This window comes from Serratia sarumanii (genome assembly GCF_029962605.1).
GTDB lineage: Bacteria > Pseudomonadota > Gammaproteobacteria > Enterobacterales > Enterobacteriaceae > Serratia > Serratia sarumanii.
Window position 1 is genome coordinate 458871 of the sequence record NZ_CP124750.1, and the last position, 461373, is coordinate 920243.

The 461373-nt window shown below is 60.3% G+C and carries 409 protein-coding genes, 12 tRNA genes, 3 rRNA genes, 1 pseudogene, 1 riboswitch and 2 other annotated features (2 of these 428 running past the window's edge); of the genes and pseudogenes, 262 read left to right on the top strand and 163 right to left on the bottom strand.

Features of this window, described 5'->3' with window-relative positions:
- The 3 genes from treC to treR all read right to left on the bottom strand — a co-directional run.
- A protein-coding gene (gene treC / locus SSARUM_RS02145; protein ID WP_060430751.1) for an alpha,alpha-phosphotrehalase crosses the window boundary here: on the bottom strand, positions 1-1193 show its 5' portion. 472 nt of this gene lie to the left of the window's left edge; 1193 of the gene's 1665 nt are visible here — the first part of the coding sequence; the start codon lies at positions 1191-1193; its stop codon lies off the left edge, out of view.
- Between the two features lie 197 nt (positions 1194-1390).
- Complete coding sequence (treB, locus tag SSARUM_RS02150; RefSeq protein WP_033636857.1) at positions 1391-2806, bottom strand: PTS trehalose transporter subunit IIBC; 1416 nt, start codon at positions 2804-2806, stop codon at positions 1391-1393.
- Positions 2807-2935: 129 nt separating this feature from the next.
- Positions 2936-3883 (bottom strand): trehalose operon repressor TreR, encoded by a 948-nt coding sequence (gene treR / locus SSARUM_RS02155; protein ID WP_033636858.1) that lies wholly within the window; start codon positions 3881-3883, stop codon positions 2936-2938.
- Between the two features lie 423 nt (positions 3884-4306).
- Between treR and mgtA the strand changes: the two genes are divergently transcribed.
- Together mgtA and SSARUM_RS02165 are read left to right on the top strand one after the other, a co-directional pair.
- Complete coding sequence (mgtA, locus tag SSARUM_RS02160; RefSeq protein ID WP_060430753.1) at positions 4307-7015, top strand: magnesium-translocating P-type ATPase; 2709 nt, start codon at positions 4307-4309, stop codon at positions 7013-7015.
- A 211-nt stretch (positions 7016-7226) separates the two neighbouring features.
- Positions 7227-9617, top strand: coding sequence for a family 20 glycosylhydrolase (locus SSARUM_RS02165; RefSeq protein ID WP_060430754.1), 2391 nt, complete (start codon positions 7227-7229; stop codon positions 9615-9617).
- Positions 9618-9646: 29 nt separating this feature from the next.
- On the opposite strand, the gene SSARUM_RS02170 is transcribed toward SSARUM_RS02165, so the two are convergent.
- From SSARUM_RS02170 to argF, 9 genes are all read right to left on the bottom strand, one after another.
- Positions 9647-10375 carry a proteasome-type protease gene (locus tag SSARUM_RS02170; protein ID WP_015376453.1) on the bottom strand — a complete coding sequence of 243 codons (729 nt, stop codon included), beginning with the start codon at positions 10373-10375 and terminating at the stop codon, positions 9647-9649.
- A 75-nt stretch (positions 10376-10450) separates the two neighbouring features.
- The gene (locus tag SSARUM_RS02175; RefSeq protein ID WP_004933384.1) at positions 10451-11245 is read right to left on the bottom strand and encodes a transglutaminase family protein; all 795 of its coding nucleotides are present in this window, start codon (positions 11243-11245) and stop codon (positions 10451-10453) included.
- Complete coding sequence (locus SSARUM_RS02180) at positions 11242-12168, bottom strand: alpha-E domain-containing protein (RefSeq protein WP_004933382.1); 927 nt, start codon at positions 12166-12168, stop codon at positions 11242-11244. The genes SSARUM_RS02175 and SSARUM_RS02180 overlap by 4 nt, the downstream gene beginning before the upstream one ends.
- Complete coding sequence (locus SSARUM_RS02185) at positions 12162-13598, bottom strand: circularly permuted type 2 ATP-grasp protein (protein ID WP_033636861.1); 1437 nt, start codon at positions 13596-13598, stop codon at positions 12162-12164. Before SSARUM_RS02185 ends, SSARUM_RS02180 begins: the two co-directional genes overlap by 7 nt.
- A gap of 260 nt (positions 13599-13858) precedes the next feature.
- Complete coding sequence (gene ridA / locus SSARUM_RS02190) at positions 13859-14245, bottom strand: 2-iminobutanoate/2-iminopropanoate deaminase (RefSeq protein WP_004933379.1); 387 nt, start codon at positions 14243-14245, stop codon at positions 13859-13861.
- Positions 14246-14402: 157 nt separating this feature from the next.
- Positions 14403-14867, bottom strand: a complete 465-nt coding sequence (gene pyrI / locus SSARUM_RS02195; protein ID WP_033636863.1) for an aspartate carbamoyltransferase regulatory subunit — start codon at positions 14865-14867, stop codon at positions 14403-14405.
- A gap of 12 nt (positions 14868-14879) precedes the next feature.
- Positions 14880-15815 carry an aspartate carbamoyltransferase gene (gene pyrB / locus SSARUM_RS02200; protein WP_049204480.1) on the bottom strand — a complete coding sequence of 312 codons (936 nt, stop codon included), beginning with the start codon at positions 15813-15815 and terminating at the stop codon, positions 14880-14882.
- A gap of 298 nt (positions 15816-16113) precedes the next feature.
- A complete protein-coding gene (locus SSARUM_RS02205; protein ID WP_039567698.1) occupies positions 16114-17682 on the bottom strand; it encodes an ABC transporter substrate-binding protein in 1569 nt (522 codons plus the stop codon).
- 195 nt (positions 17683-17877) lie between these two features.
- On the bottom strand, positions 17878-18897 hold the full coding sequence (gene argF / locus SSARUM_RS02210) for an ornithine carbamoyltransferase (RefSeq protein WP_060423000.1): 1020 nt from the start codon (positions 18895-18897) through the stop codon (positions 17878-17880).
- A 162-nt stretch (positions 18898-19059) separates the two neighbouring features.
- On the opposite strand from argF, the gene rraB reads away from it, so the two are divergent.
- Complete coding sequence (gene rraB, locus SSARUM_RS02215; RefSeq protein WP_025305115.1) at positions 19060-19485, top strand: ribonuclease E inhibitor RraB; 426 nt, start codon at positions 19060-19062, stop codon at positions 19483-19485.
- Positions 19486-19537: 52 nt separating this feature from the next.
- Complete coding sequence (miaE, locus tag SSARUM_RS02220; RefSeq protein ID WP_015376459.1) at positions 19538-20302, top strand: tRNA isopentenyl-2-thiomethyl-A-37 hydroxylase MiaE; 765 nt, start codon at positions 19538-19540, stop codon at positions 20300-20302.
- 15 nt (positions 20303-20317) lie between these two features.
- Here miaE and SSARUM_RS02225 read toward each other — a convergent pair whose 3' ends face one another.
- The 5 genes from SSARUM_RS02225 to pepA all read right to left on the bottom strand — a co-directional run bounded on the left by SSARUM_RS02225 (position 20318) and on the right by pepA (position 27789).
- A complete protein-coding gene (locus tag SSARUM_RS02225; RefSeq protein ID WP_060430756.1) occupies positions 20318-21925 on the bottom strand; it encodes a GMC family oxidoreductase in 1608 nt (535 codons plus the stop codon).
- 225 nt (positions 21926-22150) lie between these two features.
- Entirely contained in the window at positions 22151-22654 is a 504-nt protein-coding gene (locus SSARUM_RS02230; protein ID WP_060430758.1) for a GNAT family N-acetyltransferase, read from the bottom strand.
- A 200-nt stretch (positions 22655-22854) separates the two neighbouring features.
- On the bottom strand, positions 22855-25731 hold the full coding sequence (locus SSARUM_RS02235; protein ID WP_060430760.1) for a valine--tRNA ligase: 2877 nt from the start codon (positions 25729-25731) through the stop codon (positions 22855-22857).
- Between the two features lie 12 nt (positions 25732-25743).
- Positions 25744-26193, bottom strand: coding sequence for a DNA polymerase III subunit chi (locus tag SSARUM_RS02240; protein WP_033631663.1), 450 nt, complete (start codon positions 26191-26193; stop codon positions 25744-25746).
- 84 nt (positions 26194-26277) lie between these two features.
- Positions 26278-27789, bottom strand: a complete 1512-nt coding sequence (gene pepA, locus SSARUM_RS02245; protein WP_033636874.1) for a leucyl aminopeptidase — start codon at positions 27787-27789, stop codon at positions 26278-26280.
- A gap of 282 nt (positions 27790-28071) precedes the next feature.
- Here pepA and lptF point away from each other — a divergent pair, with 282 nt between their 5' ends.
- Entirely contained in the window at positions 28072-29166 is a 1095-nt protein-coding gene (gene lptF / locus SSARUM_RS02250; RefSeq protein ID WP_033636875.1) for an LPS export ABC transporter permease LptF, read from the top strand.
- The gene (gene lptG, locus SSARUM_RS02255) at positions 29166-30236 is read left to right on the top strand and encodes an LPS export ABC transporter permease LptG (protein ID WP_060430762.1); all 1071 of its coding nucleotides are present in this window, start codon (positions 29166-29168) and stop codon (positions 30234-30236) included. The genes lptF and lptG overlap by 1 nt, the downstream gene beginning before the upstream one ends.
- A gap of 61 nt (positions 30237-30297) precedes the next feature.
- Here the strand turns inward: lptG and SSARUM_RS02260 are convergent, their stop codons facing one another.
- Positions 30298-31056: a DeoR/GlpR family DNA-binding transcription regulator gene (locus tag SSARUM_RS02260; protein ID WP_060430764.1), complete on the bottom strand. Its 759-nt coding sequence runs from the start codon at positions 31054-31056 to the stop codon at positions 30298-30300.
- Positions 31057-31257: 201 nt separating this feature from the next.
- Here SSARUM_RS02260 and SSARUM_RS02265 point away from each other — a divergent pair, with 201 nt between their 5' ends.
- Positions 31258-31974, top strand: a complete 717-nt coding sequence (locus SSARUM_RS02265) for a LuxR family transcriptional regulator (RefSeq protein ID WP_060426756.1) — start codon at positions 31258-31260, stop codon at positions 31972-31974.
- 842 nt (positions 31975-32816) lie between these two features.
- Here the strand turns inward: SSARUM_RS02265 and SSARUM_RS02270 are convergent.
- The 8 genes from SSARUM_RS02270 to SSARUM_RS02305 form a co-directional block, all read right to left on the bottom strand.
- Positions 32817-33209 carry a VOC family protein gene (locus SSARUM_RS02270; RefSeq protein WP_060426758.1) on the bottom strand — a complete coding sequence of 131 codons (393 nt, stop codon included), beginning with the start codon at positions 33207-33209 and terminating at the stop codon, positions 32817-32819.
- 1 nt (position 33210) lies between these two features.
- A complete protein-coding gene (gene fucP, locus SSARUM_RS02275) occupies positions 33211-34542 on the bottom strand; it encodes an L-fucose:H+ symporter permease (protein WP_060430765.1) in 1332 nt (443 codons plus the stop codon).
- Positions 34539-36068, bottom strand: a complete 1530-nt coding sequence (locus tag SSARUM_RS02280; protein ID WP_060430767.1) for a xylulokinase — start codon at positions 36066-36068, stop codon at positions 34539-34541. Before SSARUM_RS02280 ends, fucP (SSARUM_RS02275) begins: the two co-directional genes overlap by 4 nt.
- Positions 36069-36134: 66 nt before the next feature.
- Positions 36135-36848, bottom strand: a complete 714-nt coding sequence (deoC, locus tag SSARUM_RS02285) for a deoxyribose-phosphate aldolase (RefSeq protein WP_209008074.1) — start codon at positions 36846-36848, stop codon at positions 36135-36137.
- Between the two features lie 190 nt (positions 36849-37038).
- Positions 37039-38424, bottom strand: a complete 1386-nt coding sequence (locus SSARUM_RS02290) for a GntP family permease (protein WP_089185441.1) — start codon at positions 38422-38424, stop codon at positions 37039-37041.
- Positions 38424-39389 (bottom strand): D-erythronate dehydrogenase, encoded by a 966-nt coding sequence (denD, locus tag SSARUM_RS02295; RefSeq protein WP_060430776.1) that lies wholly within the window; start codon positions 39387-39389, stop codon positions 38424-38426. The genes SSARUM_RS02290 and denD overlap by 1 nt, the downstream gene beginning before the upstream one ends.
- A gap of 30 nt (positions 39390-39419) precedes the next feature.
- Positions 39420-40187 carry a DeoR/GlpR family DNA-binding transcription regulator gene (locus SSARUM_RS02300; protein ID WP_041037671.1) on the bottom strand — a complete coding sequence of 256 codons (768 nt, stop codon included), beginning with the start codon at positions 40185-40187 and terminating at the stop codon, positions 39420-39422.
- Between the two features lie 55 nt (positions 40188-40242).
- Positions 40243-40497: a hypothetical protein gene (locus SSARUM_RS02305; RefSeq protein ID WP_140926549.1), complete on the bottom strand. Its 255-nt coding sequence runs from the start codon at positions 40495-40497 to the stop codon at positions 40243-40245.
- Positions 40498-40579: 82 nt separating this feature from the next.
- Here SSARUM_RS02305 and SSARUM_RS02310 point away from each other — a divergent pair.
- From SSARUM_RS02310 to SSARUM_RS02325, 4 genes are all read left to right on the top strand, one after another.
- Positions 40580-40664: transfer RNA gene (locus tag SSARUM_RS02310), tRNA-Leu, on the top strand.
- Positions 40665-41155: 491 nt separating this feature from the next.
- Positions 41156-41452, top strand: coding sequence for a helix-turn-helix domain-containing protein (locus SSARUM_RS02315; RefSeq protein WP_072264934.1), 297 nt, complete (start codon positions 41156-41158; stop codon positions 41450-41452).
- A 4-nt stretch (positions 41453-41456) separates the two neighbouring features.
- A complete protein-coding gene (locus SSARUM_RS02320) occupies positions 41457-42779 on the top strand; it encodes a type II toxin-antitoxin system HipA family toxin (protein WP_060430778.1) in 1323 nt (440 codons plus the stop codon).
- Between the two features lie 210 nt (positions 42780-42989).
- Positions 42990-43535: a hypothetical protein gene (locus tag SSARUM_RS02325; RefSeq protein ID WP_060430779.1), complete on the top strand. Its 546-nt coding sequence runs from the start codon at positions 42990-42992 to the stop codon at positions 43533-43535.
- 257 nt (positions 43536-43792) lie between these two features.
- Here the strand turns inward: SSARUM_RS02325 and zorE are convergent, their stop codons facing one another.
- The 3 genes from zorE to zorA2 are packed head-to-tail and all read right to left on the bottom strand — an operon-like array spanning position 43793 to position 47256.
- On the bottom strand, positions 43793-44884 hold the full coding sequence (gene zorE, locus SSARUM_RS02330) for a type II Zorya anti-phage system protein ZorE (protein WP_060430781.1): 1092 nt from the start codon (positions 44882-44884) through the stop codon (positions 43793-43795).
- Positions 44885-44889: 5 nt separating this feature from the next.
- A complete protein-coding gene (gene zorB2, locus SSARUM_RS02335; protein ID WP_060430783.1) occupies positions 44890-45597 on the bottom strand; it encodes a type II Zorya anti-phage system protein ZorB2 in 708 nt (235 codons plus the stop codon).
- A gap of 6 nt (positions 45598-45603) precedes the next feature.
- Positions 45604-47256 carry a type II Zorya anti-phage system protein ZorA2 gene (gene zorA2, locus SSARUM_RS02340; RefSeq protein WP_060430784.1) on the bottom strand — a complete coding sequence of 551 codons (1653 nt, stop codon included), beginning with the start codon at positions 47254-47256 and terminating at the stop codon, positions 45604-45606.
- A 452-nt stretch (positions 47257-47708) separates the two neighbouring features.
- Between zorA2 and SSARUM_RS02345 the strand changes: the two genes are divergently transcribed.
- From SSARUM_RS02345 to SSARUM_RS02365, 5 genes are all read left to right on the top strand, one after another.
- Positions 47709-50072 carry a type I restriction-modification system subunit M gene (locus SSARUM_RS02345; RefSeq protein ID WP_060430787.1) on the top strand — a complete coding sequence of 788 codons (2364 nt, stop codon included), beginning with the start codon at positions 47709-47711 and terminating at the stop codon, positions 50070-50072.
- Positions 50072-51463, top strand: a complete 1392-nt coding sequence (locus SSARUM_RS02350; RefSeq protein ID WP_060430789.1) for a restriction endonuclease subunit S — start codon at positions 50072-50074, stop codon at positions 51461-51463. The genes SSARUM_RS02345 and SSARUM_RS02350 overlap by 1 nt, the downstream gene beginning before the upstream one ends.
- Positions 51460-54708, top strand: coding sequence for a type I restriction endonuclease subunit R (locus SSARUM_RS02355; protein WP_060430792.1), 3249 nt, complete (start codon positions 51460-51462; stop codon positions 54706-54708). Before SSARUM_RS02350 ends, SSARUM_RS02355 begins: the two co-directional genes overlap by 4 nt.
- Before the next feature lie 72 nt (positions 54709-54780).
- Positions 54781-56847 carry an McrB family protein gene (locus SSARUM_RS02360; protein ID WP_060430794.1) on the top strand — a complete coding sequence of 689 codons (2067 nt, stop codon included), beginning with the start codon at positions 54781-54783 and terminating at the stop codon, positions 56845-56847.
- On the top strand, positions 56840-58126 hold the full coding sequence (locus SSARUM_RS02365; RefSeq protein ID WP_060430796.1) for an McrC family protein: 1287 nt from the start codon (positions 56840-56842) through the stop codon (positions 58124-58126). The genes SSARUM_RS02360 and SSARUM_RS02365 overlap by 8 nt, the downstream gene beginning before the upstream one ends.
- Before the next feature lie 61 nt (positions 58127-58187).
- On the opposite strand, the gene SSARUM_RS02370 is transcribed toward SSARUM_RS02365, so the two are convergent.
- Both SSARUM_RS02370 and SSARUM_RS02375 read right to left on the bottom strand, forming a co-directional pair.
- Entirely contained in the window at positions 58188-59306 is a 1119-nt protein-coding gene (locus SSARUM_RS02370) for an HNH endonuclease (protein WP_060430798.1), read from the bottom strand.
- 236 nt (positions 59307-59542) lie between these two features.
- Complete coding sequence (locus SSARUM_RS02375) at positions 59543-59860, bottom strand: hypothetical protein (RefSeq protein ID WP_060430800.1); 318 nt, start codon at positions 59858-59860, stop codon at positions 59543-59545.
- Between the two features lie 536 nt (positions 59861-60396).
- On the opposite strand from SSARUM_RS02375, the gene SSARUM_RS02380 reads away from it, so the two are divergent.
- Genes SSARUM_RS02380 through SSARUM_RS02390 form a run of 3 tightly spaced genes read left to right on the top strand, consistent with a single transcriptional unit; the run spans position 60397 to position 61799 of the window.
- On the top strand, positions 60397-60930 hold the full coding sequence (locus SSARUM_RS02380) for a hypothetical protein (RefSeq protein ID WP_060430802.1): 534 nt from the start codon (positions 60397-60399) through the stop codon (positions 60928-60930).
- 11 nt (positions 60931-60941) lie between these two features.
- Positions 60942-61367 (top strand): putative T6SS immunity periplasmic lipoprotein, encoded by a 426-nt coding sequence (locus tag SSARUM_RS02385; RefSeq protein WP_060441729.1) that lies wholly within the window; start codon positions 60942-60944, stop codon positions 61365-61367.
- Between the two features lie 12 nt (positions 61368-61379).
- The gene (locus SSARUM_RS02390) at positions 61380-61799 is read left to right on the top strand and encodes a putative T6SS immunity periplasmic lipoprotein (RefSeq protein WP_060441728.1); all 420 of its coding nucleotides are present in this window, start codon (positions 61380-61382) and stop codon (positions 61797-61799) included.
- 14 nt (positions 61800-61813) lie between these two features.
- Here the strand turns inward: SSARUM_RS02390 and SSARUM_RS02395 are convergent, their stop codons facing one another.
- On the bottom strand, positions 61814-63244 hold the full coding sequence (locus SSARUM_RS02395) for a 6-phospho-beta-glucosidase (RefSeq protein ID WP_060430808.1): 1431 nt from the start codon (positions 63242-63244) through the stop codon (positions 61814-61816).
- Between the two features lie 16 nt (positions 63245-63260).
- A complete protein-coding gene (gene ascF / locus SSARUM_RS02400) occupies positions 63261-64703 on the bottom strand; it encodes a PTS cellobiose/arbutin/salicin transporter subunit IIBC (protein ID WP_060430810.1) in 1443 nt (480 codons plus the stop codon).
- A gap of 284 nt (positions 64704-64987) precedes the next feature.
- On the opposite strand from ascF, the gene SSARUM_RS02405 reads away from it, so the two are divergent.
- From SSARUM_RS02405 to SSARUM_RS02440, 8 genes are all read left to right on the top strand, one after another.
- On the top strand, positions 64988-66010 hold the full coding sequence (locus SSARUM_RS02405; RefSeq protein ID WP_139291240.1) for a LacI family DNA-binding transcriptional regulator: 1023 nt from the start codon (positions 64988-64990) through the stop codon (positions 66008-66010).
- A gap of 111 nt (positions 66011-66121) precedes the next feature.
- Positions 66122-67000, top strand: a complete 879-nt coding sequence (locus SSARUM_RS02410; RefSeq protein ID WP_047569528.1) for a helix-turn-helix transcriptional regulator — start codon at positions 66122-66124, stop codon at positions 66998-67000.
- A gap of 100 nt (positions 67001-67100) precedes the next feature.
- The gene (locus SSARUM_RS02415; RefSeq protein WP_060419562.1) at positions 67101-68777 is read left to right on the top strand and encodes an ATP-binding cassette domain-containing protein; all 1677 of its coding nucleotides are present in this window, start codon (positions 67101-67103) and stop codon (positions 68775-68777) included.
- Positions 68767-70404 carry an ATP-binding cassette domain-containing protein gene (locus SSARUM_RS02420; RefSeq protein ID WP_060430811.1) on the top strand — a complete coding sequence of 546 codons (1638 nt, stop codon included), beginning with the start codon at positions 68767-68769 and terminating at the stop codon, positions 70402-70404. Before SSARUM_RS02415 ends, SSARUM_RS02420 begins: the two co-directional genes overlap by 11 nt.
- An 87-nt stretch (positions 70405-70491) precedes the next feature.
- On the top strand, positions 70492-72630 hold the full coding sequence (locus tag SSARUM_RS02425; RefSeq protein ID WP_181404992.1) for a TonB-dependent siderophore receptor: 2139 nt from the start codon (positions 70492-70494) through the stop codon (positions 72628-72630).
- On the top strand, positions 72630-72878 hold the full coding sequence (locus SSARUM_RS02430; RefSeq protein ID WP_033652804.1) for a hypothetical protein: 249 nt from the start codon (positions 72630-72632) through the stop codon (positions 72876-72878). Before SSARUM_RS02425 ends, SSARUM_RS02430 begins: the two co-directional genes overlap by 1 nt.
- Positions 72875-74296, top strand: a complete 1422-nt coding sequence (locus SSARUM_RS02435; protein WP_060419557.1) for a PepSY-associated TM helix domain-containing protein — start codon at positions 72875-72877, stop codon at positions 74294-74296. The genes SSARUM_RS02430 and SSARUM_RS02435 overlap by 4 nt, the downstream gene beginning before the upstream one ends.
- Before the next feature lie 3 nt (positions 74297-74299).
- A complete protein-coding gene (locus SSARUM_RS02440) occupies positions 74300-75526 on the top strand; it encodes a RhtX/FptX family siderophore transporter (protein WP_060419555.1) in 1227 nt (408 codons plus the stop codon).
- A gap of 157 nt (positions 75527-75683) precedes the next feature.
- On the opposite strand, the gene SSARUM_RS02445 is transcribed toward SSARUM_RS02440, so the two are convergent.
- From SSARUM_RS02445 to SSARUM_RS02505, 13 genes are all read right to left on the bottom strand, one after another.
- Positions 75684-76106, bottom strand: coding sequence for a hypothetical protein (locus SSARUM_RS02445; protein WP_060430813.1), 423 nt, complete (start codon positions 76104-76106; stop codon positions 75684-75686).
- Between the two features lie 56 nt (positions 76107-76162).
- A complete protein-coding gene (gene yjiA / locus SSARUM_RS02450) occupies positions 76163-77125 on the bottom strand; it encodes a GTPase (RefSeq protein WP_060430815.1) in 963 nt (320 codons plus the stop codon).
- Between the two features lie 21 nt (positions 77126-77146).
- Positions 77147-77350 (bottom strand): YbdD/YjiX family protein, encoded by a 204-nt coding sequence (locus SSARUM_RS02455; RefSeq protein ID WP_004953088.1) that lies wholly within the window; start codon positions 77348-77350, stop codon positions 77147-77149.
- Between the two features lie 288 nt (positions 77351-77638).
- Positions 77639-79819, bottom strand: coding sequence for a carbon starvation CstA family protein (locus tag SSARUM_RS02460; protein ID WP_060430817.1), 2181 nt, complete (start codon positions 79817-79819; stop codon positions 77639-77641).
- 261 nt (positions 79820-80080) lie between these two features.
- Positions 80081-80965 (bottom strand): LysR family transcriptional regulator, encoded by an 885-nt coding sequence (locus SSARUM_RS02465; RefSeq protein WP_039567600.1) that lies wholly within the window; start codon positions 80963-80965, stop codon positions 80081-80083.
- A gap of 27 nt (positions 80966-80992) precedes the next feature.
- Positions 80993-81685, bottom strand: coding sequence for an MgtC/SapB family protein (locus SSARUM_RS02470; protein ID WP_282494157.1), 693 nt, complete (start codon positions 81683-81685; stop codon positions 80993-80995).
- Positions 81686-81797: 112 nt separating this feature from the next.
- A complete protein-coding gene (locus SSARUM_RS02475; RefSeq protein WP_060430820.1) occupies positions 81798-82577 on the bottom strand; it encodes an ABC transporter ATP-binding protein in 780 nt (259 codons plus the stop codon).
- A 585-nt stretch (positions 82578-83162) separates the two neighbouring features.
- Positions 83163-84245: a porin gene (locus tag SSARUM_RS02480; RefSeq protein WP_060430822.1), complete on the bottom strand. Its 1083-nt coding sequence runs from the start codon at positions 84243-84245 to the stop codon at positions 83163-83165.
- 32 nt (positions 84246-84277) lie between these two features.
- Entirely contained in the window at positions 84278-85069 is a 792-nt protein-coding gene (locus SSARUM_RS02485) for an ABC transporter ATP-binding protein (protein ID WP_060430824.1), read from the bottom strand.
- A gap of 15 nt (positions 85070-85084) precedes the next feature.
- The gene (locus SSARUM_RS02490) at positions 85085-86611 is read right to left on the bottom strand and encodes an ABC transporter permease subunit (RefSeq protein ID WP_086556823.1); all 1527 of its coding nucleotides are present in this window, start codon (positions 86609-86611) and stop codon (positions 85085-85087) included.
- 679 nt (positions 86612-87290) lie between these two features.
- The gene (locus SSARUM_RS02495; protein ID WP_060430826.1) at positions 87291-87980 is read right to left on the bottom strand and encodes a trehalose-6-phosphate synthase; all 690 of its coding nucleotides are present in this window, start codon (positions 87978-87980) and stop codon (positions 87291-87293) included.
- Between the two features lie 12 nt (positions 87981-87992).
- Positions 87993-88403 (bottom strand): GNAT family N-acetyltransferase, encoded by a 411-nt coding sequence (locus SSARUM_RS02500; RefSeq protein ID WP_060430828.1) that lies wholly within the window; start codon positions 88401-88403, stop codon positions 87993-87995.
- 28 nt (positions 88404-88431) lie between these two features.
- The gene (locus SSARUM_RS02505; RefSeq protein ID WP_041037742.1) at positions 88432-89802 is read right to left on the bottom strand and encodes a glutamine synthetase family protein; all 1371 of its coding nucleotides are present in this window, start codon (positions 89800-89802) and stop codon (positions 88432-88434) included.
- Positions 89803-90047: 245 nt separating this feature from the next.
- Here SSARUM_RS02505 and SSARUM_RS02510 point away from each other — a divergent pair, with 245 nt between their 5' ends.
- Positions 90048-90365 (top strand): hypothetical protein, encoded by a 318-nt coding sequence (locus SSARUM_RS02510; RefSeq protein ID WP_041037744.1) that lies wholly within the window; start codon positions 90048-90050, stop codon positions 90363-90365.
- Here the strand turns inward: SSARUM_RS02510 and SSARUM_RS02515 are convergent.
- Together SSARUM_RS02515 and SSARUM_RS02520 are read right to left on the bottom strand one after the other, a co-directional pair.
- Complete coding sequence (locus SSARUM_RS02515; RefSeq protein ID WP_369819448.1) at positions 90356-90754, bottom strand: hypothetical protein; 399 nt, start codon at positions 90752-90754, stop codon at positions 90356-90358. The two genes, SSARUM_RS02510 and SSARUM_RS02515, sit on opposite strands and share 10 nt — an antisense overlap.
- Positions 90751-91755, bottom strand: a complete 1005-nt coding sequence (locus tag SSARUM_RS02520) for a hypothetical protein (RefSeq protein WP_060430832.1) — start codon at positions 91753-91755, stop codon at positions 90751-90753. Before SSARUM_RS02520 ends, SSARUM_RS02515 begins: the two co-directional genes overlap by 4 nt.
- 270 nt (positions 91756-92025) lie before the next feature.
- Here SSARUM_RS02520 and SSARUM_RS02525 point away from each other — a divergent pair, with 270 nt between their 5' ends.
- Both SSARUM_RS02525 and SSARUM_RS02530 read left to right on the top strand, forming a co-directional pair.
- The gene (locus tag SSARUM_RS02525; RefSeq protein WP_060430834.1) at positions 92026-92376 is read left to right on the top strand and encodes a type II toxin-antitoxin system RelE/ParE family toxin; all 351 of its coding nucleotides are present in this window, start codon (positions 92026-92028) and stop codon (positions 92374-92376) included.
- Between the two features lie 3 nt (positions 92377-92379).
- On the top strand, positions 92380-92679 hold the full coding sequence (locus SSARUM_RS02530) for a helix-turn-helix domain-containing protein (protein ID WP_019453270.1): 300 nt from the start codon (positions 92380-92382) through the stop codon (positions 92677-92679).
- Here the strand turns inward: SSARUM_RS02530 and SSARUM_RS02535 are convergent.
- Positions 92669-93586 carry a LysR family transcriptional regulator gene (locus SSARUM_RS02535; protein WP_060430836.1) on the bottom strand — a complete coding sequence of 306 codons (918 nt, stop codon included), beginning with the start codon at positions 93584-93586 and terminating at the stop codon, positions 92669-92671. The genes SSARUM_RS02530 and SSARUM_RS02535 overlap by 11 nt on opposite strands.
- A 168-nt stretch (positions 93587-93754) precedes the next feature.
- Here SSARUM_RS02535 and SSARUM_RS02540 point away from each other — a divergent pair, with 168 nt between their 5' ends.
- The 7 genes from SSARUM_RS02540 (at position 93755) to SSARUM_RS02570 (ending at position 101110) form a co-directional block, all read left to right on the top strand.
- A complete protein-coding gene (locus SSARUM_RS02540) occupies positions 93755-94453 on the top strand; it encodes a CoA transferase subunit A (RefSeq protein ID WP_060430838.1) in 699 nt (232 codons plus the stop codon).
- A gap of 11 nt (positions 94454-94464) precedes the next feature.
- Positions 94465-95118 (top strand): CoA transferase subunit B, encoded by a 654-nt coding sequence (locus SSARUM_RS02545; protein ID WP_060430840.1) that lies wholly within the window; start codon positions 94465-94467, stop codon positions 95116-95118.
- Positions 95119-95131: 13 nt separating this feature from the next.
- Positions 95132-96316 (top strand): acetyl-CoA C-acetyltransferase, encoded by a 1185-nt coding sequence (locus tag SSARUM_RS02550; RefSeq protein WP_060430842.1) that lies wholly within the window; start codon positions 95132-95134, stop codon positions 96314-96316.
- Between the two features lie 18 nt (positions 96317-96334).
- A complete protein-coding gene (locus SSARUM_RS02555; protein ID WP_039567560.1) occupies positions 96335-97258 on the top strand; it encodes a 3-hydroxyacyl-CoA dehydrogenase family protein in 924 nt (307 codons plus the stop codon).
- A gap of 168 nt (positions 97259-97426) precedes the next feature.
- The gene (locus SSARUM_RS02560; RefSeq protein ID WP_033636935.1) at positions 97427-98818 is read left to right on the top strand and encodes a GntP family permease; all 1392 of its coding nucleotides are present in this window, start codon (positions 97427-97429) and stop codon (positions 98816-98818) included.
- A 12-nt stretch (positions 98819-98830) separates the two neighbouring features.
- Positions 98831-99601, top strand: a complete 771-nt coding sequence (locus SSARUM_RS02565; protein WP_033648562.1) for a 3-hydroxybutyrate dehydrogenase — start codon at positions 98831-98833, stop codon at positions 99599-99601.
- Between the two features lie 372 nt (positions 99602-99973).
- Entirely contained in the window at positions 99974-101110 is a 1137-nt protein-coding gene (locus tag SSARUM_RS02570) for a porin (RefSeq protein WP_060430843.1), read from the top strand.
- A gap of 38 nt (positions 101111-101148) precedes the next feature.
- On the opposite strand, the gene SSARUM_RS02575 is transcribed toward SSARUM_RS02570, so the two are convergent.
- Positions 101149-101970, bottom strand: a complete 822-nt coding sequence (locus tag SSARUM_RS02575) for an AraC family transcriptional regulator (RefSeq protein WP_019453262.1) — start codon at positions 101968-101970, stop codon at positions 101149-101151.
- A 120-nt stretch (positions 101971-102090) separates the two neighbouring features.
- On the opposite strand from SSARUM_RS02575, the gene SSARUM_RS02580 reads away from it, so the two are divergent.
- The 10 genes from SSARUM_RS02580 (at position 102091) to SSARUM_RS02625 (ending at position 111042) form a co-directional block, all read left to right on the top strand.
- Positions 102091-102468 (top strand): hypothetical protein, encoded by a 378-nt coding sequence (locus SSARUM_RS02580; protein WP_049202336.1) that lies wholly within the window; start codon positions 102091-102093, stop codon positions 102466-102468.
- A gap of 10 nt (positions 102469-102478) precedes the next feature.
- The gene (locus tag SSARUM_RS02585; RefSeq protein ID WP_060430845.1) at positions 102479-103354 is read left to right on the top strand and encodes a helix-turn-helix domain-containing protein; all 876 of its coding nucleotides are present in this window, start codon (positions 102479-102481) and stop codon (positions 103352-103354) included.
- A 231-nt stretch (positions 103355-103585) separates the two neighbouring features.
- Positions 103586-104506: a L,D-transpeptidase family protein gene (locus tag SSARUM_RS02590; protein WP_039567931.1), complete on the top strand. Its 921-nt coding sequence runs from the start codon at positions 103586-103588 to the stop codon at positions 104504-104506.
- Positions 104507-104761: 255 nt separating this feature from the next.
- Positions 104762-105142 carry a type II toxin-antitoxin system RelE/ParE family toxin gene (locus SSARUM_RS02595; protein ID WP_071883888.1) on the top strand — a complete coding sequence of 127 codons (381 nt, stop codon included), beginning with the start codon at positions 104762-104764 and terminating at the stop codon, positions 105140-105142.
- Positions 105105-105428 carry a helix-turn-helix domain-containing protein gene (locus SSARUM_RS02600; protein ID WP_047569482.1) on the top strand — a complete coding sequence of 108 codons (324 nt, stop codon included), beginning with the start codon at positions 105105-105107 and terminating at the stop codon, positions 105426-105428. The genes SSARUM_RS02595 and SSARUM_RS02600 overlap by 38 nt, the downstream gene beginning before the upstream one ends.
- A 244-nt stretch (positions 105429-105672) precedes the next feature.
- Positions 105673-106080, top strand: a complete 408-nt coding sequence (locus SSARUM_RS02605; protein ID WP_004933244.1) for an ExbD/TolR family protein — start codon at positions 105673-105675, stop codon at positions 106078-106080.
- A 1-nt stretch (position 106081) separates the two neighbouring features.
- Positions 106082-106819 carry an energy transducer TonB family protein gene (locus SSARUM_RS02610; RefSeq protein WP_060430849.1) on the top strand — a complete coding sequence of 246 codons (738 nt, stop codon included), beginning with the start codon at positions 106082-106084 and terminating at the stop codon, positions 106817-106819.
- A 39-nt stretch (positions 106820-106858) separates the two neighbouring features.
- Positions 106859-109102, top strand: coding sequence for a TonB-dependent receptor family protein (locus tag SSARUM_RS02615; protein WP_033636947.1), 2244 nt, complete (start codon positions 106859-106861; stop codon positions 109100-109102).
- 46 nt (positions 109103-109148) lie between these two features.
- Positions 109149-109799 carry a MotA/TolQ/ExbB proton channel family protein gene (locus tag SSARUM_RS02620; RefSeq protein ID WP_033636949.1) on the top strand — a complete coding sequence of 217 codons (651 nt, stop codon included), beginning with the start codon at positions 109149-109151 and terminating at the stop codon, positions 109797-109799.
- Complete coding sequence (locus tag SSARUM_RS02625) at positions 109792-111042, top strand: phospholipase D-like domain-containing protein (RefSeq protein WP_060426402.1); 1251 nt, start codon at positions 109792-109794, stop codon at positions 111040-111042. The genes SSARUM_RS02620 and SSARUM_RS02625 overlap by 8 nt, the downstream gene beginning before the upstream one ends.
- A 37-nt stretch (positions 111043-111079) precedes the next feature.
- Here SSARUM_RS02625 and SSARUM_RS02630 read toward each other — a convergent pair whose 3' ends face one another.
- From SSARUM_RS02630 to aptA, 4 genes are all read right to left on the bottom strand, one after another.
- Positions 111080-112189 (bottom strand): DmpA family aminopeptidase, encoded by a 1110-nt coding sequence (locus tag SSARUM_RS02630; protein WP_039567544.1) that lies wholly within the window; start codon positions 112187-112189, stop codon positions 111080-111082.
- A gap of 2 nt (positions 112190-112191) precedes the next feature.
- On the bottom strand, positions 112192-113568 hold the full coding sequence (locus SSARUM_RS02635) for an APC family permease (RefSeq protein ID WP_043148196.1): 1377 nt from the start codon (positions 113566-113568) through the stop codon (positions 112192-112194).
- 224 nt (positions 113569-113792) lie between these two features.
- Positions 113793-115295 (bottom strand): CoA-acylating methylmalonate-semialdehyde dehydrogenase, encoded by a 1503-nt coding sequence (locus tag SSARUM_RS02640; protein ID WP_060430851.1) that lies wholly within the window; start codon positions 115293-115295, stop codon positions 113793-113795.
- A gap of 10 nt (positions 115296-115305) precedes the next feature.
- Positions 115306-116646 carry an omega-aminotransferase AptA gene (gene aptA, locus SSARUM_RS02645; RefSeq protein ID WP_049194531.1) on the bottom strand — a complete coding sequence of 447 codons (1341 nt, stop codon included), beginning with the start codon at positions 116644-116646 and terminating at the stop codon, positions 115306-115308.
- A gap of 135 nt (positions 116647-116781) precedes the next feature.
- On the opposite strand from aptA, the gene SSARUM_RS02650 reads away from it, so the two are divergent.
- The gene (locus SSARUM_RS02650; RefSeq protein WP_033648549.1) at positions 116782-117711 is read left to right on the top strand and encodes a LysR family transcriptional regulator; all 930 of its coding nucleotides are present in this window, start codon (positions 116782-116784) and stop codon (positions 117709-117711) included.
- A 257-nt stretch (positions 117712-117968) separates the two neighbouring features.
- Here SSARUM_RS02650 and SSARUM_RS02655 read toward each other — a convergent pair whose 3' ends face one another.
- Positions 117969-119096: an iron-containing alcohol dehydrogenase gene (locus SSARUM_RS02655; protein ID WP_060430853.1), complete on the bottom strand. Its 1128-nt coding sequence runs from the start codon at positions 119094-119096 to the stop codon at positions 117969-117971.
- Between the two features lie 229 nt (positions 119097-119325).
- Here SSARUM_RS02655 and SSARUM_RS02660 point away from each other — a divergent pair, with 229 nt between their 5' ends.
- The 3 genes from SSARUM_RS02660 to SSARUM_RS02670 all read left to right on the top strand — a co-directional run bounded on the left by SSARUM_RS02660 (position 119326) and on the right by SSARUM_RS02670 (position 121990).
- Positions 119326-120084, top strand: coding sequence for a helix-turn-helix transcriptional regulator (locus SSARUM_RS02660; protein WP_039567527.1), 759 nt, complete (start codon positions 119326-119328; stop codon positions 120082-120084).
- A gap of 220 nt (positions 120085-120304) precedes the next feature.
- Positions 120305-121606, top strand: coding sequence for an NAD(P)/FAD-dependent oxidoreductase (locus SSARUM_RS02665; protein WP_039567525.1), 1302 nt, complete (start codon positions 120305-120307; stop codon positions 121604-121606).
- An 18-nt stretch (positions 121607-121624) separates the two neighbouring features.
- Positions 121625-121990 (top strand): cupin domain-containing protein, encoded by a 366-nt coding sequence (locus tag SSARUM_RS02670; protein WP_015376517.1) that lies wholly within the window; start codon positions 121625-121627, stop codon positions 121988-121990.
- Positions 121991-122028: 38 nt separating this feature from the next.
- Here SSARUM_RS02670 and SSARUM_RS02675 read toward each other — a convergent pair whose 3' ends face one another.
- From SSARUM_RS02675 to SSARUM_RS02690, 4 genes are all read right to left on the bottom strand, one after another.
- Positions 122029-122835 (bottom strand): alpha/beta hydrolase, encoded by an 807-nt coding sequence (locus SSARUM_RS02675; RefSeq protein WP_039567521.1) that lies wholly within the window; start codon positions 122833-122835, stop codon positions 122029-122031.
- Positions 122836-122929: 94 nt separating this feature from the next.
- Entirely contained in the window at positions 122930-124042 is a 1113-nt protein-coding gene (locus SSARUM_RS02680) for a class II histone deacetylase (RefSeq protein WP_060430855.1), read from the bottom strand.
- Positions 124039-125226 (bottom strand): MFS transporter, encoded by a 1188-nt coding sequence (locus tag SSARUM_RS02685; RefSeq protein ID WP_060430857.1) that lies wholly within the window; start codon positions 125224-125226, stop codon positions 124039-124041. Before SSARUM_RS02685 ends, SSARUM_RS02680 begins: the two co-directional genes overlap by 4 nt.
- 140 nt (positions 125227-125366) lie before the next feature.
- Positions 125367-126014 carry a helix-turn-helix transcriptional regulator gene (locus SSARUM_RS02690; RefSeq protein WP_033636963.1) on the bottom strand — a complete coding sequence of 216 codons (648 nt, stop codon included), beginning with the start codon at positions 126012-126014 and terminating at the stop codon, positions 125367-125369.
- 482 nt (positions 126015-126496) lie between these two features.
- Here SSARUM_RS02690 and SSARUM_RS02695 point away from each other — a divergent pair, with 482 nt between their 5' ends.
- The 7 genes from SSARUM_RS02695 to SSARUM_RS02725 all read left to right on the top strand — a co-directional run bounded on the left by SSARUM_RS02695 (position 126497) and on the right by SSARUM_RS02725 (position 133958).
- On the top strand, positions 126497-128209 hold the full coding sequence (locus tag SSARUM_RS02695) for an arylsulfatase (protein ID WP_039567515.1): 1713 nt from the start codon (positions 126497-126499) through the stop codon (positions 128207-128209).
- Positions 128206-129390, top strand: a complete 1185-nt coding sequence (locus SSARUM_RS02700; RefSeq protein ID WP_039567513.1) for an anaerobic sulfatase maturase — start codon at positions 128206-128208, stop codon at positions 129388-129390. The genes SSARUM_RS02695 and SSARUM_RS02700 overlap by 4 nt, the downstream gene beginning before the upstream one ends.
- A gap of 129 nt (positions 129391-129519) precedes the next feature.
- A complete protein-coding gene (locus SSARUM_RS02705) occupies positions 129520-131013 on the top strand; it encodes an APC family permease (RefSeq protein ID WP_033648536.1) in 1494 nt (497 codons plus the stop codon).
- Positions 130988-131578, top strand: coding sequence for a DUF3156 family protein (locus tag SSARUM_RS02710; protein WP_060430859.1), 591 nt, complete (start codon positions 130988-130990; stop codon positions 131576-131578). The genes SSARUM_RS02705 and SSARUM_RS02710 overlap by 26 nt, the downstream gene beginning before the upstream one ends.
- Entirely contained in the window at positions 131571-132353 is a 783-nt protein-coding gene (locus SSARUM_RS02715) for an SDR family NAD(P)-dependent oxidoreductase (RefSeq protein ID WP_033648535.1), read from the top strand. The genes SSARUM_RS02710 and SSARUM_RS02715 overlap by 8 nt, the downstream gene beginning before the upstream one ends.
- Before the next feature lie 11 nt (positions 132354-132364).
- On the top strand, positions 132365-133162 hold the full coding sequence (locus SSARUM_RS02720; protein ID WP_060430860.1) for a molybdenum cofactor biosynthesis F family protein: 798 nt from the start codon (positions 132365-132367) through the stop codon (positions 133160-133162).
- 4 nt (positions 133163-133166) lie between these two features.
- The gene (locus tag SSARUM_RS02725) at positions 133167-133958 is read left to right on the top strand and encodes an SDR family oxidoreductase (RefSeq protein ID WP_060430861.1); all 792 of its coding nucleotides are present in this window, start codon (positions 133167-133169) and stop codon (positions 133956-133958) included.
- A 56-nt stretch (positions 133959-134014) separates the two neighbouring features.
- Here the strand turns inward: SSARUM_RS02725 and hpaR are convergent, their stop codons facing one another.
- On the bottom strand, positions 134015-134467 hold the full coding sequence (gene hpaR / locus SSARUM_RS02730) for a homoprotocatechuate degradation operon regulator HpaR (RefSeq protein ID WP_033652850.1): 453 nt from the start codon (positions 134465-134467) through the stop codon (positions 134015-134017).
- 327 nt (positions 134468-134794) lie between these two features.
- On the opposite strand from hpaR, the gene SSARUM_RS02735 reads away from it, so the two are divergent.
- Entirely contained in the window at positions 134795-135427 is a 633-nt protein-coding gene (locus tag SSARUM_RS02735; protein WP_033636979.1) for a fumarylacetoacetate hydrolase family protein, read from the top strand.
- A complete protein-coding gene (locus SSARUM_RS02740; protein WP_033648528.1) occupies positions 135424-136188 on the top strand; it encodes a fumarylacetoacetate hydrolase family protein in 765 nt (254 codons plus the stop codon). The genes SSARUM_RS02735 and SSARUM_RS02740 overlap by 4 nt, the downstream gene beginning before the upstream one ends.
- Before the next feature lie 58 nt (positions 136189-136246).
- Here the strand turns inward: SSARUM_RS02740 and SSARUM_RS02745 are convergent, their stop codons facing one another.
- Entirely contained in the window at positions 136247-137368 is a 1122-nt protein-coding gene (locus tag SSARUM_RS02745) for an RNA-guided endonuclease InsQ/TnpB family protein (protein ID WP_072264931.1), read from the bottom strand.
- A gap of 108 nt (positions 137369-137476) precedes the next feature.
- Between SSARUM_RS02745 and hpaE the strand changes: the two genes are divergently transcribed.
- From hpaE to hpaC, 9 genes are all read left to right on the top strand, one after another.
- The gene (gene hpaE / locus SSARUM_RS02750; RefSeq protein ID WP_039567503.1) at positions 137477-138931 is read left to right on the top strand and encodes a 5-carboxymethyl-2-hydroxymuconate semialdehyde dehydrogenase; all 1455 of its coding nucleotides are present in this window, start codon (positions 137477-137479) and stop codon (positions 138929-138931) included.
- Positions 138932-138968: 37 nt separating this feature from the next.
- Entirely contained in the window at positions 138969-140042 is a 1074-nt protein-coding gene (hpaD, locus tag SSARUM_RS02755; protein WP_004933173.1) for a 3,4-dihydroxyphenylacetate 2,3-dioxygenase, read from the top strand.
- Positions 140043-140092: 50 nt separating this feature from the next.
- The gene (locus SSARUM_RS02760; RefSeq protein ID WP_004933172.1) at positions 140093-140479 is read left to right on the top strand and encodes a 5-carboxymethyl-2-hydroxymuconate Delta-isomerase; all 387 of its coding nucleotides are present in this window, start codon (positions 140093-140095) and stop codon (positions 140477-140479) included.
- Positions 140480-140493: 14 nt separating this feature from the next.
- Positions 140494-141297 (top strand): 2-oxo-hept-4-ene-1,7-dioate hydratase, encoded by an 804-nt coding sequence (gene hpaH, locus SSARUM_RS02765; protein WP_033636984.1) that lies wholly within the window; start codon positions 140494-140496, stop codon positions 141295-141297.
- Positions 141298-141373: 76 nt separating this feature from the next.
- Positions 141374-142168 carry a 4-hydroxy-2-oxoheptanedioate aldolase gene (hpaI, locus tag SSARUM_RS02770; protein ID WP_033636985.1) on the top strand — a complete coding sequence of 265 codons (795 nt, stop codon included), beginning with the start codon at positions 141374-141376 and terminating at the stop codon, positions 142166-142168.
- A 3-nt stretch (positions 142169-142171) separates the two neighbouring features.
- A complete protein-coding gene (hpaX, locus tag SSARUM_RS02775) occupies positions 142172-143542 on the top strand; it encodes a 4-hydroxyphenylacetate permease (RefSeq protein WP_033636986.1) in 1371 nt (456 codons plus the stop codon).
- A gap of 34 nt (positions 143543-143576) precedes the next feature.
- On the top strand, positions 143577-144473 hold the full coding sequence (gene hpaA / locus SSARUM_RS02780; RefSeq protein WP_033636987.1) for a 4-hydroxyphenylacetate catabolism regulatory protein HpaA: 897 nt from the start codon (positions 143577-143579) through the stop codon (positions 144471-144473).
- 178 nt (positions 144474-144651) lie between these two features.
- On the top strand, positions 144652-146214 hold the full coding sequence (gene hpaB, locus SSARUM_RS02785) for a 4-hydroxyphenylacetate 3-monooxygenase, oxygenase component (RefSeq protein WP_033636988.1): 1563 nt from the start codon (positions 144652-144654) through the stop codon (positions 146212-146214).
- A 16-nt stretch (positions 146215-146230) separates the two neighbouring features.
- On the top strand, positions 146231-146746 hold the full coding sequence (gene hpaC / locus SSARUM_RS02790) for a 4-hydroxyphenylacetate 3-monooxygenase, reductase component (protein WP_033648527.1): 516 nt from the start codon (positions 146231-146233) through the stop codon (positions 146744-146746).
- Between the two features lie 33 nt (positions 146747-146779).
- Here the strand turns inward: hpaC and ampH are convergent, their stop codons facing one another.
- Both ampH and SSARUM_RS02800 read right to left on the bottom strand, forming a co-directional pair.
- Positions 146780-147922: a D-alanyl-D-alanine-carboxypeptidase/endopeptidase AmpH gene (gene ampH, locus SSARUM_RS02795; protein WP_047569437.1), complete on the bottom strand. Its 1143-nt coding sequence runs from the start codon at positions 147920-147922 to the stop codon at positions 146780-146782.
- A 126-nt stretch (positions 147923-148048) separates the two neighbouring features.
- Positions 148049-148807, bottom strand: coding sequence for a FadR/GntR family transcriptional regulator (locus SSARUM_RS02800; RefSeq protein ID WP_033636991.1), 759 nt, complete (start codon positions 148805-148807; stop codon positions 148049-148051).
- A gap of 235 nt (positions 148808-149042) precedes the next feature.
- On the opposite strand from SSARUM_RS02800, the gene SSARUM_RS02805 reads away from it, so the two are divergent.
- The 7 genes from SSARUM_RS02805 to fucP (SSARUM_RS02835) are packed head-to-tail and all read left to right on the top strand — an operon-like array spanning position 149043 to position 155204.
- Positions 149043-149783 (top strand): SDR family oxidoreductase, encoded by a 741-nt coding sequence (locus tag SSARUM_RS02805; RefSeq protein WP_049194555.1) that lies wholly within the window; start codon positions 149043-149045, stop codon positions 149781-149783.
- A 25-nt stretch (positions 149784-149808) separates the two neighbouring features.
- Positions 149809-150654: a fumarylacetoacetate hydrolase family protein gene (locus tag SSARUM_RS02810; RefSeq protein ID WP_033648523.1), complete on the top strand. Its 846-nt coding sequence runs from the start codon at positions 149809-149811 to the stop codon at positions 150652-150654.
- Positions 150655-150668: 14 nt separating this feature from the next.
- Positions 150669-151946: an L-fuconate dehydratase gene (locus SSARUM_RS02815; RefSeq protein ID WP_060430863.1), complete on the top strand. Its 1278-nt coding sequence runs from the start codon at positions 150669-150671 to the stop codon at positions 151944-151946.
- A 14-nt stretch (positions 151947-151960) separates the two neighbouring features.
- Positions 151961-152824, top strand: a complete 864-nt coding sequence (locus tag SSARUM_RS02820) for an amidohydrolase family protein (RefSeq protein WP_060430865.1) — start codon at positions 151961-151963, stop codon at positions 152822-152824.
- Entirely contained in the window at positions 152802-153578 is a 777-nt protein-coding gene (locus SSARUM_RS02825) for an L-fucose dehydrogenase (RefSeq protein WP_060430867.1), read from the top strand. Before SSARUM_RS02820 ends, SSARUM_RS02825 begins: the two co-directional genes overlap by 23 nt.
- On the top strand, positions 153575-153934 hold the full coding sequence (locus SSARUM_RS02830; RefSeq protein ID WP_060430869.1) for an L-rhamnose mutarotase: 360 nt from the start codon (positions 153575-153577) through the stop codon (positions 153932-153934). Before SSARUM_RS02825 ends, SSARUM_RS02830 begins: the two co-directional genes overlap by 4 nt.
- 40 nt (positions 153935-153974) lie before the next feature.
- The gene (gene fucP, locus SSARUM_RS02835) at positions 153975-155204 is read left to right on the top strand and encodes an L-fucose:H+ symporter permease (protein ID WP_033641777.1); all 1230 of its coding nucleotides are present in this window, start codon (positions 153975-153977) and stop codon (positions 155202-155204) included.
- Between the two features lies 1 nt (position 155205).
- Here the strand turns inward: fucP (SSARUM_RS02835) and SSARUM_RS02840 are convergent, their stop codons facing one another.
- On the bottom strand, positions 155206-156405 hold the full coding sequence (locus tag SSARUM_RS02840; protein ID WP_060430871.1) for an MFS transporter: 1200 nt from the start codon (positions 156403-156405) through the stop codon (positions 155206-155208).
- Between the two features lie 108 nt (positions 156406-156513).
- Between SSARUM_RS02840 and SSARUM_RS02845 the strand changes: the two genes are divergently transcribed.
- On the top strand, positions 156514-157425 hold the full coding sequence (locus SSARUM_RS02845; protein WP_033637002.1) for a LysR family transcriptional regulator: 912 nt from the start codon (positions 156514-156516) through the stop codon (positions 157423-157425).
- Positions 157426-157435: 10 nt separating this feature from the next.
- Here SSARUM_RS02845 and SSARUM_RS02850 read toward each other — a convergent pair whose 3' ends face one another.
- Positions 157436-158632: an MFS transporter gene (locus SSARUM_RS02850; RefSeq protein ID WP_033637003.1), complete on the bottom strand. Its 1197-nt coding sequence runs from the start codon at positions 158630-158632 to the stop codon at positions 157436-157438.
- A gap of 137 nt (positions 158633-158769) precedes the next feature.
- Between SSARUM_RS02850 and SSARUM_RS02855 the strand changes: the two genes are divergently transcribed.
- A complete protein-coding gene (locus SSARUM_RS02855; RefSeq protein WP_060430873.1) occupies positions 158770-159366 on the top strand; it encodes a TetR/AcrR family transcriptional regulator in 597 nt (198 codons plus the stop codon).
- 13 nt (positions 159367-159379) lie between these two features.
- Here SSARUM_RS02855 and SSARUM_RS02860 read toward each other — a convergent pair whose 3' ends face one another.
- Positions 159380-160282, bottom strand: coding sequence for a GGDEF domain-containing protein (locus SSARUM_RS02860; RefSeq protein WP_369819453.1), 903 nt, complete (start codon positions 160280-160282; stop codon positions 159380-159382).
- Between the two features lie 442 nt (positions 160283-160724).
- On the opposite strand from SSARUM_RS02860, the gene SSARUM_RS02865 reads away from it, so the two are divergent.
- Positions 160725-161009, top strand: a complete 285-nt coding sequence (locus SSARUM_RS02865) for a DUF1435 domain-containing protein (protein ID WP_060426865.1) — start codon at positions 160725-160727, stop codon at positions 161007-161009.
- A gap of 89 nt (positions 161010-161098) precedes the next feature.
- Here SSARUM_RS02865 and SSARUM_RS02870 read toward each other — a convergent pair.
- The 4 genes from SSARUM_RS02870 to SSARUM_RS02885 all read right to left on the bottom strand — a co-directional run bounded on the left by SSARUM_RS02870 (position 161099) and on the right by SSARUM_RS02885 (position 162454).
- Positions 161099-161185: transfer RNA gene (locus tag SSARUM_RS02870), tRNA-Leu, on the bottom strand.
- A gap of 42 nt (positions 161186-161227) precedes the next feature.
- Positions 161228-161314: transfer RNA gene (locus SSARUM_RS02875), tRNA-Leu, on the bottom strand.
- A gap of 36 nt (positions 161315-161350) precedes the next feature.
- Positions 161351-161437 (bottom strand) — tRNA-Leu (locus SSARUM_RS02880).
- Between the two features lie 72 nt (positions 161438-161509).
- Entirely contained in the window at positions 161510-162454 is a 945-nt protein-coding gene (locus tag SSARUM_RS02885; protein ID WP_041037819.1) for a LysR family transcriptional regulator, read from the bottom strand.
- Between the two features lie 118 nt (positions 162455-162572).
- Here SSARUM_RS02885 and SSARUM_RS02890 point away from each other — a divergent pair, with 118 nt between their 5' ends.
- On the top strand, positions 162573-163565 hold the full coding sequence (locus SSARUM_RS02890; RefSeq protein ID WP_033649117.1) for an aldo/keto reductase: 993 nt from the start codon (positions 162573-162575) through the stop codon (positions 163563-163565).
- Positions 163566-163615: 50 nt separating this feature from the next.
- Here the strand turns inward: SSARUM_RS02890 and rsmC are convergent, their stop codons facing one another.
- Entirely contained in the window at positions 163616-164656 is a 1041-nt protein-coding gene (gene rsmC, locus SSARUM_RS02895; RefSeq protein WP_033649118.1) for a 16S rRNA (guanine(1207)-N(2))-methyltransferase RsmC, read from the bottom strand.
- Positions 164657-164802: 146 nt separating this feature from the next.
- Between rsmC and SSARUM_RS02900 the strand changes: the two genes are divergently transcribed.
- The 14 genes from SSARUM_RS02900 (at position 164803) to yjjJ (ending at position 178658) form a co-directional block, all read left to right on the top strand.
- Entirely contained in the window at positions 164803-165240 is a 438-nt protein-coding gene (locus SSARUM_RS02900; protein ID WP_033637012.1) for a DNA polymerase III subunit psi, read from the top strand.
- Entirely contained in the window at positions 165185-165628 is a 444-nt protein-coding gene (gene rimI / locus SSARUM_RS02905) for a ribosomal protein S18-alanine N-acetyltransferase (RefSeq protein WP_033649119.1), read from the top strand. The genes SSARUM_RS02900 and rimI overlap by 56 nt, the downstream gene beginning before the upstream one ends.
- Before the next feature lie 151 nt (positions 165629-165779).
- Complete coding sequence (prfC, locus tag SSARUM_RS02910; RefSeq protein WP_004933094.1) at positions 165780-167369, top strand: peptide chain release factor 3; 1590 nt, start codon at positions 165780-165782, stop codon at positions 167367-167369.
- A gap of 516 nt (positions 167370-167885) precedes the next feature.
- Positions 167886-168500, top strand: a complete 615-nt coding sequence (osmY, locus tag SSARUM_RS02915) for a molecular chaperone OsmY (protein ID WP_033637016.1) — start codon at positions 167886-167888, stop codon at positions 168498-168500.
- 161 nt (positions 168501-168661) lie between these two features.
- A complete protein-coding gene (locus SSARUM_RS02920) occupies positions 168662-168823 on the top strand; it encodes a DUF1328 domain-containing protein (RefSeq protein ID WP_004857650.1) in 162 nt (53 codons plus the stop codon).
- Between the two features lie 68 nt (positions 168824-168891).
- Positions 168892-169077, top strand: a complete 186-nt coding sequence (locus SSARUM_RS02925) for a CsbD family protein (RefSeq protein WP_033649120.1) — start codon at positions 168892-168894, stop codon at positions 169075-169077.
- 10 nt (positions 169078-169087) lie between these two features.
- A complete protein-coding gene (locus tag SSARUM_RS02930) occupies positions 169088-170206 on the top strand; it encodes a patatin-like phospholipase family protein (RefSeq protein ID WP_033649121.1) in 1119 nt (372 codons plus the stop codon).
- Positions 170203-170985, top strand: a complete 783-nt coding sequence (locus tag SSARUM_RS02935; protein WP_033649122.1) for a TatD family hydrolase — start codon at positions 170203-170205, stop codon at positions 170983-170985. Before SSARUM_RS02930 ends, SSARUM_RS02935 begins: the two co-directional genes overlap by 4 nt.
- A gap of 183 nt (positions 170986-171168) precedes the next feature.
- Complete coding sequence (locus tag SSARUM_RS02940; RefSeq protein WP_033637021.1) at positions 171169-172446, top strand: NupC/NupG family nucleoside CNT transporter; 1278 nt, start codon at positions 171169-171171, stop codon at positions 172444-172446.
- A gap of 370 nt (positions 172447-172816) precedes the next feature.
- Positions 172817-173596 (top strand): deoxyribose-phosphate aldolase, encoded by a 780-nt coding sequence (deoC, locus tag SSARUM_RS02945; RefSeq protein ID WP_033641793.1) that lies wholly within the window; start codon positions 172817-172819, stop codon positions 173594-173596.
- Between the two features lie 66 nt (positions 173597-173662).
- Entirely contained in the window at positions 173663-174985 is a 1323-nt protein-coding gene (deoA, locus tag SSARUM_RS02950) for a thymidine phosphorylase (protein WP_060426362.1), read from the top strand.
- A 70-nt stretch (positions 174986-175055) separates the two neighbouring features.
- On the top strand, positions 175056-176279 hold the full coding sequence (gene deoB / locus SSARUM_RS02955) for a phosphopentomutase (protein ID WP_033649124.1): 1224 nt from the start codon (positions 175056-175058) through the stop codon (positions 176277-176279).
- 166 nt (positions 176280-176445) lie between these two features.
- Positions 176446-177177, top strand: a complete 732-nt coding sequence (gene deoD, locus SSARUM_RS02960) for a purine-nucleoside phosphorylase (RefSeq protein ID WP_033652875.1) — start codon at positions 176446-176448, stop codon at positions 177175-177177.
- Positions 177178-177314: 137 nt separating this feature from the next.
- On the top strand, positions 177315-178658 hold the full coding sequence (yjjJ, locus tag SSARUM_RS02965; RefSeq protein WP_033649126.1) for a type II toxin-antitoxin system HipA family toxin YjjJ: 1344 nt from the start codon (positions 177315-177317) through the stop codon (positions 178656-178658).
- A gap of 1 nt (position 178659) precedes the next feature.
- On the opposite strand, the gene SSARUM_RS02970 is transcribed toward yjjJ, so the two are convergent.
- Positions 178660-179343 carry a YtjB family periplasmic protein gene (locus SSARUM_RS02970; protein WP_033637029.1) on the bottom strand — a complete coding sequence of 228 codons (684 nt, stop codon included), beginning with the start codon at positions 179341-179343 and terminating at the stop codon, positions 178660-178662.
- Between the two features lie 110 nt (positions 179344-179453).
- Between SSARUM_RS02970 and serB the strand changes: the two genes are divergently transcribed.
- The 4 genes from serB (at position 179454) to SSARUM_RS02990 (ending at position 184735) form a co-directional block, all read left to right on the top strand.
- Positions 179454-180431, top strand: coding sequence for a phosphoserine phosphatase (serB, locus tag SSARUM_RS02975; protein ID WP_016929162.1), 978 nt, complete (start codon positions 179454-179456; stop codon positions 180429-180431).
- A 19-nt stretch (positions 180432-180450) separates the two neighbouring features.
- Positions 180451-181836 (top strand): DNA repair protein RadA, encoded by a 1386-nt coding sequence (radA, locus tag SSARUM_RS02980; protein ID WP_025159617.1) that lies wholly within the window; start codon positions 180451-180453, stop codon positions 181834-181836.
- Between the two features lie 58 nt (positions 181837-181894).
- Positions 181895-183169: a multifunctional transcriptional regulator/nicotinamide-nucleotide adenylyltransferase/ribosylnicotinamide kinase NadR gene (gene nadR / locus SSARUM_RS02985; RefSeq protein WP_033649128.1), complete on the top strand. Its 1275-nt coding sequence runs from the start codon at positions 181895-181897 to the stop codon at positions 183167-183169.
- A gap of 132 nt (positions 183170-183301) precedes the next feature.
- A complete protein-coding gene (locus SSARUM_RS02990; protein WP_033649129.1) occupies positions 183302-184735 on the top strand; it encodes a glycosyltransferase family 39 protein in 1434 nt (477 codons plus the stop codon).
- A gap of 31 nt (positions 184736-184766) precedes the next feature.
- Here the strand turns inward: SSARUM_RS02990 and SSARUM_RS02995 are convergent, their stop codons facing one another.
- Complete coding sequence (locus SSARUM_RS02995; protein WP_060388146.1) at positions 184767-185768, bottom strand: zinc-binding alcohol dehydrogenase family protein; 1002 nt, start codon at positions 185766-185768, stop codon at positions 184767-184769.
- Between the two features lie 97 nt (positions 185769-185865).
- Here SSARUM_RS02995 and SSARUM_RS03000 point away from each other — a divergent pair, with 97 nt between their 5' ends.
- A complete protein-coding gene (locus SSARUM_RS03000) occupies positions 185866-186777 on the top strand; it encodes a LysR family transcriptional regulator (RefSeq protein ID WP_033637033.1) in 912 nt (303 codons plus the stop codon).
- Positions 186778-186818: 41 nt separating this feature from the next.
- Here the strand turns inward: SSARUM_RS03000 and SSARUM_RS03005 are convergent, their stop codons facing one another.
- Both SSARUM_RS03005 and SSARUM_RS03010 read right to left on the bottom strand, forming a co-directional pair.
- Positions 186819-187814 (bottom strand): NADP-dependent oxidoreductase, encoded by a 996-nt coding sequence (locus SSARUM_RS03005; RefSeq protein WP_060388145.1) that lies wholly within the window; start codon positions 187812-187814, stop codon positions 186819-186821.
- A 13-nt stretch (positions 187815-187827) separates the two neighbouring features.
- Positions 187828-188796: an SDR family NAD(P)-dependent oxidoreductase gene (locus SSARUM_RS03010; protein WP_060388144.1), complete on the bottom strand. Its 969-nt coding sequence runs from the start codon at positions 188794-188796 to the stop codon at positions 187828-187830.
- A gap of 163 nt (positions 188797-188959) precedes the next feature.
- On the opposite strand from SSARUM_RS03010, the gene SSARUM_RS03015 reads away from it, so the two are divergent.
- On the top strand, positions 188960-189865 hold the full coding sequence (locus SSARUM_RS03015) for an AraC family transcriptional regulator (protein ID WP_033652884.1): 906 nt from the start codon (positions 188960-188962) through the stop codon (positions 189863-189865).
- Positions 189866-189894: 29 nt separating this feature from the next.
- Here SSARUM_RS03015 and ettA read toward each other — a convergent pair whose 3' ends face one another.
- From ettA to SSARUM_RS03035, 4 genes are all read right to left on the bottom strand, one after another.
- Positions 189895-191562: an energy-dependent translational throttle protein EttA gene (gene ettA / locus SSARUM_RS03020; protein ID WP_025159620.1), complete on the bottom strand. Its 1668-nt coding sequence runs from the start codon at positions 191560-191562 to the stop codon at positions 189895-189897.
- A gap of 142 nt (positions 191563-191704) precedes the next feature.
- Positions 191705-192202, bottom strand: a complete 498-nt coding sequence (locus tag SSARUM_RS03025) for an OmpA family protein (RefSeq protein ID WP_033649136.1) — start codon at positions 192200-192202, stop codon at positions 191705-191707.
- Positions 192203-192240: 38 nt separating this feature from the next.
- The gene (locus tag SSARUM_RS03030; protein ID WP_033649137.1) at positions 192241-193488 is read right to left on the bottom strand and encodes a diguanylate cyclase domain-containing protein; all 1248 of its coding nucleotides are present in this window, start codon (positions 193486-193488) and stop codon (positions 192241-192243) included.
- The gene (locus SSARUM_RS03035; protein WP_369783288.1) at positions 193485-194096 is read right to left on the bottom strand and encodes a YfiR family protein; all 612 of its coding nucleotides are present in this window, start codon (positions 194094-194096) and stop codon (positions 193485-193487) included. The genes SSARUM_RS03030 and SSARUM_RS03035 overlap by 4 nt, the downstream gene beginning before the upstream one ends.
- Positions 194097-194729: 633 nt before the next feature.
- On the opposite strand from SSARUM_RS03035, the gene sltY reads away from it, so the two are divergent.
- Positions 194730-196658 (top strand): murein transglycosylase, encoded by a 1929-nt coding sequence (sltY, locus tag SSARUM_RS03040; RefSeq protein ID WP_060430875.1) that lies wholly within the window; start codon positions 194730-194732, stop codon positions 196656-196658.
- Between the two features lie 54 nt (positions 196659-196712).
- Positions 196713-197042 (top strand): trp operon repressor, encoded by a 330-nt coding sequence (trpR, locus tag SSARUM_RS03045; protein WP_004933017.1) that lies wholly within the window; start codon positions 196713-196715, stop codon positions 197040-197042.
- Positions 197043-197053: 11 nt separating this feature from the next.
- Here the strand turns inward: trpR and yjjX are convergent, their stop codons facing one another.
- On the bottom strand, positions 197054-197572 hold the full coding sequence (yjjX, locus tag SSARUM_RS03050; RefSeq protein ID WP_033637040.1) for an inosine/xanthosine triphosphatase: 519 nt from the start codon (positions 197570-197572) through the stop codon (positions 197054-197056).
- Between the two features lie 101 nt (positions 197573-197673).
- On the opposite strand from yjjX, the gene gpmB reads away from it, so the two are divergent.
- Complete coding sequence (gpmB, locus tag SSARUM_RS03055) at positions 197674-198321, top strand: 2,3-diphosphoglycerate-dependent phosphoglycerate mutase GpmB (RefSeq protein WP_025305227.1); 648 nt, start codon at positions 197674-197676, stop codon at positions 198319-198321.
- Here the strand turns inward: gpmB and robA are convergent.
- Positions 198318-199187: an MDR efflux pump AcrAB transcriptional activator RobA gene (gene robA / locus SSARUM_RS03060; RefSeq protein ID WP_033637041.1), complete on the bottom strand. Its 870-nt coding sequence runs from the start codon at positions 199185-199187 to the stop codon at positions 198318-198320. The genes gpmB and robA overlap by 4 nt on opposite strands.
- Positions 199188-199529: 342 nt before the next feature.
- Here robA and creA point away from each other — a divergent pair, with 342 nt between their 5' ends.
- Positions 199530-200009: a protein CreA gene (gene creA, locus SSARUM_RS03065; protein ID WP_033637043.1), complete on the top strand. Its 480-nt coding sequence runs from the start codon at positions 199530-199532 to the stop codon at positions 200007-200009.
- A gap of 51 nt (positions 200010-200060) precedes the next feature.
- On the opposite strand, the gene arcA is transcribed toward creA, so the two are convergent.
- Positions 200061-200777 carry a two-component system response regulator ArcA gene (gene arcA, locus SSARUM_RS03070; protein WP_004933003.1) on the bottom strand — a complete coding sequence of 239 codons (717 nt, stop codon included), beginning with the start codon at positions 200775-200777 and terminating at the stop codon, positions 200061-200063.
- A gap of 629 nt (positions 200778-201406) precedes the next feature.
- Between arcA and SSARUM_RS03075 the strand changes: the two genes are divergently transcribed.
- The 5 genes from SSARUM_RS03075 (at position 201407) to thrC (ending at position 207138) form a co-directional block, all read left to right on the top strand.
- On the top strand, positions 201407-202093 hold the full coding sequence (locus tag SSARUM_RS03075) for a tRNA/rRNA methyltransferase (RefSeq protein WP_043148163.1): 687 nt from the start codon (positions 201407-201409) through the stop codon (positions 202091-202093).
- A 212-nt stretch (positions 202094-202305) separates the two neighbouring features.
- A complete protein-coding gene (gene thrL, locus SSARUM_RS03080; protein WP_086581142.1) occupies positions 202306-202374 on the top strand; it encodes a thr operon leader peptide in 69 nt (22 codons plus the stop codon).
- Positions 202313-202430 (top strand) — a sequence feature (Thr leader region). Its footprint overlaps the gene before it by 62 nt.
- A gap of 24 nt (positions 202431-202454) precedes the next feature.
- Positions 202455-204914: a bifunctional aspartate kinase/homoserine dehydrogenase I gene (thrA, locus tag SSARUM_RS03085; RefSeq protein ID WP_033649141.1), complete on the top strand. Its 2460-nt coding sequence runs from the start codon at positions 202455-202457 to the stop codon at positions 204912-204914.
- A 1-nt stretch (position 204915) separates the two neighbouring features.
- Positions 204916-205845 carry a homoserine kinase gene (gene thrB, locus SSARUM_RS03090; protein ID WP_047569370.1) on the top strand — a complete coding sequence of 310 codons (930 nt, stop codon included), beginning with the start codon at positions 204916-204918 and terminating at the stop codon, positions 205843-205845.
- A gap of 3 nt (positions 205846-205848) precedes the next feature.
- Positions 205849-207138, top strand: a complete 1290-nt coding sequence (gene thrC / locus SSARUM_RS03095) for a threonine synthase (protein ID WP_033637047.1) — start codon at positions 205849-205851, stop codon at positions 207136-207138.
- 46 nt (positions 207139-207184) lie between these two features.
- Here the strand turns inward: thrC and yaaA are convergent, their stop codons facing one another.
- Complete coding sequence (gene yaaA / locus SSARUM_RS03100; RefSeq protein WP_033638662.1) at positions 207185-207961, bottom strand: peroxide stress protein YaaA; 777 nt, start codon at positions 207959-207961, stop codon at positions 207185-207187.
- 106 nt (positions 207962-208067) lie between these two features.
- On the bottom strand, positions 208068-209504 hold the full coding sequence (locus tag SSARUM_RS03105) for an alanine/glycine:cation symporter family protein (protein ID WP_033637048.1): 1437 nt from the start codon (positions 209502-209504) through the stop codon (positions 208068-208070).
- 383 nt (positions 209505-209887) lie between these two features.
- On the opposite strand from SSARUM_RS03105, the gene tal reads away from it, so the two are divergent.
- From tal to SSARUM_RS03120, 3 genes are all read left to right on the top strand, one after another.
- Complete coding sequence (gene tal / locus SSARUM_RS03110) at positions 209888-210841, top strand: transaldolase (RefSeq protein ID WP_033637049.1); 954 nt, start codon at positions 209888-209890, stop codon at positions 210839-210841.
- A 150-nt stretch (positions 210842-210991) separates the two neighbouring features.
- Positions 210992-211579, top strand: a complete 588-nt coding sequence (gene mog, locus SSARUM_RS03115; RefSeq protein WP_004932980.1) for a molybdopterin adenylyltransferase — start codon at positions 210992-210994, stop codon at positions 211577-211579.
- 124 nt (positions 211580-211703) lie between these two features.
- A complete protein-coding gene (locus SSARUM_RS03120; RefSeq protein ID WP_060430877.1) occupies positions 211704-213011 on the top strand; it encodes an MFS transporter in 1308 nt (435 codons plus the stop codon).
- A 44-nt stretch (positions 213012-213055) separates the two neighbouring features.
- Here SSARUM_RS03120 and satP read toward each other — a convergent pair whose 3' ends face one another.
- Entirely contained in the window at positions 213056-213655 is a 600-nt protein-coding gene (gene satP, locus SSARUM_RS03125) for an acetate uptake transporter (protein WP_039568957.1), read from the bottom strand.
- A gap of 325 nt (positions 213656-213980) precedes the next feature.
- Here satP and dnaK point away from each other — a divergent pair, with 325 nt between their 5' ends.
- The 4 genes from dnaK to nhaR all read left to right on the top strand — a co-directional run bounded on the left by dnaK (position 213981) and on the right by nhaR (position 219620).
- A complete protein-coding gene (dnaK, locus tag SSARUM_RS03130) occupies positions 213981-215894 on the top strand; it encodes a molecular chaperone DnaK (RefSeq protein ID WP_004932972.1) in 1914 nt (637 codons plus the stop codon).
- 106 nt (positions 215895-216000) lie between these two features.
- Positions 216001-217125, top strand: coding sequence for a molecular chaperone DnaJ (gene dnaJ, locus SSARUM_RS03135; protein WP_033637051.1), 1125 nt, complete (start codon positions 216001-216003; stop codon positions 217123-217125).
- Between the two features lie 236 nt (positions 217126-217361).
- On the top strand, positions 217362-218528 hold the full coding sequence (gene nhaA, locus SSARUM_RS03140) for a Na+/H+ antiporter NhaA (RefSeq protein WP_033649145.1): 1167 nt from the start codon (positions 217362-217364) through the stop codon (positions 218526-218528).
- A 192-nt stretch (positions 218529-218720) separates the two neighbouring features.
- On the top strand, positions 218721-219620 hold the full coding sequence (nhaR, locus tag SSARUM_RS03145; protein WP_004932962.1) for a transcriptional activator NhaR: 900 nt from the start codon (positions 218721-218723) through the stop codon (positions 219618-219620).
- Between the two features lie 71 nt (positions 219621-219691).
- Here the strand turns inward: nhaR and rpsT are convergent, their stop codons facing one another.
- Positions 219692-219955, bottom strand: coding sequence for a 30S ribosomal protein S20 (gene rpsT / locus SSARUM_RS03150; RefSeq protein ID WP_004932960.1), 264 nt, complete (start codon positions 219953-219955; stop codon positions 219692-219694).
- A 390-nt stretch (positions 219956-220345) separates the two neighbouring features.
- Here rpsT and ribF point away from each other — a divergent pair, with 390 nt between their 5' ends.
- From ribF to ispH, 5 genes are read left to right on the top strand one after another with little or no spacing between them, the layout of a single operon-like run.
- The gene (gene ribF / locus SSARUM_RS03155; RefSeq protein WP_282494244.1) at positions 220346-221284 is read left to right on the top strand and encodes a bifunctional riboflavin kinase/FAD synthetase; all 939 of its coding nucleotides are present in this window, start codon (positions 220346-220348) and stop codon (positions 221282-221284) included.
- Between the two features lie 32 nt (positions 221285-221316).
- Positions 221317-224133 (top strand): isoleucine--tRNA ligase, encoded by a 2817-nt coding sequence (gene ileS / locus SSARUM_RS03160; protein WP_033649149.1) that lies wholly within the window; start codon positions 221317-221319, stop codon positions 224131-224133.
- A gap of 13 nt (positions 224134-224146) precedes the next feature.
- Positions 224147-224656: a signal peptidase II gene (gene lspA / locus SSARUM_RS03165; protein WP_041033196.1), complete on the top strand. Its 510-nt coding sequence runs from the start codon at positions 224147-224149 to the stop codon at positions 224654-224656.
- 1 nt (position 224657) lies between these two features.
- Positions 224658-225128 carry an FKBP-type peptidyl-prolyl cis-trans isomerase gene (fkpB, locus tag SSARUM_RS03170; RefSeq protein ID WP_033637057.1) on the top strand — a complete coding sequence of 157 codons (471 nt, stop codon included), beginning with the start codon at positions 224658-224660 and terminating at the stop codon, positions 225126-225128.
- Complete coding sequence (gene ispH, locus SSARUM_RS03175) at positions 225109-226062, top strand: 4-hydroxy-3-methylbut-2-enyl diphosphate reductase (protein ID WP_033637058.1); 954 nt, start codon at positions 225109-225111, stop codon at positions 226060-226062. Before fkpB ends, ispH begins: the two co-directional genes overlap by 20 nt.
- A 274-nt stretch (positions 226063-226336) precedes the next feature.
- On the opposite strand, the gene SSARUM_RS03180 is transcribed toward ispH, so the two are convergent.
- On the bottom strand, positions 226337-227263 hold the full coding sequence (locus tag SSARUM_RS03180; RefSeq protein ID WP_033649150.1) for a LysR family transcriptional regulator: 927 nt from the start codon (positions 227261-227263) through the stop codon (positions 226337-226339).
- 190 nt (positions 227264-227453) lie between these two features.
- Here SSARUM_RS03180 and pvcA point away from each other — a divergent pair, with 190 nt between their 5' ends.
- The 8 genes from pvcA to kefC all read left to right on the top strand — a co-directional run bounded on the left by pvcA (position 227454) and on the right by kefC (position 239189).
- A complete protein-coding gene (gene pvcA, locus SSARUM_RS03185; RefSeq protein ID WP_033637062.1) occupies positions 227454-228419 on the top strand; it encodes an L-tyrosine isonitrile synthase in 966 nt (321 codons plus the stop codon).
- A gap of 96 nt (positions 228420-228515) precedes the next feature.
- The gene (locus tag SSARUM_RS03190) at positions 228516-229379 is read left to right on the top strand and encodes a TauD/TfdA dioxygenase family protein (protein ID WP_060388141.1); all 864 of its coding nucleotides are present in this window, start codon (positions 228516-228518) and stop codon (positions 229377-229379) included.
- Positions 229380-229403: 24 nt separating this feature from the next.
- Positions 229404-230663, top strand: coding sequence for a glycosyltransferase (locus SSARUM_RS03195; protein ID WP_033649155.1), 1260 nt, complete (start codon positions 229404-229406; stop codon positions 230661-230663).
- Positions 230664-230926: 263 nt separating this feature from the next.
- Positions 230927-231748, top strand: a complete 822-nt coding sequence (gene dapB, locus SSARUM_RS03200; RefSeq protein WP_033649157.1) for a 4-hydroxy-tetrahydrodipicolinate reductase — start codon at positions 230927-230929, stop codon at positions 231746-231748.
- A gap of 470 nt (positions 231749-232218) precedes the next feature.
- A complete protein-coding gene (carA, locus tag SSARUM_RS03205; protein WP_071883765.1) occupies positions 232219-233367 on the top strand; it encodes a glutamine-hydrolyzing carbamoyl-phosphate synthase small subunit in 1149 nt (382 codons plus the stop codon).
- A gap of 17 nt (positions 233368-233384) precedes the next feature.
- Positions 233385-236609, top strand: coding sequence for a carbamoyl-phosphate synthase large subunit (gene carB, locus SSARUM_RS03210; protein ID WP_060428667.1), 3225 nt, complete (start codon positions 233385-233387; stop codon positions 236607-236609).
- A gap of 176 nt (positions 236610-236785) precedes the next feature.
- On the top strand, positions 236786-237343 hold the full coding sequence (gene kefF, locus SSARUM_RS03215; RefSeq protein WP_033637069.1) for a glutathione-regulated potassium-efflux system oxidoreductase KefF: 558 nt from the start codon (positions 236786-236788) through the stop codon (positions 237341-237343).
- On the top strand, positions 237336-239189 hold the full coding sequence (gene kefC / locus SSARUM_RS03220) for a glutathione-regulated potassium-efflux system protein KefC (protein WP_060430880.1): 1854 nt from the start codon (positions 237336-237338) through the stop codon (positions 239187-239189). Before kefF ends, kefC begins: the two co-directional genes overlap by 8 nt.
- A 35-nt stretch (positions 239190-239224) precedes the next feature.
- Here the strand turns inward: kefC and SSARUM_RS03225 are convergent, their stop codons facing one another.
- Positions 239225-239839 (bottom strand): LysE family translocator, encoded by a 615-nt coding sequence (locus SSARUM_RS03225; RefSeq protein WP_015376619.1) that lies wholly within the window; start codon positions 239837-239839, stop codon positions 239225-239227.
- 127 nt (positions 239840-239966) lie between these two features.
- Here SSARUM_RS03225 and SSARUM_RS03230 point away from each other — a divergent pair, with 127 nt between their 5' ends.
- The 4 genes from SSARUM_RS03230 (at position 239967) to SSARUM_RS03245 (ending at position 243924) form a co-directional block, all read left to right on the top strand.
- A complete protein-coding gene (locus tag SSARUM_RS03230; protein ID WP_049196024.1) occupies positions 239967-240767 on the top strand; it encodes a threonine/serine exporter family protein in 801 nt (266 codons plus the stop codon).
- Entirely contained in the window at positions 240764-241228 is a 465-nt protein-coding gene (locus SSARUM_RS03235; protein WP_033637072.1) for a threonine/serine exporter, read from the top strand. Before SSARUM_RS03230 ends, SSARUM_RS03235 begins: the two co-directional genes overlap by 4 nt.
- 143 nt (positions 241229-241371) lie before the next feature.
- On the top strand, positions 241372-241854 hold the full coding sequence (gene folA / locus SSARUM_RS03240; RefSeq protein WP_033637073.1) for a type 3 dihydrofolate reductase: 483 nt from the start codon (positions 241372-241374) through the stop codon (positions 241852-241854).
- Positions 241855-242034: 180 nt separating this feature from the next.
- Positions 242035-243924, top strand: a complete 1890-nt coding sequence (locus SSARUM_RS03245) for a PhoX family protein (RefSeq protein ID WP_033637074.1) — start codon at positions 242035-242037, stop codon at positions 243922-243924.
- Positions 243925-243968: 44 nt separating this feature from the next.
- On the opposite strand, the gene apaH is transcribed toward SSARUM_RS03245, so the two are convergent.
- The 6 genes from apaH to lptD all read right to left on the bottom strand — a co-directional run bounded on the left by apaH (position 243969) and on the right by lptD (position 250730).
- Complete coding sequence (apaH, locus tag SSARUM_RS03250; protein WP_033637075.1) at positions 243969-244820, bottom strand: bis(5'-nucleosyl)-tetraphosphatase (symmetrical) ApaH; 852 nt, start codon at positions 244818-244820, stop codon at positions 243969-243971.
- Positions 244821-244822: 2 nt separating this feature from the next.
- Positions 244823-245200, bottom strand: a complete 378-nt coding sequence (gene apaG / locus SSARUM_RS03255) for a Co2+/Mg2+ efflux protein ApaG (protein WP_016929119.1) — start codon at positions 245198-245200, stop codon at positions 244823-244825.
- 12 nt (positions 245201-245212) lie between these two features.
- Positions 245213-246031: a 16S rRNA (adenine(1518)-N(6)/adenine(1519)-N(6))-dimethyltransferase RsmA gene (gene rsmA, locus SSARUM_RS03260; RefSeq protein WP_033637076.1), complete on the bottom strand. Its 819-nt coding sequence runs from the start codon at positions 246029-246031 to the stop codon at positions 245213-245215.
- Complete coding sequence (gene pdxA / locus SSARUM_RS03265; RefSeq protein WP_039568960.1) at positions 246024-247016, bottom strand: 4-hydroxythreonine-4-phosphate dehydrogenase PdxA; 993 nt, start codon at positions 247014-247016, stop codon at positions 246024-246026. The genes rsmA and pdxA overlap by 8 nt, the downstream gene beginning before the upstream one ends.
- The gene (surA, locus tag SSARUM_RS03270) at positions 247003-248304 is read right to left on the bottom strand and encodes a peptidylprolyl isomerase SurA (RefSeq protein ID WP_033637077.1); all 1302 of its coding nucleotides are present in this window, start codon (positions 248302-248304) and stop codon (positions 247003-247005) included. Before surA ends, pdxA begins: the two co-directional genes overlap by 14 nt.
- 65 nt (positions 248305-248369) lie before the next feature.
- The gene (gene lptD, locus SSARUM_RS03275; RefSeq protein WP_033649173.1) at positions 248370-250730 is read right to left on the bottom strand and encodes an LPS assembly protein LptD; all 2361 of its coding nucleotides are present in this window, start codon (positions 250728-250730) and stop codon (positions 248370-248372) included.
- A 227-nt stretch (positions 250731-250957) separates the two neighbouring features.
- Here lptD and djlA point away from each other — a divergent pair, with 227 nt between their 5' ends.
- Positions 250958-251779 carry a co-chaperone DjlA gene (djlA, locus tag SSARUM_RS03280; protein ID WP_033637079.1) on the top strand — a complete coding sequence of 274 codons (822 nt, stop codon included), beginning with the start codon at positions 250958-250960 and terminating at the stop codon, positions 251777-251779.
- 192 nt (positions 251780-251971) lie between these two features.
- Here djlA and rluA read toward each other — a convergent pair whose 3' ends face one another.
- The 3 genes from rluA to SSARUM_RS03295 all read right to left on the bottom strand — a co-directional run bounded on the left by rluA (position 251972) and on the right by SSARUM_RS03295 (position 258199).
- Positions 251972-252622, bottom strand: coding sequence for a bifunctional tRNA pseudouridine(32) synthase/23S rRNA pseudouridine(746) synthase RluA (gene rluA / locus SSARUM_RS03285; RefSeq protein ID WP_033637080.1), 651 nt, complete (start codon positions 252620-252622; stop codon positions 251972-251974).
- 57 nt (positions 252623-252679) lie between these two features.
- The gene (gene rapA / locus SSARUM_RS03290; protein WP_060428665.1) at positions 252680-255586 is read right to left on the bottom strand and encodes an RNA polymerase-associated protein RapA; all 2907 of its coding nucleotides are present in this window, start codon (positions 255584-255586) and stop codon (positions 252680-252682) included.
- Positions 255587-255832: 246 nt separating this feature from the next.
- The gene (locus tag SSARUM_RS03295; protein WP_048321277.1) at positions 255833-258199 is read right to left on the bottom strand and encodes a DNA polymerase II; all 2367 of its coding nucleotides are present in this window, start codon (positions 258197-258199) and stop codon (positions 255833-255835) included.
- A 214-nt stretch (positions 258200-258413) separates the two neighbouring features.
- Here SSARUM_RS03295 and SSARUM_RS03300 point away from each other — a divergent pair, with 214 nt between their 5' ends.
- Positions 258414-259184 (top strand): DedA family protein, encoded by a 771-nt coding sequence (locus SSARUM_RS03300; protein ID WP_039568785.1) that lies wholly within the window; start codon positions 258414-258416, stop codon positions 259182-259184.
- A gap of 26 nt (positions 259185-259210) precedes the next feature.
- On the opposite strand, the gene ilvN (SSARUM_RS03305) is transcribed toward SSARUM_RS03300, so the two are convergent.
- The 7 genes from ilvN (SSARUM_RS03305) to sgrR all read right to left on the bottom strand — a co-directional run bounded on the left by ilvN (SSARUM_RS03305) (position 259211) and on the right by sgrR (position 266651).
- Entirely contained in the window at positions 259211-259504 is a 294-nt protein-coding gene (gene ilvN, locus SSARUM_RS03305) for an acetolactate synthase small subunit (protein WP_016929110.1), read from the bottom strand.
- Between the two features lie 3 nt (positions 259505-259507).
- Positions 259508-261202, bottom strand: a complete 1695-nt coding sequence (gene ilvB, locus SSARUM_RS03310) for an acetolactate synthase large subunit (protein ID WP_033649181.1) — start codon at positions 261200-261202, stop codon at positions 259508-259510.
- A gap of 111 nt (positions 261203-261313) precedes the next feature.
- The gene (ivbL, locus tag SSARUM_RS03315; protein WP_413788531.1) at positions 261314-261427 is read right to left on the bottom strand and encodes an ilvB operon leader peptide IvbL; all 114 of its coding nucleotides are present in this window, start codon (positions 261425-261427) and stop codon (positions 261314-261316) included.
- A gap of 88 nt (positions 261428-261515) precedes the next feature.
- Complete coding sequence (thiQ, locus tag SSARUM_RS03320; protein ID WP_060388214.1) at positions 261516-262220, bottom strand: thiamine ABC transporter ATP-binding protein ThiQ; 705 nt, start codon at positions 262218-262220, stop codon at positions 261516-261518.
- The gene (gene thiP, locus SSARUM_RS03325; protein ID WP_060426329.1) at positions 262207-263814 is read right to left on the bottom strand and encodes a thiamine/thiamine pyrophosphate ABC transporter permease ThiP; all 1608 of its coding nucleotides are present in this window, start codon (positions 263812-263814) and stop codon (positions 262207-262209) included. Before thiP ends, thiQ begins: the two co-directional genes overlap by 14 nt.
- Complete coding sequence (gene thiB, locus SSARUM_RS03330) at positions 263790-264776, bottom strand: thiamine ABC transporter substrate binding subunit (RefSeq protein WP_060430882.1); 987 nt, start codon at positions 264774-264776, stop codon at positions 263790-263792. The genes thiP and thiB overlap by 25 nt, the downstream gene beginning before the upstream one ends.
- Positions 264777-264833: 57 nt before the next feature.
- A riboswitch (TPP riboswitch) is annotated at positions 264834-264952 on the bottom strand.
- 37 nt (positions 264953-264989) lie between these two features.
- A complete protein-coding gene (gene sgrR, locus SSARUM_RS03335; RefSeq protein ID WP_047569343.1) occupies positions 264990-266651 on the bottom strand; it encodes an HTH-type transcriptional regulator SgrR in 1662 nt (553 codons plus the stop codon).
- An 88-nt stretch (positions 266652-266739) separates the two neighbouring features.
- On the opposite strand from sgrR, the gene sgrT reads away from it, so the two are divergent.
- The 3 genes from sgrT to SSARUM_RS03350 all read left to right on the top strand — a co-directional run bounded on the left by sgrT (position 266740) and on the right by SSARUM_RS03350 (position 269884).
- Positions 266740-266916 (top strand): glucose uptake inhibitor SgrT, encoded by a 177-nt coding sequence (sgrT, locus tag SSARUM_RS03340; RefSeq protein ID WP_170310358.1) that lies wholly within the window; start codon positions 266740-266742, stop codon positions 266914-266916.
- A 154-nt stretch (positions 266917-267070) separates the two neighbouring features.
- Entirely contained in the window at positions 267071-268267 is a 1197-nt protein-coding gene (locus SSARUM_RS03345) for a sugar efflux transporter (protein WP_033652907.1), read from the top strand.
- Positions 268268-268411: 144 nt separating this feature from the next.
- Positions 268412-269884: a DASS family sodium-coupled anion symporter gene (locus tag SSARUM_RS03350; protein ID WP_060426320.1), complete on the top strand. Its 1473-nt coding sequence runs from the start codon at positions 268412-268414 to the stop codon at positions 269882-269884.
- Positions 269885-269922: 38 nt separating this feature from the next.
- Here the strand turns inward: SSARUM_RS03350 and leuD are convergent, their stop codons facing one another.
- Genes leuD through leuA form a run of 4 tightly spaced genes read right to left on the bottom strand, consistent with a single transcriptional unit; the run spans position 269923 to position 274605 of the window.
- Positions 269923-270525, bottom strand: a complete 603-nt coding sequence (leuD, locus tag SSARUM_RS03355; protein WP_025159634.1) for a 3-isopropylmalate dehydratase small subunit — start codon at positions 270523-270525, stop codon at positions 269923-269925.
- A 9-nt stretch (positions 270526-270534) separates the two neighbouring features.
- On the bottom strand, positions 270535-271935 hold the full coding sequence (gene leuC, locus SSARUM_RS03360; RefSeq protein ID WP_041033249.1) for a 3-isopropylmalate dehydratase large subunit: 1401 nt from the start codon (positions 271933-271935) through the stop codon (positions 270535-270537).
- Position 271936: 1 nt separating this feature from the next.
- Positions 271937-273028 carry a 3-isopropylmalate dehydrogenase gene (gene leuB / locus SSARUM_RS03365; protein WP_033649192.1) on the bottom strand — a complete coding sequence of 364 codons (1092 nt, stop codon included), beginning with the start codon at positions 273026-273028 and terminating at the stop codon, positions 271937-271939.
- Positions 273029-273030: 2 nt separating this feature from the next.
- Positions 273031-274605: a 2-isopropylmalate synthase gene (gene leuA, locus SSARUM_RS03370; protein ID WP_004932820.1), complete on the bottom strand. Its 1575-nt coding sequence runs from the start codon at positions 274603-274605 to the stop codon at positions 273031-273033.
- An 872-nt stretch (positions 274606-275477) separates the two neighbouring features.
- Between leuA and leuO the strand changes: the two genes are divergently transcribed.
- The 5 genes from leuO (at position 275478) to cra (ending at position 282452) form a co-directional block, all read left to right on the top strand.
- Positions 275478-276425, top strand: a complete 948-nt coding sequence (gene leuO / locus SSARUM_RS03375) for a transcriptional regulator LeuO (RefSeq protein ID WP_033649194.1) — start codon at positions 275478-275480, stop codon at positions 276423-276425.
- 466 nt (positions 276426-276891) lie between these two features.
- Positions 276892-278700 carry an AMP-dependent synthetase/ligase gene (locus SSARUM_RS03380; protein ID WP_033637096.1) on the top strand — a complete coding sequence of 603 codons (1809 nt, stop codon included), beginning with the start codon at positions 276892-276894 and terminating at the stop codon, positions 278698-278700.
- Between the two features lie 316 nt (positions 278701-279016).
- A complete protein-coding gene (ilvI, locus tag SSARUM_RS03385; protein ID WP_043148148.1) occupies positions 279017-280735 on the top strand; it encodes an acetolactate synthase 3 large subunit in 1719 nt (572 codons plus the stop codon).
- A 2-nt stretch (positions 280736-280737) separates the two neighbouring features.
- A complete protein-coding gene (gene ilvN, locus SSARUM_RS03390; protein ID WP_004932806.1) occupies positions 280738-281229 on the top strand; it encodes an acetolactate synthase small subunit in 492 nt (163 codons plus the stop codon).
- Positions 281230-281447: 218 nt separating this feature from the next.
- Positions 281448-282452, top strand: coding sequence for a catabolite repressor/activator (gene cra / locus SSARUM_RS03395; protein WP_004932801.1), 1005 nt, complete (start codon positions 281448-281450; stop codon positions 282450-282452).
- 37 nt (positions 282453-282489) lie between these two features.
- Here cra and SSARUM_RS03400 read toward each other — a convergent pair whose 3' ends face one another.
- The gene (locus SSARUM_RS03400; protein WP_043148147.1) at positions 282490-282930 is read right to left on the bottom strand and encodes an L-alanine exporter AlaE; all 441 of its coding nucleotides are present in this window, start codon (positions 282928-282930) and stop codon (positions 282490-282492) included.
- Positions 282931-283793: 863 nt separating this feature from the next.
- On the opposite strand from SSARUM_RS03400, the gene mraZ reads away from it, so the two are divergent.
- The 16 genes from mraZ to lpxC all read left to right on the top strand — a co-directional run bounded on the left by mraZ (position 283794) and on the right by lpxC (position 301645).
- Positions 283794-284252 (top strand): division/cell wall cluster transcriptional repressor MraZ, encoded by a 459-nt coding sequence (gene mraZ, locus SSARUM_RS03405; RefSeq protein ID WP_025159638.1) that lies wholly within the window; start codon positions 283794-283796, stop codon positions 284250-284252.
- A 2-nt stretch (positions 284253-284254) separates the two neighbouring features.
- Entirely contained in the window at positions 284255-285196 is a 942-nt protein-coding gene (gene rsmH / locus SSARUM_RS03410) for a 16S rRNA (cytosine(1402)-N(4))-methyltransferase RsmH (RefSeq protein ID WP_049200285.1), read from the top strand.
- The gene (gene ftsL / locus SSARUM_RS03415; RefSeq protein WP_012005204.1) at positions 285193-285513 is read left to right on the top strand and encodes a cell division protein FtsL; all 321 of its coding nucleotides are present in this window, start codon (positions 285193-285195) and stop codon (positions 285511-285513) included. Before rsmH ends, ftsL begins: the two co-directional genes overlap by 4 nt.
- 42 nt (positions 285514-285555) lie before the next feature.
- Complete coding sequence (locus tag SSARUM_RS03420) at positions 285556-287319, top strand: peptidoglycan glycosyltransferase FtsI (protein WP_004932790.1); 1764 nt, start codon at positions 285556-285558, stop codon at positions 287317-287319.
- Entirely contained in the window at positions 287306-288793 is a 1488-nt protein-coding gene (gene murE / locus SSARUM_RS03425; RefSeq protein ID WP_060388130.1) for a UDP-N-acetylmuramoyl-L-alanyl-D-glutamate--2,6-diaminopimelate ligase, read from the top strand. Before SSARUM_RS03420 ends, murE begins: the two co-directional genes overlap by 14 nt.
- Positions 288790-290151: a UDP-N-acetylmuramoyl-tripeptide--D-alanyl-D-alanine ligase gene (gene murF, locus SSARUM_RS03430; protein ID WP_060388129.1), complete on the top strand. Its 1362-nt coding sequence runs from the start codon at positions 288790-288792 to the stop codon at positions 290149-290151. The genes murE and murF overlap by 4 nt, the downstream gene beginning before the upstream one ends.
- Positions 290145-291227 carry a phospho-N-acetylmuramoyl-pentapeptide-transferase gene (gene mraY, locus SSARUM_RS03435; RefSeq protein WP_004932782.1) on the top strand — a complete coding sequence of 361 codons (1083 nt, stop codon included), beginning with the start codon at positions 290145-290147 and terminating at the stop codon, positions 291225-291227. Before murF ends, mraY begins: the two co-directional genes overlap by 7 nt.
- A gap of 2 nt (positions 291228-291229) precedes the next feature.
- The gene (gene murD / locus SSARUM_RS03440; RefSeq protein ID WP_060388128.1) at positions 291230-292549 is read left to right on the top strand and encodes a UDP-N-acetylmuramoyl-L-alanine--D-glutamate ligase; all 1320 of its coding nucleotides are present in this window, start codon (positions 291230-291232) and stop codon (positions 292547-292549) included.
- Positions 292546-293748, top strand: a complete 1203-nt coding sequence (gene ftsW / locus SSARUM_RS03445) for a cell division protein FtsW (RefSeq protein ID WP_004932776.1) — start codon at positions 292546-292548, stop codon at positions 293746-293748. Before murD ends, ftsW begins: the two co-directional genes overlap by 4 nt.
- A gap of 3 nt (positions 293749-293751) precedes the next feature.
- Positions 293752-294816 (top strand): undecaprenyldiphospho-muramoylpentapeptide beta-N-acetylglucosaminyltransferase, encoded by a 1065-nt coding sequence (gene murG / locus SSARUM_RS03450; protein ID WP_004932773.1) that lies wholly within the window; start codon positions 293752-293754, stop codon positions 294814-294816.
- A gap of 84 nt (positions 294817-294900) precedes the next feature.
- Entirely contained in the window at positions 294901-296376 is a 1476-nt protein-coding gene (gene murC / locus SSARUM_RS03455; protein ID WP_025301571.1) for a UDP-N-acetylmuramate--L-alanine ligase, read from the top strand.
- Entirely contained in the window at positions 296369-297289 is a 921-nt protein-coding gene (locus tag SSARUM_RS03460) for a D-alanine--D-alanine ligase (protein ID WP_033641257.1), read from the top strand. Before murC ends, SSARUM_RS03460 begins: the two co-directional genes overlap by 8 nt.
- A 1-nt stretch (position 297290) precedes the next feature.
- Complete coding sequence (ftsQ, locus tag SSARUM_RS03465; protein ID WP_033637108.1) at positions 297291-298142, top strand: cell division protein FtsQ; 852 nt, start codon at positions 297291-297293, stop codon at positions 298140-298142.
- On the top strand, positions 298139-299395 hold the full coding sequence (gene ftsA / locus SSARUM_RS03470) for a cell division protein FtsA (RefSeq protein WP_004932758.1): 1257 nt from the start codon (positions 298139-298141) through the stop codon (positions 299393-299395). The genes ftsQ and ftsA overlap by 4 nt, the downstream gene beginning before the upstream one ends.
- A 74-nt stretch (positions 299396-299469) precedes the next feature.
- On the top strand, positions 299470-300624 hold the full coding sequence (ftsZ, locus tag SSARUM_RS03475) for a cell division protein FtsZ (RefSeq protein WP_004932757.1): 1155 nt from the start codon (positions 299470-299472) through the stop codon (positions 300622-300624).
- A 103-nt stretch (positions 300625-300727) separates the two neighbouring features.
- Complete coding sequence (gene lpxC, locus SSARUM_RS03480; RefSeq protein ID WP_025159644.1) at positions 300728-301645, top strand: UDP-3-O-acyl-N-acetylglucosamine deacetylase; 918 nt, start codon at positions 300728-300730, stop codon at positions 301643-301645.
- A gap of 104 nt (positions 301646-301749) precedes the next feature.
- On the opposite strand, the gene SSARUM_RS03485 is transcribed toward lpxC, so the two are convergent.
- Positions 301750-302265 carry a DUF721 domain-containing protein gene (locus SSARUM_RS03485; protein ID WP_033637110.1) on the bottom strand — a complete coding sequence of 172 codons (516 nt, stop codon included), beginning with the start codon at positions 302263-302265 and terminating at the stop codon, positions 301750-301752.
- A gap of 26 nt (positions 302266-302291) precedes the next feature.
- Between SSARUM_RS03485 and secM the strand changes: the two genes are divergently transcribed.
- The 3 genes from secM to mutT all read left to right on the top strand — a co-directional run bounded on the left by secM (position 302292) and on the right by mutT (position 306097).
- Complete coding sequence (gene secM / locus SSARUM_RS03490) at positions 302292-302822, top strand: secA translation cis-regulator SecM (protein ID WP_033649205.1); 531 nt, start codon at positions 302292-302294, stop codon at positions 302820-302822.
- Between the two features lie 82 nt (positions 302823-302904).
- Positions 302905-305613, top strand: coding sequence for a preprotein translocase subunit SecA (gene secA, locus SSARUM_RS03495; RefSeq protein ID WP_060430888.1), 2709 nt, complete (start codon positions 302905-302907; stop codon positions 305611-305613).
- Between the two features lie 79 nt (positions 305614-305692).
- Positions 305693-306097: an 8-oxo-dGTP diphosphatase MutT gene (gene mutT, locus SSARUM_RS03500; protein WP_033652916.1), complete on the top strand. Its 405-nt coding sequence runs from the start codon at positions 305693-305695 to the stop codon at positions 306095-306097.
- A 39-nt stretch (positions 306098-306136) separates the two neighbouring features.
- Here the strand turns inward: mutT and yacG are convergent, their stop codons facing one another.
- Genes yacG through coaE form a run of 3 tightly spaced genes read right to left on the bottom strand, consistent with a single transcriptional unit; the run spans position 306137 to position 307752 of the window.
- Positions 306137-306328: a DNA gyrase inhibitor YacG gene (gene yacG / locus SSARUM_RS03505; RefSeq protein WP_004932737.1), complete on the bottom strand. Its 192-nt coding sequence runs from the start codon at positions 306326-306328 to the stop codon at positions 306137-306139.
- A 51-nt stretch (positions 306329-306379) separates the two neighbouring features.
- Positions 306380-307132: a cell division protein ZapD gene (gene zapD / locus SSARUM_RS03510; RefSeq protein WP_033652917.1), complete on the bottom strand. Its 753-nt coding sequence runs from the start codon at positions 307130-307132 to the stop codon at positions 306380-306382.
- A 5-nt stretch (positions 307133-307137) separates the two neighbouring features.
- Complete coding sequence (gene coaE / locus SSARUM_RS03515; RefSeq protein WP_033637119.1) at positions 307138-307752, bottom strand: dephospho-CoA kinase; 615 nt, start codon at positions 307750-307752, stop codon at positions 307138-307140.
- Positions 307753-308114: 362 nt separating this feature from the next.
- Between coaE and SSARUM_RS03520 the strand changes: the two genes are divergently transcribed.
- On the top strand, positions 308115-309158 hold the full coding sequence (locus SSARUM_RS03520; RefSeq protein WP_015376656.1) for a GMP reductase: 1044 nt from the start codon (positions 308115-308117) through the stop codon (positions 309156-309158).
- Positions 309159-309210: 52 nt separating this feature from the next.
- Here the strand turns inward: SSARUM_RS03520 and hofC are convergent, their stop codons facing one another.
- The 4 genes from hofC to nadC all read right to left on the bottom strand — a co-directional run bounded on the left by hofC (position 309211) and on the right by nadC (position 313372).
- On the bottom strand, positions 309211-310410 hold the full coding sequence (hofC, locus tag SSARUM_RS03525) for a protein transport protein HofC (protein WP_043148138.1): 1200 nt from the start codon (positions 310408-310410) through the stop codon (positions 309211-309213).
- Complete coding sequence (gspE, locus tag SSARUM_RS03530) at positions 310407-311849, bottom strand: type II secretion system protein GspE (protein WP_060430890.1); 1443 nt, start codon at positions 311847-311849, stop codon at positions 310407-310409. The genes hofC and gspE overlap by 4 nt, the downstream gene beginning before the upstream one ends.
- Before the next feature lie 5 nt (positions 311850-311854).
- Complete coding sequence (gene ppdD / locus SSARUM_RS03535; RefSeq protein WP_033649215.1) at positions 311855-312292, bottom strand: prepilin peptidase-dependent pilin; 438 nt, start codon at positions 312290-312292, stop codon at positions 311855-311857.
- A 189-nt stretch (positions 312293-312481) separates the two neighbouring features.
- Entirely contained in the window at positions 312482-313372 is an 891-nt protein-coding gene (nadC, locus tag SSARUM_RS03540) for a carboxylating nicotinate-nucleotide diphosphorylase (protein WP_019455086.1), read from the bottom strand.
- A gap of 84 nt (positions 313373-313456) precedes the next feature.
- Here nadC and ampD point away from each other — a divergent pair, with 84 nt between their 5' ends.
- Together ampD and ampE are read left to right on the top strand one after the other, a co-directional pair.
- Complete coding sequence (ampD, locus tag SSARUM_RS03545; RefSeq protein ID WP_282494273.1) at positions 313457-314053, top strand: 1,6-anhydro-N-acetylmuramyl-L-alanine amidase AmpD; 597 nt, start codon at positions 313457-313459, stop codon at positions 314051-314053.
- Positions 314053-314907, top strand: a complete 855-nt coding sequence (gene ampE, locus SSARUM_RS03550) for a beta-lactamase regulator AmpE (RefSeq protein ID WP_033631795.1) — start codon at positions 314053-314055, stop codon at positions 314905-314907. Before ampD ends, ampE begins: the two co-directional genes overlap by 1 nt.
- A gap of 60 nt (positions 314908-314967) precedes the next feature.
- Here ampE and hemL read toward each other — a convergent pair whose 3' ends face one another.
- Complete coding sequence (hemL, locus tag SSARUM_RS03555) at positions 314968-316257, bottom strand: glutamate-1-semialdehyde 2,1-aminomutase (protein ID WP_039568850.1); 1290 nt, start codon at positions 316255-316257, stop codon at positions 314968-314970.
- Positions 316258-316431: 174 nt separating this feature from the next.
- Here hemL and clcA point away from each other — a divergent pair, with 174 nt between their 5' ends.
- Both clcA and erpA read left to right on the top strand, forming a co-directional pair.
- Complete coding sequence (gene clcA, locus SSARUM_RS03560) at positions 316432-317871, top strand: H(+)/Cl(-) exchange transporter ClcA (protein ID WP_043148134.1); 1440 nt, start codon at positions 316432-316434, stop codon at positions 317869-317871.
- Between the two features lie 89 nt (positions 317872-317960).
- Positions 317961-318305 carry an iron-sulfur cluster insertion protein ErpA gene (gene erpA, locus SSARUM_RS03565; protein WP_033649222.1) on the top strand — a complete coding sequence of 115 codons (345 nt, stop codon included), beginning with the start codon at positions 317961-317963 and terminating at the stop codon, positions 318303-318305.
- Between the two features lie 56 nt (positions 318306-318361).
- On the opposite strand, the gene SSARUM_RS03570 is transcribed toward erpA, so the two are convergent.
- The 4 genes from SSARUM_RS03570 to mtnN all read right to left on the bottom strand — a co-directional run bounded on the left by SSARUM_RS03570 (position 318362) and on the right by mtnN (position 320931).
- Positions 318362-318592 (bottom strand): hypothetical protein, encoded by a 231-nt coding sequence (locus SSARUM_RS03570; protein ID WP_050438977.1) that lies wholly within the window; start codon positions 318590-318592, stop codon positions 318362-318364.
- Between the two features lie 215 nt (positions 318593-318807).
- Positions 318808-319422, bottom strand: a complete 615-nt coding sequence (locus tag SSARUM_RS03575) for a TRIC cation channel family protein (protein WP_033637131.1) — start codon at positions 319420-319422, stop codon at positions 318808-318810.
- Complete coding sequence (gene btuF / locus SSARUM_RS03580) at positions 319422-320207, bottom strand: vitamin B12 ABC transporter substrate-binding protein BtuF (RefSeq protein WP_033649279.1); 786 nt, start codon at positions 320205-320207, stop codon at positions 319422-319424. The genes SSARUM_RS03575 and btuF overlap by 1 nt, the downstream gene beginning before the upstream one ends.
- Before the next feature lie 22 nt (positions 320208-320229).
- Positions 320230-320931, bottom strand: a complete 702-nt coding sequence (gene mtnN, locus SSARUM_RS03585) for a 5'-methylthioadenosine/S-adenosylhomocysteine nucleosidase (RefSeq protein ID WP_033637132.1) — start codon at positions 320929-320931, stop codon at positions 320230-320232.
- A gap of 129 nt (positions 320932-321060) precedes the next feature.
- Between mtnN and dgt the strand changes: the two genes are divergently transcribed.
- Positions 321061-322578, top strand: coding sequence for a dGTPase (gene dgt / locus SSARUM_RS03590; protein ID WP_033649226.1), 1518 nt, complete (start codon positions 321061-321063; stop codon positions 322576-322578).
- 180 nt (positions 322579-322758) lie between these two features.
- On the top strand, positions 322759-324198 hold the full coding sequence (degP, locus tag SSARUM_RS03595; protein WP_033649228.1) for a serine endoprotease DegP: 1440 nt from the start codon (positions 322759-322761) through the stop codon (positions 324196-324198).
- Between the two features lie 65 nt (positions 324199-324263).
- Here degP and barA read toward each other — a convergent pair whose 3' ends face one another.
- Entirely contained in the window at positions 324264-326990 is a 2727-nt protein-coding gene (gene barA, locus SSARUM_RS03600) for a two-component sensor histidine kinase BarA (protein ID WP_060430893.1), read from the bottom strand.
- A gap of 66 nt (positions 326991-327056) precedes the next feature.
- Here barA and rlmD point away from each other — a divergent pair, with 66 nt between their 5' ends.
- From rlmD to SSARUM_RS03640, 8 genes and pseudogenes are all read left to right on the top strand, one after another.
- Positions 327057-328406 carry a 23S rRNA (uracil(1939)-C(5))-methyltransferase RlmD gene (gene rlmD, locus SSARUM_RS03605; protein ID WP_033649231.1) on the top strand — a complete coding sequence of 450 codons (1350 nt, stop codon included), beginning with the start codon at positions 327057-327059 and terminating at the stop codon, positions 328404-328406.
- A 9-nt stretch (positions 328407-328415) separates the two neighbouring features.
- A complete protein-coding gene (gene relA, locus SSARUM_RS03610; protein WP_033637137.1) occupies positions 328416-330647 on the top strand; it encodes a GTP diphosphokinase in 2232 nt (743 codons plus the stop codon).
- Positions 330648-330749: 102 nt separating this feature from the next.
- Positions 330750-331544 (top strand): nucleoside triphosphate pyrophosphohydrolase, encoded by a 795-nt coding sequence (mazG, locus tag SSARUM_RS03615; protein WP_033649234.1) that lies wholly within the window; start codon positions 330750-330752, stop codon positions 331542-331544.
- Positions 331545-331892: 348 nt separating this feature from the next.
- Positions 331893-333530 carry a glutamine hydrolyzing CTP synthase gene (gene pyrG / locus SSARUM_RS03620; RefSeq protein WP_033637139.1) on the top strand — a complete coding sequence of 546 codons (1638 nt, stop codon included), beginning with the start codon at positions 331893-331895 and terminating at the stop codon, positions 333528-333530.
- An 81-nt stretch (positions 333531-333611) separates the two neighbouring features.
- On the top strand, positions 333612-334907 hold the full coding sequence (eno, locus tag SSARUM_RS03625) for a phosphopyruvate hydratase (RefSeq protein ID WP_033637140.1): 1296 nt from the start codon (positions 333612-333614) through the stop codon (positions 334905-334907).
- A gap of 298 nt (positions 334908-335205) precedes the next feature.
- On the top strand, positions 335206-336396 hold the full coding sequence (locus SSARUM_RS03630) for an NAD(P)/FAD-dependent oxidoreductase (protein ID WP_060426308.1): 1191 nt from the start codon (positions 335206-335208) through the stop codon (positions 336394-336396).
- Positions 336393-336788: a helical membrane plugin domain-containing protein gene (locus SSARUM_RS03635; RefSeq protein ID WP_080430350.1), complete on the top strand. Its 396-nt coding sequence runs from the start codon at positions 336393-336395 to the stop codon at positions 336786-336788. The genes SSARUM_RS03630 and SSARUM_RS03635 overlap by 4 nt, the downstream gene beginning before the upstream one ends.
- A 36-nt stretch (positions 336789-336824) precedes the next feature.
- Positions 336825-338019: pseudogene (locus tag SSARUM_RS03640) on the top strand (methionine gamma-lyase).
- A 36-nt stretch (positions 338020-338055) separates the two neighbouring features.
- Here SSARUM_RS03640 and SSARUM_RS03645 read toward each other — a convergent pair.
- The 4 genes from SSARUM_RS03645 to SSARUM_RS03660 form a co-directional block, all read right to left on the bottom strand.
- Positions 338056-339450 (bottom strand): amino acid permease, encoded by a 1395-nt coding sequence (locus SSARUM_RS03645; RefSeq protein WP_033652933.1) that lies wholly within the window; start codon positions 339448-339450, stop codon positions 338056-338058.
- A 102-nt stretch (positions 339451-339552) separates the two neighbouring features.
- Positions 339553-341088, bottom strand: a complete 1536-nt coding sequence (gene hutH, locus SSARUM_RS03650; RefSeq protein WP_033637148.1) for a histidine ammonia-lyase — start codon at positions 341086-341088, stop codon at positions 339553-339555.
- Complete coding sequence (gene hutU, locus SSARUM_RS03655; RefSeq protein WP_060430895.1) at positions 341085-342776, bottom strand: urocanate hydratase; 1692 nt, start codon at positions 342774-342776, stop codon at positions 341085-341087. Before hutU ends, hutH begins: the two co-directional genes overlap by 4 nt.
- A gap of 380 nt (positions 342777-343156) precedes the next feature.
- Positions 343157-344497: an MFS transporter gene (locus tag SSARUM_RS03660; protein ID WP_049213101.1), complete on the bottom strand. Its 1341-nt coding sequence runs from the start codon at positions 344495-344497 to the stop codon at positions 343157-343159.
- A gap of 326 nt (positions 344498-344823) precedes the next feature.
- Between SSARUM_RS03660 and queE the strand changes: the two genes are divergently transcribed.
- Positions 344824-345495 (top strand): 7-carboxy-7-deazaguanine synthase QueE, encoded by a 672-nt coding sequence (queE, locus tag SSARUM_RS03665; RefSeq protein ID WP_043148130.1) that lies wholly within the window; start codon positions 344824-344826, stop codon positions 345493-345495.
- A 29-nt stretch (positions 345496-345524) separates the two neighbouring features.
- Here queE and queD read toward each other — a convergent pair whose 3' ends face one another.
- The gene (gene queD / locus SSARUM_RS03670) at positions 345525-345884 is read right to left on the bottom strand and encodes a 6-carboxytetrahydropterin synthase QueD (protein ID WP_004932638.1); all 360 of its coding nucleotides are present in this window, start codon (positions 345882-345884) and stop codon (positions 345525-345527) included.
- A gap of 436 nt (positions 345885-346320) precedes the next feature.
- Here queD and cysJ point away from each other — a divergent pair, with 436 nt between their 5' ends.
- The 3 genes from cysJ to SSARUM_RS03685 all read left to right on the top strand — a co-directional run bounded on the left by cysJ (position 346321) and on the right by SSARUM_RS03685 (position 350635).
- Positions 346321-348123, top strand: a complete 1803-nt coding sequence (cysJ, locus tag SSARUM_RS03675) for an NADPH-dependent assimilatory sulfite reductase flavoprotein subunit (RefSeq protein WP_060430897.1) — start codon at positions 346321-346323, stop codon at positions 348121-348123.
- Positions 348123-349838 carry an assimilatory sulfite reductase (NADPH) hemoprotein subunit gene (cysI, locus tag SSARUM_RS03680; RefSeq protein ID WP_060430899.1) on the top strand — a complete coding sequence of 572 codons (1716 nt, stop codon included), beginning with the start codon at positions 348123-348125 and terminating at the stop codon, positions 349836-349838. The genes cysJ and cysI overlap by 1 nt, the downstream gene beginning before the upstream one ends.
- A gap of 62 nt (positions 349839-349900) precedes the next feature.
- Complete coding sequence (locus SSARUM_RS03685) at positions 349901-350635, top strand: phosphoadenylyl-sulfate reductase (protein WP_016929052.1); 735 nt, start codon at positions 349901-349903, stop codon at positions 350633-350635.
- Positions 350636-350692: 57 nt separating this feature from the next.
- Here SSARUM_RS03685 and SSARUM_RS03690 read toward each other — a convergent pair whose 3' ends face one another.
- Positions 350693-351763: an aminopeptidase gene (locus SSARUM_RS03690; protein WP_033649282.1), complete on the bottom strand. Its 1071-nt coding sequence runs from the start codon at positions 351761-351763 to the stop codon at positions 350693-350695.
- Between the two features lie 261 nt (positions 351764-352024).
- On the opposite strand from SSARUM_RS03690, the gene cysG reads away from it, so the two are divergent.
- From cysG to SSARUM_RS03715, 5 genes are all read left to right on the top strand, one after another.
- Positions 352025-353455, top strand: coding sequence for a siroheme synthase CysG (gene cysG, locus SSARUM_RS03695; RefSeq protein WP_060422416.1), 1431 nt, complete (start codon positions 352025-352027; stop codon positions 353453-353455).
- A gap of 22 nt (positions 353456-353477) precedes the next feature.
- A complete protein-coding gene (cysD, locus tag SSARUM_RS03700) occupies positions 353478-354386 on the top strand; it encodes a sulfate adenylyltransferase subunit CysD (RefSeq protein WP_004932620.1) in 909 nt (302 codons plus the stop codon).
- An 11-nt stretch (positions 354387-354397) separates the two neighbouring features.
- On the top strand, positions 354398-355825 hold the full coding sequence (gene cysN / locus SSARUM_RS03705; protein WP_033652939.1) for a sulfate adenylyltransferase subunit CysN: 1428 nt from the start codon (positions 354398-354400) through the stop codon (positions 355823-355825).
- Positions 355764-356453 (top strand): adenylyl-sulfate kinase, encoded by a 690-nt coding sequence (gene cysC, locus SSARUM_RS03710; RefSeq protein WP_077791443.1) that lies wholly within the window; start codon positions 355764-355766, stop codon positions 356451-356453. The genes cysN and cysC overlap by 62 nt, the downstream gene beginning before the upstream one ends.
- Positions 356454-356537: 84 nt before the next feature.
- Positions 356538-356864 carry a DUF3561 family protein gene (locus tag SSARUM_RS03715; protein ID WP_004932611.1) on the top strand — a complete coding sequence of 109 codons (327 nt, stop codon included), beginning with the start codon at positions 356538-356540 and terminating at the stop codon, positions 356862-356864.
- A gap of 52 nt (positions 356865-356916) precedes the next feature.
- Here SSARUM_RS03715 and SSARUM_RS03720 read toward each other — a convergent pair whose 3' ends face one another.
- The 3 genes from SSARUM_RS03720 to SSARUM_RS03730 all read right to left on the bottom strand — a co-directional run bounded on the left by SSARUM_RS03720 (position 356917) and on the right by SSARUM_RS03730 (position 359341).
- Positions 356917-357639 (bottom strand): amino acid ABC transporter ATP-binding protein, encoded by a 723-nt coding sequence (locus tag SSARUM_RS03720; protein WP_049234102.1) that lies wholly within the window; start codon positions 357637-357639, stop codon positions 356917-356919.
- On the bottom strand, positions 357623-358390 hold the full coding sequence (locus SSARUM_RS03725; RefSeq protein ID WP_086556831.1) for an amino acid ABC transporter permease: 768 nt from the start codon (positions 358388-358390) through the stop codon (positions 357623-357625). Before SSARUM_RS03725 ends, SSARUM_RS03720 begins: the two co-directional genes overlap by 17 nt.
- A gap of 180 nt (positions 358391-358570) precedes the next feature.
- Entirely contained in the window at positions 358571-359341 is a 771-nt protein-coding gene (locus SSARUM_RS03730) for a basic amino acid ABC transporter substrate-binding protein (RefSeq protein WP_033637160.1), read from the bottom strand.
- 403 nt (positions 359342-359744) lie between these two features.
- On the opposite strand from SSARUM_RS03730, the gene ftsB reads away from it, so the two are divergent.
- From ftsB to rpoS, 8 genes are all read left to right on the top strand, one after another.
- On the top strand, positions 359745-360065 hold the full coding sequence (gene ftsB / locus SSARUM_RS03735; RefSeq protein ID WP_016929043.1) for a cell division protein FtsB: 321 nt from the start codon (positions 359745-359747) through the stop codon (positions 360063-360065).
- Positions 360066-360068: 3 nt separating this feature from the next.
- On the top strand, positions 360069-360776 hold the full coding sequence (ispD, locus tag SSARUM_RS03740; RefSeq protein WP_033649254.1) for a 2-C-methyl-D-erythritol 4-phosphate cytidylyltransferase: 708 nt from the start codon (positions 360069-360071) through the stop codon (positions 360774-360776).
- Positions 360777-360786: 10 nt separating this feature from the next.
- Entirely contained in the window at positions 360787-361260 is a 474-nt protein-coding gene (gene ispF, locus SSARUM_RS03745) for a 2-C-methyl-D-erythritol 2,4-cyclodiphosphate synthase (protein WP_060430901.1), read from the top strand.
- 4 nt (positions 361261-361264) lie between these two features.
- Positions 361265-362311 (top strand): tRNA pseudouridine(13) synthase TruD, encoded by a 1047-nt coding sequence (truD, locus tag SSARUM_RS03750; protein ID WP_060430903.1) that lies wholly within the window; start codon positions 361265-361267, stop codon positions 362309-362311.
- Positions 362292-363053: a 5'/3'-nucleotidase SurE gene (surE, locus tag SSARUM_RS03755; RefSeq protein ID WP_033637163.1), complete on the top strand. Its 762-nt coding sequence runs from the start codon at positions 362292-362294 to the stop codon at positions 363051-363053. The genes truD and surE overlap by 20 nt, the downstream gene beginning before the upstream one ends.
- Positions 363047-363673 carry a protein-L-isoaspartate(D-aspartate) O-methyltransferase gene (locus SSARUM_RS03760; protein WP_033637164.1) on the top strand — a complete coding sequence of 209 codons (627 nt, stop codon included), beginning with the start codon at positions 363047-363049 and terminating at the stop codon, positions 363671-363673. The genes surE and SSARUM_RS03760 overlap by 7 nt, the downstream gene beginning before the upstream one ends.
- A gap of 325 nt (positions 363674-363998) precedes the next feature.
- Positions 363999-364997, top strand: a complete 999-nt coding sequence (nlpD, locus tag SSARUM_RS03765) for a murein hydrolase activator NlpD (protein WP_033649258.1) — start codon at positions 363999-364001, stop codon at positions 364995-364997.
- A gap of 54 nt (positions 364998-365051) precedes the next feature.
- Complete coding sequence (rpoS, locus tag SSARUM_RS03770) at positions 365052-366050, top strand: RNA polymerase sigma factor RpoS (protein ID WP_004932578.1); 999 nt, start codon at positions 365052-365054, stop codon at positions 366048-366050.
- A 79-nt stretch (positions 366051-366129) separates the two neighbouring features.
- Here rpoS and mutS read toward each other — a convergent pair whose 3' ends face one another.
- Positions 366130-368685 carry a DNA mismatch repair protein MutS gene (gene mutS / locus SSARUM_RS03775; RefSeq protein WP_060422784.1) on the bottom strand — a complete coding sequence of 852 codons (2556 nt, stop codon included), beginning with the start codon at positions 368683-368685 and terminating at the stop codon, positions 366130-366132.
- Between the two features lie 392 nt (positions 368686-369077).
- Between mutS and SSARUM_RS03780 the strand changes: the two genes are divergently transcribed.
- The gene (locus SSARUM_RS03780; protein ID WP_162846236.1) at positions 369078-369245 is read left to right on the top strand and encodes a hypothetical protein; all 168 of its coding nucleotides are present in this window, start codon (positions 369078-369080) and stop codon (positions 369243-369245) included.
- Here the strand turns inward: SSARUM_RS03780 and SSARUM_RS03785 are convergent.
- The 4 genes from SSARUM_RS03785 to SSARUM_RS03800 all read right to left on the bottom strand — a co-directional run bounded on the left by SSARUM_RS03785 (position 369242) and on the right by SSARUM_RS03800 (position 372799).
- On the bottom strand, positions 369242-369859 hold the full coding sequence (locus tag SSARUM_RS03785) for a Fic/DOC family protein (RefSeq protein WP_033649260.1): 618 nt from the start codon (positions 369857-369859) through the stop codon (positions 369242-369244). The two genes, SSARUM_RS03780 and SSARUM_RS03785, sit on opposite strands and share 4 nt — an antisense overlap.
- Before the next feature lie 196 nt (positions 369860-370055).
- A complete protein-coding gene (locus tag SSARUM_RS03790) occupies positions 370056-371048 on the bottom strand; it encodes a Vgb family protein (protein ID WP_048321285.1) in 993 nt (330 codons plus the stop codon).
- A gap of 29 nt (positions 371049-371077) precedes the next feature.
- The gene (locus SSARUM_RS03795) at positions 371078-372049 is read right to left on the bottom strand and encodes an aldo/keto reductase (protein ID WP_039568911.1); all 972 of its coding nucleotides are present in this window, start codon (positions 372047-372049) and stop codon (positions 371078-371080) included.
- A 12-nt stretch (positions 372050-372061) separates the two neighbouring features.
- Positions 372062-372799 carry an SDR family NAD(P)-dependent oxidoreductase gene (locus tag SSARUM_RS03800; protein WP_242454843.1) on the bottom strand — a complete coding sequence of 246 codons (738 nt, stop codon included), beginning with the start codon at positions 372797-372799 and terminating at the stop codon, positions 372062-372064.
- Positions 372800-372968: 169 nt separating this feature from the next.
- Between SSARUM_RS03800 and SSARUM_RS03805 the strand changes: the two genes are divergently transcribed.
- The 6 genes from SSARUM_RS03805 (at position 372969) to chbG (ending at position 379173) form a co-directional block, all read left to right on the top strand.
- Positions 372969-373862 carry a LysR family transcriptional regulator gene (locus SSARUM_RS03805; RefSeq protein WP_047569268.1) on the top strand — a complete coding sequence of 298 codons (894 nt, stop codon included), beginning with the start codon at positions 372969-372971 and terminating at the stop codon, positions 373860-373862.
- Positions 373863-374278: 416 nt separating this feature from the next.
- A complete protein-coding gene (locus SSARUM_RS03810; RefSeq protein ID WP_004932561.1) occupies positions 374279-374596 on the top strand; it encodes a PTS sugar transporter subunit IIB in 318 nt (105 codons plus the stop codon).
- A 12-nt stretch (positions 374597-374608) separates the two neighbouring features.
- Positions 374609-375970, top strand: coding sequence for a PTS N,N'-diacetylchitobiose transporter subunit IIC (gene chbC, locus SSARUM_RS03815; protein ID WP_060430904.1), 1362 nt, complete (start codon positions 374609-374611; stop codon positions 375968-375970).
- A gap of 43 nt (positions 375971-376013) precedes the next feature.
- Complete coding sequence (locus SSARUM_RS03820) at positions 376014-377399, top strand: glycoside hydrolase family 1 protein (RefSeq protein ID WP_060419449.1); 1386 nt, start codon at positions 376014-376016, stop codon at positions 377397-377399.
- Between the two features lie 15 nt (positions 377400-377414).
- Entirely contained in the window at positions 377415-378263 is an 849-nt protein-coding gene (gene chbR, locus SSARUM_RS03825; protein WP_033637170.1) for a transcriptional regulator ChbR, read from the top strand.
- Positions 378264-378411: 148 nt separating this feature from the next.
- A complete protein-coding gene (gene chbG, locus SSARUM_RS03830; RefSeq protein ID WP_043148122.1) occupies positions 378412-379173 on the top strand; it encodes a chitin disaccharide deacetylase in 762 nt (253 codons plus the stop codon).
- A gap of 11 nt (positions 379174-379184) precedes the next feature.
- Here the strand turns inward: chbG and SSARUM_RS03835 are convergent, their stop codons facing one another.
- Positions 379185-380564, bottom strand: coding sequence for an MFS transporter (locus SSARUM_RS03835; protein ID WP_033649269.1), 1380 nt, complete (start codon positions 380562-380564; stop codon positions 379185-379187).
- A gap of 243 nt (positions 380565-380807) precedes the next feature.
- Here SSARUM_RS03835 and pncC point away from each other — a divergent pair, with 243 nt between their 5' ends.
- The 13 genes from pncC (at position 380808) to luxS (ending at position 390489) form a co-directional block, all read left to right on the top strand.
- Positions 380808-381296 (top strand): nicotinamide-nucleotide amidase, encoded by a 489-nt coding sequence (pncC, locus tag SSARUM_RS03840; protein WP_033649270.1) that lies wholly within the window; start codon positions 380808-380810, stop codon positions 381294-381296.
- 111 nt (positions 381297-381407) lie between these two features.
- On the top strand, positions 381408-382472 hold the full coding sequence (gene recA, locus SSARUM_RS03845) for a recombinase RecA (RefSeq protein WP_004932541.1): 1065 nt from the start codon (positions 381408-381410) through the stop codon (positions 382470-382472).
- 60 nt (positions 382473-382532) lie between these two features.
- A complete protein-coding gene (recX, locus tag SSARUM_RS03850; RefSeq protein ID WP_033649272.1) occupies positions 382533-383045 on the top strand; it encodes a recombination regulator RecX in 513 nt (170 codons plus the stop codon).
- 133 nt (positions 383046-383178) lie between these two features.
- A complete protein-coding gene (alaS, locus tag SSARUM_RS03855) occupies positions 383179-385806 on the top strand; it encodes an alanine--tRNA ligase (RefSeq protein ID WP_060388115.1) in 2628 nt (875 codons plus the stop codon).
- A 252-nt stretch (positions 385807-386058) separates the two neighbouring features.
- A complete protein-coding gene (gene csrA / locus SSARUM_RS03860; RefSeq protein ID WP_004091602.1) occupies positions 386059-386244 on the top strand; it encodes a carbon storage regulator CsrA in 186 nt (61 codons plus the stop codon).
- 311 nt (positions 386245-386555) lie between these two features.
- Positions 386556-386648, top strand: a tRNA-Ser gene (locus tag SSARUM_RS03865).
- Positions 386649-386651: 3 nt separating this feature from the next.
- Positions 386652-386728: transfer RNA gene (locus tag SSARUM_RS03870), tRNA-Arg, on the top strand.
- Between the two features lie 58 nt (positions 386729-386786).
- A tRNA-Arg gene (locus SSARUM_RS03875) sits at positions 386787-386863 on the top strand.
- Positions 386864-386915: 52 nt separating this feature from the next.
- A tRNA-Arg gene (locus tag SSARUM_RS03880) sits at positions 386916-386992 on the top strand.
- A 178-nt stretch (positions 386993-387170) separates the two neighbouring features.
- Positions 387171-387737: a fructose-1-phosphate/6-phosphogluconate phosphatase gene (gene yqaB, locus SSARUM_RS03885; protein WP_033650025.1), complete on the top strand. Its 567-nt coding sequence runs from the start codon at positions 387171-387173 to the stop codon at positions 387735-387737.
- On the top strand, positions 387734-388162 hold the full coding sequence (locus SSARUM_RS03890; RefSeq protein ID WP_004932520.1) for a YqaA family protein: 429 nt from the start codon (positions 387734-387736) through the stop codon (positions 388160-388162). The genes yqaB and SSARUM_RS03890 overlap by 4 nt, the downstream gene beginning before the upstream one ends.
- Before the next feature lie 82 nt (positions 388163-388244).
- Positions 388245-389807: a glutamate--cysteine ligase gene (gene gshA, locus SSARUM_RS03895; protein WP_060419447.1), complete on the top strand. Its 1563-nt coding sequence runs from the start codon at positions 388245-388247 to the stop codon at positions 389805-389807.
- 166 nt (positions 389808-389973) lie between these two features.
- Positions 389974-390489, top strand: coding sequence for an S-ribosylhomocysteine lyase (luxS, locus tag SSARUM_RS03900; RefSeq protein ID WP_019455133.1), 516 nt, complete (start codon positions 389974-389976; stop codon positions 390487-390489).
- Positions 390490-390552: 63 nt separating this feature from the next.
- On the opposite strand, the gene SSARUM_RS03905 is transcribed toward luxS, so the two are convergent.
- Positions 390553-391842 carry an HlyC/CorC family transporter gene (locus tag SSARUM_RS03905; protein ID WP_033637180.1) on the bottom strand — a complete coding sequence of 430 codons (1290 nt, stop codon included), beginning with the start codon at positions 391840-391842 and terminating at the stop codon, positions 390553-390555.
- Between the two features lie 41 nt (positions 391843-391883).
- Entirely contained in the window at positions 391884-392675 is a 792-nt protein-coding gene (locus SSARUM_RS03910; protein ID WP_033637181.1) for a cytochrome C assembly family protein, read from the bottom strand.
- 169 nt (positions 392676-392844) lie between these two features.
- On the opposite strand from SSARUM_RS03910, the gene ffh reads away from it, so the two are divergent.
- The 5 genes from ffh (at position 392845) to rplS (ending at position 396461) form a co-directional block, all read left to right on the top strand.
- Positions 392845-394206: a signal recognition particle protein gene (gene ffh, locus SSARUM_RS03915; RefSeq protein WP_004932504.1), complete on the top strand. Its 1362-nt coding sequence runs from the start codon at positions 392845-392847 to the stop codon at positions 394204-394206.
- Positions 394207-394420: 214 nt separating this feature from the next.
- On the top strand, positions 394421-394669 hold the full coding sequence (rpsP, locus tag SSARUM_RS03920) for a 30S ribosomal protein S16 (protein WP_004932501.1): 249 nt from the start codon (positions 394421-394423) through the stop codon (positions 394667-394669).
- An 18-nt stretch (positions 394670-394687) separates the two neighbouring features.
- The gene (gene rimM, locus SSARUM_RS03925) at positions 394688-395236 is read left to right on the top strand and encodes a ribosome maturation factor RimM (RefSeq protein WP_019455135.1); all 549 of its coding nucleotides are present in this window, start codon (positions 394688-394690) and stop codon (positions 395234-395236) included.
- A gap of 52 nt (positions 395237-395288) precedes the next feature.
- Complete coding sequence (gene trmD, locus SSARUM_RS03930; RefSeq protein ID WP_004932485.1) at positions 395289-396056, top strand: tRNA (guanosine(37)-N1)-methyltransferase TrmD; 768 nt, start codon at positions 395289-395291, stop codon at positions 396054-396056.
- A 48-nt stretch (positions 396057-396104) separates the two neighbouring features.
- Positions 396105-396461, top strand: coding sequence for a 50S ribosomal protein L19 (gene rplS, locus SSARUM_RS03935; protein WP_025301638.1), 357 nt, complete (start codon positions 396105-396107; stop codon positions 396459-396461).
- 143 nt (positions 396462-396604) lie between these two features.
- On the opposite strand, the gene SSARUM_RS03940 is transcribed toward rplS, so the two are convergent.
- From SSARUM_RS03940 to SSARUM_RS03955, 4 genes are all read right to left on the bottom strand, one after another.
- Positions 396605-396832, bottom strand: a complete 228-nt coding sequence (locus SSARUM_RS03940) for an ogr/Delta-like zinc finger family protein (RefSeq protein ID WP_033637183.1) — start codon at positions 396830-396832, stop codon at positions 396605-396607.
- Positions 396833-396895: 63 nt separating this feature from the next.
- Complete coding sequence (locus SSARUM_RS03945; protein WP_039568943.1) at positions 396896-397411, bottom strand: lysozyme; 516 nt, start codon at positions 397409-397411, stop codon at positions 396896-396898.
- On the bottom strand, positions 397395-397616 hold the full coding sequence (locus SSARUM_RS03950; protein WP_025301641.1) for an HP1 family phage holin: 222 nt from the start codon (positions 397614-397616) through the stop codon (positions 397395-397397). Before SSARUM_RS03950 ends, SSARUM_RS03945 begins: the two co-directional genes overlap by 17 nt.
- Positions 397617-397865: 249 nt before the next feature.
- Complete coding sequence (locus SSARUM_RS03955; RefSeq protein WP_004932469.1) at positions 397866-398630, bottom strand: DUF481 domain-containing protein; 765 nt, start codon at positions 398628-398630, stop codon at positions 397866-397868.
- A gap of 506 nt (positions 398631-399136) precedes the next feature.
- Between SSARUM_RS03955 and SSARUM_RS03960 the strand changes: the two genes are divergently transcribed.
- Both SSARUM_RS03960 and tyrA read left to right on the top strand, forming a co-directional pair.
- A complete protein-coding gene (locus tag SSARUM_RS03960; RefSeq protein ID WP_033650022.1) occupies positions 399137-400213 on the top strand; it encodes a 3-deoxy-7-phosphoheptulonate synthase in 1077 nt (358 codons plus the stop codon).
- Between the two features lie 3 nt (positions 400214-400216).
- Positions 400217-401338, top strand: coding sequence for a bifunctional chorismate mutase/prephenate dehydrogenase (tyrA, locus tag SSARUM_RS03965; RefSeq protein WP_033637185.1), 1122 nt, complete (start codon positions 400217-400219; stop codon positions 401336-401338).
- A 58-nt stretch (positions 401339-401396) separates the two neighbouring features.
- On the opposite strand, the gene pheA is transcribed toward tyrA, so the two are convergent.
- From pheA to bamD, 4 genes are all read right to left on the bottom strand, one after another.
- Complete coding sequence (pheA, locus tag SSARUM_RS03970; protein ID WP_033650020.1) at positions 401397-402554, bottom strand: bifunctional chorismate mutase/prephenate dehydratase; 1158 nt, start codon at positions 402552-402554, stop codon at positions 401397-401399.
- A gap of 42 nt (positions 402555-402596) precedes the next feature.
- Positions 402597-402723: a sequence feature (Phe leader region), on the bottom strand.
- On the bottom strand, positions 402675-402722 hold the full coding sequence (locus tag SSARUM_RS03975) for a hypothetical protein (RefSeq protein ID WP_101428074.1): 48 nt from the start codon (positions 402720-402722) through the stop codon (positions 402675-402677). It overlaps the preceding feature by 48 nt.
- A gap of 122 nt (positions 402724-402845) precedes the next feature.
- Entirely contained in the window at positions 402846-403187 is a 342-nt protein-coding gene (gene raiA, locus SSARUM_RS03980; protein WP_004932457.1) for a ribosome-associated translation inhibitor RaiA, read from the bottom strand.
- Between the two features lie 312 nt (positions 403188-403499).
- On the bottom strand, positions 403500-404231 hold the full coding sequence (bamD, locus tag SSARUM_RS03985; protein ID WP_004932456.1) for an outer membrane protein assembly factor BamD: 732 nt from the start codon (positions 404229-404231) through the stop codon (positions 403500-403502).
- A 131-nt stretch (positions 404232-404362) separates the two neighbouring features.
- On the opposite strand from bamD, the gene rluD reads away from it, so the two are divergent.
- From rluD to dkgB, 9 genes are all read left to right on the top strand, one after another.
- Positions 404363-405340, top strand: coding sequence for a 23S rRNA pseudouridine(1911/1915/1917) synthase RluD (rluD, locus tag SSARUM_RS03990; protein WP_004932452.1), 978 nt, complete (start codon positions 404363-404365; stop codon positions 405338-405340).
- Positions 405340-406071, top strand: coding sequence for a purine nucleoside phosphorylase YfiH (gene yfiH, locus SSARUM_RS03995; RefSeq protein ID WP_039568951.1), 732 nt, complete (start codon positions 405340-405342; stop codon positions 406069-406071). The genes rluD and yfiH overlap by 1 nt, the downstream gene beginning before the upstream one ends.
- Before the next feature lie 130 nt (positions 406072-406201).
- Positions 406202-408775, top strand: coding sequence for an ATP-dependent chaperone ClpB (gene clpB / locus SSARUM_RS04000; RefSeq protein WP_060430906.1), 2574 nt, complete (start codon positions 406202-406204; stop codon positions 408773-408775).
- 511 nt (positions 408776-409286) lie between these two features.
- Positions 409287-410828 (top strand): 16S ribosomal RNA (locus tag SSARUM_RS04005).
- A gap of 88 nt (positions 410829-410916) precedes the next feature.
- A tRNA-Glu gene (locus tag SSARUM_RS04010) sits at positions 410917-410992 on the top strand.
- 239 nt (positions 410993-411231) lie between these two features.
- Positions 411232-414139: ribosomal RNA gene (locus SSARUM_RS04015) — 23S ribosomal RNA — on the top strand.
- Positions 414140-414242: 103 nt separating this feature from the next.
- Positions 414243-414358: ribosomal RNA gene (rrf, locus tag SSARUM_RS04020) — 5S ribosomal RNA — on the top strand.
- Together the 16S, 23S and 5S rRNA genes with 2 tRNA genes alongside form the textbook arrangement of a ribosomal RNA operon.
- 94 nt (positions 414359-414452) lie before the next feature.
- Positions 414453-414529 (top strand) — tRNA-Asp (locus SSARUM_RS04025).
- A gap of 212 nt (positions 414530-414741) precedes the next feature.
- Positions 414742-415545: a 2,5-didehydrogluconate reductase DkgB gene (gene dkgB, locus SSARUM_RS04030; protein WP_033649906.1), complete on the top strand. Its 804-nt coding sequence runs from the start codon at positions 414742-414744 to the stop codon at positions 415543-415545.
- A 43-nt stretch (positions 415546-415588) separates the two neighbouring features.
- Here dkgB and yafC read toward each other — a convergent pair whose 3' ends face one another.
- Complete coding sequence (gene yafC / locus SSARUM_RS04035; RefSeq protein ID WP_033649907.1) at positions 415589-416476, bottom strand: DNA-binding transcriptional regulator YafC; 888 nt, start codon at positions 416474-416476, stop codon at positions 415589-415591.
- Positions 416477-416828: 352 nt separating this feature from the next.
- Here yafC and SSARUM_RS04040 point away from each other — a divergent pair, with 352 nt between their 5' ends.
- Positions 416829-417602 (top strand): endonuclease/exonuclease/phosphatase family protein, encoded by a 774-nt coding sequence (locus tag SSARUM_RS04040; protein WP_033649908.1) that lies wholly within the window; start codon positions 416829-416831, stop codon positions 417600-417602.
- A gap of 52 nt (positions 417603-417654) precedes the next feature.
- Here SSARUM_RS04040 and mltD read toward each other — a convergent pair whose 3' ends face one another.
- Positions 417655-419040 carry a murein transglycosylase D gene (gene mltD, locus SSARUM_RS04045; RefSeq protein ID WP_033653353.1) on the bottom strand — a complete coding sequence of 462 codons (1386 nt, stop codon included), beginning with the start codon at positions 419038-419040 and terminating at the stop codon, positions 417655-417657.
- A 71-nt stretch (positions 419041-419111) separates the two neighbouring features.
- Complete coding sequence (gene gloB, locus SSARUM_RS04050) at positions 419112-419867, bottom strand: hydroxyacylglutathione hydrolase (RefSeq protein ID WP_060387313.1); 756 nt, start codon at positions 419865-419867, stop codon at positions 419112-419114.
- 44 nt (positions 419868-419911) lie between these two features.
- Between gloB and SSARUM_RS04055 the strand changes: the two genes are divergently transcribed.
- On the top strand, positions 419912-420631 hold the full coding sequence (locus tag SSARUM_RS04055; RefSeq protein WP_033637192.1) for a class I SAM-dependent methyltransferase: 720 nt from the start codon (positions 419912-419914) through the stop codon (positions 420629-420631).
- Here the strand turns inward: SSARUM_RS04055 and rnhA are convergent.
- Positions 420628-421095, bottom strand: coding sequence for a ribonuclease HI (gene rnhA / locus SSARUM_RS04060; protein ID WP_033649910.1), 468 nt, complete (start codon positions 421093-421095; stop codon positions 420628-420630). The genes SSARUM_RS04055 and rnhA overlap by 4 nt on opposite strands.
- 72 nt (positions 421096-421167) lie before the next feature.
- On the opposite strand from rnhA, the gene dnaQ reads away from it, so the two are divergent.
- A complete protein-coding gene (gene dnaQ, locus SSARUM_RS04065) occupies positions 421168-421911 on the top strand; it encodes a DNA polymerase III subunit epsilon (RefSeq protein WP_004930195.1) in 744 nt (247 codons plus the stop codon).
- Positions 421912-422055: 144 nt separating this feature from the next.
- Positions 422056-422132, top strand: a tRNA-Asp gene (locus SSARUM_RS04070).
- 105 nt (positions 422133-422237) lie between these two features.
- Here the strand turns inward: SSARUM_RS04070 and SSARUM_RS04075 are convergent.
- Positions 422238-424478: a TonB-dependent siderophore receptor gene (locus SSARUM_RS04075; RefSeq protein WP_060431287.1), complete on the bottom strand. Its 2241-nt coding sequence runs from the start codon at positions 424476-424478 to the stop codon at positions 422238-422240.
- 229 nt (positions 424479-424707) lie between these two features.
- Here SSARUM_RS04075 and SSARUM_RS04080 point away from each other — a divergent pair, with 229 nt between their 5' ends.
- The 4 genes from SSARUM_RS04080 to hpxK all read left to right on the top strand — a co-directional run bounded on the left by SSARUM_RS04080 (position 424708) and on the right by hpxK (position 429265).
- Positions 424708-425586, top strand: a complete 879-nt coding sequence (locus tag SSARUM_RS04080) for a siderophore-interacting protein (protein ID WP_041033385.1) — start codon at positions 424708-424710, stop codon at positions 425584-425586.
- A gap of 136 nt (positions 425587-425722) precedes the next feature.
- Positions 425723-426562 carry a MurR/RpiR family transcriptional regulator gene (locus SSARUM_RS04085; RefSeq protein WP_039567065.1) on the top strand — a complete coding sequence of 280 codons (840 nt, stop codon included), beginning with the start codon at positions 425723-425725 and terminating at the stop codon, positions 426560-426562.
- A 208-nt stretch (positions 426563-426770) separates the two neighbouring features.
- Complete coding sequence (locus SSARUM_RS04090; RefSeq protein WP_060431289.1) at positions 426771-428015, top strand: pyridoxal-phosphate-dependent aminotransferase family protein; 1245 nt, start codon at positions 426771-426773, stop codon at positions 428013-428015.
- Positions 428012-429265, top strand: a complete 1254-nt coding sequence (gene hpxK / locus SSARUM_RS04095) for an allantoate amidohydrolase (RefSeq protein WP_049196508.1) — start codon at positions 428012-428014, stop codon at positions 429263-429265. Before SSARUM_RS04090 ends, hpxK begins: the two co-directional genes overlap by 4 nt.
- On the opposite strand, the gene SSARUM_RS04100 is transcribed toward hpxK, so the two are convergent.
- Positions 429257-430030: an amidohydrolase gene (locus tag SSARUM_RS04100; protein WP_060431291.1), complete on the bottom strand. Its 774-nt coding sequence runs from the start codon at positions 430028-430030 to the stop codon at positions 429257-429259. The two genes, hpxK and SSARUM_RS04100, sit on opposite strands and share 9 nt — an antisense overlap.
- On the bottom strand, positions 430018-431178 hold the full coding sequence (locus SSARUM_RS04105; protein WP_060431293.1) for a pyridoxal phosphate-dependent aminotransferase: 1161 nt from the start codon (positions 431176-431178) through the stop codon (positions 430018-430020). The genes SSARUM_RS04100 and SSARUM_RS04105 overlap by 13 nt, the downstream gene beginning before the upstream one ends.
- Positions 431179-431342: 164 nt before the next feature.
- Between SSARUM_RS04105 and SSARUM_RS04110 the strand changes: the two genes are divergently transcribed.
- The 3 genes from SSARUM_RS04110 to SSARUM_RS04120 are packed head-to-tail and all read left to right on the top strand — an operon-like array spanning position 431343 to position 433182.
- Positions 431343-431957, top strand: coding sequence for a methylthioribulose 1-phosphate dehydratase (locus SSARUM_RS04110; RefSeq protein ID WP_048321291.1), 615 nt, complete (start codon positions 431343-431345; stop codon positions 431955-431957).
- Positions 431954-432643, top strand: a complete 690-nt coding sequence (gene mtnC / locus SSARUM_RS04115) for an acireductone synthase (RefSeq protein ID WP_033649919.1) — start codon at positions 431954-431956, stop codon at positions 432641-432643. Before SSARUM_RS04110 ends, mtnC begins: the two co-directional genes overlap by 4 nt.
- Positions 432640-433182 carry a 1,2-dihydroxy-3-keto-5-methylthiopentene dioxygenase gene (locus SSARUM_RS04120; RefSeq protein WP_033649920.1) on the top strand — a complete coding sequence of 181 codons (543 nt, stop codon included), beginning with the start codon at positions 432640-432642 and terminating at the stop codon, positions 433180-433182. The genes mtnC and SSARUM_RS04120 overlap by 4 nt, the downstream gene beginning before the upstream one ends.
- A 17-nt stretch (positions 433183-433199) precedes the next feature.
- On the opposite strand, the gene mtnA is transcribed toward SSARUM_RS04120, so the two are convergent.
- Positions 433200-434228 (bottom strand): S-methyl-5-thioribose-1-phosphate isomerase, encoded by a 1029-nt coding sequence (gene mtnA / locus SSARUM_RS04125; RefSeq protein ID WP_033649921.1) that lies wholly within the window; start codon positions 434226-434228, stop codon positions 433200-433202.
- 146 nt (positions 434229-434374) lie between these two features.
- Here mtnA and mtnK point away from each other — a divergent pair, with 146 nt between their 5' ends.
- Positions 434375-435574: an S-methyl-5-thioribose kinase gene (gene mtnK / locus SSARUM_RS04130; protein WP_033649922.1), complete on the top strand. Its 1200-nt coding sequence runs from the start codon at positions 434375-434377 to the stop codon at positions 435572-435574.
- A 73-nt stretch (positions 435575-435647) separates the two neighbouring features.
- Here mtnK and SSARUM_RS04135 read toward each other — a convergent pair whose 3' ends face one another.
- Positions 435648-435800 (bottom strand): Hok/Gef family protein, encoded by a 153-nt coding sequence (locus tag SSARUM_RS04135; protein ID WP_004930217.1) that lies wholly within the window; start codon positions 435798-435800, stop codon positions 435648-435650.
- A 290-nt stretch (positions 435801-436090) separates the two neighbouring features.
- Positions 436091-438547, bottom strand: a complete 2457-nt coding sequence (fadE, locus tag SSARUM_RS04140) for an acyl-CoA dehydrogenase FadE (RefSeq protein WP_033649924.1) — start codon at positions 438545-438547, stop codon at positions 436091-436093.
- A 246-nt stretch (positions 438548-438793) separates the two neighbouring features.
- Here fadE and lpcA point away from each other — a divergent pair, with 246 nt between their 5' ends.
- Positions 438794-439375, top strand: coding sequence for a D-sedoheptulose 7-phosphate isomerase (lpcA, locus tag SSARUM_RS04145; RefSeq protein WP_004930220.1), 582 nt, complete (start codon positions 438794-438796; stop codon positions 439373-439375).
- 97 nt (positions 439376-439472) lie between these two features.
- Complete coding sequence (locus tag SSARUM_RS04150; protein WP_060431295.1) at positions 439473-440276, top strand: class II glutamine amidotransferase; 804 nt, start codon at positions 439473-439475, stop codon at positions 440274-440276.
- On the opposite strand, the gene dpaA is transcribed toward SSARUM_RS04150, so the two are convergent.
- Positions 440211-440981 carry a peptidoglycan meso-diaminopimelic acid protein amidase gene (gene dpaA, locus SSARUM_RS04155; RefSeq protein WP_033637205.1) on the bottom strand — a complete coding sequence of 257 codons (771 nt, stop codon included), beginning with the start codon at positions 440979-440981 and terminating at the stop codon, positions 440211-440213. The two genes, SSARUM_RS04150 and dpaA, sit on opposite strands and share 66 nt — an antisense overlap.
- Positions 440982-441533: 552 nt before the next feature.
- On the opposite strand from dpaA, the gene SSARUM_RS04160 reads away from it, so the two are divergent.
- The 8 genes from SSARUM_RS04160 to nqrM are packed head-to-tail and all read left to right on the top strand — an operon-like array spanning position 441534 to position 448643.
- Positions 441534-442883: a Na(+)-translocating NADH-quinone reductase subunit A gene (locus SSARUM_RS04160; RefSeq protein WP_060431297.1), complete on the top strand. Its 1350-nt coding sequence runs from the start codon at positions 441534-441536 to the stop codon at positions 442881-442883.
- Positions 442884-442886: 3 nt separating this feature from the next.
- Entirely contained in the window at positions 442887-444128 is a 1242-nt protein-coding gene (locus SSARUM_RS04165) for an NADH:ubiquinone reductase (Na(+)-transporting) subunit B (RefSeq protein WP_033637208.1), read from the top strand.
- The gene (locus tag SSARUM_RS04170) at positions 444118-444912 is read left to right on the top strand and encodes a Na(+)-translocating NADH-quinone reductase subunit C (protein WP_015376731.1); all 795 of its coding nucleotides are present in this window, start codon (positions 444118-444120) and stop codon (positions 444910-444912) included. The genes SSARUM_RS04165 and SSARUM_RS04170 overlap by 11 nt, the downstream gene beginning before the upstream one ends.
- On the top strand, positions 444905-445534 hold the full coding sequence (locus SSARUM_RS04175; protein ID WP_033653338.1) for an NADH:ubiquinone reductase (Na(+)-transporting) subunit D: 630 nt from the start codon (positions 444905-444907) through the stop codon (positions 445532-445534). Before SSARUM_RS04170 ends, SSARUM_RS04175 begins: the two co-directional genes overlap by 8 nt.
- 6 nt (positions 445535-445540) lie before the next feature.
- Positions 445541-446137: an NADH:ubiquinone reductase (Na(+)-transporting) subunit E gene (gene nqrE / locus SSARUM_RS04180; protein ID WP_004930235.1), complete on the top strand. Its 597-nt coding sequence runs from the start codon at positions 445541-445543 to the stop codon at positions 446135-446137.
- Between the two features lie 15 nt (positions 446138-446152).
- The gene (gene nqrF, locus SSARUM_RS04185) at positions 446153-447376 is read left to right on the top strand and encodes an NADH:ubiquinone reductase (Na(+)-transporting) subunit F (protein ID WP_039567058.1); all 1224 of its coding nucleotides are present in this window, start codon (positions 446153-446155) and stop codon (positions 447374-447376) included.
- Complete coding sequence (locus SSARUM_RS04190; RefSeq protein WP_060426278.1) at positions 447377-448408, top strand: FAD:protein FMN transferase; 1032 nt, start codon at positions 447377-447379, stop codon at positions 448406-448408. It begins immediately after the preceding gene.
- Between the two features lie 7 nt (positions 448409-448415).
- The gene (gene nqrM, locus SSARUM_RS04195; RefSeq protein ID WP_004930244.1) at positions 448416-448643 is read left to right on the top strand and encodes a (Na+)-NQR maturation NqrM; all 228 of its coding nucleotides are present in this window, start codon (positions 448416-448418) and stop codon (positions 448641-448643) included.
- Between the two features lie 51 nt (positions 448644-448694).
- On the opposite strand, the gene SSARUM_RS04200 is transcribed toward nqrM, so the two are convergent.
- Positions 448695-448898 carry a hypothetical protein gene (locus tag SSARUM_RS04200; RefSeq protein WP_060431299.1) on the bottom strand — a complete coding sequence of 68 codons (204 nt, stop codon included), beginning with the start codon at positions 448896-448898 and terminating at the stop codon, positions 448695-448697.
- A 216-nt stretch (positions 448899-449114) separates the two neighbouring features.
- Here SSARUM_RS04200 and SSARUM_RS04205 point away from each other — a divergent pair, with 216 nt between their 5' ends.
- Positions 449115-449648: a hypothetical protein gene (locus SSARUM_RS04205; protein ID WP_033649931.1), complete on the top strand. Its 534-nt coding sequence runs from the start codon at positions 449115-449117 to the stop codon at positions 449646-449648.
- 4 nt (positions 449649-449652) lie between these two features.
- Positions 449653-450072, top strand: a complete 420-nt coding sequence (locus SSARUM_RS04210) for a putative T6SS immunity periplasmic lipoprotein (RefSeq protein ID WP_033649932.1) — start codon at positions 449653-449655, stop codon at positions 450070-450072.
- A 65-nt stretch (positions 450073-450137) separates the two neighbouring features.
- Here SSARUM_RS04210 and SSARUM_RS04215 read toward each other — a convergent pair whose 3' ends face one another.
- Complete coding sequence (locus tag SSARUM_RS04215) at positions 450138-451034, bottom strand: glycerophosphodiester phosphodiesterase family protein (protein ID WP_041033490.1); 897 nt, start codon at positions 451032-451034, stop codon at positions 450138-450140.
- A gap of 183 nt (positions 451035-451217) precedes the next feature.
- Here SSARUM_RS04215 and dinB point away from each other — a divergent pair, with 183 nt between their 5' ends.
- Positions 451218-452279, top strand: a complete 1062-nt coding sequence (dinB, locus tag SSARUM_RS04220) for a DNA polymerase IV (RefSeq protein ID WP_033653334.1) — start codon at positions 451218-451220, stop codon at positions 452277-452279.
- 42 nt (positions 452280-452321) lie between these two features.
- Here the strand turns inward: dinB and pepD are convergent, their stop codons facing one another.
- Entirely contained in the window at positions 452322-453782 is a 1461-nt protein-coding gene (gene pepD, locus SSARUM_RS04225) for a beta-Ala-His dipeptidase (RefSeq protein ID WP_060431301.1), read from the bottom strand.
- A 339-nt stretch (positions 453783-454121) separates the two neighbouring features.
- Between pepD and gpt the strand changes: the two genes are divergently transcribed.
- The 7 genes from gpt (at position 454122) to SSARUM_RS04260 (ending at position 460507) form a co-directional block, all read left to right on the top strand.
- Complete coding sequence (gene gpt, locus SSARUM_RS04230; protein WP_033637215.1) at positions 454122-454580, top strand: xanthine phosphoribosyltransferase; 459 nt, start codon at positions 454122-454124, stop codon at positions 454578-454580.
- Between the two features lie 141 nt (positions 454581-454721).
- On the top strand, positions 454722-455969 hold the full coding sequence (gene frsA, locus SSARUM_RS04235) for an esterase FrsA (protein WP_060431304.1): 1248 nt from the start codon (positions 454722-454724) through the stop codon (positions 455967-455969).
- A gap of 60 nt (positions 455970-456029) precedes the next feature.
- Entirely contained in the window at positions 456030-456431 is a 402-nt protein-coding gene (gene crl / locus SSARUM_RS04240; protein WP_004930258.1) for a sigma factor-binding protein Crl, read from the top strand.
- Positions 456432-456547: 116 nt separating this feature from the next.
- Entirely contained in the window at positions 456548-457651 is a 1104-nt protein-coding gene (gene proB / locus SSARUM_RS04245) for a glutamate 5-kinase (RefSeq protein ID WP_033637217.1), read from the top strand.
- Positions 457652-457660: 9 nt separating this feature from the next.
- Positions 457661-458914, top strand: a complete 1254-nt coding sequence (gene proA, locus SSARUM_RS04250; RefSeq protein WP_015376739.1) for a glutamate-5-semialdehyde dehydrogenase — start codon at positions 457661-457663, stop codon at positions 458912-458914.
- A 180-nt stretch (positions 458915-459094) separates the two neighbouring features.
- Positions 459095-459170 (top strand) — tRNA-Thr (locus tag SSARUM_RS04255).
- Positions 459171-459334: 164 nt separating this feature from the next.
- A complete protein-coding gene (locus tag SSARUM_RS04260) occupies positions 459335-460507 on the top strand; it encodes a tyrosine-type recombinase/integrase (protein WP_060431307.1) in 1173 nt (390 codons plus the stop codon).
- Positions 460508-460637: 130 nt separating this feature from the next.
- Here SSARUM_RS04260 and SSARUM_RS04265 read toward each other — a convergent pair whose 3' ends face one another.
- A protein-coding gene (locus SSARUM_RS04265) for a P-loop NTPase (RefSeq protein WP_072264975.1) crosses the window boundary here: on the bottom strand, positions 460638-461373 show its 3' end. It continues 2369 nt past the right edge of the window; 736 of the gene's 3105 nt are visible here — the last part of the coding sequence; its start codon lies off the right edge, out of view — the gene reads right to left on this strand; the stop codon is at positions 460638-460640.

Genomic DNA, 461373 nt, shown 5'->3' on the forward strand with positions numbered 1-461373 from the left:
TCGCCGCGGCCCTGGGCGCTCAGTTCGGCGTACATGTTCAGGCTTTCCACGTCGCGGTACTGCTCGATGGCGCGGAAGCCGGGGTTGGTCATGCCGATCTCTTCACCCTGGTAGATATAAGGCGTGCCCTGCATGCCGTGCAGCACCATCGCCAGCATTTTGGCGGCCGGCACCCGCAGTGCGCCTTCATCGCCGAAGCGTGACACGATGCGCGGCTGATCGTGGTTACACCAGAACAGCGCGTTCCAGGCGCGGTTATGCATCCCTTGCTGCCAGTGGCGGAAGATCTGCTTTAACTCCACGTAATCCGGCGCCGCCCGCGTCCATTTTTCGCCGTTGGCGTAGTCCACTTTCAGGTGGTGGAAGTTGAAGGTCATCGACAGCTCTTCGCCGCTCTGTGCCGCGTACTGCTGGCAATGCTCAAGCGTGGTGGAAGACATCTCGCCCACCGTCATCAGGCCGCGCGGCTGAAACACGTCGCGGCTCATTTCCTGCAGGAACTCGTGAATGCGCGGGCCGTCGGTGTAGAAGCAGCGGCCGTCACCCTGGCTGTCGGACGGGAAGTCCTGCTGCTTGGACACCAGGTTGATCACGTCGAGACGCAGGCCGTCGACGCCTTTGTCCGCCCAGAACTGACACACTTTCTTCAGCTCTTCGCGCACCGGCGGGTGTTCCCAGTTGAGATCCGCCTGCTCGGCGGCAAACAGGTGCAGATAGTACTGGCCGCTGTCTGCGTGCCACTGCCAGGCGTTGCCGCCGAACTTGGAGCGCCAGTTGTTCGGCGGCGTATCCCCCTCGCCGTCGCGCCAGACGTAGAACTGACGATACGGGCTGTGGCGATCCTGCGCGGCCTTGAACCACGGATGCTCGGTCGAGGTGTGGTTGAACACCATGTCCATCACGATGCGGATGCCGCGCCGGTGGGCGGCGGCGACCAGCTGCTCGAAGTCCGCCATGGTGCCGTAAGCCGGATCGATGGCGCAGTAGTCCGCCACGTCATAGCCGTTGTCCACCTGGGGGGAGACGTAGACCGGCGTCAGCCAGATGGCGTCGACGCCCAGCTCCTGCAGATAGTCCAGCCGCCGGGTCACGCCGGCCAAATCGCCGTAGCCGTTGCCGGTGCTGTCCTGAAAACTCTTCGGATAAATTTGGTAGATGACGCCGTTCTGCCACCAGGGGGTTGGGTTGCTCATAGCTGTATACCTTTGAATCGTGACAACGGGCCCGTACCCTTCATCTTTCAAACTGCAGCGTTGTTGGCTGCTGGCGCTGCACCCCAGTCACTTACTTGAGTAAGCTCCTGGGGATTTGCACCCTTGCCGCCTAGCTGCAGCTCGAAAGCTATAGGGTATTTCTAGCCCCTACATTCATGTTGCGTATTTTGCGTCAATCAAACCGGCAGCTCGCCGCGGGCGGCCTTGCGCTTGTAGACCATGATGGTCAGCACCAGCGGGATGACGATCGCCACCAGAATCGCCAGCGAGTAAATCAGCCAGAACTGCGGCTTGATAGACAGGATGCCCGGCAGGCCGCCGACGCCGATACCGTTGGCCATCACGCCGTCCAGGCCGCAGATAAGGCCTGCGATCGCGGAGCCGATCATCGCGCACAGCATCGGGAAACGGTATTTGAGGTTGATGCCGTACATCGCCGGTTCGGTCACGCCGAGGTAGGCGGAGATCGCCGCCGGCACCGAGATTTCACGCTCGTTGGCCTTGCGGCTGATGATGATGATGCCGAGCACCGCCGAGGCCTGCGCGATGTTGGACAGCGCAATCAGCGGCCACACCGGGGTGCCGCCCATGCTCTGGATCATCTGCATGTCGATGGCCAGCGTGGTCTGGTGCACGCCGGTGATCACCAGCGGCGCATACAGGAAGCCGAACAGCGCGGCGCCCACCGGGGCGAAGCTGCCGGTCATCACCGCTTTCACCGCCCAGGCAACCCCGTCGCCGATCATGCGGCCGAACGGCCCGATCAGCGCGTGCGCCAGGAACACCGCCAGCAGCAGCGAAACCACCGGCACCACCACCAGATAGAGGTAGTCGGGGACGATCTTTTTCAGCCGGGTTTCGATCCAGCCCAGCGCCATGCCCGCCAGGATCGACGGGATCACCTGCGCCTGATAGCCGACTTTCTGGATCACGAACCAGCCGAAGTTCCACACTTCCGGCGTTTGCTGGCCGAGCAGGTAGGAGTTCATCAGCTGCGGCGACACCAGGGTGACGCCCAGCACGATGCCGAGTACCGGGGTGCCGCCCATCTTTTTCACCGTCGACCAGCAGATGGCCACCGGCAGGAACATGAAGATCGCTTCACCGAGCAACCACAGGAAGTCGTAAATGGTTTTCCACGCCGGGTGCATCTGCGCCAGCGTTTGGCCGCCGGACATCGGGATGTCGCCGATCACGTTGCGGAAGCCGAGGATCAGACCGCCGCTGATCAGCGCCGGCAGCAGCGGGAAGAAGATCTCGGCGAAGTGGGAGATGGTGCGCTCGGTCCAGGTCATGTTCTGGCGCGCGGCCACCTTGGCCTGTTCTTTGTCGGCCTCGTTGACGCCGGTGCTGGCGATCAGCGCCTGATAGTAGTCGCCGACGTCGGTGCCGATCACCACCTGGAACTGCCCGGCGTTGGTGAAGCAACCTTTGACCATCGGCAGCTCTTCGATTTCTTTGGGGCTGGCCTTGCTGGGGTCATTGAGGACGAAACGCAACCGGGTAATGCAATGGCTGACGGTGGCGATGTTTTCGCGGCCGCCGACCAAAACAATCAGGCGATCAATATCCTGCTGTTTTACTTTGCTCATTATGGGATACCTGCAGAGGTGTTGGCTGAGTAATGATCAAAGCTTAGTCACTCGAATTTTTTTATGGAATGGGAACGTTCCCGGTTTGGGGCGAGGATCACAAAATGACAAAAAATGGTCGTCTTTTAATCAGGAAAGTTTGCTGGGCACCACCAGGCGGCGGATCCCCTGTTCGCCGTTGAGCTGCGCCAGCAGCTGTTGCGCCGCCAGCAGGCCGGCGCTGCCGTAGCCGAACTCCACCGACAGAGTATCGGGGAACAGGAAGCTGAGCAGCGGGGTGTTGCCGATGGCGCATACCTGAATGGCGCGCGCCGGCTGCTGCTGCAGGTACTTAATCGCCCCCAGGGCGATGCTGTCGGAGGCGCAGATCAGTGCGCTGGTGTGTGTATCAATCACTTCGGCGGCGTGCTGGAAACCGCTCTGGTAGCTCAGCTCGCCCAGCGTGGCGCGCGGCGTGAGCTTGAGGCGCTCGCAGGCGTCGAGATAGGCCTGGTAGCGGCGCTGGCCGGTGGTGGCGTCGCTGAGCTGCACCCCCAGATAGCCGATGTGCCGGTGCCCTTGCCGATACAGGCGATCCATCAGCAGGTTCACCGCGCCGGCGTCGTCGTAGCAGACGGACGAAAAGCCGTCGTATTCGCGCACCATCACCACCATTTTTTCCTGCCACGGTTTGAGCATCGCCGCGGTCAGCCCGGTAAAGCCGAACAGGATCACGCCGTCGACGTTGCGCTGGCGCAGCACGTGCAGGTGCTCCTGCACCAGGCGGGTTTCGAACTGGCTCTCCATCACGATAGGATCGAAACCCTGCTGATACAGCAGCGGCAGCATGGTGCGCACCGCCTGGTTTTCCGACGGTGAATCGAGACGGGAAACGATGATGCCCACCACTTTGTCGCTCTGGCCGCGCATGGCGCGCGCCGACTTGGAGGGGGTAAACCCTTGCTGACGGATCACCGCTTCCACCCGTTCGCGGGTCTGCGGGCTCACGCTGCCTTCGTTGTTCAGCACCCGTGAGACGGTGGATTTGCCTACGCCGCTCAGGCGTGCGATGTCCTTGATGGTCAGCCGGTTTTGCATGGTTTACTTTTCGTTGAGGTGGACAGGCGTAACATAATGGCCTGTAAAACAATGCCCGTCAGCATAGCTCATTTTCCCACGCGGATCTTGAGGCAATACGGGATTGTTGCACTGCGCTGAACGGCCGCTCCTGCCGCTCTGTTTTTCCCTTTACCGGAGGTGATTCCCCATATGGACCCCGACCCGACCGCTTTAGACACTCACTCGGTTCACCGGTAAAACCTTTCCGCCTGGCGCTGCTGTTTTACCGGTGAAGTACATCACGGTAACCGGTGGCGCGCGTTTCGTCGTTCGCTCCTGCTGCTGAAAAAAGAATAAGGATCTGCGTTGGCAGAGGCTTTTTGGCGCACCCGCCATCCGCCCGGCCGATGACGATCCCCGTTTACCCGCTGCCGTGAGGCACCGGGCGACGAGGTGCGAACCATGAAACTGAAAAAACTCCCCCGTCAGCTGCTGGGCCTGTTCGCCCGCGGCCTTCCGCGCCGTTTGGTGCGCCGCGACAGCCTGCTGGACGGCGTCGGCGGCGCTGCGCACGATATGCCGGCCGGCCTGGCGCAACAGCGGCTGGAATGCGCCGCCGCAGAGACGATGCAGCTGTTTGAGCGTTTCCACAGCCACCCGGAAGGCATCACCGCCCATGAGGCGGAGCAGGTGCGCCGGCGCTGCGGTGAGAACGTCATCGACGATCAGCAGAAAGAGGCCTGGTGGCAACACCTCTGGCACTGCTACCGCAACCCGTTCAACCTGCTGCTGACCGCGCTCGGCATGATCTCGTACGCCACCGAGGATCTCACCGGCGCGCTGGTGATCGCGCTGATGGTGCTGATCTCCACGCTGCTGAACTTCATCCAGGAGGCGCGCTCCAACCGGGCGGCCGATGCGCTGAAAGCGATGGTGAGCAACACCGCCACGGTGATCCGCAGCGATGCGCTCACCGGCAAGAGCGAACACGTGGAGCTGCCGATCGCGCAATTGGTGCCGGGCGATATCGTCAAGCTGGCGGCCGGCGACATGATCCCGGCGGATCTGCGCCTGCTGTCGGCCAAGGATCTGTTCATCAGCCAGGCGGCGCTGACCGGCGAATCGCTGCCGGTGGAAAAATCCGCGGCGCCGCAGGCGCTGGCGGCCGATCCGCTCGACTGCCAGAACCTGTGCTTCATGGGCACCAACGTGGTCAGCGGCACCGCGCTGGCGATGGTGATCGGTACCGGCGGCGGCACCTATTTCGGCCAGCTGGCGCAGCGCGTCACCAGCCAGGAGCAGCAGCCGAACGCCTTCCAGAGCGGCATCAGCAAGGTCAGCTGGCTGCTGATCCGCTTTATGCTGGTGATGACGCCGATCGTGCTGCTGATCAACGGCTACACCAAGGGCGACTGGTGGGAAGCGGCGCTGTTCGCGCTGTCGGTGGCGGTCGGGCTGACGCCGGAAATGCTGCCGATGATCGTCACCTCAACGCTGGCCAAAGGGGCGGTGAAGCTGTCGCGCCAGAAGGTGATCGTCAAACGCCTGGACGCCATCCAGAACTTCGGCGCCATGGACATTCTGTGCACCGACAAGACCGGCACCCTGACTCAGGACAAGATCGTGCTGGAGCGCCACACCGATGCGTTCGGCGCCGGCAGCGAGCGGGTGCTGCGCTACGCCTGGCTGAACAGCTTCTACCAGACCGGGCTGAAAAACCTGCTCGACGTGGCGGTGCTGAGCTGCGCGGAGCAGAATCGGCAGCCGGCGGCGTTGCAAAACTACCGCAAGGTGGATGAGATCCCGTTCGATTTCGTGCGTCGCCGCATGTCGGTGGTGGTGGCGAAAGACAACGAGTATCACGAGCTGGTGTGCAAGGGCGCGCTGGAAGAGATGCTGGCGATTTGCAGCCACGTGCGCCACGAAGACGAGGTGATCCCGCTCAGCGAGGCGCTGCTGGCGCGCATTCGCCGCATCACCGACGATCTCAACCAGCAGGGGCTGCGGGTGGTGGCAGTGGCCAACAAGATCCTGCCGGCGCAAACCCACGAATACGGCGTGGCGGACGAGTCGGATCTGATCCTCGAAGGCTACGTCGCCTTCCTCGATCCGCCGAAGGAGAGCACCGCGCCGGCGCTGGCGGCGCTGAAACAGAACGGCGTCACGGTGAAGATCCTCACCGGCGACAACGAGCTGGTGGCCGCCAAAGTGTGCCGGGACGTCGGGCTGGCGGCCGAGCACCTGCTGCGCGGCAGCGAGATCGAGCAGATGGACGACGAGCAGCTGGCCCAGGCGGCGGCGCGCACCACGGTGTTCGCCAAGCTGACGCCGCTGCACAAAGAGCGCATCGTCAAACTGCTGCGCCGCCAGGGGCACGTGGTGGGCTTTATGGGCGACGGTATCAACGACGCGCCGGCGCTGCGTGCGGCCGATATCGGCATCTCCGTCGATTCGGCGGTGGACATCGCCAAGGAGGCGGCGGACATCATCCTGCTGGAAAAAAGCCTGATGGTGCTGGAGCAGGGGGTGATCGAAGGGCGCCGTACCTTCGCCAACATGCTGAAATACATCAAGATGACCGCCAGCTCCAACTTCGGTAACGTGTTCAGCGTGCTGATCGCCAGCGCCTTCCTGCCGTTCCTGCCGATGCTGCCGCTGCACCTGTTGATTCAGAACCTGATGTACGACATCTCGCAGATCGCCATCCCGTTCGATAACGTCGACGACGATCAGATCACCCAGCCGCAGCGCTGGAACTCCGCCGATCTGGGGCGGTTTATGGTGTTCTTTGGGCCGATCAGCTCGATCTTCGACGTGCTGACCTTCAGCCTGATGTGGTGGGTATTCAAGGCCAATACGCCGGAAATGCAGACGCTGTTCCAGTCCGGCTGGTTCGTGGAAGGGCTGCTGTCGCAAACGCTGATCGTGCACATGATCCGCACGCGCAAAATTCCGTTTATCCAGAGCCGCCCGTCCTGGCCGCTGTGCATCATGACGCTGGCGGTGATCGCCACCGGCATCGGCCTGGTGTTCTCGCCGCTGGCCGGCTTCCTGCAGTTGCAGGCGCTGCCGCTCGGTTACTTCCCGTGGCTGGTGCTGATCCTCGCCGGTTACATGGTGCTGACCCAGTGCGTGAAAGGCTGGTTCGTGCGCCGCTACGGCTGGCAATAACCCGTTCGCCCCCTCCGGCGGGGAGGGGGCAACTGTGATCCCGCCCGCTTTTTCACCGCAATGGTTGGACATCTGTTCTGGGCTGAGTCTTTATCTACAGCGTTGGCTGTTTTCCCCTGCGCCTTTCAAACCAACGCGTTGTTGTTTATCGCCTAGCGGTGGTTTGAAATTCATTGGGGATATTTTGTTTTTTTCCTCTGAGGAATTTCCGATGCACAGACCTTTCCGTTATACGCTACTGGCTTCATCGTTATGGTTTTCCTGCGGCGCGCTGGCGCAGCCGGCCGGCGATCTGCCGCTGATGCCCTGGCCGCAGCAGGTGGAAGTGACGCAACCGGCGGGCAAGCTGGTGCTGGATCACCGTTTGTCTCTGACGCTGCAGGGCGACGATCTGGGCGACGCGCTGCCGCGCTGGCGCCAGCGCATCGAACTGCAGACCGGCTGGACGCTGGCGCCGATGGAAGAAGCGAACGGCGCGGCGATCAAGGTGGTGATCAAGGACCGGGTGGCGGCGCAGCCGCTGCCGGGCAGCGATGAGAGTTACCGGCTGGCGGTCACGCCGCAGGGCGCCACGCTGACCGCCAACACGCGTTTCGGCGCGCTGCGCGGCATGGAGACCCTACTGCAGCTGCTGCAGACCGACGGGCAAAATACCTTCCTGCCGCTGGTGGATATCCGCGACGTGCCGCGTTTTCCGTGGCGCGGCGTGCTGCTGGATTCGGCGCGTCATTTCCTGCCGCTGCCGGACATTCTGCGCCAGCTCGACGGCATGGCGGCGGCCAAGCTTAACGTGTTCCACTGGCACCTGACCGACGATCAGGGCTGGCGCTTTGCCTCCGAGCATTATCCCAAGCTGCAACAGCAGGCCAGCGACGGCCAGTTCTATACCCGCGAGCAGATGCGGCAGGTGGTGGCTTACGCCACGGCGCGCGGCATTCGCGTGGTGCCGGAGATCGACATGCCGGGGCACGCCTCCAGCATTGCGGTAGCCTATCCCGACCTGATGAGCGCGCCGGGGCCGTATCGGATGGAGCGCGAGTGGGGCGTGCATAAGCCGACGCTCGATCCGACCCGCGACGAGGTGTATCAGTTTGTTGACACGATCGTCGGCGAGCTGGCGGCGATCTTCCCCGATCCTTATCTGCATATCGGCGGCGACGAGGTGGACGCCAGCCAGTGGCGGGCGTCGCCGTCGATTCAGGCGTTTATGCAGAAGAACGGGCTGGCGGATACCCATGCGCTGCAGGCCTACTTCAACCAGAAGCTGGAAAAGATCCTCGAGAAGCACCAGCGGCAGATGGTCGGCTGGGACGAGATCTATCATCCGTCGCTGCCGCGCTCGATCGTCATTCAGTCCTGGCAGGGGCAAGACTCGCTGGGCGCCAGCGCGCAGGACGGCTATCAGGGCATTCTCTCCACCGGTTTCTACCTCGATCAGCCGCAAAGCACCGCCTATCACTACCGCGATGAAATTCTGCCGCAGCCGCTGGGGGTCGAGACGGCGGTGCAGCCCGGCGAGCAGGCGCAAAGCTGGCGTTTCAGCATGCCGCGCCTGAAGGGCAGCGCGGTGGAAGGCAGCTTCACGCTGATCGAGGGCAAGCAGGGCTGGCGCGGCTTTATCGATTTCAACGGCAAGTCGCGCCGCGCGGTGCACGACATCGTCTGGCGCACGCCGCAGCAGGTGACGTTCCGCGTCGATACCTGGATGGGCGACACGCGGCCGGTGTTCACGCTGCAGCAGGACAAGCTCAGCGGCTATACGTTAGTCGGCAACGTGCGTTACCCCACCCGCGGCGACAAGCTGGCGGCGGTGCCGGCGGGCAAGATGCCGGTGGTGCCGGACGAGAAAGGGCAGGCCAACATTCTCGGCGGTGAAGCGGCGCTGTGGGCGGAAAACGTGCGCGCGCCGCTTCTCGATCTCAAGCTGTGGCCGCGCGCCTTCGCGGTGGCGGAGCGGCTGTGGTCGGCGCAGGACGTCACCGACGAAAACAACATGTACCGGCGGCTGGCGGCGATCGACGCCTGGTCGGTGGTGTCGGTCGGCCTACAGCAGCACGCGGAAACGGCGCGCGAATTCACCCGATTGAGCAACAGCGTGCAGATCGTGCCGCTGCAGATCCTGGCCGAGGCGGTGGAGCCGGCGCAGTATTACACCCGCCAGCACCTGAAGTTCCAGGCCGGCAACTATCACCAGTTCGAACCGCTGAACCGCTTTGCCGATGCGCTGCCGCCGGAGAGCGGCGCGGTACGTGAGATGCATGCCCAGGTCGCGGCCTTGTTGAAGGATAAGCGCGATAAGGCGGCGGCGCAGGCGCTGCGCGAACGGCTGCAGCGCTGGCAGGCGAACGCCGCGGCGCTGCAGACGGCGATCGCGGGCAACCGCACGCTGCGCGATCTGGCCCCGGTGGCGCAGGACGTCGATGCCTTGGCTACGCTGGGCTTAATGCTGCTGGATCGCCATCAGCAGGACAAACCGCTGAACCGGGCCGAGGCCGAACAAGCGCAGCGCCAGCTGGATGCGGCGGCGCAGACGCGCGACGAGGTGGTGATTGCGGCGGTGTACCCGCTGGAGGCGCTGCTGCGGGGGTTGCAGGAGCAATGAGGCGGACGGGCTCGTGTGAGCCCGGATCCCTACAGCTGCAGCGGCGGCAACTGGGTGAAAATGCTGACCAGCCCTTCGCCCCAGCCCTTGCGGATGGCGCTGAAGTACGGATGGTCTTCGGTAATGCGGTATTGCCGGGCATGGCTGAAGCTGTCGCGCGGGTAGATCATCACGTCGAGCGGCAGCCCGACGGACAGGTTGCTGCGCAGGGTCGAATCCAGTGAAATCAGCGCGCATTGCATCGCTTGTTCCAGCGGCGTGTCGTAGTGCAGCACCCGGTCGATGATCGGTTTGCCGTATTTGCTTTCGCCTATCTGAAAATAGGGCGTGTCGCGGGTGGCTTCGATAAAGTTGCCTTGCGGGTAGATATGGAACAGCCGCATCTCTTCCCCGCTAATTTGGCCTCCGAGCAGCAGGTTACAGCTGAAGTCGGTGGTGCTGCCGCTTTGCTGCGCCTCGCTGTCGCGCTGGATCACCTCGCGCACCGTTTCCCCCACCAGCGTGGCGGCGTCGTAGAGGCTGGGAGCGTTGAGCAGGTTGGGGCGTTCGGCGTCCTTGCTGCGGTGCAACAGCAAACTGATGATGCTCTGGGTGGTCGCCAGGTTGCCGGCGCTTTGCAGCACCAGCGTGCGATCGCCGTCCTGTTGGAACACGTGCAGTTTGCGGAAGGTGGAAATATGGTCCACCCCGGCGTTGGTGCGCGAATCGGACGCAAAGACCAGCCCGGACGACAAACGCATGGCCACACAGTAGGTCATACTACAATCCCTCAAAACAAGACCGGCACGCCGCCAACGCGCAGCGTGCCCGAAACATTTTCCATCGGCAAGCGGCTACTGGCCGGTTGGCATCATTTGTACGGCGGCGATGGCGCTCATGTCTTCGCAGCCGCCGCCCAATCGCATGCCGCGCACCGGGCAGGCGTCCAGATAATCGATGCCGACCGCCAGCTTAAGGTGCTGATTCGGCATGCGCGTATTGTTGGTCACGTCGAAGCTGTGCCAGCGTTCCTCCACCCACACTTCCGCCCAAGCATGGGTGGCGACATGGGTCGAGTCTTCGCTGTACAGGTAGCCGCTGACGTAGCGCGCCGGGATGTTCAGGCTGCGGCAGCAGCTCAGGAAGACATGCGTATGATCCTGACACACGCCGCTGCCGGCGGCGAAAGCCTCGGCGGCGCTGTCGGTCACGCGCGTGGAGCCAGGGCTGTAAGGCATTTTCAGCAGCAGTTCGCCCATCAGATGTTCCAGGCCGCTCAGCACCGCCTGCGGTTGATGATAACGCAGGGCGAAGGCCTGAATGGCGTCATCGGGTTGAGTCAGCGGGCTATGGCGCAGAAATACCAGCGGCGACAGATGCCCGAGCGCCCGATCTTCGACGCCGTCTTCAATCTCCACTTCCCCGAGCACCCGAATGGTGATGGCCTGATGCGGTTCATCAAGCGTCAGCACGTGCAGTACGTTGCCGAAGGCGTCGGTGGTGCGCACCGCGTCATCCGGCAACGACAGTTGCCAGGAGAGGATGCGCTGATGGGGCGAATCCTGCGGCGTCAACCGCAGATATTGGGTGCTGCGCTGCACCGGCTGGGCGTAGCGATAATGGGTGTTGTGCTCAATATTCAGTTTCATTGCGCCTCCAGATAAGTGTGATGGATGCTTTCGGCGATGCCGTTCACCTGGCCGAGAAAGGCGCTCAACCACTCGCCCAGGCCGATCTTGTTCAGGTCCTTCATGCTGCTGAAGCGCAGCTCGGCATGCAGGGTGTGCGCCAGACGTCGCGGTTGGTTGGCGCCGCCGCCGATCAGTTCCAATTGCTGCACCATGTCGCCGACGCAGGCCAGCAGTGAACGCGGGATTTCATTGCGCAGAATCATCAGTTCGGCGATGGTCTCGCGGCTCAACGGCTGCTTGTAGATGCTGTGGTAGGCTTCGCGCGCGCTCACCGCCCGCAGCAGCGTGTCCATGCGGTAATATTCGCGCACCGGGTCGCCGTCGATGTCCATCAGCGTGTTCTTCACCTCCAGCAGACGGGCGGTGCCGTCGGCCCGCTCCAGCAGGGTGCCGAGACGGATAAAGCGCATGGCGTCGCTGCGCAGCAGCGTGCCGAACATGGCGCCGCGAAACAGATGGGCGCGCTCCTTCACCCAGTCGAAGAAGGCATCGGCGCCCACCGAGCCGATGCCCTGGCGGCGGATCAGTTTCATCTCTATCCAGGTGGCGTTGATGCACTCCCAGACTTCGGATGACAGGCTGCCGCGCACCGCGTGGGCGTTGTTCCAGCCCATTTGCAGGCAGCTGAAGATGCTGCTGTGGTTACGGTTGTCGAGCGCGAAGAAACTGACCAGATTGGGCATCGTCAATTCCGGGTAGGCGGCGGCATACAGCTGGCCGGTGCCGGTCAGGTTGAGCGGCACCTGCAGATCCTGATCGCCGCCGTCGCGGATCGGCATCATCGACAGCTTGTTGGTGACGTCCAGCACCCGGGCGATGCTTTCCGCCCGCTCCAGATAGCGGGCCATCCAATAGAGTTCACTGGCGGTGCGGCTCAGCATAGGTCGTCCTCCAATACCCAGGTGTCCTTGGTGCCGCCGCCCTGCGACGAGTTCACCACCAGCGAACCTTCCGCCAACGCCACCCGGGTCAGGCCGCCGGGCACCAGGCGGATCTCCGCGCCGCTGAGGGCGAACGGCCGCAGATCGATATGCCGCGGCGCCAGACCATCGTTGACGAAGGTCGGGCAGGTGGACAGCGCCAGCGTGTTTTGCGCAATGTAATTCTGCGGGCGAGACAGCAGCAGAGCGCGGAAGCGGGCGAGCTCGTCCTTGCTCGCCGTGGGGCCGATCAACATGCCGTAGCCGCCGGCGCCGTGCACCTCTTTCACGACCATCTGTTCGAGGTTGGCCAGCACATACGACAGTTCGTTTTTATGTCGGCACTGCCAGGTTGGCACGTTGTTGAGGATCGGTTCCTCTTGCAGGTAGAAGCGCACCATATCCGGCACGTAGGGGTAGATCGATTTGTCGTCGGCCACGCCGGTGCCGATGGCGTTGGCCAGCACCACATTGCCGGCGCGATACACCGACAGCAGCCCCGGTACGCCGAGCATCGAGTCCGGCCGAAACGCCAGCGGATCGAGGAAGGCGTCGTCCACCCGACGATAGATCACGTCCACTTTGCACGGCCCGGCGGTGGTGCGCATGAAGACCGCGCCGTCCTTGACGAACAGATCGGCGCTTTCGACCAGCTCCACCCCCATCTGCTGCGCCAGGAAACTGTGCTCAAAATAGGCGCTGTTGAAGCGGCCCGGCGTCAGCACCACCACGGTGGGATCGTTGATGGGCGAGCTTTCGCGCAGCGTTTGCAGCAGGTGCGACGGGTAGCGCTCCACCGGCGCGATGCGTTGCCGGGCGAACAGTTCCGGATAGAGACGCATCATCATTTTGCGGTTTTCCAGCATGTAAGAGACGCCGGACGGGGTGCGCAAGTTATCTTCCAGCACGTAGTATTGGCCGTCGCTGTTGCGGACCATGTCCACGCCGACGATATGCGCATAGATATCGCGATGCAGATCAACGCCTTGCATACAGGGTTGATACTGATCGTTGGCCAGCACCTGCTCCGCCGGAATGAGGCCGGCCTTCAGAATATGCTGCTGGTGGTAAATGTCATGCAGGAAGGCATTGAGCGCCTGTACGCGCTGGCGAATGCCGCGATCGAGCATCGCCCATTCGACGGCCGGAATAATGCGCGGCACGCTGTCGAACGGGATCAACCGCTCAGCGCCGTCATCGTCGCCGTAGACGTTGAAGGTGATGCCCACCCGGTGAAACAGCAGCGCAGCCTCTTCCCGCTTGCGTTGCACGGCCTGGTGATCGGCCTGCTGCAGCCATTGCCAGTAGGCGTCGTAGTGGCCACGGTGTTTTCCCTCAGCCAGAAGCATCTCATCAAAAAACGGTGAAGCGGAAAGATTGATATTCAGCATCGTCACCTCGTCGACATTGCAGGCTGTCAATCAATCGAGCATAAAACGTGCCAAGGCGATAACGGGCGAAAATGGCGCAGAGCGAGGCTGCCGCGGCGAAAAACGCCCGTTCGCGGTGCAGGTTTGGCGTGACGACGCCTTAATATAGGGCGAAAAGGCGGCGGCGGTGAGCGCTAAAGGCGCAGGGACGGCAGGCTGTCGGGGCAGAGCAGAAATAAAAACGGCCAGTCTGCACTGGCCGTGATGCGCGTGACCGTCGATTAACGACGCACGGCGATGGCTTCGATTTCGATCTTCACGTCTTTCGGCAGACGCGCCACTTCCACGCAGGAGCGGGCCGGGAACGGCGCGCTGTGCTCGGTGAAGAAGGCTTCGTACGCGGCGTTGACGGTGGCGAAGTCGTTCAGATCTTTCACGAACACGGTGGTTTTCACGATGTCGGCAACGATCAGGCCGGCGGCTTCGACGATCGCTTTGACGTTTTCCAGCGACTGGCGCGCCTGAGCGGCCACGTCGTCGGCGACGGCGCCGGTTTTCGGATCGACCGGGATCTGGCCGGAAGTGATGATCATGCTGCCCAGATCAACGCCCTGCACGTAAGGACCAATGGCTGCCGGGGCGAGTTCAGTGCTGATATTACGTGACATGTTTTCTCCTGATAGACCCGTTGTCTTTCACGCCGCTGCGCGGTCGGCCGCAGCTTGAAATTCGGTGGGTAGCAACGTGGGTAGAGTTATTTTCAGGCACCCATTATAGGGAGTGACGCGCAGATTAACAGCGCCGCTCCCGCTAAAAGGGCAGAATTCAGTCGGCCTGCAACACCACCTGATGCTCGAACTCTTTCTCGCAATAGCGGCACTTCAGGTGCACTTCGCCGTCGCGCGGCTTCACGCTGAAGCTCGACGCCACCGGCTCGCTGCGGCTGATGCAGTTGCTGTTCGGGCAGGTCAGCACCCCGTCGATGTGGTCAGGCAGGCTGAGGGTCAGCTTGCGCACCACTTCGTAGTTATCGATGCGGTTTACCGTGGCCTTCGGCGCGTACATCGCCAGCTGGTTGGCCTGCTGCTCGGTCAGGAAGGTGTTCTCGATCTTGATCAGATCCTTGCGGCCCAGCGCGTTGGAGGGCAAGTTCAGGCCAATGGTGATGCGCTGGTCGGTGGCGGTCAGTTTGAACAGCGTCAGCAGTTTGAAACCGATCTGCGCCGGAATGTGGTCGATCACCGTGCCGCATTTGATCGCTTCGACCTGCAGTTTGTTGTCGTGAGTCATGGCGGTTCCCCCTTAAAGAGCCAAATCTGCGTTAAGCACCAGCGCCAGCAGCGCCTGGCGGGCGAAGATGCCGTTGCCCGCCTGCTGGAAGTAGTAGGCATGCGGCGTTTTATCCACGTCGGTGGCGATCTCGTCGATGCGCGGCAGCGGGTGCAGCACCTTGAGGTTGGCGCGCGCGCCGGCCAGATCCGCGGCGCGCAGCACGAACTGCGCTTTCACGTTGGCGTACTCGGAAGGATCGAGGCGCTCTTTCTGTACCCGGGTCATGTAGAGAATATCCAGTTCCGGCACCACTTCTTCAATGCTGCTGTGCAGGCTGTACTCGATGCCTTTCTCTTCCAGCATTTTCAGGATGTAGGCCGGCATCGCCAGCGCGTCCGGGGCGATGAAGTAGAAACGGTTGCCTTCGAACTTGGCCAGCGCCTGGGTGAGCGAGTGCACGGTGCGGCCGTACTTCAGGTCGCCGACCATGGCGATGCTGAGGTTGCTCAGGCGACCCTGGGTTTCCTGGATGGTGAACAGATCCAGCAGGGTCTGGGTCGGGTGCTGGTTGGCGCCGTCGCCGGCGTTGAGCACCGGCACGTTGCCGGAGAACTCCGAGGCCATGCGCGCCGCGCCTTCCTGCGGGTGGCGCATCACGATGGCGTCCACGTAGGTGCTGATCACCGAGATGGTGTCGGCCAGGGTTTCGCCTTTCTTGCCGAGCGAGGTGTTGCTGCCGTCGGCGAAACCGACTACCGAGGCGCCGAGGCGGTGCATCGAGGTCTCGAACGACAGGCGGGTACGGGTCGAGGCTTCGAAGAAGCAGCTGGCGATCACCTTGTGTTTCAACAGTTCCGGCTGCGGGTTGGCTTTCAGACCGGCGGCGGTGCGCAGCACCAGCTCCAGATCCTCGCGGCTGAGATCGTTAATAGAGATGATGTGTTTGTGATACAGCGGGTTGGCCATTTTTCACTCCTCCTCGACGCGTGCCCGTGGCGCGGGACTTTGGGATATTCTCAAGGCAAAAAAAAGCCCCTCAATGAGGGGCTTGAAACGATCGGTTTAGCAACAGGAGAAACAACGGCAGCTGGCCGCCGATAGGCAGTCGGTTTTGTCGATTGCGGCTAACAAAACAAACGTCGTTTTTCATGCTTTCTCCTGGCAAATTGTGGCGCATTATACTCGCGCTTTTCGCCACTGCAAGCGTTAAAACGCCGTTTTTTGCCGCCCCGCAATCGATTGGCCGGCGATGGCCGCCCGCCGGCTATTTGCTGACGCGATCGTAGTAGACCATGTCGGCGTTCAGCCCCTGCTGGTAGCCTTTGACGTTGTCGCGCAGCACCACTTCGGTTTTGGCCTGATCGATAAACACGTACGGCGAACTGCGCTGCAGTTCCTGCTGCATGGCGGTATACAGCGCGCGGCGCTTGGCCGGATCGGCTTCGGCCAGCGCCGCCAGAGTCTGCTGGTTCAACTGCGGGATCTGCCAGCCGTTCAGCCCGGCCACCGTGCTGCTTTTGCCGTCGTTGTAGGCGAAGGCGCTGGCGTTGGAGTGGGCGTCGAAGTAATCCGGGATCCACAGGCGGATCGCCGCCTGATGCTGCCTGGCGCGCACGCGGGAGTAAACCTGGCTGCCCGCAGCCGGCAGCAGCTCGACCTTCACGCCAGCGGCGGCGAAGCTGCCCTGCAGAGCCTGCGCGATGGTGATGAACGGCGGTTTGTTCTCTACGTCCAGCGTAAAGGTGGCGTGGGTGATGCCTGCCTTGGCCAGGATGGCTTTCGCCTTGGCCGGATCGTAGCTGAACGGGTTGGTCTCCAGCGCGCCCGGCAGCCCGACCGGCAGGAAGCTCTGGTGCACGAAGTATTGGCCCTTCAGCAGATCCTTCGTGATGCCCTGATAATCCACCAGATAGCGCGCCGCTTCCCAGAAGGCCGGGTTGTTCAGCAGCGGATTGGCGCCGTTGCCGGTGTTGAACACCAGGTAGTTTTGTTCGGCGGACGGGATCTCCAGCACCTTGACGCCCGGTTGGTTTTTCAGCGTGTCGGTCTGATCGGCGCCCAGTTCGCGGGCGATATCGGCGTCGCCCTGCTGGATCAGCAGGCGGCGGGTGGCCGGATCCGGCACGTTTTTAATGATGATGTTTTTCAGCTGCGGCTTGTCGCCCGGCGTGGTGGGGTTGGCGTCCAGCACGATCGCCTGATGCGGCTGATAGACGCGCATCTTGAACGGGCCGCTGCCGGCGGAGTGCATTTTCAGCCAGGCGTTGCCGAAGTCGCCGTCTTTGACGTTGGCCAGCGCCGCCTTGCTGTCGACGATCGAGGCGATCGGCGTCGAAAGAATATTCAGCGCCACCGCCGGGCTGACGTCCGCCGTCCAGCGCAGCTGCACCGTATGTTCGTCGATCTTCTTCAGCTGCGCGTCGATGTTGTCCGGCTGCCAGCCGAGCACGTTGAGGATGAACGCCGGCGACTTGTTCATCTTGACCGCGCGGCTGTAGGAAAAGATCACGTCGTCGGCGGTCAGCGGGTTGCCGGAGGCGAACGCCGCCTGCGGCCGCAGTTTCACCGTCAGCGTTTTGGCCGCCGCATCGCTCTGCCAGCTTTCCGCCAGCACCGGCGCTACCTTGGCCGGATCGTCGCGATCCGCCTGCACCAGCCGCTGATACAGGCTGGGCACCGTCTGGATGCTGGAGAGTTCGTTGGCTTCCGCCGGATCGAGGCTGACGATGTCATCCAGCGATTGCACCACCACCAGCGTATTCGGCGGCGTGGCGGCTAACGCGGCGGCGGGCAGGGCGGTGAGCAGGAACAGCGGCAAGAGTTTGGCTTTCATCGGTGTGTATCCCCTGAAGGCGCCGCAGGGCGACGCTGAGAACGGTTTGTTATCGTTGGTTTTTACGGCGCGGGCGCCGTCGGCCTGTCACGGTAGAGCCTTTGCCGGCGGTGAGCAAAGGTCAATCCGCTATTTGATATTCCTGGAATATATTAGCCGCCCTGGCCGGGGGCGCCAGGGCGGAGGGGAGGGCGGTCAGAGGGTTTCGCTCAGGGTGGCGACCAGCACCGCCTTGATGGTGTGCAGCCGGTTTTCCGCCTGATCGAACACCACGCTGTGCGCCGACTCGAACACTTCGTCGGTCACTTCCATGCCGCCGTGCAGATCGTACTGCTGCGCCATCTGCTTGCCGAGCGTGGTTTGATCGTCGTGGAACGCCGGCAGGCAGTGCAGAAACTTCACGTTCGGGTTGCCGGTCAGCTTCAGCATCGCCATGTTGACCTGATACGGCCGCAGCAGCGCGATACGCTCCTGCCAGGTCTCTTTCGGTTCACCCATCGACACCCACACGTCGGTGTAGAGGAAGTCGGCGTCTTGCACCCCTTCGGCGATGTCTTCGGTCAGGGTGAGTTTCGCGCCGGTTTGCTGCGCCAGCGCCTGGCATTCGGCCACCAGCTCCGGCTGTGGCCAGCAGGCCTTCGGCGCCACCAGCCGCAGATCCATGCCCGCCAGCGCGGCGGCTTCCAGCAGCGTGTTGCCCATGTTGTTGCGCGCGTCGCCGACGTACGCCAGCTTCACTTCACTCAGCGCCTTGCCCGGCAGGTGTTCCTGCACGGTGAGCAGGTCCGCCAGCAATTGGGTAGGGTGAAACTCGTCGGTTAGGCCGTTCCACACTGGCACGCCGGCGTGCTGCGCCAGGGTTTCCACCAGCGCCTGGCCGTAGCCGCGATACTGAATACCGTCGTACAGGCGGCCCAGCACCCGGGCGGTGTCTTTCATCGACTCCTTATGGCCGATCTGGCTGCCGCTCGGGCCGAGGTAAGTGACCTGCGCGCCCTGATCGAATGCGGCAACTTCGAAAGAGCATCGCGTGCGGGTCGAGTCTTTTTCGAAGATGAGCGCAATGTTTTTGCCCTGCAGCCGGCGCTGTTCCTGCCCCTGCTTCTTGGCCTGCTTCAGATCGGCCGCCAGTTTCAGCAGCGCCTGCAGCTCGGCGGGGGTGAAATCCATTAACCTCAGAAAGTGACGTTGGTAGAACGCATTGCCGGTGCTCATAGTCCGATTCCCTGATTGCTTAATTGAATTAAAATTCACTTTATATGTATGAATATTCAAATTCAACCCCGGCGAGGAAATCTTTCACGTTTATCGTGGAAGCAACGTCGGCGGTGTGTGAAAATAGAAGGAATGAAGGCCATTTGACTTGAGGATATAGGCATGGCAAACCGCGAATTGCTGGAAGAACAACGTGAAGAGACCCGCCTGATCATCGAAGAACTGCTGGAAGACGGCAGCGATCCGGACGCGCTCTACACCATCGAGCACCATCTGTCCGCCGAGAAATTTGAGGTTCTGGAGCAGGCCGCCGTTGAGGCCTTCAAGCTGGGCTACGAAGTGACCGACGCCGAAGAGCTGGAAGTGGAAGACGGTTCGATGGTGATGTGCTGCGACGTGATCAGCGAAGTCGGCCTGAACGCCGAGCTGATCGACGCCCAGGTCGAGCAGCTGGTGGCGCTGGCGGAACGCTGCGGCGTCAACTACGACGGCTGGGGCACCTACTTCGAAGATCCGAACGGTGAAGACGGTGAGGATGACGAAGACGGCGACTACATCGACGAAGACGACGACGGCAAACGCCACTGATTAACCCCGCTTATTCACTTGGGCCGGTTCTCGCCGGCCCCTGATAAACGCCATGACATACCAATCCCTGTTAGCCCCGATTTTAAGCTTCCTGCACTGTGAAACCCCCGACGCCTGGATCGACGCCGCGCGCCGTCCGGAAAACCTGCAGCTGTTGCTGACCGACCACCTGGTGTGCGAGCTGAAAGCCGCGCAGACCGGCATGTGGCTGATCCGCCGTTACGTGGCGGACAAAGAGAGCGGTGACGCGCTGTTGGCGCTGCTGCGCCCTTACGAGGCGTTTCTGCACGAAGCGCAGGGCGCGCCGGACACGCTGTTTCGTCAGGGCCAGTTCACCCGCAAGATCCTGCCGAAAAACGGCTCGGCCTACGGCCAGGATCTGGCGGATCGCATGGTGCTGTTGATCAAGGAAGAGTTGCATCACTTCTCGCAGGTGCTGGAGATCATGCAGGCGCGTGGGATCCCGTATCGCAAGATCACCGCCAGCCGCTACGCCAAGGGCATGATCCGCGAGATCCGCACCCACGATCCGGCGACGCTGATCGACAAACTGATCTGCGGCGCCTACATCGAAGCGCGATCCTGCGAACGCTTCGCCAAACTGGCGCCGCACCTGGACGACGAGCTGAACCGCTTTTACGTCTCGCTGCTGCGATCCGAAGCGCGCCACTATCAGGACTACCTGACGCTGGCCGAGCAGATCGCCGGCGGTGACATCAGCGAACGGGTGGCGCATTTCGGCCGCCTCGAGGCTGAGCTGATCCTGTCGCCGGACAGCGAACTGCGCTTTCACAGCGGCGTGCCCGCCGCCGCCTGACGTTGAGGCGCGCCCTTACTGCGGCGCGCCCAGCAACAGATCCACCGCCTTTTCCGCCAGCATGATGGTCGGTGCATTGGTGTTGCCGCTGGTGAGCTGCGGCATCACCGAGCAGTCGATCACCCGCAGCTGCTCAAATCCGTGCACCCGCAGCTGCGGATCGGTCACCGCGTCCTGGGGCGACGGCCCCATGCGGCAGCTGCCCACCGGGTGATACACCGTCTTGCAGAAGTTGCGTACGAACTCTTCCAGCTGCGCTTCGTCGCGCGTCCACTCCGGCTGCGGCATCAGCAGATTTTTGATCAGCGGCTTCAGCGCCGCGGTTTGCAGGAAATCCAGGCCGAACTTCACCGCGCGCACGCTGCCGGCCAGATCGTCCGGGTGGCCGAGGTAGTTGGCGTGCAGCTTGACCGGATCGCGCGGGTTGCTGCTGCGCAGCAGCACTTCGCCGCGCGCCTTCGGCTGCAGGTAGCCGACCTTGAGCGTGAAGCCGTGAATGTTCGGCAGCGGCTCGCCGGGCACGTCGTCCCAGCTGTCCAGCAGCGGCAGGAAGTGGATCTGCACGTCCGGCCGGCCGTCGCCCTGGCTGTCGGTGAAGGCGGCGCCTTCCAGCACGTTGGATGAGAGCACGCCGCTGCGAAACGCCAGCCACTGCGCGCCGTGGCTCAGCGCCTGCAGGCCGCGATCGGCGCCGAACAGGCTGATCGGCTCGCGGGTGCTGACGTTGATCGACATGTGCAGGTGGTCGTGGAAGTTTTTGCCCACCGGCAGATCCGCCCGCACCTCAATGCCCAGCTGTTGCAGGTGGTCGCGCGGGCCGATGCCGGACAGCATCAGCAGCTTCGGCGAACCGACCGCGCCGGCGCTGACGATCACCTCTTTGGTGGCGCGCGCGGTGACTTCCGCGCCGCCGTTCTGGCTGTAGACCACGCCGGTGGCGACGTTGCCCTCGAAGGTCAGCCGGTGCGCCAGGGCGTTCAGTTTCACCACCAGCCGCCGTTCGTCGCGCACCGCCTTCAGGTAGGTGCGGGCAGTGCTGGCGCGTTCGCCGTTGTGGGTGGTGGTTTGGTAGAAACCGACCCCGTGCTGGCTGTCGCCGTTGAAGTCGTTGCGGTAGGGCAGGTTCAGCTCCTGGCCGGCGCGGATAAACGCCATGCTGAGCGGGTGGCGGTAGCGGTTTTCGCTGACCGGCAGCAGCCCGTCGGCGCCGTGGTAGTCGTCCGACAGGCTTTCATTGGCCTCGGCGCGTTTGAAGTAGGGCAGCACCTCGCGGTAGCTCCAGCCGGTGCAGCCGTAGCGTTCGGCCCAGTCGTCGTAGTCCTGCGGCTGGCCGCGCAGGTAGATCATGCCGTTGACCGAGCTGCTGCCGCCCAGCACCTTGCCCTGTGCGATCTGCATGCGGCGGTTGTTGGCGTGCGGTTCCGGCTCTGTCTCGTAGGGCCAGCTCTTTTTGGCGATGATCTTGGCCACCCCGGCCGGCATCTTGATGAACAGGTTATTGTCGTCGCCGCCGGCTTCCAGCAGCAGCACCCGCGCCGGGGTGCGGCGGATCAGCTGCGCCGCCAGCACGCAGCCGGCGGAACCGGCGCCGACGATGATGTAATCAAAGGTATTTTCCGACATGACAGCTCTCCGTGCGCGATTGGGATACTGGCAGAGTAACGCGGGGGAAAAAGCGGTCAATTTGCGATCGTTAATTTATTAACGAACTTCACATTAAATTTACATCGTGGTTTTTAACGTCAGTTTATCTGCTTGAAAAACGGCGTTATAGCGAATTTTACTGATTGATTGCGATATTAATAAAATGGCGCAGCAAGCTGCGCCATGATAGAGAGGCGGGGGCGATTACAGCGTTTTCAGCATGGTGACTTCGCAATCGACGTGGCCGGTAGCGCCCATCGCGTGGTCGATGTGTTCGAAGCCCAGGTGTTCGTACAGCGCAACGGCCTGCGTCAGGCTGGCGGTGGTCTCGAGGTAACAACAGCGGAAGCCGTGCTGGCGGGCGAAATCCAGCGCCTGCAGCGCCAGGCGTTTCGCCAATCCCTTGCCGCGCAACACCGGCAGGAAATACATCTTCTGCAATTCGCAAATATCGTCTGCGCCGCCCTGCAGCGGCGCGATGCCGCCGCCGCCGGCGACCTGGCCGTCCACCTCGATCACCCAGTAAGCGCTGCGCGGCAGGCTGTAGAGCTGATACAGGGCGTCCAGATTGGGATCGGAGACGGTATAGCCTTTATCCGCCGTCAGGCCGTGCTCGGCGGAGACTTCGCGAATGACGTGAGCAATGGCGGTATTGTCTTCCGCCGTGATGGAGCGCACCAGCAGGCGCGCCGGGGTTGCTGTTGTCATGTTTACACTCGCCATTGAAAGAGACCACGTTCGTTTTTCGTTTTTATCGCAGCACGAAACGCGCCGGGGGTTATTTCCCGGCGGCGTCCCTGCAGCAGTAATATCTTGTAATAACATCTAACCCGGCCCGGATGCAACGGCGATAAAAAAACAGCGGGGAAGACCCCGCTGTTTTTCAGGCGTTGGCGTGAGCCGGTGGATTACAGCGCGGCGATGGTCGCCTGCTGTTCCTGCAGCTTCACTTTGCCTTCTTTGCAGGCCGCCAGACGATCGCGCTCTTTGGCGACCACCGCTTCCGGCGCGCGCGCCACGAAGCCTTCGTTCGCCAGCTTGCCTTCGATCGAAGCGATTTCCGCATCCAGTTTGCCCATCTCTTTCGCCAGACGCGCGATCTCGGCGTCTTTGTCGATGAAACCGGCCATCGGGATCAGCAGCTCGGCGCCGTCCACCAGCTTGGTGACGGAGACCGGGCCTTTCTCACCGGCCGGCAGCAGCGCGATGGATCCCAGGCGCGCCAGACGGGCGATAAAGCTTTGGTTCTCCTGCACGCGGCGCTGGGCGTCGGCGCTGCAGTTGCGCAGCAGCACGTCGAGCGCTTTGCTTGGCGCGATGTTCATCTCGGCGCGGATGTTGCGCACGGCGATGATGGTTTGCTTGATCCACTCCAGATCGTTCAGCGCCTGCTCGTCTTCCAGCGCGGCGTCGTAGGCCGGGAACGGCTGCAGCATGATGGTGTCTGCGGTCGTGCCGGTCAGCGGCTTCACGCGCTGCCAGATGGTTTCGGTGATGAACGGAATGATCGGGTGCGCCAGGCGCAGCAGCGCTTCCAGCACGGTGATCAGCGTGTGGCGGGTGCCGCGCTGTTCCGCTTCGCTGCCGTTGCTCACCACCGGCTTGGTCAGCTCCAGATACCAGTCGCAGAACTGGTTCCAGGTGAATTCGTACAGGATGTTGGCCGCCAGATCGAAGCGGTAGGTATCCAGCGCTTCGCGGTAGGCTTTCACCGTGCGGTTGAATTCGGCCAGGATCCAGCGATCCGCCAGCGACAGCACTTTCTCGCCGCCGTTGAAGCCGCAGTCGTGCGCTTCGGTGTTCATCAGCACGAAGCGGCTGGCGTTCCACAGCTTGTTACAGAAGTTGCGGTAGCCTTCCAGGCGCTTCATGTCCCAGTTGATGTCGCGGCCGGTCGAGGCCAGCGCCGCCAGGGTGAAGCGCAGGGCGTCGGTGCCGTGCGGCTCGATGCCGTTCGGGAACTGCTTCTCGGTGCGCTTGCGGATTTTCTCCGCCAGCTGCGGCTGCATCATGTTGCCGGTGCGTTTTTCCAGCAGATCTTCCAGCGAGATGCCGTCGACCATGTCCAGCGGATCGATCACGTTGCCTTTTGACTTGGACATCTTCTGGCCTTCGTCGTCGCGGATAAGACCGGTCATGTAGACGGTCTTGAACGGCACCTGCGGCTTGCCGTTTTCATCCTTGATGAAGTGCATGGTCAGCATGATCATGCGCGCGATCCAGAAGAAGATGATGTCGAAGCCGCTGACCATCACGCTGGTCGGGTGGAAGGTTTTCAGCGCCTCGGTCTGCTCCGGCCAGCCCAGGGTAGAGAAGGTCCACAGGCCGGACGAGAACCAGGTGTCCAGCACGTCTTCGTCCTGGGTCAGCACCACATCGGCGCCCAGGTTGTTCTCGCTGCGCACTTCTTCTTCGCTGCGGCCCACGTAGACTTTGCCGTTCACGTCATACCAGGCCGGGATGCGGTGGCCCCACCACAGCTGGCGCGAGATGCACCAGTCCTGAATGTCGCGCATCCAGCTGAAGTACATGTTTTCGTACTGCTTCGGCACGAACTGGATTTCGCCCTGTTCGACCGCTTCCACCGCCACTTTGGCCAGCGGCGCGGTGCGCACGTACCATTGGTCGGTCAGCATCGGCTCGATCACCACGCCGCCGCGGTCGCCGTAAGGCACCGTCAGGTCGTGCGGTTTGATCTCGTCCAGCAGGCCTAACTGATCGAAGGCGGCAACCACCGCTTTACGCGCCGCGAAGCGCTCCAGGCCGCGGAACTCGGCCGGGATTTCGTTGCAGTAGTCGGTGCAGACTTCGCCCAGGGTGTTGAACACTTCCGCTTCCTGACGGATGTCGCCGTCGAAGGTCAGAATGTTGATCATCGGCAGGCCGTGGCGTTTGCCGACTTCGTAGTCGTTGAAATCGTGCGCCGGGGTAATCTTCACGCAGCCGGTGCCTTTTTCCATATCGGCGTGTTCGTCGCCGACGATGCGGATGCGGCGGCCGACCAGCGGCAGAATGATCTCTTTGCCGATCAGGTCTTTATAGCGCGGATCTTCCGGGTTGACCGCCACGCCGGTATCGCCCAGCACGGTTTCCGGACGGGTGGTGGCGACCACCAGGTAGTCTTTGCCCTCGGCGGTTTTCGCGCCGTCGGCCAGCGGGTAGCGCAGGTGCCACATGGAACCTTTGGATTCGCGGTTTTCCACTTCCAGATCGGAGATGGCGGTGCGCAGCTTCGGATCCCAGTTCACCAGGCGCTTGCCGCGGTAGATCAGATCTTCTTTGTGCAGACGGACAAACACTTCGCGCACCGCGTTCGACAGGCCTTCGTCCATGGTGAAGCGCTCGCGCTCCCAGTCCACGGAGTTGCCCAGACGGCGCATCTGGCGGGTGATGGTGCCGCCGGACTCTGCCTTCCACTGCCAGATCTTGTCGATAAACGCGTCACGGCCGTAGTCGTGGCGGGTTTTGCCTTCTTCCGCGGCGATCTTGCGCTCCACCACCATCTGGGTGGCGATGCCGGCGTGGTCGGTGCCCGCCTGCCACAGGGTATTTTTACCCTGCATGCGCTGATAGCGAATCATGGTATCCATGATGGTCTGCTGGAACGCGTGGCCCATGTGCAGGCTGCCGGTGACGTTCGGCGGCGGGATCATGATGCAGAAGCTATCCTGGCTGGTGTCGCCGTTCGGCTTGAAGTAACCCTGATTCTCCCAGTGATCGTACAGCTTCTGTTCGATCTGCTTTGGGTCGTATGCGGTGTCGAGCTGACTGTTTGTCTTTTCCATTCTTTATCGTATTCAGTGAGTTGGCGGCGTAGCCGTGGTCAAATGGAAGCCGACGCTGCGATAGGCCTTGTAACGGTCGCGCGCCAACTGTTTCAGAGTGTCTTCGTAAGGAACGAAGTCTACCACTTCATGGAAAGCGGTAGCAAAATCGGCAAACTGCGGCAGCAGGGCGATCAGCAGATCGCGCGGGGCATTGCCGCGCTTGCCGGGCCAGCACAGCTCCACCGGCGCGCCATAGTGCGGCCCTTCGCCGGCCAGGTTGTGCGGCACGAATTCATGCGGCTCGCGCTGCCATAGCGCTTCGTCCAGCCGCTGGGCCTGCTCCTGGCTCTCGCAGGCGATCAGCACCCGTTTGCCGGAACGGAAGCCGTTGGCGGCAACGGCGCAGGCCACGGCCTCATGGGCGCTGAGCGCACCAGACGGTTCCGCGTTGTCGAGCAAATAAAACGTCGCCTGTTTCATTAAGGATCCACCGCTGCCGATAAAAAAATGTAGGGGCACAGCATGCTGTGCCCCTTGGGATTATACCTGAATTACCGCTCAGATTTAATCGTCGCCGTTCAGGCCCGCGCGGTTCAATAGGAACTGCGACAGCAGCGCCACCGGGCGGCCGGTCGCGCCCTTGGCTTTACCGGAGCGCCAGGCGGTGCCGGCGATATCCAGGTGCGCCCAGGTGTACTTGCGGGTGAAGCGCGACAGGAAGCAGGCGGCGGTGATGGCGCCGCCAGGGCGGCCACCGATGTTCGCCATGTCGGCGAAGTTGGAGTCCAGCTGCTCGTAGTACTCGTCGGCCATCGGCAGGCGCCAGGCGCGGTCGCCGGCCTGCTCGGAAGCGCCCAGCAGCTCGTGCGCCAGCGGGTTGTGGTTCGACATCAGGCCGGTGATGTGGTGGCCCAAGGCGATCACGCAGGCGCCGGTCAGGGTGGCGATGTCGATCACCAGCTCCGGCTCGAAGCGCTCGACGTAGGTCAGGGTGTCGCACAGCACCAGGCGGCCTTCGGCGTCGGTGTTCAGCACCTCGACGGTCTGGCCGGACATGGTAGTCAGCACGTCGCCCGGACGGTAAGCCCGGCCGCCCGGCATGTTTTCACAGCCGGCCAGCACGCCGATCACGTTCAGCGGCAGGTTCAGCTCCGCCACCACGCGCATCACGCCGTACACGGTCGCCGCGCCGCACATGTCGTATTTCATCTCGTCCATGCCGTCGGCCGGTTTGATCGAGATGCCACCGGAGTCGAAGGTCAGCCCTTTGCCTACCAGCACGATCGGCTTAGCGTCCGGATTTGGGTTGCCCTTATATTCCATCACCGACATCAACGACTCGTTTTGCGAACCGGCACCGACCGCCAGATAGGCGTTCATGCCCAGCTCTTTCATCTGCTGTTCACCGATGACGCGGGTGGTGATGTGGGTGCTGAAGGCGTCCGCCAGCTGGCGGGCCTGCGAGGCCAGGTAGCCGGCGTTACAGATGTTCGGCGGCATGTTGCCGAGATCTTTGGCCGCCTTGATGCCGGAAGCCACCGCCAGGCCGTGCTGAATAGCGCGCTCGCCGCTGGTGAGCTCACGGCGGGTCGGCACGTTGAACACCATTTTGCGCAGCGGACGGCGCGGCTCCACCTTGTTGCTTTTCAGCTGATCGAAGGTGTAGAGCGTCTCTTTGGCGGTTTCCACCGCCTGACGCACTTTCCAGTAGGTATTGCGGCCTTTCACGTGCAGCTCGGTCAGGAAGCAGACCGCTTCCATTGAGCCGGTGTCGTTGAGGGTATTGATGGTTTTCTGGATCACCTGCTTGTATTGGCGCTCATCGAGCTCGCGCTCTTTGCCGCAGCCGATCAGCAGGATGCGCTCGGAGAGAATGTTGGGCACATGGTGCAGTAGCAGCGTCTGCCCGACCTTGCCTTCCAGTTCGCCACGGCGCAGCAATGCGCTGATATAACCATCACTGATTTTGTCGAGTTGTTCTGCGATAGGGGACAGGCGGCGCGGTTCGAAAACGCCGACTACAATACAGGCACTGCGCTGTTTTTCCGGGCTACCGCTTTTTACACTGAACTCCATGCACTCTCCTGAATCTTAAAGACAAAGGCGGACGCTACGGCTAGAATAACCGACTCCGTAACGATCTCCCGCCATTTGAGTTAACGGATTATGTTAACCTGAACGGCGTAAATTGCTCTGTTTTGGCGACTATAAGCAAGTTCCTATAGGACACCCAAACGGCTTGATGTTGTAATACTATTTTAGCTGTGAAGGTTGCCATATGATGAGAATAAATGGCGGATTAGCGATGAAATTATCGATTTTCCTGCAAAAAGACAAGTTTTCACAGGCGTAATAAGCGTGATCATCATAAGATATCTGGTACGGGAAACGCTCAAGAGCCAAATCGCCATCCTGTTCATCCTGCTTCTGATCTTCTTTTGTCAGAACCTGGTCAGGGTGTTGGGCGATGCGGTGGACGGCAATATCCCGACAAACTTAGTCCTCTCCCTGCTGGCGCTGGGCGTGCCGAAAATGGCGCAGCTCATCCTGCCGTTGAGCCTGTTTCTCGGCTTGCTGATGACGCTTGGGCGGTTGTATACCGAGAGCGAAATCACCGTTATGCACGCCTGCGGGCTGGGCAAACGCACCCTGATTATCGCCGCCATGATTCTGGCGCTGTTCACCTCTGCGATCGCGGCGGTGAACGTGTTTTGGGCCGGCCCCTGGGCCTCGCGCTATCAGGACGTGGTGGTGAACGAAGCCAAGGCCAACCCGAGCATCGCCGGGCTGGCGGAAGGGCAGTTCAAACCCTCGCAGGACGGCAACGCGGTGTTGTTTATCGGCAACGTGAAGGGCAGCACCTTCAACGACGTGTTCCTGGCGCAGCTGCGGCCGAACGGCAACCAACGCCCGTCGGTGGTGGTGGCCGAGCACGGCAACATCGTGCAGCAGAAAGACGGCTCGCAGGTGGTGACGCTCGACAAGGGCACCCGCTTTGAAGGCACCGCGCTGCTGCGCGATTTCCGCATTACCGACTTCAACGACTACAAGGCGGTGATTGGCCACCGCACCGTGGCGGCGGACAACACCGAATCCGAACAGATGTCGATGCAGACGCTGTGGGAGTCCGACGATCCGGACGCGCGCGCCGAGTTCCACTGGCGCCTGACGCTGGTGGTGTCGGTGGCGCTGATGGCGCTGCTGGTGGTGCCGCTCAGCGTGGTGAACCCGCGCCAGGGCCGCGTGCTGAGCATGCTGCCGGCCATCCTGCTGTATCTGATCTTCTTCCTGCTGCAGACCTCGCTGCGCTCCAACGCCGGCAAGGGCAAGCTGGATCCGATGCTGTGGCTGTGGCTGGTTAACGGCGTTTACTTCGCAATCGCGCTGGCGCTGAACCTGTGGGATACCGTGCCGATGCGCAAGCTGCGCGCACGCCTGAGAGGAGCGGCCTGATGTTTGGCGTATTAGACCGGTATATCGGTAAAACGATTTTCAACACCATCATCATGACGCTGTTCATGCTGGTGTCGCTGTCCGGCATCATCAAGTTCGTCGATCAGCTGCGCAAGGTCGGCCAGGGCGAATACACCGCGCTGAGCGCCGGCATGTACACCCTGCTGAGCGTGCCGAAAGACATCGAGATCTTCTTCCCGATGGCGGCGCTGCTCGGCGCGCTGCTCGGCCTGGGCCAACTGGCGACGCGCAGCGAACTGGTGGTGATGCAGGCTTCCGGCTTCACCCGCCTGCAGATCGCCGGCTCGGTGATGAAAACCGCCATTCCGCTGGTGCTGCTGACCATGGCGATCGGCGAGTGGGTGGCGCCGCAGGGCGAGCAGATGGCGCGCAACTACCGCGCCCAGCAGATGTACGGCGGCTCGCTGCTCTCCACCAAGAGCGGGCTGTGGGCGAAGGACGGCAACGACTTCATCTACATCGAGCGCGTCTCCGGCGATAAAGAACTCTCCGGCGTGAACATCTACCACTTCAACGACCAGCGTCGCCTGGAAACGGTGCGCTATGCCGCCACCGCCAGCTTCGAGAACGGGGTGTGGCAGCTTTCGCAGGTGGACACCTCGGATCTGACCGACCCGAAACAGGTGACCGGCACCCAGACGCTGACCGGCGAATGGAAAACCAACCTGACCCCGGACAAGCTGGGCGTGGTGGCGCTGGATCCGGATTCGCTCTCCATCAGCGGGCTGCGCAACTACGTGAAGTACCTGAAGCAGAGCGGACAGGAATCCAATCGTTACCAGCTCAACATGTGGAGCAAAATCTTCTCGCCGCTGTCGGTGGCGGTGATGATGCTGATGGCGCTGTCGTTCATCTTCGGCCCGCTGCGCAGCGTGCCGATGGGCATCCGCGTGGTGACCGGCATCAGCTTCGGCTTCCTGTTCTACGTGCTGGATCAGATCTTCGGCCCGCTGAGCCTGGTGTACAGCATGCCGCCGGTGCTGGGCGCGCTGCTGCCGAGCATGCTGTTCCTGCTGATCAGCGTGTATATGCTGCTCAAACGCAAGTAGCGGGGCGAGCGGTAGTGAAGAAAGGCGTGGCCGTGGGGCCGCGCCTTTTTTGTTGGGGGGGTTAGCTGACGCTCAGCAGCGCGATGCCGGCATCCTGATAGGCCTGCGCGTCTTCCGGCAGGCGATCCAGCACCAGGGTGTCGATCTGGGCAGGGGAGGCGAACTGCGCCAGCGAGGTGTTGCTCAGCTTGGAGTGATCGCACACCACGATCACCTGATTGGCATGCTCCACCATCGCGCGCTTGGTTTCGGCCAGCATGATGTCGGCCACGCAGGCGCCCTGTTTCAGCGACAATGCGTTGGTACCCATAAACGCCTTGTCGATGTTCAGCGTATCCAGCAGCGAACGGCCGTTGATGGCGACCGCGCAGTGATAACCCTTTTTGACGATGCCGCCCAGCAGGATGATCTGGATAGATTCGACGTCTTCCAGACTCTTGGCGATCATGAAATCGTTGGTGACCACGGTCAGGTTGCGGCGCTGGCGTAGATGGCGGGCGATCTGCAGGGTGGTGGTGCCGGTGTCCAATACGATGATGTCGCCGTCTTCCACCAGGCCGGCGGCCAGTTGACCGATTTGCTCCTTGGCGCTGAGGTTCACCTCTTCACGCTGATCGGAACCGACCTCGAAGCTGGCGCGGGTGCGCAGAATGGCGCCGCCGTGGGTACGCGTCAGCATGCCGGCGTCTTCCAGAATGCGCAGATCGGTGCGGATGGTGGCGCCGGAGACGTTAAAGTGCGAGCTCATTTCCCCCACGGAGAGCTTGCGCTTCTCCTTGAGAATGGCGAGGAGTTTTTCCTGGCGCTCTTCTGCGAACATGCTCACTCATTCACTCCTGACAGGCACAATGGACGTGCGGCTAATATACCCCGCGCATCGGCGGCAGGCAAAGCGCTTGCCGGCCGCCGCTGGCAATATTCCAGCGGGCATTATCCGTGCGAGATGCGAAGGTTATGGCGCACCGATCCTTTTTGGTATAGTCAGTTCAGCGGTAGGTTGGGCAGAGGGAGCACGCAGCCAATGGAAGACGAATACAATCTCAGCAATATCATCGGCAAGCGACTGGAGGCGGCGTTGGGAGAGTTGGGCGATCTCCTGTGGGCGTATGTGGTGTTATCCAAAAAAGACATTGCCTGCATCTTTGGCGTCACCAACTACCCGAGTGAATGGGTAAAAAAGTATCAAGAGCAGGGGTTGCAGTATATTGATCCGGTGGTGCTTACCGCCCGCAACCGCCTGACCCCGTTCGCCTGGGACGAGCAAATCATGGCTGACGCAGGGCTGCACTTTCCCGAGTTGTTCGAACAGGCCCGCGAGTTTGGCGTAACGCACGGCTATACCTTCGTGCTGCACGATTACAACGACAATCTCGTCACGCTTTCCTTTGCCTTCAACGTTGAGCAGAGAGCGGAAGCCATCCAGGCGCTCACCGATCGTAAAGGTGCAATCTCGGTATTGCTGGCCTCAATCCATGAGTCGTATCTGGCACTATCCCCACTTTCAGAAAAAAACGCCGTAGCCCTGGAGAGAAATGCCCGCTTTACCGACAGGGAAAACGAGATCCTTTATTGGGCCAGCGTGGGTAAAACCTACCAGGAAACGGCGATGATCCTGGGCATAAAAACCGGCACCATCAAGTTTCATATGTCCAATGTCGTCAAAAAGTTGGGGGTAACGAATGCCCGACATGCCGTGCGCCTGGGGATGGAGCTTCGGTTGATTAAACCGGTGGAGTGACTGGCTCGCTAGCCCGCGGCTAGCGTACCCGTGGAATACGGAGGCACGGCTGCGCATAAATCATCAGCCGGGATACGTCTGAAGGGAGAAAATATCGGCTGGCGAACAGCGTTTTTCGATTCAAGAAATGATGGGCGTCAATCGGTATTGATTTGGTCGCGTGTCGGTTCACGTTGGGGACGTAATATAGAGTACCTGCCCCGATCTCTGCGATATGAAATAATCACCTGCATGAACTGATAAAGGTCTAGTAAGGGACTGTACTTTAGTCTAACTGGTTTCACAGCCTTCAAGGCGATAGACTTCCCCATGTAATGTTTTAATAAAAAATACAAAAAAAACCTGACCGCGTAGGGTCAGGTTGCCAATATTGGCCAACACCAGGGAAAATTTTCTTACATCATCTTAAAGCTATTAACTCCGCAGAGGCAAGTGTTCTCTGCTGGTTTTTAAGCGTTAAACCACCATTTTGTTACGTGTGTATGCTATTTTTATGGTGATTTAAGATAAAACTCATCTAATGGAATTACTCTTTCGCCTTTGCGAACGCCATTACGATTTTTTATTTCCCGCCTGATTTTCACCAATGAAAAAATAGTGTTCTCGGAATGTTAAGCAAACTCACTCTTTATTGGCTGACACATGGGTATGCAATTATTTGCAGTATTGCCATTGCGGCTGGGGATTATTTGGCGCTGCTTGGTAGGGTGATTAAGGAAATGTAGGCGATGGCCGATAAGGTGCATGGCTATGGCGGTAAAGGCTCGTGAGCTGACAAAAATGCGGATGAGGCCCGATGGCTTATAACCGCCATCGGGCCTTGTGCTATGTGGGAAGAAACATTACAGCGGCTGGCTGAACTCCACCCGCTCACCGTCCGGCCCGGCGATCATCAGATAACGCACGCCGTTGGCACCGCTGGGCTGCAGCGTCGGCCCTTCAATCACCGGATAGCCCAGATCCGCCAGCCAACGCTGCGTGGCCGCCAGATCGGTGACCCGCAAAGCGATATGGTCGATACCATAGGCGCTGGCGGGGCGAGTCAGCCCTTCGTCAGGTAACTGGTATAACTCCAGCGTTAGCTCACCCAACTGCAAAAACTGTACGGCGACGGGGCCGCCGAGCGCCAGCGTTTGTCGGGGTTCGAAACCGAGTGAACGATAGAAGCCGGCGGCTCGTTCGATATCGGCGCAGCGCAGACCGACGTGCATCAACCCGTTAATCCGGTGTGCCATATCAAATCCCCTTGCGCGCGCAGTAGAAACCATAGAAGGCGACGTAGGCGAAGCAGACCAGCGGTACTGCGAAGGCGATCTGCATATCGCCGCCGTTGAGATCGGAGATGATGCCCATGATTAACGGCACCACCGCGCCGCCGATGATCGACATCACCACGATCGAACCGGCCACCTGAGTTTCTTCGCCCAGCCCTTTGATCGTCAGGCCAAAGTTGGTTGGCCAGCACAGCGCCATGCAGAAGTTGACGCCCATGATCGCCACCACCGCCAGCAGGCTTTGAATGTTGACGGCCAGCAGCAACAGCAGCACGCATACCGAACAGAACACGCCGAGCAACCGCGCCGGGCTGAACTTTTTCATCAGCGCGGTGGTGACCACCTTGCCGGCCGAGTAACAGACCAGCGTGGCCAGCAGCCAGTAGGTGGCCGAATGCTCGGTTGCGCCCTGTTCAATCATTTGCACAAAACGAATGGTGAAACTCCACAGCCCTACCTGCGCGCCGACATACAGGAACTGCGACAGCACCCCCAATCGGAAGCGCGGCAGTGCCAGCAGGATCTTCAGCGATTGCATCAGCGGCTTGCCCGCTCCCTGGTGCGAGCGTTGGGTTTTGCAGGCGGGGAATTTCACCGCCACGAAGATCAGTGCCAACACGATCAGCACGCTGCCGATGATCAGATAAGGTGTGACCACCTGCGACACCATCTGGGTGCGTGCCGCTTCGGCCGCCGCCGGTGGCATTTGCAGCAGCTGGGCGTGGCTGGGATCGTTTTTGCCGAACACCAGCTGCTGGCCGATCAATACGCCAAAAATGATCCCCAGCGAGTTGAAGATCTGCGAAAAGTTGATGCGCTGGGTGGAGGTTTCCAGCGGCCCCAGCAGGCTGGAGTAAGTATTGGCTGAGGTTTCCAGGAACGACAGCCCGGTAGCGATCACCCCCAGGCAGGCCAGGAAGGCACCGTAGGTCATGATCTGCGCTGCCGGGATAAACAGGAAGCAGCCGAGCGCGTACAGGCACAGGCCGATTACGATCGCCACCTTGTACGAGTAGCGTTTGATCACCGCTGCGGCGGGCAGCGCCATCACGAAGTAGCCGAGGAAGAAGATCGACTGCACCAGTGCGGTTTGGGTATCCGACAGATCGAACCCCTTCTTGAACTGGGCGATCAGAATATCGTTCAGGTTGCCGGCCATGCCCCACAGGGCGAACAGGCAGCAGACCAGCATCAGCTGCAGCCAGGGCGTAGCGGGCAGATAGGCGCTGCGGTCGATACTTTCGGCCGCGGCGTGCTGCGCGATGTCGCCCTTGTTAATCAGAGAGTCGCTCATTGCGGTGTTCCTTCATCCGGAGAAAAAGAGAACGAGCTAATAACGTCAAGCTGTTCGTAGAGGGGCTGCGCCTGGCGGTAGAGCTGTTCGAACAGCTCGAAGCAGCGCAGGTAGTGCTCGTGCTGGCACGGATCGGGGGTAAATTCGCGCTCGATGCTGACGGTGCGACTCACCCCCTGGGCAAAACTGCTGAACAGCCCGACGCCGACCCCGGCGACGATCGCGCAGCCGGTGGTGCCGTTCTCCTGATTGCGCGTCTGCAGCAGCGGCAGGTTGTAGACCGAGGCTTTGATCTGCAGCCACAGCGGGCTGCGTGCGCCGCCGCCCGAAGCGATCATTGCCTCCGGCTCCTGTGCGTGGCGCCTGAGCTGCTGGAGATTACGCAGGGAGGCCAGCGCTACGCCTTCCAGCACCGCGCGGTAGAGATGCGGCTGCCTATGCTTGCGCTGCAGGCCGAAGAACTGCGCGCGCGAGTTGGTGTGTTCCGCCAGCCGCTCGCCGGTCAGGTAGGGCAGGAACAGCAGCCCCTCGGCACCCGGCGGCACCTCGGCCGCCATATTAAGCATCTGTTGATGGCTGAGTTGGCCGGCGCTCAGCGCCGAACGCGCCCAGCGCATGGCGTCGCCACCGGCATCGAGCAGGGTAAAACCGCCCCAGGCCGAGTTGGCCAGGTGCAGGTTGTTGACGCTGGCGGAGAGCAGCGGGTGTTCCGAGACCACGGTGAGCAGCGTCGAGGTGCCGGTGCTGTCGGAGGCGATGCCGGCCTGATAGACGCCGGAGCCGAGCAGGGTAGCGGCCATATCCGCCGTGCCCGCCACCACTGGCACCCCCGGCGGCAGACCGGTAACGCTTGCCGCTGCGGGCGTAATGTGGCCAATCACCTCGCTGGAGAGATGGATGGCGGGCAGCTGATCGGCGCGCAGCCCGAACTGCCGCAGCGCCTCTGGCGACCACTGCAGCGTGGCGCTGTCCATCAGGTAATAGCAGGAGGCTTCGCTGTAGTCGGTGGCGCGTACGCCGCAGAGCCGGAAATTGACGTAATCCTTCGGCATCAACACCGTAGCGATGCGCTCCCACTGCGATGGGTGATGCTCGCGCAGCCAGGCCAGCTTGAACGCCGGCCAGGCGGCGGTAGGGGGATTGTTCAACAGTTCAAGCCAGGGCTGCGGCGGCTGTTGGTGGCTAAAGCGCGCCACCTGCGGCTGCGCGCGTTTGTCGTTCCACAGCATGGCGCGATCGACGACCAGCTCGCCGTCGGCATCGAGCAAGACCGTGCCGTGCATTTGCCCGCAGGCGCCGACGGCGGCGATACGCGGCCAGTATTCGGCGTAGCGCGCGTACAGCTCCTGCGTACACTGGCAGACACTCTGCCACCACAGCGAAGGCGGTTGTTCCGACCAACCGGCCTGCGGCGTGATCTGCTCGTACTCGCGCTGCGCGAAGCCAAGGATTTCCCCGGTGTTGGTGACCAGCCCGGCGCGGGTGCTGCCGGTGCCGATATCAAGGGTAAGAAGTAAATCTTTCATTGTTATCACTCCCGTGGCGGATGGCGCGGGCCACCCGCAGAAGCGTGCGCTGGGATCGCGCAGGATTTAGTTATCGTTCAGTTCCGGGAACAGGCCTGGATCCTGTTCGAGTTGCTCCAGTACGCGCTGGGTGGCCGCCGCGCTCATGCCAAAGCGGCGTACGCCCAGCCGATACAACGCGCGCACCGTGTCCAGATCGCGAATGCCGCCGGCCCCTTTGATCTGGATGCGGCCACGCAACTGATCGGCGATGATCGCCACTTTCTCCACCGTGGCGCCGGTCGGTGCCCAGCCGGTGGAGGTTTTCACCCAGGCCATGCCGACTTCGACGGCGATATCGCACACCCGACGGATCTGCTGCTCGTTCAGATAGTGCGTCTCCAGAATGACTTTGGCCGGCACCGGCGCGGCGGCCTCGGCTACCCGGCGCAGATCTTCGCGCACATAGTCGTAATCCCCCGACAGCACCTTGCCGATGTTCACCACCATATCGACCTCGCGCGCGCCCTCGGCGATCAGCTGGCGCACCTCCTGCACCTTGAGATCGGTGGTCTGCCCGCCGCCGGGAAAGCCGACCGGCCCGCCAATCATCACGTCCGCCTGGCCGCGCTCCGGCAGCAGGGTGCTGAGGAAACGCGTCCAGCACGGCAGCACGTGTACCGAGATGATGCGATAGCGGCTGGCCAGCGCGGCGCAGTGGCGCACGTCTTCCTCGGTATTGGTGGCCTGCACCGCGCTTAGATCGATTAACCTGGCCATGCGTCTGGTTGTTTCATTCATTGCGTTTATCCTTCTTTTATTTTCATTTGATTTTATTTATTCACCTTATTCTCTTTCATATGGCTTTAAAATCAGCATTTGGTGAAATTGTGATCGGATCTGCGGTTTTGTGGTGAGGGGCGTGAAAGGGAGAAGAAAAAAGGGCGCGATCTAACAGATCGCGCCCTGGGGTTGGCGTTGGGGGGAAGCGTTACAGCAGCCAGTCCAGCAATACCACGCCGCACAGGCTGATAGCCCAGGCGATAGTGGTGGGTACCGACCACACCATCATCTGTTGGCGCACGTCCTTGATGCCCATCATGCGGTTGACCACCCAGAACATGCTGTCGTTGAAGTAGCTGAAGAACAGCGCGCCCAGGGTGGCCGCCTGCGCCGCCGCCAGCATATTGACGCCGGGCAGCAGGCTGACGATCGGTGCCGAGATAGAGGCGGCGGTGATCATCGCCACCGTGCCGGAGCCCTGTATCACCCGCACCAGCGTGGCGATGACGAACGGGATCAGCACCGGCGAGATCGGCAGCCCGGCGACCTGTTCCGCCAGCTGCGTGCCGGCGCCGCTCTCGCGCAGCACCGCCCCCAACGCGCCGCCTGCGCCGGTAACCAGCAGGATGATGCCGGCGGTCTGCAGGCCTTCTTCCAGCCGCTCCAGCGTGTCGTGCTTGTTGGCGTGCGGCATCAGGGTGTACACCGCCAGCAGCACGCTGATCGCCAGCGCGATCATCGGCGAGCCGAGAAACGCGAAGCTTTGGCCCCACAGGCTCTCCGCCAGCCAGCCCATGCCCTCGCGCTTGGCCAGCATATTGTTGACCGCGTTGACGAAGATCAGCCCGATCGGCGTCAGGATCGGTAGCAGCGACAACATCAGGCTCGGCAGCGTCTTACCCTCTTTCTCCGCCAGATACTGCTGATGCGCGGCGCGCAGATCCTGCGGCGCTTCCTCTTCCTGCGGCATAAAGTCCGGGTAGCGCGCGCCCAGCCAGCGCGCATACAGTACGATGCCGATCACGCAGGGAATGGCCAGCACCAGCCCGGCCAGCATCATGGCACCGATATCCACGCCGAAGATGCCCGCCACGCCCAGCGGCCCCGGCGTCGGCGGCACCGCGTGGTGGGTGAGGATTAGCCCGCCGGCCAGCGCGACGCCGAGCGTCAGCAGGTTGCGCTTGCCCTTTTTCGCCAGCGCCTTGACCAGCGGATAAAGGATGACGAACGCCGAATCGACGAAGATCGGGATGCTGACGATATAGCCGGTGATGGCCAGCGCCCACTCCTCGCGCCTTTTGCCCAGCCATTTGATAAAGCTGTAGGCGATTTGCTCGGCGGCGCCGGAGACCTCCAGCACCCGGCCCATCATCACCCCCAGCCCGATGACGATACCGATGCTGCCGAGCGTAGAGCCGAAGCCCTTGGTGATGGCGTCGACGGTTTGCGTGGCGCCCATGCCGCCGGTAATGCCGGCGATGGAGGCGGCGATCAGCATGGCGATCAACGCATGCACGCGGGTGCGCAGCACCAGGAAAATCAGCGCAAATACCGCCACCGCCAGCCCGATGATTGGGGTATACATCGCCATGATCAGCCCCCGCCTTGCGGCATGTCGTCGCGGATAAAGGCGCGGATAGCCTGCTCGAAGCTTTCATCGGCGATAAAGCCCAACTGCTGCGCCCGCCGGGTGTCGAACTCGCCCGGCCAACCGGCGACGATGCGGTTGATGGCGGCGTCCGGCTCGAATCGCACCCGTGCGGCGACGGCGTCACCGGCCACCGCGCGCAGCGCTTCGAGCATCTCCCGCACGCGCACGCTGATGCCGGGCAGGTTGAGCGTGCGCAGCGCGCCGAACGCCGAAGAGGGCAGCGTGGCGGCGTGGATGAAGTTGCTCACCACCGCGGCCGGGCTGGAGAGCCACAGCGCCAGCTCGGCGTCTACCGGGCACACCGCCTGCTCGCCGTGCAGCGGCTCGCGGATGATGCCGCTGGCGAACGACGAGGCCGCCTTGTTCGGCTTGCCCGGGCGCACGCTGATGGTGGGCAGGCGCAGCACGCGGCCATCGACGAAGCCTTTGCGCGCATAGTCGTTGATCAGCAGCTCGCACATCGCCTTCTGCGCGCCGTAGGAGGATTGCGGGGTGACCGCGCAGCGATCGTCGATCACCGGCGGCAGCTCGCCGCCGAACACCGCCAGCGAACTGGTGAAGATAAATTTCATGCCCGGCGCCCGGTGGCGCGCCGCTTCCAGCAGTTGGCGGGTGGCGTCGAAATTGACCTGCATGCCGAGATCGAAATCGCTCTCCGCATGGCTGCTGACGATGGCCGCCAGGTGGAACAGCACGCCGCAGTCGGCGTCGATCAGCCGCTCCGCCGCGCCGGGCTGCGCCAGATCGAGCGCCAGACACTGCAGGCGCGCATCCGGCAGCGGGGCGGGCGGCGGCGTGATGTCCGCCAGGATCAGCGTGTCGAAGGCCAGCGGGCAACGGCCGTGCAGCAGCGCTTTCGCCAGCCGCTGGCCGAGAAAACCGGCGCCGCCGGTGATGACGATGTTCATATGGTGCTCCTTTCCCTAGCGTTGTTGTTATCAGAGTTGGACGTTGTGCAGTTGCAGACCGCGCTCGCGCAGCAGCTGCTGCGCCTCCGGCGGCAGCGCGGCGTCGCAGATGATGTCGCTCAGCGCCTCCAGCGGGCAGACGCGGAACATGCCGTATTTGCCGTACTTGCTGCTGTCGGAGACCAGCACCCGGCGGCGGGCGACCTCCAGCAGCGCCTGCTTGACCAGCACCTTCTCCTCGTGCGGCGTGGAGAGGCCGTGTTCCAGATCCCACGAGCTGGTGCTGATGAAGGCCACGTCGATATTCAGGCTGCGCAACAGCATGGCGGCGCTGTTGCCGACGCAGGAGTAGTTGCGCTGATCCACTTGGCCGCCGGTGTGGAACAGGCTGAGCTGCGGGCGATTCATCAGGTGCTGGATGATGGAGAAATCGTTGGTGACGATCGTTAGATTGAAGCGCTCCGCCAGACTGCGGGCGATCTCGAAGGTGGTGGTGCCGGCGTCTAGATAGACCACCTGGCCGTCTTCCACCAAGCCGGCGGCGTATTTGCCGATCTCGCGCTTGTGGCGATGGTGCAGCTGCGCCTTCTCGCAATAGGCCAGCTCCTGGCGCAGCGCCTCGCTCAGGCGCACGCCGCCGCTGACGCTGACCACCTTGCCTTGCTCTTCCAGCACGCGGATATCGCGCCGCACCGTCATGTGGGAGACGCTCATCAGCTCCGACAGCGCGCTGATGCTCGCCAGCTGATATTCATGCACATAGCGATAGATGTAATCGCGGCGTTCAGACGGGATCATGTTCGCTCCTGTGGCCCCGGCGGCGGCAGGGGCGCCGCGAAGCTGTTATTTTTTGTTATGGAGGAACATCTTCAACCATCGCGATTAACAAGTAAGCGACAGTTATCACAAATGCCGGCGTGGGGGACGGGGCGTTTTTGTTATTTAACTTTATGATTAATTGTTTGTTATTGGATTTTCTCGGCGTTTTGTCGTGCAACACCATGTTGTGATAATTAATGTGACGCGCCACAAGGTTTGTGAAGCGGTCGGGGCGGGAAAGCGGCGAGGAAGGGCAGGCAAACGTGCGCTGCGGCGCTTTTTTCGACACTTAACTCATTGAACAACGGATAAGTGTTGCGTGACGATCGCGGGAAGGTATAATGCACCCGTTTTCCGCATACTACTTCAGTGCCGAAGTGGCGAAATCGGTAGACGCAGTTGATTCAAAATCAACCGTAGAGATACGTGCCGGTTCGAGTCCGGCCTTCGGCACCATTAAGTACCGCGCGAACAAGAAGCCACCGAAAGGTGGTTTTTTTGTGCTTGGAATCTGCCTGCCGCAATTACCTACCCACTTTACTCTGTATTGACGTATTTCCCATTTCAGTAAAAACCGGATCTTCCTGATGTTTTATGACATCTATCTATTTGATATTAAATATTAAAATTGCATTTTATTGGGATCTGCTGGATCAAGGCATTCCAGGATGGAGGTATGGATCGCGCGGGTATTAACGCGATCTGCGCTGATGAGCACCAGAGAAGACCGTCGATGCTCGGAGTAAACTTTGCCAGGGCTATCGCATACGGTGTAAACGTCCGCACTCCGTTCCACAGCTAGTTTGCTCTTCAAATTCACAGCTTATTATCTGTATTGATAATAAAACACCCTATAAGCTGTATTTTGCATTTACACCCTGTAAGGTGTAACGTGGGCAAAACAGCCTATAATCTGTACACAGTGATAAGCCAGCGAGCCGCTATCTATGAATACCGTCTATCCGTTAAAAACACTGAGCCAGTTACGCCCCTTGCTGGTGGGGTTTCGTAAAGCAAAAGGTCTGACGCAAAAAGACGTTTCGGAGAGGTTGGGCGTCACTCAGCAGACCTATGCGCGCCTGGAGTCAAACCCTGCATCAGCCAGTCTGGATCGCCTTTTTAGGGTGTTCAATGTGCTGGGGATTGAAATGGTGCTTTCCTCAGAGCTTGCCTCTCCGGGATGTGAAACGGAAGGAACCTCTACAACTCATATAGACTCGCCTGCAAGACGGGAACAGTGGTGACGAGATGCGTCGTTCGCAACAACGGTTAGCTATCTGGATGAACGGTATTCCGGTGGGATATTGGGAAAAGCGTAGAAGTGAAGATCGGCTGGAGTATCTGCCTGAGTGGATTGCAGATAGTCAGGGGAGGCCTTTGTCGCTTTCTTTGCCTTTCACGCCGGGGAATCAGCCTTATCGCGGTAGCGTGGTGCGCGATTATTTCGATAACCTGCTGCCAGATAGCGAGGGGATCCGCCGACGTTTGGCTATACGCTATCATGCCGAAAGTCTGGACCCTTTCGACTTATTGGCCGAACTGGGCCGCGACTGTGTTGGTGCCATACAGCTTCTCGATATCGGTGAGCAACCTGCGGATATATTTTCCATCAGGCAACGCCCGCTGGCAGAGGAGCAAATCGCCGAAATGCTCCGCAATACTGCCACGACGTTACCGGGGCGACAGGGTCAGGATGACGATCTGCGTTTATCCATCGCCGGCGCTCAGGAAAAAACGGCGCTGCTGTGGCATGACAACCAGTGGTGTTTACCTGAAGGAAATACGCCGACCACGCATATTTTCAAATTAGCGCTAGGCATGGTAGGAAACATGCGGGCTGATATGCGCACTTCCATCGAGAATGAATGGCTCTGCTCCCTGATTGTTGAACACTATGGTGTGCCGGTAGCAAGTACCCATATTGCGCAGTTTGAAGATCAAAAGGCACTGATCGTTGAGCGTTTTGACAGAAAACTATCAAGCGATAAACAGTGGTGGATCCGTCTGCCGCAAGAGGATATGTGTCAGGCTCTGGGCGTTTCGCCGCTGAGGAAGTATCAATCAGATGGTGGCCCCGGTATTACCGATATTATGGAAATTCTGAGTCGCTCGGAACAGGCTGAAACAGATCGCAGGCATTTCTTTAAAGCGCAGATTATTTTTTGGCTGCTGGCCGCGACAGATGGCCACGCAAAGAATTTCAGTCTTGCGCATTTACCGCAAAACCGTTACCACCTGACGCCACTGTACGATGTGCTATCGGCCTGGCCGCTGATTGGCCCGGGCAATAACCAGATAGCCTGGCAGAAGTGCAAGCTGGCGATGGCCGTTCGCGGGAACAGTAACCATTACCTGCTTAGCCAGATCCGACGCCGCCACTGGATAAAACACGGTGAAATAACCGGGTTAGGCCAACAGGAGGTTGAATCCATTATTGAAGAGCTGCTGGCGACAACCCCGGGAGTGATTGATCGTGTCATTGGACTGCTACCTAATTCGTTCCCAGCCGAATTAGCGGAATGCATTTTTGATGGTATCAGGCAGCAGTGCGCACGGTTGGTAGGGGGATGATGGTAGGAACTGATCACCTATGACGATCAGGTTGCTCAAAATATCACCCTTTGCCGTGGGTTTTTATTAATAGACAATAGTTTCAGTTCCCACAATGTACGGTTTAAAAAGTAAATAACGTTTACTGCTATAGGTCGTATTCAGCACGTTGTAGTGTCGCGCAGTAACATCGCATTGAAGCAGATAATTTTTCATAAGGAAAAACCGTTTATGCGCTATTTTTTGACAAGATACAGGGATTCGATCCTCGCTTTTACAGGCATAGTCATTGCTAGTATCTCACTTGGGTTTGCTATCTGGCAGGGAAAAGAGCAAATCAAGCACAACCATATTTCTGTAGAGCCGAGGATAAATGCTTATTTTTCCAATGATAGCCGTAAAAAACAGTGGGGAATTTATGTTACCAACAACGGTATGGGCACAGCCTTTGTTAAAGGAATTGCGGTGATAGTAAATGGTAAGCCCGTCGATGCCGTTGACAACAATATCTTCTTCGGCGCTGTTCTGGCGTTAGGACTTCGCGCAGAATGTTTTGCAATTGGTGGTCCGCGTCTTAATGATTCTTTCAAGGTAGGAGAGGAAATATTTCTGGTAGAGGCAAGAGATTCAGATAAAAGCTGTGCGGGTGACCTGTTGAACTTGAAATGGGCTTCACAACAACCACTGCAGCTGGACTTTGTGCTGGATACGGAGTCCATCTATGGCGATCATTTTCGCTATACCTATTCACAGAATCGTCAGGTAAGACTGGATTAACGTCTAGAAACATACAATGTGAGACCACTGGCGCTGGTCCAGGCTCTAATCAAGATGCAAAAAGTGTTTCCGGTGAACCACTCAGTAGGAAAAACTATTTATCAGGTGATAGTGTTCAGTTTATTATTGGGGTGGTGTTCTCCTGAGTGAATGCTATTAATGCGGCAGTTATTATGCAGAGTTATTTATAGACTCCACATAATAATTTAAGATCTCATGATTGATATTTACTAGGCATCAATAATGACTTGAGTGACTCAGAAAACAACTCCGGACTGTATGCTTTTTACGAGCTCACCTACGGTGAATATTTTCCAACCCTCGACTTTTACTTCCGTGAGATTAATTGCGATTTTAAATTTTGGCCAAGCCGCTTCTACGGTTGTAATAGTCTTATGTGTGGAGTTTTGTAAATCAAATCTTAGCACCGGAAGTGGGTATCCTTTATGCTGCATAATATTAATATCACCGTGAATAGATGCATCGGTGAGATCATAAATATCTTTCCAGGAGTCAACCTTTAATAACCCTTGTTGAGATCGCAAGTGTTGAATAGTTTCCATGTCAGCCTGGCTTATAAACATACCTTCATGGAAAGGTTGTTTACGATGACAATCTTTGCAAACAACATGGAGGTTTTCTGCTGAGTTGTCGTATTTAACCCCATTTTTATGATGAACGTCGCAGAGATGGCGTGAGGAAGTTAAATTAACACCGCAATCATTACATTTATAATTTGCATGTTCGCGAATGGAGCGGGAAATATCTTTCCAATTGTCTACATAGCCACTGTTTGCTTTGTCATAAATACCTTTTGGCATATGGCGAAAGCAAGTGCTATAGTGAGAGAAGAAATCATCCAAGGTGAATTGAGTAAATATTTTTTGTCTGGTACGATAATCAATACTTCCTTTATAATTTAATCTTTCTAAACAAAACTTACAGACTTTTAGGTCTGCATCCTGATAGCGTCCAGCACCATCATCTATTTCAAAAAAACCATCAACGCGGTTTGTCGCATGATAACGCTCAAAACGGTTTTTCTGGCGCATCTCATCCAATTTTCTACACCAGGCAATATGAAATCGCTTCCCATTCTCACCATCTTCAATAGCTGCATCATAGCGTCCGGTATGATCCCTGATATATAGAAGGACTTGGCGTCCTTGATAGGAAATTAAACCACTGCCAGGATCTAGGTCGTCAATACTGACTTCTTTACCTGCGGATAATTCAATATCAATAGGGTCGAAGACGACAGGTGCTTCAGCAAGAGAAAATTCAGCGCCGGAAGGAAGCATTTTTTTTCCCAACGCAATCAATTCAGAAAAATCAACAGTTAGCTTCATTTTAACTATTCCTGAATTATGCGACGAATTTGCAACTCGGCATTTGTAATTACTTTAAACGTTACTCGACGTGAGCGGTTTTGGTCTTCTTTGCCCATTGCATTAAGAATTGGATGTGAAGACGAATATCCCACTGCAGAAAACTTACTTTTCACCCACTTTTGGTGTGCAGAAGACTCTTTCAAACTGTGTACGTATTGCAATACAGCTCGGGTTCGTCCTTGAGACAATTCCATATTATTAAAGTAGGCTTCATCTTGATTAGCCGCCCCTGTCCAATCTGTACTGGTATGTCCCTCAATTCTAACCTCAGTGATATGTTCTTTATACTGATCTAGTACCTTCAAGTATCGTGGGAAGAAATTGTTAAGAATCTCTTTAAACTTTGGTTTCAATTCCGAACTACCCAAACCAAAAAGAACATCCGGTGATTTAAATCTTACTTCGAGAGTTTGTTTATCTATTTCTGCATCCCAATCGGGCAAATCCTTTGAGAACTCAACATTTAATGCATTATAAAGTTGTTGCTGGGCCTGTTCATAGGCGACTGCCACTTCCTTTATTTTTTCTTTTTCAATACGGACATAATGCATATAAGCGATGGATATAAACATAAATACCATCATCAGTCCTGCCATTAGATCTGACATTGAAACCCAGTGTTCATTATCCTGATTCTGGCTGGATTTTTGCTTACCAATTATTTTATCCATTAATTATTATCCACGGTGTTGTCTTGAGTTAATTAATGGCTGCAGTTGCCCAAGAACACTTTGATACTCTTTAATCAAATGGTCGTAGTTCTTGACAAATCCTTGGCTGATTGACAGGAGAGCATTCCCTAGAGATTGCATTTCCCTATTCATTTCACGCTCAGTCGCTTGTTCAAAGGCATGTAGCTGTTCGTTAATTGCACCACCAAAGCGTTCAACAGACTCTTTAACCTGTGAGGTTAAACCAGCACTTGCCTTGTCAAAGGACGATTGCATTGTTCCAAACATATTTTCTGCATTACTAGATAATTGTTGATTAAATTTATCGCCAGTTTTACTAAAGAGCTCGATCACATCGGTTGTATTTTTTTCCATATTACGATGCAGTTCTTTAGAATGTGCCTCCAGAGACTTGAGGAAATCATCACCACTTTGTTTCATCTCGGTAATAGTTTCACCCAGTGTTGAGGTTAAAGTTTCAGAAGAGTTACTTACATCATGAGCCATTGATGCAAATGCTTGCTGAGTCTGTGTAACCGACTGCCTGAACCCTTCAGAGCCTTCATCAAGAGCAATCCGCATAGCATTTGCATTGGCGAGTAATTCAGCCCCTGTTTGGTCCAGAGATGAACTGACACTCAATGCCCCTGCTTTAAGCAATTCGCCTACCTCGTCCAATTTTTCATGGATAACAGGAACCGCATCTGTAGCTTTATCACGTAATAAAACAAAGGCATCAAGATGTTGAGATAGCTCGTTGATTTGATGTTGGTTAACTTTTAACACATCGTGTAATGTAGCCATTGCAAGTGGAATTTCTTTACATTCCTCCCAGATACCTGCAACAGCTCCGCGGGTTTCAACTAATGAGTCGACACTTTGTTGATATTGTTCACTCATATTCTCAATTTGGTTCTTGTAATTATCCTGCCAATCGACAAGTTTTTTTACCGAAGCATCAAGAGCTTTAAAATTTTCACCAAACTGTTCGGTTAAATTATTGTTAAAATCGATAATAACTTGTTTAAGTGCATCAATTATCTGTTCTGTTGCACCCTTTGCCATTAAATCAGCAAACTGTTTCAATTGTTCCCAGAGCTTATTGCTAAACTCAGTGTGATGAGAGAGTTGTGCACGAGAAGCATCATTTATTTCATTGCGCAATAGTTTCACCTGAGCAACTAAGGACCCTTCTTCATTGCCACTCAAACCTGAAATCATCTTTTCCAAGTATTGGTTGTTTTCTTTTAATTCGTGATGAATATGTTCAGGCGTTATGGTTTCAGGCACACTCTCTGTTAAATTATCTCGTTTGTTTGCGAAGAAAAAAGCATCAAGTGCGTTAAATAAAATAGCGAAGAACATCCCTATAATACTGGTGATAAATGCTGTTTTTAGACCACCTAATAGAAGTGGGATGCTGGTATCAATACTCTCAGTGTTAAAATTAAGCAATCCAATTATTATGCCAATGAATGTGCCTAATATACCTAATGCTCCCATGAGTGTTGGAGCATACTCCCTAAATTTACTGTGAATGTTTTTGTAGTCACACCACCAGGCAGAAAAAAATATAAATACAACTGCCCAGATAAAAAAATTAGTGACAAACATCGAATCAATAGAACGGAACAGATGTTCAAAAAGTTGCGCTAACATGTGTAATCCTACGTTATTTAATTTTTAATTGTTAAATCTAGTACTTTGCAACACAACGAAATCCTTGTTGTAGTGCTGTCGCTAAACTTGATTTTACGGGCATTGTAACAAAATCAATATAATAATAAATAAAATTAATCGGGCTTTGTCGTGTTTCTGTGGTCCCAGATACTCTGTTGCACTTGTAGCAAGCAATAATCCACTGTGAACTAAACATTGACATAATACCCAATGTGATTTATTCCCATTAGAATAATAAAAACTGTAATGAAATGATCGATGCGATCCTATAAAAGCGTAAAGCGCAAACAGCATATCGGAGCGTGTTTGCATGCTTGTATGGCTTGTACCCTGCTGACAGGTGAAAATCACTACGCACCGATGTCACAGCAAGCAGTATTGATTCATGTATAATCTACCCATCTTTACACGTCCCCTTTCAGGTTATTGATATGGCTAACACAAATTTCTCTCAAACGGCTGCTTTCATCTGGGCGGTTGCCGATCTGCTTCGCGGTGATTTTAAACAATCCCAGTACGGGCGGGTGATCCTGCCGTTTACACTGTTGCGTCGCCTTGAGTGTGTGCTGGCGGGCACCAAAGAAGCGGTGCTGGCAGAGGCGGAGAAACTGAAGGCCAGCCCTCTACCGGAAGAAGGGCGAGAGAAGTTTCTGTTGCGTGCGACCAAAGGGCTGTCTTTCTTCAACACGTCGCCGATGGATCTCGGCAAGATGGGGCAGAACGACATCAAGGCCAACCTAGAGAACTACGTGCAGTCGTTCTCGAAGGATGCACGTGAAATCTTTGAACACTTTAAATTCAGTGAGTTTGTTGGCCTGCTGGAAGATGCCAACTTGCTTTACAAAGTCGTTAAGAAATTTGCCACCACCGACCTGAGCCCTAAAGCGATTTCTAACCATGATATGGGCTTGGTGTTTGAGGAGTTAATCCGTCGTTTTGCGGAGAGCTCTAACGAGACGGCAGGGGAGCACTTTACCCCACGCGATATCGTGCGTTTAACCACTTCGTTGGTATTCATGGAAGATGATGAGGCACTCTCTAAAGAGGGCATTATCCGCACCATTTACGACCCTACCGCCGGCACGGGGGGCTTCCTCTCATCGGGTATGGAATACGTGCACGAACTGAATCCCAAAGCCGTGATGCGTGCCTTTGGCCAGGAACTGAACCCCGAATCCTACGCTATCTGTAAAGCCGACATGCTGATCAAAGGGCAGGATGTCAGCCGTATCAAGTTGGGCAATACGCTTTCTAACGATCAGCTTCCGCAGGAGCAGTTCGACTATATGCTTTCTAACCCCCCCTTTGGCGTGGATTGGAAAAAGATTGAAGGTGAGATTAACGACGAACATCAGCAGAAAGGTTTTAACGGGCGTTTTGGCCCAGGCCTACCGCGTGTCTCTGATGGTTCGCTACTGTTTCTGATGCACCTGATCAGCAAAATGCGCGACAGTCATAATGTGGATGGTAGCGTAAACAATGGTGGGCGTATCGGGATCATCCTCAACGGTTCACCGCTATTTACCGGCGGGGCAGGCAGTGGTGAGAGTGAGATTCGCCGCTATATTCTGGAAGCCGATTTGCTAGAAGGTATCGTCGCATTGCCTACCGATATGTTCTACAACACCGGCATTGCGACCTACGTCTGGATTTTGTCGAACAAGAAAGCGCGGGCGCGTAAAGGTAAAGTGCAGCTGATTGATGGCACTAATCTGTGCGGCAAGATGCGAAAATCGCTGGGTTCTAAACGTAATCTGATGGGCGAGGACGATATCAAGCTTATCACCCGTACCTTTGGTGATTTTGAGGCGGTGGATGCCACCCCGCTTGAAGAACTTGGGATGGAAAAAGCGGCAGAACAAAAATCCAACCGTGGGCGCCAATCTACCAGCTCTAAAACCGAAGGGCCGAAAACCTTCGCCAGCAAAATCTTTAACAGCACCGATTTTGGTTATCGTCGCCTGACCATTGAGCGCCCTTTGCGCTTATCTGCACAGGTCACCGATGAAGCGATTGCCACGCTGCGCTTTGCACCGAAGCCGTTTAACGCTCCCATGGAGCGTTTGTACGAAGAGTTTTCGGCACAGTGGCATGACGGAAACTATGGCGATTTCTCCGATATCGAAGCAGAAGCCCGAACGATTATCAAAGCAGAATTTGCCGAGCTGAAGGAGAAGCAGATTAAAGATCTGCTCGACAGCAAGCTGTGGTTGGCACAACGCGCATTGATGGCTAAAGCTCAGCAAATCCAGACAGCGTTAGGAGCTCAGGCAGGTGGAAAAACGCTGGTGAGCAACGATTTCAATCAGTTCCAGCTCACGCTAAAAGGGGCCATCAAAACGGCTGGCGTGAAGCTGGATGCGAAAGAGAACAAGCAGTTTATCGATGCCATCACCACCAAAAACCCGGATGCCGAGCCGGTGGTGAAGAAGGCGCTGAAAGAAGCCGCTCAGCCGCTGTACGGTGCGTTTGAATACAAAGGCAAAGTAGTGGAGTTCGAGCAGGATGGTGACCTACGTGACAACGAGAACGTACCGTTAAATCCCGCCGTTTCCACCAGTGAATTGATTGAGAGCTACTTCACAGCAGAAGTGTTGCCGCACGTGGCCGATGCCTGGATTAATGCCGATAAGCGTGATGCGAAAGACGGTGAAATTGGTATTGTCGGTTATGAAATTCCGTTTAACCGCCATTTCTACGTTTATCAACCGCCGCGTCCGTTGGAGGAGATTGACGCCGATCTGGACGTCGTTAGCGCCGAGATTATGAAGCTGCTGCAGGAGGTTCATTCCTGATGACTAAGTATAAGACATATCCGGAGTATAAGGATTCTGGGGTTGAATGGTTGGGTAAAGTCCCAAAAGATTGGGACGTTATTAATATTAAATACCTCAGCCAAGTAAAAAGAGGCTCTTCACCAAGACCGATTGATGATCCAAAATTTTTCGACGAGGATGGAGATTATGCTTGGGTACGCATCGCAGATGTGACGGCTTCGGATACTTATTTATTCGAAACGACGCAAAAAATGTCGGTATTGGGGAGCTCTTTAAGTGTAAAGCTTGAACCTAATCAGCTTTTCTTAAGTATTGCTGGCACAGTAGGGAAACCATGTATCACTGCAATTAAATCATGTATACATGATGGGTTCGTATATTTCCCTTATTTGAAAGTACCGAGCAAATTCCTTTTCTATGTTTTTGCTGGAGAGCAAGCATATAAGGGATTGGGAAAAATGGGCACTCAGTTAAACCTTAATACTGATACGGTAGGTGGTATTAAAGTCGCATTGCCATCGAATAATGATTTTATTTCTAACATTGTAAATTTCCTCGATCACGAAACTGCAAAAATCGATAAACTGATCGAGAAGCAACAACAACTGATTGAGCTGCTGAAGGAAAAACGTCAGGCAGTGATTAGCCATGCCGTCACCAAAGGGCTAAACCCTGATGTGCCGATGAAAGACTCTGGTGTTGAGTGGTTGGGGGAAGTGCCGGAGCATTGGAGAAGATCAACTCCAATTAAATATTTATCATCTCTTAAAGGTCGTTTGGGGTGGCAGGGCCTTAAAGCTGACGAATATAGAGATGAAGGCCCATATGTAGTCAGTAGTGCTCATTTTAATAACTATGAAATTGATTGGAATAGCTGTCCGCGGGTTTCATTAGAAAGGTATAAATTAGACTCAAATATCCAGCTTGATATAGGCGATATTTTGCTGATGAAAGATGGCGCGGCAATGGGTAAGCTTTCATATGTTGACAAATTGCCTGGTGAAGCTTGTCTTAATAGTCACCTTTTGTTATTTAGACCATTAATGGGAGGCGATGAAAAAACATATTATACTAAGTTCATGTTTTATCTTATGCAGACGAATCATTTCCAGTCTTTTATAAAAAATAATGGTACCGGCTCAACATTTTTAGGTATTTCTCAGCAGGCTATAGGCAATCACTCTTTATGTCTTCCTCCTTTTAATGAGCAAGTGGACATATCTGATTATCTCGATGATGAGCTTAGTAAAATTGTTAGATTAGAAACTATGCAATTGGAGATGAAAAATCTTCTAACTGAACGCCGAACCGCCCTAATCTCCGCTGCCGTCACCGGTAAAATCGACGTACGCGACTGGGTTGCACCTGATATGCAAGACGCTGAGGAGCCGCAGGAGACCACCGTATGAGTATGGATACCACCAAAGAGCTGATTTTCCAAAATGAAATGATTGCTCAGATGGTCGAAACGGGTTGGATTGTTGGCAAAGGCGACGGCTACGACCGCGAACGTGCGCTATATTCGCAGGATGCATTGACCTTTGTGCAAACCACGCAGCCGCAGGAGTGGGAAAAGTTTTCAAAGATTTATCCTACCGATACCGAACGTCATTTCCTCGATGCGCTAGTCGCTCAGCTGAGAAAAGCGGATATCAACGCTACCGATATGCTGTCGCGTACTTACGGCACTCTCGGTGTGCTGCGGCACGGGATAAAAAGCCATAACGCCCGGTTTTCCCTGTGTCAGTTTAAGCCGGAGCATAGCCTCAATCCTGAAACGCTCGCGCGTTATCAGCAGAATATCTGCCGTATTGTGCCGGAACTGGTGTATAGCCCACACGCTGCGAAAGCGGCATTTGAAGAAGCGGGTACAAAAGCGAAAAAATGGCGTATCGATCTGGTGTTGTTCGTCAACGGTTTGCCGGTGGCAACGTTGGAGCTGAAGTCTGAGTTTAAGCAGGCAGTGCAAAACGCCATTACGCAATATAAGAAAACGCGTTTGCCAAAGGATCCCGTTACCAACAAGCCGGAACCGCTGCTTACTTTCAAACGCGGGGCACTCGTGCACTTTGCCGTCAGTCAGTACGAAGTATTTATGGCGACCAAACTCGACGGTGATAAAACCTTCTTCCTGCCATTTAACAAAGGTACTCATGACGGCGGTGCGGGGAACGACATCCCGGAAGATGCCAACGAATACGCCACCAGCTACCTGTGGAATGAGGTACTGCTCCCGGACAATCTGCTGAAAATTCTTGCTAGTTTTGTGCATCTACAAATCGAAGAGAAAGAAGAGTGGAATGGCCTTAAGGGCAAGAAAGAGAGCCTGATCTTCCCGCGTTATCATCAGTGGGATGTCGTGAACAAACTGATTATCGCTGCGGCGGTAGAAGGCACTGGCAATAAGTATCTCATTCAGCACAGCGCGGGCTCCGGTAAATCTAACTCCATTGCCTGGACCGCCCACCAACTTTCTCGGCTGCATGATGAGCAAGGCGAGAAGCAATTCCACTCGGTGATCGTGGTGACGGACCGTACCGTGCTGGATGACCAGCTCCAGGACACCATCTACCAGTTTGAGCATCAAGATGGGGTGGTCGGCCGTATCAACAATAAAGAAGGTGACGGCTCAAAGTCAGAGAAGCTGGCTAGCGCGCTGGAAAACTCGCAGCCAATTATTATCGTTACCATCCAAACCTTCCCGCATGTGCTGAAGGCGATTGAAAGCAGCGTCAGCCTTAAGCAGCGTAAGTATGCGGTGATTGCTGATGAAGCGCACTCTTCTCAGAGCGGTTCCACGGCGCGTCAGCTGAAAGAAGTACTGATGACGGAGGAGACGGATGACGATGCGGTGATGACCTCGGAAGATATTCTCGATGCCACCGTCGCCGCACGTAAAGGCAGCAACAATCTCAACTACTATGCTTTTACCGCCACGCCAAAAGCCAAAACGTTAGAGCTGTTTGGCCGTCGTCCTAACCCATTTGAACCTGCCTCAAAAACCAATAAGCCGGAAGCATTTCACGTTTACTCCATGCGTCAGGCGATTGAAGAGGGCTTCATTCTCGATGTCCTGAAGAATTACACCAACTATAAGGTGGCCTATAAGCTTCTGCAGAAGCTGGACGATCCCGATCGGGAAGTCGACAGCAATAAGGCGAAGGTCAAACTGAATCAGTGGGTTGCGTTGCATGAGCATAATGTTTCGCAGAAGGTAAAGGTGATTGTTGAGCACTACCGTAAGCATGTGATGCATCTGTTGGGGGGGCAGGCTAAGGCGATGGTAGTCACCAGCTCTCGTAAAGCCGCGGTGCGTTACAAATTGGCCTTTGATAAATACATCGCTGAAAACAACTATCCGAAGATCAATGCCATGGTGGCATTTTCCGGTGAAGTGGAATTCTATGAAAGTGACCACAATAGCCTTGCGTTGCTGAACCAGAAGTTTACTGAAATCAACATGAACCCTGGGTTGAAAGGCCGGGACATGCGCAAAGCGTTTGAGACTGATGATTACCAGGTGATGTTGGTCGCGAATAAGTTCCAGACCGGTTTTGACCAACCCAAGCTATGCGCCATGTATGTGGATAAAGCGCTGGGCGGCGTGGAATGCGTCCAGACACTTTCACGGCTCAACCGCACTTATCCAGGGAAAAAGGAATCGGGAACCTTTGTACTCGATTTCTATAATGAGCCGGATGACATTCTGGCGGCATTTCAGCCTTACTACCAAACGGCAGAACTGACTGATGTCAGCGATCCGCAGTTAGTCTTTGAGTTGTTCGAGAAACTTCGCACTAGCGGCATTTTCCTGTGGAACGAAGTGGAGCAATTCTGCGAGGCGTTCTTCACCAAGAACAAATCCAATGCTGCAATAAGCAATATCTGCAAGCCGGCGGTTGAACGCTGGAAGCACCGTTATACCTCAGCGATTGATGCCTATGTGTTGGCTAAAGAGATGTTTGAACGCACCAAGAAGACCGGCGATGTGGTGCTGATAACTAATGCAGAAAACAGCTTTAAGACGTGCAAACAGGAAAAAGACAAGCTGGATATCTTCAAAAAAGATCTCGGTAGCTTTGTTCGTTTTTATGAGTTTATGTCGCAGATCGTAGATTACGATGACAAGAGCCTTGAGAAGCTGAGCCTATTTGCTCGGCATCTTCGCCCGTTGCTGCATGAACAGCGTATTGAAGACGATGAGATTGATTTAAGTAATGTGGATATGAGCCATTACCGCTTATCGAAGCTTCATGAACAACATCTGAAGCTGCAGGAAGATGCGGAAGAATACCAAATCACACCGGGTAACGATATGGGTACCGCGAAGCCAAAAGACAAGAAAGAAGAGTTTCTGTCCAATATTCTGGCGCGCCTGAATGATCTGTTTGTTACGGATAATCTTAGTGATAAAGACATGATCAACTACGCCTTTACCGTGCGTGACAAACTATCGGAAAACCAGGCGGTGATGACGCAGATCGCTAACAATACGCGTGAACAGGCGATGCTGGGGGATTTCCCGAAAGCGATCGATGATGCCGTGATGGACAGCAATGAAGCCCAGCATGAGATGATGGTGCAGTATCTGTCCAACCCTGAACTTGCCAGGGGATTCGCCCGCGTGGTGTTTGATATGCTCAAAGGTGCTTAAAACGGGAGCCGCTTTGGCTTTATTGTTATAGGGGGGCTTCCTCCTAAAATGTCACAGTATAGGAATTTCGTGATGGATATCGTTGCCGATATTGAAGCAGGTAAGCTGACTCTCGATGAAGTGATCGGTTCTCTGGCCGAATATAAAGACTATTCGCATTCAGAGTGGGATCGTCGTTACCGTGAATTCACGGCGTCACTTCAGCAAACGCCAACATTTTCTGAGCCCGAAACGGATGATCTGGTTAAACGGCTTTGGTACGAGCGTGACAACGGTATTGCCAGTATCCGGCAGGGCGTTCCATCGCTGGCTGAATTCCAACAAAGCCTGCCGTTATTCAGAGAGCTGACTGAGCGCATTCGTCGCCAGCCTGATGAACAAACTTACCAATATGTAGAAGCCGCTTTGCAGCAAGCTAAGGAGAGCGGGCTGCTAAAGCGCATGTATTGGAGCTTGCGGAATCGTGTCTTTGCGGCGTTTACGCCGGCAACCTGCACCAGCACGGTGGACGAGAATGCATTTACCAAAGCGGCGACGTTTCTAAATAATCGATTTTCCCTGGCGCTCACGCTTACCGGAAATTGGCTGCAAAAAAACCATGAACTGAAGAATGCGATTAACGCACGGTTACCAGATGCGGACCCTTACTATGTCAACATGGCAATCTGGCATCTTTACGAATTGCTGCGTGAGCGCGATGGCGAGCAGAAGCAACAGGAAGTGGCTAACCATATTGCCGTAGAAAGCCATAAAGTTGTGAGCCCGCAGATACCGCAGCACTCACCTGTTAACGCTATCTACTTTGGTCCACCGGGCACCGGGAAGACTTTCGTCTTGCAGCAAAAGATGAAGGAGTACACCACCCAAGCGGCCTCCGCTGACTATGATGCTTGGTTAGATTCTCGTCTCGAAACGCTGAACTGGATGCAGGTGACTGCGTTAGTTTTGTTAGATCTTAATAGAAAGGCCAAAGTTCGTTTGCTGATTGAGCACCCTTGGTTCCAGCGTAAAGCTCTACTGAATGGCCGCAGCAGTAATCTATCGCAAACTGCGTGGGCAACGCTGCAATCCTTCACCGTGCCAGAGTCCACTACGGTTGAATATAAAGACCGCCGTGAGCCCGCGATTTTCAATAAAACGGCAGAGAGTGAGTGGTTCCTGGTTAAGCCGCAGCTAGAACAAGTGGAAGACCTTATCTCGCTTTATGATGAGTTAAAGCGAGGCCCACAAACCGCAGAGGCGATTCAGCGATTTGCCGCAGTCACCTTCCACCAATCCTATGGTTATGAAGAGTTTATTGAAGGGATGCGAGCCCGTGCAGATGACAATGGGAATATTTCTTACCCCATAGAGCCGGGTATTTTCATGCGGCTATGCCAGCGGGCCAAGGCCGATCCGGCGCATCGCTATGCCATTTTTATTGATGAGATCAATCGTGGCAATATCTCCAAAATTTTCGGCGAGCTGATTTCTCTTATAGAAATCGACAAGCGCGCTGGGATGAGCAATGCAATGAGTTTGCAGCTGTCTTATAGCGGCCAAGTATTCAGCGTTCCTGGCAACGTAGACATTATTGGTGCAATGAACACTGCGGACCGTTCGTTAGCGCTGATGGATACCGCATTGCGTCGCCGATTCGACTTTGTTGAGATGATGCCGGATCTTTCATTGCTCAGCGGGGCGAGAGTAAAGGGCATTGAGCTTGAGTCTTTGTTAGAGAAGATTAATAGCCGAATTGAGGCGCTCTACGATCGTGAGCATACCTTAGGGCATGCCTTCTTTATGCCAGTTAAAAAAGCCTGTGATGCGAAGGATGAAGACTTGGCATTTAAACAGCTGAAAGCGGTCTTCCAGAAGAAGATCATCCCCTTATTGCAGGAATACTTCTTTGACGACTGGAACAAAATCCGTTTGGTATTGGCGGATAATCAGAAACAAAACGACAGCCTCCAATTCGTGATGGAGCAAAGCGACGATCTGGAGATTCTTTTTGGCGCCGATCATGGTTTACGGCGCCACGATCAGCAATCAACCGCCTACGAACTGAAAGCGTTTGAGCATGAAGTCTGGGATTTGCCACAGGCTTACCGTGCGATCTATCAACCTGAAGAAGCCACCCAGGCTGTACAAAATGGGTAAGGTGATCTCTGTTTTTGAGTATGACCTGTTAGGCGTTGAAAAAGAGTCGCCGGTTGGCGCTGTTCCTCTTCCTCCTGAGGTTTTTGACTATTTAGAATCGCTTAGCCTAACCAGTGAGGAAGGAAGCCAGCTGCTTAAACTCACCTCACGTTCTGGGCGCCGATTGCTACAGGTACAGAATTACGCAGGGATACTCTATACCCCCTATGGCCTGCAACTGGAGATCCTGCCAAAGATAGGCAAAAACCTTACGTTGGGGCAAGCGCGCGAAACGCTACTGATTATGCTAAGTCATCTGTCTGGATTTAGGCATATTCAAACCCAGCAGGCTTCAGTTCATGCGCAACGAATGCCTTTACTGGAGATCTTTATCAACCAGTTTTTGCATAGCGTTAGCCAGCTACTTAAGCAGGGACTGCGGTCAGATTACGTGAAAGAACAGGCTAACTTGCCCTTTATGAAAGGCAAGTTGATGCTGTCAGCGCAGTTACGCCATAACGCAGTGAACCGTCATAAATTCTATCTTGATTACGATGATTATTTACCTGATTGTGCGGCCAATAGGCTATTACGTTCTGCACTTTATCAGTTGGGTAACCTGAGCCTGTCCTCAGATAATCAACGTTGGTTACAGGAATTACGCTTTGCTTTTGATGGTATCCCGTCGAGTAGAGATATAAAAGGTGACATATCGAGTTTGCGTTTGGAACGCGGTATGGCTCATTACCATGAGCCTTTGGCGTGGGCGCAGTTGATATTGCAGGGTATGAGCCCCAGCGCTCTACAGGGCGATGCTAAAGCGTTGTCACTCTTGTTCCCGATGGAGGCGGTATTTGAGTCCTTTGTCGCGTCAACGCTTGCTGACGAATTGCCGGATGGTTTCAAGGTGAAGTCGCAGGCTGCAAGCTATTCGTTGGTTAAACATGGTGAGAGGGACTGTTTTAAGCTGCGCCCAGATTTGTTGATTCAATCACGGCATCCGGTCAGTACCAAAATGGTGCTAGATACCAAATGGAAGCTGATTAATAACAACTCGCAGGAAAAACCTCTCTATGGCATTGCACAATCCGATCTCTACCAAATGTTTGCCTATGGCCTAAAGTATCTTGGTGGCTCAGGAGATATGTATTTAATTTATCCTGCGCATGATGATTTCAATCACCCAGTACGCCAGCATTTCGCATTTTCAGACACACTCAGGTTATGGGTTGTCCCTTATCAAATCTCCGCAAAGCGTGGGCAGAGAATGATGTGGGGAAAAGATAATCCCTTTATCTAGGATTATCTTTTCGAAAGGCAACACGGGGTGTTTCGATCTAGAGGCACTGTAATAAAACTGGCTATTTATATGCAGCCTCTTTCAACTCCAGCTTCACCATCAGCTGCTTATTCACCTCTTTCCCATCCACCCCGCTATGAATCCGCCGATGGCAAGTTGGGCAAATGGCGCCCACCCACTGCGGGTGATCGGGGCCTTCGTCGGCTAAGCGTTTAGTGTGATGGGGTTCGAGGTAGGGATCGCCGTTCCTTTTCTTGAACGGTGCCGGCTGGTCGCAGGCTTCACAGATGCCGTTGGCGCGCTTCAGCACGTATTTTTTCACGTCTTCGCTGCGTTTGAACCAGGATTTTTTGCTGTCACTCTGTTGGCGCTGGCCTGATTGCTTTGAGGACTGTAGTGCCTTCTTGCGCAACTGCTCGAGCGTCTCTGTCTGTGTATCGGCTTCATCGGTGTCTGCATCTTCTTCAACCGCATGCAGTGACGAGACTTTGAAAAGGTTAAAGGTAATGCCTTGCCGCATATTATTTTCGAAGTCTAAGCACTGAATGTGATCCCAAGAATCGCACTCGAACATGCCAAGATAGCGGACGCCTTTTTCTTTCTTGTTGTCCTCAAACAGGAAGATGTCTTTGCCATCGTCCTTATGGTCACGGATGGCCTTATTACCTCTAGTAAAGGTCATTGGCCCCTTTTGGCCTTCTCCCGTATAGGCATAGCGTCCATCCTCTAGCTGACCATCTTTATAGCCGTAGGTTTCGCCGCTTTCTCCGGTGAAGATAAAGATCACCGGAAATTCCCGTGGGGTCCAGATACCGCCTTGCAGCTGCCCGCCGTAGAGCTCGATAAGCGCTTTGCGTGTGTACAGTTTGCCTTCGGTTAAATAGTCAAAAGGATGCAGTGTTTCGACGATCTCAAAACCGAGGTCTTTGAGAAATTGGATGGCTTTTTCCGTGCCGCTATCGGCATTGATTCCTTTAAACGGATAGCCATGCTGCTCACGGTATGCTCTAGCGGCAATGCCTCGGATGTCGTACTTCTCGCCATTATAATGAAGGGTGTATTTTTTAAATCGTTTTATTTCATGTTGTTTTAAGAATTCATCTCGGCCAAGTTTTTTATATTCTTCGATGGCTTTTAAAACGGATTCTTTTGAAGATAACGCCTCTATCGCAGTTGCCAAAACCACTCCCTCATATTACCGAGTAGGCTCTGGGCAATGTGCTTGCTGACGAGTGCAGTATGCATCAATACCCAGCAGTTAACTCATCGATTTACCGAATGCGTTAACTATGCCAGGTAGGGGAGGAAATGCCTACCTTGATGAATGCTTTTGTTGTGATATGTCAGTCAGATCTATTGGAAAAGCGTGATTGGGAAGGGCGACGAGTACAGGCATCGCCCTGATTGTCGCTTACATTAGTTGCAGGCTTCGATCTCACGCAGAGCCCGCCCATACAGGTTACACAGCGCAGGAACCAGATGCGCCGTAGCGTTGAGATAGCGATTTAGTTGCTCCCAGTCTTCGATATCCAGCTGCGGGTGCTTTTGCAGCAAATGGCCGAACAGCATCAGGCCGTGGCACAGACCTTCCGCCTGTTCGGCAGAGAGTGCGGCCAGGTCTAAGAGTTCTGAGGGATTGAAAGCGCTGAGATCGAGGTGGTTAAACAGTTGGCGGTAGAGGGTTAGGGTGTTGGGGATGGTTTCAGAAGCGTTGGGTAAGTTTGTGTTTTCCATATCGGCTATTTCCATTGGGAGAGAAATACCGCTACCAGAAGAGACGCTAAACTCGGGTGGTAGCTCGAACGGCGTTAGCGTACCGGCCCCAACGGATACCGGCCTTCCCGGAGGAAGCACCGCCCGAGCCACCATTGTTTGGGTGTGCATCGGCATGCTCGAATTTATACCATATTCGAACAGGGTTGGGGGATTCGGAACGCTAACTCCGGCTGTGGGTTTTGCCGCAGCGGAAAAACTATAACGTTATCAGTAAAAGGAAAAAATAAGCTGTATGGAATTACAGGTTGTTTACTCATGAGATTGGAATGCCGATCGCAGTTTTTAATTTGTAATTCAGACCAATCAATTTGGATAATTCATTTTCTAATTGAATTATTAAATGCGTGAATTTAGTTATCATGAAACACATTGAAGTGAATGAATGTAAAAAATATGGTGGGGTATTTATCCTGCGTGCCTAGGGTGCTATTATCAACCTCTTTGTTAATGCTTGCGGTAGTGAGTTTTTTAAATAATGACAGGGATGCACCACGATGGAAAAGAAAGAGGGCGCTTTAAGACTATTAACCTCCGGGGAGATCGGCCTTGCGAAGTCGGTATTTGGTGGTTCAATTATTTATGGGAAAGTCTGGGTTCATCACGATAGCTATTTCCCCTTTGGCTTACAAAATCGAAATACTGCGATGTCACCCAATGGTGAGCTGTATTTTAGAGACTGGTACGTGCCCGATTTCTCAAAGGAAGGGTATAGTCATAAACATCTTTTCATCCATGAAATGGTTCATGTTTGGCAATACCAGCGTGGTATGTGGGTTAAGACCCGAGGCCTCTACAGTTGGTTGGCAAATTACAGTTATGAACTGGATGGCTCCAAACTCCTAAAGAACTACGCTATGGAGCAACAGGCTCAGATCGTTGCTGATTATCATTTGTTGACCTCTTCAGGTTATGCTGTTTGGAGAAATCGCTTCGGCAAGGAAGTGACTTACAGCGGTAATGACTATGCCGATGTGAGAAAAGTAAAAGAAAAATATGAGAAAGTGTTAGTCGGTTTTCCTTACAAGTAAGAGGATTGATTATGAAGGCGAGATTGTTCTGTGCCGTTGTTGGTGTGTCCTTGCTAAGCGCCTGTGTAGGCGATCGTCTCGATCAGCGCTATGCGCCGGATATCCCTATCACCGCCCATGCTAAAGCGAATGGCGATATTTGCATTTCTCCGTCGCCAAAGGAAAATGAAAGGCAAGATACGCTCTATCTCAGCGGTGATACGGATGAGAAATTGATTGAGGTGGGGAATCAGGATCTTAAAAAGGGCATTTGCGCTACCCAAGAAGATTACCCGTTTCAGGAAAATCATATCTATAGCATGAGGCTAAATTTTGTACCGATTGAGAAGCGCAGAAATCTGCAGGATGTTTCCGGCAGGGCCTTTATTGCTCACTTCAAAGTGAAAAAGCTCAACGGCGCTTATGAAATTGAAAATATCACGCAGGGCAGCAGATAACGCAGAGACAAAATGAAACGGATTTTCCCCCTCGCATTCCCCTTCCTGCTCGCCGGCTGTCCGTCGATAGGCGATCGTATCCCCGTAGACTATCCCGCTACCGCCAGCCTGCGTGAGGGCAAAGTATGCATCACCGTCCAGCCGCAGGGAGACGAAAAGCTCGCGGGCATCTCGATCTACCGATTGGATGAGGCGCAGAGCCGCACGTTCAAATTCTTCGATCCGCTGCGGGATGTCGCCCCCAATCAGTGCGTCCCTGATGAGGGCTACGCATTTACACAGGGGCAGCAATACCATTTCTCCGCGAAGCTGGTCTCCCACAAGAAACAGCGGGCGGGTGAGTTTCCCTCTGCGCGTGAATTCGTCGCAGAATTCGTTGTGCATCAGGAAGGTAATCAACTTAGGTTGGAAGCCCTCCGCACCCCACGCTAGCCCCAGCCCTAAACCTACCCCAAATCCCCCCCATTACTTGCGATCACCTTCTTATACCACCAGAACGATTTCTTGCGGGTGCGGGCGAGGGTGCCGTTGCCCTGGTCGTCGCGGTCGACGTAGACAAAGCCGTAGCGCTTGCTCATTTCGCCGGTCGAAGCAGCCACCAGGTCGATGCAACCCCAGGTGGTGTAACCCAGCACCGGCACGCCGTCGGCGATGGCGTCGGCCATGGCGCGGATGTGTTCGCGCAGGTAGCTGATGCGGTAGTCGTCCTCAATCTCGCCTGCTGCATTGAACTCGTCGTGCGCGCCCAGGCCGTTTTCCACCAGGAACAGCGGCTTTTGGTAGCGGTCGTACATCATGTTCATGGTGATGCGCAGCCCCAGCGGATCGATGCCCCAGCCCCAGTCGCTGCGCGGCACGTGCGGGTTCGCCAGCGATTTCACCACGTTGGCGGCGCTGCTGTTGTTGTCGTTCATGTCGGCGGAGGCGCAGCGCGAGGCGTAGTAGCTGAAGGAGACGAAGTCGACGGTGTGCTTCAGGATGTCGGCGTCTTCCGGTGCCATCGCGACGCTCACGCCTTTCTCGCGGAAGACGCGGGCGGCGTAGGAGGGGTAAGCGCCGCGCGCCTGCACGTCGATAAAGAACAGGTTCTCGCGGTCTTTCTCCAGCGCGGCCCACACGTCTTCCGGCTTGCTGGACCACGGATAGAAGTTGCCGCCGGCCAGCATGCAGCCCACCTGGTTGGCGGGGTTCACTTCGTGGGCGATGCGCGTCGCCAGTGCGCTGGCCACCAGTTCGTGGTGCGCGGCCTGGTATTTCACCTGTTCGGGGTTTTCGTCCGCTTCAAACACCAACCCCGCGCCGGAGAATGGGCTGTGCAGCAGGATGTTGATCTCGTTGAAGGTCAGCCAGTATTTCACCAGCCCGTCGAAGGCTTCGAAGCAGGTGCGGGCGTAGCGGGTGAAAAACTCCACCATCCTGCGGTTGCGCCAGGAGCCGTATTCGGTCACCAGGTGCATCGGCACGTCGAAATGGCACAGGGTCACCAGCGGCTCGATGCCGTATTGGCGGCACTCTTCGAACAGGCTGCGGTAGAAGGCGATGCCTTCGGCGTTGGGCGTCAGCTCGTCGCCGTTGGGGTAAATCCGGCTCCAGGCGATGGAGGTGCGGAACACGGTAAAGCCCATCTCCGCCATCAGCGCGATGTCGTCGCGGTAGCGGTGGTAGAAATCGATGGCGTCGTGGCTGGGGTAAAACTCGTCGTCGCGCAGGCTAAAGCGCTTCTCCAGCCCGAGTTTGACCGCCATGCGGTGCGGGCCGTGCGGGATCATATCGACGGTGGTCAGCCCTTTGCCGCCCTCGCGATAGCCGCCTTCCGCCTGGTTGGCGGCTAAAGCGCCGCCCCATAAAAACCCTTTAGGGAATGTTGAGTCAGACATGCAATCCTCTGGTGTCTCAATGCGTTGCGCTGGCGGCGTTCGCCGCCGGTGCGGTTTGGCCGGGCGCGGCGGCGTTTTCCGGCAGATCCTCGAAGCCCAGCATCAGCGTGAGCGCGAACGACAGCACTACCGAGAGCGCCATCACCGCCACCACCCACACGATGCTCATCGGGTTGGCCGGATCGAAGAACTGCACGCTGGTGAACAGCCCGGGCGAGGCCATCGAATGGCTGGCCAGCCCGCCGATGCCGGCGACCGCGCCGCAGACGAAGCCGCTGATCAGGCTGGCGACCAGCGGCCGCTTCAGGCGCACCGCCACGCCGTACAGCGCCGGTTCGGAAATCCCCGCCACGATGGCGGAGGCGGCGGCGGCCAGCGCGGTCTGGCGCAGCTCGCGGTTCTTGGTTTTCAGCGCCACCGCCAGCGAAGCGCCGCCCAGCGACAGGTTAGCGCCGATCTCCGAAGGCATCACCATGCCTTCTTTGCCGGTCTCGGCGATGGTCTGGATGATGGTCGGGGTGAACACCCGGTGCATGCCGGTGATCACCAGCAGCGGCCAAATCGCCCCCATGATGGCCACGGAGAGCCAGCCCAAATAGCCGTGCACGGTGTAGACCAGCGCAGAGATGCCGCTGCCGATCCAGATGCCGAGCGGCCCGATAAGCAGAATGGCGATCGGCGCGGCGATCAGCACGATCAGCATCGGTTTGAGGAAGTTCTTGGTCACCGCCGGGGTGATGCGATCCACCCCGCGTTCGATGTGCGACAGGATCCAGGTCATCACCAGCGCCGGGATCACCGTGTAGGTGTATTTCACCGCCGTCACCGGGATGAAGGCGAATTCCACCGCCTGGCCCTGTGCCGCCTTGGCCATCAGATCGATAAAGTTGGGATGCACCAGCACCCCGGCGATGGCGATCGCCAACGACATGTTGGTTTTGAACTTCAGCGCCGCCGAGGCGGCGACCATCACCGGCAGGAAGAAGAATGCGCCGTCGCCGATTACGTTGAGGATGACGAGGGTCGAGGAGCCTTTATCGAATACCCCGGCCATATCCAGGATCATCGCCAGCAGCTTCACCATCGAGCCGCCGATGATGGCGGGGATCAGGGGCGACATGGTGCCCACCAGCGCGTCGAGAATGCCGGCGCCGATACCCTTCAGGGTGAGCTGGCGTTTCACCGGGGCAGCGGGGGCCGCCGCACCCGGCATGCCGAGCGCCAGCACCGCCTGATAAGCCTTGGCCACCTCGTTGCCGATGATCACCTGGCACTGCTCGCCGCTGTGCACCACGCCCAGCACGCCGTCGATGGCCTTCAGCGCCGGGGTGTCGATCCGCGCTTTGTCTTTCACCACGAATCTCAGGCGGGTCATGCAGTGGGTCACGGCCTCGATATTGCCCGCGCCGCCCAGGGCGGCCACGATGGCGTGCGAGATCTCTGCGTAGTTCTTCGGCATGGCGTGTCGTCTCTCAGATAGCAATTCGGATAGCCCAAAGGCGCATGTTTACTGCCTGGGCGATCCGTTGTTCCATCCGTATGAAACGCCCACAAGAAACCGGTTTCATAAAATCATGTATTGGTGTTTTGTTGTTGGCAAGAACTATGATTTTTGGCGTTTCGTTTTCGTGATCTGGATCGTCAGAGGTAAGTGCGCACCGACGCGCTGGGGGGCGAAAGCGTTCCAAACGCCGGGCGTCTTGGGTAGACTGCGCTGAACCCATGGATTTTGGCGGCGCACAGATGGCAACGATACTCGAGGTGGCGAAAAAGGCCGGCGTTTCAAAGGCGACGGTGTCACGCGTTTTGTCCGGCAGCGGCTATGTCAGCGAGGAGAAACGCGCGTTGGTGGCTAAAGCCATCGCGGAAACCGGCTATCGGCCCAACCTGCTGGCGCGCAGCCTGGCGACCAACACCACCCAAACCCTCGGCCTGGTGGTCACCAACACCCTCTACAGCGGCAACTATTTCAGCGAACTGATGGCGCAGTCGGCGCGCATCATGGAGGCGAACGGCCGCCAACTGATCCTGGTGGACGGCAAGCACACCGCCGAAGAGGAGCGGGCCGCCATTCAGTTTTTGCTGGATCTGCGCTGCGACGGGGTGATCATCTATCCGCGTTTTCTGTCGATTGCGGAAATGGACGAGATCGTCTCCCAACACCGCCAGCCGATTCTGGTGATCAACCGGCGGCTACGGCTGAACGACAGCTACTGCATCTTCAGCGATCAGCACGCCGCCGGCGCGGCGGCGGTGGCGCACCTGATCGCGCGTGGGCATCGCGACATCGCCTTTATCACCGGCTCGCTTGATTCCCCCACCGGGCTGGAGCGGCTTTCCGGCTACAAATCCGCGCTGGCTCAGCAGGGCATCGCGGTTAACGAGGCGTTGATCGTCGAGGGGAAATGGCACGCGCAAAGCGGCGTGGCGGCGGTCGATGCGCTGCTGGCCGGCGGGCAGCCGTTCAGCGCCATCGTCGCCGGCAACGACGAGATGGCCATCGGCGCGATGAAGCGGCTGGCGGAGCGCGGCGTGGCGGTGCCGGAGGCGGTATCGGTCATCGGCTTCGACGACATCCCATTGGCGCCCTATACCGTGCCGTCGCTGTCGAGCATGAAGATGCCGGTCACCGAGATGATCCAGGAGACCATCAACCGCCTGCTGTCGATGCTGGACGGCGGCGAGCTGAGCAAGCGCCCCAGCTTCCCGGCCTGCCTGATCGAGCGCGAGTCGGTGGCGGCGGGGCCGTATTGGGGTGGTAACTGATCCATCCGCGCCTCAATAGACAAACCCGACGGCCGGCCTTATATTGCTAATGAGAATCACTATCAAAAACCTCGCCGACGGTCGGCGTCATCATTCACAGGCAGGGCGAACATGTCTACGTCCCCCCAGCGGTTACTGCAGGAATATCATCAGCAAGCGCAGGACTATGCGCTGTCGGACATGCTGCGTGCGCGGCGCGGCGTGTTGGCCGCCGATGTCGACATCGAGCTGGATGAACCCCACCGCGCGGGGCTGAAGATCGTGGTGATCCGCCGCGGGCGTCTGCGCTGTGAAAGCGGAACGGGGCCGCAGGTGGAGCTGAACGGCCCTTCGCTGTTGCTGGCCGCCGGGCGGGACGACTTCGTGTTGAACAACCTGTTCCAGGCCGGCGAACCGCTCGATTATACCCTGCTGCAGTTCTCCGCCGCCTGGCTGGAGCAGAACGATGTCCGCCTGCCGCCCGGCCTCGATGGGCGGCGGCATGCGCAGTTGGTGCCGCTGGCGGCGCCGGCAGCGCTGATCGGCCAGGCCCGGCAACTGTTCGCCTGCCCGCTGCACGAGTCGCAGCGCGGGCTGTGGTTCAGCGCCAGGGCCAACGAGCTGGCGGCGCATTGCCTGCATCAATGCTGGAACCGCAGCGCTGCCGCGCCGTCTGTTGGCGTGCACCTGGCCGCGCGCGATGTGGCGCGCCTGCAGCTGGCGCGCGAAATCCTGTTGGCGGAGATGGAGCAGCCGCCGAGCCTGGATCAACTGGCTCAGCGCGCCGGGTTGAACACCCGCAAACTCACGCAAGGGTTCCGCCAGCTGTTTGGCGCCAGCGTATTCGGCCTGCTGCAGGAGCACCGGCTGCAAACCGCTTGGCGCTTGCTGAGCGAGCAGGATCTGCACGTTTCCACCGTCGCCTGGCAGGTGGGTTATACGCCGGCGCACTTCTCCGTCGCCTTCCGCAAGCGTTTCGGCGTCATGCCCTGCGACGTCAAAAAGCGTTAGCCACGCAATCGAAAGAAAAAGTCTCGCCGGCGAAAGCCTTTACGGATGAGGACGTCCGCCGCTTTTGGCTACAGTAAGCGCCTTTGCCGTGGAGGATCTCATGCTGAGTGACCTGCGGGCGCTGACGCGTCCTTTCCGCATCATGCTGTATTCCGCGCTGGCGCTGCAGGCGCTGGCCGGCGTCAGTTCGCTGTTTCCATGGCTGGCGATAGCCCGGCTGGTGGACGCCGATCCGGCGGCCTATCCCTTCTGGCTTGGCGTCGCCGCCGGTGGCCTGGCGCTGTGGCTGTTCGCCCAAACGCTGGCGCTGCACCTCACTCATCTGCTCGACGCGCGTTTGTGTCATCGGCTGCGCAGCCAATTGGCCGCCAAGCTGGTGCGTCTGCCGCTGAACTGGTTTGTGCGGCAGGGCGAGAGCGGCGCCGCCCGGGCGCTGTCGCAGGACATTCAGGCGCTGCATCAGCTGGTGGCCCATGCGCCGGCGGAGTTGGTGCAGCTGGCCGTGGTACCCGGCTGCGCGCTGGCGCTGCTGGCGGCGGTGCAGTGGCCGCTGCTGCTGTTCGCGCTGATACCTTTGCTGGCGGCCGCGCTGCTGTTTCACGTCATCCGTTCGCCGCACCTGCGGCCGGCGTTTGAACAACGCGATCGGGCGTTTCGGCAGTTGAACGACGATTATCGGCAGCTGGCGGCGCATCCGCTGTTGGCGCGCCAGTTTCCCGGTGCGGGCATCGAAGCGCGTGCGCGGCAGAGCCTGCGGGGCTTTCTCGCCGCCTTTCACCGTTGGCTGCGGCGTATCGGCGCGCTCGGCGCCGTGACCCAATTACTGCTCAGCGCCGCGCTGTCGGCCGGTTGGCTGTTGCTCGGCGCCCGCTGGCTGGTGCCCAATCTCACGCTGGCGGAGCTGGCGCTGTTCGTGTTGCTGTTGCGCAGCGTGGCGCAACCGGTGATGGCGATGGGGCACGGCGGCGATGCATTGCGTGCGGCGACGCTGGCCGCCGGCCGCATTCGGGCGCTGCTGGCGCATCCCGAAATACGCTGGGGAGGGCGCTCGACGATCGCTTCGGCGCCGCAGGGGGCGGCGCTGCAGCTGAGCGATCTCGGTTGCCGGCACGACGAACGCTGGTTGCTGCAGGGCGTCAATCTGGCCGTCGAACCGGGAGAATGGCTGGCGATTGTCGGGGCGTCGGGCAGCGGTAAAAGCACGCTGCTGCGGTTGATCGCCCGTTATAGCGAGCCGGATAGCGGAACGGTATCGCTCGACGGCGTGCTCGCCGACGCGTTCTCGGCGCAGGCATTCAATCAGATGGTGGCCGTGGTGCCGCAGGAGAATACGCCGCCGGCGATGTCGCTGCGCGACAACCTGACGCTGTTCGTCGGCGGGGCCGACGATGCGCAGCTGCGGCGCGTGCTGGCCGTGCTGGGGCTGGCGGCGCGTTTGCAGGATAGGTTGGACGATACGCCTTCGCTTTCCGGCGGGGAGGCGCAGCGTCTCGCCATCGCCCGGGCGTTGCTGGCGCGGCGGCCGCTGCTGTTGGCCGACGAACCGACTTCGGCGCAGGATCGGCAAAATCGCGAACGCATTCTGACGGCGCTGGCGCAGCTGCCCGCCACCCGGCTGGTGGCAACGCACGACGCGGAACTGTGCCGCCGCGCCGATCGGGTGGCGGTGCTGGCGGAGGGGCGGTTGCTGGCGGTCGGCACGCCCGCCGAGCTGGCGGATCATCCGGCATTGTTGGCGGCGTTGGCCGAGCGCCAGGAGGCGGACGATGAAGTTTGAGTTGGTGAAAGCGTTGGCCCCGGCGCTGTTGCTGATGGCGCTGGCCGCCGCGTTGGATGGCGTCTGCGCCTTGCTGCTGGCGGCAGCGGTGGCGAACTGGCAGCAAAATCCCGGCCATTGGCTAGGGCTGCTGGCGCTGGCTACGCCTCTCTTGCTGGCGGTGCAGTATGCGGCGGCCTCCCGCGGTTTCTTCGCCGGCGGCGCGGTGATGAGCGCGTTGCTGCGGGCGCTGTTCCGCCGTCTGCCGCGCGCGCTGTCGCCGCAGGAGCAGGCACCGGGTCTGTTGGCCGGGGCCATCGGTCAGACGATGTCGGCACCCGCGCACCTGCTGGCGCCGTTGGTTGGCGCGGTCGTCACGCCGCTGGCGCTGATCGCCGGGCTGGCCTGCCTGAGCCCGGGAGTGGCGCTGATGCTGCTGGCGGCCTGCGTGCTGTTGATGCTGGTGTTGCGCGGTTCGGCGGCCCGGCTGCACCGGCGAGAGCGAGAGCTTGGGGAGGCCAATCAGAGTATTGAAGGGGCGCTGATGCAGTTTGCCCGTCATCAGGCATTGCTGCGCTTCGGCTACGGGCAGGCGGCCGCCGCCGAGGCGTTGACGCAACGGTTGGATGACCATCATCGGGCGCACGCCGCGCTGCTGCGCCAAAGCTTGCCATATCACCTGTTGTTCAGCGCCGGGCTGCAGCTGACGCTGTTGGCGGCATTGTGGTTCGGTGCCCATGAGGTGCTGGCGCAGCGCCTGAACGTCGCCCAATGGCTGGCGCTGATGATTGTCCTGGCCCGCTTGTTGGAGCCGTTGCTTCAGCTTTCTCACCTCGATCAGGCGCTGCGTCAGTTGAAGAGCGCGTGGGCGCAACTGCGGCAGGCGCTGGCGTCGCCCACGTTGCCGCTGCCGGAACGGGACGGCGCCGCGCCGCAGGACGACGGCATCGCGCTTGAGGCGCTGAGCCTGGCGGCGGCGCACGGCGGCTGGCGGCTGCGGGAAATAGGCGGAGCCTGCGCCGCCGGAGAGATGTTGGCGATCGTCGGCCCTTCGGGCGCCGGCAAAAGCAGCCTGCTGAGCCTGATGGCGCGCACGCAGGATCCGACGGCGGGGCGGGTGTTCTACGGCGGCCGTGACGTGCGCGCGTTGTCGGCGCGGCAATTGGCGGGCGGTCGCGGCGTGATGTGGCAAGACAATCGCCTGCTGCGCGGCAGCGTGCGCTGGAATCTGACCCAGGGGCGAACGGATATCGGCGATGAGCGTCTGCTGGCGCTGTTGGCGGCGCTGGATCTGCCGCCCGACGTGCTGGAAGAAGAGGTCGGCAGCGACGGCGATCGTTTCTCCGGCGGGCAGAAGCAACGGCTGTGCCTGGCGCGCACGCTGCTGCAGGGGGCGCCACGATTGTTGTTGGACGAACCGGGCGCCAGTCTGGATCTGCGCAACGCCGAGCGCGTGGCGGCCCTGCTGGCCGGCTGGCCCGGCACGCGGGTCGTCGTCACCCACGATCCCGCGTTGGCCTGTCGGGCGGATCGAGTGTGGGTGCTGGAAGGCGGGCGGCTGACGGCGGCGGGCAGCCCGGATGCGCTGCGCGAGGCGGGGGGCTGGTTCGCCCGTTTCTGCCAGGCGAAAATGACCGGCGATCGATAGAGAAACTCCGGCAATCGAAAAAGTCGCGGCGGCCGTTTTGTTAGATTGATAACGATTATCATTTAACAATAACAACCAGGGAAAAACATGCGACTCATTCACCTCTCACCAGTGGCGGCCGCGATGCGCCACGGCGCGTTGCTGTGCGCGCTGTGCGGCACCGGGGCGCTGGCGCAGGATGCGCCGGCCAAAACGGACGTAAAAGAAGATACCCTCACCGTGACCGCCGGCGCGGCGGCGCGGGATGACTATGTGGCTCCCGGCGTCACCACGCTGGGGAAAATCCCGCTGAAACCGCGTGAAGTGGCCCAGTCGGTCAGCGTGATCGATCGACAGCAGATGGAGCAGCAGAATCTCACATCGCTGGATGCGGTGATGACGCGCGCCACCGGCGTCACCAGCGCCCCCTTCGTGTTGCTGACCACCGCGTGGTATGCGCGCGGCTTCAAGATCGATTCGTTCGAACTGGACGGCGTGCCGACGCTGCTGGGCAATACCGCCAGCTCGCCGCAGGACATGGCGGTGTATGAGCGGGTGGAGATCCTGCGCGGCTCCAACGGCCTGCTGCACGGGCTCGGCAACCCGGCGGCCACGGTCAACATGGTGCGCAAGCACGGACTGGCGCAAAACCGCGCGCAGTTTACCGCCAGCGCCGGGAGCTGGAATCAGTATCGCGGCGAAGCGGACGTGGGCGGCCCGCTGAACGCGTCGGGCAGCGTGCGCGGCCGTGCGGTGATGGCATGGGAAGATCGCGATTATTTCTATCGCGTCTCGGATCAGAAAACCCGTTTGCTGTATGCCACCGTCGACGCCGATCTGACGCCGGATACCCTGCTGCGTGTCGGCGCGCAGTACCAAACCATCGATTCCGTCACCAATATGGCCGGGGTGCCGATGGGGAAAGACGGCAGCGATCTGCACCTGCCGCGCAGCACCTATCTGGACGTGGACTGGGATCGCTTCAAATGGGACACCACGCGGCTGTTCGCTGCGGTGGAGCATCGGCTGAACGACGACTGGCAGGTCAAGCTGAGCGGCGACTATCTGCACGCCAAGTCTCGCCTGCTGTATGCCGGCGCCTGGGGCAACGTCGATCCGGCCACCGGCGACGGCGCGGCGCTGATGGGCGGCGCCTATCGTTTTCGCAATCAGCAGCTGGGGCTGGACGCCAGCCTGAACGGCAAGATCGACGCCTGGGGGTTGCGGCACGAGCTGGTCGTCGGCGCCAGCTACACCCATGCCGAAGAAGAACAGTTCACTGCACGGTTTGATTCTGTGTTTCAGGTGCCGGTGAACGTCTACCGCTGGGATCCGCACGGCGTGCCGAAGCCAGCGATCGGCGCTTACAGCTCGCCGGGGTCGACCAAAACCGTTCAGCGCGGGGTGTACGGCATGGGCCGCATTAAACTGGCGGAGCCGCTGACGCTGGTGGCCGGCGCGCGCGAAAGCTGGTGGCAACTGCGTTCGCCCAGCGACACTCTGGAAGAGAACGCGCGTCTGACCCCCTACGGCGGCCTGATCTGGGATTTCGCCAAAGACTGGTCGTGGTATGCCAGCTACGCCACGGTGTTTCAGCCGCAGAGCGGCAAAACCTGGAGCGGGCAGATGCTTAAGCCGGTGGAGGGCCGCACGCTGGAAAGCGGGGTGAAGGCGTCGCTGATGAATGGCGCGCTCAACCTCTCGGCCGCGGCGTTCCGCATCGATCTGGAGAACAACCCGCAGGTGGATCCCGATCACCCGGGCGGCGGTTTCGATACCTGGTATATCAGCGGCGGCAAGGCTCGCAGTGAAGGCTTCGAGCTGGAAGGGCGCGGATACCTCACGCCATGGTGGGACGTCACGCTCGGCTACACCTATACCGACACGCGCTACACCCGCGACGCCGGCAACCAGGGGCGCGCCTACAACAGCCTGACGCCGCGTCATATGCTGCGGCTGTGGAGCGATTACGACCTGCCGTGGGATCAGCGCAAGTGGAGCATCGGCGGCGGCATCCAGGCGCAGAGCGCGTTCAGCAGCGCCAATGGCGCGACGACGCTGCGCCAGGGCGGCTATGCGCTGGTCAACGCACGGCTGGGGTATCGCATCGACGAGACCTGGTCGGCGGCGCTCAACGTCAACAATCTGTTCGATCGCCGCTACTACGCAGGGCTTTTCTCGCCGCAGTGGAACAACCGTTACGGTGAACCGCGCAACCTGATGTTCACCGTCAAGGCCGAGTTTTGATGAATATGCGCGTATGGGCGGCGTGCCTCGGCAGCGCCATGGGGGGCGTTACCCTGGCGCTGCTTTTGGCGCGCGGCTATCCCTCGGCCGACCCGCTCGATCGGCTTTACGGCGCGCTGTTTCTGGCGTTGTTCGGCGGCATCGCGTTGCTGACGTATAGCCTGCTGGCGCCGGACTGGCGTCGCACGCTGCTGCGCGCCTGGTTGTGGTGGCCGCTGCCGCTGGCGCTGCTGGAGGCGTGGCGATGAACGCCGTCGCGCGACGGGCTTTGGCGGCGCTGCATCGGGGCTGCGGCGCGTTGTTCGGCTGCGCGCTGTTCGTGGTCCTGTTCACCGGCTGCTGGAGCCTGGCCGGCGACAGTTTCACGCTGTGGTGGAACGGCGTGACGATGAGCGGCGAGCAACGGCCGTTGGCGCAGCTGCTGGACGACGCGAAAGCCTACGGTGAAGACGGCGCGGCGCCTTACGTCATGCTGCCGAGCGCGCGTTATCCGGTGATTCGCTTTTGCCGCGCCCCGGACGACTGCGCCCTCGCGTTGAGCGCCGTCAGCGGGCGGCTGGTCAGCCTGACGGCGCCGACCACGCTGTTGGTGACGCTGCACAAGAACCTGTTTCTCGGCTTTCCCGGTCGGGTGTTTCTCAGTTTGTTCGGCATCGCGTTCGCTTTGCTGCTGATCAGCGGGATTGCGCTGCATGGTCGACGGCTGCGCCAGCTGTTGCAGCTGCGGCGGCGTCAGGGGCTGCGGGTGCTGCTGTTCGATCTGCACAATCTGTTGGGGCTTTGGTGCTATCCGTGGCTGGTGATGTTCGCTTTGACCGGCGCGTTATCCGGCCTCGGCGCGCTCGGTACTGTGCTGCTGGCCGACCGCGTCAGCCCCGGTGCGCCGCAGCGGGTGATGGCGCAGCTGATGGGCGGTGCGCAACCTGCACCGCCCTTGCCTGACGCCGGGCGTACTCTTGCGCAGACGATGGCGGCGCTGCGGCGCCAGGCACCGGAATTTACGCCGCAAACCCTGCAGCGCGCGCCGGATGGTGCATTGCTGGCGGTGGGCGGCGTCACTCGCGGTATTCCCAGCAGCGCGCTGTTCGAGCAATTTCGTTTCGGCAGCGGCGAGCAGCCGGCGCTGATGCGGCGCAGCGCCGCTCATCAGGGGCCATGGACGCGCGCGTTCATCGCCGTTCAGCCGCTGCACTATGGCCAATACGCCTGGTTGCCGCGGGCGGCGGCGGCGGTGAGCGCGCTGCATTTTTTGGCCGGGTTCGGCGCGGCGACGCTGGCGCTGAGCGGGCTGGGATTGTGGTGCCTACGGCAGCCGCAGCGCCGTGCCGCGCGCTTTATCACCGGCGTCTGCTGTGGTCTGACGGTGGCGGGAAGTCTGCTGTTGGCCGCCCGGCCGCTGGCGGCGTTCCCTGCCGCCTGGCTGTTTTGGGGAATGTGGGGCGCGGTGGCGCTGTTGGCGTGGCGAGTTTGGCCGGGGTGGTTATTGTTCCTCAGCGGAATGGCCAGCGGTACGGCGCTGCTGGTGGCGGCGCTCGGCCATATGCTCAGCGCCGGCCCCGGCCTGTACTGGCTGGACAGCGCTTTACTGTTAGTCAGCGCGGCTCTGTTCGCCGCCGGCTCCTTGTTATGGCAATCGCGCGGCGCCTGGCCGCGCCAATTGGAGTAAAACATGCGACAACTATTGCAACATCGGCATCTGGTGCTGACCCTGGGGCTGCTCTATTTTAGTCAGGGCATCCCGATCGGCATCGCCATGGATGCGTTGCCGACCCTGCTGCGCCATGACGGCGCCAGCCTGCAGGCGCTGGCGTTTTTGCCGCTGGTGGGGTTGCCCTGGGTGGTGAAGTTTCTTTGGGCGCCGCTGGTGGATAATCACTGGTCGCCACGCTTCGGACGCCGCCGCAGTTGGATTATTCCGCTGCAGTGCGTGGTGACGCTGTGCCTGATCCTGCTCAGCGCGGTCGGCATTTCCGCGGCGGCGGCAGGGCTGTGCGTCGCGCTGCTGGCCGTCGCGTCGCTGGCCAGCGCTACGCAGGATATCGCCACTGATGGCATGGCGGCGGAACACGTCAGCGGTGAGTTGCTGTCGCGCGTCAATGCCATTCAAATCGCCGGGGTGATGAGCGGCTTCTTCGTCGGCGGGGCGGGCATGATGATGCTGAGTGCCCGGGTAGGCGTGCAGGGTGCGCTGCTGGCGATGGCGATCTTCCCTGCCGTCAGCCTGCTGGCGATTGGCCGCTTCCGACAACACGCCGATCTGCCGCCCGAACGCGCCGATTCGCGTCCGGCCAGCCTGCTGCGCACGCTGCGCCGTCGCGGCGCGGCGCGGTTGCTGACGCTCACGCTGCTGTCGGCGGTGACCGCGGTATCCGGCTTCGGGTTGGCCAAGCTGTTTTTAACCGATCACGGTTGGACGCCGGCGCAGGTCGGCCAGATCGGCATGGCCGGCGGCATGGTGACGCTGGTGCTCGGGTGCGGTGGCGGCGCCTGGCTGGTGAGCCTGCTCGGGGTGTGGAAGGCGTTCGCGGTTGGCCTGGGTTGTGCGCTGTGCGCCTCGCTGTGCTGGCTGGCGATGGCCAACTGGGGTCTGCAATCCGGCGGCGTGATCGCCGCGGTGATGGGAGGCGCGCTGGCTTCCGGAGTGACCTCGGTCGCTATCATGACTGCCGGCATGCAGTTCGCTGCGCAGGGCGATCAGGCGGGCACAGACATGACCATGGTGCAAAGCTCGCGCGATATCGGGGAAATGGTCAGCAATATGCTGATGGTGGGGATGACCGCCAGCCTGGGCTACCGTTTTTCCTTCGCGTTGGCGGCCGCGCTGGCCGTGCTGCTGCTGGGCATCAATCTGGCCAGCAACCGGCACCCTGCGGCGGTGCGGCGGCAAGAAGAGTAGAGGAGATAGTTGGGGCCGGTTAAACCAGCTATCGATGTTTAACCGCGGCGAGCTGAGCAAGCGCCCCAGCTTCCCGGCCAGCCTGATCGAGCGCGAGTCGGTGGCGGCGGGGCCGTATTGGGGAAAGACATAATCGCGTACCCGCCTTTTTCAGGTGCTACAACGCTTGAACCCGTCTCTTCGACAAAGCAAAAATCCCCAGCGCGCTGCCCAACGCCAGGGCGCTGGCGGCTGCCGTGGATAGCGCGAACTCGCGCGTGTAGGGCAACAGCAGGCCAGCCGCAGAGATGCTGCCCAGCAGCAGGCTAAAGAACAGCGCTTTTTTACGATAGGGCGCCTTTAGGTTGAGATAGGCGGCGACGGCGCAGACGATAAGTGTTCCGCCGACGACGACCAACAGCGGCAGGATAATGAATGCCCCGGCGAGGAGATTGGACAGCCCAACGTCCCCCACGCCGGCGTAAGAGACAATAAGGAACATGATGCCGATGGCTAATACCGTGCTCAGTTTGATGACGATATAAGTGCTCGCGCACAGGTTAAGCGCCTTTAATGCTACTAGCATCACGTTGTTTGCCATCGTTCATCCTTGAGTTTGTCGGATAGGGGCCGCGTTGGTCTGGGGAATGGTTTATCTTACCCCAACCCCCCAATCCTTCCACGAATCTCCTCCTCCGGCAGATCCACACCAATAAATACCAAAGTGCTCCGACGTTCCTCACCAGGCAGCCACTCCCGATCCCAGTCGGCGTTATACAGCCGCTGCACGCCCTGGAACAGCAGGCGGCGCGGCTCGTCTTCGATGGACAGAATGCCTTTGTAGCGCAGCAGGTTGTCGGCGTATTCCAGCAGCAGGCCTTCCATCACTTCGGAGATTTGCATCAGCGGCAGCGGCCGTTCCAGCGTCACCACGATCGAGCGGATGTCGCTCTGCGGCTGCGGGATGCGGTGGAACAGCGGGGCGGGCGGCGTCAGATTCAGCTTGTCGTTCAGCGTAAAGCCTTCGATGTCGAACAGCACGCTCAGATCGATATCGCCGTGCGTCACCTGGTAGAGCGGCGCGCGGGCGTTCATCCGCTGCAGCCGTTGGATCAGCGCCTCGCAGTCCGGCGCCACGTCGGTTTTGGTCAACAGGATGCGGTCGGCGTAGCCCACCTGCGCCTGGGCGATGCTGAACTGGCTCAGCTGCTGCTCGGCGTGCGCCGCGTCCACCAGGGTGATGATGCCGTCCAGCAGGAAGCGCTCGCACAGGATCTCGTGCGAGAAAAAGGTCTGGGTAATCGGGCCGGGATCGGCCATGCCGGTGCATTCGATGATCAGCCGATCGAACGTCAGCTGGCCGCTGTCGACGCCGTCCAGCAGATCCAGCAGCGCGTCCGCCAATTCGTTGGACTTGCTGCAGCAGATGCAGCCGTTGCTCAACGTGGTGATGCGGCTGGCGCGATCGCCGATCAGCGCGTCGTCGATCGGCACTTCGCCGAACTCGTTCTCGATGACCGCGATTTTATAGCCGTGTTCGGCGTTCAGGATGTGGCGCAGTAGGGTGGTTTTGCCGGCGCCCAAAAAGCCGGTCAGGATGGTGACTGCAATGGGTTTCATACGGGTCCTTGTGACTGCGGGTTAACAGCAGCGCATGCCGCCTTTGCCGTCGCCGCCGTAGCGCGCTTGCTGGCGCTCGCGGAAAAATTCTTTATAGGTCATCACCGGCTTGTCCGGGTGGTTGTCTTTCATGTGCTGGACGTAGGTATCGTAGTCAGGCACGCCCACCAACATGCGCGCCGCCTGCCCGAGGTACTTTCCCGCCTGGCCAAGATTTCCGAACATAGTTTCTTACTCCCAAATACCCTGCTTACCCTTCGTCTTTCGAACCGCAGCGGTGTTGGCTGCACTCCCGAACCCCAGTCACTTACTTGAGTAAGCTCCTGGGGATTAATGAGCCTCATCCCTGAGGCTCACCCTTTGGGCCAGCGTAAACGCTGTTCAAATCGGTTCCCTACCGATTTGTCGCTCACTTGCCGCCTTGCTGCGGCCCGAAATCCTTTGGGTACCGGTTAACTTTCATGTCGGTACTGCATAACTGATTTTATTATGCAGGGTATCCGTTAAATCACATCAATGCTGGGTCGAAACTTTGACCTCCCCCTCAGTTACGCCGTCGGCGGGCGCGGCCTGCGGCACCGGCACGTAAGGCGTTTCCTGGTCGGTGCGTTTCGGGTTCTTGTGCGCCGCCATCGCGGTTTTCACCCCGTAGAAGATGATGCTGTACACCACCAGCAGGAACAGAATGCTCAGCCCGGCGTTGGTGTAGTTGTTCACCACGATGTGGTTCATGTTGGCGATCTGCTGGGCGCTCAGCTCGGCGCCGCCTTCGGCGATTTTGCGTTTGTATTCGCCGGCCAGGAAGAAGAAGCCTTCCAGCTGCGGGTTGTCGCTGAACAGCTTCAGGCCCAGCGCGTAGGTGGTGCAGATCAGCAGCCACACCGCCGGCAGCACGGTCACCCAGATGTATTGGGTGCGCTTCATCTTAATCAGCACCACGGTGCCCAGCACCAGCGCCACGGCGGCCAGCATCTGGTTGGAGATGCCGAACAGCGGCCACAGGCTCTTCACGCCGCCGAGCGGATCCACCACGCCCTGATACAGCAGGTAGCCCCACAGCCCAACGCAGCCGGCGGTGCCGACGATGCCGGCCACCAGCGAGTCGGTTTTCTTCAGGAACGGCACGAAGTTGCCCAGCAGATCCTGCAGCATAAAGCGGCCGGAACGGGTGCCGGCGTCGAGCGCGGTCAGGATGAACAGCGCCTCGAACAGAATGCCGAAGTGATACCAGAAGCCCATGTTGGCGCCCGGAATGATCTGGTGGAACACGTGGGCGATGCCCACCGCCAGCGTTGGCGCGCCGCCGGCGCGGTTCAGCACCGAAGGTTCGCCGATGTCGGTGGCGGTCTGCAGGATCTGTTCCGGGCTGATGACGAAGCCCCAGGAGCTGACCGCCGCCGCCGCGTGCACGGTGACGTCTTTCAGCGAAGCCATGATCATCGGCGCGTCTTCGGTGCCCAGGCGGTGCAGATCCGGCATGGTGATGCCCAGCGCCGCCGGCGGGGTGTTCATGGCGAAGTACAGGCCCGGCTCGATGATAGAAGCCGCCACCAGCGCCATGATGGCGACGAAGGACTCCATCAGCATCGCGCCGTAGCCGATAAAGCGCGCGTCGGTCTCATTGGCCAACAGCTTCGGCGTGGTGCCGGAGGCGATCAGCGCATGGAAGCCGGAGACCGCGCCGCAGGCGATGGTGATGAACAGGAACGGGAACAGGGTACCTTTCCACACCGGGCCGGTGCCGTCGACGAACTGGGTGACCGCCGGCATTTTCAGCTCAGGGTTGAGGATTACGATGCCGATCGCCAGCCCGACGATCACGCCGATTTTCAGGAAGGTGGCCAAGTAGTCGCGCGGCGCCAGAATCAGCCACACCGGCAGCAGGGCGGAGACAAAGGCGTAGCCGATCAGCGTGAAGGTGATGGTGGTGTCTTTAAAGGTCAGCGCCGGGCCCCAGTACGGGTCGTGCGCCACCACGCCGCCGAACCAGATGGCGGCCACCAGCAGCACGATGCCGATGACTGACACTTCACCCACGCGGCCGGGGCGCAGGTAGCGCATGTAGATGCCCATAAACAGCGCGATTGGCACGGTGGAGCAGACGGTGAACACGCCCCACGGGCTTTCCGCCAGCGCTTTCACCACGATCAGCGCCAGCACCGCCAGGATGATGATCATGATCAGGAAGCAGCCGAACAGCGCGATGGTGCCCGGTATCGGCCCCATCTCTTTTTTGATGATCTCACCGAGCGAGGCGCCGTTGCGGCGCGAGGAGATGAACAGCACCATAAAGTCCTGCACCGCCCCCGCCAGCACCACGCCGCCCAGCAGCCACAGCGTGCCGGGCAGGTAGCCGACCTGCGCGGCCAGCACCGGCCCCACCAACGGCCCGGCGCCGGCGATGGCGGCGAAGTGGTGGCCGAACAGCACGTTCTTGTTGGTCGGCACGTAGTTCAGGCCGTCGTTGTTGACTACCGCCGGGGTGGCGCGGCCGGCGTCCAGCTTCATCACCTTGGTGGCGATGTACAGGCTGTAGTAGCGGTAGGCCACCAGATACACCGCCACCGAAGCGACGACGATCCACAGCGCGCTGATGTGTTCACCGCGGCGCAGCGCCACCACGCCGAGGCAGGCTGCGCCGAGTATCCCCAGCAGCATCCACGGAATGTGCTTTAAAATCCCCTCTCGTTTCATGAGGTATCCTTAATTCCAGTCTGCAAAATATGAATGAACTCATCCGCTTGTAAGAGATGTCAGAGTGGCGCGGTGAGCCGTAGCGTCTTTCCCGAGGTAAGGCGGGTTTAGGAACAGCTCATCATCGCCGGGGGTAAGGGGGGAAGACAGGCGTATTTCGGTCAGCGGTCAGATCCGCCGGGTGAACGGTTGGATTGGCGGGGTAAGCGGTTGGCGGCCTGGAGAAGAGATTCGGCCGCCGGCGGGCGACGGCCTGTCTCCTCAGGCCGTCTGCATGGCCTGCAGCAGGTGGATAAACGCGGCGCTGAGCGGCGGCGTCGCCGGCTCATGGCGGGTAAAGACGTAAAAGCGCGCGCTGATGTCGATCTCTTGCGTCGGGATTTTCTGCAGGTGCAGCTGCGGGGCGTAATGTGCGACCACCCGATCGCTCAGCAGCGCGATATAGCCCTGCTGCCTGACCAGGCACCAGGTCGCCAGAAAGGAGTCGGTCTCGACGATCTGGCCGTGCGGCGTGTAGCGTTCGGCGATCTCGCGGATGGCGGCATGCCCCACCGAGCAGGAGCGCGGCACCACCCATTTGGCCTCGGCCGGCGGCTGCCCGGCTGCGGTAAGATCGCCTCCCTGATAGAGCGAGAAGCGCTCGCTTTTCAGCGCCTGCATGGCCAGATCGGCGCCGCCCGCCGCGCCGTTCAGGCTGCTGACCGCCAAATCCAGCTCGCAGTTTCGCAGCCGGGCCAGCAGGCCTTCCGGGCCGTCCTCCACCACCGTCACCCGGGTATGCGGGTAGCGGCGGTTGAAGCCTTCGAGCACCTGAGGCAGATAGCAAAGCAGCGGATCGACGCTCATCCCCACCCGCAGGCGCTTCTCGCCGTCAGCGCTCAGGCCGCGCAGTTCGTCAAACGCGTTGAGCAACTGATTGGTGGCGGCGTCTATCCGCCGGTAAAACAGCTCGCCGACCGCCGTCAGGCGCACGCCGCGGTTGCTGCGCTCCAGCAGCCGCGCACCGATGGTCATTTCCAGCTCTTTCAGCACCCGGCTGAGCGTCGGCTGCGAGATGGCCAGCTTTTTCGCGGCCTCGTGCAAGCTTCCACAGTGGACAATGTCCTTGAACATCGTCAGATGCGCCAGCTTTGGCATGGTTTTCATGGTTGATCTCCCTGGAAGTGAAAGGCATCAGCCGGAGCCGGCGATGCGGCTGTAATAGGCCTGCTTCATCATGCTGTCGTTCAGCAATTTATTGATGGTCTGGTCGAGCACCGGCGTGGTGACGGAGGCCGGCATCAGCGTGGCGGTGATCTCCACGTCGTCGTCGCCGAAGGGTTCGATATCCAGATGCGAGATAAAGCAGTTTTCCCCTTGCAGCACCTGTTTGAATTTGGCCAGCGCCTCACGCTGCTCATGCTCGAAGGCAATGACGCAAATCTGGTAGGTAGACTCGCCGTTAACGTCATTGAAGGGCTGTTTGTTGACCATATTGACCAGCGGGCGCAACAGGGTGTTGGCGGCGAGCACAAACAGCGTGGCAGCCAGCGCATCACCGTACAGGCCGCAGCCGGCGCAGGCGCCGACCGCTGCGGAGCCCCAGAGCGTGGCGGCGGTATTCAGGCCGCGGATGTTCATCCCTTCCTTCATGATGGCCCCAGCGCCGAGAAAGCCGACGCCGGAGACCACGTAGGAGATGACGCGCACCGCGCCGCCGCTGCCGTCGATGGTCATGGCCAGATGGACGAAGATCGCCGCGCTGGTGGCCACCAGCGTGTTGGTGCACAGCCCGGCGGTGCGCTGGCGGAACTGTCTTTCGTAGCCGATGGCGGCGCCCAGGACGGACGCGGTCAGCAGCGTCAGCAGTGTATGAATGAAATGCATGATAATAACTCGATGTATTATCCGCTTATCATGAGCCACCCGTGGCGGGGTAACTCTTGATAAACAGGTAGTTAAGTTGGCGGGGTTCCGTCCCGCCAGGCCAGGGCGGCGCTCAGTGCGCGGCGGCGATCTGCCGGCTGAGCGTCTCGCTGATTTTGTCCGTCAGCGGCTGCATCCCCTCGCGGGTGCGCGCCTCGCGGCGCTGCGTGATGTGATAGCAGCCGTCGAGGGTGCCGGCGCCCAGCAGGAGGATGCGGTCAGACATCATCACCGCCTCCTCTACGCTGTGGGTGACCAGCACGATGGAGCGGGTTTTGATTTGGCGCGTGCTCCAGATGCGCAGCAGATCGCTGCGCAGGTGTTCGCCGGTATAGACGTCCAGCGCGGAAAAGGGCTCGTCCAGCAACAGCAGCATCGGTTCTACCGCCAGCGCGCGCGCGAAGCCGACCCGCTGGCGCATGCCGCCGGAAAGCTCGCGCGGGTAAGCGTCGCGGTAGGGCGTGAGCCCGACCAGATCGAGCATTTTCAGCGTCTGGGCTTCGACCACCTGAGGCGGCAGATCCTGCGCCTGCAGCCCGAAGGCGATATTTTGGTAAACGTTCAGCCACGGGAAAATGGCGAAGGTCTGGAACACCATGTTGATCTGCGGATTCGGCCCCGAGACTTTTTTATCCCCCAGCATCACGGTGCCCAGATCCGGCGCGATCAGGCCGGAAAGCATGCGCAGCAGGGTGGATTTACCCGAGCCGGACTGCCCCAAAATGCTGACGACCTCGTTGTCGTAAAGGCGCAAATTGATTTCATTCAGCAACAGACGTTTTTCTTTACCGGTAGGCTGAACGCTTTTGCTGACGTTATTGACCGTCAGCAGCGTGGTTTTTTTTACCAACATGATCTGTCTCCACCCAATTAAAAATATGAGCATGGAAAAAGGGCCGATATTTATCGCCGGACAGGCGTAAAATAAATGCGGGTGCAAATAAGCCTGACCGTTATCGGACTGTTAATACGCTTATGCTGGAGGGGTTAGCCCATCGGGCGTGCCGGTGCGGCATGCGCGCAGGCCAGAGGCTGAAGGGTAAAGCGAAGGGATGCTATAACTGACTCATATCCTGACACTTTCAGGATGCAATGGGATGACTATTGCTCCTGTGACCTCAGCGATTCCAACAATAAAATAAACAACCAACTGTCGCCGTCCATATCATTCTCCCGTTATTTTTCGTGTGGCCATAATACGCGTGCCATAGCCTGTTATTCAATGTGGTTACGCCGAATTATGGCGGCAAAATGTAATTTAATATGAATGCGGGAAAGATTTTCTTTATTCATTAAACGGGGCGTAAACGGAAGGCGCGAGAATGAATATAGGCATCATTTTATGGAAATATAAACCTGAATTAAACGAGAGAATAAGAGGCCAGCGGAAAGTCACATAATAAACCGGCCGGAGAGCGCCCTCCGGCCGGGATGAGGATCAGAACTGATACATGATGCCGGTTTCGACGATGTCGTCGGCGCCGGCGCCGACGGCGTTCTGCCGTTGCAGCAGGTTGAGTTTGTACTCTACGTAGGTCGACATGTTGGCGTTGAAGCTGTAATTCAGCGCCAGATCCAGGTATTTGACCAGATCGGCGTTGCCAATGCCGGGCAGGTTGCGGCCGCGCGTTTGCAGGTAGGCCACCGAGGGCGTGACGCCGGAATCGAAGTGATACTGCGCGACCGCCTCAATAGCGTCCGCGCGGGGGGCGAAGCCGGCGTAGCGATCGCCGTCGACGTAGGTCATGTTCTCGGTGCGCGCGTAGCTTGCCGCCAGGTAGAGGTTGTCCTGGTCGTATTTCAGCCCCAGCGTCCAGGCCCGGGCGCGATCGCCGTCAGCCAGGCCGAAGCGCTGTTGCGCCAGCGTGCGCGCAGAGTTGGCGTAAGCGGCGCCAACGTTGAGCCCCACGCCGGTGTCGTAGGTGGCGGAAAAGGCGTAGCCATCGCCGTTTTGCGTCTGGATATCCTTCGCCCGTTGAGCGTCGTCCCCCCGATTCTTCCCCTGATATTGCAGGCCGAGATCCAGGCCGTCGACCAGACCACCCAGGCTGCGGCTGTGGTAGGTCAGCAGGCCGTTGGCGCGGCCGGTCATAAAGTTGTCGGCCGCTTCGTAGCTGTCGTTGCCGAATTCAGGCAGCACGTCCGTCCAGCCGGCCACGTCATACAGCAGGCCGTAGTTGCGGCCGTAATCCAGGCTGCCCCAGTGGCCGAACGTCAATCCGGCGAAGCCCAGGCGGGTATAGCTGTCGCCCGGCCCGGCGCTTTCCGGCTGATTAAGCCCTGCCTGATATTCCCATTGGCCATACCCCGTCAGCGCGTCGCCGATCTGCGTCTCGCCTTTGAAACCGAAGCGGGTATAGGAGCGGTCGCCGTTATTGCCGGCGTCGCTGCTGAAGTAATGCACGCCGTTCAGTTGGCCGTACAGATCCAGTTTATTGCCGTCTTTATTGACGATTTCCGCGCCGGTGGCGGCCGCCGGCAGCAGGATGACCAGCGTCATCAGCACGCTTTTATGGTTCATTTCAGTTCCCCAAGTGGATGAAAACAGGGCCGTTAACCGGCCGATTGCGCTTGCGCGATTTTTTTGTACAGGCAGCTGCGGATCCGATCGGTGAGGTGCCGCAGGCTGTCCCGGCTGCGCGCCGCACGCGGGATATTGACGCTGAACTCGTCGTCGATCCGTTTGCTGGTCGCGTCCAGGATCAGCACCCGATCGGACATCAGCACCGCTTCTTCGACGTCGTGTGTCACCATCACCATGGCGCGCGTGCGCAGCCGGTTGTCTCCCCACAGCGCCAGCAGGTCGCCCCGCAGTTTTTGCGCGGTAAAGATATCGAGGGCGGAGAAGGGTTCGTCCAGCAGCAAGAGATCGGGCTCTACCGCCAACGCCCGGGCGAAGCCCACCCGTTGACGCATGCCGCCCGAGAGCTCGCGCGGCCAGGCGTGCTCATAGCCGGTCAGGCCCACCAGGCGCAGCAGCGCTCCCAGCCGCTCGGCGATCGTCTGCGGCGGCAGCCGTTGCGCCAGCAGGCCGAAGGCGATGTTGTCGTACACCGTTAGCCAGGGATAGAGCGCGTAGGACTGAAACACCATGCCGACGTTGGCGCTCGGGCCGTCGACCGGTTTGCCCGCCAGCGTGAGCGTGCCGCTGTCCGGTGGGATCAGCCCGGCCAGCATGCGCAGCAGCGTGGACTTGCCCGAGCCGGATTGCCCCAGAATGGTGACGAACTCGCCGGCGTGCACGGTCAGCGTCACGTCGCGCAGCACGGGTTTGGGGCGCTTGTTTTCGCCGATAAACGTCTTGTTCAGCCGGCTGGCGCTGATAATTACCTCTTGAGTCAGCATGTTGTTCCCCCTTGCTCAGTCATATTTGAATTTGGTTTCCGCGATGCGATACAGCGGTTGCCAGACGAAGATGATGCACAGCGCCACCAGCGCGCACATGGCGGCGCAGCCCAGCGCGGACTCCGGGTTCTTGCCGGCGTCGGTGACGACGGAAATAAACGCGCCCAGCCCGGTGGCGCTGAGGGTGGTGCTGCCCCACTGGATCACCTCGGCGGCGATGGCGCTGTTCCAGGCGCCGCCGGCGGCGGAGATGATGCCCGTCACGATGTAGGGGAAAATCGCCGGCAGCATGTAGTAGCGCCACCAGCGGAAGCGGCGCAGCCCGAAGGTTTCGCTGACCTCGGTGATCTGCGTTGGAATGGCGGATACGCCGGCGATCACGTTAAACAACACGTACCACTGGGTGCCCAGCATGATCATCGGGATGGCCCACCAGCCGAGATCCTGATGATAAATGGCGATGAAGGCGGCGATCAGCGGGTAGAAAATGTTGGGCGGAATGGCCGCCAGGATCTGGATGATCGGCTGGAAGATCTTCACCAGCCGCGGATTCATGCCGATCCACACCCCCAGCGGCGTGAAGATCGCCACGCTGAGCAGCATGGCCGCGGCCACGCGCGCGGTGGTGAGCAGCATCCATTCCGGCAGCATGGCGAAGTACTGTTTGGGGAAGTATTCCCACAGCCGGTAACCGAACCAGACGCAGGCCAGCACCACGCCGAGATACCACAGGCTGCGCCACAGCCAGTTCCCCTTGGCGGCGAGCCTGAACAGGCGGTGCAGGCCGAGGGCGTACCACAGCCGCGGCAGCTTGAACAGCCACAGGTCAGCCAGCGCGCGCAGCGTGTGGCCCAGCGCCGCGCCGACGTGCGAAAAGGCCAGACTGTTGTAGAACCACGGATTGCCGAGCGGCCGGCTGGCGGTGACGTCTTCGTATTTGAAGCGCGCGGTATAGCGCACCAGCGGGCGGAAAACCAGCTGATCGAGCAGCACGATGTTCGCGGCCAGCGCGACGATCGCATACAGGATCGCCGGCACGTTCTGCTGCGCCAGCGCTTCGGCGATGTAGGAGCCGACGCCGGGCAGTTCGACCGAGCGATCGCCGACCGGAATGGCTTCGGAGGCCACCAGGGCGAACCAGGCGGCGGATTGCGACACCATGGCGTTCCACAGCAGGCCCGGCACCGAATAGATGAACTCCAGCCGCCAGAAGCGTTGCCACGGGTTGTAATTGAAGCTGCGGGCGGCTTCATCCAGCTCCTTGGGCACGATGCGCAGCGTCTGATACAGCGTCAGCATCATGTTCCAGGCCTGGCCGGTAAACACCGCGAAGATGGCGGTGCACTCCAGCCCCATCACGCTGTGCGGGTAGAGGTTGAGAAAATACACGGTCGTGAAGGTCAGGAACCCTACCAGCGGCACCGACTCCATAAAGTTGACGAAGGGCAGGATCACCCGGCGCAGTGGCGTATAGCGTGCGGCCAGCACGGCGAATACTACAGAAAACAGCAGCGACCAGGCCATGCCGAGGAGAAAGCGCATGCTGGTTCTGAGCGAATAATAAAGCAGGTTCCAGGCATCAAGACTAATGGCAGAGACGTTTTGTTCATTGAAGTCACCGTGCATGTCACCCCAGGCACGAATAAAAAAGGCAATGAAAAAAACACCGATGGCGATAACGATAAAGTCATTTAAATAAGACTTTCTGAAAACAGATGTACCCCGGTTATTTTGCATAACGCAATACCTTATTTTTCCCATAAGAAATCCGTCGGCGCTCGGGGAATATGCCCGGCGACACCAGATAAATACCGCCGTAGCGGTTGAGACAGACGTTGTTTTCGCAGCGGGGCGATGGGTGGGCCGGCAGAGTGGGAAAGGCCGTCAGAAGGGGAGCGGTTGCCGCATTCCGTGTCTTTCAGAATGCAACCTGGATGGCATTACTGAAAGACGCCCAATAGCATTAGCGTAAAACTAAAACTTTCATCGCCCATGGGGCCCTCCTCGGTTTAAATATGGCAGGGAAAGGGTAATGTTTTTCGCCAATAAAAAGCAATTGGCGCCGCGCGGTTTTTACGGTTGATGTGTAACAGGATAAATATTCATTTTTTAATCGCTATATCCGGAAAATAAAATAACGCATTGTGGTGGCGATAAAGACGGAAAAAATAAATCGCGGCGAAATAAAACGGCGCGCCTGAAGGGTGCGCGCCGCCGTAAATCAATAAACCTGCCTGCCGTTGATGCCGGCGGGGAAAATGCCGGTGGCGAAAATATGCCCGTTGGCCTGGATCTGGTCGTCGGGCAGCATCTCCAGCGGGAACTCGCCCGCCAGGCAGTTGAGAAAGGCATTGCGATCGTCGGTGGTGGTAAAGCCAATCAGATCGTAGAACAGCAGCGACGCGATCAGCTGGCGATGTTCCGGGATGCGCCGCAGCAGCGCCGCCGACGGGAACGGCAGGTGGAAGAAAAACGCGCAGGCGTTAAGCAGCCCTTGCTCCTTCAGCGCCTGGGCGCAGGGCAGCAGCTGGTAGTCGTCGATGCAGACGATGTCGCCGGGGCACAGGTGCTCGCAGGCGATATCGGCAAACCGGCGGTTCAGCTGCCGATAGGCGCGGTAGTTTTCCGGCGTGAAGTGCGCCTTCTCCGGCTGGTTGTGGAACACCGGCCACAGGCCGTCGTGGTAATAGCCCTGATAGTGGCGGCGAAACTCCTCGATCGACAGCGGAAAGGTCACCTGATCGTAACCGGCGCGCTGCCGGCAGCTGATCGGGCGCTGCGCGAAATTCTGCACGTCGCCGTTCCAGCCGAGCCACAGCCCCGGTTCGGCATCGGTCGCCAGCGTCTGGCCGGCGCAGGCCAGATCCTTACCGTCGCACTGCTTGTTGGAAATCAGCACTAAACGAGACATGGGGTCTCCTCATCAGTGAAGGGCGCGCAGGGCGTGTGCCGAACTATCGGCGCGCCAGGGTGCTTGCAGGGCGGGCAGCGTGACGCGCAGGCCGCGCAAGGCCGGATGCGCCAGGCAGCAGCGCGTCAGCCAGCTTCCCAACCCGACGCCGCGGTATTCGGCGCTGACGAACAGTTCGCTCACCGAGGCGAAGGTGGCGTAATCGGTCACCATGCGGGCGAAGCCGAGCAGGTGGCGCTTGCGGTACAGGCCAAAGCACAGGCCGTGGTGCACCAGGCGCTCGGCCGCCGCCCGATCCGGCAAGCTGAGAAAACGTTGGATCGCATCGATATCCAACAACTGCCGATCGGTGCTGATATGAAAAACGCCTTTGCGCCAGCAGAGCAGCGGCTGCACGGGCGCCCGTTGCGGTTGCATATTCATGATTATCCTTAGGTTAATGAACCGGGGGTTACAGCATCCAGCCGAGTTCGGCGGCGGTGACCTGTTCCTCGAAGCGGCGCAGTTCGGCGCTTTTGCAGGTGTGCCATAGGGTGCAGAACGCCGGGCCGAGCAGCTCACGCAGCGGATCGCTGTGGCGGAACAGCGCCAGCGCCTCCTGCTGGCCGAGCGGCAAGGGCGCGGCGTTGTCGCTCTCGCAGCCGTTGGCGGCGGGCGGCAGCGGCAGCGGGTGTTCCAGCCCGTGCAGCAGGCCGCCGAGCATCACCGCCAGCGCCAGATAAGGGTTGGCGTCGGCGCCGGCCAGGCGGTATTCGATGCGCTGGTTGGCGCTGTCGGCGCAGGGCAGGCGCAGCGCCACCGTGCGGTTGTTGTGGCCCCAGGAGGCGCGCAGCGGCACGTGCATGCCGGGGCGGAAACGGCGAAACGCGTTGATGTTGGGCGCCAGGATCGCCATCGACGCCGGCATCAGCGCCAGCATGCCCGCCATCGCCTGCTGCATGTTGTCGCTCAGTTCGCCCGGCGCGCCGGTCAGCAGGTTCTCGCCGTGCTCGTTCTGCAGGCTGATGTGAAAGTGCAGCCCGCTGCCGGCGGCGTGGGCGCAGGGCTTGGCCATAAAGCAGGCGTGCTGGTGATGTTGCTCGGCAATCTGCCGCGTCAGGCGTTTCAGCGCCATGATCTGGTCGCAGGCTTCCAGCACGCGCCGGCTGTGATGCAGATTCAGCTCATATTGGCCGGAGGCGGCTTCGGCCACCACGCCGGTCAACGGCAGGTTTTGCAGGCGGGCGTGCCGTTCGATGTCGCTCAGCAGCGCATGGTGGCGCTCGGGCGCATCCACCGCGAAGCTCTGCGTCGGGCAGGCTTCCGCCTCGGCGGGGTGCTGCGGATCCTGCAGGTAGAACTCCAGTTCGGCCGCCACCACCGGGAAGCAGTTGCGCTCGTGCAGGCGCTTCAGCACCCGTTGCAGCACCACGCGCGGCTCCAGCTCGCAGGCGCCGCCGTCGGCATTTTGCATCGTCAGCAGCAGCTGGGCGTGGCGTTCGGGATCGCGCGCGCAGGGGCGCAGCGTGCCGGGCACCGGCAGGCACAGACGGTCCGGCTCGCCCGCCCGCTGCCCCAGCCCGCTTTCTTCAATCACCCGGCCGTGCAGATCCAGGGCGTAGATCGACAGCGGGAAGTAGCAGCCTTTCTCCAGCCCAAAGGCTTCGGCGATCGGCAGCCGCTTGCCGCGCAGCTGGCCGTTCAGATCGTGCAGATAAATATCCAGCTGTTCGGTCTGCGGATAGCGCTGCAGGTAGTGTTCCAGCTCTTTGTGGAAGGCGCGCGTTGGCGAAGCGGGCAGCTCCGCCAGCAGCGGATTGAAGCCGATGATATTAGAATGCATGGCGTGCTCCAGAACGACGACCGGTCACGGCCAGAGGCAGGGATAAACGCATGGGACAACTCTCTTGTGAGGCCATAGCGGCGATGTGAAAAGGGTATCTGCGGCGGCAAAAACTGTCTGTAAAAACGCCGTAACGTTAACGGGGCGCGGAATAAAAATGCCGTAAAGAGCGTGGCGGCGTTGGCGGGTTGGCCGCGCCGGCACGGTCTATACTGGCGAGACGGGCCGTTGAAGGAGAGATAACGATGAAGAGAATAGGGCTGCTTATCGCCGCGCTGGCCGCGTTCAACGCCACCGCGTCTTCCCCACAGGCGTGGGCCGAGAGCGAAAGGGCGATGCGAGCCGCCTGCCTGAAAGCCAGCGGGCTAAAAAACGCCAGGGTGGAAGGGGCGATCGTTCACTACGGTGATGACGTCGGCTATTCGGCGCTGTTTATCGGCGGGCGCTACCCGCAGCCGTTTATGAAAAACAAGCCGGGCAGGGAGCTGTGCTTATATCAGCGCGCCACGCAGAAGGCGGCGGTGCAGGCGGTGGAGGGGAGCAACGCGTCTGCTCAACCTTGATGCTTGATGAGGTAAATAAAAATACAGCCCACGGTGGTAATAATGGCCTCTACGAGTAAAAGTATAAAATCCATCGCCAGCCATTTCTGTAGCTCAGGAGAGGCGGTTTTTTGCACGAAATCATAGGTTTTCGCATCGAGCCAAACCTGACCCCTAATCTTGATTTTTTTCCTCTTCAGGATCCAAAGAAACCACTGTGCCTTCAATGAGGTACCTAGCATGCCGAGGCTATCGGCAAAGGCGACGTAGGGCGGAATAAAATGTCCGCTGCCGGCGTAACGTTGATAGAAAGCATCAAACTCTTTTTTATAGCGACGGTAACCAATGAATTGGATGAAGGCGCTTAAAACCAGCAATATCAAACACGATATGACGATAAATTTCATCATTCACCTACCACTAACGTCGTCAAATAATCGGAACCCATGCCACCCAGTGTGGATCCTGCGGCGCCTCCTATAGCGGCTCCAGCGATACCACAAACGATCACTCCTGTTCCTGCTGTTGCTGCACCTAACACAATTGAACAGGCTGCAATCGCAAGACCTGCACCTGCATTTCCCACCCAAATCCCCGCCGCAGTACTTGCCGCAAAATGACTGTATCCCTTCACCGCGATCTTGGCGCACTCCTGTTCACGGCCGGTGGTGCAGGCGTTGTAGACGTCGTTGGTGGTGTTCAGCCCACTCAATCCGATGCCTATCCAGCCGCCGGCTTTCATAAACTTGGCCGCACGGCTGGCGCTGTCGACGTAGTTCGAATAGCCCTTGATGGCACCGACGCCGGCGGTGCTCCATTCATGCACCAGCGATTTACTGGAGAGCCCCAGCGCGTGTTTGATTTGCGCATATTCTTTCATATTGAGTTGAGCACGAGTAAGGCGATTCAGTAACGGTTTTAATGTACCGAACAGCCGCGCTCGTTCCACCTGAAACTGCGTGCCAATCAAAGCGCCACTCGTGCGGAACTGATTTTGGTAGGTTTTTTCAATCTCGACCAGGATATTTTTGATCTGGCTGAAGTAGCGTTCTCCGGCATCCGAAGCCAGCCCGACGACCGTTTCCCCATAGCTGGTGAAGGCGGCGATAGCGGCGTAATTGCGGTGCAAGAAGGTGGAGAAATCGCTGTCACCGGCTTTCACCGCTTTGCTGGTGCGGCTCTTGGCCTGCATCAGGGCGGCGATCGGCGTAGATTGATGATGATTGCGCGGATCGGCGACGATCAGCATTTGCCCCGGTTGAACCAGAGGCGTATCGGCATTGAGCTGCATAAAAAAGCGTGCCGCTTCCGATGGCTTGCCACCGAACAGGTAGTTGGCGTGGAAGGCGAGCGGGCCGGTTTGTTGGGCGATGCAATAACCCGGTGCGATGTTGCTGGACTTCTGTTCCATGTCGAAAGCCTCCTTATTTTTAGGAAACTTAACATTTTCTACAGGGTGGTAACAGGTTCTGGCTCACGCTCTCGATCGGAGAATCATCTGAAAACATCGACATTTCGCTAAATTTGCCTCTCCTTTCCTTATTTGGTTGAACTGATAGGCGATGGTCCTATCGGTTACTTTTTCGAGCTGCCAGGCAAAACGCCAATGGCGGTCTGGAGAAAATTATACATTCCGGTCTATCGTCTTGTCATAGATTGTACTCTATAATCAGGAGATGCCATGTGGACGGTAATGACAACGGAAGAGTTTGATCGGTGGCTCTGTGAACAGGATGAATCGACGCAGGAAAAGGTGTTGGCCGCGCTGGTGATGCTCGAGCGTGCAGGGCCTTCTCTTCGGCGGCCTTTTGTCGACGTGCTGAAAGGCTCGTTGCATTCCAACATGAAAGAGCTGCGTATTCAGCACAAAGGGCGGCCGATTCGCGCTTTTTTCGCCTTTGATCCGGCGCGGCAGGCGATTGTGCTGTGTGCGGGCGACAAAACGGGTAATGAGAAGCGGTTTTATAAAGTGATGCTGTCCATCGCGGATGCGCAGTTCACCCAATATTTGATGTGTTATTTCAAGGAGTAACCCATGAGCACCTTAAAGCAACTGCTGGCCTCCCGCACCCCGGAGAGCCGCCGGCGCATCGAGGAAATGGCCGAAGAGATGCTGTTTGAAGCGCACCTGCACCAGCTGCGGGAAGCGCTGAATATTTCCCAACAGGAACTGGCGAAAACGCTGGGTATTTCCCAGCCTTCTGTCGCGGCCATTGAAGGGCGCGGCAATGAGCTGAAGATTTCGACCCTGAAACGCTACGTGGAAGCGATGGGCGGCACGCTGCGCCTGGACGTTGAGCTGCCGGGCGGCAAGCACGTCGGGTTTACGGTTTAAGTGCAGGCTGTGCGCCACTCCCCGCCATTTCCCGTTCGATCACCGTCGCCAGCGCCTGCGCGGCGGAAGAGAGTTGGTGCTGCGCCAGGCGGATCAGGCCCACGCGCCGTTCGATGATCGGGCCGATCAGCGGCACGCAGATCGCCCCCAGCTCATCCATCTGTTTCTCGCACAGCGCCGGCACCGCGCTGGCGCCGAGGCCGTTGGCCACCATGCGCCCGACCGTCACCAGCTGGTGGCTTTCAAACGCCACCTCCAGCGTTCGCCCGCTGCGGGCCAGCTCCTGCTCCAGCAGCAGCCGCACCGCCGATGGCCGCTGCAGGGTGATGAAATCCAGCGTCAGCAGCTCCTTCCAGCTTACCTGCGCCTTGCGCGCCAGCGCCGAATCCTTCGGCACCACCGCCAGAAAGCGATCGCGGCACAGCGGGGTGAAGTGCAGGGTGTCGCTCGGCTCCGGCTCGAAGGCGATGCCCATCTCCACCCGCCCTTCGCGGATCATTTCAAACACCTGCTCGTTGATGACGTCGTGCACCGCCACGTTGATGCCGGCGTAGCGATCGCGAAACGCCTTGAGGATCGGCGGCAGCGGGTTGCCGGCGAACGACGGCATGGCGGCGATCGCCACCTTGCCCATCTGCAGGGTGAAGCGCTGGCGCATTGCCTCTTCTGCGTTGTCCCAGTCCGCCAGCAGCTGGCGCGCCATCGGAAAGAAGGTTTCCCCCTCCGGCGTCAGCGTCACCCGGCGGGTGGTGCGCAGCAGCAGCGGCCCGCCCAGCGCGTCTTCCAGCCCACGGATCGCCAGGCTGAGCGCCGGCTGAGAAATATTCAGCCGCTCGCTGGCCTGGGCGAAGTTCAGAGTGTGAGCTACCGCTAAAAACGCGCGTAACTGTTTGATGCTCATTTTCATTTTGGCTGGCGTTAACTCTTTGTTAATTTTCGGTTAACGAATGATTGATAAAAATTCTAAATGAATGCGGCATAAAAACAAAATTAACAAATCATTTTTGTGACCTGAAGATGCCCTCACGCAAGCCAGGGCATTTCGCCCTGCGCCGCAACATGCAGGGGCAACGATATGGCAGGGCTCGACAAACGCGTCGGCAGCTACCAGGAAGCGCTGGCAGGCCTGACGGACAACATGACGGTGCTGGCGGGCGGCTTTGGCCTGTGCGGCATCCCGGAAAATCTGATCGAAGAGATCCGCTGGCGCGGCGTGCGCGGATTGACGGTGGTCTCCAACAACTGCGGCGTCGATGGGTTCGGCCTCGGGCGGCTGCTGGAAACCCATCAGATCCGCAAGGTGGTGGGATCTTACGTCGGCGAAAACGCGCTGTTCGAGCAGCAGGCGCTCAGCGGCGAGCTGGAGGTGGATCTCACGCCGCAGGGCACGCTGGCGGAGAAGATCCGCGCCGGCGGCGCCGGTATCCCGGCGTTCTTCACCGCCACCGGTTACGGCACGCCGATCGCCGAAGGCAAAGAGGTGCGCGAGTTCAACGGCCGCCCTTACATCATGGAAACCGCCATCACCGGCGATTTCGCCATCGTTAAAGGCTGGAAGGCCGATCACTTCGGTAACGTCATCTACCGCCACACCGCACAGAACTTCAATCCGCTGATGGCGACTGCCGGGCGCATCACGGTGGTGGAAGTGGAAGAGATCGTGGCGCCGGGCGAGCTGGATCCGGCGGCGATCCACACCCCCGGCATCTACGTCGATCGGCTGATCCAGGGCACCTTCGAGAAGCGTATCGAACAACGCACCCTGCGGGCATAAGGAGAATTCGCATGCTTACCCGTGAACAAATGGCGCAGCGCGTGGCGCAAGAGCTGAGGGACGGTTACTACGTCAACCTGGGCATCGGCATCCCGACGCTGGTGGCCAACTACGTGCCGGCGGGCATGGACGTGATGCTGCAGTCGGAAAACGGCCTGCTGGGGATGGGCGAGTTCCCGACCGAGCAGCAGCTGGACGCCGACATGATCAACGCCGGCAAGCAGACGGTCACCGCGCGCCTCGGCGCGTCGATCTTCGATTCGGCGCAGTCGTTCGCCATGATCCGCGGCGGCCACGTCGATCTGACCGTGCTGGGGGCGTTTGAAGTGGACGTCGAGGGCAACATCGCCTCGTGGATGATCCCCGGCAAGATGGTCAAGGGTATGGGCGGCGCGATGGATCTGGTGGCGGGGGCGGAGAACATCATCGTGGTGATGACCCACGCCTCGAAGGGCGGCGAGTCCAAGCTGCTGCCGCGCTGCACGCTGCCGCTGACCGGCGCCAACTGCATCCGCAAGGTATTGACCGATCTGGCCTACCTGGAAATTGAAGACGGCGCCTTCGTGCTGCGCGAACGCGCGCCCGGCGTCAGCGTGGCGGAGATTGTCGCCAAAACCGCCGGCCAGCTGATCGTGCCGGATCAAGTACCGGAAATGCGTTTCTGAGACGGAGGTGAATGTGCAACAACGTGAAGTGGTGATCGTGGCGGCGACGCGCACGCCGGTCGGCAGTTTTCACGGCGCGCTGGCGCCGTTGACGGCGGTGGAACTGGGCACGGTGGCGGTGCAAAGGCTGCTGGCGCAAAGCGGCGTGGCGCCGCAGCAGATTGATGAAGTGATCCTCGGCCAGGTGCTGACCGCCGGCTGCGGGCAGAATCCGGCGCGCCAGACCGCGCTGAATGCCGGGCTGCCCGTTACGACGCCGGCGCTGACCATCAACAAGGTGTGCGGCTCTGGTTTGAAGGCGGTGCATCTGGCGGTGCAGGCGATCCGCAGCGGCGACGCCGACGCGGTGATCGCCGGCGGCCAGGAGAGCATGAGCCAGTCGCCTTACCTGATGGCCGGCGCGCGCGCCGGTCTGCGCCTCGGCCACGCGCAGATGGTGGACAGCGTGATCCACGATGGCCTGTGGGACGCGTTCAACGACTACCACATGGGCATCACCGCCGAGAACCTGGCGGAGAGATACGCCATCAGCCGTGCCGAGCAGGACAGCTTTGCGCTGCGCTCGCAGCAGAAGGCGCAGGCGGCGCAGCAGGCCGGGCGTTTCGCGCAGGAGATCACGCCGGTGACGGTGCCGAAGCCGAAGGGCGAAGCGTTGCTTGTTAAGCACGACGAACAGCCGCGCGACACCAGCCTGGAGGCGCTGGCGCGGCTGCGCCCGGCGTTTCGCAAGGAGGGCACGGTGACCGCCGGCAACGCCTCTTCGCTCAACGACGGCGCCGCCGTGGTGTTGCTGATGAGCGCGGAAAAAGCCGCTGAATTGCGTTTGCCGGTGCTGGCGCGCATTGCCGGTTACGCCTCGTCGGGCGTCGATCCGGCGATCATGGGCATCGGCCCGGTGCCGGCCGCGCGCCGCTGCCTGGAGAAAGCCGGCTGGCGGCTGGAGGAAGTCGATCTGATCGAAGCCAACGAAGCCTTTGCAGCGCAGGCGCTGGCGGTGGGCAAAGAACTGGGCTGGGAGGCGGAGCGGGTCAACGTCAACGGCGGGGCGATCGCGCTGGGGCATCCGATCGGCGCGTCCGGCTGCCGCATTTTGGTGTCGTTGCTGTTCGAAATGCAGCGCCGCGGGGTGAACAAGGGGCTGGCGATGCTGTGCATCGGCGGCGGGCAGGGCGTGGCGCTGGCGGTAGAGCGCCCGTAAACAACCGAGGAGGGCACGATGCAGTCATCTGACTATGCGGTACTGGGCGCCGGATTGATGGGGGTGGGCATCGCCACCCACTTTATTCGCCACGGCCATGAGGTGCTGCTGTACGACCCGGATCCGCAGCGCCTGGCGGAAGCGCCGGCGGTGGCGAGCGGCATTTTGGCCGAGCTGAGCAGCGTCGGGCAGTTTGATAACGATGAGCGCGACGCGGCGCTGGCGCGGCTGCGCGTGACCGGCGATCTGAACGACGTGGCGCGCGCCCGGCTGCTTATCGAGGCGATCCCGGAACGGCTCGAGCTGAAGCATGCGCTGTATGAGCAGTTGGAAGGGCTGATCGCCGACGACGCGGTGATTGCCAGCAACACCAGCGGCCTGCCGCCGGACGAGCTGGCGGCGCGCATGACCCACCCGCAGCGCCTGCTGATCGCCCACTTCTGGCACCCGCCGCACCTGATCCCGCTGGTGGAGATCGTGCCCGGTCGCGCCACCGATCCGCGCCATCTGGCGGCGGTGCAGGCGCTGCTCGGCGGGATGGCGCTGGAGGCTGTGCTGCTGGAGCGCGCCGCGCCGGGGTTTGTCGGCAACCGGCTGCAGTTTGCGGTGCTGCGCGAGGCGCTGCACATCGTCCACAGCGGCATCGCCAGCGCCGAGGTGGTGGATCAGGTGATGCGCGCTTCGCTCGGGCGGCGCTACGCCATGGTCGGCCCGCTGGAGGCCGCCGACATGACCGGGCTGCCGACGGTGGCGGACATCGCTCGCCACCTGTTCCCGGAACTGGCGACCGGCGACGAAATGATGGCGCTGGTGGAACAGCGGCTGCAGCGCGGCGATACCGGCCAGCGCAGCGGCCGGGGATTTTATCTTTGGGATGACGCACGCAGGGAACGCATTCAACGGCGACGGGCGCATCAGCTGCGCTTTGCGCTGAAACCGTAATTTCGCACTCCGTACCTGACAATAACAACAACCACCCCAATGGATTTCGGGTTGCAGCCAGGCGGCAAGCGCGTGAATTCCCAGGCGCTTACTTAAGTAAGTGACTGGGGAGAACGCACGCGGGCAACAACGCTGCGGCACGAAAGACGCAGGGGAAAGAGGTGACCGATGAGCGTTTTGATTGCCCTGGCAGCACTGGGATTACTGATGCTGGCCGCCTACCGCGGCTACAGCGTGATTTTGTTCGCCCCGATCGCCGCGCTGGGCGCGGTGCTGTTGACCGATCCCGGCGCGGTGGCGCCGACCTTCACCGGGCTGTTTATGGAGAAGATGGTCGGCTTCGTGAAGCTCTACTTCCCGGTGTTCCTGCTGGGGGCGGTGTTCGGCAAGCTGATCGAGCTGTCCGGCTTCTCCCGTTCGATCGTCGCGGCGGCGATCCGCATTCTCGGCCGGCGTCACGCCATTCCGGTGATCGTGCTGGTGTGCGCGCTGCTGACCTACGGCGGGGTGTCGCTGTTCGTGGTGGCGTTCGCGGTCTATCCGTTCGCCGCCGAGCTGTTCCGCCAGAGCGGTATCCCCAAGCGGCTGATCCCGGCCACCGTGGCGCTCGGCGCTTTCTCCTTCACCATGGACGCCCTGCCGGGCACGCCGCAGATCCAAAACATCATCCCGACCAGCTTCTTCGGCACCAATGCCTGGGCCGCGCCCTGGCTGGGGCTGATCGGCTCGCTGTTCATCATCGCGGTCGGTCTGCTGTATCTTGAACGCCAGCGGCGCAAGGCGCAGCTGAAGGGAGAAGGGTACGGCACCGATCTGCTGAACGAGCCGGAAACCCCGGACGACATCAACCTGCCAAACCCGCTGATCGCCATCCTGCCGCTGATTTTGGTCGGGGTATTCAACCTTGGCTTCACCCATTGGATCCCGCAGTGGTACGGCGCCAGCCACGAGCTGACGCTGCCGGGGCTGGCCAAGCCGATCGCCACCGACGTGGCGAAGATCACCGCCATCTGGGCGGTGGAAGCGGCGCTGGTGTCGGGTATTCTGCTGGTGGTGGTGTTCGGTTTTCGCAATATTCGTGGCCGGCTGGCGGAAGGCAGCAAGACGGCGGTCGGCGGGGCGATTCTGGCGGCGATGAACACCGCCTCCGAATACGGCTTCGGCGCGGTGATCGCCGCGCTGCCGGGCTTTTTGGTGCTGTCGCAGGCGCTGTCGGCGATCCCCAATCCGCTGCTGAACGAAGCGATCAGCGTCACCCTGCTGGCCGGCATCACCGGATCGGCCTCCGGCGGCATGAGCATCGCGCTGGCGGCGATGGCCGATAATTTCGTGGCCGCCGCCCACGCCGCGCATATCCCGCTGGAAGTGCTGCACCGCGTGGCCTCGATGGCCAGCGGCGGCATGGACACCTTGCCGCACAACGGCGCGGTGATCACCCTACTGGCGATCACCGGCCTCAGCCACCGGCAGGCCTATGGCGGCATCTTCGCCATCACCCTGATCAAGAGCGCCGCGGTGCTGTTCGTGATCGGCGTGTTCTACCTGACCGGCATTGTTTAAAGGAGCGATACCATGAGTGTACAAGGCAAAACCGCGCTGGTGACCGGCTCGACCAGCGGCATCGGCCTCGGGATAGCGTCCGTGTTGGCCGCCGCCGGCGCGCGCGTGATCCTCAACGGCTTCGGCGACGTGGCGCAGGCGCAAGCGCAGGTCGCGCAGCTGGGCGCCGCGCCGGGCTATCACGGCGCCGATCTCGGCGATGCGGCCCAGATAGCGGACATGATGCAGTATGCCGAAAGCGAGTTCGGCGGCGTGGACATTCTGGTGAACAACGCCGGCATTCAGCACGTGGCGCCGCTGGATCAGTTCCCGGTGGAGAAATGGAACGCCATCCTCGCCATCAACCTGTCGGCGGTGTTCCACACCTGCCGATTGGCGCTGCCGGGGATGCGCGAGCGCAACTGGGGGCGCATCATCAACGTGGCGTCGGTGCACGGGCTGGTGGCGTCGAAAGACAAGTCGGCCTATGTGGCGGCCAAGCACGGCGTGGTGGGGCTGACCAAGACGCTGGCGCTGGAGACCGCGCGCACGCCCGTCACCTGCAACGCCATTTGCCCCGGCTGGGTGCTGACGCCGCTGGTGCAACAGCAGATCGACAAGCGCATTGCCGCCGGGACCGACCCGCAGCGGGCGCGCGATGAGCTGTTGGCGGAGAAGCAGCCTTCGCAAGAGTTCGTCACGCCAGAGCAGCTCGGCGAGCTGGCGCTGTTCCTGTGCAGCGATGCGGCGGCGCAGGTGCGCGGCGCCGCCTGGAACATGGACGGCGGCTGGCTGGCGCAGTAGTGAATTCTTTTTCCCGGAGCGCGCAACGCGCTCCGTCGTTATTTCCCGCCATGAGTTAATTCCCCTGCGTGACGGTTTACCTGCGGCAATAATATTTATTTGTTATTTGCTATCTTTATTCCCAGATAATCACGCCGGTTTATTTTGGGTGAAACGTGCGGATTGGTTTATTTTGTGCTGCGGTTATTACATTATTTTTCTCTGCGTTACAGATGAACACGTTTTTGCTGAAATTAAATTCAACCTGAAATAATGGCAGGTTATGGCGTGAATTTTTATATCTTGCGTGCGCTGTTCACATCGGGTAATTATTTCCGCGTGGCTTAAGACCACCGTGTTTATAACAATAATTTTTTTCGGGCAGGGGTAATAATGAGAAAAAATACAACGCCAATATTCATTGGCGGCGTCTTGCTGTCGGCGTTATCCGCCGGCGCACAGGCCGAGATCACCATTCTGGATAAAAACCCGCAGAGCAATGTGTTGCTGGCGCCGCTCAGTTTAAAGGTGGGCGGCAGCATTCGCCCCGAGTGGATCTTCAATAACGGCCCGGAGCCGGGCTATGACAAAAACGGCCACGACGGCGGCACGCGTTTTCGCTTCAGCGGCGACTATGCGCTGACGCAGAACACCTCGATCATCGGCTATTACGAGTGGGGCGTCGATCTGGCGCACGCGCTCAGCTGGGACGGGCACTATAACGAAGACGGCAAGCGCGACTATCAGCGCCAGCTGTACGCCGGTTTCAAAGACGATCGTTACGGCACCCTGACCTACGGCCATCAATACGGCATCTATTATTCGGTGGTCGGCATCAAAAGCGACGTCTGGGATAACGATGGCCACGCGGGCGGCACCGGCATCGGTATTTCCGGCGACTACGACGGCGGCAATAAACCGAAAAACAGCATCAAGTACACCAATGATTTCGGGCCGGTAACGCTGTACGCCAACTATTTATTGCCGGAAGACGATCTGCACACCGCGGATAACCTGATTTATCGCCGCAAGGGCGGGGGCGGGCTGGGCTTCGATTACAAGGTGACGAAGGATTTAACCTTCAGCGCGGCCTACAGTTATACCGAAGCGAAGATCAAAGACAATCTGTACAACGAAAAGGATTATCACCAGCAGCTGTCCGGCACCGCGTTGACCTGGCAGCCGAACAACTGGTACATCGTCGGCACCGCCAGCTACTATAAAGACTATGTGCCGAGCACCCGCCAGCGCACGCTGTCGCACTTCTTCGCCGGTGACGGCTACGGGTTGGAAGGCTTCGTCGGTTACACCTTCAATATCGACAAGCCGTTCCTCAAATCGATCCAGCCTTACGTGGCGGCGGACTCGCTGCGGCTGAAGGGGGACGAGGCGTATCACGCCAACCACGTTTACCTCGGCGCGGGCACCACCATCGGTTACGGTCTGTCGGTGTATGTGGAACGCACGCTGGCCAACAGCAGCGACAACGAGCCGGACTCCACCTGGATTACGGTGTTCTACGACTTCTGATTTTCACCTGCTCCAAGCCGGCGCCTGCGCCGGCTTTTTCACATGGTAATTGCGCCGCCCAGGGTTTCTCCAGAGGCGTTGCGCTCCGCCAGGTAGCGCGCCGGCGGTTTGCCTACCGCCTTTCTGAACATGGTGACGAAGCCGCTGGCGCTCTCGTAGCCCAGATCCAGCGCCACCGTCTGTACGCTCTCGCCCTGCGTCAGGCGCTGCAGCGCCAGCATCACGTGCAGTTGGCGCCGCCAGTGGCCGAAGCTCATGCCCATCTGCTGTTGCAAGGTGCGGCTGAGGGAACGCTCGCTCATGCCGATGCGCTGCGCCCACTGCCCTAGCGTGGATTTGTCCGCCGGGCTGCTCAGCATGCCTTCGGTCAACTGCCGAATGCGCGCGTCGTCGGACACCGGCAAGTGCAGATTCTCGATCGGCGCGGCCGCCAGCTGGTCCAGCAGTACCGCCGTCAGGCGCCCCTCGGCGCCCTGTTCATCGTAGAGCGGCTCGAAGGTGCTGGCCTGCAGCAGCAGCTCGCGCAGCAGCGGCGAGACCGACAGCGTGCAGCAGTTTTGCGGCAGACCGGCGGCGGCATGTTGATCGACGAACAGGCAGTAGGCTTCGGTGGAGCCGGCGCCCTGGGCGTTGTGCAACACGTTGCCCGGCATCCACAGCGCGCACTGCGGCGGCACCAGCCACAGCCCGTTTTCCACTTCGCAGCGGATCATGCCGCGTACCGTATAGATCAGCTGCGCCTTCTGGTGGCGGTGTGGCTCGACTTCCCAATCCTGCTCAAGGGTCGAACCTTGCAGGGCAAACAGCGGACGCGGCACCTGATCGATATCCAGACAGTGACGGGGGATCTGTACTTTCATGAGAACAATTCTCAATTTGGCGGAATTGAAAAGTATTATGTCCTGATTGCGCAATGTGGTCTAGCGCCGGTGCCGATAAAGTAAGCGCCAGTCCTAAACCATTTCGTGAGGAAACTGATTATGTCATTGGATACCGCCGATTTTCCGCTGGTATGGATGCGCCAAAACGGGCGCGATACCCAGGCCGAGCTGGCCGAGTTCAGCGCGCTGCTGGCGCGCGCCGAACCCTTTGTCCTGATGACCGACCGCAGCGTCGGCGATGAAGAACAAGAACATGACCGCGATGCCCGCACCCAGGTCGCGCTGTGGAAGCGCGATAACCGCGAGGCGCTGAAGCTGTGGGTGAAAGGTATGATCATGCTGGAACCGGACGACGCCAAACGCGCGGCGGCGGAAGAATTCGCCGAATACGGCGCCAAGTTCTGGGGCTATCCGGTGCTGGTGGCCGCCGATGAAGCCGCAGGGCGGGTATTGGCGCAGACGTTATTGTTAAAATAAGGGGAATACCATGCACCAGCAACAGGTGATTGAACAGCTGCTGGCCTGGATCGAGCAGAGCCTGGATCAGCCGCTGACGCTGGACGACATTGCCGCCAAGTCCGGCTACTCCAAGTGGCATTTGCAGCGGATGTTCAAGCAGCATACCGGCCATATTCTCGGCACGTACGCGCGCCGCAGAAGGCTGACCGCCGCCGCGCGCGAACTGCGCCTGACCGGCACCAGCGTGGCCTGCATCGCCGACACTTACCAGTTCGATTCGCAGCAGACCTTCACCCGTTGCTTCCGCAAGCAGTTCGGTTTGCCGCCGGCCAGCTATCGCCGCAGCCAGGATTGGTCGAGCTATGGCCTGCAGCCGCCGCTGCGGCTGACCGAAACGCCGTTGCCGCAGGCCGATATCGTGACGCTGCCCGCCATGCAGCTGGTGGGCCATACCCAGCGCCGCAGCTTTACGCTGGGGCAGCTGGCGGCCTCCAAGTGCGAGCTGCGCCGCCACGCCTGGCGGCAGCTGCTGCCGCCGCAGGCGCTGCCGGAGGTGGTATACGGCCTCACCAGCCTGGAGGTCGATCGGCAACGCCGGGGTAACCCGCGCATGGCCTACACCGCCGCTCTGCCGGACGAAGGGGCGATGGGGGAGCGGGTGACTATCGAACAGGGCGAGTATGCCCGCTTCACCTATCAAGGGCAGGAGGAAGGGTTACAAAACTTTATCGCGCGGCTGTATGACACCGCGATGCCGCAGATGAACGCCATCCGTCGGCCGGGGCAGGATATCGAGCTTTTCTACCCGGCGCAGGAGGGCCGCTGCCCGCTCGGCGGCGCGGCGATCCGCTGCGAATATCTGATCCCGATCCGGCGGGTAGAAGCGTTGGCCGCCGCCAGTTAGGCGGCGGTTCTCGCAAAAAATCGCCTTCGTGGCGCTTCAGGTTACAAAAAATTGCGATATTACATCGGTAATGGTTCACACTTTGATTGATGTGCACATATAATGCGCATCCGGTCAAATCCCCCCTGTATTTCAGGCCGCAGCGCTTGGCTGCCGGCTGAAACCCATCGGGGTAAAAGTGGCCGTAGAAACCGATCCCCCTAATCGCCAGTGGCCTTGACCAACACGAAGATGAAAATGAGCATTCGCGCGTTATTAACCCTGTTTACGGCACTGGTTGCATTCAGCCAGGCTGCCTTCGCCGTCGTTTACCCGCTGCCGCCAAAAGACAGCCGTTTGGTGGGCGAAAATATCCAAATCACCGTACCGGAAGACAGCAAACTGCCGCTGGAAAGCTTCGCCGCCCAGTATCAGATGGGGCTGAGCAACATGCTGGAGGCCAACCCGGGCGTGGATCCGTTCCTGCCGAAGGCCGGCAGCACCCTGACCATCCCGCAGCAGCTGATCCTGCCGGACGCGCCGCGTGAAGGCATCATCATCAACAGCGCCGAGATGCGTCTGTACTACTACCCGAAAGGCTCCAAAACCGTGGTGGTGCTGCCGATCGGTATCGGCCAGCTGGGCAAAGACACCCCGCTGAACTGGACCACCACCGTGCAGCGCAAGAAAGACGGCCCGACCTGGACGCCGACCGCCAAGATGCGCGCCGAATACGCGGCCGACGGCGAGATCCTGCCTGCGGTGTTCCCGGCCGGCCCGGACAACCCGATGGGGCTGTATGCGCTGTATGTTGGCCGCCTGTACGCCATCCACGGCACCAACGCCAACTTCGGCATCGGCCTGCGCGTGAGCCACGGCTGCGTGCGTCTGCGCGCCGACGACATCAAGTACCTGTTCGAGAACGTGCCGGTCGGCACCCGCGTGCAGTTCATCAACGAACCGATGAAAGCCACCGTCGAACCGGACGGCTCGCGCTACGTGGAAGTGCACAACCCGCTGTCGGCCAACGAAGAGCAGCTGCAATCGAAAGATCCGGTGCCGCTGACCATCTCCGCCCCGGTCGGCAAAGTGCTGATGGACGCCGGCGTCAACCAGAGCGAAGTGGACGCGGCGATCAAGGCCCGTTCCGGTATGCCGGTGAAAGTGAACTGATTGCCTTCCGGCCTCAGTGAAAATGCCAAGAAGACGCCTACGGGCGTCTTTTTTTATGCCCGTAAAACATGCTGTTGCGTGTGCGTGCGCAATGATGCCCTCAACGTTGCACTGAAAGAAGTCATTATGCGCGTCATCATGCAAATCGGGTTTCTCATGGTGGTCGTCATCAATGTTTAAAGCGATGCTGGCGGGGAGGAATGCACTGGAAAAGTGTCTCACTAAGTGCTACGTTTTTACGGGAAGCCCATCGCAATGCGTACATTTAAAACTTGTTGGTTTAGCAGGAAAGCTCGTGCTCACGGCATCACCGATAAGGCGTTGTGTCGGGCAGTAAAAGACGTGCAACGGGGTTTGGCTACAGATTTAGGCGGTGGCGTATTTAAAAAACGTCTTAATCATAATCGCGACCGCGCGTTGGTATTAGCGAAAAATGGTCGGCACTGGGTGTTTGTTTTTTTGTTTGCCAAGCAGGCCCAGACCAATATTACAGGGGCAGAATTACACGCTTTTCGCAAGTTAGCCATGCAGTTTGGCGCGTTGAGCGACGACCAGGTCGAGTCCCTGGTTGTGAAAAAAGAATGGATGGAGATTTGCCATGAAGCAGGAAAAAACGTTTCGGAGTCAGGCCTTTGAGGCGATTCACAGCGCCGCTGAAGGATTGCATCGTGCTGGCGCCATTTCTCTGGAAACCCTACGCAGTTTTGATGAGTCTTGCCTTGCGCCGGTCGAGATGTTGCAGCCCCAGGAGATCAAAGCGTTGCGCGAGCAGTTACGTTTAAGCCAACCGGTTTTTGCCCGTTATCTGAATACCAGCGTGTCGACCATACAGAAATGGGAGACGGGGGTGAAACGGCCGGGCGGCGTGTCGCTTAAGCTGCTTTCGATCGTACGCAAGCACGGGCTTGAGGTCTTGTTGTAGTGACCGTCTGGGCTGTCACTATTATCACATTATCCCCTCTGGCTTTGGTTCTCTGAAATGCCCACCTCGCAATTATTCCAATAAAAACTATCGCTAATTAATAAGTTATATCTCTCTCGTTATCCCATGCCATTGAAAAAATTCTCGCAAAAAATCCACACTGTGAAAATAAGATCACACAAGCGTAACAAAAGGTAAACAAACCCCTCCTATATTGGCTGCTTCGCTTTTGGGAGGGAGTGTCATGCGTAACTGGAACGAACCGAAAAAGAACAAAGCGCACATCGAACTGATCCCGATGATCGACGTGATGATGTTTTTATTGGTGTTTTTCGTCTTGATTAGCCTGAACGTCATTCCTGCGCTCGGGTTGAAAACGCAGCTGCCGTCCGCTGGCAGCGCGCAGCAACTGAAACCGCAGAAGAAAGCGATCATCACGCTGGGGGCCGACGAACAGCTGCAGCTGGATGGCCAGCCGATCGCGCTCGACGCGCTGGTCAACACGCTGAAGCAACAGCAGCAGGCCAACCAGACCACCACCATCATCGTCAACAGTGACAAGGGCGTGGCGGTCGAGCGGCTGGTGGCGGTGATGGACAACCTGCGCCAGGGCGGTTTCTTCTCCGTCTCCATCGCGACACGGAAGCTGTGACATGTATCTGCTCTATCGCTCACGTCATCTTTTCAGCTGGTTGCCGGCGCTGATTGTCGCCGGTTGCCTGCTGTTCGCCAGCCAGCAGGCGGCGCTGAAGATCCAGCCGCGCTACGACGAAACCGCCATCGAACTGGTGCTGGTGGAGCCTGAACCGGCGCCTGAACCTCAACCGGAAACGCCGCCGGAGCCTCAGCCAGAACCGCCGCCGCCCGAGCCGGAGCCGATCCCCGAACCGGTAGTGCCGGCGCCGGAACCGATCGTGGAAGCCAAGCCGGTGCCAAAACCGCAGCCGAAGCCCAAACCCAAACCGGTGAAAGAGAAAGCCAAACCGGCAGAGAAGCCTAAACCGACGCCGGCGCCCGCCGCCCCGCGCGCGCTGGTCAGCAAACCGGCGGCGCAGCCCGCACCGGCCGCGCCGAAGGTGAATGCGCAGGCGATCGAAAACGGCTATCTGCTGGCCTTGCGCCGCGAGCTGGAACAGCGCAAGCGCTACCCAAGCGGGCGCCAGGCCTCGCTCGAGCGCCCGCAGGGCAACGTCGAAGTGTGGCTGGAGGTCGATCGCAGCGGGCGGGTGCTCTCTTCCGGCATCGCCAACAAAGCCGCCAGCATGTTGCTGAACCGCGCGGCGATGAGCAGCCTGCAAAGCATCAGTTCAGTAAAGCCGTTCCCGAGCGAGGCGTTCGCCGGGCAAACAACCAAAAGATTTACCGCGACGTTCAATTATCAGGCGCCTTAGCGCAAGGGTTAATCGTTTGATTTTTATGGGATGCACACAATGAAATCGTTTAATCGTTCTGGGATCTATCTGGCGGTGATGTCGGCGATGCTGCCGGGCGCCGCGCTGGCGGCCGACGCCACCGATGTCGGCACCATCAGCGTCAAGGGGCAGTCGCTCGGCGGCGGCATGATGGTGCAGGATGACAGCGCCAAGGCGCGCTCCACCGTCACCAAAGAAGCGATGGACAAAATGCCGTCGGCGGCCAACGCCATCGATAAGCTGAAATACACTCCGGGCCTGAACGTCAACAGCAACGACGCCAGCGGCCTGAGCGGCGTGGACTACACCATGCGCGGCATGAACTCGGATCAGATCGGCCTGTCGATGGACGGCATCCCGATCAACGACTCCGGCAACTACGCGGTATACCCGAACCTGCTGGGCGATGCGGAGAACCTGGAAGAGGTGTTCGTCACCCAGGGCTCCTCCGAAGCGGACGGCCCGCACATCGGCTCGAGCGGCGGCAACATCGGCCTGGTGACGCGCCGCCCGGCGAAAGACTTCGGCGGTTTCCTCAAACAGACGCTGGGCAGCAATAACCTGAGCAAAACCTTCGCCCGTCTGGAGACCGGCGAATACAACGGTTTCAGCAACTGGATATCTTATTCGCACACCGAGGCGAAGAAGTGGCGCGGCGAAGGGCGCCTGTACTCCGACAAGTTCGAGATGAACTCGCTGTATGAAGACGGCAACGGCAACAGCAGCAATCTGGTGATGAAGTACAACCGCCAGAACAACACCAACTACAACACCCTGAGCAAGGCGCAGTTCCAAAACGATGGGCGTGGTACCGATTACGCCACCACGCCGGAGTACAACAGCAAAGGGCAGTTGAACAAGTATTACAAGATCGAACGCAACCCGTTCGAGAACTTCACGCTATCGTTCACCCAGAAACTGCAGCTGCGCGACGACCTGTCGCTGACCCTGCAGCCGTATTACTACTGGGGCAACGGCGGCAGTTTCAACGGCCAGACGGCCTCGGTATTGTCCAGCACGTCGGACAGAGCCGGGCAGTATGACCTCAGCAACCTGCAGTCCAACACCTATTACCGCCCGTCGTGGACCCAAACCTGGCGGCCGGGCATCACCACCAAGCTGAAGTGGGACATCAACGAGCAGCACAGCCTGGATATCGGCTACTGGTATGAGCGTGCGCGCCAGCTGCAAACCCAGCCGTTCATCAGCATCAAGGACGACGGCAACCCGGCGCAGATTTGGGGAAAACCTGGCGGCTCCGATCAGGTGAAGGACGCCAACGGCAATACGGTGCAGGGGCGCAACCAGTACACCATCACCCCGGCGCAGAAGGTGTGGTTGCAGGATACCTGGTTCGCCACGCCGGACTGGACCTTCGTCGGTGGCCTGGCCTATCAGTATGTGGAGCGCAAAGGGGACAACCGCGGCAGCCTGTACAATGTGCCGGAGAAGCGCAAAGCCACCTATCATGAATTCCTGCCGAACTTCAGCGCCAGCTATAAGGTGAATCAGGAAAACCAAGTGTTCTACAACCTGACGCGCAACATGCGCACGCCGCCCAACTACGTGCTGTACAACGTCGGCGACTCGCTCAGCACCAAGCCTGAGCTAAGCTGGAACCACGAATTGGGCTGGCGTTTCCAACAAGAGGACATGCTGCTGAGCGCCACGCTGTTCTACATGCGCTACAGCGATCGCCAGATCTCCACCACCAACGCGGCCGGCGACTACGAGATGATGAACATCGGTAACGTGGAGAACAAAGGGCTGGAGCTGGAGTGGAGCGGCCAGTTGCCGCATAACTTCAACTACTACACCTCGTATACCTACACCGAATCGAAGCAGAAGAACGACATCGTCAGCAACGGCGGGCTGCCGCTGCCGACCTCCGGCAAAGAGGTGCCGAACGTGCCGAAAAACCTGCTGAACATGACGCTGGGTTATGACGACGGGCTGTATTACGGCAGCGTCAGCGGCAAGTACGTCAGTGCGTTCTACGGCGATCTGACCAACGACGAGAAGATCGGTGGCCGCACGGTGTTCGATCTGGCGGCGGGCGTGCATCTGCCGGTGGACAAGAAAATCGTCAAAAGCGCCGCGCTGCGCTTTGGCATCAGCAACCTGTTTGACAAGGAATACCTGACCTCGGTGCGCACCACCACCTTCAACGCGGCGCCTTACGGCGGCGTGAGGGCCAGCACGCCGTATTACAACGTCGGCGAAGAACGCACCTTCAGCGTCTCGCTGGAAGCCACCTTTTAACTGAATGCCCCGCCGCCTGCCGGGCGGCGGGGAAGAGGACCCCTGTATGGACGCCAATCTGTTGCACGACATTATTTTCTACGTGATGTACGCCGCGCTGGCGATCGCGCTGGTGATCATCATCGAACGCACGCTGTACTTCGCCTACACCCAGCGCCAGGCGCGCCGGCTGGAGCAGGCGCTGACGCCGGACGTGCGCCGCGCCGCCGATCTGCCGGACGAGTTGACCCAGCGCAACAGCCTGCCGATGACGGTGATCGCGCCGGTATTGGCGCAGAAACACCGCGCCGGCGACCGCGAGGCGATCGGCGATCTGATCGACGCCCAGTACCTGCTGAGCAAGCCGCCGATGGCGCGCGGCCTGTGGCTGCTGGAAACCGTGGTCACCGCCGCGCCGCTGCTGGGGCTGCTGGGCACGGTGATGGGGATCATCGAAACCTTCAAGGCGCTGGCCGCCTCGGGGGTGTCCGAGCCGAGCCTGGTGTCGGCCGGGATGGGCACCGCGCTGTACGCCACCGGCCTCGGCATCGCCATCGCGCTGCTGTGCCTGGTGGCCAACAACTTCCTGCAGAGCCGCATGGAGCGCATCAACGAACTGCTGAAGGTGCTGCTGATCCGCGCCGGCCAACCGGCCAGCCGCCCGGAGAGCGGCAGCGGCGAACAATGGGTTGACAGCGGGGCGCCGCGCTATGCCTAATGGCCATCCAGTACGGCGGCCGCGCGGCCGCCTTTATACGGCATTGTGGGGCGGTTGTTTGTTGATGTTGAGCCAGAGCGCCGCGGCGCGTTTTGCTATTCCCGGCTATGAGCTGGTGTACACCGCACCGGTGGAAACCGCGCTGCAGGCCGACGATCTGCGTAACACCGCCGAGGTGTGGCGCGAGATGTTCGACGCGGCGAAAACCCGCATCGATCTGGGGCAGTTCTACGTGGCGAATCAGGACGGTTCGCTGCTGGACGGCGTGCTGCAGCACCTGAAGGCGGCAGGCGAACGCGGGGTGAAAATCCGCTTTTTGCTGGAAGAGAAGGGCCTTCGCATGTCTACCGCCGAGACGCTGGAACAGCTGAAGGCGATCCCCAATCTGGAGCTGCGCATCATTCCTTACCAGAAGCTGAGCGGCGGCATTCTGCACGCCAAATATCTGCTGGTGGACGGCGAGCAGGCGTTCGTCGGCAGCCAGAACTTCGACTGGCGTGCGCTGGAACACATTCACGAAACCGGGCTGCGCATCAGCGACGCCAAGGTGGTGGGGCAGATCCAGGCGATCTTCGAACAGGACTGGCAGGCGCAGGCGCTGTTGGCGCAGGATAAGCCGGTGCCGGCGCTGCCCGATTCGCCGCCGACGGCGCAGCCGCAGGGCAACTATCTGGCGGCCAGCCCGCGCGCCTACAACCCGGCGGGGGTGATTGATTCGCAGGCCGAGCTGCCGCGCCTGCTGGCCGGCGCCAAGCGGCGGGTGCGGGTGCAGGTGATGGACTACGCGCCGCTGTCGTTCGGCCCGGAACGCAGCCGCCCCTTCTATGCGGTGATCGACAACGCGCTGCGCAGCGCGGCGGCGCGTGGGGTGCAGATCGAGCTGATGGTGGCAAACTGGAACACCAAAAAGCCGGATATTGCCTGGCTGAAGAGCCTGGCGCTGGTGCCGAATGTGCAGATCAAGGTGGTGACCATTCCGCCGGCCAGCAGCGGCTTCATTCCGTTCGCCCGCGTCATCCACAGCAAGCTGATGACCATCGACGATGAGATTGCCTGGGTGGGCACCAGCAACTGGACCGGCGGCTATCTGGACAACTCGCGCAATCTGGAGCTGGTGATGCACAGCGCGGCGATGAGCGGGCGGTTGGACAAGTTGTACCAACAGCTGTGGAACAGCGTCTACGCCGAACCGTTGCGGCTGGATTACGACTACCCGCCGCCCAAGCTGGGCGGCGAATCCTGATGAGCAGGGCGCGGTTCACCTCCGCGCCCTGTGTTTTTTAGCGCCGCCAGCCGGCCTTCTCCAGCGCCGTCACCAGCTGCTCGGCGCTCAACCCTTCCGCCCGGTGGCCGTTGCCGCTGACGGTATTGGCCGCCAGCAACGCATTGACGATCGCTTCTTCCACCGCTTCCGCCGCGGCGGCGAACAGCGCCGAAATATAGTCGTTGTTCACCATGCGCAGCGGCGTGGTGAAGGCGCCTTTGTTGGCGTAGTCGGCGGGCGGCAGGCCGTCGTTGCCGGTAGCGAAGGCGATGAAAATGTCGCCGCTCGAATCCTCGGTGCCGCCGCCGGTGCGGGCGATGCCGATGCTGGCGCGCTGCGCCAGCCGCGCACACTGGTGCGGCAGCAGCGGCGCGTCGGTCGCCAGCGCCACCACGATGGAGCCCATGCCGGGATGCGGCAACTGCGGCGTGAACGGCGAGGGGAGATGCCCCAGATGCCGGCCTACCGGGTAACCGCCGACCAGCAGCGACTCGCGCTTGCCGTGGTTGGCCTGCACGATGGCGCCCACCGTCCAGCCGCCCTGATCGGCGGGCAAGCGTCGCGACGCGGTGCCGCTGCCGCCTTTGAATTCATGGCAGATCATGCCGCTGCCGCCGCCGACCGCGCCTTCCTGCGGCAAGCCGCCCCGGGCCGCCTGCTGCGCCTGGCGCACGTGCTCGGCCTTGACGTGAAAGCCGTTGATGTCGTTGAGCAGGCCGTCGAAGGTTTCCATCACCACCGGCATATTCCAATACACCGCGTTGTCGCCTGCGGGCAGCGTTTCACGCTCCAGCGCGATCAGCGCATCGCGCACCACGCCCACGCTGTGGGTGTTGGTGAAGGCGATCGGGCTGGTCAGCAGGCCCGCTTCGCGCACCCATTCCAGACCGGTGGCGTCGCCGTTGCCGTTCAACACGTGCACCCCGGCGAAGCAGGGCGCGTGGCGCGCGGAGCCGGGGCGCGGTTCGATCACCGTCACGCCGGTGCGCACGCTGCGCCCGTCCGCCAAATCGGCATGGATGCTGGTATGGCCGACGCGCACGCCGGGCACGTCGGTGATGGCGTTCAGCGGGCCGGGCGTGCCCTGTCCGATGATAATGCCCAGATCCTGAGCGCGCTGCGTCATGGTTATTCTCCTTCTATTGAGGGGGCGGCGAGGGGCGCCGGTTGGCGGCCGCGCAGATGGTTCAGCGCCAGCCCGAAGCCGATGATGCCGGCAATGATAATAAAGTCTTTCAGGCTGCTGGCGATCAAAATCGTCCACAGCACGTACAGGCAGCACAGCAGCGCCACCACCACCGGCAGCGGCCATAGCGGCATCAGGTACGGGTGGTGGAAGTGGCGGCGACGGCGGCTGATCAGCGCCGCCACCGCCATGATGATGTACACCAGCAGCAGCAGGATCACGGTGAACGAGGTCAGCGATTCGAGATCGGAGCAAAACGCCAGCAGCGCCGACGGCACGCCGAACAGCAGGGTGGCGATCCAGGGGGTGCCGAAGCGCGGGTGGATGATTTTCAGCGCCCGGTTAAACGTCGGCAGCCAGAAGCCGTCGCGCCCGCTGGCGAACATCATGCGGCTGAACTGCGCCACGATGGCGATGATGGCGTTGAACACCGACAGATAAATCGCGCCGCTTACCACCCGCGCCAACGTCGGGCCGCCGAGCTCGGTGACCACATAGCCGACCGGATCGGCCTGTTTGGCCATCTCCGTCAACGACGGCGAGCCGATCAGCAGGGCGGTGAACGGCACCAGTTCCACCAGCACCACGATAGCCAGCGTCAGCATGATCGCGATCGCCATCGGCCTGCCCTGTTCGCGCATGTCTTCCGCCATGTACACCGCCGCGCCGTAGCCGTTGTAGGAGAACAGCGCGACCCCGACCATGGCGACGATCAGCGGCAGCGACACCGGCGCCAGGCTGCCCTGCGCGTCCAGCATCACCGGCGCGGTGAGGATCTCCGTGCTCTGATGCGGGTGGCTGAAGCCGAGCCAGGCGATCAGCGCCAGCACCGCCACTTCCACCACCAGAAAGGCGCCGGTCAGCAGGGCGTTGGCCTTGATGTTGAAAATGGCACAGATGCCGCCGACCAGCACGGTGAGCATGCCGGCGGTCGAGGCGTCGAACTGGGTGCCCAGCGCGGTGTTCAGGTAGGGCACCGCGCCGGTGGCCAGCACCGCCGGCACGAACAGCGAGGCGCTGAGGATAAACAGATAGGTCTGCAACCCGCACAGGGTGCCGAACAGGCGCTTGATGATGCTGTATTCGCCGCCGGCGCTGGGGTGTGCGGCGCCGAGTTCGGCATAGCACAGCGCGATGGCGGCGGCGACGCAGGCGGCGATCAGAAACGACAGAAAGGCGCCGCTGCCGGCGTTGGCGATCGCCAGCGGGGCGATGACGAAGATCGAACTGGCCGGCGTCACGCCGGACGCGGTGATCATCACCACGTCGAGGACGCTGAGATTGCCTTTGAAGGTGTGTTCAGGGGCGGACTCTTTCATGGGATAACGACTCCATTAACGTGTGAGTGAATTATTGTTTTGCTGCACAGGCTGTACGCAGGAATCAAATGGAGCGCGCGGAAAATCCCCTGCGCCTTTCAAGCCGCAGCGTTGTTGGCCGCAGATCATTCGCACCAGTCACTTACTTAAGTAAGCTCCTGGAGACGAATGACTTTGCCGCCTGGCTGCAACTTGAAATTCGTTGGGGGATAAGTTTGTTATTTTTATCCCGATGGGAAGCTGAAGCTGGCGCGCCGGGCATCGCCGGAGGACGGCCAGCGCTGGGTCACGGTCTTGCGTTTGGTGTAGAACCTGACGGCGTCCGGGCCGTAGGCGTGAAGATCGCCGAACAGCGAGCGCTTCCAGCCGCCGAACGAGTGGTAGGCCACCGGCACTGGCAGCGCCACGTTGATCCCCACCATGCCGACCTGAATGCGGCTGGAGAAGTAGCGCGCCGCCTCGCCGTCGCGGGTGAACAGACAGGTGCCGTTGCCGTATTCGTGGGCGTCGATCAAGGCCATCGCCTCCGGCAGCGACACCGCGCGCACCACGCCGAGCACCGGGCCGAAGATCTCCTCCTGATAAATGCGCATGTCGGGCGTCACGCGATCGAACAGCGTCGGGCCGAGGAAATAGCCCTGGCTGGGGCGGCCGTCCGCGCCGGTCACGCGCAGTTCGCGGCCGTCCACCAGCAGCTCGGCGCCTTCGGCCACGCCCTGATCGATATAGCCTTTCACCTTCTGATAATGCTGTTGGGTCACCAGCGGCCCCATGTCGTTGCGGTTGTCGCTGCCGGGGCCGACGCGCATGGCGGCCATCTGTTGCCGCAGCCCGGCGATCAGCGCTTCGGCGGTGCCGTCGCCCACCGCCACCACCAGCGGGATGGCCATGCAGCGCTGGCCGCAGGAGCCGAAGGCCGCGCCCATCAGCGCGCCGACCGCACCAGGGATATCGGCGTCCGGCAGCACCACCGCGTGGTTCTTGGCGCCGCCCAACGCCTGCACCCGTTTGTTCTGCGCGCAGCCGGTGTGATAGATGTGCTCCGCCACCGGCGTCGAACCGACGAAACTGATCGCCTTCACGCGCCCGTCATGCAGCAGCGTCTCCACCGCTTCGCGATCGCCGTTGACCACGTTGAGCACCCCCGGCGGCAGCCCGGCCTCCGTCGCCAGCCGCGCGATATACAGCGCGGCAGAAGGCACGCGCTCGGAAGGCTTCAGCACGAAGGTGTTGCCGCAGGCGACCGCCATCGGCCACATCCACAGCGGCACCATCGCCGGGAAGTTGAACGGCGTGATGCCCGCCACCACCCCCAGCGGCTGAAACTCGCTCCAGCTGTCGATGCCCGGGCCGGCCTCTTTACTGTGTTCGCCCTTCAGCAGTTCCGGCACATAGCCGGCGTATTCGATATTCTCGATGCCGCGCTGCAGTTCGCCCAGGGCGTCGCTGAGCACCTTGCCGTGCTCGGCGGTGATCAGTTGGCAGATGGCATCGGCGTGCTGCTCCAGCAGATCCTTGAGCTTCATCATGATGCGCGCGCGCTTCAGCGGCGGGGTGTCGCGCCAGGCGGGATAGGCCTGTTCGGCGGCGGCGATGGCGCGCTCCACCGTGGCGCGGTCGGCCAGCTGCACCTCCTGCGCCGATTGGCCGGTGGCCGGGTCGTAAACCGGCTGGCTGCGTTCGCCGCCAGCGGCGGGCTCGCCGTTGATCCAATGGGTAATGGTCATGGCTCTCTCCTTATTCGGTGGCGTTGAGGGCGTCGCCCACGGCGTTGATCAGCGCATCGATCTGCGCTTCGCTGCTGATGAACGGCGGCGCCAGCTGCAGGGTGTCGCCGCCGTAGCGCACGTAAAATCCGCTTTCCCAGCAACGCATCGCCGCCTCGAAGGGGCGCCGCGCCGGTTCGCCCGGCCGCGCCGCCAGCGTAATGCCGGCCGCCAGGCCGATGTTGCGAATGTCGGCGACGTGTTTGGCTCCCTGCAGGCTGTGCACCGCGCGCTCGAAGTAGGGCGCCAGCGCCTGTACGCGCTCCACCATCTGTTCGCGCTGCAGGATGTCCAGCGTCGCCAGCGCGACCGCGCAGCTGACCGGGTGGGCGGAGTAGGTGTAGCCGTGCGGGAATTCGAGCTGGTAGTCCGGCTCGCCGCCGTTCATGAAGGTTTGGTAGATCTCCGGCCGCACCACCACTGCGCCCATCGGCTGCGCGCCGTTGGTCACCTGTTTGGCGATGTTCATGATGTCCGGCGTGACGCCGAACGCCTCGGCGCCGGTCATCGCGCCACAGCGGCCGAAGGCGGTGATCACTTCGTCGAAGATCAGCAGGATGTCATGCTGGGTACAGATTTCGCGCAGGCGCTGCAGGTAGCCGACCGGCGGCACGATCACCCCGGCGGAGCCGGAGAAGGGTTCGACGATCACCGCGGCGATCGTTGAGGCGTCGCGCAGCGCGATGATGCGGTTGAGCTCTTCCGCCAGCTCCGCCCCCTGTTGCGGCATGCCGCGCGAAAAGGCGTTGCCGGCCAGCAGGGTATGCGGCAGGTGGTCCGCCTCGGCGCCGGCGCCGAACGTTTTGCGGTTGCCGGCGATGCCGCCGACCGAGATGCCGCCGAAGTTAACGCCGTGATAGCCCTTTTCCCGGCCGATAAAGCAGGTTTTGCCCGCCTGGCCTTTGGCGCGCCAGTAAGCGCGCGCCATTTTCAGCGAGGTGTCCGCCGCTTCCGATCCGGAGCCGGTGAAGAATACGTAATCCAGCCCCGCCGGCGTCAGTGCCTTGATCTTGTTGGCCAGTTCGAACGACAGCGGGTGGCCGAACTGAAACGCCGGCGAGTAATCCAGCGTCGCCAGCTGGCGCTGGGCGGCGTCGGTGATTTCCTGCCGGCCGTGCCCCAATCCGCAACACCATAATCCGGACAGGCCGTCGAAAATCTTTCTGCCGTCATGGCTGGTGTAATACGTCCCCGCGGCTTGAGTAATGATGCGCGGCTGCGCTTTAAAATTACGGTTGCCGGTAAAAGGCATCCAATGGGCCTCTAACCCTTCGGCATCGAGACTATTTAGCGGGTGATTTTCAGCGGCCATGTTTTCCTCCGAACAGGAAAATAAGAGCGATTAATGAAATAAACCGAGTTGTTAACGAATTGTTGTGCGAAATTGACTATGTACCGCTTGTTCTCTACTGTGAATAATCATATGTCGAAACTTACTTAAGGTTTTATGCAAGTAAAAAAGCGCGCGCTGTTAGGGCAATTGTCGGATATGGATCTGCGTTTGCTGCGGGTATTCAAGGCCGTGGTCGACTGCGGCGGCATGAGCGCCGCCGAACTGGAGCTGAACATCAGCCTGTCGACCATCAGCAAACACATCAAGGATCTGGAGCAGCGGCTGGGCCTGACGCTGTGCCAGCGCGGGCGCGAGGGCTTTGCGGTCACCGACGAGGGGCTGCTTATCTACCAGGAAACCGTCAACCTGCTGGCGGCCACCGAGGCGTTCCGGCGCGGGGTGGACGAGGTACACCAGCGCCTGGGCGGGCAGCTGCACGTGGCGATATTCGACCATACGGTCAGCAATCCGCAGGCGCAGATCGGCCGAGCCATCGCGTTATTCAGCGAGCGCGCGCCGGAGGTTTCTTTGCAAATGTACGTGGAGCCGATTAATACCATTGAACGCGGCGTAATTGACGGGCAATTTCAGGTTGGCGTTATTCCCATGCACCGCAGCGCGGAAAGTTTATCTTATCATTCGTTATTCAGTGAGAGGATGTTCTTATATTGCGGCGCGCAGCATGAATTATTTTCCGCCCCCCATGAAACATTAAATTGGGATCTGCTGCACAATTATGCCTTCGCTGGATTAGGCTACCATTCGCCGAATATGGAACTGAGCCTGCAGCAACATTTGCATCGCAAGGCGACGGGGTTCGCGCAGGAGTCGATCGCCACGCTGATCCTCTCCGGCAAATACGTCGGCTTTTTGCCGGATCACTACGCGGCGTTTTTCGTGGCGCAGAACCTGATGCGGGCGATCAAACCGGCGCTGTTCCGCTATCACTGCGAATACTCCAGCGTGCTGCGCCGCTCGCCGGTGCCGCAGCGGGTGGTGAAGCTGTTCCATGAGTGCCTGCTGGCGGCCCACGGAACAGCGTGACGCTTACTGCTCTTTCTTCTTGCCGAAGATTTTGATCAGCGCGCCGACCAGGATGCCGACCGCGATGCCGGCGAAGATCCAGCCGATGATGCCCATTTCCTTACTCCTGCTAGTGCGTTGATCTGATTATACCCGTCATACTTGAAACTGCATCTGTGTTGGCTGCGAGTGCGTACGCCAGTCACTGACTTGAGTAAGCTCTGGCGAGCCGCCTCTTGCCGCCGGGATGCCGCTCCAACTATTTAGGGTAGAAATAGTCATTCGACGCGAAACGCCTCTTCGATCATCCGTTGCCGCTGCGCCGGCGCATAGTCGATCCAGGAATTCTTGCTGTTGGATTTCTCCAGCGCCACCGCCAGTTCCTGGCCGGAAATCGGCAAATCGTCCCGCCAGAACGGCGCGATGGCGTGGCGGGTGATGAAATCGGTCAGGTAGCTCTCCGGGCTGCCCTGCCAGTGCGGATACAGGCGCGCGGCCAGCTCGGCCATCAGCGCGCGTTGCTGCGGCTGTTCGCTGCTTTCCAACAGGGCGAGGAACGGCAGCAGCAGACGGCCGCAGACCTGGCCGTGGTGGTAGTCGCGCAGCGCGCCAATCTCGCCGGCGATGCCGTGGATCACCCCCAGCCCGGCGGCGCTCAGCGTCAGCCCCCCGAGGTAGGAAGCCTGCATAATCGCTTCGCGCGCCGCATCGCTGCGGTTGAGCGCCGGCCAGGCCGCAAGGAAGTGGCGGATGCCGCTCAGCGACATGTCGCGCGTCATGGCGCCGGCGGTTTTCGACAGATAGGCCTCGAACAGGTGGGTGAAGGCGTCGATGGCGCAGTAGGCCAGCACCTTGTCCGGCGCGCCCGCCAGCAGCTGCGGATCGAGAATGGCGGTGTGCGGCACGAAGTTATTGTGGCGCAGCGAGGCCTTCACTTTGCTGACCTGGGTGTCGGTGATCACCGCGTTCTGCGTCACCTCGCTGCCGGTGCCGGCGGTGGTGGGAATGGCGATCAGCGGCAGGGTGGCGCCGCTGATTTTGCTGTCGCCCACCTTTTCCATATAGCGCAGCGTCGGCAGCGGATGCTCCACCAGCGCGGAGAACGCCTTGGCGGCGTCCAGCACGCTGCCGCCGCCGATGGCCACCACGCGCCGCGCCTGGCCGCGCCAGCGCGCCACCCAGGCGTCAATTTCCTGCGGTGACGCCTCGTGGCTGACGATCTCGGTGCCGATGAACAGTGGCGCCAGCGATTCGCGCAGGCCGGCGTACACCGGGCCGTTGAGAAAAGATCGGCAGCTGAACAGCAGCGTTGGCTGCGGATCGGCAAGCAGCAGCGGCGGCAGTTGCCGGATGCTGCCGTGGCCGAACCAGGTCTGGCGGTTGGCGATGATGTGGTTGACGGACATGAGGTCTCCTTGACGGCGTTGCAGGGCGCGATGCCACAGCATAAGCCAGCGGGCGCAGAGCGGCCACCGCTTTCCCCGCTGCGGCAACTTGTGAGTTGTTTAACATGTAAACGATCGCGTTCTTGCATTTCGGCGCGCCTGATGCTTTTTTTAACAGTACCGGCCGTCATTCGGCCAACCCCATCCGAAATCGGTAGATTGTTAATGTATTAATAATGGCGAGGCGGGTATGGATATTCAGGTTGAACGCTTGTCTGCGGTGATCGATGCGGTGGCCAGCCCGCGCTTTTATCCCAGCCTGTTGAACTGGCTGGAAGGGTTTTTCGCCTTCGACAACGCCATCGTTTATGCCTTCGAACGCGGCCGGCCGCCGCGCTGCCTGATCAAAACCGAGCGGGAAAACAGCGATGCGGTCAACCAGATCTACCAACAGGGCGCCTATCTGCAGGATCCGTTTTACCGTGCGCTGAACGACGGCGGCGCAGGCGAGGTGCTCACGCTGCGCCAGCTGGCGCCCTGCGGGTTTTATCACAGCGACTATTACCGTAATTTTTATCGCAAGACCGGTTGGCACGACGAGGCTGGCGTGCTGCTGCAGCTGACGCCGGAGCGCGGGCTGGGAGTGTTCTTCGGCTCGGCGCGCCGCACGGTGGCGGTGCGCTACCCGCAGCGGGCGGATCTGCGCAGCGCGCTGACGCTGGTGAAAAGCGTGGCGCGGCTGCACGGCGAAGTGGTAGCGGCACCGGCCGAGGCCGACACGGGGAACGACGATGGCGCGCAGGCGCGCTATCTGCTGACGCCGCGCGAGCGCGAGATTGTCGATCTGATCCTCGCCGGCTGCGGTTCGCAGCAGATTGCCGACCGGCTGTTCATCAGCCTCGGCACGGTAAAAAATCACCGCAAGAACATCTACGGCAAGCTGAACATCGGCTCGCAGGCCGAACTGTTCAGCCTGCTGCTGACCGCCCCGCAGCGCCGCAGCGCGTGAATGTATCGATCTATCCCCTATAGCTTTCAAGCTACAGCTAGGCGGCCAGGACGAGCGTCCCCAGGAGCTTACTTAGGTAAGTGACTGGGGTGAACGTCAGCAGCCAACAACGCTGTAGTTTGAAAGATGAAGGGGACGAATGTCCCTAAGGGGACATAGCGGCACGGCTGCCGCTTCCCGATAATCCGATGTCATGGCATAGGCAATCGGGAGTGCGGCAGTGAACAACGAAATCGAGTCCTTAACCTACTACGCGGCGACCAAAAAATACGATCTGCGCTTCCCGACGCTGGAAGAGGATCTGGACGTCGACGTGGTGATCATCGGCGGCGGCTTCTCCGGCATCAACACCGCGCTGGAGCTGGCGGAGAAGGGCATCACCAACATCGCCATTCTCGAAGGCCGCTATCTGGGTTACGGCGGCACCGGGCGCAACGGCGGCCAGGTGATGGCCGGCATCGGCCACGATCTGGAGAAGATCAAGCGCCACGTTGGCCCGGCCGGGCTGGAAACCATCTTCAAAATCAGCAACCTCGGCGCCGGCATCATCCGCGAACGCATCAAGAAATATGACATCGACGCCGACTTCTGCTTCGGCTACGGCTATCTCGGCAGCAATGCGCGCCAGGAGAAGACCCTGCGCGGCTGGCTGAAGGAGTTCAGGGCGGTAGCGCCGCAGGAGGAGATTGAGCTCTACACCGGGGCGGAGGTGAAGCAGGTGGTGGGCTCCGACGCCTACACCTGCGCGCTGAAACACATGGGCGGCGGCCACGTGCATTCGCTCAACCTGCTGCTGGGCGAGGCCAAGGCGCTGAGCGGCTACGGGGTGAAAATCTTCGAGAACAGCAGCGTGCTCAACGTGGAGTATGGGTCGCGCATCACGGTGCGCACCGCCATGGGCTCGGTGCGCGCCAACAAGATGCTGTGGGCCTGCAACGGCTTCCTCAACGGCATGGAGCCGCAGATTTATCGCAAGACCATCAATACCTACGCCTTCCAGCTGGCCACCGAGCCGCTGTCTGACGATCTGATCCGCCAGATCAGCCCGATCCGCGGCGCCTACAGCGACATCCGCCCGGTGATCGACTATTACCGGGTGACCAACGAAAACCGGCTGCTGTTCGGCAGCGCCACCCGCCTGATCGAATACTTCCCGTCGGATCTCAAGGCCTGGAACCGCAACCTGATGCTGAAAGTGTTCCCGTACCTGAAAGACGTGAAGATCGATCTGGCCTGGGGCGGCCCGCTGTGCTGCAGCGCCAACCTGTTCCCGCAGATCGGCACGCTGCCGGATCGCGACAACGTGTTTTACGTGCAGGGCTACTCCGGCTTCGGCGTGACGCCGAGCCACATCGTGTGCAAGGTGCTGGCGGAAGGCATGAGCGAAGGATCCGATCGCTACGATCTGATGAGCTCGATCCCGCACGTCAACATCTTCGGCAAGGACAAGCTGCGGCGGGTGATGACCACCGCCGGTAAGGTTTGGCACCAGACATCCGGCTACTGGAAAGGCCGCCGTTAACCCTCAGAGGAGAATGACATGAAACCGTTACTGCTTAAACAACCGCTGCCGGAACTGCTGGAGATCGGCAGCGTCAGCAACCTGGGCGCCACGGTGATCGCCGGCACGCCAAACGTCGGCGTGGCCAGCATCTTCGGCGAACCGACCGACAACCTGAACTGCGGCGTGTTCAGCTGCACCCGCGGCAGCTTCGTGATGGAGTACCCGTTCGCCGAGCACGCCACGGTGTGGGAAGGCAGCGCGACCCTGACCAACGAACGCACCGGCGAATCGGTGCAGTATCAGGCCGGCGACTCCTGGTTCGTCGAGAAGGGCACCCCGGTGCGCTGGGACATCACCTCGGACCGCTTCGTCAAACACTACCTCGCCATCGTCGAGGGATGACGCTTTTATGCCCCCTCAGCATGCTGAGGGGGAACGCCTTAGCCCAGCGCCCGCGCAATAAAATCGGTCACCCGCTTGAGGATCCGATCCTTATTGGTTTCGTTAAAGCTCTCGTGCCGCCCGCCCGCATTGATCATCTGTTCGAAATTGTCGCCGCGCAGACGATCGAGCTCGGTTTGCGTTTCGCTCATCAGCACCAGCCGATCGTCGTCGCCGTGGATCCACAGCGTGGGCAGCGCGCCGAAGCCCGGCCCGGCGTTGATGGCGGCGAGGATCCGCTGCATGGCGCGCAGGGTGGGGCGCTTGAACGGCCCGTGCCACACCAGCGGATCTTCCTGATACGCCGCGCCAACCGCCGGATCGCGCGCCAGGGTAGCGGTATCCAGCGGCGCGTCGGGGATCGTCGGCAGTTCGGCCAGATCGGAGATCGCCGTTCTGTCGCCAAGCAGCGGGCCGGAAAGCACCAGCGCGCGCACCTCCTCGCCATAGCGCTGCACGTAGCGGGTAGCGATCATACCGCCCATCGAGTGGCCGATCACCACCAGCGGCAAGGTGGGGTATTGCTGCCGGAAATGGCTGACCACGTGCTGCACGTCGTCGACCACGGCGTCATAATCCTCGATCAGCACGCGTTCGCCCTGCGACAGGCCGTGGCCGAGATGGTCGGGGCCAAACACCCGCGCGCCCTGCGCCTGTAGCGTGCGCGCCACGTATTGGTAACGGCCGAGATGCTCGCCGTAGCCGTGCACCAGCAGCGCCAGATAGCGCGGCTGGTCATTTCCCCAATCATGCACGGCGATGTCGCCGTGACGGCCTTTGATAAAGCTGACGGTTTGTTCGGGCATGTTATTGTTCTCATGGTGGTAGGGTTGCCCTTCAGCGTAGCGGCTGGCGGCGAGGTTGTCAGGGGCGCCGGGTGCGGCGCCCGCAGAGAGGGGGTTACAGGCCGAACTGGCGCGCCAGCTCGTCGAGCGCTTCGCGCTGGAAGCGGTTGAAGGCGTCGCGCGGCTGCTGTTGCTGGATAAACGCCAGCAGCGGATCCTGCACTTCAGTGCGCACGCCGCTCAGCTGTTCCATCACCGCCAGCCCGCAGAACGGCACGTAGGATTCGGCATAGCCGCCTTCGTGCACCATCACCAGCTTGCCGCCGCACAGCCGGTCGGCGGCGTCCTGCACCAGCGCGGTCATGGCGCGGAAGCTGTCGCTGTGCAGCTGCATGCGCGCCAGCGGATCGAGGGCGTTGGCATCGTAACCGCAGGCGACGATGATCAGCTCCGGCTCGAATTTTTCCAGCGCCGGGATAATGATGCGCCGCATGGCGTGCAGGTAGCCGTCGTCGCCGGCGCCGGCCAGCATCGGCACGTTAACGTTGCAGCCCGCCCCGTCGCCTTCGCCGCGATCCCGTTCGCCGGAGTAGCCCGCCGGGAAGCAGCCGTCCTGATGCAGCGACAGCGTCAGCACGTCGCCGCGTTGCCAATAGATGTTCTGGGTGCCGTTGCCGTGGTGCACGTCCCAGTCGAGTACCGCCACCTTGCCGAGGCCATGGCGGGCCTTGGCGCGCTCGATGGCGATGGGAATATTGGCCAGGAAGCAGAAGCCCATCGATTGATCCGGCAGGCAGTGGTGGCCCGGCGGGCGCGACAGCGCATAGGCGTTATCCAGCTCGCCCTGCAGCACCGCCTCCACCGCCGTGCAGGCCAGCCCGGCGGAGAGCTTGGCGATTTCATAGCTGCCCGGCCCCAGCGGCGCTTCCTCTCCCAGCAGGCCGCCGCCGCTGTCGCTCACCTGTTTGAAACGCTGCAGGTAGTGGGCGGGGTGAATGCGCAGCAGGTCTTCTTCCGTCGCCGGTTCGGCGCTCAGCAGGGTGAGCTGGCGCGACAGGCCGGATACGTCCATCAGGTTCTTCATGCGCCGTTTGGTTTCCGGCGACTCGGCGTGGCCGGCGCCCGAAGGCGGTTGCACCCAGCCGCCGACCGGCAGGGTAGTGGCGTGCAGGCCGGTGCTGTGCCAGAAACAGCGTTCATCAAACAAGAAACCGGTTGTTCTTTTCACCTTTCTCCTCCTGTTATACGGCGCGGTGCGCGCGGTGAAGCCAGCGAAATCAACAGCAGCGACAGCAGCGCGCAGCCCAGCGCGCCGAACAGCAAAGCGTTGAAACCGCCGAAAGATTCGATCAGAGAGCCGGCCAGCGTCGGGCCGATGGCCATGCCGCCGCCGATCACCAGGTTGATGCCGTTCATCAGCTTGCCGTCGTTATCCAACCCGGCGACCCGCGCCAGAATGAACGGCAGCACGAAGGTCCAGGTGAATTTGAACAGTAGAGCGGCCAGGGCGAAGCGCAGCAGCAGGGGCTGGCCCGTCAGCAGCGCCACGCTGGCCAGCAGCAGGGCGTACCCCAGCACGATCAGGCGTCCGCCGCCGAAGCGCGCGCCGATCAGCGCTGCTGCCCCCGCGCCGACGATGCCGAGTAAGGTGGCGACGGCCAGCACCTGGCCGCTGTGGGCCGGCGACAGCCCGGCGCCGGCGGCGATGCCGCCGATAAAGGTCCAGACCGCGCTCAGGCTGATGTAAAAGGTCAGCACCGCCAGCACGGCACACAGCTTGCGCGCCAGCGAGGCGGCGGGGCCGCTGCGGGCGGCGCGGGCGGCGGTGAAACTGTTGGGGAATGCCGGGATGAGCGGCAGGCAGCACAGCATGATGGCCGCCAGAATCAGGTAGACCGCCATCAGGCCGAAGTGCGCGAACAGCGGCGGCAGCACCAGCAGCCCGACCGCGCCCAGCACCAGCTGGCCGAGCACCCAGAAGGCATAGACCCGGCTGGGATTGGCGGTGCCGGCGGCGCAGGTGATGCACAGGATCATCAGGGTGCCGCCCGCCAGCGAGGCGATAAAGCGCAGCGGCAGCAGCAGGGTAAAATCCTGCGCCAGCGCCGAAGCCAGGTTGCCGGCGATAAACACCAGCGCCGACAGCGTAGCGACCCGCCGCCAGTTGATGCGCCCGATCCACCACCACGCCGGCAGCGTGGCCAGGCTCATGGCGCCGAGTTCGGTGGAGAACAGGTGGCCGATCTGCGCCGGGCCGAGCTGCCACTGCGCGGCGAGCTGGGCGGCCACGGCGGGGGCGGTCATCAGAATGCCCGGCGCGATGGCGGCGAAGACGATAATGGCGGTCAGCAGCCGCGGCGGGCAGGGGAGCGCCGCCGAGGCGGCGGGCGCGGAAACCGAATCACTGGACATAAACCTTATTCCCCAAGCGTTAAGTGACGATGAAATATCCCGCCCGGCCCGATTGCGGGCAGGGGGAGGCCGCGCCATAAATGGCGAATACGTTTTGGCGTTATTTTCCGGCCGTCGGCAGCGGCGGCCGTTATCGGGCGTTAACCGTGGGCGAGAAAGCCGCCGGCGACCAGTTCGGTGCGGTTCACCACGTCGGTTTTGGCGAAAATATTGCGCATATGGGTTTTCACCGTGGACAGCGAAATACCCAGCTTCAGGGCGATGCGCTTATTGCTGGCGCCTTCGCGCACCAGGTTGACGATCTCTTGCTCTTTGGCGGTCAGCATCTGCGCCTCGCCGTCGGGCAGCAGATCGCGCGTCGCCAGCTCGATCAGCGGCAGCACCGCGCGCAGGCGGCCGCGCTCCACTTCGGTAAACGGCGTATCGCGGATCAGCGATACCCCGGCGACGATGCGCTTGCGCTGGCGGATGAAGATCTCCGTCATGTCGCGCATGTCGTTCGGCAGCATAAAGTCGTGGTAATAGCGGCGGTTGCCGGCGATCGCCGCCGGGCTCATGCCGACCATGGTGATGTCCTGGCGATGGAAATTGGCCGGTTGCAGCGGGTCTATCTGTTGGAAGTGGTTCAGATACTGCTGATGCGTTTTATCGGGCATGCCGTACAGGATGTAATGATCCGGCCGCAGGTCGCGATCGACCAGATAAAACACCCCGGCGGACACCGGGATCAGGTGCGTAATGGTCGCCAAACAACTGTTGATAAAGGCATCGGATGCTGTGCTGTGCATGATTCGTGTTCCTCCCTTTATCGTTCAATCTGGAGAAGGTTGGCGGTCAATATATGAACGATACAAGCATAGTTGTAGCAATTTGGCAACACAATAAAAACATATTAACAACGTGAGGCCGATTGCAATAAAACACATAAATAACAAGATGACACTGCGTTAATCAGGGCTTTTCGGTTCGGATTTATCGCGATTTTCATTAATAGGTTAATGAAATAATTCACCGCTTTTCCCGCTGAATTTACAGCGCTTTTCAATGTTTGCCCGGACGAAGCCCTCGCCGCCCTGCGCGTGCTACAGCCGATGCCGTCGCCGTCGTCCCTCGTTCTTAAGAACGATAGCCAGGCTTTTCCGCCGCTTCCTACACTGCGAATTGAAGATAGCGCCAGGCGGCGCCAAACGTATAAGACGAAAAAATGATGACCTTTCTCGGGCTGAGGCGTCGGGTTGTTCAGTCCGCATGACCATACGGGGAACAAACGATGCAGAAAAAAACGTTGGCGGTGGCGTTGAGCGGCGCCTTATCGGGTCTGGCACAGGGGGCGGACGCCGATCGCCCCAATGTGCTGATCATTCTGGTGGACGACATGGGCTACTCCGACATCAGCCCGTTCGGCGGCGAGATACCGACGCCCAACCTGCAGGCGTTGGCCGAACGGGGCGTGCGCATGAGCCAGTACTACACCTCGCCGATGTCGGCGCCGGCACGGTCGATGCTGATGACCGGCAACACCAATCAGCAGGCCGGCATGGGCGGCATGTGGTGGTATGAGAGCACCGCCGCGCAGCCGGGCTATGAAATGCGCCTGACCGACCGCGTGACCACGCTGCCGGAGCGTTTTCGCGACGCGGGTTACGCCACCATGATGGCGGGCAAATGGCACCTGGGCTATGTCGACGGCGCCAAACCGACCGATCGCGGCTTCGAGCGCGCCTTCGCCTTTATGGGCGGCGGCACCAGCCATTTCGACGATGCGAAACCGCTGGGCACCGTGGAGGCGTTCCACACCTTCTACACTCTGAACGGCAAACGCGTGTCGTTGCCCAAAGATTTCTATTCCAGCAAGGCCTATGCCGATCAGCTGGAACAGTGGATCCGCGATACGCCGCAAAATAAGCCCGTCTTCGCCTATCTGGCCTTCACCGCGCCGCACGATCCATTGCAGGCGCCGGATGACTGGATCGCAAAATTCGACGGCAAATACGACGCCGGTTACCAGCAGGTCTATCAGCAGCGCATTCAGCGCCTGAAAGCGCTGGGGCTGATTTCCGAGCGTACGCCGATGCCGACGCTGGCGCTGGATAAGGCCTGGAACGCGCTGACGCCCGAGCAGCAAAAATATGAAGCCAAGACCATGCAGGTGTACGCGGCGATGATCGCTTACATGGACGATCAGGTCGGCGCGGTGCTGAACACCCTGAAGCAGACCGGCCGCGACCAAAATACGGTGATCGTGTTCGCCACCGACAACGGCGCCAACCCCGCCAGCGGCTTCTACTACGGCTCGAAGCCGGAGTATTGGCGGCAGTTCGACAACAGCTACGCCAACCTCGGCCGCAAGGGCTCGTTCATCTCCTACGGGCCGCACTGGGCCAACGTCAGCAACGCGCCGTACGCCAATTACCACAAAACCACCAGCGCGCAGGGCGGCATCAATACCGATTTCATCATCTCCGCGCCGCGGCTGAAGGGGCGCGGCGGCATCGACCGCACGCCGATGGCGGTGTATGACATCGCCCCGACGCTGTATGACTATGCCGGCATCGACGCCAACAAACCGCTGAAGGCCAAACCGACCCTGCCGATGGTCGGCGTCAGCTTCAAACGCTATTTCAGCGGCGAGGCCGACGGCGTGCCGCGCGCGACCTACGGCGTGGAGCTGCATAACCAGGCCGCCTATGTGGACGGCGTCTGGAAGCTGCGGCGGTTGGTGAAGGCCGGGCCGACGGCGCAGATGGCGCCGTGGGGGCTGTTCAACCTGCATGACGATCCGCTGGAAACGCGCGATCTGGCCGCCGCCAACCCGGAGCGAGTCAAACGGCTGAGCGAGGCGTATCGCCGCTTTGCGCAGCAGGGCATGGTCATTGAAGCCAAAGGCGCAGCGATCGACTACCTCGGCGTCGACGCCAGCACCGGCGACTACATCGGCCTGGATCCGTTGACTCACAAACCGTTGCCGCAGGCGGCGCCATGAACCTGGTCCAGCTGCGCGCGCAGCAGATCCCGGTAGAGAGCGAACCGCGCGCGGCGGCGCCTTTTCATCTGTTGGTGAAGCCGATCGGCGCCGGCTGCAACCTGGGCTGCCGCTACTGCTACTATCCGCAGCGCCAGCAGGAGCGGACGCGCAAGATGGACGACGACCTGCTGGCGGAATTTATCCGCGGCTACATCGCCGCCCAGCCGCGTTACAGCCGCGAGATCAACTTCGTCTGGCAGGGCGGTGAGCCGCTGCTGGCGGGGATCGGTTTTTACAAGCGGGCGCTGGCGTTGCAACGCCGCTACGCGCCGTCGGGCGTGCGGATCAGCAACAGCCTGCAGACTAACGGTACCCTGCTGAACGACGCCTGGTGCCGGCTGTTCCGGCAGCATCACTTTATCCTCGGCGTCAGCCTGGACGGCGATCGCGAGGTGCAGGACGCCCACCGGCCGGACAAGCGCGGCGGTGCCAGCTATGACGCCGCGCTGCGCGGCATTGCGCTGTTGCAGCGCCATCAGATCGATTTCAACCTGCTGATGGTGGTGCACGACGGCGTCGCGGATCGCGCCGAGGCGATCTACGATCATGCGGTGGCGATCGGGGCGCGCTATCTGCAGTTCCAGCCGCTGATGCTGGAAGGGGATGCGCCCACCGCCGGCTATGGGCTAAGCGCCGCCAACTGGGGGCGCTTCATGCTGGCGGTGTACCGCCGCTGGCGCAGCCGCGGGCACGTCGGCCAGGTGTTTGTGATGAACATCGAACAGGTCTACGCGCAGTATTTCACCCACGTCAGCCCCAGCTGCGTACACGCCGAACGCTGCGGCGGCAATCTGGTGATGGAGCCGGACGGGCGGCTTTACGCCTGCGATCATCTGATCAACGCGCAGCACCTGCTCGGCCATGCCGATCGCCACACGCCGCTCGCCACCCTGGCGGCAAGGGCGGCGGAGATGCCGTTCGGTAAAAACAAGAGCCTGCGCCGCGAGTGCCAACGCTGCAGCGTGAAAAGCGTCTGCCAGGGCGGCTGCCCGGCGCATGTGGGCGAAGATCGCTACAACCGGCTGTGCGCCGGCTATTACGCCTTCTTTTCCGCGCTGCTGGCGCCGCTGCGCGCCTACCCGCGCAGCCCGCAGGGGGCGATGCAGTGGCGCGCCGCCGTGAGCGCGGCCGCAGGTTGAAACCGTCTCGTCCTTAAGGACGATAGTCAGCATTTTCCTTTCCTCTCTATAGTGAGATTACCGCCGCTGGCGGTGAAAAACCTGCAAGCACCTGCATGCATCAGGCCAAAACTATAAGAGGAAATAACCATGAACCTGTCGTCGCGGTTGCACGCCCACCTGGCTCGAGGCAAGGTCGGCTTTCCCACCACCCTGGCCAGTTCGGTCGGGGTGATCATGGCCAGCCCGGTGATCCTGACGGTCACCAGCGGCTTCGGCATCGGCGGCGACACCTTCGCGCTGGCGATGCTGATCGCCTTCATCATGATGCAGGCGCAGCTCACCACCTTCTCCGAAGCGGCGGCGCTGCTGCCGACCTCCGGTTCGGTTTACGACTACATCTCCTGCGGCATGGGGCGCTTTTTCGCCATCACCGGCGCGCTGTCGGCCTACCTGATCGTGCACATCTTCGCTGGCACTGCCGAGACCATTCTCTCCGGCATCATGGCGCTGGTGAACTTCGAGCACCTCAACACCCTGATGGAAAGCCACAACGCCTCCTGGATGGTCGGCGTCGGGCTGGTCATCGTGTTCGGCCTGCTCAACGCGTTCGGCATCGAGGCCTTCGGCAAGGCGGAGATCGTGCTGACCTTCGCCATGTGGAGCACGCTGGTGATTTTCGGCATCGTCGGGCTGCTGTCGCCGCATGCGGTGCCGCTCGAGGGCTGGTTCGGCAGCACGCTGAGCCTGAACGATCCCTTCGCGGTGTTCAGCCTGATCGGCATGGCGATGTTCATGTTCGTCGGCTGTGAGCTGGTGACGCCGATGGCGCCGGAGATCAAACGTTGCGATCGGGTGATCCCGCGCGCGATGGCGCTGGGGTTGTGCGGCGTGGCGGTATGCATGGCGCTGTATGGCGCGGCGCTCAGCCACCAGGTGGAAAACGTGGTGATCGACGCCGCCAGCGGCACGCGTCTGCTGGAAACGCCGATGGCCATCCCGGCGTTCGCCGGCCAGGTAATGGGCCAGTTCGGCAAATACTGGCTCGGCGTCGGCCTGTTGTTGGCCGGCGCCGCGACCATCAACACGCTGATGGCGGCGGTGCCGCGCATTCTGTACGGCATGGCGCTGGACGGCGCGCTGCCGCGCATGTTCGCCTATCTGCACCCGCGCTTTAAAACGCCGGTGGTCGGCATTCTGGTGGCGGTATTGATCCCCTGCGTACACGCCTTCGCCATTCAGGGCAACCTCGACAGGATCATTCCGCTGGTGCTGGCGGCGGTGTGCGCCTGGGGCGTGGCCTACCTGCTGGTGACCTGCTCGGTGGTGATCCTGCGCGTACGCCGCCCCGATCTGCCGCGCGCCTATAAATCGCCGTGGTTCCCGCTGCCGCAGATCGTTTCCAGCGTCGGCATCGTGCTGGCCATCGTTTACATCACGCCGCCGGGAATGAACCCGAGCGACATCTACATTCCCTTTGGCTGGATGATCGGCCTGACCGCCGCCTATGCGCTGTTCTGGACGCTGTGCGTGCAGAAAGTGAATCCGTTCAAGCCGGTGCCGGTCGAGCAGGTGCTGGAGAACGCGTTCGCCAAAGGTGAAAACGAGGAGGCGCAGTTTGATCGGCTTACTTCCCTCACTTAATCGCGCCTGGCGGCGAGCGCCGTCGGGCTATCGGCCGGGCGCCGCGCTGGATCGTCTGGCGCGCAACCTGGAGCCCTATGCGTGCGAACGCCTGGCACCGGGCCTGCTGCGGCTGACGCTGCCGCAGGGGCTGCAGATCGAGATCGGCGAACAGGTCCAGGGGCTGTTTATGGCGCATATCGTCAGCCACCGCTTTCGGTTGCAGGGCGCGTGCGCGGCGCAGCCCCCGCTGACGCTGGACGTGGTGACCGGCGGCTGGCTGCGGCGGCGCGGGGTGCGTTATCTGCTGCGCCAGCGCCACGCGGCCGCGCAGCGGGTGCTGGACGGCCTGCAGCGCTACCCGCAGATCGGCGAGACGCTGGCGCAGCTGGATTTTCGCCGCGTGCGGCTGACGGTGAACGACGGGCGTTGGCAGGTGGAGATTGAGCATTTTGCCGCGTCGGAGGTAGTCAGCCGTTTGCCGGCCGGCCGCCGCTACCTGCGGCTGGATGCCGAACAGCGGCGGCTGCTGTTGAGCAGCCTGCTGATGATCGGCCAACTGATGGAGAAGCTGAATCATGAATAGAGTGGTTGTGATTACCGGCGGCGGCACCGGCGTCGGCGCCGCCTGCGCCCGTCTGCTGGCGGCGCAGGGCGATCGGGTGTTCATCATCGGCCGCCGCCCGGAACCGCTGGCGGCGCTGGCGCAAGAGATCGGCGCGCAGGCGCTGGTGGGCGATGCCGCCAGTGGCGAGAGCTGGAACCATGCGCTGCTGCCGGCTATTCTGCGCGAAGCCGGGCGCATCGACTGCCTGATCGGCAGCGCCGGCGGCATGGGCTTCAAGCGCATCACCGAGATGACCGACGCGCAGTGGCAAGGGGCGATGGACAGCAACCTCAACAGCGCCTTCGCCAGCGCGCGCGCCTGCCTGCCGGAGCTGATTAAAAGCGGCGGCAACCTGCTGTTTGTCGCGTCGATCGCCTCGCTGGCCGCCGGGCCGGAGGTCTGCGGCTACGTCACCGCCAAGCACGCGCTGATCGGGCTGATGCGCTCCATCGCCCGCGACTATGGCCCGCTGGGCGTGCGCGCCAACGCGGTGTGCCCCGGCTGGGTGACCACGCCGATGGCGGACGAAGAGATGCAACTGCTGATGGACGCCCATCAGATTTCGCTGGAGCAGGCTTACCAGATGGTCTGCCGCGACGTGCCGCTGCGCCGCCCGGCCAGCGCCGAGGAGATCGCCCGCGTCTGCCGTTTCCTGTGTTCCAGCGAAGCTTCAATCATTACCGGCGCGGCGCTGGTGGCCGACGGCGGCTCCACCATCGTTGACGTGCCGACCCTGGCTTTCACTTCCCTGTAAGGAGCATTTCCATGAGTTCAGAAGCGGTATTCATTCAGGTTGGCGCGTTGGCGGAAGGCTTTGCGCCGCACAGCAATACGCTGGAACGGCAGCACGGGCTGGCGGGCAGCACGCTGACGCTGCGCTTTAGCGACGGCGCGACGCAGCGCTGCCGGTTTACCGACGAGCAGACGCTGGAGTGGGGCGAACGGTGCGGCGTCGCCTATCGCGCCACCAGCATTCGCCCCGGCGTGCTGTTTATCGATTTTCTCGATCCCGCCCGCGCCAACGCCAGCATTACGCTGGTATGCGACCGCAATCAGGGCAACTTCACTGCGGTATACGGCCAACTGCCGGACGAAGCGCAGGCGCGGCTCGATGCCTTCAGCCGGGTGGAACAGGGGCTGCCGCTGACCGCGGTCGAGGCCGAGTTCCGCTTCGGCACGCTGGATGACGCCGACGTGGCGCCGCCGGGCTTTACCGATGAGCTGATCGGCATGCGCAATATGTACACCTACAGCCCGACCGAGCGGTACGAGCACATCTACCTGAACGATAACTTCTACGCCTGGCAGTGTCTGGACGGGGTGGAGAAAGGGCTGGCGGACGTCGATCGCTGCCACTACGTGAAGGTGGCGGAGCAGCTTTATCTGTTCGTCTGGCGCGAGAAGATCATCCCGACGCTGGGCGTGGTGATGATCGATCTGCAGGGCATGCGCACCGACGGCAAGATCCTCGGTTATCAGGGCAGCGATTTCAGCGCGCTGAGCAACTTTGCGGTCGGCGCCCATGCGCAGGTGCTGAACACCACGCGCCACCCGCGAGGATAGGGCGATGAGCGCAACCTATGCGGCCGACGCCTTCGCGGGGCAGGCGGTGCTGGTGACCGGCGGCGCGCAGGGCATTGGGCTGGCGATCGTCAGCGCCTTTGCCCGGTTGGGCGCCGAGGTGACGATCGCGGACGTGCAGCTGCCGCAGGCGCAGGCGGCGGCGCAGGCGCTGCGGGACGAAGGGCTGAGCGTGCAGGCGCTGGCCTGCGATCTGGCCGAACCGGGGCAGATCGCCGAGCTGGTGACGGCGGTAGGTGAGCGGCATCAACGGCTGGACGTGGTGATCCACAACGCCGCTTACTTTCCGCTGACGCCGTTCGCCGCCATCGACGCGGCCCTGCTGCAACGCACGCTGAGCGTCAATCTGATGGCGCCGTTCTTTCTGGCGCAGGCGGCGCTGCCGTGGATGCGCCGCCGGGGCGGCGGCTGCCTTCTGGTGACCTCGTCGGTGACCGGCCCGCGGGTAGCCTACCCGGGGCTGGCGCACTACGCCGCCTCCAAGGCCGGGGTGAACGGGTTTATTCGCGCGGCGGCGCTGGAGCTGGCGGCGGAGAAAATTCGCGTCAACGGCGTGGAACCGGGGATGATCCGCACGCCGGCGATGGCCAACCTGGGCGGCGCACAGGTGAATCAGGCGATCGCCGCCTCGGTGCCGCTAGGGCGGCTGGGGGAACCGGAAGACATCGCCGCGGCGATGGTGTTTCTCGCTTCGCCGGCGGCGGCCTACATCACCGGCCAGACGCTGGTGGTGGACGGCGGCGCGCTGTTGCCGGAAACGAATTCTCTGCTTACTTGACGCTGCAGCGTTGTTTGCTGCAACGCCAATTAATTTGAGAATTCCGGTTGGTTAAATCACTTCTTAGTGGGATGCGCGGTGACGTTGGCGGGCAGGCTGTCGCCCAGGGTGATCAGCTCGTCCAGCAGCGTCATCAGCTGGTCCATTTTCTGCCGCGAGAAAGCGGCTTCAATCTCGGCGTAGCCCTGTTCCACCTGGTGGCGCGCCACTTCATACAGATCCTGGCCCTGCTGGGTCAGCGACACGTACAGCTTGCGCTGATCGTTGACCGGCTTGAGGCGGAAGATCAGCTTGTCACGCTCCATGCGCGACAGAATGCCGGTCAGGCTGGGGCGCAGGATGCAGGTTTCCGCCGCCAGCTCGTGGAATTCGATCGAGCGGTTGTTGGCCAGCACGCGGATGATGCGCCACTGCTGTTCGGTCAAATTGTGGCTTTTCAGGATCGGGCGGAAGAACCCCATGGCGGTTTCACGCGCCTGCAGCAGGGCGATGGTTAACGATTCATGCATAAGTTTGGCCTTAGCTATCAAGGTGTTCGTTGTTACGGCGCTCGTTATGGGGGCGCCCGCCCCGCAAAGCCCGATTTTGTTAATAACTTAATAGTAGCCAAAGTTACCCGTAGGGATAAAGCAAAAATGCGTGCCGCAGCGAAAAATGGCGAGAAAAATGATTAATACGTTGAATAATCACGCTAATGTTCGTTATTTGTGAATATTTTGTTATCACGATCACAAATCACTCCAAGCGCGTTGCGTAAAAGCTGCACAGCGTATAAAAGTAATCATTAATATATTAATGAACGCCGGTTGTCATGTTTTGCCATTGGAGGAGTTCGCATGAAAGGCACCGTATTTTCCGTTGCGCTGAACCACCGCAGCCAACTGGACGCCTGGGATCAGGCGTTTCACCAGCCACCGTATCAGACCCCGCCCAAAACCCCGGTGTGGTTTATCAAACCGCGCAACACCCACCTCGCCAACGGCGGGGCGATCCCGTTTCCGGCCGGTGAAACCGTGCAGAGCGGCGGCACGCTGGCGGTGATCATCGGCGATACCGCGCGCAAGGTGCCGGTTGAGCAGGTGAGCCGTTATCTGGCCGGCTACGCGTTGGCCAACGACGTCAGCCTGCCGGAAAGCAGCTTCTATCGCCCGGCGATCAAGGCCAAATGCCGCGACGGGTTCTGCCCGCTGGGGGAGATCGGCCAGCTGGAGGCCGCCGATCGGCTGGAGATCGTCACCGAGATCAACGGCGTGGAGCAGGATCGCTGGTCCACCGCCGATCTGGTGCGCTCGGTGCCGGAGCTGATCGCCGCCATCAGCGATTTCATCACCCTGCAGCCGGGCGATGCGGTGCTGATCGGCACCCCGCACCAGCGGGTGGAGATCAAACCGGGGGATGAGGTGACGGTGCGCGCCGCCGGCCTGCCCACGCTGACCAACCGCGTCACCCAAGCAGGAGCCGCATCATGAAACATGCCCGTATTCGCCATCATGGCCAGGCCGTCAACGTCCAGGTGGACGACCAGCTGCGCGTCACGCTGCCGAACGGCGAGGTGCTGCAGGAGCGCGAAGTGGAATGGCTGCCGCCGGCGCAGGGCACGGTGTTCGCCCTCGGGCTGAACTATGCCGACCACGCCAGCGAGCTGGAATTCAAGGCGCCGGAGGAACCGCTGGTGTTCCTCAAGGCGCCGAACACCCTGACCGGGCACCGCCAGGTGTCGGTGCGCCCGGCCGGCGTGGAGTACATGCATTACGAAGCCGAGCTGGTGGCGGTGATCGGCAAGACCGCGCGCAACGTCAGCCGCGAGCACGCCATGGAGTACGTGGCGGGTTACACCCTGTGCAACGACTACGCCATCCGCGATTACCTGGAGAACTACTACCGGCCGAATCTGCGGGTGAAGAGCCGCGACACCCTGACGCCGATCGGGCCGTACATCGTCGATCGCGACGACGTCGCCGATCCGCACCGGCTGGCGCTCAGCACCTACGTCAACGGCGAGCTGCGCCAGCGCGGCAGCACCGCCGACATGATTTTCGACATTCCGTTCCTGGTCGCCTACCTGAGTGAATTCATGACGCTGCAGCCGGGCGACATGATCGCCACCGGCACGCCGAAAGGGCTGGCCGACGTGCAGCCAGGCGACGAAGTGGTGGTGGAGATCGAGGGCATCGGCCGTCTGGTTAACCACATTATCAGTGAAAAAGATTACGAGGAGAGCCTGCGTTGACTTCCCTGGCTTCAAAGAAACAAGGGTTCCCATTTCAGTGCAACGAACCAAGGCCGCATCACGCGACTTGAGGATTTACCGTCGCTCCATGGGCTAACACTGTCAGCCCGGCAGCTTTGATATTTCGGGCCGCGTTGATATCGCGGTCATGGTGACTCTGACATTTGGGGCACAGCCAAAAGCGAATATTCAGGGGTAAAACTTGCATGGTGTATCCGCAGCAGGAACAGCGCTTAGATGATGGGAAGAATGGGTCGACCGCGATGAGACGACGGCCAGCCCACTCACTTTTATACCTGAGCTGTCGGATGAGTTCCGACCAGCCTGCATCAGCAATGCTTTTTGCCAACTGTGGATTACGCATCATGTTTTTCACGCTTAGCGACTCGACGCACACAACTTGGTTTTCGTTAATGAGTGTGCGGGACAACTTATGCAGGTTGTCCAGGCGGCAATCCGCAATTTTTGCATGCAACCGGGCAACTTTTTGGCGAGCTTTAGTGCGGTTTTTTGAACCCAGTTGTTTCCTGCTTAATCGGCGCTGTAGCAATGCAAGCCGCTTGGCATTCTTGGCTGTATTGCGTGGGTTGTCAGCTTTAAATCCGCTGTCCGTGACCAATAGACGAGTTAGACCAACATCTATTCCCACTATTGATGACGTAACAGGTAATGGCTCCGGCTGGACTTCGCATAGACAGCTGACGAAGTATCGACCTGCAGAGTCCTTGCTCACAGTGACTGTCGAAGGGGACGACGGCAGTTTACGCGACCAGCGGATGTTCAGAGGCGTTTTGCTTTTCGCTATGTATAGATGTCCTTCTCGATACCTAAAAGCACTGGCGGTTAACTCAGCGACTTGCTTGTGGCGTTTAGATTTAAAGGCCGGATATGAAGTTCGACCTTCAAAGAAGTTTTTAAAAGCAGTCTGTTGGTGGCGTAAGCATTGCTGGAGTGGGACGCATGAAACGTCATTTAACCAAGCGAATTCAGGTGTTCTCTTGAGGATGGTTAATCGTGCGCTAGCTTGGGCATAACTGACTTTTTCTTTCCGTTGACGAAAGGCATCGGTGCGCCAATTCAGGATGAAGTTATAAACGAAACGTACGCAGCCAAATGTATGAGCTAAAAGTTGAATTTGCTCAGTTGAGGGATAGAACCGGAACTTATAGGCACGTTTCATGGCGTAACAAATTACAGAGAGATGTGGACAGATGCAAAGAGATTTTAGGTTAAAAATTACTCAGTCCCTTTTTTGGCTTTCACGCCAAAAGTTGCAGGAGAAGTGCTAATGAAAACCATCAACCATTGGATCAACGGCAAGAATGTCACCAGCAAAGAGTATTTCACCACCACCAACCCGGCGAACGGCGAGGTGCTGGCGGAAGTGGCCTCCGGCGGCCAGCTGGAGATAGACCAGGCGGTGGCGGCGGCGAAAGAGGCGTTTCCCAAGTGGGCCAACACGCCGATGAAAGAGCGCGCGCGCCTGATGCGTCGCCTGGGCGAGCTGATCGACCAGAACGTGCCGCAGATCGCCGAACTGGAAACCGCCGACACCGGCCTGCCGATCCACCAGACCAAAAACGTGCTGATCCCGCGCGCCTCGCACAACTTCGAGTTCTTCGCCGAGGTGTGCCAGCAGATGAACGGCAAGACCTACCCGGTGGACGACAAGATGCTCAACTACACGCTGGTGCAGCCGGTGGGGGTATGCGCGCTGGTGTCGCCGTGGAACGTGCCGTTCATGACCGCCACCTGGAAAACCGCGCCTTGCCTGGCGCTGGGCAACACCGCGGTGCTGAAGATGTCCGAACTGTCGCCGCTGACCGCCGATCGCCTGGGCGAGCTGGCGCTGGAGGCCGGCATTCCGGCCGGGGTGCTGAACGTGGTGCAGGGCTACGGCGCCACCGCCGGCGACGCATTGGTGCGCCATAAAGACGTGCGCGCGGTCTCCTTCACCGGCGGCACCGCCACCGGCCGCCGCATCATCGAAAGCGCCGGGCTGAAGAAATTCTCCATGGAACTGGGCGGCAAGTCGCCGGTGCTGATCTTTGAAGACGCCGACATCGAGCGGGCGCTCGACGCCGCGCTGTTCACCATCTTCTCGATCAACGGCGAGCGCTGCACCGCCGGTTCGCGCATCTTCATTCAGGAGAGCATCTACCCGGAATTCGTCAAACGTTTCGCCGAGCGCGCCAACCGTCTGCGCGTGGGCGATCCGCAAGATCCCAATACCCAGGTGGGGGCGCTGATCAGCCCGCAGCACTGGGAAAAAGTCTCCGGCTATATCCGCCTCGGGGTGGAAGAAGGGGCGACCCTGTTGGCCGGCGGTCCGGACAAACCTGCCGGTTTGAGCCACGGCAACTTCCTGCGCCCGACGGTGCTGGCGGATGTCGACAACCGGATGCGCGTGGCGCAGGAAGAGATCTTCGGGCCGGTGGCCTGCCTGCTGCCGTTCAAGTCGGAAGAAGACGGCCTGCGCATGGCCAACGACGTGGAATACGGCCTGGCGTCGTACATCTGGACGCAGGATGTGAGCAAGGTTCTGCGCCTGGCCCGCGGTATCGAAGCGGGCATGGTTTTCGTCAACACCCAAAACGTACGCGATCTGCGCCAACCGTTCGGCGGTGTGAAAGCCTCCGGCACCGGCCGCGAAGGCGGCGAATACAGCTTCGAAGTGTTCGCCGAAATGAAGAACGTGTGCATTTCCATGGGCGACCACCCGATCCCGAAATGGGGCGTCTAAGCCTCGGGCCACAATAATAACGAAAGAGATGAGAACAATGACGACAAAACTTACCACTAATGCTGTCCCTGCTCCCGACGTCGTGCGCTGTGCCTACATGGAAATTCAGGTCACGAACCTTAAAGCCGCACGCGAATTTTACGTCGATATCCTCGGCCTGGTCGTGACCGCCGAGGATGACAAAACCCTCTACCTGCGTTCGATGGAGGAGTTCATTCACCATAACCTGGTGCTGCGCGAAGGCCCGGTCGCCGCCGTTGCGGCGTTTGCTTTCCGCGTGCGCACGCCGGAAGACGTCGATCGCGCCGAAGCGTATTTCAAGGCGCTTGGCTGTCGCACCGAGCGTCGGGTGAACGGGTTCGCCAAAGGCATCGGCGATGCGGTGCGGGTCGAGGATCCGCTCGGCTTCCCGTATGAGTTTTTCTACGACGTGCAGCACGTCGAGCGTCTGGCCTGGCGCTACGATCTGTATACGCCGGGCGCGCTGGTGCGCCTCGATCACTTTAACCAAATCACCCCTGACGTGCCGCGCGCCGTGGAATACATCCAGGGGCTGGGCTTTCGCGTAACGGAAGACATCCGCGATGAAGACGGCGTGGTTTACGCCGCCTGGATGCGCCGCAAGGCGACGGTGCACGATACCGCGATGACCGGCGGCGCCGGGCCGCGCATGCATCACATCGCCTTCGCCACCCATGAAAAGCACAATATTTTGGCCATCTGCGACAAGCTCGGCGCGCTGCGCAAATCCGATTTGATCGAACGCGGCCCCGGCCGTCACGGCGTCTCCAACGCGTTCTACCTCTACCTGCGCGATCCCGATGGTCACCGCGTGGAGATCTACACGCAGGATTACTACACCGGCGATCCGGACAACCCGACCGTGACCTGGGACGTGCATGACAACCAGCGCCGCGACTGGTGGGGCAATCCGGTGGTGCCGAGCTGGTATACCGAAGGATCGCTGGTGCTGGATCTCGATGGGCAGCCACAGCCGGTCATCGAGCGCAGCGCGCCCAGCGAAATGGCCGTCACCATCGGCGCAGACGGTTTTTCCTACACCCGTGAGGGCGATACGGAAAAAGGTTTCAAACTTGGCAATACGCTGTAAATGCCGCTGCGCGGGCTGCGCCCGCGCCTATGCGCCGTCTGGAGAACGCTATGCCCCATTTTTACGCTGAATGTACCGACAACATCCGCCGCGAGGCGGATTTGCCCACCCTGTTCGCCAAGGTCAACGAGGCGCTGGCGGCGACCGGCATCTTTCCGCTGGCCGGCGTACGCAGCCGCGCCATCTGGCTCGACACCTGGCAGATGGCCGACGGCAAGCAGGACTACGCCTTCGTGCACATGACGCTGAAGATCGGCCACGGCCGCAGTCTGGAAAGCCGGCAGCAGGTGGGCGAGATGCTGTTTGCGCTGATCAAGGAACACTTCGCCGCGCTGATGGCGCAGCGTTACCTGGCGCTCTCTTTCACTATGGAAGAGCTGGATCCGGTGCTGAATTACAAACAGAACAATGTCCACGCGCTGTTCAACAAGGCGTGAATAAGGGGTCGTAAATGCTGGATAAAGAGCAGGTTAACCGCGCCGTACAGCGCCTGCATCAGGCGGAAAAGAGTCGTGAACAGATCCGCGCGCTGTCGCTCGATCATCCCGAGATCACCATCGAGGACGCCTACGCCATTCAGCGGCAGTGGGTGGAGCTGAAGATCGCCGAGGGGCGCACGCTCAAGGGCCACAAGATCGGCCTGACCTCGCGCGCCATGCAGGTGAGCTCGCAGATCACTGAGCCGGACTACGGCGCGCTGCTGGACGACATGTTCTTCAACGACGGCAGCGACATTCCGATCGATCGCTTTATCGTGCCGCGGGTGGAGGTGGAGCTGGCGTTCGTGCTGGCCAAGCCGCTGCGCGGGCCGAACTGCACGCTGTTCGACGTCTACAACGCCACCGACTACGTCATTCCGGCGCTGGAGATCATCGACGCGCGCAGCCACAACGTCGATCCCGAGACGCAGCGGCCGCGCAAGGTGTTCGACACCATCTCCGACAACGCCGCCAACGCTGGGGTGGTAATGGGCGGGCGGCCGATCAAGCCGGATGCGCTGGACCTGCGCTGGATAGCTGCGCTGCTGTACCGCAACGGCGTGATTGAAGAGTCCGGCGTGGCGGCGGCGGTGCTCAACCACCCGGCCAACGGCGTGGCCTGGCTGGCCAACAAGCTGGCGCCGTATGAGGTGGAGCTGGAAGCGGGGCAGGTGATCCTCGGCGGCTCCTTCACCCGGCCGGTGCCGGCGCGGCGCGGCGACACCTTCCACGTCGACTACGGCCCGATGGGCTGCATCAGCTGCCGCTTTGTCTAATGCAGGCTCGGCGAACCGGGCCGCAATAAACCGGGCGGGGAGCCATGCGCTACGCCCGCTTGTCAGGGAGAATGCGATGTTAACCAACCACTTCAAGCGTGCGCTGCAGGAAAAACGCCCGCAGATCGGGCTGTGGCTCGGGCTGTGCAGCAGCTACAGCGCCGAGCTGCTGGCCGGCGCCGGTTTCGACTGGCTGCTGATCGACGGCGAACATGCGCCCAACAACGTGCAGACGGTGCTGGGGCAGCTGCAGGCGGTCGCGCCTTACCCGAGCCGGCCGGTGGTGCGGCCGCCGTGGAACGACGCGGTGATCATCAAGCAACTGCTGGACGTCGGCGCGCAAACCTTGCTTATCCCGATGATTCAAAACGCCGAACAGGCGCGCGATGCGGTGCGCGCCACGCGCTATCCGCCGCACGGCGTGCGCGGCGTCGGCAGCGCCCTGGCGCGCGCTTCGCGCTGGAACCGGGTGCCCGATTACCTGCAGCAGGCCGACGAGCAGATGTGCGTGCTGGTGCAGATTGAAACCCGCGAAGCGGTAAAAAACCTCGACGCCATTTTGCAGGTGGAAGGGGTGGACGGCGTGTTTATCGGCCCGGCGGATCTCAGCGCCGATATGGGCTTCGCCGGCAATCCGCAGCACCCGGAGGTGCAGCGCACCATCGACGACGCGATTGCCCGCATCCGCGCCGCCGGCAAGGCGCCCGGCATTTTGATGGCCAACAAGGCACTGGCGCAGCGCTATCTGGAAGCCGGCGCGCTGTTCGTCGCGGTGGGGGTGGACACCACCCTGCTGGCGCGGGCGGCGGAAGCCCTGGCTGACGAGTTCAAACAGGGCGGGGTGCAAGCGCCTTCATCGGGAGTTTACTGAACCATGAACCACGTCGATTCGCTGCCGCCGGCCAACCCGGCGCAGCAACATAAAGCGTTAACCGCCGCCGAGCAATCGGTGATTAAAAAGTTGTTTCGGCGCCTGATCATTTTCCTGTTCGTGTTGTTTGTTTTCTCTTTCCTCGACCGTATCAACATCGGCTTCGCCGGGCTGACGATGGGCAAAGATCTCGGCCTCAGCTCGACCATGTTCGGGCTGGCGGCGACGTTGTTCTATGTCACCTACGTGATCTTCGGCATTCCGAGCAACATGATGCTGAGCCGGGTCGGCGCGCGGCGCTGGATCGCCACCATCATGGTGCTGTGGGGCATCGCCTCCACCTGCACCATGTTCGCCACCGGGCCGACCAGCCTGTACGTGCTGCGCATGATCGTCGGCATCACCGAGGCCGGTTTCCTGCCGGGCATTCTGGTGTACCTCACCTACTGGTTCCCGGCGTTCTACCGCGCCCGCGCCAACGCCTTGTTCATGATCGCCATGCCGGTGACCATGGCGATCGGCTCGCTGGTCTCCGGCTATATCCTGGCGCTGGACGGGGTGATGAACCTGAAGGGCTGGCAGTGGCTGTTTCTGCTGGAAGGCATTCCGTCGGTGCTGCTGGGCGTGGTGGTGTGGTTTTACCTCGACGATACGCCGGCCAAGGCCAAGTGGCTGACCGACGAGGAAAAATCCAGCCTGCAGGCGATGATGGAGGCCGATAAGCTGCAGCTGGTGCAGCCCAACGGGCCGAGCAGCCACCGCGCGCTGCAGCAACGCAGCCTGTGGCGCGAAATTTTCACGCCGATCGTGCTGATGTACACGCTGGCCTATTTCTGCCTGACCAACACCCTGAGCGCGATCAACATCTGGACGCCGCAGATCCTGCAAAGCTTCAACCAGGGCAGCAGCAACGTGACGATCGGCATTCTGGCGGCGATCCCGCAGATCTGCACCATCGCCGGCATGGTGTGGTGGAGCAAACGATCCGACAGGCTGCAGGAGCGCAAGCATCACACCGCGCTGCCGTATCTGTTCGCCGCCGCCGGCTGGCTGCTGGCGTCTGCCACCGATCACAGCCTGATCCAGCTGCTGGGGATCGTGATGGCCTCGGTCGGCTCCTTTACCGCCATGGCGATCTTCTGGACCACGCCGGATCAGTCGATCAGCCTGGAAGCGCGCGCGGTGGGGATCGCGGTGATCAACGCCACCGGCAATATCGGATCGGCGCTCAGCCCGCTGTTGATCGGCTGGTTCAAGGATCTGACCGGCAGCTTCAACTCCGGGCTGTATTTCGTCTCGGCGCTGCTGATCGTCGGCGCCGTGCTGGTGTGGCGCATCCCGATGAAGGATTCGCGCCCGAGGGCGACGCCTTGATGCGCAAGTGGGCATGATTGCAGGAGGTCATGAGGTGCGGAAAAGTACCGGCTTTATCGCCAACATCGATATTTGCAAAGAGTATGACGCGCGCTACGCCGCCGACGAGGTGCACTACGAAACCTTCGCCGGGCTGGCGGCATTCTTCGGCCGTGACATGCAGGTGCACTGGCACGACTGCTTCTTCCAGGTGCATTTCCTGGAAACCGGCAAGATAGAGCTGCAGCTCGACGATCAGCACTATTCGGTGCAGGCGCCGCTGTTCATCCTTACGCCGCCGTCGGTGCCGCATGCGTTCTTCACCGAACCGGACAGCGACGGCCATGTGCTGACGGTGCGCCAGGAGCTGATTTGGCCGCTGCTGGAGCGCCTGTATCCCGGCAGCAACCTGGCGCTGGACATGCCGGGCATCTGCCTGTCGCTGGCCGATGCGCCGCAGGAGCTGACGGCGCTCAGCCACTACTGGGCGCTGATCCGCCGCGAGTTCGGCCAGAACCTGGCCGGGCGCGAACAGACGCTGGCGCTGCTGGCGCAGGCGGTGTTCACGCTGCTGCTGCGCAACACCGCGCTGGAAGACAACGCCAACAGCGGCGTGCGCGGCGAACTGCAGCTGTTTCAGCGGTTCAACAAGATGGTGGACGAGCGTTTTCGCGAGCACCTGCCGGTGCCGGAGTATGCGCAGGCGCTGGGAGTGACCGAATCGCGGCTCAACGATCTGTGCCGGCGCTTCGCCAACCGGCCGCCCAAGCGGCTGATCTTCGATCGGCTGCTGCGCGAGGCCAAACGCATGCTGCTGTTCAGCGCCTGCACGGTGCATGAAACCGCCTACAGCCTCGGCTTCAAGGATCCGGCCTATTTCGCCCGTTTTTTCAATCGGCTGGAAGGCTGTTCCCCCTCGACCTACCGCGCGGCGCAACACGCCCTTTCGTAACCGCGATCACAGTTTGCCGCGAAAGCGGCAAACTGACCTGAAAAGTACCGGCGATTGCCGCAAAAGTCTCTTCTCGAAACCGGCTTTGGCAGCTTCAATTAAGCAACCAAAAGAAAACATTATTTTAACAAATGGCCGGATCCACGGCCTGAAAAATGCCGATGACGAGGAAGACCCGATGAAACCAGAAGACTTTCGTGCCGACAGCAAACGCCCGTTTACCGGCGCCGAATACCTGAAAAGTTTGCAGGACAGCCGCGAAATCTACATTTACGGCGAGCGCGTGAAAGACGTCACCACCCACCCGGCGTTCCGCAACGCGGCGGCGTCTGTCGGCCAGCTGTATGACGCGCTGCACGATCCGGCCAGCCAGGATCGCCTGTGCTGGAATACCGACACCGGCAACGGCGGCTATACCCACAAATTTTTCCGCTACGCCCGCAGCCCGGAAGAGATGCGCCAGCAGCGCGATGCCATCGCCGACTGGTCGCGTCAAAGCTACGGCTGGATGGGGCGCACGCCGGACTACAAGGCGGCCTTCGGCTGCGCGCTGGGCGCTTATCCGGAGTTCTACGGCCAGTTCGCCGACAACGCGCGCCACTGGTACAAACGCATTCAGGAAACCGGGCTCTATTTCAACCACGCCATCGTCAACCCGCCGATCGACCGCCACAAGCCGGTCAACGAGGTGAAGGACGTTTACATTCAGGTGGAGAAAGAGACCGACGCCGGCATCGTGGTCAGCGGCGCCAAAGTGGTGGCCACCAACTCGGCGTTGACCCACTACAACTTCATCGGCTTCGGTTCGGCGCAGGTGATGGGCGATAACCCGGACTTCGCGCTGATGTTCGTGGCGCCGATGGACGCCGAAGGGGTGAAGCTGATTTCGCGCGCCTCCTACGAACTGGTGGCCGGCGCCACCGGATCGCCGTTCGACTACCCGCTCTCCAGCCGCTTCGACGAGAACGACGCGATCCTGATTATGGATCATGTGCTGATCCCGTGGGAAAACGTGCTGATCTACCGCGATTTCGACCGCTGCCGGCGCTGGAGCACCCAGGGCGGTTTCGCTCGGCTGTTCCCGCTGCAGGCCTGCGTGCGCCTGGCGGTGAAGATGGACTTCATCACCGCGCTGCTGCAAAAGAGCCTCTCGTGCACCGGCGTGCTGGAGTTCCGCGGCGTGCAGGCCGATCTGGGCGAAGTGGTGGCCTGGCGCAACCTGTTCTGGTCGCTGAGCGACGCGATGTGCGCCGAAGCCACAAAATGGGAAAACGGCGCCTACCTGCCGGATTCCGCCGCGCTGCAAACCTACCGCGTGATGGCGCCGATGGCCTACACCAAGGTGAAACACATCATCGAGAAGAACGTCACCAGCGGCCTGATCTACCTGCCGTCCAGCGTGCGCGACATGAACAACCCGGAGATCGACAAGTACCTGGCGCGCTACGTGCGCGGATCGGACGGTATGGATCACGTCGAACGCATCAAGATCCTCAAGCTGATGTGGGATGCGATCGGCAGCGAATTCGGCGGCCGTCACGAGCTGTATGAGATCAACTACGCCGGCAGCCAGGATGAGATCCGCCTGCAGTGCCTGCGCCACGCGCAGGGATCCGGCAACATGGATCGCATGATGCAGATGGTCGACAAGTGCCTGGCCGATTACGATCAGCACGGCTGGAAGGTGCCGCACCTGCGGAACAATGACGATATTAATCAGTTGGATAATCTGCTGAAGTAATTCAGGAGGAGGTTGTATGTCTCAGGAAAATGAACAGCGCCTGCGCTTTCGCGACGCCATGGCCAGCCTGTCGGCGGCGGTGAATATCGTCACCACCGACGGCCCGGCGGGGCGCTGCGGCATCACCGCCACGGCGGTGTGCTCGGTAACCGATACGCCGCCGACGCTGCTGGTGTGCATCAACCGCAACAGCGCGATGAACCCGGTGTTTCAGGAAAACCGCAGGCTGTGCGTCAACGTACTCAACCACGAGCAGGAGCTGATGGCGCGCCACTTCGCCGGCATGACCGGCGTCAGCATGGAAGATCGTTTCCGGCTGAAAGAGTGGCAACTCGGTGCGCTGGGGCAGCCGGTGCTGCGCAATACCCTGGCCAGCCTGGAAGGGGAGATCGAGCAGATCCAGAGCATCGGCACCCACCAGATGTACCTGGTGCAGATCAAGCAGATCGCACTGAGCGAAGCCGGCAACGGGTTGATCTACTTCAAGCGCAATTTCCATTCGGTGATCCACCCGATGGCGGTGCCGGCCTGAGGCGTTGGGGCGCAGCCCGCTGCGCCCCGCATATCAACTCTTGTTGGCCGCCAGATCGCTCACCAGGCGGTTGACCGGATCGCTCATGTTGGTGAACTTGCTCAGTTCCGAGCGGGTCACCACCACGAACACCCCGACGTTTTTCGCCGGGATCATCGCCATGTAGGTAATGAACCCGCCGCCGCCGCCGGTCTTCTGAATGATGCCCGGCAGCCCGTCCTTCGGCGCCATATACACCCAGCCCAACCCTAGCGCATCCGCTTGCCCCGGCACGTCCATGCCCTTCAGCGACACCAGATCGTGACGCTGGAAGTACATGGTTTGCTCGCTGGCGGCGGTGGCTTTGCGCGGGCCGCTGGCGCTGGAGGAGAGGAACTGTTGCATCCAGCGCTGCATGTCGCGCGGGGTGGAGTAGACGCCGCCGCTGCCGGCCGCGGCGGTGGTGTCGCGGCAGGCGCTCGGGCCGGCCGCCGCCACCATCAGGCGCGAGCACTGTTCGGGGCTCGGTGTCAGCGTGGTGTCGACCATGCCGAGCGGCGCGGTGATTTTCTCTTTCAGCAGCGCGTTGTAAGGCTTGCCTGCGGCGCGCGACAGCGCGTCGGCCAGCAGGTCATACGCCAGGTTGGAGTAGGCGGCGCGTACGCCCGGCGGCACCGTAACGTTGGCATGCGCCAGCCACTGCCAGCGCTGGGCCTTGGTCGGCCAGGTGAACACCGGCGTCTTCGGCGGCTTCTTGCCCGGCTGCTCGCGCGGCAGCGCGCTGGTGTGCGTCGCCAGGTTCAGCAGGGTGATCGGCTGCCCGGCGTTGTAAGCCGGCACATAGGCGCCTTTGGGGGCGTACTTGCGCAGCGGGTCAGTCAGTTTGACCTGGCCTGCCGCCGCCATTTTCACCATCACTTCGCTGGTCATCAGCTTGGTGATCGAAGCGATGCGGATCAGCGAATCCGGGCGCGGGCGCAGGTTGTTGCCGGGTTTGGTATCGCCAAAGCTGCGGTTAACCACCTGATTGCCGTCGATCACCACCAGCGCCATGCCGGTGGCGCCGCTGTTGTAGAAAATATGTTCGGCATACTGGTCGACGATTTGCGAAGCCAGCTGCGGGGGGGCGGCCAGCGCGGCCAGCGGCGCGGCGCACAGGCCCAGCGCCAGCAATAAAGCGGAGACAGAGTTCTTCAACGGTCGTTATCCATTTAACAATGCAGCGGGGAAAGGGCTTATTCGTCGCCCAGTGTAATGCGCTCAGGCCCCGGCTGCATGTAGAAAAAAGAGCGGTGGCGATAAAATTTTTTGACCGCTGGCGGCCTACTGCGCGCGGGCGAAAATGGCGATCACTTCATCGAGGTGCGCCTTCATCGCCTTGCGGGCGCCGCGCACGTCGCGCGCTTCGATCGCCGCCAGGATCGCCCGGTGTTCCAGCTCGGAACGGTGCGGCATGTCGTCCGGCGTATAGTGGCGCTGCAGCACGCGAAACATGCTACCGTAACGGTGGCCGAGCAGGTGGCCGATAATGAACGCATAGGCCGGGTTGCCGCTGGCCTGGGCGATGCGGATGTGGAACAGCCGATCGCCGGGGTGAGTGGCGGAGCCGGCGCGGTTATCGCGGCAGTTCTGCTCGTAGGCGGCGCGGATGCCCGCCAGCTCTTCGTCGGTGGCGTGGCGCGCGGCCAGCGCGGCGGTCTCCGGTTCGATCAACAGGCGGGTTTGCAGCAGTGAAAACGGCGGCAGCTCGGCGTTGAAATCCAGTTCGATATTCAGTTCGTCGTCGATCTCCGCCCACTGGTTGCGGCCGGCCTGCGCCATCACCGGCTCCTGCGACGGCGCCAGCGGCGTTTGCGAGCGCACGATCACCCCGTTGCCGACCTTGACGTCCACCAGGCCGATCACTTCCAGCGCGATCAGCGCTTCGCGCACCGACGCGCGGCTGACCTGCAACTGCTGGGCGAGATCGCGCTCCGAGGGCAGGCGGCTGCCCGGCGGAAATTCGTTATTTTCGATCAGACGTTTGAGCTGGTCTGCTATCTGTCTGTAAATTCTTGGGTTTTCCAGTCGGGTAATCGGCATTTTTGACCTTTGACGATTCGGCGTTCAGTGATTTGGCGCACAATTATGCGACAAGGCGCTTGAGTAATCGTTATTCAAGTGTAAAAAAATGGTTAATTGAAATGCGGTTTCAAGGCTGTTTTATTAACTTCTTCCCCCAACGATAACGCGTAAAGCGTCTTTTGTCATGTTAGAGGCCTGACCTTTAACCGCCTTTAGTGGCCTGACCATTAGACCTTTAGGCCGAGGAGTCAAGATGGATTTAACCGGGAAACGCGTACTGATCACCGCCGCCGGGCAAGGGATCGGTTTTACCACCGCCAGGCTGTTCGCCGCCGCCGGTGCCGAGGTGATCGCCAGCGACATCAACCTCGAGCGCCTGCAGGGCTGCGCCGGGATCCGAGCACTGACGCTGAACGTCACCGATCCGGCCGCCATCGCGGCGGCGGCGGAAGCGATCGGCCCGATCGACGTGCTGTTCAACTGCGCCGGCGTGGTGCACAGCGGATCGATCCTCGATTGCAGCGAAGATCAGTGGGCGTTCGCGCTCGATCTCAACGTTACCGCGATGTTCCGCATGATCCGCGCCTTCCTGCCGGGCATGTTGGCGCGCGGCAAAGGCTCGATCATCAACATGTCCTCGGTGGCCTCGAGCGTGAAAGGGGTGCCGACCCGCTTCGCTTACAGCGCCAGCAAGGCGGCGGTGATCGGCCTGACGCGCTCGGTGGCGGCGGACTACGTCACGCAGGGCATCCGCTGCAACGCCATCTGCCCCGGCACGGTGGAGTCGCCGTCGCTGCGCCAGCGCATTGCCGAGCAGGCGCGCGAGCAGGGGCGCAGCGAGCAAGAGGTGTATCAGGCGTTCGTCGCCCGTCAGCCGATCGGGCGCATCGGCACCACCGAGGAAATCGCCCAACTGGCGCTGTATCTGGCCTCCGACGCCAGTTCGTACACCACCGGCACGGTGCAGATCATCGACGGCGGCTGGAGCAACTGAGCCGCCATTTTTGAGAGAGGAACGCATGAAACTTTTACGTTACGGGCAACCCGGGCAAGAGCGCCCCGGCATGTTGGATGCGCAGGGCCGCCTGCGCGATCTGTCGCAGCATATCGCCGACGTGGGGGGCGCCGCGTTATTGCCGGCGTCGCTCGCCAAACTGCGCGCTCTGGACAGCGCCGCGCTGCCGCTGGTCGAAGGGCAGCCGCGCCTCGGCGCCTGCGTCGGCGGCATCGGCAAGTTTATCTGCATCGGCCTGAACTATGCCGATCACGCGGCGGAAACCGGCGCGGCCATTCCTGAGGAACCGGTGGTATTCAACAAATGGACCAGCGCGGTGGTCGGCCCCTATGACCAGGTGGAGATCCCGCGCGGCTCGCAGAAAACCGACTGGGAAGTGGAGCTGGGCGTGGTGATCGGCCAGGGCGGGCGCTACATCAGCGAAGCGGACGCCATGCGCCACGTCGCCGGCTACTGCGTGATCAACGACGTTTCAGAACGCGAATATCAAATTGAACGCGGCGGCACCTGGGACAAGGGCAAAGGCTGCGACACCTTCGGGCCGATCGGCCCCTGGCTGGTCACCGCCGACGAGATCGCCGATCCGCACAGCCTGAACCTGTGGCTGGAGGTGGACGGCAAGCGCTATCAGGACGGCAACACCAGCACCATGATCTTCCGCATTCCGCAGATCGTCAGCTACCTCAGCCGCTTTATGAGCCTGCAGCCGGGCGACGTGATCTCCACCGGCACGCCGCCGGGCGTCGGCATGGGGCAGAAACCGCAGCCCATCTACCTGCGGGCGGGCCAGACGATGCGTCTGGGCATCGAAGGGCTGGGCGAACAGCGCCAGCAAACCGTACAGGCCTAACCGGGAGCGCCGCCATGACCACCATTACCGCACTGCGGGTTGAAGACATTCGTTTCCCCACGTCGCTGGGGCTGGACGGATCCGACGCCATGAATCCGGATCCCGACTATTCCGCCGCCTACGTGATCCTGGAGACCGATCGCGCGGATCTCAGCGGCCACGGGCTGACGTTCACCATCGGCCGCGGCAACGAGATCTGCTGCGCGGCTATCCGCGCGCTGGAACATCAGATCGTCGGCGAGCGGCTGGAGGATATCGCCGCCGACATGGGCGCCTTCTGGCGGCGCTTCACCAGCGACAGCCAGCTGCGCTGGATCGGGCCGGACAAGGGCGCCATTCACCTGGCGACCGGTGCGGTGGTCAACGCGGTGTGGGATCTGTGGGCCAAATCGGTCGGCAAGCCGGTGTGGCGGCTGGTGGCGGAGATGACGCCGGAGGAGCTGGTGCGCTGCATCGACTTCCGTTACATCACCGACTGCATCACGCCGCAGGAAGCGCTGGCGCTGCTGAAACAGCGTGCCGAGGGCAAAGAAGAGCGCCTGGCGCGGCTGCTGCAGGAGGGGTATCCCTGCTACACCACCTCCGCCGGCTGGCTGGGTTATCCGGACGACAAGCTGCGTCGCCTGTGCCAGGAAGCGGTCGACGCCGGTTTCTCCTACCTGAAGCTGAAGGTCGGGCGCGATCTGGAAGATGACATCCGCCGGGTGCGCATCGCCCGCGAGGTGATCGGCCCGGATCGGCGGCTGATGATCGACGCCAACCAGGTGTGGGAGGTGGACGAAGCCATTCCGTGGGTGAAGCATCTGGCGTTCGCCAAACCCTGGTTTATCGAAGAGCCGACCAGCCCGGATGACGTGGAAGGGCACCGCCGCATCCGCGAAGGGGTGGCGCCGGTCAAGGTGGCCACCGGCGAGATGTGTCAGAACCGCATCATGTTCAAGCAGTTCATCATGCGCGGCGCGGTCGACGTGGTGCAGATTGACGCCTGCCGCCTCGGCGGCGTCAACGAAGTGCTGGCGGTGATGTTGATGGCGGCCAAATACCAGCTGCCGGTCTGCCCGCACGCCGGCGGCGTCGGGCTGTGCGAGTACGTGCAGCACCTGTCGATGATCGACTACCTGTGCATTGCCGGCACCCACGAAGGCCGGGTGATCGAGTATGTCGATCATTTGCATGAACACTTTGTCGATCCCTGCGTGATCAACGGCGCGGCCTACATGCCGCCGAGCCGTCCCGGCTATTCGATCGAGATGCATCCGTCGTCGATCGCGCAGTATCGGTTCCGTGGGTGAGGCGGGAGGATCGCATGCCGCGCATCGACGCTCATCAGCACTTCTGGCGCTATCAGCCACGGCACTACCCGTGGATCGACGAGCGGATGCGCGTGCTGCGGCAGGATTTCGATCCGCCCCGGCTGCGGCCGCTGTTGCAGGAACAGGGTTTCGACGGCGCGCTGGCGGTGCAGGCGCGCCCCAGCGAGGACGAGACGCTGGCCCTGCTGGCGCTGGCTGAGCAGGGCGAGGGCGTATGCGGCGTGGTGGGCTGGCTGGATATCGCCGCGCCGCAGCTGGCGCAGCGTCTGGAGGTTTTGCGGCCGCGTACCGCGCTGCGCGGGGTGCGCCATCAGGTGCAGGACGAAGCGGATCCGGCGGCCTGGCTGGCGCGGCCGGAGGTGGAACGCGGCATGCAAACGCTGCAGCGCGCCGGGTATGTGTACGAGATCCTGGTGACGCACCGGCATCTGGCGGCCGCGGCGGCGTTCGCCGCCCGCCACGATGAGCACTGGTTGGTGTTGGATCATCTCGGCAAGCCGGATATCGCGCGCGGCGCGCGGCACTGGGCGCAGCAAATCCGGCCGCTGGCGGCGCTGCCGCACGTGGCCTGCAAGCTGTCGGGGCTGATCACCGAGGCGCCGGGTGGACGGTGGCGGGCGGAAGAACTGCTGCCGTTCTTCGACGCCGCGCTGGAGGCGTTTGGCCCGCAGCGGCTGATGTTCGGCTCCGACTGGCCGGTGTGCCTGCTGGCCGGCGATTACCGCCAGGTGGTGCAACTGTGCGAACGGGCGCTGTCGACGCTGGGGGCCGCCGAGCAGGCGGCGATTTGGGGCGACACCGCCTGGCGAATTTACGGTTTAACGGAGTCTGGTTATGGATCTGTATCTGCAAGATAAGGTGGTGCTGGTCACCGGCGGCGGTGCCGGCATCGGCGCGGCGATTGCTCATGTGCTGGCCGAAGAAGGCGCGATCCCGGTGCTGGTCACCAACGCCGCGCCGGAGGCGGCGCTGCTGGCCGATTTGCAGCGGCTGCAGCCGCGTACCGAGGTGATCCTCACCGAACTGTGCGACGAGGCGGCCTGCCGCCGCGCGGTCAGCCAGACGCTGGCGGCCCTCGGCCGCATCGACGGGCTGGTGAACAACGCCGGGGTCAACGACGGCGTCGGGCTGGAGGCGGGGCGCGAAGCCTTCGTCGGCTCGTTGGAAAAGAACCTGGTGCACTACTACCTGATGGCGCACCTGTGCCAGGCGGCGCTGCAGGAGAACCGGGGCGCCATCGTCAATATCGCCTCCAAGACCGCGCTCAGCGGCCAGGGCGGCACCAGCGGCTACACCGCCGCCAAGGGCGCGGTGCTGGCGCTGACGCGTGAATGGGCGGTGTCGCTGCGCCATGACGGCGTGCGGGTGAACGCGGTGGTGCCGGCGGAGGTGATCACCCCGCAGTACCAGCGCTGGCTCAACACCTTCGCCGAGCCGCAGCGGCAGATGGCGAAAATCACCGCGCGCATTCCGCTCGGGCAGCGCATGACCACGCCGCAGGAGATCGCCGATACCGTGGCGTTTCTGCTGTCGTCGCGGTCGTCGCACACCACCGGGCAGTGGCTGTCGGTGGACGGCGGCTACCTGCATCTCGATCGGGCGCTGACGTGAGCGGCGCGGCGGCAGGGCGGCGCTGTTTCTGCCAGGCGCTCGATCTGATTGACTCACCGGCGCTGATTGCGGAGTACCTGCAGCATCATCAGCGCATCTGGCCGGGCATCGCCGCGCATTTGCGCGAGCACGGCATTCTGGACATGGAGATTTACCGGTTGGGCACCCGGCTGTTCATGATCGTGGAGGTCAGCGCCGATTTCGACGCTGCGCGCTTTGACGCCGCCAGCCTGAACAACCCCGAAGTACAGCGATGGGAAGCGCTGATGTGGCACTACCAGGCCGCCACCCCCTGGACGCCGCAGGGCGAAAAATGGGTGGAAATGGCGCGGATATTTTCTCTGCAACAGCAATAACGCCAACATCATCATCGCCAGACGATACGAGGGTATCACCATGCTTGCTGAAAAAAGTGCGGCCTCCGCGCAGCCGGGCGTCGCCGTGACCGCCAATCTGCGCTGGGCCTTTATCCTGGTCACCAGCCTGTTCTTCATGTGGGGGCTGTCCTATGGCCTGCTGGACGTATTAAACAAACATTTTCAGGAGACGTTGCACGTCACCAAGGCGCAGTCGGGGCTATTGCAGGCGGCCTATTTCGGCGCCTATTTCCTGGTGGCGCTGCCCGCCGGGTACTTTATGGACCGCAAGGGCTATAAGGCGGGCATTCTGGTCGGGCTTTGCCTGTATGCGCTGGGAGCGCTGCTGTTCGTGCCGGCGGCATCGGCCAACAGCTTCGGCGTGTTCCTGTTCGCGCTGTTCGTTATCGCCAGCGGCCTGGGCTGCCTGGAAACGGCCGCCAACCCGTACGCCACGGTGCTGGGCGACGCGCAGGGCGCCGAACGGCGGCTCAACCTGGCCCAGTCGTTCAACGGCCTCGGGCAGTTTATCGGCCCGCTGATCGGTGGCACGCTGTTCTTCTCCGCCAGTCAGTCCGCCGGCGGCGGCGATCAGAGCGCGGTGAAGATGACCTATGTGGCGATCGCCGTGCTGGTGCTGCTGATCGCGCTGTTGTTCAGCCGCACCCGGCTGCCGGCGATCCGCGAAGAGGAAAAACCGGTGCACGGCGTGATAGCGCAGGGATTATGGCAGCATCCGCATTTCGTCGGCGGGGTGATCACGCAGTTCTTCTACGTGGCGGCGCAGGTGGGCGTGGGGGCGTTCTTCATCAACTACGCCACCGAGCATTGGCGCGAGGTGTCTAACCAGAGCGCCTCTTACCTGCTGTCGATCGCCATGATCTGCTTTATGGTCGGGCGCTTCTTCAGCACCTGGCTGATGGGGCGAGTCAAGCCGGCGACGCTGTTGGCGGCCTATGCGCTGATCAACATCGCGCTGTGCGGCGTGGTGATGCTGAGCGTTGACGGCGTGTCGGTGGTGGCACTGATCGCGGTGTTCTTCTTTATGTCGATCATGTTCCCGACCATTTTCGCCCTGGGGGTGAAAAACCTGGGTAAACACACCAAGCGCGCCAGCTCCTTTATGATCATGGCGATCGTCGGCGGCGCCATCATGCCGTACTTTATGGGGGCGCTGGCTGACCGTTACAGCACCGCGCTCTCTTATCTGCTGCCGCTGCTGTGCTTCGCGGTGGTGCTGGTTTACGGCCTGCGGCAGCGCCGCGCCTGATTCAACCCGGCGGCGAATCGGCCTTCGCCGCCGTTGTCAGCGCCTGCGGGCGGGTTCGCATCAGGATCGCCAACGCCAGCAGCAGCACGATGCCGGACAGCACGCCGTTTATCGTCAATCCCCCTGCATCCACCACCAGCCCGCCCGCCAGTGAACCGCAGGAAATCGCCAGATTAAACAGCGCGATATACAGCGAAGAGGCGACCTCGACCGCGTCGGGGGCCGCCTTGAGCATCCATGCCATCAGCGACACGGAAACGCCGCCGTAGGCGATGCCCCACAGCAGGAGGAAAGCGCCGCCGCTCAGCGGCGCGCGGCCCAGCAGCGGCAGCAGCAGGACGGCGAGCGCCAGCCCGAAGGCGATCAGCGCCAGGGTACGGCGCAGCCGTGTGGCGGCGGCCTGGCCGGCGATGAAATTCCCGACGATACCGGCGACGCCGTAGGCGAACAGCAGCGGCCCCACCCAGCGGCTCTCGATGCCGGCGACCGTCTGCAGCAGCGGGCGGACAAAGGTGTAGGCCATAAAGTGGCCGGCGACCAGCAGAAACGTCAGCAGCAGCCCGAGGAGCAACCGGCGATTCGCGCGCTGCGCGGTGAACGACCGCCAGCTCACCGCCTGCGTGACCGGCAGCGGCGGCAGCACGCACAGCAGCAGGAGCAGGGTCAGCGCCGCCAGAACGGCGACGGCCAGAAACGCCATGCGCCAGCCCAGCGCTTCGCCGAGGAACACCCCGAGCGGCACGCCGAGCACCGAGGCCGCCGCTACGCCGCCGAAGATGACGGACAGCGCCAATCCGACGGAGGCCGGCGGCACCAGACGTTCCGCCAATCCGCCGGCGATGGCCCAGATACCGCCGATGCAAAAGCCCAGCAGGATGCGCGCAGCGAACAGCAGCGCCATGGAGGTAGCGGCGGCGGCCAGCAGGTTGGCGGCGATCAGCAGTAGCAGAAAGACGATCAGCAGGCTGCGGCGATCTGTGCGCCGGGCGCCCAGCACCACCAGCGGGGCGAACAGCGCGGCGAACAGGGCAGGCAGGGAAATCAGCAGCCCGGCGCGGCCTATCGATGCGTTCAAGGTGCTGACTATCGGGGTCAGCAGCCCGACGGGCAGCATTTCTGCCGTGACGACGGTAAAGGTGGATAGGCCGATGGCGAAGGTCGCCAGCCAGGGTTTTGCGCCGCCGGCTTGTAAGGCAATCATAATGACTCTCCCAACAGATGAAGAGCCTCAGTGTATCCGCGCCAAAATGGCTGATAAACTGGCCTGAATGCGCAACATTGGGGACAAATCGTGGCTAATTTACCGTCTATGCCGTTGGATAACCTGACCGACCTGCTGGTGTTCATTCGCGTCGCCGACGCCTGCAGCTTCACGCTGGCGGCCGAGAGGCTGGGCATCTCCCGCTCGGCGGCGGGCAAATGCGTGATCCGATTGGAGGAGCGATTGGCCACCCGGTTGCTGCAGCGCACCACGCGCAGCGTCAGCCTGACCGAAGACGGCGCGGTGTTTTACGAGTATGCGCAGCGCATCCTGTCGCAGGCCGAAGAGGCGGAAACGGCGCTCAATACGCGGCGGCAAACCCCACGCGGGCGGCTGCGGCTGGATCTGCCGGTCTCGTTGGGGCGGTTGCATATCCTGCCGATTCTGCGGGAGTTTTTGGCGCAGTGGCCGGAGGTGGACGCCGACGTCAGCTTCTCCGACGATTACAGCGATCTGGTGCGCGACGGCATCGACGTGGCTGTCCGCGTCGGCGGCAACGACGACAGCCGGCTGGTGCGGCGGGTGCTCGCGCCACATCGCCTGATCACCTGCGCGGCGCCGGATTATCTGGCGCGGCACGGCACGCCTGCAAAACCGGAGGCGTTGGGCGATCACGAGACGCTGGTCTTCAGCCATCAGGGGCTGCCGGCGCCCTGGCGCTATTTGGTCAACGGCCAACTGCACGAACAGCCGGTGCGCGGCCGGATGCGTTTCAACAACGTCGAGGCCTTGCGGGATGCGGCCGTCGCCGGAGCCGGCCTGTGCCAGGTGGGGGCGTTTCTGGTCGGCGAGCAGATTGCGGCCGGCACGCTGGTGCCGGTGCTGGAGCGCTATTGCCGCCCGGGGCCGCCGATCTGCGCCGTCTATCCCAGCCGGCGCCATCTTTCCCCCAAGGTGAAACTGTTCCTGGCGGCGATCGAACGGCGCTGGCAGGGCAAGGCGATTTGGGAAACCGCTTAGCGCGAGCGATTCACGCCGCTTTCAAGGCCAGCGTTCGCCGCATTAAGCGGTAGCCGCCGGCCGCCACCAGCAGCACGATCAGCCCGGCGGTGAGCGTGACGCCGAAGCCGGCCGCTATCCCGGCGGCATCGATCGCCAGGCCCGCCAATGCGGCGCCGAGCGCCACCCCTATCCCCAGACCGGTGACCATCCAGGTCAACCCCTCCGTCAGCCGGGAGGGCGGCACGATGTTTTCAACCAGCCCCATGGCAATGATCATGGTCGGCGCAAAAAACAGTCCGGCGACAAACATCGCCGCCGCCAGCGTCAAGACATCGTGTACCCACAGCAGCGGCAGGGTGGTGAAGGCGGTGGCGAACGCTGCGTATAAGAACAGGCGAGGCAAGGGGACGGGGATCTTCATTGCGCCGAAAATCAGCCCAGCCAGGCAGGAGCCGAACGCGTAAACCGACAGCACGATGCTGGCGGCGGCCGGCTGTCCTTGCTGCTCGGCGAAAGCCACGCTGATGACGTCCACGGTGCCGACGATGGTGCCCAGGGCGATCAGCGCCAGCAGCAGGATCTGCATTGACGGCATGGCCAGGATGGCGCGCTGCCGCTGGTTATTGCGGGTGTAGACCGGGGGCTGAGTGCTTTTTTGCGAGGCGAATGCCGCAACGCCCGCCACCAGAAGCAGCGCGGCCACCAGAGGGCCGGCTTCTGGGAAGAGTGAAACGCTAAGCCCCACGGCGATCGGTGGGCCGACGATAAAGGCCACTTCATCTAACACGGACTCGAATGAAAATGCCGTGTGCAGCTGTGGCGTGCCGCGATAAATTTCGCTCCAGCGGGCTCTGACCATCGCGGAGATGCTGGGCATGCCGCCCGCGAGCGCGGCGAAGACGAACAGCGTCCAGTCCGGCGCCCGATAGTGGGTGCAGAGCAACAGCAGTAGCAGGGCGAGCGTGCTGATCCCGGTGGCATACGGCAGCACGCGGCTTTGGCCGTGACGATCCGCCGCGCGCGCGATTTGCGGCGCAAGCAGCGCCATGGAAAAGGCGAACGTCGCCGCCACCGCGCCCGCCAACCAATAAGAGCCGCGTACCTGTGAGAGCATGGTGATGATGCCGATACCGGTCATCGAGACCGGCAGGCGCGCGATCAGCCCGGCAGAGGAAAACGCCTTGCTGCCCGGGGCGTTGAACAGGTTGAAATAAGGATTTGCCATGGAAAGGGCTCCAGAAGTTGGCGGCTCAGTATTCGCTCAATGGCCATCATTGACATACGCCACGTATGTTACGTTAATTGACATACATGGTGTATGTCAATTATAACGTTCATCAATAACGAGGTGGGAGTGGACCCATGGCACGTAAAGCGCGCGCAGAAATGATTGAAGAAACCCGACAAAAACTGGTGGCGGCCGCCCGTCAGCAGTTCGGCAGCGTGGGGTATGCCGAGACGGTGATGGATGAACTCACCGCGCAAGCCGGCATGACGCGCGGTGCGCTCTATCACCATTTTGGCGATAAAAAGGGGTTGTTCCTGGCGGTTGTGAAGGCGATTGATGCTGAAATGGATGCGCGTCTTGCCGACATTACCGCGCGTACGGCGGATGACTGGGAGGCGTTTGCGGCGCGTTGTCGCGGTTATTTGATCATGATGACGGAGCCGCAAGCGCAACGCATTTTGTTGCGCGATTCACCTTCGGTGCTGGGGGCTGAATATTTGCAGGCCAGTAAGCTGCAATGCATTGTCTGGATGACGGGCGCATTGCAGGCGTTGATGGCGCAGGGGCGCATCGCCGTCGCCGAGCCGGAATCGCTGGCGCATTTGATCAACGGCGGCCTGATGGATGCCGCGCTTTGGATCGCGCACCAGCCGGATGAGAAAACCGCTTTGGAGCAGGCGTTGGCCGGTTTGTCGCTGTTGCTGAACGGCTTGCGGCCAATGGCCGCTTAACCGGGCAGGGTATTTACTCCTGCGGCAGCAGCAGGGCGGGCTGGACGTTTTGCGCCAGCTGAATATTGTTGCGGCCGCTGTGCTTCGCCAGATAGAGCGCGGCGTCGGCCGCGCCGATCGCCGATTCGACGTCCAGTTTTTCCAATGCCGAGATGCCGGCGCTGAGCGTCAGCGTACCGCTGTGCTGCGGGCTGGCGCCGTGCGGGATATTCAGTTCCGCCACCCGTTGGCGCACCCGTTCGGCCAGCTGCGCCGCGTAGCCTTCGTGCACGTTGGTCAGCAGCACCAAAAACTCTTCCCCGCCGTAGCGCACCACGATGTCGCGCGAACGCACCGCATCGCGGATGGCGATCGCCACCTGCACCAGCGCCCGGTCGCCCATGGCGTGGCCGTAGCTGTCGTTGTAGACCTTGAAGTGGTCGATATCCAGCAGCAGCACGTAGTGGCGGCCGGTTTGCGGTTCCAGCAGCATGTTGATCTTATTCTCCAGCCCGCGGCGGTTATAAAGGCCGGTCAGGGGATCGAGCATGCTCAAATTATTGAATTTGTCCCGCTCGTTATACAGGTTGGCCACCAGCGCGTGGGTAAAGATTTCACTGCGTTTCAACATCAGGTGATGAATGGAGAAAGCGATAATAGGCAATAGCGTGGTGAATAATATCCGCGAGGTATTATGCATACCGTCTAAAGCCAGGATCATCATTGCGGAAGGCACAGCGTGTAAACAAAATGCGGTAAAGTTGTCCGTCAGAGAAATAGCGCTGATAAAAAAGATGCTGAACAAACTAATTAATAAAAAATCTTGGTTATTCGGCAGGCAATATTGACTTTTAACGTAGATATGCGCAGCCCACAGCAGGCCGAGCACGCTGGCGAACAGGTTGAGTTTGTACAGGTATTGCCGCGGCGTATGCAGAGAAAATAGCGCCGCCGCCAGACAAAATAACGGGATGCATAATAAAGGCAGAGTAAAAGAAGGGACATCCCTAAAAGGGAACAATAACGTAAATATGGAAGAGGCGGCATTCATCATTAGAAAAAGAAATAATGCCAGGCGCTGCTTGCTGTTCAGTAATTCCTGATAAGAACGGGCGTTCATACGGAGGTCACTCTTTGCAAAGTCGTACTGTCGAATAATTAAGGTTGAGAAGCATTCCCTTGGCGCGAAATATCCACTTGAATTGCATGGTTGACCGTTGTGATTATTATCATGCAAACAGGACTAGGAATTTTCTTATGTCAAATTATCATTTTTTCCTGCTGGTGTCATCTGGGTTTGGTCATCGCAGCGAAAATGATGCGGCGGCCAAAAAAGTGTTATATGATATTGGTTATCATTATCACTTGAGGGGGTTGTCATGCTCACTGCCATGATTGCCGCATGCGGGCTGTGGGGCGTCAGCTGGTGCCTCGGCGATCGCCTGGCCAGCGCCTGGGGCGTTTTGCTGCCATGCGCGCTGATGCCGCTGCTGGCCTTGATCGATCTCGATATGATGCAGCTGCGCAGCCTGATCGTGATAGCGATGTTGGCGACGCTGGTGATGCTGTTCAACAGCCGGCTGCGTCATTATCTGCTGCTGCCTTCCTGCATGGCGCTGGCGGGCGGCCTGGCGGCGGTCAGCCTCAACTTCAACTTCGGGTAAAACGCCGGAAACGGCAAAACCACGCTTAGGCGTGTTTTTCATCAATGCGTTGGGATTTTTTCGAAGGAACTACCGGAGAGATCATCAATTGGTGCGAAGAGAGGGACTTGAACCCTCACGTCCGTAAGGACACTAACACCTGAAGCTAGCGCGTCTACCAATTCCGCCACCTTCGCACAGTCGATGTTGTTGCTTTGATTTATATTACGTCGCCAGCGTGGTGCGAAGAGAGGGACTTGAACCCTCACGTCCGTAAGAACACTAACACCTGAAGCTAGCGCGTCTACCAATTCCGCCACCTTCGCATCGATGCTGAGTGCAATATAAATCATGTGGTTATTTGGTGCGAAGAGAGGGACTTGAACCCTCACGTCCGTAAGGACACTAACACCTGAAGCTAGCGCGTCTACCAATTCCGCCACCTTCGCGTACCAGAAACATTACCGGAGTAACGTTACCACGGAGGCGAATTCTAGAGATTTTGGCGGGCACGTCAACAGTTATTTCCCCGCATTGCGGGCGTTTGCTGGAAAAACAGCCATATCGCCGCTTTTCCGCTGGTCAAACAGCCAAATCAGCCAATCAATCAACACCCTGACCCGTGGCGCCAGGAAACGGCCGGGCGGATACATGATGTAAATCGGCATCGGCGGCGGCGGCGTGTCCGCCAGCACTTCCACCAGTTCGCCCCGTTCCAGCCAGGGGGCAAGCGAATAGCGCGCCGCCTGAATCAACCCCATGCCGGCCCGCGCGCCGGCGATGTAGGCGTCGGCGCCGCTGACGCTCAGCCGGGCGGGCAGCTCGCGCAGTTCCACTTTGCCGCCGCGGCAGAATTCCAGCGGGTAATCGCGGTTGCTGGCCAGGGAAAAATACCCTACCGCGCGGTGCGGCTCCAGGCTATCAATGTCGCGTGGCATGCCGCAGGCCTGCAGGTAAGCGGGAGAAGCGCAGGTGACCTGTGGCAGCTGGGCGATGCGCCGCGCCACCAGGCTGTCGTCTTCGGTTTCCCAGGCGCGCAGCACGCAGTCCACGCCTTCGCGCAACAGATCGACGTGGGTGTCGTTGGCGCCCAGCGCCAGCGTGATGTCGGGATAGCGGCGGTAAAAGTCGTCCAGTGCCGGAATGACAATCTGGCGCGCCAGCGAATGGGGCATATCGATGCGCACTTTGCCGGACGGCTGCAGCTTATGGTGGCTGAACAGCGTGTCCGCCTCCTCAAGCGCCCCCAGCAACTGTACGCAGCGTTGATAGTAGAGGCTGCCTTCGCTGGTCACCTGCACCTGGCGGGTGGTGCGGATCAGCAGGCGCACGCCCAGCCGCTGCTCCAGCCGTTTCAACGCGTTGCTGACCGTGGCGCGCGGCAGCTGCAGGCGCTCGGCCGCCCGGCTGAAGCTGCCCAGTTCGACGATGCGGGTAAAAATGCGCATGGCTTGAACCTGATCCATGTCCACTCCGGATTGTTGGTGATTTTTGAACAGTGATGTGCAATCTGCATTATTTATCTTTGTAGCGTAAACAACCAGACTTTGCTTCGTTATCCGTTCATCGCATGAGGGCAGCACAATGCAACAACGTAAACTGGGTTCTCACGGCCCCCTCGTCTCCGCCTTGGGGCTGGGATGCATGGGCATGAGCGACTTCTACTCCACCGGCGCCGATCGGCAGGAAGCCATCGCCACGCTGCACCGGGCGCTGGAGCTGGGTGTCACGCTGCTCGACACCGCCGACATGTATGGCCCGCACACCAACGAGGAGTTGGTGGGGGAAGCGATCAAGGGCAAACGGCAACAGGTGTTCCTGGCCACCAAGTTCGGCATCCTGCGCGATCCGGCGGATCCTTCGGCGCGCGGCGTCAGCAGCCGGCCCGAGTATATCCGGCGCTCGGTGGAAGGCAGCCTGCGGCGCTTGGGCGTAGAAGAGATCGATCTTTATTATCAGCATCGGGTCGATCCGCAGGTGCCGATCGAAGACGTCGTGGGCACGATGGCGGATCTGATCCGCGAAGGCAAGATCCGCCATATCGGCCTGAGCGAGGCGTCGGTCGCCACGCTGGAGCGGGCGCACAAGGTGCATCCGATCACCGCGCTGCAGACCGAGTATTCGCTGTGGACGCGCGATGCCGAACAGGGCGTGCTGGCGGCCTGTGAGCGCCTCGGCATCGGCTTTGTGCCTTACAGCCCGTTAGGGCGCGGTTTCCTCACCGGCGCTATCCGGCGGCCGGAGGATCTGGCCGAGGACGATTTCCGCCGCGGCAACCCGCGCTTCCAGGGGGAAAACTTCGCCCGCAACCTGGCGCTGGTGGAGAAGGTGGGTGAGCTGGCGGCACAGAAGGGCGTCAAGCCTTCACAGCTGGCGCTGGCCTGGGTGTTGGCGCAGGGCGAGCACATCGTGCCGATCCCCGGCACCAAACGCCGTCGCTATCTGGAAGAGAACGTCGCGGCGGCGGAGATAACGCTGAGCGCGGCCGAGCTGGCGGCGATAGACGCGGTGTTTCCGCTGAGTGCGGCGGCCGGCGATCGCTACGGCGCGGAGTCGATGACCTATATCAACGGCTAAAAAAAAGCGCGGCCTCAGGCCGCGCTCTGTCGTTTTCCGCCAACGGCGAATTATTTCTTCTTCGGCGCGCGCGGCGGGCGGCCGACGGTGGCCTGATACACCTTGAAGCGGCCGTTCTGCGCCAGCACTTCGTGGCTGCCGAAGGTGGCGTCCAGAATGTCCGGGTACGGCAGGAAGGCGTTGGCGACGATGCGCAGCCGGCCGCCGATCGGCAGGTGTTTCACCGCGCCGCGGATCAGGGTTTCGGCGGCGGTCAGGCTGGTCTGCAGCCCGTCGTGGAACGGCGGGTTGGAGATGATCATGTCGAAACGGCCGGTGATGTCGGAGTAAACGTTGCTGACGATCACTTCGCCTTCGATGCCGTTGGCGGCCAGCGTCGCGCGGCTGGATTCCACCGCGGCGGCGTTGACGTCGCTGAGGGTAAGTTTCACCTTCGGCGACAGCTTGGCCATCACCGAGGCCATCACGCCGGCGCCGCAGCCGATGTCCAGCACCTTGCCTTTCATGTGTTTTTCCAGCGTCGACAGCAGCAGCGAGCTGCCGACGTCCAGGCCGTCGCGGCTGAACACGCCCGGCAGCGTTTTCACTTCCAGATCGTGCAGCTGATAGCTGTCCCACCAGTCGTCCAGGCCGAACTCGGTCTGTGCGTCCAGGCGGCCGTGATACAGGCCGCAGCGGCGCGCGCTGTCGATTTTCACCAGCGCAACGTGGCCTTCCAGCGTTGGCTCGGCGCTGCGCACGCCGCTGCGATTTTCACCGACCACGAACACGTCTACGCCCACCGGCAGCAGCGCCAGGATGTTGCACAGCTGGAATTGCGCTTCCTGCTTACTCTTCGGCCAGTAGTAAACCAGCGTGTCGCAGTCGGCGACGAAAGCGGGATCGACGGTCAAACCGAACTGCACGTTATCGCCCATCGTCCGGTTCAGTAACTGCCAGTGATGGTATTGCTGAGTGTGGACGCGCACGTCCGCGGCCTCGAATTGGGCCGGCAGGCTGTCCTGCAGGTCGCCGGCAAACAGCACGCGGCGTTCGATAAATTCATCACTGTGGCGCAGCATGACTTCACTGGCGGGGGTTAATGCAGACATCAGATATTGGCTCCTGGAAATGAGACCGGGGATTATAGAGCTTTGTGGCGATATGTTCGACGGGTTTGTTGGCGCGGGCTGCGCGGGTTTGTTAGCATAGCGCGGCGCATGGCAGGCATGGCGCACCACAACGGGTAGGAATCGGCATGGCATCAAAACGCGACTGGCTGTTACAACAACTGGGTATTACGCAGTGGACATTGCGCCGCCCGGGCGTGTTGCAGGGCGAAGTGGCGGTCAGTCTGCCGCCCGAGGCGCGCCTGCTGGTGGTGGCGCAGACGCTGCCCGCACCGGACGATCCGCTGTTTTGCGACGTGCTGCGCAGCCTGGGGCTGACGCCGGCGCAAACCTACAGCCTGACGCCGGAACAGGCGGCGATGCTGCCTGAAGAGACCGCATGCAACAGTTGGCGGCTGGGCGTGGCGGAACCGCTTGCGGTCGCCGGTGCGCAGCTACACAGCCCGGCGCTGGCCGAGCTTTCCCAAGACGCGGGGGCCAAACGCGCCCTCTGGCAGCAGATTTGTCATCATGAACACGATTTCTACCCTGACGGCGGCCGACCTGGCCACGGCCTTCACCATTGAGCAAGCCAGCCACGCTTTCCCCTGGACGGAAACCACCTTCGCCAGCAATCAGGGCGATCGCTATCTTAACCTGAAGCTGAGCGCCGACGGGGAGATGGCGGGGTTCGCCATCACGCAGATCGTGCTGGACGAAGCCACGCTGTTCAACATCGCCATTCATCCGCAGTACCAGCGCCGTGGCTTTGGCCGCCTGTTGCTCAACGCGTTGATTGAACGGCTGGAGAGCCGCGGCGTGGTCACGCTGTGGCTGGAAGTGCGCGCCTCCAACCAGGCGGCGATCGCGCTGTATGAAGATCTCGGTTTCAACGAGGTCACCGTGCGCCGCAATTATTACCCGAGCGCCCACGGCCGCGAAGACGCGATCGTGATGGCGCTGCCGCTGGCGTAATCCGCCCGGCCGGTAAAAGCATTGATTGTCACCGGTTGGCAAATCGGCGAAAATGCCCGGCTGTTATCTTTTATTCACCGCTTTGCCCGGCGCCGCGATCGGCGCGTTCTGATGATGTCGCAGGGCGGACTAACCGTAGAACCTGAAAACCATGTCTCCTAGTGAATTTGCCCGCGAAGTCTCCAAAAGAAGAACTTTCGCCATCATCTCGCACCCCGATGCCGGTAAAACCACCATTACCGAAAAAGTACTGCTGTTCGGACAGGCGATCCAGACCGCCGGTACGGTAAAAGGCCGCGGCTCCAGCCAGCACGCCAAATCCGACTGGATGGAAATGGAAAAGCAGCGTGGGATCTCGATCACCACCTCGGTGATGCAGTTCCCGTACCGCGACAGCCTGGTCAACCTGCTGGATACCCCGGGGCACGAAGACTTCTCCGAAGATACTTACCGTACTCTGACCGCCGTCGACTGCTGTCTGATGGTGATCGACGCCGCCAAGGGCGTTGAGGATCGCACCCGCAAGCTGATGGAGGTTACCCGTCTGCGCGACACGCCGATCCTGACCTTCATGAACAAACTGGACCGCGATATCCGCGATCCGATGGAAGTGATGGATGAAGTCGAGCGCGAACTGAAGATCGCCTGCTCGCCCATCACCTGGCCGATCGGCTGTGGCAAGCTGTTCAAGGGTGTTTACCACCTGTACAAGGATGAAACCTACCTGTACCAGACCGGTAAAGGCCACACCATTCAGGAAGTGCGCATCGTCAAAGGCCTGAACAACCCGGAGCTGGATGCGGCGGTGGGTGAAGATCTGGCGGCGCAGTTGCGCGATGAGCTGGAGCTGGTGCAGGGCGCTTCCCACGAGTTCGATCAGGAGGCTTTCCTGAGCGGCGAGCTGACCCCGGTGTTCTTCGGTACCGCATTGGGCAACTTCGGCGTGGATCACATGCTGGACGGCCTGGTGGCCTGGGCGCCGGCGCCGATGCCGCGCAAAACCGACACCCGCGAAGTGACGGCGGCGGAAGAGAAATTCACCGGCTTCGTGTTCAAGATCCAGGCCAATATGGATCCGAAACACCGCGACCGCGTGGCCTTTATGCGCGTGGTTTCCGGCCGCTACGAGAAGGGCATGAAGCTGCGCCAGGTGCGCACCGGCAAAGACGTGGTGATCTCCGACGCGCTGACCTTTATGGCCGGCGACCGTTCGCACGTGGAAGAAGCCTATCCGGGCGACATCATCGGCCTGCACAACCACGGCACCATTCAGATCGGCGATACCTTCACCCAGGGTGAAGACATGAAGTTCACCGGCATCCCGAACTTCGCGCCGGAACTGTTCCGCCGCATTCGCCTGCGCGATCCGCTGAAGCAGAAACAGCTGCTGAAGGGGCTGGTGCAGCTGTCCGAAGAGGGCGCGGTGCAGGTGTTCCGTCCGATCGCCAACAACGATCTGATCGTCGGTGCGGTCGGTGTGCTGCAGTTCGACGTGGTGGTAGCGCGCTTGAAGAGCGAGTACAACGTGGAAGCGCTGTACGAGTCGGTCAACGTGTCGACCGCGCGCTGGGTCGAGTGCGACGACGTGAAGAAGTTCGAAGAGTTCAAGCGCAAGAACGAGATCAACCTGGCGCTGGACGGCGGGGACAACCTGTCCTATATCGCGCCGACCATGGTGAACCTCAACCTGACGCAGGAACGTTATCCTGATGTGACCTTCCGCAAGACGCGCGAACACTGATCAATCGGCAGGGCGCCCAGTGCGCCCTGCACGCCTCTCCTATTCCCGCTGCGCTAATTAATAAACCTCCCTCATATTTTTCCTGCGAACCTAGGTCACCAGGCGATGTTCGTTCGGCCTGCATTTTCCGTCTAATGGTCTATCTTTAACGGGATGTCCGCACATTGCTTGAGAGTAAATCACTGCAATACGCTATTTGTTTGGTGAGTTATTCTGATGTGTTGCCGATAGGAGACAGTCAGTGTCTTTAAATATCAATGAGATAGCTATATTTCAGTTTTGTGTGACTTAGCCTGTCGTCAATAGGCGACAGTTTTTTGGCTAAAAATCCAACGTCTGATTTATTTTCCTTGATTTTTAAGGGTTTTTTTGAGTTGGCACGGCCGTTGCAATATTCCTGTCGTGAACGCTTAATCGTATAGCGATGATGAAGTATTTACCGAGAAGGCCGCGTGAAGGTGGCCGCAGGGTTCCGGCGCTCTGGCGTTGTGAGCCCCCAACAAAAGGAAGAGATCGATGAAAAAGACCAAATTTGCACACTCGCTGATGGCTGTTGTATTGGGTTCTGTGTTGGTCAGCGGCAGTGCGCTGGCCGAAGAGAGTCTGCTCAACAAGGCGTCTAACGCCGCGGACAGTGCTGGTGCCAAAATCGATAGCTCCATGAAAAAAGTTGACGGTTACATGGATGACAGCGCGATAACGGCTAAAGTTAAAAGTGCGTTGGTGGAAGATAAAACCATCAAAAGTTCCGACATTTCGGTGAAAACCGAAAAAGGCGCCGTGACCCTGAGCGGGTTCGTCGGCAGCCAGGCGCAGGCGGAGCATGCGGTCGCTGTCGCCGGCAAGGTGGAAGGCGTCAAGACCGTCAGCGACAAGCTGCACGTGAAAGATGAAGCCAACCAGTCGATCAAATCGTATGCCGGCGACACCGCCACCACCAGCGAGCTGAAAGCCAAGCTGCTGGCCGATGACATCGTGCCGTCGCGCAATGTGAAAGTGGAAACCACCGATGGCGTGGTGCAGCTTTCCGGTGAGGTGAAAACGCAGGCGCAGTCTGAGCGTGCGGAAAGCATCGCCAAGGCCATCGACGGCGTGAAAAGCGTGAAAAACGACCTGGTGGTCAAGCCGTAATCCCGCCAGGCGCCCGTAACAAGTAACAACAAGCCGCATCGGTCGGGCCGTGAAGGCGGCCCGACATGTACCACCAAAAAAAGAAACTGATTTGCCGTCGACGTCCCGTTGTCGGGGCGGTAGACGGCAGCGAATTTTTTCACAATGGTAAGGAGAAGCTTATGTTTCGTTGGGGCATTATCTTTTTAGTCATCGCGCTTATCGCTGCGGCACTGGGGTTCGGTTCGCTGGCGGGCACCGCCGCCTGGGCGGCTAAAATCGTGTTTGTCGTCGGCATTATCCTGTTCCTGGTCAGCCTGTTCACCGGCCGCCGGCGCCCTTAGCCGGCCGGTATTTTCCTGCAAACTGTAACAAAGCTTAATTCCTTTTCTCACGTCGGGGAGGGCCGGCCATGAACAGCGACATCATCGTCGGGCGCTGGAAACAGCTGAAAGGCCAGGTATGGCAGGCATTGGCCGAATGGTCCGGCAGCGATTGTGTCTGGCTGGCCGGCAGTAATGATTTCCTCGCCGGCGTGCTGCAAGAGGATTACGGAAGAGAGCGAGACGCGGTATCCTCGGAGAAAACGTCTCACTGAGGATGCCAAGTTGGGATACAGAATACCCATCACGCTCGGCAATATAGAACCGCTGGCGTCTAAGCCCTTTCGGCCAGGCAAGATGGCGCTGGTCTGCGAAGGCGGCGGCCAGCGCGGCATTTTCACCGCCGGCGTGCTGGACGAGTTTCAGCGCGCGGGCTTTAACCCTTTCGACCTGCTGATCGGCACGTCGGCCGGCGCCCAGAATCTGTCCGCCTACATTTGCGGGCAGGTGGGCTACGCGCGCCGGGTGATCACCCGTTACACCACCTCGGCTCAATTCTTCAATCCGCTGCGCTTCGTGCGCGGCGGGCATCTGATCGATCTCGATTGGCTGGTTGATACGGCGGCGGCGCAGATGCCGCTGGCGATGGACGTAGCGGAACGGCACTTTACCGACGGGCGCGAGTTTCTGCTGTGCGCCTGCCGCAGCGACGATTTCGAACCGACCTATCTGCCGGCGCAGCGCGAGCGCTGGCTGCCGGCCATCAAGGCGTCCAGCGCCATTCCCGGCTTCTATCGCCAGGGCGTGGAGCTGGACGGCATCAGCTATCAGGACGGCGGCATCAGCGATGCGATCCCGGTGGAAGAGGCCTATCGCCGCGGCGCCGACACCATCGTGGTGATCCGCACCGTGCCTTCGCAGATGTACTACACCCCGCAGTGGATGAAGCGCATGGAACACTGGCTGAGCGACAGCAGCCTGCAGCAGATGGTGCGCATCCTGCAGCATCACGAGCAAAGCTATCACCGCATCCAGCGCTTTATCGAGAAGCCGCCGGGCAAGCTGCGCATCTTCGAGATCTTCCCGCCGAAGCCGCTGGCCAGCAATGCACTGGGCAGCCGACTGGGGTCGCTCAATCAGGATTATCACCTGGGGCGCCGCTGCGGCCGCTATTTCCTGGCCACCGTCGGCCAGTGGATGGCGCAGCCGGAGCCGGACGGCATGAAGGTGAAAAAAGCGCTGTCGCGCCGCCTGATCCAGCCGGAGAACGTCAGAATGCCTTCGCCGATCGTGACCGACATCGTCATGCCGTCCGATCTTGGCGCGCAGCCGGAGGCCGCGGTGGTGGCGCCGAAGATCATTCTGCCGGGCGATCTGCCGCCGGGTGAAGGGGGCGCGCTGTGAGCTATGCCTTTACCGACACCCACTGTCATTTCGATTTCCCGCCCTTTACCGGGCATGAGGGCGAGAGCCTGGTGCGAGCGGCAAGCGCCGGCGTCACGCGCATCATCGTCCCGACGGTCACCGCCGATCGCTTCGCGCGGGTGCTGCGGCTGGCGCAGGATCACGCGCCGCTGTTCGCCGCGCTGGGGCTGCATCCGCTGTATATCGCGCAGCATCATGAGCCGCAGTTGGAGCAACTGGCGGCGCTGCTGGCTGAACGGCCGCGCAAGCTGGTAGCGGTGGGGGAGGTCGGGCTCGATCTGTATATGGACAACCCGCAGTTCGAGCGCCAGCAAAGCGTGCTGCTGGCCCAGCTGCGGCTGGCGAAACAGCATGACCTGCCGGTGATCCTCCATTCGCGCCGCACCCACGATCAGCTGGCTGCGGCCCTGCGGCGCGTGCAGCTGCCGCGCCGCGGCGTGGTGCATGGCTTCGCCGGCAGCCTGTCGCAGGCGCAGGCGTTTATCCGCCTCGGCTATTACATCGGCGTGGGCGGCACCATCACCTATGAGCGGGCGCAGAAAACGCGCGGCGTGATGGCGCAGCTGCCGCTCGAGGCGCTGTTGCTGGAGACCGATGCGCCGGACATGCCGCTGGCGGGCTATCAGGGGCAGCCGAATCGCCCCGAACGCGCCGCCGAGGTGTTTCAAACGCTGTGCGAGCTGCGGCCGGAACCGGCCGACGAGATCGCCGCCCATCTGCAGCGCAATGCTCAGGCGCTGTTTGCCATGCCGGATTGATGAGGTGATAACGTGACCTGCGTCACGTTATAAGATTTTCATTTGCGTCTCGTTGTATGCATTTGTGACATAAATCGGTGCGAGAGGGACCTCGCTCAGTATAATCCCCCCGAAACTCTCCAATAGCAGACCTCTCTTTATGAGCAGGGATGTATTTTATTTTTTGCAACAGGGAAACTTTGCATGCAACTCATCATGAGCCTAGTCGGCATGGCGGTGCTGATCGCCATTGCGGTGCTGCTCTCCAGCAACCGCCGGGCCATCAAACTGCGCACCGTCGCGTGGGCGTTCATCATTCAGGTCGGCATCGGCGCGCTGGTGCTGTATGTGCCGCTGGGCCGCAGCATCCTCGGCAGTATGTCGAACGGCGTGGCAAACGTTATCGCCTACGGCAATCAGGGCATTTCGTTCATTTTCGGCGGGCTGGTGTCCGACAAGATGTTCGAGGTGTTCGGCGGCGGCGGCTTCGTGTTCGCGCTGCGCGTCCTGCCGGTGATCGTGTTCTTCTCCTCGCTGATTGCGGTGCTGTACTACCTCGGCATCATGCAGTTGGTGATCCGCGTGCTGGGCGGCGGGCTGCAAAAGCTGTTGGGCACCTCGCGCACCGAATCGCTGTCGGCGACCGCCAACATTTTCGTTGGTCAGACCGAAGCGCCGCTGGTGGTGCGTCCGTATATCGCCACCATGAGCCAATCAGAACTGTTCGCGGTGATGTGCGGCGGCCTGGCCTCGGTGGCCGGTTCGGTGCTGGCAGGGTACGCGCAGATGGGCGTGCCGCTGGAATACCTGATCGCCGCGTCCTTCATGGCCGCGCCGGGCGGGCTGCTGTTCGCCAAGCTGATGGTGCCGGAAACCGAGCAGACCCACGATAAAGACGATGCGATGAAGCTGATCGCCGAAGAGGATCGTCCGGCCAACGTGATCGACGCGGCGGCTTCCGGCGCGGCCTCCGGCATGCAGTTGGCGCTGAACGTCGGTGCGATGTTGCTGGCGTTTATCGCGTTGATCGCCTTGCTTAACGGCATTCTCGGCGGTATCGGCGGCTGGTTCGATTATCCGCAGCTGTCGCTTGAACTGATCCTCGGCTGGGTGTTCTCGCCGATCGCCTTCCTGATCGGCGTGCCGTGGAGCGAGGCGATGACCGCCGGTTCGTTCATCGGCCAGAAGATCATCGTCAACGAGTTCGTCGCCTACATGAACTTCGGCGCCTATCTGCGTCCGGACGACGTAGTGGCGGCGGAAGGCCTGCAGGTGCTGTCGGCCCATACCAAGGCGATCATCTCCTTCGCGCTGTGCGGCTTCGCCAACCTTTCCTCGGTGGCGATCCTGCTGGGCGGTCTGGGCAGCATGGCGCCCAATCGTCGCCACGACATCGCGCGCTTCGGTCTGAAGGCCGTGGCGGCGGGCACGCTGTCCAATCTGATGAGCGCCACCATCGCCGGCTTCTTCCTGGCGCTGTAAGCCATCCCGAGGCCCGCGACGGCGCGACCGATCGCGGGACTCCGCCTATACTCTAAGCAACGCGGGTGCGTGCCGCACCCGCGATCTTCAGCCGCTTCTTTAGCGAATTTGTGAACGATATCGCGTTATTTTGTGATGTTCTTCACATATAATTCCGGTCTGTTACAGTGCTATTTCATATAGTGTGACGATGAACGCGAATCGCCTCCGGCATTCGTGTTCAAATAGCTATTACTGGCCGGCCGCAAGGCGGGTGGCCATGTGCGGTGAGAAGGATCTCAGTTGCCGCCGCGGGAACGCCGTTCCCCAGCGCTATCTTCATGGAACCAAGTCCGCTCGCCAACACCCAGGTACTCAGTTGGAGAGTTTTATGACCGAATTAACCGCAGCAGCGCAACGTGCGCTGAATTTGATGGATTTAACCACGCTGAATGATGATGACACCGACGAGAAAGTGATCGCGCTCTGTCGTCAGGCCAACAGCCCGGCCGGCCACACGGCGGCCATCTGCATCTACCCGCGTTTTATCCCGGTGGCGCGCAAGGCGCTGCGCGAGCAAGGCACGCCGGATATCCGCATCGCCACCGTGACCAACTTCCCGCATGGCAACGATGATATCGACATCGCGCTGGCGGAAACCCGCGCGGCCATCGCCTATGGCGCGGATGAAGTGGACGTGGTGTTCCCTTACCGCGCGCTGATCGCCGGCAACGAACAGGTCGGCTTCGAGCTGGTGAAACAGTGCAAGCAGGCTTGCCAGGCGGCCAACGTGCTGCTGAAAGTGATCATCGAAACCGGTGAGCTGAAGCAGGCCGATCTGATCCGCAAGGCGTCCGAGATCGCCATCAAGGCCGGGGCGGACTTTATCAAGACCTCCACCGGCAAGGTGCCGGTCAACGCCACGCTGGAAAGCGCCGAGCTGATGATGTCGGTGATCCGCGATATGGGCGTGGCGAAGACGGTGGGCTTCAAGCCGGCCGGCGGCGTGCGCACCGCGGAAGACGCGCTGCATTATCTGCAGCTTGCCGATCGTATTCTGGGCGAAGGCTGGGCCGATGCGCGGCATTTCCGCTTTGGCGCTTCCAGCCTGCTGGCCAGCTTGCTGGCCGCGCTGGGCCACCAGACCCAGACCGCCGGCGGCGGCTACTGATCGATTTCGTTGGCGGGCGCCAGGCGCGCCCGTCTGCACCGACTCTCGGCGACACAGGGGGATGCCTTGTTCCTGGCTCAAGAAATTATTCGTAAGAAACGCGACGGCCAGCCGTTAAGCGAAGCGGAAATCCGCTTTTTCATCAACGGCATTCGCGACAACGTGGTGTCGGAAGGGCAGATCGCCGCGCTGGCGATGACCATTTATTTCCATGACATGAGCATGCCGGAGCGCGTGGCGCTCACCATGGCGATGCGCGATTCCGGCACCGTGCTGGACTGGAAAAGCCTGGCGCTGAACGGCCCGATCGTCGACAAGCATTCGACCGGCGGCGTGGGCGACGTGACCTCGCTGATGCTCGGCCCGATGGTGGCGGCCTGCGGCGGCTATGTGCCGATGATCTCCGGCCGCGGCCTGGGGCATACCGGCGGCACGCTGGACAAGCTGGAAGCCATTCCGGGCTTCAATATTTTCCCGGACGATAACGCCTTCCGCAAAATCATTCAGGACGTCGGCGTGGCGATCATCGGCCAGACCAGCTCGTTGGCGCCGGCGGACAAACGTTTTTACGCCACCCGCGACATCACCGCCACCGTGGATTCGATCCCGCTGATCACCGCCTCCATTCTGGCCAAGAAGCTGGCGGAAGGGCTGGATGCGCTGGTGATGGACGTGAAGGTCGGCTCCGGCGCCTTTATGCCGACCTATGCGCTGTCACAAGATTTGGCGCAGGCGATCGTCGGCGTGGCCAACGGCGCGGGCTGCAAGACCACCGCGCTGCTGACCGACATGAACCAGGTATTGGCCTCCAGCGCCGGCAACGCGGTGGAAGTGCGTGAAGCGGTGCGCTTCCTGACCGGCGAATACCGCAACCCGCGCCTGCTGGAAGTGACGCTGGCGCTGTGCGTGGAAATGCTGCTTTCCGGCGGCCTGGCGCAAGACGAGGCCGACGCGCGCGCCAAACTGCAGGCGGTGCTGGACAACGGCAAGGCGGCGGAGGTGTTTGGCCGCATGGTGGCGGCGCAGCAGGGGCCGATAGACTTCGTCGAACGCTACGATAGCTATCTGCCGGCGGCAACGCTGAGCAAGCCGGTGTATGCTGAAAAGCCGGGCATCGTCAGCGCCATTGATACCCGCGCGCTGGGCATGGCGGTGGTTGCGCTGGGCGGCGGCCGTCGCCGGGCGAGCGACGCCATCGATTACAGCGTTGGCCTGACCGAGGTGGCGCGCCTGGGCGAGAAAGTGGATGCCCAGCAGCCGCTGGCGATGATCCACGCCAACGATGAAGAGAGCTGGCAGCAGGCGGCCGATGCGGTGCGCAGCGCGATGATGCTGAGCGACAAGGCGCCGGAAGCGACGCCGGTGGTGTATAAGCGCATCACGGAATAACCCAAGAATCAGGAACGGTCGCGGCTTTTTCGCGGCCGTCCAAAGCGTGAGAACACGCAGGAGAGCACAGATGAAACGCACATTTATTATGGTATTGGACTCCTTCGGCATCGGCGCCAGCGAAGACGCCGAACGTTTTGGCGATCAGGGTTCCGACACCCTGGGCCACATCGCCGAGGTTTGCGCGCGCGGTGAGGCCAACGTGGGCCGCCAGGGCCCGCTGACGCTGCCTAACCTGAGCCGTCTGGGCCTCGGCAAAGCGGCGGAAGAGTCCACCGGCAACTTCCCGCAGGGGTTGGATCGCAACGCCGACATCATCGGCGCTTACGCTTACGCCAGCGAACTCTCTTCCGGTAAAGACACGCCGTCGGGCCACTGGGAAATCGCCGGCGTGCCGGTGCTGTTCGACTGGGGCTATTTCAAGGACGAGCACAACAGCTTCCCGCAGGCACTGCTGGACAAACTGGTCGAACGCGCCAAGCTGCCGGGCTACCTGGGCAACTGCCACTCATCCGGCACCGTGATCCTCGATCAGCTGGGTGAAGAGCACATGAAAACCGGCAAGCCGATTTTCTACACCTCCGCCGACTCGGTATTCCAGATCGCCTGCCATGAAGAAACCTTCGGCCTGGATCGCCTGTACGAGCTGTGCGAAATCGCGCGTGAAGAGCTGACCGAAGGCGGGTATAACATCGGCCGCGTGATCGCGCGTCCGTTCGTCGGCGACAAGCCGGGCAACTTCCAGCGCACCGGCAACCGTCACGATCTGGCGGTAGAGCCGCCGGCGCCGACCGTGCTGAAAAAGCTGGTGGACGAGAAGGGCGGCGAAGTGGTGTCGATCGGTAAAATCGCCGACATCTACGCCAACGTCGGCATCACCAAGAAGGTGAAGGCGACCGGCATCGACGCGCTGTTCGACGCAACCCTGATCGAAATGGAAAAGGCCGGCGACAACACCATCGTGTTCACCAACTTCGTGGACTTCGATTCCTCTTACGGCCACCGCCGCGACGTGGCGGGCTACGCCGCCGCGCTGGAGCTGTTCGATCGCCGCCTGCCGGAGCTGCTGAAGCTGGTGAAAGACGAAGACATCATCATCTTCACCGCCGACCACGGCTGCGACCCGACCTGGCCGGGCACCGACCACACCCGCGAGCACATCCCGGTGCTGGTTTACGGCCCGAAAGTGAAACCGGGCTCGCTGGGCCACCGCGAGACCTTCGCCGACATCGGCCAGACCGTCGCCAATTACTTTGGCCTGTCGCCGATGGATTACGGTAAGAGCATGTTCTAAGCCCTGTCTTTCAAGCCGCAGCGTTGTTAGCTTCACGCGTGAACCCCAGTCACTTACTCAAGTAAGCTCCTGGGGATTCACCCGCTAGCTGCCTAGCTGCAACTCGAAATTCAAGGCTTAGATGTTTGACGTTTTTATTAAATAAGATTTCTAAAGGAAGAAAATTATGGCTACGCCGCACATTAATGCTGAGATGGGTGATTTCGCTGACGTAGTACTGATGCCGGGCGATCCGCTGCGTGCAAAATACATCGCCGAAACCTTCCTGGAAGGCGCGGTGGAAGTGAACAACGTGCGCGGCATGTTGGGCTTCACCGGCACCTACAAAGGCCGCCGCATCTCCGTAATGGGCCACGGCATGGGCATCCCGTCCTGCTCCATCTATGCGCGCGAGCTGATCGCAGAATTCGGCGTGAAGAAGATCATTCGCGTGGGCTCCTGCGGCGCGGTGCGTGACGATATCAAACTGCGTGACGTGGTGATCGGCATGGGCGCGTGCACCGACTCCAAGGTGAACCGTCTGCGCTTCAAGGACAACGACTACGCGGCGATCGCCGACTTCGACATGGTGCGCAACGCGGTCGACGCAGCGGCGGCGCAGGGCATCCCGGCGCGCGTGGGCAACATCTTCTCCGCCGATCTGTTCTACACCCCGGATCCGGACATGTTCCAGGTGATGAAGAAGTACGGCATCCTGGGCGTGGAAATGGAAGCGGCCGGCATCTACGGCGTGGCGGCAGAGCTGTACGAAGAGTTCGGCTGCAAGGCGCTGACCATCTGCACCGTGTCCGACCACATCCTGCGTCACGAAGCGACCACGGCGGCGGAACGTCAGACCACCTTTAACGACATGATCGTTATCGCGCTGGAATCCGTGCTGCTGGGCGACAAAGCGTAATACCCCGGCGGGCGTCATCCTGGCGCCCGCCCGTCAATCTATTCATTCCGCTTGGCCAGTTTTGGCTAACGCTTTACCTTTCTGCCATTTAACGCTATTACTTCCTTTATCAATCTATTCACCAATCTATTCATCCGATGCTCACCGTTGAACAAGTTTTGCGTCATGGGCCGGCTACGGCTCGTCAACTGACAGAAGCGTTAGGCATCAGCCAGCCGACGCTATCGCGCCGTCTCCGTGAACTGGCGGGCGCCGTATTGATCCTCGGTAAAGGTAAGGCGACGCGCTATGCGTTGCGGCGCGGGATCGGCGGTGAGAGGCAGTTTCCGCTATATCGGGTTGATGAACGGGGTAAGGCGCACCTGTTTGCCACGCTTTGCCCGCTGTATCCTGCCGATAACAGTGCGGTGTGCGATGAGCGCAGCGGAGAGTGGCAGCTCTATGACGGCATGCCATGGTATTTGAACGACCTACGGCCGATTGGCTTTCTCGGGCGAGCCTGGGGAAAAGCAGCGGCGCGCGAGTTGAATTTGCCGGAGGATGTGCGGCGATGGGATGAAGGTCAACGCTTGTTGGCGCTCTGCCGTTATGGCGAAGACATGACCGGCGATCTGTTGCCTGGTGCCGACAGCTATCAGCGTTGGTTAATGCGGGATACTGCCGTCGCCATCACGGTGGAAGATAAAACCGAGCGTTACGCCGCATTGTCTGTCCAGGCGCTAGCCGGGGAGCTGGTAGGCTCTTCCGCCGGTGGCGAGCAACCCAAATTTGCCGCCTATGCTGAGCTGGCGCCTGGGCGCCGTGCGCATGTTTTGGTGAAGTTCAGCCTGGCGCCGACGCATGTCATTGCACAGCGCTGGAGCGATTTGCTGATCGCCGAGTCGCTGGCATTGCAGACGGTCGCCGCTGCGGGATTGCCTGCCGCATCGGCGCAAATCCTGTTCGGTGCTGACCGACAATGCTTTTTAGAGATCGAGCGCTTTGATCGCATCGGTGAAGAAGGGCGGGTAGCGATGGTGTCGCTGGAGGCGCTGGATGCCGAGTTCAGCGGCAGCGGCCACGCCAACTGGGTCGTGGCCGCCGAGCGGTTATTGCAGCAAGGGGTGATCGATCACTCAGTCTACCAACGGGTTGCCCTGTATTGGGCCTTTGGCCGGTTGATCGCCAACAGCGATATGCACCAAGGCAACCTGTCGTTCTTGCGGATAACCCAGCGGCCGGTCATGTTGGCGCCTTTGTATGATATGTTGCCGATGGCTTTTGCCCCGGCAAGCAGCGGTAATCTGCGCCACGACGCGCTGGAGATCCGTTTGAGCAACGAGGTGAGCGGCGCCGTCTGGCGGCAAGCGGAGCTATTGGCTCTCGAGTTCTGGCGGCGAACGGCGCAACATGACGACATCAGCGAGGCGTTCCGGGCGATTGCCGAGCAAATGTTGGTGCAACTGCAGAAGCTGCACGATCACATTCAGCGCCTGGCCTGAGTTACCCCTTCTTCGGCGCTTCCTGTTTTGCCTCAGGCGCATCCTCTTCGTCGTCTTCCACCGTATTGCCTTCTGCCAACGGCGTGTTGGCGGTCAACAGGTACGGCGACTGCTGCCAGCGGCTGCGGCGGTGTTGCAATAGGGTGCGCGCCAGAATGATGCCGATCGCCAACGCCAGCAGGATCATCAGGCGCAGCAGGTTGGTGGTGTTGTCCACCTGCTTGGATTCGGTCGCCAGCACGTGGGTGTCGAGGGTGATGCGGATAAAGCCGATCGGGCCGTCTTTGCCCTGAATGGATTCGACCAACTGGTGGTTGAAGTAGCTGCCAGCGCGCTTGCCGTCGAGCGACAGCCGATCGCGTATACTTATCTGCTCCCCGGCGTGGGAGACCAGCGTGCCGTCCAGCTGATACACGCTGACGTCGAGAATGCGGCTGTGATCGGTGAGCTGCTTGAGGATGGCGTCGATGCGCGGGTTGTTGCCGTCGTCGTCCAGCAGCGGCGCCAGGCTGTAGGCGACCTGTTTGGTCAGCGTCTGCGCCAGCTCTTCGACCTGTTCGGATCGCGCCATTTGGTGACTCAGGCTAAAATAAGAGGCACCCTGCATCAGGAGCACCAGCAAAGCCAGGCAAATCAGGATAATAGCGGTACGGTGCAGGCGAAATTTCAGTTTAGCGCGAGCCATGCAGGTTCCTTGGGCATCGGGGACACTTTATGTTGCCAGAACCGCTGGCGATAGGATAGCTTGATGCGTCGTTTTATCATGCAGCGTTTTTGTCCATTCAGGAGTCAATGATGTCAAACAGTCTGACCTATTGCGATCTTCCGGCGGAGATCTCTCAATGGCCGGGTCTTCCCCTTTCGCTCAGCGGCGACGAAGTGATGCCGCTGGACTACCGGGCGGGCAATACCGGGTGGCTGTTATACGGCAGAAAGCTGGACAAGGCGCGCATTACACAATTCCAACGCAAGCTGGGCGCGGCGATGGTGATCGTCACCGCCTGGGGCGTGGACGACTATCAGGTGGTGCGCCTGGCAGGCACCTTGACGCCGCGCGCCAAGCTGCTGGCGGCAGAGAGCGGGCTGGACGTGGCGCCGCTCGGCAAGATCCCGCACCTGCGCACGCCGGGGCTGCTGGTGATGGACATGGATTCGACGGCGATCGAGATCGAGTGCATCGACGAGATCGCCAAGCTGGCGGGCGTCGGCGAACAGGTGGCGGAAGTCACCGAACGCGCGATGCGCGGCGAGCTGGACTTTACCGCCAGCCTGCGCCAGCGCGTCGGCACGCTGAAAGGGGCCGACGCCAACATCCTCAAGCAGGTGCGCGACGAGCTGCCGCTGATGCCGGGGCTGACCAGTCTGGTGGGCAAGCTGCAGGCGATGGGCTGGCATGTGGCGATCGCCTCCGGCGGCTTCACCTACTACGCCGAATACCTGCGCAACCGGCTGCGGCTGGTGGCGGCGGCGGCCAATGAGCTGGAGATCCGCGACGGCAAGCTGACCGGCGAAGTGCTGGGGCCGGTGGTGGACGCGCAGTTCAAAGCCGATACGCTGCTGCGACTGGCAGAGAAGCTGGAGATCCCGCTGGCGCAGACCGTAGCCATCGGCGACGGCGCCAACGATTTGAAAATGATGCAGGCGGCGGGGTTGGGCATCGCCTACCACGCCAAGCCGAAAGTGTATGAAAAAGCGCAGGTGGCGATCCGGCATGCGGATCTGATGGGCGTGCTGTGCATTCTCACCGGCAGCCTGAAACACGAAGTGCGATAACGAAAGATTGAGGTAAGACGTGGCAAAAGCGGCAAAACGGGCATTTGTGTGCAATGAGTGCGGGGCGGACTATCCGCGTTGGCAGGGGCAGTGCAGCGCCTGTCATGCCTGGAACACCATCACGGAAGTGCGTTTGGCCGCGTCGCCCGCAGCGGCGCGCAACGATCGCCTCAGCGGCTATGCCGGCGACGCCGGCGTCAGCAAGGTGCAGAAGCTGTCGGAAATCAGCCTTGAGGCGCTGCCGCGCTTCACCACCGGCTTTCTCGAGTTCGATCGCGTGCTGGGCGGCGGCGTGGTGCCCGGCAGCGCCATTCTGATCGGCGGCAACCCCGGCGCCGGCAAGAGCACCCTGTTGCTGCAGGTGCTGTGCAAACTGTCCGAGCAGATGAAAACCCTGTACGTCACCGGCGAGGAGTCGCTGCAGCAGGTGGCGATGCGCGCTCATCGGCTGGGGCTGCCGACCGGCGGCCTGAACATGCTGTCGGAAACCAGCATCGAGCAGATCTGCCTGATCGCCGAGCAGGAACAGCCGAAGCTGATGGTGATCGACTCGATCCAGGTGATGCACATGGCGGACATTCAGTCTTCGCCGGGCAGCGTGGCCCAGGTGCGCGAAACCGCCGCCTACCTGACGCGCTTCGCCAAGACGCGCGGCGTGGCGATCGTCATGGTCGGCCACGTCACCAAAGACGGCTCGCTGGCCGGGCCGAAAGTGCTGGAACACTGCATCGACTGTTCGGTGCTGCTGGACGGCGACGCCGATTCCCGCTTCCGCACCCTGCGCAGCCACAAGAACCGCTTCGGCGCGGTCAACGAGCTGGGAGTGTTCGCCATGACCGAACAGGGGCTGCGCGAAGTCAGCAACCCTTCGGCGATCTTTCTCAGCCGCGGCGATGAAGTCACCTCCGGCAGCTCGGTGATGGTGGTGTGGGAAGGCACCCGGCCGCTGCTGGTGGAGATCCAGGCGCTGGTGGATCACTCGATGATGTCCAACCCGCGCCGCGTGGCGGTGGGCCTGGAGCAGAACCGGTTGGCGATCCTGCTGGCGGTGCTGCACCGGCACGGCGGGCTGCAGATGTCGGATCAGGACGTGTTCGTCAACGTGGTCGGCGGGGTGAAGGTCAGCGAGACCAGCGCCGATCTGGCGCTGCTGATGTCGCTGGTGTCGAGCCTGCGCGATCGGCCGCTGCCGAACGATCTGGTGGTGTTCGGCGAAGTGGGGTTGGCGGGAGAAATCCGTCCGGTGCCGAGCGGCCAGGAGCGCATCTCCGAAGCGGCCAAGCACGGTTTCAAGCGCGCCATCGTGCCGCACGGCAACATGCCGAAGAAGCCGCCGGCCAACATGCAGGTGTTTGGGGTCAAGAAGCTGGCGGACGCGCTCGACGTGCTGGAAGAGTTTTATTAATGTCGCCGACGGCGAGTAAGATATGCTATTTTGTTTAGCATACTAAACGGAGGTGGCCATGCCGCAATTTGATTACCTGAAGACGTCCATTAAGCAAAAAGGCTGTACTTTGCAGCAGGTGGCGGATGCCAGCGGCATGACCAAGGGCTATCTGAGCCAGCTTTTGAACGACAAAATCAAAAGCCCGAGCGCGCAAAAGCTCGAGGCGCTGCACCGTTTTCTCGGGCTGGAGTTCCCGCGTAAAGAGGTCAAAGTCGGCGTGGTGTTTGGTAAATTTTACCCGCTGCACACCGGCCACATCTATCTGATCCAGCGCGCCTGCAGCCAGGTGGACGAACTTCACGTTATCTTGTGCCACGATGAACCGCGCGACCGCGAGCTGTTCGAGAACAGTTCGATGTCGCAACAGCCAACGGTCAGCGATCGCCTGCGCTGGCTGCTGCAGACCTTCAAGTACCAGAAAAACATCCATATCCACTCGTTCGACGAGCAGGGCATCGAACCCTATCCGCACGGCTGGAACGTGTGGAGCGACGGCATGAAGGCCTTTATGGAACAGAAGGGCATCGTGCCGAGCTTCATCTATTCCAGCGAAGCGCAGGATGCGCCGCGCTACCGCGAGCATCTGGGCATCGAAACCATCTTGGTCGATCCCGAGCGTTCGTTCATGAACATCAGCGGCAATCAGATCCGCCAGGATCCGTTCCGCTATTGGGACTACATCCCTACCGAGGTGAAGCCGTTTTTCGTACGCACCGTGGCGATCCTCGGCGGCGAGTCGAGCGGCAAATCGACGCTGGTCAACAAGCTGGCCAACATCTTCAACACCACCAGCGCCTGGGAATATGGCCGTGATTACGTGTTTTCGCACCTGGGCGGCGACGAGATGGCGCTGCAGTACTCCGACTACGACAAAATCGCTCTCGGGCAAGCGCAATACGTGGATTTCGCGGTCAAGTACGCCAACAAGGTGGCGTTTATCGATACCGATTTCGTTACCACCCAGGCGTTTTGCAAAAAGTACGAGGGGCGTGAACACCCCTTCGTGCAGGCGCTGATCGACGAATACCGTTTCGATCTGGTGATCCTGTTGGAAAACAACACGCCGTGGGTGGCGGACGGCCTGCGCAGCCTTGGCAGCGCCGCCGATCGCCTGGCGTTCCAGCACCTGCTGGAGGAGATGTTGCGCGCCAACAACATCGAGTACGTGCACGTTGAATCCAGCGATTACGAAGAGCGTTTCCTGCGCTGCGTCGAGCTGGTGCAGCAGCTGCTGGCGGCGGACGCTGGCCGGTTGGCGAATGCGCCCGCCCATTGCCACGCCGCAGGCTGAGAAAATTAGCGGAATGTGCGGTCGCGGCGGCAGAAACGCCTCTGTGGCGCACATTTAACGGCTTGTTTAAACATGGTTCATTCGGTAGCGACTAGGTTAAGATTTTCTTTACAATAACGCTCAGAAGAAGACATGTCTTATCGCTTACTCGTTCTCTGGTTGATCTGCTATGCCGCAGCCTGGACGCTGCTGACCGTTCATCTCGATCCCACTCTGCCTTACGACGCCGTCGAGGCGCTCAACTGGGGCCTCAACGCCGAGTGGGGCTCACCGAAAAATCCTTGGCTGGTCGGTGCGGCGATGCAGCCGGCGATCTGGCTCCCGTGGCTGCCGCTGAACCTGTACTGGTATGGCGGGCACTTCATCGCCATCGCCATCGGCATGTTGGGCGTCTGGCTATTGGCGCGCCGCCTGAGCGGCAGCACCTCGCTGGCCTGGATGGCGCTGCTGACGCTCAACCTGTCCGGCATCATCAATTTCGACATCATTCCCTACAACGACAATTACCTGTTGGTGATGCTGTGGCCGTGGATGGCGCTGTTCTTCCACCTGGCGATCTCGCGTTCGGCCAACTGGTGGCCGGCTTTCGCATTGGTGGCCGGTCTGGCGATGATGGCGAAATACTCGACCTTCGCCTTCGTCTATTTCGCGGCGCTGTCGACGCTGTTCGTACCGCAGATCCGCCGCTGCTATCGCCAGCCGCAGTTCTATCTGGCGGTGGCGATCTGGTTGGCGCTGGTGCTGCCGAACCTGTTCTGGCTGTGGAACCATGACTTCGCCGCCTTCAAGTGGGTGGATTCGCAGATCAAGATGCAGCTCAACCTCGATATGCTGCAGTCGCTGCTGCTGGTGTTCTATCCGTCGCTGGCGCTGTGGGTGATCCTGCGGCGCAGCGGGGCAGTGCTGGCCTGGCCAGCGGCGTTGCCGATGCGGGTGTTGCTGTGGGTCTACCTGTTGCCGCTCGGCATCATTACCTTCTGGTTCTCTTTCAACGTCGGCGGCCGGCTGACCGAGTGGCTGCAGCCGTTCTTCATGCTGGCGCCCGCGCTGCTGGTCGGCTGCGTGCGCCAGCCGCCGGTGCGTTCGCTGCGCGCGGCGACCATCGGGCTGATGTGCGCGGCGCTGGCGGTCTATCTGGGGTATGCCGCGGTGATGCTGGGCAACGTGCGCAACGCCGGCCAGAAAATGGTGGGTATCAAGGCGTTCAGCGTCGGAGTGGAGCGGCTGTGGCAGGAGCGGTATGGCGTCAGCCTGCGCTACGTCGGCGGCGAATACCTGTCGCAGTGGATGACGGTGTACGCCGGCTCCCGGCCGCAGACCATTACGCGCTGGTCCAATCATACGCGCCCGAATATCTACAACGTCAACATCAGCTATCCGCAGATTGCGCAGCACGGCGTCGCTCTGTTCGGGCGGTTGGGTGAAGACTGCGCGCACAGCGACTTCGGCGGCGAGCTGGCCCACTGGCCGAAGATGCGCCTCGATTGGCAGCAGACGCTGACGTTCCGCGCCGATCCGCATGCCGACGAGCAAGCGCTGTGCGTCGGCTTCGTTCGTCCGCAGTAACGGCGGCGCAAAACGCCGCCGCGATTCAGGCTTAGTAAGCGATAACCAGCTTGCCTTGCATATGGCCGCCGAGCAGCCGTTGATGCGCGGCGGTCAGCGTTTCTACCGACAGCCCGTGCAGGGTTTCGCTCAGCGTGGTGCTCAGCTTGCCTTCGTCCAGCAACTGCGCCATCTGCAGCAGGATCTTGCCTTGCTGCGCGATGTCCGGGGTGGTGAACATGCTGCGGGTGAACATGAATTCCCAGTGCAGCGCGGCGCTTTTCAGCTTCAGCGCGTTTTGATCCAACGGCTGCGCGTTCTCGACGATGGTGCAGATATGGCCCAGCGGCGCGACCAGCTCGGCCATCGCCGGCCAGTGGCCGTCGGTATCGTTCAGACAGAGGATGTAATCCACCTGCTCGATGCCGTGCTGCGCCAGGTTGCCCTTCAGATCGCGGTAGTCCACCACCAGATCGGCGCCGCGTTCATGGCACCAGGCGGCGGATTCCGGCCTTGAGGCGGTGGCAATCACTTTCACCTTGCTGCGCAGCGCGGCCAGCGGAATGGCCAGCGAGCCGACGCCGCCGGCGCCGCCGATGATCAGCAGTGTCTTGTGCTCCGGCGCATCCTGAATGTTCAGGTGTTCGAACAGCGCTTCCCAGGCGGTGAGGGCGGTGAGCGGCAGGGCGGCGGACTCGGCCCAGTTCAGGCTGCGCGGCTTGTGCGCGGCGATGCGTGAGTCGATCAGCTGGTGGCTGCTGTTGCTGCCGGGGCGGGTGATGTCGCCGGCGTACCACACTTCATCGCCGGGCTTGAAGCCGCTGACGCCGCTGCCCACCTCTACCACCACGCCGCTGGCGTCCCAGCCGAGGATGCGCGGCTGCTGCAGGCCGCTCTTTTGCAGACCGGCGTGCACTTTGGTGTCCACCGGGTTGACCGACGCCGCTTTCACTGCCACCAGCAGATCGTACTGGCCGGGAACCGGCATCTCCGGTGAGATTTCGATGAAACCGGCGGGGTTCTGCGGGTCTACGGCAATGGCTTTTATCGACATGATTGTGCTCCTTTTAAATGATGTCCCCAGTGTAGACCCGCGGCAGTGGGGTGATAAGATGGACAATATCTAACGGAGTGTTCGTTTAAGGTGAACAATGGAATTCAAACAGCTGCAGGACATGGCGCTGTTCGCGCTGGTGGCGGAGTGCGGCAGCTTCACCGCCGCCGCGCAGCGCGTCGGGTTGCCGAAGTCCAGCGTCAGCCAGCGCATCAGCCAGCTCGAACAGACGCTGGGGCTGCGCTTGCTCAATCGCACCACGCGCCAGCTGAACCTGACCTTCGCCGGTGAGCGCTATCTGGAACATTGTCAGGCGATGATGTCCGCCGCGGAACGCGCCGATCTGGCGTTGCAGCGGCTGCGCGATAACCCGAGCGGCCGCCTGCGCATTTCAACGCCCGCCGGGCTGGGGGCGACCCTGGTGGCGCGGCTGGCGGCGGATTTTCAGCGCCAATACCCGGACGTTTCGCTGGAGGTGTCGGTGTCCGACGCCATGGTGGATCTGGTGCAGGAAGGCTTCGACGCTGCGCTGCGCACCGGCAAGCCGCAGGATTCTTCGCTGATCGGTCGCCGTCTCGGGTATGCGCCGCGCTATCTGTTGGCCGCGCCGTCCTATCTGGCGCAGCATCCGCCGATCGAACACCCGCAACAACTGCAACAGCATCGCTGCATTGCCCACCGCGCCTGGACGGCCTGGAACCTGCGCTGCGGCGACGACTACTACCGTTGGCAGCTGCCGCTGGCGCACACCACCGACAACCTGCTGTATGCGCGTGAATGCGCTATCGCCGGCGCGGGGATCACGCTGTTGCCGGCGTTTCTCAGCCGCGAGGTGGTGGCGCAGAAGCTGTTGGTGGAAGTCTTGCCGGCGTGGCGCGCGGAGGGCAACGAGCTGTATCTGGTTTACCCGAGCCGCAAGCTGAACTCCCCGGCGCTGGCCTGCTTCATCGATGTGGTGCTGCAGCATCCGGCGTTCGACGACTATGCCCGCGAGCTGCCGCGGGAATAAGAACCAAGGAAGCCCAGGCCGCTCCTGGGTTAAACAAGATATTACGTCACTTGCACGATGCGCTTTCCTGTGTTCTCCCCCGCCAGCAGGCCAACCAAGGCCGCGGGCAGCAGCTCAAAACCGGCGATCAGATCTTCGATGACCGCTAATTTCTTCTCCGCGACCCAGGCCGTGAGCGCCGTCAGCGCCTGTTCTTGTCGGTGAAGGAAGTCGGCCACCAGGAACCCCCGCATCGTCAAGCTGTTGACGATCAGCAAACCGGGGATCCCGGCCGGCGCGGCCGGTGGGGAGGCCGTATCGTACTGCGACACCGCGCCGCAGCAAACAATGCGCCCCTGTTTCGCCATGTGCGGCAGGCAGGCCGCCAAAATATCGCCGCCGACGTTGTCGAACAGCACGTCAATGCCGTTGGGGCACGAGCGGCGCAGGCCGTCATGCAGATTCCCCGCCTTATAATCTATCGCCGCGTCGAAACCCAGCCTGTCCGTCAGCAGAGCCGTTTTGGCGGCGCCGCCGGCAATGCCCACCGTGCGGCAGCCGTGGAGCCGGGCGATTTGTCCGGCGAACATGCCTACCGCCCCTGCGGCGGCAGAAATGACGACGGTTTCACCGGCCTTGGGGCGTCCGCATTCCAGCAGGCCGAAGTAAGCGGTGAGTCCGGGCACGCCGTAAACGCTGAGCAAGTGCGTATGCGGAACGATGTCCGGCTGTTTGAGCGCCTCAGCCGCCGGCAGGGCCGTGAAGGTTTGCCAGCCGGTTTCCGCCAACACGATATCGCCGGCGGCCAGCAGGGAAGAGCGCGACGTGACGACTTCGGCCAGCGTCGTCGCGGCCATGATGTCTCCTGGCTGCAATCCGGAACGATAGGTGACGCCCTGCATCCAGGCTCTGCTGGCCGCATCCAAAGGCACGTAAAGCGTGCGCAACAGAACCTCTCCGGGGCCGGGGATCGGCATCGGGGTCTCGCGAGTCTGAAAACAATCGACGGTCAGCTTTCCCTGTGGGAGTTTACCGAGGATGATTTGGCGATTCTGCATAGGGGGCTCCTGTTTAAATCTTGCCGAAGATGTCGATGCCGGTGAGTTGCGCCGACAATTCCCACAGGCGTTGGGCCTGTTCAGGATCGACGGCGTAGCTTTTTACGCCGCTGAAGGAAAGGCCCTCGTCATCGTTGCGCCGGGCGATATCGCAGTCTTCGCAATACAATCCGCCAAGGCCATTGAGTTGAGGCGATGTCGCCGCCCACACCTGGGTTGCCGCACCCTGTTGCGGCGTTTTCAGCATTTCCGGGTGTGCGGGTTTGCCGTCGGCGTCGATCCAGTCCAATGCGAACATCTCTTCCTGCGAGAGGTAACGCTGCAGTGGCGTGGGGATCATGCCGGGATGCAGCGTGAAGGCGCGTACACCGGCGGCTCGTCCTCGTTTGTCGAGGTGCACGGCGAATAACGCATTAGCGGTTTTCGACTGGCCGTAGGCCCGCCACTTGTCATAGCCGCTGTGAAACTGCACGTCATTCCAGCGTATGGCGCTGGCATGGTGGCCGGAAGAGGAGATGACGACAACGCGGGCGCCGCCCGCCAATGCCGGCCAGAGATGGTTCACCAGCGCGTAATGCCCCAGGTGGTTGATCGCGAATTGTGCCTCCCAGCCTGGGCCGATGCGGGTTTCTGGACAGGCCATGATGCCGGCACCGCAGATCACCATATCGAGGTGGACGCCGGACGCCAGAAGATGTTGCGTGAACTCTCTGATGTTGTTCAGATCGGCCAAATCAAGCTCATAAATGTCGACGTTGCTGATACCGGCGAGGGCCAGACGAGTGCGGGCGATGACGGGATCGCGGGCGGCGACAATCACCTGTGCTCCCGCCTGCGTCAATGCGCGAGTCGTTTCCAACCCCAGGCCGGAATGGCCGCCGGTGACTAGCGCCGTCATGCCGGCCAGTTGACGATCTTTGAGCACGTCGGCGGCGGTGGTGGTGGCGTTGAAGCCAGAGCCGATGGGCGTTTGTTTGTTCATTGGGGATTCCTCGCTGTGGTTGGCTGTGACACAGGGAGTGTAAATCGGCGCTATCCGGCGGATGAATGCAACAAAAACCTAATTTCTGTCGCCATCGTCCTAAAGTCTTCGACCAGCGCATCGCGCGGGTTATGCTCTTGCAAGATCTTTATGGGGAGAGGATATGGATCCTTTATCGGAAGTGCTGGCGCCACTGAACAGCCAGAATGCGTTTTTCGGCGGCCTGAAGGCCGGCGGCGACTGGGCCGTTCATTTTCCCGCTCCGCAAGGCGGGAAGTTCAACGCGGTGGTGCGCGGCGGCTGTTGGTTGGCGGCGGAAGGGCTGGCAGAACCGCTGTGGCTGGCGGCCGGCGACTGTTTACTGCTGACTCGCAGCCTGCCGCTGACCGTCGGCAGCGACTTGTCTCTTCCGGCGCTCGACGCCGACGCGCTTTATCTGCAGGCGCAAAACGGCGTGGCGAGCTGCGGCGAGGGGGAAACGTGCCTGTTTATCGGCGGCCGTTTTAGCTTTGGCGAGGAGGTGGAGCGGCTGTTCGGCAGCCTGCCCGCGTTGATGGTGATCCGCGGGGGCACGGAAGAGGCAGCCGTGCTGCAATGGGCGCTGCAGCGGCTGGCGGATGAGCTGGTGAGGCCTTCGCCGGGCAGTACGTTGATGGCGCATCATCTGGGGCAAATCATGTTGACCCAGGCGCTGCGGATTTACCTGATGGGGGAGGAGAGTGCGGCGTCCGGCTGGCTACCCGCTTTGTTCGATCCGCGCATCGGCGCCGCGATGCAGGCGGTACATGCCGATCCGGCCCGGCGCTGGACGGTGGCGGCGTTGGCCGACGCGGCGAGCGTTTCCCGTTCGACGTTGGCGCTGCGCTTCAAGCAGAAAGCCGGCATGGCGCCGCTCGAGTACGTGTCGCGCTGGCGCATGCTGCTGGCGGCGCGGGCGCTGCGTACCGGCGGCGAACCGGTCTCCGCTATCGCGCAGCGTTTGGGGTACGATTCCGACAGCGCTTTCAGCCACGCGTTCAAACGCGTGATGGCGTGCTCACCGCGCGACTATCGCCGGGCGCAGGCGTAAAAAAGGCGCCGCATGCGGCGCCTCGGGCATTACTTGGCGATCTTCTTGTACTTGATGCGGTGCGGCTCGAGCGCGTCGGCGCCCAGCGTACGCTTTTTGTACTCTTCGTACTCGGTGAAGTTGCCTTCGAAGAATTCCACCTTGCCTTCATCCTGGTAGTCCAGAATGTGGGTGGCGATACGGTCGAGGAACCAACGGTCGTGCGAGATCACCATGGCGCAGCCAGGGAATTCCAGCAGGGCGTTTTCCAGCGCGCGCAGGGTTTCGATATCCAGGTCGTTGGTCGGTTCATCGAGCAGCAGCACGTTGCCGCCAACCTGCAGCAGCTTGGCCAGGTGCAGACGGCCACGCTCACCGCCGGACAGCTCGCCCACGCGTTTGCCCTGATCGACGCCCTTGAAGTTGAAGCGGCCGACATAGGCGCGGCTCGGCATCTCGGTGTTGCCGATGCGCATGATGTCCTGCCCGCCGGAGACTTCTTCCCACACGGTTTTCGAACCGTCCATGCTGTCGCGGAACTGATCGACGGACGCCAGCTTGACGGTGTCGCCCAGCACGATGCTGCCGGAATCAGGCTGTTCCTGGCCGGACATCATGCGGAACAGCGTGGATTTACCCGCGCCGTTCGGACCGATGATGCCGACGATTGCCCCTTTCGGCACCGAGAACGACAGGTCGTCGATCAGCAGGCGGTCGCCGTAGGACTTGCGCAGGTTGCTGACTTCGACCACTTTGTCGCCCAGGCGTGCGCCAGGTGGAATGAACAGTTCGTTGGTTTCGTTACGTTTCTGGTATTCGGTGTTGTTCAGCTCTTCGAAGCGGGCCAAACGGGCCTTGCCTTTGGACTGGCGGCCTTTGGCGCCCTGACGCACCCACTCCAGCTCTTTCTCGATCGACTTGCGGCGAGCGGCTTCGGCGGACGCTTCCTGCGCCAGACGCGCGTCTTTCTGCTCCAGCCAGGAAGAGTAGTTGCCTTCCCATGGAATGCCCTCGCCGCGGTCCAGTTCGAGGATCCAGCCGGCCACGTTATCCAGGAAGTAACGGTCGTGGGTGATCGCCACCACGGTGCCTTCGAAGTCGTGCAGGAAGCGTTCCAACCAGGCCACGGACTCGGCGTCCAGGTGGTTGGTCGGTTCGTCCAGCAGCAGCATGTCCGGTTTTTCCAGCAGCAGGCGGCACAGCGCGACGCGGCGGCGTTCACCCCCGGACAGGTGGGCGATTTTGGCGTCCCAGTCCGGCAGGCGCAGCGCGTCGGCGGCGCGTTCCAGTTGGGCGTTGAGGTTGTGACCGTCGTGCGCCTGAATGATCTCTTCCAGGCGACCCTGTTCGGCGGCCAGCTTGTCGAAGTCTGCACCTTCTTCGGCGTACAGCGCGTACACTTCGTCCAGGCGCTTCAGCGCGCCGACCACTTCCGCCAGCGCTTCTTCCACCGACTCACGCACGGTGTGTTCGAGGTTAAGCTGCGGCTCCTGCGGCAGGTAACCGATCTTGATGCCCGGCTGCGGGCGCGCTTCCCCTTCGATATCGGTATCGATGCCGGCCATGATGCGCAGCAGGGTGGACTTACCGGCGCCGTTCAGGCCCAGTACGCCGATTTTGGCCCCGGGGAAGAAGCTCAGGGAGATGTTTTTCAAAATATGACGCTTCGGCGGTACCACCTTGCCGACGCGGTGCATGGTATAGACGTATTGAGCCACGTTGCTCTAAGCCTCTCTATATCAGTATTTATAGGATGTCTGGCGGCATGAGTGTAGCCCGTTTCGATCTCGGATCCCAGACATCGCTCAGCGATCGCTAAGTATAACCGTTTATGCGCCGATAAAGGCGCATATTGGTGGCTTATGGCGTGACGACGATCGCGACGCGGCGGTTTTCCGCGCGGCCGCTGGAGGTGCGGTTGTCGGCAACGGGATCGCGCTTGCCCATGCCGCGGGTTTCGATATTGGCGCGCGGAATGCCGACGCTGGCCAGCAGATCGGCCACCGCATCGGCGCGGCGCAGAGAGAGCTGGTCGTTATAGCTGTCTTCACCGTAGTTGTCGGTATGACCGTCCAGGCGGAACTTGGTGATGCCGACGCTCAGCAGCGCGCGGCCCATCTTCTGCACCGTCTCGGTGCTTTCCGGGTTCAGCTTGCCGATGTTGTTGCCGAACAGCACTTTATCCGACAGGCCGAACTCCCAGCCGTTATCGGTCAGTTTGAAGCCCTGCGATTGCAGCAGCGCGATCTGCTCGGGCGTCAGGCCCTGCGGTTTGCTCTGGCAGCCGGCGAGCGCCAGCAGGGCGACGAACACCATCGTCAGCAGTGAAAAACGACCTTTAAACAGTTGCTGTATCATAGTCAAAATCCCTAGTTCAAGTGTTATAGCCGGGGCTCTTATTTATGTATAGCCAGCCGCCAGCCTCCGTTATAACGATGCTTTGCCTGATACATCGCATCGTCAGCTTCGTGCAAAAGACCCTGAGGCGTCGACGCGTGATCAGGGTACAGCGCAATACCGATACTCAGAGAGGTAATGACCGCCTCGTCGTTCGGCAAAATGACCGGTTGCGTCATGCAATCGATGATGTTGTCAGCGATCTGCAGGACATCTTCCGTGCCGTGTACCGGCGCCAGCAGCACGGCAAATTCATCCCCGCCCAGACGCGCGACCAGATCGGTCTCGCGCAGCTGCGCGCGAATGCGCCCGGCAATGGTGGTCAGCACCGCATCGCCTGCGGCGTGGCCATAACTGTCGTTCACCTCCTTGAAGCGATCGCCGTCGATAAACAGCACCGCCAATTTCGCCGGCGGTTCGATATCGCCCAGCGCCCGGCTCAGCCGCCCTTCGAAGAAGGCGCGGTTCGGCAATCCGGTCAGGCTGTCGTGCGTCGCCCGGTGAGCCAGCGAGTCGTTCTCCTGCTTCAGATGGGCCTGCCAGGCCTCCAGCTCGTCGAGCAAGCCGTTGAAATCGTTGCTGAGCTCATGCAGCTCGGCGATCGGCGCCGACGGCACCCGCAGGCCGAAGGTGCGATCGCGGCGCACCGCGTGCGCCACGTTGGCGATGTCGTCCAGCGAACTGACGATGCCGACCAGCATACGGCGCGACAACACCAGAGCGCACAGGGTGCTGAGCACCATGCAGGCGATCATGCCGACCAGGCCGCGCAACAGGAAACGCAACAGGCTGCCGCCGTTGCCGCTCAACCAGACCTGGCCGACCTGTTTGCCCCCGTGAGAAATAGGCAGGATGACCGGCTCGGGCAGCGCCCAGTGCGCAACCATCTGCTCCAGACCGTGCAGCGGGCTGTCGGAGGGATGGCGCCAGCTGGCCAGCATCTTGCCTTTATTATCCAGAATGCGCGCCTCCAGGATCTCTTCGTTGGAGGCGATCAGCATCAGCGCCTCACGCGCGGCGGCGCCGTCTTCAAACACCACGGCGGCCTCGACGGTATAGCTGATGGAGCGCGCGATCAGGTGCAGGTTGTGGTCGGCATAGGCGCGCAGCGCAAACAGCGCCACCAGCGTCAAAAAGATGCCGGCGGTGCCGACGGCGATCAGCGCCAGCCCAAGATGCACCCGCTGCAGCACTCGGCCCAGCGTCGGACGCGCATTGCCGGCGCGGTTTCTGTGCAACAGCCTCATAGCGGCGGCGCCTGTTTGCGTGCCAGCTGCAGCACGTTGGGGTGAACGCGCACGCCGCTGCGCGCCAGAGCGTCCAGGTTGACCTTGAAACTGGCCTGGTCCCCATCGATCTGCAGGCAAAATGCGCTGCCGGCGGAGCATTCGCTATCGTTCTCGCTGATGCTGAGAATGGAGTTGCCGGAAATGCGCTGCATGAAATTTTGTCTCTGCGCGGCGGTGATGTTCCCTAAGTAGATGACATCGCAGCCGGTACTCAGCGTTGGGCTGTCGAACGGCACACGCTCGGCTTTAATCGGACGCGGGGCGCTCAGCAGGATCGGATCGAACAGCCCTTCGGCATACTGGGTGGGTGCGGTCACGCACAAGCGGATCGGATTGGGTTCACGCGACCAGCGGGCGTAGCTGATGATGCCTACCACCACGGTCGTCACGGCGTGCGTGCGTTTTTGATAGGGATCATCGGCGGCGCGCGCAGGCCCGGACAACGTCAGCAGCACCAACAACACGATCAGCAGCAGGCGACCGATATTCAGACGTGCGCCAAGGAAGCCCGGCACGGGGCTTTTTGCGCAACGCATCGCTATCGCGGTCTTATTCGCCATCTTCACCCGCCATTCCGGCCTGATCCACCGCCCGCAGGCCGTGGCCTGACAAGGAAAAGTTCGGCCCGCTTGAAGGGACAATCGTTTTGCTGAAAGCTGTCAGTCGCACTGCCTAATGAACACTATCTCACCCATAATTGGCGCGGATTGTATTATAAGATGTCTTCGTTGGGCGCTTTATGTGCTGTTTTCTCGGAATTATCCTACTTATTTTTGATAGTATAAAAATGCCTACCCGGGTTTGCCACCGCTTTTCTGCAAAGTTGGCGCGTTTGGCCAGCTGTCAGGCGATTTGCGCAACGGCGGCGTCATCTCACAAATGCAATAATGTCATAGCTAATAATTAAAAATTATTTTACTTCTCTTATAAATGCCGGGGTGGCTAATAAAAATCCGGTGGCTGGAAATATCCCGTCGGCCTGATTTGTCAGCCAAAGTAAACGTTTTTTACCTGGCTCCCGTCATGGCGATACACTTCTTCTTCTACAGTATTGAATGGATGAGCGATTGCGCTGTCTATGGTAGATATCTGCGTCCGGGCCGTGCGCCCGGCTTTATTTTGTCCCGCTGCGCCGTGGCGCGGCGGTCACCGGGGAGCTGGGCGGCTCCTGCGGTCCAACCAGTGAGGAAAGAGCGAGGATGGTCAAGGTGGACAAGCGACGGCTGTTGGCAATGGGCCTGTGCCTGACGGCGTTTTCAGGCGCGGCGCTGGCGGATTCTCTGGATGCGCAACGTCAGCGCTACCAGCAGATCAAACAGGCGTGGGACGGCAATCAGATGGGCGTGGTGGCGCAGCTGATGCCGACGCTGCGCGATTATCCGCTTTATCCTTACCTGGAATACCGCGAGCTGACACAGGATCTGAGCCAGGCGGGGTTCTCCGAGGTGAACGACTTTATCAAACGCAACCCGACGCTGCCGCCGGCGAAATCACTGGCCCCGCGCTTCGTCAATGAGCTGGCGCGGCGCGAAGACTGGCGCACCCTGTTGGCCTTCAGCCCGCAGCCGCCCAAACCGGTGGCGGCGCGCTGCAACTATTACTACGCCAAGTGGGCCACCGGCGATCAGCAGGCGGCCTGGAGCGGCGCCGACGAACTGTGGCTGAACGGCAAAACGCTGCCGGGCGCCTGCGATCGGCTGTTCAGCGTCTGGCGCGGCGCAGGCAAGCAGACGCCGCTGGATATTCTGGCGCGCATGAAGCTGGCGTTGAAGGAGGGCAACAGTTCGCTGGTCAGCAACCTCTACAGCCAGCTGCCGGCCGACTACCAGACCATGGGCAACGCCCTGGTGCGTTTGCAAAACGATCCGACCACCGTGGAAGCCTTCGCCCGCAGCGTGGGGCCGACCGACTTTACCCGCGCCGCCACCGGCATCGCCTTTGAGCGCCTGGCGCGGCAGGATGTGGAAAACGCGCGGGCGATGATCCCGACGCTCGCGCGGCTGCAGAAAATGAGCGACGACGAGCGGCTGGGGCTGGAAGAGGCGGTGGCCTGGCGCCTGATGGGCAGCGATGCCACCTATGAACAGGCGCAGTGGCGCGATCGGGTGATTCTGCGCAGCCGTTCGCCTTCGCTGCTGGAGCGCCGGGTGCGCATGGCGTTGGGCAACGGCGATCGGCAGGGCGTGGCGACCTGGCTGGCCCGCCTGCCGGAAGCGTCGCGCAACAAGGATGAGTGGCGCTACTGGCGCGCCAGTCAGTTGATGGACGAAGGCAAACGCGCCGAAGGCGAGGAGATATTGCGTAACCTGATGACCGAACGCGGCTTCTATCCGATGGCGGCGGCGCAGAAGCTGAACGCCACTTACCCGGTGATGGTGGCGGTGGCGGCCAAGCCGCGCGCGTCGCTGGTCGACGGGCCGGAGGTTGCCCGGGTGCGCGAGCTGATGTACTGGAACATGGACAACCTGGCCCGCAGCGAGTGGGGCTCCTACGTCGCCAGCCGCAGCCGACCGGAACAAGAGGCGCTGGCGCGCTACGCCTTTGAGCAAAAATGGGCCGATCTGAGCGTGCAGGCGACCATCGTCGGCAAGCTGTGGGATCACCTGGAGGAACGCTTCCCGGTCGCCTGGCCGCAGGAGTTCCGCCGCGCCACCGATAACAAGGGGATCACCACCAGCTATGCGATGGCGATAGCGCGCCAGGAGAGCGCCTGGAATCCGAAGGCGCAGTCGCCGGTTGGCGCTTCCGGCCTGATGCAGGTGATGCCGCGCACCGCGCAGCATACGGTGCAGATGTTCAATATTCCCGGCTACGTCGGCCCGAGCCAGCTGTTCGATCCGCAGACCAACATCACCATCGGCACCAGCTATCTGGAGTCGGTCTATCAGCAGTTCGGCCGCAACCGGATCCTGTCGAGCGCCGCCTATAACGCCGGCCCGTCACGGGTGAACACCTGGCTGGGCAACAGCGCGGGGCGTATCGATCCGGTGGCGTTCATCGAAAGCATTCCGTTCTCGGAAACCCGCGGCTACGTCAAGAATGTGCTGGCCTACGATGCGTTTTACCGCTATCTGACGCACCGGCCGGCCAAGGTGCTGACCGACGCCGAGTGGCAGAGACGTTATTGATTTTGACGGCCCTATGGTATGCTGCTGTACTAGTTAAATAGTATGGTGGCTGCCATGACGCAATTATCGTTAAACGACCCCGCTCTTTCAGAACAAGGCAATGAGGATTGGCTGCGCTTCGTCGCGCTGCTGCAGAATTCGTTTGCGCAAGAGCTGCATCAACCGCTGCTGCAGCTGATGCTGACGCCGGACGAGCGCACCGCGCTGGGCACCCGGGTGCGGATCATTCAGGAACTGATGCGCGGCGAGATGAGCCAGCGCGAGCTGAAAAATGAACTGGGCGCGGGGATCGCCACCATCACCCGCGGCTCGAACAGCCTGAAAGCGGCTTCACCCGAGCTGAAACAGTGGCTTGAGCAGCAGCTGTTGCACGACGCGCCCTAGCGGGATCGGTGCTATTGCTGATAGATGGCGTTGTGAAACGGCACCAGCGCCAGCAGCAGCGCCTGGTGGTAAACGCTGGTGCGGCTCAGCCGGCCGTCGGTGAAGACGCCGATGGCGCCGCCCTGGCGCTTCACCTCGGCATTGCCGGTGATCGCCGCCATTTCGCTGCCCAATTCGCGACCGGCGCGAATACCTTGTAAGATGACTTCCGGCAGCATCAGGCTCGCCGAGCGGGATTCGCCGCGGATGTGCGGGTTCTCGATGGTCATCCAGGCGAAGGTCATATTCTCTTCAATCCCGGCTTCCACGCCGACCCAAAAATCGGCCTCGGGTCTGACCTGGCGCGCTTCCATGACGCGTTGACGCGAACCGGTGCGGGTTTCGTGGTTGCCTATCGGCTGCAGCGAGACGCCGCTGGCGACGTCAACGGATTCAATGCGGTATTGGTTCGCGCCAAAGACGTCATCGAAGGCCAGTTGAATAGCCTTGATCTTTGCCGGGTTGGTAGTTGCAGCGACAACATGGTACATAACGGGTTTGATATCCTTCTGGCCGATACACCGGGCAGCGGCAAAAGCGCCGCCGGGCCGGGGATAAACGCAAATTTCACGCAGTATAACGGAAAACAAAAATGTTACAGGTATACCTCGTTCGCCATGGCGAAACGGAATGGAACGCGGCTCGCCGCATCCAGGGTCAGTCCGACAGCCCGTTAACCGCCATGGGTGAACACCAGGCCCGTCTGGTCGCCAGGCGCGTCAGTAAGGAAGGCATTACGCACATCATTACCAGCGATCTGGGGCGCACGCGCCGCACCGCGCAGATCATCGCCGAAGCCTGTGGCTGCGAAGTGATAGGCGATCCGCGTTTGCGTGAGCTGCACATGGGGGTTCTGGAAGAACGCCTGATCGACAGTTTGACGCCGCAGGAAGAGCAGTGGCGCAAACAGATGGTCGATGGTACTCCTGACGGCCGTATCCCTCAAGGCGAATCCATGGAGGAGCTGGGCGAGCGCATGCGCGCCGCGCTGGAGAGCTGCCTGATGCTGCCTGAAGGCAGCAAGCCGCTGCTCGTCAGCCATGGCATCGCGTTGGGGTGTTTGATCAGTACGGTGCTGGGGTTGCCGGCCTATGCGGAACGCCGTTTGCGCTTGCGCAACTGTTCACTGTCGCGCGTCGATCACCAGCAGAGCCCGTGGCTGGCTTCCGGCTGGATCGTGGAGACGGCGGGCGATGTCACGCATCTGGACATGCCCGCGTTGGACGAACTGCAGCGTTAACGCCGAATCGGGATCAGGTAATCGCACTTGATCTCGATAGGTGCCTGATGCGGACGGCGCTCGCCTTTCGGGTAGAAGCGTTCGATGTCGTGCCCTTTGCGGCGCGTCAGCTGGAGCGCCGGCAGGCAGGTGCCGTAGACCGTCAGAATAAAGTCTTGCAGGCCCTCAGTGGGCCCTTCGTAGCTGAACATCGCAAACTCACCGCCCGGCAACACCAGCGGCTGGCCTTCCTGCGCCTTGTCAGGCACCTGATCCGGCTCCAGCGCCGTGGTGTACAGCACTTCCTGTTCGTCGTCCTTCTCCTGGCTCGGCCGCGAGTGGTGCAGCCCGTACAGCACCGGCGGCAGGGTTTCGACGTCACCGAGGAACTGACGCCAGAACTGCGAGCGCAGCTCGGTGCGCACGGTGGTGATCTGTTCCAGCGTACACGAGTAGCTTTGGGTCAGGCCGACCAGGCGCTTGTCCGGCAGCGAGACGAATTCCGGCTGCGGCAGGGTGAAAGCCCCCAGACGGATCGGCGGGCAGATGCCGAATGCGTTCCAGTCCTCGGCGCGGCGGTACAGCGCCGGCGTTTGCGCAAACTGTTTTTTGAAGGCGCGGGTGAAGGTCTGCTGCGAGTCGAAGCGATACTGCAGGGCGATATCCAAAATCGGCCGGCTGGTCAAACGCAGCGCGACGGCGGCTTTGGACAGCCTCCTTGCCCGGATGTAAGCACCGATGGCGTTACCGGTAATATCTTTGAACATCCGTTGCAGGTGCCATTTGGAATAGCCGGCCTTGGCCGCCACGTTATCCAGCGACAAGGGTTGGTCCAAATGGCTTTCCAGCCAGCTAAGCAGATCACGAATGATACCGGCTTGATCCATAGATCTTCCTCGTAAAGCTTGGGGGTAGGAACCCGAACTGTTGATTCGTCACGCTGGTGCTGCGCTATCAGACCGATCCATGAGCCATTATGCGTTGCACTCTTTGCCTCTGCTGCGCTTGCCGCGCCAGAGTTGGATTGGGGTACACCGTAGTGGGCGCAAAGAAATAACGACGCCGCATCATAGCAATTTTTTTACTCCGCGACTCTCAAAGATTTTTGTCACGCTCTGTGCTAAAACGGACGGTGCGGACCCGTAAAAAACCGATTCCGTGAGCTTAGACATAAATAATGGCGATCGCCGAACCTATTTTTGCGGCAAGGTTATATCGGAGTTAAGTAAATGAAAAAAGGCTGGATATTTTTATTCGGTTTGGTTTGCGCAACCGTTGGCAGCGCGCAGGCGGAGCAGGTGGGCTCCGTTGATACCGTGTTTAAATTGTTGGGGCCGGACCACAAAATCGTGGTGGAAGCATTCGACGATCCGGATGTTAAAAATGTAACTTGTTATATCAGCCGCGCCAAAACCGGCGGCATCAAAGGTGGTCTGGGGCTGGCGGAAGACACCGCCGACGCGGCCATTTCCTGCCAGCAGGTGGGTCCTATCGAGCTGAGCGACAAGATCAAAAACGGCAAGTCGGAAGGCGAGGTGGTATTCCAGAAACGCACCTCGCTGGTGTTCAAGAAGCTGCAGGTGGTGCGCTTCTACGACGCCAAGCGCAATTCGCTGATTTACCTGAGCTACTCCGACAAGGTGATCGACGGTTCGCCGAAGAACGCGCTGAGCGCGGTGCCGATCATGCCGTGGGCTGAGACGAAATAAAAAAACGGGGTTCAGCATGCTGAACCCCGTTTTCATGACGGCAGGCCGGAATTACTCTTCCAGATCGCCGCAGAAGCGGTAGCCTTCGCCGTGAATGGTGGCGATGATTTCCGGCGTGTCCGGCGTCGATTCGAAGTGTTTGCGAATGCGACGGATGGTGACGTCCACGGTGCGGTCATGCGGCTTCAGCTCGCGGCCGGTCATTTTCTTCAGCAGTTCGCCGCGGGACTGGATCTTGCCCGGGTTTTCGCAGAAGTGCAGCATGGCGCGGAATTCGCTGCGCGGCAGCTTGTACTGTTCGCCGGCCGGGCTGATCAGCGAGCGGCTGTTGATGTCCAGCTCCCAACCGTTGAACTTGTAGCTCTCGACCAGGCGGCGCTCTTCGCCGAGGCTGCCCAGGTTCATGGTGCGCGACAGCAGGTTGCGCGCGCGGATGGTCAGCTCACGCGGGTTGAACGGCTTGGTGATGTAATCGTCGGCGCCGATTTCCAGGCCGAGGATTTTGTCCACTTCGTTATCGCGACCGGTCAGGAACATCAAGGCGACGCTGGCCTGTTCACGCAGTTCGCGCGCCAACAGCAGGCCGTTTTTGCCTGGCAGGTTGATGTCCATGATGACCAGATTGATATCATTTTCAGACAGGATATTGTGCATCTCTGCACCATCATTGGCTTCATGAACAATGTAGCCTTCCGCCTCGAAAATGCTCTTCAGGGTGTTACGAGTGACTAACTCGTCTTCGACAATCAGAATGTGCGGGGTCTGCATATTTGCTACCTAAAATTGCCAACAAAATAGAAAATCGGAAGTACAGAAGTCTTTGTTTTCTTAGAGGAGGGCAGAGATAGCGCCACGTTCCCTCTCAGCAAATGACTAAAGTACGTAAACTCGTTCTTGATGCACTTTCCATCTCATGTCAACAAGATCGCTAGCCTGGTGGGGATGCTGTTCCCTACAACCCCTGGGGTGCCAAATTGGCGCATATCCTAACCCCATTAACAGCAATATAACAGCGTGTGCCGAATTCATCACCCAACAAAACTACGCTTTGTTGACATATATCAAATTCAATTGTAGCACGTTAACAGATTTGTGAAAAACACTTACAGAAATGCCAGTTTAAGTCACAGAACCTCAAATTCTGTGAACGATTCAGCATTATCCGGCCCGATAGGATACAATTATTCGCTTATTGATCATCGCCTTGTTTTAACTTATTGATAAATAAATGCAGTAAAACATAAGCACGAATAATGACTATTACGACGGGTTTATTAGCTCAACGAGCCGTTTAATCTTGTTTGTTGCTATTAACGCGTTTATTGTTACGCAATTGTAAATATAAGCGGGCGCTGCGCCATCGTCAAAAGCGCAGGCCTGCCTTCGGTGGAAGAGTGATGCAGCTTCATATTGTTTTAGTGGCTCCGGCGCGGCCGGAAAATGTCGGCGCGGCGGCGCGCGCGATGAAAACCATGGGCTTCACGTCGTTGCGCATCGTCGACAGCGAGGCGCACCTGCAGCCGGCGGCGCGCTGGGTGGCGCACGGAGCCGGCGAGATCCTCGACGGCGTGCAAACGTTCACCACGCTGGAACAGGCGCTGGCGGACGTGGATTTCACCGTCGCCACCACCGCCCGCAGCCGCGCGCGTTTTCACTATTACTGCACGCCGCCCGAGCTGCTGGAACAGCTGAGCGAGCGCAAGCAGTGGGTCGGCCAGGCCGCGCTGGTGTTCGGCCGCGAAGATTCCGGCCTGACCAACGAAGAGCTGGCGCTGGCGGATTTGCTGACCGGCGTGCCGATGCAGGCGGACTATCCGTCGCTTAACCTGGGCCAGGCGGTGATGGTTTACTGCTACCAGCTGGCGAGCCTGATGGGCGTCAGCACGCCGCAGGAAACGGCGGCGTCGGAAGGGCAGCTCAAGGCGCTGCGCCACCGCGCCGATGCCTTGTTGAACGCATTGGATGTCGGCGATGACCAAAAATTGCGCGACTGGCTGCACCAGCGGCTCGGCGCGCTGCAACAGCGCGATACGGCGATGTTGCATACGCTGCTGCACGACATCGAAAAAAAACTCGCCAAGTGATAGCGGCTCCATCAGACGGTTACCCAGCGTGATCCACTGGTAAATCGGCTTTAAGTTGTTTTTTTGTTCTGTCGTTTTGCTTTTCACCTGTTGCATCGCGCATTACCGTCGCTGAACGGAAAATAAGCAAAAAAAAGAAATCGTTTGACTTGGGATAGCGATTGCTTTAACCAATAGAGGGGACAGAGTATTTCATGAGACAGACAGACAACATGCGCAACATCAGCCTGAAAACCACAATTATTACCACCACCGATACCACAGGTAACGGGGCGGGCTGACGCGCACAGGAAACACAGAAAAAAGCCCGCACCTAATCAGTGCGGGCTTTTTTTTCGGCTTAAATTCGGAGAGATTACACATGCGAGTGCTGAAATTTGGCGGAACCTCGGTGGCGAATGCAGAACGTTTTCTGCGCGTTGCCGACATCATGGAGAGTAATGCGCGTCAGGGACAGGTAGCCACGGTCTTGTCCGCCCCCGCAAAGATCACCAACCATCTGGTGGCGATGATCGACAAAACGGTGGCGGGCCAGGACATTCTGCCAAATATCAGCGACGCCGAGCGGATCTTTGCCGATCTGCTGAGCGGCCTGGCGCAGGCGCTGCCGGGCTTTGAATACGATCGCTTGAAAGGCGTGGTCGATCAGGAGTTCGCGCAGCTCAAACAGGTGCTGCACGGCGTTTCGCTGCTGGGGCAGTGCCCGGACAGCGTGAACGCGGCGATCATCTGCCGCGGCGAAAAGCTCTCCATCGCCATCATGGAAGGGGTGTTCCGCGCCAAGGGCTACCCGGTCACGGTGATCAACCCGGTGGAGAAACTGCTGGCGCAGGGCCACTACCTGGAGTCCACGGTGGACATCGCCGAGTCCACGCTACGCATCGCCGCGGCGGCGATCCCGGCCGACCACATCGTGCTGATGGCCGGTTTCACCGCCGGTAACGACAAGGGTGAACTGGTGGTGCTGGGCCGCAACGGCTCCGACTATTCCGCCGCGGTGCTGGCCGCCTGCCTGCGCGCCGACTGTTGCGAGATCTGGACCGACGTCGACGGCGTGTATACCTGCGATCCGCGCACCGTACCGGACGCCAGGCTGCTGAAGTCGATGTCGTATCAGGAGGCGATGGAACTCTCCTATTTCGGCGCCAAAGTGCTGCACCCTCGCACCATCACGCCGATTGCCCAATTCCAAATCCCTTGCCTGATTAAAAACACCTCCAACCCGCAGGCCCCCGGCACGCTGATCGGCAAAGACAGCACCGATGACGCGATGCCGGTGAAAGGCATCACCAACCTGAACAACATGGCGATGATCAACGTCTCCGGCCCGGGCATGAAAGGCATGGTCGGCATGGCCGCGCGAGTGTTCGCCGTGATGTCGCGCGCCGGCATTTCGGTGGTGCTGATCACCCAATCCTCTTCCGAATACAGCATCAGCTTCTGCGTGCCGCAGGGCGAACTGCTGCGCGCGCGCCGCGCGCTGGAGGAGGAGTTCTATCTGGAGTTGAAAGACGGCGTGCTGGATCCGCTGGACGTGATGGAACGCCTGGCGATCATCTCGGTAGTCGGCGACGGCATGCGCACCCTGCGCGGCATCTCCGCGCGCTTCTTCTCCGCGCTGGCGCGCGCCAACATCAATATCGTCGCCATCGCCCAGGGCTCTTCCGAGCGTTCAATCTCGGTGGTGGTCAGCAATGAATCCGCCACCACCGGCGTGCGCGTCAGTCACCAGATGCTGTTCAACACCGATCAGGTGATCGAAGTGTTCGTCATCGGCGTCGGCGGCGTTGGCGGAGCGCTGATCGAGCAGATCTACCGCCAGCAGCCGTGGCTGAAGCAAAAGCATATCGACCTGCGGGTGTGCGGCATCGCCAATTCACGCGTGATGCTGACCAACGTGCACGGCATCGCGCTGGACAGCTGGCGCGACGAGCTGGCCGGCGCGCAGGAGCCGTTCAATCTCGGCCGCCTGATCCGGCTGGTGAAGGAGTATCACCTGCTGAACCCGGTGATCGTCGACTGCACTTCCAGCCAGGCGGTGGCCGATCAGTATGTGGACTTCCTGGCGGACGGTTTCCACGTGGTGACGCCGAACAAAAAGGCCAACACCTCGTCGATGAACTATTATCAGCAACTGCGCGCGGCGGCCGCCGGTTCGCACCGCAAGTTCCTCTACGACACCAACGTCGGCGCCGGTTTGCCGGTGATTGAGAACCTGCAAAACCTGCTGAACGCCGGCGATGAGCTGGTGCGCTTCTCCGGCATCCTGTCCGGCTCGCTGTCCTTTATCTTCGGCAAGCTGGACGAAGGGCTGTCGCTGTCGGCGGCGACCCTGCAGGCCCGGGCCAACGGCTACACCGAGCCGGATCCGCGCGACGATCTGTCCGGTATGGACGTGGCGCGCAAGCTGCTGATCCTGGCGCGTGAGGCCGGTTACAAGCTGGAGCTGAGCGATATCGAGGTCGAGTCGGTGCTGCCGCCGTCCTTCGACGCGTCGGGCGACGTGGATCAGTTCCTGGCGCGCCTGCCGGAGCTGGATAAAGAGTTCGCGCGCAACGTGGCCAACGCCGCCGAGCAAGGCAAGGTGCTGCGCTATGTCGGCCTGATCGACGAAGGCCGCTGCAAGGTGCGCATCGAGGCGGTGGACGGCAACGATCCGTTGTATAAAGTGAAGAACGGCGAGAACGCGCTGGCCTTCTACAGCCGCTACTATCAGCCGCTGCCGCTGGTGCTGCGCGGCTACGGCGCCGGTAACGATGTGACCGCAGCGGGCGTGTTCGCCGATCTGCTGCGCACACTGTCATGGAAGTTGGGAGTTTAATATGGTTAAGGTGTATGCACCGGCCTCGATCGGTAACGTCAGCGTCGGTTTCGATGTGCTGGGCGCGGCGGTTTCGCCGATCGACGGCACGCTGCTGGGCGACTGCGTCAGCGTAGAAGCCGCCGAGACGTTCAGTTTGCAGAATGCCGGGCGCTTCGTCAGCAAGCTGCCGGCCGAGCCGAAAGAGAACATCGTTTATCAATGCTGGGAGCGCTTCTGCCAAGAGATCGGCCGCGAAGTGCCGGTGGCGATGCGGTTGGAAAAGAACATGCCGATCGGATCGGGGCTGGGCTCCAGCGCCTGTTCGGTGGTGGCCGGGCTGATGGCGATGAACGAATTCTGCGATCGGCCGCTGGATGAGACGACGCTGCTCGGCCTGATGGGCGAGCTGGAAGGCCGCATTTCCGGCAGCGTGCATTACGATAACGTGGCGCCTTGCTACCTTGGCGGCCTGCAGCTGATGCTGGAAGAAGAAGGCATCATCAGCCAGGAGGTGCCGTGCTTCGACGATTGGCTGTGGGTCATGGCCTATCCGGGCATCAAGGTCTCCACCGCCGAAGCGCGCGCCATTTTACCCGCGCAATACCGTCGTCAGGATTGCATCAGCCACGGTCGCTATCTGGCCGGCTTTATCCATGCCTGCCACACCCGTCAGCCGCAGCTGGCCGCCAAATTGATGCAGGACGTGATCGCCGAACCGTACCGCACCCGGCTGCTGCCGGGCTTCGCCGAAGCGCGCAAGGCGGCGCAGGACATCGGCGCGCTGGCCTGCGGCATCTCCGGCTCCGGCCCGACGCTGTTCGCCGTCTGCAACGACGGCGCCACCGCGCAGCGCATGGCCGCCTGGCTGCAACAACACTATCTGCAAAACGACGAAGGTTTTGTTCATATTTGCCGTCTGGATACCGCAGGCGCTCGACTACTGGGATAACGCATGAAACTGTACAACCTTAAGGATCACAACGAGCAGGTCAGCTTCGCGCAGGCGATAAAACAAGGCCTGGGCAAGCAGCAGGGGCTGTTCTTCCCGCTGGAGCTGCCGGAGTTCGAACTGACCGAGATAGACCAGCTGCTGGAGCAGGACTTTGTCACCCGCAGCAGCCGCATTCTGTCGGCCTTTATCGGCGAAGAGGTGCCGGAAGCGGCGCTGAAGAAACGCGTGCAGGCCGCTTTTGAGTTCCCGGCGCCGGTGGCGAAAGTGACCGAAGACGTCTCCTGCCTGGAGCTGTTCCACGGCCCGACGCTGGCGTTCAAAGACTTCGGCGGCCGCTTTATGGCGCAGATGCTGGCGGAAGTGGCCGGCGATCAGCCGGTGACCATTTTGACCGCCACCTCCGGCGACACCGGCGCCGCCGTGGCGCACGCCTTCTACGGCCTGAAAAACGTCCGGGTGGTGATCCTCTATCCGCAGGGCAAAATCAGTCCGCTGCAGGAGAAGCTGTTCTGTACTCTGGGCGGCAACATTCACACCGTAGCGATCGACGGCGACTTCGATGCTTGCCAGGCGCTGGTGAAGCAGGCGTTCGACGATCGGGAATTGAAGGACGCGCTGCACCTGAACTCGGCTAACTCGATCAACATCAGCCGCTTGCTGGCGCAGATCTGCTACTACTTCGAAGCGGTGGCGCAGCTGCCGCAGGAAGCGCGCAATCAGCTGGTGATTTCGGTGCCGAGCGGCAACTTCGGCGATCTGACCGCCGGGCTGCTGGCCAAGTCGCTGGGCCTGCCGGTGAAGCGCTTTATTGCCGCCACCAACGCCAACGACACCGTGCCGCGCTTCCTGACCAGCGGCCAGTGGCAGCCGCACGCCACGGTCGCGACGCTGTCCAACGCCATGGACGTCAGCCAGCCGAACAACTGGCCGCGCGTGGAAGAGCTGTTCCGTCGTAAGGTCTGGCAGCTGAAAGAGCTGGGCCACGCGGCGGTCAGCGATGAGACCACCCGGGAAACGATGCGTGAACTGGCCGAGCTGGGTTATATCTCCGAACCGCACGCGGCCATTGCCTATCGCGCGCTGCGCGATCGGCTGCAGGAAGGGGAGTTCGGTCTGTTCCTCGGCACCGCGCACCCGGCCAAGTTTAAAGAGAGCGTAGAAGCGATCCTCGGCCAGGAGCTGCCGTTGCCGAAAGCGCTGGCGCTGCGGGCCGATCTGCCGCTGCTGTCGCACACGCTGCCGGCCGGCTTTGCCGAGCTGCGCAAGTTCCTGATGGCGCTGCCGGCCTGAGGTTCGGCAGGCTAGAATGCGAAAAGCCGTCTTGCGACGGCTTTTTTTATGCCTGCTCCGGGCGTTTGAACACCAGTTCATTGCCCTGCGAGGCGGCTTCGTCGAAGGCGTAGCCTTCCAGGTTGAAGTCCACCAGCTGCTCGCTGCGCGTCAGGCGATTTTTGATGATAAAGCGGCTCATCAACCCGCGCGCTTTCTTGGCGTAGAAGCTGATGACCTTGTACTTGCCGTTCTTCTCGTCGAGGAACACCGGTTTGATCAGCGCGCCGTGCAGTTTGGCCGGCTTCACCGCCTTGAAATACTCGTCGGACGCCAGGTTGACCACCACGTCGTCGCCCTGCTGCTCCAGCGCTTCGTTGAGTTTTTGGGTGATTTTATCGCCCCAGAAGCTGTACAGGTCTTTGCCTTTCGGGTTTTCAAGCCTGATGCCCATCTCCAGCCGGTACGGCATCATCAGATCGAGCGGGCGCAGCACGCCATACAGGCCGGACAGCATGCGCAGATGCTGCTGGGCGAAGTCGAAATCGGCTTCGCTGAAATCCTGCGCCTGCAGGCCGGTGTAAACGTCGCCCTTGAACGCCAGCAGCGCCTGACGGGCATTGTCTGGGGTAAATTTCGGCTGCCACTCGCTAAAGCGCGCGGCGTTCAGCCCGGCCAGCTTGTCGCTGATGCTCATCAGGCTGGCGATTTGCGCCGGTGTCAGCTCGCGGCAAATTTTGATCAGCTGTTTCGACTTGTCCAGCATTTCGGGCTGCGTGAATCGTTCTGTCGCCAGCGGGCTGTCGTAATCGAGAGTTTTTGCAGGGGAAATAATAACGAGCATGGCCAGATCCTGTTTATCCAAGTGCGGATACTGTAGCAAAAAGCGCGGGAAAAAGGGGCAATCGGTCCAATAGGCAGGGGCGCGCACCGCACGCGCCCCGGAAAACTCAGCGCGGCGGCTTTTGGTCGTCCCACACGCCCGGCTCCAGCTGCGACTTCAGCTCCGGATAACGGTTGGCGTCAAAGGTCGGCAGCTTGCCCAGACGGCGTTGGCGATGGTAGTCATCGGCCAGCTTAAGCGCCACCCGCGACAGCAACAGGATGGCCGTCAGGTTGGTGATGGCCATCAGCGCCATGGAGGTATCCGCCATTTTCCACACCAGCGGCAGCTCCGCCAGCGCGCCGAACATCACCATGCCCAACGCCACGCAGCGGAAAATCAGCAGGCCGCCCGGATGGTTGTGCTCGAGGAACACCAGGTTGCTCTCGGCATAGGCGTAGTTGGCGATGATCGAGGTGAAGGCGAAGAAGAAAATGGCGATGGCGACGAACGGCGCCCCCCAGCTGCCGACGGCGGTCGACAGCGCGCGCTGGGTCAGATCGATGCCGCTGATGCTGTCGGTCGGCTGATCGAGAATGCCGGAGGAGAGGATGATCGCCGCGGTGGCGCTGCAGATGACGATGGTATCGATAAACACCCCGAGCATTTGCACATAGCCCTGTGAGGCCGGATGCGGCGGATAAGGTGAAGCGGACGCCGCCGCGTTGGGCGCCGAGCCCATGCCGGCTTCGTTGGAGAACAGGCCGCGCTGCACGCCCTGGGTCATCGCTTGGGAGATGCCGTAACCGACGGCGCCGGCCGCGGCTTCCTGCAGGCCGAAGGCGCTTTTGAAGATCAGCGTCAGGATCGCCGGCATGTGTTCGATGTTATGGCCAATCACCCAGAGGGCCAGCAACAGGTAGGCGCCGGCCATCAGCGGCACCACCAGCTCGGCCACTTTGGCGATGGAGCGGATGCCGCCGAAGATCACCACGCCGCTCAGCAGCACCAGGCCGATGCCGACGTGCAGCGGCTGCAAATGGAAGGCGACGGCGGAGGCCTGCGCGATGGAGTTGGCCTGCACGGCGTTGAACACCAGGCCGAAAGCGATGATCAGGAAGATGGAGAACAGCACGCCCATCCAGCGCATGCCGAGGCCCTTTTCCATGTAGTAGGCCGGGCCGCCGCGGTAGTTGCCGTTATCGTCTTTGGTTTTGTAGAGCTGCGCCAGCGAGCTTTCCACAAATGAGGTGGCCATGCCGATAAACGCCACCACCCACATCCAGAAGATGGCGCCGGGGCCGCCGGCGGTCAGGGCGATGGCGACGCCGGTCAGGTTGCCGGTGCCGACGCGCGCCGCCAGCGTGGTGCACAGCGCCTGGAAAGAGGAGATGCCGGCGCTGTCGCTCTTATTGCTGTTTTTCAACACCGAGAACATGTGGCTGAAGTGGCGGAGCTGGATAAAGCGGGTGCGCAACGTGAAGTAGATGCCGGTGCCGAGCAGCAGATAAATCAGCACCGACCCCCACAAAATGTTGTTTATAAAATTCATCAGGTCCGTCAAGGGATCCCTCCTTTTATCGAAATTTAATGCGCACCTTGCAGCATCCACCGCAGGTGAAAAACATTGGCCTATTTTTTACAAGAGCTTAGCTGGAATCTGTCCGGCGTCAGTCGATTAAGATTTTTCGCAGATTAGCGGACGAATTGCATCAATTTTTTCGAATTTAACATAATTTATTCGGACAATAGCACGTTATTGCCTTTCCATCCGCTCGGTAATGGCGAAAGATATCGGCGTAAACGGTTGCTCGCCCAAGGATAAAACAGATGCCTGCGCGCCGCGGTTTTCCAGCCTTGCACCGGGCTTGGCGCATGTTATTATCAGGGCAGGGCATGGTTGAACAATGCCAAAAGTTCATGCACAAACGATGAGATAATGCCAACATGACCGACAAATTAACTTCCCTGCGCCAACTGACCACGGTGGTTGCAGATACGGGTGATATCGCGGCAATGAAGCTGTATCAACCGCAGGACGCCACAACCAACCCTTCGCTGATCCTCAATGCAGCCCAAATTCCTGAATACCGTAAACTGATTGACGAAGCCATCGCCTGGGCGCGCGGCCAGAGCAGCGATCGCGAGCAGCAGATCGCCGACGCCGCCGACAAGCTGGCGGTCAATATCGGTCTGGAGATCCTCAAACTGGTTCCGGGCCGCATCTCCACCGAAGTGGATGCACGCCTGTCTTACGACACCGATGCCAGCGTGGCCAAGGCCAAGCGCCTGATCAAGCTGTACAACGAAGCCGGCATCAGCAACGATCGCATTCTGATCAAACTGGCCTCGACCTGGCAGGGCATCCGCGCGGCGGAGCAGTTGGAGAAAGAAGGCATCAACTGTAACCTGACGCTGCTGTTCTCCTTCGCTCAGGCTCGCGCCTGTGCCGAAGCCGGCGTTTACCTGATCTCGCCGTTCGTCGGCCGTATCCTCGACTGGTACAAAGCCAACGGCGACAAGAAAGAGTTCGCCCCGCATGAAGATCCGGGCGTGATCTCCGTGACCGAGATTTACCAGTACTACAAACAGCACGGTTACAACACCGTGGTGATGGGCGCCAGCTTCCGTAACGTCGGCGAAATCATCGAACTGGCCGGCTGCGACCGTCTGACCATCGCCCCTGCGCTGCTGAAAGAGCTGGCGGAGAGCGAAGGCGCGCTGGAGCGCAAACTGTCTTACACCGGTGAAGTGAAGGCGCGTCCTGCCGCACTGACCGAACCTGAGTTCTACTGGCAGCACAACCAGGATCCGATGGCGGTTGAGAAACTGACCGACGGCATCCGCAAGTTCGCCGTAGACCAGGGCAAACTGGAAAAAATGATCGCCGACCTGCTGTAATTCCGGCAGATCGCGCAGTAAAAAGGTGGCTCAGGCCACCTTTTTTTATGCCCGACGCTCCCGCCGGCGGGGGAAGCCCTTATACTCTCGGCAATGACAACAGAACGGGGACGAACCCGTTCGGACCCCATCAGGCTGTAGAGGTTACGCATGGATATTTTACGTATTGGTTTGGTTTCCGTTTCCGACCGCGCTTCCGGCGGCGTTTATCAGGATAAAGGCATTCCGGCGCTGGAGGAATGGCTGAGCGGCGCGCTGGCGACGCCGTTCAAGCTGGAAACCCGGCTGATCCCCGATGAGCAGACGCAAATTGAACAGACGCTGTGCGAGCTGGTGGACGAAATGGGTTGCCATCTGGTGCTGACCACCGGCGGCACCGGGCCGGCGCGCCGCGACGTCACCCCCGACGCCACGCTGGCGATCGCCGATCGCGTGATGCCTGGCTTCGGCGAGCAAATGCGTCAGATCAGCCTACACTATGTGCCAACGGCAATTCTTTCTCGCCAGGTGGGGGCGATCCGCAAGCAGGCGCTGATCATCAACCTGCCCGGCCAGCCGAAGTCGATCAAGGAAACGCTGGAAGGGGTAAAAGATGAGCAGGGCAATGCGGTGGTGCACGGCATCTTCGCCAGCGTGCCTTATTGCATTCAACTGCTCGACGGGCCTTACGTCGAAACGCACGCCGCGGTGGTAGCAGCATTTCGGCCAAAGAGCGCGCGTCGCGAGATAAACCTCTAAATTTCAGCGTTCTGCGAGATCGGCTTCAGCCCGTCTGGTGTGAAAATAATTTGCCGCTATAGTAAGGATTCTTTTACAGAAAGCCTGCGGCTTTTATTTTTACAGCCTTTACCGACGGTGCCCTATGCCTCACGACAATAATCGCCGGCTGAACCGGCAAGACTACAAAACGCTGACGTTGGCCGCGTTGGGCGGCGCGCTGGAGTTTTACGACTTCATCATCTTCGTGTTCTTCGCCGCCGTGGTCGGCGATCTGTTCTTCCCGGCGGACATGCCGGAATGGCTGCGGCTGGTGCAAACCTTCGGCATCTTCGCCGCCGGCTATCTGGCCCGTCCGCTGGGCGGTATCGTGATGGCGCACTTTGGCGATCTGGTCGGCCGCAAAAAGATGTTTACCCTGAGCATTCTGCTGATGGCGTTGCCGACGCTGGCGATGGGCCTGCTGCCGACCTACGCCAGCATCGGCATCGCTGCGCCGCTGCTGCTGTTGTTGATGCGCGTGCTGCAGGGGGCGGCGATCGGCGGTGAGGTGCCGGGCGCCTGGGTCTTCGTCGCCGAACACGTGCCGCGCCGGCGCATCGGCTTCGCCTGCGGCACGCTGACCGCTGGGCTGACGGTGGGCATCCTGCTGGGCTCGGTGGTGGCGACGGTGATCAACACCACGCTCAGCCCGCAGAGCATTGCCGGCGGCGGCTGGCGCATTCCTTTCCTGTTGGGCGGTATGTTCGGCCTGGTGGCGATGTACCTGCGCCGCTGGCTGCAGGAAACGCCGATCTTCATCGAGATGCAGGCGCGTAAAGCGCTGGCCGAAGAGCTGCCGCTGAAGTCGGTGGTGCTCAACCACAAACGGGAGGTGGCGGTATCGATGCTGCTGACCTGGCTGCTCTCCGCCGGCATCGTGGTGGTGATCCTGATGACCCCGACCTATCTGCAAAAGCAGTTCGGCATCGCGCCGGCCTTGACGCTGCAGGCCAACAGCATCGCCACCATCATGCTGATCGCCGGCTGCATCGTCGCCGGTTTGTCGGCCGATCGCTTCGGCGCCAGCAAAACGCTGGTGGTCGGCAGCGTGCTGCTGGCCGGCTGCAGTTGGCTGTTCTATCAAACGGTGGGCGTGCGCCCGGAAATGCTGTTCGCCTGCTATGCCCTGGTGGGGTTCAGCGTAGGCGTGGTGGGGGCCGTGCCGTACGTGATGGTGCGGGCTTTCCCGGCGGAAGTGCGGTTTACCGGTATCTCGTTCTCATATAACGTCTCGTACGCTATTTTTGGCGGTCTAACCCCTATTTTTGTGACGCTGATCATGAAATTAACCCCGTTAGCACCCGCTTACTACGTGTTGGCGCTGTCGCTCATCGGGCTGCTGCTCGGCGTCTACCTGCATCGCGACCTGAACAGCGAAGCCGGGGAGCGGCGAGCCGATTCCTACAGCTAAAAAAAAGCCCTGCAATGCAGGGCTTTTTCGTCAGGGAAGGGCGATTATGCGGTGACCGGTGAGGTCGCGACGCAGGCCGGGGCCGGTTCGCCAATCGGCAGCACGGTGCGGCCGTATTGCTCGTTGAGCACTTCGGCCATCGCCAGGTAAATGGCGCTGGCGCCGCAGATGATGCCTTCATAACCGGCGAAGGTCAGCAGCGCGTGGTTGCCGGTGATGTTGCCGACGGCCAGCAGGGCGAACAGCAGCGTCAGGCTGGCGAACACGAACTGCAGTACGCGGTTGGCGCCCAGGGTGCCGAAGAACATGAACAGGGTGAATACGCCCCACAGCGCCAGGTAGATGCCCAGCACGTGCGCCTCGGTGGCCTCAGCCAGGCCCAGACGCGGCAGCAGCAGCAGGCCGACCAGGCTCAGCCAGAAGCTGCCGTAGGCGGTGAAGGCGGTCATGCCGAAGGTGTTGCCCTTCTTGTATTCCAGCAGACCGGCCAGGATCTGGGCCAGGCCACCGAAGAAAATCCCCATGCTGATGATGGCGGAGTTCAGTGGGAAAAAGCCCGCGTTGTGCAGGTTCAGCAAGACGGTGGTCATCCCGAAGCCCATCAGGCCGAGAGGGCCGGGATTCGCCAACTTGTTGGTGTGCATAAGTCCTCTGCGATAACAGAAAATTAACGGAAACAGCGAAGTAAAATAATAAATGGTCTGAATGGCCAAAAAATCGAAGTTTTCCACCAGAGCGCGCGCATCATAATGATCCCCGCAGCCGGAAACAATGATCTGAATGACGATAAAAAAAAGAAATTTTTTTCGCCTTGCCCCTTGATGCCGGATTGGATGGCCCCATCTTATTTGCAACCGCAGTTGCTAACCGCGGGTCGCACTGAGATATCGGGCAGTTGAAAAGCAAAAAATCGCCCGCATATAGGTTAGCAACCTGACTGATTATGAATTTTTTAGTGGAGACGTTTAGATGGGCAAAATTATTGGTATCGACCTGGGTACTACCAACTCTTGCGTAGCAATTATGGATGGTGCCAAGGCACGCGTGCTGGAAAACGCCGAGGGCGACCGCACCACTCCTTCTATTATCGCATATACCCAGGACGGTGAAACTCTGGTTGGCCAGCCGGCTAAGCGTCAGGCAGTGACCAACCCTGAAAACACCCTGTTCGCGATCAAGCGCCTGATCGGTCGCCGCTTCCAGGATGAAGAAGCGCAGCGCGACAAAGCGATCATGCCGTACAAAATCGTCGAAGCCGACAACGGCGACGCCTGGCTGGAAGTGAAAGGCCAGAAAATGGCTCCGCCGCAGATCTCTGCGGAAGTGCTGAAAAAAATGAAGAAAACGGCGGAAGATTACCTGGGCGAACCGGTAACTGAAGCGGTTATCACCGTACCGGCTTACTTCAACGACGCCCAGCGTCAGGCGACCAAAGACGCCGGCCGCATCGCGGGTCTGGAAGTAAAACGCATCATCAACGAACCGACCGCTGCGGCCCTGGCCTACGGCCTGGACAAAGAAGTCGGCAACCGCACCATCGCGGTTTATGACCTGGGCGGTGGTACTTTCGATATCTCCATCATCGAAATCGACGACGTTGACGGCGAAAAAACCTTCGAAGTGCTGGCGACCAACGGTGACACCCACCTGGGTGGCGAAGACTTCGACAGCCGTCTGATCAACTACCTGGTGGAAGAGTTCAAGAAAGATCAGGGTATCGATCTGCGCAACGATCCGCTGGCGATGCAGCGCCTGAAAGAAGCCGCTGAGAAAGCGAAGATCGAACTGTCTTCCGCTCAGCAGACCGACGTTAACCTGCCGTACATCACTGCAGACGCGACCGGTCCAAAACACATGAACATCAAAGTGACTCGCGCCAAACTCGAGTCGCTGGTTGAAGATCTGGTTGCGCGCTCTATCGAGCCGCTGAAAGTGGCGCTGAAAGACGCAGGCCTGTCGGTTTCCGACATTCAGGACGTGATCCTGGTGGGCGGCCAGACCCGTATGCCAATGGTGCAGAAGAAAGTCGCAGACTTCTTCGGCAAAGAACCGCGTAAAGACGTGAACCCGGACGAAGCGGTTGCCGTGGGCGCGGCGGTACAGGGCGGCGTGTTGGCCGGTGATGTGAAGGACGTTCTGCTGCTGGACGTAACCCCGCTGTCGCTGGGTATCGAAACCATGGGCAGCGTGATGACGCCGCTGATCACCAAAAACACCACGATCCCGACCAAGCACAGCCAGGTGTTCTCTACCGCTGAAGACAACCAGTCTGCGGTAACCATCCATGTGCTGCAGGGTGAGCGTAAGCGCGCCAGCGATAACAAATCTCTGGGCCAGTTCAACCTGGACGGCATCCAGGCGGCACCGCGCGGCATGGCGCAGATCGAAGTGACCTTCGATATCGATGCCGACGGCATCCTGCACGTGTCTGCCAAAGACAAGAACACCGGCCGTGAGCAGAAGATCACCATCAAGGCATCTTCTGGCCTGAACGAAGACGAAATCCAGAAAATGGTGCGCGACGCCGAGCTGAACGCTGAAGCCGACCGCAAGTTCGAAGAGCTGGTGCAGACGCGTAACCAGGCGGATCACCTGATCCACGGCACGCGCAAGCAGCTGGAAGAAGCGGGCGACAAACTGCCGGCGGAAGACAAAACGGCGATCGAAGCGGCGCTGAAAGATCTGGAAGCGGCGGTGAAAGGCGAAGACAAAGCCGAGATCGAAGCGAAGACTCAGGCTCTGGTGCAGGTTTCCGGCAAACTGCTGGAAATGGCTCAGGCGCAGCAGGCTCAGCAGGGTGCTGACGCCGGCGCGGACAACGCGGCGCAGAAAGACGACGACGTGGTTGACGCCGAGTTCGAAGAAGTTAAAGACAAAAAATAATCGCCCTTAAGCGGGCACGGGGCGGCCGAGGTGCCGTTCCCGGAAACCAGCACGGGCGTCGAGGCAACTCTGCGCCCGTGCACGCATGTTAAGGGTAAGCAAAAGAATGGCGAAGAAAGACTATTACGAGATTCTCGGCGTCAGCAAGACGGCGGATGAACGTGAGATCAAAAAGGCGTACAAACGCCTGGCGATGAAATACCATCCTGACCGCAACCAGGAACAAGACGCCGAAATCAAGTTTAAAGAAGTTAAAGAAGCTTACGAAGTCCTGACCGACGACCAGAAACGCGCGGCCTACGACCAGTATGGGCACGCGGCCTTTGAACAGGGCGGCATGGGCGGCGGCGGCTTTGGCGGCGGTGCCGACTTCAGCGATATCTTTGGCGACGTGTTTGGCGACATCTTCGGCGGAGGCCGCCGTCAGCGCGCCAGCCGCGGTTCCGATCTGCGCTATAACATGGAGCTGACCCTCGAGGAAGCGGTACGTGGCGTCACCAAAGAGATCCGCATCCCGACGCTGGAAGAGTGCGACGTCTGCCACGGCAGCGGCGCCAAGCCGGGCAGCTCGCCGGTGACCTGCCCAACCTGTCACGGCCAGGGCCAGGTGCAGATGCGCCAGGGCTTCTTCACCGTACAGCAGGCGTGTCCGCACTGCCATGGCCGCGGTCAGATCATCAAAGATCCGTGCAACAAGTGCCACGGCCACGGCCGGGTAGAGAAATCCAAAACGCTGTCGGTGAAAATTCCGGCCGGCGTCGATACCGGCGACCGCATCCGCCTGGCGGGTGAAGGCGAAGCCGGCGAGCACGGCGCACCGGCGGGCGATCTGTACGTTCAGGTGCAGGTGAAGGCGCACCCGATCTTCGAGCGTGAAGGCAATAACCTGTACTGTGAAGTGCCGATCAACTTCGCCATGGCGGCGCTGGGCGGCGAGATTGAAGTGCCGACGCTGGACGGCCGGGTGAAACTGAAGGTGCCTTCGGAGACCCAAACCGGCAAGCTGTTCCGCATGCGCGGCAAGGGTGTGAAATCGGTGCGTGGCGGCAGCCAGGGCGACCTGCTGTGCCGCGTGGTGGTGGAAACCCCGGTCAATCTGAACGACAAGCAGAAGCAGCTGCTGCGTGAGCTGGAAGAGAGCCTGGGTGGCCCGTCCGGCGACAAGAACAGCCCGCGTTCGAAGAGCTTCTTCGACGGGGTGAAAAAGTTCTTTGACGATCTGACTCGCTAACCTGCTGTTTCTGTTGGTTTATGTTCTAACCCCGGGCGTTTGTCCCGGGGTTTTTATTTGCACGCCATGCCCCTAATTCCCTATAAATAATGTGACTTATTCGTGCTTTTGATCGGTTTTATCGAGCTATTTAGCATTTATAAACTTATTTTTTCGAACTAAAACGCCCTCTATACTCACTTCATGACTGTGGTTTGCAGGGCGCTACGCCCTGCACAGATTTGGAGAGACGTACTGTGACCAATATCATTCGTCAATTTTTACGTCAGGAAGCTGCGGGCGGCATCATTCTGATCGCGGCGGCAATCGTCGCCCTGATCATGGCCAACACCCCGGCGCAGGGGATCTATCAGGCATTCCTTAACCTGCCGGTGATGGTGAAGATCGCTTCGCTGGAGATCGCCAAGCCGCTGCTGCTGTGGATCAACGATGGCCTGATGGCCATCTTCTTCCTGGTGGTGGGGCTGGAGGTCAAGCGCGAGTTGATGCAAGGCTCGCTGTCCGGGCGCGACAAGGCGGTGTTTCCGGCGATCGCCGCGCTGGGGGGCATGCTGGCGCCGGCGCTGATTTACCTGCTGTTCAACGGCGCGGATGAAGTCACCCGCCAGGGCTGGGCGATCCCGGCCGCGACCGATATCGCCTTCGCGCTGGGCGTAATGGCGCTGCTGGGCAACCGGGTGCCGACCAGCCTGAAAGTGTTCCTGCTGGCGTTGGCGATCATCGATGACCTGGGCGTGATTATCATCATCGCGCTGTTCTACACCCACGAAGTGTCGATGGTGGCGCTGGGCGTGGCGGCGGCGGCGACGGTGCTATTGGCGGTAATGAACTGGCGTGGCGTGGGTAAAACCTCGCTGTATATGATGGTCGGCCTGGTGTTGTGGGTAGCGATCCTCAAGTCCGGGGTGCATGCGACGCTGGCCGGGGTGATCGTCGGCTTTATGATCCCGCTGAACGTGAAGAAGGGGCCGTCGCCGTCGGAAACGCTGGAACATGAGCTGCACCCCTGGGTTGCGTTTATGATCCTGCCGCTGTTCGCTTTCGCCAACGCCGGGGTTTCTTTGCAGGGCGTATCGCTGGAAGGATTGACGTCGCTGCTGCCGGTTGGGATTGCGGCCGGCCTGTTTATCGGTAAGCCGCTGGGGATTTTCCTCTTCAGCCTGCTGGCGGTGAAAATGGGCATCGCCCGTTTGCCTGAAGGCATCGGCTTCAAACAGGTGTTTGCCGTTTCGGTGCTCTGCGGCATTGGTTTCACCATGTCGATTTTTATCGCCTCGCTGGCGTTCGGCGATGCGGATGCGGCGCTCAGCACCTATTCCCGCCTGGGGATCTTGTTGGGCTCCACCGCTGCGGCGGTGGTAGGGTATGGATTGCTGCGTCTGGCGTTGCCGCGCGTACGTTAATCCTGAATGTGCCCGGTAAGGGCACATAATAAAATGGCTGGTCGGAGCTGCACGGTATAAAATATGTGCAGCTTCGGCCGTTGTTCGTTGGGACTAATGGGGCTATACGTTGTCTGAAGCAGGGAAAGGAAGTTTGTCGCTCGTCACGGCACACCGTTTGCCGCTGCGAAACGTTGTTAAGGAGAGCCGCTCGTGAGGATGTCGCATATCAACTTTAATCACCTTTACTATTTCTGGCAGGTCTGCAAGGCCGGTTCCGTGGTCGGTGCCGCCGAAGCGTTGTTTCTGACGCCGCAGACCATCACCGGCCAGATCAAAGCGCTGGAAGAGCGGTTGGACGGCAAGCTGTTCAAACGCCAGGGGCGCGGGTTGGTGCCTTCGGAGCTGGGGCAACTGGTGTTTCGTTATGCCGACAAGATGTTTATGCTCAGCCAGGAAATGCTGGATATCGTCAACTACCGCAAAGAGTCGAATCTGCTGTTCGACGTCGGCGTGGCCGATGCGCTGTCGAAGCGCCTGGTCAGCCAGGTATTGGAAACGGCGGTGGTGGTGGACAACGAACAGATCCACCTGCGTTGCTTTGAATCGACGCACGAGATGCTGCTGGAGCAGCTCAGCCAGCACAAGCTGGATATGATCCTGTCGGATTGTCCGGTGGACTCCAGCCAGCAGGAAGGGCTGTTCTCGCTGAAGCTGGGCGAGTGCGGCATCAGCTTCTTCTGCCGCCAGCCGGCGCCGGAGCTGCCGTTCCCGGCTTGTCTGGAGCAGCGCAAACTGCTGATCCCCGGCCGCCGCTCGATGCTGGGGCGCAAGCTGCTCAACTGGTTCAATACGCAGGGCATTCAGGTGGAGATCCTGGGCGAGTTCGACGATGCGGCGCTGATGAAGGCCTTCGGCATGTATCACAATGCGATTTTCGTGGCGCCGACGTTGTATGCGCAGGATACCTACAACGATGACAACGTGGTGGAGATTGGGCGCATCGACAGCGTGCAGGAGGAGTATTACATCATCTTCGCCGAGCGCATGATCCAGCATCCGGCGGTGCAGCGCGTGTGCAACAAAGATTTTTCTGCGCTGTTTTCCTGCTAGCGGTTCACTGAACGCAGGACGTAAAAAAACCGGCCTGAGCCGGTTTTTTTATCAAGCAGATAACGAAATGCTTATTGCATTGCGTTGATGCGTGCAGTCAGGTTTGACTTATGACGCGCTGCTTTGTTTTTGTGGATCAGGCCTTTAGCTGCCTGACGGTCCACCAGGGGCTGCATTACCAGGAATGCATTTTGTGCTGCTTCTTTGTCGCCAGCTGCGATAGCTGCGTCTACCTTCTTGATGAAGGTACGCACCATTGAGCGACGGCTTGCGTTATGCTTGCGGCGTTTCTCAGACTGTACGGCGCGTTTCTTAGCTGATTTGATATTAGCCAAGGTCCAACTCCCAAATATATTCTATTGAGGACAATTCAAAGGCCGAGGAATATGCCCTTTTAGCCTTCGTTTGTCAATGGATTTGTGCAAATAAGCGCCGTTTGTACAGGCGGCACTCGCTACGTTGTGATGGCGCAGGATTTTACCAGCTTCGCTCTTGGGAATACAGTGTTTCGCGAGAAAATTCGCCAATGTTTTGCCGCGGCGGGCGCAAGCCGTTGGCTGCGGTCGAGAATCGGCCCGGCGGCGCCGGATAAACTGCGGCGAAGCCGTTTCACGCGCAGATTATCTCCGGTATGGTGTGTCTATTACATAAAGGCACCAATCGCGGGTTAACCTTACCGGCTGTACAAGGTATAATCCGCCGATTTCCACTGTTTTGAGCCAGCTATGGAGCTAATTCGCGGCATTCACAATATCCGGGCGCGCCACCATGGTTGCGTGCTCACCATCGGCAACTTTGACGGCGTGCATCGCGGTCATCAGGCGTTGCTGGAGCAGTTGAAGCAACAAGGGCAACGCCTCGGGCTGCCGGTGATGGTCATGATCTTTGAGCCGCAGCCGCTGGAGATGTTCGCCGCAGACAAGGCGCCGGCCCGCTTGACGCGCCTGCGCGACAAGGCCAACTACCTGGCGCAGGCGGGCGTCGATTACCTGCTCTGCGTCAAGTTCGATCCGCGTTTTGCCGCCAACACCGCGCAGGCGTTCGTCGCCGAGCTGCTGGTGGAAAAGCTGGGCGTCAAATTCCTGATGGTGGGGGATGATTTTCGCTTTGGCGCCGGGCGCCAGGGCGATTTTCCGCTATTGCAGCAGGCCGAAAAAGAGTACGGCTTCGAGGTGGTCAGCACCCCGACCTTCCGCGAAGGCGATCGGCGCATCAGCAGCACCGCGATCCGCACCGCGCTGAGCGAGGACGATCTGCCGCTGGCGGAGACCCTGCTGGGCCACCCGTACAGCATCTCCGGGCGCGTGGTGCATGGCGACGAGCTGGGCCGCACCATCGGCTTCCCGACCGCCAACCTGCCGCTCAAGCGCCTGGTGGCGCCGGTGAAAGGGGTGTATGCGGTGGAAGTGTACGGCCTGGGGCCGCAGCCGCTGCCGGGCGTGGCCAATATCGGTACGCGCCCGACCGTCGCCGGCGTGCGCCAGCAGCTGGAAGTGCATCTGCTGGATGTCACAATGGATCTTTACGGGCGCCATATTGAGGTGGTGCTCCGCGCAAAATTGCGCAATGAACAGCGGTTTGCTTCGCTCGATGCCCTGAAGCAGCAAATCGCCAATGATGTGGTGACGGCCCGGAAGTTCTTCGGGCTACAGACACCGGTTTAATCTCTATAGCCGAAAACGGAACCGAGAATCTAATGAGTGACTACAAGAATACCCTGAACTTGCCGGAAACAGGGTTCCCGATGCGCGGCGATCTCGCCAAGCGCGAACCTGGCATGCTGCAACGTTGGTATGAACAGGATCTGTACGGGATTATTCGTACTGCCAAAAAGGGCAAAAAAACCTTCATTTTGCATGACGGCCCTCCGTATGCGAACGGCAGCATTCACATTGGTCACTCGGTTAACAAGATTCTCAAAGACATTATCATCAAGTCGAAAGGGATGGCCGGCTTCGACTCGCCTTATGTGCCGGGTTGGGACTGCCACGGCCTGCCGATCGAACTGAAGGTTGAACAGCTGTACGGCAAGCCGGGCGAGAAGCTGACGGCGGCCGAGTTCCGCCAGAAGTGCCGCGAGTACGCGGCCGAACAGGTTGAAGGCCAGAAAAAGGACTTCATCCGCCTGGGCGTGCTGGGCGACTGGGATCGTCCGTACCTGACCATGGACTTCAAAACCGAAGCCAACATCATCCGCGCGCTGGGCAAGATCATCAGCAACGGCCACCTGCTGAAAGGCGCCAAGCCGGTTCACTGGTGCACCGACTGCGGATCGTCGCTGGCGGAAGCGGAAGTGGAGTATTACGACAAGACTTCGCCGTCGATCGACGTGACTTTCCATGCGGCCGACGCGGCTGCCGTGGCGGCCAAGTTCGGCGTGAGCAACTTCAGCGGCGCCATCTCCCTGGTTATCTGGACCACCACCCCGTGGACACTGCCGGCCAACCGCGCGATCTCGCTGCACCCGGACTTCACCTATCAGCTGGTGCAGGTTGACGGCCAGTGCCTGATCCTGGCGGCCGAATTGGTGGAAAGCGTGATGAAACGCGCCGGCATCACCGAATGGACGGTGCTGGGCAGCTGCAAAGGCGCCGATCTGGAGCTGCTGCGCTTCAAACACCCGTTTATGGGCTTCGACGTGCCGGCCATTATGGGCGAGCACGTGACGCTGGACGCCGGTACCGGTGCGGTGCATACCGCAGGTGGCCACGGTCCGGATGACTTCGTCATCAGCCAAAAATACGGTCTGGAGATCGCCAACCCGGTAGGGCCGAACGGCTGCTACCTGACCGGTACCCATCCGCTGCTGGACGGCAAGTTCGTCTTCAAGGCCAACGATCTGATCGTCGACCTGCTGCGTGAGAAAGGTGCGCTGCTGCACGTCGAGAAGTTCCTGCACAGCTACCCGTGCTGCTGGCGCCACAAGACGCCGATCATCTTCCGCGCCACGCCGCAATGGTTCATCAGCATGGATCAGAAAGGCCTGCGTCAGCAGTCGCTGGAAGAGATCAAAGGCGTGCAGTGGATCCCGGATTGGGGCCAGGCGCGCATCGAAATGATGGTGGCCAACCGCCCGGACTGGTGCATCTCGCGTCAGCGCACCTGGGGCGTGCCGATGTCGCTGTTCGTGCATAAAGAAACCGAGCAGCTGCACCCGCGCAGCGTTGAGCTGATGGAAGAAGTGGCCAAGCGCGTCGAGCAAGACGGCATTCAGGCCTGGTGGGATCTGGACGCGGCCGACATCCTCGGCGCGGACGCCGCCGACTACGTGAAAGTGCCGGATACGCTGGACGTGTGGTTCGACTCCGGTTCCACCCACGCTTCGGTGGTCGACGTGCGTCCTGAGTTCCACGGCCACAGCGCCGACATGTATCTGGAAGGCTCCGACCAACACCGCGGCTGGTTCATGTCATCGCTGATGATCTCCACCGCGATGAAAGGCAAGGCGCCTTATAAAGAAGTGCTGACCCACGGCTTCACCGTTGACGGCCAGGGCCGCAAGATGTCCAAGTCGATCGGCAACACCGTCAGCCCGCAGGACGTGATGAACAAGCTGGGCGGCGACATTCTGCGTCTGTGGGTGGCGTCGACCGATTACACCGGCGAGATTGCGGTGTCCGACGAGATCCTCAAGCGTTCCGCCGACTCTTATCGCCGCATCCGCAACACCGCGCGCTTCCTGCTGGCCAACCTGAACGGGTTCGAGCCGAGCACCGATTGCGTGGCGCCGGAAGACATGGTGGTGCTGGATCGCTGGGCGGTCGGCCGTGCGCTGGCGGCGCAGCAGGATATCGAGCAGGCTTACGCCAACTACGATTTCCATGAAGTGGTGCAGCGTCTGATGCAGTTCTGCTCGGTCGAGATGGGCTCCTTCTACCTGGATATCATCAAGGATCGTCAGTACACCGCGAAGAGCGACAGCGTCGCCCGCCGCAGCTGCCAGACCGCGCTGTATCACATCGTGGAAGCGCTGGTGCGCTGGATGGCGCCGATCATGTCGTTCACTGCGGACGAGATCTGGGGCTTCATGCCGGGCAAGCGCGCGCAGTACGTGTTCACCGAAGAGTGGTACGACGGCCTGTTCGGGCTGGCGGAAGGCGAGCCGATGAACGACGCTTTCTGGGCGGAGCTGCTGAAAGTGCGCGGCGAAGTGAACAAGGTGCTGGAGCAGGCGCGTGCCGACAAACGCCTCGGCGGTTCGCTGGAAGCGGCGGTAACGCTGTATGCCGACAGCGAGCTGGCGGCGCGCCTGAACAGCCTGCAGGATGAGCTGCGCTTCGTGCTGCTGACCTCTGCGGCAAGCGTGGCGCCATTGGCGGAGGCGCCGGCCGACGCGCAGGCTTCCGAGCTGCTGAAAGGGCTGAAGATCGCCTTCAGCACGGCACCGGGTGAGAAGTGCCCGCGCTGCTGGCATTACACCACCGATATCGGCCTGGTGGCGGAGCACGCAGACATCTGCGGCCGCTGTGTGAGCAACGTCGCCGGTGACGGCGAGAAGCGTAACTTTGCCTGAGAACTCGCGCCTGATGAGTAAATCAATTTGTTCGACCGGCCTGCGTTGGCTGTGGGTTGTGGTGGCGGTGCTGGCGCTGGATTTCGGCAGCAAGCAGTGGATCCTCGCTAACTTTACGCTGGGGCAGTCCCAGCCGTTGATCCCGTCGTTCAACCTGTTTTACGCGCGCAACTACGGCGCCGCGTTCAGCTTCCTCGCCGATCACGGCGGCTGGCAGCGCTGGTTCTTCGCCGGCATCGCCATCGCCATCGTTGCGGTGCTGCTGGTGATGATGTACCGCAGTGCGGCGCAGCAGAAGCTGAACAACATCGCCTACGCCTTTATCATCGGCGGGGCGCTGGGCAATCTGTTCGACCGCCTGTGGCACGGTTTCGTGGTCGATTTCATCGACTTCTACGTCGGTGACTGGCACTACCCGACCTTCAATCTGGCGGACAGCTTTATCTGCGTGGGCGCGGCGATGATCGTGCTGGAAGGTTTCCTGTCGCCGGCGAACAAAAGCGCAAAGAGTAAAGGTGAGTAATATGACGGCTCAGGTTATCAGTGACAGCGCGGTGCTGGTTCACTTTACGCTGAAACTGGAAGACGGTTCGACCGCCGAATCCACCCGCAGCAGCGGCAAGCCGGCGCTGTTCCGCCTCGGGGACGGCAGCCTGTCGGCACCGCTGGAAGCGCAGCTGCTTGGCCTGCGCGCGGGCGACAAATGCGCCTTTACCCTGCAGCCGGAAGCGGCGTTCGGCGCGGAGAACCCGGATCTGGTTCAGTTCTTCTCGCGCCGCGACTTCGCGGAAACCGGCGTGCCGGACGTGGGCACCATCATGCTGTTTACCGCCATCGACGGCAGTGAAATGCCGGGCGTGGTGCGCGCGGTGGCGGAAGATTCGATCACCGTCGATTTCAACCATCCGCTGGCGGGCCATCCGGTGACCTTCGATATCGAAGTGCTGGAGATCGATCCGCAGCAGGAGGAGATGCATGCAAATATTGCTGGCTAACCCGCGCGGCTTCTGCGCCGGGGTTGATCGTGCGATCAGCATCGTGGAACGCGCGCTGGAGCTGTATGGCGCGCCGATCTACGTGCGGCATGAAGTGGTGCACAACCGCTACGTGGTCGACAGCCTGCGTGAGCGCGGCGCGGTGTTTATCGAAGAGATCGCGGAAGTGCCGGACGGCTCTATCCTGATCTTCTCGGCGCACGGCGTTTCTCAGGCGGTGCGTGCCGAAGCCAAGGCGCGCGATCTGACCATGCTGTTCGACGCCACTTGCCCGCTGGTGACCAAGGTGCATATGGAAGTAGCGCGCGCCAGCCGCCGCGGCACCGAAGCGATCCTGATCGGCCACGCCGGGCACCCGGAGGTGGAAGGCACCATGGGCCAGTACAGCAACCCGCAGGGTGGCATGTACCTGGTCGAATCGCCGGAAGACGTGTGGAAGCTGCAGGTGAAAGACGAAAACAACCTGTGCTTCATGACGCAGACCACGCTGTCGGTGGATGATACCTCGGACGTGATCGACGCCTTGCGTCAGCGTTTCCCGAAAATTATCGGGCCACGTAAGGATGATATCTGCTACGCCACCACCAACCGTCAGGAAGCGGTGCGCAACCTGGCCGGCGATGCGGACGTGGTGCTGGTGGTGGGGTCGAAGAACTCCTCCAACTCCAACCGTCTGGCGGAACTGGCGCAGCGCGTCGGCAAACCGGCTTATCTGATCGACTCGGCGGCGGATATTCAGGAAAGCTGGCTGAGCGAAGCGCGCAATATCGGCGTTACCGCCGGCGCCTCGGCACCGGACGTGCTGGTGCAGGAGGTGATCTCTCGCCTGAAAGCGCTGGGTGGCCTGGACGTGCATGAAATCAGCGGGCGTGAAGAGAACATCGTGTTTGAAGTGCCTAAAGAGCTGCGCGTGGACGTTCGTCAGATCGACTGACATGCGCCGGCGGATGACAACGGGGAGCTTAGGCTTCCCGTTTTTTTTGGAAAGCGCGCCGCGTAAAAAAATAATATTCCATGCATATTCAAATTTTCTGCTAACTAAAGTCAAATTTATTCTGAGTATTTGAAATAACGTCGATGTGATTAATTATATAGGCTGGCGAAAAGTCATTAATAAAAATATCATTAGGCTGCAATCTAAATGGGGCCCGGTGTTGGCAAGGTGATTACAATAATTACAATAATAGATGTTGCAGATGTTTCTTATTTTATTCCTGCCGAATATGTTCTACGGGGCTTAATCCCTTCTCCTGCAAATAGAGTTTCATATGTTCAAGCAATCGTCTGACTTTTAATGGCTGGATCTCCCTGCGCGGCATAATGGCATAGCAATTAATTTCCGGTAACCGCCAATCGGGCAATATTTCAATCAGCTCGCCGCTGCGCAATTCACGTTCAACGTTGGCGAAGAAATTGCGAATGATACCCTTGCCGGTCAGCGCCAACTCCTTCATCGCCATACCGCTGTTGGTGAACAAGCGCCCGGTCATACGCATGCGGTGTTCACCGCCGTTGCGATGGATCAGGCGGACAAACTGCGGGTTGCCGAGCGGCGTAAAGGTGACCCATTGGTGGTGCGTCAGCGCCTGTGGCGAATCCGGCACGCCGTGATGCGCCAGGTAGGCCGGCGAGGCGCACAGCACTTCGCGGCAGCGCGCCAGCCGCGTGGAAACGTAGCTGGAGTCGGCCAGCACGCCGCCGCGTATCGCCAGATCGATGCGCTGCGTGATGAGATCTATCTTCTCATCGTGAATTTCCAGCCGCAGCGTGAGACGGGGATGTTCGTCGAGAAAACTTTGCAGCGCCGGCACCAGATAGTGAGTGGCGAATTCGGTGGAGGTGGCGACGCGCAGCTCACCGACCAGTTCGCCGCGCAGTGCGGCGATCCGTTGTTGGCCACGTTCGGCGGCGTGGATCATCAGCAGGCAATCTTCATAAAAGCACAATCCGGCTTCGGTCAGACTCAATGAGCGCGTCGAGCGCAGCAGTAATTGAATGCCCAGATGTTCTTCCAACTGGCGAATATGCTGGCTGACGGCGGAAGTCGTCATGCCCAATTCTTTTGCCGCCATGCTGAATGCGCCGCAATCGACCACTTTTGAGAAAATGGCCATGCGTTTTAAAATATTGCTCATAGTTTGTTAAGCACAACTTAACCAAGATTGTGAATTATACGGGCTAATAATATAGCACTATCTCTTCTATATTGCCTGGAGCACATAAACGCCGGGCTGATTATTATTTCGCAGAGTTTTTTCTCTTTTTGATAAATCTTATTGCGCTTATCAATAATGCACCCGCGCCACATCGCAACAGGAGCTCATTGTGGACAGCGCTCAGAAAGAAGAAATATCGTTAAAAATCCTACGTGAATTATTGCAATACCGCCGCCGCTTCCCCGGCGACGATACCTCGATTGCCGAAGAAGAACGGCGGGTCACTCAGGTGCAATTGCCGCGCATTCGGGCATTCATTGAAAACGAGCAACGTATCGAATTCGTGCTGCCGGCCTTTCCCACCAAGTCGCCCAACACCAACAAGGTGATCGGCGCGGTGCCGGACATGGCGGAGCGGCTGTCGCTGATCTTCCTCAACTCGCTGTGCCAGCGCATTCAACTCTATTACCCGCCGGGGGCGCATATCGTTATCTGCTCCGACGGCCACGTGTTCGGCGATCTGATCCGCGTCAGCGATGAAGCGATCAACCACTATCAGCGTGAGATTGAAAGCCTGCTGCATGAAGTGGGCGCGACGCACCTGAGCGTGTTCAACCTCGGCGACGTCAAAGGCCTGGCGGAACATACCGATGATTACGATCTGCTGCGCCGGCTGTTGGTGGAGGGCTATGCCGAATCGGAAGAGGCGATCAAGCAACAGCTGATGCAGGACGAACAGGGCCTCTTGCTGTACCGCGCCATCACGCGCTTCCTGTATGAAGACAGCCAGCTGCCGGGCTACAGCGGTTCCAACGCCGCGCTGCAGAAAGACGCCAAACAACGTGCCTGCGGCGTGATCCAGCGCAGCTGGGCCTGGGGCAACCTGCTGGCGCAGCATTTTCCGGCGGCGATCCGCCTGTCGATTCACCCGCAGCCGGCCGACAGCCTGAAAATGGGCATCCACATGATGCCGACCAAAGACGACTGGCTGACGCCGTGGCACGGCGTGGCGGCCAACGTGAACGGCCAGTTCGTGCTGATGAAGCGTAAAGACGCGCAGAGCCTGGACGGCGAACTGGTGGAGATCCGCGGCACGCCGAGCCATTACCTGATCGAACAACCGCAGATGGCCTGAGGCCGTGGCGGGCTTTTGCGCCCGAAATCCTGGCGGGCGCGTTTTTGACGGCACGTTGCCGTGTGAGCAGCACATTCGATGCAAGGAGAATCACCGATGAACAACCAACCGCTTAATTGCCATATTCAACCGAATACCCCGTTTGGCGCGATCCTGACGCCGCAGCATCCGGGGCAAAAGATCGGCGAGCTGCCGGTGGCGGCGCTGCGGGCGCTGGCGCAGGAACACCACTTGCTGGTGCTGCGCGGATTCGACTCGGGTTTCAGCGAGGCGGAAGTTCTGACTCGCTACGCTGAGCAGTGGGGCGAGATCATGATGTGGCCGTTCGGCGCGGTGCTGGACGTGAAGGAGCATCCGGACGCCAAGGATCATATCTTCGACAGCAGCTACGTCCCGCTGCACTGGGATGGCATGTATAAGCCGACCATCCCCGAGTTCCAGCTGTTCCACTGCGTGGCGGCGCCGTCGCCGGACGAAGGCGGATGCACCACCTTCGTCGACACCACGCGGCTGTTGGCCAATGCGGACGAAGCGCTGCTGGATCAGTGGCTGTCGATCTCGATCACCTACCGCATCAAGCAAGTGGTGCATTACGGCGGCGAAGTCTGTTCGCCGCTGGTGGTGCAGCACCCGAACGGCAGGGGCTTAATCATGCGCTACAATGAACCGCCGACGGAAGGAAAAAAATTCCTCAATCAACATGCGCTGGAATACCACGGCGTGCCGGAACACCAGCAGGAACAGTTCCACCACACTCTGCAGCAGCACCTGTACGATCCGCGTCACTATTATGCCCACCAATGGCAACAGGGCGACGTGGTGGTGGCGGACAACTTCTCGCTGCTGCATGGCCGTGAGGGCTTTACCGCCCGTTCCGCGCGTCATTTGCAGCGCGTGCATATTCAGAGCAACCCGGTGTGTGCCAATCTGGCGCTGAAGCCGGCCAACGCAGAAGCGTAAAGGAGCATTATGGCAAGGATACTGATGGCGGCGGTCGCCACTCCGGGGCACGTCTACCCGATGTTAGCCATCGCTCGCCACCTGATTGCCCAAGGGCATCAGGTGCGGGTGATGACCGGCGCGCTGTTTCGCGAACGCGCCGAGGCGGCGGGCGCGAGCTTCGTGCCGTTCGACGCGCAGGTGGATTTCGATTACCGCCACCTGGAAGAGCACTTCCCCGAGCGCGCCGCGCTGCCGCCGGGCAATGCGCAGATGGCGCTGGCGCTGAAGGATTTCTTCGCCGCGCCGATCCCGTTGCTGGATCGGCAGCTGCGTGCGGCCATCGCCGCCGAAAAGACCGATCTGCTGATGGTGGAGAACTGCTTCTACGGCGTGCTGCCGCTGCTGCAGTCCGCTGAGCGGCCGCCGGTCTTCGGTATCGGCGTTACGCCGCTGTCGTATTCTTCGCGCGATGCTATTTTTTATGGCCCGCGTATCCCGCCGGCGCTGCTGCCGCAGGCGTTGACCCGTGAGCAACTGGTGGATGAGGAAACGCGCGTGCTGATCGATGACGTGCAGCAGAGCTTCGATGCGGCGCTGCTGCAGGCGGGCGGGCGGGCGCTGGATCGCCCGTTCACCGACGCGCTGATCGGCGGCTGCGAGCGTTTCCTGCAGCTGGCTACCACGGCGCTGGAATATGAGCGTGACGATCTGCCGAGCGGCGTGCGATTCGTCGGCCCGCTGCGCAGCGGCGGCCAGCCAGCGGCGGAAGAGACGCTGTGGGAGGCGGACGATCGTCGGCCGCTGGTGATCGTGTCTCAGGGCACGCTGGCCAATGTCGATCTGCATCAGCTGATCGTGCCGACGCTGCAAGCGCTGGCGCATCTGCCGGTGCGGGTGCTGGCCACCACCGGCGGACGGGCGACGGAAGGGCTGATGGACGCGCTGCCGGGCAATGCCAGAGTGCGGGAGTTTATCTCCTTCGAACGCTGGCTGCCGGAGACGGCGCTGCTGATCACCAACGGCGGTTACGGCTCGATCAACTATGCGCTGGACAGCGGCGTGCCGCTGATCGTCGCCGGCACCGGCGAGGACAAGCTGGAGGCGGCCGCGCGCGTGGTGGCCGCTGGCTGCGGCATCAGCCTGCACACCAGCACGCCAAGCGCCGAACAGATCCTGGCGGCGGCGACGCGCATTCTGCAGCAGCCGATCTATCGGCAACGTGCGGCGCTGGTGCGTGAGGACTATGCCCGCCACGACGGGCTGACGGCGATCGCCAACGAAGTGGCCGCCATTACCGCCTGACCTCGCCGTTCTTCCTTCCCCAGGCGCCGTTTTCGGCGCCTTTTTTCCGCATTTTTTTGCCATGGAAACTGCATGATTATGTACAATCGTCGCAGGCCGCCAAATCGGTTGAATGTTAATCTCACGACAGCGCCGCTGATGAAAGCGGGGGAATATCATAATTTTCTAATTATGAAATGAATCCTCTGGCGACGCTGAAGCGGGGCGGTTACCCTGAATCGATAGCCTAATAGGACAGGCGTCAAATCAAGAAGAGAGCAAGCATGAGTGATACACAAATCCGCATTGCGATTGCGGGCGCCGGCGGCCGGATGGGCCGTCAGTTGATCCAGGCGGTGCAGCAGGCGGAAGGCGTGGTATTGGGGGCGGCGCTGTCGCGCCCGGGTTCCAGCCTGATCGGCGTCGACGCCGGTGAGCTGGCGGGCATTGGCGCGCTGGGCGTCAAGGTGAGCGACAGTCTGGAGAAGGTGGCGAACGAGTTCGATATTTTGATCGACTTCACCCGCCCGGAAAGCACCCGGGGCTACCTGGATTTTTGCGTGGCGCACCACAAGGCGATGGTGATTGGCACTACCGGCTTCGATGACGCCGGCAAGCAGGCGATCCGCGATGCGGCGCAGCATATCGGCATCGTGTTCGCCGCCAACTTCAGCGTCGGCGTCAACCTGGTGCTGAAACTGCTGGAGAAGGCCGCGCAGGTGATGGGCGACTATACCGATATCGAAATCGTTGAGGCGCACCACCGCCACAAAGTGGATGCGCCGTCGGGCACGGCGTTGGCCATGGGCGAAGCGATCGCCGGCGCGCTGGGGCGCGATCTGAAAAGCTGCGCGGTCTATGCGCGCGAAGGCCATACCGGCGAGCGCGATCCGAAAAGCATCGGCTTTGCCACCATTCGCGCCGGCGACATCGTTGGCGAGCACACCGCGATGTTCGCCGACATCGGTGAACGGGTGGAAATCACCCATAAAGCCTCTAGCCGTATGACTTTTGCCAGCGGCGCGGTGCGCGCGGCTTCCTGGTTACATAACCGTGATAAAGGTCTGTTTGATATGCGCGACGTGTTGAATTTGGACCAATTATAATTGATTTGCATACCATCGTGATGTGGTTGTATTGATCATAATGCTATGATAATCGGACAATAAATTTATTGTCCTTTTTTTTAACATGAAAAATGAAGTGTTGGTGTGTTTTTGTTGTCGTGATTGTTATTTATCGATGATTATCTCGCTAATCACTCCGTTTTCATCCACCAGATCCCATTTCAGCGTCTTTTTAAGCCCATTCTGGCGCCATTTTCCGTCATTCAGCTTCGCAACCGTTTTCTAGCCTCGGTTTTCTGTGTTTTTATCGACGCTCAAGCCTCATGAGCGCCGAGAACTGCAAAAATAAAACAAAAAACGGCAGTTTGGGTAGACAAGCCGGGCACTCATCATTAAAATGCGCCCAATTTGCCAAAAATTGGCCTCGCGGACGGTTTTTGCATTGATTTAGATCGCGATATCTGAATTAATATGCAAATATTGTGATTGATTATTCCTCGGAGGATGTTTTGATAAAGTCAGCGCTATTGGTTCTGGAAGACGGAACCCAATTCCACGGTCGGGCCATCGGGGCAGAGGGAACGGCAGTGGGGGAAGTGGTCTTCAATACGTCGATGACCGGTTATCAAGAAATCCTCACTGATCCTTCCTATTCCCGCCAGATCGTTACTCTTACTTATCCTCATATCGGCAATGTCGGCACCAATGCTTCCGACGAAGAATCCTCCGCAGTACACGCCCAAGGCCTCGTCATTCGTGACCTCCCGCTGATCGCCAGCAACTACCGCAACGAAGAAAGCCTGTCCGACTACCTCAAGCGTCACAACATCGTGGCGATCGCCGATATCGATACCCGTAAATTAACCCGCCTGCTGCGCGAGAAGGGCGCCCAGAACGGCTGCATCATCGCCGCCGACTCGCCGGACGCCGCGCTGGCCCTGGCCAAGGCGCAAGGTTTCCCGGGGTTGAAGGGCATGGATCTGGCGAAAGAGGTCACCACCCAAGAGGCTTACAGCTGGCAGCAAGGCAGCTGGACGCTTGAAGGCGACCTGCCCGAAGCCAAAACCGCCGCGGAGTTGCCGTTCCACGTGGTGGCTTACGACTACGGCGCCAAGCGCAACATCCTGCGCATGCTGGTGGATCGCGGCTGCCGCCTGACCGTGGTGCCGGCGCAGACCCCGGCCGACGACGTGCTGAAAATGAATCCGGACGGCATCTTCCTGTCCAACGGCCCGGGCGACCCGGAGCCGTGCGACTACGCCATCGCCGCCATCAAACAGTTCCTGGAAACCGACATCCCGGTGTTCGGCATCTGCCTGGGCCACCAGCTGCTGGCGCTGGCCAGCGGGGCGAAAACCATGAAGATGAAGCTCGGCCACCACGGCGGCAACCACCCGGTGAAGGATCTGGACAACAACACCGTGATGATCACCGCGCAGAACCACGGCTTCGCCGTCGATGAAAACAACCTGCCGGCGAACCTGCGCGTCACGCACAAATCGCTGTTCGACCACACGGTGCAGGGCATTCACCGCACCGACAAGGCGGCGTTCAGCTTCCAGGGTCACCCGGAAGCCAGCCCAGGCCCGCACGATGCCGCGCCGCTGTTCGATCACTTTATCGAACTGATTGAGACTTACCGTTCTAACGCCAAATAATCAGGAGCAGTAAAAAAATGCCAAAACGTACAGACATAAAAAGCATCCTGATCCTCGGCGCTGGCCCGATCGTTATCGGCCAGGCGTGTGAGTTCGACTACTCGGGTGCCCAGGCGTGTAAAGCGCTGCGCGAAGAGGGTTACCGCGTCATTCTGGTCAACTCCAACCCGGCGACCATCATGACCGACCCGGAAATGGCCGACGCGACCTACATCGAGCCGATCCACTGGGAAGTGGTGCGCAAGATCATCGAAAAAGAGCGCCCGGATGCGGTGCTGCCGACCATGGGCGGCCAGACGGCGCTGAACTGCGCGCTGGAGCTGGAGCGTCAGGGCGTGCTGGCCGAGTTCGGCGTGACCATGATCGGCGCCACCGCCGATGCGATCGACAAGGCCGAAGACCGTCGCCGTTTCGACGTGGCGATGAAGAAAATCGGTCTGGATACCGCGCGTTCCGGCATTGCGCACACCATGGAAGAAGCGCTGGCGGTCGCCGCTGACGTCGGCTTCCCGTGCATCATCCGCCCTTCCTTTACCATGGGCGGCACCGGCGGCGGCATCGCCTACAACCGCGAAGAGTTCGAAGAGATCTGCGAACGTGGCCTGGATCTGTCGCCGACCAACGAGCTGCTGATCGATGAATCGCTGATCGGTTGGAAAGAGTACGAGATGGAGGTAGTGCGCGATAAGAACGACAACTGCATCATCGTCTGCTCCATCGAAAACTTCGACGCCATGGGCATCCACACCGGCGACTCGATCACCGTCGCACCGGCGCAGACCCTGACCGACAAGGAATACCAAATCATGCGCAACGCCTCGATGGCGGTGCTGCGTGAGATCGGCGTGGAAACCGGCGGCTCCAACGTGCAGTTCTCGGTCAACCCGAAAACCGGCCGCCTGATCGTTATCGAAATGAACCCGCGCGTGTCGCGCTCTTCGGCGCTGGCGTCGAAAGCCACCGGCTTCCCTATCGCCAAGATCGCCGCCAAGCTGGCGGTGGGTTACACCCTCGATGAGCTGATGAACGACATCACCGGCGGCCGCACCCCGGCATCGTTCGAACCGTCCATCGACTACGTCGTGACCAAGATCCCGCGCTTCAACTTCGAGAAGTTCGCCGGCGCCAACGACCGTCTGACCACCCAGATGAAATCGGTCGGCGAAGTGATGGCCATCGGCCGCACCCAGCAGGAGTCGCTGCAAAAAGCGCTGCGCGGCCTGGAAGTGGGCGCCACCGGCTTCGACCCGAAAGTGAGCCTGGACGATCCGGAAGCGCTGACCAAAATCCGCCGCGAGCTGAAAGACGCCGGCTCTGACCGCATCTGGTACATCGCCGACGCCTTCCGCGCCGGTCTGTCGGTTGACGGCGTCTTCAACCTGACCAACATCGACCGCTGGTTCCTGGTGCAGATTGAAGAGCTGGTGCGCCTGGAAGAGCAGGTGGCCGACGCGGGCATCAACGGCCTGAACAAAGCGTTCCTGCGTACCCTGAAGCGCAAGGGCTTCGCCGACGCGCGTCTGGCCAAGCTGGCCGGCGTCGCCGAGAGCGAAATTCGCAAGCTGCGCCACAGCCACGGCCTGCATCCGGTGTACAAGCGCGTGGATACCTGCGCGGCGGAATTCGCCACCGACACCGCCTACATGTACTCCACCTATGAAGAAGAGTGCGAGTCCAACCCGACCAACGACCGGCCGAAAGTGATGGTGCTGGGCGGCGGGCCGAACCGTATCGGCCAGGGCATCGAGTTCGACTACTGCTGCGTGCACGCCTCGCTGGCGCTGCGCGAAGACGGCTACGAGACCATCATGGTCAACTGCAACCCGGAAACCGTCTCCACCGACTACGACACCTCCGACCGTCTGTATTTCGAGCCGGTAACGCTGGAAGACGTGCTGGAAATCGTGCGCATCGAGAAGCCGAAGGGCGTGATCGTGCAGTACGGCGGCCAGACCCCGCTGAAGCTGGCGCGTGAGCTGGAAGCCGCGGGCGTGCCGATCATCGGCACCAGCCCGGACGCCATCGACCGCGCCGAAGACCGCGAGCGCTTCCAGCAGGCGGTTAACCGTCTGGGCCTGAAGCAGCCGGCCAACGCCACCGTCACCGCCATCGAGCAGGCGGTGGAGAAGGCGGCGGGCATCGGCTATCCGCTGGTGGTACGCCCTTCCTACGTGCTGGGCGGCCGGGCGATGGAAATCGTCTATGACGAAACCGACCTGCGCCGTTACTTCCAGACTGCGGTCAGCGTGTCCAACGATGCGCCGGTGCTGCTGGACCGCTTCCTGGACGACGCGGTGGAAGTGGACGTCGACGCCATCTGCGACGGCGAGCGCGTGCTGATTGGCGGCATCATGGAGCACATCGAGCAGGCGGGCGTGCACTCCGGCGACTCCGCGTGTTCGCTGCCGGCGTACACCCTGAGCCAGGAAATTCAGGACGTGATGCGTCGCCAGGTGGAAAAACTGGCGTTCGAGCTGCAGGTACGCGGCCTGATGAACGTGCAGTTCGCGGTGAAAGACAACGAAGTCTACCTGATTGAAGTCAACCCGCGCGCCGCGCGCACCGTGCCGTTCGTCTCCAAAGCGACCGGCGTGCCGTTGGCCAAGGTGGCCGCGCGCGTAATGGCGGGCAAAACGCTGGTCGAGCAGGGCGTGACCGAAGAAATTATCCCGCCGTACTACTCGGTGAAAGAAGTGGTGCTGCCGTTCAACAAATTCCCGGGCGTCGACCCGATTCTGGGGCCGGAAATGCGCTCTACCGGGGAAGTGATGGGCGTGGGCCGCACCTTTGCGGAAGCCTTCTCCAAAGCGATGCTGGGCAGCAACTCGGGCATGAAGAAGCAGGGCCGCGCGCTGCTGTCGGTGCGTGAAGGCGACAAGGCTCGCGTGGTCGATTTGGCCGCCAGCCTGCTGAAGCAAGGCTTCGAGCTGGACGCCACCCACGGCACCGCGGTGGTGCTGGGCGAAGCGGGCATCAACCCGCGCTTGGTCAACAAGGTGCACGAAGGGCGTCCGCACATTCAGGATCGTATCAAGAACGGTGAGTACACCTACATCGTCAACACCACGGCCGGTCGTCAGGCGATTGAGGACTCCAAGCTGATTCGCCGCAGCGCCCTGCAGTACAAGGTGCACTACGACACCACGTTGAACGGCGGCTTCGCCACCGCGATGGCGCTGAAAGCGGATCCGACCGAGCAGGTGACGTCGGTGCAGGAAATGCACGCGCGCATCGGCAAGTAACCGCGCGATAACGCTACGCCAGGGGCGCTGCAGTTCAATGCAGCGCCCTTTTTTTATTCAGCGAATTTGTCGGCAGGCGTTAAAAATTTCCGCTATCAATCAGTGGGCAAACTGTCACCCTGTGTGATTGGTATATGCTTGGTGTATTGGCAAGGAACGAAGGAACGACGATAACAATGATTCTGATAATTTACGCTCACCCGTATCCCCGGCATTCGCATGCCAATCAGCGCCTGCTGCAGGCGGTGAGGGATCTCCCCGAGGTAGAGGTGCGCTCGCTGTATGAGCTGTACCCCGATTTCAATATCGATATCAACGCCGAGCAGCGGGCGCTGGAGCGCGCCGACCTGGTGGTGCTGCAGCATCCGATGCAGTGGTACAGCTTCCCGCCGCTGTTGAAGCTGTGGATCGACAAAGTGCTGGAGCACGGCTGGGCCTACGGCCACGACGGCAACGCGCTGGTGGGTAAAGACTGCCTGTGGGCGGTGACCAGCGGCGGCGACGAGCACCACTTCGAGCTGGGCGACTTTCCCAACTTTGCTGCGCTGGCGCAGCCGCTGCAGGCCACGGCGATCTACTGCGGCATGAACTGGCAACCCTATTTTGCCGTACATAATACTTTTACCTGCAACGAACCGGCGCTGCTCGCCGCCGGCGAAGCCTACCGGCAGCGGTTGGTCGACTATCTGATGGAACATGCCGAAGCGGAAACTCGGGAGGCCAGCCATGGATAATCACCACATGATGATCGAGGGGCTGATCTACCTCGGCTCCGCCGCGCTGTTCGTGCCGATCGCGGTGCGTCTGGGGCTGGGCTCGGTGCTCGGCTACCTGATCGCCGGCTGCATCATTGGCCCCTGGGGGCTGAAGCTGGTGTCGGACGCCGAATCGATCCTGACCTTCGCCGAGATCGGCGTGGTGCTGATGCTGTTTATCATCGGCCTGGAGCTGGATCCCAAGCGGCTGTGGACGCTGCGCGCCTCGGTGTTCGGCGGCGGCAGCATTCAGATGGTGGGCTGCGGCCTGGTGTTGAGCGCCTTCTGTTACTTCCTCGGCCTCAACTGGAAGGTGGCGCTGCTGATCGGCCTGACGCTGGCCCTCTCATCCACCGCCATTGCCATGCAGGCGATGAGCGAACGCAATTTGACGCCGTCGCCGATCGGCCGCAGCGCGTTTGCGGTGCTGCTGTTCCAGGATATCGCGGCGATCCCGCTGGTGGCGATGATCCCGCTGCTGGCCAGCAGCGGCGCCACCACCACGCTGGGCGCTTTCGTGCTGTCGGCGGCCAAGGTGGTGGGCGCGTTGACGATGGTGGTGCTGCTCGGCCGCTACGTCACCCGCCCGCTGCTGCACTTCGTCGCCCGTTCGGGCATGCGCGAGGTGTTCAGCGCCGTGGCGCTGTTCCTGGTGTTCGGCTTCGGCATCCTGCTGGAGATGGCCGGGCTGTCGATGGCGATGGGGGCGTTCCTCGCCGGGGTGCTGCTGGCGAGCTCGGAATACCGCCACGCGCTGGAGAGCGATATTCAGCCGTTCAAAGGGCTGCTGCTGGGGCTGTTCTTTATCGGCGTCGGCATGTCGATCGACTTCGGCACGCTGTTCCATCACCCGCTGCTGATCGCCTCGCTGTTGCTGGGCTTTATGCTGATCAAGGCAGCGCTGCTGTGGCTGATTGGGCCGCTGCTCGGCGTGCCGAAGCGCCAGCGCGGCCTGTTTGCCATTCTGCTGGGGCAGGGCAGTGAATTCGCCTTCGTGATCTTCAGCGCCGCGCAGCTGGCCGGCGTACTGCCGGTCGAATGGGCCAAGTCGCTGACGCTGGCGGTGGCGCTGTCGATGGCGGCCACGCCGCTGCTGTTGGTGATCGCCGCGCAGCTGGAGAAAAATGCGCCGAAAGAGGAGCGCCCGGCGGACGTCATCGACGACGAAAATGCCAGCGTGATCATCGCCGGCTTCGGCCGTTTCGGCCAGATCGCCGGCCGCTTGCTGCTGGCCAACGGCGTACACACCGTGGTGCTGGATCACGATCCGGACCATATCGAAACGCTGCGCAAATTCGACACCAAGGTGTTCTACGGCGACGCCACGCGCGCCGATCTGCTGGAGGCCGCTGGCGCCGCCCACGCCAAGGTGCTGATCAACGCCATCGATGACGTGGAAGACAGCCTGGCGCTAGCCGAGCTGGCCAGGCAGCACTTCCCGCATCTGAAGGTGGTGGCACGGGCGCGCGACGTCGATCACTGGTATCAGCTGCGGCAGCTAGGGGTGGAAAAACCGGAGCGCGAAACCTTCGAAAGCTCGCTGCGCGTCGGCCGTGAAACGCTGGAGCTGCTGGGGCTGGACGCCTATGAGGCGCGCGAGAAGGCGGACACGTTCCGCCGCTATAACCTGAAGATGCTGGAAGACACGCTGGAGAATTATCAGGACACCGAGTTCCGCATCGCCAGCCTGCAGCGGGCCAAGGAGATGCTCAGCGCGGCCATCGAGCAGGATCAGAATCGGCTGGCGCGGGTGCAGCAGACCGGCTGGCGCGGCAGTATCGACGGCAAGGCGCCGGAGGACGAGGTGGTGGAAGCCAAAGGATAAGAGTAGGGGCACCAGATCGGCGCCCCTTCTTTTGCTTAGCTCAGCGCGACCTTGATGCCCAAGGCGATCAGCATGCCGCCCAGCAGCTTGTCGACGATCTTCTGGGTCTTTTCCAACCCGCGGCGCACCGGCCCGCTCTGGATCAGGAACACCAGCAGCGGCCACCAGATAACCGACAGGCCGAGAATAATCCCCGCGTACCACAGCTTGTCGCCCAGACCGGAATCGATCTGCAGCACCTGGGTGAACACCGCCAGGAAGAACAGGGTGGCCTTCGGGTTCAGCAGGTTGCACAGGTAGCCTTGCGCAAAGGCGCTCTTCAGGCTGACCTGCTGCTGCGGCAGATTGCTGACGTTCATCTTGCCGCCGCCGCGCGAAAGCAGCGCCTGGATGCCGATCCACACCAGATAGACCGCCCCGGCGTATTTCAGCAGGTTAAACAGCCACGGCGTGGTGGTGATCACCACCGCCAGCCCGGCGACGCAGTAGGACATGTGGGTGGCGACGCCGCAGATCACGCCGAAGGCGGTCATCATGGCGGCCAGCCGCGGATAGCGGGCGGCGTTTTTGATCACCAGGAAAAAATCCGGGCCGGGGGAGAGCATGCCGAGGGCGGCAATGCCGGCGACGAACAGCGAAGTTTCAAGCATGGGAGCGTCTCGCGCAAAAGACAGAGTTCTGGCGATAATAACGCCGCTTCCTCTGATGCGCATCAACCCAATGAGGTATTGTTAGGCTCTATGATAATAATTCATCTACCGCCAGCAACGGAGCACCATGCAGCAGACTAACGCCACAGACCGGCCGGAGCCGCACCGGCAACAGCGTGAAATTACCCGCCTGTGCATTCAATGCGCGCTGCTACTGTTGCAGCACGGCGCCGAGAGTACGGTGGTGGAACAGCTGTCGACCCGCCTGGGGCTGGCGCTGGGGATGGACAGCGTGGAAAGCTCGATCTCCGCCAATGCGGTGGTGTTGACCACCCTCAGCCAAGGCGCCTGTCTGACCACCACCCGCAAGAACGTCGATCGCGGCATCAATATGCAGGTGGTGACCGAAGTGCAGCATATCGTGATCCTCGCCGAGCATCGCCTGGCGGATGCGCACGACGTGGCGCGCCGCTTTGACAGGATCCGGCCGCTGCGTTACCCGCGCTGGCTGGTGGTGCTGATGGTGGGGTTGTCCTGCGGGTGTTTCAGCATGCTCAACGGCGGCGGCGGCGATGCTTTCCTGGTGACCTTTATCGCCAGCGGCGCGGCGATGCTGGTGCGCCAAATCCTCACCGCCCGCCATATGAATCCGCTGATCAATTTTTGCCTGACGGCGTTTGTCGCTACGTCGATCTCCGGACTGCTGCTGCGCCTGCCGGCGTTTAAAGACACCTCGAGCGTGGCGATGGCCGCCAGCGTGCTGTTGCTGGTGCCGGGCTTCCCGCTGATCAACGCGGTGGCAGACATGTTCAAGGGGCACGTCAATACCGGGCTGGCGCGTTGGGCGATGGCCAGCCTGCTGACGCTGGCGACCTGCATCGGGGTGGTGATGGCGATGTCGCTGTGGGATCTGCGGGGGTGGTCATGAGTCTGCTGTGGGCCTTGTTGCAGGAGATGCTGTTGGCGGCGGTGCCGGCGCTGGGCTTCGCCATGGTGTTCAACGTGCCGCTGCGCGCGCTGCGCTATTGCGCGTTGCTCGGGGCTATCGGGCGCGGCTCGCGCATGCTGATGATGCACGGCGGCATGAACATCGAGTGGGCCTCGCTGCTAGCGGCGATCCTGATCGGTATCATCGGCATCTACTGGTCGCGCTGGCTGCTGGCGCATCCGAAGGTGTTCACCGTGGCGGCGGTGATCCCGATGTTCCCCGGCATTTCCGCCTATACCGCGATGATAACGGTGGTGGAGATCTCGCATCTGGGCTACAGCGAAGCCCTGATGGAGACCATGATCACCAACTTCCTCAAGGCCAGTTTTATCGTTGGCGCATTGTCGATCGGCCTGTCGTTGCCGGGCCTGTGGCTGTACCGCAAACGCCCCGGCGTGTGAAATGACCTGGCGGGAGATCGTTGGTTATTAGATATACTGATAAGAGCTATCTTATATATTCATCTTGCTTGATTAGCCTATCGACGGCACTCAGGCCTTTACGTATAGTGTCACCAATTTTGCTGCCTACACAGGGTTAAACAATGATTATCAGCCTGATCGCTGCCTTGGCGGCGGATCGCGTTATTGGCATGGAAAACGCCATGCCGTGGCACCTGCCGGCGGACCTTGCGTGGTTTAAACGCAACACGTTGAATAAGCCGGTTATTATGGGCCGCAAGACCTTCGAGTCCATCGGCCGCCCGCTGCCGGGCCGCCACAATATCGTTTTGAGCAGCCGCCCGGGCAATGCCGCCGGGGTGACCTGGGTGACCTCGCTGGATGAAGCGCTGGCCGCCGCGGGCGAGGTGGAAGAAGTGATGGTGATCGGCGGTGGGCGCATCTATACCCAGCTGCTGCCGCGCGCCGATCGCCTGTACCTGACGCACATCGACGCCGAAGTCGGCGGCGATACCCACTTCCCGGATTACGAGCCGGACGAGTGGGAAACCACGTTCAGCGAATTCCACGACGCCGACGATCTGAACTCGCACAGCTACTGCTTCGAAATCCTGCAGCGCCGCTGATTTAAGCGCGTTAACCAACTCTCCCCGGGGGCGCAAGCAATTGCGCCCCCGGCCTTTTTGCGCCCGTCGTTTGTAACCTTTCCGTCACATTACCTGATTAGTATGAAGCCCAACTCCGAGCGCCACGGCAACTCTGGTGAATCTTGACCGCGGCGCCATAACTAAAAAGGTAACCACGCTATGACCAAGCAAATTGAGCAATTAGACGCCGACCGCCTGATCGATCCCACTCGCCGCAAACTGCTGCTCGGCAGCGCCGGCGCCGTCGGCCTGGCCGGTTTTCTCGGCGGCGGCATCTGGTCGGTCTCCAGTGAGGCGTTGGCCGAGGATCTGCCGCCGAACAAGCTGTTGGGTTTTCAGGGCATCGCCGCGTCTACCGCCGATGAGGTGACCATCGCGCCGGGCTACCGCGCCGAGGTGCTGATCTCCTGGGGCGAGCCGCTGGTAGACGGCGCGCCGGCCTTCGATCCGCAGGGCAACAACAGCGCCGCCGATCAGGAAAAACAGTTCGGCGACAATAACGACGGCATGAGCTTCTTCCCGATCGATGACAATCACGGCGTGATGGCCATCAATAACGAATACGTTAACGAGCAGTACCTGTTCGCTCACGGCGGCGCCAAGGCCACCAGCCTGGAAGAGGTGCGTAAATCGCAGGCGGCGCACGGCGTCTCCATCGTGGCGGTAAAGCGCGTCGGCGACGGCCAGCGCTGGGAGGTGGAGCGCCCGTCGCGCTATAACCGCCGCATCACCGCCAATACCGAAATGCAGTTCAGCGGCCCGGCCGCCGGGCACCCGCTGCTGCAGACCGCCGCCGATCCGAGCGGGCGCAAGGTGCTGGGCACTTTCGGCAACTGCGCCAACGGCAAGACGCCGTGGGGCACCTACCTGACCTGCGAAGAAAACTTCGATACCTACTTTGGCACTCATCAGGCTGATTACAAAACCACGCCGGAACAGAAGCGCTACACGCTGAAGGTCAGCGAACCGGAGCGCAACTGGCCGGACTATGACGAGCGCTTCGACGTGGCGAAGAACCCCAACGAATTCAACCGCCACGGCTGGATCGTCGAGATTGACCCGCTGAATCCGACCTCGACGCCCATCAAGCACACCGCGCTGGGCCGCTTCAAGCACGAGAACGCGGCGGTGACCGTGGCCAAAGATGGCCGTTTGGTGGTGTACATGGGTGACGACGAACGCGGCGAACATATCTATAAGTACGTTTCCAAAGGCGTGGTCGACGCCGCCAATCCGGCCAACAATCGCACGCTGCTGGACGAAGGGACGCTGTACGTGGCGCAGTTCGACGGCGATGAGGCCGGCACGCCGCTGAAGGGCAAAGGGCGCTGGATTGCGCTCGAGTTCGGCAAGAACGGCCTGACGCCGGAGAACGGCTTCCGCGATGAGGCCGAAGTGCTGATCTTCGCCCGCAAGGCGGCGCAGCAGGTCGGCGCCACCAAAATGGATCGCCCGGAGTGGATCGCGGTGAACCCGCATGACGGCCGCGCGTACTGCACGTTGACCAACAACAGCAAGCGCGGCGAGGAAGGGATGCCGCTGAACGCCGCCAACCCGCGGCCGAACAATATCTATGGCCAGATCATTCGCTGGGACGAGGGCGGCGACGCCACCGCCGGCACCTTCGCCTGGGACATCTATGCGCTGTGCGGCAATCCGATCGCCCATCCGGAAGGCGTCAACCGCGGCACGCCGAACATCACGGCGGAAAATACCTTCAACAGCCCGGATGGGCTGGGCTTCGATCGCGCCGGCCGCCTGTGGATCCTCACCGACGGCAAGTACAGCAACAAGGGCGATTACGCCGGGCAGGGCAACAACCAGATGCTGGTGGGCGATCCGATCAGCGGCGAAATTCGCCGTTTCATGGTGGGGCCGAAGTCCTGCGAACTGACCGGCATCACCTTCACCCCGGACTACAAGACGATGTTCGTCAACGTGCAGCATCCGGGAGAAGAGGGCGATTCGCACTTCCCAAACAACAGCCCGCGCCCGCGTTCATCGGTGTTGATGATCACGCGTGAAGATGGCGGGGTGATTGGGGCGTAAGGCGCTAAAGAGAGCAAAGGCGGCCTGGGGCCGCCTTGATGTTTTCAGAACGCGGCCAGCCTGCCGGCGTGGTCGGGCGCCTCGCCGCGATTAGCGGGCTGCGTGAAGTAACGGCGGTCTTCCCAGCGCAGCATCGTCAGATCGCCGCCCCAGCAGCAGCCTGTGTCCAGCCCGATCACGCCTTCCGGCGTGCCCTTGCCTTCCAGCGAGGCCCAGTGGCCGAAGACGATGGTGTATTCCGGATCCACCAGGCGCGGCAGCTCGAACCACGGTTTCAGCGGCGCGGGTGCGGTGCCCGGCGCATCTTTGCAGATCATGTCGAGCTGGCCGTTGGGGAAGCAATAACGCATGCGCGTCAGCGCATTGGTGCTGAAACGCAGGCGCGCCAGGCCGCTCAGCTCCGGCGTCCAGTTGTTCGGCATATCGCCGTACATGGCGTCGAGGAACAGCGGGTAGCTGTCGCTGCTTAATACCGCTTCCACTTCGCGCGCGCACATTTTCGCGGTGTCGATATCCCACTGCGGGGTGATGCCAGCGTGCGCCATCACCAGCTTTTGCTCATCATCCACCTGCAGCACCGGTTGGCGGCGCAGCCAGTTGATCAGCTCGTCGGCGTCCGGCGCCTCCAACAGCGGGGTGATGCGATCTTTGGGTTTGTTGCGGCTGATGCCGGCGTAAACCGCCAGCAGGTGCAGATCGTGGTTGCCCAGCACCATGCGCACCGCCGGGCCGAGCGAGCGCACGAAGCGCAGCACGTCCAGCGAGGCGGGGCCGCGCGCCACCAGATCGCCGGTCAGCCACAGTTGATCGCGCTCGGGATCGAACGCAACCTGAGCCAGCAGCGACTTCAGTTCATCGAAACAGCCGTGAACGTCGCCGATAAGGTATGTCGACATAATTAATGGATCAGCGTTGGAATGGCTAAGCGAAACACGGGAATAGCGGTGCGGAACGGCTGACCCTGGTGGTCAACCATTTCGTAATGGCCTTCCATGGTGCCCAGCGGCGTTTCCAGAATGGCGCCGCTGGTGTACTGAAACTCTCCGCCGGGCGGAATGACGGGCTGTTCGCCGATCACGCCTTCGCCCTGAACTTCGGTTTGGCGGCCGTTGCTGTTGGTGATCAGCCAGTAACGGCCCAGCAGTTGCACGTCGGTCCGCCCCAGATTGCGGATGGTGATGGTATAGGCGAAGACGTAACGCTCTTCTTCAGGGATCGACTGTGATTCCACATAGATGCTCTGAACCTGAATACACACGCGGGGCGAATCAATCATGACAACAACTCCTTATTGCTGCGGCGCCGGATTGGCTGACAGCCAGTTCGCCAGCTTGCAGTACTGCGCCACAGAAATATTTTCTGCTCTGAGCGAAGGATCGACGCCCAGCTCCGTCAGCTGCTCCGGCGTGAACAGGTCGCCCAGGCTGTTGCGGATGGTTTTCCGCCGCTGGTTGAACGCCTGCGTGGTGATGCGGCTCAGCATGCGCACGTCGCCCACCGGATTCGGCAGCACGCTGTGCGGCACCAGACGCACCACGGCGGAATCGACCTTCGGCGGCGGCGCGAACGCGGTCGGCGGCACTTCCAGCACCGGAATGACGTTGCAGTAGTACTGCGCCATCACGGTCAAACGCCCGTAGGCCTTGCTGTTCGGGCCGGCCACCAGACGGTTGACCACCTCTTTTTGCAACATAAAGTGCATGTCGCGGATTGCCTGAGTATAGCTGAAAAGGTGGAACATCAGCGGCGTCGAAATATTGTACGGCAGGTTACCAAATACGCGCAGCGGTTGGCCAGCTTCCTCGGCCAGTTCGGCGAAATTCACCGTCATGGCGTCCTGCTGGTGGATGGTCAGCTTGTCTTTCAGCCGCGGGTGGTTTTCCAGCCGGGTGGCCAGATCGCGGTCCAGTTCGATCACCGTCATGCGGTCCATGCGCGCGCCGACCGGCTCGGTCAAGGCGCCGAGGCCGGGGCCGATCTCGACCACCGCTTCGCCCGGCTGCGGGTGAATGGCGGAGACAATGCTATCGATGACAAACTGATCGGTTAAAAAGTTTTGTCCAAAGCGTTTGCGGGCAAAGTGCCCTTGGTGGACTCTGTTATTCATTACAATTAATTATCATTTTAATGGCGAGATTCAGGGCCGTTTGGAAACTGCCGACATCGGCGGTGCCGGTGCCGGCCAGTTCCAGAGCGGTACCGTGGTCGACCGAGGTGCGTATGAAAGGCAAACCGAGGGTGATATTCACCGCGCGGCCGAACCCTTGGTATTTTAGCACCGGCAGCCCCTGATCGTGATACATCGCCAGCACCGCATCGGCATCTTGCAGATATTTGGGCTGGAATAGGGTGTCCGCCGGCAGCGGGCCGACAAGATGGATGCCCTCAGCGCGCAGCGCGTCGAGCGCAGGGATGATGGTGTCTATCTCTTCGTGCCCCATATGGCCGCCTTCCCCGGCGTGGGGGTTCAGGCCGCAGACGTAAATGTGCGGCCGGGCGATGCCAAATTTGGTTTTCAGATCGTGGTCGAGGATGCGGATGACTTCGAACAGGCTCTGTTGCGTGATGGCGCCCGGCACCGCCAGCAGCGGCAGGTGGGTGGTCGCCAGCGCCACGCGCAGCTCTTCGGTCGCGAGCATCATCACCACGCGATCGCAGCGGCTGCGATCGGCAAAGAATTCGGTATGGCCGATAAACGGCACGCCGGCGTCGTTGATCACGCCCTTGTTCACCGGGCCGGTGATCAGCGCGGCGAATTCGCCGTTGAGGCAGCCGTCGCAGGCGCGCGCCAGGGTTTCCACCACGTAGGCACTGTTGCTGACGTTCAGCTCCCCGGCGGTGACCGGGTGAGCGAGCGGCACCGGCAGCACGGTCAGCGTGCCGGCGCGTTGCGCTTCGGCCGGTTGCTGCGGCTGGTAGTCGCGCAGCGTCAGCGGCAGGCCCAAACGCTTGGCGCGTTCAAGCAGCAGGGCCGGATCGGCGCACACCACCAGCTCAACAGGCCAATCCTGTTGCGCCAGCGCTGCCACCAAATCCGGCCCTACCCCGGCGGGTTCGCCGGGGGTAATGACGACGCGTTTATTGCTGTGCATCGCTGCCATCGAGGATCTTCACGTAAGCCTGGGCGCGCTGTTCCTGCATCCAGGTCTGCGCTTCTTCGGCGAATTTACGGTTGAACAGCATGCGGTAAGCGCGATCTTTCTGCGCGGCGTCGGTCTTATCCACCTGACGAGTGTCCAGCAGCTGAATCAGGTGCCAGCCGAAGGAAGAGTGGACCGGCGCGCTGATTTCACCCTTGCTCAGCTTCAGCAACGCATCGCGGAAGGCCGGATCGTAGATGTCCGGGGAAGCCCAGCCCAGATCGCCGCCCTGCATGGCAGAACCCGGATCCTGCGACAGCTGTTTGGCTTCGTCGGCAAACTTGGCGCGGCCGCTCTTGATCGCTTCCGCCACGGATTGCAGCTTGGCGCGCGCCTGATCGTCGGTCAGCACCACCGAAGGTTTCAGCAGGATGTGACGGGCGTGCACTTCGGTGACCGACACCGACTGGCTGGCGCCGCGGATGTCGTTCACTTTCAGGATGTGGAAGCCGACGCCGGAACGGATTGGGCCGACGACGTCGCCTTTCTTGGCGCTCACCAGACGTTCCGCGAACAGGGTCGGGATCTCTTGCAGCTTGCCCCAGCCCATGTTGCCGCCTTTCAGCGCCTGAGAATCGGCGGAGTAGGTGATCGCCAGCTTGCCGAAGTCGGCGCCGCTGTTGATCTCACCCACCAGGCGTTTGGCCAGCTCTTCGGCTTTGTCGACCTGCTGCTGCGACGGATTCTCCGGCAGCGGGATCAGGATGTGGCTGATGTTCATTTCGGTGTCGCTGCCGTTCTGCGCGCCCACCTGCTTGGCCAGCGCGTCCACTTCCTGCGGCAGGATGGTGACGCGACGGCGCACTTCGTTGTTACGCACTTCGGAGATCAGCATCTCTTTGCGGATCTGCGAACGGTAGGTGTTGTAGTTCAACCCTTCGTACGACAGGCGGCTGCGCAGCTGATCGACGCTCATCTTGTTTTGCGCGGCGATGTTGGCGATCGCCTTGTCCAGATCGGCGTCGGACACGGTGATGCCCATTTTCTTGGCCATCTGCAGCTGGATGTTATCCATGATCAGGCGTTCGATGATCTGATGGCGCAGCGTCTTGTCGTCCGGCAATTGCTGGCCGGCCTGCTGGGCGTTGAGCTTCACGGACTGCAACAGACCGTTGACGTCGCTTTCGAGTACCACGCCGTTATCCACGACGGCGGCGACTTTATCCACTTCTTGGGGTGCTGCGAACGCGGCATTGGCGCAAACTACCAATCCGAGAATAAGCGTTCTCCAGTTCTTCATACATTTCCCATTATGTAATCCGCAAATGCGGGTGAAAGTTCTCGTTTTCAAAGTGTTGCAAAGCGTCAGAATGCGCGCTGATACGGCAGAATGCCGGAGCGCAGCATTTCTGCGGAGCCGAGACTATGATCGCTGCTCAGGCCGCGCAGTTCGACGTTGAACGAAACTCTGTTGTCGTAAACGCTGGTATTGTTGCTGTTGTTCCAATCGGTGATCTTGCGCTCATAGCCCAGGGTCACCGCCCAGCAGCAGGTGTTGTACTTCAGCCCCACCAGCTGATCGGCGGATTGCTTGGCGCGGGTGTCGTAGTAATACGCCCCGACCACCGCCCAACGATCGGCGATCGGCCAGCTGCCGGTGATGCCCACCTGCGAGATGCCGTCCTGGAAGGCCGGAACCGTTTTGGTGTTCAACGCCGTCTGGATGTATTCCGGCGTGGCGTAACGGTAGTTCAACTGCACCACGCGCTCGGCGTCCTGGCGGTATTCCACCACGCCGTTGCCCAGCGAGACGCTGTTCAGGCGGGTGTCGTACTGCAGGCCGCCGCGCAGGCCCCAACGATCGTCGATTTTCCAATAGGTATCGCCGGCCCAGGCCACGCTGCCGGTATCGTCGTTGTTGTCGTACCCTGTTACCTGATCGCCGGTGCGCGAACGGCTGAAGTAGTAGATTTGACCCACGGAAGCGTTAAAACGTTCAACCAGCGCGTCATCATAAATGCGGGTGGTCAAACCGGTGGAGACGCGGTTCTGCGAAGCGATGCGATCCAGGCCGCTGTAGGTGCGGTCGCGGAACAGGCCGGAGTAGTCGGTCTGCAGCAGCGTGGTGTCGTAGGTGTAGATGTTACTCTGGTCGCGGTACGGCACGTACAGGTACTGTACGCGCGGCTCCAGCGTCTGGGTGGCGCCTTCGGCCCAGATCATCGGGCGTTCGAACACCAGCTTGCCGTCGACCTTGAACTGCGGCAATACGCGGTTGACCGAATCATCAAGCTCCGGTGCAACGGCGCCTTTGCGGCTCTGGTAGTTGGCGGCGAAACCGTCAGGAATATCCTGCTGGTAGTGGGTCGCCATCACCTTGGCTTCGGTGTTCAGGCTGGCCCAGCCGTTGGTCAGCGGCAGGCTCAGCGTCGGCTCCATATGCAGACGGGTGGCGTCCGGGCTGTACGGGTTGACGCTGGTGAACTTGGCCGCCTGGCCGTAAATATGGAAGTCGAACGGGCCGAGGTCGTTTTTGTAGTAGTTCAGATCCAGCTGCGGCTGAACTTTATACGATTCCGACTGCGAGCGATCGGTATCGTCGTAAATCTGGAACTGCTTGGAACTCAGCGTGGCGTTCCAGTTCTCGTTGGCGTAGCCGAGGCTGAATTTCTGCGTGGCGTAGCCGTCGGTGGTGGAACCGTACTTGGAGTCCAGATCGGTGAAGTATTTGGAATCGCTGACCTTGGTGTAGTCGACGTTGAAGCGCCACACCTGATCCATGACGCCGTTGTGGTTCCAGTAGAACAGCCAGCGCTTGCTGTCGTCATGATCTTTGCCGTATTCCTTGTCGTCCGGCAACCAGTCGAACTCCATCAGGCCGAGGCCCGGCTGCACCAGATAGCGGAACTCGGTCTGCCACTGCAGGCCGCGCTTGGACATATAGTGCGGCGTGATGGTGGCGTCGTAGTTCGGCGCGATGTTCCAGTAGTACGGCAACATGAACTCGAAGCCGTTGTTGCTGCCGTACTTGGCGTTCGGGATCAGGAAGCCGGAACGGCGCTTGTCGCCGACCGGCAATTGCAGGTACGGGCTGTAGAACACCGGCACGCCGCCGATGCGGAAGCGGGCGTTCCACACTTCCGCCACCTGCTCTTCGCGATCGTGGATCACTTCGGAGCCGACCACGCTCCAGCTGTCGTCGCCCGGCAGACAGGAGGTAAAGGTGCCGTTTTCCAGAATGGTGTAACGGTTGGCGCCGCGCATTTTCATCTTGTCGGCGTCGCCACGCCCCTGACGGCCTACCATTTGGTAGTCGCCTTCATAGACGTCGGTATCTTTGGTGTTCAGGTTCGACCAGGCCTTCGGGCCTTTCAGTTTGATCTGATTGTCGCTGTAGTGCACGTCGCCGGTGGCGGTGACGGTGCGCACCGGCTCCGCCTGGCCAGGGTTTTGCGTCTGGTTCAGCTCGACTTCTTTGGCGGTCAGGGTGCTGTTGCCCTGCTCGATATGCACGTTGCCGCTGAACAGGGCGCTTTTCGGATAGTCGGCGCGCGAGTCATCGGCATTGATGGTGACCGGCAGGCTGTTCGGATCGCCGCTGACCAAAGGTTTGTCGTAAACGGGAACGCCAAGCATGCATTGCTCGGCCAGATCAGCCAGCGCGTGCTGACTGTAGAGTGCCGTCCAAATCATCGTGGCCAGCAGTGTTGGGAAACTTTTTTTCATACGCGGTTTTGGTGTTCCGTCATCAGAGGCGTCATGTCCGGCAAACGGTCAGAGACTATATTACTCATCTGCGTTGCGCTAGTGCTAAATCCAGCCGTTTACTTGCGTCGTCGTTAGGCGCAAAGATAAATGACAGGTATGATAATCCAAATTCTGGGAAAAATCGCCTGCGCCCTTTCCTGAAGCGAAGGGGGCGGGCGGCTTTCGGCATGATAATTGAGGAGTATATGCAGTATTGGGGAAAACTGCTCGGCGTCATCGTCGCCATTTGGTCTGGCGCGGGATTCTGGGGTGTAGTTCTGGGGCTGATTATCGGTCATATGATCGATACGGCGCGCAGCAATAAGCGCAGCCGGGGTTTCTTCACCGACCAGCAAACGCGGCAAACGCTGTTTTTCCGCACCACTTTTCAGGTGATGGGCCACCTGACCAAATCCAAAGGACGCGTTACCGAGGCAGATATCCAGATCGCCAGCCTGTTCATGGATCGCCTGCAGCTGCACGGCGAAGCGCGCACCGCGGCGCAGCAGGCGTTCCGCGAGGGGAAACAGAGCCAGTTCCCGCTGCGTGAGACGCTGCAGCAGTTCCGCAGCATCTGTTTTGGCCGCTTCGATTTGATTCGGATGTTTCTGGAAATTCAGATTCAGGCGGCGTTCGCCGACGGCTCGCTGCACCCGAATGAACGCCAGGTGCTGTATGTCATCGCCGAAGAGCTGGGCATTTCGCATGCGCAGTTCGATCAGTTTCTCAGCATGATGGAGGGCGGGCGTCAGTTCGGCGGCGGTCAGCAGGGCGGGTATTCGCAGGGCGGCTATCAGCAGGCTCAGCGCGGCCCGACGCTCGACGATGCGTGCAAGGTGCTCGGCGTGCGCAGCAGCGACGATGCCGCCACCATCAAACGCGCCTACCGCAAATTGATGAGCGAACACCATCCGGATAAGCTGGTGGCGAAGGGCTTGCCGCCGCAGATGATGGAAATGGCCAAGCAGAAAGCGCAGGAAATTCAGGCGGCGTACGATCTGATCAAACGCGAGAAAGGCTTCAAATAACCTTCCCCGTCATACTTGGCGCTGCCTCTTTGTTGGCTGTACCTGCTCACCCCGGTCACATAGTTGCCTATGCTCCCGGGAATTTGCAGGCTTGCCGCCGCGATGCAACCCCAATTATTTAGGGGAAAGAGCGTAAGTATTTCGGGGGGAGTCCCCAGGGGCCCGGCATGCTGGGCCCGTTTAACAGGCGATTCAGAAATCCGGTTCGGCGCGAAAGTGCATCGGCGTCTGGAAGGCGGGGTGGGTGATACGCAGCTCTTGCGCATGCAGCTGCAGCCGCGGCGCCATCGCCTTGGCCTCCGGCGGGGCGTAGAAACCGTCGCCGAGGATCGGATGCCCCAGCGCCAGCATGTGCACCCGCAGCTGGTGCGAGCGGCCGGTGATCGGCGTCAGCTTCACGCGCGTGCTGCCGTCGGCGTCGCGCGACAGCACCTGATACTCCGTCTGCGCCGCTTTGCCGGTGTCAAAACACACCTTTTGTAGCGGCCGGTTCGGCCAGTCGCAGATCAGCGGCAAGTCCACCAACCCTTCGTCATGCGCCATATGCCCCCAAACGCGGGCGATATAGGATTTCTTCGGTTCGCGTTCGCGGAACTGACGCTTCAGCTCGCGCTCGGCGGCCTTGTTGAGCGCCACCACGATCACCCCGCTGGTGGCCATATCCAGCCGGTGCACCGATTCGGCGGCCGGATGATCGGCCTGAATGCGGGTCATCAGGCTGTCTTTGTTTTCCGGCGCGCGGCCGGGCACCGACAGCAAGCCGCTGGGCTTGTTGACCACCATGATGTGTTCATCCTGATACAGGATGTGCAGCGGGTCCTGCGGGGGATTGTAGGGTTCCATCTTGGCTCCGCGAAAAGGGCCGAACGGGGAGGCGGTTGCCGCCCCGCGTCGCGCCGGTTACTGGTGGGTGACCACCACCAGACGAATGGCGTCGAGACGCCAGCCGGCTTCATTGAGGTTGGCCAGCACCTGACGGCGGTTGAACTCCAGCGCTTCGACTTCGTCGTCGCGGATGTTCGGGTTGACCGCCTTCAGCGCTTCCAGACGCGCCAGCTCGGCGCTCAGCTTGTCGTCCGCCTCTTGCTTCGCCTGTTCGATAAGCGTGCGCGCCTGCACTTCCACCAGGCTTTCCGCCTGCTGCAGCATGGCGTGCACGTCTTGCTGCACGGCGTTGACCAGCTTGCTGGAGGTGTGGCGGTTGACCGCGTTCAACTGGCGGTTGAAGCTTTCGAACTCGACCTGCGCCGCCAGGTTGGTGCCCTTGCGATCCATCAGCATGCGGATCGGCGTCGGCGGCAGGAAGCGGGTCAGCTGCAGGTGCTTCGGCGCCTGAGCCTCCACCACGTACACCAGCTCAACCAACAGGGTGCCGACCGGCAACGCTTTGTTTTTCAACAGGGACACCGCGCAGCTGCCGGTATCGCCGGACAGGATCAGATCCAGGCCGTTGCGGATGATCGGGTGCTCCCAGCTGACGAACTGCGCGTCTTCGCGCGACAGCGCCCGATCGCGATCGAAGGTGACGGTGCAGCCGTCCTGCGGCAGGCCCGGGAAGTCCGGCACCAGCATATGGTCGGACGGCGTCAGCACGATCAGGTTGTCGCTGCGGTCTTCCTGGTTGATGCCGACGATGTCGAACAGGTTGAGCGCGAAGCCCACCAGATTGACGTCGTTATCCTGCTCGGCGATGGCGGCGGCCAGCGCCTGGGCTTTGTCGCCGCCGTTGGAGTGCATCTCCAGCAGGCGGTCGCGGCCCTGTTCCAGCTGCGCTTTCAACTGATCGTGCTGCTGGCGGCAGGCGTGGATGAATTCGTCAAAGCCTTCCTGTTCGGTCGGCGCGGCCAGATAACCGATCAACTGCTCGTAGCAGCTGTCGTAGATGGTGCGGCCGGTCGGGCAGGTGTGTTCGAAGGCGTCCAGCCCCTCGTGGAACCAGCGACCCAGCACCGCCTGCGCGGTGTGCTCCAGGTAAGGCACCATGATTTGGATATCGTGCATCTGGCCGATACGGTCCAGACGGCCGATACGCTGCTCCAGCAGGTCCGGGTTGAACGGCAGATCGAACATCACCAGCTGGCTGGCGAACTGGAAGTTGCGGCCTTCGGAGCCGATCTCGGAACACAGCAGCACCTGCGCGCCTTCCTCTTCGGAGGCGAAGTAGGCGGCGGCGCGGTCGCGCTCGATAATCGACAGCCCTTCGTGGAACACCGCGGCGCGGATCGCTTCACGCTCGCGCAGCACCTGCTCCAGCTGCAGCGCGGTGTCGGCCTTGGCGCAGATCACCAGCACTTTTTCGTTGCGGTTGGCCAGCAGGTAGTCCAGCAGCCACTCGACGCGCGGGTCGAAGTTCCACCAGGTGGCGTTTTCGCCCTCGAATTCCTGGTAGATCTGCTCCGGGTACAGCATGTCGCGCGCGCGCGCTTCGACGGACTTCTTGGCGCCCATGATGCCGGACACTTTGATCGCAGTCTGATACTGGGTCGGCAACGGCAACTTGATCTGGTGCAGGTTGCGGTGCGGGAAGCCCTTCACGCCGTTACGGGTGTTGCGGAACAGCACGCGGCTGGTGCCGTGGCGATCCATCAGCATGGAAACCAGCTCCTGGCGCGCCTGCTCGGCGTTGTCGCCTTCGCTGTTGGCGGCTTTGAGCAGCGGTTCGATGTCCTGCTCGTCGATCAGCTCGCCCAACAGGTTCAATTTGTCGTCGGCCAGGCGTTTACCGCTCAGCAGCAGGGTGACGGCGTCGGCCACCGGGCGGTATTTCTGCTGCTCGGCGACGAACTCGCCGTAGTCGTGGAAACGGTTTGGATCGAGCAGGCGCAGGCGCGCGAAGTGGCTCTGTTGGCCCAGCTGTTCCGGGGTGGCGGTCAGCAGCAGCACGCCGGGGATATGCTCGGCCAGCTGTTCGATCACCTGATATTCGCGGCTCGGCGCTTCTTCGCTCCAGGCCAGGTGGTGCGCTTCGTCAACCACCAGCAGATCCCACTGGGCGTCCGCCAGCTCTTCCAGGCGCTGCTTGTTGCGGCGCACGAAGTCCAGCGAGCAGATCACCAGCTGTTCGGTTTCGAACGGGTTGCTGCTGTCGAGCTTGGCTTCGGCGTAGCGGCTGTCGTCGAACAGCGAGAAGTAGAGGTTGAAGCGGCGCATCATCTCCACCAGCCACTGGTGCTGCAGCGTTTCCGGCACCACGATCAGCACGCGCTCGGCGCGGCCCGCCAGCAGCTGCTGGTGGATGATCATGCCGGCTTCGATGGTTTTGCCGAGGCCGACTTCGTCCGCCAGCAGCACGCGCGGCGCATGGCGCTGGCCGACTTCATGGGCGATGTGCAACTGGTGCGGGATCAGGCTGGCGCGCATGCCGCGCAGGCCGGCGAACGGCAGGCGATACTGCTCGCTCTGGTACTTGCGCGCGCGAAAACGCAGCGCGAAACGGTCCATGCGGTCAATTTGGCCGGCGAACAGGCGATCCTGCGGCTTGCTGAAGGTCAGCTTGCTGTCCAGCAGGACTTCGCGCATCGCCACGCCGCTCTCCTGGGTGTCCTGGCGGGTGCCGATATAGGTCAACAGACCGTTTTCCTCTTTCACCTCTTCCACCTGCAGCTGCCATCCTTCGTGGCTGCTGACGGTATCGCCCGGGTTGAACATCACGCGGGTGATCGGCGAATCGTTTCTGGCATAGAGGCGGTTTTCACCGGTGGCGGGGAAAAGCAGGGTAATCATGCGCGCGTCCAGCGCCACGACGGTGCCCAGTCCTAATTCGCTTTCCGTGTCGCTGATCCAGCGTTGACCAAGAGTAAAAGGCATATATTGTCGGCTCGATTCTTTGTAAGTAAGTCTTGTTACCGGGCGGGAAGGGCCGCGGCACCTGTACTGAACGTCTGCTATCCCGGTTTGTTTTAAATTTGACGGGCAATAGCCGTTCACGCCATGCAGACGTCGTGAGACGGCAGGGCTAAGCGTGGTTCAGTTTTGGGAAGGGCGCTATGGTAATGGAAGGCGGCGCGTTCGTCACCTGCAAAACCGGATGATTTTTCTTAACCTGGCGCAATCTCAAAACAGCCCCATCTGCCCGGTGACCAGCGTGGTGAAATCGTCGTGCAAGAAAGGGAGTATAGCGTCTGCCACCGGTTGCAGCTGGCGTTCGAGGTAATGCTGATAGTCGATGGGCGAATGGCGCGTTTCCAGCGGTTCCGGCCCGGCGACGGTCATCACGTAGCTGATCCAGCCGCCGTTCTGATACTGCAGCGGCCGCCCCTGGCTGCGGTTGTAGTCGTCGGCGATGCGCGCGGCGCGGGCGTGCGGCGGCACGTTGCGCTGATAGTCGTCGAGTTTCCTGCGCAGGCGCTTGCGGTACACCAGCTGATCGTCGAAGTCGCCGTTCAGGGTTTTGCCGACGTAGTCGCGCACATAGTCCTGGTAGGGCTGCCGTTTGAAGATGCGCTGATAGAGCTGCTGCTGGAACTGCTGCGCCAGCGGCGTCCAGTCGGTGCGCACCGTTTCCAGGCCTTTGTACACCATCTCTTCCTCGCCGCCGCCGCGTGCGATCAGGCCGGCGTAGCGCTTCTTGCTGCCCTGTTCGGCGCCGCGAATGGTCGGCATCAGGAAGCGGGAATAGTGGGTTTCGAACTCCAGCTCCAGCGCGTTCTCCAGCCCGAACTGCTGCTGCAGATGCTGCTGCCACCAGGCGTTGACCCGCTGCACCAGCGTCCGGCCGATCTGCGCCGCCTGCTGCTCGTCATGCGGCTGTTTCAGCCACACGAAGGTGGAGTCGGTATCGCCGTAAATCACCTGATAACCTTCGGCTTCGATCAGCTCGCGGGTTTGACGCATGATCTCGTGGCCGCGCAGGGTGATCGACGACGCCAGCCGCGGATCGAAGAAGCGGCAGCCGCTCGATCCCAGCACGCCGTACAGCGCGTTCATGATGATCTTCAGCGCCTGCGACAGGGGCTTGTTGTGTTGGCGCTTGGCGGCCTCGCGTCCCTGCCAGATCTGCTCGACGATCGCCGGCAGGCAGTGTTTGCTGCGCGAGAAGCGGGCGTTGCGAAAGCCGGGCACCGAATCGGCGTCGTTTGGGTGGCGCATGCCTTCCACCAACCCGACCGGATCGATCAGGAAGGTGCGGATGATCGACGGGTACAGGCTTTTATAGTCCAGCACCAGCACCGAATCGTACAGGCCGGGCCGGGAGTCCATCACGAAGCCGCCGGGGCTGTGTTCCTCCGGCTGTTCGCCGAGGTTGGGGGCGACAAAGCCCAGGCGGTGCATGCGTGGCATATAAAGGTGGCTGAAGGCCGCCACCGATCCGCCGCTGCGATCGGCCGCCAGCCCGGTGACGGTGGCGCGTTCCAGCAGGAAGTTGAGCAAATCGGCCTTGGCGAAGATGCGCGTCACCAGCTCGCAGTCCTTCAGGTTGTAGCGGGCCAGCGCCGGCTTGTCTTCGGCGAAGCGCCGGTCGATCTCCGCCATGCGTTGATAAGGGTTGTCGATCGCCTTGCCTTCACCCAGCAGTTCCTGCGAAACGTATTCCAGGCTGAAGGAGGGAAAGTTCCAGGTGGCGGACTTCAGCGCTTCGATGCCATCGATGATCAGGCGGCCGGCGGCGGCGGCGAAAAAGTGATTCTGCTTGAAGCCGTGCTCGCGCCACTCCAGCAGGTTGCCGCCGCGCCCCAGCCGCAGCGGGATCTGGTAGCGTTCGGCGTGCTTTTGCAGCACCCGCAGATCGAACTGCACCAGGTTCCAGCCGATGATGGCGTCGGGATCGTGGCGCTCCAGCCACGCGTTGAGTCGTTCCAGCAGTTGGGGGCGGCTGGCGCAGTATTCCAGATCGAAATCCAGCGGCGCATCGCCGCCGTTGGCCGGCCCCAGCATGTAGACCTGCCGCTGGCCGCAGCCTTCCAGTGCGATGGAGTAAAGCTCGCCGTGGGCGGTGGTTTCGATATCCAGCGACACCAGCCTGAGCGTCGGGCGGTAGTCCGGCGCCGGCTTCATCTGGCCATTGAGCAACGGCCCGCCGCCGTTGGCCTGGCCGTTGAACCACACCGGCGCGGTGATGAAGCGCTCCATCAGATAGCGTTCGGGCGGGCGAATGTCGGCCTCGTAGACCGTAACGCCGCCTTCCCGCAGCAGTTTTTCCAGCTTGATGAGCTGACGGTGCTGGCGGCAGTACAGCCCCAGCATCGGGCGGTGATGAAAATCCGTCAGTGCCAGCGGTTTCAGTTCCACCTGCCGTTCTTCGCGCAGCAGCAGTTCCGCGCGCGGCTTTTGTTCGGCGGGGATAAACGCCACCGAGGTTTGCGGCGGCAAGCGCAGCTGACGCGGGCCCGCGTCGGTCGCCAGCCAAAATTCGACCTCGGTGCCGGCGGGCGTGTCGCGCCAGTGGCGAGTGAGCAGGAAACCCTGTTGCAGTGCTGTCATAACCCCTTCGTCTTCCGCCGGGCGGCGTGCGCGACATTCAGCGAGATGTCGGTTTTGGCGCTAATATAGATAAATTATAGTATGTGTTTTTATACAGTCATTGTCCATCGGCGTTCGGCGCTGCCAAATACGCATACAATTCATCGATTGACTCGCCAGCGGCGGCGCTGGAAAATCCTTCGCCCCGTTTGGCCGAATAATCCGCAGAGGTGTAATGGAAGCCTATTTACAAGATTTGATCACCCAGTCGCTGGCTTTCACCCTGATGGTCGTCCTGCTGGTCGCTTTTCTCGAGTCGCTGGCGCTGGTGGGGCTGCTGCTGCCCGGCACGGTGATGATGGCCAGCATCGGCGCGCTGATCGGCAGCGGCAAGGTGGACTTCTACTACGCCTGGGCGGCGGGGATCGTCGGCTGCCTGCTCGGCGACTGGATCTCTTATTTCGTCGGCCGCGCCTTCAAAGGGCCCTTGCACCGCTGGTCGTTCCTGAAGAAGAACAAAGCGCTGCTCGACAAAACCGAGCACGCCTTGCACCAGCACAGCATGGCGACCATTCTGATCGGCCGCTTCGTTGGCCCGACGCGCCCGCTGGTGCCGATGGTGGCCGGCATGCTCGATCTGCCGCCGTACAAGTTTGCCTTGCCGAACATCATCGGTTGCCTGACCTGGCCGCCGGTCTATTTCTTCCCCGGTATCCTGGCGGGCGTGGCGATCGACATTCCCGCCGGCGCCAACAGCGCGATGTTCAAGTGGCTGCTGCTCGCCGCGGCGCTCACCCTCTGGCTGGCGGTGTGGCTGAGTTGGCGCTGGTGGCGTGAGGATAAGCGCAGTGCCGATCGGCTGAGCCGTTGGCTGACGCCGCTGCGGCTGCGCGTGGTTTGCGGATTGAGCTGGCTGGCGGCGCTGGCGGTCGGTTATCTGCTGAGCCAGCAGCCCTTGATGCCGGTGTATCGGCACCTGCTGTGGCAGGTACTGTCCGGGCAATGATTGCGGGGGCGTAAGCCCCCTTCGTATTACTGAAAGAACGCTTCCAGCTGTTCAAATACCCGCACGTCTTCGCTGTGGCGCTTCACCTGCAGCACGTCTTCCAGCTTTTCCACCTGGCTGATCATTTGCTCCAGCCGCTGATCGTCGGCGACCAATAGCCAAATGCGGCTCTGCTGGCCGTCCTTCAGCGGCAGACACAGAATGCCTTCGACGTTGAACGCGCGGCGAGCGAACAGCCCACAAACGTGCGACATGACGCCGGGATGGTTGCGCACGGCCAGCTCCAGGATCACCTGGGGTTTATCTTGTGGTTGCAGCATGGCTTATTCTCCAATCATGTCGATGTTGGCGGCGCCCGGCGGCACCATCGGGAACACTTTTTCGTTGATATCGATCAGCGCGTGGATCAGGCAGGGCCCCGGGCGTTGGATCGCTTCGGCCAGCGCCGCCTGCGGATCTTCCGCGGCGTTCAAATCGCAGGTATCCAGCCCGAATCCGGCGGCGATCTTCAGGAAGTCGGTGCGCTTCGGATAGGCGGCGGCGAAGATGCGCTGCTGGTAGAACAGGGTTTGCTGCTGGTGCACCAGCCCCAACGCCTGGTTGTTCATCAAAATGATTTTCACGTCCAGATCGTGTTCGACGGCGGTGGCCATTTCCTGAATGTTCATCATCAGGCTGCCGTCGCCGGAGAAGCACAGCACTTTACGCTCGGGCTCCGCCAGCGCCGCGCCGATCGCCGCCGGCAGACCGAAGCCCATGGTGCCCAGGCCGCCCGACGTCAGCCACTGGCGCGGCCGGCTCAGCGGATAGGCCTGCGCCACCCACATCTGATGCTGGCCCACGTCGGTGGTGATAATGGCGCTGTCGTCCACGCAGCGCGCGGCGGCCAGCACCAGGCCGTAATGGCTCAGCGGATCGTCGGCGTTCGGCATGTTGAACGGGAACTCGCGCTTCAGGTCGTTGACGGTGCTCAGCCACGCGCTGCGCGGCTGCGTGTCGATCTGCGGCAGCAGTTGTTGCAGTACCTGGCCGACGTCGGCATGGATCGCCACGTTGGCCTGTTTGACCTTGCCCAGCTCGGCGCGATCGATATCCACGTGAATGATGGCGGCGTTAGGGCAGAACTGCTCGGTTTTGCCGATTGCCCGATCGTCGAAGCGCGCGCCCAGCACGATCAGCAGATCGGCCTCCTGCAGAATGAAGTTGGTGCTGCGCGCCGCGTGCATGCCCAACATGCCCAGCGACAGCGGGTGTTCCACCGGCATCGCCCCCAGCGCCATCAGCGTCATGGTGGTGGGCAGACCGGCGCGCTCGGCCAGTTCCAGCGCCTGCCGGTGAGCCTCGGCGCAGATGATGCCGCCGCCCAGGTAGAGGATCGGGCGTTTCGCCTGGTTGATCATCGCGGCGGCCTGCGCAACCAGCGCCGGATCGAAGCTCGGGGCGGCGTCCGGCACGGCGATCGGCGGCAGCTCTTCCAGGGTGATGGTGGCGGTTTGTACGTCTTTCGGCACATCGATCCAGACCGGGCCTGGGCGGCCGGATTCGGCGATGCGGAACGCGTCGCCGATCACCTGCGGCAGCTCGCGGATATCGCGCACCAGATGGTTGTGCTTGGTGATCGGGATGGAAATGCCGTAGGTGTCCACCTCCTGGAAGGCGTCGGTGCCGATCATCGAGGAGGGCACCTGACCGGTGATGCACACCAGCGGAATGGAGTCGAGCTTGGCATCGGCGATGGCGGTGACCAGGTTGGTGGCGCCCGGCCCGCTGGAGGCGATGCACACCGCCGCTTTGCCGTTGGCGCGCGCCATGCCCTGCGCCATAAAGCCCGCGCCCTGTTCGTGGCGCGCCAGCACGTGGTGAATACGGGTGCTTTGGCTCAGCGCGTCATACAGCGGCAGCGCGGCGCCGCCGGGGATGCCGGCGACGGTGGTGATACCCTGCCGCTCCAGCAGATGAACGATCAATTGTGCGCCGGTGAAGCTGGTGCCCGGTTGAGGCGTGCCCGAAGTTGCCATGTTCCTGTCCTTTCTCAAGGCCGGTGAGCTTTGCTGGGCAGGGTGCTAAAACAAGAAACCCCGCCCGGTTTGCGCCGGCGGGGTTTGGGAATCGATGCGTTGATTCGGACCCTACGGCGCATTGCCGATGACCACCACCACACGCACGACGACCACCGCGGCTGGTAGCGCGGTAACTAGTAGGGTCGAAGTCAGCGAGGATGCGATCACAGGGAACCTTATCATCAGTAAAAAAAGTCAGGTTTTTATAAAAGCACAGGCGCAAAATTCGCACAACAGGTTTATTGGCGCAGCATAAAAAACGCGCGTCAGATCACGCTTTACCCGAAATGCCCAGCACGCGCGCTTCGGGCGCGCTGCCGTCCAGCAGGGCCTGCGTCGGGCCGTCGTAGTAGATGCGTCCGTCGACCACCAGCAGCGTGCGCGGCGCGATGCGGGCGGCGTCGTCGAGGTTGTGCGACACCATCAGCAGCGTCAGGTTGCGCTGTTCGCACACCGTCTGCAGCAGCTGCAGCATCTCGTTGCGCAGCGCCGGATCGAGCGCCGAGAAGGGCTCGTCGAGCAGCAGGATCGGCCGTTGGCGAATCAAACAGCGCGCCAGCGCGGCGCGCTGACGCTGGCCGCCGGAAAGCTGCGACGGCAGGCGCTCCAGGTGCTCCTCCAGGCCGACCTGACGGGCGATATGCGCCCGCCGTTGGCGCTGCTGTTCAGTCAAGCGCAGACCGGGATCCAACCCCAGCCCGATGTTCTGCGCCACCGTCAGGTGCGCGAACAGGTTGTTCTCCTGAAACAGCATCGACACCGGCCGTTTGGCCGGCGGCGTGGCGGTGTGGTCTTCGTCGTTCAGCAGCAGCCGGCCGCTGGCCGCCGGCAGAAAACCGGCGATCAAACTCAGCAGGGTGCTTTTACCGGCGCCGCTGGGGCCGAGCACCGCGACGCGCTCGCCCGGCTGGATGCGCAGATCAAAGCGCATCGGCAGGTGTTCATACAGATAGGTCAGTTTTTCAAGCGTCAGCATGGCGCCCCGGTAAGCGTTCGATCAGGGTAAACAGCAGGAAACACAACAGCAGCAACAGCAGCGCGGTCACCGCCCCGTCGTTGCTGCGGTAGGCGCCTATCTGCTGATACAGGTAAAAAGGCAGGGTACGGAAATGCTCGTTGCCAAACAAGGCGACCACGCCGAAATCGCCGATCGACAGCACGCAGGCGAAGGCCAGCGCCTGCGCCAGCGGGCGACGCAGCGCGCGCAGTTCGATCAGCCGCAGCCGCTGCCAGCCGTGGATATCCAGCGACAGGCACAGCGGGTTGTAACGTTCGGCGAGGTCGCGCATCGGATTCTCCAACACCTTCAGCGCATAAGGCACCGCCATCAGCGCATTGGTGAGGATCACCAGCGCATAGGGCGACTGCGGCAGCCCGATCGTATCGCTCAGCAGCAGGAAGAAGCCGGTGGCCAGCACGATGCCCGGCATCGCCAGGATCACCATGCCGCTCAGCTCCAGCGCCTGGCCGCCGCGCAGATGCTGCCGCAGCTTCAGTTCGCGGCTGCTCCACAGCAGCATCACCGTGAGCGCCACGCACAGCACCCCGGCGCCGAGGGCGATGCGCAGCGACGTGAACAGCGCCTGCCACAGCACCGGCTGGCGCAGCACGCTGACGACGGCCTGATTGGCGCCGTCGGCGATCACCGCCAGCAGAGGCGGCAGCAGCAGCAGCAGCGCGGCGGCGATCAGCAGAAAATCGCCGACGCGCCGCCACAGGCTGTCTTCCGGGTTGCGCCAGCGCTGGGCGTGGGTATGGCCCACCGGCAGCGCCTGACTCAGCCGCTGGCTGATCAACACCAGCCCCAGACAACAGCTTAACTGGATCAGCGCCAGCATGGCGGCGCGACCCAGATCGTAGTCGTAACTCAGCGCCTGGTAGATCGCCAGTTCGATGGTGGTGGCCTGCGGCCCGCCGCCCAGCGACAGCACGGTGGCGAAGCTGGCGAAGCACAGCATGAAGATCAACGCGCCGCTCGGCAGGATCTGGCGGCGCAGCGCCGGCCATTCGACGAAACGGAACTGCTGCCAGCCGTTCATGCCCAACTGGGCGGCCAGCTGGCGCTGTTCCACCGGGATATTCTCCAGCGCCTGCAGCAACAGGCGGGTGGCCAGCGGCAGGTTAAAGAACAGGTGCGCCAGCAGAATGCCCTGCAGGCCGTAGGGCGAGAAGCCATACTCGATGCCCAGCCAGCCGCACAGCGTCGCCAGCCAGCCTTGGCGCCCATAGACGCTGAGCAGGCCGAACACCGCCACCAGCACCGGCAGCACCAGCGTCATAGCGCACAGCCGCAGCAGCAGCTGCCGGCCGGGGAAACGGCGGCGATAGAGCGCGCGCGCCAGCAGAACGGCGGGCAGCACCGAAATCAGCGCCGACAGCAGCGCCTGCCAGAAGGTGAAGCGCACCACGTGCCACAGGTAGCTGTCCTGCCACAGGCCGCGCCAGTCGCTGTCCGGCGCGTGACGCCACAGCGAGCCCATCGCCAGCGCGGCGACCAGCAGGATCACGCCGGCGGCCAGCAGCCCCGGCCAGAGCCAGCGGGGGATCAGCGGCTGACGGCGGTTTGCCATGCCCGGATCCAACCGCCGCGTTGTTTGGCCACCTCTTCGGCACTGTATTGCAATGCAGTATGCGGCACGTTCATCTGCTCAAAGCCGACGGGCAGTGGGGTGTTGATCACCGGATACATCCAGTTGCCGGTCGGGATGGTATTCTGGAAGGCCGGCGTCACCATGAACTGCATGAAGCGCTCCGCCAGCTCAGGCTGTTTGGCGGCCTTCAGCTTGCCCGCCACTTCCACCTGCAGGTAGTGGCCTTCGCTGAACGTGGCGGCGGCGTAGCTGTCTTTCTTCTCTTCGATAAGATGATAGGCCGGAGAGGTGGTGTAGCTGAGCACCAGATCGCCTTCGCCCTTCAGGAACAGGCCGTAGGCTTCGCTCCAGCCTTTGGTGACGGTGACGGTCTTTTTCGCCAGCTGCTGCCAGGCGGCAGGCGCTTTGTCGTCATAGACTTTTTGCATCCACAGCAGCAGGCCGAGGCCCGGCGTGCTGGTGCGCGGATCTTCGTAGATCACTTTCCAGTTGCGATCGCTGCTGACCAGCTCCTGCAGGCTTTTCGGCGGGTTCTTCAGTTTTTCTTTGTTGTAGACGAAGGCGAAGTAGCCGTAGTCGTAAGGCACGAAGGTCGCGTCCTGCCAGCCGCCCGGCACCGTCAGTTTGGCGGTGTCGACGCCGCTCGGCGCGAACAGGCCGGTTTGCTGCGCCGCCTGCAACAGGTTGTTGTCCAGCCCCAGCACCACGTCGGCGGCGCTGTTCTTGCCTTCCATGCGCAGGCGGTTCAGCAGCGAGACGCCGTCTTCCAGCGCGACGAACTTCAATTCACAGTCGCACTCGGCTTCGAAGGCTTTTTTCACCGCCGGGCCTGGGCCCCAGTCGGCGGCGAAGGAATCGTAGGTGTAAACCGTCAGCGTCGGCTTGGCGAACACCGGCGCGGCGCACAGCAGCAATAAGCAGGGCAGATATTTTTTGACCACGTTGCACTCCTGAAAAATAAGGGGGCAAGGGCATCTGAGGGGGCGAGGCGGCGTCGCCGGTTCGCTGGGCTCAAATCCCTCCGCCGGTATTGACCGGATCAGGTTCGACGGGTGTGCTCTCAGCGGAAAATCGGGCTTATCACGCGGCCCGACTTACCGCACCCCGTTGAGACGGCGCTATTGTAAAGATTAACCGACCCGGGCGAAAGGCGCTTATGCCTCCGGCGGGGCAAACCAGGCGGACTTGAAGTCGAACCAGCCGAGGGTGTTCATCCGCACGCCGCGCATGCTGCGCTGGCCGTGCAGCTGCAGCCAGTGGTGGAACAGCGGATGCAGCTGGTGGTTGCTGACCAGACGCTGGCAGAACTCGGCCAGCGGCAAGCGGTTGGCGCGCCACAGCGCCGCGTCCTGCGCCAGATCTTCGTTCATGCAGTGCTGCACCAGCGGCAGTTCGTACAGCGTGGCGAACAGCGAAAACTCCAGCGGCAGGTAGAAGTTGGCGCTGCCGAGCCACAGATCGCTGCGCGCGTCGCCCTGGTGCCAGGTGGCGTAATCCACGCTTTGCACAATCAGGCGGATGCCGTGCTGCGCCAGCAGCGGTTCGATCGCCTGGCGAATGGCGTGAAACTCCGAATGCTCATTGAAGTGGGTCATCGTCAGTTCGGTCAGGCCCGCGGGCTTGGGCTGCTGCGCCAGTGTGCGGTTGTGGTGCCAGCGCGGCAGCAGTCCGTACGCCGGCGACCAATAGCGCTGGTAGAGCGGCCCGGCATGGCTCAGCAGCGAAATGGGGTTGATCAATTCGCACAGCCAACTGCGAATGGCGGGATCGGCGGCCAGCGGGGAGCGCTGATCGAACAGCAGGAAATAGCAGCCCTCTTCCAGCCGGCTTTCCAGCTCGCTGTTGCCGGTTTCATCGCCCTGCAGCTGCACGCCGGAGTGCACCAGCTCTTCGGAAAACTCCGGCAGCACCCAGATGTTCACCTCGTCGATCAGCGCCCGGTAGCCGAAATAGTCGTCGAAGGCGTGGATCTTCATCTGGCTGGGATGGTTGCGCACCATGCGGTAGGGGCCGGTGCCGACCGGATGGCGGGCGAAATCAGGCAGTTCGCGCCATTCGCGCGGCAGGATCATGGCCTGCACGCTGCCCAGCAGCCAGGGCAGCCAGTGGTCGGGGCTGCGCAGCTGCACGTCGATCACGAACGGCGTCGGCGAGGTGACGCTCTCGATATGCGAGAACAGCGGTTGCGAGGTCAGACGTGAGAGGGAAGTGATGACGTCCGCCATCTCCAGCTCGCGGCCGTGATGAAAATGGATCGCCGGACGCAGGTAAAACCGCCAGTGCAGCGGCGTCAGCGCCTGCCAATGGTGAGACAGATCGGACTCGAGTTCCCCGTTTTCCTCATTTATGCGCGTCAGGCCGTTGAAGATCTGGCGCGCCAAATGGGTTTCCGAACGCCGCAGCGCCGAGCCGGGCAGCAGGTTGTACAGCTGCCGGTAGTAGAGCACCCGCAGGATATGTTTTCCCTGGCGGAAGCTGCGCCCCAACTGCGACAGCAGCATCTGGCGCACCACGTTTTTGTCGCCCACCAGCTGCACCAACTGATCGATGCGGTCCTGTTCCAACAGCTCCTCGGCCCGCTGTTGCTGCAGCGCCAGGCCGGTGTAGTGGAAGGTTAGCCGCGAACGTTTGCCGCGCCCCGACTCCGCCTGCCAGGTGAGCCAGCCCTCTCGCTGCATGGCGCTCAGCAGGGAGCGCACGTGGCGCCGCGAGCAGCTCAGCACCTCCGCCAGATCCTGCAGCGTGGTGTCGGTGGTTTCACCGTGGCAGCGCTGCCACAGACGGATGAACTGCTGCTGCAATCGGGACGTGGACATAAAAGAGGAACGCTCCTGCCTCAACTCGTCAATTTTTCTTTCCCTATATTACGCCGATAATTTTCATCAATGAAAGGGGGAGGGCGTAATGATGAAAGCTTTCTTATCCAGACAGTTCTACCAGCGCTATTTCAGCGCGGTGCGCCGCCAGCGCGCAGACTGGCTGAGCGTGGTGCCCGAGCAGGCGCGGCTGGCGATGCTGGCGCACCTGACGCAATGGGATATCAAAGAGATGACCGATAAGCAGTATCGCGAGCACCTGTAGGGGCTCCGGCAACCAATTTCTGAGTAATGGTGCTGTTTCACCAGCCAGTGGGGCGACCCACTGGTTTTTTTATGCGTGGTCATGGCAATGCGCTTGCATTTTTCTCGCCGTGGCCTAAGGTTCTTTTTTCTGCTTTGAGGTCAGGGAAGACGATATGCAACGCCTGAGCCGGTTGTCACAGCGCATCAATCCCATCTTTGCCGCATTCCTGCTGATTGCTTTTCTTTCTGGCATCGCCGGCGCGTTGCTGACGCCGACGCTCAGCCTGTTTCTGACCACCGAGGTCAAGGTGCGGCCGCTGTGGGTCGGGCTGTTTTACACCGCCAACGCGGTGGCCGGCATCGTCGTCAGTTTTCTGCTGGCCAAACGCTCCGATACTCGCGGCGATCGGCGCAGGCTGATCCTGCTGTGCTGCCTGATGGCGGTCGGCAACTGTCTGCTGTTTGCCTTTAACCGCGACTACCTGACGCTGATCACCGCCGGGGTGCTGATGTCCGCCGTTGCCAACACCGCCATGCCGCAGATTTTCGCGCTGGCGCGGGAATACGCCGACAGCGAGGCGCGTGAAGTGGTGATGTTCAGCTCGGTGATGCGCGCCCAGCTATCGCTGGCGTGGGTGATCGGCCCGCCGCTGTCGTTTGCGCTGGCGCTCAGCTACGGGTTCACCGTGATGTTCCTGATCGCCGCCGCTACCTTCGCGGTCTGCGTGCTGCTGGTAGGATTCATGCTGCCTTCGGTGCCGCGCGCGGCGGATGGCGAAGGGTTGCGGGAAGGCGCTTCCGCGCCGATTGCGCCCGCCAGCGCCTGGCGCAATCGCGATGTGCGGCTGCTGTTCATCGCCTCGATGCTGATGTGGACCTGCAATACCTTGTACATCATCGATATGCCGCTGTATATCACCGCCGATCTCGGCCTGCCGGAAGGGCTGGCCGGGGTGCTGATGGGCACCGCCGCCGGGTTGGAGATCCCGGCGATGCTGTTGGCCGGTTATTACGTCCAACGCTTCGGCAAACGCAACATGATGCTGCTGGCGGTGGCGGCGGGCGTGCTGTTTTATCTTGGGTTGACGGTGCTGGAGAGCAAGCCGGCCCTGATCGCGCTGCAGTTGCTCAACGCGGTGTTTATCGGCATCGTCGCCGGTATAGGCATGCTCTATTTTCAGGATTTGATGCCGGGCCGGCCGGGCGCCGCCACCACGCTGTTCACCAACAGCATCTCTACCGGGGTGATCCTGGCCGGGGTGCTGCAGGGCGCGCTGGTGGAGAATTTCGGTCATGGCTCGGTGTATTGGATGGCGGCGCTGTTGGCGCTGGCGGCGCTCGGGATGAGCGCCAAAGTGCGTGAAGTGTGAGGTCAAACGACGGCATTCTTGATGCAAGTCATTGAGAAGGCTGAACCGGACGCCCAAGCTGAAGACATATGGCGCGCGATCGTTGCGCCCACGCCCATCTCGCTATTGAGATGCCGCCTTGTCGTTTAGAACAGTGGGAACGTTATGGATAAACTCACACCGCTCAAACCGCTTCCTTCCCTGTGCGCCCTTGCCGCCACGCTGATTATCTGGTTCCTCATTCCCGTGCCGGAGGGCGTCGCGCCTAATGCCTGGCAACTGCTGGCGCTGTTTATCGGCACCATCATCGCCATCATCGGCAAGGCGATGCCGATCGGCGCAGTCTCGGTGATCGCCATCGCCCTGGTGGCGGTGACCGGCGTCACCAATCCCGGCAAGCCGGGCGCCGCGCTGGACGACGCGCTCAGCGGCTTTTCCAACCAGCTGATCTGGCTGATCGGTTTTTCGATCATGATCTCCCTCAGCCTGAATAAAACCGGGCTGGGCGCGCGCATAGGCTATTACTTTATTTCGCTGTTCGGCAAAAAAACGCTGGGCATCGCCTATGCGCTGACGCTGGCGGAAACCACGCTGGCGCCGGTGACGCCGAGCAACACCGCGCGCGGCGGCGGCATCATTCACCCGATCATGAAGTCGATCGCCGACAGCTTCGGCTCCAAACCCGAGCTCAATACCTCCGGCAAAATCGGCCGCTACCTGTCGCTGGTGAACTACAACATCAACCCGGTCACCTCGGCGATGTTTATCACCGCTACCGCGCCTAACCCGCTGATTGTCAGCCTGATCGCCAAAGGCACACACGGCAGCTTCGAGCTGTCCTGGTCGATGTGGGCAATCGCCGCTCTGGTGCCGGGACTGTGCTCGCTGATCGTGATGCCGCTGGTCATCTATCTGCTGTATCCGCCGGAGGTGAAAAGTACCCCGGACGCGCCGCGCTTCGCGCGCGAAAAACTGCAGGCGCTGGGGCCGGTAACGCTGCCGGAGAAAATCACCCTCGGGGTGTTCGCGCTGTTGCTGGTGCTGTGGGCCGGCATTCCGGCGATGATCTTCGGCCCGGCGCTGGCGGTCAATCCCACCACCGCGGCGCTGATCGGCCTGGCGGTGCTGCTGGCCACCGGGGTGCTGAGCTGGGAGGATGTGCTCAAGCATAAAGGTGCCTGGGACACCGTGGTGTGGTTCTCGGCGCTGGTGATGATGGCCAGCTTCCTTGGCAAGCTGGGGCTGATCGGCTGGCTGTCGCAAACCGTGGGCAACGGCATCGACCATATGGGCATGAGCTGGGTGGGCGGCACGATCTTGCTGACCCTCATCTATTTGTATTCGCACTATTTCTTCGCCAGCACCACCGCGCACGTGACGGCGATGTTCGCCGCCTTCTTCGCCGCCGGCATCGCGCTCGGCGCGCCACCGGCGCTGCTGGGCCTGATCCTGGCGTTCTCTTCCTCGCTGATGATGTCGCTGACGCATTACGGCACCGGCACCGCGCCGATCGTCTTCGGCTCCGGCTACGTGACGCTGGGGGAATGGTGGAAAGCGGGATGGGTGATGAGCGTGGTTAACTTGCTGATCTGGATAGTGATCGGCGGAGCATGGTGGAAGCTGCTGGGCTACTGGTGAGGAAAAAAAATCACCCGCCGGGCGGCGGGTGAAGGGGATTAATTCAAAAACGCCGGCTGCTGCGCTTCGTAGCGGGAGATGTCCGCTTCGTGCTGCAGCGTCAGGCCGATGCTGTCCAGCCCGTTGATCATGCAGTGGCGGCGGAAGCTGTCGATTTCGAACGGATAGCTTTTGCCGCCGGCGTTGACCGTCTGGTTCTCCAGATCCACCACGAACTCCGTTCCCTCGTTGGCGTCCACCAGCTTGAACAGCTCATCCACCTGCTGTTCGCTCAGCGTCACCGGCAACAGCTGGTTGTTGAACGAGTTGCCGTAAAAGATATCGGCGAAGCTCGGCGCGATCACCACTTTGAATCCGTAATCGGTCAGCGCCCAGGGCGCGTGTTCGCGCGAGGAGCCGCAGCCGAAGTTCTCGCGCGCCAACAGGATGCTGGCGCCTTTATAGCGCGGTTTGTTCAGCACGAATTCCGGGTTCGGCTGCTGGCCGGCGTCGTCGAGGAAGCGCCAGTCGTTGAACAGGTGCTGGCCGAAGCCGGTGCGGGTGACCTTCTGTAAAAACTGCTTGGGAATAATGGCGTCGGTGTCGACGTTGGCCGCATCCAAAGGCACCACTAAGCCGGTATGTTGAGTAAATTTAGCCACGTTAGCCCCTTAGTGAATATCACGGATGTCGGCGAAGTGACCGGCAACGGCGGCCGCGGCGGCCATCGCCGGGCTGACCAGGTGGGTGCGCCCACCGCGGCCCTGACGCCCTTCGAAGTTACGGTTGCTGGTGGACGCGCAGCGTTCGCCCGGATTCAGGCGATCGTTGTTCATCGCCAGACACATCGAGCAGCCCGGCAAACGCCATTCGAAACCGGCTTCGATAAAGATTTTGTCCAACCCTTCGGCTTCCGCCTGGGCCTTCACCGGGCCGGAGCCCGGCACCACGATGGCCTGCACGCCGCTGGCGACCTTGCGCCCCTTGGCGATCGCCGCCGCCGCGCGCAGATCTTCGATACGCGAGTTGGTGCAGGAGCCGATGAACACTTTGTCGATCGGCACGTCGGTCAATTTGATGCCCGGTTTCAAGTCCATGTAGGCCAAGGCTTTTTCCGCGGAGGCGCGCTCGACCGGATCGCTGAACGATTCCGGCGCCGGGATCGCCTGATTGACGGCGATCACCTGGCCGGGGTTGGTGCCCCAGGTGACCTGCGGCGCGATTTCTTCGGCGCGCAGCGTCACCACGGTATCGAATTGGGCTTCGGCATCGGACTTCAGCGTGCGCCAATAGGCGACCGCCTGCTCCCAGTTTTCTCCGGTTGGCGCGAACTGACGCCCCTTCAGGTAGGCGAAGGTGGTGTCGTCCGGCGCGACCAACCCGGCTTTGGCGCCCATTTCGATCGCCATGTTGCACAGGGTCATGCGGCCTTCCATGCTCAACGCTTCGATCGCCTTGCCGCAGAACTCCACCACGTGGCCGGTGCCGCCGGCGCTGCCGGTTTTGCCGATCACCGCCAGCACGATGTCTTTGGCGGTAATACCCTCGGCGGCGTCGCCGGTGACTTCAATCTTCATGGTCTTGGCGCGGCCCTGCTTCAGGGTCTGGGTCGCCAGCACGTGTTCCACTTCGGAGGTGCCGATGCCGAACGCCAGCGAGCCGAAAGCGCCGTGGGTGGCGGTGTGCGAGTCGCCGCAAACGATGGTCATGCCCGGCAGCGTCATGCCTTGCTCAGGCCCGATCACGTGCACGATGCCCTGGAACGGGTGGTTCAGGTCATACAGCGAAACGCCGAATTCCGCGCAGTTCTTGATCAGCTCCTGCATCTGGATGCGCGCCATCTCGCCGCTGGCGTTGATGTCTTTGGTCTGGGTCGACACGTTGTGATCCATGGTGGCGAAGGTTTTGCCGGGCTGGCGCACCTTGCGGCCCATGGCGCGCAGGCCGTCGAACGCCTGCGGCGAAGTGACTTCGTGCACCAGGTGACGGTCGATATACAGCAACGGCGTTTCGTTCGGCGCTTCGTGCACTACGTGGGCGTCGTACAGCTTCTGGTATAAGGTCTTGGCCATGTTATGCCCCCTGAGCTACAAAGCGAGCGATGATGTCGCCCATTTCATCGGTGCTGACGGCTTTGCCGTCACCGGCCAGATCGGCGGTGCGGTAGCCCTGTTCCAACGCCTGGTTGATGGCGCGCTCCACGGCGTCGGCCGCTTCATCGGCGCCCAGGCTGTAACGCAGCAGCAGGGTGGCGGACAGGATCTGCGCAATCGGGTTGGCAATGCCTTTGCCGGCAATATCCGGCGCGGAACCGCCCGCCGGTTCGTACAGGCCGAAGCCTTGCTCGTTCAGGCTGGCGGACGGCAACATGCCCATCGAGCCGGTGATCATCGCGCACTCGTCGGACAGAATGTCGCCGAACAGGTTGGAGCACAGCAGCACGTCGAACTGGGACGGATCCTTGATCAGCTGCATGGTAGCGTTGTCGATATACATGTGCGACAGCGACACGTCCGGGTAATCCTTGGCGACCTGATTGACCACTTCACGCCACAGGATGGAGCTTTGCAGCACGTTGGCCTTGTCGATCGACGTCACCTTGTGGCGGCGCTTGCGGGCGGATTCGAAGGCGATGCGCGCGATGCGTTCAATCTCGAAACGGTGATACACCTCGGTATCGAAAGCGCGCTCCTGCATGCCCTGGCCTTCGCGGCCCTTCGGCTGGCCGAAGTAGATGCCGCCGGTCAGTTCGCGCACGCACAGAATGTCGAAGCCGCGGGCGGCGATGTCGGCGCGCAGCGGGCAGAATGCCTCCAGCCCTTGATACAGGCGTGCCGGGCGCAGGTTGCTGAACAGTTTGAAGTGCTTGCGCAGCGGCAACAGCGCGCCGCGTTCCGGCTGCTCGGCCGGCGGCAGGTGTTCCCATTTCGGGCCGCCTACCGATCCGAACAGGATGGCGTCGGCCTGCTCGCAGCCGGCGACGGTCGCCGGCGGCAGCGGGCTGCCGTGGCGATCGATGGCGATGCCGCCGACGTCGTATTCGGCAGTGGTGATGCGAATGTCAAAGCGTTGACGCACCGCGTCCAACACTTTGCGCGCCTGAGCCATTACTTCCGGGCCGATGCCGTCTCCGGGCAAGACGGCAATGTGATAAGTCTTCGTCATGTTCACACCGTTTCCTGATTATTTTGATGTTTGTTTTGTTGCAGGCGCTGCTTTTCTTTTTCTACCTGCTGTGAGCGCCAAATATTGTTCAACACGTGCACCATCGCCTTGGCGGAAGATTCGACGATGTCGGTCGCCAGACCTACGCCGTGGAAGCGGCGGCCGTTGTAAGAGACCACGATATCCACCTGGCCCAGCGCGTCGCGGCCATGGCCCTTGGCGGTCAGCTGGTATTTCACCAGCTCGATCGGGTAGTCGGTGATGCGGTTGATTGCCTGATAAACCGCATCGACCGGGCCATTGCCGGTGGCGGCCTCGGCTTTCTCTTCGCCGCCGCAGATCAGTTTCACCGAGGCGGTAGCCATGATGCTGCTGCCGGACTGCACGCTGAAGTAGCCCAAGCTGAAGTGCTCCGGCTCTTCCTGCTGTTTATTGATGAAGGCCAGCGCCTCCAGGTCATAGTCGAACACCTGGCCCTTTTTGTCGGCCAGCTTCAGGAAGGCGGCGTACAGGGTATCCAGGTTGTAGTCCTGCTCCTGGTAGCCCATCTCTTCCATGCGGTGTTTCACCGCCGCGCGGCCGGAGCGGGAGGTCAGGTTCAACTGCACATCCTTCAGGCCGATCGACTGCGGGGTCATGATTTCGTAGTTTTCGCGGTTCTTCAGCACGCCGTCCTGGTGAATGCCGGAGGAGTGGGCGAAGGCGTTGGAGCCGACGATCGCCTTGTTGGCCGGGATCGGCATGTTGCACAGCTGGCTGACGATCTGGCTGGTGCGGAAGATTTCCTGATGATTGATGTTGGTGTGCACGTTCATGATGTCCTGGCGCACCTTAATCGCCATGATCACCTCTTCCAGCGAACAGTTGCCGGCGCGCTCACCGATGCCGTTCAGGGTGCCTTCCACCTGACGGGCGCCGGCCTGAACCGCGGCGATGGAGTTGCCGACCGCCATGCCCAAATCGTCGTGGCAGTGCACGGAAATGATGGCTTTGTCGATGTTTGGCACGCGGTCATACAAGGTGGTGATGATGCCGCCGAACTGGTTCGGCGTGGTGTAACCGACGGTGTCCGGAATATTGATGGTGGTGGCGCCGGCGTTGATGGCGGCTTCGACCACGCGGCACAGATTGTCGATCGGCGTGCGGCCGGCGTCTTCACAGGAGAACTCTACGTCGTCAGTGTAGTTGCGGGCGCGTTTGACCGAGCGCACCGCCATCTCCAACACTTCGTCGAACGAGCGTTTCAGCTTCGATTCAATGTGCAGGGTCGAGGTGGCCAGGAATACGTGGATGCGGAACGCTTCGGCGACGCGCAGCGCTTCGGCGGCCACATCGATGTCTTTGTCCACACAGCGGGCCAGGCCGCAGACGCGGCTGTTCTTGATCTGGCGCGCGATGGTTTGCACCGACTCGAAGTCGCCCGGCGAAGAGACCGGGAAGCCGACCTCCATCACGTCGACGCCCATTCTTTCCAGCGCCAGCGCAATCTGAATCTTCTCTTTTACGCTCAGGCTGGCCTGCAACGCCTGTTCGCCATCACGCAGCGTGGTATCGAAAATAATGACTTGTTGGCTCATCGGTGCATTCCTTATCGTGTTGATTTCACGCTAAGCGGGCAAAAAAAAACCCGCGCAGTAGCGCGGGTTTCTTATGGGTGATCGGCTGAGTCAGCTCCGAACTTCGTCCACAGGCATACCGCGCAAACAAGATGCGTTGAGTAGTAGGCCTAGTAGACGATGAGTACGGATCATAAGGGTTCAGCTTCTCTTAAATTGGGTGTCTGCCTAATTTGATACGTGATTGGCCTGGCGATGTCAACACCTGATTGAATGCGGGGACAATGCACCAGCCCATTGGCCAAACAGAGGATCATTCGGCAAAAAAGCGACGCCTTAGAGAAAAAATGGGGCCAGTTTGCGCGCTGCTTAGCATAAACGAATCGAATATATACTGCGCTAATTGCTTCTGGATTTCGTTGCGTTAAGATTTGCGATGAAAAAATAAGAGGGATTAATCACGGGGGGCAACAAAATAACATTTTTTATACAAATGATTTAAATTGAATTCATATGATTAATTGATTATTTTAGTCATAATATAACAAAATAATGTAATTTTACACAAAGTGAGCGGTGTTTTTAGATGGTTTGATTGCTTATGATGTGTTTTTATAGTTTGTCTCATACAGTGCAGCTATGTTGTTTAGTTGTATTAATCATTGTTGATACCTAATTATTAGTACTACCCAGGTGGCATTCTTCCCGCTGACGGGAGAAACTACTGACATGTATTCCATATACGACTTATATCGTGTCGATAACACGAGGTTTTTTATCGGTTGATGACGGTAATGGCAGGATTTGTCGTGCAAAGATATGACAATGCGGCGTTTCATTGTTTGTCGAGCATAAGGATTAGATTATCTACACAGGATTTAGTGGAGTGAAATATGGCTGAATATGATTCCGAAATCACTATGGTCAAAGAGCCGGCGGACATTCATTTGCGCAGCGTCGATCTTAATTTGCTGACGGTGTTTGACGCCGTGATGCAAATGCAAAATATTACGCGAGCCGCTAATTCGCTAGGGATGTCGCAGCCGGCGGTGAGCAACGCGGTAGCGCGCCTGAAGGTGATGTTCAACGACGAACTGTTCGTGCGCTGCGGGCGCGGGATCCAGCCCACCATGCGGGCCAGGCAGCTGTTTGGCCCGGTGCGGCAAGCGTTGCAGCTGGTGCAGAATGAATTGCCGGGCGCCGAGTTCGAGCCGCTGACCAGCACGCGAGCGTTTTCCTTGTCGCTGTGCAGTCCGCTCGACTTGCGCCTGGGCGCCGGGATAATCAATCACGTCAAACAGATCGCGCCGCAGCTTAATCTGCAAATAAAGTCATACATCAACAATAATATCGAACATCAATTGCGTTATCAGGACGTCGAGTTTGTCATCGGCTACAGCCGTTTCGAATCGGCAGAGTTTCGCAGTTTGGCGATGTTCGACGACGAATTAGTGCTGGCGGCCGCGCAGGCGCACCCGAGAATGGGCGAGGAGGCGACGCCGGAGCAAATGCTGGCCGAACAGCACGCGGCGGTATCCCTGGAAAGTTTTGGATCGTTCAGTAAGCCTTTTTATTTAGAGGAACCGATGCTGCGCGCCGTGACGCAGCAGTGCACGGATCTCTACAGCGTGTTGAATATGGTGTCGCAAACGGAGATGGTGGCGATTGCACCCGCCTGGCTGGTGAGACAACAGACGGAGGCGTTGAAAATAAAGGCGGTTCCTTTGTGCGCCAATCACAATAAAGCAACCTGCTATCTTTCTTGGCATGAATCCTCCGAGCGGGATAAAGGGCACCAGTGGATGAAATCCGTCCTGATTGAGGCGGGTAACCCAAAGTAAATCGATAAAAAATGGGAGCCATATAAAGATAATATTCAACTGAGCGTTTTTTTCTCATGATAAAAACTAAGAACTATCTGTGTTTTTATTAAGATGTTTCTTGGTTTTACGGCGATAAAATAACTTATTTTCATAGTGGGTTTGTTCGTTCAGCAAAAATAATTAATATAAATTAATATTCTGATTTTTACTTTCCGGCTAGTATTTTAAACTAACTCGATGCGGCGGCCCGGATGGGCCGCGTTTTATTGCCGCCGGCAAACCTTTTCCTTCCCGTTCTGTCCAACTGATGAAAGTGCGAAAGCCGGCCTGAGTTTTGGCTCACACTTCTACGCTGAAATCGCTTTTCCCCCTGCCTGAGAGTAGGTAGACTGCGCGGAAAAAAGTAAACACGTGTAAGCTGAGATGAGGGCCGCAAGGCGTCGTTCAGGCTTAACTGTATGATTCATTTCAGGCTTAGAGCACTATGATCACTAATCTGCTGCAATACCATCTGATCCATCGTATACAGCATCAAATCACCCACCGAGCCGATCGCACAGCTTTTCGCCAATGGTCGCCCAACGGCGAGTTGCAACTGACCTGGGGAGCGGCCGCCGCCCGCATCGATCGCATCGCCGCCGGGCTGCTGGGGCTGGGCGTCGAAGTGCAAGAACGCATCGGTATTTTCGCCAATAACACGATGGCCTGGTCGTTGACCGATCTCGCGATCCTGCACCTGCGTGGCGTCAGCGTGCCGCTCTATTCCACCAATACGCCGGCGCAGGCGGCGTTTGTCACCAACGACGCCGACATCCGCATACTGTTCGTCGGTGAGCAGGCGCAGCTTGACGCCGCCATCGCGCTGCGCGGCGTCTGCCCACAGCTGCGGCACATTATCGTCTTCGACGAGGGGGCCGATCTGCGCGGCTGCGAGATCGCACAGCATCTGAGCGCCTTCGAGCGCGCTGCCGATCCGGCGGCTTTTGCCGCTCAACGTCGGCAGCGTATTGAAGAGTGCGACCTGCAGGATCTCTTCACCCTGATTTATACCTCGGGTACTACCGGCGAGCCGAAAGGGGTGATGCTGGACTACCGCAACCTGGCGGCGCAGCTCTACCTGCATGATGAAAGGCTGACGGTCGGCGAAGAGGATGTGTCGCTCAGCTTCCTGCCGCTGTCGCACGTGTTCGAGCGGGCCTGGAGCTTCTTTGTGATGCATTCCGGCGCGCAGAACGTCTTCCTGCCGAATACCGACTGGGTGCGGGAAGCGATGGGGCAGGTCCGCCCGACGCTGATGTGTGCGGTGCCGCGTTTCTACGAGAAGATTTTCAGTGCGGTGCATGAAAAAGTGGCGCGCGCCCCTTGGCTGCGCCGTGCGTTGTTCCACTGGGCGATCGTCTGCGGCGAGCGCAAGTTCCTGCAGGAGCGCGCCGGCAAACCGTTGGGCAAAGTGTTCGACTTCACCCACCGCTGGGCCGATAAGCTGGTGTTGAGCAAGCTGCGCGGTATCCTCGGCGGCCGGGTGCGCTTTTTGCCGGCGGCGGGCGCCAAGCTGGACGACAATGTGATCCTGTTTTTCCAGGCGATGGGCGTCAACATCAAGTACGGTTACGGCATGACCGAAACCTGTGCGACCGTCTCCTGCTGGGAAGAGGGGCATTTCCGCTTCGGATCTATCGGCAAACCGCTGCCGGAGGTCGAGGTGCGCATTGGCGAGGAAAATGAAATCCAGGTGCGCGGGCCGATCGTGATGCGCGGCTATTTCAACAAACCGTTGGAAACCGCCGCGACCTTTACCGAGGACGGCTGGCTGAAAACCGGCGACGCCGGGGCGATCGATGAAGAGGGCAACCTGTTCATCACCGAACGCCTGAAGGATTTGATGAAAACCTCCGGCGGCAAATATATCGCGCCGCAGATGCTGGAAGGCACGCTGGCGCAGGATCGCTTTATCGAGCAGGTGGCGATCATCGCCGATGCGCGTAAATTCGTTTCCGCGCTGATCGTGCCGTGCTTTGAGTCGCTGGAAGAGTACGCGAAGTCAGTGAACCTGAAATACCAGGATCGCCTGGAACTGCTGCGCAACGGCGAAATCCTCGAGATGTTCGAAAAGCGCGTGCGCGAGATGCAAAAGGAGCTGGCGCGCTTCGAACAGGTGAAGAAGTTCACGCTGCTGCCGGCGGCCTTTTCGATGGAGCTGGGGGAGTTGACGCCAACGCTGAAGCTGCGCCGCAAAGTGATCCTGCAGCGCTATCAGCGTGAAATCGACTCGATGTACCAGGAACAGGCCTGACGCCGCCGCCGGGCCATGTGCCCGGCGAAAAAAGCGGCATATCCTTCACCTGATTTAGTTCTGTAATTTTCCCTCTGTTCGAAACAATGCCTAGCCTGATAACCCTGCGGCTAGCGCATTGTTTTTATAAAGCCGTGATCTCCAGCCGCTTGGCAATAACCCCGCTACCGTTAAGCCATTTTGCCGTTTGCCTGCCCCATATTCTGACGTTATGTTAATTCGATAGCGACAACCCATAAAAACTTTGGGGCATTGCCCCGCAGCAGGCGCTACGTTCCGGCGCCAGAGAAGAATAAGCAAGCCTGGAGGCAAACCCATGGAGATGTTGTCAGGAGCCGAGATGGTCGTCCGATCGTTGATCGATCAGGGCGTTAAGCATGTATTCGGCTACCCCGGCGGGGCGGTGCTCGATATCTACGACGCCCTGCATACGGTTGGAGGGATCGATCATATTCTGGTGCGCCACGAGCAGGGGGCGGTGCACATGGCCGATGGCTACGCGCGCGCCACCGGTGAAGTGGGCGTGGTGCTGGTGACCTCCGGCCCCGGCGCCACCAACGCCATTACCGGTATCGCCACCGCCTATATGGACTCGATCCCGATGGTGGTGCTGTCGGGGCAGGTGCCCAGCTCGCTGATCGGCTACGACGCCTTCCAGGAGTGCGATATGGTGGGGATTTCTCGCCCGGTGGTGAAGCACAGCTTCCTGGTAAAACGCACCGAAGACATCCCGGCGGTGTTGAAGAAGGCGTTCTACCTGGCTTCCAGCGGCCGCCCCGGCCCGGTGGTGATCGATCTGCCGAAAGATATCGTCGGCCCGGCGGTGCGGATGCCTTATGCCTACCCGCAGGACGTGAGCATGCGTTCTTATAACCCGACGGTGCAGGGCCACCGCGGGCAGATCAAACGCGCGTTACAAACCATTCTGGCGGCCAAAAAGCCGGTGATGTACGTCGGCGGCGGCGCGATCAACGCCGGTTGCGAGGCCGAACTGTTGGCGTTGGCGGAGCAGCTGAACCTGCCGGTGACCAGCAGCCTGATGGGATTGGGCGCTTTCCCAGGCACCCATCGCCAGAGCGTCGGCATGCTCGGCATGCACGGCACCTATGAAGCCAACAAAACCATGCACCATGCCGACGTGATCTTCGCCGTCGGCGTGCGTTTCGACGATCGCACCACCAATAACCTCGCTAAATACTGCCCGGACGCCACCGTGCTGCACATCGATATCGATCCGACTTCGATCTCCAAAACGGTGGACGCCGATATTCCGATCGTCGGCGATGCCAGGCAGGTGTTGGTTCAGATGCTGGAGCTGCTGGCGCAGGACGAGAAAGCGCAGGATCACGACGCGCTGCGCGATTGGTGGCAGTCAATCGAGCAGTGGCGTGCCCGCGACTGCCTGGGTTACGACAAGCACAGCGGCACCATCAAGCCGCAGGCGGTGATCGAAACCCTGCATCGCCTGACCAAAGGCGACGCCTATGTCACCTCGGACGTGGGCCAGCACCAGATGTTCGCCGCGCTCTATTATCCATTCGACAAACCGCGCCGCTGGATCAACTCCGGCGGCCTCGGCACCATGGGCTTCGGTTTGCCGGCGGCATTGGGCGTCAAGCTGGCGCTGCCGGAGGAAACCGTGGTGTGCGTGACCGGCGACGGCAGCATTCAGATGAACATTCAGGAGCTGTCCACCGCGCTGCAATATAACCTGCCGGTGGTGGTGGTGAACCTCAACAACCGCTATCTGGGCATGGTGAAGCAGTGGCAGGACATGATTTATTCCGGCCGTCACTCGCAGTCCTACATGGATTCTCTGCCGGACTTCGTCAAGTTGGCCGAGGCTTACGGCCATGTCGGTATCGCCATCCGCACGCCGGATGAGCTGGAAAGCAAGCTGGCGCAGGCGCTGGCGGAAAAAGAGCGGCTGGTGTTCGTCGACGTGACCGTCGATGAAACCGAACATGTTTACCCGATGCAGATCCGCGGTGGAAGCATGGACGAAATGTGGCTTAGCAAAACGGAGAGGACCTGATCATGCGCCGTATTTTATCTGTCTTGCTGGAAAACGAATCCGGCGCTTTGTCGCGCGTGGTCGGGCTGTTTTCCCAGCGCGGTTATAACATCGAGAGCCTGACGGTGGCACCGACCGACGATCCGACGCTGTCGCGCATGACTATCCAGACCGTCGGCGACGAGAAAGTGCTGGAGCAGATTGAGAAACAGCTGCACAAGCTGGTGGACGTGCTGCGCGTCAGCGAGCTGGTGCAGGGCGCTCACGTCGAGCGCGAGATCATGCTGGTGAAGCTGCAGGCCAGCGGCTACGGCCGTGAAGAGGTGAAGCGCTGCGCCGACATTTTCCGCGGCCAGATCGTGGATGTGACGGCGACGCTGTACACGGTACAGCTGGCCGGCACCAGCGACAAGCTCGACGCCTTCCTGAGCGCAGTGCGTGAAGTGGCGGAGATCGTGGAAGTGGCCCGTTCCGGCGTGGTTGGCGTGTCGCGCGGCGACAAAATCATGCGCTGAGCGCGGTCTGGCGGCGAATAATCGGGGGCGCGGCGTGGCTGCGCCCTTTGTTTTTCGGTATTTTTTGCCCGATTGCTGGCACCTTTCGGCAAAAGCGGTTGCTAGGCAGTGTTTTCTGCTGTTAGATCGCAGAGGCTGGATTGAATAACCGCACGGGATGTCATGGTTAATCCGAGCACAGACTTCACTTCTATTTTCAGCGTCATTAAGGGGTTAATGTGAAACTGGATGAAATCGCGCGTCTCGCGGGCGTTTCGCGCACGACGGCCAGTTACGTCATCAACGGCAAGGCGAAGCAGTATCGTGTCAGCGATAAAACCGTCGAGAAAGTGATGGCCGTGGTCAGGGAGCATAACTATCACCCGAATGCCGTCGCGGCGGGGCTGCGCGCCGGGCGTACCCGTTCTATCGGTCTGGTGATCCCGGATCTGGAAAATACCAGCTATACCCGCATCGCCAACTACCTGGAACGCCAGGCGCGCCAGCGTGGTTACCAATTGCTGATCGCCTGTTCCGAAGATCAGCCGGACAACGAAATGCGCTGTATCGAGCACCTGCTGCAGCGCCAGGTGGACGCCATCATCGTCTCCACCGCCTTGCCGCCGGAGCATCCTTTCTATCAACGCTGGGCCAACGATCCGCTGCCGATCATCGCGCTGGACCGCGCGCTGGATCGCGAGCATTTCATCAGCGTCGTCGGGGCCGATCAGGAAGACGCCTTTGCGCTGGCGCAGGAGCTGCGCACCTTCCCGGCTGAATCGGTGCTGTATCTGGGCGCCTTGCCGGAGCTTTCGGTGAGCTTCCTGCGTGAGCAGGGCTTCCGTCAGGCCTGGCAAGAGGATCCCCGCCACGTCGATTATCTGTACGCCAACAGCTATGAACGCGAAGCCGCCGGCGCGCTGTTTGCCGAATGGCTGAAAACGCACCCGATGCCGCAAGCGCTGTTCACCACCTCGTTCTCGCTGTTGCAGGGCGTGATGGACGTGACGCTGAAGCAACGTGGCCGTTTGCCGACCGATCTGGCGATTGCCACCTTCGGCGACCATGAACTGTTGGATTTCCTCGAGTGTCCGGTGCTCGCGGTGGCGCAGCGCCATCGTGACGTAGCCGAACGCGTGCTGGAGCTGGTGTTGGCCAGCCTGGACGAACCGCGTAAACCCAAACCGGGTTTGACGCGTATCCGCCGCAATCTATTCCGCCGCGGCAGCCTGAGCCGCAAATAGTCCGCTCTACAGGAGCCCGCTATGCCGGGCTCCTGGTTTAGACGTAGCCCGCCACTCGGAACAGCCGCCGGCAATATTCCAGGAAATAGCCATACACCACGCCCATCGCCATGGAGACCAGCGCATTGCTGGTGACCGCCGCCAGCATTTGTTGGCCGTCGGCGCCTACGCTCCACAGAATGGCGGCATAAACCGGCGATTGGAAGCTGACGTAGGCCAGCAGGTCGGCGAGGTTGCGCAGCACGAACTGGCCGCGTGGACAGCGGCGCGCCGTGCGGATAAACAGATCGCGATAGCGACCGTAAGGCCAGGCGATCAGGATGTTGACCGGGATCGACAGCAGGCGCGAAGAGAGGGATTGCTGGAAGCTCATGCCGGAGATCAACACTTCTATCGCCATGCCGGCGATAAAGCAGTACACCACCAGTGCGAACGTATCGGCAGCGGCGCTACGCCAGTGAGCGGCGGGCGAAAGCATGTGTTATCTCCCTTTGGTTAAGGTTCTGTTAAATCATTAATTATTGGTTGTTAAAACTGCTTTTTTGCTTTTTGTATAGTGTACTAATCTGCATTGTGTTTTTTAACTAGATTTATATTTTTATTTTTAACATTTGCTCGGTTTTTGTCCCGCAGAATCGGGAGAGAGGAGAGGGTAGAGAGATTAAAATCGGCGATTTAAAATAAATTCATTAAAAACATATGGTTGCGATTTTTTGTATCGAGTGGGGATTTTTTCCGGCAAAAATTGTGGAAATAAAGGTGTAAGAAAATGAAACCATAATTGTAAACAGGTATTTTGGGAATAATCTTACCAAATTGATTTAAATCGAAATTACTTCTGCTCGTAATATCCGAACCATTTATTTTTATCGCGGCCGCATCACGGCCGTGCAAATTGAAGTAAAATAGCGCCCGGTTTTACGGTGAATAACGATTGAGCGTTATTAACTCAAGGAGTTATGGCCTTATTCCGCGATCGGCTCGCCCAACGCCGAGCCTTGGCGGGCGCGGCTCGCCAGCGGTTACCGCACTGAGATTGCCGAGCTGAAAAATGAGACATGGCTTGCAGAAGGAAGTAATGAGTTAATTAATCGCCAGTTCGTCAGGTTTTTAATCAGATTCTTTCCGCTTAGAAAATTCTCTCCGTTTATCATGGTGTTAATTTTTAATCGTCGAATAATCAGAGTTTCTTTCGCGAGTCAGCTCCCAAAATGACCAGAGAAATATTGCCAAAGCGCTGGCGCTCTGGCTTGACAAGGTTTTCATACCCTCCGTAAACTCCATTGTGTGGGAATTTGTGGGGTAAAGTGGTGAAAACGGTCACTAAGGGGTAGCTCAGGAATGTTCCGTGGAGCGACGATGGTCAACCTCGACAGCAAAGGGCGGCTTGCCGTACCTACCCGATATCGGGAATTGCTCAACGAGGAATCGCAAGGCCAAATGGTCTGTACCATTGACCTCCATCAGCCCTGCCTGCTGCTTTATCCTTTGCCCGAATGGGAAATTATTGAACAAAAATTATCACGTCTGTCGAGCATGAATCCCGCCGAGCGCCGCGTTCAGCGCCTGCTGCTGGGGCATGCCAGTGAGTGTCAGATGGATAGTGCCGGTCGTTTGCTGCTCGCCAATACGCTGCGGCAACACGCCGGGCTCACGAAAGAAGTGATGCTGGTCGGGCAGTTCAACAAGTTTGAACTGTGGGATGAACAGACCTGGTATCAACAAGTCAAGGATGATATTGACGCTGAACAGTCGACTCAGGAACCGTTGTCTGAGCGGCTACAGGACTTGTCGCTATAAGCATGTTGGAAAACTATAAACACACCACCGTCCTGCTGGACGAAGCCGTCAACGGCCTCAACATCCGCAGCAACGGCATATATATCGACGGTACTTTTGGTCGCGGTGGCCATTCTCGTCTGATTCTGTCCCAGCTGGGGCCGGAAGGGCGCTTGCTGGCGATTGACCGTGACCCTCAGGCGATTGCAGCCGCCAAATCTATTGAAGATCCTCGTTTTACCATCGTACACGGCCCATTCTCCGAGTTGTCGCACTACGTGCGGGAACGTGAATTGGTGGGCAAGATCGACGGCGTTCTGCTCGATCTGGGCGTTTCTTCGCCGCAGCTTGACGACGCAGAGCGCGGGTTCTCCTTTATGCGCGACGGTCCGCTGGACATGCGCATGGATCCTTCCACCGGCCTGTCCGCCGCAGAGTGGCTGATGAAGGCCGAAGCGGACGACATCGCCTGGGTGCTGAAAACCTTTGGCGAAGAGCGTTTCGCCAAGCGCATCGCACGCGCCATCGTGGAAAGAAACCGCGTGGAGCCGATGACGCGCACCAAAGAGTTGGCGGATCTGATTGCCGATGCCAGCCCGTTCCGTGAAAAGCACAAGCATCCGGCGACGCGCAGCTTCCAGGCGATTCGTATCTATATCAACAGCGAGCTGGAAGAGATCGAGCGTGCGCTCGACGGCGCGCTGGAAGTGCTGGCCCCACAGGGCCGTTTGTCGATCATCAGCTTCCACTCGCTGGAAGACCGCATCGTCAAACGCTTTATGCGTCACCATAGCCGCGGCGCCCAGGTGCCGGCGGGCATTCCGTTGACCGAAGAGCAACTGCGCAGCATGGGCGGGCGAACGCTGAAAGCGCTGGGCAAAATGATGCCTTCGGAAGCGGAAGTGGCGGACAACCCGCGTGCGCGCAGCTCGGTGCTGCGTATTGCTGAGAGGATGCCCGCGTGATCGGCAACGAACGTCACGGCCTGGTCGGGGTGATTGGCGGCGATCTGCTGCGCAATGCCAAGATCCCCCTGATTTTACTGATTGCGTCACTGGTCTCCGCGGTTTTCGTGGTGACCACCGCGCACCGCACCCGCCTGCTGACCGCCGAGCGCGAACAGCTGGTGCTGGAGCGCGATGCGCTGGATATCGAGTGGCGCAACCTGATTTTAGAAGAGAACGCCCTCGGCGATCACAGCCGGGTTGAACGTATCGCGACAGAAAAACTGCAGATGCAACACGTTGATCCATCGCAGGAAAATATCATCGTTAAACAATGAATGGTTTAACCGGAATAATGACACGGAGTAGAAAGGAAACGCATGAAAGCAGCGCGCCCCGGTAAGTTGAGACGCCAGGAAGATCAGGCCAGCTTTGTCAGCTGGCGTTTTGCGTTGCTGTGCGGCTGCATTTTGCTGGCGATGGTCGGCCTGATGCTGCGCGTCGCGTACCTGCAGGTCATCAACCCCGATCGTCTGGTGAAAGAAGGCGACATGCGTTCGCTACGCGTGCAGGAAGTACCGACCGCGCGCGGCATGATCAGCGATCGCGCCGGCCGGCCGTTGGCGGTCAGCGTGCCGGTCAATGCGGTGTGGGCGGATCCGAAAGAGCTGAACGAGCGCGGCGGCATCACGCTGGACAGCCGTTGGAAAGCGCTTTCCGATGCGCTGAACATCCCGCTGGACCAACTCTCAAACCGCATCAACGCTAACCCGAAAGGGCGCTTCGTTTATCTGGCGCGCCAGGTGAACCCGGCGATCGGCGACTACATCCACAAACTCAAGCTGCCGGGGATCTACCTGCGGCAGGAGTCGCGCCGGTACTACCCGGCGGGGCAGGTGACGTCGCATATCATCGGCGTGACCAATATCGACGGGCAAGGCATCGAAGGCGTCGAGAAGAGCTTCGACCGCTGGCTGACCGGGCAACCGGGCGAGAGAACGGTGCGTAAGGACCGCTTCGGCCGGGTGATCGAAGATATTTCCTCCGTCGACAGCCAGGCGGCGCACAACCTGGTGCTGAGCGTCGATGAACGCCTGCAGGCGCTGGTGTATCGCGAGCTGAACAACGCGGTGGCGTTCAACAAGGCCGAGTCGGGCACCGCGGTGCTGATCGACGTGAACACCGGCGAAGTGCTGGCGATGGCCAACAGCCCGTCTTACAACCCGAACAACATGGCCGGTACGCCGAAAGAGACCATGCGTAACCGTGCTATCACCGATATTTTTGAACCCGGTTCAACCGTGAAGCCGATGGTGGTGATGACCGCGCTGCAAAACGGCGTGGTGAGAGAAAACAGCGTGCTGAACACCATCCCGTACCGCATTCAGGGCCACGAGATCAAAGACGTGGCGCGGTACTCGGAGCTGTCATTGACCGGGATCTTGCAGAAGTCGAGTAACGTCGGTGTTTCAAAGCTGGCGTTAGCGATGCCGTCCTCAGCGTTAGTAGATACTTACTCTCGTTTTGGGCTGGGAAAAGCGACCAATTTGGGGCTGGTCGGAGAAAGCAGTGGCATATACCCAAAAAAACAACGGTGGTCTGACATAGAGAGGGCCACCTTCTCTTTCGGCTACGGGCTGATGGTAACTCCGTTACAGTTGGCGCGAGTCTATGCAACGATCGGCAGCCTGGGCGTATATCGTCCATTGTCGATCACCAAGGTTGACCCTCCGGTCGCCGGCGAACGCGTTTTCCCTGAACCTCTGGTGCGTACCGTGGTGCACATGATGGAAAGCGTGGCCCTGCCGGGCGGCGGCGGCGTGAAAGCCGCCATCAAGGGATACCGTATCGCCATCAAAACCGGTACCGCGAAAAAAGTGGGCCCGGACGGCAAATACGTCAACCGATACATCGCTTATACCGCCGGCGTCGCGCCGGCAAGTAACCCCCGTTTTGCCCTGGTGGTCGTCATCAATGACCCGCAGGGTGGGAAATACTATGGTGGCGCAATCTCCGCGCCGGTGTTCGGCGCCATCATGGGCGGCGTATTGCGCACCATGAACGTCGAGCCTGACGCGTTGCCTACCGGTGACAAAAGCGAATTAGTGATTAACAAGAAAGAGGGTTCAGGTGGCAGATCGTAATTTGCGCGACTTACTCGCCCCGTGGGTGCCGACGGCACCCGGGCGCGCGCTGCGGGAAATGACATTAGACAGCCGTGTGGCGGCTGCCGGGGATCTGTTTGTCGCCGTTGTCGGCCATCAAACGGATGGACGCCGCTATATTCCGCAGGCCATCGCGCAGGGCGTCGCCGCCGTGATCGCCGAAGCTGACGGTCAGGCCGAAGACGGCGCCATCGTTGAAATGCACGGCGTGCCGGTGATCTACCTGAGCCAACTGAACCAGCGCCTTTCCGCGCTGGCCGGGCGTTTTTACCACCAGCCGGGCGAGCGTCTGCGTTTGGTCGGCGTGACCGGCACCAACGGCAAAACCACCACTACGCAGCTGCTGGCGCAGTGGAGCCAACTGCTGGGCGAAACCAGCGCGGTGATGGGCACCGTCGGCAACGGCCTGCTGGGCCAGGTGTGCCCGACCGAGAATACCACCGGTTCTGCGGTGGATGTTCAACACGTATTAAACGAGCTGGCGGAACAGGGCGCGACCTTCGCCGCCATGGAAGTTTCTTCCCACGGTCTGGTGCAACACCGGGTGGCGGCGCTGCCGTTCGCCGCGGCGGTCTTCACCAACCTGAGCCGCGATCACCTGGATTACCACGGTGATATGGCCAATTACGAGGCGGCCAAATGGTCGCTGTTCGCCGCCCACAGCGTGGGGCAGGCGATCATCAACGCCGACGATGAAGTCGGTCAGCGCTGGCTGAGAAAGCTGCCGGATGCGGTGGCGGTGACGATGCAGGGCAACCTGCAGCCGGGCTGCCACGGCCGCTGGCTGAAAACCACGGCGATCGACTATCACGACAACGGCGCCACGGTTCGCTTCAGCTCCAGCTGGGGCGACGGCGAGATCGAAAGCCGCCTGATGGGCGCGTTCAACGTCAGCAACCTGCTGTTGGCCTTGGCGACGCTGCTGTCGCTGGGCTATCCGCTGGAGGCGCTGGTGGAAACCGGCAGCCGTCTGCAGCCGGTCTGCGGCCGCATGGAAGTGTTTAACGCGCCGGGCAAACCGACGGTAGTGGTGGATTACGCCCACACGCCGGATGCGCTGGAGAAAGCGCTGGAAGCCGCGCGCCTGCACTGCCAGGGGCAGCTGTGGTGCGTGTTCGGCTGCGGCGGCGATCGCGACAAGGGCAAGCGTCCGCTGATGGGCGGCATCGCCGAACAGTTCGCCGATCGCGTGGTGATCACCGATGACAACCCGCGTACCGAAGAGCCGCGCGCGATTATCAACGATATCCTGACTGGATTGCTGGACGCCGGGCAGGCGCTGGTGATCCACGGCCGCGCCGAAGCGGTAACCAGCGCCATCATGCAGGCGCAGGAACAGGACGTGGTGTTGGTGGCGGGCAAAGGCCACGAAGATTACCAATTGGTAGGCAACCGCCGCCTGGATTACTCCGACCGCACGACGGTCGCCCGACTGCTGGGGGTGCTGGCATGAGCCCTGTCTCTCTTCAGACACTGGCTGAGGTATTGAGCGCTGAGCTGATTGGCGCCGATTGCCAAATTGTCGAGGTGACGACAGACACCCGCAAGGTGACCGCCGGTTGCCTGTTTGTGGCGCTGAAAGGCGAGCGTTTCGACGCCCACGACTTCGCGGCGGATGCCGTAGCCGCAGGCGCCGGGGCGCTGCTGGTCAGTAAGCGCTTATTGGTGGACGTGCCGCAGCTGGTAGTGCAAGACACCCGTCTGGCGCTGGGGCAGCTTGGCGCCTGGGTGCGTCAGCAGGTGCCGGCGCGCGTGGTGGCGCTGACCGGTTCCTCGGGCAAGACCTCGGTGAAAGAAATGACCGCCGCCATTCTGCGCGAATGCGGCGAAGTGCTATATACCGCCGGCAACTTCAATAACGACATCGGCGTGCCGCTGACGTTGCTGCGTCTGGAACCGCAACATGATTTTGCCGTGATTGAGCTGGGCGCTAACCATATTGGCGAAATCGCTTACACCACCGCATTGACGCGGCCGCAGACCGCTTTGGTGAACAACCTGGCGGCGGCTCACCTGGAAGGCTTTGGCTCGCTGGCCGGCGTCGCCCAGGCGAAAGGTGAAATCTTTACCGGCCTGCCGGCCGACGGCGTGGCGATCATCAACGCCGATAACAACGACTGGCCGCACTGGCAGAACATGCTGGGCGGCAAAACCGTCTGGCGCTTCTCGCCGCAGGCTGCCGAAGGCGTGGACTTCTTCGCGGATAACGTGCGGGTAAACGGCGCGGGCACGCAGTTCACGCTGCACAGCCCGTTCGGCACCGCCGAGATCGCGCTGCCGCTGCCGGGGCGCCACAACGTGGCCAATGCGCTGGCGGCGACGGCGCTGGCGATGTCGGTGGGCGCCACCCTCGAAGCGGTGCGTCAGGGGCTGAAACAGCTGCAGGCGGTGCCGGGGCGTCTGTTCCCGGTGGCGCTGGCCGAAGGCAAGCTGCTGCTGGACGACAGCTATAACGCCAACGTCGGGTCGATGACCGCGGCGGCGCAGGTGCTGGCGGAAATGCCGGGCTACCGCGTAATGGTGGTCGGCGATATGGCCGAGCTGGGTGCGGAAGCGGAAGAGTGTCACCGTCAGGTGGGCGAAGCCGCCCGTCTGGCCGGCGTCGACAAAGTGATCAGCGTCGGCGGTTTGAGCCGCGTGCTGAGCGAAGCGTCCGGCAACGGCGAACATTATCAGGACAAGACTGCAGTGATCGCGCGCGTGGCGGAATTACTGTCGGAACATGCGGTCATTACCGTGTTAATCAAAGGTTCACGTAGTGCCGCAATGGAGCAGGTAGTACGCGCGTTACAGGAGAAAGCACCATGTTAGTTTGGCTGGCCGAGCATTTGGTCAAGTATTACTCAGGCTTCAACGTCTTTTCTTATCTGACGTTCCGAGCCATTGTCAGCCTGCTGACCGCGCTGTTCCTGTCGCTGTGGATGGGCCCGCGGGTGATCAAGCGCCTGCAAGAAATGTCCTTCGGCCAGGTGGTGCGTAACGACGGCCCCGAGTCGCACTTCAGCAAGCGCGGCACGCCGACCATGGGCGGCATCATGATCCTGACCTCCATCACCATTTCGGTGCTGATGTGGGCTTACCCGTCCAACCCGTATGTCTGGTGCGTGCTGTTCGTGCTGGTGGGGTACGGCATCGTCGGCTTCGTCGACGACTACCGCAAGGTGGTGCGTAAGGACACCAAAGGGCTGATCGCCCGCTGGAAGTATTTCTGGCAGTCGGTGATTGCGCTGATTGTCGCATTCGCCATGTACGCCGTAGGAAAAGACACGCCAGCCACCGAGCTGGTTGTGCCGTTCTTTAAGGACGTGATGCCGCAGCTGGGCCTGCTGTATATCCTGCTGGCCTATTTCGTCATCGTCGGCACCAGCAACGCGGTCAACCTGACCGATGGCCTGGACGGCCTGGCGATCATGCCGACGGTATTCGTGGCGGCCGGCTTCGCGCTGGTGGCCTGGGCGACCGGTAACATGAACTTCGCCAACTACCTGCATATTCCGTATCTGCGTCATGCCGGTGAGCTGGTGATCGTGTGTACCGCCATCGTCGGCGCCGGCCTCGGGTTCCTGTGGTTCAACACTTACCCGGCCCAGGTATTTATGGGCGACGTCGGTTCGTTGGCGCTGGGCGGCGCGCTGGGCACCATCGCGGTGCTGCTGCGTCAGGAGTTCTTGTTGGTGATCATGGGCGGCGTATTCGTGGTAGAGACGCTGTCGGTGATCCTGCAGGTGGGATCGTTCAAGCTGCGCGGGCAACGCATTTTCCGCATGGCGCCGATTCACCACCACTATGAATTGAAAGGCTGGCCGGAGCCGCGCGTTATCGTGCGCTTCTGGATCATTTCGCTGATGCTGGTGCTGATTGGCCTGGCAACGCTGAAGGTGCGTTAATCATGGCAGACTATCAGGGTAGAAAAGTCGTCATCATCGGGTTGGGCCTCACTGGCCTGTCCTGTGTCGATTTCTTCATGGCGCGCGGCGTGACGCCGCGCGTGATGGATACCCGTATCGCGCCGCCAGGGTTGGACAAACTGCCTGAAAGCGTGGAGCGCCATCTGGGCGATCTGAATCAGGACTGGCTGCTGGCGGCGGATCTGATCGTCGCCAGTCCGGGCGTCGCGCTGGCGACCCCGGCATTGAGCGCCGCGGCGGACGCCGGCGTGGAAATCGTCGGTGACGTCGAACTGTTCTGCCGTGAAGCGCAGGCGCCGATCGTGGCGATCACCGGCTCTAACGGTAAAAGCACCGTCACCACCCTGGTGGGCGAGATGGCGAAAGCCGCCGGTTGGGCGGTGGGCGTGGGCGGCAATATCGGCCTGCCGGCGCTGAGCCTGCTGCGCCAGGAATGCCAGCTTTACGTGCTGGAGTTGTCCAGCTTCCAGCTGGAAACGACGTATAGCCTGCGGGCGGCGGCGGCGACCATCCTGAACGTGACCGAAGATCATATGGATCGCTATCCGTTCGGCCTGCAGCAGTATCGCGGCGCCAAGCTGCGCGTGTATGAAAACGCCGCGGTGTGCGTGGTGAACGCCGACGATGCGCTGACCATGCCGGTGCGCGGCGCCGACGAGCGCTGCGTCAGCTTCGGCGCCGACGTGGGCGACTATCACCTGAACCGTCAGCAGGGGGAAACTTGGCTGCGGGTGCGCGGTGAGAAAGTGCTGAATACGCGCGAGATGAAACTGACCGGCCGCCACAATTACACCAACGCCCTGGCGGCGCTGGCGTTGGCGGATGCGGTCAATATTCCGCGCGCGTCCAGCCTGAAGGCGCTGACCACCTTCACCGGCCTGGCGCACCGCTTCCAGCTGGCCTGGGAGAACAACGGCGTGCGTTGGATCAACGATTCCAAAGCCACCAACGTCGGCAGCACGGAAGCGGCGCTGAACGGCCTGCAGGTAGACGGCACGCTGCATCTGCTGCTGGGCGGCGACGGCAAGTCCGCCGATTTCTCGCCGCTGGCGCGCTATCTGCAGGGCGACAACGTGCGGCTGTATTGCTTTGGCCGCGATGGCGCCCAGCTGGCACAGCTGCGGCCGGAGGTGGCGACGCTGACCGAGACCATGGAGCAGGCGATGCGCGCCATCGCCGGCCGCGTACAGCCCGGCGATATGGTGTTGCTGTCGCCGGCCTGCGCCAGCCTCGATCAGTTCCGTAATTTTGAAGTGCGCGGCGATGAGTTCGCCCGCCTGGCGCAGGAGCTTGGCGGATGAAACTACGCTTGCCGAACTTCGGGCTGACAGAACGGATGAAAGACTGGGTGACCGGCGCGCGCGACAACGATGCGGTCAACATGGTGCTGTACGATCGCACCCTGCTGTGGCTGACCTTCGGGTTGGCGATCATCGGCTTCGTGATGGTGACCTCGGCGTCGATGCCGATCGGCCAACGCCTGGCGGACGATCCGTTCCTGTTCGCCAAACGTGACGCGCTGTACCTCGGCCTGGCGTTCGGTCTGTCGCTGGTGACGCTGCGTATCCCGATGGAAGTTTGGCAGCGCTACAGCAACGTGATGCTGCTGATGTCGATCGTGATGCTGCTGATCGTGCTGGTGGTGGGGAGCTCGGTAAACGGGGCCTCGCGCTGGATCGCGCTCGGCCCGCTGCGTATTCAGCCGGCGGAGCTGTCCAAGCTGTCGCTGTTCTGCTACCTGGCGAGCTATCTGGTGCGCAAGGTGGAAGAGGTGCGCAGCAACTTCTGGGGCTTCTGCAAGCCGATGGGCGTAATGGTGGTGCTGGCGGTGCTGCTGCTGGCGCAGCCGGACCTCGGTACCGTGGTGGTGCTGTTCATCACCACGCTGGCGATGCTGTTCCTGGCCGGCGCGAAAATGTGGCAGTTCCTGGCGATCATCGGCTCCGGCGTGTTCGCCGTGGTGCTGCTGATCATCGCGGAACCGTACCGTATGCGCCGCGTGACCTCGTTCTGGAACCCGTGGGCCGACCCGTTCGGCAGCGGCTACCAGCTGACCCAGTCGCTGATGGCGTTTGGCCGCGGCGAGTTCTGGGGGCAGGGGCTCGGCAACTCGGTGCAGAAACTCGAGTATTTGCCGGAAGCGCACACCGACTTCATCTTCTCCATTTTGGGTGAAGAACTGGGCTATATCGGTGTGGTTTTAGCCCTGTTAATGGTATTCTTCGTCGCTTTTCGCGCGATGTCCATCGGGCGCCGCGCGCTGGAGATCGACCAACGCTTCTCCGGCTTCCTGGCCTGCGCGATCGGCGTATGGTTCAGCTTCCAGGCGCTGGTTAACGTCGGTGCCGCGGCGGGCATGCTGCCGACCAAAGGTCTGACGCTGCCGCTGATCAGTTACGGCGGTTCAAGTTTGCTGATTATGTCGACGGCCATCGTGCTGTTGCTGCGAATTGATTATGAAACGCGCCTGACCAAGGCTCAGGCGTTTGTGAAGAGGTAAGGGATGAGCGGGAAACCTAAGCGTTTAATGGTGATGGCAGGCGGTACCGGCGGGCACGTGTTCCCGGGGCTGGCGGTCGCGCATCATCTGATGGCGCAGGGCTGGCAGGTGCGCTGGCTCGGAACCGCAGACCGAATGGAAGCCGATCTGGTGCCGAAGCACGGGATCGAGATTGATTTTATCCGCATCTCCGGCCTGCGCGGCAAAGGCCTGAAGGCCCAGCTGACTGCGCCGCTGCGGATCTGGCAGGCGGTGCGCCAGGCGAAAGCCATCATGCGCAGCTATCAGCCGGACGTGGTGCTGGGGATGGGTGGTTACGTTTCCGGCCCCGGCGGCCTGGCGGCCTGGCAGTGCGGCATCCCGGTGGTGCTGCACGAGCAGAACGGCATCGCCGGCTTGACCAACCGCTGGCTGGCGCGCATCGCCGCCAAAGTGATGCAGGCCTTCCCCGGCGCGTTCCCGAACGCCGAGGTGGTGGGCAACCCGGTACGTACCGACGTGTTGGCGCTGCCGTTGCCGGCGGAGCGGTTGCAAGGACGCGAAGGCCCGATCCGCGTGCTGGTGATTGGCGGAAGTCAGGGCGCGCGCGTGCTGAATCAGACAGTTCCTGAAGTCGCGGCGCGTTTGGGCGATAGAATTACGCTCTGGCATCAGGTTGGCAAGGGCGCGCTGGAAACGGTGCTGCGCGACTACGAAAGGGTAGGGCAGACGCAGCACAAGGTGACCGAGTTCATCGACGACATGGCCGCCGCCTACGCCTGGGCCGACGTGGTGGTCTGCCGCTCCGGCGCGTTGACCGTCAGCGAAATCGCGGCGGCGGGGCTGCCGGCGATCTTCGTGCCGTTCATGCATAAGGATCGTCAGCAGTACTGGAACGCGCGCCCGCTGGAAGAAGCCGGCGCGGCGAAGATTATCGAACAGCCGCAGTTCAACGCCGATGTGGTGGCCGAACTGCTGGCGAGCTGGGATCGCAAGACGCTGCTGGCCATGGCCGAGAAAGCGCGCGCGGTCGCCATTCCGGACGCCACCGAGCGCGTGGCGGCGGAGCTGGTGCGGCTCGCCAAGTAACGAGTGCAGGGGTTCGGTGCGCCGAACCTGAATAAAAGCAATGTGATGTAGGGCCGGGGTACCGGATCCGGATTAGAGAGAGTGATGAATACACAACAACTGGCGAAACTACGTACTATCGTGCCCGAGATGCGTCGCGTCCGGCACATTCACTTTGTCGGCATCGGTGGTGCCGGCATGGGTGGTATCGCCGAAGTGTTGGCAAACGAAGGGTATCAGATCAGCGGCTCCGACCTGGCGCCGAATCCGGTCACCCAACAGTTGAGCGCGCTCGGGGCGACGATTTACTTCAATCACCGTCCGGAAAACGTGCTGGATGCGAGCGTGGTAGTGGTGTCTACCGCCATCTCCGCCGACAACCCGGAGATCGTCGCCGCCCGTGAAGCGCGCATCCCGGTGATCCGCCGCGCAGAGATGCTGGCGGAGCTGATGCGTTTTCGCCACGGCATCGCTATCGCCGGCACGCACGGCAAAACCACCACCACGGCGATGGTCTCGAGCATTTACGCCGAAGCCCGCCTGGACCCGACCTTTGTCAACGGCGGGCTGGTGAAGGCGGCGGGCACCCATGCGCGACTGGGGTCCAGCCGTTATCTGATCGCGGAAGCGGATGAGAGCGATGCGTCGTTCCTGCATCTGCAGCCGATGGTGGCCGTGGTCACCAATATCGAAGCCGACCACATGGACACCTACCAGGGCGACTTTGAGAACCTGAAGCAGACGTTTATCAATTTCTTGCACAACCTGCCGTTCTACGGCCGCGCGGTGATGTGCATCGACGATCCGGTAGTGCGCGAGCTGTTGCCGCGCGTGGGTCGCCACATCACCACCTATGGCTTCAGTGAAGATGCCGATGTGCGCATCGAAGACTACCGGCAGATTGGGCCGCAGGGGCACTTTACCCTGAGCCGTCAGGACAAGCCGTTGCTGACGGTGACGCTGAACGCGCCGGGCCGCCACAATGCGTTGAACGCCGCAGCGGCGGTAGCGGTAGCGACCGAAGAAGGCATCGACGACGAAGATATCCTGCGCGCGCTGGCGGGCTTCCAGGGCACCGGGCGCCGCTTCGATTTCCTCGGCGAGTTCCCGCTGGAGCCGGTCAACGGCAAAGCGGGCAGCGCGATGCTGGTGGACGACTACGGCCACCATCCGACCGAAGTGGACGCCACGCTGAAAGCGGCGCGCGCCGGCTGGCCGGACAAGCGTCTGGTGATGATCTTCCAGCCGCACCGTTATACGCGCACCCGCGATCTGTACGACGATTTCGCCAACGTGCTGTCGCAGGTGGATGTGCTGCTGATGCTCGACGTGTACGCCGCCGGCGAAGCGCCGATCCCGGGCGCGGACAGCCGTTCGCTGTGCCGCACCATCCGCAGCCGCGGCAAGCTGGATCCGATCCTGGTTTCCGATGCCGATACCGTGCCGGAAACCCTGGCGCAGCTGCTGCAGGATGAAGACCTGGTGCTGGTGCAAGGCGCCGGCAACGTGGGCAAAATCGCCCGTAAACTGGCCGAGCTGAAGCTGCAGCCGCCGAAGAAAGAGGAGGAGCACCATGGCTGATAAAGTTGCAGTTCTGCTGGGCGGCACCTCCGCTGAACGTGACGTTTCCCTGCAATCCGGCGCCGCGGTGCTGGCCGGGTTGCGCGAAGCCGGTATCGATGCGCACGGCGTCGATACCCGCGATTTCCCGGTGACCCAGCTGAAAGAGCAGGGGTTCACCAAGGTGTTTATCGCGCTGCACGGGCGCGGCGGCGAGGACGGCACCCTGCAGGGGCTGCTGGAGTTCCTCGAACTGCCTTATACCGGCAGCGGCGTGATGGCCTCGGCGCTGACCATGGACAAATGGCGCACCAAGATGGTGTGGCAGTCGATGGGCTTGCCGGTGGCGCCTTACGTGGCGCTGAATCGCCAGCTGTATCTCGGCGCTGAAAAAGCAGCGCTGCTGGCGCGCGTGGCGGATCTCGGCCTGCCGCTGATCGTCAAGCCGAGCCGCGAAGGCTCCAGCGTCGGCATGAGCAAGGTCACCGAGAGCGCCGCGTTGGAAGCCGCGCTGGAAGAGGCCTTCCGTCATGACGACGATGTGCTGGTGGAGAAATGGCTGAGCGGCCCGGAATATACCGTGGCGATGCTAGGCGACCAGGTGCTGCCGTCGATCCGCATCCAGCCGGCCGGCGTGTTTTACGACTACCAGGCCAAGTACATTTCGGACGACACGCAGTACTTCTGCCCGAGCGGTTTGAGCGCCGAGCAGGAAGCCGAGATGGCGGCGTTGGCGCTGCGCGCCTATCGCGGCCTGGACTGCAGCGGCTGGGGCCGCGTCGACGTGATGCAAGACAGCGATGGCAGCTTCTATCTGCTTGAGGTGAATACCTCTCCGGGCATGACCAGTCATAGCCTGGTGCCGATGGCGGCGCGCCAGTTTGGATTAAGCTTCTCGCAGTTGGTGGCGAGAATTTTGGAGTTGGCCGACTGATATGTCGCAAGCTGCCCTGAATGCGCGCGATCGCGAGGTGGATAACGGCCCGCGCCGCAGCAATGGAACCCAGTTGGCGGGAATGATTTTCCTGCTGATGGTGTTGGGAACGGTTGTGTGGAGCGGTTGGGCGGTGCTTGGCTGGATGAAAGACGCCAGTCGCCTGCCGCTCTCAAGGCTGGTGGTGACCGGCGAACGCCACTACACCACCAACGATGATATTCGTCAGGCGATCCTGGCGCTGGGCGCGCCCGGCACCTTTATGACGCAGGATGTGGACGTTATCCAGCAGCAGATCGAGCGTCTGCCGTGGATCAAGCAGGCCAGCGTGCGCAAACAATGGCCGGATGAGCTGAAGATCCATCTGGTGGAGTACGTCCCGGTGGCGCGCTGGAACGATTTGCACATGGTGGACGCCGAAGGTAAAGCGTTCAGCGTGCCGGCGGAGCGGGCGGGCAAGCAGAAGTTGCCGCTGCTCTACGGGCCGGAAGGGAGCGAGCAGGATGTGCTGGAAGGCTATCGGGCGATGAGCGCTTCGTTGGCGGCCAGCAAATATACGCTGAAAATGGCGGCGATGACCGCGCGCCATTCCTGGCAGCTGGCGCTGGACAACGATGTCCGGCTTGAGCTGGGGCGCGATGACCGCAATGGGCGTTTGCAGCGGTTTATCGAGCTTTACCCGGTATTGCAGCAGCAGGGCCAGGCGGAGAGCAAGCGTGTCAGCTATGTCGATCTGCGCTACGAGTCCGGCGCTTCGGTAGGGTGGGCTCCGGTGTTGGTCGATCCGCAGGCGCTTGGCGGTCAGCAAAACAGTAATCAGCAACAGAATCAGGCACAGGCAAAACAACAATGATCAAGTCGACGGACAGAAAACTGGTAGTTGGACTGGAGATCGGTACTGCAAAAGTCTCCGCGTTGGTAGGGGAAGTTCTGCCCGATGGCATGGTCAACATTATCGGGGTGGGCAGCTGCCCGTCTCGCGGTATGGATAAGGGTGGCGTAAACGACCTGGAGTCGGTGGTGAAGTGCGTACAGCGCGCCATCGATCAGGCCGAGCTGATGGCGGACTGCCAGATCTCCTCGGTGTATCTGGCGCTGTCGGGCAAACACATCAGCTGCCAGAACGAAATCGGCATGGTGCCGATTTCGGAAGAGGAAGTGACGCAGGACGACGTGGAGAACGTGGTGCACACCGCCAAATCGGTGCGCGTGCGCGACGAACACCGCATCCTGCACGTGATTCCTCAGGAATACGCCATCGATTATCAGGAAGGCATCAAAAACCCGGTTGGGCTGTCCGGCGTGCGCATGCAGGCCAAGGTGCATCTGATTACCTGCCATAACGATATGGCGAAGAACATCGTCAAGGCCGTGGAACGTTGCGGCCTGAAAGTTGACCAACTTATTTTCGCCGGTCTGGCCGCGAGCTACGCGGTGCTGACCGAAGATGAACGCGAACTCGGCGTTTGCGTGGTGGATATCGGCGGCGGCACCATGGATATGGCGGTGTACACCGGCGGTGCGCTGCGCCACACCAAAGTGATCCCTTATGCCGGGAACGTGGTCACCAGCGATATCGCCTACGCCTTCGGCACGCCGCCGACCGACGCGGAAGCGATTAAAGTTCGACACGGCTGTGCGCTTGGGTCGATTGTTAGCAAGGATGAGAATGTAGAGGTGCCTAGCGTCGGGGGACGTCCTCCGCGCAGTCTGCAAAGACAGACGCTGGCTGAAGTCATTGAGCCACGCTACACCGAACTGTTGAATCTGGTTAACGATGAAATTTTGCAATTGCAGGAGCAACTGCGTCAGCAAGGGGTGAAGCATCATCTGGCGGCAGGTATCGTGCTGACCGGTGGCGCCGCCCAGATTGATGGCCTGGCAGCCTGTGCGCAACGGGTGTTCCACACTCAGGTACGCATCGGCCAACCCTTGAACATCACGGGTCTGACGGATTATGCGCAGGAGCCTTACTACTCGACGGCGGTAGGTCTGCTGCACTATGGAAAAGAGTCTCACCTGAGCGGTGAGACGGAAGTAGAAAAACGCGCCTCGGTGGGCAATTGGTTTAAACGCATCAATAGCTGGCTGAGAAAAGAGTTTTAATGTTTCAACAAAGAGATCATGCTGAGTAATCTTTTTATGATCTCGCAGCGACAGGCACAAAACGGAGAGAAACTATGTTTGAACCAATGGAACTAACCAATGACGCGGTGATTAAAGTCATCGGCGTCGGCGGCGGCGGTGGCAACGCCGTTGAACACATGGTGCGCGAGCGCATCGAAGGTGTTGAATTCTTCGCTGTGAACACGGACGCCCAGGCGCTCCGCAAAACGGCGGTTGGCCAAACCATCCAGATCGGTAGCGGTATTACCAAAGGTCTGGGTGCGGGCGCGAACCCGGAAGTGGGTCGCAATTCAGCGGAAGAAGACCGCGAAGCCCTGCGCGCAGCGCTGGACGGCGCAGACATGGTCTTCATCGCGGCCGGCATGGGTGGCGGTACCGGTACCGGTGCGGCGCCAGTGGTGGCTGAAGTGGCTAAAGATTTGGGTATTCTGACCGTGGCCGTGGTGACCAAGCCTTTCAACTTCGAAGGCAAGAAGCGCATGGCATTCGCGGAGCAGGGTATCGCTGAGCTGTCCAAACACGTGGACTCGCTGATCACCATCCCGAACGACAAATTGCTGAAAGTTCTGGGGCGCGGCATCTCTCTGCTGGACGCGTTCGGCGCGGCCAACGACGTGCTGAAAGGCGCGGTGCAGGGTATCGCCGAGCTGATCACCCGTCCGGGCCTGATGAACGTCGACTTCGCCGACGTGCGCACCGTGATGTCCGAAATGGGCTACGCGATGATGGGTTCCGGCGTGGCTTGCGGTGAAGACCGTGCCGAAGAAGCTGCCGAAATGGCGATCTCCAGCCCACTGCTGGAAGACATCGACCTGTCCGGCGCGCGCGGCGTGCTGGTCAACATTACCGCTGGCTTCGACCTGCGTCTGGATGAGTTCGAAACCGTGGGTAACACCATCCGTGCGTTCGCTTCCGACAACGCGACCGTGGTTATCGGTACCTCGCTGGATCCGGAAATGAACGACGAACTGCGCGTTACCGTGGTTGCAACCGGTATCGGTATGGACAAGCGTCCTGAAATCACCCTGGTGACCAATAAACAGGCCAGCCAGCCGGTGATGGATCACCGTTATCAGCAGCACGGCATGTCGCCTCTGCCGCAGGAAGTGAAACCTGCCGCCAAGGTGGTCAACGACCAAGCTGCGCAGCCGAATAAAGAGCCCGACTATCTTGATATTCCAGCCTTCCTGCGTAAGCAGGCAGACTAAGAATATCCTGAGAATTTGGAATCTCCGCTCTTTGTGCTAAACTGTCCCGCCGGCCATGCTGTATGCTTGGCTGGTAGGATGGATAACATTGCGAGATAAAACGATGATCAAACAAAGGACATTAAAACGTATTGTTCAGGCGACTGGTGTCGGTTTGCATACCGGCAAGAAAGTCACGCTGACAATGCGCCCAGCGCCGGCTAATACCGGGGTCATCTATCGTCGCACTGACTTGAATCCACCGGTTGATTTTCCGGCTGATGCAAAATCCGTGCGTGATACCATGCTCTGTACTTGCCTGGTGAATGAGCATGACGTGCGTATTTCGACCGTTGAGCACCTCAACGCCGCGCTGGCTGGGTTGGGCATCGACAACATCGTTATCGAAGTCGACGCCGCTGAAATCCCAATCATGGACGGCAGCGCCAGTCCGTTCGTGTTCTTGCTGCTGGATGCCGGCATCGAAGAACTGAACTCGGCGAAGAAATTCCTGCGTCTGAAAGAGACCGTGCGTGTTGAAGATGGCGACAAATGGGCTGAGCTGTCCCCGCATAACGGGTTCCGCCTGGACTTCACCATCGACTTCAACCACCCGGCTATCGACGCCAGCTCTCAGCGCTATCGTCTTGATTTCTCGGCTGAGTCGTTCGTGCGTCAAATCAGCCGCGCGCGCACCTTCGGGTTTATGCGCGACATCGAATACCTGCAGTCCCGCGGCCTGGCCCTGGGCGGCAGCTTCGACTGTGCCATCGTGGTGGATGACTACCGCGTGCTGAACGAAGACGGCCTGCGTTTCGAAGACGAATTCGTACGTCACAAAATGCTGGACGCCATCGGCGACCTGTTCATGTGCGGCCACAACATCATTGGCGCGTTTACCGCGTACAAGTCTGGCCACGCGTTGAACAACAAACTGCTGCAGGCCGTGCTGGCCAAGCAGGAAGCGTGGGAATACGTGACCTTCCAGGACGAAGCCGAAATGCCGTTGGCATTCAAGGCACCGTCCACCGTATTGGCGTAAGGTCTGAATTCCTCGCCTGCTGCAAATAATGGCAGGCGCATCCTCTGAGAGCCTGAGCATTCAGGCTCGTGATGCGGTCTGATGTTTTGCAGTTGTGTCGCTGATTACTTATCACGACTGGTTGTGTTGGTACCCTCTCCGGCCAATGCAGCCAGCCGTTCCAATATCTTGCGCAGTTTTTCCGGGCTACGGCTCGCCAATCCTCTCAGTTCTTCCGCACTTTCCAGACTCAAATGCCGCATCGGCACCGGTTTTTCCGGCGCTTTCTCTGCGTTTTGCACCTGGTGGCTGCCTTTCGCCATCAAGGCCGGATTAATCCTGATGTCGATCGACGACAATGATGGTAGAATTTGCGCTCGTAGTGCAGACAGCAAAGCGGGTTGTTCGTAGCGCAAGCGCATCATCCAACTGGCATTTGCCGTTTCGAGCACTAAAATACCCTGTCGGAAATTCGCGACGCGGCACCAGGGATGCAGGGGAGCGGGCAACAGGCCCTTCACTGCACGGTTAAGCTTGAGCAGCGCCACCGCGCGTTGCTGGACGTTATGCAGCGGCCCTTTGCTGCCGGCAGACGCGTCGTCGAACAGGACATCTAATAATTGTGGACGGCTATCGCGCATAATGGGCTCCGGCGGATTATAAACTCGTGATCGGTATTCTAAATCGTTGGCGACAATTTGGCAGACGTTATTTCTGGCCCCATCTCCTGTTAGGGATGGTTGCGGCCACGCTTGGCGCGTCTTCCAGTTTGTCCGGCGCCCCCGATCAGGCCGCACTGCCGAATACGTCGTCCAGCCTTAACCGGCAAAATGCGGCCAATGGCACCTTCAACAGCCTGGCCCTGCTGCAGGACGCGCACCGCCGTCCTACCTTCAGCGTAGATTATTGGCAGCAACATGCGCTGCGCACCGTCATTCGTCACCTTTCTTTCGCGCTGGCGCCGCAGGCGGTTTATGCGCGGGTGCAGGAGAGCGAAGCCGAAGCGGAACCCCCTTTGCAGGTGGCGCAACTGGCGCTGCTGTCCACCCTCAACGCGCTGCTGACGCACGAGCCGAAGCCGCCGACCATCATTCGCCACACCCACCTTGAGGTGCTGCCAACGCTGGCACGGCACCAGACCGGCCTGTGGGTGGCGCAGGTACAGGGCATTCGCGCCGGGCCTGCCGCGCTCGTCTGACTCCGCCCTTCGGGCACAAAAACCATAAATAATAGCAAGTTGACTGCCGTATCAGGCCGTCATGACAGAGATATCAAACATCATGTTAGTGAAATTATTAACCAAAGTTTTTGGCAGCCGTAACGATCGTACCCTGCGCCGCATGCGCAAAGTGGTTGAGCAGATCAACCGCATGGAACCGGACATGGAAAAACTGTCCGATGATGAGCTGAAAGCGAAAACCAACGAATTCCGCGCGCGCCTGGAGAAGGGCGAATCGCTGGAAAGCCTGATCCCGGAAGCCTTCGCCGTAGTGCGTGAGGCGAGCAAACGCGTGTTCGGCATGCGTCATTTCGACGTGCAGCTGCTGGGTGGCATGGTGCTGAACGACCGCTGCATCGCCGAGATGCGCACCGGTGAAGGTAAAACCCTGACCGCCACGCTGCCGGCTTACCTGAACGCCCTGAGCGGCCGCGGGGTGCACGTCGTGACCGTCAACGACTATCTGGCGCAGCGTGACGCCGAAAACAACCGTCCGCTGTTCGAGTTCCTCGGCCTGAGCATCGGCATCAACCTGCCGGGCATGCCGGCGCCGGCCAAGCGCGAAGCTTACGCCGCCGACATCACCTACGGCACCAACAACGAATACGGCTTCGACTACCTGCGCGACAACATGGCGTTCAGCCCGGAAGAGCGCGTGCAGCGCAAACTGCACTATGCGCTGGTGGATGAGGTGGACTCCATCCTGATCGATGAAGCGCGTACGCCGCTGATCATCTCCGGCCCGGCCGAAGACAGCTCTGAGATGTACATCAAGGTCAACAAGCTGATCCCTAAACTGATCCGCCAGGAAAAAGAAGACTCCGACACCTTCAAGGGGGAAGGGCACTTCTCGGTGGATGAGAAGGCGCGCCAGGTCCACCTGACCGAACGCGGCCTGATCCTGATCGAAGAGATGCTGGTGGAAGCCGGCATCATGGATGAGGGCGAGTCGCTGTACTCGCCGACCAACATCATGTTGATGCACCACGTTACCGCCGCGCTGCGCGCCCACGTGCTTTTCACCCGCGACGTTGACTACATCGTGAAAGATGGCGAAGTGATCATCGTCGACGAACACACCGGCCGTACCATGCAGGGCCGCCGTTGGTCCGACGGCCTGCACCAGGCGGTGGAAGCCAAAGAAGGCGTGGAGATCCAGAACGAGAACCAGACGCTGGCTTCGATCACCTTCCAGAACTACTTCCGTCTGTACGAGAAGCTGGCGGGGATGACCGGTACCGCCGATACCGAAGCCTTCGAATTCAGCTCGATCTACAAGCTGGACACCATCGTGGTGCCAACCAACCGTCCGATGATCCGTAAGGATATGCCGGATCTGGTGTACATGACCGAGAAAGAGAAGATCGGCGCCATCATCGAAGACATCCGCGAGCGTACCGCCAAAGGCCAGCCGGTGCTGGTGGGCACCATCTCGATCGAGAAATCTGAAGTGGTTTCCCGCGAACTGACCAAAGCGGGCATCGACCACAAGGTGCTGAACGCCAAGTTCCACGCCATGGAAGCGGACATCGTCGCCCAGGCCGGCCAGAGCGGCGCGGTGACCATCGCCACCAACATGGCGGGCCGTGGTACCGATATCGTGCTGGGCGGCAGCTGGCAGGCCGAAGTGGCGCTGCTGGAAGCGCCGACCGAAGAGCAGATTGAAGCCATCAAAGCCGCCTGGAAAGAACGCCACGACGCGGTGCTGGCGGCGGGCGGCCTGCATATCATCGGCACCGAGCGCCATGAATCGCGCCGTATCGATAACCAGCTGCGCGGCCGTTCCGGTCGTCAGGGCGATGCCGGTTCATCCCGCTTCTACCTGTCGATGGAAGATGCCCTGATGCGTATCTTCGCCTCGGATCGCGTGTCCGGCATGATGCGTAAACTGGGTATGAAAGAAGGCGAAGCGATTGAGCACCCGTGGGTGACCAAGGCGATCGCCAACGCCCAGCGCAAGGTAGAGAGCCGCAACTTCGACATCCGTAAGCAGCTGCTGGAATACGACGACGTCGCCAACGATCAGCGCCGTGCCATCTACAGCCAGCGTAACGAATTGCTGGACGTGTCCGACGTGAGCGAAACCATCGCCAGCATCCGCGAGGACGTGTTCAAGAGCACCATCGACAACTACATCACGCCGCAGTCGCTGGAAGAAGAGTGGGACATTCAGGGGTTGGAAGAGCGCCTGAAGAACGACTTCGATCTGGAGATGCCGATCGCACAATGGCTGGACAAAGAGCCGGAGCTGCACGAAGAGACGCTGCGCGAACGCATTCTGGAGAACGCCAAAGAGCAGTACCAGCGTAAGGAAGACGTGGTCGGCAGCGAAATGATGCGCAACTTCGAGAAGGGCGTGATGCTGCAGACGCTGGACTCCCTGTGGAAAGAGCACCTGGCGGCGATGGACTACCTGCGTCAGGGTATCCACCTGCGCGGCTATGCGCAGAAGGATCCGAAGCAGGAGTACAAGCGTGAATCCTTCAACATGTTCGCCACCATGCTGGAATCGCTGAAATACGAAGTGATCAGCGTGCTGAGCAAGGTTCAGGTGCGGATGCCGGAAGAGGTGGAAGCGCTGGAACAGCAGCGCCGTGAAGAGGCCGAGCGCCTGGCACAGCACCAACAGTTGAGCCACCACGACGAGAACGCGCTGGTGACCGAAGATCCGAACGCGCCGGTGACCGCCGAGCGTAAAGTGGGCCGCAACGATCCATGCCCATGCGGCTCCGGCAAGAAATACAAGCAGTGCCACGGCCGCCTGCAGTAATGCCGGCCGCGGTTAACCGATAACACCAGGGGTTCAGCTTGCTGAGCCCCTGTTTTTTGACACCCATCAGGAGGGTGAGATGAAACATCTGAATATCGCCGTGGGCATCATCCGCAATGCGCAACGGGAGATCTTTATTACCCGCCGCGCCGCCGACGCGCACATGGCCGGGTTCTGGGAGTTTCCCGGCGGCAAGATCGAACAGGGTGAAACGCCGGAACAGGCGCTGAGCCGCGAGCTGCGGGAAGAGACCGGTATCGAAGCCGAACGCGCCGAGCTGCTGGAGGTAGTGGAGCATCGCTTCAGCGATCGCATCGTGACGCTGAATTTTTATCTGGTGGAGGCCTGGGCAGGCGAGCCGTTCGGCCGTGAAGGGCAACCGATGCGCTGGGTAAAACAGGCGGATCTGCGTGAAGACGAATTCCCGGAAGCCAACGTCGGCATCATCCGACTGCTGGTGGCGCAGGCGAACGCCGCGCAATGACAAGCGTGGCCTGGCGCCCGCCAGGCCAACCGTGGGCGATCAGCGATCGTCCATTTCACTCCAGTCTTCGCTTTCCGACAGATCGCTGTTGCTCGGAATGCGCTTCTCTTCATCGGCCCACTCGCCGAGATCGATCAGCTGGCAGCGCTTGCTGCAAAACGGCCGGAACGGGCTGACTTCACCCCAAACCACGCCGGTGCCACAGGTTGGGCATTTTACTACGGTCGTCATAACGGTTCCTTACGCCTTCTGTCAGTGCTGAGAAGGCTTTCTTTCACAAGTTCAACAACAGGCCAGTTCGAACGTCAGGCGTTCAGGCACCACGCCATTTTCGCTGTCCAGCGGCAGGAAACGAATGGCATAACGCGTCTTGTGGCCGGAAATCTGCGGATAAAGCTGTGGCGCCAGATGGAGGCGCAGGCGCAGCAGATCCGCCCCTTCGGCGTTGTCCTGGAAAAAGCCGTTCAGGCTGATTTGATTGCGGAACGGTCCGGACTGGCGGATCAGATCCAGCACCATGGTCAGCGCCTGGTTCAGCGGATCCAGCGACTGCAGCCAGGTGGCGACGTCGGCGTCGCGATCCTGCTGCGGCGCGTGCATCCACATGTGTAGGGTCGGCAGATCGAAGCTGCAGCAGCCGCCGGGAATGTTCAGCCGCTGGCGCACCAGGCCGATCAGCCGGTCTTCGCGCAGCGCCTGGCCGAGGCGCGGCGCCGCCATCAGCGCCGATGAGCGCGACTTCAACTGGCCGCGCAACTGGTCGATCAGCGCCATATCCACGCCCGGTACATCGGCCCAGGCCAACAGTTTCTGCTGCTGGCGCTCCAGCTCTTTGAGCAGTTCGGTGCGCACTTCGCCGCGCTCCAGCACGTCCAGCAAGTCGGAGACGGTGCGAAAGAAGGTGAGGGCGATGGCGGTTTCACTCAGGGCGCGTTGGCCGTGCAGCTGTTGCAGCAGGAATTCGATGCGCAGCCAGGTGCGCATTTTTTCGTTCAGCGGGTGTTCAAAGAGAACGGTTGGGGAAACATCACTCATGCAGTTTAATCCTGTTGGGGCGCTGTTGCCGCCAGTTCAAGGTAGCGACGATGCAGTGCGGCGACCTGTGGCTCTATCCCCTGAGCGGCGCCGCTGTTGTCAATAATGTCATCCGCCACGGCGAGGCGCTGCCGGCGCGTGGCCTGGGCGGCGAGAATGCTTTGCGCCTGCTCACGGCTGACGCCGTCGCGCGCGATGGTGCGAGCCAGCTGGGTTTCGGCGTCGACGTCGATCACCAGCACCCGATCGGCGCGATCCTGCAGGCCGTTTTCCACCAGCAACGGCACCACCCACAGCGCGTACGGGCTGGCGGCCTGCGCCAGTTGGCGCTGGGTTTCACGGTGTATCAGCGGATGCAACAGCTGGTTCAGCCAGGTTTTGTCATCGGGATGGCTGAAGATGCGCTGACGCAGCGCAGCACGGTTCAACGCGCCGTCCGGCAGCAACATTTCATTACCAAATCGTTCGGCGATCGCGGCCAAGGCAGGGGTGCCCGGCTCGACGACCTGACGGGCGATCACGTCGGCATCGACAAGGGTTGCGCCGTGGCGCGCAAAGGCGTTCGCGACGGTCGTCTTGCCGCTGCCTATGCCCCCGGTCAACGCAACAATGTAGGCCATGGTGTTAGGTGCATCCGATGTTCATAAAAAAATAATAGTCGAATCATAAAGCGATCGCGCAGAAGTGCAAGTCGGCAGGCGGCGCTTGCGCGTCGGCACCGTTCGGGCGGCGAGAAAAAGCGCAGCGGCACGGCAAAAATGAGCGGGCAATCACACTGCGATTATGCAGGTAAATTTGTCGGATTGTAGCGTAAATAAAGGCGAATTCGCAGTCTTGTTCGGCGATTATTAGCGCGTATTATAACGTCACTGGAACTGGCATTAATCTCGCCGCCGTCTTTTTGCGCCACTGGAAAGCCGTCGGGCAGAGATTCGAACATCCTCCTTGCGATCCGTCGCCATTAACCAGGAAATCATAAGTCATGCGTATTGAAGAAGATTTGAAGTTGGGCTTTAAAGACGTGTTGATCCGCCCTAAGCGCTCCACGCTGAAAAGCCGTTCCGAGGTTGAACTGGAACGTCAGTTTACCTTCAAGCATTCAGGTTGCAGCTGGTCCGGCGTGCCGATTATCGCCGCCAACATGGACACGGTGGGCACCTTCCGCATGGCAGAGGCCCTGGCTTCTTTCGACGTTCTCACCGCCGTACACAAACATTACAGCGTCGAGCAATGGGCTGACTTCGTGCAGCGCATGCCGGAATCGGTGCTGCGCCACGTGATGGTGTCCACCGGCACCTCCGAAGCCGACTTCGCCAAAATGCAGCAGATCCTGGCTCTGTCTCCGGCGCTGAAATTCATCTGCATCGACGTGGCCAACGGCTACTCTGAACACTTCGTCGCCTTCCTGCAGAAAGCGCGCGAAGCCTGCCCGAATCACGTGATCTGCGCCGGCAACGTAGTGACCGGCGAGATGGTGGAAGAGCTGATCCTCTCCGGCGCCGACATCGTTAAGGTTGGCATCGGCCCGGGCTCAGTCTGTACTACCCGCGTGAAGACCGGCGTGGGCTACCCGCAGCTGTCGGCGGTGATTGAATGCGCCGATGCTGCCCACGGGCTGGGCGGCCAAATCGTCAGCGACGGCGGCTGCTCGGTGCCGGGCGACGTCGCTAAAGCCTTCGGCGGCGGCGCTGACTTCGTGATGCTGGGCGGCATGCTGGCCGGCCACGACGAGTGTGAAGGCACCGTGGTGGAAGAGAACGGCGAAAAGTTCATGCTGTTCTACGGCATGAGCTCCGAGTCGGCGATGAAGCGCCACGTCGGCGGCGTGGCGGAGTATCGCGCGGCCGAAGGCAAAACCGTCAAGCTGCCGCTGCGCGGCGAGGTGGAGTTTACCGTGCGCGATATCCTCGGCGGCCTGCGCTCTGCTTGCACCTACGTTGGCGCCGAGCGCCTGAAAGAGCTGACCAAGCGCACCACCTTTATCCGCGTGGCGGAGCAGGAAAACCGCGTCTTCGGCAGCAAATAAGCCGCACCTTGCATTCGGGCGTCGCGTACCGCGGCGCCCGCTATCCTCTTTTTTATCCCAGCACGCTGCCCAGTTGAAAGATAGGCAGGTACATGGCGATCACCAAAGCGCCGACAATCCCGCCCACCACCAGCATCAGCAGCGGCTCCAGCGTTTGCGCCAGCGTATCGGCCAGCTCGTGCGTCTGCCGTTCATACCACTGCGCCAATTTATCCAGCAAGACGTCCAGCGAGCCCGATTCTTCGCCCACCCGCACCAGCTGCCGGCACAGCGGCGGAAACAGCGGTTGCAGGGCGAGGGCGTGATGAAACGCCTCGCCTTCGGCGAGCTGCCGCTGCACCTGCTCCAGCGCCTGTCGGTACAGCAGATGGTCGGCCGCCAGCGCCGCCGCGTTCAACCCTTCCACCAGCGTCAGCCCCGCGCGTTGGGTCATGGTCAGAATACGAAAGGTTTGGCTCAGCGCGCCGCCGCTCACCAGCCGGGCGATCAGCGGCAGGCGCAGCAAGGCGGCCTGCTCACGTCGGCGCCACGGCGGGCGCGGATGCAGCCAGCGGCAATAGCCGAACAGCAATGCGCCGAGCAGCAGCGCCAAATAGGGGCCAACGGCGATCAGCAGCGCGGACAACCCCAATAACCCTTGGGTAAACCAGGGCAGCGGCGCATCGAACGACTGATAAACCTTGGCGAATTCCGGCAGCACCATCACCAGCATCAGCACGCTGACCAGCAGCGCCACCGCACAGATGAAGAGGGGATAGCGCAGCGCTTTGGTCACTTTGCGGCGCAGCAGCAGCTGGGCTTCCTGCTGTTGCGCCAGCTGCAGGCAGCAGCGATCGAGATTGCCGGTTAGCTCGCCGATGGCGATCAGTTGGCGATAGATAAGTGGAAAAACGCCTGGCTGCGCGGCAAGGGTTTCGGAGAGCGGCTGCCCTTCGCGCACCTGTTCTGCCAACTGGCGCAACAGGCAACGCCAGGCCGCCGAAGGGTGCTCTGCCGCCAGAAGCTGCAGCGTATTGACCAGCGGCAACCCGGCCTGCAGCAGGGTGGCGAGTTGGCGGGTGAAGTGGATCAAAGGTTCTCCGCGCCACTGGCCGGGCGTGACGCGTTTGCCGTGCCCGATCCGCCAGGGTTGCATACCTTGCTCAATCAGTAACCGGCTCACCTGCCGTTTTTCATCGCTCATCAGTTCGCCGCGGCGCAGGGCGCCCTGGGCGTCGAAAGCCTGCCAAAGAAACAGCCGGCGCGCTTTCATGGCGCGGTTACGCCGAGCTGGACGACGTCGATCACGCGGTACAGCTCTTCCAGCGAGGTCGCGCCTTCGCTGGCCAGCGCCAGGCCCGCCTGCAGCAGCGAAAGCTGCCCCTGCTCGCGGGCGACATCCGCCAGCCGGCTGGGCGCGGCGTTCGCCAGCAACGCCGCCTGTATTTCCGGCGTAATGGCCAACAGCTCATACACGCCGATGCGCCCATAGTAGCCGCCGAAGCAATGCTCGCAGCCGTCGGCGCGCCAGGCGGTCAGCGGCTCCGGCCAGACCGAGGCAGGAAAATGCGTCGGCTGGCTGTGCGGGTAGCGGCAGTGGCGACACAGCCTGCGCACCAGCCGCTGTGCGATGACCAGCTTCAGGCAGCCGGCGAGCAGGTAGCCGGGGATACCCATGTGCATCAGGCGCGTCAGGGTTTCGCCGGTGGAGTTGGTATGCAGCGTCGACAGCACCAGGTGGCCGGTTTGCGCGGCCTTGACCGCGATCTCGGCGGTTTCCGCATCGCGGATCTCGCCGATCATGATGACATCCGGATCCTGGCGCAGCAGGGCGCGCAGCACCCGGGCGAAGCTCAGCTCGGTTTTGGCGTTGATCTGGGTTTGATTGACGCCGAACAGCGGTATCTCGACAGGATCTTCGACGCTGCACAGGTTGCTTTGCGCATCGTTCAACTGGCGCAGGCCGCTGTACAGCGTTACCGTCTTGCCGCTGCCGGTCGGGCCGGTCACCAGGATCAAACCTTGCGGGCAGGCCAGCGCCGCCGCGTAGCGCGCCAGATCCGCTCGGCTCATGCCCAGTTGATCCAGCGGCAGCTCCTGCTGTTCGCCCTGCTGAACGCGCAGCACCACCTTTTCGCCGTGCAGCGTCGGCAGAGTGGCGATACGCATGGCATAGCGCGCGCCGTCCAGCGTCAGGCTGAGCTGCCCGTCCTGAGGCTGACGGCGCTCGGTGATATCCAGCTGGCCGAGGATCTTCAGCCGGGCGATGAGGCGTGCGGTCAGCTGGGGTGACGGCGAGGCGAGGGTTTGCAGCACGCCGTCGATGCGCAGGCGAATGCGAAAATGCTGCCGAAAGGGCTCGAAGTGGACGTCCGAGGCGCGACGCTGAATGGCCAGGCGCAGCGTCTGGTTGATGAACTGCACCACCGGCGCGTCGCCGTCGTCGGGGTAGGCGATGTCGGCGCTGTCTTCTTCGGCCGCCAGCGGCGCCGGTAGCGGTTCCTGGCGTTGGTTCAGCGCCTGCTCCAGCCTGGCCGCCGGCCATTGCTCCAGATGGATGCGCTTGCCGGTGGCGAAACGCAGCGCCGCCAGCAGCCCTTGCGGCGCCTCTTCGTTGAGGGCGATCGTCAGGGTGGTCGGATCTTCGTTCAGCGCCAGCGCCTGATAGCGCCGGCACAGGGCGTGAACTTCTTCGCTGATTTGCGCGTTCATCGCCGTTACTCCGCCGCGTTGTCGAAGCGGAAGACTTCCTGGCACACTTCAACCAGCGTTGCGTTTTCGCTGCTGCACAGCCGGCTCCAGCGGGTCAGCCCATCGGCGTTCGCTTTGGGGGTTAATGCCACCGCCAGCCCCTGCAGCGTTTGGGTGCCGGTCAGCGTGATCACGCCTTTGACGACTTTCACCCCGCTGACGTAACGCGACGTGCCGCCGGTGGGAATGCCTTTGCTGCCGGCTTCACAGCCGGTGGGGGCGCCTTCGTCCAGGACACACAGCTCGACCGCCAGTTTGTACGGCGACATGGTTTGCAGCATGTCGGTCATCGCCGCTTTCTGGATGTAGCGCTGGTAGGCGGGAATGCCGATGGCGCTGAGGATGGCGATGATGGCGATCACCACCATCAGTTCTATCAGGGTAAAGCCGCGTTGCGTTTCCATGCGTTGTCTCCTCCATAAGGGTGTGGAAGGCAACGGTAGCGGTTTGCGCGGGGGCACGGCGAGGGGCTTTTGCGCGTTTCTCGGCGCGCTTCCATCAGTAATGACGTTGTTTGCAGCGGTGAATAAAAGGGTGCGAGGGGCTTCGCAATTTTACGGTAACGCCCCCGGCAGCGGCCGGGGGCGAGGGGATCATTTGAAGCGCATCGACAGATCGAGCGCGGTCACATGCTTGGTCAGCGCGCCGACCGAAATGTAATCCACGCCGGTCTCGGCGAAGGTGCGCAGCGTCTCACTGGTGACGTTGCCGGATACTTCCAGCTGGGCGCGGCCCTGGGTTTGGGCGACCGCCTGGCGCATCATCTCGACGCTGAAGTTGTCCAGCATGATGATGTCGGCGCCGGCGTCCAGCGCCTGCTGCAGTTCATCGAGCGATTCGACTTCCACTTCCACCGGCACGTCGGCGTGCAGCCAGAAGGCTTTTTCCACCGCGTTCTTGATAGAGCCGGAGGCGATGATGTGGTTTTCCTTGATCAGGAAGGCGTCGGACAGCCCCAGCCGGTGGTTGCTGCCGCCCCCGCACAGCACGGCGTATTTCAGCGCGGTGCGCAGGCCGGGCAGGGTCTTGCGGGTATCGAGCAGGCGAGTCCGGGTGCCTTCCAGCAGGGCCACGTAGCGGCTGACCTCGGTCGCCACGCCGGAGAGCGTCTGCACGAAGTTCAGCGCGGTGCGCTCGCCGGTCAGCATCACCCGCGCCGGGCCGCGCAGCCGGCAGAGCGGTTGGTTCGGCGTCAGACGGTCGCCGTCCGCCACCAGCCACTCCACCTGCACCTGATTGCCCAACTGAATAAAGACCTCATTCAGCCAGCGGCGGCCACAGAATACGCCGGCTTCGCGGGTGATGACGGTGGCTTCGGCCTGCTTGTCCGCCGGTAACAATTGCGCGGTAATATCGCGCCCGGCGTCGACTTCACCCCCCAGGTCTTCGCGCAGCGCCTGGGCGACGGCATAGGGAATATCACTTTCAATTCGTTCAAGAAGCTCGGTGCGGCGACTGTCGGCACTGTAGCGGCGTGTCGGCATGGAAAACTCCGAAATGGACGGTTAGATCGTAGGGGAACATGCTACTCTGTTGCAGGAATAAGTACCACCGCAGAGAGGTGTCTGATGCAGTTGGAAAATGGCTGGATTATCGGGGTGACGCGAGTGGTCTCGCCGCACTGCGATCGGCGCCCGGATGACGAGCCGCCGTCGCTGCTGGTCATCCACAACATCAGCCTGCCGCCCGGCGAGTTCGGCGGCCCCTATATCGACCAGTTGTTTACCGGCACGCTCGATCCCGCACAGCATCCCTATTTTGCCGAGATCCATCAGCTGCGGGTGTCGGCGCACTGCCTGATCCGCCGCGACTGGGAGATCGTGCAGTACGTGCCCTTCGACCAGCGCGCCTGGCACGCGGGCGTTTCCCTGTATCAGGGGCGCGACCGGTGCAACGATTTCTCCATCGGCATCGAGCTGGAAGGCACCGATCAGTTACCCTACACCGAGGCGCAATACCGCGCGCTGCAGGCGGTCACCGCGCTGCTGGCCGAACATTATCCGCCGCTGGTGGCCAATATCGCCGGGCATTGCGATATCGCCCCCGGCCGCAAGACCGATCCCGGGCCGGCGTTCGATTGGGATCGCTATCTGGCATCTCTGGAACAACGCGGCGCGCCCGCCGACGCTATGCTTGAGACAAGAAAAAGGGAGAGGAATCGCTAATGACGCTGTTTACGCTGTTGCTGGTTTTGGCCTGGGAGCGCCTGTTTAAGCTGGGAGAACACTGGCAGCTGGATCACCGTCTCGAAGTGGTGTTTCAGCGGCTGCATCGGGTTTCGCTGGCGCAGACGCTGGCGATGACCGCCGCCTGGATGGTGATCGTCTGGGGCGTTCTGTGGCTGTCGCACGGGTTGTTCTTCGGCGTGGTGACGCTGCTGCTGTGGATCGTCATCGATCTGCTGTGCGTCGGCGCCGGCATCAAGCGCAAACACTACCGCGCCTACCTGAAAGCGGCGCGGCAGGGCGATACCCACGCCAGCGATCAGATGGCGGAAGAGCTGGCGTTGATCCACGGTTTGCCGGTGGACTGCAGCGAAGAGCTGCGCCTGCGCGAGCTGCAAAACGCGCTGCTGTGGATCAACTTCCGTTATTATCTAGCGCCGCTGTTCTGGTTCGTGGTCTTTGGGCCTTACGGGCCGATCGCGCTGGCGGGATATGCCTTCCTGCGCGCCTATCAAACCTGGCTGGCGCGCCACAATACGCCGCTGGAGCGTTCGCAATCGGGCATCGATCACCTGCTGAACTGGCTGGACTGGATCCCGGTGCGCTTGGCCGGGGTGGCCTATGCGCTGTTCGGCCACGGCGAGCGGGCGCTGCCGGCCTGGTTCGCCTCGCTGGGGGATCGGCATTCATCGTCGTATCAGGTGCTGACGCGGCTGGCGCAGTTCTCGCTGGCGCGCGATCCGCATATGGATCCGGTGCAAACGCCGCGGGCGGCGGTGACGCTGGCGCGCAAGGTGACAATGATCATCGTGGTGGTGGTGGCGCTGTTGACCATTTACGGCACGCTGCTTTAAGCGGCAGCGAAAAGCAAAACGGGCGCCGAGGCGCCCGTTTTTTTGGCCATTCGGCCGGGATTACAGCTTGGCAAAGCAGCGACGCGCGGCGTCGATGGTGCGCTGAATGTCTTCCTTGCTGTGCGCCACGGACATGAAGCCCGCTTCGAAGGCGGACGGCGCCAGATACACCCCTTCTTCCAGCATCAGATGGAAGAAGAGCTTGAAGCGTTCCACGTCGCACTGCATCACGTCCTGGTAGCAGGTGACCGCCGGCGCGTCGGTGAAGAACAGGCCGAACATGCCGCCGACGTTGTTGACCACCAGCGGGATATTCTCTTCCTGCGCCGCGTGCAGCAGGCCAGCGGCCAGCATCTCGGTCAGTTCGGTCAGCGTCTGGTGCACGCCCACCTGCGACACTTCGGTCAGGCAGGCATAGCCCGCCGCCATGGCGATCGGGTTGCCGGACAGGGTGCCCGCCTGGTAGACCGGGCCGGTCGGCGCCAGCGCGTCCATCACGTCGCGGCGGCCGCCGAAGGCGCCCACCGGCATGCCGCCGCCGATAATTTTGCCGAGGCAGGTCAGATCCGGCTCGACGCCGTAATAGGACTGTGCGCCGGCCAGCGCCACGCGGAAGCCGGTCATCACTTCATCGATGATTAAGAGCGCGCCGTACTTGTCGCACAGCGCGCGCAGGCCCGGCAGGAATTCCGGCAGCGGCGGCACGCAGTTCATGTTGCCGGCGACCGGCTCGACGATGATACAGGCGATCTCGGACGGGTACTGCTCGAAGGCGGCCCGCACCGAATCCAGGTCGTTATAGGTGCAGGTCAGGGTGTGCTTGGCGAAATCTGCCGGCACGCCCGGTGAGTTCGGCTGGCCGAGGGTCAGCGCACCGGAACCGGCTTTCACCAGCAGGCAGTCGGCGTGGCCGTGGTAGCAGCCTTCGAACTTGATGATTTTGTCGCGGTTGGTGTAGCCGCGCGCCAGGCGGATGGCGCTCATGGTGGCTTCGGTGCCCGAGTTCACCATGCGCACCATATCCATCGTCGGCACCAGCTCGGTGACCAGCTGCGCCATTTTGACTTCCATCTCGGTCGGCGCGCCGAAGCTCAGGCCGCGCTGCGCCGCTTCGATCACCGCGTCGCGGATCGCCGGGTGGTTGTGCCCCAGCACCATCGGCCCCCAGGAACCGACATAGTCGATATAGGCCTTGCCGTCGGCATCGAACAGATAAGCCCCGTCTGCCCGCTCGATAAACAGCGGCACACCGCCCACGCCGGTGAATGCACGCACCGGAGAGTTCACCCCGCCGGGGATCAACTGTTGCGCCTGGGCGTACAGACTTTCGGACTTGCTGTGTAGGCTCATAAATCGGCTCCTGGATTCTCTTTTGAATGATTTGACCGCGCTATTCTAGAGGAGAGCGCCGCGTTATGAAACGATCACAGTCAGATACCATTAACGGCAGCGCCCGCCGCCGGGTTGGGGTAGAATAACCGCCTTGCCTATTTGTATTACAAATTACCTAACGAATTACTCGCGATGACGGAATCACAATCACAGCCAGTCGGGACGTTGAGCCCGCGTCTTAGCCGCAGCGATGCGGTGCGTCAGTTTATTCGCCGCGATAAAACGCCGGTGGCGATCCTGGTGATGGCCGCGCTGGTGGGGACGCTGGCCGGTTTGCTCGGCGTGGCCTTCGATAAGGCGGTGGAGTGGGTGCAGCAGCAGCGGCTGGCTTCGCTGGCGCAGGTCGCCGACTCCTGGATCCTGGTGTGGCCGCTGGCGTTTATCCTGTCTGCCGCGCTGGCGGCGCTGGGCTATTACCTGGTGCGGCGCTTTGCCCCTGAGGCGGGCGGCTCGGGCATTCCGGAGATCGAAGGCGCGCTGGAGGAGCTGCGGCCGGTGCGCTGGTGGCGCGTGATCCCGGTGAAATTCATCGGCGGCATGGGCACGCTGGGGGCGGGCATGGTGCTGGGGCGCGAAGGGCCCACGGTGCAAATGGGTGGCAACGTCGGGCGCATGGTATTGGACGTGCTGCGCATTCGCGGCGCCGAGGCGCGTCATACGCTGCTGGCGACCGGAGCCGCCGCGGGGCTGTCTGCCGCCTTCAATGCGCCGCTGGCCGGCATCTTGTTCATCATCGAAGAGATGCGGCCGCAGTTCCGCTACAACCTGATCTCGATTAAAGCGGTGTTTATCGGCGTGATCATGTCGAGCGTGGTGTTCCAGCTGTTTAACGGCCAGGGCTCGGTGATCGCGGTCGATAAACTTTCTTCGGCGCCCATTAATACCCTGTGGCTCTATCTGGTGCTGGGGGCGATATTCGGCGCGGTGGGCGTGGGATTCAACGCGCTGATCTTCCGCACTCAGGATATGTTTGCGCGCCTGCACGGCGGCAGAATGCGCAATGTCTTGCTGATGGGCGGGCTGCTCGGCGGCGTGTGCGGCATTCTGGGGCTGATCCAGCCGGAGGCGGCGGGCGGCGGCTTTGGGCTGATCCCGATCGCCGCGGCGGGCAATTACAGCGTCGGCATGTTGATGTTCATCTTTATTACCCGCATCTTCACTACGCTGCTGTGCTTCGGCTCCGGCGCGCCGGGCGGCATCTTCGCGCCTATGCTGGCGCTGGGCACGCTGTTCGGCACCGCCTTCGGGCTGGCGGGGGCGCATCTGTTCCCGCAGTACGGCATCGAGGCGGGCACCTTCGCCATCGCCGGCATGGGGGCGCTGTTCGCCGCCACGGTGCGCGCCCCGCTGACCGGCATCGTGCTGGTGCTGGAAATGACCGACAACTACCAACTCATTTTACCGATGATCATCACCTGCCTCGGCGCCACGGTGGTGGCGCAGCTGCTCGGCGGCAAGCCGCTGTATTCGTCGATCCTGGCCCGCACGCTGCAAAGGCAGGAGGCGCAGCTGGTGCGGGAAGCGGCGGAGAAAACAGGTAAGGAAAATACAACAAATGCGGTGAATACTTGAACGCAACACTCAGGTATCGGATAATCGTTAATATTAATCAGGCAGCCATAGTAGCGATCTGATGCTGAACAATGTTGGGAGTAAAGAGTATGAGTGATCAAACGGCACTGCCCCTGCAATTTACCGAGGCAGCAGCAAGCAAGGTTAAGTTCCTGATTGCTGACGAAGAAAATCCGAACCTTAAGCTGCGGGTTTACATTACCGGCGGCGGCTGCAGCGGATTCCAGTACGGCTTCACTTTTGACGACAAGGTCAACGATGGCGATATGACCATCGAGAAGCAGGGCGTGGCGCTGGTGGTCGATCCGATGAGCCTGCAGTATCTGGTCGGCGGTTCGGTGGACTACACCGAAGGGCTGGAAGGGTCGCGCTTCGTGGTGACCAACCCGAATGCCAAAACCACCTGCGGTTGCGGTTCGTCGTTCAGCATTTGAGTTTGCCTGTCAGAATGTCAACCCGCTCGCCTTACGGCCGGCGGGTTTTTTTATGCCTACCATTCCACGAGGATCACTTCCGCCCCGTTCTCCAGCGCCGGTTGGCGGGTAATGTTCGGCTGCGCCGCCGCATGGCTGCATTCGGCCCGTGGGGCGGCGGCCTCGAGGCGCACGGCGCATTGCGGTTCAATGGTCAGAGTAACGCCGATCCGGCCGTTGACGGCATCGGCATGCGCGGCGCCACTCAGCAGGGCGCCACAGCAGGCAAGCAGGATTTTTTTCATCATTGCGGGAATAGCCATCCGTAAGCAATCTTGTGATGACTTATCGGCAAAAAGTTAAAAAGGTTTAACAGCGCGGGGAGGGGATTAACCTGCGGATAACAGAATTTTACATCGTCACTACGCTATTTATTGGGTGAAAATAATACCACCAAGCCCGTTTTTAGTCTAATGAATCACTAAATGCGGCGTTGCCAAGCGCCGCCCCACAGGGCGACGGCTCAGCGTTCGAGAATAAAGGCGGGCAATTTGAGGTGCCAGCGGATGGCCGCCAACCGAATGGCCAGGGTGATGATCATGCCCAGCATCATGGCCTGTTGCAGCGGCATGCTGAAGGTGTAAAACGCCGTGGCGTGCACGATGCCGCCGATGATGCAGGCGGTGGCGTAAATCTCGGTGCGCAGGATCATCGGGATCTCGCGCGCCAGCACGTCGCGGATAATGCCGCCGCCGACGCCGGTGATCACCCCCATGCAGATTGCCACCAGCGGGCCGGTGCCGGCTGCGAAGGCCTTGTTGACGCCGATGCCGACGAACACCGCCAGTCCGACGGCGTCCAGCACCGGCAGCACCCACTGCGGCAGACGGCGCGGCTGGCGCACCAGCAGCAGCGTCAAGACGCAGGTGATCATCGCCACCACCAGATCGGTGGGATCCTTGACCCAGAACACCGGGCCGTTGGCCAGCGCCATGTCGCGGATGGTGCCGCCGCCGACCGCGGTGACCACGCCCAATACCAGCACGCCGAACGGATCCATGCGCAACTTGCCGGCCAGCAGTACGCCGGAGATGGCGAACACCGCCGTACCGAGAATATCCAACCAGAACACCAGCATCAGCGGATCTCCGCCAGCTGGCGGCACAGCTGCTGCGCCGCCAACAGGATGCGCGGCCCGCCGCGGTTGAACCAGTCTTCGTTCAGCGCGATCACCGGCACCTGCAGCTGCGGCGCCCAGAAGGCTTTCACATTGGCGGCTTCTTTCGCGCCGCCGGTGATGACGATGGCCTGCGGCCGACGCGCCAGCACCTGCTCGCGGCTGATTTGCGGCCAAGGGGTGCGGCTGTCGGCGAAGACGTTCTGCCCGCCGCACAGCGCCAGCACCTGGCTTTGCAATGTGGCGCCGGCGCTGGTGAACAGCGGCTGGGTGCCGAACTGCAGCAGCACGCGCCGTGGCGAGTTAGCGGCGTACTGTTGTTTGAGAGCGGCGAACTGGCGGCGAAGGCCTTCCGCTGCCTGATGCGCCTGCTCCGGGTGCGGGCTGTATTGCGCCAGCTTATCCAGCAAGCCGGCGATCCCTTCGAGATTGTCGGCGTCCGCATAGAAAATTGGGATGCCGAACGCGGCGAGCTGATCCAGCACGCGCTGCGGATTGCCGCCGCGCCAGGCGAGGATCAGGTCCGGCTTGAGCGCCAGCACCCGCTCCAGATTGATGCCCTGCCAGGTGGCCACCTGCTCCAGCCTGGCGGCCTGCGGCGGATAATCGGAATAGGCGCTCGCCGCCACCAGCACATCGCCCATGCCGGCGGCATAGGCGAGTTCGGTGGCGTTGGGCGCCAGGCTGATCACCCGCTGGGCGCCGCCGGCCGGCATGGCCAGCCAGAGCGCCAACAGACAGAGCATCGAGGTAAAGCGCAGCCTCACATCAACCGCGCTTGGCCAGGGTTTGCAGCATGGCGTTGACCATCAGCGTGGACTGTTTGGCCGCTACCACCAGGAACTCGTCAAAGCTCATGTGCGACTCGCTGTCGGCGACGTCGGAAATGGCGCGCACCACCACGAACGGCGTGCCGAACAGATGGCAGACGTGGGCGATCGCCGCGGCTTCCATTTCCACGGCGGCGACGCGCGGGAAGGTGGCGCGAATGCGCGCCAGCGGCTCGGCGCCGTTGATGAAGGCGTCACCGCTGCAGATCAGGCCGCGCACCGCGTGCAGATCCAGCTGTTTGATGCAGCCTTCCGCCAGCGCGATCAGCGCGTCGTCGGCGACGAACGCCGCCGGGCAGCCGGCCATCTGGCCCGGCTCGTAGCCGAAGGCGGTGACGTCGGCGTCGTGGTAGCGCACTTCTTCCGACACCACGATATCGCCCACGCGCAGGGTGCTGGCCAGGCCGCCGGCGGAACCGGTGTTGATCACCAGATCCGGGCTGCAGTGTTCCAGCAGCAGGGTGGTGCCCATGGCCGCAGAAACTTTGCCGATGCCGGATTTCAGCAGGGCCACCTCAACGCCGCCGATCTGGCCGGTGTAGATTTCGCAGCCCGCGCGCTGGATGGTTTGACGGTTTTCGATTTGATCGCGCAGCAGGGTGACTTCCTGCTCCATTGCGCCGATGATGCCTACTTTCATAAATAACACTCGCTGATTGGCCGTGAGAATTGCGGCATAGTCTATCATGGCTGTGTGAGAGAGATAATGCGTTGCATCCGCCGCCGGGAATTGTTATCACGGGGGCAGGGCGCAACGGCGGAGAAACAGATGTCCGGGATCGACTTCAAGCAAAAAATCAGCTTCCAACGGCCTTTCAGCAAACCGATCGAGGCCGAGGAAGAGTACGACATCGTGCGGCAGTTCGAGAGCGATCGCGGGCGCATCGTCAACTCGGCCGCCATTCGCCGTCTGCAGCAAAAAACCCAGGTGTTTCCGCTGGAGCGCAACGCGGCGGTGCGCAGCCGCCTGACGCACTCGATGGAGGTGCAGCAGGTCGGGCGCCACATCGCCAAAGAGATCCTCAACCGCTTCAAACAGGCGGGGAGAATTGATGAGCTCGGCCTCACCCGGCTGCTCGATCCGTTTGAAAGCATCGTGGAAATGGCCTGCCTGATGCACGACATCGGCAACCCGCCGTTCGGTCACTTCGGCGAGTCGGCGATCAACGACTGGTTCGCCCAACGGCTCGATCCCGCCAGCTGCGGCAGCGAGCCGGGCAGCCACGATCGCTGCCAGGTGGCGACGCTGCGCCTGCATGAAGGGGAGAGCGATCTGAACCGGCTGCGCAGCCGGATCCGTCAGGATCTCAGCCACTTCGAGGGCAACGCCCAGGCGATCCGCATGGTGTACAGCCTGCTGAAGCTCAACCTGACCTACGCGCAGGTCGGCTGCATTTTGAAATACACCCGCCCGGCCTACTGGGCGAGCGACATCCCCGCCAGCCACAGCTATCTGATGAAAAAGCCCGGCTACTATCTGGCGGAAGAGGCCTTCGTCGATCGGCTGCGGCGCGAGCTGCACATGGGCGAGTTCGATCGTTTCCCGCTGACCTATATCATGGAGGCCGCCGACGATATCTCGTACTGCGTGGCCGATCTGGAAGACGCGGTGGAGAAGAGCATTTTCACCGTCGAGCAGCTGTATCAGCACCTGATTCAGGAGTGGGGCGAGGTGGCGCCGGGCGATCTGTTCGACAAGACCGTCGCCAGCGCGTTTCGCAAGATCGATCGCGGCGGCGCGCGGCGCAGCGCGGAAGATCAGTTCTTCATGTATCTGCGGGTGTTTACCGTGGCGCGGCTGGTGCCGCATGCGGCGCAGCGCTTTATCGACAATCTGGACGCGGTCTATCAGGGCAGTTTCAATCAGGCGCTGCTGGAGGATTCCAGCCCGGCGTACCGGCTGCTGAAAATATTTAAAAATGTGGCGTTCAAGCACGTGTTCAACCACCCGGAGGTCGAGCAGCTCGAGCTGCAAGGCTACCGGGTGATCAGCGGCCTGCTGGACATTTACAGCCCGCTGCTGGCGATGTCGCTGGCGGACTTCAGCCAGCTGGTGCGCGAGGACAGCCACCGCGCTTACCCGATCGAAACGCGCCTGTTCCATAAGCTGTCCACCAAGCATCGGCTGGCGTATGCGGAGGCGGTAGAGGGGCTGCAGCATTTATCGCCGGAGCAGCAAGCCATTCGGGAATATTATTTCCGCGCCCGTTTATTGCAGGACTATATCAGCGGAATGACCGACCTTTACGCCTATGATGAATATCGTCGATTGATGGCGGCGGAATAATTCAACTGAAGAATAATTGTCAGCAATTCCAACCGGTTGGCTGTCTCGACTTTTGTAAAGACGGACAATATTTGTTTACTATTGCCAATCATCTGTGCCGGAACTTCGGGCTATTAATTAACTCTGAATAAGCACGCAAGACGGCCATTCTTTTTGAACGACTTTATAAGAGACACACAGATGAAAAAAACCGCATTAGTTCTGAGCGCATTGGCATTCAGTATCGGTATGGCGATGGGCCCGGTCACGGCCAGCGCCGCTGAAACCGCCTCTTCCAACACCCAACAGCTGCCGAGCCTGGCGCCGATGCTGGAAAAGGTGATGCCTTCCGTGGTGAGCATTAACGTTGAGGGCAGCACCACGGTCAATACGCCGCGCATGCCGCAGCAGTTCCAACAGTTCTTCGGCGAAGATTCGCCGTTCTGCCAGGATGGTTCGCCATTCCAGGGCTCGCCGATGTGTCAGGGCGGCGAACAGCCAGGGCCGGATGGCCAGCCGCAGGGCACGCAGCAGAAATTCCAGGCGCTGGGCGCCGGGGTGGTCATCGATGCCGCCAAGGGCTATGTGGTGACCAATAACCACGTGGTGGACAACGCCAACAAGATCCAGGTGCAGCTGAGTGACGGCCGCCGTTTCGACGCCAAGGTGATCGGCAAGGATCCGCGTTCCGATATCGCGTTGATCCAGCTGAAAGACTTCAAGAATCTGACGGCGATCAAGATGGCGGATTCCGATCAGCTGCGCGTCGGCGATTACACCGTGGCGATCGGCAACCCGTACGGGCTGGGTGAAACCGCCACTTCGGGCATCGTATCCGCCCTGGGGCGCAGCGGCCTGAACATCGAAAACTATGAAAACTTCATCCAGACCGATGCGGCGATCAACCGCGGTAACTCCGGCGGCGCGCTGGTTAACCTGAACGGCGAGCTGATCGGCATCAACACCGCGATCCTGGCGCCGGACGGCGGCAACATCGGTATCGGCTTCGCCATTCCGAGCAACATGGTGAAAAACCTGACGGCGCAAATGGTCGAATATGGCCAGGTGAAACGCGGCGAGCTGGGCATCATGGGCACCGAGCTGAACTCTGAGCTGGCCAAGGCGATGAAGGTCGACGCGCAGCGCGGGGCCTTCGTCAGCCAGGTGATGCCGAAGTCTTCCGCCGCGAAGGCGGGCATCAAGGCCGGCGACGTGATCGTCACCATGAACGGCAAGGCCATCTCCAGCTTCGCCTCGTTCCGGGCGGAGATCGGCACGCTGCCGGTCGGCAGCAAGATGTCGCTGGGCATTATTCGCGACGGCAAACCGGTGACGATTGACGTCACGCTGGAGCAAAGCGCGCAGACTCAGGTGGCCTCGGGCAATATCTACACCGGCATCGAAGGCGCCGAGCTGAGCAACACCCAGGTCGGCAATGTGAAGGGCGTCAAGGTGGACAGCGTGAAAGCCGGCAGCGCCGCGGCGCGTATCGGCCTGAAAAAGGGCGATGTGATCCTGGGGGTGAACCAGCAGCCGATCCAGAACCTGGGCGAGCTGCGTAAAATCCTCGACAGCAAGCCGTCGGTGCTGGCGTTGAATATCCAGCGCGGCGAGAGCCAGCTGTACCTGCTGGCGCAGTGATAGGCGTCTGGCGTTAAAAAGAAAGGCACGCTGCGGCGTGCCTTTTTGCGTTATGGCCTGAGGACTCAGGCCGGTTGCGTCAGATGCGCGCGCGCCGCGTGGATCACCAGTTCAATCTCATCCAACAGCTCCAGCCACTCCGGCTCCAGCTCGTCGTTGGTGACGCCCTGGCGCAGCTGCCGCTCGAGGTAGAAACACAGCTGCTTGAGGCGCGGCACGCCGCTGTAGCTGCAGCTGCCGTGCAGCTTATGGACCAGATCGAGGATCTCGTCGTCATGCTGGCCGTCGAGCAGCGCTTGCACTCGCTCGCGCACCTGCGGCAGGAAATCGAGCAGCATTTGCAGCAGATCGCGCGCCAGATCCGGTTTATTGGCCGCCTGACGCAGCGCCAGCGGCCAGTCGAGCGACAGCGGCGCGTCGTCGGCGACGGCGTTTTCCACGTCGCCGCTGTGGTAGCGCGACAGCACGCGGGTCAGCATTTTCTCGTCGATCGGCTTGGCCAGATAGTCGTCCATCCCGGCCTGCAGCAGGTGCTCGCGCTCGCCGCTGGCGGCATGGGCGGTAACGGCGACGATCGGCGTGGAGTTGTGATGCGGCAGTTGGCGGATCAGCTCGCTGGCGTGAATGCCGTCCATCTTCGGCATCTGAATGTCCATCAGGATCAGATCCAGCACGTTGTCGCGCGCCAGCGCCAGCGCTTCCTCGCCGCTCTCGCACAGCAGGGTTTTTTCTACCTGTTCCCCCAGCAGCGTGCCGATCAGCTTCAGGTTGGCCGGGTTGTCGTCAACCGCCATCACCGTCAGCGGCAGGCGTTTACGCTCAGGCGGCGCGGTGAGGCGTGTCTGTGTCTCCATCCTGAGCAGCGGGAACAACCGGGTGCTGGTGATCGGCTTGATCAGGCAGCCGAGCGCGCCTTGTTGCTTGAGCAGCTCGGCGTCGATCTGCGCCTGGCACGGCAGCGCCAGAATCACCCGATCGGCCAGCTTCAGCGAGGCCAGCAATTTGTCCTCGTGCTGCGCCATGTTGTCGCGGAACGGGATGGGCACGCCGGCCAGCAGGAAGTCATAGTGGCCTGGCGGCAGCTGGGCCAGCGTCGGCGAGTGGGTGATCACCAGCTGCGTGACGCTGAGCATGTTGAGCGTCGCCTGCGCCGCCGTCGGGTTGGACTCGATATAGGCCAGCGTTTTGCCGTTCAGATCCGGCAGGCTCGGCGCCAGCGACAGCATGCCCTCGTTCAGATCCAGCGTGATGTGGAACCAGAAGGTCGAGCCGCGGTTCAACTGGCTGTGGAAGCAGATATCGCCCCCCATCTCTTTCACCAGTTTTTGCGTGATCACCAGCCCCAGCCCGGTGCCGCCGTGGCGGCGGGAGATGCTGGCGTCTGCCTGACGGAATGCCTGGAACAGCTGCGACTGCTGGCGTTCGGAGATGCCGATGCCGGTGTCGTGGATCTGCACTTCCACTTCCACCCGGCGATCCAGCCGTTTGCGCAGCTCGACGCGAATATCGATATTGCCGGTTTCGGTGAACTTGATGGCGTTGCCCAGCAGGTTGGTGATGATTTGCTGCAGGCGCAGCGAGTCGCCGCTCACCTGCTCCGGCACGTCGTTGTGCACATCCAGCGTCAGTTCCAGCCCCTTATCGTGGGCGCTGGGCGCCAGCAGCACCACCACTTCGTCCAGCGTTTCACGCAGGGCGAACGGAATATGCTCCAGCACCAGCTTGCCGGCCTCCAGCTTGGAGAAGTCCAGCACGTCGTTGATGATGGTCAGCAGGTTGTTGGCCGAGCGTTCGATGGTCTGCAAATAGTCGGTCTGGGTCGCGCTCAAATCGGTTTTCAGCATCTGGCGGGTGAAGCCGATTACGCCGTTGAGCGGGGTGCGCAGCTCGTGCGACATGTTGGCCAGGAATTCGGACTTGATGCGCGCCGCTTCCTGCGCGCGTTTTTTCGCCAGATCCAGCTCGACGTTCTGAATTTCCATTTGCTCCAGCGTTTCACGTAGGTCGGAGGTGGCCTGATCGATGTTCTGCTGCATCTCTTCGTGATAGGCGGTGAGCGACATCGCCATCGAGTTGATGCCGTTCTTCAGCATGTGCAGCTCGCCGAGCATGTAGCCCTCCACGCGGCTGTCGAGCTGGCCGCGGCGGATACGGTCGACGGTATTCACCATATTGCGGATCGGGCCGGTCACGTCGCGCATCAGCCGGTAAGCGAACAGGATGGCGATGCACATGCACAGCAACAGCAGCAGGGTGGAGACGAACACCTCTTTATATTGCTGCAGCCGCACCGACTGCAGATCCAGCTCGATCGCCACATAGCCCAGGTTGTTGTCGGGGTGGCTACCGCCGTCGGCGGTTTCATCCGGATACTGGCTTTCCGACAGGATCGGCGTGCGCAGGATCAGCGAATCGCCGCGTCGGGTGAGCATCAGCTCGGTAGGCAACGGCACGCCTTTCGGCAGCTGCAGCTGAGCGAAGTTGTGGTGATAATTGGAGGTGACGAACAAATTGTTCTGCGCATCGAACACGGTGATCGAACGCACGATGTCCGAATGGCGGCGGTGCAACAGACTGACCAACTGCCTGACCGATTCGCGGCTGCGGAACGTCATGCCGTACTCGCTGGCCACCGCCAGCGGCTCGATGATGCTGGCGCCGGCGTCGACCAGTTGCTCCTGCAGCTCGTTATAGCGGTGCACCACGAAGAAGGTGCTGAGCAGCAAACCAATCAGCAAGGTCGGGGCCAGAATCAGGATCATCATGCGCGCACGCAGGCTGTATTTGGTCATGGGATTCCAATGTGGGAGAATTGACAGCTGACACTAGCTTAATGAACCAGCACACAATCGACAAATATGGCGCAATTCTACTCTCCCAAACGCCGCGTGACGACCCGGCAGAGCTCACAAATCTTCACCGTGACGGTGAGCGATCTCGATCCTTTCGGCCAGGGCGTGGCGCGCCACGACGGCAAAGCGGTGTTCGTGCCGGGCGTATTGCCGGGCGAGCAGGCGGAAATCCAGCTGACCGAAGATAAGCGCCAGTTCGCCAAAGGCAAGCTCAAGCGCCTGCTGAGCCGCAGCCCACAGCGGGTGGCGCCGCGCTGCCCGCATTTCGGCGTGTGCGGCGGCTGCCAGCAGCAGCATGCGGATGAGGCGCTGCAACAGCAGAGCAAGGCGGCGGCGCTGGTGCGCATGATCGCCCGCGAAACCGGGGTGACCCCGCAGCAGGAGCCGGTGATCGCCGGCCCGGAATACGGTTATCGCCGTCGCGCCCGCCTGAGCCTGGCGTGGCAGCCCAAGCTGCAGCGCCTGATGATGGGCTTTCGACAGGCGGCCTCCAGCGAGCTGGTGGCGGTGGAGCACTGCCCGGTGCTGCGGCCGGAGCTGGAACGGCTGCTGGCGCCGGTGCGCGCCTGCCTGAGCGGGCTGCAGGCGGTACGGCGGCTGGGGCATGTAGAGCTGGTGCTGGCGGATAACGGCCCGCTGCTGGTGCTGCGCCATCTCGACGCGCTGAAAGAGGCGGATCGGCAGGCGTTGTTGGCGTTTGGCGAGCGGGAAAACCTCGCCGTTTACCTGGCGCCGGACAGCGATCGCGTGGAAAAACTGTGCGGTGACACGCCGTATTATCAGGTTGACGGGCTACGCTTAGACTTCAGCCCGCGCGACTTTATTCAGGTCAATGACGCCGTAAACCAACAAATGGTGGCGCAGGCCCTTGAATGGCTCGACATTCAACCCAATGATCGGGTGCTGGACCTGTTCTGCGGCATGGGCAATTTTACCCTGCCGCTGGCGCGCCGCGCCGCTGCGGTGGTGGGCATCGAAGGTGTTGCCACGCTGGTAGCGAATGGGCAATATAATGCACATAAGAATAAGCTGAATAATGCATCGTTCTTCCACGAGAATCTGGAGGACGACGTTGCGCGGCAACCTTGGGCAGCACAAGGGTTTGATAAGGTGATGCTGGATCCCGCCCGCGCCGGTGCGGCCGGGGTGATGTCACACATTGTAAAACTGGCGCCGGCGCGGGTGGTGTATGTTTCCTGTAACCCCACCACGCTGGCTCGCGACAGCAAAGTGCTGTTGAGCGCCGGTTATCGTCTTGCGCGCGTGCGGATGTTGGATATGTTTCCGCACACGGGGCATCTTGAATCAATGGCGCTGTTTATCAACGAGCGCGCGCCAGAGGTCGCTGCAAAGTAGGGAGAAGTTATGGTTGCGGTAAGAAGTGCACATCTGAATACGGCGGGTGAGTTCGCTCTCGATGAGTGGATAGCCGGCTTGGGGCTACCTAACCCGCAGTCATGTGAGCGATTGGCCGCAACCTGGCGTTATTGTGAGCAGCAGACCCAGAATCACCCCGACGCCTCGCTGCTGCTGTGGCGTGGTCTGGAGATGGTGGAAATCCTCTCGACGCTGAGCATGGACAACGACAGCATGCGCGCTGCGCTGCTGTTCCCGCTGGTGGACGCCGGCATCGTGCAGGAAGAGACCCTGACCGAAGCGTTCGGCAAGGGCATTGTCGCGCTGGTGCACGGCGTGCGCGACATGGACGCCATTCGCCAACTGAAAGCCACCCAAAACGACTCGATGGCCTCCGAACAGGTCGACAACGTGCGCCGCATGCTGTTGGCGATGGTGGAGGATTTCCGCTGCGTGGTCATCAAGCTGGCGGAGCGCATCGCTCACCTGCGCGAGGTGAAAGACGCGCCGGAAGACGAGCGCGTGCTGGCGGCGAAAGAGTGTTCCAACATCTACGCCCCGCTGGCCAACCGGCTCGGCATCGGCCAGCTGAAGTGGGAACTGGAAGATTTCTGCTTCCGCTACCTGCATCCGGAAGAATACAAGCGCATCGCCAAGCTGTTGCATGAGCGCCGCATCGATCGCGAACAGTTCATCGACGATTTCGTCGCCGGGCTGCGCGCCGAAATGGCCAGCGAAGGCATTCGGGTGGAGATCTACGGCCGGCCGAAACACATCTACAGCATCTGGCGCAAGATGCAGAAAAAGCACCTGGCGTTCGACGAACTGTTCGACGTGCGCGCGGTGCGCATCGTGGCGGAGCGCCTGCAGGATTGCTATGCGGCGTTGGGCATCGTGCATACCCACTTCCGCCATCTGCCGGACGAGTTCGACGACTACGTCGCCAACCCGAAACCCAACGGCTACCAGTCTATCCACACCGTGGTGCTGGGGCCGCGCGGCAAAACCGTCGAGATTCAGATCCGCACCCGGCAAATGCATGAAGACGCCGAGCTGGGCGTAGCCGCGCACTGGAAGTACAAAGAGGGCGCGGGCGTGACCGTGCGCTCCGGCTACGAAGAACGCATCGCCTGGCTGCGCAAGCTCATCGCCTGGCAGGAAGAGATGGCGGACTCCGGCGAGATGCTCGACGAAGTGCGCAGCCAGGTGTTCGACGATCGGGTGTATGTGTTTACGCCGAAAGGCGACGTGGTGGATCTGCCGGCCGGCTCCACGCCGCTCGATTTCGCCTACCACATTCACAGCGACGTCGGCCACCGTTGCATCGGCGCCAAGATCGGCGGCCGCATCGTGCCGTTTACCTATCAGCTGAAGATGGGCGACCAGATTGAGATTATCACCCAGAAGCAGCCGAACCCGAGCCGCGACTGGCTGAACCCGAACCTGGGGTATGTCACCACCAGCCGCGGGCGCTCGAAGATCCACAACTGGTTCCGCAAGCAGGATCGCGACAAGAACATTCTCGCCGGCCGCCAGATGCTGGACAACGAACTGGAACACCTCGGCATCAGCCTGAAAGAGGCCGAGAAGCTGCTGATCCCGCGCTACAACATGAACTCGCTGGACGAGGTGTTGGCGGCGATCGGCGGCGGGGACATTCGCCTGAACCAGATGGTGAATTACCTGCAGGGCAAGTTCAACAAGCCGAGCGCCGAAGAGCAGGATCGCGAGGCGCTGCGCCAGCTGGTGCAGCAGAAAGCGCCGCCGCCGGCCCGCAACAAGGACAACGGCCGAGTGGTGGTGGAAGGCGTGGGCAACCTGATGCACCACATCGCCCGCTGCTGCCAGCCGATCCCGGGCGACGACATCGTCGGCTTTATCACCCAGGGGCGCGGTATTTCGATCCACCGGGCGGACTGCGATCAGCTGGTCGATCTGCAATCGCACGCGCCGGAGCGCATCGTCGACGCGGTATGGGGTGAAAGCTACTCCAGCGGTTATTCGCTGGTGGTGCGCGTGATGGCCAACGATCGCAGCGGGCTGCTGCGCGACATTACCACCATTCTGGCCAACGAAAAGGTCAACGTACTGGGCGTCGCCAGCCGCAGCGACACCAAGAAGCAGTTGGCCACCATCGACATGGATATCGAAATCTACAACCAGCAGGTGCTGAGCCGGGTGCTGGCGAAGCTGAACCAGCTGCCGGACGTGATAGACGCCAAGCGTCTGCACGGCAACTAAGCCCACATCGCCTTTCGGGCCGTATCGATAGCGGATGCGGCCCGAAATCCATGAATTCGGCGGGCGCTCCCCTGCGCCCCCATGCTTTCTCAGAGATTTTTTATGACCCAATCCACTCCGCTGCAGCGTCTGCTGAACATCATGAAAACGCTGCGCGACCCGCAGATCGGTTGCTCGTGGGACCGCAAGCAAACCTTCGCCACCATTGCGCCTTATACGCTGGAAGAGACTTACGAAGTGCTGGACGCCATCGAGCGGCAGGACTATGCCGATCTGCGCGACGAGCTGGGCGACTTGCTGTTTCAGGTGGTGTTTTACGCGCAAATGGGGCAGGAGCAGGGGCTGTTCGATTTCGATGAGGTGTGCACCGCCATCAGCGACAAGCTGGAGCGCCGTCACCCGCACATCTTCGGCGACGCCGAGGGCGGAGACAGCGAAGCCGTGGCGGCGCGCTGGGAGCAGCTGAAGGCCGGTGAGCGCGCCGAAAAAGCGCTGCACTCGGTGCTGGACGATATTCCGCAGGCGCTGCCGGCGTTGATGAAAGCGCACAAGATCCAGAAACGCTGTGCCTCGGTCGGCTTCGACTGGAATACCCTGGGCCCGGTGCTGGACAAAGTGTACGAAGAGATCGACGAAGTGATGCACGAAGCCCGCCAGGCGGTGGTCGACGAGAGCAAGCTGGAAGAGGAGATCGGCGATCTGCTGTTCGCCACGGTGAACCTCTCGCGCCATTTAGGCCACAAGGCCGAGAACGCGCTGCAGGCGGCGAACCGCAAGTTCGAGCGCCGCTTCCGCCAGGTGGAAGAGATTGTCCAGCAAAGCGGGCTGCGGCTTGAAGACGCCACGCTGGAGCAGATGGAAGAGGCCTGGCAGCAGGTGAAACGTCAGGAAAGCTGAATCGCCGCGACAATGTTGATCGCCGACAAGGTTCGCTTGAGCTGAAACGGTTAAGCTTTCGGTCAGGTTAGAGGCGCATGGCTGCCGGCGGCAGCAAAAGGGCAACAAACTGAAATCTAAGGCGTTTTATCGCTCCTGAGGGGCGGTAAAAAGAAATTTTCTCTGCTAACTCTTTGTTTTACCTGGAGGGTTTATGCGGCGCCGGCGGAGTAAACCCTGATGAACACGGGAGGGCGGCCGAGATGATGGACAGCAAAACGATCGTTTGTAGGTCAGGAGAGGTTCGGGTATACTACTTTCCCGTCCTGGTTCTTCCATCGTCTTTAAACCTAAACTCTCAGGTTCAGCATGACAACTAATTATATTTTTGTGACCGGCGGGGTCGTATCCTCTCTGGGTAAAGGCATTGCCGCAGCCTCTCTGGCGGCTATTCTTGAAGCCCGTGGCCTCAACGTTACCATCATGAAACTGGACCCGTACATCAACGTGGATCCGGGCACCATGAGCCCGATTCAGCATGGGGAAGTTTTCGTCACCGAAGACGGCGCAGAAACCGATCTGGATTTGGGTCACTACGAGCGCTTCATCCGCACCAAAATGTCGCGTCGCAACAACTTCACCACCGGCCGCATCTACTCCGACGTGCTGCGTAAAGAACGCCGCGGCGACTATCTGGGTGCGACCGTGCAGGTCATTCCGCACATCACCAACGCGATCAAAGAGCGCATCATCGAAGGTGGCGAAGGCCACGATGTGGTGCTGGTGGAAATCGGCGGCACCGTCGGCGATATCGAATCGCTGCCGTTCCTCGAAGCTATCCGTCAGATGGCGGTGGAAGTGGGCCGCGAGCACACTCTGTATATGCACCTGACGCTGGTGCCGTACATGGCGGCGGCCGGCGAAGTGAAAACCAAGCCGACCCAGCATTCCGTAAAAGAGCTGCTTTCCATCGGTATTCAGCCTGATGTGCTGATTTGCCGTTCCGATCGCGCAGTTCCTGCTAACGAACGCGCTAAAATCGCGCTTTTCTGCAACGTGCCGGAAAAAGCGGTTATCTCTCTGAAAGACGTTGATTCTATTTATAAAATCCCAGGCCTATTGAAATCTCAGGGGCTGGACGATTATATTTGTAAACGATTCAGCTTGAACGCACCGGAAGCCAACCTGGCCGAATGGGAACAGGTGATCTACGAAGAAGCCAATCCGGGCGGCGAAGTGACCATCGGCATGGTCGGCAAATACGTTGAGCTGCCGGACGCCTACAAGTCGGTGATCGAAGCGCTGAAGCACGGCGGGCTGAAAAACCGTCTGACCGTGAACATCAAGCTGATCGACTCGCAGGACGTGGAAACCCGCGGCGTGGAAGTGCTGAAAGGGCTGGACGCGATCCTGATCCCGGGCGGCTTCGGTTACCGCGGCGTGGAAGGCAAAGTGATGACCGCACGCTATGCGCGCGAGAACAACATTCCTTACCTGGGCATTTGCCTGGGCATGCAGGTGGCGTTGATGGAGTTCGCTCGCAACGTGGCGGGCATGGAAAACGCCAACTCCACCGAGTTTATGCCAGACTGTAAGTACCCGGTGGTGGCGTTGATCACCGAATGGCGCGACGAAGACGGCAACGTCGAAGTGCGCAGCGAAGAAAGCGATTTGGGCGGCACGATGCGCGTAGGTGGCCAACAGTGCAACCTGATCGACAACAGCCTGGTGCGTCAGCTGTATGGCGAACCGACCATTGTCGAGCGTCACCGTCACCGTTACGAAGTTAACAACATGCTGTTGAAGCAGATCGAAGCCGCAGGGCTGCGTGTCGCCGGTCGTTCCGCCGACAACAAGCTGGTCGAGATCATTGAACTGCCGAATCACCCGTGGTTTGTAGCCTGTCAGTTCCACCCGGAATTTACGTCTACGCCGCGTGATGGGCATCCGCTGTTCGCCGGCTTCGTGAAAGCCGCAGGCGAGCATCAGAAGCGCCAGGTGAAATAAAATATTTGGTAGGCGGCGCGCGGTGAGAACCGCGCGCTGTTTGTCTGGAGTTTTAGTTTAACTTGTACTGAGGAAAACCTAATGTCCAAAATCGTTAAAGTCATCGGTCGTGAAATCATCGACTCCCGCGGTAACCCGACTGTTGAAGCCGAAGTTCATCTGGAAGGCGGTTTCGTCGGCTTGGCTGCTGCGCCGTCAGGTGCTTCTACCGGTTCCCGCGAAGCGCTGGAACTGCGTGACGGTGACAAGTCTCGTTTCCTGGGTAAAGGCGTACTGAAAGCCGTTGCTGCAGTAAACGGTCCGATTGCTCAGGCAGTACTGGGTAAAGATGCCAAAGACCAGGCGAACATCGACAAGATCATGATCGAGCTGGACGGCACCGAAAACAAATCCAACTTCGGCGCCAACGCCATTCTGGCGGTTTCCCTGGCAGCAGCGAAAGCGGCTGCAGCCTCTAAAGGTATGCCGCTGTACGAGCACATCGCTGAACTGAACGGCACCCCAGGCAAATTCTCCATGCCACTGCCGATGATGAACATCATCAACGGCGGCGAGCACGCTGACAACAACGTCGACATTCAGGAATTCATGATTCAGCCGGTTGGCGCGAAAACCCTGAAAGAAGCGGTGCGCATCGGTTCTGAAGTGTTCCACCACCTGGCGAAAGTTCTGAAAGCCAAAGGCATGAACACCGCCGTGGGCGACGAAGGCGGCTACGCACCAAACCTGGGTTCCAACGCCGAAGCGCTGGCGGTTATCGCTGAAGCGGTAAAAGCGGCGGGCTACGAGCTGGGCAAAGACGTCACTCTGGCGATGGACTGCGCGGCTTCCGAATTCTACAAAGACGGTAAATACGTGCTGGCCGGCGAAGGCAACAAAGCCTTCACTTCCGAAGAGTTCACTCACTTCCTGGAAGATCTGACCAAACAGTACCCAATCGTGTCTATCGAAGACGGCCTGGATGAATCCGACTGGGCGGGCTTCGCTTACCAGACCAAAGTTCTGGGCGACAAAATCCAGCTGGTGGGCGACGATCTGTTCGTTACCAACACCAAGATCCTGAAAGAAGGCATCGAGAAAGGCATCGCTAACTCCATCCTGATCAAATTCAACCAGATCGGTTCTCTGACCGAAACTCTGGCTGCTATCAAGATGGCGAAAGACGCCGGCTACACCGCGGTGATCTCTCACCGTTCCGGTGAAACCGAAGACGCGACCATCGCCGACCTGGCGGTAGGGACTGCGGCTGGCCAGATCAAAACCGGTTCCATGAGCCGTTCTGACCGCGTTGCCAAGTACAACCAACTGATCCGTATCGAAGAAGCGCTGGGTGACCGTGCGCCGTTCAACGGCCTGAAAGAAGTTAAAGGCCAGTAAGTTCGACCGATTCGGTTGCTAAATAAAAACCCGCCGCGGCGGGTTTTTTTATGTTTTAAATTCGTGATGAATGTCAGTCTAATAATAAGTTTTTTATTGAAAACGTGGTCCTATTTAACCCGATAATTTTATTAAAGATAGTGACTGTGTTTATTTTATATTCCATTTTTATTTGCTTTATAATTATTCGTTACTAGACTGCCAATGAGGCAGTTTATTTCTCGCCGTTCTGCCGTAGATCTTCATCCTCACTATGCCTTAATACTGCCGGCTTGCTGGCCGGTTGAGCGAGGGCTTGATGCGACAGCGAATCGTCATTGTCGGCGGCGGAACCGGCGGCACCATCCTGGCCAATGTATTGGCCGAAAAATTGCACCGAGAAATTATTAATAATAAAGTCGAGTTATTAATGATATCGGATTCACCGCTGCATTATTACAAACCGGCGTTTATGTATGTGGCGTTCAATACTTTTTTCAAACAGGAACTCACGCGCTCACAGCGGAGTTTATTGCGCCCTGAAATACAATTCATTGTTGATAAAGCGGAATCTTTCGATTTAACACAGCGAAATATAGCCACGCAAAGCGGTAAAATTTATTCCTATGACTTCCTGGTCTTTGCTACCGGCTGCGTCCCCTGGCCGGAGCGTATCGAAGGGCTGGCGCAGGCGGGCGATCATTTTTACCAGTATCAGGCCGCCAGGCGGTTGGCGCAAAAACTGGCGACTATCGAGAAAGGGCGTATCTTCATCACCGTTTCCTTCCCTGAAACCCCCAACGTGCCCCACCAGTGCGGCATCGCGCCGATCGAAACCACCTTGATGCTGGATGACTACCTGCGGCGGCGCGGCGTGCGTAAGGCGGTGGAGATCGTTTATACCTATCCGACTATTTCCCAATTGCTGCGCAACTGCCTGTTTTTGCAGCGCCCGACCGGCAAAGCGCTGCCCGCCATTTTTGCCGCGCGCGATATCCGTCACCAGCGCGGTTTTACCCTCAGCCGGGTGGACGCACAGCGCAACATCGCCTATTCCGCCGAGGGGGAGGAACAGCCGTTTGACATCCTGATGGCCACGCCGCCGATCCGGGCGGTGGAAGCGGTGCGCAACACCGGCCTGAGCGATATTCAAAACGGCGAGGGGTGGTTGCCGACCGATCACCAAACGCTGCAGGTGTACGGCCAGCAGGGCGTATACGTGATAGGCGATACCGTGGATCTGCCGGTCAGCAAGGCAGGCGGTTCTTGCCACAATCAGGCGCCGGTGATCGCCGACAACATCGTGGCGGAAATACGGCTGGGGCAAACGGTCAGCCATTACGACGGCAAGGTGCAGGCGGTCGCGCAAATGGGGCTGAATGCCGGCATGCCGCTGGTGTACGACTACCGTCACGACGTGCTGCCGACCCCGGCCACCAAGGTGGGCGGCATGCTGCGAAACGGTTTTAACCGCGGTCTGTATTGGGCCACGGTAAGGGGGCTGATATGACGGAAAGCACGGTGCATGGTGATGAACTCCAATCGCTGGCGGGCTTGCTGGAAAAACTGCGGCCGCTGCTGGCCGGCGGGCGGCTGGACAACGTGGTCGATCTGCTATCGTTGCTGTCGGACGTAGTGGATATCGTCGACAACGCGCTGGTGGAAAAACTGGCCGGCGTATTCGAAGGGCTGGTTACGGTCGGTTGGGAGGGAGGGACTGCGTTGAAGATGGCGCACAGCGAGCTGCAATTGAACCCGCCGCCCGCCAATTTTCGTGCGGCTTACGCCTTGCTGAAGCAGCCGGACACCCTGCTGGGCGTCATGCTGCTGCTGCGCACTCTGCAAATTATCGGGCGGCGTACACGGGATGGCGCGTTGCCGCCGGATGCTTCCGATGAATAATTGAATCGGCTTCGTTCACTCAGATAAGGAGTCGTTATGTCCGGCAAACTTGACCATGCCTTCGCTACCCGCGCTATTCATTATGGCTACGATCCTCAGCAGCATCAGGGGGCGCTGAGCCCGCCGGTGTTTATGAGCTCCACTTTTACCTTTCCCACGGCGGAATATGGCGGCGCTTGCTTTGCAGGCACCGAACCGGGGTATTTCTATTCACGTATCGCCAACCCGACGCTGAATCTGCTGGAGCAGCGCATCGCCAACCTCGAAGAGGGGGAAGCGGCGGTGGCGTTCTCTTCCGGCATGGGGGCGATCACCGCCTGTTGCTGGACGTTGCTCAGCCCGGGCGATGAGCTGATCGTCGATGAAACGGTGTATGGGTGCACCTTCAGCTATTTTCATCACGGTCTGGCGCGCTTTGGCGTCAAGATAACCCATGTTGATCTGACCCGGCCGGAGCGGCTGGCCGCCGCGATCGGTAGGCGCACCCGGCTGGTGTATTGCGAAACCCCGGCCAACCCCAACATGCGACTGATCGATATCGCCGCAGTGGCGGAGATTGCACACCGGCATCAGGCGTTGCTGCTGGTGGACAACACCTACTGTACGCCGTACCTGCAGCGGCCAGCTGACGCTGGGCGCCGACATCGTGGTGCACTCGGCCACCAAGTACCTCGGCGGCCACGGCGATCTGCTGGCCGGGCTGGCGGTGACGAGCGAGGCGCTGGCGCAGACGATCCGGCTTGAGGGGCTGAAGGACATGAACGGGGCAGTGCTGTCGGCGCAGGATGCTGCGCTGGTACTGCGCGGTTTGAAAACCTTGCCGCTGCGCATGGATCGTCATTGCGATAACGCGCAGCGTCTGGCGGAGATGTTGGCGGAGCATCCTGCGGTCGAGCGGGTGTATTATCCCGGCCTGGCGAACTTCCCGCAGCATGCGTTGGCGCAGCGGCAAATGGCGCGCCCCGGCGGCATGCTGGCGTTTGAACTGCGGGGCGGCATGAGTGCAGGGATTCGCTTCCTCAATGTGCTGCAGCTCATCTTGCGCGCGGTCAGCCTGGGCGATTGCGAAAGCCTGGCGCAACACCCGGCCAGCATGACGCACTCGGCCTACAGCCCCGAAGAGCGGCGGCGCCATCATATCAGCGAGGGATTGGTGCGGTTGTCCGCCGGGCTGGAGGCGTTTGACGACTTGCAGGCGGATGTCCTGCAAGCATTGGCGCAGGCGCATTAAAAAACCCGCCGCAGCGGGTTTTATCAGAAGCGAGCGTTACATCTGCTGCGTTGCCGCGGTCACCGGCGAACCCCCGCCTTTCTTGCGCACCCACAGCCAGTAAGCCACGGTGAGTAAAGCGATCCACACCAGCCCGACGTACAGCGCGATGCGGCTCTCTTCGAAGTAGCCGAGCAGGCCGATGACGAATGCCATAAAGGCGGTCGCCAATGCCGGCGCCACCGGCCACCACGGCACCGGGAAGCTCAACTGACGAGTTTCTTCCGGCGACAGCGTGCGGCGCATGACGATCTGCGACAGCAGGATCATCAGCCACACCCAGACGGTGGCGAAGGTGGCGATCGAGGCGATGATCATGAAGACCTTCTCCGGGATCAGGTAGTTGAGCACCACCGCCAGCAGCAGGGCGACCGACATCACCAGCACCGTCATCCACGGCACGCCGCTGGCGGTCAGTTTGGTGAAGCTGCGCGGCGCCTGGCCGTCCTGCGCCATGCCGTACATCATGCGGCCGGCGCCGAAGATGTCGCTGTTGATGGCCGAGATGGCGGCGGTGATCACCACCACGTTCAGCACGTTGGCGGCGGAGCTGATGCCGAGGTTGCTGAAGATCTCAACGAATGGGCTGCCGTTCTGGCCGATGCTGTTCCACGGGTAGATCGCCATCAGCACCGTCAGCGTCAGCACGTAAAACAGCAGGATGCGCACCGGCACGGCGTTGATCGCTTTCGGCAGCACTTTGGCGGGGTCTTTCGCCTCGCTGGCGGTAATGCCGATGATCTCGATGCCGCCGAAGGCGAACATCACCACCGCCAATGACGCGACCACGCCGCCGATGCCGTTAGGCATAAAGCCGCCGTGCTGCCACAGGTTACTGATACCGGTAGCGTGCTGGGCTTGGCCGAAGCCGAACAGCATCACCGCCGCGCCGCCGACGATCATCGCCACGATGGCGGCGACCTTGACCAGCGACAGCCAGAACTCCAGCTCACCGAACACCTTGACGCTGCACAAATTGAGCGCGCCGATAAACAGAATGATGCTGAGCACCCAGACCCACTGGGCGACGTCCGGGAACCACAGCCCCATATAAATGCCGAAGGCGGTGACGTCCGCCAGGGCGACGATCACCATTTCGAAGGTGTAGGTCCAACCGGTGAGGAACCCGGCCAGCGGGCCGAGATAGTGGCTGGCGTAGTGGCCGAACGAGCCGGAAACCGGCTGGTGCACCGCCATTTCACCCAGCGCGCGCATCACCATGAACACCGCCGCGCCGCCCACCAGGTAGGCCAGCAGCACGGCCGGGCCGGCCAGCTGGATGGCGCCGGCGGAGCCGTAGAACAGGCCGGTGCCGATCGCCGAGCCGAGAGCCATGAAACGGATGTGCCGCGCGTTTAGTCCGCGTCTGAGTTGTGTTGTTTCGTTACGCATGTTGCTTCCCGTTAAGTGTTTGCCGAACAGGCACGCGCTGCCCGCGCCGGGTGGAACGCACCCGGCGGGGCAGAACAAACTGCGTGATTCAGTGTGTGATGATTATGCCTGGCTAGGCAGCAGCGCCGCAGGCAGCAGCGATGTCAGGTGACCGGCCGCCAAGAGTTGGCTGGCGGCTTCAATGTCGGGGGCGAAGAAACGATCCTTGTCGTAGAAACTGACATGCTCGCGCAGCAGACGGCGCGCCTGCTCCAGACCTTCCGAGGTCTTCAGGCCGTTGCGGAAATCCAGGCCCTGACAGGCGGCCAGCCATTCGACCGCCAGAATGCCGCGCACGTTGTCCGCCATGATCCACAGGCGGCGACCGGCGGCCGGCGCCATGGAAACGTGGTCTTCCTGGTTGGCGGAGGTCGGAATGCTGTCGACGCTCGACGGGTGCGCCAGCGCTTTGTTTTCGCTGGCCAGCGCCGCGGCGGTCACCTGGGCGATCATGAAGCCGGAGTTCACGCCGCCGTTTTCCACCAGGAACGGTGGCAGTTGCGACATGTGCTTGTCCATCATCAGCGAGATGCGGCGCTCGGACAGCGAACCGATTTCGGCGAACGCCAGCGCCAGGTTATCGGCGGCCATCGCCACCGGCTCGGCGTGGAAGTTGCCGCCGGACAGCACGTCGCCCTGTTCGGCGAACACCAGCGGGTTATCCGAGACGGCGTTGGCTTCAATTTCCAGCACCTCGGCGGCCTGGCGGATCTGCGTCAGGCAGGCGCCCATCACCTGCGGCTGGCAGCGCAGGGAGTAAGGATCCTGCACTTTTTCGCAGTTGCGATGCGAGTCGGAGACTTCGCTGCGCGCGCCGAGCAGGTGGCGGTAGGCGAGGGCGGCGTCGATCTGGCCGCGCTGGCCGCGCACCTCGTGGATGCGCGCATCGAACGGGCTGCGAGAGCCCAGCGCCGCTTCCACCGTCAGGCTGCCCGCCACGGTCGCGGCGGCGAACAGATCTTCGGCATCGAACAGGCCGCGCAGCGCGAAGGCGGCGGAGACCTGGGTGCCGTTCAGCAGCGCCAGGCCCTCTTTCGCCGCCAGCGTCAGCGGTTTCAGGCCGGCCTTGGCCAGCGCTTCAGTCGCCGGCAGCCATTGGCCCTGATGGCGCGCCTGGCCTTCGCCCAGCAGCACCAGGCTCATGTGCGCCAGCGGTGCCAGGTCGCCGGAGGCGCCGACGGAGCCTTTCAGCGGAATATGCGGATACACTTCGGCGTTGACCAGCGCGATCAGCGCCTGAATGACTTCCAGACGAATGCCGGAGAAGCCGCGCGACAGGCTGTTGATCTTCAGCACCATGATCAGGCGCACCAGGTTATCGTCGGTCGGCTCGCCCACGCCGGCGGCGTGCGACAGCACGATCGAACGCTGCAGGTTTTCCAGATCGTCGCGGGCGATGCGCGTCGAAGCCAGCAGGCCAAACCCGGTATTGATGCCGTAAGTGGTGCGGTTTTCTTCAACGATGCGTTCCACGCAGGCCACGCTCTGCTGGATTGGCGCGTAGGCGTTGTCGTCCAGCGTCAGCGTCACCGGGTGTTGATAGACGTCGCGTAGCTGGGCCAGCGTCAGTTTGCCCGGGCGAATAGTCAGCGCTTTCATGCTTTTTCTCCTTGGGTCGCGGCAACCATCGGCAGATTCAGGCCTTGCTCGCGGGCGCAGTCGATAGCGATATCGTAACCGGCGTCGGCGTGACGCATGACCCCGGTAGCCGGGTCATTGTGCAGGACGCGGGCGATGCGCTCGGCGGCTTCGTTGGTGCCGTCGCAGACGATCACCATGCCGGAGTGTTGGGAGAAGCCCATGCCGACGCCGCCGCCGTGGTGCAGGGAAACCCAGGTGGCGCCGCTGGCGGTGTTCAGCAGGGCGTTGAGCAACGGCCAGTCGGAAACCGCATCGGAGCCGTCTTTCATCGCTTCGGTTTCACGGTTCGGGCTGGAAACGGAGCCGGAATCCAGGTGGTCGCGGCCGATGACGATCGGGGCGGACAGTTCGCCCCGGCGCACCATTTCGTTGAACGCCAGGCCCAGCTTGGCGCGCTGGCCGAGGCCAACCCAGCAGATGCGCGCCGGCAGACCCTGGAAGCTGATGCGCTCGCGCGCCATGTCCAGCCAGCGGTGCAGGTGTTCGTCATCCGGGATCAGCTCTTTCACCATGGCGTCGGTTTTGTAGATGTCCTGCGGATCGCCGGACAGCGCCGCCCAGCGGAATGGCCCGATGCCGCGGCAGAACAGCGGACGGATGTAGGCTGGCACGAAGCCCGGGAAGTCGAAGGCGTTGTCGACGCCGGTTTCTTTCGCCATCTGGCGAATGTTGTTGCCGTAGTCGAAGGTCGGCACGCCCATCTGCTGGAAGGCCAGCATGGCTTTGACGTGATCGGCCATCGACTGCTTGGCGGCGGCGACCACTTTGGCCGGCTCGGTCTGGGCGCGCTGGCGATATTCCTCCCAGCTCCAGCCTTTCGGCAGGTAGCCGTTCAGCGGATCGTGGGCGCTGGTCTGATCGGTGACCATGTCCGGGCGCACACCGCGGCGAACCAGCTCAGGCAGGATTTCCGCCGCGTTGCCGCACAGGGCGATGGAGATGGCTTTGCCTTCTGAGGTGTATTTCTTGATGCGGGCCAGCGCGTCGTCCAGATCTTTGGCCTGCTCATCGACGTAGCGGGTTTTCAGACGGAAATCGATGCGGCTCTGCTGACATTCGATGTTCAGCGAGCAGGCGCCCGCCAGCGTCGCGGCCAGCGGCTGCGCGCCGCCCATGCCGCCCAGACCGGCGGTCAGCACCCAGCGCCCCTGCAGGCTGCCGTCGTAATGCTGGCGGCCCGCTTCGACGAAGGTCTCATAGGTGCCCTGAACGATGCCCTGGCTGCCGATGTAGATCCAACTGCCGGCGGTCATCTGGCCGTACATGGCCAGGCCTTTGGCGTCCAGCTCGTTGAAGTGTTCCCAGGTTGCCCAGTGGGGCACCAGGTTGGAGTTGGCGATCAGCACGCGCGGTGCGTTGCTGTGGGTTTTGAAGACGCCGACCGGCTTGCCGGACTGCACCAGCAGGGTTTCGTCTTCCTCCAGCGTTTTCAGCGTTTCGACGATCTTGTCGTAGCAATCCCAGTCGCGCGCGGCGCGGCCGATGCCGCCGTACACCACCAGCTCGTGTGGGTTCTCCGCAACTTCAGGATCGAGGTTGTTCATCAGCATGCGTAACGGCGCTTCGGTCAGCCAGCTTTTTGCGTTTAATTGTGTGCCGCGTGGCGCGCGTACATCGACATTGCGAACTTTGTTATTTGTAGTCACAGCAGTTTCCTCAAACAGTATCGGTGCAGATTCCATGCCGCGGTGGGGGATGAGTACCACGGCATAACAATGCGTAGGGTTTATTAACATATACTTGTATGTACAAGCATATGCAACACTGACCAGTTGCCGCTTAAAAGTGGCATAAGAAAAATTTATTTTCTTTTTATATCAGTCTGATATGCGATTTTTTATCGCCGGCTTCATGTATGGAAAGCCGGAGAAAAGTGAGCTGTTCGGCAAAAATGAATTAAAAATGACTCATTTTTGGGCGGCTAGTCACAATATTTTTACAGACTGATTACAGTTGCGGCCAGGGGATAAACAAACCCTATCGCCGCAGGGGAAAAAGCCCGCCGTCGGTGGCGGGCTTGCCAGGGTCAGGCCGCCGGTTGTAGCGTCGGTTTGCGGCTCATTTTGCATACCGTGGCGATGGCGGCGATCAGCGCCGGCACGCACAGGAACATCAGGATGCTCTGCACCTCCCACTGCATCGCCAGCAGTTGGGCGCCCATCATGGTGCCGGCGACGCCGCCGAAGCGGCCGATGCCCTGCATCCAGGCGATGCCGGTGGCGCGGCTGTGGGTGGGGTAGAAGGTGGCCGCCAGCGTTTGCAGCCCGGACTGCGCGCCGTTCATGGTGACGCCCATCAGGAAGATGAAGGCGCCCAGCAGCACGATGTGTTTGTCCTCGGTCGCCATCGCCACGATCAGCAGGGCAGTGGCGACAAAGCCGCTCGAGACCACCTTATGCGCGTTCCAGCGATCCATCAGCCAGCCGGCCACCAGGATGCCGAGCGTGCCGCCGAAGGTGAACAGCGAGGTGAGCATCGCCGATTGCTCCAGCTGGTAACCCAGTCCCTGCATCAGGATCGGCATCCAGCTCAGCAAAACGTAGTAGATCACCAGCCCCATAAAGTAGGTCAGCCACAGCATCAGCGTGCCGAGCAGGTAAGGGCGGCTGAACAGCAGGCCGACGCTGGTCTTGGTGTGCGTAAGCTTCTCTTCGTACAGGTAAAAACGCGTCACGCCGTCCAGGCTCTGGCTGACGAAGCGCTGTGCGATGCGCTTGATCTTCGCCGCATCCTGCCCGCGGTTGACCATGTATTTGACTGATTCCGGCAGCAGCAGGATCAGCAAAACCGTCAACGCCAGCGGCGCAATGGCGCCGAGCAGCAGCACGCTGTGCCAGCCGTAGCTCGGGATCAGCCACGATGAAATGGCGCCGCCGCCGGCCGCGCCCAGCGGGAAACCGCAGTACATGGTGTTGATCGCCAGCGAACGGCAGCGCTGCGGCGCGTATTCGGAGATCAGCGTGATGGCGTTGGGCATCGCCGCTCCCAGCCCGAGGCCGGTGAGGAAACGCCACAGCGTCAGGCTATTGAGCGAGCCGGCGTAGGCGGTGGCCAGGCTCGACAGGCCGAAGAACAGACAGGAAAACACCAGCACGCGCTTGCGGCCGATGCGATCGGAGATTGGCCCGGCGATCAGCGCGCCGAGCGACAGCCCCAGCAGCGCGGCGCTCAGCACCGGCCCCAGATCCTGTTTGATGATGCCCCAGTCTTTGGCGACCGAGGGGGCGATATAGCCCATGGCGGCGGTATCGAAACCGTCGATGGCGAGGATCAGGAATCCGAGAATGATCAGGGTCCAGTGAAACAGCGAAAACTTGCTGTCGTCGATGGCCTGCTGAATGTTCAACTCGCTGGTGGAATGAGTCATGGCACCCTCTAAACGCAGATGTAGTCGTGATGGATGGAACGTGGCCGAAACTGACGCTCGGCTTGTGTTTGCTTGTATATACATCTGCGCGTCGGCGCTTTATGTCAAATATATTTATCTTATGCGTTAAATAAATGTTGTTTTTGCGAAGCAGGTTACACCGTGAATGAAAGGCCAAGGCCCGACTCACAAATTAAATGAACGCCGTGGGTGGTGAGATATGCTGGCGGCGGCGCGGAGAATAAAATTTAATACAATGTTGGCCGTTTGGTCGCCGGGCCGGAATCTGCGATAATCGCTTTTTACTTTTCCAGATTGAGAAACCGATGCAGTACCCGATCAATGAGATGTTCCAAACCTTGCAGGGCGAAGGCTTTTTCACCGGCGTGCCGGCCATTTTTATCCGCTTGCAGGGCTGCCCGGTAGGGTGCAGTTGGTGCGACACCAAACATACCTGGGAAAAGGAAGCCAATCGGGAAGTCGACCTGCAACGGATCCTGGTCAAAACAGAGGAAAGCGACGCCTGGGGCAACGCCAGCGCCGAGCAACTGTTGGCGGTGATGCGCCAACAAGGTTACACCGCGCGCCATGTGGTGATCACCGGCGGCGAACCCTGCATCTACGATCTGACACCGCTGACCGAGCTGTTCGAACAGCATGGCTACGGCTGCCAGATTGAGACCAGCGGCACCCACGAGGTGCGCTGTTCCGCCAACACCTGGGTGACGGTTTCGCCGAAGGTGAATATGCGCGGCGGCATGAAGGTGCTGGATCAGGCGCTGCGGCGCGCCGACGAGGTGAAGCATCCGGTGGCGCGCGAGCGCGACATCGAGGCGCTGGACGCGCTGCTGGCGACGCTGCAGGACGACAAGGCGCGCATTATTGCGCTGCAGCCGATCAGCCAGAAAGAAGAGGCGACCCGCCTGTGCATCGAAACCTGCATCGCGCGCAACTGGCGGCTGTCGATGCAGACCCACAAGTATCTGAACATCGCCTAAAATCAGGGCGCCCTTGGGCGCCCTTTCTTTTAACCTTTATATACGCATCCCGCAGTACAGGTCTCTTTCACCATCACCGCAGTCAGTTCCGGCAACTGGGGCTTGAGCTGCTGCCAAATCCAGGCGGCGAGCACTTCGCTGGTGGGATTTTCCAATCCTGGAATATCGTTCAGATAATGGTGATCCAGCCGCTCCCAGATCGGGGAAAACACAGCCTTGAGCTCGGCGAAATCCATCACCCAACCGGTGTGGGGATCCACTTCACCGGTCACTTCCAGACGCACCATAAACGAATGCCCATGCAGACGGCCGCATTTATGGCCCTCCGGCACGTGCGGCAAGCGGTGTGCGGCTTCAAACTGAAAATCTTTAAACAGCGTGGTTGCCATTATTACGGCCTCATTGACTCAAAAACCGCCGCATAGTACCGGAAAGCGCGTCTGCTTGCCATTTATACCGTTATGGTCTAGCGCCGCGATAACCGCGCCCGGTTAACACTTTTTTTGTTTGGTGTTTGCGGCACCTATCGGCTGGGGTAATGAGCCGAAATGTTGAACGGTGAAAAAACGATGAAAAAAAGCGCTTTAATTTCATCTGGATAAAAAACTTTGTTTAACGGTTTAAGCGTTATCCCTTACCGGAAAAACAGCTTAGTCATTTTGGTTATGATTTATTGCTATCCCTTATTTAATCGTTGCTATTCTGCTCGGTAACCTTACAAACTCTCCTGATCTTTTCCGCACACCCGACGCAGCGAAGAGACAGCGACTGACACTGGCGCGCGCCTGGCAGGAAAGGCGCTAAGTATAGGAAATAAGTACAGCAATGACGACTCAGGCTCCTCCAACATCTTTGCTCCCGCTGACGCCCGAACAGCTGGCGCGCTTGCAGGCGACGATCGGCGACTATTCGCCGACGCAGCTGGCGTGGCTGTCCGGCTATTTTTGGGGCATGGTCAATCAACAGCCCGGAGCCGTGGCCATTGCGCCTGTCGCCCCTGCGGCTGCCGCCGGCATCACCATCATTTCCGCTTCGCAGACCGGCAATGCGCGCCGCCTGGCGGAGCAGCTGCGCGACGATCTGCTGGCCGCCAATCTGAGCGCCACGCTGATCAGCGCCGGCGACTACAAGTTCAAGCAGATAGCCCAAGAGCGCCTGCTGGTGATCGTCGCCTCCACGCAGGGGGAGGGCGAGCCGGCGGAAGAAGCGGTGGCGCTGCATAAATTCCTGTTCTCGAAGAAGGCGCCGAAGCTGAATGATACCGCTTTTGCGGTGTTCGGGCTGGGCGACACCTCTTATGAGAATTTCTGCCAGTCAGGTAAAGATTTCGACGGCAAGCTGGCCGAGCTGGGCGCCGAGCGCCTGGTGGAGCGCGTGGATGCCGACGTGGAGTACCAGGAACTGGCCGCCGCCTGGCGCAAACAGGTGGTGTCGGTGCTGAAGGCGCGCGCGCCGGCGGAAAGCGCCGCGCCGGGCGTGTTGGCCAGCGGCGCGGTCGATCTGCTCGACAGCAGCCCGTACAGCAAGGAACAACCACTTACCGCCCAGCTGGCGGTCAATCAGAAAATTACCGGCCGCGCGTCGGATAAAGACGTGCGCCATATCGAGATCGATCTGGGCGACTCCGGCCTGCGCTATCAGCCGGGCGATGCGCTCGGCGTATGGTTCGACAACGATCCGGCGCTGGTGGACGAACTGGTGCAGCTGTTGTGGCTGAAAGGCGACGAGCCGGTCGAGGTGGAAGGGCAAACCCTGCCGCTGGCGCAGGCGCTGCGCAGCCATTTCGAGCTGACGCAGAACACCACGCCGATCGTCGATAAATACGCCGCGCTGTCGCGCGACGAAACTCTCATCGGCCTGTTGGCGGATAAAGCTGCGCTGCAGCAGTACGCGCACAACACGCCGATCGTCGACATGGTGCGTCAGGCGCCGGCGGATCTGAGCGCCGAACAGCTGGTCGGCCTGCTGCGCCCGCTGACGCCGCGTCTGTACTCCATCGCCTCTTCGCAGGCGGAGAACGAAAGCGAAGTCCACATCACCGTGGGCGTGGTGCGTTACGACATCGACGGGCGCGCCCGCAGCGGCGGCGCCTCCGGCTTCCTGGCGGATCGCCTGGAGGAAGACGGCGACGTGCGGGTGTTTATCGAACACAACGACAACTTCCGCCTGCCGGCCAACCCGGAAACGCCGGTGATCATGATTGGCCCGGGCACCGGCATCGCGCCGTTCCGCGCCTTTATGCAGCAGCGCGACGCCGACGGCGCCGGCGGCAAAAACTGGCTGTTCTTCGGCAACCCGCACTTCACCGAAGATTTCCTGTATCAGGTCGAATGGCAGCGCTACGTGAAAGACGGCCTGCTGACCCGCATCGATCTGGCCTGGTCCCGCGACCAGCAACATAAAATATACGTACAAGACAAACTGCGCGAACAGGGCGCGGAAGTGTGGCGCTGGATTCAGGAAGGCGCGCACATTTACGTCTGCGGCGATGCCAATCGCATGGCGAAAGACGTGGAAAACACATTACTGGAACTGGTGGCCGAGCACGGTGGCATGGATACCGAGCAGGCGGATGAATTTTTAAGTGAGCTGCGCCTTGAGCGCCGTTATCAGCGAGATGTTTACTGATGAGTGATAAACACCCCGGGCCTTTGGTAGTCGAAGGCAAACTGGCCGATGCGGAGCGCATGAAGAAGGAGAGCAACTTCCTGCGCGGCACCATCGCCGAAGATTTGAACGACGGCCTGACCGGCGGCTTCAACGGCGACAACTTCCTGTTGATCCGTTTTCACGGCATGTATCAGCAGGATGACCGCGATATTCGCGCCGAACGCGCCGAGCAGAAGCTGGAGCCGCGCCACGCCATGATGCTGCGCTGCCGCCTGCCGGGCGGCATCATCAGCCCGCAGCAGTGGCTGGGCATCGACAAGTTCGCGCAGGAGAGCACGCTGTACGGCAGCATTCGCATCACCAACCGCCAGACGTTCCAGTTTCACGGCATTCTGAAAGGCAACGTCAAACCGGTGCACCAGCTGCTGAACCGCCTGGGGCTGGACGCGTTGGCGACCGCCAACGACGTCAACCGCAACGTGCTGTGCACCTCCAACCCGGTGGAGTCCGAGCTGCATCAGGAAGCCTACGAGTGGGCGAAGAAGATCTCCGAACACCTGCTGCCGCGCACCCGCGCCTACGCAGAGGTGTGGCTGGATCAGGAGAAGGTGGCCACCACCGACGAAGAGCCGATTCTGGGGCCGACCTACCTGCCGCGCAAATTCAAAACCACGGTGGTGATCCCGCCGCAGAACGACGTCGATCTGCACGCCAACGACATGAACTTCGTGGCGATCGCCGAAAACGGCAAGCTGGTGGGCTTCAACCTGCTGGTGGGCGGCGGGCTGTCCATCGAACACGGCAACAAGAAGACCTACGCGCGGCAGGCCAGCGAATTCGGCTACATTCCGCTCGAGCATACGCTGGCGGTGGCGGAAGCGGTGGTGACCACGCAGCGCGACTGGGGCAACCGCACCGATCGCAAGAACGCCAAAACCAAATACACGCTGGAGCGCGTCGGGGTGGACGTTTTCCGCGCCGAAGTGGAAAAGCGCGCCGGTATCACCTTCGCGCCGATCCGGCCGTATGAATTCACCGGCCGCGGCGATCGCATCGGTTGGGTGAAGGGCATCGACGATCAGTGGCACCTGACGCTGTTTATCGAGAACGGCCGCCTGCTGGACTATCCGGGGCGCCCGCTGAAGACCGGCATGGCGGAGATCGCCAAGATCCATAAAGGCGACTTCCGTCTGACGGCGAACCAAAACGTGATCATCGCCGGCGTGCCGGAAAGCGAGAAGGCGAAGATCGAAGCCCTGGCGCGCGAGCATGGCCTGATCGACGACGAGATCAGTGAGCAACGCAAGAACTCGATGGCCTGCGTATCGTTCCCGACCTGCCCGTTGGCGATGGCGGAGGCCGAGCGCTTCCTGCCGCAGTTCGTCACCAAGGTGGAAGGGATCATGCATCGGCACGGGGTGGGCGACGAGCATATCGTGCTGCGCATCACCGGCTGCCCGAACGGCTGCGGCCGCGCGCTGCTGGCGGAGCTGGGGCTGGTGGGCAAGGCGGTCGGCCGCTATAACTTGCATTTGGGCGGCAACCGCGAAGGCACGCGCATTCCGCGTATGTACCGCGAGAACATCAACGAAGACGAGATCCTGAGCGAGATCGACCTGCTGGTGGGGCGCTGGGCGAAGGAGCGCAACGCCGGCGAAGGCTTCGGCGACTTCACCATCCGCGCGGGCATCGTCAAACCGGTGCTGGATCCGGCGCGAGATTTCTGGGAGTGAGGCCGGGCGGCCCCTGGGGCAGAGGGGCCGCACAGGTAATTTCAAGTAGCAGGAGAGACAACATGGCTGAATTCGATCTGGCGGCGCTGAACGCGTTGCCCAAATCCGGGCAGGCGCTGGCATTGGCGGTGGTCAACGGCCAACTGGAGACCCTCAGCGCCGAACAGCGCGTTGCATGGGCGCTGGAGCATCTGCCCGGCGAGTTCGTACTCTCGTCCAGTTTCGGCATTCAGGCGGCGGTATGCCTGCACCTGGTGACGCGCATCCGGCCGGATATCCCGGTGATCCTGACCGACACCGGTTACCTGTTCCCGGAAACCTACCGCTTTATCGATCAACTGACCGACCAGCTGAAGCTGAATCTGCAGGTGTTCCGCGCCGAACAGTCTCCCGCCTGGCAAGAGGCGCGCTACGGCAAGCTGTGGGAACAGGGCGTGGAAGGGATTGAGAAGTACAACCAGATCAACAAGGTCGAGCCGATGAACCGCGCGCTGGAGACGCTGGGGGCGCAGAGCTGGTTCGCCGGCCTGCGGCGCGAGCAGTCCGGCAGCCGCGCCAATCTGCCGGTGCTGGCGGTGCAGCGTGGGGTGTTCAAGATCCTGCCGATCATCGACTGGGACAACCGCAAGATTTACCAGTACCTGACCGAACATGGGCTGAGCTATCACCCGCTGTGGGAGCAGGGCTACCTGTCGGTAGGCGATACCCACACCACCCAGAAGTGGGAGCCGGGCATGAGCGAGGAAGAGACGCGTTTCTTCGGCCTGAAGCGCGAGTGCGGCTTGCACGAAGGCTAAACGGCGCGATCAACATGACAGGGCTCAGTTCAATGCTGGGCCCTGTTTTTTTGCGGGCTACTTTTTCTTCTGTGCTTTCGGCGGGTGCGCCTGCGCCAGCTCTTTGATCAGCGGCAGCAGGATCTGCACGCTTTCGCGGCTGCGTTTGTCGATCCGCCCCGGCAGATAGCGATCCAGATACTGCAGGTTGTCATACTGCGGGCGGTGCCAGGTGATGCCCTGCGGGAAGTGCGGGCTGACGGCGCGCTGCTGGTAGCCGTCCTTGTCGCCCAGCGACCAGTTGGTGGCCTCCACTGACAGCACCGGGATGCCTGCGGCGTCGAACACCTCTTGATCGGAGCAGCAGCCGGTGCCCTTCGGATGCTGGGCGCTACCCGGATTGCTGGCGGCGGCGATGCCGTAGCGGTGGGCGATATCCAGCGCGCGATCGCGGGAGCGTTTCGCCATTTGCGGCGGCGTGTTGCGCCCGGCGTTGAAGTACAGACGATCGCCGGTGATCAGGCTGTCGAGGTTGATCACCAGCACGGTGTTGCTTTTCTCTTCCGCGCTCATGCGTTGCAGGTAGTTTTGTGCGCCCAGCGAGCCGATCTCTTCGGCACTGGTGGCGACGAAGCGCAGGCCGTAGGCGGTGGGGATGCTTTTCAGGCGCTCCGCCAGTTCCAGCATCACGCCGATGCCGGAGGCGTTGTCGTCGACGCCCTGCAGCGTCAGGCCGCCGAGGTTGTTATCCAGGTCTTCGTCGCTCTGCGGCGTGTAGGTGTCGAAGTGGGCGACAATCACTATTTGTTTCGGGCTGTCGCCGTTGCGGGCGGCGATCACCGAGCTGGCGGTGACGTTGTTCCAATTCTTCTTGCCGTCTTTGCTGGTGTAGAGATAGCGCGTGTTGACGCTGCGAATATCGCTTTGATAACCCATCTTGCTGAACTGCTGCTTCAGGTAGTCGGCGGTGAGCAATTCGGCCGGGCTGCCCGCCATGCGGCCGGGGAAGTAAGTGGCGATGTGGCGGGTCTGTTCGGCGGCGAAACGGCCCATTGGCGCGTCTTTTGCGGGCTGTGCGGCACAAACGCTGAAGACGCCGCCGAGTGCGAGGGCCAGCAGGCTGGTCTTCAGGTAAAAACGGGAAAACATACCGAAAAATCCTTCTTTGCTATCGGCGCTGCCGATCATTTTTCTTCGGCACCCAGTATGAGACGCCGGGCGGCATTACACAATTTCCCCGTCTCTTAATTTTCGCGCGAATGCGCAAACCGTCGCCGCAGTTATCACCGTTTGCCTCTGGCGTTGCGGCCTATATTCCATAAAGGAACTAATCATTCCTTTTCGTCATTTCAGAGGCTAAATCTCAGCCCGTATAGTCACACTATCTTTCTGTTATATGAAAAGGCTGTTGTGGACTATCTACCAATATTTGCCGACCTGAAACAACGTCCGGTGCTGGTCGTTGGCGGCGGTGACGTGGCTGCGCGCAAAGTCGATCTGCTTCAGCGCGCCGGGGCTGAAATACGGATAGTTGCGCAGTCGCTCTCACCGGAACTGGAACAACAACGTCAGCAAGGGCAACTGCTCTGGCTGGGGAAAACCTTTGACCCGCAACAGCTGGACGACGTGTTTCTGGCGATCGCCGCCACGGACGACAACGCGCTGAATGCCGCGGTGTTCGCCGAAGCGGATAAACGCCGGGTGTTGGCCAACGTGGTGGACGATCAGCCGCGCTGTTCGTTCATCTTCCCGTCGATCATCGATCGCTCGCCGCTGGTGGTGGCGGTGTCGTCCAGCGGCCAGGCGCCGGTGCTGGCGCGGTTGCTGCGCGAAAAGCTGGAGGCGTTGCTGCCCGCCAGTTTGGGGCAGATGGCGCAGGTGGCGGGCCGCTGGCGCGGCCAGGCCAAACAGCGGCTGGCCTCGATCGGCGAACGTCGTCGTTTCTGGGAGAAAACCTTCGGCGGCCGTTTCGCCACGCTGGTGGCCAACGGCCAGACGGCGCAGGCGGAGCGGCAGCTGGAGCAGGATTTGCAAAGCTTCGCCGCAGGCGATGAAGGCGTGCAGGGCGAGATAGCCCTGGTGGGCGCCGGGCCGGGCGACGTGGGGCTGTTGACCCTGCGCGGGCTGCAGGTGATGCAGCAGGCGGACGTGGTGCTGTATGACCATCTGGTCAGCGGCGAGATCCTCGATCTGGTGCGCCGCGACGCCGAACGCATCTGCGTGGGCAAGCGCGCCGGCGCGCACTCGGTGATCCAGGAAGAGACCAACCGGCTGCTGGTGGAGCTGGCGCAGCAGGGCAAACGCGTGGTGCGCCTGAAGGGCGGCGATCCGTTCATCTTTGGCCGCGGCGGCGAAGAGCTGCAGGTGGCCGCCGCCGCCGGCATCCCGTTCCAAGTGGTGCCGGGTGTCACGGCCGCCGCGGGGGCGACCGCCTACGCCGGCATTCCGCTGACGCACCGCGACCACGCGCAGAGCGTGACCTTTATCACCGGCCACTGCCGCCCCGACGGCGATGGCCTGGACTGGGCCGATCTGGCCCGGGCGCGGCAGACGCTGGCTATCTACATGGGCACCATGAAGGCGGCGGACATCAGCCAACGCCTGATCGCCCACGGCCGCGCTGCCGATACGCCGGTGGCGGTGATCAGCCGCGGCACGCGCGCCGATCAGCAGGTGCAGATCGGCACGCTGGATCAACTGGAACATCTGGCCCAACGGGCGCCGCTGCCGGCGCTGCTGGTGATTGGCGAAGTGGTGGAACTGCACCATCAAATCGCCTGGTTCGGGCATCAATCGCAGACGGAAGGGGCCGCGCGCCCGGCCGTCGTGAATTTGGCATAGGCAAGGCTTTTAAGGATCTGTTATGGACGAAAAACGACTCACTCATTTGCGGCAATTGGAGGCGGAGAGTATCCATATCATCCGTGAAGTCGCCGCTGAATTCGCCAACCCGGTGATGCTGTATTCCATCGGTAAAGACTCTTCCGTGATGCTGCATCTGGCGCGCAAGGCGTTCTTCCCCGGCACGTTGCCGTTCCCGCTGCTGCACGTCGATACCGGCTGGAAGTTCCGCGAAATGTACGAATTCCGCGATCGCACCGCGAAGGAGTACGGCTTCGAGCTGCTGGTGCATAAAAACCCGGAAGGGGTGGCGATGGGCATCAACCCGTTTGTGCACGGCAGCGCCAAGCATACCGACATCATGAAGACCGAGGGCCTGAAGCAGGCGTTGAACAAGTATGGTTTCGACGCCGCCTTTGGCGGTGCGCGGCGCGACGAGGAGAAATCGCGCGCCAAAGAGCGCATCTATTCGTTCCGCGATCGCTTCCACCGCTGGGATCCGAAAAACCAGCGGCCGGAGCTGTGGCACAACTACAACGGCCAGATCAACAAAGGGGAGAGCATCCGCGTCTTCCCGCTGTCGAACTGGACCGAGCTGGATATCTGGCAGTACATCTTCCTGGAAAAGATCGACATCGTGCCGCTGTACCTGGCGAAACCTCGCCCGGTGGTGGAGCGCGACGGCATGCTGATGATGGTGGACGACGATCGCATCGATCTGCAGCCGGGTGAAGTGATCAGCCAGCGCATGGTGCGTTTCCGCACCCTGGGGTGCTGGCCGCTGACCGGCGCGGTGGACTCGCAGGCGCAAACCCTGCCGGAGATCATCGAAGAGATGCTGGTCTCCACCACCAGTGAACGCCAGGGGCGGATGATCGATCGCGATCAGTCCGGCTCGATGGAGCTGAAAAAGCGTCAAGGGTATTTCTAAGGAGCCGCCGGATGAACAACGCAATCGCACAACAAATAGCCGACCAGGGCGGCGTCGAATCCTATCTGCACGCGCAGCAGCACAAGAGCCTGCTGCGCTTTCTGACCTGCGGCAGCGTCGATGACGGCAAAAGCACCCTGATTGGCCGCCTGCTGCACGATACCCGCCAGATCTACGAGGATCAGCTGTCGACGCTGCACAGCGACAGCAAACGCATCGGCACCCAGGGCGAGAAGCTCGATCTGGCGCTGCTGGTGGACGGCCTGCAGGCCGAGCGCGAGCAGGGCATCACCATCGACGTGGCCTATCGCTATTTCTCGACTGAAAAACGCAAATTTATCATCGCCGATACCCCGGGGCATGAGCAGTACACCCGCAACATGGCCACCGGTGCCTCCACCTGCGATCTGGCGATCCTGTTGATCGACGCGCGCAAAGGGGTATTGGACCAGACTCGCCGCCACAGCTTTATCGCGACCCTGCTGGGCATTCGCCATCTGGTGGTGGCGGTGAACAAGATGGATCTGGTGGACTACCAGGAAGCGGTGTTTGAGCAGTTCAAACAGGATTACCTGACCTTCGCCCAGCAGCTGCCAGGCGATCTGGACATCAAATTCGTGCCGCTGTCGGCGCTGGACGGCGACAACGTGGCGAGCGAAAGCGCCCATATGCCGTGGTACAGCGGCCCGACGCTGCTGGAAGTGCTGGAGAGCGTGGACGTGGTCAGCGAGCGAGAAAACCAGCCGCTGCGCTTCCCGGTGCAGTACGTCAACCGCCCGAACCTCGATTTTCGCGGCTATGCCGGCACGCTGTCCGCCGGCGTGGTGCGGGTGGGGCAACGGGTCAAGGTGCTGCCTTCCGGCGTGGAGTCCAGCGTAGCGCGCATCGTGACCTTCGACGGCGATCTGCAAGAGGCGGTGCCGGGCGAGGCGATTACGCTGGTGCTGAAGGATGAGGTGGACATCAGCCGCGGCGATCTGCTGGTCGACGCCGGCGAAAGCCTGCAGGCGGCGCAGAGCGCGCTGGTGGACGTGGTATGGATGGCCGAGCAGCCGCTGGTGCCGGGCCAGAGCTACGACATCAAGATCGCCGGTAAAAAGACCCGCGCCCGCGTGGAGAGTATCCGCCATCAGGTGGAGATCAATACGCTGGCGCAGCACCCGGCAGACACGTTGCCGCTTAACGGCATCGGCCTGGTGGAGCTGACCTTCGACGAACCGCTGGTGCTGGACAGCTATCAGAGCAATCACGACACCGGCGGGCTGATCTTCATCGATCGCATGAGCAACGTCACGGTGGGCGCCGGTCTGGTGCGTGAAACGCTGCAGGCCGCATCGGCGGCGCGCGGCGAGTTCAGCGCTTTCGAGCTGGAGTTGAATGCGCTGGTGCGCAAGCACTTCCCGCACTGGGGCGCACGCGATCTGCTCGGTGGCCGATAAAGTGGCCGCTGAACTGAGGGCGACCGGGCCGGACGATGAGAACGTGGTTTGGCATCCGCACGCGGTGACGCGCGCGGATCGCGAAGCGCGCAACGGCCACCGCGGCGCGGTGCTGTGGTTTACCGGGCTGTCCGGCTCGGGCAAATCCACCGTCGCCGGCGCGCTGGAGCAGGCGCTGCACGGGCTCGGCGTCAGCACCTATCTGCTGGACGGCGATAACGTGCGCCACGGCCTGTGCCGCGATCTCGGCTTCTCGGACGAAGATCGGCGCGAGAACATCCGCCGGGTGGGGGAAGTGGCCAAACTGATGGTGGATGCCGGGCTGGTGGTGCTGACCGCGTTCATTTCGCCGCACCGCGCCGAGCGGCAGATGGTGCGCGAAATGCTCGGCGACGATCGCTTTATCGAAGTGTTCGTCGACACGCCGTTGGCGATCTGCGAGGCGCGCGATCCGAAGGGATTGTATAAAAAAGCGCGCGCCGGCGAGCTGCGCAATTTCACCGGCATCGACGCGGTTTACGAGGCGCCGCAGCAGCCGGAAATCCACCTCGATGGCCAACAATTGGTAACAAATTTGATTGCGCAATTGTTAGACGTGTTGCGTGGTCAGGCTATTATCAAACCCTGAATTCAAAAAAAGCGTGTGGCGTTTTTCGCCATGCGCTTTTTACTCTAAGCCGCCGCAGAGCGAGCCGAATAACCAGGGATCACTATGCAAAATGTCACGCCTATCTTGATCGACTCCAAGCAGTCAAAACAGGAGAGAGAAGAGCCTTCTTATTCTTTCCTGGGCGGCGTCAGCGGCTTTGTTTTCTACTGGCTGGCGTTCGCGTTGCCGTTCCTGGTTTACGGTTCCAACACGCTGTTTTTCCTGCTCTATACCTGGCCGTTCTTCCTGGCGCTGATGCCGCTGTCGGTGCTGATCGGCATCACCCTCAGCATGCTGTTGCGCGGTCGTCTGATCCTGACGCTGCTGCTGACCGGCGCCATCGTGCTGTGCCTGTTCTGGCTGGTGTTCAGCTTCCTGACCGGGTGGTGAGAGAGCGGGCGCCGATGCCGGCGCCCGAAGGATTGCAAAGCGGTGCCGAAGGTTACAAAACTTTGCTCAGAAACGCCTGTGTGCGCGGATTGGCCGGATGGCTGAAGATCTGCTGCGGCGCACCTTCCTCCTGAATGATCCCCTGATCGATAAACAGCACCCGATCGGCCACCTCGCGGGCAAAGCCCATCTCATGCGTGACCACCACCATGGTCATGCCCTCGTGGGCCAGCGATTTCATCACCGCCAACACTTCGCCCACCAGCTCCGGATCGAGCGCGGAGGTGGGTTCGTCGAACAGCATGATCTTCGGCTCCATCGCCAGCGCGCGGGCGATGGCCACCCGCTGCTGCTGGCCGCCGGACAGGCTGTTGGGGTAGGCGTCGATCTTGTCGAGCAGGCCGACCTTGCGCAGCAGCTGTTCGGCTTGCGCGATGGCTTCGGCGCGCGGCCGTTTCTTCACGCTCACCGGCGCCATGATGATGTTTTCCAACACCGTCATGTGAGGGAACAGGTTGAAGCGCTGGAACACCATGCCCACGCTTTCACGCATCTTGTTCAGGTCGGTTTTCTGATCGTGGATGGCGAAGCCGTTGACCTCGATCTCGCCGCCGGAGAGCGTTTCCAGCGCGTTGATGCAGCGCAGGAAGGTGCTCTTCCCGGAGCCGGAAGGGCCGATGACGCACACCACTTCGTTGGTGGCGATCCGGCAGGAAATGCCGCGCAGCACGTGGCTCTCGCCGAACTGTTTTTGCAGGTTATGTACGCGAATCACTTTTACCGAACCTCTTTTCCATGTGTTGCACCAGCAGCGAGAGCAGGAAGGTGATGACCCAATAGACCAGCGAAATGGTCAGGTAGGGCTCCCAGTAGGTGGCGTAGGCGCCGGAGACGGTGCGGGCGGCATAGGCCAGATCCGCCAGGCCGATGGCGGAGGCCAGCGACGAATCCTTGACGATGGCGATGGCGTTGTTGCCCAGCGGCGGCAGCATGCGGCGGAAGGCCTGCGGCAGGATCACCTGGCGCATGGTCTTGCCGTAGCTCATGCCCAGCGAACGCGAAGCTTCCATTTGGCCGCGGTCGATAGACTGGATCCCGGCGCGGAAGATTTCCGACACATAGGCGCCGGCGTTGAGCGTGATCGCCACCACGCAGGAGAGAAAGGCGCCGTAGTCGGCGCGCAGTGCGCGGGCAAAATCGACGCTCATCAGGCCGCTGGTGACCAGCAGGCCGTCGCGCGGGTTGATGAACAGCGGCACCAGCGCGAAGTGCACGACCATGATTTGTACGAACAGCGGCGTGCCGCGAAAGGCGCTGATGTAGATGCGCACCGGCCACTGAACGCCGTAATGCAGTATGGGTTTCCAGATGCCGTGCGGCGCCTGCGCCAAACGACCCAGCCCGAGGATCAATCCCCAGGTGGTGCCCAGCAGCACGCAGATAATGGTGCATTTGATGGTCATCCAGGCGCCTTCCATAAACAGCGGCGCGTATTCCTGGATAATCTCCCAGCGGAAGTTCAAGATCAGATCCTTATTTAAGCGTGTTAAGGCTACTGCGCGTTGTCATCTTGGGATTGGGCAGTGCTCGCCATCCTCATGGACTGCGTGTCCACTCCGGTGGCTGTGCGCTGGCCGCACCCAATCTGACTTAGCTCGCTACGCCTGTTTATTTACTGGCCGACTGCGCTGAGGCGCGCCAGTTGTTTATTCCGCCGGCAGCGTCGGTACGTTGCTGTCGAACCAGGTTTGGTAGATCTTGGCGTAGGTGCCGTCGGCGACGATCTTCTTCAGGCCGGCGTTAATCTTGTTACGCAGTTCGTCGTTGCCTTTGGCGACGGCGATGCCGAAATACTGGCGCTCGAACTTGGCGTCGGACACCAGCTTGAAGGCCTTCTCAGGGTGGGTTTTGATATAGAACTTGGCCACGCCGACGTCGCCGACCGCCGCGCCGATGCCGTCTTCATACAGCTCCTGCAGCATCAGCGGCGTATTGTCGAAGCGCTTGATGGCGGTGCTGTTTTTGCCCAGCACATCGGACACCACGATGTCGCCGGTGCTGGAGTTCACCACGCCGACCTTCAGCGCTTTCAACGCGGCGATGGAATCGACCGTCGAGTCCTGCGGCACGACGATGGCCTGTTCGGCCGGGAAGTAAGGCGCCGAGAAATCAACCATTTGCTTGCGTTTGTCGGTGATGGTGATGCCGGAAATGATGATATCGCGATCGCCGGAATTCAGCGTGGCGAAGATCCCTTCCCACGGCGTATTGATCAGTTTGATTTGGAAGCCTTCGGCCTTGGCCACCGCTTTGATGATGTCGATGTCGAACCCTTCCAGCTGTTTTTGGCTGTTTTCAAATTCGAACGGCCGATAGGTGCCGCCGGAGCCGACAACGTAGGTAGGTTCAGCCGCCAACGCGGCGGTGGAGAAGGTGGCGGCCAGGCAGGCGCCGATCAGAACTAAACGTTTTAACATCGCGATCCCCGATAATGAAAGGTTATACATTGGAGTTATTTATGCACTAGTAGTGCATAAAAATAAGCTTCAATGAATGAAAGTGCAACCGCTGTATGAGGATTATTCTTTCTATGGTGGTAAATATTCATTTTTTGCATTGCTGTGGCGTAAGCGATGGGCCGGTAAGCGGCGGTGCAGTGATTCTTGCTGCATAATGGAGGAAGGGCAGTGTGTCTCTCATCGGAAAACGCGCCGCGCGCGTCGGGTAAAAGGGGCTTTTTTTGCCGCTTTCGCCGCGGATTTGGGTTATAAACTCGGGAACCCTTCATCCGTATTCTGAATTTGGCGTTGAAATGCCGCTCTCAGTGTGGAGTCCAACGAGAAGTTGTGGGATGATTGGTCGGTTTTTCAGGGGGCGGAGATGGGAAAACTTACGCTGCTATTGCTGGCATTGCTCGGTTGGTTACAGTATTCACTGTGGCTGGGCAAAAATGGTATTCACGATTACGTGCGGGTCAATGAAGACGTTGCGGTCCAGCAGGGCAACAACGCCAAGTTGAAAGCGCGTAACGATCAGCTGTTTGCCGAAATCGACGATTTGAACGGCGGACAGGAAGCGATCGAAGAGCGTGCGCGTAATGAGCTGGGCATGATCAAGCCCGGTGAGACTTTCTATCGTCTGGTTCCTGACCAATCCAGACGCAACGCGGCGTCTTCCTCGCAAAACAACGCACAAAAATAACGCATGAATCACTCCGCAGGCACCTTTCCCTCGGTGATTGCCGTCCTGCCCGCTGCCGGTATCGGCAGCCGCATGCAGGCGGAATGCCCGAAGCAATATTTAACTATCGGCCGGCATAGTATCGTCGAACACGCCATCCATGCCCTGTTGCGCCACCCGCGTATCGAGCGGGTGATCGTGGCGATCGGCCCCGAAGATCGCCAGTTCGAACAGTTGCCGATCGCCCAGGATCCGCGGGTGATCGTCACCGAGGGCGGCAAGCAGCGCGCGGATTCGGTGATGGCCGGGCTGAATCTGGCGGGCGATGCGGACTGGGTGCTGGTGCACGACGCCGCGCGCCCCTGCCTGCACGCCGACGATCTCGAGCGCCTGCTGGCGATTACCGCACACAGTAAGGTCGGCGGCATTCTCGCCGCGCCGGTGCGCGACACCATGAAACGCGCCGAACCCGGCCGCGAAACCATCGCCCATACCGTCGATCGGCAGGATCTGTGGCACGCGCTGACGCCGCAGCTGTTTCCGCTGCCGTTGCTCAAGCAGTGCCTGCAGCGCGCGCTGGATGAAGGCGCGAACGTCACCGACGAAGCCTCGGCGCTGGAGCATTGCGGTTACCATCCGCTGCTGATCGCCGGCCGGGCGGACAACATTAAAGTAACGCGGCCGGAGGATTTGGCGCTGGCGGCGTTCTATTTGACTCAGTTAGACAATTAAGGAGCGCACCATGCGTATCGGTCACGGTTTTGACGTACATAAATTCGGCGGCGAAGGCCCGTTGGTGATCGGCGGTGTTCGCATCCCTTACGACAAAGGTTTGCTGGCCCACTCCGACGGTGACGTCGCGCTGCACGCCGCGACCGATGCCCTGCTGGGCGCGGCGGCGCTGGGCGATATCGGCAAGCTGTTCCCCGATACCGATCCGGCGTTCAAAGGCGTCGACAGCCGCGAACTGCTGCGCGAAGCCTGGAAACGCATTCGCGCCAAAGGGTATCGCCTCGGCAACCTCGATATCACCATTATCGCCCAGGCGCCGAAAATGGCGCCGCACATCCCGCAGATGCGCGTTTTCCTGGCGGAAGATCTGCAGTGCCATATGGATGACGTCAACGTGAAGGCCACCACCACCGAGCAGCTCGGCTTCACCGGGCGCGGTGAGGGCATCGCCTGCGAAGCGGTTGCCTTGCTGATCAAGGAATAACCGCATGGATATGGCGAATCTGACCTGGCTGCATGGCCGGCCGCAGAGCACCGGGGTGTTGAAAGCCAATCCGGAAGATTTCGTGGTGGTGGAAGATCTGGGCTTTGCACCGGACGGTGAAGGCGAGCACGTGCTGGTGAACATCCGCAAAAACGGCTGCAATACCCAGTTCGTGGCCGACTATCTGGCGCGCTTCGCCAGTATTCACGCCCGTTCCGTCAGCTATGCCGGCTTGAAGGATCGCCACGCGGTGACCGAACAGTGGTTCTGCCTGCATATGCCGGGCAAGGACACGCCGGATTTCTCCCGGTTTGCGCTGGAAGGCTGCGAGGTGCTCTCGTATGCCCGCCACCTGCGTAAAATGCGCATCGGCAACCTGAAGGGCAACCACTTTACGCTGGTGCTGCGCCAGATTTCAGATCGTCAGGACGTTGAGCGCCGTCTGCAGGCCATCGCCGCGCAGGGCGTGCCGAACTACTTCGGCAGCCAGCGTTTCGGCCGTGGCGGCAACAACCTGGTGATGGCGCGCCGCTGGGCGAATGATGAAATTCGCGTCAAAGAGCGTAGCAAGCGCAGTTTTTACCTCTCTGCCAGCCGCAGCGCGCTGTTTAATCTGGTCGCGAGCAGGCGCCTGACGGACGGCCTGCAGCGCACCGTGCTGGAAGGTGACGCCCTGCAGCTGAGCGGCCGCGGCAGCTGGTTTGTCGCCAAAGCCGATGAGCTGGAGACGTTGCAACAGCGCTTGGATGCCGGTGAGCTGGTTGTCACCGCGACGTTGCCGGGCGACGGCGAGCCGGGCACCGCCGGCAGCGCGTTGGCATTTGAACAACAATGCTTGGCGGAGCAGCCGGAATTGCTTACGCTTTTAAAGCGCGAGCGTGTCGACCCCACTCGTCGGGCCCTGCTGCTGCAGCCGCAAAATATGCGGTGGAGCTGGTGGGATGACGTTACCGTGGAACTGCGCTTCTGGCTGCCGGCAGGCAGCTTCGCCACCAGCGTGGTTCGCGAGATCATGCAGCAGGATGACAGCGATGCGGATATTGCTGAGTAACGATGACGGCGTCAGCGCTCCGGGCATTCAGGTGCTGGCGGCGGCGCTGCGGGAATTCGCCGAAGTGCAGGTTGTGGCGCCGGATCGTAACCGCAGCGGCTCTTCCAATGCCTTAACGCTGGAGTCGCCGCTGCGCACGCAGACGCTGGCCAACGGGGATATTGCGGTGCTGCAGGGGACGCCGACCGACTGCGTTTACCTTGGCGTCAACGCCTTGATGCGCCCGGCGCCCGATATCGTGGTCTCCGGCATCAACGCCGGGCCGAATTTAGGCGACGACGTCATCTATTCCGGCACCGTCGCGGCGGCGATGGAGGGCCGGCACCTGGGGCTGCCGGCGCTGGCGGTGTCGCTGAACGGCCACCGGCACTACGCGACCGCCGCCGTCATTACCTGCCGCATCCTGCGCGCGCTGCAGCGAGAACCGTTGCGAACCGGAAAAATCCTGAATATCAACGTACCGGATCTGCCGCTGGCGGAGATCAAAGGCCTGCGCGTGACCCGCTGCGGCAGCCGCCATCCAGCCGACAAGGTCTTCTGCCAGCAGGATCCGCGCGGACAAAATATCTACTGGATCGGGCCGCCTGGTGATAAATTTGATGCCGGGCCGGATACCGACTTTGCGGCGGTGGAACAAGGCTATGTGGCGATAACGCCGCTGCAGGTGGATTTAACCGCCTACGCGGCGCAAGAAGTCGTGAAAACATGGTTAACCAAAGCAGAGGTTAGCGGGGAATGGTGAACAAGCGCATGCAAACATTGCTGACGCAGCTGCGGCAGCAGGGGATCCGGGACGAAAAGCTGCTGCGGGCGATCGAGGCGGTGCCGCGCGAGCGTTTTGTCGACGAAGCGCTGGATCATAAGGCCTACGAAAACACCGCATTGCCGATCGGCTCCGGCCAGACCATTTCCCAGCCTTATATGGTGGCGCGGATGACCGAACTGCTGAATCTGACGCCCACCTCGCGGGTGCTGGAGATCGGCACCGGTTCCGGCTATCAGACCGCCATCCTGGCGCATCTGGTGCAACACGTTTGTTCCGTCGAACGCATCAAGGGGTTGCAGTGGCAGGCCAAGCGCCGCCTGAAGCAGCTCGATCTCCACAATGTTTCCACCCGCCACGGCGATGGCTGGCAGGGCTGGGCGTCGCGCGGCCCGTTCGATGCGATCATCGTCACTGCCGCGCCGCCGGAGATCCCGCAGGCGCTGGTGGAACAGTTGGACGACGGCGGTATTCTGGTGTTGCCGGTGGGGGAGCAGGCTCAAACTCTCAAACGCATTCAGCGTCATGGCAACGAGTTCGTTGTCGATGCGGTAGAAGCGGTGCGCTTTGTGCCACTGGTGAAAGGCGAATTGGCCTAGCGATCGTCTGATTTTTCGACCGTCGGCAAAATCTGTTGCACTTTCATCATGCCCGGATAAGGTTTTCTCGTTCCAATCAGGTTAATTTTCACTAGAATTGGCCTTTCTACGTAGTTGTCTTATGGTGCGGCAACGCCAATCTGGTTAGCATTGGCGCGCGTTTTGATGCTCCGGCGCGAGATGACCTGGCATTCAGGGATCGGCCGGCGGCGCCTTTACATCGCAGAAACTGGGAAGTGGCAAAAGCTCGGCTACGATGTAAAGGGTATTTTGGATATATCACTGATATTGCTGTCATGGGGGAAGCATGAGCACGGGAAGCCCAATGATTACGTTACGCCGGGTTGCGGTGTGTACGATGGTAAGTTTGTGGTTGGCGGGTTGTACGAACAATGCCTCAACGTCGGCCCCTATCAGCAGCGTGGGTGGCGGCGGCGCCGTTCCATCCGGCAATAATAATGGCGGGGCGCAGCAGGCCAGTCCAGAGGGCCGCATTGTTTATAACCGCAGTTATAACGCCATTCCTAAAGGGAGTTACAGCGGCGGCGACACCTATACGGTCAAGCGCGGCGACACGCTGTTTTATATTGCCTGGATCACCGGCAACGATTTCCGCGACCTGGCGCAGCGCAACAATATTCCCGAGCCATACAGCCTGAATGTTGGCCAAACCATTCAGCTTGGTAATGGTTCCGCCAACGGCGGCGGCGGTATGTTGGCGACGACTGACGCGACCCAAGGCGGCGTTCCGAAGCCACCTTCCACCTCCCAGATCCAGACGGCAACGGTTGATTCTCAATCAACTAACGCGTATTCTGAAAACTCGGGTAAACAGAATGTAGGTAAGATGTTACCTGCAGCAGGGGCCGCAGCGGTTGGGACCGCGGCTGCGCCTGTTACCGCGCCGGAAGCCGCTCCACCAGTGAGCAGCACCGTCAGCAACAGCGCTCCGGTCAGTACCTGGAGATGGCCGACTGACGGTAAGGTTATTGATAACTTTTCCTCATCAGAAGGTGGGAATAAGGGTGTCGATATCGCCGGTTCCCGTGGGCAGCCGATCTTCGCTACCGCCGATGGCCGCGTAGTGTATGCAGGCAACGCTTTACGGGGTTACGGTAATCTAATCATCATCAAACATAATGATGATTACCTGAGCGCCTACGCTCATAACGACACAATGCTGGTCCGGGAACAACAAGAAGTGAAGGCGGGTCAAAAAATAGCCACCATGGGTAGCACCGGTACCAGTTCAGTACGTTTGCATTTTGAAATTCGTTACAAGGGGAAATCCGTAAACCCGCTGCGTTATCTTCCGCAGCGATAGATTGGGCAGAATACGCTGAGATTCTGCTCGCGGTATCACGGGTAGGAGCAGCATATGAGCCAAAATACGCTGAAAGTTAACGAGTTACATGATGATGCGGATTTCGACGAGAATGGAGCTGAGGCCGAGTCGTTTGATGAAAAAGCGCTGGTAGAAGAAGAGACCAGCGAGAACGATTTAGCGGAAGAAGAGCTGTTGTCTCAAGGCGTTACGCAACGCGTATTGGATGCGACGCAGCTCTATCTGGGTGAGATCGGTTATTCACCTCTGCTGACCGCAGAGGAAGAAGTCTATTTTGCGCGGCGTGCTCTGCGCGGTGACGTGCCGTCCCGCCGCCGCATGATTGAAAGCAACCTGCGGCTGGTGGTGAAAATCGCCCGCCGCTACAGCAACCGCGGTCTGGCACTGCTGGATCTGATCGAAGAGGGTAACCTCGGTCTGATTCGCGCAGTGGAAAAATTCGACCCGGAACGCGGTTTCCGCTTCTCCACTTACGCAACCTGGTGGATCCGTCAGACGATTGAACGGGCGATCATGAACCAAACCCGTACCATTCGTTTGCCTATCCATATCGTCAAAGAACTGAATGTCTATCTGCGCACCGCGCGCGAGCTTTCCCACAAGCTGGATCATGAACCGAGCGCTGAAGAGATTGCCGAGCAACTCGACAAGCCGGTGGATGACGTCAGCCGCATGCTGCGTCTGAATGAGCGCATCACCTCGGTGGATACGCCGCTGGGCGGGGATTCGGAGAAAGCGCTGCTGGACATTCTGGCCGACGAGAAGGACAACGGGCCTGAAGACACCACGCAAGACGACGATATGAAGCAAAGCATCGTCAAATGGCTGTTCGAACTGAACGCCAAACAGCGTGAAGTGTTGGCGCGTCGTTTCGGCCTGCTGGGCTATGAAGCGGCGACGCTGGAAGACGTAGGCCGGGAGATTGGCCTGACGCGCGAGCGCGTCCGTCAGATTCAGGTTGAAGGTCTGCGCCGTCTGCGTGAGATTCTGCAGATGCAGGGCCTTAGCATTGAGGCGCTGTTCCGCGAATAACGCCGGTTGTTGAACCGCATCAAATAAAAACGGTGAGCGTCATGCTCACCGTTTTTTTATGCCCGCGTTTGGCGCCAGACTACACCATATTTTTCAGCCGGTAGATCCATTCCAGCGCCTGGCGCGGCGACAGGGAATCCGGATCCAGCGCTTCCAGGGCTTCAACCGCCGGCGAGGTTTCTTCCTGCAGCAGCGTCATCTGGGTGGCATCGACGCTGCCCGAGGCGGTGTGGCTGGAGATAGACTCCAGCTCGCGCAGCTTCTGGCGGGCGCGCTTGATGACGTCGCGCGGTACGCCGGCCAATGCGGCGACCGCCAGGCCATAGCTTTTGCTGGCGGCACCGTCCTGCACGCTGTGCATGAAGGCGATGGTATCGCCATGTTCGAGCGCGTCCAGATGCACGTTAACCACGCCTTCCATTTTCTCCGGCAGGGTCGTCAGCTCGAAGTAGTGGGTGGCGAACAGCGTCATCGCCTTGATGCGGTTGGCCAGGTTCTCGGCGCAGGCCCAGGCCAGCGACAGGCCGTCGTAGGTGGAGGTGCCGCGGCCGATTTCATCCATCAACACCAGACTGTGCTCGGTGGCGTTGTGCAGGATGTTGGCGGTTTCGGTCATCTCCACCATGAAGGTGGAGCGGCCGGAAGCCAGATCGTCCGCCGCGCCGACGCGGGTGAAGATGCGATCCACCGGGCCGATGGTGGCCTTGGTGGCCGGCACGTAACTGCCGATGTGCGCCATCAGCACGATCAGCGCCGTTTGCCGCATATAAGTGCTTTTACCGCCCATGTTCGGGCCGGTAATGATCAGCATACGGCGCTGTGGCGACAGGGTGAGCGGGTTGGAGATAAACGGCTCGCTCAGCACCTGCTCCACCACCGGGTGACGGCCTTCGGTAATGCGGATCCCCGGCTGCTCGCTCATGGTCGGGCAAGCGTAGTTCAGGGTATCGGCGCGCTCGGCCAGGTTGGCCAGCACGTCCAGCTCGGCCAGTGCGGCGGCGCTTTGCTGCAGCTCCGCCAGGTGCGGCAGCAGCAGATCGAACAGCTCGTCGTACAGGCTTTTCTCGATCGCCAGCGCCTTGCCCTTGGAGGTGAGCACTTTGTCTTCGTACTCTTTCAATTCCGGGATGATGTAGCGCTCGGCGTTTTTCAGCGTCTGACGGCGCACATAGTGGATCGGCACCAGGTGGCTTTGGCCGCGGCTGACCTGAATGTAGTAGCCGTGTACGCCGTTGAAGCCGACCTTGAGCGTATCCAGCCCCAGCTTTTCACGCTCGCGGATCTCCAGCCGATCGAGGTAATCGCTGGCGCCGTCGGCCAGTGCGCGCCACTCGTCCAGCTCGCTGTTGTAACCGGGGGCGATCACGCCGCCGTCGCGCACCAGCACCGGCGGGGATTCAATGACCGCGCGCTCCAGCAGCTCGCGCAGCTCGTCGAACTGGCCCACCTGAGACAGCAGCTGCTGCACGTGCGGGGTATCCACATCTTGCAGCAGCGCGCGAATGTCGGGCAGTTGCTGGAAAGCATGGCGCATGCGCGCCAGATCGCGCGGCCGGGCGGTGCGCAGCGCCAGACGCGCCAAAATTCGCTCCTGATCGCCCACCTGACGCAGTGAAGGCTGCAGATCGGTGAACAGCTCCTGCAATGCGCCGATCGCCTGTTGGCGGGCGGTGAGAACCTTGATATCGCGGGTCGGCATGTGCAGCCAGCGTTTCAGCATGCGGCTGCCCATCGGCGTGACCGTGCGATCGAGGATCGCCGCCAGCGTGTTGTCGCTGCCGCCGGACAGGCTCTGCGTCAGTTCCAGGTTGCGGCGGGTGGCGGCGTCCATGATGATGCCGTCCTGCTGGCGCTCCATGGTGATGCCGCGAATGTGCGGCAGCGAAGTGCGCTGAGTATCTTTGACGTACTGCAGCAGGCAGCCGGCGGCGCGCAGCGCCTGGTGCGCCTGTTCGACGCCGAAACCGGTCAAATCGCGGGTGCCGAACTGCAGGTTGAGCTGCTGACGCGCGGTCTCAAGCTCGAATTCCCACAGCGGGCGGCGGCGCAGGCCGTGGCGCTGTTCGATCAGCGCCATTTGTTCGAAGGTTTCCGGGTAGAGCAGCTCGGCCGGATTGGTGCGCTGCAGCTCGGCGGCCATGGTTTCCAGATCCTGCGGCTCGGCGACGCGAAAGCGGCCGGAGCTCACGTCCAGCGTGGCGTAGCCGAAGCCGCGCGCGTCCTGCCAGATCGCCGCCAGCAGGTTGTCCTGGCGCTCTTGCAGCAGCGCTTCGTCGGTGATGGTGCCGGGCGTGACGATACGCACCACTTTGCGCTCGACCGGCCCTTTACTGGTGGCCGGATCGCCGATCTGCTCGCAGATGGCGACGGACTCGCCGAGCTGCACCAGCTTGGCCAGGTAGTTCTCTACCGCGTGGTGCGGCACGCCGGCCATCGGGATCGGTTCACCCGCCGAGGCGCCGCGTTTGGTCAGCGAGATATCCAGCAGCTGGGAAGCGCGCTTGGCGTCGTCGTAAAACAGCTCGTAGAAGTCGCCCATGCGGTAAAACAGCAGGATTTCAGGATGCTGGGCCTTGAGGCGCAGGTACTGCTGCATCATCGGCGTATGCGAATCGAGTTTATCGGTGCTATTCATGCGATTATTTTTCCAATCCATTGAATGTAAAGGGAACTGTGATTTTCATTGTCGTCATTCGCTATCACATTGTTTCAGCAGGCGCCGCCCCATTCAGCGCTTGGCGGGCGGCGCAAATCAAATCATCAAAACGCCAAACGGCGCGCTCAAACCCGAGGTTTGCACAGACGCTTATACTAGCCCAGCGGGCAATCGGCTGTCACAGGTAAAAATGGGAAGCGCTGCGCAAGGAGGAGTTGTAACGAAGCGAGATTGTCGTTCGCCTGCGGGCAACAACGCAAGTCGCCGCCCGTTGAGGCGGCGTGGAGTTTATTGCGCGGCGGTGAGGGGCATGAAGTTATGTACAATCCTTGATATAATCTCATCAATGAATTTTCTGATCGGGGGGCGTCATGAGTAATACTAAAAAAGTGCCGGTGGGTTATGTTAAGCCATCTCGTACGGACATTGCCCGCTCAGTGGCGACATCAACGGCGGTTGAAACAGGTCAACCTTCAGCCAGAATTGAAGCTTCTTTAGAAGAAGTGCGTAAAAAATTCGCTCATCTGCGCCTTGCCTAATACTTTCTTAGTGCTTGGTTGACCCAGTGTTTCATCGGCTCGTAGTTCATGTTCATACCCGAGTGAATAGACGAGATATATTGGGCTCTGTTTTGTTCCCAGCTTTGATAATCCAACGGTTTATGCCCACCCTGAACCGCCATCACATCGGCCAACAGCCGTGACAAACGGCCATTCCCTTCTCTAAAAGGGTGTATGAGTATCAGTTCAACATGGATTATCGCGATCGCTTCTATCAGCTGTTCTTCGCTCATGTCTGAGCAAGGTGTGTAACTTGCCAGGTATTTCACTTCGAAATCGTCCAGTAGTTTGGGCAATCGCGTCGAAGGGGCAAACATGAAGCCTCCTTTGCTGATATTGACGGCTCTTGCTTGTCCAGCCCACGCATAAATATTGCCTAACCAGCGGTGATGCCATCCCTTAAGCATCTCGACGGTGATTCTTCCTAATGGAAAGTGCTGTTCGAAAACGGAACGGTAGAGCTGCTCCAGCAACACCAACTCGGCGCCGTCGAGTTCGTCGCTATCGGTGATGCCCAGCTTATTGGCTAGAACTTGCTCGCCGGATTCTTTCTCATATTGACCTTCGCTGCTGGAAACATGGTATCGGCTCATGAATACGCTCGATGATAATAAGGTGGGGGATAAGGCAAGTATAATCAGCGATGTGTAGTGGAACAATTTAATTAAAATCAGTCTATTAAGTTAGAATTAATCATAGTTCTGATTAATACCATCGAAATAAAGATTTTCAATTCATTGGATGTTAACGGTACAACGCAAGTCGCCGCCCGCTGAGGCGGCGTGGAGTTTATTGCGCGGCGGTGAGGGGCAGGGGCAGTTGATAGAGACGGAAGCTGTCGGGCACTTCGGATTCATGGCCGGGCAGCAGGCGGTGGCGAATGCGCGATTCGCTGACGAAGGCGCAGCCTTGTGGGGTGATAGTCAGATTGACCGGCGATTCCATGCCTTCGCGCAAGACCTCAATCCGGTGCATGCCTGCCGCCTTGGGAGACGGGATCCGCAGGATCCGCCCCTGGCCGCTCTGGATCCCGTTTTCCAGCACGATCAGCGCGCCGTCCGGTGCCAACCCCATCCCGTCCGGGTTTTCAATCAGGCGCGGCAGCTGCATTTCCGTCAACTGCGGCTTTGGATCGTTATAGCTGAGGGTGTAGAGCTTACCGGTGCCGAAATTGGCGACAGCCAGCAGCCGGTCGTCGAGCAGCACGATCCCGGCGGCGCCCAGCCCGCTAGGGGCCGCTAAGCGTGGATCCTGATACAGCGTACTGAATGCCGCTTCGCCCGGCCGCAGGCGCAGGATGCCGCCGCCGCGGGTTTCCGTCACGTATACCGTACCGTCTGCGCCGAGCACGATATCGTTGCCCATTTCTCCCGCCGGCAGCGCCAGGCTGCGGTTGAGCGTGCCATCCGCGACGTTCAGCGCGTAGATGCGGTTGGCGCGCGTTTTGCCGCCGGAGAGGAAGTCCGGCGAATTGCCCCACAGCAGCCCGCGCCGTTCGTCCAGCCGCAGCGCGTTTGAGGCGAACACCGTGTCAGCGCCGGGGAAAAAGATTTCCCACGCTTTACCAGGCCGTTTGCGCAGCACGTTGCCGCTGGTGATCAGGCCGACATACAGCGTGCCGTCCGCCGCGCGGGCGATGCCGTTGGGGTAAAGCGCGCCGGGCGGCAGCGTCATGCTGCTTTCTGTACAGTGTGCATCGACGGCGGCCTGCGCCGGCGCGCTAAGGGTGAGTGCAGTAGCGAGGGTGAATAACGCCGCTCGCGCGGTCACAACGTATGCCATGTCTTTCTCCTGGAATGAAGGAAAAGGGGCTACCAGCGCTCGGGGCGGGCAGCGTGCGCCATTGGCGCCTCCAGCGCGGCCACGTCTTCTTGCGATAGCCTGAGGTCGAGCGCCGCCAGCGCATCCTGCAGATGGTGTGGCTTGGACATGCCCACCAGCGGCGATGCCACGCCGGGTTTGGCCAACAGCCAGGCCAGCGCAATCTGCGCCGGGGGAACGCCGCGCGCGGCCGCCACCTCCGCTACCGCAGCGACGGTGCGTTCGACCTCGTTTCTGCCGCCGTACCAACGGGGGGCCTGCTCGTCGGTGGCGGCGCGCAGCGTGCCGCCACTGCCGGAGCCGGCCAGCACGCCGCGGGCCAGCGGCGACCAGGGCGTCAGGCCAAGACCTTCCTCCAGGCACAGCGGGATCAGTTCCTCTTCGTCTTCACGCGTCACCAGGTTGTATTGGCTTTGCAACGAAATAAACGGCGCCAGGCGGTGCTGACGTTGAAAGGCCAGCATTTTCATCAGGCGCCAGGCGTGCAGTGAAGACGCGCCGAGATAGCGGATCTTGCCCGCCCGCACCAGGCCGTCGAGGGTGTCGGCAGTTTCTTCGATCGGCGTTTCGGTGTCGAAGCGGTGCAGCACGAACAGATCGAGGTAATCCGTTCCCAGCCGCTGCAAGGAGGCGTCAATGCTGTGCAGCAGGTGCTTGCGCGACAGCCCCCGGCTGTTCGGCTGCGCGTCCATCGGAAAGTAGGCCTTGGTGGCGATCACCACGTCTTCTCGACGGGCGAACGCCTTCAGCGCGCGGCCGAGAATGCGTTCGCTTTCTCCGCCGGAGTAAATGTTGGCGGTATCGAAAAAGTTGATGCCCGCTTCCAGCGCTTCGCGGATAAAGGGGCGCGCTTCATCCTCCTTCAGCACCCAGGGGCGCCAGGCCGGATCGCCGTAGGTCATGCCGCCCAGGCAGAGGCGGGACACCTTCAGGCCGCTGTCGCCAAGCCGAACGTAGTTCATGACGTCGTCTCCTCAGCGCATGCCGGCGATGGTGTAACCGCCGTCCACCAGCAGGCTTTGGCCGGTGATGAAGCGGGCTTCGTCCGTCGCCAGCCACAGCGCCACATCGCCGATGTCTTCCGATTCGCCCAGGCGGCCGGCGGGCGTGTGGGCGATAAAGGGCGCGAACGCCGCGCTGTCGGCCACGCTGCCGCGCGCCATCGGCGTGTCGATGATGCCGGGGTTGATGTTGTTGACGCGGATGCCCTGGCCGCTGTATTCGAGCGCCACCGCGCGGATCATCGCATCGAGCGCGCCTTTGCTGGCGGAGTAGCTGGATGAACCGGCCAGCGCGCCGTGGGTCAGCCAGGAGGAAGTGTTAACGATCACGCCGCCCGAGCGCTGAGCCAGGAAGGTTTCAATCTCGTATTTCATCGCCAGCCAGACGCCTCTGAGGTTAATGGCGATCACCCGGTCAAAATCTTCGCTGCTCTGTTCGGTGATGGGAGCGAAGTTGCCGATGATGCCGGCGTTGTTGAAGGCGACGTCGAGCCGGCCGTAGTGGGCGGTCACCGTGGCGAGCAGCCTACGGATATCGTCTTCCTGGGAGACGTCGGCCACGATGGGCAGGGCGTCGCCGCCAGCCAGCGCGATGTCGCGCGCCGTGGCTTCGATTTCCGCCGCGCGTCGGCCGGCCAGCGCCACTTTGGCGCCTTCGCGGGCATAGGCCAGCGCGGCGGCGCGGCCGATGCCTGTGCCGCCGCCGCTCACCAGCACGACTTTGTCCGCCAGACGGCGCGGCGTTTCATGAGTTGGAGCTGTAGCATTAATCATCGCATCGATACCTGGTAATGGGTTCGATCGTAATGCTATGTTGTTAGATAACGGATAACTATCCGCTAAAAATTCATCTCACTATTAGATAATTTATATTAATAGCATGAAGAAACCCGAATTGTCCGGCCTGGCGGCCTTCGTGGCTATCGCCAGTGAACGCAGCTTCCGCCGCGCCGCCGCCCGATTGGGCGTGACGCCGCCGACGCTGACCCACACCCTGCGCGAACTGGAAGCGCAGGTGGGCATTCGCCTGCTGAACCGCACCACCCGCAACGTTTCGCCGACGGAGGCCGGTGAGCATCTGTTGGCACAGCTGGTGCCGGCCTTTACCGACATCGACGCCGCGCTGGAGAGCCTGAATGCGTTTCGCGAAGGGCCGCGCGGCCTGGTGCGCATCAACGCGCCGCGTTCGGCGATCGATCTCGCCATCGTGCCGCATCTGGGGCGGTTGGCCAGCGAATATCCCGGCATTACGCTGGAGGTGGTGGCGGACGAAGGGTTCGCCAACATCGTCGAGCAAGGCTTTGACGCCGGTATTCGGCTCGGCGAGGATCTGCACAACGATATGCGCGCGGTGCGTCTGACGCCGGATCTGCGTTTTGCCATCGTCGCCACGCCGGACTATTTTCAACGGCACGGCGAACCGACGCACCCGCAGGATTTGCTGCAGCACCGCTGCATCGGTTGGCGCAAGGCCTCTTCGGGCGAGCGCTACAAATGGGCATTTCAGCAGGGCGAGCAGCGATTTTCCGTGGCGGTCAACAGCCCGCTGATCGTGGATGACGCGAGGCTGCTGCTGCAGGCGGCGCTGGCGCACGTCGGCATCGCCTTCGCCATTGAACAGGAGGTGGAAGAACACCTCGCGAGCGGGCGGCTGCGGCGAGTGTTGGCCGACTGGTGCGCGCCGTTTCCCGGTTTTTACCTCTATTACCCCAACCGCAGGAACCATTCCGTGGCGCTGGCCACGGTGATCGAGTTGCTGCGTCTGCCCACCTAATCCTCTTCGCCTGCCATCGCGTTCGGAGAGCAGCAGGCGAATCAAGCTTGAACTATTTTTATTCCCTTTTCGTTTGTTCAGGCGCAAATAAATCCTTAAATTCTCGGTGTGTTTATAACTATCTGTTTATAATTGTTATTTTAGTATTTATTGCGAATATTCTGAGTTTACATCGGTTATTTGAGAGCCCGGTCACACTATTTTTTTATGCGAAATGTGAAGGGGGTCAAGCCATCAGGTCAAGGAGAGACGGTTATTCTCCCCCCTGGCTTACCGATCCGTTTTCATGCTCCGTATACTGTCTGCAACCAGGGCAACGTGACGGAAATTTTCATAAGGAATGTGCGTGAAGCAATCGTGATTGCATCTGGCATACAAATAACACAGGGTTTTTTTGATTATCTGAGGTGCTTGGTATGGAAAAGAAAAAAATCTATCTGTTTTGTTCTGCCGGTATGTCCACTTCCCTGTTGGTTTCAAAAATGAAGGCGCAGGCCGAGAAATACGAAGTGCCGGTGATCATCGCCGCCTACCCGGAAGCGCTGGCTGCGGAGAAAGGCGTTGAAGCGGATCTGATCCTGCTGGGGCCGCAGATTGCCTACACCTTGCCGGAAGTGCAAAAACAGCTGCCCAACAAACCCGTTGAAGTCATCGATCCGCTGCTGTACGGCAAGGTCGATGGGCTGGGCGTGCTGAAGGCCGCGGTGGCCGCCATCAAGAAAGCCAACCAATAACAGGAGGCCGCCGTGAATACCCTCATTGCCTCGCTCGAGAAGGTTATCCTGCCTTTCGCCGTAAAAATCGGCAAGCAGCCCCACGTCAACGCCATCAAGAACGGCTTTATCCGCCTGATGCCGCTGACCTTGACCGGGGCGATGTTCGTGTTGATCAACAACGTGTTCCTGAGCTTCGGCGAAGGATCGTTTTTCTATTCGCTGGGCGTGCGCCTGGACGCCTCCACCCTCGAGACGCTCAATAGCCTGAAGAGCATTGGCGGCAGCGTGTACAACGGCACGCTGGGGATCATGTCCCTGATGACGCCGTTCTTTATCAGCATGGCGTTGGCCGAAGAGCGCAAGGTCGATCCGCTCGCCTCGGCGCTGCTGGCGGTGGCTGCTTTTATGACCGTCACACCGTTCAACGTCGGCGAGGCCTATGCGGTGGGCGCCAACTGGCTGGGCGGCGCCAACATCATTTCCGGTATGGTGATCGGGCTGGTGGTGGCCGAGATGTTTGCTTTCATCGTGCGGCGCAACTGGGTGATCAGCCTGCCGGACAGCGTGCCGGCTTCGGTGTCGCGCTCCTTCTCGGCGCTGATCCCCGGTTTCATCATCCTCTCCATCATGGGGCTGGTGGCGTTCGCGCTGGCGCACTGGGGCACCAACTTCCACCAGATCATCATGGACGGCATTTCGGCACCGCTGGCCAAGATGGGCAGCGTGGTGGGCTGGGTGTACGTGCTGTTCTCCTCGCTGCTGTGGTTCTTTGGGGTGCACGGCTCCATGGCGCTGGCGGCGCTGGACAGCGGCATCATGACGCCGTTCGCGCTGGAAAACGTGGAGCTGTACAACAAATACGGTTCGGTCGAAGCGGCGGTGGCCGCCGGGAAAGAGTTCCACATGTGGGCGAAGCCGTTCGTCGACTCCTACATTTACCTCGGCGGCACCGGCTCGACGCTGGGCCTGATCATCGCCATCTTCATCGCCTCGCGCCGCGAGGATTACCGCCAGGTCGCCAAGCTGGCGACGCCGTCCGGCATTTTTCAGATCAACGAACCGATTCTGTTCGGCCTGCCGGTGATCATGAACCCGGTGATGTTCATTCCGTTCATCCTGGTGCAGCCGGTGCTGACCATTATCACCTCGCTGGCTTATTACTCCGGGCTGATCCCGCCTATCACCAACATCGCGCCCTGGACCATGCCGGTCGGCCTGGGGGCGTTCTTCAACACCAACGGCAGCATCATGGCCATGTTGTTGAGCCTGTTTAACCTGGCGGTCGCCACCGTGATTTATCTGCCGTTCGTGGCGATCTCCAACAAGGCGCAGAGCCAGATCGACGCGGCGACGGAAAGCGAAGAAGACATCGCCAAGGCGCTGAAATTCTAACTGTGGAACGGGGCGGCGCGGCCGCCCTGCGAGGGACGCGAGTATGGAATATCAATTTGCCGACGGGTTCTGGTGGGGGAGCGCCACCTCCGCGCCGCAGTCTGAAGGGGCGGCCGCGCGCGACGGCAAGAGCCGCAACATCTTCGACTATTGGTTCGAGATCGCGCCCGAGCGCTTTCACGATCGGGTGGGGCCGGCCGAGGCCTCGACCTTTTACGACCATTTCCGCGCCGATATCGGGCTGCTCAAAACGCTGGGCCACAATACCTTCAGAACGTCTATCTCGTGGTCGCGGCTGATCCCGGACGGTGACGGCGAGGTGAACCCGCAGGCGGTGGCGTTCTATAACGCGATGATCGACGAGCTGCTGGCGCAGGGCATCACCCCGTTTATCAATCTCTACCACTTCGATATGCCGCTGTGCATGCAGCAGCGCGGCGGCTGGGAAAGCCGGGCGGTGGTCGAAGCCTATGCGCGTTACGCCGATATCTGCTTCGGCCTGTTTGGCGATCGGGTCACCCACTGGTTCACCTTCAACGAGCCGATCGTGCCGGTGGAGGCCGGTTACCTGAATGACCTGCATTACCCTTGCGTGGTGGACTTCAAACGGGCGGTCACCGTGGCGTATCACAGCGTACTGGCGCACGCCATGGCGGTGCAGCGTTTCAGAGCGCGGGAGCTGCCGGGGAGCATCGGCATCATTCTGAATCTGAGCCCGACCTATCCGCGTTCCGACGCGCCGGAGGATCGGCAGGCCGCGCACGACGCCGATCTGCTGTTCAACCGCAGTTTCCTCGATCCGGTCGCCAAAGGACGTTATCCGGTGGCGTTGCTGCAGCTGCTGGAGCGGCATGGGCTGATGCCCCACTGCGAGCCGCAGGATGCGCAGCTGATTGAAGGCGGCGTGGTGGACATCCTCGGCGTCAACTATTACCAGCCGCGCAGGGTGCAGGCGAAAGAGGGGCGTCGTGCCGAGGGGCCGATCGCATCGCCGGAGGATTTGTTCAGTTACTATGCAATGCCGGGCCGCAAAATCAATCCGCACCGCGGCTGGGAGATCTACGAAAAGGGGCTGTACGACATCCTGATGGATCTGAAAGAGAACTACGGCAACCTGCCTTGTTATATTTCGGAAAACGGCATGGGCGTTGAGGGCGAAGAGGCGTTTATCGGCGCCAATGGGCGGGTGGAGGACGATTACCGCATCGACTTTATTCGCGAGCACCTGAAGTGGCTGCACCGCGCGCTGGCGGAAGGCTCGCAGTGCAAAGGCTATCATCTGTGGACCTTTATCGACTGCTGGTCCTGGCTGAACGCCTACAAGAATCGTTATGGGCTGGTGCGGCTGGATCGGGCGGATCAGCGCCGCACCATCAAGAAAAGCGGCTACTGGTTTGCCGAGGCGGCCAGACGCAACGGATTTGACTAACGGGAGGCTGGCGCCGTGTCCGACAACCGAATTTCGCTGAGTGCCAACGACGTGAAGCTGATTCGCGAGCAGGATTTTTTTAACTGCAAAGATTTTCACCTGTTTATCTACAACAAGGTGGAAAGCGCCACCGGGCTGCATCAGCACGACTATTACGAGTTCACCATCGTGCTGAGCGGCAAATGCTATCAGGAGATCAACGGCAAGCGGGTGCTGCTGGAGCGCGGGGATTTCGTCTTTATCCCCATCGGCTCCTACCACCAGAGCTTTTACGAGTTCGGCGCGACGAAAATCTTCAACGTGGCGGTCAGCAAAGCGTTCTTTGAAGAGCACTATTTGCAGCAGCTGCCGCGCTGCTTCGTCGCCTCGCAGGCCTACAGCCTGAGAAACGAGTTTTTGGCCTATATCGAATCGGTGGTGAGTTCGCCGCAGTTTCGCGAGGACGACTTCGCCGAATTTCTCGAAACGCTGACCTTCTATGTGATCAGCCGTATTCGTCACCATAAAGAAGAAAACGACGGCGGCGATGATATCCCGCAGTGGCTGAAGAACACCCTGGCCGGCATGCATGACAAGGCGATGTTCGGCGAAAGGGCGTTGGCTAACATGGTGGCGCTGTCGGGGAAAACCCAGGAGTATCTGACCCGGGCGATGCGGCGTTACTACCACAAGACGCCGATGCAGGTGATCAATGAGATCCGCATCAACTTCGCCAAGACGCAGCTGGAGGTCACCAACTATTCGGTTTCCGATATCGCCTTCGATTCCGGCTATGGCGATGTCAGCCTGTTCATTAAAAACTTCAAGCGGCTCACCGATGTGACCCCAGGCAACTACCGAAAAAAGTGCTACGGCCCTCTTTAGGGCCGCTCCCGATCAGTATCAACGCAGATATGCCGATGAGCTTCAGGCCGCCGGCCGGTTAATCATTCGATTTTTACCTTAGCGAAGGGGAATGCCGCGCCGGTCGGTCGGGCTTCCCTTGCCAAAAATTCATCCCGCAGGAGCCACTATGGAAAAACTACTGATCGTGAATGCCGATGACTTCGGCCTGAGCAAGGGACAAAACTACGGTGTTATCGAGGCGTATCAGCATGGCGTCGTTTCCTCTACCACGGCGATGGTGAACGGCGGCGGCGCACAGCACGCGGCGGCGCTCAGCCGGCAATATCCGGGGTTACCGATCGGGCTGCATTTCGTTTTGACCCATGGCAGGCCGCTGGGCGCCATGCCTTCGCTGGTCAACGAGCATGGCGAATTGGGTAAATGGCTGTGGCGCCGCGCCGAGGCCGGCGAGCTGCAGCTGGACGAGATCCAGGAGGAACTGCAGCGCCAGTTCACGCGGTTTGTGACGCTGTTCGGCAGGCCGCCGACGCACATCGACAGCCACCACCATGTACATATGCAGCCGCAGATTTACCCGCTGGTGGAGGCGTTTGCGCAGGCGCAGGGTCTGCCGCTGCGCCTCGATCGCGAAGAGGCGAAACGGCGCGATATTGCGTTGCAGACGCCCTGCAGCACCGACGCGTTTGACGCGGGATTCTACGGCGAAACGATTTCCGAAGCCTTGTTCCTGCAGCGGTTGGCGCGCGCTGACGAGCTGGGCGCCGAGTCATTGGAAATGATGTGCCACCCGGCGTTCCTCGACGCGACGATCCTGCAGAGCAAATACTGCCACCCGCGCCTCGTCGAGCTGGATGTGTTGACCGCGCCGACGCTGAAAGCGGCGATCGCCGAACGCGGTTTTCTGCTGGGCTCTTTCCTGGATCTGTAGCTCCGCGCCGTTTACAGCATGGCGTGCGCCTTTTTCAGGCCGGTGTCCTCTTGCGGATCGGCGCCCTGAGGCAAGTGCTCCGTTTCCTGTTCTTCAGGCTGCGGCTCGTCGACATCGGGCGCCGCTTCCGGCGGGGGCATGGTGTCGTGAATGATCTGCTCATCAAAGGTCGGATTGAGCGCCGGCGACAGCGGCGAGCTGGCGAGGCTGTCCGGCAGCGGAATGTGCGGCACCGGCGCGTCCTGCGCCAGTTGCGGCTCCTCCGCTTTCGCCGTGCGGCTGAGGGCCGCCAGCAGCACGCCGCACAGGGCGAAGAAGGCGTACAGGATATTGCCGCCTAGCGGCTCGATCAGCGCGCCGACCGCCAGCGGCCCGATGCTGGCGCCGACGCCGAACGCCATCAGCAGGCAGGCGGCCAGCGAGACGCGGCGCTCCGGCTCGATCAGATCGTTGGCCAATGCCACCACCAGCGGGTAGAGCGTAAACTGCAGCATGCTGACGACGAACCCCACCGCCAGCAGCAGCGGGAAATCGATGTGCGGCAGCAGCGCCAGCGGCAGCGCCGCCACGATCAGAAAAATGGCGTTGAGGCGCATCAGCAAGGGGCGGTTATAGCGATCCGACAGCCAACTGAGCGGGAATTGCGCCACCAGCCCGGCGAAGATGGCCAGCGCCATGAACAGGCCGGTTTGCTGCGTGGTTAAGGATTGCAGGCTGGCGTAGACCGGCGCCAGGCCGTAAAACGAACCTACCACCATGCCGATCACCAGCGTGGTGGCCAGCACCTTGGGAATAGCGCCGATAAAGTAACGCAGTTCCATCGGCGCCGGCGACATGTGGCGCGCATTGGTGCGGGTGGTGAGAGCGATCGGCACCAGGCAGAGCGCGAAGCACAGTGCGATCACCAGCAGCGTGGCGATGCCCAGATTGCTTTGCAGCATCAGCACGATCTGGCCCAGCGACATGCCGAGATAGGTCGCCGCCATATAGAAACCGAACACCATGCCGCGCTGGTTGGATTCCGCCTGGTCGTTCAGCCAGCTTTCCAGCACCATGAACTGACACATCATGCACAGCCCGATCACCAGGCGCAGCGCAACCCAGGCGGGAATGAACGCCGTCAGGCCGTGCCCCAGCACCGCGGCGGTAATGATGCCGGCGCAGGCCACGTAGGCGCGGATATGCCCGACGCGGGCGATGAGAAAGTGGCCGACCTTACCGCCGATCACCAACCCGATGTAGTTGGCGGCGATGATGGCGCCGATCAGCGCGCTGCTGACGTGGATGGAGGCCAGCCGCAGCGAGACGTAGGTGGTGAGCAGGCCCGAGCCCAACAGCAGCAGCAGGGTGGTGGTGTACAACGGCAAGAATACGCCCAACGTTTTTTTCACGCTATCGTCCTAATCTCTTCTGGTGCGCCCTGAGGCCGCCGCCGCAGCGTGCCGCCTCCGTGATGTTCCTTGTGCTGGTGCGCCGCCGCTCGCTGGGGCGCTTCTTTTGATACTAGCAGCTTGGCCGGGCGCTTAAAACCGCACCTCCTGCGAGGCGCTGCGCATTTCTGCGCGCCAGACGTCGCGCCGCCTTGATAAATGCTACTATCGGGCGCATATACCTGAATTCGCGAGGGAGGGGTTATGAGTGAAAACCAACTGCGCCGGCTCAGCGTGCTGGCGGGGGAAAAACTGAAGGCTCAGGGCCGCTGGATCACCTGCGCGGAATCCTGCACCGGCGGCGGCATCGCCAAGGCCATTACCGATATCGCGGGGAGTTCCGCCTATTTCGATCGCGGTTTCGTCACCTACAGCAATGCGGCGAAGCACGACCTGCTGGGGGTGAGCGAAGCCACGTTGGCGGCGCACGGCGCGGTCAGCGAAGAGGTGGTGCGCGAGATGGCGATAGGGGCGCTGCGTGCGGCGCGGGCCGATCTGGCGCTCTCGGTAAGCGGCATCGCCGGCCCGGACGGCGGCAGCGCGGAAAAGCCGGTCGGCACCGTGTGGTTCGGCTTCGCCGGCAGCGATGGCCGGGGGCTGTCGCGCAAGATGCAATTCGAGGGCGATCGCGATGCGGTGCGGCTGCAGGCGACGATTTTCGCGCTGCAAACCGCCATCGACGAATTTTTGTAAATTAGGCTTGATACTGTATGACCATACAGTATAATTAGTGACATTTCCTGCACAACATACATTCAGTGGCAGTGTGGGGTAACACCGGCATTGCGAAACGAAGGAGCAAAAATGGCTATTGATGAGAACAAGCAAAAGGCGTTAGCTGCGGCACTGGGCCAGATTGAGAAACAGTTCGGCAAAGGCTCCATCATGCGCCTGGGTGAAGACCGCTCCATGGACGTGGAAACGATCTCCACCGGCTCACTGTCACTCGATATCGCTCTGGGCGCCGGCGGCCTGCCGATGGGCCGCATCGTCGAAATCTACGGCCCGGAATCCTCCGGTAAAACCACCCTGACGCTGCAGGTGATCGCCGCTGCGCAGCGCGAAGGCAAAACCTGTGCGTTCATCGACGCCGAGCACGCGCTGGATCCTATCTATGCGAAAAAGCTGGGCGTCGATATCGACAACCTGCTGTGCTCCCAGCCGGACACCGGCGAGCAGGCGCTGGAAATCTGTGATGCGCTGACCCGCTCCGGCGCGGTTGACGTCATCATCGTCGACTCCGTGGCGGCGCTGACGCCGAAGGCGGAAATCGAAGGTGAAATCGGCGATTCGCACATGGGTCTGGCGGCGCGCATGATGAGCCAGGCGATGCGTAAGCTGGCTGGCAACTTGAAAAACGCCAATACCCTGCTGATCTTCATCAACCAGATCCGTATGAAAATTGGCGTGATGTTCGGCAACCCGGAAACCACGACCGGCGGTAACGCCCTGAAGTTCTACGCTTCGGTGCGTCTGGATATCCGCCGCATCGGCGCCATCAAAGAGGGCGACGAAGTGGTGGGCAGCGAAACCCGCGTGAAAGTGGTGAAGAACAAAATCGCTGCGCCGTTCAAACAGGCTGAATTCCAAATCATGTACGGCGAAGGCATCAACAGCCGTGGTGAGCTGGTCGATCTGGGCGTGAAGCACAAGATGATCGAAAAAGCCGGCGCCTGGTACAGCTATAACGGCGAGAAAATCGGTCAGGGCAAGGCGAATGCCTGTAACTTCCTGAAAGAAAACCCGGCTATCGCCGCCGAGCTGGATAAGAAGCTGCGCGATTTGCTGCTGCACAGCGGCGGTGAGCTGGTGGCCGCTTCCGGTGACGACTTCGAAGACGACGAAGCGGAAACCAGCGAGCAGTTCTAATCGCTGAAGATGTGCGCTGCCGTTCGTGTGGCGCATATCCCATAAATTCAGGCTTGAATGATGAATGACTTGCTAAGCCGCGCCATGCGCCTGCTGTCGCAACGCGATCATAGTGAAGCTGAACTGCGCCGCAAACTTGCGGCGCAGCCGTTTGTGGCGAAAGCCCGTTTTGGCAGCAAGGGGCCACATGCGCCGGCATCACCGCCGGTGGTTGAAGAGCCGGTGGATCCTGCGCTGATCGAGCAGGTTATCGCCTACTGTTACCAGCATAACTGGCTGGACGATAAGCGTTTCGCTCACAGCTACATCGGCAGCCGCAGCCGTAAAGGTTACGGTGCGCAGCGCATCCGCAGCGAACTGATGCAAAAGGGCGTCGACAAAGCGCTGGTGCAGGACGCGCTGGCGGATTGCGATATCGACTGGTGCGAACAGGCAAAACAGGTGGCGCAGCGAAAATTTGGCGATGCGTTGCCAACCGACTGGAAAGAGAAAGCCAAAGTGCAGCGTTATCTGCTCTATCGCGGCTTCTTCCAGGAAGAAATTCAGTCAATTTACCGTGATTTTGCGCAATGAGCGCACACGGGGTTTTACTTCCCTCTGAAGAAAATTTATCTTATCCCCACTTTTTGTTCGTGAGCTGGTTGTCATCGTCGGGATGACGCGTCACCGGCTCACGTGTCGTTATTCTAGCCTTTCCAGGAAAATTATGAGCAAGAGCACCGCTGAGATCCGTCAAGCGTTTCTCGATTTCTTTCATAGTAAGGGTCATCAGGTTGTAGCGAGCAGCTCCCTGGTGCCTAACAATGATCCGACATTGCTGTTTACCAATGCCGGCATGAACCAATTTAAGGATGTTTTCCTGGGGCTCGACAAACGCGCCTATTCCCGCGCCACCACCTCGCAGCGCTGCGTGCGCGCAGGCGGCAAGCATAACGACCTGGAAAACGTCGGTTATACCGCGCGTCACCACACCTTCTTTGAAATGCTGGGCAACTTCAGCTTCGGCGATTACTTCAAGCACGACGCGATCGGCTACGCATGGGAACTGCTGACCGGTGAAAACTGGTTCAACCTGCCGAAAGAGCGACTGTGGGTCACCGTGTATGAAACCGATGACGAAGCGTTCGACATCTGGCAGAAGCAAATCGGCGTACCGGCCGAGCGCATTATCCGCATCGGCGACAACAAGGGCGCGCCTTTCGCTTCCGACAACTTCTGGCAGATGGGCGACACTGGCCCATGCGGCCCGTGCACCGAGATTTTCTACGATCACGGCGATCACATCTGGGGCGGCCCTCCAGGCAGCGCGGAAGAAGACGGCGACCGCTACATCGAGATCTGGAACATCGTTTTCATGCAGTTCAACCGTCAGTCCGACGGCACCATGCTGCCGCTGCCGAAACCTTCTGTGGATACCGGTATGGGTCTGGAGCGCATTGCGGCGGTGTTGCAGCATGTGAACTCCAACTATGAAATCGATCTGTTCCGTACCCTGATCGCCGCCGTGGCTAAAGTGACCGGCGCAACCGATCTGGACAACAAATCCCTGCGCGTTATCGCCGACCACATTCGTTCCTGCGCCTTCCTGGTGTCGGACGGCGTGATCCCGTCTAACGAAAACCGCGGCTATGTGCTGCGCCGCATCATTCGTCGCGCGATCCGCCATGGCAACATGCTGGGCGCGAAAGACACCTTCTTCTACAAACTGGTGGCGCCGTTGATCGAAGTGATGGGCCCGGCGGCCGACGAACTGAAACGCCAGCAATCGCTGGTGGAGCAGGTGCTGAAAACCGAAGAAGAGCAGTTTGCCCGCACGCTGGAGCGTGGCTTGGCGCTGTTGGACGAAGAGCTGGCCAAGCTGCAGGGCGATACCCTGGACGGCGAAACCGCTTTCCGTCTGTACGATACCTACGGTTTCCCGATCGATCTGACCGCTGACGTCTGCCGCGAGCGCGGTTTGAAAGTCGACGAAGCGGGCTTTGAAGACGCGATGGAAGCACAGCGCCGCCGTGCGCGCGAATCCAGCGGCTTTGGCGCCGACTATAACAGCCTGATCCGCGTGGATGGCAGCAGCCAGTTCAGCGGTTACGATCACGACGAGCAGCAGGCGACGGTCATCGCGCTGTTCCGCGACGGCCAGCCGGTCGATCAGATCAACGCCGGCGAAGAGGCGGTGGTGGTGCTGGATGAGACGCCGTTCTATGGCGAATCCGGCGGCCAGGTCGGCGATAAAGGCGTGCTGAAAGCCGCCGGCGCTGAGTTTACGGTCAACGATACCCAGAAATACGGTCAGGCTATCGGCCATCAGGGCAAACTGGCGCAGGGTTCGCTGAAGCTGAACGATCGCGTGGACGCGCAGATCGACGCTGAGCGCCGTAACAGCATTCGTCTGAACCACTCCGCAACTCACCTGCTGCACGCCGCGCTGCGCCAAACGTTGGGCGACCACGTCGCGCAGAAAGGCTCGCTGGTTAACGACAAATACCTGCGTTTCGACTTCTCGCACTTCGAAGCGATGAAGCCGGAGCAAATCCGCGCGGTGGAAGATCTGGTGAACCAGCAGGTGCGTCGTAACCTGCCGGTGCAGACCGAGCTGATGGCCTTGGAAGATGCCAAAGAGAAGGGCGCGATGGCGCTGTTCGGCGAGAAGTACGATGACAACGTGCGCGTGCTGACCATGGGCGACTTCTCCACCGAGCTGTGCGGCGGCACCCACGCCAGCCGCACCGGCGATATCGGCCTGTTCCGCATTCTGAGCGAGTCGGGCACCGCGGCGGGCATCCGCCGTATTGAAGCGGTGACCGGCGCTGGCGCTATCGCTACGCTGCATCAGCAAAGCGATTTGTTGCAAGACGTTGCTCAGTTGGTCAAAGGCGACAGTAACACCCTGACCGATAAAGTGCGCTCGGTGCTCGATCGCACGCGCGCGCTGGAAAAAGAACTGCAGCAGTTGAAAGATCAGCAGGCGGCGCAGGAGAGCGCTTCGTTGTCCAGCCAGGCAAAAGTGGTTAACGGCGTGAAGCTGTTGGTCAGCCAGTTGGATAATGTCGAAGCCAAAATGCTGCGCACCATGGTAGATGACCTGAAAAATCAATTGGGTTCGGCCATCATCGTGTTGGCAACGACGGCTGATGACAAAGTCAGTCTGGTTGCTGGTGTGACCAAGGATCTGACTGACCGCGTGAAAGCCGGCGAGTTGATCGGCAACGTGGCGCAGCAGGTCGGCGGCAAGGGCGGTGGTCGCCCGGATATGGCGATGGCGGGGGGGACGGATATCAACGCCCTGCCAGCGGCGTTAAACAGCGTAGAAGCCTGGGTGGCCTCGAAGCTGTGAATATAAATAAATAGCACGCACAAACGCCATAATACTTTGTTGATTATGGCGTTTTCATACTGTGCTAACACAATTTAGTTACAATTGCGGGAACAAAGTTTTTCAGGTCGGCTAAACTTACCATTATCTGAGGTGGGACCAAGTCTGCTTACACTTATTGTGGGTTGCGCGGCTTACGTTTTCACCACATATGATGGATAATGACGGGGAAACTGAGAGACCCGACTCTTTTAATCTTTCAAGGAGCAAAGAATGTTAATTCTGACTCGTCGAGTTGGTGAAACCCTCATGATTGGCGATGAGGTTACGGTTACTGTGCTAGGGGTAAAAGGCAACCAGGTGCGTATTGGTGTGAACGCCCCCAAAGAGGTTTCGGTTCACCGTGAAGAAATCTATCAGCGCATTCAGGCAGAGAAGTCTCAGCAGACGACTTACTGATTCCGAAGCAGCGTCTCGTTGCCAGACGAGACGCTACTGCATCGTTTTACCCACTTCCTTCGCCCTCCCTCTTCTTTTTCGTGATTATTTTCCCGGTTAGTTTCCTGCTTTGTTGCTACAGACGCGGCGGTTGCCTGTTGATAAAACGCCCTTTTTGCCGTGAAATCGCCCATGTTGGGTGCGAATTGTGCAAACGCGCATGAGTTGGGAAAAATTGTTTGACTTAAAAGTCGGAGAAAGTAATATGTGCGCCACGCAGTGCCGATGAGCTTCTCTAAAGCGAGTTAGGCACAATTCGAAAGAAAGCGTTTGGTGAGGTGGCCGAGAGGCTGAAGGCGCTCCCCTGCTAAGGGAGTATGCGGTCAAAAGCTGCATCCGGGGTTCGAATCCCCGCCTCACCGCCATTTGCATCCGTAGCTCAGCTGGATAGAGTACTCGGCTACGAACCGAGCGGTCGGAGGTTCGAATCCTCCCGGATGCACCATATTAGCCGTATGGTAGAGTTGGGAACAAAGTACCATAGGGTATCAAAGAATTACTGTGCATCCGTAGCTCAGCTGGATAGAGTACTCGGCTACGAACCGAGCGGTCGGAGGTTCGAATCCTCCCGGATGCACCATTCTTTAAGTCTGGCCTCATTAGCGAAGCAGGCAAGCAGTAAAAACAGTAATGCATCCGTAGCTCAGCTGGATAGAGTACTCGGCTACGAACCGAGCGGTCGGAGGTTCGAATCCTCCCGGATGCACCATCTAAGAGAAACCCGCTTCGGCGGGTTTTTCGCTTTTCAGCATTTAACCATTCTCTCTTCACCCCTGTCCTCCTTTGCGCCCGATAGGGCACAGCACATTCCGTTATGACGCAGTCAGCGACAACCCAACGGCTTTACGCTAAAGTAGTTTTCTTTCCTCAACGATCATGGAGTAACGATGTACGACCGCTATCAGGGTCTTATTTTCGACATGGACGGCACGATTCTGGACACCGAGCCAACGCACCGTAAAGCGTGGCGTGAAGTGCTGTCCCGTTATGGCATGACGTTTGATGAAGCGGCCATGGTGGCGCTGAGCGGTTCGCCGACCTGGCGCATCGCGCAGGCGATTATCGCCAGCCATCAGGCCGATCTCGATCCTCATCACCTGGCCGCGGAGAAAACCCGCGCGGTGGAAGCGATGCTGCTGGACAGCGTGCGTCCATTGCCGCTGATCGAGGTGGTGAAGTCCTATCATGGCCGCCGTCCGATGGCGGTCGGCACCGGCAGCGAGCACCGCATGGCGGAAATGCTGCTGCGTCATCTCGGCCTGTTCAACTGCTTCGACGCGATCGTCGGTGCGGACGACGTGCAGCGCCACAAACCGGAGCCGGACACCTTCCTGCGCTGCGCCGAACTGATCGGCGTGCGGCCGGAAAAATGCGTGGTGTTTGAAGACGCTGATTTCGGCATTCAGGCGGCGAAAAGCGCCGGTATGGCGGTGGTAGACGTCCGTACGCTGTGAGTAGTACGCTAGCCGTAATATCGTTATTTGGCAGTAGCTTCCTCAGTGCGACGCTGCTGCCGGGAAATTCAGAAATCGTTCTGGTCGCCTTGCTGACCCAGAGTCGCGTCTCGCCGGAGTTGCTGGTGCTGGCCGCGACCCTGGGCAACACGCTGGGTGGCTTGACCAATGTCATTATCGGGCGCCTGTTACCGGCGTTGAAACCACAGCGGGGGCTGGCAACGGCGCTCGGGTGGCTGCAACGCTTCGGCCCGGCTGCGCTGTTGCTCAGCTGGGTGCCGGTGGTGGGCGATTTGTTGTGCGTGTTGGCAGGTTGGCTGCGCATGCCCTGGGGCTCTGTCGCGCTGTTTCTGTGTATCGGAAAGGCGCTGCGTTACATCGTTTTGGCTATGATAACGGTACAGGGCATCGCCTGGTGGCAGTAACCAAGTGAATATAACTCAATATTCTCTCGGGTGCGGATTCAGTATGCTTACGAGTTATTGTTTTTAGAAGCGGGAGGTCAATTTGATCCCGGACGTATCACAGGCGCTTTCTTGGTTGGAAGCCCATCCCCAGGCATTAAAAGGCATTCGTCGCGGCATCGAGCGTGAAACGCTGCGGGTCACGCCGAACGGCACCTTGGCGACCACCGGGCATCCGGAAAAGCTGGGCGCGGCATTGACGCACCACTGGATCACCACGGATTTCGCCGAAGCGCTGTTAGAGTTCATTACGCCGGTTGATGACAATATCGACCACCTGCTGACGTTCCTGCGCGATATTCATCGCTACGTGGCGCGCAATATCGGCGATGAGCGCATGTGGCCGCTCAGCATGCCGTGCTTTATCGAAGCTGAGCAGGATATCGAGCTGGCGCAGTTCGGCTCGTCGAACATCGGCCGCATGAAGACGCTGTACCGCGAAGGGTTGAAGAATCGCTATGGCGCGCTGATGCAGACCATTTCCGGCGTGCACTACAACTTCTCGCTGCCGCTGGAGTTTTGGCAGGCCTGGGCCGGCGTGCAGGACGCAGAAAGCGGTAAAGAGCAGATCTCGGCGGGCTATTTCCGCCTGATCCGCAACTATTACCGTTTCGGCTGGGTGATCCCGTATCTGTTCGGGGCATCGCCGGCCATTTGTTCTTCGTTCCTCAAGGGGCGCGAGACCAATCTGCCGTTCGAGCGCACCGAGCAGGGGATGTGCTACCTGCCGTACGCCACTTCGCTGCGCCTGAGCGACCTGGGTTATACCAACAAGTCGCAGAGCAATCTGGGCATCACCTTTAACGATCTGCACAGCTATGTGGCCGGTCTGAAACGGGCGATCGCGACGCCTTCCGAAGAGTTCGCCAAGCTGGGCGTGAAAGAGGGTGACCGTTACCTGCAGCTGAACAGCAACGTGCTGCAAATCGAGAACGAGCTGTATGCGCCGATCCGGCCGAAGCGCGTGACCAAAAGCGGCGAGACGCCGTCGGACGCGCTGCTGCGCGGTGGTATCGAATACATCGAAGTGCGTTCGCTGGACATCAACCCGTTCTCGCCGATCGGCGTGGATGCGGTGCAGGCGCGTTTCCTGGATCTGTTCCTGGTGTGGTGCGCGCTGGCCGATGCGCCGGAGATGACCAGCGATGAACTGCTGTGCACGCGCAAGAACTGGAACCGGGTGATCCTGGAGGGGCGCAAGCCGGGCCAGACCATCGGCATCGGCTGTGGCGCCAGCCATGAACCGCTCGAAAAAGTGGGCAAGGCGTTGTTCGCCGATCTGCGTCGAGTGGCGGAAGTGTTGGACGGCGAAGCCGGCGATCGCCAATACCAGCAGGTGTGCGATGAGCTGGTCGCCGCGTTCGACGACCCTGAGCTGACCTTCTCCGCACGCATCCTGAAAGCGATGCAAGCGGAAGGCACTGGGCGCGTCGGCCTACAATTGGCGGAGCAATATCGCAAGATGCTGCTGGAAGAGCCGTTGGAAATCCTGAACGAGGCCGAGCTGGATAAAGAGCGGGAAGCCTCGTGGCAACGCCAACGCGACATAGAAGCCAATGATACGCTAAGCTTTGAAGCGTTCCTGAAGCAAAACGGCGGAAGCTGAAAAAGAAAAAGGCCACATCAATGTGGCCAAATATGCATCTCTGATGACAGGGATGATGATAACAAATGCGCGTCTTTCAGATACTGAGACTCGCAGGGTTGGAAAAGGTTTCCCGGTTAGGAAAAAAAGTTTCGAAATAAATGCTCTTTTACGAGGAGGTAGCGAAATGCCATTGCTGGATAGCTTTACCGTCGATCATACCCGTATGGCAGCCCCGGCTGTCCGCGTTGCGAAAACCATGAAGACGCCTCACGGCGATACCATCACGGTGTTTGATCTGCGCTTTTGCCGCCCGAACCTGGAAGTGATGCCCGAGCGCGGCATTCACACGCTGGAGCACCTGTTCGCCGGCTTTATGCGTGACCACCTGAACGGCCAGGGCGTGGAGATTATCGACATCTCCCCGATGGGCTGTCGTACCGGTTTCTACATGAGCCTGATCGGCGTGCCGGAAGAGCAGCGCGTAGCTGATGCGTGGAAAGCGGCGATGGCCGACGTGCTGAAAGTGACCGACCAGCGCAAAATCCCTGAGCTGAACGAATACCAGTGCGGCACTTACCATATGCACTCGCTGGAAGAAGCGCAGGAGATCGCCAAGCACATCCTGGATAACGACGTGGTGGTGAACCACAACGACGAGCTGGCGCTGCCGAAAGAGAAGCTGCAGGAACTGCATATCTAGCCGCGAGTTCCCGCAGAGAAAAAAAGACGCGATTTCGCGTCTTTTTTACGTTCTGGCCAGCGGTCAGTGATGGCCGACGCTGGACTGCAGCGAGGTGATCGGCGTGACCCGCACCTGTTTTATCATGTTGCCCTGCACGTCGAGAATGTCGATATCGTAATGGCCGATACGCAACCGGGTGCCGATTTCGGGGATCTCTTCCAGCTCTTCGAGCAGCATGCCGTTGACGGTGCGCGCCTCGTTGGCCGGCAAGGTCCAGTTGAAGGCCTTGTTCAGCTCGCGCACGTTGGCGGTGCCGTCGATCAAGACCGAACCGTCGCTCTGCGGCGTGACCTCTTCCGCCAGCGTGGGTGACATCGAGGTGGTGAAGTCGCCGACGATCTCCTCGAGGATATCCTCCACCGTGACCAGGCCCTGAATGTCGCCGTACTCATCGACCACGATGCCGACCTTCTCTTTGTTGCGCTGGAACTTCACCAGCTGCACGTTGAGCGGCGTGCCTTCCGGCACGAAGTAAATCTCGTCGGCGGCGCGCAGCAGGTTCTCTTTGTTGAACTCTTTTTTCTCGGTCATCAGGCGGTAGGCTTCGCGCACGCGCAGCATGCCGATGGCGTCGTCCAGCGAACTGCGGTACAGCACGATGCGTCCGTGCGGCGAGTGGGTCAACTGGCGCATGATCGACTTCCAGTCGTCGTTGACGTCGATGCCGACAATCTCGGTGCGCGGCACCATGATGTCGTTAACCGTCACCTTTTCCAGATCCAGCACCGAGATCAGCATGTCCTGATTGCGCCGGGAGATTTGCGACTGGGATTCGCGCACGATGGTGCGCAGCTCATCCTTGCTGACGGCATCGCTGATGCGCACGTTGGTGCGAATGCCGAACAGGCGCAGCGTCATACTGGTAATGCCGTTGAGCAGCCAGACCAGCGGGAACATCACTTTTTGCAGCGGCGCCAGCAGAAAGCTGCTGGGGAAGGCGATGCGTTCCGGGTAGAGCGCGGCGAAGGTTTTCGGCAGCACTTCGGCGAACAGCAGCACGGCGAAGGTCAGTATGCCGGTGGCGATCGCCACGCCGAGGTCGCCATACAGCCGCATGCCGACGATGGTCGCCAGCGCCGAGGCGAGGATGTTGACCAGGTTGTTGCCGATCAGCACCAGGCCGATCAGCCGATCCGGTTTTTGCAGCAGCTTCTCCACACGGCGCGCCGAGCGATTGCCCTGTTTGGACAGGTGACGCAGGCGATAACGGTTGAGCGTCATCATGCCGGTTTCGGAGGCGGAGAAGTAAGCGGAGACCACGATCATGATCACCAGGATAATGATGAGGGTCCCCGTCGACACATGCTCCAATGCAGTATTCCTTATAGAGAGGGAAAGTTGAGGCGGCCGGCTTAGCGCACCATCACTTGCTGAATCAGACGGCTGCCGAAGTAGGCGAGCGTCAGCAGGAAGGCGCCGGCGAAGCTGAACCAGACGACGCGGCGGCCGCGCCAGCCTTCATGGTAATGGCCCCACAACAGCACGATATACACGAACCAGGCCATGATCGACAGCACCGCTTTATGCACGTTCTCTTTGCTGAACAGGTTATCCATGTACAGCAGGCCGGTGCACAGAGTGAGCGTCAGCAGCACCACGCCGATCTGGGTGATATGGAACATCTTGCGCTCGATGCTCATCAGCGGCGGCATGTCGGCGCTAAAGGTCAACTTCTTGTTTTTCAGAAGGTAGTCGAGCCAGGCAAGCTGCAAGGCGTAGAGCGCGGCGATGATCAGGGTGGCGTAAGAGAACAGCGCCAGGCCGATATGCACCATCAATTCCGGGCTGGACTCCAGGTGAGTGATGAACTCGCCGGGCATGAAGCTGGCGAAGGCCAGATTGATCATCGCGAAACTGTAGACGATCGGCAACAGGAACCAGCCGCGGTCGCGCGAGGCGACGAAGGTCATGACCGAACAGATGATCAGGCTGACGATCGAGCCAATGTTCAGCAGGCTGAGATTCTGCCCGGCGCTGACGTCGAAGATGCGCTGCTGCAGCGCGATGGCGTGGCAAATCAGCGCCACCACCGCCGAGACGAGGGCAAGCCGACGGTATGCGCTGTTCTTCCGCAACAAGCTGGGAATGATCAGTCCAAGGCTGAGCAGGTAGGCCATCAAAGCCACAATGGAGAAAACTGGCATAGCGTTTAATTTTGCTTCGGCGTGGTTAATTGGAGTGTCAGTATAACGTTGCGCGCGTTTCACTCCAACCTATCTCCAACGCTGAGGCAGAGATCCGGCGCGCTTCGTGTTATCATCGGCGCAATTGTGTCGCCGGAGCGGCCTGTCATCACACGTTGAGCATGAGACGATGTTTGAAAATTTAACCGATCGATTGTCGCGCACGTTGCGCAATATCAGCGGCCGCGGGCGGCTGACCGAAGAGAATATCAAGGAAACCCTGCGTGAAGTGCGTATGGCGTTGCTGGAAGCGGACGTCGCGCTGCCGGTGGTGCGCGACTTCATCAACCGCGTCAAAGAGAGCGCGGTCGGCCATGAAGTCAACAAGAGCCTGACGCCGGGGCAGGAGTTCGTCAAGATCGTCAAGGGCGAGCTGATCGCCGCGATGGGCGAAGTCAACACCGAGCTGAATCTGGCGGCCCAACCGCCGGCGGTGGTGCTGATGGCGGGCCTGCAGGGCGCCGGTAAAACCACCAGCGTCGGTAAGCTCGGCAAATTCCTGAAAGAAAAACAGAAGAAGAAAGTGTTGGTGGTTTCCGCGGACGTTTATCGCCCGGCGGCGATCAAACAGCTGGAAACGCTGGCGGAAGGCGTCGGCATCGATTTCTTCCCGTCTGACGTCAAAGAAAAACCGATCGACATCGTCAATCGCGCGCTGCAACAGGCCAAGCTGAAATTCTACGACGTACTGATCGTCGATACCGCCGGCCGCTTGCACGTTGACGAAGCGATGATGGACGAGATCAAGCAGGTGCACGCGGCGATCAAGCCGGTGGAAACCCTGTTCGTGGTCGACGCCATGACCGGCCAGGACGCCGCCAATACCGCCAAGGCGTTTAACGAAGCGCTGCCGCTGACCGGCGTGGTGCTGACCAAGGTCGACGGCGACGCGCGCGGCGGTGCCGCGCTGTCCATCCGTCATATCACCGGCAAGCCGATCAAATTCCTCGGCGTGGGCGAGAAGACCGAAGCGCTGGAGCCGTTCTACCCGGATCGCGTGGCATCGCGCATCCTGGGCATGGGCGACGTGCTGTCGCTGATCGAAGATATCGAAAGCAAGGTCGACCGCGAGCAGGCGGAGAAGTTGGCCAACAAGCTGAAGAAGGGCGACGGTTTCGATCTGACCGACTTCCTGGAGCAGCTCAAGCAGATGCGCAACATGGGCGGCATGGCCAACATGCTGAGCAAGCTGCCGGGCGCCGGCCAGCTGCCGGACAACGTCAAGTCGCAGATGGACGATAAAGTGCTGGTGCGCATGGAGGCGATCATCAACTCGATGACGCTGAAAGAGCGCGCCAAACCGGAAATCATCAAGGGCTCGCGCAAGCGCCGCATCGCGATGGGGGCCGGCATGCAGGTGCAGGACGTCAACCGCTTGCTGAAGCAGTTCGACGAAATGCAGCGTATGATGAAGAAGATGAAGAAAGGCGGTATGGCGAAGATGATGCGCGGCATGAAAGGTATGATGCCGCCGGGCTTCCCAGGCCGCTGATGGGCCTCCGCACGCCGAGTGCGGGCGCTTTCAGCATTCGCCGTTCGCGGTGAAAACCGCCCGAAATTTGACAGGCTGCAAAAGTTGTCCCCTGCGATCGACGCTTTAGATTGCTTTTTGCGCCAAAATGAGTAAAATTTTCGGGCTTTTTATATTGCAACCGGGCCCCGTCCCTCAATGGGGCCCGGCTGTTTTATTAACTAAAGAGGATGTTATGGTAACAATTCGTTTGGCACGTGGCGGCGCTAAAAAGCGTCCGTTCTATCAAGTAGTAGTGACCGACAGCCGCAACGCTCGTGATGGTCGTTTCATCGAGCGCGTAGGCTTCTTCAACCCGATCGCTTCCGGTCAGGCTGAAGCACTGCGTCTGGACCTGGACCGCATCGAGCACTGGGTTGGTCTGGGTGCAACCGTTTCTGATCGCGTTCACGCGCTGATCAAAGACGCTAAGAAAGCAGCTTAATCTGTCGCGGTGGTGGCAATGAGCAAGCAACTCAAACCGGTAGCGCCTAAGCAGCCGATTGTACTCGGTAAAATGGGGTCCGCTTACGGCATTCGTGGTTGGCTCAGAGTGTTTTCATCCACCGAGAACGCCGAAAGCATTTTTGACTATCAGCCGTGGTTTATCCAGCAGGCGGGTCAGTGGCAGCATATCGAGTTGGAAGACTGGAAGCGCCACAGTCAGGATCTGATCATCAAGGTCAAAGGCATTGACGATCGGGACGCGGCGAATCTGCTGACTAATCGCGAGATTATGGTGGATTCTGAGCAACTTCCTCCGCTGGAGGGTGACGATTACTACTGGAAAGACCTGATGGGCTGCCAGGTAGTCACCACCGCCGGCTACGAGCTGGGTAAAGTCATCGATATGATGGAAACCGGCTCGAACGATGTGATGGTTGTGAAAGCGAACCTGAAAGATGCGTTCGGCATGAAGGAGCGGTTGATTCCGTTTCTTCATGGGCAGGTTATCAAGAAAGTCGATCTCACTGCCCGCGTGATTGAGGCAGATTGGGATCCTGGTTTTTGACCCCCGGATCAAACGGTCGAAGCAAGTGGAATAACGGTAAGGAGATTGGCTTGTGTTCATCGGTATTGTAAGCCTGTTTCCTGAGATGTTCCGCGCTATCACCGATTACGGGGTGACTGGCCGGGCAGTAAAAAATGGCCTGCTGAGCGTGCAGTGTTGGAGTCCTCGCGACTTCACCTACGACCGGCATCGTACCGTGGACGATCGCCCTTACGGCGGCGGCCCGGGAATGCTGATGATGGTGCAACCTTTACGGGAAGCCATTCATGCGGCGAAAGCAGCGGCAGGCGAGGGAGCAAAGGTGATTTATCTGTCACCTCAGGGGCGCAAGCTGGATCAAACCGGCGTGTGCGAACTGGCGGCCAATCAGAAGATGATTCTGGTGTGCGGCCGCTACGAAGGGATAGACGAGCGCGTAATCCAAACCGAAATTGACGAAGAATGGTCAATCGGCGATTACGTTCTCAGCGGCGGGGAACTGCCGGCGATGACCCTGATTGATTCAGTCGCCCGTTTCATACCGGGTGTGCTGGGCCATCAGGCCTCAGCGGAGGAAGACTCCTTCGCCGACGGATTGCTGGACTGCCCGCACTATACCCGCCCAGAGGTGTTGGAAGGGATGGAAGTACCGCCGGTTCTGCTGTCGGGCAACCATGCCGAGATACGTCGCTGGCGCTTAAAGCAGTCGCTGGGCCGAACCTGGCTTAGAAGACCTGAACTTCTAGAAAGCCTAGCTCTGACTGACGAGCAAGCGGTGTTGCTGGCTGAGTTCCAACGGGAACATCAGGCCAGGCAACAGGACTATGAAGGAAACGTCTGACATCAGACGGGACCGATATATCAGTTTACCTAGGGTAAGAGACATATTATGAGCAACATTATTAAGCAACTTGAACAAGAGCAGATGAAACAAGACGTACCTGCATTCCGTCCGGGTGATTCCGTGGAAGTGAAGGTATGGGTCGTTGAAGGTAGCAAAAAACGTCTGCAGGCATTCGAGGGCGTGGTTATCGCTATCCGTAACCGCGGTCTGCACTCTGCATTCACTGTTCGTAAGATTTCCAACGGCGAAGGTGTTGAGCGCGTATTCCAGACTCACTCCCCAGTAATCGACAGCATTGCTGTGAAACGTCGTGGTGCCGTTCGTAAAGCTAAACTGTACTACCTGCGTGAGCGTACTGGTAAGGCTGCTCGTATCAAAGAGCGTCTGAACCGCGTTGGCTAACGCTGCATCCAAAAGTTAATAGTTATCAGGGGTTGGCATTATGCCAACCCCTTTTTTTATCTGGAAAATCTATCATCTCGCATTTGCGAGACTTGGCCGCCTGGCAGCGACATTAAAAAGCCTGCATCAGCAGGCTTTTTGCATTACAGCGCGGCGGCGCTTTGTTTATGCTGACTCTCCGGCGGGTGCGGCTGCGCCGGGACAATGTCATCGCCAGGTTTGACGATCACCCGCGCGACGGACTCGTGCGTGGCGAACGTGCAGCTGCAATTGATGTTGCGGCATTGATGGTAACGCTCTTTGGTCGACTCGCTCAGATAGCGGCTGGAGCGAGTGTGGGCCACGTGACCGCATAATGGACAGTGCATCATAAGAACCCCCTTGAACAAATTAAGTGAAATTGTTGTGGCATCACCCTTCGGCGAGCGAACTCGTCATGATGAGGCAATACCCTGCAAGCACAGTGCGCGTTCCGTGGCGCGTCGCTGTTCCAGCCCTTTGTTTTTCTTTCCGTTTACGTAAATCCAGCGAGGCAACTGATCGCAGGCCTGCCGCCACTGGCGCTGTTGCAGCAGCGCGACCAGCGTAGAGTGGCAGGCTGCGCTGATGCCCACGTTGAAGGCGAAGGCGATCACCGCATCATAGGTTTGTTGCGAGAGCGTATGCGGCAGGCAAGCGGCCATGCCGCGTTCGGTGCGGCGAACATCGTCGACCAAACCCACCGCGGCTTGCCGTTCATCGATCGTCTTGCCTGGGATGACGTCGGCAGTATGCCCAATGCCCTGCGTCCACACCCCGGCGCTGCACTGGTAAGGCGACAGGCGGCAACCTTCGAGATCGGCGATCAGCCTGAGACCGGCTTCTGAGGTTTGCAGCTCGCCAAATGACGGTAACAGCACCGCGATGGCCAAAACGGCGGCGACGCTGCAGCGCTTAACGATTGCACTCATCGTAAATTTTCCTCCGTGATGCCGCATTGCGCTCAATGGCCTTCAAGATCTGCAGGCTTTTACGTCGGTAGTACCAGTTCACCAGAAACGTGCCGATGCCTACCGCCGCACCGACTAAAAAGGCAATGTCCTGCGGAGAGAGCTTGCCGAGCCAAGCGAGAAACAGCGCCATGGCGTAGGTGATGAATGAGGTGATTTTCTCCATAACTTATGCTCGCTTTGTTTACAGCATCTCGGGAACTATGGTGGCCATCGATGCGTTACTGGTCGCTCACTATCGAAATCCATCATGCCCCGAGGCTGTACAATAATTACTGTATATGCATACAGTATTAAGCTATTTGCTAAAGTCGTCAATGGGTGGGATGAATATTTTTAGCAGATTGTGCAAAAGAGGGCGGCAGGCATAAAAAAGCCCATCGATGATGGGCTTCGAGAGATTCTGGAAGGGAGATTACAGGCCGTAGACCAGCGTGACCGAGGTGGTGGTGTCGGTGTTTTTCGGTGCCGAGGCCGGCGGTTTGCTGTTGTAGGTCACGGTGTAGGCTACGCGCAGTGAGAAGCGATCGTTGATCGCCACGTTCAACGCGCTTTCCGAGTTCAGCGTGGTTTCCTCGTTCGCCAGCGCGGAAACGCCCTGAATGAACTTGGTGTTGTCGGTCAGCTGATAGGAATAGTTGGCCGCACCGTAGGCCAGCCCTTTGGTCGAGCGGCCGCCGCCGTGGTATTCGTCATGGCGCACGCCGGGACCGAATTCCACCCGCAGGTCGCTGAGCGGCCCGTTGAGGAGTTGACGGCCGTAGCCGCCCGTCAGCGTGGAGCGTGAATCGTAACCGTTGAAACGGTCGCTCAGCCAGCTGGCTTGGCCGAACAGGTAGTTGCGGTCGGTCAGGTTATAGCGCGTACGGCCACCGGCCTGGTATTTTTCGGAGGAGCGCACGTTGGAGGAGGTGGTGTTGTTGGCCGCCCCCCACAGGCTGTACGCCGCGTCGCTGTTGAACCAGGTCATGTTGGTGTTGGCCAGCAGGGTGGAACTCTGCGAGTTGCCTGACTGGGCGTTGTAGCCCGCCTGCACGTTGCCTTCAAACGGTTTCTTGGCGGTGGCCGGATCGTCCATCGCGGTGAAAAGCGTATTGTCGGCGAGAGCTGAAACACTGGTGAAAGTCGTTAAGCAGCAAATATACAGCGGAAAAGCGCGACGAGCGCGAGAAGAGAGCATTTTGGATCCAGTTGTTAAGGGTGGTTATTGTTGATGACGGTCACATTATATCGGTTCATTTCGGCGACAAAAATAGCCGCCATTAGCTTAAGTTTTTAATTTTTATTCCTTATTTATTCGCTTTTCTTCTACTGAAATTCATCGCTTTCAGCAGCGCTTCGTGCTGAGTCTGGCGGATGCCTGTCTCAGCCCATTCGTTGGCGCTGAGGTGGGGGCGCGTCTTCCTTGTAAAATCAAATGTACATTTATGTTTACGGCGTCCATCTACTGCCAGGCAAGCGGGTAGAGAGGCGTTGGCAATCCTTTTGTTTATATATATTATTAAATTTATTGCATTTATTGTATTTATTGAAGTGCATTTCCCAATGGTTTTTCTTAGGGGTAATTACGGTAATTTTTTATTTACGGAAATTGGATTGAAAACTTTACATTGCGTGATAAGGTAGAGCCCTGAAACGCTCAAGGTTCCACTTCAACGCATAACGCCAAACGACAGGAATAGCATCATGCAAAAAGACGCGCTCAATAACGTACACATCAGTGCAGAACAGGTTCTCATCACGCCGGGGGAGCTGAAGAACCAGTTCCCGCTTAGCGCCGACGACGAAAATGAAATCGCCACCGCGCGCAATACCATCGCCAACATTTTGCAGGGGCGCGATCATCGCCTGTTGGTAGTGTGCGGGCCTTGTTCGATCCACGATCCGGATGCGGCGCTTGACTACGCCCGTCGTTTGAAAACCCTGGCGGCTGACTTGAGCGATCAGCTGTATATCGTTATGCGCGTCTATTTTGAAAAACCCAGAACCACTGTCGGCTGGAAAGGTTTGATCAACGATCCGTACATGGACGGTTCGTTTGACGTTGAAGCAGGCTTGCATATCGCGCGTCGCCTGTTGCTGGATCTGGTGGGCATGGGCTTGCCGTTGGCTACCGAAGCGTTGGATCCGAACAGCCCGCAGTACCTGGGGGACTTGTTCAGCTGGTCGGCGATCGGTGCGCGCACCACCGAATCGCAGACCCACCGCGAAATGGCTTCCGGCCTGTCGATGCCGGTCGGCTTCAAAAACGGCACCGACGGCAGTCTGGGCACCGCCATCAACGCCATGCGCGCCGCCGCCATGCCGCACCGTTTTGTCGGCATCAACCAGGCGGGCCAGGTTTGCCTGCTGCAGACCCAGGGCAACCCGGACGGGCATGTGATCCTGCGCGGCGGTAAAACCCCGAACTACAGCGCCGAGCACGTTGCGGCCTGTGAAAAACAGATGCTCGAGGCGGGACTCCATCCGTCCTTGATGATAGATTGCAGCCATGGCAACTCGAATAAAGACTATCGCCGTCAGCCGGCGGTGGCCGAGTCCGTGGTGGAGCAGATTAAGGCGGGCAACCGTTCGATCACCGGCATCATGCTGGAGAGCCATCTGCATGAGGGCAACCAGTCTTCCGAGCAGCCGCGTGCAGACATGCGTTACGGTGTGTCCGTCACCGACGCCTGCATCAACTGGGAAAGCACGGAAACGCTGCTGCGTCATATGCATCAGGAACTCGGCGCTGCGCTGACGGCACGCACGGGAGAAAAGTAAGTTATGGTGGCAGAACTGACCGCGTTGCGCGATCAAATTGACGAGGTGGACAAAGCGCTGCTGGATCTGCTGGCGAAACGCCTGCATCTGGTAGCGGAAGTCGGCGAGGTGAAAAGCCGCCACGGTTTACCGGTTTATGTGCCGGAGCGCGAAGCGGCGATGCTGGCCTCGCGCCGTCAAGAGGCGGAAAACCTCGGGGTGCCGCCGGATTTGATCGAGGATGTCTTGCGCCGCGTGATGCGCGAATCGTACGTCAGCGAGAACGATAAAGGCTTTAAAACCCTGTGCCCGCAGCTGCGGCCGATCGTCATCATTGGCGGCAACGGCCAGATGGGCCGGCTGTTCAACCGTCTGCTGACGTTGTCGGGTTATCAGGTCAGGGTATTGGATCAGGAAGATTGGCCGCAGGCGGAACAGCTGTTGGCAGACGCCGGCATGGTGATCGTCAGCGTGCCGATCCATGTGACCGAACAGGTGATAAGCCGCCTGCCGCCGTTGCCCGACGACTGTATTTTGGTGGATTTGGCGTCGGTGAAGAACCGTCCGCTGCATGCGATGCTTGCGGTGCACAGTGGCCCGGTGGTGGGGTTGCACCCGATGTTCGGCCCGGACGTGGGCAGCGTGGCGAAGCAGGTCGTGGTTTACTGCGACGGCCGCCGGCCAGAGGCTTACCAGTGGTTGCTTGAACAGCTACAGGTGTGGGGGGCGCGGCTGCACCGCATCAGTGCGGTCGAACACGATCAGAACATGGCGTTTATTCAGGCGCTGCGGCACTTTGCCACCTTCGCCTACGGGTTGCATCTGGCGGAAGAGAACGTGCAACTGGAGCAGTTGCTGGCGCTCTCTTCGCCGATCTACCGGCTGGAGCTGGCGATGGTTGGCCGCCTGTTTGCGCAGGACCCGCAGCTGTACGCCGACATTATCATGTCGTCGGAGGAAAACGTGGCGTTGATCAAACGCTACTACCAGCGCTTCGGCGAGGCGATCAAGCTGTTGGAGCACGGCGACAAACAGGCGTTTATCGATAGCTTCCGCAAGGTGGAGCACTGGTTTGGCGATTACGCCCAGCGCTTCCTGGTGGAAAGCCGCACGCTGTTACGGCAGGCTAACGACAGCCGGCAGTAAAATACCGGCGGTAAATAAAAATGAAGGGTTCGGCTTGGCCGAACCTTTTTTTATCGCGTCAGGATGGGTTGACCGGCACCACGGTGTCGCTGGGATAACAGCCCAGCACCTTCAGCGAGCGGGTGATGGGCGCCAGATCGCGCAGCGCTTTTTGCATTGCGTCGGCACGCAGGTTGGCCTGCACATCGATGTAAAACATCTCTTCCCACGGATTGCCGTTGATCGGGCGTGACTCCAGTTTGGTCATGATGATGCCGTTGTCGCGCAATACCAGCAGCGCTTCGACCAGCGCACCGGATTGCTGGCCGGTCGCCATGATCAGCGTGGTTTTGGCCGGCACCTGTTCGGAGACGTCGATCGCTTTACGCGCCAGGACGATAAAGCGGGTGATGTTCTGCTGTTGATTGGCGAGGTTGTGTTCCAGCACTTGCAGCCCGTACAGCGCGCCGCCGGCCTCGCTGCCCAGCGCCGCCACCTTCGGCGAATTCAACTTGGCGACTTTCTCCATTGCGGCGGCCGTGCTTTCGGTGTATTCGATTTTCCAGTGCGGGAATCGATTCAGGAACTGGCTGCACTGCTGGAACGGCTGCGGGTGGCTGTAGACGATTTCAATCTGGCTCAAATCGCTGTCGCCGGCCACCAGAACACAGTGGTTGATCGGGTTGGTCAGTTCGCCGACGATCGACAGACTGGTGTGTTGCAGCAGGTCGTACACCTCATTAATCGAGCCGGAGCTGGTGTTCTCGATCGGCAGAATGGCGTAGTCCGCCTGGCCGGTTTCCACCTGGGCGAAGATATCCTGAAACTTCTGGCAGCCACATTCGATCAACCGATCGAAATGGCGGGCGGCGTATTGGCGCGCCGCCAGATGTGAATAAGAGCCTTTCGGGCCGAGAAAGGCGATGCGGGCGGAGTGTTGGCTGACGGGATTGAGCTGGTGCTGCAGTAGCGCCTGCTGGGTCAGGACGGAGTCTTCAATGATCAGTTGGAACAGGCGGGTGACGTAGAAACCGTCCAGGTCGTAAGGCTTGGCGGCGGCGATCAGCGCATCCAGCAGATCGCGCTCGCGCTCTTTGTCGCGGATCGGACGGTGAGAGTGCAGTTTGGTCTTGCCGACTTCGATCGCCAGTTCACGGCGTTCCGCCAGCAGGGCCAACAGTTTCAAATCCAGTGCGCTGATGCGCTCGCGCAGCACCAATAACGGGTTGTCAGTCATAATCAGCTTCCGCCTTCAGTTCTTATTCGTTGTATAACAGCCATAAAAAAAGCCTCCTGTTTCCAGGAGGCCTTGTTGTTCGTCTTCGCATTCTTTCTCACACGACGAAACGCCTCCCAGTCAGGGGAAGGTAAAAAAGAATGCGAAGAAAAACGGTGTGCGTGGCATGGTCTACCTAAGGTTAATGCGAACAGGTTTTAAAGTAACCGCTGGCTTTTACCCCGTCAACAAAAATACCCGACAAAAAACGCGCCCTCGGGCGCGTTTGATGCGGCAACCGCAGTCGGACGGTTATTCCTGTTCCTGCGTCACTTCCGGCACGATGTCTTTCACGCTGGCATTGCAGCGGCGCGCTTCGCCTTTGTGCTGCACCTTGTTCAGCTGGCGCTCCAGCTTGGCGATCAGCTCGTTAACGGCGGTATACATGTCATCATGTTTGGCGCTGGCGACCAGCGGGCCGTTCGGCGTGGTAATGGTAGCGTCGGCGACAAACCCCTGCGGTTCTTTGGATAAGACGATATGCGGGTTTATCAGCTGGGTCTGCCATTTTTCCAGTTTGGTGAGACGGTCTTCGACGTGATTGCGGATTGCGGGAGTGATATCCATTTGTTTGCTGGTAATGTTCAATGTCATATAACTTACCTCTCTGTCTTTCCGTCTTGGTGAACCCAGCATACCCCGCTTTTTGTTTAAATGCGTGATGTAAATCACGATTTTTTGTCACTTTTTGCAAAGTTAGTTCAATCTGTGATTCAGCATTTGAATTGGTTATCTAATGCTTGAGAGTTGCCGCCGGATGGCGCATTATCGATGAGTTGACCGGTGAGGAGCGCTAGCTAACACCGTGTTTTTACTTGTGTATTCTTCCAGTGAAAACCAGGTCCACGCCAATGAAAACGGCAGCCGAGGCTGCCGTTTTGTTTTTTTGCCGTTGCCGACGCGCGCTTATTGCGGGTTGGCGGCGATCACTTTGGCCACTTTGTCAGCCTGGCCGTTCAGCTGCAGTTGCTTGTAGGCATTTTCCATCAGCGGCAACACGTCGTGCGTCGCTTTGGTATCCGGGAATTCACGCAACATCTGCTCGGCGCGATTAACGACCGCGACGTAAGCACCGCGTTTAGTGTAGTATTCCGCCACCGAAAGCTCATACTTGGCCAAGCGGTCTTTCAGATACACCAAACGCTTGTTGGCGTCGGTCGCGTATTGGCTGTTCGGGTATTGCTGAATCAGCTGGCTGAAGTCGCGGAACGCAGCGCGAGCGTGCTGAGGATCGCGGTCCGAACGGTCAACCCCGAAGAAGCCCTGCAGCGCGCTGTCATCGAGCGCCATGTCGGTCAGACCGCGCATGTACATCACGTAATCGATGTTCGGGTGCGTCGGGTTCAGGCGCATGAAGCGATCGATGGATGCCTGCGCCATCGGCAAGTCGGCGGCCTTATAGTAGGCGTAAATCAAATCCAGCTGGACCTGCTGGGAATACGGCCCGAAAGGATAGCGGTTATCTAACGCTTCGAGTTGCGTAATCGCGCCCTTGAAGTTACCGTCCTGCAGCTTTTGCTGCGCGGTGGCATAGATTTCCGAAGGTGGGTTGTCGGGAACCGCATCCTTGGATGTGGAGCAACCTGCCAGCGCCAGGCTCAACGTGGCTGCCGCCACCAGATATTTCATACGCGTCATGACGTTTTGATTATCCTCAGGGTGTTATTCCGGGAGACTGTCCGTTAAGCTCCCGACAAAGACCAGGTACAATAGCACATTATATTAAACGGCATCGCCGTGAAAACCCAACGTTAACGAAGAAGCTGCATATGGCACAACAAGTACAACTCACCGCAACGGTGGCCGAATCTCAACTCGGACAACGTTTAGATCAGGCTTTGGCCGAATTGTTCCCTGATTATTCACGATCTCGCATAAAAGAGTGGATCCTGGGCGATCGGGTGAAGGTCAATGGCAAAACGTCAAACAAACCGAAAGAGAAGGTGCTGGGCGGAGAGACGGTCGCCATCGATGCACAGATAGAAGAAGAGGCGCGTTGGGAGCCGCAGGATATCGCGTTGGATATCGTCTATGAAGACAGCGACATCCTGGTGATCAACAAGCCGCGCGATTTGGTGGTGCACCCTGGCGCCGGTAACCCGGACGGCACGGTGCTCAATGCGCTGCTGCATCACTACCCGGAAATCGCCGACGTGCCGCGCGCCGGCATCGTGCACCGTCTGGATAAAGACACCACCGGCCTGATGGTGGTGGCGAAAACCGTGCCGGCGCAAACCCGGCTGGTGGAAGCGCTGCAGGCGCGTGAAATCACCCGTGAATACGAAGCGGTGGCGATTGGCACCATGACCGCCGGCGGCACGGTAGAAGAGCCCATAGCGCGCCATTCCACCAAGCGTACCCACATGGCGGTGCACCCGATGGGTAAACCGGCGGTGACGCACTACCGCATCATGGAACACTTCCGCGCGCACACCCGTCTGCGTCTGCGCCTGGAAACCGGCCGTACTCACCAGATCCGCGTGCACATGGCTTACATCAGCCATCCGCTGGTGGGCGATCCGCTGTACGGCGGCCGTCCACGTCCGCCGAAGGGGGCTTCGGAAGCCTTCATCAACACGCTGCGCGGTTTTGACCGCCAGGCGCTGCACGCCACCATGCTGCGTTTGTACCATCCGATCAGCGGCATCCAGATGGAGTGGCATGCGCCGCTGCCGCAGGACATGGTCGATCTGATTAACGCGCTGAAGGCGGATACCGAAGAATTCAAAGATCAGATGGACTGGTAATGAACTCGCTCATTCTGCCCGACTGGCCGTTGCCTCCCGGCGTTAAGGCCTGCAGCACCACGCGCGGCGGCGGCGTCAGCCTGCCGCCTTATGACTCGCTGAACCTCGGCGCCCACGTCGGTGACGAGGAGCAAGCGGTGAAGCGCAATCGGGAACGGTTGGTTACCGTCGCCGGCTTGCCGCAGATGCCGGTGTGGCTCGAGCAGATACATGGCACCCGTGTGGTGACGTTGGCGGGGCAAGCGCCCGCCGATCTGCGGGCGGATGCGGTTTACAGCAACGTGCGGGGGCAGGTGTGTGCCGTGATGACGGCGGATTGTCTGCCGGTGCTGTTCTGTTCGCAGCACGGCGATGAAGTGGCCGCCGCTCACGCCGGCTGGCGTGGGTTATGCCATGGCGTGCTGGAGCAAACCGTGGCGGCGTTCAGCGCCGCGCCGAGCCAGATCAGCGCCTGGCTGGGGCCGGCGATCGGCCCGCAGCAGTTTGAGGTCGGGCCGGAGGTGCGCGCTGCCTTTATCGCGGAAGACGCCGAAGCCGCGGCGGCGTTTACGCCGCACGGCGATAAGTTTTTGGCTAATATCTACTTGCTGGCCCGCCAACGTTTGTTGCGGGCAGGCGTGCAGGCCATCTACGGCGGCGACCGCTGCACGGTTAACGAAAAGAGTCATTTTTTCTCCTATCGACGCGATGGAATAACCGGACGTATGGCAAGTTTAATCTGGCTGATATAACCTATTGAATTAGGACGATCCAACGACGCATGGCGTTGTACCGAAAATTTAGCGTCGAGATAACCTTGAAAATTTGAGGGATGACCTCATTTAATCTCCAGTAGCAATTTCGACCCATCTTGGAGGTGTTATGCGTCTGGATCGTCTTACCAACAAATTCCAGCTTGCCCTCGCCGATGCCCAGTCACTAGCCCTTGGGCACGACAACCAGTTTATTGAACCGCTACATCTGATGAGCGCCCTGCTCAATCAGGAAGGGGGCACGGTTCGTTCACTATTAACTTCCGCAGGTATCGATGCCGGGCGCGTGCGCACCGAGATCGAACAGGCGCTGTCCCGTTTGCCGCAGGTAGAAGGTACCGGTGGCGACGTTCAACCGTCCCACGAGTTGGTGCGCGTCCTGAACCTGTGCGACAAGCTGGCACAGAAGCGTGCGGACAAATTCATTTCTTCCGAGCTGTTTGTGCTGGCGGTGCTGGAAGACCGCGGCTCGTTGACCGACTTGTTGAAAGCGGCCGGCGCAACGGCCGACAAAATCAGCAAAGCCATTGAACAAATGAGAGGCGGTGACAGCGTGGAAGATCAAGGCGCCGAAGACCAACGGCAAGCATTGAAGAAATACACGATCGATCTGACCGAACGCGCCGAGCAGGGCAAACTTGACCCGGTGATCGGCCGTGACGAAGAGATCCGCCGCACCATTCAGGTGCTGCAACGCCGTACCAAAAACAACCCGGTGCTGATCGGCGAACCTGGCGTGGGTAAAACCGCCATCGTCGAAGGCCTGGCGCAGCGCATCATCAACGGCGAAGTGCCGGAAGGGCTGAAGCACAAGCGCGTATTGTCCCTCGATATGGGCGCCTTGATCGCCGGCGCCAAATACCGCGGCGAGTTTGAAGAGCGTCTGAAAGGCGTGCTCAACGATCTGGCCAAGCAGGAAGGCAGCGTTATCCTGTTTATCGACGAACTGCACACCATGGTCGGCGCCGGTAAGGCGGATGGTGCGATGGATGCGGGCAACATGCTCAAGCCGGCGCTGGCGCGCGGCGAACTGCACTGCGTCGGTGCCACAACGCTGGATGAGTACCGCCAATATATAGAGAAAGACGCGGCGCTCGAACGCCGTTTCCAGAAAGTGTATGTGGCGGAGCCGAGCGTGGAAGACACCATCGCTATCCTGCGCGGCCTGAAAGAGCGTTACGAATTGCACCACCACGTGCAGATCACCGACCCGGCCATCGTGGCGGCGGCGACGCTTTCTCACCGTTATATCGCCGATCGTCAATTGCCGGACAAGGCTATCGACCTGATCGACGAAGCGGCATCCAGTATTCGCATGCAGATGGATTCCAAGCCGGAGTCGCTCGACAGGCTTGAACGCCGCATCATTCAGTTGAAGCTGGAACAGCAGGCGCTGAATAAAGAGTCTGACGACGCCAGCAAGAAACGCCTGGACATGCTCAGCGATGAGCTGGGGCAGAAAGAGCGCGAATATTCGGAGCTGGAAGAAGAGTGGAAAGCGGAAAAAGCCTCGCTCTCCGGCACTCAGAACATCAAGGCTGAACTCGAGCAGGCCAAAATCACCCTGGAGCAGGCGCGCCGCGTCGGCGATCTGGGGCGGATGTCGGAACTGCAATACGGCAAAATCCCTGAGCTGGAGAAACAGCTCGCCGCCGCCACGCAGGCCGAAGGCAAGAGCATGAAGCTGCTGCGCAATCGGGTGACCGATGCGGAGATTGCCGAGGTGCTGGCGCGTGCCACAGGCATCCCGGTGGCCAGAATGCTGGAGGGTGAACGCGACAAACTGCTGCGCCTGGAGCAAGAGCTGCATTCGCGGGTGATCGGCCAGGACGAAGCGGTCAGTGCGGTCTCTAATGCTATCCGCCGCAGCCGCGCCGGGTTGTCCGATCCTAACCGGCCGATCGGTTCGTTCCTGTTCCTCGGCCCGACCGGGGTGGGGAAAACCGAGCTCTGCAAGGCGCTTGCTTCGTTCCTGTTCGACAGCGACGACGCCATGGTGCGTATCGACATGTCCGAGTTTATGGAGAAACACTCCGTTTCGCGTCTGGTCGGCGCGCCTCCGGGCTATGTGGGTTATGAAGAGGGCGGCTATCTGACGGAAGCCGTGCGCCGCCGGCCTTACTCGGTGATTCTGCTGGATGAAGTCGAGAAAGCGCACCCGGACGTATTCAACATTCTGCTGCAGGTGTTGGATGACGGCCGACTGACCGATGGCCAGGGCCGTACCGTCGATTTCCGCAATACCGTGGTGATCATGACTTCTAACCTGGGCTCCGATCTGATCCAGGAGCACTTCGGTCAGATGAACTACGCGCAGATGAAAGAGTCGGTGATGGAGATGGTGAGTCACCACTTCCGTCCTGAGTTCATCAACCGTATCGACGAAGTGGTGGTGTTCCATCCGCTGGGCGAGAAACACATTGCTGCAATCGCCAAAATTCAGCTGTCGCGTTTGTACAAACGTTTGGAAGAACGCGGTTACGAAGTGACCATGACCGAACCGGCCCTGGCTTTGTTGAGCAAAACCGGTTACGACCCTGTGTATGGCGCGCGTCCGTTGAAACGCGCGATTCAGCAGGAGATCGAGAACCCGCTGGCGCAGCAAATCCTGTCCGGCAAGCTGATTCCCGGCAAGCTGGTGACGCTGGATGTCGAAAACGACCATATCGTTGCACGCCAATAACGGCAACTAAGCGTCATGAAGATGAAAGGGAGCGGGTGACCGCTCCCTTTTCTTTATCTTCATTTGTCTCTATTTACAGGGTTTGCCGCTATTGCTGCGCTAAAACCGGTGTTTCTTGACTAATAAACATCCTAAAAAGGCATTTTGGGCGATTATTTGAGCGCTTGAAAAGTTTTTTGCATTTAGGGGTTGCGGCCTGCCGAGAACTCCCTATAATGCGCCTCCACTGACCGGGAACAACGACTGACAAGCCGCCGGGTCAGCGAGAAGACAGCGAAATAAACGCTTGACTCTCCGGGCTAAAAGCGTAATATACGCAGCCCGCGCCGATGAGTTTCTCGGCACTGCTCTTTAACAATTTATCAGACAATCTGTGTGGGCACTCCACAAGACGATATCCAGCATCCTAGGATGCAAAAAAATATCAAGTCTTGAAGAGTGACTAACTGAAGTAAAATTCATGCAGTAAATCTTTGAGCATCGCTTCTCGAGTGGAAGCACATCAAGCTTTTAATTGAAGAGTTTGATCATGGCTCAGATTGAACGCTGGCGGCAGGCTTAACACATGCAAGTCGAGCGGTAACACAGGAGAGCTTGCTCTCTGGGTGACGAGCGGCGGACGGGTGAGTAATGTCTGGGAAACTGCCTGATGGAGGGGGATAACTACTGGAAACGGTAGCTAATACCGCATAACGTCGCAAGACCAAAGAGGGGGACCTTCGGGCCTCTTGCCATCAGATGTGCCCAGATGGGATTAGCTAGTAGGTGGGGTAATGGCTCACCTAGGCGACGATCCCTAGCTGGTCTGAGAGGATGACCAGCCACACTGGAACTGAGACACGGTCCAGACTCCTACGGGAGGCAGCAGTGGGGAATATTGCACAATGGGCGCAAGCCTGATGCAGCCATGCCGCGTGTGTGAAGAAGGCCTTCGGGTTGTAAAGCACTTTCAGCGAGGAGGAAGGTGGTGAGCTTAATACGCTCATCAATTGACGTTACTCGCAGAAGAAGCACCGGCTAACTCCGTGCCAGCAGCCGCGGTAATACGGAGGGTGCAAGCGTTAATCGGAATTACTGGGCGTAAAGCGCACGCAGGCGGTTTGTTAAGTCAGATGTGAAATCCCCGGGCTCAACCTGGGAACTGCATTTGAAACTGGCAAGCTAGAGTCTCGTAGAGGGGGGTAGAATTCCAGGTGTAGCGGTGAAATGCGTAGAGATCTGGAGGAATACCGGTGGCGAAGGCGGCCCCCTGGACGAAGACTGACGCTCAGGTGCGAAAGCGTGGGGAGCAAACAGGATTAGATACCCTGGTAGTCCACGCTGTAAACGATGTCGATTTGGAGGTTGTGCCCTTGAGGCGTGGCTTCCGGAGCTAACGCGTTAAATCGACCGCCTGGGGAGTACGGCCGCAAGGTTAAAACTCAAATGAATTGACGGGGGCCCGCACAAGCGGTGGAGCATGTGGTTTAATTCGATGCAACGCGAAGAACCTTACCTACTCTTGACATCCAGAGAACTTTCCAGAGATGGATTGGTGCCTTCGGGAACTCTGAGACAGGTGCTGCATGGCTGTCGTCAGCTCGTGTTGTGAAATGTTGGGTTAAGTCCCGCAACGAGCGCAACCCTTATCCTTTGTTGCCAGCGGTTCGGCCGGGAACTCAAAGGAGACTGCCAGTGATAAACTGGAGGAAGGTGGGGATGACGTCAAGTCATCATGGCCCTTACGAGTAGGGCTACACACGTGCTACAATGGCATATACAAAGAGAAGCGACCTCGCGAGAGCAAGCGGACCTCATAAAGTATGTCGTAGTCCGGATTGGAGTCTGCAACTCGACTCCATGAAGTCGGAATCGCTAGTAATCGTAGATCAGAATGCTACGGTGAATACGTTCCCGGGCCTTGTACACACCGCCCGTCACACCATGGGAGTGGGTTGCAAAAGAAGTAGGTAGCTTAACCTTCGGGAGGGCGCTTACCACTTTGTGATTCATGACTGGGGTGAAGTCGTAACAAGGTAACCGTAGGGGAACCTGCGGTTGGATCACCTCCTTACCTAAAGATATTGCTTCGAGTGGCGTGCTCACACAGATTGTCTGATGAAAAAGTAACGAGCAAAAGCGTCATAAAAGTACGGTGTCGTGTCCCCTTCGTCTAGAGGCCTAGGACACCGCCCTTTCACGGCGGTAACAGGGGTTCGAATCCCCTAGGGGACGCCAAGCTTCCGACCCACCCGGTGAAAGCGGCGGTCTTCAGTATCTGACGATACACCATATCTTAAAGATGACTTTCGAGTCATGTTTAAGATATTGCTCTTTAACAATCTGGAACAAGCTGAAAATTGAAACATGACGGCTGAAATTCATTCCTCCGTAGAAGTACCGGAATGAAGAGTAACCTGTCATAGAGTCTCTCAAATGTTTGCAACTTGAACGATGGAAACATCTTCGGGTTGTGAGGTTAAGTGACTAAGCGTACACGGTGGATGCCTAGGCAGTCAGAGGCGATGAAGGGCGTGCTAATCTGCGAAAAGCGTCGGTAAGGTGATATGAACCGTTATAACCGGCGATACCCGAATGGGGAAACCCAGTGTGTTTCGACACACTATCATGTCATGAATACATAGTGGCATGAGGCGAACCGGGGGAACTGAAACATCTAAGTACCCCGAGGAAAAGAAATCAACCGAGATTCCCCCAGTAGCGGCGAGCGAACGGGGAGGAGCCCAGAACCTGAATCGGCTTGTGTGTTAGTGGAAGCGTCTGGAAAGTCGCGCAGCAAAGGGTGATAGCCCCGTACACTAAAATGCACAGGTCGTGAGTTCGATGAGTAGGGCGGGACACGTGACATCCTGTCTGAATATGGGGGGACCATCCTCCAAGGCTAAATACTCCTGACTGACCGATAGTGAACCAGTACCGTGAGGGAAAGGCGAAAAGAACCCCGGCGAGGGGAGTGAAATAGAACCTGAAACCGTGTACGTACAAGCAGTGGGAGCACCTTCGTGGTGTGACTGCGTACCTTTTGTATAATGGGTCAGCGACTTATATTTTGTAGCAAGGTTAACCGTATAGGGGAGCCGTAGGGAAACCGAGTCTTAACTGGGCGAATAGTTGCAAGGTATAGACCCGAAACCCGGTGATCTAGCCATGGGCAGGTTGAAGGTTGGGTAACACTAACTGGAGGACCGAACCGACTAATGTTGAAAAATTAGCGGATGACTTGTGGCTGGGGGTGAAAGGCCAATCAAACCGGGAGATAGCTGGTTCTCCCCGAAAGCTATTTAGGTAGCGCCTCGTGAACTCATCTTCGGGGGTAGAGCACTGTTTCGGCTAGGGGGCCATCCCGGCTTACCAAACCGATGCAAACTCCGAATACCGAAGAATGTTATCACGGGAGACACACGGCGGGTGCTAACGTCCGTCGTGAAGAGGGAAACAACCCAGACCGCCAGCTAAGGTCCCAAAGTCATGGTTAAGTGGGAAACGATGTGGGAAGGCACAGACAGCCAGGATGTTGGCTTAGAAGCAGCCATCATTTAAAGAAAGCGTAATAGCTCACTGGTCGAGTCGGCCTGCGCGGAAGATGTAACGGGGCTAAACCATGCACCGAAGCTGCGGCAGCGACGCTTAGGCGTTGTTGGGTAGGGGAGCGTTCTGTAAGCCGTTGAAGGTGGCCTGTGAGGGTTGCTGGAGGTATCAGAAGTGCGAATGCTGACATAAGTAACGATAAAGCGGGTGAAAAGCCCGCTCGCCGGAAGACCAAGGGTTCCTGTCCAACGTTAATCGGGGCAGGGTGAGTCGACCCCTAAGGCGAGGCTGAAAAGCGTAGTCGATGGGAAACAGGTTAATATTCCTGTACTTGGTGTTACTGCGAAGGGGGGACGGAGAAGGCTAGGCTAGCCGGGCGACGGTTGTCCCGGTTTAAGCGTGTAGGGGGTGTGACCTGGTAAATCCGGTTACATACTAACCCTGAGGCGTGATGACGATGCACTACGGTGCAGAAGTAGTTGATGCCCTGCTTCCAGGAAAAGCCTCTAAGCATCAGGTAACATTGAATCGTACCCCAAACCGACACAGGTGGTCAGGTAGAGAATACCAAGGCGCTTGAGAGAACTCGGGTGAAGGAACTAGGCAAAATGGTGCCGTAACTTCGGGAGAAGGCACGCTGGCATGTAGGTGAAGTCCCTCGCGGATGGAGCTGAAGCCAGTCGAAGATACCAGCTGGCTGCAACTGTTTAATAAAAACACAGCACTGTGCAAACACGAAAGTGGACGTATACGGTGTGACGCCTGCCCGGTGCTGGAAGGTTAATTGATGGGGTCAGCCGCAAGGCGAAGCTCTTGATCGAAGCCCCAGTAAACGGCGGCCGTAACTATAACGGTCCTAAGGTAGCGAAATTCCTTGTCGGGTAAGTTCCGACCTGCACGAATGGCGTAATGATGGCCAGGCTGTCTCCACCCGAGACTCAGTGAAATTGAACTCGCTGTGAAGATGCAGTGTACCCGCGGCAAGACGGAAAGACCCCGTGAACCTTTACTATAGCTTGACACTGAACATTGAGCCTTGATGTGTAGGATAGGTGGGAGGCTTTGAAGCGTGGACGCCAGTCTGCGTGGAGCCATCCTTGAAATACCACCCTTTAATGTTTGATGTTCTAACTCGGCCCCGTGATCCGGGGTGAGGACAGTGTCTGGTGGGTAGTTTGACTGGGGCGGTCTCCTCCCAAAGAGTAACGGAGGAGCACGAAGGTTAGCTAATCACGGTCGGACATCGTGAGGTTAGTGCAAAGGCATAAGCTAGCTTGACTGCGAGAGTGACGGCTCGAGCAGGTACGAAAGTAGGTCTTAGTGATCCGGTGGTTCTGAATGGAAGGGCCATCGCTCAACGGATAAAAGGTACTCCGGGGATAACAGGCTGATACCGCCCAAGAGTTCATATCGACGGCGGTGTTTGGCACCTCGATGTCGGCTCATCACATCCTGGGGCTGAAGTAGGTCCCAAGGGTATGGCTGTTCGCCATTTAAAGTGGTACGCGAGCTGGGTTTAGAACGTCGTGAGACAGTTCGGTCCCTATCTGCCGTGGGCGTTGGAAGATTGAGAGGGGTTGCTCCTAGTACGAGAGGACCGGAGTGAACGCACCACTGGTGTTCGGGTTGTCATGCCAATGGCATTGCCCGGTAGCTAAGTGCGGAAAAGATAAGCGCTGAAAGCATCTAAGCGCGAAACTTGCCTCAAGATGAGTCTTCCCTGGGACTTTAAGTCCCCTGAAGGAACGTTTAAGACTAAGACGTTGATAGGCTGGGTGTGTAAGTGCAGCGATGCATTGAGCTAACCAGTACTAATGATCCGTGAGGCTTAACCTTACAACACCGAAGGTGTTTTAGAGACGAAGAGATTTTCAGCGAAGTTCCGAGATTGGTTCTGATGGCGACACGAAAGTGAAGCGGTTGGAATGAAACGAATTTGCCTGGCGGCAATAGCGCGGTGGTCCCACCTGACCCCATGCCGAACTCAGAAGTGAAACGCCGTAGCGCCGATGGTAGTGTGGGGTCTCCCCATGCGAGAGTAGGACACTGCCAGGCATCAAATAAACGTTATCAGCGTGACGACTGGTAATGCGCAAATCGCAGAGCGCGATATTGCCGGCATCGAAAGATGCAACGTAAAAGAATCGGTGGAGCGGTAGTTCAGTTGGTTAGAATACCTGCCTGTCACGCAGGGGGTCGCGGGTTCGAGCCCCGTCCGTTCCGCCACTTAATTGATAAGCCCTGAGTCTCTGACTCAGGGCTTTTTCATATGCAAAATTCATAAAGCCTCGTCGAATTTGTCGCCGTTCCTGCCGCTTTCCTCAATATTGTTGCCTGTTGATCAAAAGTCTTATGCCGAACCTGGCGTTTTTGCTCACTAAAAATATTGCCATACTCTCTCGCATCGTTATTTATCCACTAATGAGAGAGTAAATATTGTGAGCATCCCTGCATTTGGTTTAGGTACTTTCCGCCTTCAGGATCAGGTAGTTATCGACTCAGTGAGCACAGCTCTGGAATTGGGCTATCGGGCTATCGATACCGCACAGATCTATGAAAACGAAGCGGCCGTCGGCCAGGCTATCGCCGCTAGCGGTGTGCCGCGTGACGAGTTGTTCATCACGACCAAGATCTGGATCGCGAATCTGGCTAAGGGCGCCTTAATTCCCAGTCTGCGAGACAGCTTGGCCAAGCTGCAGACCCCGTATGTCGATCTGACGCTGATTCACTGGCCATCGCCAAATGATGAGGTGCCTGTCGCAGAGTTTATGGCTGAACTGCTGGAAGCCAAGCGATTGGGGCTGACCCGTCAGATTGGTGTATCTAACTTCACCATCGATCTGATGCAGCAGGCGATTGATGCGGTTGGCGCCGATCAGATTGCGACTAATCAGATCGAACTGTCACCGTTCTTGCAGAATGAAAAAGTGGTGGCGTTCGCACGGCAACATGGTATCGCCATCACCTCTTATATGACGCTGGCGTATGGCAAAGCGTTGCAGGATGAGACGATCAAAAGCATTGCCGCCCGTCACAATGCGACGCCGGCACAGGTGGTTCTGGCTTGGGCGTTGAAACTGGGCTACGCGGTGATCCCTTCTTCGACCAAGCGCGAAAACCTGGAAAGCAACCTGTTAGCGCAGCAACTGACGCTGAGTGACGAAGATATGGCGCAGATTGCGGCGCTTGAAAGCAACGGCCGATTGGTCAGCCCGGAAGGCCTGGCACCCAACTGGGACTAATCTTCAGATATGAAGACCTCAGGCGCCCCAAGAGGGCGCCTTTTTATTGCTTTAGCCGCTCGCTGATAAAATCGATAAAGCTGCGCAGGCGGTTACTGACAGCGCTATCGCTGTAGTACACCGCGTTGATCGGCATTTCGAGTGGCAGCGTGTCTCCTACCAGAAGGGGAACCAGGTTCCCGCGTTTGACGTCTTCATCACTCATAAAGTCCGACAGGCAGGCGATGCCGTTGCCGTGCAGGCACAGGTGACGCTGGGTTTCACCGCTGTTGGTGGTCAGCCCCGGAACGATCTCCAGTTGTCGACCATCGGCACAGGTCAGCGGCCAGCGGTTCAGATTGGGCAGATCGTTAAAGCCGATGCAGCAATGGTGCTCCAGGTCGGCTACCGTCTTTGGCGCGCCATATTGCGCCAGGTAGGCGGGGGAGGCCAGGATGCGTCGATAGCTGGCCATCAGCTTGCGCGCTTTCAGCGTAGAGTCCGTCAGCTCGCCGACGCGGATTGCGATATCCACTTTTCGTTCGATCAAATTGATGAAGTTTTCCGAAGAGACCAGCGATAGCGACATTTCCGGATAGCGTTCACGAAACTCGGCGACCAGCGGCGTCAACAGATGCAAGACGACCGGCGTTGCGGCATCGACGCGCAGCAGCCCCTGCGGGCGTTGACGGCTTTCCATCAACGCATTTTCCGCTGCGGCCATATCGCTCAACACTTTCTGCACCTGCCGAAAGTAGTTTTCGCCTTCCTGGGTCAGACTGATTTGGCGTGTCGTGCGGTTGAGCAGGGTTACCCCCAGCTTGCTCTCCAGCTTTTTTACCGTTCGACTGACCACGGAGTTGGCCTGCTGCAGGCGCTCGGCCGCCCGGCTGAAGCTGCCGCTTTCCACTACGGTGACGAAGGTGATAAGCTCGTCCGAATTCGCTTTCATTTTTGCTCCAAAGGCAAACTCTGTTCTAAATTTTTAGCGATTTCGTCATTTAAACACGTCGGAGCATCGTCGTCACCCACAGGAATCTGATTGCGCATATTCCTGTTTCCCCGTCTGCATTTTGCTGGCCCTTTCGCATTTTTCACCTCTGCTGCATCACCTTTACACTGCTATACCCTCAGAAGATTGAAATCGCCGCAGGCGGCCCCTATAACTGAAAAGGTTATGCCTGTAAAAGCCATGCCCTCTGTGCGGGGCAGGCGTATAATCAATTCACCGTTGGCGAAGTCTTCATCGCCAGTTTCATGCTAATGGGTTATAGGCGAATCGCGTGCCGAAACGAACTTATGCAATGAGGTATGTTGCAGGCCAGCCAGTTGAGCGAATCTTTCCTGGCGCCGTTAATCAGCCGTTGCCGCCAGGGGCGGCGCTGCCGACGACCGGCGCCTTGCGCGTTATGGTGTGGAATATTTTCAAACAGCAGCGAGCCGACTGGCTTTCGGTGCTGAAAAACCATGGCAAAGATGCGCAGCTGGTGCTGTTGCAAGAAGCGCAAACTACGCCGGAGCTGGTGAGCTACGCTACCGCCAACTATCTGGCGGCCGATCAGGTGCCGGCCTTTGTGTTGCCGCAGCACCCTTCCGGCGTGATGACGCTGGCGGCCGCTCATCCGGTTTACTGCTGCCCGCTGCGCGAGCGAGAGCCGCTGCTGCGGCTGTCCAAGTCGGCCCTGATCACCGTTTATCCGCTGTATAACGGCGAGCTGTTGATGGTGGTGAACATCCATGCGGTGAACTTTAGTCTGGGAGTCGACGTCTACAGCAAGCAGCTGGGGCCGATCGGCGAGCAGATCGCCAGCCACCGGGGGCCGGTGATCATGGCCGGGGACTTCAACGCCTGGAGCCGCAAACGTATCAATGCCTTGTATGACTTTGCCGGTGAGATGGCGCTGCGCGAAGTGAGCTTCGCCGACGATCACCGCCGTAAGGCTTTTGGCCGCCCGCTGGACTTTGTGTTTTATCGCAATCTTGGGGTCGTAGAGGCGTCGGTACTGGTGACCAGCGCGTCGGATCACAATCCGCTGTTGGTGGAGTTCCACCCGGAAAAAGATTCTCCCGACTGGTGAATCGCAGGCAATAAAAAAGCACCCCGAAGGGTGCTTTTTTTGTGCCGGAAACTTAGGTGTCCGGCGTCAGCTTGTTGCCGACAAACAGGGTTAACTTCAGACCGGGTTGAAGGCTGTTGCCTTTACCGAGCGTTGAATTCCAACGCATCACGTCGTTAATATCGACGCCGTGACGACGTGCGATACTGGCAAGCGAATCACCTTTACGAACCTGATAGGTAATACTGCTGTTACCGCCAGTATTGCTGGCCACTTGCAGGGTTTGCCCAACTTTTATGGCGCTCTTGGCGCGTAAGTTGTTCCAACTCTGCAAATCGCTGGTCTTAACGTTCAGCCGCTTGGCAATGCCCGATAAGGTGTCGCCGGAGCGCACTTTATATGAACTGCCACCGGTCAAACCGCTGTTCTTCGCCAACTGCGTCGTTGGCTGAGTCACGGCGATCTGGCCATCGGCCAGCGAGTCTTTCAGTTGCTCGGCATGCCCTTTGGGAACCATGATGTAATGGGGCCCGTTGGGTGCCGTAACGCCTTTTTTGTAGCCTGGGTTATACGCTTTCATCTTGGTGACTGAAAGCCCCGCCATCTCAGCCGCCTGAGTCAGCTGGATCTGCTGCCCGACATCGATACGCGCCAGCGCACGGGTTTCATCCGTTTTCGGGAGTTTCACGCCGTACTTCTTGCTGTTCTTGATGATGTCGCTCAGCGCCAGCATTTTCGGGACATAGATTGACGTTTCACGCGGAAGCGACAATGCCCAGAAATTGGTTGGCTTACCTTGGCGTTTGTTTGCCTTCACCGCTTGCATCACGCGGCCTTCACCACTGTTATAGGCGGCTACGGTCAGTAACCAGTCGCCGTTAAACATACGGTTCAAGCGCTGCATCATGTTAAGCGCAGCGGTTGTCGAGGCGACGACATCGCGTCGACCGTCATACCACTGATTGTTTTTCAAACCATAATTGCGACCCGTTTGCGGCACGATTTGCCATAGCCCTGCGGCGTTGGCACTTGACGTGGCGTGGGGGTCAAAAGCGCTCTCCACTATGGGTAGCAGTACCAGTTCCATCGGCATATTACGTTTCTTAATCTGCCCGACTATCCAGTACATGTACGGCTCTGCCCGTAATGTTACATCGTGGAGATAGCTCTTACTTTTTAAGTACTTTCTTTTCTGATCACGGATCCGGGAATTTTCCGGAACCTCCATCTTCAGCTCGTCGCTAATGAAGTTCCACAGGTCCTGTTGCGCGGCGGGACTGTTGTTATCCAACCACCGCGCCGAGCTCGCTCGGCCATTTGCTGTGTACTCTCCTGCTTCACCATCTTGACCAGCCGAAGACAAACTCTGTGCATGCTGTTCTGGCGCCGGTGCGTCCTGCCTGGACGACTGGCAACCCACTAGCAAGACTGAGGCGAGAAATATCGCTTTAGCCTTCATGTGTGTGTCAATGTAGTTGCTTAAAAGACGAGCAATAATACTTTGCTTCGCTAAATAACACAACTAAAAGCTTAGAAGTTATCTTTCCGCAGGCGTAATTCGGAAAAAACTGAATGAAGGCTTTCCGGTGGTGAATTAAAGCCTAATTTCTTTTGTAAATCAGCGTCATGGCAACGTAAAAACAGGTTAATTTTGCGCTCTAATTGCAATGTGGTTGGCACGCTGGCTTGGCCTTTTGCCCTTAACGCTTCAACATGTTGTTGATATGTTTCAATCTCTCGATCTTCCGGCAAAATAGCCCGCGCAAACTTAAGATTTGAAAGAGTATATTCATGCGCGCAGCAAATTAAGGTGTTATCGGGAAGTTGCGCGAGTTGTTGAAATGAGTCGTACATTTGTTTGGCGCTGCCTTCAAACAGCCTGCCGCAGCCGGCGGAGAAAATTGTGTCGCCGCAGAACAGATAAGGGGCACTATAGAATGCCACATGGCCCAACGTATGGCCGGGGACGGCGATAGTCTTGTATTGGCAGCCATCGATGGCAAAGGTGTCGCCGTCGCGTACGATGTGGTTGGCGCCTTTGTCCGCGGTTTCTTGCGGCCCATAGACAGCCAGGCCGGGATATTGCGCCACGATCTGCGCTACACCGCCGACGTGATCGTGATGATGGTGGGTCAGCAGGATCGCCGCCGGCGTCAGCTGCAGGCGCTGCAGCGCTTCGAGCACCGGCTGCGCCTCACCCGGATCGACGATAATGCAGCGCCCCTGCCGGTCATCCAATAACCAAATGTAATTGTCCTGGAAGGCGGGAATGCTGATAAGATTCATGGTGTACCTCTCGTTGGCAACGGCTTGAAAGAAGATAATAAATCATGAAACCAGCCCATACTCTACAAAAGCTCACCGGCCCGCAGTCCTGGGCGGAGCTGCCGTGGGGGGAATATTATCGTGAAGCCCTCGAGCGGCAGTTGCAACCCTGGTGGCCAAAGCTGTTTGGTTTCCATCTGCTGAAGATGGGCATGCTCAGCGCCGAGCTGGCCACGGATAAATGCGCGATTTCCCATCAGGTCAACGTAGGGTTGGAGGGGGAAGGGCTGCAGGTGATCGCCGATGCTTATCAACTGCCGTTTGCCGCCAAGTCGGTGGATGCCTGCCTGTTGGCGCATACGCTGTCCTATGCGGACGATCCGCACCGCATGCTGCGTGAAGTAGACAGGGTGTTGATCGACGATGGCTGGTTGGTTATCAGCAGCTTCAATCCGTTCAGCCTGCTGGGATTGGGCAAACTGGTGCCCGGATTGCGTCGCCGCCAGCCCTATGTCAGCCGCATGTTTACCCAGATGCGGCTGCTGGATTGGCTCAGCCTGCTGAATTATGAGGTGTTGTACCAGGCGCGTTTTCACGTGCTGCCATGGCACCGCAAGGGCGGCAAGTTTTTATGCACTCATTTGCCGGCGCTGGGCTGCATGAGCGTGATTGTGGCGCGCAAACGCACCTTGCCGCTGACGCCCACGCCGATGAAACTGGGGGCGAGAAAACCTTCTCTCAGCCGCGCGGTGGGCGCGACCAAGAGCTATCGCAAACTGCCTTAGGCTTCCGGTTGGTAACCGACGTCTTCCTGCGTCGGCTTACCGGCCGCTTCGCGCGCCAGCACGTCACAACGTTCGTTCTCCGGGTGGCCGGCGTGGCCCTTGACCCATTCCCATTTCACCTCGTGGCGCTGAATGGCCAGATCCAACCGCTGCCACAGATCGACATTTTTGACCGGCTTCTTGTCGGCGGTTTTCCAGCCGCGCTTCTTCCAGTTATGGATCCAGCTGGTGATGCCCTGGCGCACATACTGGCTGTCGGTGCTGAGCGTCACGGCGCAGGGCACGGTCAGCGCTTCCAGCGCCACGATCGCCGCCATCATTTCCATGCGGTTATTGGTGGTCAGACGAAAACCCTCGCTGAAGGTTTTTTCCGTCTGCTTATAGCGTAATATCGCGCCGTAGCCACCGGGGCCGGGGTTGCCAAGGCAGGAGCCGTCGGTGAAAATTTCTACCTGTTTGAGCATCTCTGGTAGACTCTTCCTATCAGTTTTATAAAAGCCAAGTCTGACATAAACGAGCGCTGTGAGCACTGCAATATGATCTCTACAACCACCAGACAGATTGTCCTCGATACCGAAACCACCGGTATGAACAAGCTTGGGGTGCACTACGAAGGGCACCGCATCATCGAAATCGGTGCGGTGGAGGTGATTAACCGCCGCCTGACCGGGCGCAATTTCCACGTTTACATCAAGCCGGACAGGCTGGTGGATCCGGAAGCCTACGGCGTACACGGCATCAGCGACGACTTCCTGGCCGACAAGCCGACCTTCGATCAGGTTGCCGAGGAATTCCTCGACTTTATCCGCGGCGGCGAACTGGTGATCCATAACGCGGCGTTCGATATCGGCTTTATGGATCACGAATTCCGCATGCTGCAGCAGGGCATCCCGAAGACAGAGACCTTCTGCACCATCACCGACAGCCTGCTGATGGCGCGCCGCCTGTTCCCGGGCAAGCGCAACAACCTCGATGCCTTGTGCAGCCGTTATGAGATAGACAACAGCAAGCGTACGCTGCACGGCGCATTGCTCGATGCCGAGATCCTGGCGGAAGTCTATCTGGCGATGACCGGCGGTCAGACCTCGATAGCCTTCCAGATGGAGGGGGATACCCAGCAAAACGACGCCGCGCAAGAGATTCAGCGCATTGTCCGCCCGGCGACCGCGATGAAAGTGGTCTACGCCAGCGACGAAGAAGTGAAGGCGCACGAGGCGCGTCTGGATCTGGTGGCGAAGAAGGGCGGCAGCTGCCTGTGGCGCGGAGCGCCGGCCGAATAACGGCGTTTTTGCGTGAAAAAACCTCAGCGGATGAACCTTCGTTGAAAAACTGTGCAAACGGTTCATTTGGTGAGAAAAAGGCGTTGACGGAACCGAAAGGCGTCCGTAATATGCGCCTCGTTCCCCCGCAAGAGGGAATGGCGCGGAGCGGTAGTTCAGTTGGTTAGAATACCTGCCTGTCACGCAGGGGGTCGCGGGTTCGAGCCCCGTCCGTTCCGCCACTATTCAGAAGCCCTGAGTTAGCGATAACTCAGGGCTTCGTCGTTTCTGCTCTCTGAAAAACGGTGCGGCTCAATGAACGGGGCCGGCAGACCGGCCCCTTATCCTCAGAATAACACCGAGTAGTTCAAGCCGAAGGTGCGTCCACGGCCTTTATAGCTGTACAGCTCAGGCGAACCGTAGGTTGGGCTGTACAGTATCGGCGCGCGTTGGCCCCAAACGGTGGTGTACTCCTTGTCCAGCAGGTTTTCCACGCTGAAGCTGATTTTCCCCACCGGCAGGGCATAGCTGCCGAGGAAATCGAGGGTGTTGTAGCCATCGATCTTGCGGCCCTGAGTGGAATTGACCTTGGTGTAATCACCGTCGTCCGACACGTCGAAGGTCTGCTGCGACTGTAAGCGCAGATTCCAGTCGCCCGGCGCCCAGCCGACATAGGCGGTGACTTTCGATGGGCTGGCGGTATCCACCACCAGCTTCTTCCATTCGCCGTTGACCTTGGTTTCGGAACGGATAACGTTGAAGTTGGTGCCGGCGCTCCAGTCGCTGTCTTCAAAGAAATAATCCACCGCGCCTTCTACCCCGTAGATGCGGCGCTTATCCGCATTGACGTTGATGGTCATGTCGGTTTTGTTGATGGCGATGCTCTTGTCGGACAGCGAGTAGTAGGCGGCGATTTGCGTGCGCAGGTTATCGCCGGTATAGCGCCAGCCCAGCTCGTAAGCATTGACCTTGATGCCTTCCAGCCTGGAATCGCCGACGTTAACGCTTTTCAGCAGCTGGTAGTGGCCGCCGTTCAGCGCGTAGGTGCCGTTGCCGTAATACTTGCCCGGATCCGGGATCTCGAAGCCCTGAGAGAAGTTGAACCAGGTTTGCTGGCGCTCGGTCAGGTGCGCCAACAGGCCGGCGTTGAACAGCGCATTGTTGTAGTCGGTTTTCCCTCCCGGAATGGCGTCGGCGGAGGCGGCGGCGCCGGTAGCGATCGCCTGCTGCTGGTTATAGCCGACGAAGTCGTCGATTTTGTTTTCGGTGTACTGGTAACGCACGCCGCCGCTCAGGGTGAAGATCGGGTTGATGTCGTAACTGGCCTGCAGGAACGACGCCAGATTGCTGGTGGTATAGCTCGGGTAGCGGCCGGTGCTGTAGGCGTTCTCCAGCGTCATGCCGCCGGACTGTTGCGCCTTCGCCAGGTTAAAGAACTGTTGGTTGGCGTTGAAGCTCTCATGCTCGGCGTCGATGCCGTAAGTCAGCGTCAGCGCGTCGACAGGTTTGCTGTTTAACGTCAGTTTGCCGCCGTAGAAGTCGGTTTTTTGCTGCGAGGCGCCAATGCTGCTGACGTAATAGTTCGGCGCTTTGCCCGCCAGCGTCGGGAACGGGTAGAAGGTCAGGGTTTCGTCGCGGTAGTAGACCTGCGCCACCAGATCCTGGCCGAGGAAATCGGTGTTGGAATATTGCAGGTTGATCAGATGGCGTTCGGTGCCGGGGATGCGGTCGGAATCTAAGCTACCGCTGTTGTAGGCCTTGGCGTTGCCGGTCACCGCCGCGAAGTTTTTTCCCAGGAACAGGCCGTGGTCGCCGTCGGACTGGCTTTTGTAGTATTGGGTGGTCAGCTGCAACTGTTGATGATCGTCGATGTTGAGGGTGCCGGTGCCCATCACATCGAGGCGATCGGAATACTGCAGGCCGGTTTGGGTGTTGTCGATCAGCACCTCGTTGCCTTTGCCGTCATACCAGCCGCCGTAGCGCTGGTAAGAAACGGACAGGCGCCCCGAGGCGTTGTCGTTGCCGCCGCTGACCGCCGCCGCCACGTTCTCGTCGTGATCGTTATGGCCGCCAAAGCCGGTTTTACCGCCGATCTGCAACTCGACCTGCTGTTCCGGTTGCCCCTTTTTGGTGACGATGTTGATCAGGCCGCCGGTGCTGCCGCCTCCGTACAGCGAAGTCGCGCCGGAAATCACCTCAATATGATCGATATTGAATGGATCGATCGAATCCAGCTGGCGGCTGTCGCTGCGCGATGAATTCAGGCGTACGCCGTCGATCATCACCATCATCGAACGGCCGCGCATATTCATGCCATAGTTGGTGCGGCCCTGGCCGCTGACGTCCATGCCGGGGATCAGCTGCGCCAACATGTCCTTGATCTCTTTGCCGCCCTGGACCTGCTGTTCGATCTCCTGGCTTTCGATGACCCAAGTGGTCTGCGCCATTTCCGCCACGCTGCGGTGCGAACGGCTGGCGGAGACCACCAACTGCTCTTCGTTGCTGGTTTTCTGATCTTCTGCCCAAGCCGCCGGCGCAAGCATTGCCAGCAGACAAGGGTTCAATACCCAAAGGTGTTTGCGTTTCATCGTTATTTCCCAGGTGATTTTGTTATTACTCTATTTTTGAGAATGCTTCTTTTATCAATAACGTTTCTTGTTATCAATAAAATCATGATATGATTTTTTGCGATACATTAACGTAATTAATTAGTTTTATTAACATTTTACCCGCTGCGCGATCGAGCACCCCACGCCGTCAACACGGCAGCCGATCGGCCATACGCGCAAGCGACAGCGTTGCCGGAGAATCGAGAACATGTCCGCCAGCTACAGAATTTTTGATATCACCCTGAAAAGCAAAACGCTGATTTCACCTTCGCTGGTGCGCTGCGTGTTTGAAGGTGCGGATATTCATCGGATGAAGCTTGAAGCGCCGGATCAGCGCATCAAACTGTTGTTCCCGGCGGCGGACGGCCAGAGCCCGCAGTTGGCCAACGGCCCGGATTGGTACGGCGATTACATGGCGATCCCCAAAGAACAACGGCCGGTGATGCGCACCTATACGCTGCGTGCGCTGCGCCGTGAGCAGAATCAGATGGACGTCGAATTCGTGCTGCATGGTGTGAACGGCCCGGCTTCCGCCTGGGCGACCCACGCCGAGCCGGGTGACGCCATTCAGACGGTCGCGCCCAACGGCGAGTTCGGCGGCGACAGCGGCGGCTACGAATGGGCGCCGCCGGCGCAGTTGCAGCAGGCGCTGTTGATCGCCGATGAGACGGCGGTGCCGGCGGCGATGGGCATTCTGGAGCAGCTGGCGCAGCAGGCCAATCCGCCGCGGGTGCAGGCGTTCTTCGAAGTGCCGGTGGCGGGGGATTGCCTGGATTTGGCCCGTTTCCCGTTCGCCGAGGTTTACTGGCTGCCGCGTGACGTGGGCCGCCAACTGGCGCATGGCACACTGCTGGTGGAAGCGGTGCGCCAGCGGGTCGATATCCCCGCTTCGGCGTGCGCGCAGGCGCAGTCCCTGGCGGAAAGCAGCCTGAGCGATGAGGTGCTTTGGGAGCGGGCGGCCGGCGGTAACGCTTTTTATGCCTGGGTGGCGGCCGAGTCTTCCACGGTGAAAACGCTGCGGCGTTATCTGATCGGCGAACGCGATCTGGATCGCGCTACCGTCAACTTCATGGCCTATTGGTGCTGAACGCGCGGCCCTTTTTCGGCATTGACGCTGGAGCAGGGCATGCCGCTGCGATTCCCCACCAACGAATAATCGCTTGCCAGCGGGTAGTTCGACCGTGTTATGTTCCGCTGAAACGAAGGTTACAGCGAGAACGATAATGCAACGGTTCGACGAACGCCTGCGCCGCGACTACCCACAGCTGACGCCGCAGGAGCAGCGGGTGGCCGACTTCATCTTCGATCACTATGACGATTTGATCGGTTACAACAGCGCCGAGCTGGCGCGTCTGAGCGGCGTTTCCAAAGCCACGGTCAGCCGCTTGTTCAAACGGCTGGGCTACCCCAACTACCGCGCCATGCGCGATGAGCTGCGCACCCTGCGCCAAAGCGGCATGCCGCTGGCCGACAGCCGCGATGCGGTGCAGGGCGATACGCTGTTGGCGCGGCACTGTAAGCAGGAAATGGCCAACCTCACCCGCTGGGTAAAGCAGATCGATGCGGTACAGTTCAGCGCGGCGATCGCCGCACTGGCGCAGGCGCGAAGCGTGATGCTGCTGGGGCTGCGCAACAGCTATCCGGTGGCGATGCACCTGCGCCAGCAGCTGATGCAGGTGCGGGAGCAGGTGCTGCTGGCGCCGCAGCCGGGGCAAACGCTGGCGGAAGATCTGGCGGGGCTGACGCCGCAGGACATGGCGGTGGTGGTGGCGTTCCGTCGCCGGCCGCGCCAGATAAAGGCGCTGCTGGCGCTGTTGCAAAGCCGCGGGGTGCCGACGCTGCTGATCTGCGAACCGCAGGCGCAGGCGTTGTTCCCACTGGCCAACTGGCACTTGACCGTGCCGCTCGACAGCGTGTCGGCGTTCGACAGCTATGCCGCCGCCATGAGCCTGGCCAGCCTGCTCAGCAATGCGTTGCTGCATGAGCAGCTGGCGCAGGGGCGGCAGCGCATTCATCACGTCGCCGAACTGTTCCAGGCGCTGGACGAACTGGAGCTGCGTTAAGCGCGGCAGGTCATTTCCCTTCCTTCACCCTCCGCCGTTTAAGGCGGATCGGTCACCTCATTGTGTTACTTTGGTTTCATTAATTGATCATAAGAATCTTTTGTTTCAACTGAATCCCTATCGGGAGTAGGCTGTTGGGCAGCAAACAAACGTCATGTCGACGCTGACGGCATAACTCAATAACTTACTAAGCTGACAGGGAATGAACATGTTGGATATCTCGCAATTCGATCAGATTAACCCACCGGCGCGTCTGCTGATGGGGCCGGGGCCGATCAACGCCGATCCGCGCGTGCTGCGCGCCATGTCGAGTCAGCTGATCGGCCAGTACGATCCGGCGATGACCGGTTACATGAATCAGGTTATGGCGCTGTATCGTGCGCTGTTCCGCACCGAAAACCGCTGGACGATGCTGGTGGACGGCACCTCGCGCGCCGGTATCGAGGCGCTGCTGGTTTCCGCCATTCGGCCGGGCGATAAGGTGCTGGTGCCGGTCTTCGGCCGTTTCGGGCATCTGCTGTGCGAGATTGCCCGCCGCTGCCGCGCCGAGGTGCACACGATTGAGGCGCCGTGGGGCGAGGTGTTCAGCGCCGATCGCATCGAAGACGCGATTAAGCGAGTGCGCCCGCGCCTGCTGCTGACGGTGCAGGGCGATACCTCCACCACCATGCTGCAGCCGCTGCATGAGCTGGGCGATATCTGCCGCCGCCACGGCGTGTTGTTCTACACCGACGCGACGGCTTCCTTCGGCGGCAATCCGCTGGAGACCGATGCCTGGGGGCTGGATGCGGTCTCCGCCGGGCTGCAGAAGTGCCTGGGCGGCCCCTCCGGCAGCTCGCCGGTCACTCTCAGCCCGCAGTTTGAAGAGATTGTGCGCCGCCGTAAATGCGTGGAGGCGGGGATCCGCACCGCCGAGCATGCCGACGGCGACGACGAGATGATTTACTCCAACTATTTCGACATCGGCATGATCATGGATTATTGGGGACCGGAACGCCTGAATCACCATACCGAAGCCACCAGCATGTTGTTCGCAGCGCGCGAATGTGCGCGGGTGATCCTTGAAGAAGGGCTGGATCAGGCCATCGCCCGCCACCGGCTGCATGGCGCGGCGATGCTGGCGGGCATCCGGGGCATGGGGCTGGCGGTGTTCGGCGATCTCGAACACCGCATGAATAACGTGCTCAGCGTGATGATCCCGCCGCAGGTGCACGGCGAACAGGTGCGGCAGATGATGTTGAACGACTTCGCCATCGAAATCGGCACCTCGTTCGGCCCGCTGCAGGGCAAGATCTGGCGCATCGGCACCATGGGCTACAACGCGCGCAAGGATTGCGTGCTGCAAACGCTGGCGGCACTGGAGGCGGTGTTGAACCGGTTGGGCTTCGCCACGCAACAGGGGGAGGCCCTCCAGGCGGCCTGGGACCTGTACGATGCAGGACGGCTTGAATGACGCCGCTGGAGGCGCAGCAGGCTGCCGCACGGGTGATGGCGCGCTGTGACGAGCTGGCGGCGATCAGCGCGGAGCCCGGTAAATTGACGCGTCTTTATCTGTCTGCGGAACATCGGCGCGCCAACGCTCTGGTGGGTGAATGGATGCGCGAGAGTGGCATGCAGGTTTGGCAGGACAGCGTCGGTAATATCTGCGGCCGTTATGAAGGGCTCACGCCCGCTGCCCCTGCGCTGCTGCTCGGTTCGCATCTGGACACGGTGCGCAATGCCGGGCGCTATGACGGCATGCTCGGCGTGCTCACGGCGCTGGAAACGGTGACGCACTATTACCGCCAGGGGCGCCGTTTGCCGCTGGCGCTGGAGGTGATCGGTTTTGCCGACGAAGAGGGCGCGCGCTTTGGCGTCACGCTGCTCGGCAGCCGCGGGCTGACCGGCCAATGGCCGCAGGAGTGGCTGGCGCAGACGGATGCCGACGGGGTGAGCATCGCGCAGGCCATGCGCGACTTTGGGCTGGATCCGGCGGCGATCGCACAGGCGCGTCGCGCGCCAAACGAAATTCGCGCCTATCTCGAATTGCATATCGAACAGGGGCCGTGCCTGGAGGCAGCCGACCTGGCGCTGGGCGTGGTGACGGCGATCAATGGCGCGCGCCGGCTTACCTGCACTTTCAGCGGTGAAGCGGGCCACGCCGGCACGGTGCCTATGGTGCAGCGCAAAGACGCGTTGGCGGCCGCGGCGGAATGGATAACGGCGGTCGAAACTCTGACCCGCGCCGCCGATCCGCATTTGGTGGCCACCGTGGGGTGTATTGAATGCCTGCCGGGCGCGGTCAACGTGATCCCCGGCGAAGTGCGATTGACGCTCGACGTGCGCGGCCCGCAGGATGCACAACTGGCGGCGCTGTTGACGGCGTTGCTGGCGCAGGCGCAGGCGATCTGCGCGCGCCGCGGCGTGCGCTTCGCCAGCGAGGAGTTTTACCGCATTGACGCCACCGCCTGCGATAGCGATCTGCGGCAATGCTGGCAGGCGGCCGTCGAGCAGGTACAGGGGCGGAGCCTGGCGCTGCCGAGCGGCGCCGGGCACGACGCCATCGCCGTGGCGGCGCACTGGCCGGTCGGCATGCTGTTCGTGCGTTGCGCCGGCGGCGTCAGCCATCATCCGGCCGAAGCGGTGCGGCAGGCGGACGTGGCGCTGGCGATCCAGGCCTATTGCCTGACGATCGCCGGCTGGGAGAAGGGGGAGTCAGTCTAAACGCAGAAAGCTGTCGGCGTCGCGCCAGGCCGGGAAGGCGCTGCGGTAACTCTGCAGGGTTTCCAGCGACAGCTCGGCGTCCAGCCGCGTGGCCGCGCCTGGCTCCGCATCCGCCAGGATCTCGCCCTGAGGGCTGATGATCAGGCTGTCGCCGCTGTAGTTCAGGCCGTTGGGATCGTCGCCCACCCGGTTGCAACCCGCTACATACACCTGGTTTTCTATCGCCCGCGCCGCCAGCAGCGTTTGCCAATGGTGACTGCGCGGCGCCGGCCAGTTGGCGACGTACAACGCCAGATCGTAATCCTGCTGATAGCGCGCCCAAACCGGGAAACGCAGGTCGTAGCAGATCTGCGGCAGGATGCGCCAGCCGCGCCATTCGAAGATTTCACGCCGGTTGCCGGCTTGGTAGTGCAGGTGTTCGCCGGCCATGCGGAACAGGTGGCGTTTGTCATAGGCATGCACCTGGCCACCCGGCTCCACCAGCAGGAAACGGTTGACCGCGCCCTCGTCGGTTTTCAGCGCCACGCTGCCGCCGATTAACGCGTGGCTTTTCACCGCCCAACCGTGCAGCCAGCCGATCACCTGCTGTTCGGGCAGGGCGCTCTCGCCGGCATCCATGGCGAAGCCGGTGGTGAACATCTCCGGCAAGACGATGAGATCGCGGCCGGCGATCGGCGCCAGCAACGCGTCGAAGGCGGCCAGATTGGCGAGGCCGTCGCGCCAGACCAAAGGTTGCTGCAACAGGGTAATTTTTAAAGTCGACATAACCGCTCCGCAGCTGCATCCAGCGTGGCGTCCTGTTTAGCGAAGCACAGCCGGATCAATTTATGGGGGAAAGGATCGGCACAGAAGACCGACAGCGGAATGGCCGCCACGCCCACGTGCTCGGTTAACCAATGGCAGAACGCCACATCGTCCAGATCGGAGATGGCGCCGTAGTCCGCCAGCAAGAAGTATGTACCCGCGCAGGGTAAAATTTCCAGTCGGCTGCTCGCCAGCGCCTGCACAAAGCGGTCGCGTTTGGCGCGATAGAACGCCGGCAGCTGTCGCCAGTGCTCCGGCTCGGCGCGCAGGCTATCCGCCAGCGCCAGCTGGGCCGGGGTATTGACCGAAAAGGTCAGGTATTGATGCACTTTGCGCACCTCGGCGCTCAGCGCGGCGGATGCCACGCAATAGCCCACTTTCCAACCGGTCATGTGGAAGGTTTTACCGAAAGAGGACACCGCGATCGCGCGTTGGCGCAGCTGCGGGTGGGCCAGCACGCTGGCGTGGCCGCCTTTGGCGAAGCAGATGTGTTCGTAAACCTCGTCGCTGAGCACGTAGATTTCGCGTTCGGCGATAGCGTGCCACAGCTGCTGCATGTCTTCCGCCTGCCAAGCGGTGGCGGACGGGTTGTGCGGCGTGTTGACGATCACCAGGCGGGTGCGCGGCGACAGCGCGGCGGCGAACGCTGGCCAATCCACGGCAAACGCGGGCGGCTGCAGGGCGATGCGTTTGAGTATGCCGCCGGCCAACGTCACCGCCGGCGCATAGCTGTCGTAGCTGGGATCGAAACAGACCACCTCGTCGCCGGGGCGCACCAGCGCGCTGATGGCGGCGAACAGCGCTTCGGTGGCGCCGGCGGTGACAGTCACTTCGCTGCCTGCGTCCGGCTGCCAGCCATACAGCTCGGCGGTTTTGTCGGCGATGGCTTCGCGCAGCGGCGCCACGCCGGTCATCGGCGCATATTGGTTGGCGCCCTGGGCGACGTGCCAGGCCAAGCGTTCTTTCAGGTAGTCCGGGCCGTCGAAATCGGGGAAGCCCTGCGACAGGTTGATCGCCTGGTGCTGCTGCGCCAGCGCGCTCATCTGGGTAAAGATGGTGGTGCCCAGCGAGGGCAGTTTGCTTTCGGGAATCAATGCGGAAGTGCTCATAGCGGGTGAATACTCCTGGCGCTTATATTGCCGTCAATATAACACGATGCTAGTATTTGGCAATCAAGACGCTTAGATGGCTAAATGCGAAAAGGTGCTTAGCCCGCCACGCGGCAGGCCAAGCCTCATCTGCCGGCCGCCTTACCGAACGGGAAACGATAATAATGACGGAGAATCCGCAACTTACCGCATTGCTGGCGGCCTGCCACTGGATTGGCAACAAAGGCTGGTGCCCGGCGACCGGCGGCAACATGTCGCTGCGCCTGGACGAACGTCAGTGCCTGGTCACCGAGTCCGGCAAAGACAAGGGTAGCCTGAGCGCCGCCGATTTTCTGCGGGTGGATATTGCCGACAATCATGTGCCGAGCGGCCGCACGCCGTCGGCGGAGACCGGGCTGCATACGCTGCTCTATCGCCTGTCTGCGCATATCGGCGCGGTGCTGCATACTCATTCCGTCAACGCTACCGTCCTGTCGCGGGTGGAACGCGGCGATGCGCTGGTGCTGCAGGGGTACGAAATGCAGAAGTCGCTGGCCGGCCAGCGCAGCCACCTGGACAGCGTGGCGATCCCCATATTCGACAACGATCAGGATATCCCTCGGCTGGCGGCGCGCGTGGCGGCCTATGCCGAGGCCACGCCGCTGCAATACGGCTTTCTGGTGCGCGGCCACGGTCTGTATTGCTGGGGAAGCCAGGTGGCGGAAGCTCGCCGCCATCTTGAAGGGCTGGAATTCTTGTTCCAGTGTGAACTGCAACGCCGTTTACTGGAGGCGAAATGATCCGCGCTATCGTGACCGATATTGAAGGCACCACCAGCGATATTCGCTTTGTGCATCAGGTACTGTTTCCCTACGCCCGCGAACGGCTGGCGGATTTTGTGCGCCGCCATGCCGCTGAGAGCGAAGTCGCCGCACCGCTGGCGGCGCTGCGCGCTGAAATTGGCCAACCGCAGGCCGATCTCGACGTGCTGATCGCCGCGCTGTACCGCTTTATGGATGAAGACCGCAAATCCACCGCACTCAAAGCGCTGCAGGGCATCATCTGGCGCAGTGGCTACCGCGAGGGTGATTTCCGCGGGCATCTGTATCCGGAAGTCGCCGGGCAGTTGGCCGCCTGGCAGCGGCAAGGGGTGAAGCTCTACGTCTATTCCTCCGGTTCGGTGGAGGCGCAGAAGCTGCTGTTCGGCCACAGCGACGCGGGCGATCTGCAGCCGCTGTTCAGTGGCTATTTCGATACGCACGTCGGCGCCAAGCGTGAAACCGCGTCGTACCGCAACATCGCGCAGGCTATCGGCATCGCGCCCGACGAGCTGCTGTTTTTGTCCGACATCCGCCAGGAGCTGGATGCGGCGCAGGCCGCCGGCTGGCATACCTGCCAGCTGATCCGCGATGAGGCGTACGTGCAGAGCCGACATCCGCAGGTTAACCGTTTTGATCGCATCGATTTAGGGGAGTTCGTCTCATGAGTGGATTGACCATTTTCAGCGATACAGCGCCGCAGCAGCCGCTGTGGCAGAGCCGCGATGCGCAGGAGATCCAGCGGCAGTTGGCGCAGATCGGCGTGCGCTTTGAGCGCTGGCAAGCGGATCGCGAGCTGGGCGACAACCCGCAGCCGGAGGCGGTGATCGCCGCCTACCAGCATGAGATAGACCGACTGGTGGCGGAAAAGGGTTACCAGAGCTGGGACGTGATCAGCATGCGGCCGGACCATGAGCAGCGCCAGGCACTGCGTGAAAAATTCCTGTCCGAACATACGCACGGCGAAGATGAAGTACGCTTTTTCGTCGAAGGCGCAGGGCTGTTTTGCCTGCATCTGGACGGCAAGATCTTCCAGATCCTGTGCGAAAAGAACGATCTGATCTCGGTGCCGGCCAACATCCGGCACTGGTTCGATATGGGATCGGCCCCGCATTTCACCGCGATCCGGGTGTTCGACAACCCGGAAGGCTGGGTGGCGCATTTCACCGGCGACAAGATCGCCGATGCTTATCCGCGTTTGGACTGAGTGCCGATGGGCGGGCGTTAACCCAACGCCCGCTGGAAAATCCCCGCTTCAACCTGCTGCGGCGTAATCACGCCGCTGTCGAATATCCATCCGCTGATGAGCTTCGCCGGCGTGACGTCGAACGCCGGATTGTAGACCGGCGCATCGTTCGGCGCCCACTGGCAGGCGCCGAAGCTACCTGAAACGCCGGTGACTTCGGCCGCCGCGCGCTGCTCGATCGGGATGGCTGCGCCGTCCGGGCAGTGCGGATCGTGGGTGGTGTGCGGGGCGGCCACGTAGAACGGGATGCCGTGATAGTGCGCCAGCACCGCCAAGCTGTAGGTGCCAATCTTGTTGGCGACGTCGCCGTTGGCGGCGATGCGATCCGCGCCGACCCATACCGCATCGACCTGGCCCTGCGCCATCAGGCTGGCGGCCATCGAATCGCAGATCAGGCGATAGGGAATGCCCAGCTCGCCCAATTCCCAGGCGGTCAGACGGCCGCCCTGCAGCAGCGGCCGGGTTTCATCGACCCATACCTGTTGCACTTTGCCCTGCCGGTGGGCGCGCAGCAGCACGCCGATGGCGGTGCCGACGCCGGCGGTGGCCAATCCGCCGGTATTGCAGTGGGTCAGCAGGCGGCTGCCGGGCTTGACCAGCCCAGCGCCGTGATCGGCGATGCGATCGCACAATCGGCGATCTTCTTCCACCAACCGCAGCGCTTCGTTCACCATCGCCGGCGCCCAGTCAGGCTCCGCCAGCGCCAGCTTCATGCGATCCAGATTATTCATCAGGTTGACCGCCGTCGGGCGGGCGGCGCGCAGCGTGTGCAGCGCCTGTTCCAGCTCGGCGCGCGGCAGACCGCGTTCCGCCAGCAGCGCCAGCAGCAGGCTGGCGGACAGCCCGATCAGCGGCGCGCCGCGCACCCGCAGGCTGTGAATGTGCCCGACCAGTTCCTCCACGCTGTCGCAGGCGCGCCACCGCTTTTCCTGCGGCAGGGCTTGCTGATCGAGGATCCAAAGGCGGTTGTCCTGCAGGGTCAAGCTGGTGGTGTTAAGCGCTTGCATCGGCGGTTAATTCCTTGTTGCGTGGTTATTGCATCTGAAACGCTATTCTGCCAACATGACTTCCAGATGTATAGACGTCCAAATGCTTTTACGTCTAAATAAACAGAATCGCTGGGGTCAGTGAGAGAGAACAGAGGGGTTGGGGAATGTCGCTTTATCGTACGTTTACGGCTGCCGATGCCGTTGAATATGCCCGCCAATACGGGCAGGTGGCCGATCCGCAGGCGCTGGTGAGCGCCGACGAGATCGGTGACGGCAACCTGAACCTGGTGTTCAAGATCCGCGATCGCGAAGGCGTGAGCCGGGTGATCGTCAAACAGGCGCTGCCCTACGTGCGCTGCGTGGGCGAATCCTGGCCGCTGACGCTGGATCGGGCGCGCATCGAAGCGGAAACGCTGCGGGTTCACGGCGGTTTCTGCCCGCGGCATACGGTAAAAGTCTTGCATCACGATCCCGAATTGGCGGTGATGGTGCAGGAAGATCTCTCCGATCATCGCATCTGGCGCAGTGAGCTGGTGCAGGGCAACTATCACCCGCTGGCGGCCGGGCAGTTGGCGGAATACCTGGCGCAGACGCTGTTCCACACCTCCGATTTTTATCAGTCGGCGCAGCAGAAGAAGGCGGAGGTCAGACGTTTCACTAACCCCGAACTGTGCCAGATCACCGAAGACCTGTTCTTTACCGATCCCTATACCGACCATGAGCGCAATCAGTTCGAGGTGGCGCTGTTGCCGCAGGTGCAGGCGCTGCGCGAGGATGCGCCGCTGAAGTTGGCGGTCGCCGGCCTGAAACATCGCTTCCTCAGCAAGGCGGAGGCGCTGTTGCACGGCGATATTCACAGCGGTTCGATCTTCGTGGCGGAAGGCCGGTTGAAAGCGATCGACGCCGAATTCGGCTTCTACGGCCCGATCGGTTTCGATATCGGTACTGCGTTAGGCAACCTGCTGCTCAACTATTGCGGGCTGCCGGGGCTGTTCGGGCCGCGCGACGCCGCCGCCGGGCGCGAGCAGCGCCTGCAGGATGTGCGCGAGCTGTGGCTGATCTTCGCCGATCGCTTTTTGGCGTTGTGCCATCAGCAAAGCCGGGATGCGGCGCTGGCGACGCCGGGTTACGCCGAGCTGTTCCTGCAACAGGTCTGGACCGATGCGGTCGGGTACTGCGGCACCGAACTGATTCGGCGCACCATCGGCCTGGCGCACGTCGCCGATCTGGACAGCATCGCCGACGCCGATATGCGCCTCGACTGTCAGCGCCATGCGCTGGGATTGGGGCGCACGCTGATCGTCAATGCGCCGCAGATCGAGCATATTGACGCGCTGTTGGCGCGCATTCGTCAGCAGGGCTGAAAAGGCGGGTGCTCGTGGATCTTGCCTGACACCATCAGCCAACGGGCGGGGCGAACCCCGCCGTTGGGTTGCCTTACCGTTCGGATTCGTAAGCCAAAGTGGCCGCAACCTCCGAGTCTCCCAGCCTGATGCGCAGTTCGCACAGCGAACCGCGGGTTAGCCAGATGAACGCGATCAGCGTCATACAGACGATCACCAGCTTAAGTACGACCCGTTTTTGCTGCATTTTTGACCTCCCTATCCTTGCCTTGCGGCGGGTAAGAGGCTAACCTGATGTTGTTGGGCATCAGAGTGGCCTCGGGTTGATAATATCGACTCGGGGCCTTTCTCTTTCTCTCCTTTGCCAAGGCTCCGGACAGAAAGATCCAGAGCACCCGCTGCGCAGTCTACTCGAACTTCCTTCCCGTGAAATCCGCCGCTGCGCCAACCTGCGGCGCGGTGCGCAGTTTGTCATGAAAGCAAAAGAAAAAGGGGCGATGATGATCGCCCCTTGGATGCGTGAAGTTCGAATTGGCGCTAAGCCGCTTCGGTCTGCTGTTGGCGCTTAGACTGCGCCGCCGGCTTTTCCGGCTTGGCGGCCGCCAGCGCATCCGGCGCAAAGTCGTCCACGTTGATGGAGCGCAGGCGGCTCTCTTCGGCTTTCACCAGAATTCTCGCTTCATCGGCGCTGATCTTGCCTTCTTCCAGCGCGCGCTCCGCCAAACGATCCAGGCGGGTGAACGGCAGATTTTTGCCGGCCGCCTTGCACAGACGCTCGTGAATCGGCTCGGCGGCCATCACGTCGGCCAGCGCCGCTTCCAGCAGGCCGATTGGGTTATGCTCGCTCGGCGTCAGGTACTGACCGCGCCCCAGACGGCTGCGGGTGGCGGAAGGCACCTGCAGGATCTTGGCCAACTGGTGATCCAGACGGTCGGACGGTGCGGTATGCACGCGGCCAAACGGGAAGACCACGAAGCGCAGCGCGCCGGCGATAAAGCGGTTCGGGAAGTTGCGCAGCAGGTCATCCAGCGCCTGTTCGGCTTTATGCAGGCTGTCTTGCACGCCCCAATGCACCAGCGGCAGATCTTCTTTCTGACGGCCTTCGTCGTCAAAGCGTTTCAGCACGGCGGAAGCCAAATACATCTGGCTGAGGATGTCCCCCAGGCGAGCGGAGATGCGCTCGCGGCGCTTCAGGCTGCCGCCCAGCACGCCCATGGAAACGTCCGACAGCAACGCCAGGTTGGCGCTCAGGCGGTTCAACTGCTGATAGTAACGACGGGTCGCGTCCTTGGTCGGCGTGGCGCTGGTGCGGCCGTTGGTCAGGCCCAGCCAGAAGCTGCGTACCTTGTTGCTGCCGACGTGGCCCAGATGGCCGAACAGCGATTTATCGAAGGCGTTCAGATCGTTGCTCTGCGCCGCCGCCATTTCATCCAGCACATAAGGATGGCAGCGGATCGCGCCCTGGCCGAAGATCATCATGGTGCGGGTCAGGATGTTCGCGCCTTCCACCGTGATGGCGATCGGTGCGCCCTGATAGGCGCGAGCCAGGAAGTTGGATTCGCCCAGCATGATGCCTTTACCGCCGGCGATGTCCATGGCGTCAACGATCGACTGCTGGCCGCGGTGCGTACAGTGGTATTTGACGATGGCCGACAGCACGGCCGGCTTCTCGCCCTGCACCAGCGCATAGGTGATCAGCGAAGCGGCGGCGTCCATCACATAGGTGTTGCCGGCGATGCGCGCCAACGGCTCTTCGATGCCTTCCATCTTGCCGATGGAGATCTTGAACTGACGGCGAATGTGCGCGTAGGCGCCGGTCGCCAGGGCGATGGATTTCAGGCTGCCGGTAGAGTTGGACGGCAGGGTGATACCGCGACCTACCGACAGACACTCAACCAGCATCCGCCAGCCCTGGCCGGCCATTTTCGGGCCGCCGATAATGTAATCGATCGGGACGAACACGTCGGTGCCGCGGGTCGGGCCGTTCTGGAACGGCACGTTCAGCGGGAAGTGGCGGTTGCCGATTTCCACGCCCGGCGTGCTGGTCGGGATCAGCGCGCAGGTGATGCCCGGGGATTCGTTGTCGCTCAGCAGGCGGTTCGGGTCATGCAGTTTGAACGCCAGGCCCAGTACGGTGGCGACCGGCGCCAGCGTGATGTAGCGCTTGTTCCAGGTCAGGCGCATGCCCAGCACCTGCTTGCCTTGCCATTCGCCCATGCACACGGTGCCCACGTCCGGAATGGCGCCGGCATCGGAACCCGCTTCCGGGCTGGTCAGCGCGAAGCAAGGGATCTCGTCGCCGCGCGCCAGGCCCGGCAGATAGTGGTTTTTCTGTTCTTCGGTACCGTAGTGCTGCAGCAGTTCGCCCGGGCCGAGGGAGTTCGGCACGCCGACGGTGATCGCCAGGATGCCGGAAACGCCGGCCAGTTTTTGCAGCACCATCGCCTGAGCATAAGGAGAGAATTCCAGACCGCCGTACTCTTTCTTGATGATCATCGCGAAGAAACGGTGTTCTTTCAGGTATGCCCAGAGTTCAGGCGGCAGATCGGCCAGTTCGTGGGTGATCTGGAAGTCGTTGGCCATGCGGCAGGCTTCTTCCACCGGGCCGTCGATAAACGCCTGCTCTTCTTCCGTCAGGCGCGGTTTCGGGTAGCTGTGCAGCTTGTTCCAGTCCGGCGCGCCGCGGAACAGATCGCCTTCCCACCAGGTGGTGCCGGCGTCGATCGCTTCCTTCTCGGTGGTGGACATCGGCGGCATCACCTTGCGGAAGGCGCGCAGCGCCGGCGCGGAGAGCAGGGAACGGCGCACAGAGGAAAGGTTCAGCGGCAGCAGCACGATAGCCAGCGGCAGCAACAGCCAGAAGCTCCACAGGCCGATCGCACCCATGGCGGCGGTGTACGCCACCAGGATCAGGCTGCTGAGGGTAAGGTTCACTCGGTGGTAGAACACCACGCCGAGGAGAGCCAAGAAAACGACGATACTAAGAACCATCATAAGAAGCTCCGAAGTAGTAAGAGGTCTGACCTGTTGTGTGTATGTAATAGGTTTTAGTACAAGGCAGAATTTTTATCAATGCGTTTACAGTTTAATTACAACTCAGGTCACAAACTGACAGCACCAATCATCAAAAACCTCTCCGCTTCCTTAACCGGCGCGCTGTTTGGCTGAGAATGCTTCTCGCTGTTTCCGCGATCCGGTACACTGCGGAGCGGAAGATTTGACGATAACAAGAGGTTCCTCATGTACCACGACCTTATTCGCAGTGAACTGAACGAAGCGGCTGATACCCTGGCGAAATTTATCAATGACGACGCCAACATCGACGCCATCCAACGCGCCGCGGTGCTGCTGGCGGATTCCTTCAAAGCCGGCGGTAAAGTGATTTCCTGCGGCAACGGCGGATCCCATTGCGACGCGATGCACTTCGCCGAAGAGCTGACCGGCCGCTACCGTGAAAACCGCCCGGGCTACCCGGCGATTGCCATCTCGGACGTGAGTCACCTGTCCTGCGTCAGCAACGACTTCGGCTATGAGTACGTGTTCTCTCGCTATGTGGAAGCGGTAGGCCGCGAAGGCGACGTGCTGCTGGGCATTTCCACCTCCGGTAATTCCGGCAACATCATCAAGGCCATCGATGCGGCGCGCGCCAAGGGGATGAAAGTGATCACCCTGACCGGCAAGGACGGCGGCAAGATGGCGGGTTCAGCCGATGTGGAAATTCGCGTGCCGCACTTCGGCTACGCCGACCGCATTCAGGAAATCCACATTAAAGCGATTCACATCTTGATTCAGCTGATCGAAAAAGAGATGGTTAAGGCTTGATAGCCTGCGGGGAGCTGCGGCTCCCCATGAATAAGACGGCGGGCGCCGCATGCTGCGCCCGCACAGCCTGTGTCAGTGTGGTTAAGGAGTGCTGGCGATGTGTGAACTGCTCGGGATGAGCGCAAACGTACCGACCGATATCTGCTTCAGCTTTACCGGCCTGGTACAGCGCGGCGGCCGCACCGGGCCGCATAAGGATGGCTGGGGCATTACCTTCTATGAAGGGAACGGCTGCCGCACATTCAAGGATCCGCAGCCGAGCTTCAACTCGCCGATCGCCCGCCTGGTGCAGGACTATCCGATCAAATCCTGCGCGGTGGTGTCCCATATTCGCCAGGCCAATCGCGGCGAAGTGGCGCTGGAAAACACCCACCCGTTCACCCGCGAACTGTGGGGCCGCAACTGGACCTACGCGCACAACGGCCAATTGAAAGGCTATCGTCAGCTGGATACCGGCACGTTTCGCCCGGTCGGCCAGACCGACAGCGAATACGCGTTCTGCTGGCTGCTGCATCAACTGGCGCTGAAATACCCGCGCACCCCGAGCCAATGGCCGGCGGTTTTCCGCTATATCGGCCTGTTGGCGAGCCAGCTGCGCAAGAAGGGGGTGTTCAACATGCTGTTGTCGGACGGGCGCTTCGTGATGGCCTATTGTTCCACCAACCTGTATTGGATCACGCGCCGCGCGCCGTTCGGCAAGGCGACGCTGCTCGATCAGGATGTGGAAATCGATTTTCAGCAGCAGACCACACCGAACGATGTGGTCACGGTGATCGCAACCCAACCGCTGACCGCCAACGAAACCTGGCACAAGATTGAGCCAGGCGAGTTCGCGTTATTTCACTTCGGTGAGCGGCTTGTTCTGAGCGAAGGGATTGGTGTTGGGCGTTGGGCTGGCTGACGCGTACTGCGTCATCATGCCGCCGCTGCTCATCAGCGGTTGACCCAAGACGTACTGGCCATTGACCACGCCCATTGTCGGCGGCTGGTGGTTCTTCGCGAAGTAATCGTAGCCCGGCTTCAGCTGGCGCCAGAAGGCGATATAGCTGGATGACGCATGGCGCTTGAGGTTTTGCTCGGTCATGCGGAACGGGTAAATGCTGATGTTGACGCGGCTTTGGCCATAGGCGAAGGCGGCTTCGACGTAGCGATAGATCTCGTCCATATAGGTGTTGGTCATCGCGTAACAGCCGATCGATTTACATTCGCCGTGGATCATCAGATAAGCGCCGGAATAGCCCTGCGACTTATCGTAATCATTAGGGAAACCGATATTGATCGCCCGATAATACTTGCTGTCGGGTTTCAGATGGCGCGCGTCAACGCTATAAAAGCCTTCCGGACTTTTAAAGTCGCCTTCACGGCGTTTAGGACCCAGCCCGCCGGAGAAATTACAGATCGGGAACGTGTTGACCAGGCGGAATTCATTGCCCATTTTGGCATACAATTCCAGCTTGCGTTCCTCTTTGAAGATCTGAATATAGACCGGCGAACCCAATAATTGCTGTTTAACTACCGGCGCTTCGGGTACCTGCTCGCTGGCGCTGCAGGCCGTGATCATCGGCATAGAAACAAGCATCGCAAACAACAGCGCGATTTTGCTCATTATTATTCCTGCTTATATTTATTTGCCGGCGCAATGACGTTGGTCGGCATGCCACTGATATTGTTTTTACTGCTGCAAAACACCGCCAGATTACCAGCGCGTTTATTTTTAGCAATACGTGATATGTATAAAAAAACGACAAAGCTCGATAAAAGTGAAATGACCGGCAGATTTTAACGATAAGTAGTGAAAAACAGGCGAAATTTAATTGCGTTTGCTTGACCCAAGTCACGACGGAACGCAGAACAATGTTGCGAACAATGTTAATATTCCCCCTTCAATTTAACGCGCTGTGGCGATTGAAGCGGCAGGAGTTATGGCATATAACCCGGCCATTTTGATGGTTATTTGGCTACAGGCCGTTAACATATCGACCGTCGCGCTAACAACGGAAAGGGGGAATCAAGGGAATGCGCGTTACCCCAGTTTTTCACTGCGAGAAAGTTCATGTTGGGCGTGCCGCCATGCGCACTGCCCGGCAATCCTGGCATCGTCAGCACCCGCCTCTGGGGCCGGGCAGACGTGTAAACCAAACTACATCGTATAAATCCTATGATTAAGATCAGAAAAGGGTTAGATCTGCCGATAGCCGGAGCCCCGGTTCAGGCGATCCAAGACGGCCCGAACATTCAGCATGTTGCCCTGCTTGGGGAAGAGTATGTCGGAATGCGTCCCTCCATGCTGGTGCAGGAAGGCGATACCGTTAAGAAAGGCCAGGCGTTGTTCGAAGATAAGAAAAACCCCGGGGTTTTCTTCACGGCTCCCGCCAGCGGCCGCATCGCCGCGATTAACCGCGGCGAGCGGCGCGTATTGCAATCGGTGGTGATTGCGCTGGAAAACGGCGGCGATGACCAGCTCGAGTTTGCGCATTACCCGCTGGGTGAACTGGCCCAGTTGCCGCGCGAACAGGTCGAGAGCGAACTGATCGCCAGCGGCCTGTGGACCGCGCTGCGCACCCGTCCGTTCAGCAAAACGCCGAGCCCCGGCAGCGAACCGCGCGCCATTTTCGTCACCGCGATGGATACCCGGCCGTTGGCCGCCGATCCGCAGGTGATCATCGCCGAGCAGCAGACGGCGTTCAACGCCGGGCTGGTGGTGTTGGCGCGCCTGACGGCGGGCAAGGTGCACGTATGCCACGCCGCCGGCGCCTCCGTTGGCCAGCAGAGCGGCCCGCAGATCGCCTACAGCGAATTCACCGGCCCGCATCCCGCCGGGCTGGTGGGCACCCACATTCACTTCCTCGAACCGGTTAGCCTGAAGAAAACCGTTTGGCACATCGGCTATCAGGACGTCATCGCCATCGGCACGCTGTTCACCACCGGTCAGCTCGATACCCGCCGGGTCGTGGCGCTGGCCGGGCCGCAGGTGGCGCAGCCGGCGCTGCTGCGCACCCGCCTGGGGGCCAGCCTCGAGGAACTGACCGCCGGCCGCCTGAAAGACGGCGAGAACCGGGTGATCTCCGGTTCGGTGCTGAACGGCATGCACGCCACCGGGCCGAACGCCTGGCTCGGCCGCTTCCACTCGCAGGTGTCGGTGCTGGAAGAAGGGCGCGACAAAGAGCTGTTCGGTTGGATCGTGCCTTCGCCGAACAAGTTCTCCATTACCCGCACCACGCTGGGCCACTTCCTGAAGAACAAACTGTTCGCCTTCTCGACCACCACTAACGGCGGCGAACGCGCCATGGTGCCGATCGGCAACTACGAGCGGGTGATGCCGCTGGATATTTTGCCGACGCTGCTGCTGCGCGATCTGCTGGCGGGCGACAGCGACAGCGCGCAGGCGCTGGGCTGTCTGGAGCTGGACGAGGAAGATCTGGCGCTGTGCACCTTCGTTTGCCCCGGCAAGTATGAGTACGCGCCGGTGCTGCGCGAGGTGCTGACCAAGATTGAGCAGGAAGGATAACCGATGGGCCTGAAGAATTATTTTGAGAAGATAGAGCATCACTTCACGCCGGGCGGCAAACTGGAAAAGTGGTACCCGCTGTATGAAGCGACCACCACGGTGTTTTACACCCCCGGCACGGTGACGCGCGGCGCTTCGCACGTGCGCGACGCCATCGATTTGAAACGCATGATGATCCTGGTGTGGCTGGCGGTGTTCCCGGCGATGTTCTGGGGCATGTACAACGTCGGCCAACAGGCGATCCCGGCGCTGCACCATCTGTACAGCGGCGACGAGCTGCAACAGGTGCTGGCGGGCGACTGGCATTATCGCCTGGCGCAGTGGCTCGGCGCCTCTCTGGCGGCCGACGCCGGCTGGGTCAGCAAGATGGTGCTGGGCGCCTGTTACTTCCTGCCGATCTACGCCGTGGTGTTTGTCGTCGGCGGCTTCTGGGAAGTGCTGTTCGCCATTATCCGCAAGCATGAGGTCAACGAAGGCTTCTTCGTCACCTCTATCCTGTTCGCGCTGATCGTGCCGCCGACCCTGCCGCTGTGGCAGGCCGCGCTGGGCATCACCTTCGGCGTGGTGGTGGCCAAAGAGATCTTCGGCGGCACCGGGCGCAACTTCCTCAACCCGGCGTTGGCCGGCCGCGCCTTCCTGTTCTTCGCCTACCCGGCGCAGATCTCCGGCGATCTGGTGTGGACTTCCGCGGACGGTTTCTCCGGCGCGACGCCGCTGGCGCAGTGGAGCGCAGGCGGGGCGCACAGCCTGAGCAACGTGGCCACCGGCCAGTCCATCAGCTGGATGGACGCCTTCCTCGGCAACATTCCCGGCTCCGTCGGTGAAGTCTCCACGCTGATGATCCTGATCGGCGGGGCGATTATCCTGTTCGGCCGCGTGGCTTCCTGGCGCATCGTCGCCGGCGTGATGCTCGGCATGGTGGCTTCCGCCCTGTTGTTCAACGCCATCGGTTCCGATACCAACCCGATGTTCGCCATGCCGTGGTACTGGCATCTGGTGCTGGGCGGTTTTGCCTTCGGCATGATCTTTATGGCGACCGACCCGGTTTCCGCCTCCTTCACCAACAAGGGGAAATGGTGGTACGGCATTCTGATCGGCGTGATGTGCGTGCTGATCCGGGTGGTCAACCCCGCCTATCCGGAAGGCATGATGCTGGCGATCCTGTTCGCCAACCTGTTCGCACCGCTGTTCGATTATCTGGTGGTGCAGGCCAACATCAAGCGGAGAAAAGCCCGTGGCGAATGAAGCGAAAAACGACGGCATCGGTAAAACGCTGCTGGTAGTGCTGCTGCTGTGTCTGGTGTGTTCAGTGGTGGTGGCGGGCTCCGCCGTCGGCCTGAAGTCCAAACAGCAGGAGCAAAAGCTGCTCGACAAGCAGCGCAATATTCTCGACGTAGCCGGCCTGTTGCAGCCGAAAATGGAGAGCGAGCAGGTCAAGCGCCTGTACAGCGAGCGCATCGAACCGCGCCTGGTGGATCTGAACAGCGGCGAGTTTGTCGCCGGCAAGGCGGCGGCGTTCGATCTGGGCGCCGCGCTGCGCGACGACGCCAAAAGCGTGGCGCTGGCGGCGGGCGACGATCCGGCCGGCATCAAGCGCCGCAGCAACCAGGCGGAAATCTACCTGGTGCGCGACGAAAGCGGCCAGGTGAACAAGATTGTGCTGCCGGTATACGGCACCGGTCTGTGGTCGATGATGTACGCCTTCGTGGCGCTGGATAACGACGGCAACACGGTCAAGGGCATCACCTACTACGACCAGGGGGAAACCCCGGGGCTGGGCGGCGAGGTCGAGAACCCGTCCTGGCGCCAGCAGTGGGTCGGCAAACAGCTGTTCGACGACAACGGCCAGCCGGCGATCCGCGTGGTGAAAGGCGGCGCGCGTCAAGGGGATGTGCATGGGGTGGACGGCCTGTCCGGCGCCACGCTGACCTCCAACGGCGTGCAGCATACGTTTGATTTCTGGTTGGGCGAGCACGGCTTCGGCCCGTTCCTGAAAAAAGTTCGTGAAGGAGCGCTGAAAAATGGCTGATTCCAAAGAGATAAAGCGGGTCCTGCTGGGGCCGCTGTTCGACAATAACCCGATCGCCCTGCAGGTGTTGGGCGTCTGTTCTGCGTTGGCGGTGACCACCAAGCTGGAGACGGCGGTGGTGATGACCATTGCGGTGACGCTGGTCACGGCGTTCTCCAGCTTCTTCATCTCGCTGATCCGTCACCATATTCCCAACAGCGTGCGCATTATCGTGCAGATGGCGATCATCGCCTCGCTGGTGATCGTGGTCGATCAGCTGCTGCGCGCCTACGCGTTCGAGATCTCCAAGCAGCTGTCGGTGTTCGTAGGCCTCATCATCACCAACTGTATCGTGATGGGGCGCGCCGAGGCTTACGCCATGAAGTCGCCGCCGATCGAGAGCTTTATGGACGGCATCGGCAACGGGCTGGGCTACGGGGTGATCCTGGTGCTGGTCGGTTTCCTGCGCGAGCTGATTGGTTCCGGCAAGCTGTTCGGCGTCCCGGTGCTGGAAACGGTGCAGAACGGCGGCTGGTTCCAGCCGAACGGCCTGTTCCTGCTGGCGCCGAGCGCGTTCTTCATCATCGGCCTGCTGATCTGGGTGCTGCGCACCCTGAAGCCGGCGCAGATCGAAAAGGAGTAAAGGCCGATGGAACACTATATCAGCCTGTTTGTGCGCGCGGTGTTCGTCGAGAACATGGCGCTGGCGTTCTTCCTCGGGATGTGTACCTTCCTGGCAGTCTCGAAGAAGGTCTCGACCGCCTTTGGCCTGGGCATCGCGGTGACCATCGTGCTCGGCATTTCGGTGCCGGTGAACAACCTGGTCTACAACCTGATCCTGCGCGACGGCGCGCTGGTGGAAGGCGTCGATCTGAGCTTCCTCAACTTCATCACCTTTATCGGCGTGATCGCGGCGCTGGTGCAGATTTTGGAGATGATCCTCGATCGCTTCTTCCCGTCGCTGTATAACGCGCTCGGCATCTTCCTGCCGCTCATCACCGTGAACTGCGCCATCTTCGGCGGCGTGTCCTTCATGGTGCAGCGCGACTACAACTTCGCCGAATCGGTGGTGTACGGCTTCGGCTCCGGCACCGGCTGGATGCTGGCTATCGTCGCCATGGCGGGGATCCGCGAGAAACTCAAGTATGCCAACGTGCCGGCGGGACTGCGCGGCCTGGGCATTACCTTTATCACCACCGGACTGATGGCGCTGGGCTTCATGTCCTTCTCCGGTGTTCAGTTGTAAAGGCGGGAAGAATTTATGGAAATTATTTTAGGTGTAGCAATGTTCACCACCATCGTGATGGTGCTGGTGTTGCTGATCCTGTTCGCCAAATCGAAGCTGGTGAACACCGGCGACATCGCGGTGGAGATCAACGGCGATCTGGATAAGAGCTTCCATGCGCCGGCGGGCGACAAGCTGCTCAACGTGCTCTCCAGCCAGGGGATCTTCGTCTCCTCGGCCTGCGGCGGCGGCGGTTCCTGCGGCCAGTGCCGGGTGGTGATCAAAGAGGGCGGCGGCGATATCCTGCCGACCGAGCTCTCGCACATCAACAAGCGCGAAGCGAAAGAGGGTTGCCGCCTGGCGTGCCAGGTGAACGTGAAGCAGAACCTGAAGATCGAGCTGCCGGAAGAGATCTTCGGCGTGAAGAAATGGGAGTGCGAGGTTATCTCCAACGATAACAAAGCCACCTTTATCAAAGAGCTGAAGCTGAAGATCCCCGATGGCGAAGACGTGCCGTTCCGCGCGGGCGGCTTCATCCAGATCGAAGCCCCGGCGCACGACATCAGCTACGCCGACTTCGACGTGCCGCAGGAGTATCGCGGCGACTGGGACAAGTTCAACCTGTTCCGCTACCGCTCGACGGTGAACGACACCACGGTGCGCGCCTACTCGATGGCCAACTACCCGGAAGAGAAGGGCATCATCATGCTCAACGTGCGTATCGCCACGCCGCCGCCGAACAACCCGGACGTGCCGCCGGGCATCATGTCTTCCTATATCTGGTCGCTGAAGCCGGGTGACAAGGTGACCATCTCCGGGCCGTTCGGCGAATTCTTCGCCAAGGAGACCGACGCCGAAATGATCTTCATCGGCGGCGGCGCGGGCATGGCGCCGATGCGTTCGCACATCTTCGATCAGCTCAAACGCCTGAACTCGAAGCGCAAGATCACTTTCTGGTACGGCGCGCGTTCGCTGCGCGAGATGTTCTATGAAGACGACTTCAACCAGCTGCAGGCGGAGAACGACAACTTCACCTGGCACGTGGCGCTGTCGGATCCGCAGCCGGAAGATAACTGGACCGGCTACACCGGCTTTATCCATAATGTTCTGCTGGAGAACTATCTGAGGAATCACCCGGCGCCGGAGGACTGCGAGTTTTACATGTGCGGGCCGCCGATGATGAACGCCGCGGTGATCAAGATGCTCAAAGATCTGGGCGTCGAAGACGAGAACATCATGCTGGATGACTTTGGTGGCTAAATGCGCGCATTGGCGATGAAGAACTGGCTGACGGGCGTGGCACTGAGCGCCACCCTGCTGCTGACCGGCTGCGGGCCGGAACAGGTGGATCTGACGGGTAAAACCATGGGCACCTCGTATTCGATCCGTTACGTGGCCGGCGACGATACGCCGTCGGCGCGCGAGATGCAGGCGGAGATCGACAAACGGCTGGAACAGGTGAACGACCAGATGTCCACCTACCGGCCGGACTCCGAGCTGAGCCGCTTCAACGCCAGCCGTGACATTGACCGGCCGTTCCCGGTTTCGCCGGCGACCGCCGAGGTGGTGCGCGAAGCGCTGCGCATCAACCGCGTGACCGATGGCGCGCTGGACGTGACCGTAGGGCCGCTGGTCAATCTGTGGGGCTTCGGCCCGGAAGGGCGGCCGGATAAAGTGCCGAGCGAGGCGGAGCTGGCGCACCGCCGCGCCTGGACCGGTGCCGACAAACTGGCGGTGCAGGGCAGCGCGCTGGTGAAAAGCATCCCCGAGCTGTATGTCGACCTGTCGTCGATCGCCAAAGGATACGGCGTGGACGTGGTGGCGGAGTATCTGCAATCGCAACACGTGCAAAATTACATGGTGGATATCGGCGGTGAAGTCCGCACCCGCGGGCGCAACGGCGAGCAAAAGCCGTGGCGCATCGCCATCGAGCGCCCGACCGCCGGTGCGCAGCAGCAGGCGCAGCTGGTGATCCAGCCAGGGGAGATGTCGATCGCCACCTCGGGTGACTATCGCAACTACTTCGAGCAGGACGGGGTGCGCTATTCGCACACCATCGATCCGATCACCGGCCGGCCGATCAACCACCGCCTGGTGTCGATCACCGTACTGAGCCCGACCTGTATGACCGCCGACGGCCTGTCCACCGGCCTGAACGTGATGGGGCCGGAGCGCGGCCTGGCGCTGGCCAATCTGCTCGGTATCCCGGTGTTCATGATCGTGAAAACCGCCGACGGGTTTGAGGAGCGTTATTCGGACGCGTTCAAACCCTACCTGAAAAAGAGTTCGTGAGGTTGCTATGTTGACGGTATTCGCCGCCACCTTCGTGTTGTTCCTACTGATCGTCGGCGGGATGTCGCTGGGTTACGTGTTCAAACGCAAAAGCCTGCAGGGCAGCTGCGGCGGCATCACCGCATTGGGGATGGAGAAAGTCTGCGACTGCCCGGAACCCTGCGATGCGCGCAAAAAGCGCGAAGCTAAAGCGGCACAGCGGCGCGAGCAGCTGGACAAGCACCGCATTCTGTAGCTGTAGCGAAAACCCGGCCTTGGCCGGGTTTTTTTATTTGGGGGAGGTATTTTATTTTGAATAGGTCAAGTTGCCGAGTGAACCTCCCACGAAACAGCACAACACTAAGCCAATCGCCAGCAACTCGAAGTTAGCCGACATCTGATCCTCGCCCTCAACGTGGCCAATAATCCAGTCTGAGAGAAAGGGAAAAGCCAGGAGCATGAGGCCGATACCTATTATCGCACCGGCAATAATTGCTGCTATCCGTTTCATATCACCTGCCAGAACCAGACTTCTTTTGATTTAAAGAAATCGCTAAAACGCCCATCGTAATCTTTAATCTTGCTCAGGATTAAATCGTAAGGTTGATACATCTCTCATTGTAGAATCATTCGGATCTTCCTGATAATTCTCAGCAGGTTAGTCTATTGACTCGGTTGGTTAAAATATCGTCTTATTAGGTTTCTTTTGGATTCAGGGAGTTCCAGGATGGGACAACAACAAGAAAGGATAAAACGGGCGTTAACGGTGGGTGAAATTAATTTGGCCCGTTCGGTGTTTGGCCGTTCAGTTTTCTATGAGAAGGTGTATGTCCACTGCGATAGCTATCTGCCGTTTGGATTGCAAGCCAGCAGAACGGCCATGGCGCCCAACGGAGAAATCTGGTTTAGACAAGCTTTGTATAAGGCTGACTTTTCCACGGCCGCCGCAGGTTTCCAGCATGTATTTATCCACGAAATGAGCCATGTCTGGCAGCATCAAAAAGGCATGTGGGTGAGAATCCGAGGGCTATTGAGTTGGGCTGCTGAATACAAATATCGACTCGATGGTAAACAGCTGTTGCATAACTACTCTATGGAACAGCAGGCTTCAATCATCGCTGATTATTGGTTCCTGAAGAAGTATGGTTACACTATCTGGCTGGGGGCGATTAACAATGGCGTCAATTTTCAGGGTGTAACGGATAAAACGATCGCCAGAAAATACGAATATGCGCTTTCTCAGTTTTTTAAGCAGAGGTAACAGGATGAACCGCATTATTTTGGCTGGAATGCTGACTTTGCTGCTCGCCGGCTGTATGCACATGAACGATCCGAGGCCAAAGAACTACGCGGCCAGCGTCACTGTGGTTGATAACCACGTTTGCGTGCGGGTTCAACCGGAAGGGGACGAGCGGTTGGCCGGCGTCATTATCGAAGAAATCGGCAACGCCAACGCTATCTTCGGCAAGAACTTCGCGGATAACGAGATGCCTGCGGTCACCGCGGCTACGTGTATTCCCGACGATAACTATAAATTCGAAGACGGGAAGTCTTACGGGGTATCGGTGACGCTGTTGTCGCGGGATAAACGAAGTAAAGGTATTGAGCCTGCTGCCCGGCTATTTGGGGCAGGGTTTAGTGTACGCAATGAAAATGGCATCATCCAGGTGGTTCCTGCTCACTAACGGATGTTTAAAGCCGGGGGCATAAGGTGGGTTTGTCGAACCGCCTTATGCCCTTGGCCGATGATTTATTTCGCCTTGCGGAAGCTTTTTGCCTCGGCCGGTGAGTTGACCATCACGCCGTCGGCGCCCAGCGCCAGCGCCTGCTGATAATCCTGCGGCGAGTTGACGCCGAACAGGATGATGTGCGCCGGGCCCTGCGAGCGGAAACAGTCCATCGACTCTTTATCCCAGGTCAGAAACGCCTTCGAACGCCCTTCGCCGAGGGTATATTTCTCCACCACTTCCACCTCGCGCTTCAGCTCCAGCCCGTACCAGCGCGGCTGGCGGTTGTCCGGTTTGACGTCGCACTGGTGCGCCATGGTGACGTTGGCCAGCAGCGTGCGGGTCTCGTCGCGGCTTTCGAAGCGCGGGATGGCCGGCGGCAGCGCCTGCAGGTATTTGGCGTCGGTGGAGTAGACGCGGATGCGGTTCAGGCTGTCGGTGCTTTCCAGCGTCGCCAGCAGCGCCCGGCCAAACTGCGCCGGATCGGCGTCCGGGGATTTGATGTCCAGATAGAAAGTCACGCGCGGAAAGGCCTTCAACACCTCATCCAGCCGCGGAATGCCGAGGCCCTGGCCGCGGAACGGGTGCGCATCCCCCTTGGCGAAAGCCCAGCCGGCGTCGATCTCGGCCAGCTGCGCGGCGGTATAGGCAGAGACCGGGCCCTGTCGGTTGGTCAACGTTTTCAGATCCGAAGGGCGATACAGCACGATGACGCCGTCTTTGGATTCTTGCAGGGTGATCCAGATGGCGTCGGCGCCGTTTTTCAACGCGGTTTCGATGGCGATGCGGGTGTTTTCCGGCGCATCGGCGGTGCCGCCGCGGTGGGCGACGATCGCCGGCGCGTGACCGGCGGCGGCGCTGGCCGCCAGCGCGCTCAGCGACAGCGCGGAAGCCAGCAGCAAATGAGAAAATCTGATCATGTAGGGTACCTTTTCGTTGTCGTTGTGGTGAGCCGCACGGGATGGCGGAAATCATACTATTGAAAAATTAAGCTTTTTTAACAACGCGGAAATATCTGGCGGAAACGGCGCTTTCGTCGAACCCTGCGGCCTTGAGCTTTCGGTATCTGACTGTATACTTATACAGTGTTACTGGAGGGTGCGATGCGTAAAATCATTCATGTCGATATGGACTGTTTCTTCGCGGCGGTGGAAATGCGCGACGATCCCAGCCTGCGCGATATCCCGCTGGCGATTGGCGGCAGCGCCGATCGGCGCGGGGTGATCAGTACCGCCAACTACCCGGCGCGGCGCTACGGCGTGCACAGCGCCATGTCCACGGCGATGGCGCTCAAGCTGTGCCCGCACCTTACCTTGCTGCCGGGGCGCATAGCGGCTTACAAAGAGGCCTCGCTGCATATCCGTGAAATCTTCGCCCGCTATACCCCGCTGATCGAGCCGCTGTCGCTCGACGAGGCCTACCTCGACGTGACCGACAGCCCGCAATGCAACGGTTCGGCGACGCTGATCGCCCAGGAGATCCGCCAGGCGATCGCCGACGAGCTGAACCTCACCGCGTCGGCCGGCGTCGCGCCTATCAAGTTTCTCGCCAAAATCGCCTCCGAGATGAACAAGCCGAACGGGCAGTACGTGATCACGCCGGCGCAGGTGCCGGCGTTTTTGCAGCAGCTGCCGCTCAGCAAGATCCCCGGCGTCGGCAAGGTGACCGCCAAGCGCCTGGAAGAGGTGGGGCTTATCACCTGCGCCGACGTGCAGCAATACGATTTGGCGCAGCTGCTCAAGCGCTTCGGCAAGTTCGGCCGGGTGCTGTGGGAGCGGTGTCAGGGCATCGATCGGCGCGAAATCTCTCCTGAGCGGCTGCGCAAATCGGTGGGGGTGGAGCGCACGCTGGCGGAAGACATTCACGACTGGGAAGATTGCGAAACGCTGATTATCGACAAACTCTATCCCGAGCTGGAGATGCGGCTGCGCAAGGTGAAGCCGGATCTGCACATCGCCCGGCAGGGCGTGAAGCTGAAGTTTCAGGATTTTCAGCAAACCACCCAGGAGCACGTGTTCCCGGTGCTGAACCGGCAGGATTTGCTGGAGGTGGCGCGGCAGGCGTGGCGCGAGCGGCGCGAAGGGCGCGGCGTGCGGCTGGTGGGGCTGCACGTGACGCTGCTCGATCCGCAGCTGGAGCGGCAGCTGGCGCTGCCTTGGGAATAAAAAAGCCGGCAAGTCGCCGGCTTTTTGCGTTAAGCGCGCGGCTTATGCGCGCTCAGGGATCGCTTTCAGCAGCGAGGTCAGCAGCTTCCAGTACAAACCGACGCTTTCGATATGCACCTGCTCATCCGGCGAGTGCGGGCCGGTGATGGTTGGCCCGATCGATACCATGTCCATGTTTGGATACGGCTTTTTGAACAGACCGCATTCCAGGCCGGCGTGGATCACCATGATGTTCGGCGTCTTGTCGAACAGCTCCTGATACAGCTCGCGCACCAGGTGCATCACCGGCGAGTCGGCGTCCGGCTGCCAGCCCGGGTAGCCGCCCTTCGGCGCCACCTTGGCGCCGGCCAGCTGGCCCAGCGCGGTCAGCATCTCGACCACGTAGTCTTTGCCGCTGTCGATAAGGGAACGGATCAGGCAGATGATTTCCGCTTCGTTTTCGCTGGTGGTGACCACGCCGACGTTCAGCGAGGTTTCCACCACGCCTTTTACCGCGTCGCTCATGCGGATCACGCCGTTCGGCGTGCCGTTCAGCAGCGCCAGGAAGCGCTGCTGGCTGTCGGCGCTCAGCGCCTGCGAAGCGCTGGTGGTCGGCTCCAGCAGCACGGTGATGTTCTTCTCTTTGGCGGAGAGTTCGTTCTGCAGCACCGCCAGGAACTCCTGGCTCAGCGCTTTCAGCGCATCGGCCTTGTCCGCCGGCACCGCAACCACCGCAGAGGCTTCACGCGGGATGGCGTTGCGCAGGGTGCCGCCGTTCAGATCCAGCACGCGCAGGTTCAGCGCAGCCGCATGGGCGAACAGGAAGCGCGCCAGCAGCTTGTTGGCGTTGCCCAGACCGACGTGGATCTCGGCGCCGGAGTGGCCGCCTTTCAGGCCCTTGAGGGTCAGCTTCAGGGTTTGATAACCGGCCGGCACCGCTTCGCGCTGCAGCGGCAGGGTGGTGATGAAGTCGATACCGCCGGCGCAACCCATGTAGATTTCGCCTTCTTCTTCGGAGTCGGTATTGATCAGGATATCCGCCTGCAGCCAGTTCGGCTGCAGCCCGAAGGCGCCGTCCATGCCGGCTTCTTCGGTCATGGTCAGCAGCACTTCCAGCGGGCCGTGCTCAACGCTGTCGTCGGCCAGCACCGCCAGGGCAGAGGCCATGCCGATGCCGTTGTCGGCGCCCAGCGTGGTGCCGCGCGCTTTCACCCACTCGCCGGCGATATAAGGCTGGATCGGATCCTTGGCGAAATCGTGCACAGTGTCGTTATTCTTTTGCGGCACCATGTCCAGGTGCGCCTGCAGCGCGACCGGCTTGCGGTTTTCCATGCCTTTGGTGGCCGGCTTGCGCAGCAGGATATTACCGACCCGATCGCGCTCGGCGTGCAGGTTCTTTTCTTTGGCCCAGGCGAGGATGTGCTGCGCCAGCGCTTCTTCATGATAAGAAGGGTGCGGGATAGAACAGATCTTGGCGAAAATATCCCACAGCGGCTGTGGCGAAAGCTGAGACAATTCAGACACTATAAGTCTCCTGTGACGGCAGGCTCCGACAGGACGGGCGTGCCGCGCGGTTAAGGTGAGCGGGTATCTGTGCGTCGTGGCACGATCACCAGAGAATATCACTTTATTTCCGGCGGTGCGCGCACCGTATTGTGCGGTTTAAGCGCTTGATCACACGGCTTCGCTGCGGGAACGTTCGCTTTTTCAGCATCAATCACCGAAAAGCCGCACGGCGGAAATCGCGAGGTTTTCCTCGGTACAACTGGAATTCAACGCGGCCAGTCTCTATAATCTCGCGCAACCTTTTTTCCCCTGAACTATAAAGTAAGCCGCTTCACCAGCCGGCTGGGACACGATTCTATGAGCGAAAAATACGTTGTTACCTGGGATATGCTGCAAATGCACGCACGCAAGCTGGCGCACCGCCTGCTGCCTGCCGACAAATGGACGGGCATCATTGCCGTAAGCCGCGGCGGCCTGGTGCCGGCGGCTCTGCTGGCGCGCGAACTGGGCATCCGCCATGTGGATACCGTCTGCATTTCCAGCTACGACCATGACAACCAACGCGAAATGAAAGTGCTCAAGCGCGCCGAAGGCGACGGTGAAGGTTTCATCGTGGTGGATGATTTGGTGGATACCGGCGGCACCGCGAAAGCGATCCGCGATATGTACCCGAAAGCGCATTTCGTCACCATCTTCGCCAAACCGGCGGGCCGTCCGCTGGTGGACGACTACGTGGTCGACATCCCGCAGGACACCTGGATCGAACAGCCGTGGGATATGGGCGTCAGCTTCGTTCCACCGATCGGCGGCCGCTAAGCCCAGCCAGTTCCAAGCAAACGCCCGGTTATGCCGGGCGTTTGCGTTATTTTGGTTTCTCCCGCCAGAGTTAGGTACACTACCTCCAGTTAAGTAGGCCTTTTGCGGCCTATCGCCAGATTTACGGAGGCTGTTGTTACCATGGCACAGGCCAACCTTTCTGAAATTCTTTTCAAGCCCAAATTCAAACACCCTGAAACCTCGACGCTGGTGCTGCGCGCGCGCAACAATGTGAGCGCCGCCATGCATTCCGCATTGGAAGGTGACACCACCGGCAGCTGGTACCGCATGCTGAATCCGCTGCTGTGGGCCTGGCGTGGCGTCAGCCCGATCGAAATCCACGAAGTGCTGGCGCGCATCGCCGCCTCGGACGCCGAACGCAGCAATCCGCAGCGGCTGGATACCGTGGTGGGCTACCGCAACGGCAACTGGATCTACGAGTGGATCCATCAGGGCATGCAGTGGCAGCAGCGGGCGACGGAGCAGCAGGATCCGCTGCTCGGCGGCCAATACTGGCTGAAGGCCGCGAGCCTGTACAGCATCGCCGGTTACCCGCACCTGAAGGGCGACGAGCTGGCCGAACAGGCAGAGATGCTCGCCAACCGCGCGTACGAAGAGGCGGCGCTGCTGCTGCCGTACCAACTGAAAGAGCTGGAGTTCCGCATCGAAGGCGGCGCCAGCGTCACCGGCTTCCTGCACATGCCGGAGAAGGGCGAAGCGCCGTTCCCGACGGTGCTGATGTGCGGCAGCCTCGATACGCTGCAGACCGACTATCATCGCCTGTTCCGCGACTACCTGGCGCCGCACGGCATCGCCATGCTGACGCTCGACATGCCGTCGATCGGCTCCTCCTGCAAATTGAAGCTGACGCAGGATTCCAGCTACCTTCACCAGCAGGTGCTGATCCAGCTGGCCTCGGTGCCGTGGGTGGATCATCAGCGGGTGAGTGCCTTCGGCTTCCGCTTCGGCGCCAACGTGGCGGTGCGGCTGGCCTACCTGGAGCCGCAGCGGCTGCGCGGCGTAGCCTGCCTGGGGCCGGTGGTGCATCGCCTGCTGTGCGACAGCAGCACCCAGCTGAACGTACCGGACATGTATATGGACGTGCTGGCCAGCCGCATGGGCATGGCCAACGCCTCCGACAACGTGCTGAAGGTGGAGCTGAACAGCTACTCGCTGAAAATGCAGGGGCTGCTGGGGCGCCGCTGCCCGACGCCGATGATCTCCGGCTACTGGGAGCGCGATACGCTCAGCCCGAAAGAGGAGTCGCAGCTGATTGTCACCTCCTCGGTGAGCGGCAAGCTGGTCGCCATCCCGCGCACCCCGGTTTACGACAGTTTCCACCGGGCGTTGCTGCAAATGTCCGGCTGGCTGAAGGACAAAATGCGTTAATTAGTTGCTAAATTTTAACAGTTTGTTAAAAAGAGTGGTCTACATTGAGGAGGTTAGAGAATGACGTTACCGAGTGGTCACCCTAAAAGCCGACTAATGAAACGTTTTGCCAGCTTGGGGCCGTACCTGCGTGAAGGGCAATGTGAAAACGACCGTTTTTTCTTTGATTGTTTGGCTGTCTGCGTCAATGTAAAGCCCGCTCCGGAGAAGCGCGAGTTCTGGGGCTGGTGGATGGAGCTGCAGGCGGAAGAGGCGCGCTTCACCTATTCGTACCAATTCGGCCTGTTCGACAAAGAAGGCGACTGGACGGCGCAAAACATTAAGGATGATGAAGTGAACGCCAAGCTGGAAGACACCCTGCGCGACTTCCATCGCCGCCTGGGCGAGCTGCTGGCGACCATGGAACTGGGGCTGGAACCCGCCGACGATTTCAAAGAAAAACTGATCAAACTCTCCGCCTGACCCCGTTTGACCACGTATTGTGCTGATTTCGCGTTGTGCCTGTTGGCATAACGCGTCTCTCCTGTTACAAAGACCTTTGCACTCTTCTTCTCATCATTACACACGGCAGAAATACTATGAACGGCAGCCAGACATTGGTTGTGAAATTGGGCACCAGCGTGTTGACCGGCGGATCGCTGCGTCTGAACCGCGCCCACATCGTCGAATTGGTGCGCCAGTGCGCGCAGCAACACGCCGCGGGCCACCGCATCGTCATCGTCACCTCCGGCGCCATCGCCGCCGGGCGCGAACACCTGGGCTACCCCGAGCTGCCCGCTACTATCGCTTCCAAGCAGCTGCTGGCGGCGGTGGGGCAGAGCCGGCTGATCCAGCTGTGGGAACAGCTGTTCTCCATTTACGGCATCCACGTCGGGCAGATGCTGCTGACGCGCGCCGATCTGGAAGACCGCGAGCGCTTCCTCAACGCGCGCGATACCATGACGGCGCTGCTGGACAACCGCATCGTGCCGGTAATCAATGAGAACGACGCCGTCGCCACCGCCGAAATCAAGGTGGGCGACAACGATAACCTGTCGGCGCTGGCGGCCATTCTGGCCGGGGCCGACAAACTGCTGCTGCTGACCGATCAGCAGGGCCTCTACACCGCCGATCCGCGCAACAACCCGCAGGCCGAACTGATCCGTGAAGTGCACGGCATCGACGACGCGCTGCGCGCCATCGCCGGCGACAGCGTCTCCGGCCTGGGCACCGGCGGCATGGGCACCAAGCTGCAGGCGGCCGACGTGGCCTGCCGCGCCGGCATCGACGTGGTGATCGCCGCGGGCAGCAAACCGGGCGTGGTGGCGGACGTGATCGAAGGCAAACCGGTGGGCACCCGTTTCCACGCGCTGGAAACCCCGCTGGAAAACCGCAAGCGCTGGATCTTTGGCGCGCCGCCGGCCGGCGAGATCACCGTCGACGATGGCGCGGTGGAAGCGATGATGGCACGCGGCAGTTCGCTGCTGCCGAAGGGCATCCGCGACGTGAAGGGTGACTTCTCGCGCGGCGAAGTGATCCGCATCCGCAACCTGGCGGGGCGCGATCTGGCGCACGGCGTCAGCCGCTACAACAGCGACGCGATGCGCATGATCGCCGGGCACCACTCGCAGGAAATCAGCGAAATCCTCGGTTATGAATACGGTCCGGTGGCAGTGCACCGCGACGATATGATTGTCAGTTAAGGAGTGAGCATGCTGGAGCAGATGGGAAAGGCCGCCAAGCAGGCCTCCTGGCAGCTGGCGGTGCTGAGCACGGCGAAGAAGAATCAGGTGCTGTCGGTGATGGCCGACAGGCTGGAGGCCAACAGCGAAGCGATCCTGCTGGCGAACGAACAAGATATGGCGCAGGCGCGCGCCACCGGCATGAGCGAAGCGCTGCTCGATCGCCTGCTGCTGACCCCGGCGCGGCTGGCGGCGATCGCCAACGACGTGCGCCAGGTGTGCCGCCTGAACGACCCGGTCGGCCACGTGCTGGACGGCAACCTGCTGGACAGCGGGCTGAAGCTGGAGCGCCGCCGGGTGCCGCTCGGCGTGATCGGCGTGATTTACGAGGCGCGGCCCAACGTCACCATCGACGTCGCCAGCCTGTGCCTGAAAACCGGCAACGCGGTGATCCTGCGCGGCGGTAAAGAGACGCATAACACCAACCAGGCGACGGTGAAAGTGATCCAGCAGGCGCTGGAACAGTGCGGCCTGCCGGCGGCGGCGGTACAGGCGATCGACAGCCCGGATCGCGCGCTGGTGAACGAGCTGCTACGCCTGGATCGCTATGTCGACATGCTGATCCCGCGCGGCGGCGCCGGCCTGCACAAGCTGTGCCGCGAGCAATCGACCATCCCGGTGATCACCGGCGGCATCGGCGTGTGCCACACCTACGTGGATGCCGACGTCGATTTCGACAAGGCGCTAACGGTCATTGAAAACGCCAAGATCCAGCGCCCGAGCGCCTGTAACTCGCTGGAAACGCTGCTGGTGAACCGCAGCATCGCCGCCGAGTTCCTGCCGGCGCTGAGCGCCAAAATGGCGGCGGCGGGCGTGACGCTGCACGCGGCGGAAAACGCGCTGCCGCTGCTGCAGGGCGGCCCGGCGACGGTGGTGCCGGTGAACGCGGAGGATTACGACGACGAATGGCTGTCGCTGGATCTGAACGTGTTGCTGGTGGACGATATCGATCAGGCCATCGACCACATCCGCACCCACGGCACCAATCACTCCGACGCGATCCTCACCCGCTCGCTGAGCAGCGCCGAGCACTTCGTGCGCGCGGTGGACTCTTCGGCGGTGTACGTCAACGCCAGCACCCGCTTCACCGACGGCGGCCAGTTCGGCCTGGGCGCGGAAGTGGCGGTGAGCACCCAGAAACTGCACGCCCGCGGCCCGATGGGCCTGGACGCGCTGACCACCTACAAGTGGATTGGCTACGGCGACGATCTGGTGCGCAGCTAAGGCCGGATTGCGGTCATAAAGACGTCAGGGCGTAGCGTGCTGCGCCCTGAGTGTTTTTGGGGGCACGGCAGTATCACTGCTTGCAAAACAACCAAACGCCCCGGCGGCTATTGACTCATTTCGCGCGCAGGTCTACCTTGTTCAACGCACTTCCGGCTTGCCCCGCAGGCCCGGCGCGATGCCGATATAGCTCAGTTGGTAGAGCAGCGCATTCGTAATGCGAAGGTCGTAGGTTCGACTCCTATTATCGGCACCATTCTCTCTTCCTGTAATGTCCGTATCCATCCATAAACAGACTGTTTTATAAAGATATTTGTGATTTTTCAATCCGTATTAGTCCGTAATGTTCCAGTGGAATCCGGTATCTAATATGTATAGGATTGTGTATATGTTCCTGTTCGGTCTTGGATTTCTATACACATGCCTTTAAACGATATGCAGATTCGCCGCGCTAAGCCTGAAGCTAAAGCCTATACACTTGGAGATGGGCAAGGGCTGTCATTGCTTATAGAACCTAATGGAAGTAAGAGCTGGCGGTTCCGCTATCGCTATGCCGGTAAACCAAAAATGATCTCGCTTGGCGTCTACCCAACGATCACATTAGCAGATGCTCGTTCTCGCCGTGATGAAGCTCGAAAACTTGTGGCAGAAGGAAAGAATCCTAGTGAGGTTCGAAAAGAGCAAAAGCTAGCTCTGCAAACAGAGTCAGAGAACGCTTTCGAAAAGATAGCCAGAGAGTGGCACCAGCTTAAGTCTACAAAATGGTCGTCGGGATATGCCTCGGATATCATCGAAGCGTTTCAGAACGATATTTTCCCTTATATGGGGGCGAGACCAGTAGGCGAAATTAAACCGTTAGAGCTGTTAAATGTGCTTCGTAAAATAGAGAAACGTGGTGCTTTAGAGAAAATGCGCAAAGTGCGGCAGCGCTGCTCGGAAGTTTTTCGCTATGCCATTGCTACGGGGAGAGCTGAGTTTAATCCTGCGGCAGAACTCTCAAGCGCCCTCGAAGTACATCAATCTAATCACTTCCCGTTCCTAAAGGCTGATGAGATACCTGATTTCCTTCGCGCCTTAAACAGTTACACCGGAAGTCGGCTTGTTTTGATTGCCACTAAATTACTCATGATTACGGGTGTTAGAACCATCGAATTACGTGCGGCCTTATGGTCTGAATTTGATCTGGATAACGCTATTTGGGAAATTCCCGCTGAAAGGATGAAAATGCGTAGGTCACATCTTGTGCCATTGTCTACTCAGGCGTTAGATTTACTCAATGAACTCAAGATCATGACAGGGAACTATCGTTATGTTTTTCCGGGGCGGAATGATCCGAGCAAGCCTATGAGTGAGGCGAGTATTAATCAAGTTATCAAGCGTATTGGTTATGGTGGAAAACTTACTGGCCATGGATTTCGACATTCCTTATCTACTATCCTCCATGAAAAAGGATATGATTCGGCTTGGATAGAAATACAGCTTGCTCATATAGATAAGAATAATATTAGAGGTGCGTATAATCATGCCCAATATATTGATAAGCGCCGGGCTATGATGCAGTGGTATTCAAATTACGCTTTAATGAATGGATGATTGTGAAAATATATACTATGCAATACAAGCAATCAAAGGTGACTTTGGTTATATTGGAGATAATAAAAATTAATCAGTAAAAAATGGGCTAATGGATTTAATCGCATTAGCCCCGTCTATATTAAATTCGCTAAGAAGGGATGATATTACATGCTACGGGGCCTGCATAATTGAAACCTATATTAAATTTCAACCTGTCGCCTGCCTTCAATGCCTCCCAAAGATCGTTTTGTACCTCAGAGCGAGGGAAAAAAATATCCTTTCCACTTCCATCGACTGTCACAAACCCAAATCCACTATTAACCCCTTTCAAACTCCCTCTGAAAATAGTTGCACAAACTTGTCCACCTATATAATCTCTGATTTTAAACCGATCATCTTTTGATATTCTAGCGGTGCGGAGATAATCGAAAATATCAGCAGATAAAGAAGTATCTTTGATATCATTTGACTCATATGCGAAACGTGCAAACCAGAATTGCGCTTGAAAATTCTGGTCGTTTGGAGTAAACGCCCTTCTATAATAATAAATTAACGAAGCTCTTTTCGAGGGATCCATTATTCTGAGAAGCTCAGCATATTGGTAATTCAATCGGTGATCGCTTCTTCTTCTTTCTAAAGCCTGCGTAAGTACCTTTGAGGCTTCGTTAAAATCACCTTTATCAATATAAATTTTTGAGAGTCGTATTGCGATAAAAGGATCCCTGGAGTTATCATTAAAAGCAGAAATAAGTGAACTTAAAATTCTTCCATCATCATTCATAATCCCAGCAAACCTAGCCTCTAAGTTAGAAAGCATTGTTTCGTCTGGATATTTTTGCTTACTAATAGTAATTTCTTCCTCAATCCTTCGAATAAGATCATCT

Coding starts and splice junctions, on each gene's coding strand:
- SSARUM_RS02500 (WP_060430828.1), bottom strand. CDS start 88,403: ATGAATATGCAACCGCAACGGGCGCCCGTGCAGCCGCTGCTCTGCTGG.
- SSARUM_RS03010 (WP_060388144.1), bottom strand. CDS start 188,796: ATGAACAAACAAACGCCCATCGGCTCTGGCTTCAACGCCACCACCACC.
- SSARUM_RS03785 (WP_033649260.1), bottom strand. CDS start 369,859: ATGAGCCGATACCATGTTTCCAGCAGCGAAGGTCAATATGAGAAAGAA.
- ridA (WP_004933379.1), bottom strand. CDS start 14,245: ATGTCACGTAATATCAGCACTGAACTCGCCCCGGCAGCCATTGGTCCT.
- SSARUM_RS04135 (WP_004930217.1), bottom strand. CDS start 435,800: ATGCAGCAAAAACGGGTCGTACTTAAGCTGGTGATCGTCTGTATGACG.
- SSARUM_RS02580 (WP_049202336.1), top strand. CDS start 102,091: ATGTCATTGGATACCGCCGATTTTCCGCTGGTATGGATGCGCCAAAAC.
- SSARUM_RS02845 (WP_033637002.1), top strand. CDS start 156,514: ATGCCGTTGGATAACCTGACCGACCTGCTGGTGTTCATTCGCGTCGCC.
- SSARUM_RS02180 (WP_004933382.1), bottom strand. CDS start 12,168: ATGCTGAGCCGCACCGCCAGTGAACTCTATTGGATGGCCCGCTATCTG.
- SSARUM_RS02620 (WP_033636949.1), top strand. CDS start 109,149: ATGGACGCCAATCTGTTGCACGACATTATTTTCTACGTGATGTACGCC.
- eno (WP_033637140.1), top strand. CDS start 333,612: ATGTCCAAAATCGTTAAAGTCATCGGTCGTGAAATCATCGACTCCCGC.
- hpaH (WP_033636984.1), top strand. CDS start 140,494: ATGCTGGATAAAGAGCAGGTTAACCGCGCCGTACAGCGCCTGCATCAG.
- thrA (WP_033649141.1), top strand. CDS start 202,455: ATGCGAGTGCTGAAATTTGGCGGAACCTCGGTGGCGAATGCAGAACGT.
- SSARUM_RS03520 (WP_015376656.1), top strand. CDS start 308,115: ATGCGTATTGAAGAAGATTTGAAGTTGGGCTTTAAAGACGTGTTGATC.
- argF (WP_060423000.1), bottom strand. CDS start 18,897: ATGAGCACCGGCAATGCGTTCTACCAACGTCACTTTCTGAGGTTAATG.
- denD (WP_060430776.1), bottom strand. CDS start 39,389: ATGAACATCGTCATCACCGGCGGCGCCGGTTTTCTCGGCCAGCGGCTG.
- SSARUM_RS02760 (WP_004933172.1), top strand. CDS start 140,093: ATGCCCCATTTTTACGCTGAATGTACCGACAACATCCGCCGCGAGGCG.
- rnhA (WP_033649910.1), bottom strand. CDS start 421,095: ATGCTCAAACAGGTAGAAATTTTCACCGACGGCTCCTGCCTTGGCAAC.
- mazG (WP_033649234.1), top strand. CDS start 330,750: ATGACCCAATCCACTCCGCTGCAGCGTCTGCTGAACATCATGAAAACG.
- thrB (WP_047569370.1), top strand. CDS start 204,916: ATGGTTAAGGTGTATGCACCGGCCTCGATCGGTAACGTCAGCGTCGGT.
- zorA2 (WP_060430784.1), bottom strand. CDS start 47,256: ATGTTAGCGCAACTTTTTGAACATCTGTTCCGTTCTATTGATTCGATG.
- yjjJ (WP_033649126.1), top strand. CDS start 177,315: ATGCTCACCGTTGAACAAGTTTTGCGTCATGGGCCGGCTACGGCTCGT.
- leuO (WP_033649194.1), top strand. CDS start 275,478: ATGGCTGAATATGATTCCGAAATCACTATGGTCAAAGAGCCGGCGGAC.
- dnaQ (WP_004930195.1), top strand. CDS start 421,168: ATGATCTCTACAACCACCAGACAGATTGTCCTCGATACCGAAACCACC.
- deoD (WP_033652875.1), top strand. CDS start 176,446: ATGGCTACGCCGCACATTAATGCTGAGATGGGTGATTTCGCTGACGTA.
- hpaD (WP_004933173.1), top strand. CDS start 138,969: ATGACGACAAAACTTACCACTAATGCTGTCCCTGCTCCCGACGTCGTG.
- deoB (WP_033649124.1), top strand. CDS start 175,056: ATGAAACGCACATTTATTATGGTATTGGACTCCTTCGGCATCGGCGCC.
- SSARUM_RS02345 (WP_060430787.1), top strand. CDS start 47,709: ATGGCTAACACAAATTTCTCTCAAACGGCTGCTTTCATCTGGGCGGTT.
- hpaE (WP_039567503.1), top strand. CDS start 137,477: ATGAAAACCATCAACCATTGGATCAACGGCAAGAATGTCACCAGCAAA.
- SSARUM_RS02990 (WP_033649129.1), top strand. CDS start 183,302: ATGTCTTATCGCTTACTCGTTCTCTGGTTGATCTGCTATGCCGCAGCC.
- ppdD (WP_033649215.1), bottom strand. CDS start 312,292: ATGGAAACGCAACGCGGCTTTACCCTGATAGAACTGATGGTGGTGATC.
- murD (WP_060388128.1), top strand. CDS start 291,230: ATGGCAGACTATCAGGGTAGAAAAGTCGTCATCATCGGGTTGGGCCTC.
- SSARUM_RS02390 (WP_060441728.1), top strand. CDS start 61,380: ATGAAACGGATTTTCCCCCTCGCATTCCCCTTCCTGCTCGCCGGCTGT.
- ftsZ (WP_004932757.1), top strand. CDS start 299,470: ATGTTTGAACCAATGGAACTAACCAATGACGCGGTGATTAAAGTCATC.
- SSARUM_RS02510 (WP_041037744.1), top strand. CDS start 90,048: ATGAAGAGAATAGGGCTGCTTATCGCCGCGCTGGCCGCGTTCAACGCC.
- SSARUM_RS02475 (WP_060430820.1), bottom strand. CDS start 82,577: ATGTTGGTAAAAAAAACCACGCTGCTGACGGTCAATAACGTCAGCAAA.
- lptG (WP_060430762.1), top strand. CDS start 29,166: ATGTTTGGCGTATTAGACCGGTATATCGGTAAAACGATTTTCAACACC.
- dgt (WP_033649226.1), top strand. CDS start 321,061: ATGTCCGGGATCGACTTCAAGCAAAAAATCAGCTTCCAACGGCCTTTC.
- SSARUM_RS03645 (WP_033652933.1), bottom strand. CDS start 339,450: ATGCGTAACGAAACAACACAACTCAGACGCGGACTAAACGCGCGGCAC.
- SSARUM_RS02725 (WP_060430861.1), top strand. CDS start 133,167: ATGAGCGCAACCTATGCGGCCGACGCCTTCGCGGGGCAGGCGGTGCTG.
- bamD (WP_004932456.1), bottom strand. CDS start 404,231: ATGACGCGTATGAAATATCTGGTGGCGGCAGCCACGTTGAGCCTGGCG.
- rpsP (WP_004932501.1), top strand. CDS start 394,421: ATGGTAACAATTCGTTTGGCACGTGGCGGCGCTAAAAAGCGTCCGTTC.
- SSARUM_RS02235 (WP_060430760.1), bottom strand. CDS start 25,731: ATGGAAAAGACAAACAGTCAGCTCGACACCGCATACGACCCAAAGCAG.
- mtnC (WP_033649919.1), top strand. CDS start 431,954: ATGATCCGCGCTATCGTGACCGATATTGAAGGCACCACCAGCGATATT.
- SSARUM_RS03630 (WP_060426308.1), top strand. CDS start 335,206: ATGCGACAGCGAATCGTCATTGTCGGCGGCGGAACCGGCGGCACCATC.
- hemL (WP_039568850.1), bottom strand. CDS start 316,257: ATGAGCCTACACAGCAAGTCCGAAAGTCTGTACGCCCAGGCGCAACAG.
- mraZ (WP_025159638.1), top strand. CDS start 283,794: ATGTTCCGTGGAGCGACGATGGTCAACCTCGACAGCAAAGGGCGGCTT.
- SSARUM_RS02165 (WP_060430754.1), top strand. CDS start 7,227: ATGCACAGACCTTTCCGTTATACGCTACTGGCTTCATCGTTATGGTTT.
- SSARUM_RS02740 (WP_033648528.1), top strand. CDS start 135,424: ATGAAACATGCCCGTATTCGCCATCATGGCCAGGCCGTCAACGTCCAG.
- ffh (WP_004932504.1), top strand. CDS start 392,845: ATGTTTGAAAATTTAACCGATCGATTGTCGCGCACGTTGCGCAATATC.
- SSARUM_RS03910 (WP_033637181.1), bottom strand. CDS start 392,675: ATGCCAGTTTTCTCCATTGTGGCTTTGATGGCCTACCTGCTCAGCCTT.
- SSARUM_RS02205 (WP_039567698.1), bottom strand. CDS start 17,682: ATGAAAGCCAAACTCTTGCCGCTGTTCCTGCTCACCGCCCTGCCCGCC.
- SSARUM_RS02705 (WP_033648536.1), top strand. CDS start 129,520: ATGAACCTGTCGTCGCGGTTGCACGCCCACCTGGCTCGAGGCAAGGTC.
- SSARUM_RS02855 (WP_060430873.1), top strand. CDS start 158,770: ATGGCACGTAAAGCGCGCGCAGAAATGATTGAAGAAACCCGACAAAAA.
- SSARUM_RS02355 (WP_060430792.1), top strand. CDS start 51,460: ATGAGTATGGATACCACCAAAGAGCTGATTTTCCAAAATGAAATGATT.
- SSARUM_RS03760 (WP_033637164.1), top strand. CDS start 363,047: ATGGTGAACAAGCGCATGCAAACATTGCTGACGCAGCTGCGGCAGCAG.
- SSARUM_RS03295 (WP_048321277.1), bottom strand. CDS start 258,199: ATGACAGCACTGCAACAGGGTTTCCTGCTCACTCGCCACTGGCGCGAC.
- gspE (WP_060430890.1), bottom strand. CDS start 311,849: ATGAACGCGCAAATCAGCGAAGAAGTTCACGCCCTGTGCCGGCGCTAT.
- SSARUM_RS02300 (WP_041037671.1), bottom strand. CDS start 40,187: ATGATCCCGTCTGAACGCCGCGATTACATCTATCGCTATGTGCATGAA.
- nqrM (WP_004930244.1), top strand. CDS start 448,416: ATGTTGACGGTATTCGCCGCCACCTTCGTGTTGTTCCTACTGATCGTC.
- SSARUM_RS02640 (WP_060430851.1), bottom strand. CDS start 115,295: ATGACCATTACCCATTGGATCAACGGCGAGCCCGCCGCTGGCGGCGAA.
- rapA (WP_060428665.1), bottom strand. CDS start 255,586: ATGCCTTTTACTCTTGGTCAACGCTGGATCAGCGACACGGAAAGCGAA.
- SSARUM_RS02495 (WP_060430826.1), bottom strand. CDS start 87,980: ATGTCTCGTTTAGTGCTGATTTCCAACAAGCAGTGCGACGGTAAGGAT.
- SSARUM_RS02810 (WP_033648523.1), top strand. CDS start 149,809: ATGAAACTTTTACGTTACGGGCAACCCGGGCAAGAGCGCCCCGGCATG.
- SSARUM_RS04215 (WP_041033490.1), bottom strand. CDS start 451,034: ATGATCAGATTTTCTCATTTGCTGCTGGCTTCCGCGCTGTCGCTGAGC.
- SSARUM_RS03075 (WP_043148163.1), top strand. CDS start 201,407: ATGCAGCTTCATATTGTTTTAGTGGCTCCGGCGCGGCCGGAAAATGTC.
- btuF (WP_033649279.1), bottom strand. CDS start 320,207: ATGCTCTGTCTGTTGGCGCTCTGGCTGGCCATGCCGGCCGGCGGCGCC.
- murF (WP_060388129.1), top strand. CDS start 288,790: ATGAGCCCTGTCTCTCTTCAGACACTGGCTGAGGTATTGAGCGCTGAG.
- SSARUM_RS02540 (WP_060430838.1), top strand. CDS start 93,755: ATGGCAGGGCTCGACAAACGCGTCGGCAGCTACCAGGAAGCGCTGGCA.
- proA (WP_015376739.1), top strand. CDS start 457,661: ATGCTGGAGCAGATGGGAAAGGCCGCCAAGCAGGCCTCCTGGCAGCTG.
- SSARUM_RS02650 (WP_033648549.1), top strand. CDS start 116,782: ATGCAAGTAAAAAAGCGCGCGCTGTTAGGGCAATTGTCGGATATGGAT.
- SSARUM_RS02430 (WP_033652804.1), top strand. CDS start 72,630: ATGAATATGCGCGTATGGGCGGCGTGCCTCGGCAGCGCCATGGGGGGC.
- SSARUM_RS04120 (WP_033649920.1), top strand. CDS start 432,640: ATGAGTGGATTGACCATTTTCAGCGATACAGCGCCGCAGCAGCCGCTG.
- SSARUM_RS03730 (WP_033637160.1), bottom strand. CDS start 359,341: ATGTTAAAACGTTTAGTTCTGATCGGCGCCTGCCTGGCCGCCACCTTC.
- hpxK (WP_049196508.1), top strand. CDS start 428,012: ATGACGCCGCTGGAGGCGCAGCAGGCTGCCGCACGGGTGATGGCGCGC.
- rsmH (WP_049200285.1), top strand. CDS start 284,255: ATGTTGGAAAACTATAAACACACCACCGTCCTGCTGGACGAAGCCGTC.
- clpB (WP_060430906.1), top strand. CDS start 406,202: ATGCGTCTGGATCGTCTTACCAACAAATTCCAGCTTGCCCTCGCCGAT.
- rplS (WP_025301638.1), top strand. CDS start 396,105: ATGAGCAACATTATTAAGCAACTTGAACAAGAGCAGATGAAACAAGAC.
- SSARUM_RS02365 (WP_060430796.1), top strand. CDS start 56,840: ATGGGTAAGGTGATCTCTGTTTTTGAGTATGACCTGTTAGGCGTTGAA.
- SSARUM_RS02555 (WP_039567560.1), top strand. CDS start 96,335: ATGCAGTCATCTGACTATGCGGTACTGGGCGCCGGATTGATGGGGGTG.
- SSARUM_RS02900 (WP_033637012.1), top strand. CDS start 164,803: ATGGCATCAAAACGCGACTGGCTGTTACAACAACTGGGTATTACGCAG.
- SSARUM_RS02535 (WP_060430836.1), bottom strand. CDS start 93,586: ATGAAAATGAGCATCAAACAGTTACGCGCGTTTTTAGCGGTAGCTCAC.
- SSARUM_RS02670 (WP_015376517.1), top strand. CDS start 121,625: ATGAAACCGTTACTGCTTAAACAACCGCTGCCGGAACTGCTGGAGATC.
- sgrT (WP_170310358.1), top strand. CDS start 266,740: ATGATGAAAGCTTTCTTATCCAGACAGTTCTACCAGCGCTATTTCAGC.
- rsmC (WP_033649118.1), bottom strand. CDS start 164,656: ATGTCTGCATTAACCCCCGCCAGTGAAGTCATGCTGCGCCACAGTGAT.
- SSARUM_RS03485 (WP_033637110.1), bottom strand. CDS start 302,265: ATGCGCGATAGCCGTCCACAATTATTAGATGTCCTGTTCGACGACGCG.
- mraY (WP_004932782.1), top strand. CDS start 290,145: ATGTTAGTTTGGCTGGCCGAGCATTTGGTCAAGTATTACTCAGGCTTC.
- miaE (WP_015376459.1), top strand. CDS start 19,538: ATGACATACCAATCCCTGTTAGCCCCGATTTTAAGCTTCCTGCACTGT.
- rimI (WP_033649119.1), top strand. CDS start 165,185: ATGAACACGATTTCTACCCTGACGGCGGCCGACCTGGCCACGGCCTTC.
- SSARUM_RS03950 (WP_025301641.1), bottom strand. CDS start 397,616: ATGGAGAAAATCACCTCATTCATCACCTACGCCATGGCGCTGTTTCTC.
- mtnA (WP_033649921.1), bottom strand. CDS start 434,228: ATGCAAGCGCTTAACACCACCAGCTTGACCCTGCAGGACAACCGCCTT.
- ftsB (WP_016929043.1), top strand. CDS start 359,745: ATGGGAAAACTTACGCTGCTATTGCTGGCATTGCTCGGTTGGTTACAG.
- SSARUM_RS03685 (WP_016929052.1), top strand. CDS start 349,901: ATGGCTGAATTCGATCTGGCGGCGCTGAACGCGTTGCCCAAATCCGGG.
- SSARUM_RS02690 (WP_033636963.1), bottom strand. CDS start 126,014: ATGCACAGCACAGCATCCGATGCCTTTATCAACAGTTGTTTGGCGACC.
- SSARUM_RS02325 (WP_060430779.1), top strand. CDS start 42,990: ATGCGCTATTTTTTGACAAGATACAGGGATTCGATCCTCGCTTTTACA.
- degP (WP_033649228.1), top strand. CDS start 322,759: ATGAAAAAAACCGCATTAGTTCTGAGCGCATTGGCATTCAGTATCGGT.
- rsmA (WP_033637076.1), bottom strand. CDS start 246,031: ATGAATAACAGAGTCCACCAAGGGCACTTTGCCCGCAAACGCTTTGGA.
- SSARUM_RS03025 (WP_033649136.1), bottom strand. CDS start 192,202: ATGATACAGCAACTGTTTAAAGGTCGTTTTTCACTGCTGACGATGGTG.
- SSARUM_RS03820 (WP_060419449.1), top strand. CDS start 376,014: ATGGAATATCAATTTGCCGACGGGTTCTGGTGGGGGAGCGCCACCTCC.
- SSARUM_RS02850 (WP_033637003.1), bottom strand. CDS start 158,632: ATGGCAAATCCTTATTTCAACCTGTTCAACGCCCCGGGCAGCAAGGCG.
- SSARUM_RS02685 (WP_060430857.1), bottom strand. CDS start 125,226: ATGTCCAGTGATTCGGTTTCCGCGCCCGCCGCCTCGGCGGCGCTCCCC.
- hofC (WP_043148138.1), bottom strand. CDS start 310,410: ATGAAAGCGCGCCGGCTGTTTCTTTGGCAGGCTTTCGACGCCCAGGGC.
- dnaJ (WP_033637051.1), top strand. CDS start 216,001: ATGGCGAAGAAAGACTATTACGAGATTCTCGGCGTCAGCAAGACGGCG.
- SSARUM_RS03570 (WP_050438977.1), bottom strand. CDS start 318,592: ATGATGAAAAAAATCCTGCTTGCCTGCTGTGGCGCCCTGCTGAGTGGC.
- SSARUM_RS03805 (WP_047569268.1), top strand. CDS start 372,969: ATGAAGAAACCCGAATTGTCCGGCCTGGCGGCCTTCGTGGCTATCGCC.
- ilvB (WP_033649181.1), bottom strand. CDS start 261,202: ATGGCAACTTCGGGCACGCCTCAACCGGGCACCAGCTTCACCGGCGCA.
- creA (WP_033637043.1), top strand. CDS start 199,530: ATGAAAAAAGGCTGGATATTTTTATTCGGTTTGGTTTGCGCAACCGTT.
- zorB2 (WP_060430783.1), bottom strand. CDS start 45,597: ATGGATAAAATAATTGGTAAGCAAAAATCCAGCCAGAATCAGGATAAT.
- SSARUM_RS02610 (WP_060430849.1), top strand. CDS start 106,082: ATGTATCTGCTCTATCGCTCACGTCATCTTTTCAGCTGGTTGCCGGCG.
- lpcA (WP_004930220.1), top strand. CDS start 438,794: ATGTACCACGACCTTATTCGCAGTGAACTGAACGAAGCGGCTGATACC.
- SSARUM_RS03300 (WP_039568785.1), top strand. CDS start 258,414: ATGGAAGCCTATTTACAAGATTTGATCACCCAGTCGCTGGCTTTCACC.
- apaH (WP_033637075.1), bottom strand. CDS start 244,820: ATGTCGACATACCTTATCGGCGACGTTCACGGCTGTTTCGATGAACTG.
- SSARUM_RS03015 (WP_033652884.1), top strand. CDS start 188,960: ATGGATCCTTTATCGGAAGTGCTGGCGCCACTGAACAGCCAGAATGCG.
- SSARUM_RS02455 (WP_004953088.1), bottom strand. CDS start 77,350: ATGTTCGGAAATCTTGGCCAGGCGGGAAAGTACCTCGGGCAGGCGGCG.
- SSARUM_RS03575 (WP_033637131.1), bottom strand. CDS start 319,422: ATGCTGGTGTTCTGGTTGGATATTCTCGGTACGGCGGTGTTCGCCATC.
- pdxA (WP_039568960.1), bottom strand. CDS start 247,016: ATGCACAGCAATAAACGCGTCGTCATTACCCCCGGCGAACCCGCCGGG.
- SSARUM_RS03225 (WP_015376619.1), bottom strand. CDS start 239,839: ATGCTTGAAACTTCGCTGTTCGTCGCCGGCATTGCCGCCCTCGGCATG.
- ispH (WP_033637058.1), top strand. CDS start 225,109: ATGCAAATATTGCTGGCTAACCCGCGCGGCTTCTGCGCCGGGGTTGAT.
- SSARUM_RS04100 (WP_060431291.1), bottom strand. CDS start 430,030: ATGTCGACTTTAAAAATTACCCTGTTGCAGCAACCTTTGGTCTGGCGC.
- SSARUM_RS04190 (WP_060426278.1), top strand. CDS start 447,377: ATGCGCGCATTGGCGATGAAGAACTGGCTGACGGGCGTGGCACTGAGC.
- SSARUM_RS02230 (WP_060430758.1), bottom strand. CDS start 22,654: ATGACAACAGCAACCCCGGCGCGCCTGCTGGTGCGCTCCATCACGGCG.
- raiA (WP_004932457.1), bottom strand. CDS start 403,187: ATGACATTGAACATTACCAGCAAACAAATGGATATCACTCCCGCAATC.
- SSARUM_RS03790 (WP_048321285.1), bottom strand. CDS start 371,048: ATGGCATACGTTGTGACCGCGCGAGCGGCGTTATTCACCCTCGCTACT.
- yqaB (WP_033650025.1), top strand. CDS start 387,171: ATGTACGACCGCTATCAGGGTCTTATTTTCGACATGGACGGCACGATT.
- SSARUM_RS03945 (WP_039568943.1), bottom strand. CDS start 397,411: ATGAGTGCAATCGTTAAGCGCTGCAGCGTCGCCGCCGTTTTGGCCATC.
- prfC (WP_004933094.1), top strand. CDS start 165,780: ATGTCTCCTAGTGAATTTGCCCGCGAAGTCTCCAAAAGAAGAACTTTC.
- SSARUM_RS02315 (WP_072264934.1), top strand. CDS start 41,156: ATGAATACCGTCTATCCGTTAAAAACACTGAGCCAGTTACGCCCCTTG.
- SSARUM_RS02570 (WP_060430843.1), top strand. CDS start 99,974: ATGAGAAAAAATACAACGCCAATATTCATTGGCGGCGTCTTGCTGTCG.
- treB (WP_033636857.1), bottom strand. CDS start 2,806: ATGAGCAAAGTAAAACAGCAGGATATTGATCGCCTGATTGTTTTGGTC.
- dinB (WP_033653334.1), top strand. CDS start 451,218: ATGCGTAAAATCATTCATGTCGATATGGACTGTTTCTTCGCGGCGGTG.
- ilvN (WP_016929110.1), bottom strand. CDS start 259,504: ATGCTGCAACCACAAGATAAACCCCAGGTGATCCTGGAGCTGGCCGTG.
- SSARUM_RS02925 (WP_033649120.1), top strand. CDS start 168,892: ATGAACAGCGACATCATCGTCGGGCGCTGGAAACAGCTGAAAGGCCAG.
- SSARUM_RS02395 (WP_060430808.1), bottom strand. CDS start 63,244: ATGTCTGACTCAACATTCCCTAAAGGGTTTTTATGGGGCGGCGCTTTA.
- murG (WP_004932773.1), top strand. CDS start 293,752: ATGAGCGGGAAACCTAAGCGTTTAATGGTGATGGCAGGCGGTACCGGC.
- robA (WP_033637041.1), bottom strand. CDS start 199,187: ATGGATCAAGCCGGTATCATTCGTGATCTGCTTAGCTGGCTGGAAAGC.
- SSARUM_RS02625 (WP_060426402.1), top strand. CDS start 109,792: ATGCCTAATGGCCATCCAGTACGGCGGCCGCGCGGCCGCCTTTATACG.
- thiP (WP_060426329.1), bottom strand. CDS start 263,814: ATGGCAAACCGCCGTCAGCCGCTGATCCCCCGCTGGCTCTGGCCGGGG.
- SSARUM_RS02745 (WP_072264931.1), bottom strand. CDS start 137,368: ATGAAACGTGCCTATAAGTTCCGGTTCTATCCCTCAACTGAGCAAATT.
- SSARUM_RS02515 (WP_369819448.1), bottom strand. CDS start 90,754: ATGATGAAATTTATCGTCATATCGTGTTTGATATTGCTGGTTTTAAGC.
- SSARUM_RS02575 (WP_019453262.1), bottom strand. CDS start 101,970: ATGAAAGTACAGATCCCCCGTCACTGTCTGGATATCGATCAGGTGCCG.
- barA (WP_060430893.1), bottom strand. CDS start 326,990: ATGACCAAATACAGCCTGCGTGCGCGCATGATGATCCTGATTCTGGCC.
- SSARUM_RS03940 (WP_033637183.1), bottom strand. CDS start 396,832: ATGATGCACTGTCCATTATGCGGTCACGTGGCCCACACTCGCTCCAGC.
- fucP (WP_033641777.1), top strand. CDS start 153,975: ATGCTTGCTGAAAAAAGTGCGGCCTCCGCGCAGCCGGGCGTCGCCGTG.
- nadR (WP_033649128.1), top strand. CDS start 181,895: ATGCCGCAATTTGATTACCTGAAGACGTCCATTAAGCAAAAAGGCTGT.
- SSARUM_RS02615 (WP_033636947.1), top strand. CDS start 106,859: ATGAAATCGTTTAATCGTTCTGGGATCTATCTGGCGGTGATGTCGGCG.
- dnaK (WP_004932972.1), top strand. CDS start 213,981: ATGGGCAAAATTATTGGTATCGACCTGGGTACTACCAACTCTTGCGTA.
- SSARUM_RS02170 (WP_015376453.1), bottom strand. CDS start 10,375: ATGACCTACTGTGTGGCCATGCGTTTGTCGTCCGGGCTGGTCTTTGCG.
- surA (WP_033637077.1), bottom strand. CDS start 248,304: ATGAAGAACTGGAGAACGCTTATTCTCGGATTGGTAGTTTGCGCCAAT.
- hpaI (WP_033636985.1), top strand. CDS start 141,374: ATGTTAACCAACCACTTCAAGCGTGCGCTGCAGGAAAAACGCCCGCAG.
- SSARUM_RS02560 (WP_033636935.1), top strand. CDS start 97,427: ATGAGCGTTTTGATTGCCCTGGCAGCACTGGGATTACTGATGCTGGCC.
- SSARUM_RS02440 (WP_060419555.1), top strand. CDS start 74,300: ATGCGACAACTATTGCAACATCGGCATCTGGTGCTGACCCTGGGGCTG.
- SSARUM_RS03780 (WP_162846236.1), top strand. CDS start 369,078: ATGAGTAATACTAAAAAAGTGCCGGTGGGTTATGTTAAGCCATCTCGT.
- lptD (WP_033649173.1), bottom strand. CDS start 250,730: ATGAAAAAAAGTTTCCCAACACTGCTGGCCACGATGATTTGGACGGCA.
- SSARUM_RS02715 (WP_033648535.1), top strand. CDS start 131,571: ATGAATAGAGTGGTTGTGATTACCGGCGGCGGCACCGGCGTCGGCGCC.
- SSARUM_RS02695 (WP_039567515.1), top strand. CDS start 126,497: ATGCAGAAAAAAACGTTGGCGGTGGCGTTGAGCGGCGCCTTATCGGGT.
- apaG (WP_016929119.1), bottom strand. CDS start 245,200: ATGATTGATTCGCCCCGCGTGTGTATTCAGGTTCAGAGCATCTATGTG.
- mutS (WP_060422784.1), bottom strand. CDS start 368,685: ATGAATAGCACCGATAAACTCGATTCGCATACGCCGATGATGCAGCAG.
- SSARUM_RS03715 (WP_004932611.1), top strand. CDS start 356,538: ATGCAAAATGTCACGCCTATCTTGATCGACTCCAAGCAGTCAAAACAG.
- SSARUM_RS02605 (WP_004933244.1), top strand. CDS start 105,673: ATGCGTAACTGGAACGAACCGAAAAAGAACAAAGCGCACATCGAACTG.
- recA (WP_004932541.1), top strand. CDS start 381,408: ATGGCTATTGATGAGAACAAGCAAAAGGCGTTAGCTGCGGCACTGGGC.
- tal (WP_033637049.1), top strand. CDS start 209,888: ATGACCGACAAATTAACTTCCCTGCGCCAACTGACCACGGTGGTTGCA.
- SSARUM_RS03000 (WP_033637033.1), top strand. CDS start 185,866: ATGGAATTCAAACAGCTGCAGGACATGGCGCTGTTCGCGCTGGTGGCG.
- SSARUM_RS02655 (WP_060430853.1), bottom strand. CDS start 119,096: ATGTCCGTCAACCACATCATCGCCAACCGCCAGACCTGGTTCGGCCAC.
- SSARUM_RS02270 (WP_060426758.1), bottom strand. CDS start 33,209: ATGGCACACCGGATTAACGGGTTGATGCACGTCGGTCTGCGCTGCGCC.
- cysN (WP_033652939.1), top strand. CDS start 354,398: ATGAACAACGCAATCGCACAACAAATAGCCGACCAGGGCGGCGTCGAA.
- tyrA (WP_033637185.1), top strand. CDS start 400,217: ATGGTGGCAGAACTGACCGCGTTGCGCGATCAAATTGACGAGGTGGAC.
- SSARUM_RS03230 (WP_049196024.1), top strand. CDS start 239,967: ATGCAGCAGACTAACGCCACAGACCGGCCGGAGCCGCACCGGCAACAG.
- trpR (WP_004933017.1), top strand. CDS start 196,713: ATGACGCAATTATCGTTAAACGACCCCGCTCTTTCAGAACAAGGCAAT.
- SSARUM_RS03690 (WP_033649282.1), bottom strand. CDS start 351,763: ATGTTTTCCCGTTTTTACCTGAAGACCAGCCTGCTGGCCCTCGCACTC.
- ispD (WP_033649254.1), top strand. CDS start 360,069: ATGAATCACTCCGCAGGCACCTTTCCCTCGGTGATTGCCGTCCTGCCC.
- djlA (WP_033637079.1), top strand. CDS start 250,958: ATGCAGTATTGGGGAAAACTGCTCGGCGTCATCGTCGCCATTTGGTCT.
- rpoS (WP_004932578.1), top strand. CDS start 365,052: ATGAGCCAAAATACGCTGAAAGTTAACGAGTTACATGATGATGCGGAT.
- SSARUM_RS04260 (WP_060431307.1), top strand. CDS start 459,335: ATGCCTTTAAACGATATGCAGATTCGCCGCGCTAAGCCTGAAGCTAAA.
- fkpB (WP_033637057.1), top strand. CDS start 224,658: ATGACGGCTCAGGTTATCAGTGACAGCGCGGTGCTGGTTCACTTTACG.
- SSARUM_RS03795 (WP_039568911.1), bottom strand. CDS start 372,049: ATGAACTACGTTCGGCTTGGCGACAGCGGCCTGAAGGTGTCCCGCCTC.
- SSARUM_RS04210 (WP_033649932.1), top strand. CDS start 449,653: ATGAACCGCATTATTTTGGCTGGAATGCTGACTTTGCTGCTCGCCGGC.
- relA (WP_033637137.1), top strand. CDS start 328,416: ATGGTTGCGGTAAGAAGTGCACATCTGAATACGGCGGGTGAGTTCGCT.
- sgrR (WP_047569343.1), bottom strand. CDS start 266,651: ATGTCCACGTCCCGATTGCAGCAGCAGTTCATCCGTCTGTGGCAGCGC.
- SSARUM_RS04205 (WP_033649931.1), top strand. CDS start 449,115: ATGGGACAACAACAAGAAAGGATAAAACGGGCGTTAACGGTGGGTGAA.
- SSARUM_RS02660 (WP_039567527.1), top strand. CDS start 119,326: ATGGATATTCAGGTTGAACGCTTGTCTGCGGTGATCGATGCGGTGGCC.
- ilvI (WP_043148148.1), top strand. CDS start 279,017: ATGGAGATGTTGTCAGGAGCCGAGATGGTCGTCCGATCGTTGATCGAT.
- rluA (WP_033637080.1), bottom strand. CDS start 252,622: ATGGAACCCTACAATCCCCCGCAGGACCCGCTGCACATCCTGTATCAG.
- SSARUM_RS02940 (WP_033637021.1), top strand. CDS start 171,169: ATGCAACTCATCATGAGCCTAGTCGGCATGGCGGTGCTGATCGCCATT.
- mtnN (WP_033637132.1), bottom strand. CDS start 320,931: ATGAAAGTAGGCATCATCGGCGCAATGGAGCAGGAAGTCACCCTGCTG.
- SSARUM_RS03400 (WP_043148147.1), bottom strand. CDS start 282,930: ATGCTTTCGCCCGCCGCTCACTGGCGTAGCGCCGCTGCCGATACGTTC.
- leuC (WP_041033249.1), bottom strand. CDS start 271,935: ATGGCCAAGACCTTATACCAGAAGCTGTACGACGCCCACGTAGTGCAC.
- crl (WP_004930258.1), top strand. CDS start 456,030: ATGACGTTACCGAGTGGTCACCCTAAAAGCCGACTAATGAAACGTTTT.
- pepA (WP_033636874.1), bottom strand. CDS start 27,789: ATGGAGTTCAGTGTAAAAAGCGGTAGCCCGGAAAAACAGCGCAGTGCC.
- treR (WP_033636858.1), bottom strand. CDS start 3,883: ATGCAAAACCGGCTGACCATCAAGGACATCGCACGCCTGAGCGGCGTA.
- SSARUM_RS02465 (WP_039567600.1), bottom strand. CDS start 80,965: ATGAAAACCATGCCAAAGCTGGCGCATCTGACGATGTTCAAGGACATT.
- pyrG (WP_033637139.1), top strand. CDS start 331,893: ATGACAACTAATTATATTTTTGTGACCGGCGGGGTCGTATCCTCTCTG.
- SSARUM_RS04165 (WP_033637208.1), top strand. CDS start 442,887: ATGGGCCTGAAGAATTATTTTGAGAAGATAGAGCATCACTTCACGCCG.
- kefF (WP_033637069.1), top strand. CDS start 236,786: ATGATTCTGATAATTTACGCTCACCCGTATCCCCGGCATTCGCATGCC.
- SSARUM_RS02505 (WP_041037742.1), bottom strand. CDS start 89,802: ATGCATTCTAATATCATCGGCTTCAATCCGCTGCTGGCGGAGCTGCCC.
- SSARUM_RS02800 (WP_033636991.1), bottom strand. CDS start 148,807: ATGCCGATTACCCGACTGGAAAACCCAAGAATTTACAGACAGATAGCA.
- murC (WP_025301571.1), top strand. CDS start 294,901: ATGAATACACAACAACTGGCGAAACTACGTACTATCGTGCCCGAGATG.
- hpaR (WP_033652850.1), bottom strand. CDS start 134,467: ATGCATGAATCGTTAACCATCGCCCTGCTGCAGGCGCGTGAAACCGCC.
- hpaC (WP_033648527.1), top strand. CDS start 146,231: ATGTCTCAGGAAAATGAACAGCGCCTGCGCTTTCGCGACGCCATGGCC.
- SSARUM_RS03195 (WP_033649155.1), top strand. CDS start 229,404: ATGGCGGCGGTCGCCACTCCGGGGCACGTCTACCCGATGTTAGCCATC.
- ileS (WP_033649149.1), top strand. CDS start 221,317: ATGAGTGACTACAAGAATACCCTGAACTTGCCGGAAACAGGGTTCCCG.
- leuB (WP_033649192.1), bottom strand. CDS start 273,028: ATGACGAAGACTTATCACATTGCCGTCTTGCCCGGAGACGGCATCGGC.
- SSARUM_RS03810 (WP_004932561.1), top strand. CDS start 374,279: ATGGAAAAGAAAAAAATCTATCTGTTTTGTTCTGCCGGTATGTCCACT.
- cysJ (WP_060430897.1), top strand. CDS start 346,321: ATGACGACTCAGGCTCCTCCAACATCTTTGCTCCCGCTGACGCCCGAA.
- nlpD (WP_033649258.1), top strand. CDS start 363,999: ATGATTACGTTACGCCGGGTTGCGGTGTGTACGATGGTAAGTTTGTGG.
- SSARUM_RS03005 (WP_060388145.1), bottom strand. CDS start 187,814: ATGCAGAATCGCCAAATCATCCTCGGTAAACTCCCACAGGGAAAGCTG.
- SSARUM_RS02185 (WP_033636861.1), bottom strand. CDS start 13,598: ATGCTGAATATCAATCTTTCCGCTTCACCGTTTTTTGATGAGATGCTT.
- SSARUM_RS04080 (WP_041033385.1), top strand. CDS start 424,708: ATGTCCGCCAGCTACAGAATTTTTGATATCACCCTGAAAAGCAAAACG.
- SSARUM_RS02280 (WP_060430767.1), bottom strand. CDS start 36,068: ATGAAAGATTTACTTCTTACCCTTGATATCGGCACCGGCAGCACCCGC.
- yafC (WP_033649907.1), bottom strand. CDS start 416,476: ATGAAAGCGAATTCGGACGAGCTTATCACCTTCGTCACCGTAGTGGAA.
- rlmD (WP_033649231.1), top strand. CDS start 327,057: ATGGCGCAATTCTACTCTCCCAAACGCCGCGTGACGACCCGGCAGAGC.
- pheA (WP_033650020.1), bottom strand. CDS start 402,554: ATGACTGACAACCCGTTATTGGTGCTGCGCGAGCGCATCAGCGCACTG.
- proB (WP_033637217.1), top strand. CDS start 456,548: ATGAACGGCAGCCAGACATTGGTTGTGAAATTGGGCACCAGCGTGTTG.
- SSARUM_RS02865 (WP_060426865.1), top strand. CDS start 160,725: ATGCTCACTGCCATGATTGCCGCATGCGGGCTGTGGGGCGTCAGCTGG.
- SSARUM_RS04200 (WP_060431299.1), bottom strand. CDS start 448,898: ATGAAACGGATAGCAGCAATTATTGCCGGTGCGATAATAGGTATCGGC.
- zapD (WP_033652917.1), bottom strand. CDS start 307,132: ATGAGTGATGTTTCCCCAACCGTTCTCTTTGAACACCCGCTGAACGAA.
- SSARUM_RS02470 (WP_282494157.1), bottom strand. CDS start 81,685: ATGCATTTCATTCATACACTGCTGACGCTGCTGACCGCGTCCGTCCTG.
- SSARUM_RS02420 (WP_060430811.1), top strand. CDS start 68,767: ATGAAGTTTGAGTTGGTGAAAGCGTTGGCCCCGGCGCTGTTGCTGATG.
- SSARUM_RS02265 (WP_060426756.1), top strand. CDS start 31,258: ATGGAAGACGAATACAATCTCAGCAATATCATCGGCAAGCGACTGGAG.
- erpA (WP_033649222.1), top strand. CDS start 317,961: ATGAGTGATCAAACGGCACTGCCCCTGCAATTTACCGAGGCAGCAGCA.
- SSARUM_RS02805 (WP_049194555.1), top strand. CDS start 149,043: ATGGATTTAACCGGGAAACGCGTACTGATCACCGCCGCCGGGCAAGGG.
- SSARUM_RS02600 (WP_047569482.1), top strand. CDS start 105,105: ATGAAGCAGGAAAAAACGTTTCGGAGTCAGGCCTTTGAGGCGATTCAC.
- SSARUM_RS03955 (WP_004932469.1), bottom strand. CDS start 398,630: ATGCTCTCTTCTCGCGCTCGTCGCGCTTTTCCGCTGTATATTTGCTGC.
- rluD (WP_004932452.1), top strand. CDS start 404,363: ATGGCACAACAAGTACAACTCACCGCAACGGTGGCCGAATCTCAACTC.
- SSARUM_RS02585 (WP_060430845.1), top strand. CDS start 102,479: ATGCACCAGCAACAGGTGATTGAACAGCTGCTGGCCTGGATCGAGCAG.
- nqrE (WP_004930235.1), top strand. CDS start 445,541: ATGGAACACTATATCAGCCTGTTTGTGCGCGCGGTGTTCGTCGAGAAC.
- mgtA (WP_060430753.1), top strand. CDS start 4,307: ATGAAACTGAAAAAACTCCCCCGTCAGCTGCTGGGCCTGTTCGCCCGC.
- SSARUM_RS02820 (WP_060430865.1), top strand. CDS start 151,961: ATGCCGCGCATCGACGCTCATCAGCACTTCTGGCGCTATCAGCCACGG.
- secA (WP_060430888.1), top strand. CDS start 302,905: ATGTTAGTGAAATTATTAACCAAAGTTTTTGGCAGCCGTAACGATCGT.
- SSARUM_RS02350 (WP_060430789.1), top strand. CDS start 50,072: ATGACTAAGTATAAGACATATCCGGAGTATAAGGATTCTGGGGTTGAA.
- ispF (WP_060430901.1), top strand. CDS start 360,787: ATGCGTATCGGTCACGGTTTTGACGTACATAAATTCGGCGGCGAAGGC.
- SSARUM_RS02885 (WP_041037819.1), bottom strand. CDS start 162,454: ATGGATCAGGTTCAAGCCATGCGCATTTTTACCCGCATCGTCGAACTG.
- zorE (WP_060430781.1), bottom strand. CDS start 44,884: ATGAAGCTAACTGTTGATTTTTCTGAATTGATTGCGTTGGGAAAAAAA.
- SSARUM_RS04090 (WP_060431289.1), top strand. CDS start 426,771: ATGTTGGATATCTCGCAATTCGATCAGATTAACCCACCGGCGCGTCTG.
- yjiA (WP_060430815.1), bottom strand. CDS start 77,125: ATGAAACCCATTGCAGTCACCATCCTGACCGGCTTTTTGGGCGCCGGC.
- nqrF (WP_039567058.1), top strand. CDS start 446,153: ATGGAAATTATTTTAGGTGTAGCAATGTTCACCACCATCGTGATGGTG.
- SSARUM_RS02590 (WP_039567931.1), top strand. CDS start 103,586: ATGAAAATGAGCATTCGCGCGTTATTAACCCTGTTTACGGCACTGGTT.
- SSARUM_RS03245 (WP_033637074.1), top strand. CDS start 242,035: ATGACCAAGCAAATTGAGCAATTAGACGCCGACCGCCTGATCGATCCC.
- SSARUM_RS04110 (WP_048321291.1), top strand. CDS start 431,343: ATGACGGAGAATCCGCAACTTACCGCATTGCTGGCGGCCTGCCACTGG.
- SSARUM_RS02920 (WP_004857650.1), top strand. CDS start 168,662: ATGTTTCGTTGGGGCATTATCTTTTTAGTCATCGCGCTTATCGCTGCG.
- deoC (WP_033641793.1), top strand. CDS start 172,817: ATGACCGAATTAACCGCAGCAGCGCAACGTGCGCTGAATTTGATGGAT.
- serB (WP_016929162.1), top strand. CDS start 179,454: ATGTCAAACAGTCTGACCTATTGCGATCTTCCGGCGGAGATCTCTCAA.
- carB (WP_060428667.1), top strand. CDS start 233,385: ATGCCAAAACGTACAGACATAAAAAGCATCCTGATCCTCGGCGCTGGC.
- hutH (WP_033637148.1), bottom strand. CDS start 341,088: ATGAAAGCGCTGACTATTCGCCCGGGCAAACTGACGCTGGCCCAGCTA.
- cysD (WP_004932620.1), top strand. CDS start 353,478: ATGGACGAAAAACGACTCACTCATTTGCGGCAATTGGAGGCGGAGAGT.
- ftsA (WP_004932758.1), top strand. CDS start 298,139: ATGATCAAGTCGACGGACAGAAAACTGGTAGTTGGACTGGAGATCGGT.
- ascF (WP_060430810.1), bottom strand. CDS start 64,703: ATGCCGAAGAACTACGCAGAGATCTCGCACGCCATCGTGGCCGCCCTG.
- SSARUM_RS02630 (WP_039567544.1), bottom strand. CDS start 112,189: ATGACGCAGCGCGCTCAGGATCTGGGCATTATCATCGGACAGGGCACG.
- SSARUM_RS02635 (WP_043148196.1), bottom strand. CDS start 113,568: ATGAAAGAGTCCGCCCCTGAACACACCTTCAAAGGCAATCTCAGCGTC.
- SSARUM_RS03660 (WP_049213101.1), bottom strand. CDS start 344,497: ATGACTCATTCCACCAGCGAGTTGAACATTCAGCAGGCCATCGACGAC.
- chbG (WP_043148122.1), top strand. CDS start 378,412: ATGGAAAAACTACTGATCGTGAATGCCGATGACTTCGGCCTGAGCAAG.
- SSARUM_RS02445 (WP_060430813.1), bottom strand. CDS start 76,106: ATGGCAAACAACGTGATGCTAGTAGCATTAAAGGCGCTTAACCTGTGC.
- truD (WP_060430903.1), top strand. CDS start 361,265: ATGGATATGGCGAATCTGACCTGGCTGCATGGCCGGCCGCAGAGCACC.
- SSARUM_RS02995 (WP_060388146.1), bottom strand. CDS start 185,768: ATGTCGATAAAAGCCATTGCCGTAGACCCGCAGAACCCCGCCGGTTTC.
- SSARUM_RS02375 (WP_060430800.1), bottom strand. CDS start 59,860: ATGGAAAACACAAACTTACCCAACGCTTCTGAAACCATCCCCAACACC.
- SSARUM_RS02460 (WP_060430817.1), bottom strand. CDS start 79,819: ATGAAACGAGAGGGGATTTTAAAGCACATTCCGTGGATGCTGCTGGGG.
- SSARUM_RS02890 (WP_033649117.1), top strand. CDS start 162,573: ATGCAACAACGTAAACTGGGTTCTCACGGCCCCCTCGTCTCCGCCTTG.
- SSARUM_RS03420 (WP_004932790.1), top strand. CDS start 285,556: ATGAAAGCAGCGCGCCCCGGTAAGTTGAGACGCCAGGAAGATCAGGCC.
- SSARUM_RS02520 (WP_060430832.1), bottom strand. CDS start 91,755: ATGGAACAGAAGTCCAGCAACATCGCACCGGGTTATTGCATCGCCCAA.
- SSARUM_RS02720 (WP_060430860.1), top strand. CDS start 132,365: ATGAGTTCAGAAGCGGTATTCATTCAGGTTGGCGCGTTGGCGGAAGGC.
- yaaA (WP_033638662.1), bottom strand. CDS start 207,961: ATGCTCGTTATTATTTCCCCTGCAAAAACTCTCGATTACGACAGCCCG.
- queD (WP_004932638.1), bottom strand. CDS start 345,884: ATGGCAACCACGCTGTTTAAAGATTTTCAGTTTGAAGCCGCACACCGC.
- arcA (WP_004933003.1), bottom strand. CDS start 200,777: ATGCAGACCCCGCACATTCTGATTGTCGAAGACGAGTTAGTCACTCGT.
- SSARUM_RS02320 (WP_060430778.1), top strand. CDS start 41,457: ATGCGTCGTTCGCAACAACGGTTAGCTATCTGGATGAACGGTATTCCG.
- SSARUM_RS03345 (WP_033652907.1), top strand. CDS start 267,071: ATGCAACGCCTGAGCCGGTTGTCACAGCGCATCAATCCCATCTTTGCC.
- SSARUM_RS02415 (WP_060419562.1), top strand. CDS start 67,101: ATGCTGAGTGACCTGCGGGCGCTGACGCGTCCTTTCCGCATCATGCTG.
- SSARUM_RS02380 (WP_060430802.1), top strand. CDS start 60,397: ATGGAAAAGAAAGAGGGCGCTTTAAGACTATTAACCTCCGGGGAGATC.
- SSARUM_RS03635 (WP_080430350.1), top strand. CDS start 336,393: ATGACGGAAAGCACGGTGCATGGTGATGAACTCCAATCGCTGGCGGGC.
- SSARUM_RS02525 (WP_060430834.1), top strand. CDS start 92,026: ATGTGGACGGTAATGACAACGGAAGAGTTTGATCGGTGGCTCTGTGAA.
- luxS (WP_019455133.1), top strand. CDS start 389,974: ATGCCATTGCTGGATAGCTTTACCGTCGATCATACCCGTATGGCAGCC.
- cysI (WP_060430899.1), top strand. CDS start 348,123: ATGAGTGATAAACACCCCGGGCCTTTGGTAGTCGAAGGCAAACTGGCC.
- gpt (WP_033637215.1), top strand. CDS start 454,122: ATGAGCGAAAAATACGTTGTTACCTGGGATATGCTGCAAATGCACGCA.
- csrA (WP_004091602.1), top strand. CDS start 386,059: ATGTTAATTCTGACTCGTCGAGTTGGTGAAACCCTCATGATTGGCGAT.
- thrC (WP_033637047.1), top strand. CDS start 205,849: ATGAAACTGTACAACCTTAAGGATCACAACGAGCAGGTCAGCTTCGCG.
- SSARUM_RS02225 (WP_060430756.1), bottom strand. CDS start 21,925: ATGTCGGAAAATACCTTTGATTACATCATCGTCGGCGCCGGTTCCGCC.
- hpaB (WP_033636988.1), top strand. CDS start 144,652: ATGAAACCAGAAGACTTTCGTGCCGACAGCAAACGCCCGTTTACCGGC.
- ampE (WP_033631795.1), top strand. CDS start 314,053: ATGACGCTGTTTACGCTGTTGCTGGTTTTGGCCTGGGAGCGCCTGTTT.
- mltD (WP_033653353.1), bottom strand. CDS start 419,040: ATGAAGGCTAAAGCGATATTTCTCGCCTCAGTCTTGCTAGTGGGTTGC.
- leuA (WP_004932820.1), bottom strand. CDS start 274,605: ATGAGCCAACAAGTCATTATTTTCGATACCACGCTGCGTGATGGCGAA.
- SSARUM_RS02490 (WP_086556823.1), bottom strand. CDS start 86,611: ATGCGCTTTCTCCTCGGCATGGCCTGGTCGCTGCTGTTTTCTGTAGTA.
- SSARUM_RS02825 (WP_060430867.1), top strand. CDS start 152,802: ATGGATCTGTATCTGCAAGATAAGGTGGTGCTGGTCACCGGCGGCGGT.
- sltY (WP_060430875.1), top strand. CDS start 194,730: ATGGTCAAGGTGGACAAGCGACGGCTGTTGGCAATGGGCCTGTGCCTG.
- alaS (WP_060388115.1), top strand. CDS start 383,179: ATGAGCAAGAGCACCGCTGAGATCCGTCAAGCGTTTCTCGATTTCTTT.
- SSARUM_RS02480 (WP_060430822.1), bottom strand. CDS start 84,245: ATGAACCATAAAAGCGTGCTGATGACGCTGGTCATCCTGCTGCCGGCG.
- SSARUM_RS04055 (WP_033637192.1), top strand. CDS start 419,912: ATGAAACCAGCCCATACTCTACAAAAGCTCACCGGCCCGCAGTCCTGG.
- queE (WP_043148130.1), top strand. CDS start 344,824: ATGCAGTACCCGATCAATGAGATGTTCCAAACCTTGCAGGGCGAAGGC.
- SSARUM_RS02565 (WP_033648562.1), top strand. CDS start 98,831: ATGAGTGTACAAGGCAAAACCGCGCTGGTGACCGGCTCGACCAGCGGC.
- dpaA (WP_033637205.1), bottom strand. CDS start 440,981: ATGAGCAAAATCGCGCTGTTGTTTGCGATGCTTGTTTCTATGCCGATG.
- SSARUM_RS04175 (WP_033653338.1), top strand. CDS start 444,905: ATGGCTGATTCCAAAGAGATAAAGCGGGTCCTGCTGGGGCCGCTGTTC.
- cysC (WP_077791443.1), top strand. CDS start 355,764: ATGCGCTGGTGCGCAAGCACTTCCCGCACTGGGGCGCACGCGATCTGC.
- mutT (WP_033652916.1), top strand. CDS start 305,693: ATGAAACATCTGAATATCGCCGTGGGCATCATCCGCAATGCGCAACGG.
- fucP (WP_060430765.1), bottom strand. CDS start 34,542: ATGAGCGACTCTCTGATTAACAAGGGCGACATCGCGCAGCACGCCGCG.
- ribF (WP_282494244.1), top strand. CDS start 220,346: ATGGAGCTAATTCGCGGCATTCACAATATCCGGGCGCGCCACCATGGT.
- kefC (WP_060430880.1), top strand. CDS start 237,336: ATGGATAATCACCACATGATGATCGAGGGGCTGATCTACCTCGGCTCC.
- SSARUM_RS03380 (WP_033637096.1), top strand. CDS start 276,892: ATGATCACTAATCTGCTGCAATACCATCTGATCCATCGTATACAGCAT.
- lspA (WP_041033196.1), top strand. CDS start 224,147: ATGAGTAAATCAATTTGTTCGACCGGCCTGCGTTGGCTGTGGGTTGTG.
- SSARUM_RS02385 (WP_060441729.1), top strand. CDS start 60,942: ATGAAGGCGAGATTGTTCTGTGCCGTTGTTGGTGTGTCCTTGCTAAGC.
- SSARUM_RS03960 (WP_033650022.1), top strand. CDS start 399,137: ATGCAAAAAGACGCGCTCAATAACGTACACATCAGTGCAGAACAGGTT.
- SSARUM_RS03030 (WP_033649137.1), bottom strand. CDS start 193,488: ATGAGGCTGTTGCACAGAAACCGCGCCGGCAATGCGCGTCCGACGCTG.
- SSARUM_RS04160 (WP_060431297.1), top strand. CDS start 441,534: ATGATTAAGATCAGAAAAGGGTTAGATCTGCCGATAGCCGGAGCCCCG.
- pyrI (WP_033636863.1), bottom strand. CDS start 14,867: ATGACTCACGACAACAAACTGCAGGTCGAAGCGATCAAATGCGGCACG.
- SSARUM_RS04040 (WP_033649908.1), top strand. CDS start 416,829: ATGAGGTATGTTGCAGGCCAGCCAGTTGAGCGAATCTTTCCTGGCGCC.
- SSARUM_RS03235 (WP_033637072.1), top strand. CDS start 240,764: ATGAGTCTGCTGTGGGCCTTGTTGCAGGAGATGCTGTTGGCGGCGGTG.
- mtnK (WP_033649922.1), top strand. CDS start 434,375: ATGTCGCTTTATCGTACGTTTACGGCTGCCGATGCCGTTGAATATGCC.
- SSARUM_RS04105 (WP_060431293.1), bottom strand. CDS start 431,178: ATGAGCACTTCCGCATTGATTCCCGAAAGCAAACTGCCCTCGCTGGGC.
- yacG (WP_004932737.1), bottom strand. CDS start 306,328: ATGACGACCGTAGTAAAATGCCCAACCTGTGGCACCGGCGTGGTTTGG.
- rraB (WP_025305115.1), top strand. CDS start 19,060: ATGGCAAACCGCGAATTGCTGGAAGAACAACGTGAAGAGACCCGCCTG.
- mog (WP_004932980.1), top strand. CDS start 210,992: ATGGATATTTTACGTATTGGTTTGGTTTCCGTTTCCGACCGCGCTTCC.
- SSARUM_RS02545 (WP_060430840.1), top strand. CDS start 94,465: ATGCTTACCCGTGAACAAATGGCGCAGCGCGTGGCGCAAGAGCTGAGG.
- thiQ (WP_060388214.1), bottom strand. CDS start 262,220: ATGCTGACGCTTGAAAAACTGACCTATCTGTATGAACACCTGCCGATG.
- SSARUM_RS04085 (WP_039567065.1), top strand. CDS start 425,723: ATGCAACGGTTCGACGAACGCCTGCGCCGCGACTACCCACAGCTGACG.
- satP (WP_039568957.1), bottom strand. CDS start 213,655: ATGCACACCAACAAGTTGGCGAATCCCGGCCCTCTCGGCCTGATGGGC.
- deoC (WP_209008074.1), bottom strand. CDS start 36,848: ATGAATGAAACAACCAGACGCATGGCCAGGTTAATCGATCTAAGCGCG.
- SSARUM_RS02840 (WP_060430871.1), bottom strand. CDS start 156,405: ATGATTGCCTTACAAGCCGGCGGCGCAAAACCCTGGCTGGCGACCTTC.
- yjjX (WP_033637040.1), bottom strand. CDS start 197,572: ATGTACCATGTTGTCGCTGCAACTACCAACCCGGCAAAGATCAAGGCT.
- pyrB (WP_049204480.1), bottom strand. CDS start 15,815: ATGGCCAACCCGCTGTATCACAAACACATCATCTCTATTAACGATCTC.
- SSARUM_RS03190 (WP_060388141.1), top strand. CDS start 228,516: ATGAACAACCAACCGCTTAATTGCCATATTCAACCGAATACCCCGTTT.
- hpaX (WP_033636986.1), top strand. CDS start 142,172: ATGAACCACGTCGATTCGCTGCCGCCGGCCAACCCGGCGCAGCAACAT.
- dapB (WP_033649157.1), top strand. CDS start 230,927: ATGAGTGATACACAAATCCGCATTGCGATTGCGGGCGCCGGCGGCCGG.
- ilvN (WP_004932806.1), top strand. CDS start 280,738: ATGCGCCGTATTTTATCTGTCTTGCTGGAAAACGAATCCGGCGCTTTG.
- SSARUM_RS02970 (WP_033637029.1), bottom strand. CDS start 179,343: ATGGCTCGCGCTAAACTGAAATTTCGCCTGCACCGTACCGCTATTATC.
- SSARUM_RS02240 (WP_033631663.1), bottom strand. CDS start 26,193: ATGAAACAGGCGACGTTTTATTTGCTCGACAACGCGGAACCGTCTGGT.
- fadE (WP_033649924.1), bottom strand. CDS start 438,547: ATGATGGTTCTTAGTATCGTCGTTTTCTTGGCTCTCCTCGGCGTGGTG.
- ftsQ (WP_033637108.1), top strand. CDS start 297,291: ATGTCGCAAGCTGCCCTGAATGCGCGCGATCGCGAGGTGGATAACGGC.
- ivbL (WP_413788531.1), bottom strand. CDS start 261,427: ATGATAAGGTTCCCTGTGATCGCATCCTCGCTGACTTCGACCCTACTA.
- SSARUM_RS02595 (WP_071883888.1), top strand. CDS start 104,762: ATGCGTACATTTAAAACTTGTTGGTTTAGCAGGAAAGCTCGTGCTCAC.
- SSARUM_RS03350 (WP_060426320.1), top strand. CDS start 268,412: ATGGATAAACTCACACCGCTCAAACCGCTTCCTTCCCTGTGCGCCCTT.
- SSARUM_RS02260 (WP_060430764.1), bottom strand. CDS start 31,056: ATGTTCGCAGAAGAGCGCCAGGAAAAACTCCTCGCCATTCTCAAGGAG.
- recX (WP_033649272.1), top strand. CDS start 382,533: ATGAATGACTTGCTAAGCCGCGCCATGCGCCTGCTGTCGCAACGCGAT.
- ftsW (WP_004932776.1), top strand. CDS start 292,546: ATGAAACTACGCTTGCCGAACTTCGGGCTGACAGAACGGATGAAAGAC.
- SSARUM_RS02530 (WP_019453270.1), top strand. CDS start 92,380: ATGAGCACCTTAAAGCAACTGCTGGCCTCCCGCACCCCGGAGAGCCGC.
- SSARUM_RS02405 (WP_139291240.1), top strand. CDS start 64,988: ATGGCAACGATACTCGAGGTGGCGAAAAAGGCCGGCGTTTCAAAGGCG.
- osmY (WP_033637016.1), top strand. CDS start 167,886: ATGAAAAAGACCAAATTTGCACACTCGCTGATGGCTGTTGTATTGGGT.
- SSARUM_RS03120 (WP_060430877.1), top strand. CDS start 211,704: ATGCCTCACGACAATAATCGCCGGCTGAACCGGCAAGACTACAAAACG.
- SSARUM_RS02815 (WP_060430863.1), top strand. CDS start 150,669: ATGACCACCATTACCGCACTGCGGGTTGAAGACATTCGTTTCCCCACG.
- SSARUM_RS03180 (WP_033649150.1), bottom strand. CDS start 227,263: ATGAGCAATATTTTAAAACGCATGGCCATTTTCTCAAAAGTGGTCGAT.
- frsA (WP_060431304.1), top strand. CDS start 454,722: ATGGCACAGGCCAACCTTTCTGAAATTCTTTTCAAGCCCAAATTCAAA.
- SSARUM_RS02425 (WP_181404992.1), top strand. CDS start 70,492: ATGCGACTCATTCACCTCTCACCAGTGGCGGCCGCGATGCGCCACGGC.
- SSARUM_RS02435 (WP_060419557.1), top strand. CDS start 72,875: ATGAACGCCGTCGCGCGACGGGCTTTGGCGGCGCTGCATCGGGGCTGC.
- yfiH (WP_039568951.1), top strand. CDS start 405,340: ATGAACTCGCTCATTCTGCCCGACTGGCCGTTGCCTCCCGGCGTTAAG.
- SSARUM_RS03460 (WP_033641257.1), top strand. CDS start 296,369: ATGGCTGATAAAGTTGCAGTTCTGCTGGGCGGCACCTCCGCTGAACGT.
- gloB (WP_060387313.1), bottom strand. CDS start 419,867: ATGAATCTTATCAGCATTCCCGCCTTCCAGGACAATTACATTTGGTTA.
- aptA (WP_049194531.1), bottom strand. CDS start 116,646: ATGGCCGCTGAAAATCACCCGCTAAATAGTCTCGATGCCGAAGGGTTA.
- pncC (WP_033649270.1), top strand. CDS start 380,808: ATGAGTGAAAACCAACTGCGCCGGCTCAGCGTGCTGGCGGGGGAAAAA.
- SSARUM_RS02700 (WP_039567513.1), top strand. CDS start 128,206: ATGAACCTGGTCCAGCTGCGCGCGCAGCAGATCCCGGTAGAGAGCGAA.
- nadC (WP_019455086.1), bottom strand. CDS start 313,372: ATGCCGACACGCCGCTACAGTGCCGACAGTCGCCGCACCGAGCTTCTT.
- coaE (WP_033637119.1), bottom strand. CDS start 307,752: ATGGCCTACATTGTTGCGTTGACCGGGGGCATAGGCAGCGGCAAGACG.
- rimM (WP_019455135.1), top strand. CDS start 394,688: ATGAGCAAGCAACTCAAACCGGTAGCGCCTAAGCAGCCGATTGTACTC.
- SSARUM_RS04150 (WP_060431295.1), top strand. CDS start 439,473: ATGTGTGAACTGCTCGGGATGAGCGCAAACGTACCGACCGATATCTGC.
- surE (WP_033637163.1), top strand. CDS start 362,292: ATGCGGATATTGCTGAGTAACGATGACGGCGTCAGCGCTCCGGGCATT.
- SSARUM_RS02485 (WP_060430824.1), bottom strand. CDS start 85,069: ATGCTGACTCAAGAGGTAATTATCAGCGCCAGCCGGCTGAACAAGACG.
- SSARUM_RS04075 (WP_060431287.1), bottom strand. CDS start 424,478: ATGAAACGCAAACACCTTTGGGTATTGAACCCTTGTCTGCTGGCAATG.
- SSARUM_RS02175 (WP_004933384.1), bottom strand. CDS start 11,245: ATGAAACTGAATATTGAGCACAACACCCATTATCGCTACGCCCAGCCG.
- SSARUM_RS02735 (WP_033636979.1), top strand. CDS start 134,795: ATGAAAGGCACCGTATTTTCCGTTGCGCTGAACCACCGCAGCCAACTG.
- SSARUM_RS02360 (WP_060430794.1), top strand. CDS start 54,781: ATGGATATCGTTGCCGATATTGAAGCAGGTAAGCTGACTCTCGATGAA.
- lpxC (WP_025159644.1), top strand. CDS start 300,728: ATGATCAAACAAAGGACATTAAAACGTATTGTTCAGGCGACTGGTGTC.
- folA (WP_033637073.1), top strand. CDS start 241,372: ATGATTATCAGCCTGATCGCTGCCTTGGCGGCGGATCGCGTTATTGGC.
- SSARUM_RS02410 (WP_047569528.1), top strand. CDS start 66,122: ATGTCTACGTCCCCCCAGCGGTTACTGCAGGAATATCATCAGCAAGCG.
- gpmB (WP_025305227.1), top strand. CDS start 197,674: ATGTTACAGGTATACCTCGTTCGCCATGGCGAAACGGAATGGAACGCG.
- SSARUM_RS02675 (WP_039567521.1), bottom strand. CDS start 122,835: ATGCCCGAACAAACCGTCAGCTTTATCAAAGGCCGTCACGGCGACATC.
- ampD (WP_282494273.1), top strand. CDS start 313,457: ATGCAGTTGGAAAATGGCTGGATTATCGGGGTGACGCGAGTGGTCTCG.
- clcA (WP_043148134.1), top strand. CDS start 316,432: ATGACGGAATCACAATCACAGCCAGTCGGGACGTTGAGCCCGCGTCTT.